The following is a 461,373-nucleotide window of genomic DNA, read 5'->3' on the forward strand; positions in this document are numbered from 1 at the left end:
CGCCCCGGAACAGGGTTTTATCCTGCCCGGCATGGTGATTGCCGCCGGAGACAGCCACACCACCACCTACGGCGCCCTCGGGGCCTTTGGTTTTGGCATCGGCACCTCGGAAATCGAACACCTGCTGGCTTCCCAGACCCTGGTCTACAAACGTCTGAAAACTATGCGCGTGACCGTAGACGGTGACCTGGCGCCGGGTTTGACCTCAAAAGATGTGATCATGGCGCTGATCGGCAAGATCGGCGCGTCCGGCGCAACGGGCTACGCCATTGAATTTCGCGGCTCCACCATCGACGCGCTGAGCGTCGAGGCGCGCATGACCATCTGTAACATGGCGGTGGAAGCGGGCGCTCGTGGCGCCTTCATGGCGCCGGATGAGAAAGTCTTCGCCTACCTCAAGGGCAAACCTCGCGCACCTCAAGGCGAGCTGTGGGAAAAAGCACTGTTGGAGTGGCGAAAACTCCACACCGATGACGACGCGGTGTTCGACCGGGAGGTGCGACTCGACGCCACCACCCTGGAACCCATGGTCACTTGGGGCACCAGCCCCGACCAGGCCGCGCCCATCGGCGCCCGCGTGCCCGACCCGCAGGACGTCAGCGACCTGATCCTGCGCCAAGACATGCGCCGTGCCCTCAACTATATGGGCCTGGAAGCCGGCATGCCGCTGAGCGAGATTGTCATCAGCCACGCCTTCATCGGCTCTTGCACCAACGCCCGTATCGAAGACCTGCGCGACGCCGCCAGCGTGGTGCGTGGCAAACACGTGGCCGGCCACGTCCGCGCGATGATCGTGCCCGGCTCCACCGAAGTCCGTGACCAGGCCGAGGCCGAAGGGCTGGCGGCGATTTTCATCGACGCTGGCTTTGAATGGCGCCAGTCGGGCTGCTCGATGTGCCTGGCCATGAACGACGACGTGCTGGCCCCCGGCGACCGCTGCGCCTCCAGCACCAACCGCAACTTCGAAGGTCGCCAGGGCGCGGGCGCACGCACGCACCTGATGAGCCCGGCGATGGTCGCCGCCGCTGCCATTAGCGGCCACCTGACTGATATCCGCCACTTTGGAGCGCGCCCATGAGCCTGCAACCCTTCACCCTGGTCACCGGCAGGGCCGCGCCGATGCTGGCGGCCAACATCGACACCGACGTGATCATGCCCAAGCAATTCCTCAAGGGCATCGACCGTAGCGGCCTGGACCGCGGGCTGTTCTTCGACTTGCGCTTCTTGCCGTCCGGCGAGCCCAACCCCGACTTCGTGCTGAACCAACCGGCCTGGCAGGGCGCGAGTTTCATGGTGGTGGGGCCGAATTTCGGCTGCGGTTCCAGCCGTGAACATGCGGTATGGGGCTTGAAGCAAATGGGCATCCGCGCGTTGATCGGTAGCAGCTTTGCCGGGATTTTCTATGACAACTGCCAGCGCAACGGGGTGTTGTTGATCACTTTGGACGAGTCGGTGTTGCAGAGACTGGGCAAGGCTGTGAGCCAGGCAGATCAGGCGCAGATCAGCGTGGACCTTGAAGCCCAGGAAATTCGCTTGGCGGATGGCCAGGTGATCCCTTTCCAGATCGATAACCTGCGCAAAACCGCGCTGTTGCTGGGCCTGGATGCCATCGGCAGTACCTTGCAACGCAGTGAACAGATCAAGGCTTTCGAGCACCGGCACCTGGCAGCCAATCCCTGGCTGAGCTAAATCGACAACCCTTTGAAATGCTCCTGCAAAAACTCCACGCAGGCGCGCAGCTTCCCGGAATACGCCAACCGTGTCGGGTACACCGCCCACACGTTGGCGCTCTGGGTATAACCGTGCAGCACCTGCACCAGCTTGCCTTGTTCCAATAACGGCTTCACATCCCACATCGAGCGCAGCAACACCCCGCGCCCATCCAACGCCCATTGCAACACAATCTCGCCATTGTTCGACGACAACGGCCCGCGCACGCGCACGCTTTCCTGGGCGCCGTTGTGTTCCAGGTTCCAGATGCCAAACGCGTTATCGCGCTCCTTGAGCACCAGGCAGTCGTGCTGCTCCAGGTCACTCAACTGTTGCGGTGTTCCGCGCCGCTGCAGATAAGCCGGCGCTGCGCACAGTACGCGGCGGTTGCTCACCAGTCGGCGCCCGATGTGCTGGCCAGGAATGTCGTCGCCCACGCGGATCTCCAAATCGAAGCCCTCGCTGACGATGTCTACCACGCGGTCGAACAGGTCCAGGCGGATTTCCAGGTCCGGATACTGTTCCGCCAGCAGCGACAGGGCCGGCGCCACATGGTTGCGGCCGAAACCAAAGCTGCTGCACAGGTGCAGACGGCCACGGGGGCTGTCGTGCGCGTCGGAGAGTTCATCGGAAAGTTGCTGGAAGTCTTCCAGGATACGCACAGCCCAGCGCTGCACCCGCTCGCCGTCTTCAGTCAGGGCAATGCGCCGGCTGGTGCGGTGCAACAGGCGGGTGGCCAGGGTGGTTTCGAGGATCTGGATGCGCTTACTGACATAGGCCGGCGACAAGCCCAGTTCATCGGCGGCCGCTGCGAAGCCGGCCTTGCGGATAACGGTCAGGAACACCCGCAGGTCTTCGGGTAGGGGCACGGTATCTTTCTTATTTGTCATCAGAAACAGGGCTGGCGGCATGAGCCGCCAGAATAGCACCGGATCGGTATGCCTTCCGGCACACCCGGCCCTCTTGGGTTACTCGGCAGCGATCTTCGTTTGGGTGGCCGCGCGGGCATGTCGGCCGTGCTTGAGCGCGATAGGCGCCATTTTTTCGCGGTCCAGTTCACCTTCCCAGGCTGCCACCACCAGCGCGGCCACGGCATTGCCGATGATATTGGTCAGCGAGCGGCATTCAGCCATGAAGCGATCAACGCCGAGAATCAACACCATCGCTGCCACCGGCACGGTCGGCACCACCGCCAAACTTGCCGCCAATGCGACAAACCCCGCGCCGACCACCGCCCCGGCGCCCTTGGACGTCAGCATGGCCACCGCCAGCAGCGTCAACTGCTGTTCCAGCGGCAAGTGGATGTTGGTGGCCTGGGCTAGGAACAACACCGCCAGGGTCATATAGATGTTGGTGCCGTCCAGATTGAAGGTGTAGCCGGTCGGCACCACGATGCCCACTACGCCCTTGGAGGCGCCCAGGCTTTCGAGTTTCTGGATCAGCTGCGGCAATGCCGACTCCGACGAGCTGGTACCGAGCACGATCAACAGCTCCGACTTGATGTAGCCCATCAACTTGAAAATGCTGAACCCGGCATAGCGGGCGATGCTGCCCAGCACCAAGGCAATAAAGAAAAACGCCGTGACATAGAAGGTGCCCACCAGTTTCAACAGCGGCAGCAACGAACCGACGCCGTATTTGCCGATGGTGAACGCAATCGCGCCAAAGGCCCCGATCGGCGCGACCCTGCTGATGATGCCGACGATGCGGAAAAACACTTCGCTGGCCTGGTTGATTACACCCACCAGCGGCCGGCCCTTTTCTCCGACCATCACCAGGCCGACGCCAAACAGCACGGAAACGAACAGCACCGGCAGGATTTCACCCTTGGAGAACGCATCGAAAAACGTTGTGGGGATCACATGCAACAGGAACCCGACGATGCCTTCTCCATGTTCGGCCTGGCCGACAAAACCGGCGATGGCCGAGCTGTCGAGGGTCTTCACGTCAATATTGAAGCCGACGCCCGGATGCAGCAGGTGCGCGGCGAGAATGCCGATCAACAGGGCAATGGTCGAGACGACTTCGAAGTACAGCAGCGCCTTGCCGCCGACGCGGCCGACCTGTTTTACGTCGTGCATGCTGGTGATGCCGGACACCACCGTGCAGAAGATGATCGGGCCGATGATCATCTTGATCAGCTTGATGAAACCGTCGCCCAAGGGCTTGAGGTCGATGCCGATCTGCGGCCATTGATGGCCGATCAACACGCCTAGCGCGATCGCGATGAGCACCTGGATATACAGGGTTCCCAGCAGTTTTCTGATTGTCATTGTTATTATCTCGCAGTCTTTTTTGGGCAAGCAGACCCCGTCGCAGGCGTTGGCGCGCCTGCGTGGGGGAGTGAATCAGGGGGTCAGCGAAGGAAGGTCAGGACTTCGCCCAGCAACAATTCGGGAGCCTCTTCGGCAATGTAATGGCCGGCCGGCAGGGCCTTGCCGCGCACGTCGGTGGCGACTTTCTGCCATTCCTTGAGCGGCTCGAAACAGCGGCCGACGGTGCCTTCGGCGCCCCACATCACCAGCAACGGCAAGTTCAGGTGTTTGCCGGCGTCGATATCCGCCTGGTCATGCTCAAGGTCGATGCCGGCGGCAGCCCGGTAGTCTTCGCAGATGCCGGTGGCGGCGCCCGGCAGTTTCAGGCAGCGCAGGTATTCAGCAAAGGCCTCGTCGGTGAATGGCTTGAGCCCGGCACTGCGACTGCCCATCACGCTGCGCAGGTACAGCTGCGGGTTGCCCTCGATCAAGGCTTCCGGCAACGGTGCCGGGCGGATCAGGAAGAACCAGTGCCAGTAGGCACGGGCGAAGGCTTCGTCGGTTTGCGCATACATTGCCAGGGTAGGGGCGATGTCCAGCAGCACCATGCGTTGCACGGCGGTCGGGTGGTCCAGGGCCAGGCGATGGGCCACGCGGGCACCACGGTCATGGGCCAGCACCGAGAACTGCTCAAAGCCCAGGGCTTTCATGAGTTCAACGCCGTCCCGGGCCATTTCGCGTTTTGAGTAGTTGGTGTGGTGGTCATTGGCCGGCGGCTTGCTGCTGTCGCCATAACCGCGCAGGTCGGCCGCGACCACGGTGAAGTGCTCGGCCAGTTGCTCGGCGATTTTGTGCCAGATGACGTGGGTTTGCGGGTGCCCGTGCAGCAGGAGCAGACCGGGACCTGTACCGCCTTTGCGGTAGCTGATGCTGACGCCGTTGACGTGGCAGCTGTCTTTTTGGAATCCGGCGAACATGGAATGACTCCTTGTGATGAGTGCTTGCATCCTGGAATCACGCGGCGTTCGGGGCAAGGGCGAAAACGTGGAGGGGTTGTTCATGAAGTGTGATGTAGGAGCGAGCTTGCTCGCGAAGAAGGTCAACGATAACGCCGGCCTCCTGAACGTAGGCATTGTCATGGCGTTTTTCGCGAGCAAGCTCGCTCCTACAAAGGCTCAGGCTTGCTTGAACATCTCCATTGCGCGCTGGCGAATCTGCGCTTCAGTCAGGTCTTCCTTGTGGGTGGCCAGGAACCACACATGGCCGAATGGATCCTTCAGCGTGCCGGAGCGATCGCCGTAGAACTGGTCCTTGGGTTCGGAGATCGGTGTGCCACCGGCTGCGATGGCTTGTTTGTATTGCGCGTCGACGTCGTTGACATACACATGCAAACCGACGCTGGTGTGGCCATCACGCGGGCTGCCAAACGCACTTTCATCGCAGGGTGAACCCAGCATGATCGGCGAGTCACCGATGCGCAGCTCGGCGTGGCCGACTCTACCGTCGGGCATGTCCAGGCGCATGGCTTCGATGGCGCCAAAGGCTTTCTTGTAGAACTCGATGGCTTCGGCAGCTTTTTCGACGCCCAGGTAGGGCGTGACGCTGTGGAAACCCTCGGGAATGGGTTTAACGCTCATTTCGTTCTCCTTGGGTTGTTATGGTTGTGGAGGCACGGTCTTTTCACTATAGGCCACGTATGGCGGGGCCTGCAGGCAACCGACGAGGTGTCTGCCAGGCAACAGCGAGCAGGCAGTTTGCTGCGCCATAAGCGGACCCGGGCGGGTTTTTAAGGCCAAACCAGCGGTTTTGGACCCGGCACAGAAGCTGCAATACCTCTGGCAAACCATTCGCCCGAGAGCGTTGTATGTCTGTACTGCCTGTGTCTGCCGATTACCCGATCCACACGCCCCATGCCGCATTGATCCGCGATGCAGCCGAGGCGATTGCCGTCGCCCACCGCGTCGCCGCCGTCCTCCTGGAACAGGACGCCGAGCGCGACCGCGCTCGCCAGGTGCCCGCCGAGGTGGTGGACCTGTATTCCAACAGCGGCCTGTGGGGCATCAGTGTGCCGCGCGCGTTCGGCGGGGCGCAGGTGTCTTACGCGGTGCTGGCCCAGGTGATCGCGATTATTTCGGCGGCCGACCCGTCATTGGGGCAGATCCCGCAGAACCACTACTGCCTGCTGGAAGATATCCGCCTGCAAGGTACGCCCGAGCAACAGGCACACTTCTTTGGCCTAGCGTTGCAAGGTCACCGGTTTGCCAATGCGCTGTCGGAAACCGGCGGCAAGCACGTGCAGGACATCCAGGCCACTATTCGCCGCGAAGGCGACGGCTATGTGATCAACGGGCGCAAGGGCTATTGCACCGGTTCGCTGTACGCCCATTGGCTGGCGGTGCTGGCGCTGGATGAACAGCAAAATGCCCAGTTGGCCTTTGTGCCGCGTGGCACCGAAGGGCTGGTGGTGGTTGACGATTGGGACAGCATGGGCCAACGCACCACTTCCAGCGGGACGGTGCTGGCACAGGATCTGCGGGTGCCGGCGTTCAATCTGTTTCCTACGCACAAATCCTACGATTCCCCAACGTTGGCCGGGCCTTTCGCACAATTGACCACTGCCGCCATCGACGCTGGCATTGCCCGCGCCGCGCTGCGTGACACGGTGCAGTTCGTGCAGCAATTCGCCCGGCCATGGATCGACGCCGCGGTGGAAAAAGCCAGTGAGGATCCACTCACCATCATTCAGGTCGGTGCCCTGGATATTCGCCTGGAAGCCGCCGAAGCCTTGCTCGACCGCGCCGGCTTTGCCCTGGACGCCGCGCGCCCGGCCCCAGATGAAGACAACGTCGCCCACGCGTCTCTGGCCGTCGCCCGCGCCAAAGTGCTGACCACTGAAATCGCGATTGAAGCCAGCAACAAACTGTTCGAACTGGGTGGCACTCGTTCCACCTTGAAGAAGCACAACTTCGACCGCCACTGGCGCAACGCGCGGGTCCACACCTTGCACGACCCGGTGCGCTGGAAGTACCACGTGGTGGGCAATTGGTTGCTCAACGGTGCCAAGCCGCCGCGCCATGACTGGTCGTGATCCATGGCCGAACTGTTCAAGAACATCTACTGGGCCGACATCGGCCAGGCCTGCCTGGAAACCCTGAGCATGCTTGCCGCTGCGCTGGGTTTTACCGTGCTGCTGGGGCTGCCTCTGGGCGTGCTGCTGTTTCTCACCGGCAAGCGCCAGTTGCACGAGGCGCTGGTGGTGTATCGGTTGTTGTCGGTGGTGGTCAATGTGCTGCGTTCGCTGCCGTTCATCATCCTGCTGATCGTGTTGATCCCGCTGACTACCTTGCTGGTGGGCACCTCCCTCGGCGTGCCGGGCACCATCCCGCCGCTGGTGGTGGGCTGTACGCCGTTCTTTGCGCGGCTGGTGGAAACCGCGCTGCGCGAGGTGGATCGCGGCGTGGTCGAGGCCACCCAGTCCATGGGCGCCAGCACCTGGCAGGTAATCCGCCACACCCTGCTGCCGGAGGCCCGAGGCGGGCTGCTGGCGGCAGTGACCGTGACCGCGATTGTGCTGGTGGACTACACCGCCATGGCCGGCGTGATCGGTGGCGGTGGTTTGGGTGATTTGGCGATTCGCTATGGCTACCAGCGTTTTCAGACCGACGTAATGGTGGTCACCGTGGTGCTGCTGTTGGTGCTGGTGCAGGCGCTGCAGATGACCGGTGACCGTTTGGTGGCGCGTTACAGCCGCCGTTGATTCCTATAACAACTGCCTTCGGAGCATGTATGAAAAAGTCCCTGGCCATTTTGGCCGCTGTCCTGTCGTTGAATGCCGTTGCCAATGAAAAGCTGGTGGTCGGTGCGACCCCAGTGCCCCATGCGGAAATCCTCGAGTTCGTCAAACCGGTGCTGGCCAAGGAGGGCGTGGACTTACAGATCAAAGTCTTCACCGACTTCATCCAGCCCAATCAACAACTGTCGTTGAAGAACATCGACGCCAACTATTACCAATACCGCCCGTTCCTCGATGATTACAACAAAACCCGTCACACCGACCTGGTGCCGGTGGTGGGTGTGCATATCGAACCCTTTGGCGCGTATTCGACCAAGATCAAAAACATCGCGGAGCTGAAGGACGGTGCCACGGTGTCGATCCCCAACGACCCGGTCAACACTGGCCGCGCCCTGGTGCTGCTGGATGAGGCGGGCCTGATCAAGCTCAAAGACCCGAGCAACACCCTGAGCACGCCGCGCGATATTGCGGATAACCCCAAGCACTTGAAGATTCGCGAACTGGAAGGCGCCTTGCTGGCCCGTTCGGTGAGCCAGGTGGATTTGGCGTTTGTGTTTGCCAACTACGCCCTGGAAGCGGGGATCGATACCAACAGCGCGTTGATCGTGGAGAAGGGCAAGTCGCTGTACGTCGAGTACCTGGTGGCGCGGCCGGATAACATCAACGACCCGCGCATCCAGAAACTGGCCAAGGTGTTGAATTCCGATGAGGTGCGCCAGTTCATCCTGACCCGTTACAAAGGCCAGATTGCCCCCGGTTTCTAAGAATTAAACACACATTCCTGCAGGAGCCCGGCTTGCCGGCGATAGCGTCCTCATGACCGCCATCGCCGGCAAGCCGGGCGCCTACAATGATTGGGTTTGCAGGTCATGCGGTTGGGGTGGGTTCCAGCAATTGAGCCCCCGGCCCACGCTCACCCAACTGATCATCCTGATTACGCAACGGACACGCCTCCATCGACAGGCACCCGCACCCAATACAGCCATTGAGCTTGTCCCGCAGCAGCATCAGTTTATTGATGCGCTCATCCAGGTCTTCCCGCCACAGTGCGGACAAACGATCCCAATCCTGCGCCGTGGGCGTACGCCCATCCGGCAAGGCCTGCAACGCCTCGCCGATCGTTGCCAGTGGTATGCCCAAACGCTGGGCGATCTTGATCACCACCACGCGCCGCAGCACATCCCGCGGATAGCGCCGCTGGTTGCCGGCATTGCGATTGCTCGTGATCAGCCCCTTGGTTTCATAGAAATGCAGGGCTGTGACCGCCACGCCGCTGCGGGCGGCCAGTTGGCCGACGGTAAGTTCTTTGTTGAGCATGAAAAAACTCCCAGACAACGCTTGACCTTGACTTAACTAGAGGTTTTACCCTGCGTGGCATCGAATCGCAAGATTCTGCCTACAGAGGAAGGGGAGTGTTCATGCAGGTATCAGAGAAAAATCGCAGCTTCACTCAATTGATTGAATTTCAGATCGAGCCCCAGCAGCAAGTCGCCCTGGTGGCGGCCTTGACCACCCAAAGCGAACGCCTGGCCCAGGGCCACGGCGGCTTTATCAATGCAAGTGTGCAGGTCAGTGATGACGGACGGCGGGTGCTCAACTACCTGCAATGGCGCTCGCGTGAAGACGGCGAGGCGGCTTTCCAGTGCTTTGAGCATGGCGAGGAAGATTTCTGGACGCTGATCCGCGCCCATCAGGCCACGGCGGTGACCTTCGGTTCGTTCCAGGTGCTGCGCAGTTTCGAGCGCAGCCATGACAACGCGCTGCACTGCCGCCTAAATGGATAAATGCAGCATGCGCTCGCCTTGCACGTTTTCACCGGGTCGGCGCTTGTTCACCGCCAGCTCGCCGATCTTGATCAGGCGCGTGCGTGTGACGTTGCGGCTCAAGCCCAACAGGTTGGCGGTGTGTACCTGGTTGTAATGGCTGAAGCGATAGGCGGCACGTAGCAGGGCGTCCTCGACCTTTTCGTGCAGGGCGCCGGCCTGTTCTTCGAACAGCTTCTGGAAGGCGCGCGCGAGCAAGGCTTCGGCGCTGTTGTCGGTGCTGTGCTGGCTGTCGTCCTGGCGTTCGATGCGCATGTTCGATAGGCGCAGGTCGTCCCGTTCGATCACGCCGTTACGGCAGATCAACAAGGTATGGTGAATCACGTTCTCCAGCTCGCGGATGTTGCCGGGCCAGCTGTAGCTCTTGAGTTTGTGCTCGGCCTCACGACTGATCGTGATCGGGCCGTAGCCCAGGCGCTGGCTGTAGGCTTCGATGAAGTGCCGGGTCAGCGGCAGGATATCGCCGGGGCGCTCGCGCAACGGGCTGAGTTCCAGGCTGACCACGTCGAGGCGATAATAGAGGTCTTCACGGAAATGCCCGGCGTTGATGGCCTTTTCCAGTTGCACGTTGGTCGCGGCCAATACGCGCACATCAATCGGAATGCTCTTACGCGAACCCAGGCGTACGACTTCACGCTCTTGTAGCACGCGCAGCAGCTTCACTTGGATTGCCATCGGCAAATCGCCGATCTCATCCAGGAACAGGGTGCCGCCGTCTGCCTCTTCAAACCAACCGGCCTTGGCACTGAGGGCGCCGGTGAAGGCGCCTTTTTCATGGCCGAACAGCTCGGCTTCCACCAGGGATTCGGAGAATGCCCCGCAGTTCACCGCCACAAACGGTCGGTTGCGCCGCGCGCTGAGGTTATGGATGTGGCGCGCCACCAGCTCTTTACCGGTGCCGGTCTCGCCGATGATCAGCACGCTGGCTTCGCTCGGCGCCACTTGCTGGATATGGTCGAGCAATGCCTGGGATTTCGGGTCTTCGAAGACCTGGGCCGTGGCGCGGATCGACGTCGCGAGTGCGGGCGAGGGCGGTAGGGTCAACAGCTGCATGGGCACCTCTCTTAGGAATAGAACGTAGGAATTGGCAGGGATTGGTTCAACGCCCAATCCCCCAGTTCGTGAAGTTTGTAGTCCACCGGATCGTGCAGGGTCTGCGTACGCAGGTTGCGCCAGTGGCGGTCCAGCCGTAGCGAGGCGTGGGTGGAGCGCGCGCCAGTGACTTCGAACAACCGACTGCACAAGTCCAGACCCTGACGGGTGGCGGCGACTTTGGCGGTGGCGATGGCAATGGCTAGCTGGCCGCGCTCGGTTTCGCTGAGGTTCGGGCCCTTGGCCCAGGCTTGGTCGAGCAACTCTGCGGCGTGCTCCACCAGCAGGCGGATACCTTCCAGGGCGACCCAGAACTCACCGTAGTGATGCAGCACGTAAGGGTCTTGGCGCACGTCTTCAGCCGAAGACTTATGCCAGGCGCGGGTTTCGGTCAGGGTGTAGTTGCGCGCTTCTTCGAAGGCACCTTCGGCAATGCCGAGAAACATATGCGTGAAGGTCAACTGGGCGATCAGCGGGCGCAGGCAGGCAAAGGGCGTACTCAGTGGGCCGGGATCGAGCAGCAATTCGGATTCTTCAACACGCACCCGTTCGAAGCTGGCGCTGCCGCTGTCGGTCTGGCGCTGGCCGATATTGTTCCAGTCGTTGTGCAAGGTGATGCCGCTGCGCCCGCTCGGGATTGCGGCGATCAGCAGCTTGCCGCCGGCGGTTTCGTCCACTGCCGAGGCGATCAGCATTTCCGAGTCGCTGGCGCCGGAGCAGAAGCTCTTTTTGCCGGAGAACTCGCGCCAGCCGCCGAAATCCTTGACCACCGTGCGGGTGTCCAGCGGGTTGAGGGCGTTGCCCCAGAACCAGTTTTTGCGCGCGGTCTGTTCGAACCAGGGTTGCCACTGGTCCGGGCGCGCAAACAGGCGCACGGTGGCAAGCATCAGGTGGTGGAAGCCGAAGACATGGGCGATGGAGCTATCGACCTTGGCGAATTCGCGCACGATGCCCAGGGTTTCGCTCCAGCGTGCGCCGAGGCCGCCGTATTGGATGGGGATGCTCAGGGCCAGCAGGCCGCTGTGGCGCAGGGCGTCACGTTGGGCTTTGGGCGTGCCGCCGCGCTCGTCGCGCTCGACGGCGGTGAGGGCGAATTCGGCGGCCAGCAGTTTGGCGGTCTGCAAGGGGGAGGGCAGGACGCTGTGGGGTTTGGCTGTCACGGGGTTTCCTCTATTTTCCTTGTAGGAGCTGGCTTGCTGTGGTGAGCAGGCTTGCCCTGCGCTGGGCTGCGAAGCAGCCCCCTTGCATCGGCGGCGAACCCGTCGGGGGACAAGCCCTACTCACCACAACAAGCCGGCTCCTACAGAAGAGCAGCGGTTCAGGCCTTTGTCGTTGGCAGTACATCGTTGGCAATCATTTCGCCAAACGGGCCAGTGAGGTTGGTGACGCCACGTCCGGCCAGGCTGGCGTAGGGTTCCGGCAGCAGCGGGAACACCAGTTCGGCGAAGCGATACGCCTCTTCCAGGTGCGGATAGCCGGAGAAGATGAAACTCTCGATCCCCAAGTCCGCGTATTCCTTGATGCGCTCGGCGACTTGGTGCGGATTGCCCACCAACGCCGTGCCGGCACCGCCGCGCACCAGGCCGACGCCGGCCCACAGGTTGGGGGCGATTTCCAGGTTGTCGCGGCGCCCGTCGTGCAGGGCGGCCATGCGCCGCTGACCTTCGGAGTCAAAACGCGAGAAGGATTTTTGCGCGGCGGCAATGGTTTCGTCGCTGATGTGCTCGATGAGTTTGTCGGCGGCTTTCCAGGCGTCTTCTTCGGTTTCGCGCACGATCACATGCAGGCGAATGCCGAATTTCACCGTGCGCCCGTGGCGTGCGGCGCGTTCACGCACGTCCGCGAGTTTTTCTGCGACGGCGGCAGGCGGTTCGCCCCAGGTCAGGTAGACGTCGACCTGCTCGGCGGCAAGGTCGTGGGCGGCGTCGGAGGATCCGCCAAAATACAGCGGTGGATAAGGCTTCTGCACCGGTGGGTAAAGCGCCTTGGCGTTCTGCACGCGCAGGTGTTTGCCTTCGAAATCTACCGATTCGCCTTGCAACACACGACGCCAGATCTGTAGGAATTCATCGGAGACTTCGTAACGTTCACTGTGGTCGAGGAAACTGCCGTCGCCACGGTTTTCATCCGGGTCGCCGCCGGTCACCACGTTGATCAGCAAGCGACCGTTGGACAGGCGATCCAAGGTTGCCGCCATGCGGGCAGAAACAGTCGGCGAGATGATGCCCGGACGAATCGCTACCAGGTAACGCAGGCGTTCGGTCAGCGGCACCAGCGCCGAGGCGATGACCCAGGAGTCTTCGCACGAACGCCCGGTGGGAATCAGCACGCCGTGGTAGCCGAGATTGTCAGCGGCCTGAGCTACTTGTTTCAGGTAATTAAGGGTGACCGGCCGCGCACCTTGGGTGGTGCCCAGGTAATGCCCGTCGCCATGTGTGGGTAGAAACCAGAAAACATCCATGACCAATCCTTAAGCGATTTTCAACAGAGAGAGGGAGTGCGCTGCAAACAAAGGCGCTGCACGTTCTGCCGCCAGTTGAATACGGGCTTTTAAGAGTTCACTGGTTATTTGGTAGTCGGTGAAGTCGGCTTCGGTGGCATACACACCGATCGGCAAGGTCAATGCCTGGAAAAAGCTGAACAGCGGGCGCAGTTGATGATCGAGCACCAGCGCGTGGCGTTCGCTGCCGCCGGTGGCGGCAAGCAGTACCGGCGTGTTGATCAGGGCATTGAGGCCGATCAAGTCGAACAGATGCTTGAGCAGGCCGGGGTAGGAGCCGCGATACACCGGCGCAGCGACGATCAGCAGGTCGGCCTGTTCGATGGCCAACAGTTGGGATTCGACGTCTGCCGGCAGTTCGTCGCGGGACAGCGCACCTCCCAGAGGTCGGGCAATGTCGCCCAGTTCGATCAGGGTGGTCTGGATCGGCAGCAACGTGGCCAGTTCGGCGAGCACCGCTTGGGTCAGCACCAGGGTGCGTGACGGGCGCCAGGTTCCACCGGAGAGGGCAACGACATTCAGGGGACGGGTCATGAACAGTTCCTTTTTCAACAGAGGTGCAGAACGGTAGGTGCAACCTGTTGAGCAAGAGCTATACCAACGGGCGCGAGCCTTGATTGGCGTGGGTTGCAGGCTTGCTGCCGAAAAGTGTCGCTGTTGTCTGGCTGGTGATTTGTTGATTGGCTGTTGCGCTGGCAACAGTTGCGTGGGCAACAGTTCCGATGCGGCGTAGCACCCGTTATAGAGGGTTGGATTTATTCCGTAAATGAACGTATTTCCATATTTATAGATCATAAAGAAATATGGAGGTCTTGCTATTGGAGGTGTCTTGGCGGTTGATAGCGACTATCAAGGCAGGTGATTTTTCACCGTGCGGGGCCGGGAGTAGCCTGTGTTCATTGACTCGAAACCTCCTTTGCAGGGCCGCCGCCATGAACCGATTCCTCGCTGTTTCCTTATTGATTGTCAGCTCAGTCCTCGCCGGATGTGCGACCCATCCTTCGCCAGAATTGCGCCCCTACACGGCGGAAGAAACCAAGCAGTTGGCCCTGGAAGCATTGAGTCGTCGTGGTTTGTCGTTTGATGAATACCAACAACAGCGCGCCGCGCTGACCGGACAGCCACAGAAGCCTTTCGGCTTTGATCGCCAGGGCGAAATGAATGCCGAACGGAGCGTGACCCTGCATGGTCGTCCCAGTTGATCCCGCGCCTGACGGCACAAAGCCCGAGGATTCCCCTAAGGAACCTCGGGCTTTTTGTTTGCCATGGTGCGACTTCAGCCTGTTAAGCTGAATTTCAGGAGCGTTCCTACGCACATTTACATAAAGTGGTCCTTCTTTAATGGCATTCGATCGGTTAAATCTGACGACCTCTGTTCCGGTCCGTGCCCCTGAGACGCTGCTCTCGGGAACCTGCTCTGCGAGTTTTTAACGTCATGAATAAACGTCCGCTGTATTTCGACTACGCCGCCACCACCCCGGTGGATGAGCGGGTCATCCAGGTAATGGTCGAGTGTCTGGGCTTCAATGCCAATTTCGGTAACCCCGCGTCCAGTTCCCATGCGTTCGGCCAGGCGGCCCGGCATACGGTCGAGCAGGCGCGTCGCCAGGTGGCCGAATTGGTCGGTGCCAACCCCGAGCAAATCGTCTGGACCTCCGGCGCCACCGAATCCAACAACCTTGCAATCAAGGGCGTGGCCCAGGCACGGGGCGTGGCGGGTGGGCATATCATCACCAGCCAGATCGAACACAAGGCCACGTTGGATACCGCCCGGCAACTGCAGGAAGCCGGCGTGGCCGTCACGTACCTGGTGCCGGATGCCGATGGGCTGATCAGTGCCGATGCCGTCAGCGAAGCCTTGCGTGAAGACACGTTCCTGGTTTCGCTGATGCTGGTGAACAACGAACTGGGCACCCTCAACGACATCCCCGCCATCGGCGCGCGAGTGCGTGAACACGGCGCGTTGTTGCATGTGGATGCGGCGCAGGGCGCGGGCAAGGTGGCAATCGATCTGGCGCAATGGCCAGTGGACCTTATGTCGTTTTCGGCCCACAAGTTGTATGGCCCCAAAGGGATCGGCGCGTTGTACGTCGGCCCACGGGCGCAGCAGAAGGTGTTGGCGCAGATTCACGGCGGCGGTCACGAAGGCGGTTTGCGCTCCGGCACTCTGGCGACCCATCAGATTGCCGGCATGGGCACCGCGTTTGCCCTGGCGGCGGCGTCTTTTACTGAAGAAAAGGCGGTAATCGTCGCCTTGCGTCAGCGCTTGCTGGATCAGTTGGAAGCGGTGGCCGGCGTGCGCCTCAATGGCAGCGCGACGCAGCGTATTCCACATACCCTGAGCCTCACGTTTGGCGAAGGTGAATTCAATGCCGCTGCGTTGAGTGCGGGGATCGCGTTTTCCGCGACCTCGGCCTGTAATTCGGCGAGCAATGCGCCGTCCCACGTGCTCCTGGCGTTGGGCCATGATGCACGCAGCGCCGGCCGCACCATTCGCTTGAGCCTCGGCCGGTTTACCACCGAGCAGGATATCGACCAGGCGGTGCAATTGATCAAGGCATCCCTGGCCAGCGCACCGGCGTTCTGGGCGGTCTGATTCATTTATCGCAACACATAATAATTATTCGTGGTTAGCAGGAGACACAATGAGTACGCAGCCTTTGACCCATGGAACGGTTCCCCAGCGCTTGGCGCACACCCGTGAACTGATGAGCCGCGAGGGCATTCACGCCCTGCTGGTGCCGTCGGCCGACCCGCACTTGTCCGAGTACCTGCCGGGTTATTGGCAGGGGCGGCAATGGTTGTCGGGGTTTCATGGTTCGGTCGGGACGCTGATTGTCACTGCGGATTTCGCCGGCGTGTGGGCCGATAGCCGTTACTGGGAACAAGCGACCAAGGAACTCAAGGGCAGCGGCATCGAATTGGTGAAACTGCAGCCGGGCCAACCAGGACCGCTGGAGTGGCTGGCCGAGCAGACGCCGGAAGGTGGCGTAGTCGCGGTGGACGGTGCGGTGATGGCCGTGGCCTCGGCGCGTACCTTGGGCGGCAAGTTGGCAGAGCGCGGTGCACAACTGCGTACTGATATCGACCTTTTGGATGAAGTCTGGAAAGACCGTCCGACACTGCCGAACCAGCCGATCTATCAACACCTGCCGCCTCAGGCCACCGTCAGCCGTGGTGAGAAACTCGCCTCGCTGCGTGCGGCCTTGAAAGAGAAGGGCGCCGACTGGCACTTCATCGCGACCCTGGACGACATCGCCTGGCTGTTCAATCTGCGTGGAGGGGATGTTTCGTTCAACCCAGTGTTTGTGTCCTTTGCGTTGATCAATCAACAGCAGGCCACGTTGTTCGTGGCGCTGAGCAAAGTCGATGCCGAGCTGCGGGCGGTGCTGGAACAGGATGGCGTGACGCTGCGCGACTACAGCGAAGTGGCGGATGCCTTGCGTACGGTGCCGGCGGGCGCCAGTTTGCAGGTCGATCCGGCTCGCGTTACCGCTGGCTTGCTGGAAAATCTCGATGCCGGCGTCAAGCTGATCGAAGGCCTCAACCCGACGACACTTGCCAAGTCGCGCAAGAGCCTGGCCGACGCGGAGCACATCCGCCAAGCCATGGAGCAGGATGGCGCGGCGCTGTGCGAATTCTTCGCCTGGCTGGACAGTGCGCTGGGTCGCGAACGTATCACCGAACTGACCATCGACGAACACCTGACCGCTGCGCGCACCCGTCGCCCCGGTTATGTGTCGCTGAGTTTCAACACCATCGCCGCCTATAACGCCAACGGTGCGATGCCGCATTACCACGCCACTGAAGAAGAACACGCAGTGATCGAAGGCGATGGCCTGCTGCTGATCGATTCGGGCGGCCAGTACCTCGGCGGCACCACGGATATCACGCGGATGGTGCCAATCGGTACGCCGAGTGAGGAACAGAAGCGCGACTGCACTCGTGTACTCAAGGGCGTGATTGCTTTGTCCCGTGCGCATTTCCCGAAAGGCATCCTGTCACCGCTGCTGGACGCGATTGCTCGCGCGCCGATCTGGGCGGAAGGCGTGGACTACGGCCACGGTACCGGGCACGGCGTAGGCTATTTCCTCAATGTGCATGAAGGTCCGCAAGTGATTGCCTATCAGGCGGCCACTGCGCCGCAAACGGCGATGCAGCCGGGGATGATCACCTCCATCGAACCGGGCACTTACCGTCCGGGACGCTGGGGCGTGCGTATCGAGAACCTGGTGCTGAACCGCGAAGCCGGCAAGACCGAGTTCGGCGAGTTCCTCAAGTTCGAAACCCTGACCCTGTGTCCGATCGACACGCGCTGTCTGGAACCGTCGCTGCTGACGGCAGACGAGCGTGAGTGGTTCAACGCTTACCATGCCGAGGTACGTGAGCGTTTGAGTCCATTGCTTGATGGTGCCGCGCTTGAATGGTTGCAGGTGCGCACTGCGGCTATTTGACCGCCTGCAGTTCGGGGGCCTGGGCCAAAGCGTCGGCCATATAGTCGACGAATGCCTTGACCCGGGCCGACTGGCGGCGATTGGGTGCTGACACCGCATGGATCGGCAGTGGTTGCGGGGTGTAGTCCTGCAATAACGCAATCACGCGGCCGGCTTTCAAATCGTCATGGAACAACCACAGGGGCGACAGCGCAATGCCAAGCCCCGTCAACACCATCTCCCGCACCGCTTCGGAGTTGTTGCTCTGGGCGTTGCCGGTGATGCGCACGCTGTGTCGCGCGCCATTCTTTTCATAAACCCACTGGTTCTGGCTGCTGAGCAGGTTGAACAGCAGGCAGTTGTGCTGGCTGAGATCCTGCGGGGTTTTCGGCGTGGGATGTTTGGCCAGGTAGGCCGGGCTGGCCAGGGTGACGCGGTGGGTGGTGCCGATTTGCCTGGCGATCAAGCCGCTGTCGCGCAGTTCACCGATTCGCAGGGTTACGTCCAAGCCTTCGCTGACCATGTCTTGCAGGTGATCGTTGAGTTGCAGGTCTACTTGTACGTCAGGGTATTTCTGCAGGAAATCGCTCAAGCGTGCAGCAATCTGCAGGCGGCCGAAACTTACCGACGAACCCACGCGTAATGGGCCGGCGATCGCCTCTTTGCCGGTCTGGAAACTGTGTTCGGCGGCGTCCACGGCGGCGAGGATTTCACGACAATGGCTGTAGTACCGCTGACCTTCGTCGGTCAGGGACAGTTGACGTGTACTGCGGGCAATCAGCTTGCCACCCAGTTCGGTTTCCAAGGCGCGCAGGACTTTGCTGATGGTGGGTTGGGTAGTTTGCATTTCCCGGGCGACGGCGGAAAAGCTGCCGCGTTCGATCACTCGAACGAAAATCGCCATTGCGTTGAGTTTATCCATTGGGGGTTCCAACTCATGCCTATTAAGCATAGGAACTATAGTCTTTTGGTGTCTTATCAGCATGAATTGGCTGGCGGATCATTGATTTCATTCTTCGATGACGCGAGATCGCCAACATGACTGATATGCACGCTTTGATTGTGGATGCCGTGGACGCGCCATTCCGGCTGACGACAATTCCCAAACCGGTAGCAGGCGTTGGCCAAGTCCTGGTCCGAATCAGCGCCAGTGGCCTTAACCCTTTGGACGGGAAAATCCGCGCAGGCCAGGCTGCCCACGCCCGGCAGCCATTACCGGCAGTGCTCGGTATGGATGTGGCAGGTACCGTGGAAGCGGTAGGTCCTGACGTCGGTGATTGGCATGTGGGCGATGATGTCTATGGGTTGGCGACCGGCATTGGTGGCGCACAGGGCTCATTGGCCGAGTACGCGGCCGTCGATGTCCGCTTGCTGGCGAAGAAACCTGAGGTGTTGAGCATGCGTGAAGCGGCGGTATTGCCGCTGGTGCTGATCACTGCGTGGGAGGGCTTGGTGGACCGGGCGCATGTAGGCTCCGGGCACAAAGTACTGATCCAAGGCGGCGCGGGCGGTGTAGGGCATGTTGCAGTGCAGTTGGCGATTGCTCGCGGAGCGCAGGTGTATGCCACGGGATCCGCCAAGCATCGCTCAGTAATCGAGGGGCTGGGTGCGACGTTTATCGACTATCAGCAGCAGACGGTCGAAGAGTACGTCGCGCAGCACACCGCGGGCGAAGGCTTCGACATTGTGTATGACACTGTCGGCGGCGAAACGCTGGATGCATCCTTTCGAGCCGCCAAGACCTATCACGGTCATGTCGTGAGTTGCCTGGGATGGGGGCAACACAGCCTGGCCCCATTGTCGTTTCGTGGGGCGACCTACTCGGGTGTGTTCACCTTGCTGCCGTTGCTGACCGGTAAGGGGCGTGAGCATCACGGGCAGATTCTTGCCGAGGCCGCGCGCTTGATCGATGCCGGTAAGCTCAAGCCGATCCTGGATGGGCGTGCATTCAATTTGCACAGTGCGAACGCCGCCTACGATGTGCTCGCAAGCGGCGCGCAAGGGCGCTTGGCGATTGAGATTTAAGTCAGTGCTTCACGCACAAAATCCAGACGGTCCTGACCGAAGAACAGCTGGTTGCCTACAAATAGGCTGGGCGCACCGAACACACCGCGTTTCACGGCGTGTTCGGTGTTGTCCTTGAGGGCGGCCTTTACCGCTTCGTCATTGGCCAAGGCCAGGACCTCCTCCGGATCGAAACCATGCTCGGTTAGCACGGCAGCCACAACGACGGGATCTCCCAAGTGGCGACCGTCTTCCCAGAGCGCGCGGAACAGGCAATCCACAAAGGCGTCAAAGTGCTCGGGTTGACGCAGCTGGATGCCGGTCACTGCACGCATCAACACCAGGGTGTTGATGGGAAAGTGCGGATTGAACTTGAGCGGTACGTTGTAGCGGCGGGCATAGCGCGCCAGGTCATCAAACATGTAGCGACCTTTGGCGGGAACGGTGATGGGAGAGGCGTTGCCCGTGGCCTTGAACACGCCGCCCAATAACATGGGCTTATAAATCAGCTGCGTACCGGTTGAAGCGCACAGTGCGGGTAACTGGGTGTAAGCCAGGTAGGTGGCGGGGCTGCCGAGGTCAAAGAAGAATTCCAGGGTTTTACGCATGGTCGATGCTCGCTGCTTATTATTGTGGGGTCGTGCTTACCAGGGTTCATTCCAGGGACGCAGGTCCAGTTCAAATGTCCAGGCGTCGCGTGGCTGGCTGTGCAGGTACCAATAGTTCTCGGCGATGTGCTCGGGGTTGAGGATACCGTCCTGGTCCTTGAGCGCGTATTTCTGCGGGAAATTGTCACGTATGAAGTCGGTGTCGATGGCGCCATCGACCACCACATGGGCGACGTGGATGTTCCTGGGCCCCAGTTCCCGCGCCATGCTTTGCGCGAGTGCCCGGATACCGTGCTTGGCGCCAGCGAAGGCGGCAAACCCTGCCGCGCCGCGCAATCCTGCGGTGGCACCTGTGAACAGAATGGTGCCTCGATTACGCGTGACCATACGCTTGGCCACCTCGCGTGCATTCAGGAACCCGGAGAAGCAAGCCATCTCCCATATCTTGAAATACTTGCGTGCGGTTTCTTCCAAGATGCTGCACGGCACGTTGGCGCCGATGTTGAACACGAAGGCTTCAATCGGACCCAGGTCGGTTTCGATCTGGTCGATCAGCGCAATGACGTCTTCTTCTTTACGGGCATCGCAGGCAAAGCCATGGGCTTCACCGCCTGTCGCGTGGATGCTGTCTACCAGCGGCTGCAATTTATCGGCGCTGCGGCGAGTGACACACGCCACGTAGCCTTCGCGGGCAAAACGTTTGGCAATAGCGCCACCCGTTGCGTCTCCGGCGCCCACAACCAATACGATTTTCTTGTTGTGCGTCATGGGAACTCTCTTGGCTCGATAGTCGAGCAGGAGTTTAGACGCAACGGCGAGAAGGGCTGGGTTTGTAGTTGGAATTTAATGAGAGCAGTCAGGGGGTGACTGCTCAAGCGACTACTTGCAGATGACGATCATGCTGCGGCTGGTGTAGCCAGCAGGGTTGAGGCCGAAGGGGTAGTCCCCTGGTTCCTCGGAATTGTCGCCGGACTTTGCGATAACCCGGTAGCCCTTGGCGCCGCAAGAGTTGGTTGCACTGGTGTAGCACTGGTCCCAGGAAGAAGACAGGCCGGAACAGTTGATATGCAGCCCTTTTTTGCCACGTTTCACTTCTGTCTTGGTGGTCGCGGCACAACCGGTAATCGCCATGACCATTAACAGTATCAAAATTCGCTTCATTCCTATCCTTAATAGCCGGCCCGCAATACTACAGGCTGGCTTTACTCGCTCTCGGGTGTAGCGTTCGCGCTGTCCTTGTCGAAATTCCTTGTCGAAATTCTCCATGAATGACATTCGTTTACGGCTTAAACATGGCCTAAATGAATGGTAAATACCAGAGCTAGATTCAAACAGGCTTCAATCCGCTGGTACCAGTGGCTTTGACTCGCTGCGCATCGTCACAGTAGCGCCTACGGAGGCCAGGATGATGCACGTGATCGCCAGCCACTGTGCGAGTGACAGGTGTTCGTGCAGGAACAACAGGCCGGAGAGGGCGCCAAACGCCGGTTCGATGCTCATGAGTGTGCCGAAAGTTCGGGCGGGGAGGCGCGTCAGTGCAACCATCTCTAGTGTGTAGGGGAGGGCGGTGGACAGAATGGCGACACCGATGGCGACCGGGATCAGGGCAGGCGTCAGCAATGCGCTGCCCGCATGGACGATACCGATAGGCGCAACAAACAAGGCCGCGATCATTACGCCAAGGGCGGCGGTCTGTACGCCGTTGTCATTACCGGCTTTCTGACCATACAGAATGTAGAGCGCCCAGCAGACCCCTGCACCCAGGGCGTAACCCGCACCCAGTAAATCGATACCGCTGCTCGCTTCGCCCATCGGGATAAGTAAGAGCAAGCCGACGATCGCCAGGGCAATCCAGAGGAAGTCGACGGCGCGCCGAGAGGCATAGATCGCGACGGCAAGCGGCCCGGTGAATTCCAGGGCGACCGCAATCCCAAGAGGTACGCTGCGCAAGGACATATAGAAGAGGAAGTTCATGCCGCCCAATGCCATTCCGTAGACGATCACCGTCCGCAGGGACTTTGCCGTCAACTTGGCGCGCCATGGGCGTAATAGAAGCAGCATGATTACGCTGGCGAAAATCAGGCGCAGCGCCGTGGTGCCTTGTGCGCCGACGATAGGGAACATGCTCTTGGCCAGCGAGGCGCCGGACTGGATGGAGGCCATGGCGATCAGCAGCAGGCCGACGGGGAACAATGTCGAGGCCAGGCTGCGGGGGGAGGTGGTCATTTGGGAGTGTTCGTCCGAAGTCATATTAAGAGAAACGTCGGCACTATGATGCTTAACTGTTTGAGGTTGGGCAATATATTGCTCAATTATCCTTATCGAGAGGCTAAAAAAGGCGGATTTAGCGGTTTTCAGCCCTTCTGATAGAAAAAACAAATTAAGAGTTGACGGCAGATTTCAGACGTCTATAATTCGCCCCACTTCCGGCGCAGTCGAAACGGAAAACTCCTTGGTAAACAATGAGTTATGTGGTTTTCGGCAGCAGGTTGCTTCAGTTCATCGAAGCCAAAAGGAAGTTGAAAAAGAGGTGTTGACAGCAGCGTGTAACGCTGTAGAATTCGCCTCCCGCTGACGAGAGATCGGAAGCGCAAGTGGTTGAAGTTGTTGAAGAAATCTTCGAAAGCTTCTGAAAATAATCACTTGACAGCAAATGAGGCTGCTGTAGAATGCGCGCCTCGGTTGAGACGAAAGATCTTAACCAACCGCTCTTTAACAACTGAATCAAGCAATTCGTGTGGGTGCTTGTGGGGTCAGACTGATAGTCAGCCAGATTATCAGCATCACAAGTTACTCCGCGAGAAATCAAAGATGTAACCAACGATTGCTGAGCCAAGTTTAGGGTTTCTTAAAAACCCAAAGATGTTTGAACTGAAGAGTTTGATCATGGCTCAGATTGAACGCTGGCGGCAGGCCTAACACATGCAAGTCGAGCGGTAGAGAGAAGCTTGCTTCTCTTGAGAGCGGCGGACGGGTGAGTAATGCCTAGGAATCTGCCTGGTAGTGGGGGATAACGTTCGGAAACGAACGCTAATACCGCATACGTCCTACGGGAGAAAGCAGGGGACCCTCGGGCCTTGCGCTATCAGATGAGCCTAGGTCGGATTAGCTAGTTGGTGAGGTAATGGCTCACCAAGGCGACGATCCGTAACTGGTCTGAGAGGATGATCAGTCACACTGGAACTGAGACACGGTCCAGACTCCTACGGGAGGCAGCAGTGGGGAATATTGGACAATGGGCGAAAGCCTGATCCAGCCATGCCGCGTGTGTGAAGAAGGTCTTCGGATTGTAAAGCACTTTAAGTTGGGAGGAAGGGCATTAACCTAATACGTTAGTGTTTTGACGTTACCGACAGAATAAGCACCGGCTAACTCTGTGCCAGCAGCCGCGGTAATACAGAGGGTGCAAGCGTTAATCGGAATTACTGGGCGTAAAGCGCGCGTAGGTGGTTTGTTAAGTTGGATGTGAAATCCCCGGGCTCAACCTGGGAACTGCATTCAAAACTGACTGACTAGAGTATGGTAGAGGGTGGTGGAATTTCCTGTGTAGCGGTGAAATGCGTAGATATAGGAAGGAACACCAGTGGCGAAGGCGACCACCTGGACTAATACTGACACTGAGGTGCGAAAGCGTGGGGAGCAAACAGGATTAGATACCCTGGTAGTCCACGCCGTAAACGATGTCAACTAGCCGTTGGAAGCCTTGAGCTTTTAGTGGCGCAGCTAACGCATTAAGTTGACCGCCTGGGGAGTACGGCCGCAAGGTTAAAACTCAAATGAATTGACGGGGGCCCGCACAAGCGGTGGAGCATGTGGTTTAATTCGAAGCAACGCGAAGAACCTTACCAGGCCTTGACATCCAATGAACTTTCTAGAGATAGATTGGTGCCTTCGGGAACATTGAGACAGGTGCTGCATGGCTGTCGTCAGCTCGTGTCGTGAGATGTTGGGTTAAGTCCCGTAACGAGCGCAACCCTTGTCCTTAGTTACCAGCACGTAATGGTGGGCACTCTAAGGAGACTGCCGGTGACAAACCGGAGGAAGGTGGGGATGACGTCAAGTCATCATGGCCCTTACGGCCTGGGCTACACACGTGCTACAATGGTCGGTACAGAGGGTTGCCAAACCGCGAGGTGGAGCTAATCCCATAAAACCGATCGTAGTCCGGATCGCAGTCTGCAACTCGACTGCGTGAAGTCGGAATCGCTAGTAATCGCGAATCAGAATGTCGCGGTGAATACGTTCCCGGGCCTTGTACACACCGCCCGTCACACCATGGGAGTGGGTTGCACCAGAAGTAGCTAGTCTAACCTTCGGGAGGACGGTTACCACGGTGTGATTCATGACTGGGGTGAAGTCGTAACAAGGTAGCCGTAGGGGAACCTGCGGCTGGATCACCTCCTTAATCGACGACATCAGCTGCTCCATAAGTTCCCACACGAATTGCTTGATTCATTGAAGAAGACGATAGAAGCAGCTTTAAGCTCCAAGCTGATAGCTCTTAGCTAATCAGTTACGCGCTCGAAATTGGGTCTGTAGCTCAGTTGGTTAGAGCGCACCCCTGATAAGGGTGAGGTCGGCAGTTCGAATCTGCCCAGACCCACCAATTTTGTATGGGGCCATAGCTCAGCTGGGAGAGCGCCTGCCTTGCACGCAGGAGGTCAACGGTTCGATCCCGTTTGGCTCCACCATTAACTGCTTCTACCTGTTAGAGTTTAGAAATGAATATTCGAGTATGAATATTGATTTCTAGTCTTTGATTAGATCGTTCTTTAAAAATTTGGGTATGTGATAGAAAGATAGACTGAACGTTACTTTCACTGGTGACGGATCAGGCTAAGGTAAAATTTGTGAGTTCTCTTAATTGAGAAATTCGAATTTTCGGCGAATGTCGTCTTCACAGTATAACCAGATTGCTTGGGGTTATATGGTCAAGTGAAGAAGCGCATACGGTGGATGCCTTGGCAGTCAGAGGCGATGAAAGACGTGGTAGCCTGCGAAAAGCTTCGGGGAGTCGGCAAACAGACTTTGATCCGGAGATGTCTGAATGGGGGAACCCAGCCATCATAAGATGGTTATCTTGTACTGAATACATAGGTGCAAGAGGCGAACCAGGGGAACTGAAACATCTAAGTACCCTGAGGAAAAGAAATCAACCGAGATTCCCTTAGTAGTGGCGAGCGAACGGGGACTAGCCCTTAAGTGGCTTTGAGATTAGCGGAACGCTCTGGAAAGTGCGGCCATAGTGGGTGATAGCCCTGTACGCGAAAATCTCTTAATCATGAAATCGAGTAGGACGGAGCACGAGAAACTTTGTCTGAATATGGGGGGACCATCCTCCAAGGCTAAATACTACTGACTGACCGATAGTGAACTAGTACCGTGAGGGAAAGGCGAAAAGAACCCCGGAGAGGGGAGTGAAATAGATCCTGAAACCGTATGCGTACAAGCAGTGGGAGCCTACTTTGTTAGGTGACTGCGTACCTTTTGTATAATGGGTCAGCGACTTATTTTCAGTGGCGAGCTTAACCGAATAGGGGAGGCGTAGCGAAAGCGAGTCTTAATAGGGCGTCTAGTCGCTGGGAATAGACCCGAAACCGGGCGATCTATCCATGGGCAGGTTGAAGGTTGGGTAACACTAACTGGAGGACCGAACCGACTACCGTTGAAAAGTTAGCGGATGACCTGTGGATCGGAGTGAAAGGCTAATCAAGCTCGGAGATAGCTGGTTCTCCTCGAAAGCTATTTAGGTAGCGCCTCATGTATCACTGTAGGGGGTAGAGCACTGTTTCGGCTAGGGGGTCATCCCGACTTACCAAACCGATGCAAACTCCGAATACCTACAAGTGCCGAGCATGGGAGACACACGGCGGGTGCTAACGTCCGTCGTGAAAAGGGAAACAACCCAGACCGTCAGCTAAGGTCCCAAAGTTATGGTTAAGTGGGAAACGATGTGGGAAGGCTTAGACAGCTAGGAGGTTGGCTTAGAAGCAGCCACCCTTTAAAGAAAGCGTAATAGCTCACTAGTCGAGTCGGCCTGCGCGGAAGATGTAACGGGGCTCAAACCATACACCGAAGCTACGGGTATCACGTAAGTGATGCGGTAGAGGAGCGTTCTGTAAGCCTGTGAAGGTGAGTTGAGAAGCTTGCTGGAGGTATCAGAAGTGCGAATGCTGACATGAGTAACGACAATGGGTGTGAAAAACACCCACGCCGAAAGACCAAGGTTTCCTGCGCAACGTTAATCGACGCAGGGTTAGTCGGTCCCTAAGGCGAGGCTGAAAAGCGTAGTCGATGGAAAACAGGTTAATATTCCTGTACTTCTGGTTATTGCGATGGAGGGACGGAGAAGGCTAGGCCAGCTTGGCGTTGGTTGTCCAAGTTTAAGGTGGTAGGCTGAGATCTTAGGTAAATCCGGGATCTTAAGGCCGAGAGCTGATGACGAGTTAACTTTTAGTTAACGAAGTGGTTGATGCCATGCTTCCAAGAAAAGCTTCTAAGCTTCAGGTAACCAGGAACCGTACCCCAAACCGACACAGGTGGTTGGGTAGAGAATACCAAGGCGCTTGAGAGAACTCGGGTGAAGGAACTAGGCAAAATGGCACCGTAACTTCGGGAGAAGGTGCGCCGGTGAGGGTGAAGGACTTGCTCCGTAAGCTCATGCCGGTCGAAGATACCAGGCCGCTGCGACTGTTTATTAAAAACACAGCACTCTGCAAACACGAAAGTGGACGTATAGGGTGTGACGCCTGCCCGGTGCCGGAAGGTTAATTGATGGGGTTAGCTAACGCGAAGCTCTTGATCGAAGCCCCGGTAAACGGCGGCCGTAACTATAACGGTCCTAAGGTAGCGAAATTCCTTGTCGGGTAAGTTCCGACCTGCACGAATGGCGTAACGATGGCGGCGCTGTCTCCACCCCGAGACTCAGTGAAATTGAAATCGCTGTGAAGATGCAGTGTATCCGCGGCTAGACGGAAAGACCCCGTGAACCTTTACTATAGCTTTGCACTGGACTTTGAATTTGCTTGTGTAGGATAGGTGGGAGGCTTTGAAGCGTGGACGCCAGTCTGCGTGGAGCCAACCTTGAAATACCACCCTGGCAACTTTGAGGTTCTAACTCAGGTCCGTTATCCGGATCGAGGACAGTGTATGGTGGGTAGTTTGACTGGGGCGGTCTCCTCCTAAAGAGTAACGGAGGAGTACGAAGGTGCGCTCAGACCGGTCGGAAATCGGTCGTAGAGTATAAAGGCAAAAGCGCGCTTGACTGCGAGACAGACACGTCGAGCAGGTACGAAAGTAGGTCTTAGTGATCCGGTGGTTCTGTATGGAAGGGCCATCGCTCAACGGATAAAAGGTACTCCGGGGATAACAGGCTGATACCGCCCAAGAGTTCATATCGACGGCGGTGTTTGGCACCTCGATGTCGGCTCATCACATCCTGGGGCTGAAGCCGGTCCCAAGGGTATGGCTGTTCGCCATTTAAAGTGGTACGCGAGCTGGGTTTAGAACGTCGTGAGACAGTTCGGTCCCTATCTGCCGTGGACGTTTGAGATTTGAGAGGGGCTGCTCCTAGTACGAGAGGACCGGAGTGGACGAACCTCTGGTGTTCCGGTTGTCACGCCAGTGGCATTGCCGGGTAGCTATGTTCGGAATAGATAACCGCTGAAAGCATCTAAGCGGGAAACTAGCCTCAAGATGAGATCTCACTGGAACCTTGAGTTCCCTGAAGGGCCGTCGAAGACTACGACGTTGATAGGTTGGGTGTGTAAGCGCTGTGAGGCGTTGAGCTAACCAATACTAATTGCCCGTGAGGCTTGACCATATAACACCCAAGCAATTTGACTACTCTAACGAGCATCAGATTGCGGTGTGTGAAGACGAAAATGAACCGAAAGTTCGACGCTCACAAGCACCGAAAGCTGTCACATACCCAATTTGCTGAAGCGAGGCATAAGCCACGATTCAGTACCCGAATTTCTTGACGACCATAGAGCATTGGAACCACCTGATCCCATCCCGAACTCAGTAGTGAAACGATGCATCGCCGATGGTAGTGTGGGGTTTCCCCATGTGAGAGTAGGTCATCGTCAAGATTAAATTCCGAAACCCCATTTGCGAAAGCAGATGGGGTTTTGTTTTGGGCGGTCGAAAAGTCAGTCATCGCAAATCAATTCGACAACCCTTTGACTCCTCTGCGCAATTCCTCTCATAAAAACGGCTCATCAGCATGCCGTTCGGGAATTCGATACAAAGTGTTTCCGCATTTTTGGTATGGTGCAGCACATTTTCACAGGGATTGATGTTTCATCCGCAGGACGCGGCGTCGACCTTATTCAACGAGATGCTGTAGAAATGCCTGAACCCATACCGATCAAAGATCACGAAAAAGAGAACCGCCTAGTCAACAAGCGCCTGCTCGCCTGCGCGCTGTTGGTGATCGGCATCACCTGCGCGCTAGTGGGGCGCATGTACTTCCTGCAGGTCGTACAGTTCGACTATCACTCCACGATTTCCGAGAACAACCGTGTCCACGTATTGCCGATCACCCCGACGCGTGGGTTGATCTATGACCGTAACGGCGTGGTACTGGCCGACAACCGCCCCAGCTACAACCTGACCATCACCCGCGAACGCACTACCGACCTCAAGGGGGAGTTGGACGCTATCGTCAGCTTGCTGCACCTGCCTACCGAAGACCGCGCTGTCTTCGACAAGGCGCTGAAACAGGCGCGCCATCCTTTCGTCCCTGTGACCTTGTTTTACGAACTGACCGAAGAGCAGATCGCGCTGCTGGCCGTGAACGAGTTCCGCCTCCCAGGCGTAGACGTAGAACCGCAGTTCGTCCGCCATTACCCGTTGGGCGCTCACTTTGCGCACTCCATCGGTTACGTAGGCCGGATCAACGAGAAGGAATCCAAAGCCCTCGACTCCGTGGAGTACCGCGGTACGCAGTCCATCGGCAAGACCGGTATCGAGCGCTTCTACGAATCCGAGTTGCATGGCCACGTCGGCTATGAAGAGGTCGAGACCAATGCTCAGGGCCGCGTACTGCGCGTACTCAAGCACACCGACCCGATCCCCGGCAAAAACATCGTGCTGAGCCTCGACGTGCACCTTCAGGAAGCGGCAGAAGAAGCCTTGGGTGATCGCCGTGGTTCGGTGGTTGCACTGGACCCGCAAACCGGTGAAGTACTGGCCATGGTCAGCAAGCCAAGTTTCGATCCGAACTTGTTTGTTACCGGTATCAGCTTCAAGGAATACGCCGCGCTGCACGACTCCATCGACCGTCCGCTGTTCAACCGTGTATTACGCGGGCTCTACGCGCCAGGTTCGACCATCAAGCCGGAAGTCGCCATCGCCGGCCTGGACAGTGGTGTTGTCACTGCTCAAACCCGAGTATTCGATCCTGGCTACTACCAGTTGCCGGACTTTGACCACAAATACCGCAACTGGAACCACAGCGGCGACGGTTGGGTGGACATGGACGCGGCCATCATGCGTTCCAACGACACCTACTTTTACGACTTGGCCCACAAGCTGGGCATCGATCGCCTGCACGACTACCTGGCTGAGTTCGGCCTGGGCCAGAAAGTCTCATTGGACATGTTCGAAGAGTCCGCCGGCCTGATGCCTTCCCAGGCCTGGAAGCGCGCCACGCGCCGGCAACCCTGGTTCCCGGGCGAAACCGTGATCCTCGGCATTGGTCAGGGCTACATGCAGGTCACGCCACTGCAACTGGCCCAGGCTACCGCACTGATCGCCAATAAAGGCGTGTGGAACCGACCGCACCTGGCCAAGACCATTAATGGTGTGCCACCCGTGGATGAAAACCCCATGCCCAACGTGGTCCTCAAGGACCCGCGTGACTGGGAACAGGTCAATCACGGCATGCAACTGGTGATGCACGATCCGCGTGGCATCGCCCGCGCTGCCGCACAAGGCGCGCAATACCGCATTGCCGGCAAGAGTGGTACGGCGCAAGTGGTGGCGATCAAGCAAGGTGAGCGCTACAACCGGGAGAAGACCCTGGAACGCCATCGCGACAACGCCCTGTTCGTTGGCTTCGCGCCGGCCGAACACCCGAAGATCGTGATTTCGGTGATGATCGAAAACGGCGAGGCCGGTGGCCGCGTGGCAGGCCCGGTGGTGCGCCAGATCATGGACGCCTGGCTGCTCGACCAGGAAGGCCATCTGAAACCGCAATATGCGACGCCGGCAAAAGCGCCCGGCGACCCCAAGGTGTGATTCAGGCTTTCCACTCGTCCCATTGGTCTACGTCTTCGTAGACCAGCCAAGGCACATCATGGGCGGTCCAGATGTGCGCGGTGGGCCTGACGCCTGGATCGTCATCCAGCGTCGCCACCCGCACAATGACGTGGGGTTGATGCCCTCGCTCCGCCATCAGGTGTGAACCACAGCGCGAGCAGAAATGCCGCAGTTTACCCGGCGACGATTCGAAGGACGCCAGCAACTCCTGGCCCTGTGTCCAGCGAAAGTGTTCACGCATCACGCCTGCCGTCGCCACAAATGCCGCCGCATGCACCTTGCGGCAGCTGTCGCAATGGCAGTGGCTGATGGGCATATCCAGGCTGTCGAGTTGATAGTGCACGGCCTTGCAGAAGCAACTTCCATGGAGCTGTTGAGTCATCGTGATCACCTCAAGGGGAGGGGGACAATTTACCTTTCGCCGACACGCTGCGCATCCGAGATTTCCGGTGAAGTGGCTGCCGGTTGGAACGTATTCGGCGGCTACACCTACCGCGAGTCGTATGCCACCACGCAGATCAACTACACCGGGCCGTGCTACAAGGCGGTCCAGGATTCCTTCGCTGTGGCGGGCCTGTTGGCGAACTACCAGGTGGATGAGCACTTGTCCGTAGGACTGAACGTCAACAATCTGTTCGACAAGAAGTATTACGACGGCATGGGCACGTTCAACTCAGGTTCCTACGGCGAGCTGCGTAACGCGATGGTCAACGCCAAGTGGAAGTTCTGAAGTAAGTCGCAACACCAATGCGTGGCCGAAAGGTTGCGCATTGTTCGATGTCGCCTACTGTCAATGGAGGAGGTGACTTATGCACGTATTGGATCGAATCGAACGAAAAGCCCTGCTCAACGCGTCACGTAGGCAGGTCTGGGAGGCCATCACCGATGCCGAGCAATTCGGCCAATGGTTTGGTATCGCCCTTACAGGCAAAACCTTCGTTGCCGGGCAAAGAATCGAGGCGCCGATCACTTATCCGGGCTACGAACATGTGATCTGGAAGGCCAGGATCGAACGCATCCTGCCGCAAACACTGTTTTCTTTCTGGTGGCATCCCTATGCGGTAGATGAGGATGTCGACTACTACCAGGAAACCCCAACGTTGGTGGAATTCACGATTGAGGATCGGGCGCCGGGTATTCTGCTGCGGGTGGTCGAATCCGGGTTTGATGCCGTGCCTGAGGCACGACGGCAGAAGGCCTTCAAAATGAATTCCCGTGGCTGGGACGAACAGATGGGCAATATCGAAAACTACCTGAGCTAGGCCCGCCAGGCTTGAGGGTAACGGGCATCCTCAATGATGCCCGTCTTTGATTAGTCTCAGCCTTCGTGAGCGGTGGTGATCTCCAGGGTGTCGGTGTAAGTCACCACCACACTCTGCCCGACCTTGAGGTCTTTGAGGCCGGCACGGATTTCCGGTGTCTCAACGTTCAACACCTTCGTCGCACCGGCTGGATTCTGCAGGGTGGCCAGGGCGATTGCCTGGCGCAGGGAACGAGATAACTTCATTCTCAGGACTTCCGTGTGAGAGAAGCCCTGAGTCTAGTGGTGAGCCGGCGATGCGCAAATCTGCCGGCTCACGTTGTTGCCGCCCTGTTAGAAGTCCACGCTGGCCGACAGCTTGGCAACACGTGGATCGCCTTGGCTCAGGAAACCGCCCTGCGCCGATTCCCAGTACTTTTCGTTGGCGACGTTTTCCACGGTGGCGCCGAGGGTGACGTCACGCTGGGCCACCTTGAAGTTGTAGCGCGCGCCTACGTCGAAGCGGTTCCATGCCGGCAGACTCAGGTTGTTGGCGGCGTCGGCGTACTGCCCACCGGTGCGCAACATGCGGCCGTTGAGGGTCACGCCTTGCAGGCCAGGCACATCCCAATCCACGCCGGCATTGAGCTGGAACGAAGGCACGCCGATTGCGCGGTTACCGTCGTTGGCGCCGTTTTGCGTGTCCTTGAGTTCGGTCTTCATGACGGTCACGCCGCCCAGCAAGCGCAGGCCGCTGATCGGTTCGCCGAAGACGTTCAGTTCCACGCCTTTGTTGATTTGCAGGCCTTCGCGGACATAACGCGCTGTCGTTGCATCGATGACTTGAACGTAACCGGCCCCAGGTTGTTCGATACGGTAAACGCCCAGTGTTGCCCCATAGGTGCCCATATCAACCTTGACGCCTGCTTCGATTTGCTTGGAGCGGGCCGGTGCAAAGGGTTGGCCGCCGCCAATCACCGTCCTGCCCCCGGAGTTGACAGGCGACGTCGGGCCTTGGGCCAAACCTTCGATGCGGTTGGCATAGAAGGACACATGCTCCCAAGGCTTGAAGACCAGGCCGTAGACCGGCGTGGTGATCGATTCGTCATAGTTGGCGGTACGCGTGCCGCTCATGTAGTTGTAACCCTGCACCACGATTTGCTGGCGGCGTGCACCGACCGTCACCAACAGGCGGTCATCGAAGAACCCCAGCGTGTCGGACACCGCCGTACTGCGCACAAAGGTCTTGGCGGTGATGGTCGGGTCGCTGAAGTCGGTGCCCGGTGTATTGCGTGGGTTGTTCAGGGCCGGTGGGGCACCGGTCACCGGGTTGTAGATATTGGTTGGGGTGCGTGGGCTGGCGAACACATAAGCGTTGCGCGCCTGGGTCCAGATGCCGGCCAAGCCGAAGTTGAGTCGATGGCTTACAGGGCCGGTCTGGAACTTGCCGTTCAGGCCGCCCATGACGCTGCTGTTGTCTTCTTCATGGGCGATGGTCGAACCGCTGGCGGTGGCATTGCCCAGGTTATCGGTCAGGGTCACCGACGAGTAGCGCCCCATTTCGCGGGTGTGCTTGGCGCCTGCCGCCGCATAGGCCGTCCAGAGTTGGTGTCGGCCGACGGTGCATCCGGGACATGGGTGGCGGTGCCCAGGAAGACCGAATTGCGCCCGCCGTTGATACGCTGCTTCTGGTACACAAAGTCACTCGACAAGCGCAACGCATCGCCACGGTAGTCCAGGCCGACGGCAAACAGCTTCGAGCGCTGGCTTTCATCATCGATACCGGTGTCGCCTTCGCGCTGGGACAGGTTCACCCGTGCGCCAAAACGGTTGTCTTCACCGAAGCGCTCGCCAATATCCAAGTGTTCGCCCACCCGCCCATCACTGCTGATATCAGTGCTGAATCGACGCAACGGCACATCATCGGCGCGCTTGGGTTGCAGGTTCACACCGCCGCCGATCCCCGAACCGCCGGGCGTCACGCCGTTGATGAAGGCATTGGGGCCCTTGAACACTTCCACGCGCTCCAAGGCGTCAGTGGAGATGATCTGTCGCGGCAGGATGCCGTACAAGCCGTTGAAGGAAATGTCGTCGCCATTCAGTGGCAGGCCACGGATCATGAAGGTCTGCGCCTGGTTGGCAAACCCCGACGCCTGGCGCACGGACGAGTCGTTGAGTAGCACATCACCGACGGTCTCGGCCTGCTGGTCGCGAATCAGTTTCTCGGTGTAGGAGGCCATGCTGAATGGCACGTCCATGATGTCCTGGTTGCCCAACACACCCAATTGACCTCCGCGTGCCACTTGGCCGCCGGCGTACACCGGGGGTAGGGCGCTTGGTGCGGGGGCGTCGGCATTGATGTTGGTAGCGCCCAGTTCCAGCGTGTTGCCCTCCTGACCGGTGTTCGCATCCTGCGGGGTGGCTGGGGTGGCAGCATGAGCGCTGAGGCTCAGGGAGCAGCACAGGGCGAGCAGGGTCGGGCGAAACGGCACGGCGAATGGGGCGGGCATGGGCGATCCTGACGGCTAACCGTCATGTGTGAGGAAAAGGGCAACGGCGTTGCGCGTCCTCACTGCGCGGATACGACTCCGGTGCAAATGATAGTAATTATTATTAGCGCGATGCAACAAATTTTTACCAACACGGTCTGCGCGCGCGGATGCCGAGTAGAATCACGCCCTGAAAGCGATTCCTGAGGTGCGGTACGGTGGATTTACAGCAGGGTTTTGTCCTGACCCGGCATTGGCGCGATACCCCGGCGGGCACGGAGGTCAGCTTCTGGCTGGCCACCGACCAGGGCCCGAGGTTTATCCGCCTACCCGTGCAGACCTCGGTGATGTTCATCCCCGAGGCCCATCGCAAGCCGCTGGATTGGCTGCTCAAGGGCGAGCGCGATATCGAGTTGCGCCCGTTGCAGCTGTGCGATTTCCATCACCGCCCCGTCCTTGGCCTGTACACCCGCCAGCACCGCCAGGCAATGGATGTGGAAAAACGCCTGCGCGCGGCGGGCGTCGACGTCTACGAAGGCGACGTGCGCCCGCCCGAGCGCTACATGATGGAGCGTTTCATCACCGCGCCGGTGTGGTTTGGCGGCACACCCGACGCCAGCGGTGTGCTCTGCGACGCGCAGATGAAACCCGCGCCCGACTACCGTCCGCCGCTGAAACTGGTGTCCCTCGACATCGAAACCACTGCCCAGGGCGATCTCTACTCTATCGCCCTCGAAGGCTGCGGCGAGCGCCAGGTGTACATGCTTGGCCCGCCGAACAACACCGACGCGGTGGACTTCAAGCTCGACTACTGCGATACCCGTGCCCAACTGCTCGAACGCCTCAACCAATGGCTGGCGCTGCACGACCCCGATGCGATCATCGGCTGGAACGTGGTGCAGTTCGACCTGCGCGTGCTCCACGAACATGCCCAGCGCCTCAACGTGCCGCTCATGCTTGGCCGTGGTGAAGAACCGATGGCCTGGCGCGAACACGGCAGCCGCAACCATTACTTCGCGGCGGCGGCGGGGCGCTTGATCATCGATGGCATCGAAGCCCTGCGTTCGGCCACCTGGAATTTCGAATCCTTCAGCCTGGAAAATGTCGCGCAAACCTTGCTGGGTGAAGGTAAGGACATCTCCACGCCGTACCAGCGCATGGACGAGATCAACCGTATGTTCGCCGAGGACAAGCCCGCCCTGGCGCGCTACAACCTCAAGGACTGCGAGTTGGTCACGCGGATTTTCGAGAAGACCGAACTGCTCAAGTTCCTGCTGGAGCGCGCCAGCGTCACTGGGCTGCCGGCTGACCGCAACGGTGGCTCCGTCGCCGCGTTCACCCATTTGTACATGCCGCTGATGCACCGCCAGGGCTTCGTCGCGCCGAACCTGGGCGACAAGCCGCCCCAGGCCAGCCCCGGCGGATTTGTCATGGACTCGCGCCCTGGCCTTTACGAATCGGTGTTGGTGCTCGACTACAAAAGCCTCTACCCGTCGATCATCCGCAGTTTCCTGATCGACCCGGTTGGCTTGATCGAAGGCCTCAAACATCCTAACGACAGTGATTCGGTGGAAGGCTTTCGTGGCGCACGGTTTTCCCGCACCCGGCATTGTCTGCCATCCATCGTCGCACGGGTTTCCGAAGGCCGCGAAGTGGCCAAGCGCGAACATAACGCGCCGCTGTCCCAGGCGCTGAAAATCATCATGAACGCCTTCTACGGCGTACTCGGCTCCAGCGGCTGCCGCTTCTTCGATACACGCCTGGCCTCGTCGATCACGATGCGTGGCCACCAGATCATGCGCCAGACCCGCGAACTGGTCGAAGCCCAAGGCTATGAGGTGATCTACGGCGACACCGACTCGACCTTCGTGTGGCTCGGCAGTGCGCATTCCCAAGAGGACGCCAGTCGTATCGGCCAAGCCTTGGTGCAGCACGTCAACGATTGGTGGCGCGAGCACCTGCTCACCGCGCTCGGCCTGCAAAGCGCCCTGGAATTGCAGTACGAAACCCACTTCACCCGCTTCCTCATGCCGACCATCCGTGGTGCGGAAGAGGGCAGCAAGAAGCGCTACGCCGGCCTGGTGGTACGCAGCGATGGCAGCGAGGAAATGGTCTACAAAGGCCTGGAAACCGTGCGCAGCGACTGGTCGCCCCTGGCTCGCAGGTTCCAGCAGGAACTCTACCAGCGCATCTTCCATCGCCAGCCCCACCAGGACTACATCCGCGACTACGTGCGCCGTACCCTCAGCGGCGAGTTCGATGAGTTGCTGATCTACCGCAAACGCCTGCGCCGCCGACTGGACGATTACGAACGCAACGTGCCGCCCCATGTGCGCGCCGCGCGCCTGGCCGATGAGTACAACGATCGCCTGAACCGCCCGCGCCAATACCAGCGCGGCGGCTGGATCAGCTACGTGATCAGCGTCAACGGCCCGGAACCCTTGGAAGTGCGGCAGGCGCCCATCGACTACGACCACTACGTCACCCGGCAATTGCAGCCGGTCGCCGATGCGATCCTGCCGTTCGTGAATGACGATTTCAGCACCCTGGTCGGTGGGCAAATGGGCCTGTTTTAAAACGCTTGATTCGTCAGGGCGCGAGCCTGCACTCTCTGTCTCTGATGACCACCCAGACGGCGCAGCCCCTCATGACCCAACTTACCCTGACCGGCACGACGGTCGAACTCCTGCCCCTGCAAAGGGAACACAAGGCCGCCTTGCTCGAGGCCGCGGCCGATGGCGAACTGTGGAACCTCAAGGTCACCAACGTACCGGGCCCGGACACTGTTGATAAATACATCGACACCGCCCTGGCGGGGCGCGACGCCGGCAGCGTGATCCCCTTCACCCTGGTGCGCCGCGATACCGGCCAAGTGGTCGGCAGCACGCGGTTCTGGAAGGTCGACCGGGTCAATCGCAAGCTGGAGATCGGCCATACCTGGCTGGCGCTGTCCACGCAGAAAAGCGGCATCAATACCGAAGCCAAGCTGCTGTTGCTGACCTACGCTTTCGAAGTGCTCGACTGCGTGCGCGTGCAATTCACCACCGACGAACTCAACGAAAAATCCCGCGCGGCGATCCTGCGGCTCGGCGCCGTGCAGGAAGGCATCGTGCGCCACGAACGCATCATGCCCGATGGCCGCAAGCGCAACTCGGTGCGCTTCAGCATCATCGATTCGGAATGGCCGCAAGTGAAGGCCACCTTGCAGGCCAAACTGCAACGCTAGGAGGAAAAGCCCATGTACACGCTCTATGGCATCGACGAATCCGGCTCCTGCATGATCGAAATTGCCCTGCAGCGCTGTGGGGTGCCGTGGCGACGGGTAGACGCAGCCTCCTGGGCGGAGGGCGAGGGCAGTGACGAATTGGCCCGCATCAACCCGCTCAAACAGGTGCCCACCCTGGTGACCCCGGACGGCCAGGTGCTGACGGAAAGCGCTGCGATCCTGATCCACCTGGGCCTGGAATTTCCCGCCTCCCAGCTCTTGGGCGGCAACCGCGCGCAGATCATTCGCGGGCTGGTGTACATCGCCGCCAATTGCTACTCGGCCATCGGCATCATCGACTACCCGCAACGCTGGCTCGGTAACGTCAACGAAACCGTGCAGGCGCAGCTTGTCACTGGCACCCGCCGCTACCTGCACCAGGCCTGGGTGGTGTTTGCCGATCAGTTTGCCGACCAGTTGTTTGCCGCCAACAATACGCCTAACGCGCTGGGCTTGATGGCGGCTGCAGTGTCGCGCTGGGACGAGGCACGGGAGGCGTTGAACGGCCTGGCGCCGGGCTTTTCCCAGTCACTGGCGCACGTGGATGCCGACCCCCTTGTGGCACCCGTATTTGCTCGGCATTGGCCGCAGTGGAAGGTCTCATGATGTTTCCGCAATCAGTGGAAACAATGACAGTCGCGGCCACCAAACCCTTGCGTAGCGGGCGTCCTGACCTACGCTTTCTTAAAGTGGTGTAGGAATCATCCTTGAATTTGACTGTCGCAGACATGAAACTCAAGAACCCTGCATGGAATTCAAAGGAGGTGCGCATGCTCATCCGGTCGCTGACCCTGGCTACCTTGATGGCTTTTACGGGGCCGCTGTTGGCTGCTGATGATATCAACCCGCTCAAGCAGGACTTGGGCAAGGCCCGGCCGCTGGTGGTGGTGGAGCTTGATGCCGGCAACGACACCTTGGCCAAGGTCAAAAATCAGCTGGACGAGCCTGCGACCAAGCAGTCCTTTGAAGAACGCAGCATGGTGTTCTACACCGTGAAGTTCGGCAGCATCGGTGCTGAAGGCGAGAAATTCGCCAAGGACCCCAAGGACAGCAGGAAACTCACCCCGCCGGAAACCAACGCGCTGATCCGTGCCCTCAAGCTGGGCGCCGGCAGCGGCACCAAAGTGATCCTGGTGGGCAAGGACGGCGAGAAAAAACTCGAGAAGACCGTACCGCCGGATACCCTCGACCTGAAGGCATTCTTCAGCGCCATCGACCAGATGCCGATGGCCGAGAAAGAAGCCGCTGCACCGGCCGAGCCTGAACCCGCTGCCGCACCAGCGGAGAAGCAGGGTGCCAAGGCTGGCGCCAAACCTGGCAAGCCCGCCAAGCATGCAGCGCAGCCATTGGATGACTGACCCTGTACGGGAGCCGGGCAGCCGGCTCCCGTAGCAGAAACTTGCAGTAACAGCTCTGCGAAGAATATGATAACCGTTATCATTTACGCCTTATTCTTCGCGCGCGGCCTCCATGTCTTCGACTCCTGCGGTAAGCCCCACTGAACTGGCCACCTTGTACCGCCAGCAACACCGTTGGTTGCAGCAATGGCTGTGGCGTCGCTTGAACTGCCCGCAGAGCGCCGCCGACCTGGCCCAGGACACATTCCTGCGGCTGCTGGCGAAGAACCAGCCCCTTGAAATCCACGCGCCGCGCAGCTTCCTGGCGAAAGTGGCGCAAAGCGTGCTGTCCAACCACTTCCGTCGGCAGAAACTCGAAAAAGCCTACTTGCAGGCCTTGGCCCTGTTGCCGGAAGACGCCGCGCCCAACGCCGAAACCCAGTGGATCCTCCTCGAAACCCTGATGGCCCTCGATGAAGTGCTCAGCCGCCTGGCCTTGCCCGTGCGCCAGGCGTTCCTGTGGTCGCAGCTCGATGGCCTGAGCCACGGCGAGATCGCCGAGCGCCTCGGTACCAGCATCACCACGGTCAAACGCTACATCGTCAAGGCGGGTGCACAATGCATCTTGCTGGACAGCCAGCGGTCATGAATCCGGTGCCGTTATCGATCGAGGTCGCCGAGCAAGCGATGCACTGGCAACTGGAGCTGCAGGTGCCGAACGTCAGCGAGCAGACCCGCGCCGAATGGCAGCGCTGGCGTGAGCAGGACCCGGCCCATGAACAGGCCTGGCAACATTCCCAGCGATTTTTCCAGCGTTTGCAGGATGTGCGCACACCGACCCATCAAGCCTTGGCCCGCGCGACGCTGTTGCCGGCGTTGTCACGTCGCCAGGTCGTCAAGCACCTCGCCGTGTTGCTGGCGTCAGGCACCGCCGCTTGGAGCATCAAAGACGCGGCGCTGCTGCAACACTGGACCAGCGACTTCAGCACCACCGTCGGCGAGCAGTGGCGCATCGGTTTGGCGGACAACACCCAAGTGCAGCTCAATACCGACACCGCCATCGACGTCAAATACACCGCGGATGTACGCCAGATCCATGTGCTGCGTGGTGAAATCCTGGTGGACCCCAACCCCACGGATATCCGCCCGCTGTGGGTGAAAACCGCCGAAGGCCTGACCCGTGCGGTCAGTGGTCGCTTCAGTGTGCGCCAGCGCGATGGCTTTACCCAATTGGGCGCAGACCAGGGCGCGCTGTCGGCACAGATCCCGTCGCGCAGCCTGCTGCTGCAGGCGGGCGAACTCATCAGTTTTGATGCCCACACCTTGCTCGCCCGGCGCCCGCAACGGGACGGTGAACTGGCGTGGAGTCGTGGAATGATCGTCGCTCAGGGCATGCGCCTGGAGGACTTCCTCGAAGAGCTGAGCCGCTACCGTCGCGGGCGCCTGGCGTGTGATCCCGCGGTGCGCGGCTTGCGCGTATCCGGCACCTATCCGCTGTCCGACACCGACCGGATTATCGCGGCGCTGGCGCAAACCCTGAAGCTGGACGTGCAGCATTTCACCCGTTTCTGGGTCGCCCTCAAGCCGCGCCAGAAGCTTGTGTGAATTTATTTCGCGCTTGGGTGGTCCGTTTGCGAATCTCACGAGACTTGTATCCCCAGACACTACCTTCACTGGGGAATAGGGCATGCAGCCGCACACACCGAAGAAAAACATACGCTTGAAGACATCATTGGCCCTTGCCGTCATGCAGGGCATTGCCAGCGTCACTGTGGTCACGCCGCTGTTGCTGGCGTCGGCCTGGGTGCACGCAGCACCGCAAGTGGAATTCGACATCCCGCCAGGTTCGCTGGCGGAGGCGCTCAACCAGTTCGGCCAGGCCAGCCAGATCCTGCTGTCCTATCCGGCCGCGCTCACCGACGGCCAGACCAGCCCAGGCCTGCGCGGGCGGCATGACCTGGATACCGGCCTGGCGATCCTGCTCAGTACCAGCAACTTGCAAGCCGTGCATGGCAGCGGCAACACTTACTCACTGGCGCGGCGCCCGAGCGATGGCGCATTGCAGCTGGGCACCGTGTCCATTTCGGGCAAGGCACCCGGCTCGACCACCGAGGGCACTGGCTCTTACACCACGCAGTCCTCCAGCAGTTCGACGCGCCTGAACCTGACGCCTCGGGAAACCCCGCAGTCGCTCACCGTAATGACCCGCCAGCGCCTGGATGACCAACGTCTCACCAATCTCAGTGACACCCTCGATGCCACTCCCGGCATCATCGTGTTGCGCGATGGCCTTGGGGCGGAGAGTGACGGTTATTTCTCGCGCGGCTTCCAGATCCAGAACTTCGAAATCGACGGCGTGCCCACCGCCACACGCATGGACAACTACACCCAGAGCATGGCCATGTATGACCGCGTTGAAATCGTACGCGGCGCCACCGGCCTTATCAGCGGCATGGGCAACCCGGCGGCGACCATCAACTTGATTCGCAAGCGCCCGACGACCGAGACGCGCGCCAGTGTCACGGCGGAAGGCGGCACCTGGGACCGCTATGGCACCGGCCTGGACGTCTCCGGCCCGCTGACCGAAACCGGCAATGTGCGCGGGCGCCTGGTCGCGGACTACAAGACCGAACACGCCTGGATCGATCGCTACAAGCAGGAAACGCAGCTGCTTTATGGCATCACCGAGTTCGACCTCAGCGAAGACACGCTGCTGACACTGGGCTTCAGCTACCTGCGCACCGACGTCGATTCGCCGGCGCGTTCCGGTTTGCCCACACGCTTTACCGACGATTCGCGCAGTAACCTTAGCCGCTCGCTAAACACCGCGCCGGCGTGGTCCTACAACGATCATGAGCAGACGAGCTTTTTCACCGCCATTGAGCAGACGTTCGACAGCGGCTGGAGCGCCAAGGCCGAATTCACCCACACTGAAAACCAGTTCGATGAAGTCTTCAACTACGTCAACGGTTCGCTCAACGCGAACGGCAGTGGTACCACTCAATTGCCGGTGCGTTTCTCCGGTACGCCGCGCCAGGACAACATCGACCTCTACGCCACCGGCCCCTTTGACCTGCTCGGGCGTGAGCACGAGCTGATCGCGGGCGTCACCTTGTCCAAATACAATGAAAGCGTGCCGAGTTACGGCGGCTGGCATTACGACTATTCCGGCTCGCCGGCCGGTGCCATCGACAACCTGTTCAATTGGGGTGGCCAGTCGGTCAAGCCCGCGTTCAATGTCACCGGTAAATCCTCGGTGGATGAGAGCCAATATGCTGCTTACTTGAGCACGCGACTGCGAGTGACCGATGACTTGAGCGTGATCCTCGGCAGCCGGGTGATCGACTGGAAGCGCGAGACCGAAGATCGACCCTACGGCGGCACGGCGACCCGCACTGACGAATCGGAAACTGGCGTCTACATCCCTTACGCCGGCGTGGTATATGACCTCACCGACAACTGGTCGGCCTACGCCAGCTACACCAAGATCTTCAATCCCCAGGCCAGTTGGGTGCGCGACATCAATAACAAGGCGCTGCCGCCGATGGAGGGCAAAGGGTATGAGGTCGGCCTCAAAGGCAGCTTCTTCGACGAGCGGCTGAACACCAGCTTGGCGCTGTTCAAGCTGGAGCAGGACAACCTGGCCATCTGGATCGACACCCCGGGCGGCAACACCTATCGCAACGAGCAAGGCACCACCACCGAAGGCGTGGAGCTGGAGCTCAACGGCGAACTGGCTGACGGCTGGCAAGCCTCCGCTGGCTATGCCTATGCGGTGAGCACCGATGCCGACGACAAACGCATCGTCACGACGTTGCCGCGCCAGAGCCTGAAGACCTTCACTTCCTACCGTTTGCCCGGCGCGTTCAACAAGCTTACCGTGGGCGGCGGAGTGAACTGGCAGAGCAAGGTCGGCGAAGACCTGCACACCTTCAGCCAGGGCAGCTACGCCATCACCAACTTGCTGGTGCGCTATGACCTGACGTCCAAGCTGAGCGCCTCGGTCAACGTCAATAACCTGTTCGATCGCGAGTACTTCAGCTACGCCGGCAACCACGGCATGTACGGAGCGCCGCGCAACCTGATGACCAGTGTCAAATACGCTTTCTGACGCAATGATTGAACGGCGCCCTCAAGGCGCCGTTTTTGCGACAGGCGCCTTGCGCACCGGAAACGGAAAGTAGAAAAACCGCAGGAACGCCACCCGCTTGATCACTTCCCCGATCAACAACGGCACCACCACCGCCACCACAAACCCCACGCAGGCCGCGACAAACGCGGGCAGCCCCAGGCGCTCCAGCAGGTCGACCGTCTTGTGCTGGATCTCGCCGTGGAAGATCAGCAGGATCAAGGTGTTCTGACCGATATAGGTCATGGCCCGCGTGACCCAGGTCGACACCATCAATACGCGCGCCAGCGCCCAGCAGGCGTACACGCCGATCACGGCCGGCAGGGTGGTCCAGAACCAGTGGTCGTAGCGTCGCTGCGCCAGGTCCATGGTGTCCCAGGTGAAGGTGAATACCACAACGAACAATGCAATCGAAATCAACAGGGTCAGCCAGGAGCCCGCGTGGGTGCGCAGCCAATCACGCAGCAGGTAGCCGACAATGAAATAAGTGCTGCTGATCAAGGTGATATCCAGGCTGAACGGCAGGCCCGGCAGCACCCAGGTATGCCCGCCGAACGCGACTGGCAACTGCCAGAACCACGGCAGCATCCAGACGCCCACAATCAACTGCAGCGTTACCAGCGCGCAACTGAGCAACAGTGACAGCTTCAGGCGCTGGATCAGGCGCAGCATCACCCAACTGAACAGGATCGCCACCCAGAAATGCGGCAGGAACCACAGCGCCTGCCACGGAATGGTATCCACCGAGGCGTACAGCACACCGCCGATATCCGGCAAAAGCGGCTGGCCACGCAGAATGCTGCGCACGATCACATAGGTGAGCATGGTGAAGAAAAACGGTTTGAGCAGGCCATCGGCCTTGCGTATCGCCATCTCCACGAACGGCTGCTCGGGCTTGAAGAACACGCCCGACAGAAAAAAGAACAGCGGCAAGATGAACGACGCCAGCACCGGGTACAGCAAGTCCGGCGAAGTGGCGACGAACCAACTGTGGGCAAACACGATCACCAGGATGCCGATGCCTTTGGCGATATCCATTTGAATCCAGCGATGTTTCATATGAGTTGTCCTGATCGATCATTCATGCCTTGCGCCACGGTCTCAGCCAGAGTGCCATGCCCAGCAATACCACCGCGCCAGCCAGGGTGCTTAGCCCCAGTTGCAGCCACATGCCTTCAATCCGAAACAGCGCCAACGCCGCCACGCCCATCAGCACCGCGCTGAGCAGCCAGCTCCGAGCCCAGGGCAGGGCGCCGAGCAAGGCCTGGCGTTGCATCAACAACAACGCGGTGCAGAGCACGCCGGCCAGCGCAGCCAGCGGAATCCCGGCCAGGCCGAACACAAACGGCAGCACGCCCAGCAACAGCACATTGGCCAGGCTACCGAGCAGTTCACAACGCAATGGCTGGCGCGTATCGCCTGCAGCGTAGGCGTAGCGCGCGAGCAGGGCGTTCCAGGCGCCGAACACCAGTGGTACGGCAAACCAGGCGAGCAGCAGCGGCAACGGCGAGTCCAGCGATTGCTTGGGCAGCAGCAACGCCACCAGGCTCGGCGCCGCCGCCACCAGGCCGACTCCGGCGGGCAGGGTCAGCACGCTGGCGGTTTCCAGGCCACGCTTGAGCAGGGCCAGGCGCGCGTCGCCCTGGCGCCGACTCATCATGCCCAGCAACACCTGGTTGAGGCTCATCAGCGCAATCAGCGGCAGGTTCATCAGCTTGCGTGCCAGGTTGACCCAGGTCACCGCGCCTTCACCCAGCAGCGATGCCACCAGCCGTTCAATCAGCGCCAGACCCTGGCTGGCGCCGTTGCTCAGTAACAATGGACCGATGCGCTGGCCCAATTCCCGCAGGGGCGCGAGCGACAATTGCCAGCGCCACGGCCGCCAGCCCTGGCGCCACATCGATGGCAGCAACGCCAACGGCATCAACAGGCTGCCGGCCAGGCATGCCAGGGCCAGCGAGTGCGGTTGGGTGGCGGTGCCAGCGAGGGCGAGGTAGGTCACCGGTGGCAGGTTGAACAACAACGAACCCAGGCCGGCCAGCACAAACCGTTCGCTGGCCTGCAACGGGATGCTGAACAGCGCGTGCAGCATCAATCCCGGCACGCACCAGGCGACGATCTGCAAGTTGCTGCTGGCGAGCACCGTGGCGCTCGCCGCCAAGCCCGGTCCGAGCAGTTGCACCAGCCACGGCGCCAACAGCGTCAGCAGCAGGCTGGTAACCAGCGCGATCAGCAACAGTGCCGGGAACAATACCGCCAGCCAGCCCAGGCGTTCGTCGTCCTTGCGCGCCAGGTACAGCGGCAGCGCCGCGGCACTCAGCACGCCGCCGGCCAGTGACATGCGCAGCGCTTCCGGCAAAAACAGCGCGATCAGGAATGCGTCACTGCGCTCGCCTGCGCCCCAGGCCGCCACCAGCAGCCATTCGCGGGCAAAACCCAGGCACAGGCCCAGCAGTGTCGCCAGCGTCAGCCAGACGGCGGAGCCCAGCATCAGGGCTTGGCGCCATCAAGCACGGGTTTGCGAAAGACCACCGGTTTCACCTGCGGCAGGCGTGCCGGAAATAGCCGGCGTGCCTCCAACACGTTGATGCCGACCATCAGCCAGAACAGCGCGACCATCACCACCGCAAAGCTGAAGTAGTGGTCGAACAGGCCACTGACCAGTGCCGAGAGAATCCCCGCCGTGGTACCCAACCAAATGGCGTTGTCCTTGGTCAGGCGGATCGGACCGTTTTCCGGCCGCGCTTCACGCCACCAGCGTACGGTCACCGCGATAAAGAACAGCATGCCGACGATGCCGGTTTTGTAGATGTAGTTCAGCCACAGGTTGGAGATGCCCAGCAAGTGAGTGTCCGGCACCGGTGGATCGACCTTGAAGCCGATGCCGAACGGGTACGACGCTACCGCCTGCGGGAACATGCGGTATTCGTCGAAACGTACTTCGGTACTGGCGTTGCTCGAAGAAAAAATCGTCGCCAGGCGTTCCTGCAACGGTGGATAGGCCATCACCAACACGACGGTCAGCGCCGCGCCGATCATCAGCAGGCGGCCGGTATACGGCACCCGGCGCGTGGCCATCCACAGCAGCACCAACGCGAGGCTGACCATCGCGCCACGGCTACTCGCCAACAGCAAGGCCGCCGCGCCCAGGCATGCCACGCCCAGGCCCAGCGCGCGTTTCCAGCCTTGCTCGGTCATGCCGAAACAGAAGGCCAGGGGCAGCAACAGCGCCATGATCCCGCCGATGGCATTCGGGTGCATCCACGGCGAGCCCATGCGTGAAGACATGGCTTCCAGGCCGAATTTGAGCATGTCGAAGTTGCCGTAGTTGAACAGTGCCAGCACCGGCGCAATGCCGGCCCCGGAGCGCGTGCGCACGAACACCGCAATCGACAGCACCAGCATGGCCAGGCTGCCCAGCAGCAGGGCGATCACCAGGGATTCGCGGTGCTTGTGGTCCACCAGCAACTTGGCGCAGAGGAACACCCCCGACAAGTTCAGCAACCAACGCAGCCAGTTGGCCACGCCGCTGCTGTCGGCGTGGATGGTGACTTGGCCGACAATGAAGGGAAACACGCTGAACACCATCAGCCACAACAGCATTTGGTCGGTCGGGCGTCGAGTGAGGCTCGGTGTATCCGGCCAGCGTGCCAGGAAGCTGTTCCACAGCACCGCGCCCCAGGTCAGCGCCAAGATGGCTTCGCTGACGGTACTGCGAATGCCCAGGTTGATCGTGGAATACGGCATGAACGTAGCCACCAGGGCGAACAGCAACAGGCCCCAGAATGGAAAGCGCAGGATGGTCACCGCACCGGCCACGCCGACCACGGCGAGGAACGCCTTGGCCGGCGACAGCAGCAGGGCGACGGCGCCAAACAACAGGCCTAGGAGGATGGCGACGAGGCTGGGCAGGTTCACTCTCACTTCAATTCCTCGATCAATTCGGCCAGGCGTCGGCGGTAGGCGTGATGGTTGAAGCGTTGTGCCCATTGCCGGTTTTGCTCGGGTGATTCGTCTTCAGTGCGCTCGCCGAGGCTGAGCATCAACTGCGTCAATGCCGGGCCGTCGGTGGGCGAAAAACGCGGCGCCGATGGCGGGGTGATTTCATCCAGCGAGGTGCCGCTGGCTACCGCCACGGGGGTGCCGACGCTCAAGGCTTCGATCACCGGCAGGCCGAAACCTTCGGCATAGGACGGCTGCCACAGGCGCGAGGCCTGGCGGTACAGCGCGTGCAATTCGGCGTCCGACACGCCACTGAGCGCACGAATCCCTGGCAGGGTACGCTGAACCTCGGGTAAATGCTCAAGGCTGCCCACCAGCACCAACTCCGGCACGGCGGGGGATTGCTGTCGCGCCTGCCGCCAGGCGTCGACCAGGAACGGCACGTTCTTGCGCAGCTCACGCGTGCCCACCAGCAGCCAATAGCGCTTTGGCAATTGGCGCGCACTGAGGTCCGCCGCCAGTTCGCAAAAGCCATCGACCTGATTGGGCAGTACGCGAATCTTGCCGGCAGCCTTGGGAAACAACCGCGCGGTTTCATCGGCGCTGTAGTGCGACGGCGTCCACACCCGGTCAGCGCTGTGCACCGCGTAGGCAATCGACAGGCGATCGCTGGTCTTGTAGATCAGCGCCTTCAGACGGTTGGCGTGGTAGTTGTTCAGCGTGATTTGAAACAGATCATGCAACAGCACGACGGTGCGCAGTCCCTTCGGCTTGGGCGGCAATGGCAGGCCCATATTGAAGGTGCTGATGTACAGGTCGATCTGCTGTTCACGCAATGCGCGCGGCAGAAAACCGGCCTCGAACCGCAGGCGATTCTGCGGCTGGTGCATCGCGGTCTTGGCGCAGCCCCAGGCCGGGCAATGGGCCTGCAAACGGGTTTCATCGCCCAGGGGCGCCACGGTAAATCGCTCAAGCTCGATGCCCGGCAGACCGTGCAGGGCGCTTTCCAGCGCATACACCTGACGGCTGATGCCCGATTGCGGCGAGGTGCCGACGGTGCGGTAATCCAGGCCTACACGCATGCGGGCTCCTTTTGATTCACGGGCGAAAGGTTGGCGTACACCTTTTCCAACTGGCTGGCGGCGACGCTCCAGTCATGGGCGCGCCGCACATAGGCCCGGCCGGCTTCGCCCATGGGCGCGGCGGCGTCGGGAAATTGCAGCAGGCGCACCACGGCGTCGGCCAGGCTCGCGGCGGTCTGCCCGCCGAGGTAGTCCAGGCCTTCCACCAGGTCCAACCCCGACACGCCTTGCTCGGTACTTGCCAACGGCAGGCCGGCAGCCAGTGCTTCCAGCACCTTGAGCTTGGAACCGCCGCCGTGACGCAATGGCGCCAGAAACACCGAACAGCTCGACTGCAGTTTCAGCAGGTTGGGTACGAACCCTTGCCACTCGATGCGCGGGTCCGGCCAGCGTTCACGCCAACTGTCCGGCATGCCGAAGCCGCACACACTCATGCGCGCATCCGGGCAACGCTCCCAGACCTTGGGCAGGATTTCATCCAGGGCCCACTCGATGGCGTCGACGTTGGGCGCGTATTCATAGTTGCCCAGGAACAGCACGCGGCGGGTCGACGGGTCGGGTCGGGCGGCGGCGAAGTGATCGCAATCCACGCCATTGACCACCACCGACACGGGTTTGCCGGCGATTTTTTCCAGGGTCTTGGCATCGCTGTCGGTGACCGCCACCACGTGCGTGGCCTGGCGCATCACCCGGCGTTCCCAGCGGGTATAGCGCCATTGGTCATAGCGAATGAAGGGCAGCGACCAACCTGGCAAGCGGTCATAAGTGGCCGCACCAAGGGCTGATTCGACATTGTGTTCGGTCAGCACGAACGGCTGGGATTTACGCGCCAGTGCCTCTTCATAGGGTTGAAAACTGTAGCTGTGTTCGATCTGCACCACATCCCAATGTTCACCCAGTAACCAGTTGAAGGTGTCCTGCAATCCACCCGACAGGCCATTCACACTGGCGAGCAACGGGTAAGGCGCGAACAGCCCGGCGAGCAGCGTCGTGACGCTGCGCAACGGGCGACGCGGCAGGATGATCAACTGTTCGAGAAAGGCCTCCAGCACCTGGCGGTCGGTAAGCGATACCGGGTGTTTGTCATGCAGCAGCAAGGTGATCCGGTGCCCACGCGCGGCCAGGCTGCGCAGCAGGTGGAACTGGCGCGTCTTGCCACCGCTGGTGGCGGGCCAGGGTGAGTAGGGCAGGATCCATAAAATGCGCATGGCAGGCCTCACTCCCATAACAGAATTTGCAGGTTCGACTTGACCGGAACGGTCAGGCCATCGGTGCCGCTCACCGGGGTTTGTGTGCCGCGCAGCGGGTCGTACAGAGTGGCGCTGGCCAAGCCCGGCAAGTGCGCGTTGCCGCCTAGGGCCGACCAGAAAAACCACAGCTTGCGCCCGTCGGTGCGGGTCCAGCCAATGCTGAACAAGCCGTCGGGCAGCGCGTCGGCGGCTGGCGGGTCGCCCGGTGTGAGCTTCGGTCCGCTGATATCGAGGAAGTTCTTCAGCGCGCTGTAGACCGGCTTGGGATTGGTGTCGATGTCCAGCAAGCCATAGGAGCGATCACGCACGCTGGCGCGCTGGTCGAGGTCGCTCAGGGTGAACAGGAAAATCTTGTCGTAATCCATCGCGCTCATCAGCGCCAGGCGGCGCACCACGTAGTCGGCCTGCGCCTGTGGCGTGATGATGTCCTGGGCGTCTTTGGGCCCCTTGTAGGTCGACCAGCCCCACTCGGTACTCCACAAGGTTTGCACGCCGCCGTTGCGCAGGGCCTGGTTGAGCTGGGTGGTCTTGGCGATGAAATCCAGGTTGGCCGGGTCGTTGCCTTCGGGCAGTTGGGTGTAGGGGTGGTAGGAGATGATCGTGTTCAGGCTGGCCAAACCCAGTGCGCCCAAGGCGTCAAACATGGTCTGGCCGTTGGGCATTTCACTGAAGAACGCCATGCCGGCGGCGACCACTGGTTTGTTCGGGTTCACGGCACGCAAGGCGTTGGTGGTGACGGTCAACAGATTCGCGTAGCCGGCCGGGTCCGCCACCGGACGCCAGAAGCCGATCAGATTCGGTTCGTTCCAGACTTGCCAGGCATCGACGCTGGGGTAGCGCTGGGAGAGCAGCGCCATGCGGTTGGCGAACACGTTGGGGTCTTTTGGTGGGTACTGGTCCGGGTACAGCGACAGCGGTGGCGCGCTGGTGATAAAGCGTGCCGAACCCACCAGGTAAAACACTGACTTGATCTGGTTCTGTTGCAGCTTGCCCACCAGTTCATCGAGGGTGGCGAGCTTGTATTGGTTTTGCGCGGTTTCCAACTGGTCCCAGTGCAAATCCAGGCGCACCCACTCCAGTCCCAGTGCCTTGAGGCGGTCGATCTGCTTTTGATAACGCTCGGGGCTGAACCACAGGAACTGCGCATTCACCCCCAGAAAATCCTTCCACACCACTTCTTTGGAGCCCTTGAGCACATGGCTTTCGGCATCCGCCTGGCGCCCCCATAAGAATGCGGTCAGGCCCAGGGCGGCAACCAGCGCAAAGGTGGCGAGATAGGTGCGTTTACGCGCCATAAGGGGCTCCGCTGATGGCTTGCTCGAAGAGCTGTTTGAATTTTTGCGCGGTCAACGGCCACAGGCGCTCGCGGCCGATTTCCCCGGCGCGTTCGGCCCAATCCCGCGCCAGCGATGGCGTGCGGGCCAGGCGCAGCAGTTGTTCGCCCAGCGCGGCGACATCCCCTTCGGGATAGATCGCGCCGTTGCCGCTGGCGACTTCCTCGGCGAATGCGCGCGCGTCGGAAGTGATCGCGCCGCGCCCGCAGGCGGCGGCCCAGGATAACGCGCCACTGGTGCCGCGCTGGCGCCCGAGCAGGCCGAGTTTTTTCGATTCACGGTAGGGCAGCACCATTACATGGTGGGCCTGGATGGTCTGGGCGATCTGATCGGCCGGCAGGTTCAGTTGCCAGTCGATGGCGTCGGTCAGGCCCAATGCCGCGATCTGCGCGTTCAGCTGTTCCAGGTAGTTGCCGCCCGCGCCAAACGCCATTTCGGCGGCGGTGCCGCCGGCCAGGGTCAAGCGCACGCGGTCGCGCAATTCGGGGGCTTGCTTGAAGACATCCGCCAAGGCTTGCACCAGGTCTTCGATGCCTTTGCCCCGGTAGATAAAGCCGAAATACAGCAGCCGCAGGGTATCCAGCGACGGCAATGCAGCCGGTGCAATCGCCAGGTTGGCGTGGTTGATCACTGCGACTTTGCCGGCCGGCAGTTGCATGCGCTGGGTCAAGCAGTCGGCACCCAGGCGGGTGAGGGTCACCAGCCGGGTCAGCCCCTTGGCGACCTGGCGTTCTTCGCGCAGGGTCAGCGGGTCGGCCAGCACCACCGCCGCCTGGGGCAATGGGCTGGGTAGGCGTTGCAACAGATTCAAGGGGAAGGGCAGGTGCTCACGCCGCCACACGATGCGCTCCGGGTCATGCACGGTGGCAGTCAACGGCAACTGCGGATAAGCCTTGCGCAGTTCACGCAAGGCCAGGAATTCCCCGAGCCGCCCGCCGCCCAGTTCGGCGTGCACCAGATCGACGCTTTGCCAGTCGAAACCGCCGATGGCGTGCTTGATCGCCTCGCAATTGCCCGCCACGCCGGCCAACGGTGTCAGCACCGTCACACCGAGTTGTTCCAGTGCCGTACGGAAATGGTTCGCGTAGTCGGCGATCCCGTTCTTTTCCGGCGGCAAGGGCGCGAGCAAAGCAATGCGCATCAGAACGCTCCCCGGTATTTGCCGATGGTGTGCAGCACTTTGCTTGGCACTTCGAACTTGCGACGGTTGATGATGATGCCGTCCACCTTGCCAAACGCGGTGTTGAGGATCGACAGCGCGTGCTCCACCACCGGCACGGTACTTTTGCGCGCTTCCACCACCAGGCCGATCAGGTCGGCGCGGCGCAGGTTGACGAACGCTTCGCGGTTGTCCAGCAGGGCCGAGGCGTCGAGCAGCACCACTTCGCCCGGCGCGGCGGTTTCCAGCCCACCGACCCGCACGTTGATGCCGTTCTCATGCAGCAATTGGCGCAGTTGCTCCACCACGAAGGTCACCCCTTCGCCATGGCGCGCCGAGGTCAGGCCCAGGGTCAGGCCTTGCTCGGCAATGCGGTCGGGCTGCAGCAGGCTGTACAAACGGTAGATGCTCGCATTGAACGCGTTGGTACTTTGCGCGGTGGAGGTGTCCAGCTCCGGCAGGGTGGTCCACAGGGGCAGGCCGAACTTGCGCTCCACCAGGCCGCCGTCGTGAATGCGCTGGTCGAGCAGGTAGCACAGGTAGATCACCAGCAGGCCGACCACGATGGCAAACGGGATCGCCAACACCAGCATCACCAGGGTTTTCGGGAAAATGCGGCCCGGGTTCAGGGTGGCTTCTTCGATCACGGCGATGTTGCTTATTTGGCTGTTGTCCAGCTCACGGTCGATGCGCGATTTTTCCAGGTTATCCACGTACAGCGCGTAGTTGCGCTCGGTGGTGTTCAGCTCCCGGGAGAGGCGGGCCAGCTCCGGTTCAATCTCCAGGGCCTCCTTGCGCTGCGCTTCCAGGTTCACCAGTTGTTTCTGCTGTTGAACCAGTTGGGTGCGCAGCGCCAGGTTGTTGCTGGTTTCATCCAGCAACACGCGCTGCAAGTGGATTTCCAAGGTGTTTGGCGCACGGTTTTCCGAGGCTTGCACCGTGTTGCTCTCGTTGTTGACCTGCACCTGCATGGCCCGAATTGACGCGTCCAGGGCTTTGACCGGCGGCGCGTTGTCGGTGTAGGTGCGCATCATGTCGGCCTTTTCCAGCAACTTCTGGTTGAGCAGGCGACGCAAATCCTGCTGCTGCGGGTTCAGTGCGATCTGGCGCACCGTGGTGACTTCCTTGGGCTGGCCCTTGAGCTGGGTGCGCGTGCTCGCAATGGCACTATCGGAGGACGCGATCAGCCGCGTGGTATTGAAGGTCTCGCCGCGCAGTACGTTGATGCGCTCGGACAGATCCTCCAGGCGATCGGTGATGCTCGCCGCGCCGATCTGGTTCAGGTGCGTGAGGATCTGCTCCTTATAGCTCTTGATCTCGGTCGCGCTGTTGGCCACCTGGCCTTCATAGAAGGCATACAGGCTCTTGCGGCCCAAGGCCTCGGTGCGCTCGTTGATGTAGGTCTCGACCCAATCCTTGACCACCGCCTGGGCGATTTCCGGGTCGCTCCACTTGAACGTGATGTCCATCACCGTGGAGCCGGCGGCGTGGCTCACCTCGAAGTTCTTCTCCAGGCTGGCGGCCAGGCGTTCGACTGCCGTGGTTTTTTCGACGATGCCCACGGTTTCCATGACCACGCGCACGCCGTCGAACACCGCCCCCACGCCGCTCTTGACGTAGTACTTGGTGCGTTTCCAGAAACCTTCCGGAGGTGGTGCGTTTTCGATCACTTCCAGGTAATGCTCGGCCACCGCACGCACGATGGGCCGGCCGGTGAGCAGGCGCTCCTCGTCGACAATCGGGTCACGCTGGGTGCTGGGCATCACCAGCGCCTGGCGGTTGCTGATCTCGATGGGCAAGGTCGAATCACGCCCCGGCTTCACCAACAGCCGCGCGGTGGATTCGTACTTGGCCGGCAGCAGGAACGCCCCCAGCAGGATGATCACCAGCGCGGCAATCGCCGCCAGTTTGAACTCGTGCCGGAAGATGAAGAACAAGCGCAGAAGATCACGAAAAGAACGGATCTCGATCATGGGATGTCGCTCCTTTAGTTATTGCCGCCGCTGGTTCGGGTGTAGTTGTAGCCCACCCCAATGGACTTGGTGAATGGGATCAGTTGGTTCATGTAGGTATCCACCCCTTGGATGCGTTCGCCCACGTTGGATTTGGGCACGAACACCACATCGCCGCGTTGCAGATGCACGGGTTTGCGGCCGTTGGGGCCGGTCTTGAGTAACTGGCTGAAGTCCAGGAAGTACGCGCGATACGCGCCCTGGGCGTCTTCGCGCAGCAGGGCGACCATGCTCGCATTACCCGCCGGGCTGACGCCGCCGGCACCGATAATGGCTTGTTCCAGGGTGTTGGCCGTGCCGAGCTGCACCGCCGTCGGGTTGTTCACCGCGCCGCCGACGATGATCGAGCTGCCCGGCGCCTGGTTGATGTTTACCGTTACGCGCGGTTCGCGGTAAATGGGCGCCAGTTTGGTAGTCAACTCCGTGGCCAGCTCCGAAGGCGGGCGACCGGCGACCTGCACCGGCCCCAGGAACGGATAGTTGATCTTGCCGTCGGTCTGCACCGTGTACAGCGTCAGCTCATAAATGGTGCTGACGTTGAACGCCGACAGTGTCGGCATTTCGCCGGCATCGCGCACGATGCGCAACTGGTCTCCGATGCGGATGCGTTCCACCGCCGGCGGCAGTTGGGCAAGCTGGTCGAGGGCGCGTTTGCCTTCCTCGACCGTATCGCTGTCGGGCGGGACGATGCGTGCCGGCGTATTGCAGGCGGCCAGGGCCAACATGGCCACGACGAGCAGGGTTCGTTTCATCAAGGGGGACTTCCTGTGGGTCATGATGCTCACCTCCAATAACCGGGAAACATGCTGATGCGCCGCTTGAGGGCGAGGGGGAGGCGACGCTCCAGATGGCCCAGCCGGTAGCCGAGCAGTTTGAACGCACTGCGCACCAGCACTTCGGGGGCGCGGTGCAAGGCTCCGGCTTTGCGCAAGGCCGCGAGTTCGGCCAGCACATAGCGCTTGCCTTCGCCACCCGCGTCGCCAAAGGCCTGTTTGATCCACGGTTCGCGACCGTAGAACACGCCGATATCGAAGTAGCGGTGAAATTCATCCAAGAGTTTGTAATCGTGGGAATGATGCACCAGCGCCGTGGCGGCGTAGCGCACTTTGTAGCCTTCGAGCAGCATGCGCGCCGCGACATAGGCGTCTTCGCTGCCGATCACATCCGCCGGAAAACCGCCCACCGCTTCCAGCACACTGCGCCGGTACACGGAAAACGAGTCGGAACTGAAGCAGGTCTTGATGCCCAGCTCCGGCGCATCGGCCAGGCTCTTGCTGCGGCTCTGCTCGGGGTAATTGAAGTGCCGCGATTGCGCACCCAGCACACCCGCATCCGGATGCGGCAGCTGGCGGCCGTAGGCCACGCCGTAGAGCGGGTCCTGCTGCAATTCGGCGAGCAGGTTGGCGAAGGTCTCCGGGGTGGCGGGGATCGCGTCCTGGGTCATCACGATCAGCGCGTCGCCGGCCACTTGTTCGCTGGCCCAGCGCCGCGTGCCGCCGTGGTTGAAGTCGCGTGCGTCGATCACTTCGACCCGTGCGCCGAATGCGCGAAAGCGCGCCACGGTGTCATCACTGGAGGCGCTGTCCACCACCAGCATCTCGTCAGGTTGCAGGGTCTGCATCTTCAGTGCCGGCAACAGGCGCGGCAGGTGGCTGGAAGCGTTACGGGTCGGGATGATCAGTGACGTACGCATATCATTTTTTCACTTCAGCCGGGGCGCGCCCGTAGATGTCGTCGAAGCGCACGATGTCGTCCTCGCCCAGGTACTCGCCGCTCTGCACCTCGATCATCACCAGGTCGATGATGCCGGGGTTGGTCAGGCGGTGTTTGTGCCCGGCGGGGATGTAGGTGGACTCGTTGGCGTTGATCAGGAACTCGCGCTCGCCGTTGGTGATCTGCGCCGCGCCGCTAACCACTACCCAGTGCTCGCTGCGGTGGTGGTGCATCTGCAACGACAGCGACGCTTGCGGCTTGACCACGATGCGCTTGATCTTGAAGCGGCTGCTTTCTTCCAGCACGGTGTAGGTACCCCACGGCCGGGTGACCGTGCGGTGCAGGCTGTACGCCGGATGGTTCTGGCGCTTGAGCTCGGCGACGATGTAGCGCACATCCTGGCTGCGGTGGGCGTCGGCGATCAGCAGGGCATCCGGGGTGTCGACGATGATCAGGTCACGCACACCCACGGCGCCAAGGATGCGCTTGGGCGAGTCGATGTAGCAGTTGTGCACGTCATGCAGAATCGCCTCGCCATTGACCTGGTTGCCATGAGCGTCGCTGGGGGTGAGTTGGCGCAGGGCTTCCCAGGAACCGATATCGCTCCAGCCGATGTCGCAGGGCACCACGGCGACTTGCTTGGACTTCTCCAGCAGCGCCACGTCGATGGAAATATCCGGCGCACGGCCGAAGGCGTCCGAGTCCAGTTCGCGCTGGTGCGAGGTCTTGTTTTGCAGGCTCATGCTGTGCTCGAGCGCGGCGCGCGCCGCTTCCAGCACGTCAGGGGCATGGGTGGCGAGCTCGTCCACCAAGGTGCTGGCCTTGAAGCAGAACATGCCGCCGTTCCACAGGTGCTTGCCGCCGTCGAGGTAGGCTTGGGCGGTGGCCTGGTCGGGCTTTTCGACAAAGCGTTTGACCCGATGGCCTGTGCTTAACGGCTCGCCTTGTTCGATGTAGCCAAAGCCGGTTTCCGGGTGGTCTGGCTGGATGCCGAAGGTCACCAGGTAGCCGGCTTCGGCCAGCTCGCGGGCCCGGGTCACGGCTTCGGCGAACGCCACTTCATCGAGGATCAAATGGTCGGCGGGCATCACCAGCAACTGCGCGTCGCCGCCGTAGTGTTCCTGCACATGCAGCGCCGCCACGGCGATCGCGGCCGCCGTGTTGCGGCCAAACGGCTCCAACAACAGGTCGAGGGGCAGGTGGGCTTTGTTGACCGGGCGATAATCATCCAGGGTGCGGAACAGCAGGTCGCGGTTGGTCACCGTCAATACGCTTTCTACGCCGGGCAATTTGGCGGCGCGCTGGAAGGTTTTTTGCAGCAGGCTCTGGCCGTCGCGCATGCGCATGAACGGCTTGGGCATGTTCTGCCGAGACACCGGCCACAGCCGCGTGCCCGAACCACCGGAAATGATGCAGGGAATTAATCCGTTGAGTGTGTTCATCAATAGACTTCCTTGGTGGAAAGGACGGCCGGGACCGTCATGAAGACGATGTACAAGTCAAACCACACCGACCACTTGGAGATGTACTCCAGGTCGTACTCGACCCGTTTCTGGATCTTGAACAGGGTGTCGGTCTCCCCCCGGTAACCGTTGATCTGCGCCCAGCCGGTGATGCCCGGCTTCACCCGATGCCGCGAGCTGTATTCGCTCACCGCCACTTCGAAGGGAACGCCCGCCGCTTTGGTTGCCGTGGCATGCGGGCGCGGGCCGACCATGGACATGTTGCCCAGCAGCACGTTGAACAGTTGCGGCAGCTCGTCGATGCTGGTCTTGCGGATGATGCGGCCCACACGGGTGATGCGCGGGTCTTCGCGGGTGGTCTGGCGTTCGGCAGTGAAGTCGCTCTGATCGGTGAACATCGAGCGGAACTTGAACACGCGGATTTCATTGTCGTTGTAGCCGTAGCGGTTCTGGCGAAACAGCACCGGGCCTTTGGAGTCGAGCTTGATCGCAATCGCCGTTGCCAGCATCACCGGCGACAGGCACACCAGCGCGAGGCTGGCCAGCAGGAAGTCCTCACAGCGCTTGATCACCGGCGACCAGCCGCGCAATGGCAATTGCGAGGTGTTGAACATCAGGATGCCGCCCACATCGGTGATCTTGCTGTGGCCGTAGCGCAGGGCGGCCATGTCCGGCACCAGCATCACGTTCACCGATAACTGCCGCAGGCGGTTGACCAAGCCGTGGATGCGCTGCTCGGCGGCCCAGGGCAGGCAGATCATCACTTGGTTGACCTGCTCGGCGCGGATCAGTTTTTCCAGGTCGCGGGTGTTGCCCAGCAGGGGCAGGTTGCTTAGCTCCTTGGGAATGCGCTCGGTGCGGTCGTCGATGAAACCGATCAGGCCGGAACGGATATCTCCGTTGCGCTGCAGGTGATCGGCGACGTGCACGGCTGTGTCGGTAAAACCCAGGATCACCGTGCGTTGCAGGTATTTTCCGGCACGCATCAGCCGACGGTACAGCCGCAGCATCACCAAGCGCTCTAAGCAGAACAACGCCAGGCTGGCCACGTACCATGTCACCAGATTGCGTGGGGTCAATTGCGGGAACATCTGCAGGATCTGGTACATGAACAACAGGAAACAGAAGGCCGCCGACCAGGCCTTGATCTTGGTTTTCAGGCGCAGCCGGTTGCTGAACAACTCTTCGGAATAGATGCCCAGAGCCTGGAACAGAATGATGGTCAGTACCGCGAAAAACACCAGCAGGCCCAGGAAGTGGGCACGCATCTCTGGGTCCATCGGGTCCAGGAACAGCACCAGGACCAGTGGGGGCAAAATGGCCGTCAGGCCATGAATCAATTTGACGAAAACAACAAAAAACTCAACAAACCCGGCGCGCGTTAAAAACAAACTGTCGACGGACGACTTCTCTCGCATAAAAACATCCCTCATTGCACTCCAGGCTTCGCTGTTTGATTGTTTGTTCAATAAAGCAGCAGGCTGCTTTAGAGCGCTGGTCAAACTGGCTACTCTGGGTAATACGCAACTTTCCATCCAAAATGTAGCTATCCATTTGAAGGGGGTTTGCGGGGGTAGTGACTAAAGGAGTGTTCCCTTACTGTGCTCAGTCAATTAATTGACTATGGTGCGGAGGTGGCATGCTAGACAGGTTAATGAGTCTTTTGTTCGGCATTTTATTGACGTTCCTTGTCTGGACACTCGGTCATCAGGGCTGATTTTGAGTGTAGGAACAAATGTGAGATTTTTCCTGCTTAATGGAAAAACCTTTTTCGAAGCGACGTAGGAAAGGGGGACAAAGAGGGAGTTGCAGGGCGCACTAAGCGCCCTGCTTGCGGGGCTTTCGCCGGATCAGAAGTCGCCTTTCAAACTCACGGTGAAATTACGCGGTTCACCGTAGAAGTTGCCCCAGGAGGCTGTGCCGACGGTGTTGAAGTAGCTTTTATCAAACAAGTTATTTCCGTTGAGTGCGACGGTCCAAGTGTCGTCGATACGGTACGCCACGCGGGCGTTCCAGGTCGCATAACCGGCCTGTTCGAGCTTGATGCCCTGCACGCGGTAGTTGCTGCTTTGCGCATTGACTCCGGTGCCTACGCTCCATTTCGACAACGCACCGTCGAGCTGATAGTCACCCCACAGCCGTAGCATGTGCCGAGGCACGTAGGTGTTGGATACGCCACCTTCTTTACGGGTGTCGATGTTGTTCAGGGACTTGGTCTGGGTGTAGGTGTAGCCGCCGAATACCTGCAGGCGCTCGAGCACTTCACCGCTGATTTCGGCCTCTACGCCCTGGGCGCGCACCTTGCCTTTGTCGGTGTAGCAATAGCCATCGGCGGAGGTCGGGCAGAAACTGGCGTAGTCGGTTTCGGCACCATTTTTCTCGATGGAGCGGAACAGGGCCAGGGAGCTGTTGAGGCGACCGTCGAACCATTCGCCTTTGATGCCCAGCTCATAGTTGTCACCGATCTTGGGCTTGAGCGCTGCGCCGTCGGCGGTGGCGTAGGAACTTTGCGGCTGGAAGATATCCGCGTAGCTGGCGTACACCGACAGGTGCTCGTCAAGGTCGTAGATCAGTGCGGCAAATGGCGTGACTTCGCCGGTTTCCTTGGTTCGTGCGTCCTGCACAGCCCATTCGCCCCAGGCCAGGTTGTTGGACTGGCGACGGTTTTCGTACCAGCTCACACGGCTGCCGACGATAAACATCAAGGGCTCGGCCAGGCGCAGGCGCAAGGTGGCGTAGGTGCCGTATTGCGTGGCGGTTTCCTTGACCGTGCCGCCACGGTACATGTTCGGCCAGAAGGTGTTGTCGGCCGGTTCCGGGAAGTGGTGGTCGGGCTGGTAGATGCTCTGGCGCTTGGGCAGGTTCTGAATCGCGTATACGTCGTCCTGGGTGCCACGGCTGCCGTTGGCGCCGAGGATCAGTTCGTGTTGCAGGCCGAAGGCTTCGAACTTGCCGTCTATATAGGCGTCGAGGCCGTAGTCCTTGTGGTCGTAGTCCATCAACGCCGCATAGGAGTTGGCCGTGGGCGCCGGGTCACCGTAGTTGATGGTGCCTTCGCTGGCGGCATATTTTGTGTCTTGCAGGTTGCGGCTGTGTACCGCCGCGACCTTGAGTTTCCAATCATCGTTGAAGTGGTGGGTCACGTCAGCGAAGAACGTGGTGCGCCGGCTTTGCCAGTCGTTCCAGGATTGGCCGAGGCAGGTCGAGCGGCTCAGGTTGGCGCTTTTGCCGTCGGCGTAGCGCGGCAGCCCGCCCCAGCACGGGGTGGCGTCGACATCTTCGTAGCTCGCGCCGACACCCAGGGTGGTGTCTGGCGTGAGGTCGAAATCCAGCGCACCGTAGAACGCCTGGTCCTGGCGCTTGGCGATGTCCATGTAGGAGCCGCGAGTCTGTTGGCTCACCGCCGCACGACCACGCAGGGTGCCGCTGTCATTCAGCGGGCCGCCGGTGTCGACATCGGCGCGGTAGTTGTCCCAGGTGCCGGCGGACAACGACAGGCTGGTGGTGGGCTTGGCCTGGGGCCGCTTGCGCACGAAGTTCACCGCACCGCTGGCGGTGCCGGCCCCCTTGAGCATGCCGGCGGCGCCCTTGAGCACTTCCACACGGTCGTAGATCGCCATGTTCGCACTGAAACTGTCGGCCTGGACGTAGTCCTTGCCCATGTCCAGGGGCACGCCGTCGTATTGGTATTGGCCGAGCATTTTGAAGCCTCGGGAGTAGAAATACTTGCCGCCCATGGGTGATTCGTAGGAGGTGATGCCGGGCGTGCGTTCCATCACGTCATCGATGGTAGTGACGTTCTGGTCGTCCATGAATTGGCGGGTCATCACACTCACCGATTGCGGGGTTTCCCGCAGGCTGTGTTCGCCCTTGCCGATGGTGACCGCGCCGGTAGTGTAGGAACCGGTGCCGTCGGTGGTGGCGCCCAAACGTTCGCCGTTGATCAATGTGGCGCCCAGGTTCAGTGTGCTGGCGTCGCCTGCTTGCGGCAGCAGCATCCAGGTGCTGTTGCCTTGGCGTTGGGCTTGCAGGCCCTGGCCGCGCAGCAGTTGTTCGAGCGCTTGCTGAGGATCAAAGCGTCCATTGAGGCCCGAGCTGGTTTTGCCGGCGACGCTGGTGGCGTCGTACGACAGGCTGATGCCGGCCTGACGGGCGAACTGGTCCAGCGCACTGGCCAGGGCGCCGGAGGCGATATTCCAGTCGCGGGCCTGGGTGTCGTTGGCCGGTGTTTCGGCCATCACGGCCAGTGGCAGGGCGCCGCTCAGGCAGACGCCAAGCAAGGCGGCCTGGACCGCGCGCTTGAGGGGGGAACGTGGGGAGGGGAACGCTTGCATGACCGCGGGATGCTCCTGAAGGAAGTGGACAGAACCGGCCTGTTGATCGGCCTTTCCTTACAGGTCGAGCGGCAATGAGAATTCACCTCATTTATTTTTTGAAAAATTACACGCGCGGTGAAACGGTCACCCAATAGCGGCTGCGGTAAGTGACATCGAGCTTGAGCGATTGCGCCACCAGGCCCAGCACCTGGTCGGTGTCGTCCAACTGATAAGTCCCCGACACCCGCAGCCCGGCCACTGCCTCACTGCAGCGCAACACGCCGTTGCGATAGCGGCCCAGCTCGGTGAGAAAGTCGTCCAGGCGCATATTGTGGGCGCTGATTACCCCGTCGCTCCAGGCCCAGGGATCAAGTCCGTTGGCGACCGCCGGGCGAATGCCGCTGCGGTTGAACACCATGGGGTCGCCGGGCGTGAGGACCTGGCGCGCGCTGGCCGCCTGGCTGTCGGCAAACACCGCCAGCGTGCCTTGCTGCACGGCAAGCAGGGTGCCTTGGGCTTCTTCGCGCACCAGGAATCGCGTGCCGAGGGCGCGCAGGTAACCGTCGCGGGTCTGGACCCAGAACGGGCGGTTGTCGGTCCCGGTATTCACCACGATTTCCCCTTGGCGCAACTGCACCAGGCGCCGCTCTGCGTTGAACGACGCATCGATCGCGCTGGCGCTGTTGAGTTGGATCCGGCTGCCGTCGTTCAATGCTACCCAGCGCCGTTCGCCGGTGGCGGTACGGTAGTCCGCCATCAAGGCGGGCAGGGGCGTGTAGTCGCGACCGAGCCAGGTCAAACCGGCGGCGCCGGCCACCAGGCCCAGCAGTTTCAAGCCTTCACGGCGGCTGATGCGTTGGCGCGCCCCACGCAGGGCATGCCGACCGACTTGGGCCGGCAGTTGGGTGAAATCGTCATTCATCGTCACCACCCGCTGCCACACCCGCTGGTGTTCGGCGCTGGTGTGCAGCCAGCGTTCGAACGCGGCCGTGGCGGCGTCGTCGGCGACATTGAAGCGCAGGGTGATCATCCACTGGATGGCCTGGTCGACCAGTTGCGCGTCAGCCTTCGACATAACGCAACCGGTAACACGCGTGCAGGGCCTTGGACAGGTCACGCTCCACCGTGGCCTTCGACACACCCAGGCGCAGGGCGATCTGCGCACAGGTCAGGCCGTCCAGTTGCGCCAGCAAAAAGGCCTCGCGCACGCGCGGCTTGAGCTGGTCGAGCAGGCGGTCGATGCGCTCCAGGCTATCGAGGATCAACAGGCGGGTTTCTTCCGATGGCACCTCGACTTGCGGGAAATGCGCGAGGCTTTCGAGGTAGGCGCGTTCCAGTTCACGGCGCCGGTATTGGTCGATCATCAGGCTGCGGGCGATGCTGCTCAAGTACGCGCGCGGTTGTTGCAAGGTTTGCTGGCGGCGCGCATTGAGCAGGCGCACGAAGGTTTCCTGGGCCAGGTCGGCGGCGTGTTCACGGCAGCCGGTGCGGCGGCTCAACCAGCCGCGCAGCCAGGCATGATGGGCATGGTAAAGCTGGCCGATGGCGGCATGGTCCAGTGGGTGATCGCTCGACATGGGCATCCTGGCGCAGCTGTCTTAATTGATAATGTTTCGCATTCTAGACGTTGGTCGTAGCGATTCGCAATTACTGGAGAAGAATGTATCCAGCACAATTTTTTGTTCGCTTAACGTGCACGGACTAATCTGCGGGCTTTCCCGGTGGAGGGCTTGAGCATGATCGACCTTGCGACCCTGGCGGTATTTTCCGGTGCTGTGCTGTTGTTGCTGTTGTCGCCGGGGCCGAACATGGCCTTTGTGATCAGCCATGGCGTGACCCATGGTTGGCGCGGCGGGATGGCGTCGGCCCTCGGCATCGGCGTGGCGGACCTGCTGCTGACCGCCTTGACCGCCACTGGGGTGACGGCGCTGGTTGCCAGTTGGCCGCCGTCCTTTGACCTGATTCGGTATGCCGGGGTGGTTTACCTGTTGTGGTTGGTGTTCAAGACGTTGCAGAAAAATGCTGGAGGCGACGCCGTGCATGTCAGTCGCGTGCCCTTGGGGCGGGTGTTCCTGCAAGCCATGCTCAACAGTTTGCTCAATCCCAAGGCTTTGCTGTTTTTTCTGGTGTTCTTGCCGCAGTTTGTAAGGCCGGAGGCGGGGTCTATTGCGGTGCAGTTGATGGTGCTGGGGGGCGTGCTGACTTTGATTGCAGCGGTGTTTCATGTGCTGCTGGGGGTGTTTGGTGGAGTGCTCAGTCGGTTTTTTGCCAGGCGCTCGAAGGGTGCCTGGCTGCAGAAGTGGGGGTTGGCGACGGTGCTGACGGTGCTGGCCGTGCGTTTGGCGGTGATGTCTCGGCCAGGCTGAGTACATATCCGTTGTTTGGGTAACGGCTGATATGGGTTCCGCCCTTACGGCGGGTCACTTTTGAAAAGAGCCGGCATTCCGGCCTTTCCAAAAGTGAGCCGCTGTAAGAGCGGAACCATAAGCCGCCGTTACCCAAATAACGGATATGTCCCCCGCCCGACCCAAACATCGCTTTTGCAGTATCCCCAGGAGCTATGCAGAATCACCCCAACCGAGCCGCCGCCCGCGCAACGATCTCCCCACGCACCCTGCGCGATTCAGCCGTGCGTTTGTTGGCTTCCTCCAACACATGCTTGGGCGCCGTGTCCGGACGCCCGGAATCAAACGGCGGTGCCGGCGCATATTCAATCTGCAATTGCACCAGTTGCGCCGCCGCTTCGCTGTACAACTCGGCAGCCAACGTCAGCGCGAAGTCAATGCCGGCAGTGATGCCGCCACCGGTCAGCAGGTTGCCGTCACGCACCACGCGTTCTTGCACTGCAATTGCACCGAGCGGGGCGAGCAGGTCGTGGTAGGCCCAGTGTGTGGTCGCCTTGCGCCCGCGCAACAAACCGGCGGCACCGAGCACTAGCGAGCCGGTGCACACCGACGTCACATAGCGGGCGGTCTGAGCTTGGACCTTGAGGAAGTCCAGGGTCTGCAGGTCTTCCATCAACGCGCCAACACCGGAGCCGCCAGGCACGCAAATCACATCCAGGCGCGGGCAGTCGGTATAGGTCATGGTCGGTGTGAACACCAGGCCAGTGCTGGAAGTGATCGGTTCCAGGTCTTTCCACACCAAGTGCAACTGCACATCCGGCAGCGAACCCAGTACGTCATAAGGACCGGTGAGGTCCAGTTGCTGGATACCGGGGAACAATACAAAGCCAATCTGCAGGGTCATTAATAGCGCTCCGTCAAAGGGGTGGACGGCTTCACTCTAGAGGCCTAGGCTTTGGCGAATACGCCATTGATCCCACGAATCACGCCAATCATGTCCAGAATCGTCCACGTCCTCGCTTTCGATAACGCCCAGGTGCTTGATGTCACCGGACCGTTGCAGGTGTTCGCCTCCACAAATGACCTGGCGCGTCAGCGCGGCCTGCCGTTGCCTTACGCCGTGTCGGTGATTGCTGCCCAAGCGGAGCCGGTGATGACGTCGGCTGGCTTGGCACTGCTGGCCGAGCCGCTGCCCGCCGTCGATGCGCCGTGCGATACGTTGGTGATTGCCGGCGGCTGGGGCGTATACGGCGCCGCCGAAGACCCGGCGCTGGTGGAGTGGGTGCGCGAGAAAGCCCGTCACACCCGGCGCGTGACGTCAGTGTGTACCGGCGCGTTCCTGCTCGCCGCCAGTGGCATGCTCGATGGCTGTCGCGTGGCCACCCATTGGACACGTTGCGAAGAATTGGCGCGCAAATTCCCGGCGTTGACGGTGGAGTCCAACCCGATCTTCATCCAGCAAGGCGCCGTATGGACGTCCGCCGGCGTCACTGCTGGCATCGACTTGTGTCTGGCGCTGGTGGAAGAAGACCTGGGCCGCGCTGTGGCCCTGGAGGTGGCGCGGCACCTGGTGGTGTTCCTCAAGCGCCCCGGCGGCCAGTCCCAATTCAGCGTGACCCTGTCCCTGCAAAAAGACGACAGCCGCTTCGCCGAACTTCACGCCTGGATCGCCGAAAACCTCACCTTGGACCTGAGCATCGCCACCCTGGCCGCCCAAGCCGGCATGAGCGAACGCAGCTTTGTACGCCACTACCGCGCCGAAACCGGTCAGACCCCGGCACGTGCCGTCGAATTGATCCGCGTCGAAACCGCACGTCGGCAATTGGCTGACAGCGCGGCGTCGATCAAACGCATCGCCGTGCAGTGTGGTTTTGGCTGTGAAGAAACCCTGCGCCGCAGCTTCCTTCGCGCCTTGTCGGTGACGCCCCAGGCTTACCGCGAACGCTTTTCGCCCAGCAACTCCAGCAGCGCATCCAGCGTGGCTTGCGGTGCTTCCTGAGGGATGTTGTGACCCACGCCGGGCAGCACCTGACGTCGGTAAAACCCGCTGAAATGCTCGACATCATCATCTACTTCAGGCGGTGGCCCCACCCCATCATCGGCGCCGCACAGCGAAACGCTCGGCACCGAGATCGGCGGCTGCAAAGTCAGCGCCTGCTCGATGGTTTCCAACGTCGGGTCGCCGGGCGCATACATGAAGCGGTGGCGATAGGAGTGAATCACCACCTCGACAAAATCCGGGTTATCGAACGACGGCGCGGTCTGCTCATACAGCCCCGGCCCCTCGGCCCAGGACGGCGACCATAACGACCACAGCAACTTGCACAGTTCGCCACGGTTGGCGGTCAAGCCGTCCACACCGCGCTGGGTGTGAAAGTAGAACTGATACCACAAGCGATGCTCCGTCACCGGCGCCCTGGGCTTCAGTGACTTGGCGATGTCCTGGATGTTGTAGCCATCGCCGGTCACCAACCCGCGCACGCGCTGTGGCCACAACGCCGCGACGATACACGCGGCTCGCCCACCCCAGTCGTACCCGGCGAGGGTGGCTTGCGGGATCGCCAGCGCATCCATGAAGTCCAGTAGGTCCTTGGCCAATGCGGCCTGCTGCCCGGAACGCATCACCTGCTCGTTGATAAACCGCGTCGGGCCGTAACCGCGCAGGTACGGCACCAGTACCCGGTAGCCACGCTCGGCCAGTACCGGCGCAATCGCGTCATAGCCGCGCGGGTCATAGGGAAAACCGTGTAGCAGGATCACCGGCTCACCGTCGAGGGGACCGTGGGCTTCGTAGGCGATATCGAGCATGGGCGTGCGAGCGTACAGCAGCGAGGTGGCGATCGTCATCGGAGGCTCCTGTTAGATGCTGGAACTCTAGTCCAAAGGTATGACGCAATGGCGTGCAGATAAACGTAGTGGTGTTACTTGTCTAGACTCAGCTCGGTGCTGTTCAGCACATGCTTGAAATGATGCCGCCACAGATCCACCCCCAACTGCCCCGACCGATCCAGCGACGAACCCACCGTCAGGTCGCTGATCAAGGTCGGCTGCAATCCCGCGTCGAACAGCGCGAACCCCGCCGCCAGCACGCAGGTGTCGGTCTGGATACCACACACCAGTACACGTTGCGGCGCGAGGCTTTTCAGATAGGAAACGGTCTCGGGGGTTGGCGCATAGCCGTGTTTGATAAAGATGCGATCAGCGGCCACCAGGCTTTGGTCGTTCGGCGCCGGTTGCCAGCCGAGTTGCCGGGCGAAGGGCGTGACGCTCTCGTCGTGGCGCTCCACGGTGGCGACTGACGGCATGCGCCCCAGCAGGGTGTTGATGCCGTCCACTAGCCACGTGGGCGGGTTGAAGGAAGGTTGCACGTCGATGATCAGCAGTACCTGGCGCATGGCGTTCCTGTCCGTGGTCGAGTGGCCGCCCATTGTGCACAGGCCACTTCAGGGTTGCCAGGTGGTTTTCTCCCCGCTGAGCTTGCGATCCAGGAACGTCGCCGCGCTGATCAACGCCAGGTGGCTCAAGGCCTGGGGTGTATTGCCCAGGTGGCGGGCCTGGGTGTCGAACTCTTCGGCGTACAGGCCCAGCGGGTTGGCGTAGCGCAGCAATTGCTCGAATTCCAGGTGGGCCTTTTCAACTTGCCCGGCGCGGGCCAGGCATTCGACGTACCAGAACGAGCAGGCCGCAAACGCGCCTTCGGTGCCTTGCAGGCCGTCGATCTGGCTGTCGTCGTTACGATAGCGGTAGACCATGCCGTCGCGCACCAGGCTTTTCTGGATAGCTTCCAGGGTCGAGAGCCAGCGTGGATCGGTGGCCGCGACAAACCTCACCAACGGCATCAATAACATCGAACCGTCGAGCGCGGTGGTGTCGGTATGCTGCACGAAATGCCCGCGCTCTTCGTTCCAGAAATTGCTCCAGATGTCGGCGTAGATCGCCTGGCGGGTCTGGTCCCAGCGTGCAAACGGCGCCGGCAACGAACGCTTGGAGGCCAGACGGATGGCGCGGTCCAGCGCTACCCAGCACATGAGTCGTGAGTGCAGGAAGTGATGCTGCTCGCCGCGCATTTCCCAGATGCCCACGTCTTTGGTGTTCCAGATTTCACAGACCTGGTCGGCAACTTCTACTGTATGTTTCCAGCCCTCACGGGAGATGGCTTCGCCGTACTTGTTGACCAGATACACCGCGTCCATCAGCTCGCCATAAATGTCCAGCTGGATCTGGTCAAACGCCTCGTTGCCGATACGCACCGGTTTGGCGCCGCCGTGGCCTTGGAAGTGCTCAAGCTCGGCCTCGGGTAATTCCTGGCGACCGTCGATGCCATACAAAATGTTGATCTTGGTCGGCTGGTCGCAGCAGTCGCTCACGCGGCCTTTGAGCCAGCGCATATAAGCGTTGGCTTCCTCGACAAACCCCAGGCGCATGAAAGCATACACGGTGAACGATGCGTCGCGGATCCAGGTGTAGCGATAGTCCCAGTTGCGTTCGCCGCCGGGGGTTTCCGGCAGGCCGAAGGTGGCGGCGGCGATGATCGCGCCGTGTTTACGCGAGGTCAGCAGTTTGAGCGCCAGGGCCGAACGGTTGACCATTTCGCGCCAGCGCCCACGGTAGTTCGATTGCGCGATCCAGCCGCGCCAGAACTTCAAGGTATGGGCCAATGCCAGGTCCGTGCAGCTGCTGCCCACCCGTTCATCCTCCTGGCCGCCAAGGACGAATTCGGCACCTTCTTCCTGGCCCAGGGTAAAGCTGGCCACGGCGGCGCCGTCTTTGATCTGCAGCGGGTGGCTGCCGGACAAACGCAGGCCGGGTTGGCCTTCGGCGCTGAAGCACACCGTGCCGTTGTCAAGGGTGGCTTGGGTGAGCGTGCGCGCGTAGTCATGGCGCACCGCACAGCGCAGATGAATGTCGGCCTTGCCGCTGACCACACGTACGCGGCGGATCAGCAGCGGCAGGTCATCGATTTCTTCGCTGATGGCCAGCAGGTCGGTGATCTCTACTACGGCCTCATCGCTGAGCCAGCGGGTTTGTAGCACGTTGGTGTCGGGCAGGTAGATCTGTTCGCGGCGCGCGTTGGGCAGGTCCGGGGTGAGCTGGAAAATGCCGGCATCGGGGCTGTCCAGCAGCGAGCAGAAGATCGACGGGCTGTCGAACTCCGGCCAGCAGAAGAAGTCGATGCTGCCTTTATCATTCACCAATGCGGCACTGCGCATATCGCCGATGATGCCGTGGGCATCGATGGCGCTCTGTTGTTCGTTCTTCAAATCAACCATTGCCACGAAACTCCGGATATAGGCTCATGCCGCCGTCAATAAAAAGCGTGCTACCAACGATATAGTCGGACGCATCACTGGCCAGCCACACAACGGCGTTGGCCACATCTTCCACATCGCCGATCCGCCCATAGGGAATCAACTTGAGCAATTCTTGTGCTGCCGCGCCTTCGGTGGCGGCTCGATTGATCGCGGTACGGATCGCCCCCGGCGCAATCCCGTTGATGCGGATGCGCTGTTCACTGACTTCCTGGGCGAGGGTGCGCATCAACATCTCCACGCCACCCTTGGACGCTGCGTAGTTCACATGCCCGGCCCACGGGATCAGTTGGTGCACCGAACTCATGTGGATGATTTTGCCCGCCGCCCGCGACACGCCTTCGCGTACGCCCTGGCGGTTGAAGATGCGCACCGCTGCGCGGGCACACAGGAACTGGCCGGTAAGGTTGACGCCGATCACCGCATTCCAGTCATCCAGGCTCATGTCCACCAGGTTGGCGTCCTTCTGCATCCCGGAGTTGGCCACCAGGATGTCCAGGTGGCCGAAGGCATCGAGGGTCTGGGCAAAAAGCCTTTCCACCTCTTCTTCTATAGAAACGTTGGCGCCGATGGCAATCGCCCGGCCGCCCTCGGCATTGATCTGCTCTGCCAGTGCCTTGGCCGGTGCGGCCTGGCTGTTGTAGTTCAGCACCACGGCTGCTCCGGCTTGCGCCAGAGCCTTGGCCGCGCCGGCGCCGATTCCGGAACTGGCACCGGTCACCAGCGCCACTTGTTGCTCCAACGAGATATGCATTGCTCACCGACCTTAAATTCGTGAGTTCAAGTAGCTGACTGATCGCGCGCAAGGGAAGTTCACCCGTGTGAAATTAGCGACTACAACCATGGTGAAAAATGGAATAACAGAACTATAAAAAATAACCATAAGATACTAAAAAACCGCTCAAAAGCGTTTGACAGGCTTTTTCGCCCCGTGTCTTATAGGCACACATCAACCCGCTCCGTTGGTAGTTCGGAAGTCATCGCGGGGCCACCTATAAGAGATTTCTATGTGCCTTTCGGCCGATATAGGGGAACTACCAGTTCAGGTAAAAGCAGCGGCCTTAGTTGGCGTGCCTAAGTTAGTTATCTTCGATTGCGACGGTGTTCTCGTCCAAAGTGAAGAAATAACCCTGTCTGTATTGATCTCCATGCTTAATGCCCTTGTTCAGGGCGACCCGCTGCTTGATGTCACCTGTTTTATCGAGCGCTTCCGTGGGCGGAAGATTGCCGAGTGTTTGCGCGAAGCTGAGCAGATATTAAATGTCAGTTTGGATGCGGAGTTTGAACAGCACTTTCGCGAGCGAGCGCTGCAAGCACTGACCCTCAGTTTGAAAGCCTCGGATGGGGTGCTGGAAGTATTACAAAAGTTGGAAGTTCCTTATTGCGTAGCCTCAAGTGCACCCCGCAGCAAGATAGAGCATTGCTTACGCCTGGCAGGGCTGTTTTCTTATTTTGAAGGGCGAATATTCAGTTGTTACGAGTTGGGTAGTTGGAAGCCTGATCCCCTGGTATTTCTGACGGCCTGCCGAACTTACCGCATCGACGTGAGTGATGCGCTGGTGGTGGAAGACAGTGTGACGGGTATCCAGGCGGCTGTAGCGGCCAATATAAAAGTGTTGGGCTTTGGTCCCGCGCATCGGCATGCGCAATTGGCCGCGGCCGGAGCATTGCCGATTGCTGACATGCGTGAAGTATTGACCATTTTTAATTGACTCAGGGAGGAGGCGTCGTGAACACACTTGGTTACCTGGAACGGCTCAAACGCAACGATCAATCTTCAGAAGTGTGGTGGGACTCATCGCCTGCCGTATACCTACCGTATAAAAAACACCTGCTGGAAAAATACCCAGCCGCTGTGACTTATATAGAAGCGTTGATGCCGGATGAATTCTCCCAGCCCTGGGGCTTGTGCAGTGCGACCACCAACCCTCGGTTAGTGACGGCCGTCATCCTCGAAAAGCGCGAGTATTGGTCCTCACGTTTCAACTTGGGCAAGCTGTCTCCCAGCGAGTTGCGCAAGCAGCTGTACAACGAAGTCATCGTCGAAGGGGCCGCCACGCTCAAGCCGCGTTGGATTCAGTCGGCGCAGGCCGAAGGGTGGATTTCCGCCCAGGTCGACCCGGTTGACGTGCGCTGCACTGAACGCATGAGCGCCCGGGGATTGGAACTGCAGCGCCTGGCGCCGAACGTGATGGTCAAGGTGCCGGGTAGCCTGGAAGGGCTGGTAACGGTTGAACACCTGGTGGCCCAGGGCGGCTCGGTGAATATCACGTTCTGCTTCACGGTTGCGCAATTCCAGGCCGGTATCCAGGCCATCGAGCGCGGTAGGGCGACTGCCCGCAGCAAGGGTATCGACACTGCCCGCTGCAAGTACGTCATTACGTTCATGATCGGGCGTTTCGCCTGCCAGCCCGAGTTTACGCTGCAGGCCGCCGAGCGTGGTCTGGCGTTGAGTGCCGAGGAGCTGCGCTGGGCTGAGTTGATGATCTACGAGCAGATCCAGGCGCTGGTGGCGTCCTCGAAGACGCCGGTCAAGACCCTGCTGTCCAGCATAAAGGTCGATGTGGACGAGCGTGGCAACAAACATTGCTGGCACCTGGAGAAGACCGGGCATACGGCGACCTGCTACACGCTGACACCGGAGGTGGTGGAGTTCCTGATCGAGCGCGAAAGCCATGGCAAACCCGTCGTGCCTGCGCTGGAACCTCAGAAACCGCCGGCGTCGACCTTCGCAAAGCTGATCCGCATTCCGTATTTCTACGAAGCCTACTTTGTCGACAGCATCGAACCCTACGACTTCGGTAACCATGAAGCCTTCATCAACGCCTGCAATGAAGCCAACAGCGCGCATCGGCGCCTGGCGGATTACTGCGTTCGGCTCTGCCCAGTGACGACGCCGTTCAAGCGCGCGCTCAACGCGTTGCTCGCCGCTGAATTTGGGGTGATCGCATGAACAGGATGATCGGGTTGTGGGCACACCCACGTTCGCGCTCCACGGTGCTCGAACGTGTGTTTATCGAGCGGGGCGATTTCGAGGTTTTCCATGAGCCGTTTGCGCATATGGCGTTTTCCGAGGACTCGGCGATTCCCTCGGATGAGTGGGATCACAGTTTGCCCACCACTTACCCAGGCATAAAAGAGCATCTGCTTAATGCCCGTGAGCGCGCGAACGTTTTTCATAAAGACATGTGTTATCACTGTTTGGATGACTTGAAAGTGGATGTTGGCTTTCTCGCGCAACAGGACAATATCTTTCTTATTCGTGAACCCGCCAGCAGCATTATTTCCCATCATCGGGTGCATCCCGATATGCCATTACAGGCTATTGGGCATAAAGCGCTATACGACATATTTTGCGTGGTCACCAAGCTGACCGGCAAAGTGCCTTATGTGATCAATGCGGATGACCTGGCCGCAGAGCCGGAACGGGTGATCCGTAAACTCTGTGATCATTTGAATATAGAGTTTATGCCACACGCGATGACGTGGAAGCGTGAGTGCCCACAACAATGGAAAACGTGGCGACGTTGGCATGTCGACGCGGAAAACAGTGAGCGGATTGTTTCTCCAGATACTCCGCACGTTGATATCAACGCATTTGATCAATATCCGAATTTAAAAGCGATGTACGAATATCACCGTACGTTTTACGCGCGCATGAATGAATTTTGCCAATAGGGATTGTTGCATGAAGAAGTTGATTATTACCGGAGCGGCCAACGGGATTGGCCGGGCCACTGTGGAACTGGCGATTCTACAGGGTTATTTTGTTATCGGCGCGGATAAGGATGCCGAGGGCTTGAAAGTACTGCAAGGTCTCTATGGCGCTGATGTGTTCGAGGCGCACATTGCCGACTTTTCGGATATGACCGTTATCAAGGGGTTCATTCCACGACTCTATGAGCGCCATGCAAGTATTTATGGTTTGGTGAATAACGCCGGTATTTATCACGGTAAAAGTGTCTATGCCTACTCCGATGAGCAGATAGACGAGATCCTCACCGTCAACCTCAAGGCGCTGGTCTATCTCTCCAAAGACTTCGCCGAACGGGAAATGCCGCACGAAGCCCAGCGCAGCATCGTCAACATCGCTTCGGTGGCCGGTGAAGTGGGCAGTTGCGACGCGCTCTACGGCGCCACGAAGGCGGCAGTGATCGGCCTGAGCAAGGCCAACGCCTGGAACTTCGCGCCGTTCGTGCGGGTAAATGTGGTGTCCCCGGCGCTGATCCATGAAACCGCCATCTACGGCACCATCCCCGAATACCGACGTGCCGAGTACGCCCGCCAGGAAGTCCTCAAGGACCCCATCCTGCCTGGTGGCGTGGCTGAGGTTATCTTGCTGTTGTTGGGCGATGTGATGCGTCACATCACCGGAAGGGTCATCCCGGTGGACAACGGAGCCTACCCGCGATGAGTCTTCCGGTGCGCAAGAAAAAGCTGTTGCTGGTGGGCGCCGGCAACCTGTGCCTGCAGATACTCAAGATTCTGGGACCGAAAAACGCGTTCGACTTTGTGGTGCTGGGGCGCAATGAAGAAGCCACGATCCGCTTGTGCAATCTGGTGGCGTTGTCGTGTGCGCAGTTGGGCCAGTTTATCGACATCAAGCCCGTCGTTGCCGACCTGACGGATGTCGGCAAGGTCACGCAGCTACTGCGTGAAGAAGCCCCGGATATGCTGGTGAACTGTGCGTCGCTGCAGTCATGGCGGGTGATCACCGGGCTGCCCAAGCTGTCGTTCGAAAAGCTCGACCAGGCCCAGTTCGGCCCCTGGCTGCCCATGCACCTGACGTTGATGCATTGCCTGATGCAGGCGGTAAAAGCCTCCGGCATCAGCACCAAAACCGTGAATGCGGCGTTCCCCGATGCGGTCAACCCGATCCTGGCGCGCATCGGCCTGGCGCCGGACATTGGCGTCGGTAATGTGGCCAACCTGATTCCGGCTGTACGTTTTTCCATTGCACGGTTGCTCGAATGTGCACCCGCTGATGTGCACGTGCAGCTGTATGCCCAGCATTACTTCAGCCACTACGTGCCGCGCGGTGGTTTGCCGCCGCGTGCCAATTACCGCTTGTTGTATGAAGTGCGCGATCGACCGGAAGTGGGGCGCCTGCCGGCCGAGGCGATTTTCTCGACGGTGAAATCCGAGTTCCGTCGCCTGGGCGGGGTGGATGGGCAGTTCCTCACCGCGTGCTCTGCGGTCACGGTCATCGAAGGGCTGTTTTCGCCCGTGCCGGTCCTGGTGCATGCGCCGGGGCCTCTTGGGCTTCCGGGCGGGTATCCGGTGTGGCTGCACGATGGGCGGATCCAGGTGCAGTTCTCCAACGCGTGCCCACAGGACGAGGCGGTGCGCATCAATAGCATCTGCCAAAGCCAGGATGGCATTGATGAAATCCATTGCGATGGTTCGGTCACTTACAACCCGCAGTGCATGGCCGTCATGCAATCGATGCTGGGGTATTCCAAGAACACCATGGCCATCGAGCAGTCCGCCGAATTTGCCCGCGAGCTGGCGAGCAAATACCTGTCCTTCAAGAATTCAACCTGGTAGGTGTGTGATGAATCAAGTTTTCAGAAACAAGCACAGCGAAGTTGCCAGTTATGCCACGCAGTACTCTCCGGATTTCGTCGAGCGTTGGGATGAGTTGATCGATTGGAATAAACGCAAGGCCGGGGAGGACGGGTTCTTCGAAAACCTGCTGCGTAGCCACGGTGTGCACTCGGTGATCGACGTGTCGACGGGCAGCGGTTTCCATGCCGTCCAGCTTAAGCAGGCGGGCTTCGAAGTGGTGGCCACGGACGGCAGTAGCACCATGTTGACCAAGGCGCGGGCGAACTTTCGCAAGCATGGCCTGGACATTCAGTCTCATTACCGAGACTGGCATTCACTGGACTCCCAGGAGCTTGGCCAGTTCGATGCTGTGGTGTGCCTGGGCAGCTCGTTGTGTCATGTCTTTGCCGCCCACGATCGGTTGCGGGTGCTGGCGAAATTCCGCTCCTTGCTCAAGCCGGGTGGCTTGCTGATTGTGGATCAGCGTAATTTTTTCGCCATTCGTGCCGGCAAGTACAAGGCCAGCGGAAATTACTATTACTGCGGTACGAATGCGTCGGTCAGTCTGGGGGAGGTCAATGAGCGTCTGTGTGAGTTCATCTATTCCTTTGATAACGCAGAACAGTACCGGTTGCAGGTCTATCCCCTGTTGCCGGGTGAATTGAAGGGGGAAGTGCTCAAGTCCGGGTTCACTCACCATGAGAGTTACGGCGACTTCGAGCGTGACTACGACATGATGAATTGTGATTTCGTCATCCACACGGCGCGCGCCGAATAAGGAGGGCTTGATGAGCACACTCGTACAGAGCAATGCCCGGCCCTTGGACAGCGTCGTATTGGCGGTGGTCCTTACCGGGTTCGTGGCCAGCACTTATGGCTTTGGCGTCTACCTGTTCGCCAACCTGGTGGTGGACATGCGCCGCGACATCGGTTTCGACTACACCACGGTGGGCCTGATCACCGGCGGCGCGCAGATTGGCTTCCTGCTGTTTTCATCGGTTACAAGCTATATCAGCCGGTTTTTCGAGGGCTGGAAGATCAGCCTGGTATCGACGGTGATGACGTCCCTGGCACTGCTGGGGTTGAGCGTCAGTCACAGCGTCTGGTTGTCGGGGGCGTTGTTGATCCTGCTCGGTGGCTGTTCCGCCTCGGTGTACATCCCGTTGGCGGAGATCGTCACCAAAGGCTTCAGCCCGGGAAATCGCTCCCGCGTCATGGGGCTGATTTCCAGCGGCACCAGCTACGGCGTATTCATCAACGGTTTGCTGGTGTCGTTCCTGACATTGAATGGTGGCTGGCGCTCGATCTGGCTCACCGCGGGCCTGATCTCGGTGGTCCTGTGCGTGGTGGCCTGGTTTCTGTTACGCAACCTCGCAGCGAGCCAGGACACCGGGTTTTCCGGGGAGCGCGCCACCGCCTTCGACAGTCGGCAGCCCTGGCTCAGTCGTTCGTTGTACCTGACCTGGGCCATCGCCTTTCTCAATGGCATGGCGTTGTTGCCGTTCCAGACTTACCTGGCGCCGTTCCTGCGTGATGAGTTGGGTGTGTCGGTACAGGACACCGGGTTTATCTGGACCACCATCGGTGCGGTGGGCATGGCGTCGGGCTTCCTAGTGGGGTGGATTGCCGACAAGGTGGGCGTACGTGCGTCGTTGGCGATGTGTTTCCTGAGCGCGGGGCTGGCTGCCACCTTGGTGTTCAGTTTCAACAGCCTGCCGTTGTTCTACCTGGCGGCGTTTCTGTTTGCGCTGGCGTTTTATCCTATCTTCGGGCTCGTCCCCAGTTACATCGGGCAAATCGTGCCGGTCAGCCGCCTGACCCAGGCCTTCGGTATTGCCAACGTGCTGATCGGCTTGGGCGGCGTGTGCGGTAATTTCCTGGGCGGGTTCTCCAAGGATTTGACCGGGTCCTTCTCGACGGTCTACTGGGTGGTGGCACTGTTGCTGTTCGTGCAATGCGTGATGGTGTTCCTGTTGGGTAAACAGCCTGTTTCGGTGAAGGAGAGCGAGCAGCCATGAGTTATTTTCCAGACACGCCGCATCGGAACCTGCACGCGTTTGCGTTCAGTCACCGCTCTGGCATGAAACACAACCCCGTGGTCATCTGGATGACCGGGCTCTCCGCGTCCGGCAAGTCGACCATTGCCGATGCGTTGGACCATGCCCTGCAGGAACAGGGCCGGATCACTGCGATCATCGACGGCGACTCGGTACGTGGCGGGCTGTGCCGAGACCTGGGTTTTACCGACAGCGACCGCGACGAGAATATCCGGCGTGTCGCCGAGGTGGCGCGGCTGATGCTGGAGGCGGGGCTGATCGTGATCGTGGCGCTGATTTCACCCTCGTCGGCGAGCCGGCACTACGCGCGCTCGATCATCGGCAATGAGTGCTTTGTTGAAGTGCATGTGGACGCGCCGTTGGAAACCGCCGAGCAACGTGATCCAAAGGGCCTTTATAAAAAAGCCCGAGCGGGCTTGATCAAGAACTTTACCGGTATCGACTCCAATTACGATGTACCGGTATTTCCGGAAGTGCACTTGGACACCCAGGCGCTTTCAGTGGAACAGTCGGTTGCGACGATTCTTGATTGGCTTGCGCATAACGACATTCGCACTTAGCCGTCTGTCTTTGCGCGGGGATGACACGCTTTGCACGCTGAAAAAACAAGGTAATCTGCGCCATCGCAGGGAGAACGCGTTTTTTCAGGAGTAGGCATGACACATTTCACGGGCACTGCAAAATCGATCCGTCTGATTGGTGGAGCCTGTGTGTTGGACTTTATCAATACCACCAATGGGCGTCGCCCTGGCACTTCGCTCAAGGTCATAGAGGAGCGACTCACCAGCTTTCAGTTCTTCTTCGAGTGGGCATTGCATGCGTCGTTGATCTCGGCCCGAGAGTTTGAAGACTATAAGCCGATGGTGTTTGCGTCATCCATGGCCTACCAGCCGGACCTGGACGCGATCATTGCATTCAGGGAGTGCCTGTACGCGGTGTTTTATCCCTTGTCGTTACAGGAGCCCGCGCCCGATGACGCTTTGCAGCATGTAAACCAGATGTTCCAGCAGGGCGTTGCCTGGCGGGTGCTCCGTTCCGTGGAGGGCAAACCTGCCTGGGCGTGGAAACCCTGCACCACGGCGCAGGAGCTGACGGCCATGGTGCTCGGGCGCTTGGCCATCGAGGCCACGCAGTTACTGGTCTCTGGTGATCTGCACGCATTGCGCATTTGCGGCGCAGCTGACTGCGATTGGGTGTTCTTCGATATCTCCAAGAACAAGCAGCGCAAATGGTGCCAGATGAGCGTGTGCGGCAGTCGAGAAAAGCTCAGCCGACTCAAGCAGGTGACCAGCACCCATTAGTTCGAGGTCATCCGGCGGGTAGCAATTGCCCCACTTAATAGGAAGCATTACTATTCACGCCCCGCCTCTCCAGTGCACCCGCGATGATCCCTCAGCCGCCCCGCAGAACAGGCTTTTTCGAACATTACGAAGAGTTGATCGGAACCTGGACGCGCCGCCTGAGAAACCGTCAGCAGGCCGAAGACCTGGCCCATGACACCTTTTTGCGGGTGCTGGAGTCAACCTCCTCCGAGGTTGAGCAACCGCGCGCCTATCTGCATCAGACTGCGCGCAATATCGCAGTGGATGCCTATCGACGCGAAGACCGTCGCGAGGCCATCACGCTGGAAGCCTTTGATCAGCGCTCGCCCCACAGCGGCGACCCGGAGCATTTCATGCACGCGATCCAGTTGGCGGACTCAATCGAGCGGGCCTTGTCTGAGCTGCCGCTCAACTGCCGCAAGATTTTCATCTGGCAAAAGATCGAAGGCCTGACGCAGCAGGAAATCGCCGAACGCCTGGGGCTGTCTAAAAACATGGTGGAAAAGTATATGATCCGCACCCTGCGGCATCTGCGCGACCGCCTGGACGTGATGGCGCCATGACTGCCCGCTTTGAAACAGGATCTTCCATGATGGATAACCGTGCCCGAGACGAAGCCGCGCAATGGTTTGTGCGCCTGCAAGACGCCCAATTGAGCGCTGCCGATCGCCAACGCTTTGATGCATGGTGCAACGAGCATCCCGATCACCGTTATGAATTCGATGTGTTGCAAGGCCTGTGGAGCGCCACCGACTTGCTACCCAAGGCGCGTTTGCAGGCGTTGTGTGAGACCCCGGTGGAGCGGCCCAAGCGCCGCGTCGTGTTGCGTTATGCGGTCGCCGCCAGTGTGGTCGCCGTCGCTGTGGGTTTGGGCCTGTTCAGCGGGCTCGATCATCCCAACCCCTACAGTGCCGAGTTCAGCACGCGCCTGGGTGAACATCGCCAGGTGGCCTTGCCCGACGGTTCGGTGATGGACCTCAACAGCCGCAGCGTGGTCGCGGTGCATTTTGAAAAAGGCCGGCGTGGCGTGGAACTCAAGCAGGGCGAGGCGATGTTCAGCGTCGAGCATGACACCAGTCGACCCTTTGTGGTGGCCGCCGGGGCAGGGCAGGTGACGGTGACCGGCACGCGCTTTGATGTGCGTCGTGATGAAGACCAGACTCGCGTGATGGTCGAGGCCGGGACCGTGAAGGTGCAAGGGCATTCAGCGGACACGGTGGTGACGCTGACGGCAGGACTGGGTACCCACGTCGACAACAAAGGGTCGGTGGCAGCGGCCTACGCCGTGAACACCGAGGAATTGACCGCCTGGCGCACGGGCAAGCTGGTCTTCAACAACGCTTCGCTTGGCGAAGTGGCGCGCGAGGTTTCGCGTTATCGCGAGCAACCGCTGCGGGTCAGTACGCCTGCGGTGGGTAGCCTGCGCCTGACCAGCGTGTTCAAGGCCAACGACACCGACGCCTTGCTCAAGGCCTTGCCGCATATACTGCCGGTGGCCTTGCGTACCTTGCCGGACGGCAGCCAGGAAATTATTTCACGCTGACATTCAGGTTTTTTTCGAGTTCTTCGTCTTCTCCTGCATCTGCAACTGGTTTGCATTAACAGCCGCATACTCTTGCGATCACAGGACTAGGTTCGACGTGAAAAAACTCGCCGTTAACAACAATAAAATCTCCCGCTGGGCGCCGCTGGCCCTGGCGCTCGCGGTCAGTGCCGCGCTCCCTACGGCCTATGCGGCCGACGCCATTCATATCCAGGCCCAGCCCCTCGGCGCGGCGCTGAGCCAGTTGGGCCAGCAGACTTCCTTGCAAGTGTTCTTCAGCCCCGAGCTGGTCGCGGGCAAGCAGGCGCCGGCAGTAGACGGCAACCTTTCCCCTGAACAAGCCCTGCGCCAGTTGCTGCAAGGCAGCGGCCTGGACTACCAGATCGACGCCGGTTCCGTCACCTTGCGCCCGCTGAACAGCGGCACCGGTGAAGCCGGCTCGCCCCTCGAGCTGGGCGCAACCGACATCAAGGTGGTCGGCGACTGGCTCGGCGATGCCAACGCTGAAGTCGTACAGAACCATCCCGGCGCCCGCACGGTGATTCGCCGCGAAGCCATGGCAGAGCAGGGCGCAATGAACGTCGGCGACGTGTTGCGTCGTGTGCCAGGCGTGCAGGTGCAGGAATCCAACGGCACCGGCGGCAGTGATATTTCCCTCAACGTCGGCGTACGTGGTCTGACGTCGCGCCTGTCGCCACGTTCTACCGTTCTGATCGACGGCGTGCCAGCCGCATTTGCACCTTATGGCCAGCCGCAATTGTCGATGGCGCCGATTTCAGCGGGTAACCTGGACAGCATCGACGTGGTGCGCGGTGCCGGTTCCGTGCGTTATGGGCCACAAAACGTCGGCGGCGTGATCAACTTCGTGACCCGTGCCATTCCCGAGAAATTCTCCGGCGAAGTCGGCACCACCCTGCAAACCTCCGCCCACGGCGGCTGGAAGCACGTGGACAACGCTTTTATCGGCGGCACCGCCGACAACGGTATCGGCGCCGCTTTGCTGTACTCAGGGGTCAATGGCAACGGTTACCGCAATAGCAACAATTCCAACGACATCGACGACGTGATCTTCAAGACCCATTGGGCGCCGACCGATCAAGACGACTTCTCGCTGAACTTCCACTACTACGACGCCAGCGCCGACATGCCCGGCGGCCTGACCCAGAAGCAGTTCGATGCCAACCCGTACCAATCGGTGCGTGACTGGGACAACTTCAGCGGTCGCCGCAAGGACGTGTCCTTCAAGTACATCCGCCAGATCGACGACCGCACTCAGGCCGAAGTGCTGACTTACTATTCCGACAGTTTCCGCGGCAGCAACATCGCCAACCGCGACCTCAAGACGATCGGCTCCTACCCGCGCACCTACTACACCTTTGGCATCGAGCCGCGGGTGTCCCATGTGTTCGACGTGGGCCCGAGTACCCAGGAAGTCAGCCTGGGCTATCGCTACCTCAAGGAAGGTATGCATGAGCAGGCCACCAGCCTGAACCTGGTCAACAATGTGCCGACGCCGGGTGGGCAGAGCGATGGTCACGTCTACCAGGACCGCACCGGGGGGACCGAGGCCAACGCGTTCTATATCGATAACAAAGTCGATATCGGCAAGTGGACCATTACGCCCGGTATCCGCTTCGAGGACATCCGTACCGAATGGCACGACCGCCCGGTGGTTGCCTTGAACGGCACGCGTACCCAGGAAAAACGCCGTGAAGTCCACAACAACGAACCGCTGCCGGCCTTGAGCGTGATGTACCACGTCTCCGACGCCTGGAAACTGTTCGCCAACTACGAGACTTCGTTTGGCAGCCTGCAATACTTCCAACTGGGCCAGGGCGGCACAGGCGATCAGACTGCCAATGGCCTGAATCCGGAAAAGGCCAAGACCTACGAAGTGGGTACGCGTTACAACGACAATGTGTGGGGCGGCGAACTGACGTTCTTCTACATCGACTTCTCAGATGAGCTGCAATACGTCAGTAACGACGTGGGCTGGACCAACCTCGGTGCGACCAAGCACACCGGCATCGAAGCCTCGGCCCATTACGACTTGTCGAACCTGGACCCACGCCTGGATGGCCTGACTGCGAATGCCGGCTTCACCTACACCAAGGCCACCTCGGAGGGCGACGTACCGTTCAAGGGCCGTGACCTGCCGTTGTATTCACGTGAAGTGGCCACCTTGGGCCTGCGCTACGACGTCAACCGCTGGACCCATAACCTGGATGTGTACGCCCAGTCCGGCCAGCGCGCACCAGGCACGACAAGCACCTACGTCACTCAGGGCACAGCTGACGGTCAGTACGGTGATATCCCCGGTTACGTCTCAGTCAACGTACGCAGCGGTTATGACTTTGGCGAGCAGTTGTCCAACCTGAAGCTGGGTGTGGGCGTAAAAAATGTCTTCGATCAACAGCACTACACCCGTTCCAGCGACAACAATGCCGGGTTGTACCTGGGCGAGCCGCGTACGTTCTTCGTACAGGCCAGCGTCGGGTTCTGATTGAAAAAGTGCCGCTCTTCCTGATCCAGGAGAGCGGCAAGTCCTGCCGATAGAGTGGGTTGTCTCTCACTCGTCCAGATGCTCTTCCTACTTCAATTCTGGAAAATTTCAGCGCTCTCAGGAACCGGCTCCTACCGTTCTGCCACTCAGCAAATGCCTGCCTTCGCTGGCTTCCTTGGCGATTCAAGGTCAGGCACTTGAATACACCGAACTGGAGAACTGGAATGTCGGTATCAGCATACAATCAGAGCGTCGCTCCTAATTTTGATAAAACATCCCCCGGAGCGGAAAAACCCAGTAACGAACGGTCTGCCACCGCAACACGTGCTCAGGTCTCGGCAGGCATCCATTTCACCTCGCATTCCAGTCATTGCGGCCCGATATTCGGCGGCCCACCGCTGCGCCCACTCCCAGAAAATGTGCGCCCGAACCCCGACCCACCGCCGCGCCCACTCCCAGAAAATGTGCGCCCGAACCCCGGCCCACCGCCGCGCCCACTCCCAGAAAATGTACGCCCGAACCCCGGCCCACCTCCGCGTCCGACCCCGGTGTTGCCGGACCCTCATTATTCAAAGCAGAGCAACGAGCAATTGGCCCAGGCGCTTTTGAACAATTATGACGCGTTCAGGGGGCGCTGGCCTTCGCGCTCCGTCACGCAACAGAGTTTGGAAAAAATGGCCAATCGACCGTTGACCGGTGACCCTTCAACGGACGCGAATATTCGGCTGGCGAACGAACTGCTGCGTCGTCCTGGGCTGCTGCAATCGCTCGATCGAAATGGCAGCACCGGTGGACTGGACGGGCGTTTGTCCAAGGGCGATATCAGGAGCTTTATTCAGTCAGATAACCCATTGAAATCGAAAGACGACAAGCAACTCGTTCAGGAAATGCTGAATCATTTCAATGAATTGAAAGGTGGATTCTGCAGCGGCACGATCAAGCTTCGTGACCTCCATGCGCTTGCGATGCGACCGTTGACCGGCAATCCACGCAGCGATCATCTCATCCAGTTGGCGCAGGAGGTCATGGCGCGTTCGAACCTGATGTCGGCTATGGACAACGTTCACAGTTGGCAGCGCGATGGAAAGATCTCTCGACAGGAATTGGACGCACTGCTTCGTTAGACCTGGGGCCCCCTGCTGTGCACTACGCGGCAGGGGGGCGGCAAGCGCTTGGCGCAGCCATACCCTCCAATCAGGTGGAGCTGGTTGCAAAGAGCTACCACCAAGAAAATATCCACCGGTTATTGAATGCCGATGGGGGCCTTCATCTACCGGATTAGGTCTGGACCATGAACTCGACAACATTTGAATCCCGATACTCTCAGTACAACGCCCCGAACTTGGCTGCACTTGCACAAGAGGTAAAAAATCCAAGAGAGCCAAAGGGGCTCAATCTCACATCCTCGCCGAAGTTCAGCTTCAAGGCGCCCACCGCCGAAGATTTTGACAAAGGTTCTCGGGTGTTGACGGAGGAGTCGGCGCCCAGTTCTGTAATTTCCATGTTAGCCAGTTTTTGGAGCAAGTTGTCCCGGCGCTAGATGTCGTTGTTTTTGAGCAGTGGGATTTCCAGGGTGGGGAGGCGCGGCAGGGGATCTGGTTACAAGCGCTTAACATTCCCTGGGGCATATCCAGTGTTTTGGATGACTGTCTTCGGAACCGTTGTTTTCTGGGGACCACTCAATCGCTGCTTGTGCCATCTTGATTTCGATGCCTGTTCGAAGATCAGGCAATCAAGGCCCAGGCTACGAAATCTAGATAGGGTGGAGGTGAATCATGATTGGTCGTGTCAATAATCTGAGCTATACGCAAACGGCTGGGTCCAACACACCTGGGCCAACGGGGAGCGGTCAGTCTCGCTTTGAGGTCGATGCGCGTGCGCTGGGTAAGCCGCTGCCGGCGGCGCAGCCATTCAACACCCGTTTCGCGAACGGCGCCGACCGGCACTTCGACGGCCAGAATATGTATGGAGGCATGACAAAAGTTGGCAACCCCTTCATCAGCTCGGATGACCATCTGCTGGCGACTGATTTGAAGAACAACCTGCCATTGCTGGACGCCTTCAAGAAAGATGGCCGGCTGACCCAGAACTCCTTACAAGAGATAGCCAAAGAGGAGCCCAGCAGCAGCAAGGTCTCAGAGCGCACCATTATGTTGGCGCGAGAGATACTTAACCGGCCCCGGTTGAACGATGCGATTGCTGCCAAGGGTGGCGAAATCACTCATGACAGCCTGACCAAGGCTGGCGACTCACAGATCGGCAATACCAACCCCAATACACAAAGCGCGGACCCGTTCCATGCGAAAACCGACGCTCAGGTCGTCCAGGCATTCAGAGGTATGTTTGATGATTTCAGGGATAAGTCCGAAGACCGCACATTCTTTTTCGAAAAACACCGGTACGTCAAAAAAGACACACTCATCGAGATCAGCAAGGATCCGAACCAGACTGATAAGAACGGCGAGCCTTTACGCGATGTGCGCACCGGGTTTCCCTTGAAAATGTACAGCGAACAACAGGTCTACCTGGCCAAAAATTTGATGGAACGACCAGGATTGATAGCCTCTCTGGACAGTCATAAAGCCAACGGCTACAACATCTTCGGCAGTCATAACGACGATGGTTGGTTGAAGAACTACAGCATTGACCGCTGGCTGGAGAACGACAAGGCAGAGAAGGGGAAGTAAGGTATGCAGGCGCGCATCAGCGGCTTGAAAGCCTCAAGCCGACGATGCCGCCCTACGTTCAGACCCGCAAGACTTTTCCACTGACAGCCACCGCCACAAGTAACCCTCCAATTAACAGGAAGGCGGTGGCCAGGCTGCTGCCATGGGCGATGAATCCGATTACCGCCGGCCCAGCCAATATCCCTGCATAGCCCAGGGTGGTGATGGCCGGCACGGCGATATGTTCTGGCATGACGGTCTGCTTGCCAACAGCGGTATAGAGCACCGGCACGATATTGGAGCAACCGGCACCTATCAGTGCATAACCCAGCAAGGCCATTTCCCAGGCCGGAGACAATGTGGCAAGGAATGTACCTGCCGCCGCCAGTGCGCCACCGGCTACGATCACCCGCGTAGCGCCCAGTCGGCGCACGATGGCATCGCCGGTCAATCGCCCGGCCGTCATGGTCAAGGCAAAGGCCGCGTAACCCAAACCCGCATAGGCTTCGTCAACGCCGCGTTCGGCACTGAGGAACACTGCGCTCCAGTCGAGTACCGCACCCTCGGCCAGGAACACGATAAAACACAGGCAACCGATGAACAGCACCACGCCGTGGGGCACGGCAAACGCCGGGCCCGAACTCTCGCTGCCGTAGGGCAGCAAGTGCGGCGCGGCCTTGAGCAGTGCCGCCAGCGTGATGACGATCACTACCAGGGTCGCCTGCAGTGGCGACAGTCCTAGCCCCAGTAACGCCGAAACGCCCGCCGCACCGACAATCCCACCCAGGCTGAACAGCCCGTGAAAGCCCGACATCATGGTCTTGCCGCTGGCTCTCTCGACGATCACCGCCTGCAGGTTGACCGTGGAGTCCACGGTGCCGAGGCCGGCACCGAACAGGAACAGCCCCGCCATCAATAACGGAATTGAGCTGACCGTCGCCAGCATCGGCAATGCCAGGCAGATCATGATCGTCCCGGCGCTGAGCACGCGACGGCAGCCAAAACGCGATGCCAACGCACCGGCGGCCGGCATGGCAATGATCGAGCCGACACCCAGGCACAGCAACAACAGGCCCAGTGTGCCTTCGCTCAAATCCGCACGGGCCTTGGCATAGGGCACCAGCGGCGCCCAGGCTGCGATGCCGAATCCGGCAATGAAGAAAGCGATACGGGTCGACATTTGCTCCAGCCGTCCGGGAACCACGGGCGCTGAGGTGGGGATGGCAGTCATGAAAAATCCTTGGTTTTGCGTTCTACGAACGATGTCCGGCGTGACATCCTTGCACATCAGGCCGTGGCACGCGAGCCGGGTTCCCTTGGGATTGCGGCGGTCGGGAATTTTATTTTTACACATCTGGAACGTCAGTACGGCTCGCCGCCACACAAGCAGCATTGAGTGTGTAGGAGGCGGTCTGGAAGGTGCGTAATCCCTGCGGGGGCTTTTGAACCCCAGGGTTCTCTCGGTGGATTACCACCTTCCAGGCCGCCTTCGGCACCTGGTCAGGCAGACGTTGGCCCATAGACGTTGACCTCAACCACCTCGGCGCTACCCTTGTAACTCTCGATCACTACCCTATCCGCCGCTGTGGCGTGCAGTGACAGGCGGCTAGGATGGCGCAGGAGTTTGCGGGCATCGGCCTGATGAAAACGTCCATCCAGGGAAACTGAGAGTGTAGTGCTTGCAGGATGGTGTATAGCGTCGAGATCCCACACAATCTGCTCCTCCTTCAGCACATGCCCAGGTGGACGACCTCATGGCACTGTTCTACGACGCCCGCGGCAATATCTACGGCGTGGTCAGCCCGGCCTCATTGAGAGACGCGGGCATTGCTGTACCCGAGAGCGCTGCGCGGGCTGCGCGTACCCGCAGCAACTGGACATCGTCGGCTATCGCCGCCGAATGCAGTTGGGGCTCGCTACCACGTCCGGCCGGTGCCAAGGCTCATCGCTGTGATGGCTTGCTGGTCGGGCCGTTCCAGGCCGAGCCGCCGTTTGACCTGCTGATCGTCAACACCGACGGCTCCCTGGCCGAACGCAGTGGCAACGGCTTGACGATTTTCGCCCAGGCACTCACCGACCAGGCCCTGATGAGTGAGGCCTGTGAGTTGCGGGTGCACCACGACAAATCGGACGCGGCATCACCCGTGTCGACACGGGTTGAACCGGCAATCCTTGAACAGGTCCCGGGGTTCTGGCTTGAGTTGGGGAGGCCGGGTTTCGGGCCCGAGGCGGTGGGCGCGCAGAGGGATGTGGATGAAACTGGACTGAGTCATGTGAGCGAGTTGGCGGCGATCGACCCACAGTGGGCAACCAGCCAATTTGTGCGGGTGGGTAACCCCCATTGCGTGACGCTGGTCGAGCAGGTGTCGGCGTTGCCGGACAACACACAGATGCAGCAACCCGCCCTGTTCGAACCCTTGAAGGCCATTGCGTTTGCGCCGCCTGCGGGTAGTGGCCGGCCCTGTGCGGCAGGGGTGAACCTGCAATGGGCGGCGCGCCAGCCCGGCAATCGGGTCATCGCACGGGTATTCGAGCGGGGAGAGGGGCCCACCGCGTCTTCCGGAACCAGCGCCAGTGCGGTGGCGTGTGCCGCCTGGCGGGCGGGCTGGGTCGAGAGGGGCGCGGTGTCGGTGGTGATGCCAGGTGGCATTGCGCCGGTTCGCTTGCTCACTCAGGGCGAGACGTTGTTGAGCGTCAGTCTGTTCGGCACTGCGCAGCTGCAGGCATGAAGTTCTTTAACGGCTGACGCTGTAAATCAGTGTCGGCCGTTTCTATGTTAGTTAGTTATGCTGATGTAAGTTGGTGTAGGACATTTCTTGTTATTAAGGGATGGCACACTGGCTCGTTTTATTATTTTGTAAAAGATACTTCCAACTTCGCCGTACGAAACTTCTTTTTTATTTTTAAGCGGCCGATTCCTGTCTGAAATGACTAAGCTTTGGGGCGTTCCAGCACTTTTTCTCGGCCACTGAATTCACATTTGGCGCGAGGGAATATCTCAGGGTTTTCATTCATTAACGACGGGTAACAACGGATGGTTAACGCGTTTTTTTCTTCACGTTTCAATCTGGTTCTTCCACCCATCAACATCGATTCGCAAGTCCTGGCATTTAAAGGCAGTGAAACCCTCGATCAACCGTATTTCATCCACATACAGGTGGTCAGCGAAAACCCTTGTCCTGATCTGGAGGCGCTGCTCCACCAACCCGCCTACCTGGATTTCGGCGAAACGAACGTGGGCCTGCACGGGTTGATCTACGCCATTGGCCGTGATGACCCCGGTCGGCGCACCACGCGCTACCGCCTGACCCTGGCACCCCGGCTGGCTTACCTTGCACACCGACGTGACCAGAGGATTTTCCAGCAGCGCAGCGTGCCACAGATCATCGCAGAGGTCCTTGAGCAACATGGCATCCTGGCGGACGCATACGTTTTCGAGCTTGGCCCCGTGGTTTATCCGCCGCGCGAGTTCTGTGTGCAGTACGCAGAGAGTGATCTTCACTTCATCCAGCGGTTGTGTGAAGAGGAGGGAATTCACTACCATTTTCGTCACAGCGTGGACACTCATCTGCTGGTGTTTGGCGATGACCAGACCGTGTTTCGGCGTTTACCCGTGCAACGCTATAGCGCTCCTGGCGGGCCACAAGCAGATGCGCCGGTTATCCAGCGTTTCGACGTACGCCTGGGCATTCGCAGCCAAAAAACGGTGCGTCGTGATTACGACTTCGAACATCCCTCCTTGCATCTGCACGACAGCGCGGGTGTCGCGTCGACACTCCCCCTTGAGGACTATCAGTATCCCGCGGGATTCACCGGTCATACCCGTGGCAAGCAATTGGCATGTCGGAGCCTGGAGCGTCACCAGCGCGACCGGCATCGGGCATTGGGCAAGAGTGATCAGCCAATTCTGCGCAGCGGGCACTTCCTTGAGATACGAGACCACCCCGACCCATCCTGCAACGACCTGTGGTTGATTACGTCAGTGCGTCATGAGGGTTATCAACCCCAGGTGCTGGAGGAAGCAACGCCCACAACCGACCTGTTCCAGGGCTATCGCAATCGTTTTACCGCAACGCCTTGGCAGGCTGTGCATCGACCGCCCCTCAGGCATCCCAAGTCGACCATCAATGGCAGCCAGACCGCAACCGTGACCGGGCCTGCCGGTGAGGACGTGCATTGCGATGCCCATGGTCGGGTGAAGGTGCGCTTTCACTGGGACCGACTGGACAACACGGATGATAAAAGCAGTTGTTGGGTGCGCGTGGCGTCCGGGTGGGCCGGTGACGGGTTTGGTGCAACGATGATCCCGCGGGTCGGTATGGAAGTGCTGGTGACCTTCCTGGACGGGGATCCCGACCGCCCTTTGATCAACGGCTGCCTGCCGAATGCGTTGCACCGGCCGGCCTATTCCTTGCCGCAGCACAAGACCCGCAGCGTTTTGCGTAGCCGCAGTTCCCGTGGTGGTGAAGGCGCCAACGAGGTGTACCTGGAAGACCGTCGTGGCGAGGAGCTTGTCTACCTGCGTGCGCAGCGGGACCTGGAGCAACGGGTCGGTCATGACAGCCGGTTGGAGGTCGTGGGGGAGCGGCGAGAAGTCATCCATGGGCTAAGCACGGTTTACTTGGAAAGCGAAGAGCATCGTCAGGTCACCGGCGATCGCAAAGTGCTGCTCAAGGCGAGCGACTACCTAGATGTGCAGGGCGATAGCCGGACCCATGTGGCGCAGACCTTGGTCATTGAGGCTGGGCAGCAACTCCACCTTAAATCCGGTGCCAGCCTGGTAATCGATGCCGGGGCGCAACTGAGCCTCAAGGCAGGTGGAGAGCATCTGGTCATCCAGGCGGGAGGCATCTTCAGCAGTCGTCCCATCGCCCTTGGCGGTTTACCGTCTGCGACCCAATTGGCGAGCGCCTTGAGTGTGGCCGGTGCGCCAGAGGTCTCCAAGGTACAAGGCGCGATCATGACCCTGGCCAGGCAATTGGGGGCGGACTACTGCCCGGTGTGCGAGCGCTGCCGTGAAGGCCTGTGTGATTTGCCGGGGAGGGCTGCCTGATGCAGGACATGCCAGGCCACTGGATGGCCCAACAACAGCAGGTCGGGCGGCACCTGTGTTTGATTCTCGACGGGCAGAGCGCCGCGCGCGCGCCGCTGCTGGCGGTGCGCAGCTTGTCGGACTATTGCAGCGTCTATGGTGAGACGGTACTGGCGGAACTCGCGATGGAAGGCCCTGTGATCCTGCGGCTGAAGCAGATGAACGAGCCTGCATTAGGAGACCTCCTGCAACAGCCCGAGAGTAACTGGGGTTGGCTGGGCAGCTTGCCGAGCGATGACCTGACGGCCGTGACTCGACATTGGCGCGATCGTTTGCTGACGGGACCGGAAGAAGCGCAATCGCTGTACCGCTTTCACGACAACCGCACCCTGGCGCGTGCGCTGGCCTATATGTCCGCAGAGCACTGGCCGGCATTCCTCGGCCCGTTGATCAGCGTCTGTTATTGGCACCAAGACCGCTGGCGCATCGCTGACAACCCGGCCCCTGGCGAGAACTCGCTGCCCGACCCGGTCCCTTGGCTGAACACACCCAACCCAAACGCCGAAGCCATCCTGCACGCCAATATCCTGCGTTACCTGTTGGCCGAACACAGCGAAGACCTGGTTGCATTGGTGGAATTCCAGGACCCGAGAATCTGGCTGAGCCAGGTGTTGGAGCAGGCCCGTGTCTGGCAATGGCGGGGGCCCGAGCGATTGGAGTTTCTGGTGGTGCGACGGTTGGAGGAGGCCATACGGGAGAGTGTTATTCGGTGGCAACCGCTGGCTGGGGAGGCACCGGCGGATCACTTTGAGCGGGTCGTGGAGCAGTGGAGACTGATGGGGAAAAAAGATGAGTAGGCGAAGGCTAGGTGTGTGGGGTGTGGTGGGGATGCTGGGGCTGACAGGGTGTGCGGGCAAATCGGTTGATAGCTTTACGCTGGAGGTGGATCTGCCGCCGGAGTTTGAGCTTAAAACGGCCGCAAATTATTTGCCCGCTACGGGTGAATTCTGCACTTTGCCGCGACGTCGAGGAAAGAGGCCTGAGCGGAAAGTCTTTTTTACGGACTACAAACCTCTGGCAAGTCGGGTGAGTTATGAGTTGCCGCTGAACGAAAAAATCGAGGGCTGCCCTTCGGTACTGCGAAGTCTGGAGTTTGAGTTTTATGCGAAGTGGGGAAAGCGTGATACGGACGTAGGTGGAGATCGTGCAGGCATCGCCATACGAGATAGCGGGGATGATCAATCTGGAATGCCTGAGTCGGGTGTCCAGGAAATGGTTGGGCAATGTCATTGGCGGTTCAGGACGGTGGGGCCGTTTCATGCGATCAGGAAGCTTCTGCAATGTCGCTCGATAAATGAACAGGGACAGTTGCAGAAGTCTGTGGCGGGTGGTGTTGCTCACCGTGATCAATTAGCGGGAAAAACGCTCAGGTTGACGTTGACCGTCACTGATAAGGAAGAACCGGCTGTTGGTGATAACTAGGTAGTCGTTCCGGGCGGCTGGAAGCGTTGTAGAGGTAAAAGCTTTGAAGACCTTTATGCGTTTTGTAACGGCAACACCTCCGACTTTAAACCTATAAAAATGCCGGATGGTCGCGTCTGTGATGTCTATCCGTCGTGTAAATGACAAGGAGCAAGGCCATGAAGCTGGATGCAAGGAAGCAGTCTTTTTTCAGTGATAGCAAGCCGGCCTGTTCATTGCGCGGGCATTGGGTGAGCTTTTGCCTGGTCGATGAACTGGGCGTGGGAACGGCATACGGTGGCCTGCCTTATACTGTCTACGATAGTGCAGGGCAGCAATACAAAGGCAGGCTCAATGGAGAAGGGTTTGCCAAGCTGCAAGATATATATTGTGGGCCCGTGGTACTTGTTTTTGATGATCTGTATTCCGGCGCAGAGCAGACATACCAATGGCTGATGGTGCGCTCCACCTACAAGCTCCCTATCACCGAGCTTCAGGCTCGGGCTGAACAGACGCGGTTTGCCGCCTCTGATGGGCGGCGCCTCGAAAGTAATCCTGCTCAGCAAAAGGCCAACCGGTTCTATCAGGTCGAAGTGCGCGATTTGGTCCGTCATGTCGCCCACTTGCCACCGATTGCGCAGCGGAGTCATCAACCCCAGCGGCACGCATTAAAAATGATGGGCGACTTGGGGTTTGGACCGCCCCAATCAAACTTGGCAGGAATCGTGTTGTTTCCCAACAACCACACTGCTTTGGAGGTCCGGCCACTGCGAGCCTTCCGTCCGATGCTTTCAATCGAAGACGGTTTCTGCGCCTTGAACCTTTATCAGTTGGCATTGATGGCCACCTTGAGTTATTGCAACTTCGGCCAAGAGCCACCTAAAAAACCCCAGGACCAAGTGCGGTTCCCCCTTGATCCCAGCGTCGGACATCTGTTCGCCGAACAGCTCTCGGGTTACCACGAGGGTTGGCGATTTGATGCAGAGCAAGTGCAGCGTTTCTACCCCATTTACGAAGAGGTCCCTTACTCCCAGCGCTTTGAGATCCTTCCCTTCGATCCTGAACTGTATCCACAAAACCAACCCGAGCTGGGGGATAAACAGGAACATCCGGCGAATCTGCATTTCTTCGATGATGAAAAGCTTGGTACGGATACCCAGGCGTTTATCACCCATCACGATGAGGTAATCCTGATCGCGGTGCGTGGAACCGCCAGCGCCGCAGATGGGATGCGTGATGCAAACGCCCATCAGGTAGCTTTTGTGGAAGGTGTCGGCAAGGCACATGAAGGTTTCTACCAAGCGTACTGCGCAATGCGCAATTTCGTGCTGCGCTACCTCGACCAATTCTACACAGGCCAACGAATTATCATCTGCGGCCACAGCCTGGGCGGCGCAATCGCGTTGCTCCTGGCGGAAGGCTTACGCCGAGCGCCCGAGGGCAACTACAACATCCTCCTCTACACCTACGGCGCCCCCCGCGCCGCCGACGCCGAGTTCACTGAGGGCGCTTCAACCCTGGTCCACCACCGCATCGTCAATCACAACGACCCGGTCCCCAGCGTGCCGGCACCGTGGATGAACACCACCGCCAAACTCTGGATCCCTGGCGCCATCACACTGTTCAGCGCCCCTGCGCCGGGCGGCCTGTTGTTCGCCGCCGGTTTGGTGCGTTTGGGTGGAAACCCTTACCAACACCACGGCGAACAACACCATTTCATGCCGATCATGTTGCCGGACGGCACACAGTCTTCGGTGTTGTGGAAGCCCGGTTGTGAGTCCATCCAGGAGGCCGGTTGCAACCGAGCCTTGCAACTACATGGCGACATGCCCGAGCGGGATAACTTGCTGAAACAGCTGTTCCAGGCCAACCAGCACTTCATGACCGCCAGCTACATTCCGGCGGCCTGGGCGACGCTGCGTCGCTGGCAACAAACCCAGGAAAACAACGGCCCGCTGATCACACCAAGAGAGTTCGAGTTACTCGACCTGGCGCTTGAGACCATGCGCCAGCAACTGCGCAACAAGCGCCGGGAACTGGCGCGTCTAAGGCCTGCCAACGACCGAAGTTATGAACACAGCGAAGCTCTGAATACCGAAATAGACCGCTTGCACATTAGTCGAGAGCGCCTTGCGACCCTGCGCTGGCGACGCCTGGAGGCCCGTGATGTCTACGGCAGTCAAGCCCATAGCGCCCACTTGCAACCCAGCCTCAAGCGCTGGTTCAGCCACCGTGAAAACCATGAGCTGTCGCAGGTCGCCCGCATTCCTCCTGTGCTTCATCACGAATGGGGGAGGGCGCAAACACTGGATATCGATTCGATCGTCTGAGCCAGGCGTTCACGCAAACTCAACCTGCGCCGGCTGGCGCTTCATCAACACCTTGCCGTTGCGAATCGAGTAAAGCGGCAAGCCTTGGCTGCGGATGACCTCGTAGTCGCTGTCCGCCGAAAGGATCAACACGTTGGCTGGCCGTCCGGGCTCCAGGCCGTAGCGGTCACCGAGGGCCATCGCCTTGGCGCTGTTGTCAGTGACCAGGTCCAGGGCGGTTTGCAGGTTGCGGTAGCCGAGCATGTGGCAAATGTGCAAACCCGCTTCCAGTACCCGCAGGATGTTGCCGTTGCCCAGGGGATACCAGGGATCGACGATGGAGTCTTGGCCGAAACACACGTTCATGCCGGCCTCCAGCAGCTCATTGACCCGGGTGACGCCGCGACGTTTCGGGAAGCTGTCGAAGCGGCCTTGCAGGTGGATACTCTCGGTTGGGCAAGAGACGAAGCTGATTCCCGAGTGCCCCAGCAGGCGGAAGAGCTTGGCGCAGTAAGCGTTGTCGTAGGAGCCCATGGCGGTGGTGTGGCTGGCGGTAACGCGGGTGCCCATGTCACGGCTGCGGGCTTCTTCGGCGAGTACTTCGAGAAAACGTGAGTGTGGGTCGTCGGTTTCGTCGCAGTGTACGTCCACCAGGCAGCCGGTACGTTCGGCCAGGTCCATCAGGAACTTCACCGAACTCACGCCCTGGTCGCGGGTGTATTCAAAGTGCGGGATGCCGCCGATCACGTCGGCGCCCAGGCGGATGGCTTCTTCCATCAACTCGCGGCCATTGCGATAGGACTCGATGCCTTCCTGGGGGAATGCGACGATCTGCAGGTCGATCAGGTGCGCGCTTTCCTGGCGCACTTCCAACATGGCCTTTAGCGCCGTGAGGTCCGGGTCGGTGACGTCGACGTGGGTACGCACATGTTGGATGCCGTGGGCAGCGAGGGTCTGGATTGTCTTTTTGGCGCGGGTCTTGGTGTCTTCCTGGGTGATGGTAGCTTTGCGCTCACCCCAGCACTCGATGCCTTCGAACAGGGTGCCGCTCATGTTCCAGCGCGGTTCGCCGGCCGTCAGGGTGGCGTCGAGGTGGATATGCGGCTCGACGAAGGGGGGAATCACCAGGTTGCCGGCGGCGTCCAGGTCGTCGGCCGCCGCAGTCGGTGTCCCCGATTGCCGCGTGATACTGGCGATCCGGCCATGTTCCAGGTGCAGATCATGCAGGCCTTCACGGTTTCGCAGGCGGGCGTTGATGATGTGCATGGGCAAGTTCCTCTTGGCTAAAAACAATCAGGCAGACAGCCGCCAGATCATCAGCGCAATGCCGATGTCCAGGCGATCATAAGCATTATCCAGCGTCAGGCCGCACAGGGCTTCGATGCGCTGGACGCGGTGCGTCAGGGTGTTGCGATGCACGGCCAGCCGCTGAGCGGCGGCTACAAGGTTACCATTCTCGTGGAACCAGGCTTCCAGGGTGGGCATCAGGCTGGGGCCATGGTGCAGGTCATGGCGCAGTAGCGGGCCCAGGCGCTCATTGAGGAACTGGTCGAGCAGGGCGCGATCACGTACGCCGCTGAGCAACTTGAGTACGCCCAGTTCGTCGTACACGCACAACCCGGCGCGCTCGCTGAAGCGTCGCGCAGCGGCCAGCGCCTGGCGGGCTTCATCCTGCGCCTGGGCCAGGTGTGCCGGTGGGTGAGCGGCGGCGCTCAGGCCGATAAACAGTTTGAGTGGTGCCAGGCGCAGGTTCAGCGGCTTGAGCCAGTTGGCCAATTGCTGGCGGTTAGCCAATGCTGCGACAGCATCCGGAGCAGGGAGCAGCATCGTCCATTGCCCGGCACGGCCCAATACCGGCAAGCCGGCCGAGAGTTGACGCAATCGACGGCTGATTCTGTCATGTTGGCGAGCCAGCTGCGCCTCCACAGAAGCCGCATCACCTTGGGCAAAGAGCAACTCACTGCCTTCCAGTTGCAATTGAACCACCTGCCAATGCCCGGCCACTGCCATGCCCAGTTGCGAGGCCCGGTGCAACAAAAGATCCAGGGATTGGTAATCGCCTGTCAGCAATCGCTCCATTACATCATGCCGCGAGCGCCCCAACTGCTCGGACTGGATCAGTGCTGAACCAATGGCCTGGGTCACCAACACCATTTTCAGTGAGTAAGGCTGTTCGATCAGCGGCATGCCCGCGGCTTCGGCGGCGTCGAGCAAACGCGGGGGAATCGCCTGGATATATGCAGGCCCCGTCAGGACCACCAGTCCGGCCACCTGACGTTCGCAGGCTTCCTCTAGTAGTTGCAGCAGGTTGGCCTCGTCGCGTGGGTGATTGATCCCGGTCACGAACACCAGTTCGCCGCCCAATACCCATTCGGCGATCCCGCTGTTTTCCGCCACATACGGCCAACGCACGGCATTATCCAGGCCGGCCGCGCCGGCGCGCAGGCGCATGGGTTCGAGGCCCGGCAACGCCAGCACGTCGGCAATAGTCAGGCTCATGCCTGGACGTCAACCAAAGGCGCACGCACGCGTAGTACGGCGGTAAGCACGATGTAGGTCAACGACGCGGCGACGATACCCACCAACGGTGCGACCCAAGGCGAGTTGAACGCCAGCACGGTACCCATCCCATAGGCCACCAGCCCCGGCCAGTTGAATGCCGGCAGACGCGCATCTGCCAAGCGCGGGTACTGGCCGCGATAGCGATAGAAGAAGTCCGCCATGATCACCCCGCCAATCGGCGGGATCACCGTGCCCAGCAGAATCAAGTACGGCACCAGCATGTCGTACATGCCGAGCAACGCCAGCAGCGTGCCGATCACCGCGCCAGCCAGTGTCACGGACTTGCGACGCTGGGTGCGCAGCAGATTGCAGCCGGCCACCGCGAAGTTGTAGATGGTGTTGTCCTGGGTGCTCCAGATGTTGAGCAGCAACATGGCCATTGCTGCCATGGCAAAACCTTGCAGCAGCAACACTTCGACCACATCCGGTTGTTGATAGACGATGGCACCGTAGGCGCCGATCAGCACCATCAAGCCGTTACCGATAAAGAAACCGATCAGGCTGGCCAGCACCGCCACCCTGGCCGAGCGCGAAAAACGTGTCCAGTTGGTGGCCTGGGTCGCACCGCTGACAAAGGTGCCGAACACCAGGGTGATCGCCGTGGACAAGTCCAGTTCACCGGTCGGCACCACCGCCAATAGCCCATCCAGCCCGCCGACTTTGGCCGTGGCCACCCACATCGACAGAAACAACAGGATGCCCATCGCCGGTACTGCGATGTAGGACAGAATCTCCAGCCCGCGATAACCAACGTACGCCGTGGCGCAGAACACCAGGCCGAACAGCACCATCAACGCCAGCACGCTGCCCTGGTTCAGTTCGAAATACTTGCCCAGCACCACGGCGGCCGTGGCGGTGCCCCAGGCATACCAGCCGATCTGGGTGAAGCCGAGGATCAAGTCACTGAGCTTGCTGCCCACTTCGCCAAAGCAGAAGCGCCCCATCAACACCGAATTCAGCCCGCTCTTGAAGGCGATGTAACCCAGGCCTGCGGCGTAGATACCCAGCAGCAGGTTACCCAGGGCCACGACGCCGAGCATCTCGGTAAAGCTGAACGCCACCCCCAGCTTGCCGCCAGCAAACATGGTCGCGGTAAAAAAGGTAAAGCCCAGCAGCACCATGGCGGTAGACGCCAGGCCTTTGCGCGCATGCATCGGGACTTCGCTGAGGGGGTAATCGTTGCCCGGTTCTTGCTGCGTCATGTGCTTTGCTCCCTGAATGAGTGACGCAGGCCTATTGCACCGCGCGTGCCAAACCGGCAGCAGTGACGAGCGCACGACGGGTGCTGTGCACCGTGCACAGTATTTATAGCTAAACAGGGGGACAACGCAGGCAGGAATGTTCGCCGTGCCCAATTGGGCACGAAAGCGGTGCAGCAGTGATACAAATTGGATCAGTCGAACAGCGTCTGGGTGGTCTCGCCACGGTGGAAGGCGAATGCGGCCTCCAGATCACTTTCAATAGTGCGCCCCCGTGACAGCGGTGGCAGCTCGTCCAGACGGAAAAAGCCCACTTCGGTGGTCTCGAACCCCGCCATCGGTGCCGACTGATCCACCGGTTCACACAGGAAGTACAGTTTGTAGAAGTCGCGCACATCCGGTCGATACAGACCCTTGGCCTTGTGCGTCACGCTGTACAGGGCCCGCGCCGTTACCGTCAGCCCGGCTTCCTCGCGAATCTCCTTGACGATGTTTTCCGCCGCCGACAAACCGATATCCGCATAACCGCCCGGTAACGCCCAGCAGCCATCGGTCAATTCGCGAACCAGCAGAATCCGCTCGCCTTGGATGACCGCCCCGCGCACGTCGATCATCGGCGTCGAGTAGCGTTTGGCAAAATCCGTGACCAACCCGGTGATGCGCTCCAAGGGCACATTGCCCAATTGCGCGAGCATGTTGTGGGCAATCTCTGCGATTTCTTCCAGGCGCTCGCGCTCGAAATCATCGGTGCAAAAGTGCAGCCCGGTGGACGCCAACGCCTGCAAGCGTTTGGCCTGGGCCAGCCAAGTGTTTTCCATGGGTTACTCCCGGAGTTGCTTGGTCATGTACACACGCCGCAGGCCATGTTCTTCGGCCCGGTGGGTCTCGACATAGCCCCGACGGGTGTACAGCGTGATGTTCTCGTTCATGGCTTCGTTGGTGTACAGGCGGATGGCGGCGAAGTTAGCGCCGAGCGCCTGTTGTTCGGCGAAATCCATCAGCAACCGCCCGAAGCCCAGGCCCTGGGCGTCCGGGGAGACGGCGAGGTTATCCAGCAACAGCGCGCCGTCTGTGTCCCGCAGGACAATAAACCCCCGGACCCGCCCGGCATGATCCAGCACATGCACCCCACCGGCTTCCACTTGCTGGTGATAGTCCTCCAGCATCGGCCCGGGCTTGCGGCCGATCCGTTCGATGTATGGCGCGTAGGCTGCCTGGACGATAGCCTCGATAGCAGCAACATCATGACTCGTTGCGGGGCGCATCATTGCAGCGGGCTCCTTGTGGGTAGGGAGCCATGACTGTAAGGGAGCCAGGCACAAAAAAACCACCGCAAGGGTGGTTTTTTCATCGCGCCGGCTTATTCGCCGCGATAGATGCAACCGCTGGTGCAGGTCTCGTGGATACGAATCGCACTGAGCTCAGGCAGCAGGGGTTTCAATTCATTCCAGATCCACTTGGCCAGCACTTCGCTGGTGGGGTTTTCCAGGCCTGGGATGTCATTGAGGTAGTTGTGGTCGAGACGTTCATAGAGCGGCTTGAAAATCGCCTTGATCTCCGAGAAGTCGCGAATCCAGCCGGTATGGGGGTCCAGGTCGCCGCTCAGGTGGATCGCCACCTTGAACGAATGCCCATGCAGGCGCCCGCATTTGTGGCCTTCCGGTACGTGGGGCAGGCGGTGGGCGGATTCGAAGGTAAATTCTTTGAAGATTTCCACAGTGTTTTCAGCTCGGTCGATGTCTGGCAGGCGGCGAGTTTAACAGCTTGATTCGTTGCTGCGCATACCGTCCCTCTGTAGGGGGCGGCTTGCGGGTGAAATGTTGATGGCAGGTGGCGAGGGGGCTTGCTGCCGCTGGCGGTTTGACAGCCGACCACACTCTAACTGTCACTCCGCGATCCAAAAATGTGGGAGCTGGCTTGCCTGCGAAAGCGGCCTGACAGCCGACCTGGATGTTGGATCTGATCGGGTACATATCCGTTATTCAGGTAACGGCTGCTATGGGTTCCGCCCTTACGGCGGCTCACTTTTGAAAAGCCCAAAAGTAAGCAAAAGGCTCTTGCCCCAACACTCGGCACCTCGCTTAGGCTCGGTGTGCCCGTAATCCGACAGGTATTTGGGGGCCGCCGCCACGCGCCATCCATGGCGCGGGGCGGCTAAACCGGCATCCCTGCCGGTTTACCCCCCAAATCCCTGTCGAATTCCGGCCAGCGTGTTTGACGGGGCGCCTGAGATCAAAAGCGAGATCAAGATCAAAAGCTAGATCACGAGCGGCTCGCTTCGCATCGTGGTTAGTGGGGAGGTGGCGGCTACAGGTGCTGTAGGCGCTCGCCCAATTGGCCGTTATCGGCCAATGCCAGGAACTCGTCTCCCAGCCGCTGACTCTCGCTCATCGCGGTCTGCCAATATTTATTGCGGCTTGGGTCATCGCCCATGAAACGCTTGAAGTCGCTGCGATCCGGCAGTTTGCCGTGGGGCAGGCGGGCGAGGTAATCCTTGGACGGCGCCAGCAGCAACACATCCTGCAAACCCTGCGGGTTGCTGCGTCGCCACGGCAGGCCCTTGTCGAACCAGCCGGGGATGACCCGATCGGTGAAGTGCGGGTACAGCACGATATCGTCGCCGTGGTAGGGCAGATCAAGGTGATAGTCCAGCAGGCCGCCGTCGCGGTAGGTGCCGGCGCCTGCACCCGGCAGGTCGCGCACGCCTTGCATCACCATGGGGATCGAGCCCGAGGCCAGCAGGGCCTGGCGCAGGTTGCCCAATTCCAGGGCCAGGAAGCGCGACGGGAAGTCCTTCAGTGGATGTACCGGTGGCGCCTGGCGGGGGTCGTGGATGATCAGGCGTTCGAAATGCCGCGACAGCCGCGCGCGGCCTCGCAGGTTGTCGGCGATCACCGACGACAGGCCCAGCCCGAGGCGTCCACGGTGGTCATCGGCAAGCAGGCCATGACTCTTGACCACCATGATATTGAGGCGGTAGTCCGGGTTGTCCAGCACCCGTGCATCGCGGCCGGCCAGCAGGTCGTCGAGCATGCGCTGGCAGCTCTGGCTGACCTCGGCCATGGTCACGCCTTTGGCAAAGCGTTGTTCGTTGTACAGGCGACCGAGGTCCAGCAGGCCTTGCACCGGGTCGGGCAGGCACGCGCTGGCAAACCGCCAGGAGCCGATGGACGCACCGACCAATGCCCGTTCCCGTGGCGCGCGGGGCAGCCAGTCGCCGAACAGTGCCAGGTCCAGGCCCTGGATGCCCAGCGCCTTGGGGCCACCGGCTGCGCCGGGCAGGATGCCGACGTCGGCCGGCGTGAGGCCTTGCTCGCGAATGCGGGCAAAGGCGCGTTTGCCGGCCTTGAGCGTCAGCGCGGGAAACTTGATGTGGATGGCTGTCATACCGGTCTCTGTTCGAGCGAGCGGGGCATTATAGAAAATCTCGCGGAATGTGTGAAAAGGCCTTGCAGGGAATTGCCATGGTGGCAATTCAGTTTCAGTTAAGTTGCAGCGCGTACGGTGACCGGCGTAGGAAAACATCCTGTAACGGAGACTTATCATGAAGCGCCTCACCGCGCTGTTTGCTGCCGGTATCATCGCCCTCACGGCGACCCAGGCCCAAGCCGTGGACCCCGACAAGCCACTGAAAGTGCCGGCCACTGTTACTATCGTCGCCTTCGATCAACTGGAAGCCACGGCCCTGGCCCTGCACCCCGGTTCGACACTGCTGGACACCGACCTGGACGAGGCCTACGGCAAGTACGTCTACGAGGTCGAATTGGAAGATGCCCATGGCATCGAATGGGACGTTGAATTGGACGCGCTCACCGGGCGGGTTCTCAAGAATCATCAGGATACGTAATGAAGGTAAATCTATGCGCCAGCAGTCGTGTCGCGCTGGTGCTCATGGCATTCTGCTCCAGCCTGGCGGCCCGCGACCTCAATCAGGATGAGGCCTTGGCGCTGCGTCAGCAGGGGGTGATCCTGCCGCTGGAGCAACTGTTGCAGCAGGCCATGGCGCGCTACCCCGGCTCACGCCTGCTGGAGGCTGAGCTGGAAAAGAAACACGGCCAATATGCCTATGAAGTGGAGCTGGTGACCACCGAAGGCGTGGTGCGCGAGATCAAGCTGGACGCCAGCACCGGTGTGCTGATCAAAGACGAGGAAGACTGATGCGCCTGCTGTTGGTAGAAGACAACGTGCCTCTGGTCGATGAACTGCTGGCCGGCCTGCAACGCCAGGGTTATGCCGTCGACTGGCTGGCGGACGGGCGTGATGCGGTGTACCAGGGCCGAAGCGAGCCCTACGACCTGATCATTCTTGACCTCGGCCTGCCGGGCCTGCCAGGCCTTGAGGTGCTGGCGCAATGGCGCGCTGCTGCGCTGACCACGCCGGTCCTGGTGCTTACCGCCCGCGACTCCTGGGCTGAGCGCATCGAAGGACTCAAGGCGGGCGCCGATGATTACCTGAGCAAACCCTTTCACCCCGAGGAACTGCACCTGCGCATTCAGGCGCTGTTGCGTCGCTCCCATGGCCAGGCCAACCAACCCACCTTGCAAGCGGCTGGCCTGCACCTGGACGAAGGCCGTCAGTGCGTGCTGCGCGATGGCGCGGAGATCCAACTGACCGCCGCCGAGTTTCGCCTGTTGCGCTACTTCATGCTGCACCCCGAACAGATCCTGTCCAAAAGCCACTTGGCCGAACATTTGTACGACGGTGAGACCGAGCGCGACTCCAATGTGCTGGAAGTTCACGTCAACCACCTGCGCCGCAAATTGGGCCGCAGCGTGATCGAAACCCGGCGCGGCCAGGGTTACCGGTTTGGCGCCAGCCCTGCATGAAGTCCATCCAACGACGCCTGAGCCTGGGGCTGATCAGTGTGATGGTGATCGTCGGCGTGGTGCTGGCACAAACCAGCTTGTGGTTGTTTGAAGCCGGTTTGCAGCGTTACCTGGAGGCCGGCTTGCGCAACGACGCCGAAAACCTGTTGGTGGCGCTGGTGCGTGGACCGAACGGCGTTCAGCTGGATGAACAACGCCTGTCGCCAGCCTACCAGCGTCCGTTTTCCGGGCATTACTTCCGCATCGACTTTGCCGATACCCACTGGCGCTCGCGCTCGCTGTGGGATCAGGAACTGCCGCGCCTGCCCGAAGCCGGGATCAAGGGCAATCTGCAACTAGGGCCGGAAGGCCAGCAACTGCTGGTGCTGCGTTCGGACTACAAACGCTTCGGCCAGTCGATTTCCATCAGCGTGGCCCAGGACTACACCCCGGTGCGGGAAAGCTTCCGTCTCATGCGTCAGATCGGTCTGGTGCTCGGGCTGGCGGCGCTGCTACTGGTGCTGATCCTGCAACGGGTCACCGTGCGCCGGGCCTTGCGTCCGCTGGAAACCGCACGCAACCAGATCGCCCAACTGCAACAGGGCCAGCGTTCACAGCTCGACACCCAGGTGCCGCTGGAACTGGAGCCGTTGGTGGCGCAGATCAACCACCTGCTGGCTCACACCGAAGACAGCCTCAAGCGTTCACGCAATGCCTTGGGCAACCTCGGCCATGCCCTCAAGACTCCGCTGGCGGTACTGTTGAGCGCCGCATCGAGCGAGGAGCTGAAGGATCGTCCCGAACTGAGCAAGCTGTTGCGCGATCAGTTGGAGCAGGTGCAACAACGCCTCAACCGTGAGCTCAACCGTGCGCGCCTGGCTGGGGAAACCCTGCCGGGCGCGCTGTTTGATTGCGAAAAAGAACTGCCCGGCCTGCTCGCCACCCTCAACATGATCCACGGCGAACACCTGGACCTGAGCTACCACGCTGCGTCAGGCCTGCAACTGCCTTGGGACCGTGAAGACCTGTTGGAGCTGCTCGGCAATCTCTTGGATAACGCCTGCAAATGGGCGGATGCGGAGGTGCGCTTGACCGTCACCGAGGCTGAGCACAGCTACCGGTTGGCGGTGGAAGATGATGGTCCCGGTATTCCTGAAACCCAACGCGACCAGGTGTTCAGTCGAGGCACGCGCCTGGATGAACAGATCGATGGCCATGGCCTGGGGTTGGGGATCGTGCGGGACATCGTTGAGGTGTGGGGTGGGGTGCTGCAGTTGCAGGAAAGCGAGTTGGGCGGGCTGAAAGTGCTGATCGAATTGCCGAAGCGTCAGGGATAAGCCTGTCGCTTCGACAAGGGTCTGATCAGACCCTGAACTGATCCATCAACCCCTGCTGCTGATTCGCCAGGCTGTTCAGCGCCTGGCTCACCCTTGCCGATTCATTCGCCTGTTCCGACAGCGACTCAGTCACATCGCGAATCGTCGCCACATTGCTGTTGATCTCCTCGGCCACGGCGCTTTGTTCTTCGGCGGCGCTGGCGATTTGCAGGTTCATGTCGCTGATCACCGTCACGGCGTCGCCAATCTGGCGCAAGGCCGTCACGGCTTGCCCAACCTGCTCGACACTGCCCTGGGCCTGGCGATAGCTGTTGCCCATGGCGCCGACCACCTCTTCGGTGCCGCTTTGCAGGTGCTCGATGACCACGCGGGTTTCTTCAACCGATTCCTGAGTGCGCTGCGCCAGGTTGCGCACTTCGTCCGCCACCACCGCAAAGCCACGGCCGGCCTCACCGGCGCGGGCGGCTTCGATGGCGGCGTTAAGGGCTAGCAAGTTGGTCTGCTCGGCAATGCCGCGAATCACTTCGAGCACCGAACCGATTTTTTCGCTATTGGCGGCCAGGCCTTCGACCTGGGTCATGGCCGTACTCATGTCCGCCGCCAACTCCCCGATATTACGCGTGGTGTGGTCGATCACCTTCAAGCCATCACGGGTGGCCTGGTCGGCGTCGCGGGCGGCTTGTGCCGCCTGGGCAGCGCTGCGCGCCACGTCTTGGGCCGTGGCACTCATCTCATGGGACGCGGTGGCCACCTGGTCGACCTGGCGGTATTGCTGTTCCATGCCGGCGCTGGTTTCAGTGGCAATCGCAGCGGATTGATCCGCAGTGCCACGGGCGTCCTGCACCGAGCGTTTTACCTCGGCAATGATCGGTTGCAGCTTGTCGAGGAAGCGATTGAACCAGCCGGCCAACTGGCCCAGCTCGTCCTGTTTGTCGTAGGCCAGGCGGCGGGTGAGGTCGCCTTCACCGCTGGCGATGTCTTCCAGCATGCGAGCCACGCCGAGGATCGGGCGGGTCACGCTGCGTGCCATCAACCACACCAGGATCAAACCGACCACCGCAGCCAGCAGGCCCAGGCCCAGTTCCAGCAAGGTGCCACGGGTGTTATCGGCGTCCATCTGTGCTTTCAGCGCTTCAGCAGGGCCGACCAGGACTTTCTCCGGCACATCGAGCAACACGCCCCAGGACTTGCCGTCCGGGATTGGCGCGAACGGTGCCAGTACCTTCAGTTGGTGGTCAGTCCGCAGGCTACGGATTTGCGTGCTGCTGGCCAGGGCGCCGATCAGTTGCGCACCGTTGGCGGTATCGACCTGGTCCAAGCGTTGGCTGAGTTTACTCGCGTCCGGGCTGTAGCCGGCGAGCAACCCGGTGGGGCTGAGGATGCTCACCTGGGTCTGGCCGTCGTACAGCTTGTGGCTGGCCTGTTGGCTCACGGCCTGCAGGCTGTTGAGATTGATGTCCACCGACAGCGAGGCGATGACTTTGCCGTTGACCATCAACGGGAAGACGATGCTGGTCATCAGCACGTTTTGCCCGTTGATTCTGTAGAAATACGGTTCGATCACGCACGGCTTGAGTGTGGTGCGTGGGCAGGTGAACCAGGCGTTGGCCTTTTCACCGCTGGGACCGACGCTGGTGTCGGACATGTCGCTTTCCGGCAGCGCCATCGACTCTAGCTTGCCGGGTGTCGGCTGCGACCAATAAAGGGCGAAGCGGCCTTTGTCGTTACTGCCCAACTCGGCCTGGCCGGCGAACAGCTCATCCTTGCCGTCCAGGGCGTTGGCTTCGAACACCAGGGACAGACCGAGCAAATCCGGGTTGGCCTGCAACGCAGCCTTGACCTGGCGGGTCAGGTCTTCACGGGTGTCGAAAGCGTCGAGAAAGCGCTTTTCGGCCTGCTCACGCAAGAACAGTACCTGGCGGGAAAAACCATGGCCGTATTGATAGGCGTCCATGAATTGGCGACGAATGCCCAATGCCTGCACTTCGCCTTGGGCCTCGATGCGCGCCTGGGCGGCCTCATCCAGCATCTGCATGCTGGATGCCTTGACCTGCTGCGAACTCTGCTCCATGCGATACAACGACAGACCCACCAGCAGGGTCACGATTCCCAGCAGGCAGAGGCCGGCGAGCAGGGTGATTTTCCATTGAATGGAGAGCTGTCTAAGCGACATCGGTACATCCTTACCTGAAAACACATAGAGGCTCTATATCGGCGGTTTTGGAGTTTTCTTTATTCAAACAGTCAATTTAAACCTGCTTTTGTGGAGAGGGCGTTTCTGTGGTGAGCGAGCTTCTGTGGTGAGCGAGCTTGCTCGCGCTGGAGTGCGTAGCGCTCCCGCCCTTTTTGGGGCCGCTGCGCAGCCCAGCGCGAGCAAGCTCGCTCACCACAGGTTTTTGACATGAGCGTCCGCCTGCTGCAAAGTGCGCGCCCTCTAATAAGACCTCCTTCAAGCCTGCACGCTGGCTGCCACCCTATGGCCGCCTGGGCGCGGGCATGCCTGTTTTTTAAGTTTTTCTGCTTGAGGTAACCATGATTAACGCAGTCATTGCCGCGGTCGGCACCATGCTGGTGCTCAGTTTGTCCCGCGTGCATGTGGTCATCGCCATCATCGTCGGCGCCCTGGTGGGTGGCTTGACCGGTGGCCTGGGCATCGACGCCACGCTCAAGGCCTTCAACGGCGGCTTGGGCGGTGGTGCAACCGTGGCATTGTCCTACGCCTTGCTCGGCGCTTTCGCCGTGGCGATTGCCAAATCCGGCCTGGCCCACGCCTTGGCTGACAAGGCGCTGCTGCTGGTGGACCGCCAGGAAGCCAACGGCGGTAGCCATGTCAAATGGCTGCTGATCGGTCTGTTGTGGGTGGTGGCGATTGCGTCGCAGAACATCCTGCCGATTCATATCGCGTTTATTCCGCTGCTGGTGCCGCCCTTGTTGTACGTGCTGACCAAGCTGCAACTGGACCGCCGCCTGATCGCCTGCGTGATGACCTTCGGCCTGATCACGCCCTACATGTTCTTGCCGGTGGGCTTTGGCAATATCTTCCTCAACCAGATCCTGCTGGCCAACGTGGCCAAGAGCGGTGTGGACATCAGCCAGGTCAACGTCACCCACGCCATGAGCTTGCCGGCGCTGGGCATGGTGGTGGGCCTGCTGGTGGCGGTGTTTATCAGTTACCGCAAGAAGCGCGTGTACGACCTGGAAAAAATCGAGCGGGTCGAGCAGGTGGCGGTGCAATACAACCCGCTGACCCTGCTGGTGGCCGGCCTGGCGATTGCCTCGGCGTTCATTATCCAACTGTGGCTGGACTCGATGATCATCGGCGCCCTGGCCGGCTTCCTGATCTTCTCGGTGTCGGGCATCGTGCGCTGGCGCGATACCGACGACCTGTTCACCGAAGGCATGAAGATGATGGCGATGATCGGCTTCATCATGATCGCCTCGTCAGGCTTTGCCGAAGTACTCAAGGCCACCGGCGACGTGCGCTCGTTGGTGGAAACTTCGGCGGCATTCATCGGCCACAACCGTGGTGTCGGCGCGTTGTTGATGTTGCTGGTGGGCCTGCTGGTGACCATGGGCATCGGTTCGTCGTTTTCCACGGTGCCGATCCTGGCCGCGATCTTTGTGCCGCTGTGCGTGCAACTGGGCTTCAGCCCGGTGGCCATCGTGTGCATCGTCGGCACGGCCGGTGCACTGGGTGATGCCGGTTCGCCCGCTTCGGATTCCACCCTCGGTCCGACCTCCGGCCTGAATGTCGACGGTCAGCACCACCATATCTGGGACACGGTGGTGCCGACGTTTCTGCACTACAACATTCCGTTGCTGGCGTTCGGCTGGCTGGCCGCCATGACCCTCTGACACCATTCCCTGTAGGAGCGAGCTTGCTCGCGAAGAACTGGAGAACGCCGCTGAGTGTCAGGTTCCCCGCGTCATCGCTGACGTTCTTCGCGAGCAAGCTCGCTCCTACAGAGAATTTGTGTATGGCCGATAACCTCTCAAGTCGCCACGAATAAGAGAGAGAAAAGCCATGCGTCTGAGCCTCAAGGCCAAAGTCCTGTCCCTCGCCATAGTGCCGGTGTTGCTGTTTGCCGTGGTCATCAGCCTGACCACCGTGTGGATCCTGCAGGGGCAGGCGCGCAACGAGGTGGATGAAACCCGCCAGCGCCTGCTCAACGACGCCAAGGCCACGCTGCAAAGTTATGTCGAAGTGGCCATGACCACCATCAAACCGCTCTACGACGCGGCGGCCCCCGGCGATACCGCCGCCCGTGCCCAAGTGGTCAAGCTCCTGTCGAACACCCGCTACGGCAAGGACGGTTACTTCTTCGGCTACGACTCCGAGACCATCCGCCTGTTCAAGGGCAACAGCCCCGACGGCGTGGGCAAGAGCTTCAAGGACAACCGCGACCCCAATGGCGTGTACGTCAACCGTGACCTGGTCAAGGTCGGCAAGGACGGCACCCACTACCTGCAATACAGCTCGACCCAGCCGGGCCAGACCGAACTGGTGCCTAAGCTCGGCTACACCGAATACCTGCCGAAATGGGACATGGTCATCGGTACGTCGGTGAACCTGGACGGCATTGAGGCCCAGGTCGCGGTGGTCGAAGCCAAGGTGCACAAGCGCATGGAGGGCGTGCTGCTGAGCATTCTCGGCGTGGCTGTGGTGGTGTTGTTGGTGATCGCTGCCGTGGGCATGCTGCTGGCCAACACCATCCTGCGCCCGCTGAGCCTGATGAAAGCCAACCTCGACGACATCGCGGCCGGCGAAGGCGACTTGACCCGCCGCCTGGCCATCACCAGCCAGGACGAACTGGGCGACCTGGCGGGCGCGTTCAACCGGTTTGTCGACAAGATCCACGGCCTGGTTCGCCAGATCACTGAGATGACCAGCCAACTCACTGGCCTGGTCAGCCAAGTCTCTGATCAGGCCCAGCGCTCCGAACAGGCCATGGAACGCCAGCGCCACGAGACCGATCAGGTCGCCACTGCGATCAACCAGATGTCTTCGGCTGCGCAAGAAGTGGCGCGCAGTGCCCAGGGCGCCTCGGTCGCGGCCCAGCAGACCGATGCCGAAGGCCAGGCCGCCAAGCGTGTGGTGGACGGCAGCATTGCGCAGATCCACGCGCTGGTGAGCGATATCCGCACCAGCGGCGTGTCCCTCGACAGCCTGCAGCAGGACGTGTCCTCCATCGTCAGCGTGCTCAGCGTGATCCGCTCCATCGCCGAACAAACCAACCTGCTGGCGCTCAACGCCGCCATCGAAGCGGCGCGGGCAGGGGAGGCCGGACGTGGTTTTGCGGTAGTCGCCGACGAAGTACGCGCCCTGGCCAGCCGCACCCAGACCAGCACCCAGGAAATCCAGGGCATGATCGACCGCCTGCAAAAAGGCACCGAGGCCGCGGTGGAGGCCATGCGCCGCTCCAGCGATGCCGGCGACGGCACCTCGGCACAGGCTAACGAGGCCGGGGCGTCTTTGGACACCATGGCCCAGTTGATCGGCACCATCAATTCGATGAACGCCCAGATTGCCAGCGCCGCCGAAGAGCAGACCGCCGTGGCCGAAGAGATCAACCGCAGCGTGCATCAGATTGCCGTGGCGGTGGACAGCGTCGCCGATGAGACCCAACTGGGCGCCCAGACGTCCCGCAGCCTGGCGGAGCTGGGTCAGCGGTTGGGGCAGTTGGTCGGTCAGTTCAGGATCTGAGGCCTGTGGCGAGGGCGCTTGTCGAACCGTCCCGTTCGACAGCGCAGATGGCGCCGGCTTTTAGGGCCGCTTCGCGCCCCAGCGGGAGCGAGCGCCCTCGCCACAAAGGTTGGGCAACATTTAAACATCACGCATCAGCAAGCCGAATCGCACATCCATCTCCGCCGGGACCGGCACATACACCGTGTGCCCATCCCCCGGCGCGACCTCGACAGCCTCGCCCTGGCTGTTGTGCATCCTCTCCAGGTCAAAGTGGAAGTTGCCGGCGGGGGTCATCAATTCCAGGTGATTGCCCACAGCGAAGCGGTTCTTCACCTTGACCTCGGCCAGCTCGCCCCGGCGTTCGCCGGTCAGCTCGCCGACGAACTGCTGGCGTTCCGACACGGAGCTACCGTTCTGGTAATTCTGGTATTCATCGTGCACATGGCGACGCAGGAAACCTTCGGTGTAGCCGCGCTGTGCCAGGGATTCGAGGTCGGTCATCAGGGTGCGGTCGAAGGCGCGACCGGCCACCGCATCATCGATGGCCTGGCGATACACCTGAGTGGTGCGCGCGCAGTAGAAGTGCGACTTGGTGCGGCCTTCGATCTTCAGTGAGTGCACGCCCATCCGGGTCAGGCGCTCCACGTGCTGCACGGCGCGCAGGTCCTTGGCGTTCATGATGTAGGTGCCGTGCTCGTCTTCGAAGGCGGGCATCTGTTCATCGGGGCGATTGGCTTCCTGGAGCAGGAACATCTGGTCGGTGGGCGCGCCAATGCCCAGGGTGGGCTGATATTGCTGGACGATATCCCCCGTGGCGTTTTCCACCGCGGGGGTGGCCTGGTATTTCCAGCGACAAGCATTGGTGCAGGTGCCCTGGTTGGCGTCGCGCTTGTTCATGTAACCCGAGAGCAGGCAGCGCCCGGAATAGGCCATGCACAAGGCACCGTGCACAAACACTTCCAGCTCCATGGCCGGTACCTGCTGGCGGATCTCATCGATCTCTTCCAGCGACAATTCCCGCGACAGGATGACCCGGCCGATTCCTTGCTGCTGCCAGAACTCCACGCTGGCCCAGTTCACCGTGTTGGCTTGCACCGACAAGTGGATCGGCATCTGTGGAAAGTGCCGGCGCACCAGCATGATCAGCCCAGGGTCGGACATGATCAGCGCGTCCGGGCCCATGGCGATCACCGGGGCCAGGTCCTTGAGGAAGGTCTTCAACTTGGCGTTGTGCGGCGCGATGTTCACCACCACGTAGAAACGCTTGCCCAGGGCGTGCGCTTCCTGGATGCCGAGGGCCAGGTTGGCGTGGTCGAACTCGTTGTTGCGCACCCGCAGGCTGTAGCGCGGCTGGCCGGCGTAGACCGCATCGGCGCCGTAGGCAAAGGCGTAGCGCATGTTTTTCAGGGTGCCGGCGGGGGCGAGCAGTTCGGGAGCGAGGATGGGAGGCATGGGCACGGGTCGCAAAAGGTCGCGAAGGTAGCCGAGCGGCGAGGGCGGTTTATTGATCCAGGTCGTCCTTTGGGCTTTTTGTATCGCTGTGTATCGGCAGGGGCTGTGGATACGTATCGATTTATCCGCGCGGTTTTCCGACACAGGCGCGATACCTCAGGGGCTTTTAATTGATTCCAACGAGGCACACCGCCTCCAACCCTGAGAACCTGGAGTCAACCACCATGAACACCAAAGCCATCTACGCCGCCTGCCTGTTTGCCGCCCTGAACATCTGCACCTTGTCGGCCCGCGCCGAAGCCGCCCTTACCGCTCAGACCTACAACTACGGCACGCACCTGGACATCAAGCAAGTGGTATCGATGAGCCAGGACTCCAAGCCCACCTGCGGCGTGGTGAATGCGCGCATGACCTACCTGGACTCCCACGACAAGACCCAGGTGCTGGATTACCTCAAGTTCGGCGACGGTTGCGTCGGCGATAACTGAGTCCCGCTGTCCCCTCCCATTGTTTGCCACAGGAAGTCCGCCATGAACCCGCTGACCCGCTTTTTGACCGCCACCGCCTTTGCCCTTGCCGGCACTGCCGTGCACGCCAACGCCGCCGTGGAGAAAAGCAGCTGCGCCGCCAGCACCTGCTTCCAACTGACGCCGGTGCAACACGCCGCCCGCCATGACCTGCTGGTAGAGGACGGCAGCCGCCGCACACCGCTCGGCCAGGCGCTGGACCACCAGACAGCGTGACGCCGTCTCCCCACTCGATAAGGTGAACACCATGCTACTCATCGCATTCCTGGGCGGCATCCTGACCGTCCTCAGCCCCTGTATCCTGCCGGTGGTGCCGTTTCTGTTCGCCGGCGTCGACCGCACCCGCCGTTCGATCCTGTTGACCCTCGGCGGCATGGTCCTGACCTTCGCGCTGGTGTCCAGCCTGGCGGTGGTCAGCACGGAGTGGGTGATACAGGCCAATAACACCGGCCGTTACGTGGCGCTGATCGTGATGGGGCTGTTTGCGCTGTCGCTGATCTCGGCGCGGGTCGGTGGCTGGCTGGCGCGCCCCTTCGTGTTGTTGGGCAACCGTATCGATCCTGACAGCCGCACGCTGTCCGGTCCGCTGAAGTCGGTGATGATCGGCGTCGCCACAGGCCTGCTGTGGGCGCCCTGCGCTGGGCCGATCCTGGGTGTGATCCTGACCAGCGCAATGCTGCAAGGCGCCAATGCGCAGACCAGCCTGTTGCTGGTGGCCTACGGCCTGGGCAGCGCCTTGTCCCTGGGTGCGCTGATTTTTGCCGGGCGTGGCCTGGTCAATCGACTCAAGGCCTCTATTCCAGTGACCGGTTGGCTGCGCCGTGGTGCCGGCGTGGCGGTACTGGCGGCGGCGGTGGTGATTTCCACCGGAGCGGACAAGACCCTGCTCGCCGGCACATCGTCCGAAGGGGTCAGCAGCCTGGAAAAAGGCGTGCTGGAAAACGTGCCCAAAGTGGTGGATTACGTGGTGAGCAAGGTCAAGGCCGACCCGGCGCGGGACAATACCAAGGGCGCCATGCCATCGCTGGCCGGTGCGGTCGAGTGGCTCAACTCACCCGAACTCACCCGCGAATCCTTGAAAGGTAAAGTGGTGCTGGTGGATTTTTGGACCTACGACTGCATCAACTGTCAGCACACCCTGCCGTATGTGAAGCAATGGGTGAAGAAATACGAGAAGGACGGTTTGGTGGTGATCGGCGTCCACACCCCGGAATACGGTTATGAGCGCATCATCGGCAACGTCAAGGACCAGGTGCGCAAGCTGGGTATCACCTACCCGGTGGCCATCGACAACAACTATGCGATCTGGCGCAATTTCGACAACCAGTACTGGCCCGCCCATTACCTGATCGACGCCAAGGGGCAGGTGCGTTACACCCATTTTGGCGAAGGTCGTTATGACGCGCAGGAGCAGATGATCCAGACGCTGTTGAACGAGGCGAAGGGGATTCAGTGAGGCGGTCTATGCTTGTTCAATAACCGAGGGCACTCCCAGGTTTCGCTGCGGACTAAGCAACAGGGCCTACATGGGCCCTCTGCTTTTCTGACATGGACCGGACATGAATCAAACCAACCTGCAATTCAAAACCCTGCTGTTGCTGCTGGGCCTGGTGACCGTCGCCTTTATCTGGATACTGCTGCCGTTCTATGGCGCGGTGTTCTGGGCGGTGATCCTCGGCATCATCTTTGCCCCGATGCAGCGTCGCCTGCAGCTGCGCTTTGGCTGGAACCGCAACTTCACCTCCCTGGCCACCTTGAGCGCCTGCCTGGTCATTGCGATCCTGCCGGTGATCATCACCAGCGCCTTGCTGGTGCAAGAGGGCGCGACGCTTTATAAGAACGTGGAAAGCGGCAAGCTGGACGTGGCGGGGTATATCGAGCAGTTCAAGAATGTGTTGCCGCCGTACTTCCAGCACCTGCTGGACCGCTTTGGCATGGGCAACCTGGAAGGTTTGCGCGAGAAAATCGTCAAGAGCGCGATGCAGGGCAGCCAGTTCTTTGCAACCCAGGCGTTCAGCTTCGGGCAGGGCACGTTTGATTTCCTGGTGAGCTTTTTCATCATGCTGTATTTGCTGTTCTTCTTGCTGCGCGATGGCCCGGAACTGGTGCGCAAGGTGCGCACGGCGGTGCCGTTGGCCGAGCCGCAGAAGCGCCGGTTGCAGCTCAAGTTCAACCGGGTGGTGCGTGCCACGGTCAAGGGCAATGTGCTGGTGGCCGTGACCCAGGGTGCGCTCGGCGGGCTTATCTTCTGGTTCCTGGATATTCCCAGTGCATTGCTCTGGGCGGTACTGATGGCGTTTCTGTCGCTGTTGCCGGCGGTGGGCGCGGGGATTGTGTGGGGGCCGGTGGCTGCCTACTTCCTGTTGAGCGGCGCCATCTGGCAAGGCGTGGTGCTGGCGCTGTTTGGCGTATTCGTGATCGGCCTGGTAGACAACGTGCTGCGTCCGATCCTGGTGGGCAAGGACACCAAGATGCCCGACTACCTGATCCTGATCTCGACTCTGGGCGGTCTGTCGGTATTTGGCTTGAACGGTTTCGTGATCGGGCCACTGGTGGCGGCGTTGTTCATGTCCAGCTGGGCGCTGTTCGTGGAGAGCAAGCCGCGAGTCAAGTTGCCATTACCCTGAACCTCAGGCATGCAGCCTGAAGTTCGAGGCCTGTTGCAGTTGTTTTTCAGCGGCCGACAAGGACGTGAGCGGGCCGCTGATGGGTTCGCCATCGCGCACCAGGTACCAGCAGGCGAGTAAACCCGACTCCCGAAGGCGGGCGGGGACGGCGCTGCCGATGACGGACATGATCTGAACAGTGGGCATAAGGACCTCCAATTGCTATGGGGGTCACCTTACGGGTTGGGCCTGCGTAGGAAAAATCAACCGTCTCGATAGTCGACATCGACGCGAGGCGTCAGTCCACCACCTGATCGAGCATGTTCACCACTTCCTGCTCGCTGACCAAACCCTTGCGCACCAGGTTTTCTGCCAGCAGCGCGAGGAACTTGGCGCTGCGGTGGCCTTCCAGGTGCTTGAGCTCGGTGAGGGCGTTGTAGACCTTGCTGGACGTACAAAGGCCGGCGGTGCGGTGCGGGTTTTGCGTGGGCATGGTCAGTCGTCCTTGTTGTTATTGGGTGGACAGAATCGATAGTGGAAGTATGTCGTGACACAAACATGACAGCGCGAGGCCTGTTCGGGCAAGTAGACATTGGTGTTGATGATGTGCGATTTCAGCCCGATCAGTGTCCTCAAAGCGACCTTGGCGCTGTAAATCCGGACTTTTCAGGCAAAAAAAGGCCCCGCAACCTGCGGGGCCTGTTTCCAGATGAGTCCTTACCAGCCGCGACGGTAGTAGCCGTGGGGAGGGCCGTAGTAGCCACGGGGTGGGCCGTAATAGACCGGCGCCGGGCGATAATAAACCTGCTGTTGCACATACACCGGTGGCGGCGGTGCGTAGTAGACCGGCGGCGGCGCGGCATACACCGGCTGCGGTTGCACATACACCGGCTGCTGCACATAGACCTCACGCGGCTGGCTGGCAACCACGGAGCCCACGACTGCGGCGCCGACTAAAGCACCCAATACGGCCGGGCCACCCCAACCACCACCGTGGGCTGAGGCTTGGCCTGCCATAGCGAGTGCGCCAACAAGCAAGGCGATCTTGGGGATTGTACGAATCATGGTCATTCCTCGGTTAGCCCCAGCGCTTGTGGTCTGTCATCAATAGACTCAAGTAATGTCGCGGGGATACTTTTAAGACAACGTATTTCTGAAAAACAGCACAGCCGCTAGGTAAAGGTTGTGTAAGGTCTGTACCCATTTGCTTACTCAAAGGAGTTACCCATGCAGATGCACCCCAACAAGGACACCCAACTGTGCATGTCTCTGTCGGCGCGCCCCGGGAATTTCGGCCTGCGGTTTCATAACCACCTGTACGAACAGCTGGGTCTGAATTTCTACTATAAAGCCTTCAGCAGCCAGGACTTGCCCGGCGCGATCGGTGGTATCCGCGCGCTGGGCGTCCGTGGTTGCGGGGTTTCCATGCCGTTCAAGGAAGCTGCCATTGCCTTAGTGGACGAACTCGACGATTCGGTTCAAGCCATCGACTCCCTCAACACCATCGTCAACACCGACGGGCACCTCAAGGCCTATAACACCGACTACATCGCCATCGAACAGTTGCTGAAAAAGCACGCGGTGCCCAAGGAATCGACCTTCGCCCTGCGTGGCAGCGGCGGCATGGCCAAGGCGGTGGCCAGTGCCTTGCGTGACGGTGGTTACGCCAATGGCGTGATCGTCGCCCGCAATGAAGTAGCAGGCCGGGCGCTGGCGCAGAACCTGGGGTATGACTGGCTGGCCGAGTTGGGTGACCTGCGCCCGCAGATGCTGATCAACGTGACACCCATCGGCATGACCGGCGGCGCTGAGGCAGACGCGTTGGCGTTTGACGTCGAGGCGGTGGACGTTGCAGAAACTGTGTTCGATGTGGTGGCGATCCCCGCCGAAACGCCGTTGATTGTGCGTGGAAGGGCTCAAGGCAAGCGAGTGATTACCGGACTGGAAGTGATCGCGATCCAGGCGTTGGAGCAGTTTGTGCTTTATACCGGGGTGCGACCGACGCACGAACAGTTTGAAAAAGCCGTGGCATTCGCCCGAACCTGACTCAAAAACGCCGCTCCTCCTGTAGGAGCTGCTTGCCAGCGAAAAACGCCCAGACGCTGCATGCATCCACAATGCCCGCGTCACCGTTAACGACCATCGCCGGCAAGCCGGGCTCCTACAGGTTAGCCAGCCGTTCTTCCAGCGCCGCAATCCGCGCTTCCAGCTCCTCGATGCGCTCGACCGATACGCCGCTGACAGCCCCGCGTTCTACCGGGCTTCCCCGCGCGGCCATAATCACTTCGATATCCGCCGGATCACCCAGTGCATGGGTATACCGGTCTTCGCGCTGCCCCGCCTGGCGCGGCACGAGCAACGCCAGACCTCGGGCAATCAGGCGTTCCAGCTGATGGACCACCTGCTCGGCATCTTCGAAATCATGCATACGCCCGCTGCGGGTCAGCAGCTCATTGACGGTCTGCGGCCCGCGCAAAAACAGCAGCCCGATCAGGATCACCTGGGCCGGCACCAACTCCAGCGCCTTGTCCACGCGGTGTTCCCAACGGTCGGCACGGCTGCCCATCACCAGGCGGGTGAAGCCTTGGCCTTCCAGCGTGCGCAGGCTCTGGCCGACCTGGCCCTGGCTGAGGTTCATGACCGGTTCACGGCTGGTCTTCTGGTTACAGGCGAGTACCAGGGCATTGAGGGTCAGGGGATAGGTTTCCGGGTTGGTCGCCTGTTTTTCGATCAGGCAGCCCAGGAGCCGGATTTCCGTGCTGTTCAGGCGCGGCTCAGGGGTCTCGGTGTCGTGCTCGGCGGTCATCGCGCTTTCCCTATGCAGTGAAGGCCCTTAGCCTAATCCTGAAAAAATAAAAGACAAGCGATAGGCATGGCTATAATCGCCGCTGGTTCAAACCGTGACATTACCCAGAGACTGCCATGACTATTTCCCTGTACGCCGCTTCCATTCCTGTCTTCAAGCAAATGCTCACCGCCCTGAGCGGCGTGTTGACCAAGGCCGAAGCCCACGCCACCGCCAAGAACATCGAGCCGAACGCTTTGCTGCAAGCGCGTCTGTTCCCGGACATGTTCCAACTGGTGCGCCAGGTGCAGATCGCCGTCGACTTCGCCAAGGGTGTTTCCGCACGCCTGGCTGAGATCGAAGTGCCGAAATACGAAGATACCGAAGTCACCTTCGCCGACCTGCAAGCGCTGATCGCCAAGGTGTTGGCCTTTGTCGACACCATCAAGCCCGAGCAGATCGACGGCAAGGAAGGCATCGAGATCGTCACTCGCCCAGGCACGCCGAAAGAGAAGCGCTTCAGCGGCCAATCCTACCTGCTGACCTACGGCCTGCCGCAGTTCTTCTTCCACGTCACCACCGCTTACGCTTTGCTGCGCCACAACGGCGTAGAAGTGGGCAAGCGTGATTACATGGGCGCGTTCTAAGCATCCAGCCACAAAAAAGCCCGGGGTCGTTCACTGAAGAACGACCCCGGGCTTTTTTGTGGCCGGCGGTCAAGCCGGCTGTTCTTCCTTGCCCAGGCAGGCGGCGGCGGTGAACAGTACGTCGGTGGACGAATTCAGCGCGGTTTCCGCCGAATCCTGCAGCACACCGATGATGAACCCCACAGCAACGACTTGCATGGCAATCTCGCTGGGAATGCCAAACAGGCTACACGCCAGCGGGATCAGCAGCAGCGAACCGCCCGCCACGCCGGAAGCTCCGCAGGCGCAGACGGCCGCGACCACACTGAGCAGCACGGCGGTGGGCAGGTCGACGGCGATGCCCAGGGTGTGCACGGCGGCCAGGGTCAGCACGGTGATGGTGATCGCGGCGCCGGCCATGTTGATGGTGGCACCGAGCGGGATCGACACCGAGTACGTGTCTTCATGCAGGCCCAGGCGTTTGCTCAACGCCAGGTTGACCGGGATGTTCGCCGCCGAACTGCGGGTGAAGAACGCGGTGATCCCGCTTTCCCGCAGGCACATCAGCACCAACGGGTAAGGATTGCGACGCAGTTTCCAGAAGACGATGGCCGGGTTGACCACCAGCGCCACGAACAGCATGCAGCCGATCAGCACCACCAGCAGGTGGGCGTAGCCGAGCAGGGCGCCGAAGCCGGAAGTGGCCAGGGTCGAGGCCACCAGGCCGAAAATACCCAGCGGCGCAAAGCGGATCACCACCCGCACGATCAGTGTGACGCCATTGGACAGGTCGTCGAGCACGGTGCGGGTGGTCTCGCCGGCATGGCGAATGGCTACGCCCATGCCGATAGCCCAGGCCAGGATGCCGATGAAGTTGGCATTCATCAGTGCGCTGACCGGGTTGTCCACCACGCTCAACAACAGGCTTTGCAGCACTTCACCGATGCCGCCGGGCGCGGTCACGGTTGCGTCGTGGGTTGCCAGCACTAGCGAGGAGGGGAACCACATGCTCGCAATCACCGCGACCACGGCGGCGGCAAAGGTGCCCAGCAGGTAGAGGAACAGGATCGGTTTTATATGGGTTTCCTGGCCGTGCTTATGGTTGGCGATCGACGCCATCACCAGCACAAACACCAGGATCGGTGCCACGGCCTTGAGCGCCGCGACGAATACTTTGCCGATGAATCCGGTGGCCTTGGCTGCCTCGGGCAACAGTAAGGCCAGCAGGATGCCGGCGATCAGGCCGATGACGATTTGCGTGACCAGGCTGACGCGCGCCAGTCGTTGCAGGAGGGAAGGGGCAGCAGTCATAAACACTTGTCTCTAGTTTTTGGAGGCACGGCGGCACAGGCAGAAAAGGCTGTAGGACGCGGATCGCGAAGTCTAGCATGCTGTAGGAAATGTCCCCGTCGGTGCGGCATTGCGTCACCCGCCCGCCCCAGCCTTTGCAAAACCCTGTTAAGATTCCGTCCTCTCATCTTTCCTATCCTTCAGCGCGCCCTTCGGGCTGTCGTTGATGTCGTCGTTTCTGGAGTTTTCATGTTGTTTCCCATCCTGCTGCTGTCGGCCGCCGGCTTTACCGTGCTGACCACGGAATTCGTCATCGTCGGCCTGCTGCCCTCCATCGCCCGGGACCTGAATGTGAGTGTGTCCCAAGCCGGGCTGCTGGTGACCTTGTTTGCGTTTACCGTGGCGGCCTTTGGGCCGTTTCTGACGGCCTACTGCGCGCGTTTCCCACGCAAGCGGCTGTTTATCAGCATTCTGATCCTGTTCGGCGTGGCCAATACCGTGGCGGCGCTGGCACCGAATATCTGGGTGATGGCAGTGGCGCGGCTGATCCCGGCACTGGGTTTGCCGGTGTTCTGGGCGTTGGCCAGCGAAACGGCGGTGGACATCGTCGGCCCCGAATTCGCCGGGCGCGCTATTGAGAAGATCGGCTTCGGCATCGTCTGCGCCACGGTGTTCGGCATTCCGGTGGGCACGCTGATTTCCGATATGTTCGGCTGGCGCAGCGCGTTTGCCATCCTTGCGGTGGTGGCATTGGCCAAGGCCTTGTTGCTGTTTATCTACCTGCCGGTGACCCAGCCGAAGAACGATCAAGTGACGCTGCGCTCGCAGTTCAAGATCCTGCGTAACCCGCTGATGCAGGGCCATATCCTGCTGTCGATCCTGGTGTTCAGCGGCATGTTCACGGCGTACACCTATTTGGCGGATATTCTCGAGCGACTGGCCGGTTTCGACGGTACGTTGGTGGGCTGGTGCCTGATGGGCTTCGGTGCGGTCGGGCTGATTGGCAATTCGTTGGGCGGGCGTGCGGTGGATCGCCACCCGTTGATCGCGTCGATGGTGTTCTGCGGCTTCATGATTGCGGGCATGGTGGCGTTGGTACCGGCGATCCATTCCACCATTGGTCTGGCGGCGGCGATGGCCGTGTGGGGCGTGACCCAGGCGGCGATGTTTCTGGTCAGCCATGTGCGCTTGATGAAAGCCGCGCCCCATGCGCCGGCATTTGCCGCGTCGCTGAACATCGCCGGGGCCAACCTGGGCATCGGCCTGGGCGCCCTGGTGGGTGGCCATGTGATCGACACCCTCGGGCTGGGCAGCCTGGGCTTTGCTGCGTCCGGGTTTATCCTGGTGTCGATCCTGCTGGCGTTGTGGTTGATGACTGCCAAGCACCCGGTCGCCTCCCAGGCTTGAACCGTCAGGGCAGGGTGGTAAACAACTCCCGTCGAGCGCCTTCGGTAATCGCCACGATGCCGGGGTGCTTGACCTTGCGTTCCACCGAGATCGCGTAGAACGACTCGGTCACCGCCACAGTCTGGCCAATCAGCGCCACGCCGTACTGGCGCACCACCTCATCGGCAATCACGCTGGGGGCGATAAAAATCCCGCTGCCGGATTGGCCGAAGGCCTGCATCAAGGCGCTGTCATCGAACTCACCGATGATCTTCGGCTGGATCTGCTGTTCGGCGAACCAGCGCTGCAAACGGCTGCGGACCACGGTTTCCGCCCCTGGGATCAATAGCGGCGCGCCGTGCAGGCACTGCGGGAAATCCCCGCCATATGCGTCGGCCAGCGCTTGGGTGGCGAAAAAGCTGATACCGCATTCTCCCAACTTCTGGCTGTAGCCCCTGATGTCCAGGTGCGTTGGCATGGGGCTGTCAGAAATCACCAGGTCCAGGCGCTGGATGGCCAGGTCTGCCAGCAGGCGTTCGAGCTTGTCTTCGCGGCAGGTGATGCGGATCGGTTCGCTCAACTCCATGGTCGGTGCGATCAGTCGGTAAACGATGGATTTGGGCACCACATCCGCCACGCCGACACGGAACAGAATCTGCTGTTCATCGGGCTGCGCGCGCAGCATGGCCTCCAATTCATTGCCGGTCTGGAACATCTGCTCGGCGTAGGGCAGGGCCTGGCGCCCGGCTTCAGTCAACTCCAACTGACGGCCGACACGCTGAAACAGCGCGATACCAAAGGTTTGCTCCAACAGGCTGATCTGCCCGCTGATGGTCTGGGGCGTGAGGTTAAGCTGCTCACACGCACGCACGATGCTGCCAGTCTTGGCCACCACCCAGAAGTAGTGCAGTTGTCGGTAATTGAGCATGACGACCATCACTTCGTAAAAGCCGAAGTATACTCGAGAAAAATACGAATTTTCCTGAACTGTTCACCTGCATAGAATGCCTCGCTATCGCGGGGCCACTATTTGGACCCAATGGTTCTAACGAGGAAGACATCATGAAACTCAATTCCCTGGGCAAGGCATCGTTGCTTGCCCTTACATTGGTAGTGATCAGCGGCTGCGATCAGGTCGAGAAAAGCGCGCAGCAGGTGCTGGGCAAGGCCACCGAATCGGCCAAGCAAGCCATCGATGACACCCACAAGGCGGCCGAGCAGGCATTGAGTGAAGCGACAAACGGCCTGATCAACCCGCAGAACAAGGATGATCAGGAAGACAAAGAAAGCGAATCGAACAGCAAAGAAGCCTAATTTCCCGCACTTTATATTTACGAAGAACGTCAGGACTGACCTATGGATTACCTTTTACAACTGGCCGCCAGCCCCACCGCCTGGGTTGCCCTGGCGACCTTGATCGTCATGGAGATCGTGCTGGGCATCGATAACCTGATCTTCATTTCGATCCTCACCAACAAGCTGCCGGAGCAGCATCGGGCCAAGGCACGACGCATCGGTATCAGCATGGCGTTGGTGTTGCGTCTGGGCCTGCTGAGCACCATCGCGTTCATCGTGCAGTTGACCGCACCGGTATTCGAAGTGTTTGGCCAGGCGTTTTCGTGGAAGGACATGATCCTGATCGCCGGTGGTCTGTTCCTGGTGTGGAAGGCAACCACCGAGATCCATCACAGCATGGACCCGGAGCCGGAAGAGAAGGAAACCAGCGCCGGCAACGTCGTGGCCATCGGTTTTGCCGCGGCCATCGGCCAGATCCTGTTGCTTGACCTGGTGTTCTCCATCGACAGCATCATCACCGCTGTGGGCATGACTGAGCACTTGCCGATCATGATCATTGCCGTAGTGACTTCGGTGATCGTGATGCTGGTGGCGGCCGAACCGCTGGCCAAGTTCATCAACGACAACCCGACCGTGGTGATGTTGGCCTTGGGCTTCCTGATCATGATCGGCATGACGTTGATCGCCGAAGGCTTCGGCGCCCATGTGCCTAAAGGCTACGTGTATGCGGCCATGGCGTTCTCGGCGGCGATCGAATGTTTGAACATTGCCCGTCGTAACCGTCACAAGCGTTTGCTTGCTGCCCGGCAATAACGGCTGAAACCAAAAGGCCGGCTGTGCTCACAAGAGTCCAGCCGGCCATTTGCTGTCTGTTAGAATTCGCGCACTTGATAGCGTGAGGTCCTACATGAACGAGCCGATTCGTCTTACCCAGTACAGTCACGGCGCGGGGTGTGGCTGCAAGATATCGCCCCAGGTATTGGAGGTGATCCTTGCCGGTAGCGGCGCACAGCACCTCGACCCCAAGCTGTGGGTGGGCAATGCTTCACGCGACGATGCGGCGGTGTACGCCATTGACGATGAGCGCGGCGTGGTCTCCACCACCGACTTTTTCATGCCGATTGTCGATGACCCCTTCGATTTCGGCCGGATTGCCGCCACCAACGCCATCAGTGACATCTACGCCATGGGCGGCGATCCGTTGATGGCCATCGCCATTCTGGGTTGGCCGGTGAATGTGCTGGCGCCGGAGATTGCCCGCGAGGTGATCCGTGGCGGCCGTTCCGTGTGCGACGAAGCCGGTATTCCCCTGGCGGGTGGCCACTCGATCGATGCGCCGGAGCCCATCTTCGGGCTGGCAGTGACCGGCCTCGTGCAAAAGCGCCATATGAAGCGCAACGACACGGCCAGCGCCGGTTGCCGGCTGTACCTGACCAAGCCTCTGGGCATCGGCATCCTCACCACCGCCGAGAAGAAGGGCAAATTGCGCGAAGCAGATATCGGCCTGGCCCGGGACTGGATGTGCACCCTGAACAAGCCCGGCAGTCGTTTCGGCAAGTTGGCGGGGGTGACGGCGATGACCGATGTCACCGGTTTCGGGCTGTTGGGCCACTTGGTGGAAATGGCCGATGGCAGCGGCCTGACGGCGCGCATCGAGTACAACAATGTCCCTCGCTTAGCCGGGATCGAAGATTATCTGGATCAGGGCTGCATGCCCGGCGGTACGTTGCGCAACTTCGACAGCTATTCAAGCAAACTCGGACGTCTTCAGGAACTGCATAAGCGTGTGCTGTGCGACCCGCAGACCAGCGGCGGCCTGTTGATCGCCGTCACGCCCGAGGGCGATGCCGAATTCCACACTGTGGCGGCTGAACTGGGCCTGGTCCTGAAGCCTATCGGCGAACTGGTCGAGCGACAGACCCACGCGGTTGAGGTGATTTGATGGCGACTGATATCACCGACTACCGCGACATCTTTCTCAACGACCGGCCGATGATGGATACCCGTGCGCCGGTCGAGTTCGTCAAAGGCGCCTTTCCAGGTGTAGTCAATCTGCCGCTGATGACCGATGACGAGCGCCAGCGGGTCGGCACCTGCTACAAACAGCAAGGCCAGCAGGCGGCCATCGTGCTCGGACATGAACTGGTGTCCGGCGCAATCAAGGCCGAGCGCATCGAACACTGGGCGCGTTTCGCCCAGGCCAACCCCGATGGCTACCTCTACTGTTTCCGTGGAGGGCTGCGTTCGCAGATCGTGCAGCAGTGGCTGAAGACCGAGGTGGGTATCGAGTACCCGCGTGTGGGCGGTGGCTATAAGGCCATGCGCAGCTTTTTGCTGGAGACCGTTGAGCAGGCTGCGGCCCAGTGTGATTTTGTGTTGCTGGGCGGCATGACCGGCACCGGCAAGACCGAGGTGCTCGGTCAATTGCGCAATGCCCTGGACCTGGAAGGCCACGCCAACCATCGTGGTTCCAGCTTCGGCAAGCGCGCCACGGCGCAGCCGTCCAACATCGACTTCGAAAACCGCCTGGCGGTGGACCTGCTGAAGAAACGCGCCGCCGGTATCGAGCAGTTTGTAGTCGAGGACGAAAGCCGCATGATCGGCAGTTGCGCGTTGCCACTGCCGTTGCACAAGGGTATGCAGTCGTTCCCGATGGTGTGGTTGGAAGACAGCGTGGCAGGCCGGGTCGAACGGATCCTGCAAGCTTACGTCGTGGACTTGTGTGCGGAATTCGTCGAGGTGTTTGGCGAGCGCGGCCAGGCGTTGTTCGCCGAGCGCCTGACCCAGAGCCTGGCCAATATCCACAAGCGCCTGGGCGGTGAACGTTACCAGCGGTTGCAGGCGATCCTGCAGGACGCCTTGGTAGAACAGGCCCGCAGCGGCGCCGTAGACCTGCACCGGGCCTGGATCGAAGGGCTTTTGCGGGAATATTACGACCCGATGTACGCCTTCCAACGTGAAAGCAAAGGCGCACGTATCGAGTTTGCCGGCGAGCAGGGCGCCGTGGTGGCGTATCTGCGCGAGCGCGCCCAGGCTAAAGGATAGCGGCGCCGATCAAGCCGCAGGCCACCCCCACCAGGATTGTCAGCCCGGCCACCGTCACCAGCACCCGCGTATCGAAATCCTTGCGCAGCATCAGCAGTGACGGCAGGCTCACGCTGGGTAAGGTCATCAGCAGCGCCACCGCTGGGCCAGTGCCCATGCCCAGGGCCATCATGGTTTGTACGATAGGGATCTCTGCGGCGGTGGGAATCACGAACAACGTGCCGACAATCGCCAGCGGCACCAGCCACACCAGGCTGTTGGTCATGGCGCCGTCCACATGGGGAAACAGCCAGACCCGCGCCGCGCCCAGTATCAATACCGCCAGGATGTAGATCGGAATCGTGCTCCAGAACAGCTGCCACAAAGTGCGCAGCCAACGACTCAAGAACGGCTGCGACTCGCCAATGCTGGCTTCGGCCACCGCATCCAGCGTCGCTTCCGGTACCTGCTCCGGACCGGCAATACGCTGTGCCACCAGCGACACTCCGACGACAAGCACAATGCCCGCCACCAGCCTGAGTGCGGTGAAGCCCCAGCCCAGCACAAAGCCCATGAACACCAGGGTCGCCGGATTCAGTACCGGGTTGGCGATCCAGAACGCCAACGCCGCGCCCACCGATACCCGCTGGCGGCGCATGCCCGCCGCGACCGGTGCCGCGCAGCAGCTGCACATCATGCCCGGCAACGCGAACAGCCCGCCGCGCAACGTCGAGGCAAGCCCGGCACGTCCAAACAGACGCAGCAGCCAATCCCGTGGAATCAGCACTTGCAGGAGCGAGCCGAGGATCACCGCCAGCACGGCGGCTTTCCAGATCGCCAGGAAATACACCTGGGCGTAGGCGAGTGCCGCTGCCAAAGGCGCGCTTTGTTGATCGTTGAGGATCGAGGTGCCGATGCTGTGGTTGTCGGCGGCAACGAAAGCCTTGAGGTAGTAGGGCGACCACTTCACATAGTAAAGGCCGACGCAGGCAACCAGCAGGAACAGCGCAGGTTTCCACCAGAAGGACCAGCCCCGAGTGGGTTGGGAGGACGTGAGGTCAGGCATGGTGATGATCCGCAGGTGAGTCGATAGCGGCGCATCATACGCTGTCAGCTATCGGCACTCACCTGCGTCGGTTCGGGGCAGCTTTTGTCGCCGTCGTTCAAGCCTTGCTTGTAGTTGCGGCTCAGCAGCGAGGCCTTGCCGTTATGCCAGGTCAGGGTCAGCACGTAGAGCGTGTCGTAGTCGCTGCCGGACCAGTCATCGGTGATGGTGTGCTTTTCGCCCGACGCTTCGCTCGCCACCCTGTTGATCAGCTCCGGCAGATAGCCGTGGGACCAGGCGGTGTAGATGATGGAGTTGTGGTACTTGTCCTCCACCAACTCGTCAGCGAGGTCGTGGGTATCGTTCGCCGAAAACTTGATGTTCACCGGCAGGCCCAATTTGATGGCGCTGGGGGTGATGGTCATCAACGGGCGAATGTAGCTGTAGGAATTGTCCAGTTCGCCTTCTTCCACATTCCGTGTCGGGTTGGCGGCGAACACGAAGTTGGCCTTGCCGAATTTTTCCGGGAGCAGGGTGGCCAGGTTCATCGCTCGGTTGAGGCCCTGGCAGTTGAGCTGGCCCAAGCCGCCGGCGGGTTTTTCGCCATGGCGCAGGAACACCAGGGTTTGTACGCCGTCCACCGGCTCGGCGCTGCTGACGCGCGACTCCAGGGTCAGGCCGATAGCACCGCCTACGAGCAGCAGCGGCAACATGATGTATGAATATCGTTTCAGGCGTAGCGCAAGGCACAGAGGCTTGATAATCATTAGTGTCGAGTCTTCAGTGCATCGGATTAAGGCGGACAAGCCCGGCCCAGTGACGCATCCAGCGTCCTGCGGTGTTCCCTGTCAATAAAACGTGTTGCCTCCATTCACCGTTTGAGTGCACTTAAGAGTGCCCTCGGGCCTATTGGTTCGCCCATGCGGGATAATAGCCAGCGGTTGTTGCGTATTGATGACCCATGCAGGGCACCGTAGTGATAGCTATGATGGGGACTTTCTGAACAGGGACTTACGATGAACCCACTCGCCGCTTTCCCGATCAACAGCAAATGGCCCGCGCAGCACCCCGAACGCTTGCAGCTTTACTCGCTGCCGACGCCCAATGGGGTAAAAGTCTCGATCATGCTCGAAGAGCTGGGGCTGCCCTATGAAGCCCACAAAGTCAGCTTCGAGACCCAGGACCAGTTGTCGCCCGAGTTCCTGTCCCTGAATCCCAACAACAAGATCCCCGCGATCATCGACCCCAATGGCCCTGGCGGTTCGCCACTGGCGCTGTTCGAGTCCGGCGCGATCCTGATCTATCTGGCGGAGAAAACCAGCCAGTTGCTCTCCGAAGATCCGGCCACCCGCTATGAAACGATCCAGTGGCTGATGTTCCAGATGGGCGGCATCGGGCCGATGTTTGGCCAGTTGGGGTTCTTCAATAAATTCGCCGGCAAGGCCTACGAAGACAAGCGTCCCCGTGACCGCTACGCCGCCGAATCCCGGCGCTTGCTCGACGTGCTGGAGAAACGCCTGCTGGGCCGCACATGGATCATGGGCGACGAGTACAGCATCGCCGACATCGCGACCTTCCCGTGGATCCGCAACCTGATCGGCTTCTACGAGTCCGGTGACCTGGTGGGCATCGCCGACTTCCCTAATGTGCTGCGCGCGCTGGACGGTTTCGTCGCCCGGCCGGCAGTGATCCGTGGCCTTAATATTCCGAGTTGAAGCATGCCGACTTTTGATTTCAAGCAACTGGACGTCTTCAGCAGCGTGCCGCTTAAAGGCAACCCGCTGGCGGTGGTGTTCGGTGCTGACAGCCTGACGGATCAGCAGATGGCGGACTTCGCCAACTGGACCAACCTCAGCGAAACCACGTTTTTGCTGACGCCGCGTGATCCCAGGGCCGACTACCGGGTGCGAATCTTTACCACCTTGACGGAGCTGCCGTTCGCCGGGCACCCGACGCTGGGCAGTTGCCACGCGTGGCTGAAGGCCGGCGGGATTGCGCAAGGCGAGGAGATCATCCAGGAGTGCGAAATCGGCCTGGTGCGTATCCGTCGCCAGGGCGATGAGCTGGCATTTATCGCGCCGCCGTTATTGCGCTCCGGGCCGGTGGAGGCCTTGTTGATCGAGCGCGTGCGTCTGGCGCTGGGTTTGGCGCCTGAAGCCATTGTGCGCAGCCAATGGGTCGACAACGGCGCGGGCTGGCTGGCAGTGATGCTGTCGGATCGCAATCAAGTGCTGGCTCTACAACCGGACTATTCGCAACTGCTGGGTTTGGCGGTGGGCGTGATCGCCCCCTGCGATCCCACGCAGGATGATGTGGACGCACAGTTTGAAGTCCGCGCCTTCATCGCGGGCGATGGCGCCCAAGAAGACCCGGCCACCGGCAGCCTGAACGCTGGCGTTGCCCAATGGCTGCTGGCCGAAGGCCTGGCGCCTGAGTGCTATGTGGTTAGCCAGGGCACGGCCATCGGACGGGCAGGGCGGATTCGTGTTGAGCGTGAGGGCGATGAAATCTGGGTCGGTGGCGCTGTTGCGGTGTGTATCGAAGGGCGATTGCAGCTCTAGATCAATGCATTGTTACGGGCGGCGCAATACACTATTGGCCCCTTGGCGTTTGTGCTGCCGGGGCCAAGGGGCATAAGCTTTCGCCCCAAAGATTTCTGCCTTCTGCCCCAAAGATTTCTGCCTTCTGATAGGAAAGCCATGACCAGCCAGTTCCCCCAAACCCGCCCACGCCGCCTGCGCCGCTCCCCGGAGCTGCGTGGTTTGTTCCAGGAAAGCGAATTCACCCTCAACGATCTGGTACTGCCGATCTTCGTCGAAGAAGAAATCGACGATTTCGTGCCCATCACCAGCATGCCCGGTGTGTTGCGTATCCCTGAGAAGAAACTGGCCGGCGAGATCGAGCGCTATGCCCGCGCCGGCATCAAGTCGGTGATGACTTTTGGCGTGTCCCACCACTTGGACGCCAGCGGTAGCGACACTTGGAAGGAACGTGGCCTGGTCTCGCGCATGTCCTCGATCATCAAGGACACCGTGCCGGAAATGATCGTGATGTCCGACACCTGCTTCTGCGAATACACCGATCATGGCCACTGTGGCGTGATGCACGGTGCCCATGTCGACAACGACGCGACCCTGGTCAACCTCGGCAAGCAAGCCGTGGCCGCTGCCCGAGCGGGTGCCGATGTGATCGCACCCTCGGCGGCGATGGACGGCCAGGTTCAGGCAATTCGCCGCGCCCTGGATGATGCCGGTTTCACCCATATCCCGATCATGGCGTACTCGACCAAATTCGCCTCGGCCCTCTACGGCCCGTTCCGCGAAGCCGGCGGCAGCGCGCTCAAGGGCGACCGTAAAAGCTACCAGATGAACCCGATGAACCGCCGCGAAGCGGTGCGCGAATCGTTGCTGGACGAACAGGAAGGCGCGGATGCGCTGATGGTCAAGCCTGCCGGTGCCTACCTCGACATCATCCGCGACATCCGCGAAGCCTCGCGCCTGCCGGTGGCGGCGTACCAGGTCAGCGGCGAATACGCGATGATCAAATTCGGTGCCCAGGCGGGTGCGATTGATGAGGACCGTGTGGTGCGCGAGACATTGGGCTCGATCAAGCGCGCGGGGGCGGACTTGATCTTCACCTACTTTGCGATGGATTTGGCGTTGGCTGGGATCTAAACCTGCCTCCACTGCAGGAGCTGGCTTGCCGGCGATACAGGCACCTCGGTCTTTCAGTAAAACCGAGGTGATGCTATCGCTGGCAAGCCAGCTCCTACAGTTTTGTGTGGTATCAGCGTTGCGCAAACGCCAGGTTCAACCCCAGCCCCGCAAAGGCTGCCGCAAAGCTGCGGCGCAGCCAGTTCTGTACCCGTGGTGATTCGATCACCGCGCGGCGAAATACGTTGGCCAGCAGGCCATACACCACGAACACCGCAAATGTCATTGCCATGAATACAGCGCTCAGCACCAGCATTTGCAGGGCTGGCGCCGTGCTACCAGGCGTGACGAACTGGGGAAAGAAGGCCAGGAAGAAAATGGTCAGCTTCGGGTTGAGAATGTTCATCAACAAGCCGCGCGACATCAGGGTCCATGCGCTGGAGAGCGTCGGTGTTTCGCTGACCGCAAAGGCCGAACGATCGCGCCAGGTGGCATACGCTACGTACAGCAGGTAGGCGACGCCTGCGTACTTGAGCATGTCGAATGCCAATGCGCTGGTGTGAAGCAGGGCGGACAGGCCGAGAACAGACGCCAGCAAATGCGGGATGATCCCGGCGGTACAGCCCAACGCTGCGAATACACTGGCGCGCTTGCCGGCGGTGAGGCCGGTGGACACAGTGAATATCACGCCGGTGCCGGGAATCAATACGACAATCAGGCAGGTAATCAGGAAGTTCAGGCTGAGCATGGCATTCAAACTCCGTGTACGAATGGTCGATGACCGATCCTGTCACATTTTTCGGGTCACTGGCGAGCGCGCAAGGTGGGCGAACCCTGGTTAGACTTACCGGTCGATATCTGCAATGTCCCGGCCCGCCGCCACCCAAGGAAGCTCCATGTACCCAAGCCGCCTGATCCTGTGCTTTACCACTTTACTGGTACTGGCCGGTTGCTCCACCACACGCAACCCGCAACAGCCGGAGCGCAGCGAAGCCGAGGTGAAGGCGCAGATCGTGCGGTTGCTACCGGCCCAGGTGTCTGATCGCAAGGGGTGGGCCCAGGACATCTACACCGCCTTCGATACCCAGAAAATCTACCCCAGCACGGAAAACATCTGCGCGGTGCTGGCGGTGACCGAGCAGGAGTCCACTTACCAAGTGGACCCACCCGTGCCGAACATGGGCAAGATCGCCCAGGATGAAATCCTGCGGCGCGCCGGAAAAGTCCATGTGCCGGCGTTTGTGGTCCGCAGCGCACTGCAACTGCGTTCGCCCACCGGCAAGACTTACGCCGATCGCCTGGGCGCTGCACGTACGGAGAAAGACCTGAGTGGCATCTTCGATGACTTCATCAGCATGGTGCCCCTGGGCAAGACCCTGTTTGGTGGCTTCAACCCGGTGCATACCGCAGGGCCGATGCAGGTGAGTATCGACTTTGCGCAGAAACAAGCGCGAGGTTATCCCTACACGGTGGACGGCAGCATTCGCCGCGAAGTGTTCACCCGCCGGGGCGGCATGTACTTCGGCATCGCGCATTTGCTCGGTTATCCGGTTAACTATGACCAGCCGTTGTACCGGTTTGCCGACTTCAATGCCGGCTGGTACGCCAGCCGCAATGCCGCGTTCCAGGCTGCCGTCAGCCGTGCCTCGGGCACCGACCTGGCCTTGGATGGAGATCTGATTCGCTACGGTTCACTGCTGCCGGGCACTACCGAGCTGGCGGTGCGGTCATTGGGTGCGAAGCTGGACATGCGCAACCCCAGCATCCGCAGCCAGTTGGAGCAAGGCGAGCAACTGGACTTTGAAGACACCACGCTCTACAAGCGCGTGTTTGCCCTGGCCGACAAGGCGGCGGGCAAGCCGATGCCGCGTGCGATCCTGCCGGGCATTGTGCTCAAGAGCCCCAAAATCACCCGCAATCTCACTACCGCCTGGTTCGCCAAGCGGGTGAATGAACGTTATCAGCGGTGCATGAAGCGCTGATCAGCTTTGTGGTGAGCGGGCTTGTCCCGCGCTGGGGTGCGTAGCAGCCCCAATCAAAGACACTGAGGACTTTCAGGTGTCACTCTGCGGCTCATTCTGGGGGTGCTTCGCACCTAAGCGCGGGACAAGCCCGCTCACCACAGGGCGGCTCTTCACAACAAAGCGGCGCCACAGCCACACCCACAACCACACCACCGGAAACGCCAGGATCACGAACGGCAGTACATAGGCCGACCGCTCCAGGGCGTCGGCAGTGCCGTCCACCAGGTTGTCGCCCAAGCTGCTGAGCTTGCGGCTGAACCTCGACTGCTGGTTTGCACCGTCGGAGGAGCGGAAGTTCAGGGTCACACGGTTGGTATCGACGCGGCGTTGCTGGCCGGCGGCAACCTGTGCCAGTTCCTGCAGCTCGTTTTCAATGCCCGCCTGTTCCTTGCTTAAGGCAATCAGGTCACTGACGGTGATGTCCTTGCGTTTGGCCAGTTCGTCGAGGCGTAGCTGCTGGGCTTGCAGACGGTCCTGGCGACGGCGCACATCGGCAACGGCATCGGCCAGGTCTTCAGCGGTGGTGATGCGCTGGCCGAGTTTGCCACCTTCAGCAGCCATCGTGACCATCGGTTCCACACCGGTCGGCGCGATGCGCAGGATGATCTGGCCGCCGCTGTCGTTTTCGGTGATGCCGAGGATATTGCAGGCGCCAAAACGCGCGGTTTCGCAGGCTTCGCGAGTGGCCTGCATGCGCGGTGAAAGCAAAGCGCCGGGAAGGGCCAGACTCAGTTCGTGTTCGTAGGCCAATTGCGCGCCGGCACGGCTTTGTTCGCCGTTGATCACCCGTGCGCGCGAGTGGTCACTGGGCGAGCAGCCAACCAGGGCCAAGCCGGCGAGCAGTGTCAAAAGAGGGGCACGAAGTGCGAGGGATTTGCCGTCCGGGTGGCGCATTGCAGTTCCTTGAGCGAGTGGATGCGGCGATTAAAGCGGGTCTGGTGGATTAACGCAAAGCATCGCGGGGGATTTGCGCGGTAGATGGTAATGGCCGCTGCTTGCGGCCAGGCGTACATCTCAACCTTCACTCCAGGGAAGAATCCGCCATGATCACTCACGCCGTACCTGAAGGTTTTGTGTCATTGCCCCGCAGCAGTCCATTGCTGGATCTGCTCGGCCCGGCCTATTGCCGAGGGGAGGGCCTGCAACTGGAGATCGGCCTGCGTGCCGACAATCGCCACGCCAATGGACGCGGCACCGTGCATGGGGGCGTGCTGGCGACCCTGGCGGACATCGGCATGGGGTATGCCATGGCCTTTTCCAGCGAGCCGCCACTGCCGTTGATTACTGCGAGCATGACCTTGGATTACCTGGGGGCGGTGCAGGTCGGGGAGTGGATTGTGGTGCGGTTGGAGCATCACAAGCGGGGGCGGCAGATGGCGTTTGCCACGGTGAGCTTGCAGGTGGGGGAGAAGGTGGTGGCGCGGGCGAATGCGGTGTTTGCGGTGCCCCAATCCGACAGGCAATAAAGATCAAATGTGGGAGCGGGCTTGCTCGCGAACGCAGTGTGTCAGTCACCAGATTCATGGTTGACTCACCGCTTTCGCGAGCAAGCCCGCTCCCACATTTGAACTGCGTTTTGCAGATAGAACGCATTAAGAAAAGGCCTGGTTTTCGTGGAACCAGGCCTTTTCCGTGTTGCTCTTTGAATCAGTTGCGTTCGAGCGCCAGCGCGACACCCTGGCCGCCACCGATGCACAGCGTTGCCAAACCTTTCTTGGCATCGCGTTTGATCATTTCATGCAGCAGCGTCACCAGCACGCGGCAGCCTGACGCGCCGATTGGGTGGCCGATGGCGATGGCGCCGCCGTTGACGTTGACCTTCTCTGCATCCCATTCCAGCTCTTTGCCCACCGCCAGGGATTGTGCGGCGAAGGCTTCGTTGGCTTCGATCAGGTCCAGGTCGCCCAGGCTCCAGCCGGCTTTGTCCAGGCAGCGGCGAGTGGCCGAGACCGGGCCGATGCCCATGATGGCTGGGTCGACGCCCGCGTTGGCGTAGCTGGCAATACGCGCCAGTACCGGCAGCCCAAGGGCCTTGGCCTTGTCGGCGCTCATCAGCAGCACGGCGGCGGCACCGTCGTTGAGGCTGGAGGCGTTGCCGGCGGTGACGCTGCCGTCTTTCTTGAACGCCGGTTTCAGTTTGGCCAGGGACTCGGCAGTGGTGCCGGCGCGAGGCTGTTCATCCACGGCGAAGGCCACAGGATCGCCTTTACGCTGGGGAATCAGGATCGGGGTGATCTCATCGACAAAGCGGCCTGCTTCAATAGCAGCAGCGGCTTTTTGCTGAGACGCCGCAGCGAACGCGTCCTGGGCTTCACGGCTGATGCCGTACTTGTCCACCAGGTTCTCGGCGGTGATGCCCATGTGGTAGTCGTTGAACGCATCCCACAAACCGTCGGTGATCATGCTGTCGATCATCTTCGCGTGGCCCATGCGCAAACCGGTGCGTGCGGCGGGCAGTACATACGGGGCCAGGCTCATGTTTTCCATGCCGCCGGCGATGATCACTTCGGCGTCGCCGCAACGGATGGCCTGGGCGCCCAAGTGCAGGGCCTTGAGGCCGGAGCCGCAGACCTTGTTCAACGTCAGGCTGGGCACCGCGTGGGGCAGGCCGGCGAGGATCGAGGCCTGGCGCGCCGGGTTCTGGCCGCTGCCTGCGGTGAGTACCTGGCCGAGGATCACTTCATCCACTTGGGCCGGGTCGAGGCCAGTCTGTTCCAACAGGCGACGGATCACGGCAGCGCCCAGTTCCGGTGCCGGAATGTTCGCCAGCGAACCCTGGAAGCTGCCCACGGCGGTGCGGGTGGCAGCAACAATCACGACGTCTTGCATGGAATCTGTCCTCACTGGAAGTGCATTTCTGGAACGTGGTCCGGGACGATCAGTTTACCGGCGGTCTTGCTCACAATCTCCTCAACGCTGACGCCAGGTGCGCGTTCCTTGAGGACAAAAGCGCCATTTTCGATTTCCAGGTAGGCCAGGTCGGTCAATACACGCTTGATGCAGTTGGCGCCGGTCAGCGGCAGGCTGCACTGGCTGAGCAACTTGGACTCACCGTCCTTGGACGCGTGGGTCATGATCACGATGATGTTTTCCGCACCGGCCACCAGGTCCATGGCGCCGCCCATGCCTTTGACCAGCTTGCCGGGGATCATCCATGAGGCGATATTGCCTTGTACGTCCACCTCAAACGCGCCAAGCACGGTGAGGTCGACGTGGCCGCCACGGATCATCGCGAAGGACTCGGCGGAGGAGAAGATCGACGCGCCGATGCGCGCGGTGACTGTTTGTTTGCCGGCGTTGATCATGTCGGCATCAATGGTTTCTTCGGTAGGAAAAGGGCCCATGCCCAGCAGGCCGTTTTCCGATTGCAGCATCACTTCCATGCCTTCGGGGATGTAGTTGGCCACCAGGGTCGGAATGCCGATGCCGAGGTTGACGTAGAAGCCGTCCTGCATTTCGCGGGCGACGCGTTGAGCCATTTGTTCGCGGGTAAGAGCCATTTTTATGTGTCCTTATTGTTCGGGCTGGGGGCGGATTATTTGCGCACGGTGCGCTGTTCGATGCGCTTCTCGAACGTGCCGCAGATGATCCGGTCGACGTAGATGCCAGGGGTGTGGATCTGCGCCGGGTCCAGCTCGCCCGGTTCGACGATTTCCTCCACTTCGACCACGGTAATCTTGCCGGCGGTGGCGGCCAACGGGTTGAAGTTCTGGGCGGTGTGGCGATAGATGACGTTGCCGAAGTGGTCGGCTTTCCAGCCTTTGACGATGGCGAAGTCGCCGGTGATGGATTCTTCCATCAGGTACGGACGACCGTTGAATTCGCGGGTTTCCTTGCCTTCGGCCACCGGGGTGCCGACGCCGGTCGCGGTGAAGAACGCAGGGATGCCGGCGCCGCCAGCGCGCATTTTTTCGGCCAGGGTGCCTTGAGGGGTCAGCACCACTTCGATTTCGCCGCTGAGCAATTGCTTCTCGAACAGGGCGTTTTCACCGACGTAGGAAGCGATTACCTTGCTGATCTGTTTTTCTTCCAGCAACACGCCCAGGCCGAAACCGTCGACGCCACAGTTGTTGGAAACCACGGTCAGGTCGCGGGTGCCTTTGCGCTTGATCTCGGCGATGAGGTTTTCCGGAATGCCGCACAGGCCAAAACCGCCGGAGAGTACGGTCATGCCGTCTTCCAGGCCTGCCAGTGCTTCCTCGTAGGACGCCACGCGTTTATCGAAACCTGCCATATGCACCTCTTTTATTGTTTGTGGGCCAGCCAATGAGTCGAGTGTTGCTCCGGCTGATTGATTTGTTAAGTTGTTTTTTAAGGTTGATTGATTTAAAAAACAGCATAGTCGCCCGGCCATTTGGAGTAGCGTCATGACAGTTAAACAGATGCGCGCGTTTCTCGCCGTGGCCCAGAGCCTGAGTTTTGCCGCCGCCTGCGAGCGCCTGCACCTTTCCCAATCGGCGCTGAGCCTGACCATAAAGGGGCTGGAAGAAGGCCTGGGTGGGCGCCTGTTCAGCCGCAATACACGCAACGTTGCCCTGACGCCTGAGGGCGAGTCCCTGCTGCCCCTGGCGCGCCGGCTGATTGCCGACTGGGACAACGCCGAAGACGAACTGCGCCAGCGTTTCACCCTGCAACGCGGGCGAGTCACGGTCGCGGCGATGCCATCGTTTGCGGGCAATTTGCTGCCACCGATCCTGAAGATATTCCGCGCGCGTTACCCGCAGGTGAATGTGACCGTGCATGACTTGATCAATGAGCAAGTGCTGGAGATGGTGCGCGACCGGCAGGTGGAGCTGGGCGTGGCGTTTGAGCCTGCTGAAGGCTCATCACTGGCGTTTACGCCGTTGTACCTCGATCGCTTCATCGCCGTGGTGCCGGGTGATTCGCCCTTGGCTGCCTGCGCCGAAATCGATTGGATAACCTTGCTGGAGCAGCCGTTTATCACGTTGCAACGGCCGTCGACGGTACGGGTGATGCTGGAAGAACACTTGGGCGCTTTACAGATGAAGTTGCCGGTCGCCCTTGAAAGTCATCAACTGGCGACAGTGGGCAAGATGGTCGCGAGTGGTTTGGGTGTCAGCGCGGTGCCAGCGTTGTGCGCACGGCAAATGGAGGAGGCGGGCGCCCATTGCATTACCTTGAGCGATCCGGTGATCGAACGGCCGATTGGTGTGCTGACTAAGCCAGGACATGAACTCTCGGCAGCGGCGCAAGTATTGTTTGATATTTTCCGGGATGAAGCCGCAAAAGGCCGCTTCCCACGTTGACCCTGTAGGAGCCGGCTTGCCGACGATAGCGGTCTTGGGCACGGCGGTGTCCTCAAGAATGCGTCGCCGGCAAATTTGCGTTGATAAAAAAGAATAATGGCAATAAAAAAGCCCGCTCGGCTAACCGAGCGGACTTAATAAGCTAATTAGTATTTATCAGCAGTATCTATCAATCACTTTAACGTGCGATTGGCCTTTGAGGTTCTGCCATTCGGTATTAAGTGTGTGGAAGACCTGCTCGATAAAGTTGCGATCGGCCGCCGCTTTCTTGCCGACATAACCCTGGCCGCGACGGTACATCTTCAGGCGCGCCGCCAATTCACGGTTATTGCGGTCGAACTCGGCTTCTTCGGTGTGGGGCGCCAGGCAGTCGATTTGGACTTCGCCCGATTTGCCAATCCACAGGATATGGTCGTCGAGTGTGTCTTTCTGCGCTGCGAACATCTCAGCCAATTCATCGATAGTTGGTTGGTTGTTCAGATTCATGTGTAAGCCCCTTGACCAGTTGGCGATCTATCAGTTGGTTCGTTAAAACATCTTTAGTTGTCTCCGGTTGCGAAAACCGGGCGTCGGCGACTGTCTGCCGAATAAGGGCAGGGTCTTGAACCTGATGCATGTAGTCTTGCTGATGAACTGCTACGCAATGCTTTCATAACGAAGACAAGCCGCATTTGAGCGCCTTGTACCGAGCCCTGCGGGCCGGTCAGCTTCATCAATCCGCCTTGTGGGCAGTGCACATCCGGAAAAAACAGCTCGGCGGTCAGACGAGCTTGTTCAAAACGCTTGTTGCCAACGCTCCCGATCCGGGAGACGTCTCGATAATGCAAGGACAAAAAGGTTACGTCAACGGTTATGTAGTGATTATTTTTGATCACTACATAAATCGCCGTGGTGAAGGGAGAATGCGGGAAAACGTGACTTGGGCGTCATTTTCTGGAGGTGCAAGTCAGGCGGATATCAGGCTAATCGCTCAGCCAGCAAGGGCAACAAGCGCTCGCATTCAGCTTCGATCTTCACCTGTAGCAGCTCATCCCCCCGGGTCTTGCCCAAGTTGATGGCAATGACGGGTTTGCCCTGTTCGACCACGGCCTTGCACAGGCGGAACGCCGAATAAGCCATCAGCGACGAGCCCACCACCAGCAAACCCTCGGCATGCTCTACCGCAGCCATCGCCCTGGCTGCTGTTGCTGGCGCTACGTTCTCGCCAAAAAACACGACATCCGGCTTCAAGCGTTCGCCATCGCAATGGGGGCAGCGGGGGACCTGGAAGTGTTCTTCCAAAGCAGGGTCGAGCAACGTGTCGCCATCCGGCGCCTGCACCGCGTGGACCTGCGCCAAATAGGGGTTGTCGATTTCCATCTGTCGCTGGATTGCGTCACGCTGGCTGCGCAATTGGCAATCCAGGCACAGCACCCGGTGCAGGCTGCCGTGCAGTTCGATCACGTCATGGCTGCCGGCCTGATCATGCAGGGTGTCGACGTTCTGGGTGATCAACCCACTGATGCGCTCGCGCTGTTGTAGCGTCGCCAGGGCCAGGTGCGCCTTGTTCGGTTGTGCAATGCGGACCCTTGGCCACCCCAGCATCGCCCGCGCCCAATAACGGCGCCGCGCTTGCGGGGTGGCGAGGAATTCCTGGTACATCATTGGCGCCTTGCCCCGACGCACGCCTTCGCTGTCGCGATAATCGGGAATGCCCGACGACGTGCTGATCCCGGCACCGGTCAACACCAGAAAACGCCGGTCTGCCATGGCCCGGTACAGGGTGTCGAGGTGGTCCTCTTGATGTTCCAGCATGTCGAGCATGGGTTCCCCTATTCGCCGCGGATGTACTGCTCCAGCTGTTTGATCAGGTCAGCCTGGTCGGCAATGGCTTCTTTTACCAAGTCACCGATGGAGAGCAGGCCCAACAGTTTGCCGTCTTCGACCACCGGCAGGTGGCGCAGGTGACTGTCGGTCATGATGTTCATGCACTCATCCACCTTTTTATGGGTGTCGACGGTGATCACCGGAGAGCTCATCACCTCATGCACCTTTGTGGTGACCGACGATAGCCCCTTGAGCATGATTTTGCGGGCGTAATCACGCTCGCTGATGATGCCTACCACCACGTCATCCTGGACGACCGGCAAGGCCCCGACGTTTTTCTCCGACATCCTGACCAGTGCTTCAAACACGGTGTGGTCGTGTTTGATGACATGGACTTCCTGGTTTTTCTTGTCCTTGGCTTTGAGCACTTCTGCAACGGTTTTCATGGCGGCCACTCCGGTTTTTGTTGGTTAGTCAGGCTCCCCTTACAGAATCCTAGACGGCCCGCGCGGCGGCAAGGTCCAAAGCGGCGTTAAACCCGTCGAAAAACGTCATTCGCCGGTTTTTTTCGCGATTTACCCCGCAGTTGTCGGCTTTTTCGTCCGTTTAGGGCTGGCTGCAGTCTTGCGTGGCGCGCTCTTGCGTTTCTTTTTCCACGGCGCGGCGCCTCGGCCTGCCGGGCTGGCCGGGCCGGTGATGGTCATGCGCATGCCATTGCAACGTGCCACTTGCTTGCTCATCCAGGCCGCCTGTTTGGCCACGAATTCCTCCAGGCTCATTTCACCGCTTTGCACCATATCCAGCGCCTGCTCCCAGATCGCCGTGGTGCCGGGGTCTGCGATAGCGCGAGGCACGGCGTCGATCAGGCTGAACGCTGCCGGGGTGGCCGACAGCGCCTTACCGTTCTTCACCAGGTAGCCACGGTCCAACAGGCCCTGGATGATGCCGGCGCGGGTGGCTTCGGTGCCGATGCCGGTGGTGTCCTTGAGCTTTTGCTTGAGCAGCGGGTCTTCCACCAGCTTGGCGACGTTTTTCATCGCCTTGATCAGGTCGCCTTCGGTAAAGGGCTTGGGCGGTTGGGTCCACAGGTCCTTGAGGTTGACCTTGGCCACGGCATAGTCCTGGCCCTGTACCAATGCCGGCAACGCTTGTGGGGCTGGCGCTTCACGCCCTTTGGCTGGCGCCAAGGCTTCGGGCAAGGCGCGTTTCCAGCCCGGGTCGATCACCACTTTGCCCACCGCGCGCAACGCTTGCCCCGCGCAGTCGAAATCCGCCTGGGTGCGGTCGTATTCATGGTTGGGCAGGAACTGCGCCAGGTAGCGTGCACGAATCAAGGTGTAGACCGCACGGTGCTTGCCGGTGAGTTGCCCGACATCCTTGCCGGCGCCGGTCGGGATGATGCCGTGGTGGGCGCTGACCTTGGCATCGTTCCACGCCCGTGAGCGGCGTTGCGGGTCGATATGTGGCATCAGCTCGTTTACGGCTGCATCAGCGCGCCCCAGCGCAGCAAGAATCTTCGGCGCGTCACTGTGCTGGCTCGGTGGCAGGTAGCCGCAATCGCTGCGCGGGTAGGTGATGGCTTTGTGGGTTTCATAAAGCGATTGGGCGATATCCAGGGTTTCCTGCGCGCCGAGCCCCAGTTTCTTCGAGCAGATTTCCTGCAGGGTGCCCAGGTCAAAGGGCAGGGGAGCGACTTCGCGCATGCGTTCGGTACGCAGTTTCACCAGCCGTGCGGTGGCGGCATTGGCCATGGCATCGGCTGCGTCTCGTGCCAGTTGCGGGTTGAGGCACCGGCCCTGGTCATCACAGGCATCCTCGGCCGCACGCCACTGGGCGGTGAACGTCATGCGTTCGTGGCGCAGATCGACATCGATCGCCCAGTATGCCACCGGCACAAAATCGGCAATGCTGCGGTCGCGGTCCACCACCAGGCGCAAGGTCGGCGTTTGCACCCGTCCCACGGGCAAGACGCCTTGGTAACCGGATTGGCGCCCCAACAAGGTAAACAAACGACTCATGTTCATGCCGATAAGCCAGTCGGCGCGGGAACGGCCCAGGGCCGAGTGGTACAGGCTGAAGGTCTCGGCGCCGGGCTTGAGGGCCGCCAGGGCCTTGCGAATGGAGGCATCGTCGAGGGCCGACAGCCACAGACGCTGGATCGGCCCGCGATAGCGGCAATGTTCCACCAGCTCGCGGGCGATCATCTCGCCTTCGCGATCGGCGTCGGTGGCGATCACCAATTCTTGGGCTTCTCCCAGCAAACGCTTGACCGCCTTGAACTGGCTGGCGGTCTTGGGCTTGACGCGCATCTTCCATTTTTCCGGGACGATGGGCAGGTCGGCCAGCACCCAGCGTTTGTACTTTTCGTCGTAAGCGTCGGGCGGCGCGGTTTCCAGCAGGTGGCCGATGCACCAGGTAACCGTGACGCCATTGCCCAGCCAGCAGCCATCGCCCCGGCGACTGGCGCCGAGTACGGCCGCGATATCCTTGGCCTGGGAAGGTTTTTCACAGAGGTACAGCCGCATGCTCAGCCCGTTCGTTACGCTATTGAATGAAGAGCAGAATGGGCAAAAGAAGGGATTTGATCAACTATTATGTGTATGGATATACAGCAATTTGTGTGCGCCCCCGCCCGGCAAGGGAAAGGGGCGCCTTCAGTCAGTTGTTATCAATATCCACATGCCGCGTTTCTTTGAGGCAGAACAGCCCCACGATCAGGCTCACCCCGGTCACCACCACCGGATACCACAGGCCGTAGAAGATATCGCCGGTGTACACCACCAGCGCGAACGACACGGTCGGCAAGAACCCGCCAAACCAGCCGTTACCGATGTGGTAGGGCAGGGACATCGAGGTGTAGCGGATGCGGGTCGGGAACAACTCCACCATCAACGCAGCCAGGGGGCCATAGCACATGGCGGCAATCAGGATCAGCGCCACGATCAGCACCACCACCATGGTCTTGTTGACCTGCGCCACATCCGCCGAAGACGGGTAACCGGCCAGGGTCACGGCGCCACGCAGGGCTTTTTCGTCAAACCCGTCGATGCGTACGTCACCTACGCTCACCTGCACCGGGCTGCCGGCCGGTGCGGCGGCGCTGCTGTAGGGCAGGCCCTGCTTGACCAGGAAGGTCTTGACCTTGTCGCACGGGCTGTCGAATTTGGCCTTGCCCACCGGATCGAACTGGAAGGTGCAAGTGGCCGGGTCGGCCAGCACGGTGATCGGGGCCTGGTGACTGGCCTGGTCCATCGCCGGGTTGGTGTAGTGCGCCAGGCTCTTGAAGATCGGGAAGTACAGCGCGGTCGCCAGCAGCAGGCCGAGCATCAGCACCGGCTTGCGGCCCACCTTGTCCGACAGCCAGCCAAAGAAGATAAAGAACGGCGCGCCGATCACCACGCTGATGATCAGCAGCATGTTGGCCAGGGCCGGGTCCATTTTCAGGAACTGGGTGAGGAAGAACAGCACATAGAACTGCGCCGCGTAGAAGGTCACCGCCTGGCCGCCGTTGATGCTGAACAGGGCGATAAGCACGATCTTGAGGTTTTCCCATTTACCAAACGAGTCGCGGATCGGCGACTTGCTGGACTTGCCTTCCTCTTTCATTTTCAGGAACGCCGGCGACTCATGCAGGCTCATGCGAATCCAGGTGGAAATACCCAGCAGCACGATGGAGAACAGGAACGGAATGCGCCAGCCCCACACTTCGAACTGGTCACCGGTGAAGTAACGGCAGGCCAGCACCACCAGCAGTGACAGCAGCAGGCCGAGGGTCGCGGTGGATTGAATCCAGCTGGTGTGGAAGCCGCGTTTGCCGGCTGGCGCATGTTCCGCCACGTAGGTCGCTGCGCCGCCGTATTCACCGCCCAGCGCCAGGCCTTGCAGCATGCGCAGCACGATCAGGATGATCGGTGCCGCAATGCCGATGCTGGCGTAGGTCGGCAACAGCCCGACACAGAAAGTCGCCACGCCCATCAAGATGATAGTGACGAGGAAGGTGTATTTGCGCCCGATCATGTCGCCCAAGCGGCCAAACACCAGCGCGCCGAACGGTCGCACCACAAAGCCGGCGGCAAAGGCCATCAAGGCAAAGATGAACGCCGTGGTGTCGTTGACCCCAGCAAAGAACTGCTTGCTGATCACCGCCGCGAGGGCGCCGTAGAGGAAGAAGTCATACCATTCGAACACCGTCCCCAGGGACGAGGCGAAGATGACCTTCTTTGAGTCGTTGCGGGTGATGACGGTGTTGACCGCCGAACCCAGGGGTTGAGCATGTTCTGACATCGGGTAGCCCTCACAGTGATTATTTATTGTTGTTCCACTGTCGGCGCCAGGTCTGGCGCCGCTATTCAGATTGCATGAACCAGTTCTTTCTCCGGGGCGAGACTCCTTGTATTCGGCGAAAGGATCAGCTGCGCGGCCTTCTCCGCGATCATCAGCGTAGGTGAACAGGTGTTGCCGGACGTGATGCGCGGCATGACAGAGGCATCGGCAATGCGCAAGCCAGGCACGCCATGCACCCGCAGTTGCGCATCCACCACCGCGTCTTTATCGCTGCCCATGCGGCATGTGCCAACCGGATGAAAGATAGTAGTACCGATACGCGCGGCGGCTTCATGCAATTCGTCTTCGGTTTGCAGCGAATCGCCTGGCAGGTATTCCACCGGCTTGAACTGGCTCAGCGCCGGGGCGGCGACGATACGGCGTGTCAGGCGGATCGCATCAGCGGCCACCCGCAAATCTTCCGGATGGCTGAGGTAATTGGGGCGGATCAGCGGTGCATCCGCCGGGTTGGCCGAGCGAATGTCGATGCGTCCGCGACTTTGCGGGCGCAAGTCGCAGACCGATGCGGTAAACGCCGGGAATGCGTGCAGCGGTTCGCCGAAACGCTCAAGTGACAGCGGCTGCACGTGGTATTCGAGGTTGGCCGAGGTCTGTTCCGGACCCGAGCGGGCAAATGCGCCGAGCTGGCTGGGCGCCATCGACAATGGGCCGCTGCGGTCATACAGGTAGCGCAGGCCCATGCCCATCTTGCCCCATAGCGTGCCGGCGATCTGGTTGAGGGTGCGGGCGTTTTCCAGTTTGTAGATCAGCCGCAGTTGCAGGTGGTCCTGCAAGTTGCCACCAACGCCCGGCAGTTCGTGCAGTACGTCGATGCCCAAGGGGTTGAGCACACTGGATGGACCGATTCCCGAACGCTGCAAGATGCCTGGCGACCCCACGGAGCCGGCGCACAGGACGATCTCCTTGCGTGCCTTCCAACTCAGTTGCTGGCCCTGCTGGCGTCCGATTACCTGGGAGGCGCGGCCGTTTTCCAGCAGTACGCGGTCGACCTCCACTTCGGTCAATACTGTCAGGTTGGGTCGTTGACGGACCGGCTTGAGGAACGCCTTGGCCGCATTCCAGCGCACGCCGGCCTTCTGGTTGACCTGGAAGTAGCCGCAGCCTTCATTGTCGCCCTGGTTGAAGTCATTGATGTTGGCAATACCACTTTGCGCGGCCGCATCACGGAAGGCATCGAGGATCGGCCAGTGCAGGCGTTGCTGTTCGACGCGCCATTCACCGCCATCGCTATGGAACTCCGAGCCACCGGCAAAGTGGTTTTCACTCTGCTTGAACAGCGGCAGCACGTCTTTCCATGCCCAGCCCGAGTTGCCTTCTGCGGCCCAGCCGTCGTAATCCTGAGCCTGGCCGCGCATGTAGATCATGCCGTTGATGGAGGAGCAACCGCCCAGCACCTTGCCCCGTGGGTAACTCAGCGCACGGCCTTGCAGGCCTTCCTGGGCTTCGGTCTTGAAACACCAGTCGGTGCGTGGGTTGCCGATGCAGAACAGGTAGCCGACGGGAATGTGGATCCAGGGGTAGTTGTCACGGCCGCCGGCTTCAAGCAGCAGCACGCGGTGGGCAGGGTTGGCGGACAGTCGATTGGCCAGCAGGCAGCCCGCGGGGCCGGCGCCTACGACGATGTAATCGTATTCAGCAGTTGCAATGGGCATCTGAGGCCTCGCTTGTTTTTCTTATTGGCTCCATCCTAGTTGTTAGTTTTCGTCTTAAAAATGTTAGTTTTTACCCAGCTGCTGTGCGTTTTTAAACAGCATGACCCTTGGGGCTTTGCTCAATGTAGTGAGCGAGCTTGCTCGCGCTGGGGCGCGAAGCGGCCCCTCCTGCATGCAAACGCGGTTTTTCAGATGCAACGAGGCTTCCGGTTTTGGGGCTGCTGCGCAGCCCAGCGCGAGCAAGCTCGCTCACCACAGGTACCGGGTACAGCTTTAGACAGTATTTATGTCCAAGTGAGGGAGGCGTCATGTTCGACTGGAACGACCTGCGGTATTTTCTGGAGCTGCAGCGCAGCGGCCGCTTGCTCACCGCCGCGCAACGTCTGAAAACCACGCATGCCACCGTGGCCCGGCATATTGAGGCGATCGAGAAAAGCCTTGGCACCGCTCTGTTCGTGCAGCATGCCCAGGGCTACGAACTGACGCCGGCCGGCGAAGCGCTGCTCAAGCACGCCGAAGCCATGGAAAACGTCGCGCTGTTGGCCGAAGACGAACTGACCCACTCCGCCGCGCCCTTGGGCAAGATCCGCCTCGGCGTGGCCGAAGGCTTGGGCGTGATGTTCCTGGCCAGTCGCATGAGTGGGCTATTTGATCGCTACCCCGGGTTGGAAGTGGAATTGGTGGCGGTGCCACGCTTTGTCAGCATTCTCAACCGCGAAGCGGAGATCAGCATCCACCTCGAACGCCCCAGCGTCGATCAACTGGTCACCCGCAAACTCACCGACTACCGCCTGGCCCTCTACGCCAGCCGTGCCTATCTGGACCGCAACCCACCGATCGAAAAGCGCGAAGACCTCGCCGCGCACGCGTGGATCGATTACGTGGACGACTTGCTGTTCAGCCAGGAACTCAAATTCCTCAGCAGCTTCTGCCGCAACCCCAAGGTGGTGTTCCACAGCACTAGCGTGATTGCCCAGCACCAAGCCGCGCGCTCCGGGTTGGGGATTGCGGTGTTGCCGTGCTTCATGGCGGCCGGCGACCCGGAACTGGTGCCGTTGCTGCCGGGGGAGGGGATCCAGCGCAGCTACTGGATCAGCTCGCGCCGGGAGTTGCACAAATCGGTGCGGCTGCGGGTGTTGTGGGATTATGTGGTGGAGTTGTGTGCGCGGGAGCAGGGGTTGTTGTTGGGCGAGGCCTGATGCCAGGCCTGCCCAACAGAGGGGTTAGAGTTTCACCACCTGATGCACCTGCTCCGCGCAAGCCCGTGCATCCTCGATCATTTTCCCGAACGCTTTGCTGACAATCTCATCACGGCTCAACCAACGCACCTTCTGGCTCAGGCGATAGTGATAACGCAGCCCGCCATTCTCCTGCGAACCCTGCAGGTCCAAGTCATACCACGGCGAACGCACCTGGCAACCCGGGATGGTTTTTTCCATCCGCCCGCCGCTCAGGGTGATGCTGTAGTCATGGGTTTGCGGGTTGCCCAGATCAAGCTCGGCCTGCTGCCCTTGGCGGCGGTAGTTGATAAAACCATCCCAACGACCCTTGAGCGATTCATCGCTATATACGTAGTCATTCGCCAGCTTTTCCAGCGCACGCTGATCAGTCATTTTGGCCGTGACGGTATAGCCGTCATGCACCACAAAGCCGGTGGCCGGGCGAGTGATCTGGCAGTCGCTGATCTCGTTGCCGAAGTTGGCGCAGATGTCCTGGTCGGTGGCGGTGCTGCCTTGCTGGCGGTCGGCGACGCTCAGTTGCATCAGCGGCAGGCGACTGAAGGTGATCGTGGCCTGGGTCGCGCCGTCGCCTTGTTTGTCGTAGTGCACCTGTTTGTCCAGGCGCAGGGTGGTTTCGGGGCGTTCCAGCGGGATATGTTCCTCGCGCACCTGACCCTGGGCGTCGTTGACCAGCACCCAGCGGTCCTGGATATCGGGCATGACCTGGCCGGGGGCGAACACCGGGTTGGTCGGGTCGAGCCACCACACCTGGCCGTCCACTTCGGCGCGCACGATGGCGTGGTTCGGCGCCTGGGTGCCGGGGATCAGTAGCGACTCGACCACATCGCCCCGGCTGACCCAGGCGGTCTCGGCCTTGATGCCACTGGCCTTGAGCAAGGCGGTCAGCAGGATTGCCAGGTCCTTGCAGTCGCCATAACCGTGTTGTTCGATTTCAGCGAGGTTGAAGGGCACGTAGCCGCGCTCTGTCGCCCGCCAATCACCCAGGTAGCGATAGTGATCGTTGATGTGCTGCATCAATGCCGCGACCTGTTCGGCCGGCGCCAAACCGCGCACGGCAACCACGGCAGCAGCACCTTGTGGCGGCAGGTTGGCACCGAGGATCTGGTTGTAGCGCTGCGCGAACGCACCGAAGTACGCTTGGCGCTCCAGGGCGCTGCCTATCTCGATACGCGGGATGCGCAGCAACGCGGCGTTGGAGGCTTCGTTGATGTAGTTGAGGTAGGTCGGGGCCTTTTGCACCACGTCCAGGGTCTTGCCATTCTGCGACGGCGTTACGCTGAAACCCTCGAACAGTTCGCTGCGCCACTGGATGGGGCGCTCGGCAGTAAAACGCGCCTTGAACCGGTCGCGCCGCGCCGGGCTGGCGCCGAATTTGAGCACGTAGTGAAACTGGGTCATCAAGGGTTTGGCGGCGTGGTGCTCGCGCACGGTGTAGCGAATCTGCGTGCCGACGCGCAGGTTGGGGAAGGCCAGCGAGGTCTGTTTGTCGCGGCTGAAGCCCTGGTCCGGATTGGGCGCGGTGCGGGTGTCGATCTGCGTCGCATCCAGCGCCACTGGCTTGGCGCCGGGCTGGGTGGACTGCGCGCTGATCACTTCAAAGGTGTCGCCTTCGGAATAATCGAAGTCGATGCGCGAGAGCATTTCGCGGCCGCTCGGTTTGAGGATCGTATAGCGGTAGGTGGTGGTGCAGTCGGTACTGGCGTCGCGGTTGAAGTGGCAGTGCAGCTCGGTGTCGCTGGCCAGTGGTGCTTCGGCCAGGGGTTGCAGCGCGGCAAACACGCCAGGAGCAACAAGCCCCAGGCTGATGGCAATCAGGGGGCGGTGAAACGAAAAACGGTACATGGGCGCCTCGGGTGACACATTGAAACAGCTACCCGATGGGTAGCGAGAAGGCGCTGGATGATAATGGATCGCAACTGAGAAAGCCAGGATTGTTCGACAATTTATGTGGCTGAAAGGCCCGTTCTAGAGCCTTTTCTTTGATTTGTGTCAGTCGTTTCGCAGTTCGAAGTCGGCGCTGGCAAGCCTCTCGCCGTTGATCAACACATGGACGACATGCTTGCCGGGGTAATGCTTACGCGTGGTCAACTCGCGGATATGTTGCTCACGTCGGATGCTGTGAAGTTCGCCAGCGCCGAGGGTAAACGCCTTGAGTTTGAACACCTTTGCGGCACTGTGGCCGGCGCTTTTCACGTAGTCGATGGCGTAGTCCACCACCAGTTTCTGTGGGGTAGTGGCGGTGGACTCCAGGCTGAACGACAGGTTGATGCGGTCGCCCAGGTTGATCACCGCCGGCGTGACCTGTAGGTGGTGGATCTTCACCTCGGCCTTGGCGCCCGCACCCATGATCGTCAGTGCGCGGGTGTTGCCTTGCTTGATCAGGCTGCGCAGGGCGTGGCGGGCGATCCACGCGGTGTGCGGGTTCTCCAGGTTCCAACCTTCGATCAGACTGAGCACCCATTCCGGGTGGTCCTTGGTGATGTCATTGAGGTGGTTGGCCACGGACTTGCGTACGTAGAGGCTGTTATCGGCCTTGAGGTTGTCGAGGATCGACGCGCACAGCTCGGGGTTGGCCTGCACTTCGGCCAAACGGAATGACCAAGGCAGGCGCGGACGTGAACCTTCGCTGGCCAGGCGGCGCACGTGTTCGTTGTCATCCAGCGACCAGGTTTGCATCACCGCCAGCGTGCGCGGGAAGTCGTGCAGCAAAAAGTGGCGGATGGCGAATTCGGCGGAACCAAAGGTGGTGAAATATTTAAGAGCTGCCATGGAGCGCTTGAAGTCGTGCAACCCGTAACTTGCCACGAAATGCGGCAGGAACAGGCTGACAAACGCGCTGTTCAGGCGCGGCGCCAGTGCATGCAGCAGCTTGAGGGTCTGCGGATAATCCAGCGGGATCACCGCGTGCAGGCTTTCGCTGACCCGCGCCATGCGCTGCATCACCGACAACTCGGCCAACCCGGCCTTGGCGTGCTTGAGGAAGCCCTTGGCGTCGAACGCCGGGTACACCGCTGTCATTTCATCGGCGATGTGTTGCAGGCGTTCGACGTTAAAGATTTCCTTGAGGGCCGGGGCGCTTTGGTCGGTCATCGGTGATTCCGGTGGCGGTTAGAGAAAGTGGCGGTTAGAGAAACCAGCGGTATTCCCGCGCGTTGATCTCTTGTTGGAAGGCCAGGTGGTCCTGGCGTTTGTTTTCGCAGTACACGTCGACAAATTCGGCCCCCAGCTTATCGCGCAATACCGGTTGGTGCTGCATGGCACGTACCGCGCCGAGCATTTCCAGTGGGAAGTCGGTACCACTGCTGCGATCTTCGTTCAGCGGGGCGATGGGTTCGCGCTTGGCTTCCAGGCCGTGTTCCAGGCCGACGAGGATCGCCGCCAGCACCAGGTACGGGTTGGCATCGGCACTGGCCAGCCGATGCTCGATGCGCAGGTTGCGTGGGTCGGACTCGGGAATGCGCACGCACGCGTCACGGTCTTCAAAGCCCCAACTGGCACGTGTAGCGGCGTTGACCGTACCGCCCAGGCGGCGGAAGGCGTTGTGGTTGGGCGAGAAGATCGGCATGCAATGGGGCAACAATTCCAGGCAGCCGGCCACAGCGTGCCGCAGCGGTTGCTGCTGGTGCGCCGCCAGCAGGTTATTGCCAGCGCCGTCATACAGGCTGACATGCACATGCATGCCGCTGCCGGGGTATTGCAGGTACGGCTTGGCCATGAAGCTGGCGCGGTAACCGTGCTTGAGCGCCACGCCACGGGTGCTGCGGCAGAACAGGGCGGCCCAGTCGGCGGCGCGCATGCCATCGTCGAGGTGGCCGAAGTTGATCTCGAACTGGCCGGGGCCGATCTCGGCAGTGATCACCGTGATGTCGATGCCCTGGTCCTTGGCGGTTTGCGCCATATCGTCGAGCACTTCGCCGAAGCGCGAAAGCCGTTCGATATGCAAGTTGGGCTGGTCGTCGGGGTCATCGCTCAGTGGGTCACGGGCGAATTGTGGCAGGCCGTTGTCGAGCTTTTTGTCGAACAGGTAGAACTCTAGTTCAAACGCCACCACCGGGTGGATGCCCTTGTGCTGGAGGCGCTCGAGCACCTTGGCCAGCACTTCGCGGGGTTCGAATTCGATGGGCGCTTCGGTGCCGTCCGAGGTGATCAGCATCTGGCCCAGGGGCTGCGACTCCCAGCTCACCGGCTTGAGCGTGCCTGGCACCAGACGACGGTTGGCATCCGGGTCGCCGTCGTTGAAGCAGTAATCACCAATCTTGAACAACCCGCCCTGAACCCCCAGCAGCACGGCGTTCTGCGGTAGCTTCAGCGGGCTGCCGGCGGCGACTTTTTCCAGCATCTCGATGGGGTAGCGCTTGCCGTAGAAGTGCCCGGGAATGTCCAGGGCGATCAGGTCGACGTAGCGCACATCGGGATGGTTCTGGCGAAAGGTCCGTACTTCGGCCAGTAACGTGGAGGCATGGCTTTTCACGGGTGCAACTCCTAGTTGTAAACCCACAACACGCGGGCGGGCAGGTCGGTCAGGTTGGCGTAGCGGCAATGGGCGAAGCTGGCCAGGTGGAAACTGTCGCCTGGGCCGAGGGTGACCGAGTCGGCCTCACCCTCGACCCACAGGGTCAACTCGCCTTCCAGCACAAAACCGGCTTGTTCGGCGCGATCACTCATGGTTTGTTCACCGCTGTTGGCACCGGGGGCCAACAGGCTGTCGAGCATCGAAAAGGCGCCATTCATGCTTGGTGAGACGAGGATGTCGGTGATGCCATTGGCGTAATACACCGTGCGCCGCTCGTTGGGGCGGGTGATCCAGTCCACGGCCTTGGGTTTGGGCTGGCTGTAGAAATAGGTGGTGGGTACGTCGAGGGCGTGGCTGATGGCGGTCAAATCCGCCACGGTCGGGCGGGACAAACCGCGCTCGACCTGGGACAGGAAACCCACCGAACGCTCGATTTTTTGCGCCAACTGCGCGAGGGTGAGCTTCTTGTGCTTGCGCAGGTCGTGGATGAGTGCGGCGAGGGTGGCGAGTTCTTCTTGTGGGGTCATGAAATTTATTTCGATAAATTTCATGAAAAATTACAGGATTTATTTCATGGAGGCAATGAGCATGGATTTACACGCGCACTTGTTCGGGCTGGAACAGGCACTACAGCAAAGCGCGACCCGTTCGGATACAAGGCAGTTGGCACGATTGCTGGCCGATGATTTTGTTGAGTTCGGCGCCAGCGGCCATGTGTGGGGCAGCAAGGCCGAGGTGATCGACGGGCTGCAGGATGAGGTGTTTTCTGCGCGGAGCATGACCGAGTTCGTGGTGAAAATGCTGAGCGAGCGTGTAGCGTTGGTCACCTATCGCTGTCACCGGAACGGAGTCGGGACCTCGTTGCGCAGCTCGGTATGGCGGGCAGAAGAAGGGCAGTGGCAGATGGTGTTCCATCAAGGCACACCCTTGGCAGTTGATTAGCCATTGCGGTGGCGAGGGGGCTTGTTCCCGCTGGGCCGCGAAGCGGCCCCAACCCATTGGGGCAGTGAGAGGCCCGATGGAATGATCACGCATTGCAGCGGTCCGAACCTGGGTACGCATCATTCATTGAAGGAGCCCCCATGAAAGCCAAATCCCTGATTGCCAGCCTGCTGGTCGCCACAAGCTTGTCCACCGCCAGCTTTATCGTGCAGGCCGGTGACACCCCCCAGGAAACCGTGCAACCTTCGAACATCAACACCCGTGACCTGAAAGAGGGTGACCGTGCGCCGGACATGCTGATGCGCAAGGAATCGGCGGTCAGCGACTGGAAAAAGCGCGGCCTCAAGCAGCCTGAGGAAGACAGCCAATGGACGCGGGTAGGCGATAAATTCGTGCTGCTCAAGACCACCAACGGCACCATTCTCGAGATCACCCCCGTCAAGAAATGACCGTGTCGGTAGTGCCTGCCCTGGGTTAAGGTAACCGGCCATAGACGCCGCGTTACCTTCAACGATCGAGAGCAGGATGCTTGCCACAATAAGAAACTACCCCCGCACCGTAAACCTGCTGCTTTCGGCCACGCTCATGCTGACGCTGGCCAAGGCCATCACCTTTCCCTACCTGGTGATTTACCTTACCCACCGCTTTGCCCTCGACATCACCCAGGTTGGCCTGGTCATCGGCAGCTCGCTGATCGTCGGCTCGTTGCTCAGCGTGTATGGCGGTTTCCTTGTCGACCGCATCAACAGCTACCGGTTGTTGCTGGGGCTGAGTGCGCTGTTTGTACTGGGCTTTATCGGCACGGTGCTGGTGCAGCATTTCTGGGTGTTCTATGCCTGCCTGATCCTGATCAACCTCGCGTACGCGGTGATCGATATCGCCGTCAAAGCCGGCTTTGCCAGCCTGTTGCCCGAAGAGGCGCGCAGCGAAGTGTTTTCCATCAAGTACACCCTGACCAATGTCGGTTATGCCGTGGGGCCTTTTTTCGGGGCGATGATTGCCAAGTTGGATATCAGCTTGCCGTTCATCCTCTCGGCGCTGTTGGGGGTGGGCTTTTTCCTGCTGTATTGGCGCTGGGGCGACCGCACCCTGACCACCGTGGATGCCACGCAAAAGCCGGTGCCATTCCTCGCCGTCGGGCGGGTGCTCTTAAGGGATCACCGCCTGGTCTGCTTCACCCTCGGCGGCGTGCTCAGTGCGGTGGTCTTCGGCCAGTTCACCGCGTGGCTGTCGCAATACCTGGTGACCACCACCACAGCCGAATACACCTACACCGTGGTCAGCGCCGTGCTGACCACCAACGCGGTGCTGGTGATTGCCTTGCAGTACGTGATCGGGCGGCGTATTTCGCATCGCTACCTGGGCCAATGGCTGATCGCGGGGCTGGGCATGTTCATGCTGGGAATCGTCGGGTTCGCGCTGTCCACCAGCGTGTTGTGGTGGGTGCTGGCGATGGTGGTGTTCACGGTGGGGGAGATCATCGTGTTTCCGGCCGAGTACATGTTTATCGACCGCATCGCCCCGGACCACCTGCGCGGCATGTACTACGGGGCGCAGAACCTGTCCAACCTGGGTGCCGCGTTGGGGCCGGTGTTGTGTGGGCTGGTACTGGCCAGCCTGCCGGCCTACTACATGTTCTACATGCTGGGGGCGTTCATCGTCGCAGGCGGGATATTCTATTTCATTGGTGCGTCGTTGAAGGCAAGTCATCCAGCGTGAGCTTGCCCATGGTGTTGCTCTGCAGTTCGTAGCGCAATTCTTCCACCATCTTTTCGACTTCTTGCGGGGTCTGCAGTCGGTTGGTGCTGATCCCGGTCACCACCAGATCCACACGGCCGGTCTCGGCGTCGTAGACCTTGAGGGTCAGGGACGCGTCCCGGCACAGGGTGAATTCACACGTCAGCGGCGACAGGCCTTCTTCGATGCAATTTCGCAGTTGAGAGAGGGTAAACATGCGGGTTCCTTCAGGCCTAAGTTCGATGCTTGAAGGTTATGGCGTGCTGCCCGCTGCAATAAGGCGAATTCGCACTAAGTGCACTAGTGCATTTGTACTTCCACGGTCTATTTCTTGAGGCGCAATTCCCCGGCAAACAGCCCGCGTTCACGGGCCCAGACGATGGCCGCACTGCGGCTGTGCACTCCCAGTTTCGAGTACACCGTGGCCACATGGTTACGCACCGTGTTGGGCGCCAGTTTCAAGCGCGAAGCGATCTCCTTGTCAGCCAAGCCTTCGCAGATCAGCCCCAGCACATCGCGCTCCCGGGCGGTGAGGTCGGTGAAGGCGACATTGGGTTGGCTGGGGCTGTTGACGCTCTTGGCGTTGGCCAGTTTTTCGATAAGGGTCTGGCTGAACCAGGAGGCGTCCTGCATCACTTCTTCGATGGCCGCCACCAGTTCCAGCTCCGAGCGTTTGCGTTCGGTGATGTTCATCATCACCAGCAGATAGCAGGGCACATCCTGGATGATCACCGTGTCGGCGGAGACCACGCAGTCGATCACCTCGTTGCCTTTCTTGCGCACTTTGAGGTCCTGGCCGTCGAGGTTGCCGGCTTTTTCCAGGTTGGCGAACAATTGCGCGGCCGCCTGCGGGCTGTCGATAAAGTCGATGTCTTCGATGGACTTGCCGATCAGCTCCTCGCTGGTATAGCCGGTGATGCTCATGAAGGCTTCGTTGATGTCCACCACCTGGCGGTTGGCGGCGCTACACACCAGGGTTGGCACGGGCGTCAGGCGGAACGATTTGGCGAAGCGCTCCTCACTCTGGCGCAGGGCGATTTCCGCCTTTCGGCGCGGCTCCAGGTCCATGAAGGAGAACAGCATGCAGTCCTCTTCGTTCATGTCCAGCGGTTGCCCCGCGACGATCACCAGTTTGCTGCCGCCCTCAGGCAGGCGCAGCTCGGCCTGCATCTGCGGGATGGTCGCACCTTCGCCCAGGCGCTGGATGGCCAGGTCCTTGCGCTCGGCCTGTTCCAGCACGTCCAGCTCATAGACGGATTTACCGATGACCTGGTCGCGGTTGTAGCCGGTCATCTCCAGAAAGCCCTGGTTCACCTTGATGTAACGCAAGTCACTCAGGCGACAGATCACCGCCGGCGCCGGGTTGGCGTTGAAGGTTTTTTCGAAGCGCTGTTCGGCGCTGGCCCATTCGGTGGCGTCGCTGAGGATCAGCACCAGCAATTCCGGCTCACCGTGGGAGTCACTGATCACCAGGCTGCGCAGGCGATGGACCCAGGTTCTGTCGGCGTCCTCGGTGGGGGAAACTTCCACCACCACGTCACTGAACTCTTCGCCAGCGGCGACGCGGGCGAGGGGGTAGTTCTCCAACAGCACCGGGTGGTTGTTGCGATAGCGCAGGGCAAATCGTTCGGCGTAGGCCTGGGTATTGGCACCCAGTGCAGCGACGTCATCAATGCCGTGCATGTTCAGCGCAGCTTCGTTGGCCCAGAGGATGGTTTGGTCGACTTCCGCGAGGATGATGCCGTCGGATACCCCGGAGACAATCTGCTGCAGTTGGCGGCGGTTGGTTTCTTTGGCGAGGACATCCTGGGTCATGGTTTCTCCGGGTTTTAGACGCGTGGAATTACGACACCGGGGCTTCAGGATAGTGCAGACCAATTGCCTGGGGTGGGGTGCAAATGCACTATGCATCCCGGTGCATTTGCGCGGGGACGAGCGGTACTTGGCTCGCCAGACTGAGGCGGTCAATAACGCAAAAAGGATCAATCATGACCCCTGTCTATGAAACCAACCGTTCGCCGTTTCGCGTGTCCTGGAGTGCGGTACTGGCCGGGAGTGCAATTGCTCTGGTGAGTTACCTGGTGCTGAGTGTGTTGGGCACCGCCATCGGCGCCAGCGCCGTCGACCCCATGCAAGCCGGCAACCCTTTGAGTGGGTTCGGCACGGGCGCCGGGATCTGGCTGTTTGTCTCGACCCTGGTCGCTGTTGGCCTCGGCGCCTTTGTGGCGGGCCGCACGGCCCCTGATCGCGGCGGCCTGCACGGCGTACTGACCTGGACCCTCACCACGCTGCTCACCACCTGGCTGCTGGCGGGCTTGGCCGCCAGTGTCGTCGGCACCGCCGGCAATGTGGTAGGTAAAGGCCTGTCGGCTGCCGGCAGCGGCATTGCCGCGGTAGCACCGGGCATTGGCGACAGCGTCAAGCAGCAGTTGAACGAGCAGGGCATCCAACTGGACTGGAACAGCCTGCAAGGCGAGCTGGACACCTTGCTCAAGCAAAGTGGCAAGCCTGAACTGGACCCGGCCAACGTCGAACAGAAAACCGACCAGGCCGCTGCCGATGGCAAGCAGTCGGCGACCGCCGCAGCCAGCAACCCTGCCCAGGCTGGCGATGCGTTGAAGCAATGGTTCGAACGCGTCAAGGCTTCCGGTGAGCCCGCGCTGAATGCAGCGGACAAAGACGCGTTGGTCAATATCGTTGCGGCCCGCACCGGCAAGAGCAAGGAAGAAGCTACCCAGATCGTCGACAACTACGCCCAGGCCTATCAGCAGGCCATGCAGAAGGTTGATGAACTGAAGCAACAGGCCGAGCAGAAAGCCCGTGAAGCCGGCGAAGTCGCGGCCAAACAGCTCTCCCGTGCGGCCTGGAGCACCTTGGCCATGCTGTTGTTGGGCGCGGCCTTGAGCTTCCTGGTAGGGCGGATGGCCCTGACCACGCGCCGAGTGCCGTTGGCTTAACAATGCTTGCAGCAGGGACGCTGCTTTTCACTGGCATCAAACATGCTAGTGTCAGCATTTCAATACCCACCGGCAGTGCCTGGCGATGCGTGATATCTACAGCGTCTTCAATTCCAATGGCGCCTATGAAACCGGTGCCCATGCCCATGACGAGTTCATGCTCATGGTGCCCGAGCATGGCTTGCTGCGCTTCAAGGACGAAGACAGCGGGCGCAGCACCTCGGTGATCGACCGCCAGTTCGTGCTGGTGCCGCCGCAATGCAGCCATTCTTCCTCATCACTCACGGCCAGCCAGGGCCACCTGGCGTTCTACGTCGACCCTGACTACATGCGCTACGCCCTGCGTGACCTGTCCGGTGACGCCAACCGCCTGCTGCGCGTGCCCACCCTGGGCATCTGGCAAACCTCCGCGCCGCTGCACCATTTATTGCTGGCGAAAAAAGCCTTCAGCCAACCCGACCCCTACGTAGATCGCCGCCGCCAACTGGCCCAGGCCGATCACCTGTTGTTGCTCGAATGCCTGGCGATCTCCCTCAGTCAGCCGAGCCTGCAACGCTCTTCCACCGAGCGCCATGGCGCCATGTTGGTGCGCGATGTGAAAGCCTACGTGGAAGGCAATCTCGAGCATGCGCCAGGGCTGGATGACATTGCGGCAGTGTTCCATCTGTCCCGCCGACACCTGACCCGGCTGTTTGCGCAGCACACCGGTGAGACGGTGTTGGCCTATGTGCAACGGCTGCGCCTGGAACGGGCGCAGACCCTGCTTCGGCATACACGCCTGTCAGTGCTGGAGATCGCCAACAACGTCGGCTACGAATCGCCATCGCACCTGGCCCATGTGTTCCGCCGGGTGTTGGGCATCTCCCCGGATGAATGGCGCCGTAGCTGACACCAGCACAAACCACAATGCGAAGCGAGCCGTTCTTGATCGTGATCGTGATTTTGATCTGGCTTTTGATCTCAGGCGGCCCCCCAAATCCCTGTCGGATTACGGGCATACCGAGCCTAGGCGAGGTACCGAGTGTTGGGGCAAGAGCCCTTTTGGTTACTTTTGGCTGGGCCGGCATTCCGGGCTCGTTTCCAAAAGTGACCCGCCGTAAGGGCGGAACCATAAGTGGCCGTTACCTAAATAACGGATATGTGCCCGATCAGATCCAACATCCAGGTCGGCTGTCAGGCCGCCTTCGCAGGCAAGCCAGCTCCCACATTCGAGTCGGTTCCTCCTGGCGCAACCCCAATCACCGATGTCCCGATCCCGCGCATGATCCGGCCCGATCCCGTGCGCCACAAATCTGTCATCCCTTCATCCTCTGCTCACCAACAACAGACAAGTCCGGCGTACCGGACGAGGAGGGGCGGTGAGCGCAAAACCCTTTATCCGATTTTCAGGCGTGCAAAAAAGCTTCAACGTCGAGGGCCGCCAATTTGTGGCCGTGCGCAATGTGTCGCTGGAGGTCCAGCGCGGCGAAATCATCACCCTAGTCGGCCCGTCGGGCTGCGGCAAGTCCACCTTGCTCAACATGACCGCCGGGCTGTTCGGCCCCACGGTCGGCGAAGTGCACTACGACGGCGTTGAAGTCAAAGGCGTGAACACCCGGGTCGGCTACATGACCCAGGCCGATCACTTGCTGCCTTGGCGCACGGTGGCGGGCAACATCGCGGTGCCGCTGCAGATTCGCCGCGTGCCCAAGGCCGAGACCGAAGCACGGGTCGAAGAGCTGATGGCGCTGGTAGGCCTCACCGGTTTCGGCGAAAGCTACCCCAACCAGCTTTCCGGCGGCATGCGCAAACGCGCGGCCATGGCGCGCTTGATGGCCAGCGACCCGGAAACCCTGCTGATGGACGAGCCCTTCGGCGCCCTCGATGCGCAAATGCGTCTGACGCTGCAGACCGAACTGCTGCGCCTGTGCCGCAAGCTCAACAAGACCGTGCTGTTCGTCACCCATGACGTCGACGAAGCCATTGCGCTCGCCGACCGCTGCGTGGTGTTCGCCGGTCGCCCCGGCACCATCGACCATGTGCTCGATATCCCGCTGAGCGGTGAACGCAACCTGGTGCAACTGCGCTCCGACGCACGCTACGTGGGACTCTGCGCCGAACTCTGGAAACGCCTGGCGCCCGACGTTGCCGACGCCGCTCACCCTTCTTCATTGGCTCACTCGCTGGAGGTCGTATGATTCAGGTTTATCGCTTGCTGTTCCTGGTGTTCCTCATGCTGTTGTGGGAAGGCGTGTCGCGCTGGTTTGGCGCGGAATTCTTCATCAGCCGCCCTTCGGCCGTGGCCCAGAGCCTGTGGAAAATCCTGCTCAATGGCGTATTTTTCTACCATGCCGGCATCACCACCCTGGAGGCGGTGCTGGGCTTTTTCATCGGCTCTCTCGCAGGTTTGATCGCAGGCCTTGTACTGGGTCGCGCCAAGTTGCTGGCTGACATCCTCGATCCGTTTTTGACGGCCTTCTACAGCCTGCCGAAAGTGGCGCTGGCGCCGCTGTTCATCCTCTGGTTCGGTATCGGCTTGCCGATGAAAGTCATCCTCACCGCCGCGGTGGTGTTCTTCCTGGTGTTCCTCAACACCTACAGCGGCGTGCGCAACGTGTCCCGCGAGCAACTGACCATCCTGCGCTTGATGGGCGCCAAGGAACGTGACCTGCTGACCATGGTGGTGATCCCCTCGGCCTTCACCTGGGTGTTCACCGGCCTGCGGTTGTCGGTGCCTTATGCGCTGATCGGCGCGCTGGTGGGCGAGATCATCGCGGCCAACCGTGGGCTGGGTTATCTGCTATCGGATGCGGCCTCGCAGTTCGACACCGCCGGCGTGTTTGCCGCTTTGGTTGGGATCGTTGCTTTGGCGCTGATCCTGAACACGGCGGTGAAGGTGGCCGAAAGCAAGCTGATGCCGTGGAAAGCCAATGAAGCGGAACGTGAAGTCGCGGTTTAACCCCCTCTGGTTTGGAGCTTGATCATGCATAAGCGTCTTGTGATTGTCGGTCTGTTGTGCGCTGCCTTCCTGCCCGCCGCCCAGGCCCAGGACCTCACCAAGGTCACCCTGGCGTTCCCCAGCGAAGGCTTTCTGTATGTGCCGATCTACGTCGCGCAGAAACAGGGCTACTTCGCCGAAGAAGGCCTGAATGTTGAAGTGATCGTGTTTCAAAAAGGTGGCTCGGCGGCGTTGACGGCCGTGCTCGGTCGCGATGCCGATGCCTATGTTGGTTTGCCTGCGGTCGCAGTGCGCGCGCGGTCCAAAGGCCAGAACGTGCAGGCGTTTGCCGCCGTGCAGACCCAGTTCGGCAGCACCGTGGTGATCGACGGCGAGTCGGCGCGCAAAGCCGGTGTGTCGGCCGCGTCGCCCATCTCGGCGCGTGCCGAGGCCCTTAAGGGCTTGAAGATCGGCGTTACTGGCCCCGGCAGCACCACCGACATGTTGGTGCGCTACCTGGCCAAGGACGCCGGCCTGAACCCGGATAAGGACTTCACCATCATGCCCATCGGCGGTGCGCCGAACATGCTGGCGGCGTTTTCCCAGGGCAGCATCAACGGTTTCTCGCTGTCGCCGCCCACCGTCACCACGGCGGCGCAGCAGGGCGGGTTTGTGCTGATGGACCTGGCCAAGGGCGAATACAAACCCTTGGACGGCTTCCTGTTCACCGCGATGATCGCCCGCGAGGAATGGTTGAGCAGCAACAAGGCCACCGCCGAGAAACTGGTGCGCGCTATCTGGAAAGCCGAACACCTGATCGCCAGCGAACCGGACAAGGCCCGCGAGTCGGTGCGTCCGTACTTTGCTCACACCGATGCGGCCATATTCGATGCCGCTTGGACCGCTTCATTGCCGTCCTACCCAGCCACGCCGCGTATCGAAAAAGACGGCGTCGAGAAGAACATCAGTTTCATGAACGCCGTCGAGAATGACCCGGTGACACTCGACCCGCAGCAGGTCTACACCAACACCATCGTCGACGCCGTGGCGCCGACTGTTTCCACCCTCAAGGGAGAGGCGAAATGACGCCCGAGGTTCATCTGGTCAATGTCTTTCCCGCCACCGCGCGTGGCGGCAACCCGGCGCCCACCGTGGCGCTGGCCGACGGCATGAGTGATGCCGATATGCAGCAAGTCGCCCGCGATTACGGTCATGAATGCGGCTTTGTGTTTGCCGCACCGGCCGGCAGCGATTTCGATTTTGCCCTGCGTTTCTGGGTGCCCAACCATGAGATGGAAATGTGCGGCCATGCCACCGTCGGCGCCATTTGGCTGCTGGATCAATTGGGCATGCTGCACAAGGAGCGCCTGGCGCTGTGGACGTTGAGCGGGCGGGTTGATGCACGGATTACCAATGCCGGCACGCCGCAGGTTCAAGTCGAAATCAGCCAACCCAAAGGGCAGGTTGAAACCTTGAGCGACCCGCAGGTGGAGGCCGAAATTCTGTCGGTGTTGGGCATCACGTCCAATGAACTGGCGCCGTTGCCGATCCAGAACGCCCGCACCAGCCGGGTCAAGACCCTGATCGCGCTGAAGAGCGTGGCCGTGCTGGACAGCCTCAAGCCGGACTTCCGCCGCATGGAGCAACTGTGCGAGCACATTGGTTCCACGGGGTTGTATCCCTACGCGCCGTCGGACCTTGAAGGTCGCCAGTTTGATGCGCGACAGTTCCCCAAGTCTTCGGGTTACCCGGAAGACGCCGCCACCGGCATCGCCGCCGCGGCCTTGTCTTTTGGCCTGCTGGAAACTGGCTTGGTGGCCGCTGACGATCGTCCGGTGTACATCCGCCAGGGCCGCGCAATGGGCCGGCCTTCGCAGATTTCCCTGCGCTTTCGTCACGATGCGGCAGGGCAGGTGCAGGGGTGCTGGTTGGGCGGGCATGTGGCGTTTGTCGAGGAGCCCGCATGAGTATTCGCGAGCGTATCGCCGCCTTGGGCTTGCAACTGCCCGAGGCGCCAGGCCCCAAGGGTGACTATGTGCCGGTGACGATTCATGCGGGTGTGGCCTATGTGAGTGGACAAGTGTGCCGGCTGGGCGATGGCGTGATCAGCGGACCGGTGACGGACCAGACCTCGCCAGCGCGGGTGGCACAGGCCGGTCAAACCTGCGCGTTGCGCACCTTGAGCGTGCTGGATCAGGTGGTAGGGTTGGAGAACGTCGAGCGCATTCTGTTTGTACGAGGGTTTGTGTTTGGCGGCGAGGGTTTCCAGCGCTTTTCCAACGTGGTCGACGGCGCTTCCCAGGTGTTGATTGATGTGTTTGGCGAGCAGGGCCGGCATGCACGTTCGGCGGTCGGCGTGGCGGGGTTGCCCAGCGGCGGAATGCTGGAATTGGAGGTCACCGCCGTTATCAAAACAACTGGATGACACATCGGCACTCACCTCAATGAACGCGTAAAATGCCGGTCTTTTTACGCGTATCTCGCAAAGGTGCCCCTTGAGCGCAGCCAAAGCCGTCGGACTTTTACTACTCACCTCCCTGTTGGCGGCGTGCGGCACCTCGCCGCCACGCACGCCCAATGACCTCTGCGGTATCTTCCGCGAAAAGGACGACTGGTACGACGCCGCCAAAGTCACGCAAAAACGCTGGGGCGTGCCGATTCAGGTGCCGTTCGCCATCATGTACCAGGAGTCCGGCTTCCGCCAGGACGCCCTGGCCCCCCGCAAATACCTGCTGTGGATCATCCCCTGGGGCCGCGTTTCCACCGCCGCCGGCTACGCCCAGGCCAAGGACGAAGTGTGGAACGACTACCGCAAGAGCACCGGCCGCAGCGGCGCCAGTCGCCAGGACTTCGACGACGCCATCGACTTTGTCGGTTGGTACATGGACAAGACCTACACCGTCAACGGCGTCTACAAATACGACGCCTACGGCCAGTACCTGAACTACCACGAAGGCTGGGGTGGCTACCGCCAACGCACCTACGCCGCCAAGGCCTGGCTGCCGCCGGTGGCGAGCAAGGTGCAGGCGCGTTCACAGCTGTATGCGGCGCAGTATGCGCGGTGCAAGGATGATTTGGGGCGGGGGTTTTGGAGTCGGTTCTGGCGGTGGCTATAAAGACCACAGTGGTAGTGTTGGATGTGTCTCCTTCTCTCAGCGTGGGAGTGCCGGGTGCTGGGTGTAGCCAAGCATCGGATCATAGATATCAGCGCGCCGATCCCTTTGCAGGTCATTGAGATTGTTCCAGATCGGTGCGCTGCGCGCGCTGCTGAGGTCGATATCGGCAAACAGAATCTCCTGGCAGTCCGCCGACGCCACCTTGCCGATGGGCCAACCATTGGTCCCGGCAATCAACGAGCACCCGAGATAACAGGCATCACGCTCTTCACCAATTCGACTGGCTGCTGCGATAAACACGTTATTGACGTGCGCTGCGGTCATCGTCAGATAAGACGCCATGCACTTGCCGGCCTCATCAAATAACGGGGGAGGGGTCCATACCCAGTTGTTCAGGCTACAAATGATATCGGCGCCTTGCTGGCTGAGAATGCGCGGTACCTCGGGAAACCAGATGTCCCAGCAGATCAGCATGCCGATACGTCCAATGGGAGTATCAAAGACAGGGAAACCTGTGTTCCCAGGGGTGAACCATAGCTTTTCCAGGTTCCAGAGGTGTGCTTTGCGGTACTTGCCGATAAAGCCGTCCGGGCCTATCAGGACGCTGGTGTTGAACAATTGCATGCCGTCTAGTTCGCTAACGCCCGCAGCCAGATACACACGATGCCGGGAAGCAAATTCGATCCAAACCTGCACGCTTCTTCCGTTCGGAACAATTTCGGCATGGTCAAAGGCATCTTGGCGATTGGCGAAGAAGTAACCGCAATTTGAAAGTTCTGGAAGCACGATCAGTTTGGCGCCACCGTTGGCCGCTTCAGTTGCGAGCGCAAGGCTGTGCTGCAGGTTAGTGGTGCGGTGCTGCGTTCCTACCTGGGGATCAAACTGCACGACAGAAACGCGGACAGGGCTGATAGCTGGGTTCATTGCAGAGGACTCTTATGGGGACTGCTCTACATAAGAGGTGATAGGGCGGCAATGCGTAAATCAGGTGCTTCCGTTTAGGTTGTCAGTTGGCGCCTGCCAATCGGAAGCGCTTAGTCGCGGCAAGAAGCAAGGCTTCTTGCCGCGACTCATTCAAATCGGCTGCATACACTCCAGCGACCGATCCACCATCACACTGGCCATGTCCACCAGGTGCATGACCGACAGCACCAACGTGCGTGAAGTCCCTTCCAGTTGATCCCCGGCCGTTTGCGCCGCAACGGCGGCACAACGCAACACGCTGCTGGCATGGGCCAGGGCGTCTTCGAAGTTGAGGTCTGGGGTGGTGGTGAAGAATTGCAGTTCTGAAGCGGGTGGCGCGGGGACAGGTTTGTCCATGGGTTCAACTCCTAATCAACGTTAGAGAGCCGATACCTGCGCTACTAAACGGGGTGGCGGTCGTACGCAGGTTAGTAGACCGGTGATTAGGACCCGGCGCACCCGAAGGTGCCCTGCGCACGGCCACCATAACGCAGGGCCGAAAAATGGCGCCTTGCATAAGGGGGCGCTTGGCGCCTAATCACATCGTGGGCTACTAAACCCGGTCACTGAATGGGCAGTGACCGACGACGACTAGCCACGTGATTTGAGCGGCGCAAGCGGTTGGGATTCTCTCGGAAACGTCCTGCGAGATAAAGGGAAATGTCACTGCTTTTTTCTTGCTTGCGCACCCACATTCTGTGCGGAGGTGATTAGCACGCTGGTAAAAAAACAGTAAGGCTCAAATAATGATTCGGCTGAATGACCCTCAAGGGCTTATCCAGAGGAGGAAAAATGAAGTTTCCTGTGGTAGTACACAAGGACGCGGACTCGGACTACGGCGTGACCATTCCTGACGTGCCGGGGTGTTTCTCTGCGGGAAGGTCTTTTTCCGAAGCGCTGCATAATGTCCGCGAGGCCTTGGCGTTGCACCTTGAAGGGGTGATTGCCGATCAAGAACAGCTTCCGCAAGTTTTAGCGATTGATGTCCACCTGAATAATCCTGATTTTTCCGGTGGATTCTGGGCGATTGTCGACTTGGATTTAATGCCCTATCTGCGAAACACAACTCAAGCAAACACTATCTATCCAACGGATTCCCCATGAGCCCCGAAGAACTCCAAATCACCGACATCCGCCCCGGCACCGGCAAAGCCGTGGTTAAAGGCGCGCTGATCACCACCCAATACACCGGCACACTGGAAGACGGCACGGTGTTCGATTCCTCTTGGGAGCGCGGCAAGCCGTTCCAGTGTGTGATTGGCACCGGGCGTGTGATCAAGGGCTGGGACCAGGGGTTGATGGGCATGCAGGTGGGCGGTGTGCGCACGCTGTTCGTGCCGGCGCATCTGGCCTATGGCGAGCGGTCGATGGGCGCGCATATCAAGCCCAACAGCAACCTGCGTTTTGAGATTGAGTTGCTGGAAGTGCTGACGCGGGACGATTGAGAACGATGGACATGGAAGTTGATTCACACGGGTTGCCGGCGTGTTCCGTCGTGGGCATTCAGGTCGTTGAGCTGGGTGATCGCGATGAGGTCGAGTTGCAGCGGTTTTTTGAGCGGGCGCCGGATTACTTCATCGCGGTCAACGGCGAACCGGCCAATGCGACCGAAGCGCATGAGGAATTGCAGGGACAGTTGCCCGCAGGGTGGGCGTGCAGTCGGATGTATTGGCTGGGTTACCGCGATCTGGAACACCAGCTGGTGGCGGTGGTGAACATTGCGGCGGACTTGCTGGCTGTTGGTGTTTGGCACATCGGGCTGTTGCTGGTGGATGCACGCTTGCATGGCACTGGGTTGGCGCAGCGGCTGCACGCGGATCTTGAGGCTTGGGCTGCGGGCAACGGCGCTCAATGGCTGCGTTTGACGGTAGTCATCGGCAATGCCAAGGCCGAACGTTTCTGGCCTAAGCTTGGCTATGTGCAGGTACGCACCCGCGAAGGGATCACGATGGGGCGTCAGGTGAACAGCGTATCGATTCAGGTCAAGGCCCTGGCAGGTGGGCAGGTGGGTGATTACCTGACGTTGGTGCCGCGAGATCAAGTGGATGCACCTTCCTGAACCCATCCTGAAGAATCTTCTTATTCCCCATACGGAAACTTTCCTACGGTTTACTCTCTCATCATCGGGGCGTAAGCTTCGCGCGTTTTCATCAATAGCGGAGACCCTCAGTGGGTACTTGTTCGAGTGACAGTAGTCGGCCGGTTTCGGTAACCGGCACAGGCTTGGCAAGGTAACGCGCATTTTTCCGATGCCGTTGTCTCGCCACTAAAAGCGAGAAGCGGCATCCCGGCAGCGCCAGTCCTGGCACCTGCCCGAATCCCTCTCATCGACGCTGACCAGCACCCGCCTCACCTCGGGATGCTACGGACGCGCCTGTCTTTTACGACAGGCGGGCCAAGCTGGCTGTGCCTATAAAACGGGCGCGGTGCAGACGGCGGTACCTGCACGACGGTTTTTTCCTCGCGCAGGAGTAACACCATGAACCTGACTCTGTTGAAAGAGTTCTTTGCCGGCTTCCTGCGGACCCGGCACATCGCCCGGCATTTCCGCCGCCTGGCGATGCTCGACACCGTGACCGACGCCAGCGTCAGCCGCGAAGTGCCGCCGACCCTGGCGCAAACCCTGGTGGTCTCGGCCAACAGCAGTGCGGTGCAATTGCTCGGCACCCTGGGCAGCCATTCCGAGGGTTTGACGACTCAGGAAGCCGATGCCCTGCGCGTGCAATATGGCCTCAACGAAGTCGAGCATGAGCAACCGCTGCCATGGTGGGTGCACCTGTGGCACTGTTACAAAAACCCGTTCAACCTGCTGCTGACCTTGCTGGCGGTGATCTCCTGGCTGACCGAAGACATGAAGGCCGCCACGGTGATTTTCTCCATGGTGGTGCTGTCGACGCTGCTGCGTTTCTGGCAGGAGGCCAAGTCCAACAAGGCGGCCGATGCGCTGAAAGCCATGGTGAGCAACACCGCTACGGTGCTGCGCCGCGATGAAGCCAAGCGCATCGAACTGCCAATCAAACAACTGGTGCCGGGCGACCTGATCGTACTGTCCGCTGGGGACATGATCCCCGCCGATTGCCGCGTACTCAGCGCCAAGGACCTGTTTGTCAGCCAGGCGGCAATGACCGGTGAATCGATGCCGGTGGAGAAGTTCGCCCAGCAGCAGGACGCCAAGACCCGCAACCCGCTGGACCTGGAGAACATCCTGTTCATGGGCACCAACGTGGTGTCCGGCGCGGCGACGGCGGTGATCCTGACCACCGGCAACAGCACCTATTTCGGCGCCTTGGCCCAGCGCGTGACCGCGACTGATCGCGCCACCACCTCTTTCCAGCATGGCGTCAACAAGGTCAGCTGGTTGCTGATCCGCTTCATGTTCGTGATGGCGCCGCTGGTGCTGTTCATCAACGGTTTCACCAAGGGCGACTGGACCGAGGCACTGCTGTTCGCGCTGTCGATTGCCGTGGGCCTGACCCCGGAAATGTTGCCGATGATTGTCACGTCCACCCTGGCCAAGGGCGCGGTGTTTCTGTCGCGTAAAAAAGTCATCGTCAAGCGCCTGGACGCGATCCAGAACTTCGGCGCCATGGACGTGCTGTGCACCGACAAGACCGGCACCCTGACGCAGGACAAGATTTTCCTGGCGCGTCATGTGGACGTATGGGGTGAAGAGTCCGATGACGTGCTGGAAATGGCCTACCTCAACAGCTACTACCAGACCGGCCTGAAAAACCTGCTGGACGTGGCGGTACTGGAGCATGTGGAGGTACATCGCGAGCTGAAAGTCGGCACGGCGTTCCAGAAGGTCGATGAGATCCCGTTCGACTTCAACCGCCGCCGCATGTCCGTGGTGGTCGCCGAGCAGGGCCAGCCGCACCTGTTGATCTGCAAGGGTGCCGTGGAGGAGATTCTGTCGGTGTGCAACAACGTGCGCCATGGCGACGTCAATGAAGCACTGACCGATGACCTGTTGGCACGTATCCGTCAGGTCACCGCCGCGTTCAATGAAGAAGGCCTGCGCGTGGTCGCCGTGGCCGCGCAACCGATGGCGCCGGGGCGTGACACCTACAGCCTGGCGGATGAGAATAACCTCACGCTGATCGGTTACGTCGCGTTCCTCGACCCACCCAAGGAAAGCACCGCGCCTGCGCTCAAAGCCCTCAAGGCCCATGGCGTGGCAGTGAAAGTGCTGACCGGCGACAACGAACTGGTCACCGCCAAGATCTGCCGCGAAGTGGGCCTGGAGCAACAGGGTCTGCTGATGGGCAACGACATTGAGGACATGACCGACGCCGAACTGGCCAAGGCCGTGGAAACTACCAATGTGTTCGCCAAGCTGACGCCAAGCCACAAGGAACGCATCGTGCGCTTGCTCAAGGCCAATGGGCATGTGGTCGGCTTCATGGGCGATGGTATCAACGATGCGCCGGCGCTACGGACCGCCGATATCGGTATTTCGGTAGACAGCGCGGTGGATATCGCCAAGGAAGCTGCCGACATCATCCTGCTGGAAAAGAGCCTGATGATTCTGGAGGAGGGTGTGCTGGAAGGCCGTCGCACCTTCGCCAACATGCTCAAGTACATCAAAATGACTGCCAGCTCCAACTTCGGCAACGTGTTCTCGGTGCTGGTGGCCAGCGCGTTCATTCCGTTCCTGCCGATGCTGCCAATGCATCTGCTGGTGCAAAACCTGCTGTATGACATTTCGCAGATTGCGATCCCGTTCGATAACGTCGACGACGAGATGCTGAGTAAACCCCAGCGCTGGCAGCCAGGAGATGTCGGTCGTTTCATGCTGTTTTTCGGGCCGATCAGTTCGATCTTTGACATCACCACGTTCGCACTCATGTGGTACGTCTTTGACGCCAATACTCCCGACCACCAGACCCTGTTCCAGTCTGGCTGGTTCGTGGTGGGGTTGCTGACCCAGACGCTGATCGTGCACATGATCCGCACCCCGAAAATCCCGTTCCTGCAAAGCCGTGCGGCGATGCCGTTGATGGTGATGACCGGCGTGATCATGGCCGTGGGGATTTTCCTGCCGATGGGGCCGCTGGCGCATTACTTCAAGTTGCAGGCGCTGCCGTCGCTGTACTTCGTGTTCCTGCCGGTGATTCTGCTGGCGTATATGGCGCTGACCCAGGCGGTGAAGGGCTACTACATCCGTAAGTTTGGCTGGCAATGAACAGGGAAGATTTCCTATGCAAGCAATCAACAACATCAACCTTGAATCTCTGGTCGACACTCTGGTCAGCCTCACTGCGGCCTTTGTCCTCGGCGGCTTGATCGGTTTCGAACGTCAATACCGCCAGCGTACGGCGGGCCTGCGCACCAACGTGCTGGTGGCAGTGGGCGCGGCGATTTTCGTCGACATGGCTAGCCGACTCGGCGGCGCGGAAGGCGCGGTGCGGGTGGTGGCCTATGTGGTCTCGGGCATCGGCTTTCTCGGTGCCGGTGTGATCATGCGTGAAGAGGGCAACGTGCGTGGGCTCAATACGGCGGCCACCCTCTGGGCATCGGCGGCGGTGGGCGCCTGCGCGGGGGCCGACCTAGTGCTCGAAGCGCTGCTTGGCACGCTGTTTGTGCTTGCGGCAAACACCTTGCTGCGACCGATTGTCAACAACATCAACCGTCAGCCGTTGGACGTGGTGTCGGCAGAGGTCACCAACATCTTGTATGTGATCGCCCGGCGTACCCAGCAGAAAGCCGTACTGGCTTTGCTGGAAGCGGAGCTGGCACGTTGCAACTACCCGGCCAGCGATGTGGACGTGCGTCCCTTTGGCACGGAAGAAGTGGAGATCGAAGCCACCTTGGCCGTGACGTCGGTGGACGGTGACGAACTGGACGCGCTGGTGGCGCGAATTTCGATGTCGACCCTGGTGGTGCAAGCGTTCTGGAGCCCAAGTACTACCGAGTAATCCCCGGCTGTCTGGGATTGTCCCGCGCAAAGCTGACTATGCTGTTACGAGGAAAAGTCCTACAAGCAATCGAGACTATCCCTTCATTTGATAAGCCACACCGTTGTTAAGGTTGCGCCCTTGCGCCTTAGAAACCAAGGCGCAGCTCAACGTATTGACAGTGTTCTATCAAAAGGAGGGGTCTGTCCTACCTGAAGTGTCATGCAGAGTAATCAGTACCGTTTGTCGGAACTGTTACTTTTCACAGGTAGATGGGTCCCGTGTGATATGTAAGCGTACTGATCCCTCGGGGGAGTCTTATGAGCAAAGCTTTAATTGTGGATGATCACCCTTTTATCCGTGCCACCGTGAAGTACCTGTTGAAGCAAGAAGGCTTTGGTGAAATCTATGAAGCGGGCAACGGCGCCGACGCCATGCAGTGCGCGCGTGAGCAGCGCCCGGACCTGATCATCCTCGACCTGGCCATGCCCAAGCTTGGCGGGCTGGAGGTGATCAGCCGGATCAAGGCGTTGGAGCTGCCATGCAAGATCCTTGTGCTGACCTCCTACCTGGCGGTGTTCTTCTCCACCCGCTGCATGCGCGCCGGGGCCATGGGCTTCGTGGCCAAGACGGGTGAACTGGACGAGTTGCAAAAGGCGATCAGGGCGATCCGCTCCGGCTACAGCTGCTTCCCCAGCGTGGCCAACAGTTCAGTGCGCCGTGACGATTTGCAGACCACCGAGCAAGAACTGGTCGAAGCGCTGTCGGACCGCGAATTGACGGTGCTGCAAAAGCTGGCTCTGGGCCTGAGCAATAAGGAAATCGCCGAGGATATGCTGCTGAGCCACAAAACCATCAGCACCTACAAGACGCGACTCAAGGAGAAGCTGCGTATGTCTTCGGTAGTGCACCTGTCCAAGTTCGCCCAGCGCAATCATCTGATCTGAAATGACCACCTCCCGGCTGTTGAGATTCACGGCTGTCCTGCTGATCGGGTTGTTTTCCCATGCAGCGATGGCCCTGGATGAGCCGCACTCCCTACGACTCCTCGGTCACGCCACTCTTGAGAACCCAGGCGTGGCGCTTGATGAAAGCGACTGGCGCTGGTTACGCCAGCGGCGCACGTTGGTGATGGGGGTGTCGGCGCCGGACTACGCGCCTTTCGACCTTAGCAACAACAATGATTTTGAAGGTATCACCGCTGACTACGCGTGGTTGATCAGCCTTATCTTAAGCGTGCCCATTGAAGTTCGACGCTATGACACCCGCGATGAGGTGATCGAGGCACTCAAGCTGGGAGAAGTGGATTTAGTCGGGTCGGCCAATGGCTACGAAGCCGCCGACAAGGGCCTGATACTGTCTCGTTCCTACGCCAATGATCAACCTGTGCTGGTAACCCGCGCGGGTGACAGTCATTTACTGAGCCCCGACCTGGCCGGCAAACGCGTGGCGATGCTCTACCACTACATGCAGCCTGATGCGGTGCAAGCCTATTACCCAGCGGCGCAACTGATGTTGTACGGTTCGACCCACCAAGCCATCGGCGCCGTCGCGTTTGGCCAGGCGGATGTGTACCTGGGCGACGTCATCAGTACCCGTTATCTGATCCAAAAGAATCACCTCAATAATGTGCGCGTGGCCGATTTTTCCGGGCTGGAGGTCAACCCGTTCGGGTTCGCTTTCTCCGGAGATAACATCCGCCTGCTGAATATCATCAACGCAGCGCTGGCCGTGATCCCGGCCAACCAGCAAATGAGCATCCTGCGCCGCTGGAGTGCCGGAGACAGTGGCTTCCTGGAGGCCGACCGGTTGCGCCTGAGCGACGGTGAGCAGCGTTGGCTGGAGAAGCATCCTCGGGTAAAGGTCGCGGTGCTCGACAAGTTCATGCCGCTGTCATTCCTGAATGAGCAGGGGCAATTCGCGGGGCTGAGCGATGAGGTGTTGTCGCGGATCAGCTTGCGCACGGGTTTGAAGTTCGAGATGGTCCACAGCAATTCTTTACCTCGGCAAATTGATGAGGTCAGCAGCGGGCAAGTGGACATGCTTGCGGTCATTACGCCTAGCGTCGAGCGTGCCGAAAAAGTCCGTTTCACCCGACCTTACCTGTCCAACCCCAACGTGCTGGTGGCGCGTGCCAGTGATGAACGGCTGCTCACCCTGGAAGACATGCCCGGAAAACGGCTGGCGTTCATTGGCGGCAACAGCCTCGGTGCACAGATAGCCCGGGATTATCCAGGTATCAAGTTTGTCGACGTCGAGAACCCTGAGGCCGCCATGGACCTGGTCGCCAAGGGGAGTGTCGATGCGACTATTGTTTCGTTGATCAGCGCACGCTACATGATTGCGCGCAATTATCGAGACCGTCTGCGTATCACCACCACGATCGGCACGGAACCGGCGCGCATTGCCTTCGGTGTCAACCGCAGCCAACTGGAGCTGTATTCAATTATCGAGAAGGCGTTGTTGAGTATCACGCCTGAAGAAATGGACGAACTGACCAACCGTTGGCGCAGCGAGATCATCATCGAAGACAGCTATTGGAGCAGCCACCGCAATGTGATCATCCAAGGGTTTGGTCTGGCCGCGTTACTGCTGCTGGTGACGCTGGGTTGGGGGCTCTACCTGCGCAACCTGATACGCAAGCGCGCCCAGGCAGAGCGGGCCTTGAGCGACCAGATGCGATTCATGAGCGTGCTGATCGACGGCACACCCCATCCGATTTACGTGCGCGATCGCCAGGGCCGGTTAATGGCCTGTAACAACGCTTACCTTGATGTGTTTGGCTTCAGGTTGGAGGACGTGATCGGCAAGACTGTGGTGCAAACCGACACGGGCAACCCGCCGCAGGCCCAGTCGTTCCATGCCGATTACCTGGACCTGATGGAGCGGGGCGAGCCGCAGATCCAGGATCGCGTACTCAAGGTGCCAGGTGGTGTGTTGACCATTTACCAGTGGATGCTGCCGTACCGTGACAGTAATGGCAGCGTCGTGGGCATGATCGCCGGCTGGGTGGATGTCAGCGAGCGCCAGCGCCTGCTTGGCCAGTTGCAGGAAGCCAAGGAGGAAGCCGACGCCGCCAACCGTGCCAAGACCACCTTCCTGGCGACCATGAGCCATGAGATTCGCACACCGATGAATGCGGTGATCGGTATGCTTGAGTTGGCCTTGAAAAACGCCGAGCAGGGCCGTGTCGATCAGGACGCGCTAGAGGTGGCGTCGATGGCGTCCCGGAGCATGCTGGAGTTGATCGGCGATATCCTGGACATTGCACGGATTGAAACCGGCCACCTGTCCTTGAGCCTGGAGCAGGCCAATCTCCATGAGTTGTTGGCCTCCGTGGCGCGCGTTTTCGAGGGGTTGGCTCGGGATAAGGGGCTGCAGCTGCAAGTCGAGCTTGATCCGCTGATCGATCGAACGGTGCTGATCGACCCTTTGCGTTTCAAGCAAGTGGTGTCCAACCTGCTGGGCAATGCCATCAAGTTCACCGCCACCGGGCAGGTGCGTCTGGGCGCTCAGAGCACACCGGCATTGGTCGGTGACCACTTGAACCTCCGGTTGTTTGTGGAAGATACGGGGATTGGCATCAGTGCCGAAGATCAGCAGCGCTTGTTCAATCCGTTTTTCCAAGGCAGCAACAACGACCAATCGGCGCGCAGTGGCTCCGGCCTTGGGTTGGTGATCAGCCGCAACCTGTGCGAGATGATGGGCGGCCAATTGCATTTGAGCAGTGTGCAGGGCAAGGGGACGCGAGTGGACGTGACGTTGGCGCTGGCGTTGACCACCGAAACGGCGCTTTCTTTACCTGTTAAACCTGCGCCTGCGACACCTGCATTGAACCTCCTTGTGGTCGATGATTACCCGGCCAATCGCTTACTGTTGACTCGACAACTGAGCTTCCTGGGACATCACATCGTCACAGCCGAGGACGGCGCTGAGGGCTTTGCCCTGTGGCAGGCCGGGCAGTTTGATGGCGTCATCACCGACTGCAATATGCCACTCAAGGATGGCTACACATTGGCACGTGATATCCGTGCCCAGGAGCGTCAGCGTGGCCTGATGCCGTGTCTGCTACTGGGGTTTACCGCCAACGCGCAACCGGAGGAGACCGAGCGCTGCCGGCAGGCGGGCATGGACGGTTGTCTCTTCAAACCGACCGGCCTGGATGATCTGCGCACGGCGTTGGCGTCGCGCACCGCGGCAGCGGTGGTGAAAGAGGGCGTGCCGGTATGTGACTTGAGTACGCTAGTCGCTCTGACAGGTGATGATACTGCCGGGCTCAATGAGTTGCTGACACCATTGCTCGGTAGCCTCGCGGTGGACCGCTTGCTGCTATCGGCGCTGCAAGAACACGCGGACTTTGGCAAGTTGCATGACCTGGCCCATCGGGTCAAAGGTGGCGCTCGCATGGTCAAGGCGGCGGCGCTGGTCGCTTGTTGTGAGGCGCTGGAGGGCGTGTGTGAAAGGGGGGACCGTGATGCATTGGCGGCTTCGGTTGAAGCCATTGGCCACGCCATTGATAGCTTGCATCATAACTTGAGCGAACGCATCAAGCAGACTTGACTGAAGTGGATGTCTATTCGGTGGGTTTGGGAGAATTCCTACATGGAGTAGGAATAAACCTGATTTTGTCTTCGGGGTATGTCTGGAAAATGGGGCTCGCTCACTGACGAGCGCTGCCTGCCCAGGGATTCGCCATGCCAAACAAAGCACTGACCATCCTGATTGCCGATGAACAACACCTGCAACGGTTGTATATCGAGAAAATGCTCAATCGGTTGGGGTACTTCCGGATCGTACCGGTGGAAACCGTTGAAGAGGCCCAGTTGCTCACCGCTATCCCGGCTCTGCCCTTTGATGTGCTGATCATCAATGCGGGGCTGACGGCTCATGCTTGCGGGTCTCAACCCCAGGCGCACCACGTGCTGGTCTACGATCATTTGGACCTGAGTACCCGCGCTGACGTAACGCCGGCGGTGCTGGTGCGGCTGCCCGGCGTGCCTGACAACGTCAACCTTGAACACTTCATGGACATCATTGACCCACCCGCAGCCACTGCCGGCCTGCGGGTGTTGCCGTGGTTGCGCGAGTTATCCCAGCCAGCAGCCGGGGGTTAATCCCATTTCGGTGCGATACCCTTGGGGCTGGTCAGGCGATGGCCGCGTTCCAGCTCGGCAATCTGTGCCATGTCGGCATTACTCAAGGTCAGTTGCAGGGCCTTGAGGTTACTTTCCAGGTTGGTGCGCTTGGTTGACGACGGGATGACTGCGTAGCCCAATTGCATGGCCCAAGCCAGGGTCACTTGCGCTGGGGTCGCCTGATGGCGTTCGGCGATTTGCTGGATCACCGGGTCCTTGAGCACTTCGCCGTAGGCCAGGGTCATGTACGACGTGATCTGAATGCCGTTGGCGGTGGCGAAGTCCACGACCTTGCGGTTTTGCAGGTAGGGGTGCAGTTCGACCTGGTTGGTGGCGATGTTTTCGGCGCCAACGGCTGCAATCGCTTGTTTCATCAAGTCGACGGTGAAGTTGGAAATGCCGATCTGGCGGGTCAGTCCCAGGCGCTTGGCTTCCAGCAACTGGCCCATGAATTCGGCAACAGGCACCTGGTCGTCCGGCGAGGGCCAGTGGATCAGGGTCAAGTTCAGGTAGTCGGTCCTCAGTTTGCCCAGACTTTCGCGCAGGCTTGGAATCAGCTGGCCTTCGGCGAAGTTGGCGATCCAGATCTTGCTGGTGATGAACAACTGGTCACGCGGCACGCCGCTGTCGGCAATTGCCTGGCCGACGTCGGCTTCGTTCTCGTAGATCTGCGCGGTGTCGATCACACGGTAGCCCAGTTCCAGGCCGGTGCTGACGGAATCGATCACCACCTGGCCTTGCAGGCGGAAAGTGCCGAGGCCGAAGGCCGGGATATTGTGCGTTGGGATAGACATCAGTAACTCCTGAAGGGGTGTGAACAATGGAGTCGAGTATCCGCCCGTCGTTCCTTCGGAAAAACCGCCGAATCCGAAAAGGACTCTTTACCGCTGGTCACGAATTGCCAGCGCCTTGAACCGCTGTGTCAATGACAGAACCACCTGACCGCTCCCCATGTTGGGCACCACGTGGGTGAAGGGAATGTCGATCAGGCGGTTCTCGCGCACGGCGCGCAGCTTCGAAAGCACCGGGTCGGTGGTCAGCAACTGCCGCTTGCGGCTGGCCGGTGACCACAGCGCGTCGGCCAGCAGGATCACGTCCGGGTCCTTGGCCAACAGAGTTTCATTGCTGACGGTCACCCGTGACAACGGGATATCGGCCAGTACATTGTGTGCACCGGAAGCTGCCAGCAAGGTGGTGACAAAACCCCGTTGACCTTCGCTATCGAGTCCCCCCACTTCATTGTCCAGGTAAAACACCGACAGCGGACGGGCATCCCCGATCAGCGCGTGGGCGTGTGCCAGGTCAGCATCCAACGCATCGCTCAGCATTTGAGCGCGCTGGTTTTTGTGCAGGAGGGCGCCGAGGGTAAACAGGTCCTGGCGGATATGTCCAAAATAATCCAGGGAGTGACCCGCGCAGGCGGACTCCAGCAGGTACGACGCCACTCTGTTGTTTGCCATCCCGGTGCGGGAGGTGACCCCATCACCGAACGCACTGGCAAAGCCGCCCACCACCATGTCCGGACGTTGCGCATACAGCACTTCGCTGGACGGGTATTTCGTCGCGATGACCGGCACGTCAAAGTACTCGCCATGCCGGTGTGCAATGCCGTTGTCGTCCAGATACGCGACACCCACCAGCGAAGGCCCGGCATCCAGCGCCAGCAGCAGATCGGCGGCGTGCTGGTTGAGTGCCACGATGCGCGAAGGCGGTGACGGGGGCACGCTCCAATCCTGGGCACAGTTGCGATAACTGTCTGCCAGCGCCGGTGTGCAGCAGAACAGCGCGACTGGCAATAACCAGGGTTTTCTCATGGTAGGTCCTTGATCAGCAGGTCTTGCACCACATCGCCACCCACCAGGTGCACATCCACCAGGCGCAGCACATCGGCCTTGTTGCGCACGCCATACCAGCAGCGCTCGGGATATACCGTGAGTACCGGCCCGAGGTTGCACGGGAACTGGCAATGGGTGCGCGTCAGCAGCACGCCACCGGGCACTTCGATGTGTTCATGTTCCAGCAACCGGCGGCGCAGGGTTTTCCACAGTTGCAAGGCGCCGCGCTGCGTACAGCGCGGGCCGGTGCACAGGAATACATGGCGGGCGTGGTCCGGCATGCGGGACCAGTCGGGATGGAAGTCCACCCCGTCGATTTTGGTGATCTCAGTCATCAGAAACGATACGTGTAACGCACCTGCGATGTGAACGGGCGGCCGAGGTTATCGACGTTGCTGGCGCGGCTGGTGACGTAGTCGCGGTCGAACAGGTTTTCCACCAACAGGCTCAGGCGGTGTTGGTGGGCGTTGTCGAGGTAGCGATAGGCATCGGCGTCCACCACGGAGTAGTGGCCGTATTCGACTTTTTTCGAGCTGGTGATGTCGCGGATATAGCGGATCGCAGTACCTGCGCCCCATAAGCGGTTTTCCGATTCGAAACCGATCCGTGAACGGGCGAAAAAGCTCGGAATGTCGTTGATAGTGACCCCGGTGCGGGACTCGGTGAGGTTGCGCGTCATGTCGGCTTGCAGGCTCCACTGGTCGTCGAGTGCAAGCTTGGCGTCGGCCTCGAAGCCGCGCATCTGGATCTGGCCCTGGCCGTTGACCCACTGCACATCGTCAAGCGTGATCAGGTCGGTGATCTTGCGTTTGAACAGCGTGACGCTGGCGCTGAAATCACGCTCGGCCAGCAACCCTTTGTAATCGATACCCAGCTCGGCGTTGCGGCTTTTCTCCGGCTTGAGGTTGCGGTTGCCGATTTCGTCGCCAGGCTCGTTGACGAACAACTGCTCGGCGTTGGGCAGTTTGTAGGCCGTACCGTATTGGCCGCGCAGGGCCCAGTGGTCGTTGAGGTCGTAGAGGGAGGTGAGCATGCCGACGGTTGCGCTGTCGCCGCCGCTCATGGCTTCATGGCGCACGCCGATGCTGGGGTGCCAGTTGGGCAATGCGTCGATCTGTGGCCGCAACTGCGTATACAGCGCATGGGCCTGGGCCTTGTTGTCGTCGATCACCAGTACATCGTCCTGACCCTTGAACCACTGGTTGTCGCTGCCCACCACCAGCACATGGCCGCCTGGCAATTCAGCCTTGCCTTCGGCTTGCACGCCCCAATCGGTAAAGCCCCAGTAGTCATTGTGATTGCGCACATTGCGGCCGCCATTCGCGGTGTTGTCGATCCGTGTATAACGCGTGTCCCAATCGTTGATATGGCCCTTGACGAAGTAGCTCAAGCGCTCGTTGATCGCCTGTTCGAAAGTGGCCGTGGCGATCTGTTGCACGCGGTCGTTGGTGGTCTTGTAGTTGTTTACCGGCCGCGCGAAATCAAGGTTGGCATCGGCATATTGGTAGAACAGCTCCAGGCGCGAGTCATCGCCAAACGACTGGATGGCCTTGGTGCCTAAGGTGGTCACTTCGTACGAGCGTTTTTTGTCGCTGACGCGGCCGCTGTAGTCGCTGTTGCGAAACGGCTGGTAGCCTTCGGAGGCGTTGCGGCTGACATACGCCAGCAGGCCGAGGTCTCCCCAACCGTTGGTGAAGATCTTCTCGACCCGCGCATCGCCGGTGGTGCCGCCGAAGGTATCGACTCCCAGGTTCACTTCACCGGACGTCTCGCGGGTCTGCGGGCTGCGCGTGACGATGTTGATTACCCCCGATACCGCCTGGGTGCCGAACAGCAGGCTCTGGCCGCCCTTGAGCACTTCGATGCGCTCGATGGCGTTGGCCGGCAGCGTGTCGAGGTACAGGCCGCCATACAGGCGGTTGTTCAGGCGTACGCCGTCGAGCAGGATCAGCGTGTCATCGTTGCGCCCGCCCAGCAGGGAATAGGTGCCGTAGTCGAATGGGCCGTTTTTCGGCGCCACGTAGAGGCCGGGGATGAACATCTGCATCACCCGCGTCACGTCGGCGGCGGGGCCGGCGCGTTCGATCTGTTCGCGGGTGACGATCTCCACTTTGCTGCCGTACTGGGCCATGGCGGCGACGGTGGTGGATTCCACGGAGGGGGCGGAGACGATCTGCTGGTTGAGTACCAGGGTGTTGTCGTCGGCCAGCAACAGGGGGCTGAACAGCGAGCCGAACAAAGGGATCAGGGAACGTCGAATCATAGTCTTCTCGAAAGTATCTTCGCAGAAGCACGCAGGAGAAGGCATCGCGCACACGCCGACACCGGCCCATGCCCGCCCACCGCAGGAGTTTGCCTAACAGAAATTCCAGGCCGGTCTCCGGGCTCTCGCGTATGGATCCCTTCACCTTCCCATGGCGCGCAGGCCACAGTGGTGTGTCGAAGGGGTCACGCGAATACCGTTGCGGGGGCAGCACCGGACTGGCTCAAAGAGCGTACCGGTTTCCCGTTTCACCCCAAGCACGGCGGCAGGGGGCACCTGAAACAGGGCGGCATCTGAACATTCGCATGACCGTTCGTCAACTCCGTCATCCAGGATTCTCAGGCTTTACTTGCCAGCAAGGGGGCGGCGCGGCATCGGCACCGCCCAACTCAATACCCACCTAGCGCTGAACAACAAATTCGAATCTAAGATCAAGTACCTTGGGACCCTGCGCGGTTGCTTCGGTTATGCGTTCGACCACACCCTGGTCTACGGCACGGCTGGTCTGGCCTATGGCGAAACCAGCCAGAACGTCGACATGTTCGGCCCCACAGGCAATACCCAGTTCAGCGACGACCAGAGCCATTTCAAGATGGGTTATACGGTGGGAGCTGGTATCGAACAGGCCATCCCCAAGAACCTGTCGTTCAAGACCGAATACCTGTACTACGACCTGGGTGAAGACAAGCTGAACGTCGCGGTGATTCCGGGCATCGGTGGAGCAGGGACTGGCTATGATTCCAAGTTCAATAACCATGGGCAGATGTTACGCGTCAGGTTGAACTGGAAGTTTGACTGACGTTGGAGCCTCAGGCGCAGAGGCTTTCAGCGTGCATCGGACGCGCGGGGCGGTGTTGATGGAACTCGCCCTGTCGCGGCTTGCGGTTTTTGCGGGTGTGGACCGCGTTCCAGATCGTGAAGTCGAACTGTGTGGCGGAAACGACATTTTCCTGGATCAGTGTGATGGGCGGCGGGGTGGCTGCATTTGAGTAGTGAGTATTCAGCGTGACCTCTAGTGTGTCCTTGTCTCGGTAACCGCTGAGTAGGGGGATTAGCGTGAAGGCATGATCGACACCTTCGGACTCGGTCGGTGTGCCGGCGAACAGTACGATTCCGACATAGACCTTGCGATCGTTCAAGCTGAACATGCACGGCCGGCACTGCGCGATGGACTCTCTCAGCAAAACTCTGAAAGGTGTACCCTCAAGGACACCCAGCGCCAGCAGCGAGTGGAGCTGGACGTCTGTTTCCAGCTGCAATATTTTCTTCTTCGCGCCCACATAGAACGCTGACCAGAAGAAAGGAATAACCAGGGCCGTCAGCCCGACCTGTATCAGGAAAACCCATAGAGTGCCGTTTTTTCCGTTGGCAATATCAAGTTGCACCAATAGCGTGCCCAAGTAGCTGCTGTAGTCTGTTGCAATGACATGACCCATGATCGGGACCGCCTGCTTTGACACTGCCAGGACGGCTGCGGTCAGGAGGGTCGAGACAATCAGGCAAGCCATCCCCATTCTGGCCACCTGCAAATAGAGCAGTTGCCCTTGGAAACGGTGCAGGCGCACATAGAAGAAGGGGTGCCTGATGCAGACCATGTATCCGCTGACCAGTAATGGGACGATGATCAGCAAGCCCATGAATGATCAGCCTCCATTTTGCGTACTTGGTGCAGGGCGTCCTTGTAACCCTGTGACTCCAAGACTTCGGCGGCATCCAAGCCGATGCCTCCGTATACGACTTTCCAGGTTTTACGGGACTTGACCTCTTTCGCACGCTCCCACTCATCCTGGGTCGGCTTCCCAAACAGCAAATGCAATAACGACATGGCGACACCCTCGAAGAGAAGTAGCCATTTTTATAGCAAGGGAGAGGGACCCTAACCATTGATGGCCGCCTTGCCACTGTCGCCAGTTCCCGTAGGAAACGTCTCCATTTGTATGAGCTGCCTAAAATGTCGGCGGTGTAATTACCCAGATCACCACGGTTTCTACCTTGCCAGGATTGCCGTATCGATGGGGCTCACGGCTGGCGAAGCTGAAACTGTCACCGGCCTGCAGCAGGAAGTGTCGCTCACTTACCCACAACTCGAACTGGCCGCTCAGTACGTATCCCGCTTCTTCGCCTTCATGGCTGTAGTTCTGCTGGCTATACGTACCCGGCGGGAAGCTTGATTGGAGCATTTCCAGTTGGTGGTTGGGCAACGGCGTCAGCAATTGGTCGACGATGCCGTCCTCGTAATGAATGCTCTGGCGGTTGCCTTTGCGCACGACATAGCCTTCGTCCTCGACAGCGGCTACGGTTTCGCTGGCGAAGAACCACTGGATGGTCACGCCCAGGCTGCGGGCAATATTGAACAATGCGGGAATCGATGGATACGCCAGGTTACGCTCCAACTGGCTGAGGTAGCCGGCCGTCAATTCGCTGGCCTGCGCCAGGGCCGTGAGGGTCAGGCCACGCGCCTTGCGCAGCCCACGAATGCGCGTGCCGAGAAACAGTTGCTGGGGATTGTCTGTCACAGGTTCCACGCCACTTTGAGTCCTTCGTAGATCGCTTCTTCGGCGGTGCGCGGGGCCAGGCAGTCGCCGATACGATCAAAGGGCACCAAACCTTGCAGCTCCGCGCCCAGAGTGTCTACCGGCTGGTGGCCTTGGCACAACACCAGCGTGTCGATATGTTCCAGCAGCATCGGCTCGCCGCTGGCGGTGTGTTGCAAGTAGACCGTGGTGTCATCGCAGCCATAGAGGCGGGCGTAAGGGATGATCGGGATGCCCAGCCGATGCAGTTCGCCCGCCAGTTGATCGCGTACATACAGCGGCAGGTTTTCCCCACAGTGGGTGCCATTGACCGCCAGTTGCACCTGATGGCCGGCGCGCATAAGGCGCTCAGCAATACCGGGGCCGATCCAGTCGCAACGCCAATCGACCACCACCACCGAGCGGCCCAACGTGACCTGCTCGCGCAGCACCTGCCACGCGTCCACCACCTGAAGCTCGCCACCCTGTTCGAAGGCTGGCCAATAAGGCTCGGCGCCGGTGGCAATGATGACGTGATCGGGCTGTTCCTGTTCCACCCATTTACGATCAACCCGGGTATGGCGCACCACCCGTACCCCCGCCAGTTCCATTTCACGTTGCAGGTTGGTACTGGCCCCGCCGAATTCGCTGCGCCGTGGTAGCAGTTGGGCCAGCAACACTTGCCCGCCGAGTTGACCGCTGGCTTCGTACAGCGTTACCGCATGCCCGCGTTTCGCGGCGACTGCCGCTGCTTTCATGCCCGCCGGGCCACCGCCCACCACCATGATGCGTTTGGGCTTCACTGCCTGTTGCAACTCACCAAACACCAACTCGCGGCCAGTCTCGGGATGCTGGATACAGGAGATCGGCAGCCCCTTGTGAAAATGACCGATGCAGGCTTGATTGCAGGCGATGCAAGCCCGCACGTCTTCGGCACGGCCCTCAAGGGTCTTGGCCGGCATCAGCGGGTCGCAGATCAACGCACGCGTCATGCCGCAGACATCGGCCTGGCCCCGCGCCAATATCAGTTCGGCTTCCTGGGGTTGATTGATTCGCCCAGTGACGAATAGCGGAATCGACAGGCTGGCCTTGAACGTCGCCGCCTCGTTGGCGAGGTACGCGGCGGCAATCGCCATGGGCGGCACGATGTGGACTGCGCCGCCCAGGGACGCTGATGTGCCCGCGACGATATGCACGTAATCCAGCTGGGTTTGCAGGTGTTGAACGGCTTCAAGCGACTCGTTTTCAGTGAGGCCTTCGGCGTCGCGTTCATCGGCAGAAATGCGCAGCCCGATAATGAACTGTTCGTCGGTGGCGGCCCTTACGGCTTCGATGATTTCCCTCAAGAACTTCAACCGATGTTCCAGAGAACCGTTGTAATCATCGGTACGCCGGTTTACCCGAGGATTGAGAAACTGCGCCGGCAGATACCCATGGCTGGCAACCACTTCCACCCCATCGATCCCGGCCTCATGCAAGCGTCTGGCAGCCGAGGCATAACCCGCGACGATCTCGTTGATCATCGCCTGGTCCAGCGCTCGTGGCATCACGCGAAAGCGTTCATTCGGCACCCCTGACGCCGAGTACGCCACGGCCAGCAGGCCATCGGCCGACTCCATGATTTCCCGGCCCGGATGGAAGATCTGCGACAGCACCACGGTACCGTGGGCATGGCAGGTCTCGGCCAATTCGCGGTAGCTGTCAATGCAGCCGTCTTCGGTCGCCATCAGCACATGGGAGGTATAGCGCGCACTGTCATGCACCCCGGCTACCTGTAACACGATCAGCCCCACACCGCCCTCGGCGCGAGCACGGTGATAGGCGATCAACTGCGCATTGACCCGATTATCGGTAGGCATCGACGTATCGTGCCCGCTGGACATGATGCGGTTTTTCAGACGTTTGCCACGCAGCTCCAGCGGTTCAAACAGGTGGGGGAAAGTCGGGTGCGACATGGTGCGGATACTCCAGGCGCTGTTATTGTTATTTTTCTATAGGAGGTGAGCGTCAGTAAAAAATCAACTTGTTTTTTTACTATTGACTGGATTAGCGTCGCCCTCACCACCCCCCCCTGCCTGGAGAATAAAAATGACTCACTCCATCGAACAGCAGCTGCGTGAACAGCTCGCCGCGTGCTATCGATTGATCGCGCACTACCGCATGAGTGATCTGATTTTCACGCATATCTCGGTGCGCATCCCTGGGCCCGAGCATCACTTCCTGATCAATCCCTACGGGCTGATGTTCGACGAAATCACCGCCTCGAGCCTGGTGAAGATCGGCCTGGACGGTCACGCCGTGGAGCCCTCGGCGTATGCGGTCAACCCGGCGGGCTTCGTGATTCACAGTGCGATTCATGGCGCCCGCGAAGACGCTCAGTGCGTGCTGCACACCCACACCCGCGCAGGCTGTGCAGTGGCGGCCTTGGAGTGCGGGTTGTTACCGGTGAACCAGATCTCCATGGAGTTCTACGGCAAGGTGGCCTACCACGATTACGAAGGTGTGGCCCTGGACATGGATGAGCAGCAGCGGCTGGTGCGGGACCTGGGCGACAAGCCGGTGCTGATGCTGCGCAACCATGGTTTGCTGACGGTGGGTGAGACGGTCAGCCAGGCGTTCCTGCGCATGTATTACCTGGAGAAGGCCTGCGATATCCAGATTGCCGCCCAGGCGTGCGGCAAGCTGGTGCTGCCGTCTGACGAGGTCTGCGCCTACACCGAACAGCAATTCAACAACCCTGGCCGTCCGCTGGAAGAGGGTGAGTTGGTCGACCTGGACGCCATGCAACTGGCCTGGGCGGCGTTGCTGCGGATGCTGGATCGGGTGTCGCCGGGCTATCGCGACTGAGGTAGAGTCGTGATGCCGACTCAATCGTAGGAATTTGCCGCATGACCCAGGAATCCCGTTTTTCCCGGATGGACCCGGAAGTGCGCAAGGCCAATCTGGTCCAGGCCACGCTCACGTGTCTCAAGCGTGATGGTTTCCAGGGGGCGTCGATCCGCAAGATCAGCGCCGAGGCCGGGGTGTCAGTGGGGCTGATCAGCCATCACTATTCGGGCAAGGATGAGCTGGTGGCGGAGGCCTACCGCACCATCACCGACCAGGTCATGAGCCTGCTGCGCGAAACCATGGCGAAGGCGCCGCCGAACCCTCGGGAGCGCCTGTCGGCGTTGTTCCGTGGCTCATTTTCCGCCGAATTGCTCGACCCGCACCTGCTGGACGCCTGGTTGGTGTTCTGGGGCGCGGTCAAGACCGCGCCGGCGATCAACCGGGCTCACGAACACTCCTATGGCGAATACCGCACCATCATGCGTTCGGCGCTGACCGACATGGCCAAGGAGGAGGGCTGGAAGCACTTCGACGCCGATCTGGCCGCCATCGGCCTGAGCGCACTGCTCGACGGGTTGTGGCTGGAGTCGGGGCTCAACCCCGGCACGTTCACGCCGCAGCAGGGTATCCAGATCTGCGAAGCCTGGGTCGATGGCCTGCAGGCCGGTGGCCGCCAGCGTTATCAGCTCAAACCCTGAGTCTTCTGCAGCCGCCTGAACGCAAGGTTCAGGTCGGCCATTTCCCCTTCTGAAAATATTTGCGGTTTGCCGATTGCCTTCTTACTGAACACTTGTTTAGTATCGCCTCATGTCGCACCCCTCAAGCCAACTAAAATAATTCGAGGAAGCCATGACTACCGATTCGCCCGTGCTTACTCATGTGCAAGCTGGCGTTGCCTGGATCACCCTCAACCGTGGCCCGCAGCGCAACGCCTTGGACATTCCCACCCTCAAGCACCTGCACGCCTTGCTCGACGCCTTCAACACTGACCCCGCTGTACGCGTGGTGGTATTGACCGGCAACGGACGCAGCTTTTGCGCCGGGGCCGACCTGGCCGAGTGGGCTGATGCCGAAGCCCGTGGCGCCCTCGAAACCTATGGCTGGACCGAAACCGCCCACGCCTTGATGACTCGCCTGCACACCCTCGACAAACCCACGATTGCCGCCATCAACGGCACCGCCGTCGGGGCGGGCATGGACCTGACCCTGTGTTGCGACTTGCGCGTCGCCGCCCAATCGGCGCGCTTCAAAGCCGGCTACACAGGCATGGCCTACTCGCCCGACGCCGGTGCCAGTTGGCACTTGCCGCGCCTGATCGGCAGCGAACAAGCCAAGCGCCTGCTGTTCCTTGACGAACTGTGGAGCGCCGACCGCGCCCTGGCCGCCGGCCTTGTCGCAGAGGTGGTTGCGGATGATCAACTGCACGCCCACACCACCGAACTCGCCACGCGCCTGGCCAACGGTCCGACCTTCGCGTTCGCCCAGACCAAGACCCTGATCCGTGAAGGCGCCGACCGCAGCCTGCCCGAGCAACTGCAGGCCGAACTGGCCGCTGGCTTGTTGTGCGGACGCAGTGCCGATGGCGCCGAAGCCTTGCGCGCCTCCCTGGAAAAACGCCTCCCGAATTTCTCCGGCAAATAACAACAACACCCCGAACAGGTAGCGCCATGAATTTCCAACTCAGCCAAGAACAAGACATGTTGGTGGACGCTGTACGCAGTTTTGTTGCCAAGGAATTGTTGCCCCATGAAGAGGCGGTGGACCGTGCCGATGAGGTCTCGTCCGAGTTGGCTGCGCAGATTCGCGATAAGGCGATTGCCGCTGGGTTCTATGCCTTCAACATGCCGGAAGAAGTGGGCGGCGGTGGCCTGGACTACCTGTCCCAGGCGCTGATCGAGCGGGAGTTGTCCAAAGTCTCGTGGGCGCTGCATGTGTTTGTCGCGCGGCCGTCCAAGATCCTGATGGCGTGCACCGGCTCGCAGATTGGCGACTACCTGTTGCCCTGCGTGCAAGGCAAGAAAATCGACTGTTTTGCCTTGACCGAACCCGGCGCCGGTTCCGACGCCAATGCCATCAAGACCCGCGCCGTGCGCAGTGGCGATGACTTCGTGATCAACGGCAGCAAACACTTCATCAGCCACGCCGGGCACGCCGATTTCGCCATCGTGTTTGCGGTCACTGATACCTACGAACACAACGGTCGACAGCGCAACGCGGTGACTTCGTTCCTGGTGGATCGGGGGACGCCTGGCATGACCATCCGCCGTGGCCCCAAGTGCGTGAGCAACCGGGGTTATCACACCTACGAAATGTTCTTTGACGACTGCCGCGTACCGGCGTCCAAGGTACTGGGCGAAGTGGGCAAAGGCTGGGAAGTGGCCAACGCCTGGCTCACCGCTGGCCGTGTGATGGTGGCCGCCAACTGCGTCGGCCAGGCGCAGCGCGCGCTGGATGTGTCGTTGCGATGGGCGGCGGACCGCAAACAGTTCGGCCAGCCGATCGGCAGCTACCAAGGCGTGAGTTTCAAGTTGGCCGACATGGCCACGCAGATTCGCGCGGCTGAACTGCTGACCCTGCACACCGCCTGGAAAATGGACCAAGGCAACATGACCGATGGCGAGGCTGGCATGGCCAAGCTGTTTGCCAGTGAAACCCTGGGCAAGGTCGCTGACGAAGCCGTGCAGATTTTCGGCGGCATGGGCTTGATGGATGAAGGGCCGGTCGAGCGCATCTGGCGCAACGCACGGATCGAGCGGATCTGGGAAGGCACATCGGAAATCCAGCGCCATATCATCGCCCGTGAACTGTTGCGGCCACTGTTGCGTTAAGCGGCGAGGAGAGCGTATGTCCCAGGCTATTCGCGACAACCTCAAGCGTCTGCTGGCGCCCCGGCACCTGGCATTCGTTGGCGGACGCAGCATGGCGCGCGCGCTCAAGCGCTGTGCCGACGGTGGTTTTACCGGTCCGATGTGGCTGGTCAACCCGCAATATGACAGCCTCGATGGCATCCCCTGTGTGCGTCGCGTGGCCGATTTACCGTGTGGGCCGGATGCGGTGTTTATCGCCACCAACCGTGAATTGACGCTGACCTGCGTCGCTGAACTGGCCGCTATGGGCACCGGTGGCGCGATTTGCTACGCCTCCGGTTTTGCCGAAACCGGTGCCAGCGGCGCCGCCATGCAGCAGCAGCTCTTAAAGGCGGCGGGCGACATGGCCTTGCTTGGCCCCAACTGCTACGGCTTGCTGGATTACCTGCACAGCTCGGCGCTGTGGCCGGTGGCCCACGGCGGCAAGTCGGTGGAGAAGGGCGTGGCGGTGCTCACCCAGAGTGGCAACTTCGCCTACAACCTGTCGATGAGCGACCGTTCGCTGCCGGTGGCCTACATGGCCTCGGTCGGTAACCAGGCGCAACTGGGCGTTGCCGAACTGATGGATGTGTTGCTTGATGAACCACGCGTCACCGCCATCGGCCTGCACCTGGAAGGCTTGAAGAATGTGCCGGGGTTTGCCCGAGCAGCGCATAAGGCCCTGGAGAAAGGCATTCCGATCATCGCGCTGAAAACCGGCGTGTCGCAGATCGGTGCCGAGCTGGCCTTGAGTCACACCAGTTCGTTGTCCGGCTCCGACGCGCTGTACGACAGCCTGTTTGCGCGACTGGGCGTGATTCGCGTCAGCGGGCCAGTGAGTTTTGTCGAAACCCTCAAAGCTGCGGCGTGCGGCAATCTGCCGGCGGGCAATCGCTTGATTGCATTGGCCTGTTCGGGTGGCGATGCGGGCTTGATTGCCGATTATGCCGAACGCAATCATCTGGCCTTGCCGAAACTGGACGAAGAGCAACGCGTTGAACTGGCCCAGGTGCTGCCCAGCTACGCGAACCTGGTCAACCCGCTGGATTTCACCACCGCCATCTGGGGCGACCGTGAAGCCCTCAACGCCATGCTCGAAACCGCCCTGCGAACCGATGCCGATGCGGCCATGCTGGTGCTGGATTACCCGGCTGAATTCACCGGCGAGCGCAAGGAGTGCGACCTGCTGCTAACGCTGTTCTGCGCCGCGCTCGGCCGGCATGGCAAGACCGGATTTGTCACCTCGGCGTTTCCCGAACTCTTGCCGGCCCATGCCCGCGAGCGCCTGCATGCTCAGGGAATCGCTGCGCTGCAAGGCGTAGAGGATGCATTGGCGGCTTGGGGGCGGATTGCCGATTACCAGAACAACCGTCGCGTGTTGCTGGAGCGAGGCGAGTCGATCCTCGAGCCCTTGTGCCCAAAAGCCCTGGACGACAGCGGCGGGGCCCTGGACGAGTGGGCCTCCAAGCAAGCCCTGCGTGCATTCGGCCTGACCACACCGGCCGGCGTGCTGAGTACGCCGGGAAGGGCGCTCAACGATGCAGAGTTGCTGGGCTATCCCTTGGTGCTCAAGGCGGTCAGCGCACAGTTGCCGCATAAGACCGAGGCCGGTGCCGTGGTGTTGAACCTGCAAAACGGCATGGCCCTGACCAGCGCACTTGAGCAGATGCGCGAGCATATTTGGACTTATGCGCCGCATGTCGTCTTCGATCAATTGCTGCTGGAGTCCATGGCTACACCGCCATTGGCCGAGTTGATCGTGGGCATCAAGCGCGAAAACGACTTCGGCCTGGCCCTGGTCATCGGCGCCGGCGGGATCCTGGTGGAACTGCTCAAGGACAGCCGCAGCCTGTTGTTGCCGACCACCGACAGCGCGATCCGCAACGCCTTGCTCAGCCTGCGCAGCGCAGCATTGCTGCAAGGTTTTCGCGGGCGGGAAGTGGCGAATATGGATGCACTGGTCGCCGCGATCCGTGCCGTGGCGGACTACGCCTGCGCCAACGCCGGGCAGTTGCTGGAGCTGGATGTGAACCCATTATTGGTCAATGCCCAGGGCGCCACGGCGGTCGATGCAATGATCCGTCTAGGAGATGAACATGCACGATAAAACCCTGACCGGCGGGCAGGCCCTGGTGCGGTTGCTGGCCAATTATGGCGTCGACACGGTGTTCGGTATCCCCGGTGTGCACACCCTGGAGCTGTATCGCGGCCTGCCCGGCAGCGGTATTCGCCATGTGCTCACACGGCATGAGCAAGGTGCCGGCTTTATGGCTGACGGCTACGCGCGAGTCAGCGGCAAGCCGGGGGTGTGTTTTGTGATCACCGGTCCCGGCGTGACCAATGCCGCCACCGCTATTGGCCAGGCGTACGCTGATTCGATTCCGATGCTGGTGATTTCGAGCGTCAACAGTACCGCCAGCCTCGGCAAAGGTTGGGGCATCCTGCATGAGACCCAGGACCAGCGCGCCATCACGGCGCCGATCACCGCGTTTTCGGCGGTGGCACTGAGCACCGAGGATTTGCCTGAATTGGTCGCCCGCGCCTACGCGGTGTTCGACAGCGAGCGACCCCGTCCGGTGCATATCTCGGTGCCGCTGGACGTGTTGGCCGCGCCGATCCAGCGGGACTGGAGCAGCGAGGTAGTGCGCCGCCCTGGTCGCGGCTTGCCGTCGGCTGAAGCCTTGGAGCAGGCCGTGGCCAAACTCGCGTCAGCCAAGCGGCCCATGATCATTGCCGGTGGCGGTGCATTGGCGGCGGGCGAGGCTTTGCAACGGTTGAGCGCCCAGTTGGCGGCGCCGTGCTTCACCAGCGTGGCCGGCAAGGGTTTGTTGCCCATCAACGACCCGCTGAATGCCGGTTCCACCCTCTGCGTCGAACCTGGCTGGCAACTGATCAGCGAAGCGGATGTGGTGCTGGCGGTGGGCACGGAAATGGCCGACACCGACTATTGGCGTGAGCGTTTGCCCCTCAACGGCGAGCTGTTGCGGGTGGATATCGACGTGCGCAAGTTCAATGACTTCTATCCCTGTGCCGTGGCACTTAAAGGCGATGCACAGCAGACCGTGCTGGCCTTGCTGGAGCGCCTCCCGGCCACATCCCGCAACGCTGACGCCGCCATCGCGTCAGTGGCGGCATTGCTGCAGGCGGTCGAGTTGGGACACGGGCCGTTGCAGTCCATCCACCAAGCCATTCTCGACCGTATCGAAGCCGAACTTCCGGCTAATGCGTTCATCAGCAGCGACATGACCCAACTGGCCTACACCGGTAATTACGTCTACCGCAGCCGTGCGCCGCGCAGCTGGTTGCATCCCACCGGCTACGGCACCTTGGGTTACGGCTTGCCCGCAGGCATCGGCGCCAAGTTCGGCGCGCCACAACGGCCGGGTTTGGTGCTGGTGGGCGACGGTGGTTTCCTCTACACCGCCCAGGAACTGGCCACTGCCGTCGAAGAGCTGGACAGCCCGTTGGTGGTGCTGTTGTGGAACAACGACGCCCTCGGCCAAATCCGCGATGACATGCTCAACCTTGACATTGAACCCATCGGCGTGTTGCCGCGCAACCCGGATTTCGCGCTGTTCGCCCAGGCGTTCGGTTGCGCCGTGAACCAGCCCCGCAACCTGGATGAATTGCAGACGGACCTGCGCAACGCTTTCAAACGCAATGGCGTGACCTTGATCGAGTTGAAACATGCCTGTGCCTGTTGACCTTTAGAGAGACAAGACCATGAGCGAAAACAACAACAAAATGACTCAAGCGATGCACCGCCGCGACTTCCTCAAACACAGCGCCGTGGCTGGCGCGGTGGCCGCGGCGTTTTCCATGGGCTTGCCGTTGCAGGCGTTTGCCGCAGACGCCACGCCCAGACCGGGCGGCGTGCTGCGCCTGGGCCTGGCCGGTGGCAGCACCACCGATTCCCGCGATCCGGGGTCCTGGGTCGATACCTTCACCTTTGTCGGTTTCTCGGCGGTGTACAACACCCTTACGGAAATCGCGGTGGACGGCAGCGCGATTCCCGAACTGGCCGAGCGCTTTGAGTCCACGCCGGATGCTCGGGTGTGGACCTTCCACCTGCGCCCTGGCGTAACCTTTCATAACGGTAAAAGTCTGACCGCCGAAGACGTGGTGGCCTCGATCAACCATCACCTGGACGCCAAGTCCACCTCGGCCGCCAAGACCGTGCTGGGTGATGTCGCCAGTGTGAGCGCCAAGGGCAGCGATGCGGTGGTGTTCGAACTGCATTCAGGCAATGCCGACTTCGCCTACGTTGTCGCCGATTACCACCTGGTGATCATGCCCGCCAAGGACGGCGTGGCTGACTGGCAAGCCGGCGTGGGCACCAGTGGCTATCGCCTGAAAAGCTTCGAACCCGGCGTGCGGATGGACCTTGAACGCAACCCCGACTACTGGAAACCCGACCGCGCGCACTTCGCCAGTGCCGAATTGCTTGCCATCGCCGACGGCGCCGCGCGGGTCAATGCGCTGGTCACCGGCCAGGTGGATGTGATCAACAAGGTCGACCTGAAGACCGTGGCCTTGCTCAAGCGCAATCCAGCGCTGGTGATCGAGGAAACCAAAGGCGCCCAGCACTACACCTTCCCGATGCTGTGCGACAGCAACGAGTTCAAGAACAACGACATCCGCATGGCCATGAAGCACGCGATCAACCGTGAGACGCTGTTGGCTTCGGTACTGCACGGCTACGGCCTGGTGGGCAACGACCACCCGATCCAGCCCGGCAGTCGTTTTATCAACGCGGCACTGGAGCAGCGCGCCTACGACCCGGACAAGTCGCGCTTCTACCTGCGCAAGGCCGGTGTGGAGTCGCTCAAGGTGCGCCTGCAAGCTTCTGACGCGGCCTACACCGGTGCGGTGGACGCCTCGGTATTGTTCAAGGAGCAGGCACGCCAAGCGGGTATCGACATCGATGTGGTGCGTGAACCGGCCGATGGGTTCTTCTCCAACGTCTGGATGAAGCAGCCGTTCACCACTTCGTTCTGGTACAGCAGCCTGACCGCCGACCGCATGTTCAGCATCGGCTACGCCAAAGGCGCGGCGTGGAATGAAACCCACTGGGACAACCCGCGCTTCAACCAACTGCTCAACGCCGCCCGTGGCGAGATGAACGCGCCGTTGCGCCAGGAGATGTACAACGAAATGCAGGCTCTGTGCCGGGATGACGGCGGCGCGATTGTGCCGCTGTTTGCCAGCTCCGTGGCGGCGCGTTCGAACAAGGTCAACCACGGGCCGCTGACCGCGCCCTATGGTGAGTTGGATGGGCTGCGGTTGATCGAGCGGTGGTGGCAGGCCTGACCCTTGTAGGAGCCGGCTTCGGAGGCTGGCGGTGATGCCGCTGGCCGCATCGCTGGCAAGCCAGCTCCTACATTAGGGCGGTGATGTCTTTGAACGCGTGCCCAGTCAAGGAATCGCACGATGAATAGCTTGTTGAAGTTGGTCCTGCAACGCCTGGCCCTGGGTGTGCTGTCGTTGTTCGCCGTGTCGGTGATCATCTTTCTCGCCGTGGGCATGCTGCCGGGGGATATTGCCCAGGCCATGCTCGGTCAGTCCGCCACGCCGGAAACCGTGGCGGCGTTTCGCGCGCAGCTGGGCCTGGATCTGCCGCCGTTCACGCGCTTTGCGCACTGGTTGCTGCGCCTGCTGCACGGCGACCTGGGGGCGTCGCTGGCCAATCAACGGCCCATCGCCGAGCTGATCGGCGCGCGATTGGGCAACACCCTGAGCCTGGCTGCATTGGCGGCGTTGGTCTCGGTGCCCACGGCGCTGGTGCTGGGCATGCTGGCGGCGCTGTACCGCAACAGCTGGTTCGATCGGCTGCTCAATACGTCGGCGTTGAGCGCCGTGTCGTTTCCGGAGTTCTTCGTCGCCTACCTGCTGATCCTGGTGTTCTCGGTGAAACTCGGCTGGTTCCCCAGCCTGTCCAACCTGGCGCCGGATGCCACCTTTGGCACGCTCCTGGAACGCTCGGTACTGCCGGTGGCGACCCTGAGCCTGGTGGTGATCGCGCAGATGATGCGCATGACCCGCGCGTCCCTGATCAACCTGCTTGCCAGCCCCTATATCGAAATGGCTCGCCTGAAGGGCATCCGTCAGTCGCGGATTATCTGGCGGCATGCACTGCCCAACGCGCTGGCGCCGATCGTCAACGTGGTCGCGCTGAACCTGGCGTATCTGGTGGTGGGGGTGGTGGTGGTCGAAGTGGTGTTCGTCTATCCGGGCCTGGGCCAGTTGCTGGTGGACTCGGTATCCAAGCGCGACATCCCAGTGGTGCAGGCGTGCAGCCTGATCTTTGCCGCCACTTACATCCTGCTCAATACCGGGGCGGACGTGTTGTCCATCGCCAGCAACCCACGCCTGATGCATCCCAAGGGGTAGCCCATGAACCTGCTGAGCCAAGTGGCCCGTGCGCCGTTGAGCGCCAAGTTCGGCTTGCTGATTATTCTGTTGTACATCGCGGTGGCTGTGTTTGCGCCGTTGCTGGCGCCCTATGGCGAAACCCAGGTGGTGGGCGAGGGCTTTGCGCCCTGGAGCGGCCAGTTCCTGCTGGGCACCGATAACCTGGGACGCGACATGTTCAGCCGTTTGGTGTACGGCGCGCGCAACACGCTGGGCATTGCTTTCCTGACGACTACGCTAGCGTTTTTGCTGGGTGGCTTGAGCGGCTTGGTGGCGGCCATCAAGGGTGGCTGGATCGACCAGGGTTTGTCGCGGGTGGTGGATGTGCTGATGGCGATCCCGCAACTGATCTTCGCCTTGCTGATCCTCAGCGTGGTGGGCACCAACGCCACGTCACTGGTGTTGGTGATTGCATTGCTGGATTCGACACGGGTGTTTCGCCTGTCCCGTGCGGTGGCAATGACCGTGGTGGTGCAGGACTTTGTCGAAGCCGCCCGCCTGCGCGGCGAAGGTCTGTGGTGGTTGGTCACCCGTGAAGTGTTGCCCAACGCTGCCGCGCCGCTGATTGCCGAATTCGGCCTGCGCTTCTGTTTTGTGTTCTTGTTTATCAGCGCGTTGTCGTTTCTTGGCCTGGGCATTCAACCGCCCACTGCCGACTGGGGCAGCATGGTGCGTGACAATGCGGTGTTGATCACCTTCGGCGACATCAGCCCGTTGCTGCCGGCCCTGGCAGTGGCGTTGATCACCGTCAGCGTGAATTTTGTCGTCGACTGGATGCTGCACAAATCCAGCGGCCTGAAGGAGTGTTGAAGGATGGACAAGCCATTGCTGGAAATCCGCAACCTGCAGATCGAAGGGCATTACGAAGACGCCTGGCACCCGCTGATCAAGGGCATCGACCTGACCTTGCAACGCGGTGAAGTGCTGGGTTTGATCGGCGAGTCGGGGGCGGGCAAATCCACCCTGGGGCTGGCGGCGATGGGGTATGCGCGGGACGGTTGCCGCATCATTGGCGGCTCGGTGTGTTTTGATGGCATCCAATTGCTGCAGGCCAAGCCCGAGGCGCTGCGCAAGCTGCGTGGCCTGCGCATTGCCTATGTAGCGCAGAGCGCGGCGGCGTCGTTCAACCCGGCGCATCGCCTGATCGATCAGCATGTGGAAACGGCGGTGATCAACGGCGGTATCGATCGCGCCCAGGCCGAGCGTGAGGCGGTGGAGTTGTATCGCGTGCTGCGCCTGCCCAACCCGGAAACCATTGGCCAGCGTTATCCTCATCAAGTCTCCGGCGGGCAGTTGCAGCGTGTCATGACCGCGATGGCCATGGCTTGCCACCCGGACCTGATCATCTTTGACGAGCCCACCACGGCCCTCGACGTGACCACCCAGATAGAAGTGCTGGCGGCGATCCGCGATGCGGTGAAAACCTACGGCAGTGCCGCGCTGTACATCAGCCACGACCTGGCGGTGGTGGCGCAGATGGCCGACCGTATCATGGTGCTGCGCCACGGTAAGTTGGTAGAAGAGGCCGACACCCGCAGCATGCTCAGCCAGCCGCAGCAGGACTACACCAAATCCCTGTGGGCGGTGCGCAGTTTTCGCACCGAGCCCAAGGCCTGTTCGACGCAGGAACGACCACTGCTGGAGGTGTGCCAAGTGAGCGCCAGTTATGGGCATCAGCCGGTGCTGCATGACGTGTCGATGAAGCTCTATCGCGGCCAGACCCTGGCGGTGATCGGCGAGTCGGGCAGCGGCAAGAGCTCCACGGCGCGGTTGATTACCGGACTGTTGCCGGCCACGGCGGGGCAAGTGCTGTACGACGGCGAGGCGTTGCCGGTCGACTTTCGTCAGCGCAGCAAGGAGCAATTGCGGCGGATCCAGATGATCTACCAGATCCCCGACACCGCGCTGAACCCGCGCCAGCGCATCGTCGACATCATTGGCCGGCCGCTGACGTTTTACCTGGGGCTCAAGGGCAAGGCGATGCGCGCTCGTGTCGCCGAGTTGCTGGAGATGATCGAGTTGGATCCGGCGGTGTTCATGGAGCGCCAACCGAGGGAACTGTCCGGTGGCCAGAAACAGCGTATCTGCATTGCCCGCGCCTTGGCAGCTGACCCGCAACTGATCATCTGTGATGAAGTCACATCGGCCCTCGATCAACTGGTGGCGGAGGGCGTGCTGAAGTTGCTCAACCGCCTCCAGCAGCAACTGGGCGTGGGCTACTTGTTTATCACCCATGACGTCGCCACCGTGCGCGCCATCGCCGACGAAGTGGTGGTGATGCAGCGGGGCAGGGTGGTGGACCAGGGCACTCGCAGCGCGATTTTTACCCCGCCGTACCAGGACTACACCGGCCTGCTGTTTTCATCGGAGCCCGAGATGGACCCCGACTGGCTCGATCATTTGCTGGCCCAACGGGCGGCGCACACCGTTTGAGGAGTTTGTATGAAGGTTTTGATTGTTCACGCGCACCCCGAGCCGCAGTCATTCACCGCTGCCTTGCGCGATCAGGCGGTGGCCACGCTGGAAGGCCAGGGGCATGAGGTAAAGGTCAGCGATTTGTACGCCATGCAGTGGAACCCGGTGGCGTCGGCGGCGGACTTTTCATCGCGGGAAAATCCCGAGTACCTGGTGTATGCCCTGGAGCAGCGGCTGGGGGTGAAGAAGCAGTCGATCGCCGCGGATATCCAGGGCGAGTTGGACAAGCTGTTGTGGGCAGATCTGCTGATCCTCAACTTTCCGATCTTCTGGTTCTCCGCACCGGCCATGCTCAAGGGCTGGATTGACCGGGTGCTGGTGTCGGGCGTGTGTTACGGCGGCAAGCGCTTTTACGATCAAGGCGGCCTGGCGGGCAAGCGGGCGATGGTCACGGTGACCCTGGGCGGGCGCGAGCATATGTTTGGCGAGGGCGCGATTCATGGACCGCTGGAGGACATGTTGCGGCCAATTCTGCGCGGCACGCTGGCGTATGTGGGGTATGACGTGCTGGCGCCGTTTGTGGCATGGCATGTGCCGTACATCAGCGCCGAGGCACGGCAAGATTTCCTGGTGGAGTATGCGCAACGGCTGCAAGGGCTGGCGGATGAGCAGCCCTTGGTGTTTCCGAAGCTTGAGCAGTTTGATGAGGCGCTGTACCCAATTCCCTGAGCTGAATACAGTTCAAATGTGGAGCGGGCTTGCTCGCGAAAGCGGTGGATCAGCCAGTACATTTGGCACTGATAGACCCCATTCGCGAGCAAGCCCGCTCCCACATTTTGATCTTCACATGCCTGATGATTTAGCGTTGTTTCCGCAATCTTTCGGCGGCACTGCGCAGCATTTGCTCGGTGCCATTCCAGCCCAGGCAACCATCGGTCACTGACACGCCGTACTTCATCGACGCACTCAACGGCTGGCAGCCTTCGAACAGGTGGCTTTCGAGCATCATGCCGATCAGCGAGGTGTCGCCCTGCAACCGCTGTTCCAGCACCTCGTTGAACACCGCCGGTTGGCGCAATGGGTCTTTGCCGCTGTTGGCGTGGCTGCAATCGACCATGATCCGCGCCGCTACCTTGGACTTGGCCAGGTCGTGCTTCACCTGCGCCACGCTTTGCGCATCGTAGTTCGGCCCACGGTGCCCGCCGCGCAGCACCAAGTGCGTGTCGGGGTTGCCTGGGGTCTGGATGATCGCCGGGTGGCCCTGGCTGTCGACGCCGAAGTGACGGTGCGGGTAGGATGCCGAGCGCATCGCGTCACAGGCAATCGCGACGCCGCCGTCGGTGCCGTTCTTGAAGCCCACGGGCATGCCCAGGCCGCTGGCCATTTCGCGGTGGATCTGCGATTCGGTGGTGCGCGCGCCAATCGCGACCCAACTGAGCAGGTCATCGAAGTAGCCGGCTGCCATAGGTTGCAGCAGCTCAGTGGCGACCGGCAGGCCGAGGCGCAGCATTTCGCGCATCAGTTCGCGGGACAGGGTGAGGCCGGCGGCCATGTCATCGCTGCCGTCCAAATGAGGATCGTAGGCCAGGCCTTTCCAGCCGATGGTGGTGCGCGGTTTTTCGACGTAGGCGCGGATCACCAGCAGCATCTGGTCGCTGACTTCCAACGCGAGTTTCTTCAGGTTGCGTGCGTATTCCATGGCCGACTCAGGGTCGTGAATCGAGCACGGGCCGACAATCACCAGCAAGCGGGAATCTTCGCCATTGAGGATGGCGCGCACGGCTTGGCGATGGGCGTGGACTTGTTCGTTGAGGAACGGGCTGAGAGGCAGTTGGTGCTTGAGCTCAAGGGAGCTGGGCAGGCGCTGGGTCAGGGCTTCATTGGCGCTGGTCAGTGCAGAAATCGGCAGAGCGGCGGTGGCAGAATTCATGTTCAAGGCTTCCTGGGCAAGCGGCGGGCTGTTCCCGCGCGCTCTGCCCTACTGGGGTGTTCGACAATTGGCCGTATTGGCTACGTGTGTTGGCTTGCCACCAAGAGGTGACCGATCGGAGGCGGCAGGCTGTCCCGAGCGGAGCTGGCTAAATCGCCATGCAGTGGAAGTGTCGTAGCGGTAATAGGTGGCGTAGTTCATGTCGTGTGTCCTTTAAGTGTTCTTCAAAAAGTTTTAGAGGCTGAAAAAACAAAACCCCCGGTCGGGGAGCCGACCGGGGGTTAGATTTCTCTGGTAGGCGACCCCTTGAGTAGTGGGCGCCGATTTCAGGTATCAGGCGCGCCAGTGGCTAAACCAATACCCAAAATAAAAGCTGACCAGTGCGCTCGAACCGTTCACACGGGTAGCCGACACCGAGCGCGGGGCGCTGGCAGCAGAGCAAACCTGAGTGTGGGTGAGTTGCAACATGGTGTGTCTCCAAATGATGGGCAGAGCTTACTCGACGCGCACGGGTGGTTTCAATCAGAAATTTCTATCGTCGTGGGGGACTTACGGCTATGGGAGAGTGCCGATATGCTGGTCACACTCTGACAATGATTGCTGGAACGCGACCATGACCGCCTTGACCATTGCTGCTGCACAATCCGTTTCTATCGCGGGCAATCTGCCGGCCAATATTGAGCGGCACCTGGTGTTCATGCGTGCGGCGGCCAAGCAGGGTGTGCAGTTGCTGGTGTTTCCAGAGCTTTCGTTGACAGGTTATGAACCGTCCCTGGCGGCCGGGTTAGCGATTGAGCCAGGCGACAGGGTCTTGAAGCCGCTGCGCGAAAAGGCGCAGGAGCTGCGGTTGACGGCGGTGGTGGGCATGCCTATCCGCCTGGCGCCTGGCTTGGGCGTGTTGATCGGCGCACTGGTGCTGGGGGGGGATGGCTCGCTGGCGATCTACACCAAACAGCACCTGCACCCTGGCGAAGAGGTTGCGTTTGTCCCAGGGCAGGGCGGTTCGGCCTTGGAGTGGGGGGATGATCGGATAGCTTTGGCGGTATGCGCGGACTTCTCCCATGCCAGCCATCCACGTCGGGCGGCTGAGGCGGGTGCTACGATTTATGCCGCGGGTGTGCTGATCAGCGAGGGCGGCTACGCGACCGATAGCACATTGCTCCAAGGCTATGCGGCCGAACATGGGCTGCTGGTGTTGATGGCCAACCATGGTGGTCCATCCGGTGGCTATGTCTGCGCTGGTCGCAGCGCTATCTGGGCGGCTGATGGCGGTTTAGTCGCCGCCGCCTCCGGTGTCGGCGACTCGCTGGTGATTGCCCGTCGTGAGGGTGGGCAGTGGGCTGGGCAAGTGGTGGCTGTCTAACATGGCGTTCCAACTGCGCGCGGCAACTGATCGGGACCTGCCATTCGCCAGAAGCCTGACCTTCGAGGCCATGAGCCGCTACTACCAGCAATACGACCTGATGTGGTCCAACGATGGCTTCGACGTCGCTTGGGGCGGCCGTGAAAACTGGCTGATCTGCAATGACGATGCAGTGATGGGCTTTGTCAGCCTGAGCCGCGATAGCCGCGCGCTCTATATTCGCGAGCTGCACATGCTCCAGGCCTGCCGCGGACTTGGCGCAGGCAGTTGGGTGTTGGAGCAGATGGCGTCCAAGGCGCAGGCGTTGGGTCTGTTGCGTTTGACCGTATTCAAGACCAATCCGGCCAGGAGGCTTTATCAGCGCAGGGGCTTGAGCATTGTCGGTGAGGAGGATTGCTTCTGGCGCATGGAACGTGCCTGCCCATCCAGCTAATTTCTGTGGCCCATTCCAATCAGCGCATATTGGTCAAGGAGGCGACCTTCCTACGTCGTTTCAACGTCATGTTCATGGGCGTACGCTGGAACTAACTACCTTTATGAGTGTGAAAAATTTGGAAAGGCATTCAAATGAGTGGAATAGGCTCGCGCTTGAGGCAAGAAAGAGAACGGCTTGGCCTGTCGCAAAGGGTTTTTGGTGAAATAGGTGGTGTTGAAGCCAATGCACAAGTGAAATACGAACGTGGGGGACGGGCACCTAGGGCGGACTACTTGTCTCTTGTGGCGCAAACTAGGTGTGGATGTGTTGTACGTGTTGACGGGTACGGCAACCCCGATTCAATTGGAAAGTCTGAGCCAGATTGAAGAGAAAGTCCTGGCGGACTGCTGCGCCATGTTCAAGGAGGACCAAGACGCTATCCGCCGTTTGACCTCGACCCTGGCCGAGCATTCTTTCTTTTGCGCATAATGGAAAAACCAAGCCGCAGCCCCAGGATTCCTGACCCGCTGCCCAGTAAATAGAGCCGTCCACTTCTCGGTGGGCGGCTACTGTGTGTTCAAACACTATATATATGACGCTTGCAGCTAGGTCTGCGCCTTGGTTTTTTGCTAAGGTGTTCAGCAACCTATAAGACCATATCGCGAGGTGTCTGCTTGATTAGGGTGCTAGTAGTCGATGACCATGATCTCGTTCGTACAGGCATTACACGAATGCTGGCTGACATCGATGGCCTGCAAGTAGTCGGCCAGGCCGAGTCCGGGGAAGAGTCCCTGATCAAGGCTCGGGAGTTGAAACCCGATGTGGTGCTGATGGACGTCAAGATGCCCGGTATAGGCGGTCTTGGTGCCACGACCAAATTGTTGCGCAGCCATCCGGACATCAAAGTCGTGGTGGTCACTGTGTGTGAAGAAGACCCGTTCCCTACGCGCTTGTTGCAGGCAGGGGCGGCGGGTTACCTGACCAAGGGCGCAGGCCTGGCGGAGATGGTGCAAGCCATTCGCCTGGTGTTTGCCGGCCAGCGTTACATCAGCCCGCAGATTGCCCAGCAATTGGCCATCAAATCCTTCCAGCCCGTCAGCGACTCACCGTTCGATGCGCTGTCGGAGCGGGAAATCCAGATTGCCTTGATGATCGTCGGCTGCCAGAAGGTGCAGAGCATCTCTGACAAACTGTGCCTGTCGCCCAAGACCGTCAACACCTACCGTTATCGCATTTTCGAGAAGCTCGCCATCAGCAGTGATGTTGAATTGACCCTGCTCGCGGTGCGCCACGGCATGGTGGACGCCAGCGCCTGACATGACCACGCCGTTTGATCCCAGTGCCTTTCTCTCGACCTGCAGCGGCCGCCCCGGCGTGTACCGCATGTTCGACAGCGAGGCGCGCCTGCTGTATGTCGGCAAAGCCAAGAACCTGAAGAACCGTCTGGCGAGCTACTTTCGCAAGACCGGTCTCGCGCCGAAAACCGCTGCGCTGGTGGCGCGTATCGCTCAGGTCGAAACCACCATCACCGCCAATGAGACCGAAGCGCTGCTGCTTGAGCAGACGCTGATCAAGGAGTGGCGGCCGCCCTACAACATCCTGCTGCGAGACGATAAATCCTACCCCTATGTGTTTTTATCCGACGGCAACTTCCCGCGGCTGAGCATTCACCGTGGCGCGAAGAAGCAGAAGGGCAAGTATTTCGGACCCTATCCCAGTGCGGGCGCGATCCGCGAGAGCCTGAGCCTGCTGCAAAAGACATTTTTTGTGCGCCAGTGCGAAGACAGTTTCTACAAGAACCGCACACGGCCTTGCCTGCAATACCAGATCAAGCGTTGCAAGGCGCCTTGTGTGGGCCTGGTCGAACCGGCGGAGTACGCCGAGGATGTACGCCATTCGGTGATGTTCCTTGAAGGCCGCAGCAATGCCTTGACCGATGAGCTCTCCGGCGCCATGGAGCAGGCCGCCAGCACCCTGGACTTCGAGCGCGCCGCCGAGCTGCGTGACCAGATTTCGCTGCTGCGCCGCGTGCAGGACCAGCAGAGCATGGAAGGCGGCACCGGCGACGTCGACGTGATTGCTGCCTTCGTCAACCCGGGCGGCGCCTGTGTGCACCTGATCAGCGTGCGTGGCGGGCGGGTGTTGGGCAGCAAGAACTTCTTCCCGCAGACAGGTATAGATGAGGAAGTGGCCGAAGTCATGGCAGCTTTCCTTGGCCAGTACTACGTCAGCAGTCCCGAACGCGATTTGCCGTCGGAGCTGATCGTCAACGTGGTGCATGAAGATTTCCCCACGCTGATCGAGGCGATCCACGAACTGCGCGGCCGCGAGTTGGATATCAGCCACCGTGTACGCGGCACCCGCGCGCGCTGGCAACAATTGGCCGTGACCAATGCCGAACAGGCTCTGGGTGCGCGCCTGGCCAATCGACAGCACGTCGCCGCGCGCTTCGATGCCCTGGCCGAAGTCCTCAACCTGGACGAGCCGCCGCAGCGCCTGGAGTGCTATGACATCAGCCACTCCAGCGGCGAAGCCACCGTGGCGTCCTGTGTGGTGTTCGGGCCGGAAGGGCCGATCAAATCCGATTATCGGCGCTATAACATCGAAGGCGTCACCGCCGGCGATGACTATGCCGCCATGCACCAGGCCCTGACACGGCGCTTCAGCAAACTGAAGGACGGCGAGGGCAAACTGCCGGATATCCTGTTGGTGGACGGCGGCAAGGGGCAGTTGTCCATGGCCCGCGACGTGCTCAACGAGCTGGCGGTGCCGGATCTGATCCTGCTCGGCGTGGCCAAGGGCGCCACGCGCAAGGCCGGTTTCGAGACGTTGTACTTGAATGATGCCGCCCATGAGTTCACCTTGAAGGGCGACTCACCTGCGCTGCACCTGATCCAACAGATCCGTGACGAAGCCCACCGTTTCGCCATTACCGGCCACCGTGCCCGGCGTGGCAAAACCCGACGAACCTCAACCCTGGAAGGGGTGGCGGGGGTCGGGCCGACACGACGACGCGACTTGCTTAAACATTTTGGTGGCTTGCAAGAGCTATCCCGTGCCAGCATTGACGAAATAGCCAAAGCACCCGGTATCAGTAAAAAGCTCGCTGAGTTGATTTATGCGAATCTGCACAGCGAATAGAATGCCTTTCCACCTCGTAGCCAGTTGTGCCGATGAATATCCCTAATCTGATCACCGTTCTACGCGTCCTGCTTATCCCGATTTTCATTCTGTTGTTCTATTTGCCGTACGAATGGAGCTATGCGGCCTCCAGCTCCGTGTTCGCCTTCGCGGCCGCCACCGACTGGCTCGACGGCTATCTGGCCCGTCGCCTGGAGCAGAGCACGCCGTTCGGCGCGTTCCTGGACCCGGTGGCCGACAAGCTCATGGTGGCCGTCGCGTTGGTTCTACTGGTGCAAGAACACGGCAACCTGTGGCTGACCTTGCCAGCCGCCGTGATCATCGGTCGCGAGATTGTCGTCTCGGCCCTGCGTGAATGGATGGCCGAAATCGGCGCCCGCGCTCACGTAGCCGTGTCCAACATGGGCAAGTGGAAAACCGCCGCGCAAATGCTTGCGCTGGTTATCCTGCTGGCCAACCCGTCGGACTTCTCCTTCTGGGTCCTGACTGGCTACGCCTTGCTGCTGATCGCCGCTGGCCTGACCTTGTGGTCCATGCTCCAGTATTTACGCGCTGCCTGGCCGCATCTGCGCACTACCGTTGAAAAGAAATAAAACTTTTTTGAATCAAAGGGTTGACGGGTTCCGATAATTCTATAGAATGCGCATCACCAAGACGCGGGAATAGCTCAGTTGGTAGAGCACGACCTTGCCAAGGTCGGGGTCGCGAGTTCGAGTCTCGTTTCCCGCTCCAAACACAAAGAAAAAGCCACTCTAACGAGTGGCTTTTTTTTGCCTGCGATTCAGCAAATGAGGCCTTGAAGTGCCTTCGTCTACACAATTGGCAACCTATCCTCACCGCTATTGACCTGCCGTCACCGCCAATCAAGGCTTCTACGCGAGTGCAACCTCCAGATTGCTCAAATAGCGATACAGGTTCGCCGCCTCTGGCGACAGGCGCGTCGCGTCCGCCACGCCGACATACAAGGTCCGCGACGCCCACTCTCCTTCAAGCGGTATCGCCCGCAGCTTGGACGCCAGCAACTCGGAATGCACCGACCCCAGCGGCAGTATGCCGATCCCCAGCCCCGCTTCAATCATCCGGCAAATCCCATCAAAGCTGCTGACCTGGATACGCACCTTGAGGCGCTTGCCAGTGCTGGCGGCGGCATCGTTGATACGCCTCAGCAGCGAGCTGCCTTGGTTCAAGGCGACATAGTCAAAGTCCAGGGTGTCGGCCAGCGTTACGCTTGAACGCTGTGCCAACAGATGGGTTTGCGGCACCAGCACCACCAGCCGGTCACGTCGATAGGGCTGCGTGTGCAAGCCGGGAGCGGGCACGTTGTCGGCAAAGATGCCGATCTCGGCCTCGCCGTTTTCTACGGCGTGAATGGTGCGATCGCTGAGTGCTTCTTCCAATTCGATACGCACGTGCGGGTTGGCGGCCAGGAAACTCGCCAGGTCCGCCGGCAGGAACTGGATCACCGCCGATGTATTGGCAAACAACCGCACGTGGCCGCGCATACCCTTGGCGTAGTCGTTGGCGTCATGGGCCATTTGCTGGGCCACGTCCAGCAGGGTGCGCGCATGTTCGGCCAGGCCACGTCCTGCCGGGGTCAATTGCAGGCCACGGGGGACGCGGGTGAACAGGGTGCAGTGGGTGACGCGTTCGAGTTCGGCCAACCGTTTGCTCGCGGCGGAAACGGTCATGTGTGCGCTGTTGGCGGCCTGGGTGAGATTTTCTGTTTTGGCGGCCAGCACCAGCAGGCGCAGGGAGGCCAGATCCAATTGCAGTAGATTGATCACTTCCATCTCCGTGTTTCCCATCAGGAAAGAGTAGTGGAAATCTTTGACATTCTCACGGCCTGTTTTTGGAGGGATTATCCGGCCATCACCTCCAACAAGAACGGACAACGTCATGAGCCTACCCCTGGAAGGCATCAAGGTGGTCGAAATGGGCCAACTGATTGCCGGACCTTTCGCCGCCAAGATCCTCGCCGAGTTCGGCGCCGAAGTGATCAAGATCGAACCCCCCATCACCGGCGATCCCCTGCGTAAATGGCGTTTGCTGCACGACGGTACGTCGGTGTGGTGGGCCGCACAGTCGCGCAACAAGCAGTCTGTCACCCTTGACCTGCGCCAGGTCGAAGCCCGCGAGGTGGTCAAGCGACTGGTCAAGGACGCCGATATCCTGATCGAAAACTTCCGCCCTGGAACCCTTGAGAAATGGGGCCTTGGCTGGGATGAGCTGTCATCAATCAACCCTGGTCTGGTGATGCTGCGGGTCTCCGGCTACGGCCAGACCGGGCCTTATCGCGACTTGCCAGGCTTTGGTGTAATCGGTGAAGCCATGGGCGGCCTGCGCCATCTCTCCGGTGAACCGGGGCGCACGCCAGTGCGGGTGGGAGTGTCGATAGGCGACTCGCTTTCCGCACTGCACGGCGTGATCGGTGTGCTGCTTGCCTTGCGTCATCGCGAGCAGAATCGCGGTGCTGGCCAGCAGGTGGATGTGGCCTTGTATGAGTCGGTTTTCAACATGATGGAAAGCCTGATTCCCGAGTACTCGGTGTTCGGCAGCGTGCGCGAACCGGCCGGCAGCAGCCTGCCAGGCATCGCGCCGACCAATGCCTATCGTTGCAAGGATGGAAAGTACGCCTTGATTGCAGGCAACGGTGACAGCATCTTCCGGCGCCTGATGGAAAAGATCGAGCGTCTGGACCTGGCCGACGACCCGGAACTGACGCAGAACGATGGTCGTGTGCGCCATGTGGCGCGCATCGATGAAGCGATTTCCACCTGGACCGCCGAAAGAAACCTCGATGCGGTGCTGGCCGCGCTGCAGGACGCGAACATCCCCTCCGGCAAGATCTACGACGCCGCGGACATTGCCGCCGACCCCCATTACCAGGCCCGCGACATGCTGCTCGCCAGCCAGTTGGACGACGGCACCGCCGTCATCTTACCCGGCATCGTGCCCAAGTTGACGGTGACACCCGGTCGCGTGCACTCGCGTGCGCCCACCCTTGGGCAGCACACCGATGCGGTGCTCGACGGCATCGGTATCGACGCGGCGACCCGTGAAGCCTGGCGCACTCGCGGCCTGATCTGAATCAAGGAGTAACGCTATGAAACGCCTGTACCTGCAGGAGGTCGCGACCCGTGACGGCTTCCAGAACGAAAAGACTTTTATCGACACCGAACAGAAAATCGCGTTGATCGACGAACTGAGCCAGTGCGGCTACGCCAAGATCGAAGTGACTTCGTTTACCTCACCCAAGGCCATCCCTGCGTTGCGCGATGCCGAGGCCGTGATGGCCGGGATCCATCGTCAAAAGGGCGTGGAGTACACGGTGCTGGTGCCCAACGTGCGCGGTGCCGAACGGGCGCTGGGTTGTGGCATCGATGAGGCCAACCTGGTGATGTCGGTGAGCGAGCCGCATAACCGCTCCAACCTGCGCATGACCCGCGAGCAGTCGTTCGCTCAGCTTCGGGACGTGGTGGGAGTGATTGGGCGCGGGCCGGTGGCGGTCAATGTGTCGTTGTCCACGGTGTTTGGCTGCCCGATGCAGGGTGATGTGCCGGCAGACGATGTGCTGGGATGGGTCGAACGTTTTGCCAGGCTGGGCGTGCGCGGCATCACGCTGTGCGACACCACCGGCATGGCCTATCCCACACAGGTGGAAGCGCTGTCGCGGCAGGTGCGCGAGCGCTTTCCCGAGCTGCAACTGACCTTGCATTTCCACAACACCCGAGGCATGGCCCTGGCCAATACGCTGGCGGCGTTGCAGGCCGGAATCGACCGTTTCGACGCTTCGCTTGGCGGCCTCGGTGGTTGCCCCTATGCACCCGGCGCCAGCGGCAACGTGTGCATGGAAGACCTGGTGCACATGCTCGACTTGATGGGTTATGACACCGGCCTGCAGCTGGACCGCGTACTGGCCGCCTCTGCCCGGTTACCCGGTCTGATCGGCCATGCCACCCCCAGCCAGATCCTCAAGGCCGGCAAACGCCTGGACCTGCACCCCATTCCCGAACACGTACACACCCTGACCCAACCGGTAGCCCATCATGATTGATCATCTCGACCACCTGGTCCTTACCACTATCGACCTGACCGCCTGCAAAGACTTCTACACCCGCGTCATGGGCATGCGCCTGGAGACCTTTGGCAATGGCCGCGTCGCCTTGCGTTTTGGCAGTCAGAAAATCAACGTGCATGAGCGTGGGCATGAGTTCGAGCCCAAGGCCCACCTGCCAGTGCCTGGGGCGCTGGACCTGTGCTTTATCGCTAGCATTCCCCTGGAAGCAGTGATCGCCCATTTGAAGGCTGAAACCTGGCCGATCATCGAAGGCCCGGTGCTGCGTACCGGTGCAACCGGTCCGATTCGCTCGGTGTATGTGCGTGACCCCGATCTGAACCTCATCGAAATTTCCCAGCAGGTAGCTGCATGAATATCGTGTTTCTCGACGGCGCGAGCCTGCCGTCCCCGTTGGCGCGTCCCGTCCAAGCCAGCCACTGGACCGAGCGTGAACACACCAGCCCCGATCACGTACTCGAAGCCCTGGCAGACGCCGACGTTGCGATCACCAACAAGGTACGCCTGGACCGCGTCACCCTGGAGCAATTGCCCCGCCTGAAGCTGATCTGCGTGGCGGCGACCGGCTACGATTGCGTGGACCTCGTCGCCTGCCGTGATCAGGGCGTGACGGTGTGCAACGTGCCGGCCTACAGCGCGGTCAGCGTGGCGGAGTCGGTGATCGGTTCGCTGTTTGCGCTGCGTCGTCACTTGATGGCGTACCGCGCTGCCTCGGCGCTTCTGTGGCCGCAGTCTTCGCACTTCTGCGTACACGGCGCACCGATCCAGGACCTGCAAGGCTCGACCCTGGGCATCGTCGGTCGCGGCGATATCGGCAGTCGCGTCGCGCGCCTGGCCAAGGCCTTGGACATCAGTGTGATGTTTGCCGAACACCGTGGCGCGCAGCAGGTGAGGGCGGGTTACGTGGCGTTCGAGGAGGTGCTGGCCAAGGCCGATGCACTGACCCTGCATTGCCCGCTGACACCCCAGACCCGTTATCTGATCGGCACCGTCGAAATCGCGCGGATGAAACCCGGCGCCTTGTTGATCAATACCGCACGCGGTGCATTGGTGGACGAAAACGCCGTCCTCGCCGGTCTCGCCAGCGGCCAATTGGGCGGCGCTGCACTGGATGTGCTGCACGTGGAACCGCCGCAACCCGACCACCCGTTGCTGCACTGTGATCACCCCAATTTGCTGATCACCCCCCACGTCGCCTGGGCCAGTCAAAGCAGCGTCGCGCGCCTCAAGGCGGTGCTGCTGGCCAACATCGAGGCATTCGCCGCCAACAAACCGATCAACGTGGTGACCTGAAACGCCAGCGACGCCCCTCACATAATCCATAGGCAGAGCCATGACAAAAACAATCAGCTCGTCGATCCAAGCGCTGCCACAGCGCACACCGTTCTACCGGCACCTGTATGTGCAAGTCCTCGCGGCCATTGTGCTGGGGGTGATCCTCGGCCATTTCAGCCCAAACCTGGGCGAACAGATGAAGCCTTTGGGCGACACCTTCATCAAGCTGATCAAGATGCTGATCGCGCCGATCATCTTCTGCACGGTGGTCAGCGGCATCGCCGGCATGCAGGACCTCAAGCGCATCGGCCGCATCGGCTTCAAATCCCTGGTCTACTTTGAAGTGCTGACGACCATTGCGCTGGTGATCGGCCTGATGGGTGTCAACCTGCTCAAGCCGGGCGCGGGCATGCATATCGATCCGGCAAGCCTAGATGCATCGGCTATTGCCGGTTACACCAAGGCGGCCCACGATCAGAGCGTGGTCGGGTTCCTCACGCATATCGTGCCCAGTACGGTGTTCGGCGCGTTTACCGACGGCGACATCCTCCAGGTGCTGTTCATCTCGGTGTTGTTTGCGTTCGGTCTGCAGCTACTAGGCGATACCGGTAAACCCTTGCTGAACACCATCGATCTGGTGGCCAAGGCGTTCTTCCGCATGCTCAAGATCGTTATGTACCTGGCGCCGCTGGGAGCGTTTGGTGGCATGGCATTCACCGTCGGCAAATACGGCGTGCAGTCGCTGGGGGCGTACGTCAACCTGCTGGTGTGCTACTACCTCACTGGGTTGGTGTTTGTGTTCGTGGTGTTGAACGTGGTCGCGCGATTGGCCGGTTTCAGCCTGTGGAAGTTCCTCAAGTACATCCGTGAAGAACTGGTGTTGGTGCTGGGCACCTCATCCTCGGAATCCGCCTTGCCGCGCCTGATGGGCAAGCTGGAAAAACTCGGTTGTGAGAAGTCCACTGTCGGCCTGGTCGTGCCGTCCGGTTATTGCTTCAACCTGGACGGCAGCTGCATCAACATGACGGTGCTGGCGATCTTCATTGCCCAGGCTCTGGACATCGATGTGTCGCTGTATCACCAAGTGACCTTGCTGTTGATCCTGCTGCTGACCTCCAAAGGCGCGGCGAGTGTGACCGGCGGCGCGTTCATCACCCTGGCCGCCACCCTCGGTTCGATCGATGTAATTCCTGCGGCGGGGTTGGTGCTGGTGTTGGGCGTTTACCGATTTATCTCGGAAGGCGGCGCGCTGATCAACGTGATCGGCAACGGCGTTGCCACGCTGTTTATTGCACGCTGGGATGGGGCGTTGGATCGAGAGCAGCTCAGGCGTGAGTTGGGGTAGGGCGTGCAGCGACGCTAAAGGACAATTGAAGGTCAGTAGCATGATTCGGCAGTGAGCCTGCTTGCTCCCGATACGCGTGCGGCTCCACGCGGGATGTGAAACCGAGGGGAACTCTTTCACAACTCTTTACCTTTAGCGTGTGGATTATCCAAAAAACAAAGTGCTAATTTGCGTTTTCTTTTGAACAGCAAACCGGGTGCTGCCGTCTGCCTCATACCGGGTACGCTTTTCTTCAACCCCATCACTTACCACCTGGAGTCGGCCCATGAGCCGATACCTGAATTCCTGTCTTATCGATGCTGGTGAAGAATGTTGTCTCGCAAGGAAGGGGGGCTGGTAATGACGATGGCTGCTTTTGTTGATAAGAGAGTAAAGCGCTGATGAACTTTCCTTCCCAGTGGTCCCGGCAGTTCGATGGGGCGACGATCGAGCGTCAAACGGTTGGCGAATCCGGGGCCGAGGTTTTTCGCGTTCGCGGTGCCGGTGCGCAGGACCTGTTCGTTAAGTCCGAGCCTATTGGCGTACACAGCGAGCTGCCGCAAGAGATTGAGCGACTGGGTTGGATGAACGGGCTGAACTTGCCTGGGCCGACAGTGCTTGATGCCACGACGGAACGTGATCGGCATTGGTTGCTGATGACGGCTGTTCCCGGAAAGGATCTGTCCGATTGCGCCAGCGTGTCTCCATCCGAGCTCATCAGCATCCTCGCAACAGCCTTGCGCGCGCTGCATCAGGTGCCTGTTGAGCTATGTCCCTTTGATCACTCGTTGGAGCAGCGCATAGCCATCGCCAGGAGCCGAATGCTTGCTGGCCTCGTTGACGAGGACGATTTTGACGATGATCGAACAGGCCGGACTGCTGCCGAAGCCTTCGCAGAATTGTTGGCGTCACGTCCCAAGGTCCAAGATCTTGCGGTCACCCACGGCGATGCCTGCCTGCCCAACTTCATGATGGAAGGCAGCCGTTTTACCGGCTACATCGACTGCGGTCGGCTCGGTATCAGTGACATCTATCAGGATCTTGCGCTGGCCGCCCGAAGTATTGAGCGTAACTGTGGGGCCGCCTGGGTCGCTCCGTTTTTCAGGGCCTATGGCGTGGAGCCGGATCATCGACGCATAGCGTTCTACTGTCTGCTGGATGAGTTTTATTGACCGCATGACGAGCAGGGGCGCATGCCCCTGAGGCTCGGCCGATAGACAGGGTGGCGATCAGGATGCATAAGAAGTTTGTGATGTTTGGCGTCGCGGGTATCTGCGCAGTGCTGCTGGGCTTGACTGTTTTCGTTCTGCAGAGTCTGTCCGATATGGCGTTCAGCAATGCCCGGGTTTCGACGCTGACGTTTCGCTCAGGAGGGGCGCAGTTGGTTGGGACGCTGGCATTGCCTCCCGATGTGCAAGCGGGGCCCATCGTCCTGATCATTCATGGGGATGGGCCCATGGACCGTTTTGCGTCCGACGGCTATTTCCCGCTCATCAACAGTTTGCTCGACGCCGGAATAGGCGTTTTCACGTGGGACAAACAGGGGGTCGGGCAGAGCACGGGGAATTGGCTCAACCAGTCGATGTCGGACCGCGCCACGGAAGCCCTGGCTGCACTTGCCCTGGTGCGTGAGCAAAAGGGCGTTGTAGCCGATAAGGTCGGGTTTCTGGGTTTTTCCCAAGGCGGCTGGGTGATTCCACGCGCCGCCAGTGAAGGAGACCCCGGTTTTTCGGTGATTGTCGGCGCAGCCGTGAACTGGCGCCGACAAGGCATGTACTACACGCGGGTACGAATGGCAGATGAAGGGCGGACCCAGGATGAAATCGACGCAGCCGTGAAGGTCGAATATGCGAAGAACGACCGGGTTTTCGGCGCGTCGGATCAAACCTACAACCCTGACCTTTTTCCCCACATGGAAGCGGCCCATTTCAACTTCGTCCAGAAAAACTACAACGAAGATGTGACGGCGGCATTGAAGACCATGAAGGGGCCGGTCTTGGCGATCTGGGGGGCGCTGGACTTGAACGTCGATACTTCCGAGGACTCGCGTCTCTACCGGGATCTATTTGCAGGCGTCAGGCAAAGACAAACGGTAGTGATCCCCAACGCCACTCACAGCTTGTTAAGGGCTAGCCTGTTCAATTATCAATTGGTAACGCAGTGGCCCGTATGGAAAGAGTATCTGTTCGCAGGGCTGGGGCGTCATGCTTATGCGCCCGGCTCCCTGGCATTGATCACCCGCTGGATCAAGTCTTCATCCGCAGCCGAGTTGAGTGGCATTGAGCGCGGTGGCCAAGGGTAAAATGTACGTCGCTGTACACTCTCTGTGCGCTGTCCTGCTTGGGCGTGTAGAGTGACCGGCAATTCCCAGGTAAAGGTGACCCAAGGATGTCGCAACCCGCAAAACCGCGAGGCAAGAACCAGGACACAGGCTGGCGCGGCTCGGTCGATGTGTGGCTGGACGCCGCCTACGCGGCGCTGAAAGAGTCCGGTATCGACGCCGTGCGCGTGATGCCCCTGGCCAAGCAGCTTGGCTTGTCACGCACCAGTTTCTATTGGTTTTTCGAAGATCGGGAGCAACTGCTTGCTGCGTTGTTGACCCGATGGCGCGACAAGAACACCGGCAACCTGGTGCACCAGTGCGACCGCTATGCCGAGAGTATTTCCGAGGCTATTCTCAACGTCTTCGAATGCTGGCTGAACCCGGAGCTGTTCGACTCACAATTCGAATTTGCCGTACGCAGTTGGGCGATGCAATCGGCGGAAGTCGCGGCAGAAATCGCGCAGGCTGACGACACCCGCATCAATGCCCTGACCGGGATGTTCCGACGTTTTGGCTACGATGAAGAGGCGGCTGATGTGCGTGCCCGGACCATCTACCTGACGCAGATCGGCTATATCTCGATGAACACCACCGAGGAGGTGGTGGTGCGGTTCCGGCGTATTCCCCAGTATGTCAGCGTGTTCACCGGCAAGGCCTTGAAGCGGCGTGAACTGGACCGCTTCTATGGGGCGTTTGGCTATGCCGAAACCACACCGGGGGTGTTTGAGCGTTTTTAGAGGTCCTTGACCAACCGCAACGCATCGTAGATCGCCGCATGGGTATTGCGTGCGGCCACTGCATCGCCGATCCGGAACAATTGGAAGCAACCTTCAGGGTTGGTCACGATGTTCTGCGCGTTCCCTGCAATCAAATCCTGCTGCTCAACCGCGCCGCCATTACTGGAATGCTTGCGCAAGTCGAAGTACAGGTCATCCAGGGGAATCGTGCCATGGTTGACCACCACCTGGTCGACTACCCGTTGCTTGTGCACCGCGCCGTAGTCACTGCCAAAGCGGGCGAGCAAGCGACCGTCGCGTTTCTCCACCGACTCGACCCGATAGGTCACGGTAAAGGTCACATCCAGGTCCTGCAGGCTGCGCATGTAGGGCACCAGGTTCATGGCCATGACTTCCGGGGCGAACGCACGGTCCGGGGTGACGATTTCGACGCTGGCGCCACTTTGCGCAATCACCTCGGCGGCTTGCAGCGCGGCATGGTCGCCGGCATCGTCGAAGATCAACACATGGCGCCCCGGTTTGACGTCGCCGGAAATAATGTCCCAGGTCGACACCACCCATTCATTGCCCTGAGCCAGCACCTCTGTGTGCGGTATGCCGCCGGTAGCGACGATCACCACGTCCGGCTCATGGGCCAGCACCGTCTCGGCCTCGGCCCAGGTGTTGAAGTGGAATTTCACGCCAAGGCGTTCGCACTGGGCCATGCGCCAGTCGATGATGCCGATCATCTCGCGACGCCGCTCACTTAGGGCGGTCAGGCGGATTTGCCCGCCGGGCCGGTCCGCCGCTTCCAGTACTGTCACATCATGCCCGCGCTCGCCGGCAACCCTGGCCGCTTCCAGCCCGGCAGGGCCCGTGCCGATGATCAGCACTTTGCGCTTCACCGCTGCCTTGGGAATGTCATGGGGCATGCTGGTTTCACGGCCGGTGGCCGCGTTGTGGATACAGTAGGCGGCGCCGCCCTGGTAGATGCGGTCCAGGCAGTAGTTGGCGCCGACGCAGGGGCGAATGTCTTCTTCACGGCGCTCGATGATCTTGCGCACGATATGCGGGTCGGTCATATGAGCGCGGGTCATGCCGACCATGTCCACCTTGCCCGACGCAATGGCGTAGCGTGCGGTGGCGACGTCCGGGATTTTCGCCGCATGGAAGGTGGGGAAGCCGGTGGACGCACGGATTTCGCCGGCGAAATCCAGGTGCGGCGAGTTGCGCATGCCCTGGATCGGAATCACGTCGGTCAGCCCTGCATCGGTATCGATATGCCCACGTACCACGTTGAGAAAGTCCACCAGCCCACTGTCCTTGAGCATGTGCGAAACCTGCAGGCCTTCGCTGGCGGTGAATCCACCCGGCACGGTTTCGTCGCCGGTGTAGCGCACGCCTAGCAGGAATTCTTCACCGACGCGCTGGCGAATGCCGCGCAGGACGTCGAAGGTAAAGCGCATGCGGTTTTCCAACGAACCACCGTAAGGGCCGTCCAGCTCGTTGGTCAGCGGTGACCAGAACTGATCCATCAAATGGCCGTAGGCTTGCAGTTCCAGGCCATCCAACCCGGCGGCTTTCATGCGCTCGGCGGCGTCGACGTAGTCCTTGATGATCCGCTCGATGTCCCAGTCTTCCATCTTCTTCGGGAAGGAGCGGTGTGACGCTTCACGACGGTGTGACGGCGAGACCACCGGCAGCCAGTCGGCCTTGTCCCAGCGTGTGCGCCGGCCCAGGTGCGTCAGCTGGATCATCACCGCCGCGCCGTGTTCGTGGCACTCATCGGTCAGGTCCTTCAACCAGCCGACCACTTCATCTTTGTACGCCAGCACATTATTGAACACCGGCGGGCTGTCCCGCGATACGGCGGCGGAGCCTGCAGTCATGGTCAAGGCCACGCCGGCCTTGGCGCGTTCGACGTGGTAGGCGCGGTACAACGCCTGCGGCATGCCGTCCACCGGATAGGCCGGTTCGTGGGCCGTGGTCATGATGCGATTGCGCAGGGTCAGGTGCTTGATTTTGTAGGGCTGCAGCAGGGGATCGCTGGACATTATTCGGTGCTCCGTAGTGGGCATCATCAGGCTCGGCGATCTGAAACTAGGATAAATGTACATGGGTGTCAATAATGCTCTACATGCATGTACATTTTTATTGCGATCCGCTGCAGTCGTCGCTAAGATCGGCCTAATCCCTTAGGAGAACGTCTGATGAATGCTCGTGTGCACTATCGGAAAAAAGCCTGTGCCTACCTGCTAGGCCTTGCGCTGGGCGCCAGTGCGGCGGTGACCCATGCAGAGGAGAAACCACCGGTCCGCATCGGTTGGGTGAACTGGTCCGACACGGAAATCACCGTCAAGCTCGCCAGTACGGCCTTGCAGGAACATCTCAAGCAACCGGTCAAGCTGGTGATGGCCGACATCGGCATCCAGTTCCAGGCGCTGGCCAACGACAATATCGACCTGATCCCGATGGTCTGGCTGCCCAGCACTCACAAGGCGTTCTACGACAAGTACAAGGACCGGCTTGAAGACCTTGGCGTGCTGTATGAAGGGCGAATCGGCATGGCTGTACCCACTTCGGTGCCGGTGGCGGAAGTCTCCAGCGTGGAAGACCTGAACAAACCCGGGATCCGCGAGAAGTTCGACGGCAAGATCTTTACCTCCGAAGTCGGCAACGGCCAGTACAAGCTCACCGTCAAGGCGATTGAGGATTACAAGCTGAGGGGCTACAAACTGGTGGGGTCTTCGGAAAGCGGCATGCTCAACGAGCTGGACCGCAACCTCAAGCGCGACAAGTGGTCATTGGTCAACGCCTGGAGCCCGCATTGGATGTTCTCAAAATGGTCGCTGCGCTATCTGGATGATCCCAAGCAGGTTTTCGGCGGCGCGGAGCAGATCCACGCCATGGCCCGTAAAGGCTTCAGCCAGCAACACCCCGAGGTGGCGTACTTCTTTGCGCATTTCTCCGTCCCTCAGGCCGACCTCGAAGCGCTGATGATGCAGGCGCGGGAGAGTACGGCAGACAAGGCGGTGGCGGCGTATTACGCGGCGAACAAGGTGCGTTTTGAGGGGATGTTCAATCCGGGATTGGTTTCCCGGTAGGCATAGCCTTCTGCTCAAGGTTTCCGAGCGATTGTGGTGAGCGGGCTTGTTGTGGTGAGCGGGGCAAGCCCGTTCACCACGATATCAGGCATATGAATAGCCGCCACGCGCTGCGCGCAGCGAATCGCGAACGGCATCGGTGCGCAACTGAAGTGTCATCTGCGCCTCGTCGATCACGATTTCTGCGACGATCAACACGCAGATCAGCGGCGCGGTCACGAACCAATGGCACCAGCATTGCGTCGCCAGTGACACGAAAACGCCGATGATCCACAGCGCCAGCACCCACTTTGGCGCGCGCTGTTGCAGCGGCACCCAGAACCTTTGCAGCCGTTTCAGGCGGGCCGTGTGCAGTCGCAGCGACTCTTCGAGGAGTGATAGGGAAGGGCTCATGTTCACACTCGTTAAGATATCCGGGCACGGCTGGGGACGGGATGCCCCAGCCACGACAGGTTGATACGTTCAACTTCTATCCAATGCCCGTTTCGAGGCGTTGCAACGCAGCTTTTGAACGCAATGCAAACATGCTCGGCGTTCAATAAGACAAAGCATCGATAGCGTTGGTTTTTTTTGAACATCATGGACAAGATGCACATGGCGGGGCCTGGTTTACTCAAAGGTTCCAGCTGAGTTCAAACAGCGTTCCGCCGTTTTCCATTTTTCGACACGTCACCGCGCCGCCGTGGGCAATGGCAATCGCACGCACCACCGCCAGGCCCAAGCCACTGCCACCCTGGGCGCGTGAGCGAGAGTTTTCGCCGCGTTGAAAGGCTTCGAAAAGGTGCGTTGCAAAGTCCTCATCAATGCCTGGGCCGTCGTCGCGTACCCTCAGGTAATGAACGCCATCACGCGTGCTCAGGTGCACGTTGACGTTGCCCGGTGTCGCGTGCCGACGCACGTTGTCCAGCAGGGCCAGCAAGGCCTGGCGGATACGCGCGGGATCGCAGCGCAGAATGCGGCGTTGCAGGTCCAGTTGCAGGGTAAAACCTGCAGCGGCCAGGCTCGGTTCGAACAGCCGCACATCGTCCTCAACCCCTGCGGCGAGGTCGGCCTCTTGCACGTTGATTTCGAGGTAGCCGCTGTCACCCAGACCCACCACGCGCAGGTCCTCGATCATCCGCGCCAGCCCTTCGACCTGCCCGAGCAGGCTGTAGAACTGCGCTGTGTCCGGCTCGAATACGCCCTCGGCCAATCCTTGCAGGCGCCCCCGCAAGATGGTCAGCGGCGTGCGCAGTTCGTGTGCAATCGCCGCGTTCCAGAACGCCTGCTCCTGCGCCATGCGTTTCAAACGTTGGGCCATGCTGTTGAAGTCATTCACCAAAATAGCTGCCTCACCGATGGACTCGTCGCCGGCCACGGCTTGCACATCGAGGTCGCCGTCCGCCAGTTTGCGCAGGTTTTCGGCCACCGAGTTCAAGGGCATCAGGATGCGACGGGATAACTTGGTAGCCACGAGTGCGCCCACCGCCAGGCTGACGCAGGTGGTCAAGCCCATCCACGCCCATTCGGCATTGGCCGGCATCCATTCATCGACCTGCTCGTCCGTAAGTGGCCAGTAGGTCCAGAGCAGGGCGTAGAACACATAGGAGCCGATCACCGCCAAGGCGATCACGCACAGCACCACGACCGACATGGACAAGATGATCTGGCGGCTCAAGCCATTGAATAGTTTCACGCGCCACTCCCGAACCGATAACCCACCCCGCGAATGCTCGCCGGCACGCCTTGCAGCCCGAGGTCTTCGATCTTGCGGCGCAACTTACTGATATGGCTGTCGACCGTGCGTTCCAGGCTGTCGCTCTCCGGCGAGCACAGTGACAACAATTCTGCGCGGCTGAACACGCGTTTCGGCGCTCGGGCCAACTGCGCCAGCAATCTGAACTCGGTGACGGTCAGCAGCAGCGGCAACGTGTTGCCTTCGATGTTCACCGTGACCTGATGGCTTTCGATATCGATTTCAAACCCATCCACTCGCAACACGCTTGCGCCGACACCGGATTTGTAGTCGACGGAGCGCCGCAGAACCGCCTGGGTACGTGCCACCACCTCGGCCGGGTTGAATGGCTTGACGATGTAGTCATCGGCACCGATACGCAAACCCATCAACTTGTCCATGTCCTGGTCCTGCGCGGTCAGCATGATCACTGGAGTGTTGCCGCGATGGCGCACTTCGGCCAGGACTTGCCAGCCATCGACATGGGGCATCAGCACATCCAGCAGCATCAGGTCTGGCTTGAGGCTCAGGTGCAGTTCCAGCGCGTGCCGGCCATCAAGGGCGTGGGCGGTGCGAAAGCCGCTGCGCTTGAGATAGGCGATCAGGATATCCGCAATCTCGGGCTCGTCTTCCGCGATCAGCACCAAGGCCTGGTTCTCTCGGATGCTGTTGGGCCGGGGTGTTGATGCAACGGGGTAATCGTTCATAGTCTGCTCGGTGAATAGGCCTTGTCGTGATTGCCGCTCCATGGCCCACGCTGTCATGTGTTGATCATAGCTTCTGGGTGAGTGCGCCCAACATCTGGTTGGCGGTGGAAATCACTTTGGAATTCATCTCATAGGCCCGTTGCGTGGTGATCATGTTGACCATCTCTTCAACGGTACTCACGTTCGAAGTCTCCAGGGAGCGTTGCAACGTGGTGCCAAAGCCGTTGAGCCCCGGCGTGCCGACTTGGGGCGCTCCACTGGACGCGGTTTCCAGGAACAGGTTGTTGCCGATTGCCTGCAAACCCGCCGGGTTGATGAAGTCGGCGGTCTGCAGGTTGCCGATGACTTGCGTCGCGGGGTTGCCGGCCACAGTGATGGACACCGTGCCGTCCTGGCCGACGGTGAAGGTCTTGGCGTTGTCCGGCACCACAACGGCCGGCTCCAGGGCGAACCCGCTGGCGGTGACCACCTGGCCATTGGCGTTCAGATGAAAGGTGCCGTCACGGGTATAGCCGAGGGTGCCGTCCGGTTGCAGCACCTGGAAAAACCCCCGGCCATTCACGGCCAGGTCCAGCGGTTGCCCGGTGGTCTGCAGGCTGCCGGCGCTGAAGTTCTTCTGGGTGCCGACGATCTGCACGCCGGTGCCGAGTTGCAGGCCCGACGGCAACGCACTGTCTTGCGTCGATTGCGCGCCCGGCTGGCGCTTGATTTGATAGAGCAAATCCTGGAACTCGGCACGATCGCGTTTGAAACCGGTGGTCGAGACGTTCGCCAAGTTATTGGAAATGGTCGTCAGCTGGGTGTCCTGGGCCGACAAGCCGGTTTTTGCGACGTACAGGGCTGGAATCATTGGGCTCTCCGCGTGACCCGTTCGATGGGGCACTGTGATGAACCTGATTGTGCACAGCCAACGTGCGCATTCATGGGAGGTTTTGTGGAGGAATGATGGAGAGGGACGTTTTTTTCCGGCCATGCTCATTTAGGCCAGGCTCGATCAAACCCGCCACGTCACGCCCGATGACTTCCGGGTAGCTGTGCTCGGCATCCAGGTTGGTCAGTACCACCACCGTCAGCCTGTCGTCGAGGTAGCGCGAGATAGACGAGGTAAAGCCTTGCCAGGAGCCGCCGTGCTCGACCACGGGGTGCCCGTTGATCGTGCGAATTTCCCAACCGAAACCATAGCCTTGCGCACGCTGTTTGCCGGCGTAGGGGTAGGGCGTCCACATTTTTCTCAATGAGGCTTTTTTCAGCAGAGTTTCATCGTAAAGGGCACGGTCCCAGCGCTCCAGGTCGCGCACGCTGAAGTAGAGCGTGCCGTCTGCGGTGGCGTTGAACGTCGGCGAGACCCATTCCTGGTTCCTCAACACACCGTCCACCTTTTCGTAACCCGAGACACGGTTGGGCACAAGGTCGAGGTCTGAGATGACGCGCGACGAGGTCATGCCCAACGGTGTGAAAATACGTTGCTGGAGAAACTCGCCATAGGGCTGCCCGCTGACGCGATGGATCAGGATGCCGAGCAATACGAAGTTGGTGTTTTCGTACGCCCAGCCTTCGCCCGCCTTGAAGTTGATCGGCAGTTTGGCAATGGCCGCCGTCAGTTGGGCGTCGGTAAAGTCCTGGCGGATATCCAGCGGTGCGCCGGGTTTTTGCAGCGCAGGCGTGTCATAGGCCGACAGCCCGGACGTGTGGGACAGCAGGTTGGCTACTGTAATTGGCGCCCAACTGGCCGGCGCTTCGGGAAAATACTGCCGGATGCTGTCATCCAGGCCAACCCTGCCTTGTTCCACCAGCATCATGACGGCCGTTGCGGTAAAGGACTTGCCCACCGAGCCGGATTGCAAAACGCTGTCCGCGCTCATGGGCACGTTGAGTTCCACATTCGCCAGTCCATAGCCTTTGGCGAATACGGTGTGGCCGTTTCGATACACACCGAGGGCAAGCCCCGGCAACTGCTGTCGGGCCATTTGCGAGGTTACATAACGGTCGATGGCCGAAAGCTGTTCGGCCGTGAGCGGCGTTGCAATCGCCGTGGGCGCCGACATCAGCAGGAGGCTAGTCGCAAGAATTCGGAGCATGGAGACCTCTAAAACGTTGTCGCTGTTTTGGGAGGCGCCAGTATGCACAAGGGGGGTGGAGTTTTACGGGAGGTTCGATGGAGAGGGCGTGGAGCCGATGGGGAACGCAATCACAGGGGGTGGATGAATTTCACATACACCTGCTCAGCGTCGTGGTCGTCCAGGTTGTCGATCTGCCCGCTCGGCACGAATCCAGCCTTTGCAAACAGCGCCTGGGCTGCGGTGTTTGACGCATTGGTCGAAGCAAACAGCTTGGGCGTCTTGCATGCCGCCTGCGCCGCCGCCAGCAACCGCAGCGCCACACCTTGACGCTGATGCGCCGGCGACACGACGACCAGCGCCACAAAGCCATGATCGAAAAAGTCATGGGTCAGCACCAGGTAACCGGCGCATCGGCCAGCGGTGTCGACGGCAACCAGGCATTGTTGGCGAACCACGGCATCATGGATGAACACGCGGCGATGGGTGTGGGCGGTTGCGTAGGTGTCCAGTTGGATCAGGGCACGCACGTCGTCGGGTGTGGCTTGGCGAATGGGATCTTTCGCGTAGTTGCTGTCGTTAGGCATTGCAAGCGTCCTGCCAATGTTGGAGTACTGCTTTGACAGAGCCTACTCCATGGGTTGCTGACCTGGAAACACCATTCCTTTCCAACGTTGCCTTCTGGTTTTTGCCCAGCCTAATGTCGATATCAGACCAACTCCCGCCGCTCCCAGGCTATTTTTGATGAACTCAGGCCGCGTAAGGTGACCCATCATTAAGAAATGATGATCGCCTGACTCTTCAGTCAGTACACCTTGACGTCGATCACCGAGAACAACAAAAACAATGAATAGCCTGAATTCCAACGATTCCAACGGCCAGTTGGCGCAAGGCTTCAAGCCGCGTCATGTGACCATGCTTTCCATTGCAGGCATTATCGGCGCGGGGTTGTTTGTCGGTTCCGGGCATGCGATTGCGGCGGCGGGGCCGGCGGTGCTGCTGGCTTATCTGTTCTCTGGCACGCTGGTGGTGCTGGTCATGCGCATGCTCGGGGAGATGGCGGTGGCCAACCCCGATACCGGATCTTTCTCGACCTATGCCGACCAGGCCATCGGGCGCTGGGCCGGCTTCACCATCGGTTGGTTGTACTGGTGGTTCTGGGTGCTGGTGATCCCTATCGAGGCCCTGGCCGCCGGGCATATTCTCAACCAGTGGTTCCCGCAGATCGACGCTTGGCTGTTTGCCTTGTTGTCGATCTTTTTGTTGGTGGTCACCAATCTGTTCAGCGTGTCCAAGTACGGCGAGTTCGAGTTCTGGTTCGCCATGGCCAAGGTGATCGCGATCATCGGCTTCATCGGCTTGGGCTTTGCGGTGCTGATGGGTTGGATTCCCGAGCGCGAGGTCAGTGGGTTGAGCCGGTTGATGGAGGAACACGGCGGTTTCGCGCCCAACGGACTGTCGGCGGTGGTTGGGGCCTTTATCACCATCATGTTCAGTTTTATCGGCACCGAGGCGGTCACCATCGCGGCGGCTGAGTCCAGTAACCCGGCGCAGAACATCGCCCGGGCCACGCGCTCGGTGATGTGGCGCATTGGTGTGTTCTACCTGTTGTCGATCTTCGTGGTGATTTCCGTAGTGCCGTGGAATGACCCGTTACTCGCCTCGGTAGGCTCCTATCAGCGCGCCCTGGAGCTGATGAACATTCCCCACGCCAAGCTGCTGGTTGATGGGGTGGTGTTGATCGCTGTGGCCAGTTGCATGAACTCCTCCATCTACATTGCCTCGCGCATGCTGTTTTCCCTGGGCAAGCGCGGGGATGCCCCCACGTTGATGAAGAAGACCTCGGCGGCCAGCGTGCCGAGGGCCGCGGTGATTGCCAGCACCATCCTGGGCGCAGGCGTGACCCTGTTCAGTTACTTCGCGCCGGCCGGGTTGTTCCAGTTTCTGCTGGCCAGTTCGGGCGCCATTGCCTTGCTGGTGTACCTGGTGATCGCCGTGTCGCAGTTGCGCATGCGCAAGATCTTGCGACAGCGCAACGTCACGCTGACTTTCCAGATGTGGCTGTTTCCCTGGCTGACCTGGCTGGTCATTGCGTTCATCTGTGCCGCATTGACGGTGATGCTGGTCACGCCTGAACACCGTTTTGAAGTGTCATCGACCATCGGCCTGGCCCTGATGATTTCCCTGGTCGGCTTGCTCACCGCGCGGCAGCCCGAACGCACGCAAAAACCAGTGGCCGCAGCCTCACCGCCATGAGTGGCCGCCCCGTAAGCAGCATCGTGTTCTTGCTGCTGGACCAGTTCACCCTGATGTCACTGGCCTCGGCGGTCGAGCCCTTGCGCATGGCCAACCAGCTCTCGGGCCAGGAACTCTACAAATGGCACACCGCGAGCCCGGACGGCAATCCCGTGTGGGCCAGTGACGGCGTGCCCATCACGCCGGACGGTTCGATTCTCAGCGTGCCGTCCGCCGACATTGTGATTGTCTGCGGTGGCATCGGCATCCAGGGCACTGTGACGGGTGAGCTGGTCAAGTGGTTGCGCAGCCAGGCGCGTTACGCCAAGCGACTGGGCGGTATCTGTACCGGTAGCTTTGTGTTGGCGCGCGCCGGTTTGCTGGATGGCTATGAATGCAGCGTGCACTGGGAATGGTTGGCGGCCATGCAGGAGGCGTTTCCACGGGTGACGGTCAATTCCAGCCTGTTCAGCCTCGACCGCGACCGTCTCACCAGCTCGGGCGGCACGGCGCCTCTGGACATGATGTTGCACCTGATCGGCCGTGATCACGGGCATGAGCTGTCGGCGGCCATCTCCGACATGTTTGTGTACGAGCGCATCCGCAACGAGCAGGACCATCAGCGCGTGCCACTCAAGCACATGCTCGGCACCCAGCAGCCCAAGCTGCAGGAAATCGTCGCGTTGATGGAGGCCAACCTGGAGGAACCGATCAACCTGGATGAGCTGGCTGCGTATGTCGCGTTGTCGCGTCGCCAGCTTGAGCGCATGTTCCAGAAATACCTGCACTGTTCGCCATCGCGCTACTACCTCAGGCTGCGGCTGATCCGGGCGCGGCAGTTGCTCAAGCAGACGCCCATTTCCATCGTGGAACTGGCCGTGCTCTGCGGCTTTGTGTCCACGCCGCACTTCTCCAAGTGCTACCGCGAATACTTCGGTGTGCCGCCCAGCGACGAGCGCTCCGTCACCGACAGCGAGCGATCCATCGTGCTCAAGCCGGTGATGCATGCGTTGCCTACGCCCGCGCCCATGAACGTATTGGAGCAGGCGCGGGGAGAGGCAACGTTTGCCAGCGTGAAAAACCTGAAGCCCTGAACTCAGCGCATGTGCAGGATGATCGGGCTGCTGCTCGCCGGATCAGTGTGCCCGCGCAACTTGCCCACCGCGTTGGCATCCACCGTGCCACCGTTATTGCCCCAGGTGCTGCGCACGTAAGTCAGTACATCGGCGATTTCCGCGTCGGACAATTGCTCACGGAAGGCCGGCATACGGTAGGCATCCGGCACGCCGGCCGCTACCACGCGTTGCGAGCCGTTGAGGGTGATGTTGATCGCCGAGGCGCTTTCTTTCGCCAGTGCTGACGTGGCGCCGGCCAGGGGCGGCATCCACTCGGGCTGGCCCTTGCCGTCGAGACCATGGCAAGAGGCGCAACGGGTGGCGTAAGTGTGGGCGCCGGGGGCGTCTTGAACCGCCGCCACCGCCTGATACTGCCAGGGTGCGCCGTCGCGCTGCGGGTCGCCGGGCAATGACTTGAGATAGCGGGCGATGGCCGCCAGGTCCTCGTCCTGCATGAACTGCGTGGAGTTGTTGAAAGCCTCGGTCATCGAACCGTAGACCACCGCATGGGCGTTGCGTCCGGTCTTGAGGAACTGCACGATCTGCGGCTCAGTCCAGCGGCCCAATCCGGTGTTGGGGTCCTGGCGCAGACTCGGCGCATACCAGCCGTCGAGCAGCGCGCCGGCAAGGAACGGCGCGCCGGATTCATCCAGGGCTTTTTCATTGAAGGCCAGGCCGCGGGGCGTGTGGCAACTGCCGCAGTGGCCGGGGCCTTGGACGATGTAGGCACCACGGTTCCACAGGGCGTCCTGATTGGGCTTGGCCGCGTAAGTCGCGGTGGGCGCGAACACGCCGTTCCACAGGGCGATGGGCCAGCGCATGTTCAGCGGCCAGGGAATATCACTGGGAATATTCGGTTGGTTGGCCGGTTTTATGCCCTGCATGAAAAACGCGTACAGCGCTTTGATGTCGTCATCGCTGAGTTTCACGTAGGACGGGTAGGGCATGGCCGGGTACAACCGGCGGCCACCCGGTGCCACACCATGGCGCACCGCACGGTCGAAATCGGCCAGGCTGTAAGTGCCGATGCCTGTCTGTTTGTCCGGTGTGATGTTGGTGGCGTGGATCGCTCCCAGCGGTGTAGCCATTTCCAGGCCCCCGGCGAACGGCGCCTTGCCCGCCAGACTGTGGCAGGCCACGCAATCGCTGAGGCGGGCGACATACTCGCCACGGCTGACCAAGGCGGGCTCGAAGCGGGCTCCGGCCTGTTCCTGTTCGAACGGCGTAGCCGGTTCACGGGTGACGTACCAGGCCAGCAGGCCTGCGGCGACCAGGCAGGGCAGCGCCAGCCAGCCTGCGGTTCTTGCGAATCGACGGTTGTTCATGGGCGTTTCCTGAAGGTCAGCTAAAAGTGTGTCGGCTCAAGGGCAGGCTGCGCACGCGCTGGCCTGTCAATTGCGCCACCGCGTTGGCCACGGCCGGAGCCACGGCGGGCAACGGCGGCTCGCCGATACCGCCCATCTTTTCGCCACTCTCGACTATCCGTACATGCACCCGTGCCATCTGCGCGGGCCCCAGGATCGGATACAAGTCGTAGTTGCGCGCCCGTGGCTTGCCGTCCACGTACACCGCTTCCTCCAGCAAGGTCTGGGACAAGCCCAACGCCACGGCGCCATTGACCTGGGCCTCGACAATCGCCGGGTTGACGATGCTGCCGGGGTCGATGGCTTGCCAGATATCGTGCACCTTGACCTTGCCGTTCTCGATGGACACCTCAGCGATCGCCGCCGTGTGGGAACCGAATGGCGAGGCCATGGCCACGCCACGTGCGCGTCGAGTGCCATCCTCGGCAGTGAAGGGGCCGCGCTTCCAGCCACCGGACAGTTCACCCGCCGCTTGCAGCAAGGTGGTCAGCCGTGGGTTGTCGCGCAGCAGGTGCAGGCGCAGCTCATAGGGATCATGCCCGCCCTTGTCCGCCAGCTCATCCAGGAACGACTCGTAGAAAAAGTCGTTGAGCGAATTGCCCACCGAGCGCCAGTAACCGAGCATGGGCGCGCCTTTGACATAGATCTGCGCGATGCGTTTGTTGGGGATGGCGTAGGACTTGCCCGATAACCCTTCAACCGCCGTGGGGTCGATTTTATCGCCCTGTTTGCCAGCGAGGGCTTCGGTCGGGCCTTCGGTCGCACTGACGGCTTCAATGGCGACCGGCAAGCCTTTGTCATCCAGCGCGGCGCGGAACTTGACCACTGCCACTGGGCGCAGCACATCGCGCAAGAATTCTTCTTCGCGACTCCAGATCAGCTTGACCGGACGGCCCACCGCCTTGGCCAATGCAATGGCCTGCGGGTAGGGGTTGGCCGAGTCATACAGGAAGTGCCGGCCGAAAAAGCCACCGAGCAGCGGCGAGTGCAGGTTGATTTGCGCAGGGTCGAGGCCGGTGCGCTTGGCGATGTCGGCGCGGAACATGTCCGGCGCCTGGTTGGGCAGCCAGATGTCCAGGCTGCCATCCGGGTTGAAGCGCGCCAGGGCTGACGGCGGCTCCAGTTGGCCGTGGTTGAGGTATTGGTTGTGATACGTCGCCTCGAGCTGGGTCTTGCCACCTTTCAGCGCGGCGGCGACGTCTCCTTCGTTCTCGTCGTCGCGGACCGGGCCTTGCTGGGCAGCGAGAAAGTCGAAGTGCTTGTCGCTGGAAAAGTCCGCTGGCATGACGCGCAATGTCGAGTCGGCGGCCGCTTCCTGCCAGTCGACCTGGATCGCTTCAACCGCACGCTTGGCGTGCCACCAACGTTCAGCCACCACCGCCACCGCGCCAGGCAACACGTGCACCGAATGTACGCCTTTCATGCCTTCGACCTGAGGCTGGTTGCGCAGGCTGCCGACGGTCATGCCCAGGCGTGGCGCATGTTGTACCGCCGCGTGGAGCATGTCATCGACTTTCAGGTCGATGCTGTAGAGCGCCTTGCCGGTGGATTTGTCGTAAGCATCCAGGCGCTTGACCGGCTTGCCGATCCAGCGGAACTGGCTCGGGTCGCGCAGGGTGATGCTGGCGGGATCTGGTACGGGCATGTCGAGCGCGCTGCTGGCCAGTTCGCCATAACCCAGCGAACGTCCGGACGCCGCATGCACCACGCGGCCGGGCTGGGTGGTCAGTTCGCCAACCGGCACGCCCAATTGTTTAGCGCCAGCCTGCAGCAGCATCGCCCGGGCCAGGGCACCAAGGCGACGCATGGTCGGGTAGCTCATGCGCACCGACATGCTGCCGCCGGTGATGCGCATACCGTTCTCCATCACCACATAGGCCTCGCCGGGCGGGGCGGCTTCGACGATGAAAGTGGCGGGGTCGGCATCCAGTTCTTCGCCGACGATCTGCGCCATGGCGGTGTGGGTGCCTTGTCCGCCTTCCATGAACGGGCTGAGCAGGCGCACTGTGCCGTCGGGGCGAATCTCCAGGAACGCCGGCACCTGGGTGCCGCGTTCAGCGGCGGTGGCGGCTTGCACCCGGCCCGAGCCCAGTGGCAGGCCAAAACCAATGACCAGTGCACCCACGGCCGTGCTCGCCAGAAAACGGCGGCGCGACAGGTTGACCGGTGCATCCAGCAGTCCGTTGAGGATGCTCATCAAGCGCCCTCCTGTTTGGCCAGGGCGTCGACGGCCGCGTGTATGGCGTTATAGGTGCCGCAGCGGCACAGGTTGATCATCGCCGCCTCGATCTGCGCCTTGCTGGGCGCGGGGGTGTGCTTGAGCAGCGCAGTGGCCGCCATCACCTGCCCGGACTGGCAATAGCCGCATTGCGCGACCTGATGCTCGACCCAGGTCGCGACCACACGCTTGCCCACTTCATCGCTTTCAATTGCCTCGATGGTGGTGATCTCACGCCCGACCAAGGCGGCCACTGGCGTGACACAGGAGCGCACCACATTGCCATCCACCAGCACCGAACAGGCGCCGCACTGGGCCAGGCCGCAGCCGTACTTGGTGCCGGTCAGGCCCAGGTCATCGCGGATCACCCACAGCAATGGCGTGTCCGCGTCGGCATCGACCTGATAGGCCTTTTGGTTGATTCGTAATTCCATGGCTCACCTGCTGATCAACGGTAGGTGCGGCCTTTTTGATAGTCAATGCACTGGCCGCTTATCGACGAACTCTAGACCAGTGCACAAGGGCTATCTATCCGTTAGTCGATAAGTCGGAGGATCAGGCAAGTATTCAAGAGAAATGGGCCAGTCAGACGATGTCGTCGATCAAAATGTGAGGCTGGCCCCGACTGCATCGCTCGATGCGCGCCTCGACCTTGTACACCTCGCGCAGCATCCGCGCATTGATCACCTGATGGCACGGCCCGCTTCCCTGGGCGGTGCCGTCGGCGATCACCAGCACCTGGTCGGCAAAACGCAGCGCCTGGTTGAGGTCATGCAGGGCGATAAACACGATCACCTGGCGCTTGCGTGCCAGGGCCTGCATGAAGTTCAGCACCTGCACCTGCCGATGCATGTCGAGGGCACTGGTGGGCTCGTCCATCAGCAGCACGTCGGGTTCGCGTACCAGCGTCTGGGCGATGGACACCAACTGTTGCTGGCCGCCACTGAGTTCGCCGAGGTTGCGCATGGACAATCCGGTGATGCCCAGGGCTGCCAGCATTTCCTCGACCAGTGCCAGTTCGTCATCCTGCACAGCCCAGGCGGGGGACAGTTGCTTGCGTGCCAGCAACACCGATTCGTACACGGTCAACCGCGCACTGGCATTCAGGCCCTGGGGCATGTAGCTGATGGCTTGGGAGCCCTTTGTCGAACCTTGGAGGATCACCTGGCCCGGCCCGTCGATCAACCCGGCGATGCGCTTGAACAAGGTGGACTTGCCCGCCGCGTTGGGCCCGACCACCGCCACCACCTGGCCGCCGACAAAGCGGGCCGTGGACACGCCGCTGATGATGCTGCGTTGGCCGTAGCTGGCGCCGAGATCCTGCAACTGAATGCTTACCATGAGTTTTTCTTCCCGCTCAGGATCAGGGAGATAAAGAACGGCACGCCGATCAGTGAGGTGACCACACCAATCGGGAAAATCGCACCGGGGATCAGGGTTTTGCTGACCACCGAACTGGCCGACAGAATCAACGCACCGGTGAGCAGCGAGGCGGGCAGGAAGAAGCGTTGGTCTTCGCCAATCAGCATGCGGGCGATGTGCGGGCCGACCAAGCCGATAAAGCCGATGGTGCCGACAAAGGCCACCGGGAACGAGGCGAGCAGGCTGACCATGATCAGCGTCTGGAAACGCAGGCTGCGCACGTTGATACCGAAACTGGCGGCCTTGTCGTCGCCCAGGCGCAGGGCGGTCAGGGCCCAGGCACGTTTGGCGAAGATCGGCAGGGTGATCAGGATCACCAGGCAGATCACGCCCAACTTAGGCCAGGTGGCCTTGGTCAGGCTGCCCATGGTCCAGAACACCACGGCCGCCACGGCTTGCTCGGTGGCGAAAAACTGCACCAGCGCCAACAGCGCGTTGAAGGTAAAGACCAGGGCAATGCCGAGCAGCACGATGGTTTCGGCGGTGACGCCACGGCGCAGGCTCAGGAAGTGGATCAGCAGTGCGCACAGCATCGCCATGATGAACGCGTTGACCGGCACCATGTACTGCGCCGCCAGCGGAAACAGTGCCACGCCAAAGGCCAATCCCATGGCCGCGCCAAAGCTGGCGGCGGCGGAAAGCCCCAGGGTGAACGGGCTGGCCAACGGGTTGTTGAGGATCGTCTGCATCTGCGCCCCGGCCAGGGATAACGCCGCGCCGACCGCCACAGCCATCAGCGCGACCGGCAGGCGGATATCCCACATCACCACGCGCACCTGGGGCGCCGCGCTGTCCGGCGACAGCAGGGCGCCGAGCACTTCACTGAGGCTGTAGCGCGCCGGGCCGAGGGCCAAATCCAGCAACACACTGCACAGCAACAGCAGGGTCAGGATGGCCAGGATCAGGCGTTTGCGCAGCACCAGTTGACGGTAGGCGGTCATGGCTTGAGGCTCACGAAGTAACCAGGCGCGTAGGGCACCGGCAGGAATCGTTCATGCAACTCGCGAAACGCGGCTTCCGGGTCGAGGTCGGCAAACAGCGTCGGGTGAAACCATTTGGCCAATTGCTGGATCGCCACGAACTGATACGGGCTGTTGTAGAACTGATGCCAGATCGCGTGGAAGGCCTGGGTCTGCTGGGCCTTGATCCCGGCGTAGGCCGGGCGTTGGGTGTACCACGCCAGCTTATGCCGGGCTTGGTCCATGTCTGCGCCAGGGCCGACGCCGACCCAATGGCCGCCCGGCGCGAAAGCCTCCCAGTTGGCGCTGGTGACGACCACCTGGTCCGGATTGGCCACGATCACCTGCTCAGGATTCAGTTGCCCGAAAGTGCTGGGGATGATGGTTTTGGCGATGTTGTTACCGCCGGCCATCTCGACAAAAAGCCCGAAGTTCTCATCGCCGAAACTCAGGCAACAATCGTCGGTGTAGCCGCCGATGCGCTCGATGAACACGTCGGGGCGCTTGGGCTGCTGCGCGGCAATCACCTCGGTCACACGGCGGATCTGCTGGTTGCGGAACGTGATAAACGCCTCGGCCCGGTCTTCTTTGCCGAACAACTGGCCGAACAGGCGCATGGTCGGTTCGGTATTAGTCATGGGCTGGTTGCGAAAGTCCACGTACACCACCGGAATGCTCAGGGCGTCGAGCTTCTCGATGTAGCGCGCGTCATCGGTGGCGTGTTGCGCCTCGATATTGAGGATGATCACGTCGGGCCGCAGGGAAATCGCTTGTTCGATGTCGAAGGTGCCGTCTTCAAAACCGCCGAAGGTGGGGATGTTGGCGATCTCGGGGAATTTGCGCAGGTAGGCGTTGTAGGTGTCCGGGTCGGACTGGATCAGGTCCTTGCGCCAGCCGACGATGCGCTCGATGGGGTTTTGCGTATCCAGCGCCGCCACCAGGTACAACTGGCGGCCTTCGCCCAGAATCACCCGCTGCACCGGCAGATTGACCTTGACCTGGCGCCCGAGCAAATCGGTGACGGTGGTGGGCGCCGCCAGCGCAGGCGTGCCCAGCAACCCGGTGAACAACAGCGCCGCCAAAACGTGGCCGCATCGAACAATCGAACGCATCATGTGAGCCCTTGCAGGTATCAGAAGTCGACCGTGGCCGACAGGAGGAGGGTGCGTGGCGAACCCTGGGAAAACGCGCCGTAGGAGGCCACACCGGACCAGTATTCGCGGTCGAACAGGTTCTGCACCGTGGCGCGGAAGGTGGTCGGACGCTCGGCGATGCGCGTGCTGTAGCGCGCGCCGACATCGAAGCGGGTCCAGGCATCCAGCTGTTGGGTGTTGGCCTGGTTGACGTACTGGCTGGCGGTATAGATCGCGCCGCTGGTCAACGTCAGCCCTTCGACCCACGGGGTGTCCCATTCGGCCCAGAGGTTGGCTTGCACTTCGGGCACGCCCACCGGGGTGTTGCCCTGGTTGGCGGCGATGCTGGTTTTGGTGAGCTGTGCATCCAGCAGGGTCACGCCACCGAGCAGGCGCGTGCCTGGGGCGACTTCGCCAAACAGGCTCAGTTCCAGGCCGCGATTGCGTTGTTCGCCTTGCACCGAGAAGCGTCCCAGGGCCAGTTCACCCGTGGGTTTCTGGATCTGGAACAGCGCCAGCGTCGACATGAAGGTGCCGTAATCGAGCTTCACCCCGACTTCATGCTGCCTGGAAACGTAAGGCGCGAAGATCTCCCCAGCGTTGGCCGCATTGGACGGTGCCACATCGCCCTTGCTCAGGCCCTCGAGGTAGTTGTAGTAGAACGCCACATGCTCCCAGGGCTTGACCACCGCGCCGAACAGCGGCGTGGTCTTGCTCGCGTCGTAGGCCGTGGTCACGGCACCGGCGGCGTTGTAGTTATGGGACTGGATGTTCTGTTTGCGCAAGCCCACGGTGACCTGCACGCGTTGGTCGAGTATCGACAGGGTGTCAGCAATGGCCGCGCCGGATAACTCGGTGGCGGAGACTTTCGGCGCGTCCGGCTTGGCGATGGAGGGTTTGGGGCGCTCGACCGGGTGGTAGATATTCGACAGCACCGGCGCGCCGGAGATTATCCCGCGTGACAGCTCATCGCGATAGCGGGTGACTTGCAGGGTACCGCTGTGGCTGATCGGCCCCGTGTCGAAGCGCAGGCGCGCACCGGCATCCACCGTGTAGCGCTGCACTTCGAAGCGGTAATAACCGGGGATCGATGAGGTGTCGCCGGCCGTGTTGACAATGCTTGGCGTCTGGTCGGACAGGCGCGCCACCGCCGATTTGCCGCCACCGGCATGGGCAAACACCGTCAAGTTGTCGGTGAGGTCGTACTCGCCACTGAGCAGGGCGGATTTGTCCCGGGTGCGCGACCAGCCCCAGTCCTGGCTGACGTTGGTACGGCCATTGGCGGCGTCGGGAATCTTTACGCCGGAGGCGATCAGGAACGGTCGGGACGCGGCGTCGAAGGTTTCTTCCTGGGAAATCAGGTCCAGGCTGGTCCGCAGGCTGTCGCCCTGGTAATCCAGGGACAGCGCACCGATGCCGACTTCACGGGATTGCTTGTCGATCACCGTGTCGCCTTGTTGCACGCCGCCGTTGAGACGCATACCAAAGCGGCGTTCCCCGCCAAAACGGCGGCTGATGTCGATCCGGTTACCGACGTGCGCATCCTGGGCATAGCTGGCGGTGTAGCGGGTCAGGTCTTCCTCGAGCGAGCGCTTGGGCACCACGTTGATCACTCCGCCCACCGCGCTGTTGGGTGACATGCCGTAGAGCAGCGCGCCGGGGCCTTTCACCACTTCGATACGTTCGGCGTATTCGGTGAACACCCGGTAGTTGGAGGCCACGCCGTACACGCCGTCGAACGCCAATTCGCCGAGGTTGCCTTCGCCCACCGGAAACCCACGGATGAAAAACGAGTCGACAATGCCGCCGGTCTGCCCGGTGGAACGCACCGAGGAGTCGCGTTCCAGCAGATCGCCCACGGTGGTGGCTTGCTGGTCCTTGATCAACGAGGCGGTGTAGGTGCTGACGCTGAACGGTGCGTCAATCACATCCGCATTACCGAGCATGCCCAGTCGCCCGCCGACGGCCACTTGGCCGCCTGAATACAACGGTGGCAGGCTATTGGCGCGTAGCTCGACGCCACTGACCGTGGTGTCCGAGAGGGTGACTTGGCGCTGCACCAGCGTGTAGGTGCCGTCGCTGCGCAACACCATGTCCAGGCCGCTGCCGGCCAACAGGCGGGTGACGGCTTCCTGGGTTGAGTAAGTACCGGACAGCCCAGGGCTGGTCAGGCCTTCGGTGAGGGCCGGGACAAACGACAGGGCGATGCCCGCGTCCACGGCAAAGCTCGACAGCGTGGCGCCGAGCGGGCCTGGCGCGATCTGGTAGGCACGGACCGCGACCGCATCCAACTGCGCGGCCATGGCGGCGCTGGCCAGGGCCAGGCTGAGCAGCGCGCTGCGAATCACAAGCATCAAAGGGAGCCCTGTGGACGAGAGGAAAAGGGGGGTTCCTGTGTGTGCCAGTCGAGATCGGAAAAAGTATCACCCGAGCGGTGTTTTATTTTTCGCGCCCGCTCAGGCGGGCGACAGGGTGACCCAATAGCCGTTCAAGTGGCCGCTGACGAGCACTGGGTAGGTCTGCACCAGCATGTTCAAGGTGCGTTGGGTATCGCTGATGGGGAAGGCGCCGGAAATGCGCAGCTCGGCAATCGTCGGGTCATAGCGCACGAAGCCTCGGCGATAGCGGGTCAGCTCGGCGACGAAATCCGCCAGGCGCATCTTGTCGGCCATCAGCATGCCTTGGGTCCAGGCCCCGACATTGCGGTCGGTGGGGGTGAGCGAGCCAAAGGTCTGCGCGGAAAAATCCATGCGTTGCCCGGCGTTGACCACCAACGGCGCCACCTGGCGGTTGTCGGCCAGCATTACTTTGACGGCGCCTTCGAGCACGGCCAGGTGGGTACGTGCGTTCAATTCGCGCACGGTAAAACGCGTGCCCAGGGCTTGCATGCGGCCCTGGCCGGTGCTGACAAGGAACGGGCGGGATGCATCCTGGGCGGTCTGCACCAGGATTTCACCTTCGCGCAAGTGCACTAGGCGTTGCTGGCTGTCGAACAGCACGTCGATGGCGGAGTCGGTATTGAGGGTGATGCGCGAGCCGTCGGCCAGGACCCATTCGCGACGCTCGCCCACGCGGGTGCGGTAGTCGGCGGTCCACTGCTGGGTGTGCGCCAGTTTCCAACTGCCCCAGCCGACCGGCATCACCGCCAGCAGCAGGGCCAGCTTGCCCAGGGCTGCACGGCGTTCCGGGTGGCTCGGCCGATCCAGTGCCGACATGGCCAGGGCCGGCGGCAGGCCGTCCAACTTGCTTTGCAGCAACTGCGCACGGGCCCAGGCGCGATCACGCTCGGGGCTGCTGGCTTTCCAGCGCTCCCATTCGGCGCGTTCGTGGTCGCTGAGGCCGCCTTCGCTCAAGCGCATCAGCCACTCGGCGGCTTCTTCGAGGACTTCGGGGGCTAACGGGGGTTGCTTGCGCAGGCTGAGCACTTATTCCACCAGCATCAGGCACTGCACAAAAGCCTGTTTCATGTAGCGTTTGACGGTGATCAGCGATACGCCCAGTTGCTCGGCGATGTCCTGGTATTTGAGGCCGTTGAGTTGCGACAGCAGGAACGCCCGCTTGGCCAGTGACGGCAGGGCGTCGAGCATCGCGTCGATCTCGTGCAGGGTCTCCAGCACCACAAAATGCGCTTCCGGCGAAGGCACTTCATGGGGCGGCACGCTGGCGAGCGCCTCCAGGTAAGCGCGTTCCAACGCCTTGCGCTGATACCAGTTGATCAGGATGCCCTTGGCCACACAGCTCAGGTACGCCCGTGGCTGGTCGATCACCGTGACCTGGGAGGCGAGGATGCGCGTGAAGGTGTCCTGGGCCAGGTCGGCCGCGTCCATGGCGTTGCCGAGTTTGCGCTTGAGCGTGGCGTACAGCCAACCGTGATGGCCGCTGTATAGGGCCTCGATCGCGCGCAGGTGCTGCTGGTTATCGGCGGTAAGGATTTCGCTCATGGCGCGGATCCGTGCAATTGAGAAGTATTCCCAATGCTAAGGGACAACCCTGTGGGAACGCAACGCGAGAATCGCAACCCAGGCCACCGCGTACGCCAGGCACACGAACAGGTAGGTGTACGCCAGGCCATACACCTGGCTGAGCAACCCGCCGAGGCAGATGCCGGCAATCGAGGCGAACTGCGCGGTGCCTTGGGCGAGGCCCAGCACATGGCCCTGACGGGAGCTATCGACGGTCTTGGAGATCAGCGCCGTCAGCACCGGGGTGGTCGCGCCCAACAGCACGCCCCAGATGAAGTAGGTGCACACAAACACCACAGGTTCGCGGGTGACCCCGGCCAGGCCGGTGAGGGCAATGCAACCGAGCACCACGTAAGCGATGCGCCGTAGCGTGTCGGCTTGCGTACGGCCCTCGAAATGCCGCGACCAAGCCGTGGCCGACAGGATAAACCCCAGCGCCAGCAAGCCGTAGCACAGGCCCACCACCGCGTTGCTCACGGCGAAGGTGCTGCTCACATAAAGCGAGAACGAAGTCTGCGGCAGCATTCGCGCGAGCAGCAGAATGCCCATCACGCTCAGCAGCGGCAGTAACGCAGACCCTTGCCACACACCACCCTTGTCAGCGGACGCGGTTTTCTTGACCGGCGCAACATCCGGCAAAGTCACCGCCGCCACCAGCGTGCACACCGCGCAGAGTGCGGCGGCGCTGAGGTTGATCCAGAAGAACGTCGCATGGTCGAGGATCAAGCCGCCCACCACCGCGCCCAGCAATGAGCCGACATTGGTGGAAATCTGCAAAAGCGCAAACAGCCGCGCCCGCCGCGAATGCGCCTCTATGCTCATCCCATACGCCTGCGCCGGGGCGATGTACCCGGCGCATGCACCCTGCAGGAAGCGCAGGATCAGGATGGTCCAAAGTTCGCTGAACAGCGCGAGTCCCAGTTGGGTCAAGGTGAGCCCGACCAGTGCGCGGATCATCATCAGCTTGTGGCCGTAGCGATCACCGATACGGCCCCAGAACGCACTGGTCAGCAGGATGCCAAGCATCGGCCCCACGTACACCGCGATGCTGGCGAAGCTGAACAGGGTGTCGGAATCGGTCAGCCCGCGCAGGTGCAAGGGCCAGAATGGGCCGCTCATTTCCATGGCGCCCATCGACACAAGTTGGATCGTGAACAGCAGGTAAATCAGGACACGGGTGGTTGGCATGAGTCGGTCTCGGTAAAAAAACGTGCGGGACGCTGATACTTTTTCCCGCGTCGGCTGGCATCAGGGGTAATGCTCATTTCTCACGATGAAAGGACCCTGATGCCATGCCCGTTGCCAGCCGGTTAACCCTCGCTGTCCGTACTGCCCTGATGCTCGCCGCCGCTAGCACCAACGCCTGGGCTGCCACCCAGGCGTCGACCGACGACAGCGCGCAAAGCCTGACCCTTGACGCGACGAACGTCAACGCCGTTTACCACGGCCCCACCGACTTGCCGGAGGTACTCGCCGGTGGCCAGGTCGCCCGTGGCGCGCGTTTGGGCATGCTGGGCAACAAGGACGTGATGGACACGCCGTTCAGCGTCACCAGCTACACCGCCAAGACCCTGGCCGACCTGCAAACGGTGACCGTGGCCGATGCGTTGGAGCGGGATCCTTCGGTGCGCTCAACCGGCCAGACTGGCGGTATTGTCGATTCGTTTTTCATCCGGGGCTTTGCCATCGGCGAGGGCAACCTGGGCGAGTTGGCCTACGACGGTGTGTACGGCGTGGCGCCCAACTACCGGGCGTTTACCGAGTACGCTGAGCGCGTCGAAGTGCTCAAGGGACCGGGCGCGTTGATGTACGGGATTTCACCGAACAGCGGCGTGGGCGGGGTGATCAACATCGTGCCCAAGCGCCCGCTGGACCAGGATTTGACGCGCTTCACCGGCAGCTACGCTTCGGACTCCCAAGTGGGCGGTCACCTGGATATCAGCCGACGCTTCGGTGACGAAAACCAGTTTGGCGTGCGCTTCAACGGCAGCCTGCAGGGCGGCGATACCGCCGTGGACAACCAGAACCGCGACGTCGGTATCGGCGCCATTGCCCTGGATTATCGCGGTGAGCGCCTGCGCCTGAACCTCGACTACATCAGCCAGAAGGAAAGCTGGGAGGGCGCCTCGCGGCCCTTCACCATTGCGCCAGGAGTAGAAGTTCCGTCCGCGCCGAATGGCCGCACCAGCCTGCCGCAGAAATGGGGTTGGTCCGATACCAAGGAGCAATCGGCCTTGCTCGGCGGCGAATACGACCTCAACGACAACCTGACCGTGTTCGTCCATGCCGGTGGCGGCAAGTCGGATGTGAAGCGCATGTCCGACCAGGTGCCGCGCATCCTCAATGACGCCGGCGACACCAGCAATATCCCGGGCTACTATAAATTCAACGTCGACCGCTCGACCGCTGACGTGGGCCTGCGCGGGCTGTTCGCCACGGGGCCGGTCACCCACACCACCACATTGATGGCGACCCGTTACCAAGATGAACTGTCGCGGGGCATCACCAACGGCACGGAGATCCGCTCCAACATCTACCATCCGGTCGACACGCCCAAGCAATCGATCAACACGCCGAAGGTGCTGCGCATTTCCGAATCGGAACTGTCCGGCGTGGCGCTGACCGACACCTTGGGGATTCTGGATGACCGCATTCAGCTGACGTTGGGCGTGCGCCGCCAGGACATCGAGTCGCGCAACTACAGCGCCACCGGTGTGGTCAGCTCGCGCTACAAAGACAACGCCACCACGCCGTTGGTGGGGGTGGTGCTCAAGCCTTGGGAGGATGTGTCGCTCTACTACAACTATGTTGAAGGCCTAAGTAAAGGTGATATCGCCCCCGGTACCGCTGCCAATGCCGGCGAGACGTTTGCACCTTACGAGTCCAAGCAGCACGAACTTGGCGTGAAGTATGAGCACGGCACCTTCGTGACCACCGTGGCGCTGTTCCAGATTGAAAAGCCCAGCGGCGAATTGGGCGCCAACGGTGTGTATTCAGTACAGGCCGAACAGCGTAACCGAGGCCTCGAACTGAGCATGTTCGGCGAAGTGGCGCCCGGCACTCGCTTGATGGGCGGCGTGACCTTCCTCGATGGCGAGCTGACCCGGTCCGCGACTGCCGCCAACCGTGGCAATAAACCGGTAGGCGTGCCGGATATCCAGGCCAACCTCTGGGCCGAGTGGGACACGCCGTGGCTGGAAGGCTTCACCCTCACCGGCGGTGCGATCTACACCGATAGCCAGTACGTCAGCCAGGCCAACACCCAGGAACTGGATTCATGGACGCGCATCGATGCCGGCGCGCGTTATGCGACCAAGATCGAAGGCCGGCCAACGACCTTCCGCGCGACCGTACAGAACGTGTTTGACCGTGAGTACTGGTCGGGCGTGGCCTCGTACGGCGCCTTCTCGCCGGGTTACCCGCGCACCTTGCAGCTGTCGGCCACGGTGGACTTCTGACCGGTCAGGCAAAGTCCTCTTCGAAATACTCCTGTTCACCGCGTGTGTCGCTTTGGCGCCGCACCACCTCCATCTGCCGCAGCTCCACGCGGCGGATTTTTCCGGAGATGGTCTTGGGCAGCTCGCTGACAAACTCGATGCGTCGCACCCGCTTGTAAGGGGCGAGATTTTCGCGGGCGAAGGCGAAGATGTGCCGGGCCAGTTCCTGGCTGCCCGCTGCGTCGTGGGCCAGGATCAGGAACGCCTTCGGCACCGCCAGGCGCAACGGGTCGGGGCTCGGCACCACAGCCACTTCCATGACCGCCGGGTGTTCAATCAAGGCGCTTTCCAGTTCGAATGGGCTGATGCGGTAGTCGGAGGCCTTGAACACATCGTCGGCGCGACCGACGAAGGTGATGTAGCCGTCGGCGTCGATCTGCGCGGTGTCGCCGGTGCGGTAGTAGCCGTCACGCATGACCTCGGCGGTTTTCTCCGGGCTGTCTTCATAGCAGAGCATCAGGCCGAGCGGACGCACGTCGAGGGGCAGGGCGACTTCGCCTTCGTTGCCGGGAATGCCGTCCGGGTCAAGCAGCGCAACCTGATAACCCGGCAACGGGCGGCCCATGGAACCGGGCTTGAGCACCTGGCCGGGCGTGTTGCCCACCAGGGCAGTGGTTTCCGATTGGCCGAAACCATCACGCAGCGGCAAGCCCCAGGCGTGCTGGATCTGTTCGATGATTTCCGGGTTCAGCGGCTCACCGGCGCCTACCAGTTCGCGCAGGCTCAAGCGTGATTTGTAGCTGGCGAGATCCTCTTGGATCAGCATGCGCCATACCGTGGGCGGCGCACACAGGCTGGTCACGCCGTAGCGTTCCAACGCACTGAGCAAGGCCGGCGCGCTGAACCGCGCGACGTTATGGATAAAGATGCACGCGCCGGCATTCCACGGGGCGAACAGGCAACTCCATGCGTGCTTGGCCCAACCCGGTGATGAGATATTCAGGTGCAGGTCGCCCGGTTGCAGGCCGATCCAGTACATGGTCGACAGGTGGCCGACGGGGTAGCTCTGGTGGCTGTGCAGCACCATCTTCGGCTTGGACGTGGTGCCGGACGTGAAATACAGCAGCATCGGATCGGTGGCCAGGGTGCGGCCTTCGGCCTCGAACTGCTCGGGGTATTCAAAGGCCGCGTTGTGCGCGACCCAACCGGCAGGGGCAGACCCCACACAGACGCGGCTGCAACCGTCCGCCAGCCCGGCGAACTTGTGCACATGTGCTTCACCCACCACCAGGTGACGAACCTGCCCGCGCTCAATGCGGTCGCGCAGGTCATCGGGGTTCAACAACGCTGTGGCCGGGATGACCACCGCGCCGAGCTTGAATGCGGCAAGCATGGTGTCCCACAACGCCACATCATTGCCGAGCATCAACAACACACGATCACCCCGGCGCACGCCGAGGGCGCGCAGGTGGTTGGCCACCTGGTTGGAGCGCGTAGCCAGTTGCTGGAAGCTGTAGCGCTGCCCGCTGTTGTCTTCCTCTACGATCCACAGCGCATCCGCCGCATTACCCTCAGCCATGGCGTCGAAATAGTCCAGGGCCCAGTTGAATTCGCCCAGTTGCGGCCAACGGAAATCCCGTACGGCGGTGGCGTAGTCGGTGCGGTGAGCGAGCAGAAAATCCCGAGCGGCCAGGAAGGGCTGGGTCATGGTGGCTGTCCTTAATTATTGTTGTGGGACTTTGCCTCGGCTGAACCGAGAAGCTGGACCGAGTATAGGCACGCAGAAATCAGAGCAGAACGCTCAAAAACACCGTTGCGTTGTGCAAAAAAGTCATGGGTGTTGAACCGCCAAGCAGGGTGATTGACGATAAAGACGTAAAAGTCCAATATGGAATTATAAGTACAAAAAACTGGCTTCATCTCTTTCTTCAGGCTTGCCAAACCAACAACAACTTGCGAGAACACTCCATGAAGAAGCGCCCCTTTATCACCGCATTGGCCCTAGGCTTACTTGCCTCCAGCCATTTGATGGCCGCCGAGAAAACCCTGCGCATCGGCATTGAGGCGGCTTACCCGCCGTTCGCGTCCAAGACGGAAGAAGGCAAGATCGTCGGCTTCGACTACGACATCGGTAATGCGCTGTGCGCGCAGATGAAGGTCAAGTGTGTATGGGTTGAAGGCGAGTTCGACGGCCTGATTCCTTCGCTCAAGGTGAAGAAAATCGACATGGCGTTGTCGTCCATGACCATCAACGAAGACCGTAAGAAGTCGGTGGATTTCACCCACAAGTATTACTTCACCTCATCGCGGCTGGTGATGAAGGAAGGCGCCGTGGTAGATGACCAATATGCCAGCCTCAAGGGCAAGACCATCGGCGTACAGCGCGCCACCACCACCGACCGGTATGCCACCGAGGTGTTCGAGCCCAAGGGCATCAACGTCAAGCGCTACAGCAATAACGAAGAGATCTACATGGACCTGGCGGCCGGGCGGCTGGATGCGATCTTTGCCGACACCATTCCCCTGAATGACTTTTTGCAAATGCCACGGGGCAAGGGCTACGCGTTTGTCGGTCCGGAACTCAAGGACCCGAAATACGTGGGCGAGGGTGCAGGGATTGCGGTGCGCAAGGGTAATACCGAGTTGGTCAGCGAGTTGAACGCGGCCATCGATGGCATTCGTGCCAGTGGTGAGTACCAGGAGATTTCGCAGCAGTACTTCAAGTCCGACATCTACGGCGATTGATTGCCCCCTGTAGGAGCGAGCTTGCTCGCGAAAAACGCTAACGATAATGCGTTCATTATGGCTTAACGCGTCGTCAGTGACTTTTTCGCGAGCAAGCTCGCTCCTACAAGGGGTAAGTCGATCAGCCCTTCAACTCTTTCAGGTGTTTGTAGACCGTCGCCCGCCCCATGCCCAGCACATTGGCCACATAGTTCGAGGCGCTCTTGCCCTTGAACGCCCCTTCGGCGTGCAGCGCCAGCACCAGCTCACGCTTGTGGTCACGGGTCAGCAGGTTCAGGCTCAACTGACGCTCGCGCATCCACGCATGCAGAAATGTGTTGATGCGCTCCTGCCAGTCATCGCGAAACAGCGAGTCCGGTTGCGGGATCAGTTTGCTCGGCGACAGGAACAGGTCCAGCGCCGCCTTGGCATTTTCAAACAGTGAGATATTCAGGTTGATGCACAGCACCGCCAGCCGACGACCTTTGTGGTCATGCAGCACGGTACTCAGGCTGCGGATTTTCTGACCGTCCCAGTTGAGCTTTTCGTACGGGCCTATGTTCACATCGCTGACGTCATCACTGAGCATGTCCTCCAGCGCCGAGTCATCACCGATGCTGCGCTTGGACAGATTGTTGGCGATGTAATCGACTTTTTGCGAGCGCAGGTCATGCAACACCGCTTCGGCGTGGGGGAAGAACAGGGTGGCGATGGCGTCAGCCATCGCACGGAAGTTCTGCATGACCTTGTCTTGTTCAGCGGTGTTCATCAATGGGGCTCCAGGCGGGCAGGGGAGAGCATACCAGCGTCGAGGCCGAACTGCGTCAGAGCCTCCGGCAGCGGCGCGCCACGCACCAATGCAGCACTGGCCTGGCCCATGGCTGGCGAGGTCTGGATGCCATAGCCGCCTTGTGCCGCTACCCAAAACAGGCCCGGTATCATCGGGTCGAAACCCGAGAGCAGATCACCGTCGTGCACAAAGCTGCGCAGGCCGGCCCAGGTACGGGTCGGGCGGCGGATGGTCAGGGTGGTGGCTTCTTCGATCTGGTAGATGCCCAGGGCGATGTCCAGTTCTTCGGGCTGGATATCCTGGGGTTCCACGGGATCGGCATTGGCCGGTGAGCCGAGGAACATGCCAGCGTCGGGTTTCATGTAGAAGGATTCGTCCAGTGCCACCAGCATTGGCCAATGGTGGCTGTCGATGCCTTCGGGACCGGCGAAGATGAACGCGGAGCGCCGCTTGGGCTGCAAGCCGATAGATGCGGCGCCGGCGAGCCCGCCGATATGGTCGGCCCAGGCCCCGGCAGCGTTGATGATGACGTGCGCGGTATGGGTTGTGTCTTGGGTTTGCACGTGCCAGATGCCGTCAGCGTCGCGGCTCAAACCGAGCACATGACTGTCGGTGCGCACTTCGCCGCCGTTGCGGCGGATGCCACGCAGATAGCCCTGGTGCAGGGCGTCGGTATCGATGTCGCTGGCGGTGGGGTCATACAGCGCCCCGTGGACTTTTTCGCGGCGCAGGATCGGCAATTTTCCACAGGCTTCGTCGGCGCTGAGCAATTGCACCTGCGACACGGTGGCCTTGGCGCTCAAGTACTGGGCGTTCAACTCGGCCGCATCGCCAATGAAATCCACGGTCATTTCGCCCCGTGGCGTCAGCAGCGGGTGTTCACAGAAACCGGCGGGTGGGTTGTCGAAAAAATCTCGGCTGGCCAGGGTCAACGCGCGCACCTGCGGGGTGCCATAGGCGGCGGTGTACAGCGCGGCTGAGCGCCCGGTGGAGTGATAGGCCGGGTGGTTTTCGCGCTCCAGCACCAACACCTTGCCGTGCTGCGACAACCAGAACCCCGTGGACGCGCCGGCAATGCCGCCGCCGATGATGATGAAGTCTGCGTGGCTCATAACTGTCTCCAGAGTGCATTGGCCAGGGCGATGTCTTCCAGGCCCAGGCCTATGGAACGGAAGAATACGTGGCGGTCGTAGGACGGACACTGCACTTGTTCGCTGAGTAATTCGGGTAGGTCACCAGCCACGGTGCGCGGGTCCCAGCCGTGTTGTTCAGCGGCGATCAGCATTTCACCCGCCGCGCCTGGGGTAGTACGGCGATAGTCGCAGAATACCTGCATCGCGCCGAGACTTTGCGGCGAGACCTCATGGGCACGCGGAGCGTTGGTGCTGATCGACGTGATCAGCGCCGGTTTGCTCAGGCACGCCGGATCGAGCACCGGCGTGGCCGACGACGTGCACAGCAGGATCACGTCTGCATCGGCCACCGCCGCCTCGCAGCTGTGAGTGATGTTTACCCGTGGGTCCAGATGCTTGATGTGTGCGATAGCATCGGCGGATGCATTGACCAGGCTTGGCGAAAACACACTGATACTCTGCCAATCCCTGAAGCCTTTCACATAGTGCAGGTGCGCCTGGGCCACCTTGCCACTGCCGATGATCGCCAATCGTCGCGCTGCCAAAGGCGCCAATGCATCCACCGCCAGTGCAGTCGTTGCCGCAGTACGTGCCGTAGTCAGTTCGCCCGCATCGCACAACAGCAATGGTTGGCCGGTCTGCATCGACATCAGCAAGGTCCAGGCCGTCACCAGCGGGCCTTGTTCACGCACGATGTAGGGCGAAGTCTTGACCCCGTACACCCCATCCTCGGCCAGTACGCCCAGGTAGTTGATGAAGTCGCCCGCCGCTTGCGGGAACTCCACGAGTTGTTGCGCCGGCTGCACCGCTTGCCCGGTTGCCAGGTCACGGAACAGTTTGCGCAGGATCTGCGGTACATCGATTTGACCGAGCAACTCGCGGGCTTGGGCCTGATGGATCACATGGGGTGTGCTGGACATCGGTGTCTCCACGGATAAACTAATTTGTCCATTATGGACTTTTAGTTCTGCCGAGCAATATCCTGCGAGAAAAAAGCTGACGCCTTACTTACCCAGGTTCTGATTCATCAGATTGCCCAGCACCGGTCCGCGGCTGGCTGCTTGCCACTCATGGAAATTCTTGCAGCCCTGCACATTTGCCTCGGCGAGGTTGCTGCGCGGGTCGCAGATCATCGACCAGCGTTGCTGCAACGACGGGTACTTGATGAAGTCAGCCCGCGTGGGTGGCTGGCAGCCGAGCAGGGCAATGGCGGACATCACCGCAGCGGTGGTTTGAAAGGCGGTGGAGGGGACGATGTTCCAGTTCATGATGATCAATACTCCCCGCACGGGAGCCCTTGAGATGGAGCTGCAACGGCCTGGAGTGTTGTGGCCGCAAGAGAATCCTACGGGCCAATTGGTTCCTTAAAAAGATCCACTTAAAGTTGATTTGACCAGGCCATTAGTGGGTTTTGTATTGAAACCCGCCGGACAATTTCCCCTTCAAGTAACTGACCAGCTCACTCACCGCCTTCGGCACATGCGGCGAGTACGGTCGGATCAAATAGATCTCATCGGCAAACGCCCCCTTGAGCGTCCAGCCCTTGAGCACCTGCACCAACTTGCCGCTGGATAGGGCGGCATGGGCGCTGAAGTCCGGCAGCAGGGCGATGCCCAGGTGGTTGAGCGCCGAATCGCGCAGGGCTTCACTGTTATTGGTGGCGAAGCTGCCGGCGATGGGCACGGTGAGGCGTTCGACGTGTTTAGTGCCGCGTTCGAAGGTCCAGGCAGGCTGATCGGTGCCTCGTGGGTAGAACAGACAGTTGTGGGTGGACAGCTCACCGGGTTCGCGCGGTTCGCCGTGGCGCTGCAGGTAATCCTGGGTGGCGACCAGCACCGAGCCGGTGTCGCACAGCTTCCAGGCCACATGGGTTTCCGGCACCTGGAAACCGTGGCGCACGGCCAGGTCGTACCCTTCGGCGGCCAGAGAACTCAGGGCGTCCGACACATCCAGTTGGATGCGCACCTGCGGGTACTGTTGCAAAAACTCCGACAGATGCGGCACCAATTGCTGACGGGCAAACGCCACGGGCGCCGTCAGCCGCACCAGCCCGCGAATCTCTCCGACCGAGTCGCGCACAGACGAGAAGCTGCGGGCGATTTGCTCGTAGGCGCTGCGCACTTCACGGGTCAGCGACAACCCCGCATCGGTCAGCCTGACGCTGCGTGTGGTCCGCGTTACCAACCGCGTCCCGGTGGCTTTTTCCAGGTCAGAAATGCGCTGGCTCACGGCGGACTTACTGACGCCCAGACGCGCGGCAGCGGCGGTGTAGGTGCCTTGTTCTTCCAGCACCGACAGCCAGTGAATATGGGTCCACAGCCCTTCGATCTCAGTTTTTTCCATAATTGTATTGTTCGCATTAATGGACAATAAGTTCTGGATTCTGCTCTGGTTTGGAACAAATCGGAAGCCTATGGTGTGTCCCAACGCTACCCACCTGGGATTTACTGCCATGACAACCACAATCGAGCACTACATCAACGACCAGCGCGTGAGCCGCGATGATCGCTATCAGGACGTCTACAACCCGGCCACCGGCGAAAAGACTGGCCGCGTCGCCCTGGCCAGCCGCCAAACTGTCTCCGAAGCCGTGGCCGCTGCCCAGGCTGCCTTCGCCGACTGGGCCGACACTCCACCCATCCGCCGCGCCCGCGTGTTGTTCGAATACCTGCACCTGCTGCGTGCACGCAAGGATGACCTGGCGCGCATCATCGTCGCCGAGCACGGCAAGGTCTTTACCGACGCCCAGGGTGAAGTCGACCGTGGCATCGACATTCTCGAATTTGCCTGCGGCATTCCCAACCTGCTCAAGGGCGAACACTCCGACCAGGTTTCCCGTGGCATGGACAACTGGACGATGCGCCAACCGCTCGGCGTTGTGGCCGGTGTTACACCGTTCAACTTCCCGGTGATGGTGCCAATGTGGATGTACCCGATCGCCATCGCGGCGGGCAATACCTTCATCCTCAAGCCAAGCCCGACCGACCCAAGCGCGTCGCTTTTCATGGCCGAACTGCTGCGCGAAGCCGGCTTGCCCAAAGGCGTGTTCAACGTGGTGCAGGGCGACAAGGAATCGGTTGATGCGCTGATCGAACACCCGGACGTCAAGGCCGTGAGCTTCGTTGGCTCTACCCCGATTGCCCAATACATCTACGAGACCGGCGCGCGCAATGGCAAGCGCGTGCAAGGCCTGGGCGGCGCCAAAAACCACATGGTGGTGATGCCCGACGCGGATATCGAAAAAACCGTCGACGCCCTGATGGGCGCCGCCTACGGCAGTGCCGGCGAACGCTGCATGGCCATCTCCGTCGCCGTGCTGGTGGGCGATGTAGGTGACAGAGTCATCGCCGCCTTGACCGAGCGTGCCAAGCAACTGCGCATCACCGACGGCCGCGACCTTAAGGCCGAAATGGGCCCGATCGTATCCCGCGCGGCGCTGGAGCGTATCAGCGGCTACATCGAACAAGGCGTACAGGCCGGCGCGCAACTGCTGCTCGACGGGCGCGACTACGTGCCCACCGAAGCGGGCCTGGAAAACGGCTTCTGGCTTGGCGCGACTTTGTTTGATCACGTGACCAAAGAGATGAGCATCTACCGCGAAGAAATCTTCGGCCCGGTGCTGGCCTGCGTGCGCGTGAATGACTTCGGCGAAGCGATCAAGCTGGTCAACGACCACGAATTCGGCAATGGCGTGAGCTGCTTCACCCGCGACGGCAATATCGCCCGCGAGTTTGCACGACGGATTGAAGTGGGCATGGTCGGCATCAACGTACCGATCCCGGTGCCGATGGCATGGCACGGGTTCGGCGGCTGGAAGAAGAGTCTGTTCGGCGACATGCATGCCTACGGCACTGAGGGCGTGCGCTTCTACACCAAGCAGAAGTCGATCATGCAGCGCTGGTCGGAGAGCATCGAGCAGGGCGCGGAGTTTGCGATGCCTGTGTCCAAGTAACGGCCAAAAGAACACAGCAGGGTAAATGTGGGAGGGGGCTTGCCCCCTCCCACATTTTTTGGCTGCGTAAGGGTTGACGATCCGGTGAATCGAGAATACTGTACATAAACACAGTGTTTAAGCGCTGATCGACCAACATCCGGCAACCTCAGTCCTGCCAAACACTGTGTGCAAGTTAACGGATTAACTTGATGCACAGGCTCGTCTTACCGAGCCATTTTATTGATAGAGAGGGAACTCATGTCCTATCCAGAAAGCAAACTCACCGGTTTGACCGGTTTCGCCCAAGCGGCAAAAGTGACAGGTGGCTGGTCCGGCCCTGTGGTCAGTATCACCACACTCGATCAACTCAAGGCTAATATCGGCGATACCACCCCACGGGTACTGGTGATCAACAGTAATATCTCGGCGTCGAGCCTGACTAAAGTCAACATGGGCGCCAACAAGACCCTGATTGGCTCGTTCCAGAACCGCACCCTGGAGAATATTCACCTGCGTGCAACGGCGCAGTCGCAGAACATTATTCTGCAGAATCTTATCTTCAAGCATTCGGCAAATATCAAGGCCAATGATGATATTCAGGTCTACTTGAACTACGGCAGCAAGTATTGGATTGACCATTGCTCTTTCGTCGGGCACAGCTGGTCCACCACTGACGGCAGTGAAGATAAACTGCTGTATATCGGTGAAAAGGCCGATTATGCCACCATCAGCAACTGCTTCTTTGGCAGCCACAAGTATGGCCTGATCTTCGGCCACCCGGCGGATGATAATAAAGCAGAGTTCAATGGTTATCCGCGCCTGACGCTGTGCCATAACCGCTTCGACAACATGGAAGTGCGTGCGCCTGGCTTGATGCGTTACGGTTATTTTCATGTGTACAACAACTACATCAATAACTTCCACCTCGGTTTTACCCTGGCACAAAACGCCAATATCCTTTCTGAAAGTAACTACTTTGGCGAAGGTAGCCAAAATAAAGGCATGTTGGACGACAAAGGCACTGGCACGTTCACCGATACCAACAGTGTCCCGCCGATCACCAATCAGAAGTCGCCTAAAGCGCAATGGACGGCCCTTTCCAACTATGGCTATACCTTGAAGACCGCCGCACAAGCCAAGGACTTTACCCAGAAGAATGCCGGCGCCCAGTCGGTAGTCCTGATCTTTGGTAGTTGATTAGCTAGCTTTCTACTTAACGATCATTTAATACGGGTGCCACTGTATTTATATCAAGGATATAAATACAGTGATGGCCTTTGTAATCTAAATAATTCTTCATGTTGCGACAGGTAGGTTTCCATGTTAAACCTTATTTCGCACTTGCGGAGCCAACTATCTCTTGCTCTTTCGGCCACTATTAAGTTGTTGGCTGTCATGTGCTATTTAATCTTCGCTTGTCACTTAAGCGTCAGCAAAAGGACATCATCATGAAACACGCGAATCACACACCCACTCGCTGGACACGGGCCGATGCGCTGAAAGTTAATGAGAATGACCCGACGACGACACAGCCGTTAGTGAGTCCTGACTTTCCTGTCATGAGTGACACGGTCTTTATCTGGGACACCATGCCCTTGCGTGAACTGGATGGCACGGTGGTATCGGTCAATGGCTGGTCGGTGATCTTCACCCTGACCGCCGACCGTCGTCCCCATGACCCACAATTCATCAACGCCGATGGCCGCTACGACATCAAGCGCGATTGGGAAGACCGCCATGGCCATGCGCGTATCTGCTATTGGTACTCGCGCACCGGCAAGGACTGGATCTTCGGCGGCCGGGTCATGGCCGAAGGGGTTTCGCCGACCACGCGTGAATGGGCAGGCACACCGATCCTGCTGAATAACAACGGTGATATCGACCTGTACTACACCTGCGTCACACCGGGCGCCACCATTGCCAAAGTCAGGGGCCAAGTGGTTACGTCGGATACCGGCGTTACCCTGCAGGGCTTTGATCAGGTCAAATCACTGTTTGATGCCGACGGCATCTATTACCAAACCGAAGCGCAAAATTCGACCTGGAACTTTCGCGATCCCAGCCCCTTTATCGATCCCAAAGATGGCAAGTTGTACATGGTGTTTGAAGGCAACGTTGCCGGCGAGCGCGGGACTCACGAAGTGGGCCCGAATGAAATAGGCCTGGTGCCGCCAGGGCATGAAGATGTCGGCGGGGCACGTTATCAGGTTGGCTGCATCGGCATCGCCGTGGCCAAAGACCTTAACGGTGACGAGTGGGAAATTCTGCCGCCCCTGGTCACTGCGGTGGGGGTCAACGACCAGACCGAGCGTCCGCACTATGTGTTCCAGGACGACAAGTATTACCTGTTCACCATCAGCCACAAATTCACTTACGCGGACGGCGTGACCGGCCCGGATGGCGTTTATGGGTTTGTCAGTGATCACCTGTTTGGTCCCTATACGCTGATGAACGCTTCCGGTCTGGTGCTTGGCAATCCGCCTTCGCAGCCATTCCAGACGTATTCCCATTGCGTGATGCCTAATGGCCTGGTGACCTCGTTTATCGACAGCGTGCCCACCAGCGGCGATGACTACCGCATCGGCGGCACCGAAGCACCCACCGTGAGGATTGTATTGAAAGGCGATCGCTCGTTTGTGCAGGAGGCTTACGACTACGGTTACATCCCGGCGATGCGCGATGTTGTGTTGAGCCAGTAACTCACTAAAAAGCCACTCTTCGGAGTGGCTTTTTTACGCCTGTTTTTTATGCCTGCGCTGTTGATGGCTTCAGGCGCGCGAGGGTGGATCGCAGGCTCGCCATTGATTCCTGCAGGCACAAGGCGACAAAGATTGTCTAGGAAACGTCCTGCAATTAAACGCGACACGCCTTGCTGGCGCTTCTGAAACCATGACCAAATGCCGCTAACGCGACCTCTCAATGTGGGAGCTTCGGTGTTTTTCCGGACCGTTACCGACGACCTGTCCGCGTACTCACATCCACCCACACCGCCAACACCAGAATGCTGCCCTTCACAATCATCTGCCAGTAACTGTCCACATCCAGCATCGACATGCCATTGTCCAGGCTGGTAATCACCAGCGCGCCCAACAACGCGCCGTACACCGTGCCCGAGCCGCCACGCATGGACGTGCCGCCGATAAAACACGCAGCGATGGCATCCAGCTCGCCCATATTCCCCGCCGACGGCGAACCGGCAGCGAGGCGGGCGGTGTTGACCAGGCCGGCGAGGGCGCACATCACGCCCATGATGCCGAAGATCCACAGCTTCACCGCCTGCACGTTGATGCCCGACAGGCGCGTGGCTTCCATGTTGCTGCCCACCGCGTAGACGCGGCGGCCGAACACGGTCTGGCTGGTGACGTAGCTGAATACGCCCAGAAGCACGAGTAGAAGCAAGACGGGGACGGGAATGCCGTCGTAACTGTTGAGCGTGGTGACGAACCCGGCCAGCACGGCGCCGATAAGTACCACGCGCACCAGATCACGCACGAGGGAATGTGCCGCAAGACCATGCAGCGCGCGATTGCGTCGTTGTTTCCACGTGAGGAACAGCGTCAGTGCAAACAACAAGACGCCGAGCCCAATACCCACCGAATGCGGCAGATACCCCTGGCCCACATACACCAGCGACGGCGAAACCGGCGCGATGGTGGTACCGCCCGTGATCCCCAGCAGAATCCCGCGAAATGCCAGCATCCCACCCAAGCCAACGATAAACGAAGGAATCCGCAGGTACGCGGTCATGTAGCCGTTAGCCACGCCGATCATCAGCCCACACAACGCCACCAGGCTCAGGTTGGCCAGCAGCGGCACGTGATAAACCACATCAAGGATCGCCGCCAACCCGCCCAGCAACCCGAGCAATGACCCCACTGACAAATCAATCTCGCCGCTGATGATCACCAGCACCATGCCGCACGCCAATATCCCGGTGATCGACATCTGCCGCAGCAGGTTGGACAGGTTACGTGGTGTGAGAAACCCGCCCTCGGTCTGCCAGCTGAAAAACAGCCAGATCACCGCTACGGCGATCACCAGGGCGAGCATTTTGTAGCGGGTAAACAGCTGTTTTAGCTGATTCATCTACGCGGTCTTCCGATCATTATTGTTATGGCTGAGCGCAGCCGCGAGCACCTGTTCCTGGGTGAGGCCGTTGTTGACGAAATCACCGCGCAGCTGGCCTTCGCCGATCACCAGCACGCGGTCGGAGACCCCGAGTACTTCGGCCAGCTCCGAGGACACCATGATGATTGACACCCCTTCGGCCGCCAGGGCGTTCATCAACTTGTAGATCTCATATTTGGCTCCCACGTCCACGCCCCGCGTGGGTTCGTCGAGGATCAACACCTTGGGCTTGGCCATCAGCATTTTCGCCAGCACGGCCTTTTGCTGATTACCCCCGGACAGGCTGGTGATCGGCAAAAACGGGCTGGAGGTCTTCAGGTGCATGCGTGCGATCTGCTGGTCGATGCTGCCCAGTTCGGCTTCGGCATCGATACGCGTCATGTGCGCATAGGTATCGAGCACCGCCAGGGTGATGTTCTGGCCCACGCCCAGGTCGGGAATGATGCCCTGGCGCTTGCGGTCCTCGGGCACCATGCACAGCCCGGCGCGGATGGATTTGAGCGGCGTGCGTGTGTCGATCACCTGGCCGTCCAACCTCACCTCGGCGCTGTAGCGCCCTGGGTAGGCGCCGAACAGTGCCGACACCAGTTCCGTACGCCCGGCGCCCACCAACCCGGCAATGCCGAGGATTTCCCCGCGTTTGAGCACGAAGGAAATGTCGTCCACACGCTTGCGCTTGGGGTTGTCGACGTCATAGCAGGTGACGTTGCGCGCCTCGAAAATCACCTCGCCTACGTCATGCGGCTCGGTGGGGTAGAGGTTGCTCATCTCGCGGCCGACCATCTGGGTGATGATCTGCGCGATGTCCATGTCGGCCATGGCCGTGGTCGCGATGTGCTTGCCATCGCGGATCACCGCAATGGTGTCGCACACCGCCGCCACTTCATCGAGCTTGTGGGAGATGTACACGCAGGCCACGCCCTTGGCCTTGAGGCCGCGGATGATGTCCAGCAGTACTTCGATTTCAGAGCGCGTCAGGGCCGAGGAGGGCTCATCGAGAATCAACAGGCGCGCCTGTTTATTCAGGGCCTTGGCGATTTCCACCAATTGCTGGTAGCCGCCGCCGTACTGCGACACCGGCAGCGCGACGTTCATGTCCGGTACCTTGAGCTCGCGCATCAAGGCTTCGGCGCGGTGGATCATCGCCGGGTAGTTCATGCGCCCACCCGGCAAGGTCAGTTCGTGGCCCATGAAGATGTTTTCGGCCACCGACAAGTCAGGCACCAGGGTCAGTTCCTGGTGAATGATCACGATCCCCGCCGCCTCGGTCTCGCTGATCGACTGAGCCTCGAGCGGCTGCCCGTCCCAGAGGATTTCACCGTCCCAGGTGCCGTACGGATAAACCGCCGACAGCACCTTCATCAGGGTTGATTTACCGGCGCCGTTCTCGCCGCACAGGCCGACGCATTCCCCCGGCCGTACCTTGATGTCGATGCCGTTGAGGGCGTTGACACCGCCAAAGGTTTTGACGATGCCGTTCATTTGCAGCAGGTAGTCGGACATGGCGGTCACTGCCCGGCAATCTGCTCTTTGGTATAGAACCCGTCTTTCTCCAACAGATCGATATTGGCTTTGGTCAGCGGGGTAGGCGTGAGCAGGATGGTGTCGACCTTCTTGCTGCCGTTGTCGTACTGCGAGCTGTAGGTCGGCTTCTCGTTACGCGCCAGTTGCACCGAGAGCTTGGCGGCTTCGGTGGCGATCAGCTTGAGCGGCTTGTACACCGTCATGGTTTGGGTGCCGTCGATCACGCGCTTGATCGCGGCCAGGTCGGCGTCCTGCCCGGAGATCGGCACCTTGCCCGCCAGTTTCTGCGCGGCCAGGGCCTGGATCGCACCGCCAGCGGTGGCGTCGTTGGAGGCGACGATGGCGTCGATTTTGTTGTTGTTCCGGGTCAGGGCGTTTTCGACGATGCTCAGGGCTTCGGTGGGGTTCCACTCCTTGACCCACTGCTGGCCGACCACCTTGATATCGCCCTTGTCGATGGCCGGTTGCAGCACCTTCATCTGGCCTTCGCGGAGCACCTTGGCGTTGTTATCGGTGGGCGCGCCGCCGAGCAGGAAGTAGTTGCCCTTGGGCGCCGCTTGCAACACGCCGCTGGCCTGCATTTCGCCGACTTTTTCGTTATCGAAGGAGATGTAGGCGTCGATGTCCGCGTTTAGAATCAGGCGGTCGTAGGACACCACCTTGATCCCGGCTTTCTTGGCTTCTGCGACGGCGTTGGTGAGCACGGTGGCGTTGAACGGCACGATGACGATCACGTCGACGCCACGGGAAATCAGGTTTTCAATCTGCGAGATCTGCTTCTGCTCGTTGGCATCGGCCGATTGCACGAAGACCTTGGCGTCGAGTTTTTCTGCAGCTGCGACGAAGTAGTCGCGGTCGCGGGACCAGCGTTCCAGGCGCAGGTCGTCGATGGAAAAGCCGATTTTCGGGTGGGCTGAGTCGGCCATGACTGGCAGGGCGAGCAGGGCCAGGGCAGTGGCGATGAGTGTACGTTTCATGATTGTGCGTCCTTTTATTGTTGTTGGAAGACTCTAGACAAACACTGTATCCGTGGTGAGCGGGCTTGCTGTGGTGAGCGGGCTTGCCCCGCGCTGGGCTGCGAAGCAGCCCCAAAACCAGGCACCTCAGAGTGTCAGGTAAAAACACATCGCCTGCAGTGGGGCCGCTACGCGCCCCAGCGCGGGGCAAGCCCGCTCACCACAAACAAGCCAACACCCCACATACAAGCCAACCCCACAAGCAAGCCCGCTCGCCACAGTGCTAGCGGTAGATAAACCGATTCACAACACCTTCAAGCATTTCCTGCCGACCACTCACCGCCTGCGGGTTCAGCTCCTGGGCAAACGCATGCTCAGCCAGTGATTCCAGGCTGAACTCACCCGCCAGCACGGCCTGGCCCAACGGTTGCTGCCAGCCGGCATAACGTTGGTCCTTGAACTGCTGCAACCGGTCGTTCTCGACCATCGCCGCCGCGCGTTCCAGTGCCAGGGCCAGCACATCCATGGCCGCCACATGCCCGTGGAACAAGTCCACATCGTCCAGGCTCTGGCGACGCACCTTGGAGTCGAAGTTATAGCCGCCGTTCTTAAAACCGCCAGCCCTGAGGATTTCATAGGTGGCCAGGGTCATCTCTTCGACGCTGTTGGGGAACTGGTCGGTATCCCAGCCGTTCTGCGGGTCGCCTCGGTTGGCGTCGATACTGCCGAAGATCCCCAGGGACACGGCGGTGGCAATCTCATGATGAAAGCTGTGCCCGGCCAGGGTCGCGTGGTTGGCCTCGATGTTTACCTTGATCTCCTGTTCCAGGCCGTATTCATGCAGGAAGCCAAACACCGTGGCGCTGTCGTAATCGTATTGGTGCTTGGTCGGTTCCTGGGGCTTGGGTTCGATCAGCAGGTCGCCCTTGAAGCCGATCTTATACTTGTGTTCCACCACCATGCGCATGAAGCGCCCGAGCTGTTCGCGCTCGCGCTTGAGGTCGGTGTTGAGCAGGGTTTCATAACCTTCGCGGCCACCCCACAGCACATAGTTGGCGCCCTTGAGCCGCAGGGTCGCATTCATCGCGCTGAAAACTTGGGCAGCGGCGTAGGCAAACACCTCCGGGTCCGGGTTACTGGCGGCGCCGGCGGCAAAGCGCGGGTTGCTGAAGCAGTTGGCAGTGCCCCAAAGAAGCTTGATCCCGGTCTGTTCCTGATGGCGCTCCAGGTGATCGACCATCTGCGCAAAGTGGTGGCGGTATTCCTTGAGCGAGCTGCCTTCGGGGGCGACGTCCGTGTCGTGAAAGCTGTAGTAGTCGATGCCCAGCTTGGAGAAAAATTCGAAGGCGGCGTCTGCCTTGCCGATGGCCAATTCCATCGGGTCGCCGCTGCGCTGCCACGGCCGCTTGAAGGTGCCCACCCCAAACATATCAGCCCCCGGCCAGACGAAGGTGTGCCAATAACAGGCCGCCATGCGCAAGTGTTCGCGCATGGGTTTGCCGAGGATGAGCTTGTTGGCGTCGTAATGGCGAAAGGCGAGGGGGGCATCGCTATTGGGGCCTTCGAAGCGAACCTTCTCGACACCGGGGAAGTACGGCATGGCGTTTTCCTTATTGTTCTAGGCGGTGGCTCGATACTAGCAACGGCGTGCGGCCTGCCGATTACGAAAATCACCAAGAGACGGTGCGATTTTGCGTGGCAGGGACTAGTCTGTTTTGATCGGCCCAGGACAACAACAATGAAAACCCTACCGCCCGTGCACCGCATTGCCTTGCTGTTCAACGGCAGCAAAATCTACGACCGTGGCATCATCGCCGGCATCGGCAATTACCTGAGCAGCACTCGCGCCTCCTGGGACTTGTTCCTGGAAGAAGACTTTCTGTGTCGCCTCAAAGGCATCGAGCGCTGGCAGGGCGATGGCATCATTGCCGACTTCGACGACCCGCTGATTGGCGAGGCGCTGGCCGGGAGCAAGGTGCCGGTGGTGGCGGTTGGGGGTTCTTACGAGGATGTGCGCGCCTATCCCAAGGGCATTCCCTACGTGGCCACGGACAACTATGCGTTGATCAAGTTGGCCTACGAACATTTGATCGAGGCCGGCCTGACCCGGTTTGCCTGTTTCAGCCTGCCTGAAGCCCAGGCCAATCGCTGGGCCCAGGAGCGTGAAAAAGCCTTTCGCCGCCTGCTGCAACGGGACGGTTTGCAGGTCGAGGTCTATCGTGGGCTGGGCACCAGTGCGCCGCTGTGGGACAGCGCTGTCGAACAGCAAATCGCCTGGCTGCACAGCCTGCCAAAACCCATCGGCATCATCGCCGTCACCGACGCCCGCGCGCGGCAGTTGCTGCAAGCGTGTCTCACTGCAGGGATTGCCGTGCCGGAAGAGGTGGCGCTGATCGGCATCGACAATGATCCGCTGACCCGAACCCTCACACGGGTGCCGTTGAGTTCGGTGATCCAGGGTACGGAAACCATGGGCCGTACCGCCGCCGCGTTGCTGCATCAGATGTTGCACGGCAAGCCTTGTAAGGCGGAGCAGATCCTGGTGCCGCCGGAGGCAATCAATGTGCAAGCGTCCAGCCTGCATCAGCCCTTGGGCAATCCGTATGTGATGCAGGCGTTGTTGTTTATCCGTCAGTACGCGTGCCAAGGGATCAAGACAGCCCAAGTGGCGGGGTACGTGGGGATATCGCGTTCATCCCTGGAGTCGCATTTTCGCAAGGAACGCGGGTGCAGCGTGCATGACGAGATCCTGCGCTTCAAACTCGCCGCGGCCGCCAAGGGCCTGCAGAATCAGGCCCTGGCGATTGCCGATATTGCGCAAAGCTGCGGCTTCAAATCCGCGCAGTACCTGCACACGGTGTTCCGCCGCGAGTTTGGATGTACGCCACGCGAGTATCAGCAGGGTTAGGCCTAGAACACGGCCTTGACTTGCAAGCCCAGCACCAGCGCGTTGTCGATGTTCTCGCCTGAGAACGCCCCCGGTTCGAGGATGTATTGCACATCCGGGCGCAGGGTCAGCCAGGGCGTGGCCTGGTAGCCGTAGCTGAGTTCGATCAGCTGTTCTGCATTGTTCAGGCTGGGGTAGTCGTTACCGGCGTTGAACGCGGCCAATTCCTGCACCTCGCGGCTGCGGGGGTTGGGCACGGCGCGACCATAACCCAGGGCCAGGGTGTCACGCGGCCGGCCTTCGAACGGTTTGTACAGCACCACGCCCGCGCCATACCATTTGCTGAACGGCGAGGCCGCTTCACTGGCGGCGGAGTATTGGCCGAAGGCGTGCAGCACGCGGCCAGCGGAGGAGTCGGAAGCCCAAACGGCCTGGTCGATCAGCAGGTAGTGGCCGCCGCGACCGCTGACCTCCTTGCTGCTGCCGATGCGTTTCACGTCGGAGCTGTCGTAGTAATAGCCCAGCTTGTATTCACCCGGCAGGTTGCCCGCGTGTTTGTACACCAGCTCGATCGGCACCACGGTGCCGGTAGTGTGTTTGGGGCTCAGCTTCCAGGCGCGGCTGGAATTGCCGTTGCTTTCCGGGTCCACGTTGAACGCGGCGACGCGCAGTTGCCAGTTGGGAGCGAAGTCGTATTTCACCCGCGCACCCAGGCGCGCATTCGGGTAGTTGGTCCAGCCACTGCCGCCGGACATATTCAGCGGGTGCCCGCAGAAACCGGCGTTCATGAAGTTGCACAGGATCCCGCTGTCCAGGCCGCCGAGGTCGTTGCCCATGGCCATGTAGCCGAGCTTGACGTTGAGTGCCGGGGTAAACAGGGTGCGCTCGTAGCTCAGCTCGGTCAGGCGCGTGTAGAGGCCGCCGTAGTTTTCCTGGATTGGCAGGCGGTTGCCCACCAAATCCTCGGAAGCGCTGTTGCCACGACGATCGTTGATAGTGACCTGAATGCGATCGCCATTATTGAAGCCATACAGCTTGCCCAGGTCGAACTGCACGCCCAGCTTGAGGTTCTGCGAGTAACGCGCCGAACGGTGCTGGCCGCCGTGAGCGTTGTAGGCGGTTTCGCCGCTGTAGTCGCCGGTAAAACGGATGCCTTGTGCGTCGAGTTCACGGCGCAGGCCGCCCCAGTCGCCGGTCAGGGTGGTGTCATCGGCTTGCACGGGCAGTGCGGCGCCCAGGGCCAGGCCCAGCAACAGGCGACCAAGGGGAATAGGAGAAGTGGGGGTCATGCGGGTTCTTCCAGACAGAAGGCGCGGCGCCGGAGGGAGGCGCCGCGCGAACAGGGGGTTATGGCAGGGCGTAGGCGATCACGTAGTCGCCACGGTCGGTGGACTGGCGTGCGCCGCCGGCGGTGATGACGATGTATTGCTTGCCGGTTTTCGGCGACACGTAAGTCATCGGGCCACCTTGGCTGCCCACGGGCAGGCGGGCTTTCCAGACTTCATCACCGTTGCCGCTGTTAAAGGCGCGCAGGTAGAAATCCTGGGTGCCGGCGATGAAGATCAGGCCGCCCTGGGTCGACAAGGTGCCGCCGAGGGTCGGCAGACCGATCTTGATCGGCAGGTGCATGCGGATCCCCAGCGGACCGGTGTCCTCAACAGTGCCTACCGGCACTTGCCAGGCGACCTTTTGCGTCTTCATGTCGATCGCGGTCAGGGTGCCGAACGGCGGCGCCTGGCACGGAATGCCGGCCACCGACAGGAAGCGGTTCTTGTTCACGGCATACGGCGTGCCCTTGAGCGGCACGGCGCCCATGCCGGTGTTCAGCGCTTCGCCACCGGACGCGGCCTGGGCCTTGTTCTGCGACGGCACCATCTGGATCCACAGGCCCAGGCGCATGTCATTGACGAAGATAAAACCGTGTACTGGGTCGGTGGAAATGCTGCCCCAGTTCATGCCGCCCAGGGAGCCTGGGAAACTCAGGGATTTATCGGTTCCCGGCGCGGTGTACAGGCCGTCGTAGCGCATGCCCTTGAAGTCGATGCGGCACAGCAATTGGTCAAACGGCGTGGCGCCCCACATGTCCGATTCAGTCAGGGTTTGCGCGCCGATCTGCGGCATGCCGACTGATTTTGGCTGGGTCGGGGAGTAGGGTTCGTTAGGGATGTTGGCGGCCTTGACTGGGACTTCCTGCACGTCAGTCAGCGGTTTGCCGGTGGCGCGGTCGAGCACGTAGATCTGCCCGGCCTTGGTGCCGATCACTACCGCAGGCACGGCTTTATCGCTGCCCGGTGGCGTGAAGTCGATCAGGCTTGGCTGCATCGGCAGGTCGAAGTCCCACAGGTCATTGTGGACGGTCTGGTACACCCACTTTTCGGTACCGGTGGAGGCGTCCAGCGCCAATACCGACGCGCCGTATTTGTGGTTGAGCTGGGTGCGTTCCACGCCGTAGATGTCGGTGGACGAGCTGCCCATCGGCAAGAACACGGTGTTCATCAGCGGGTCATAGGACATCGGCGCCCAGCTGTTCGGGGTGCTGCGCACATAGGTGCTGCCGTCGGCCGGGGCTTTTTTGTCTTCCGGGTTGCCCGGGTCGAAAGCCCAGCGCATCTGGCCGGTGATCACGTCGAAGCCACGGATCACACCGCCCGGCATGTCGGTTTGCACGTTGTCGGCCACGCGGCCGCCTACCACTACGGTGGTGCCGGCCATCAGCGGTGCCGAGGACAGTTGGTAGTAGCTGTCCGGCACGTTACCCAGGCCGGCTTTCAAATCCACTTGGCCGTGGGTGCCGAAGTCTTCGCAGAACTTGCCGGTGTCGGCGTCCACGGCGATCAGGCGCGCATCGATGGTGTTGGTCAGCAGACGGCGCTGGCATTGCGCACCGGCCGGAACGCTGGCGGCCGTGATCGGCGAGCTGTTGGGCTGGGTCGGCTGGGCAATCGGCGCGGTGGCGTCGAAATACGCCATGCCACGGCAACGCTGCCAGACCGCCGATTTGGCGTTGACCTCGTTCTTCCACAGCTCTTTGCCGGTGTCGGCGTCCAGGGCGATCAGGTTGTTGTGCGGCGTGCAGATGAACACCTTGTTACCGATCTGCAGGGGCGTCAGTTGGTCTTCGGCACCGTTGCCGTCGCTGATGGCTACATCACCGGTGTGATAGGTCCAGGCCACTTTGAGCTTGTTGACCGTGTCACGGTTGATCTGGTCCAGCGCGGCAAAGCGGCTGCCACCTTCGGTGTTGCCGTAGTGCGCCCAGTCTTTCTGCGCATCCGCTGCAGCCCCCGGGGTGATGCCAGGGCCGGCGCCGGTCGGTGCCACGCTTGGGTGGGCGACGAACATATTGCCTGCCGCGACTGCTACGCCCACCGCCAGTACGGCAGCCACCGCATAGGCGCCCCGTGCAGGCCGGTTGACGAGCAACGGGTACACCAGCGCCACCACCATGCCAATGGCCGCAAACATGAATACGCGGGAGAACAATGGCCAGAATACCAGGCCCACATCCGCCACGGCCCAAATGGCCGTGCCGATCAGGAAGGCTGCGAACAACCACGCACCGGCCGGCTTGCGGCCGGCGATCAACAGCCCGGCGATCGCCATGATTGCGCCGCCGATCAGGAAGTACCAGGAACCTCCCAGACTGACCAGTTTGACGCCGCCAATGGCGAGCGCGAGGCCGAGCAGGGCGATGATCACGCCCAGGCCCAGCAGTAAGAATCTAGAGGCGCCAGCGGCGCGCGATGCTCGTTTCATGTCGAAAGGACTCGAATGTGAGAGGGCAAAGACGCGATTTTAGCAAGATAAGTAACTGGTTAGTACATTAGAGTCCTGCAATAGACTATTACAGGTGCTGCGATGATGGCGTGTGGCTAAATGTCGCCTAGGGTCTGATGTGATACTTAAAGGCGCACGCAACTTGTGGTGAGCGGGCTTGCCCCGCGCTGGGCTGCGAAGCAGCCCCCAATCCGGACACCGAGATCTACCTGGATTAACTCGGTGGCCTTATAGGGGGCTGCTTCGCAGCCCAGCGCGGGGCAAGCCCGCTCACTACAGCAAGTCCGCTCGCGATAAATTGTGGCTCTGCGCACTCGCTGGCCTGTTAAAACTTGAACCGCCCCACCAACCCCTTGAGCTGAGCCGAAATATCCGTCAAACGACCTGACCCGGTCTGCGCCGAGTGGGCAAAGCCTTCGACCAGTTGCGCGTCGGCATGGATTTGCGCGATGTGGCGGTTGATCTCCTCGGCCACTTGGTGCTGTTCCTCGGCGGCGGTGGCGATCTGGGTATTCTGGTCGCGGATCGAGTCCACCGAGCCGCGGATCTTGTCGAAGCTGTCGCGGGCCTGCTGGATACGTTCCACGCTGGTGTGGGACACCAGGAGACTGCCTTGCATCTGCTGCGTCACTTCCTGGGTGCGACGAGCGAGGTTGCCGAGCAGGCTGTCGATCTCGCCGGTGGAGTCTGCGGTACGGCGGGCGAGGGCGCGGACTTCGTCGGCGACCACGGCGAAACCTCGGCCTTGGTCCCCAGCGCGCGCCGCCTCGATCGCCGCGTTCAGCGCCAGCAGGTTGGTCTGTTCGGCAATCGAACGGATGGTGTCGAGGATGGTGTTGATGTTTTTGCTGTCCTGCTCCAGCAACTGCATGGTCTGGGTCGACTTCTGCAGGTCTTCGCTGAGCTTGAGCACGCTGCCGGTGGCTTCACCGATGTGGTGCTGGCCGTCGTGCACGTCGCGGTAGCCTTCGTCGGCACTGGTGGCGGCGGCGCTGCAAGAACGGGCGACTTCGTTGGCGGTGGCCACCATTTCGTTGAACGCGGTGCTTACCAGCTCCACGGCTTCGCGTTGTCGGCCGGCGGCCTGGTTCATGTTGTTGGCGACTTGGCTGGTGTCGGCGGCGGCGGTCTGCAGGTCCGACGAGGCGTTGCCGATACGCTGCACCAACTGGGCGATCATGCTCAGGAACTGGTTGAACCAGCCGGCCAGGCTGGCGGTTTCGTCCTTGCCTTGTACCTTGAGCTGACGGGTCAGGTCGCCTTCACCTTCGGCGATCTCTTGCAGGCCGTCGGCCACGCCGCGAATCGGCCGTACGATGACGCTGGCAAAGCTGGCGCCGACCACCGCGAACACCAACGCCAATACGGCGGCAATGGCCGCGATCAACCAGGTCAGACGGGTGGCGCCGGCCATGACTTCGTCACGCTTGATCAGGCCGATAAAACGCCAGCCCAGGTCTTTGGAGCTGACCATATTGGCCATGTAGGCCACGCCATCGATCTCGATCCGGGTCACGCCGTCGCCGCGCTTGGCCAGTTCGGCGTAGTTCGGGCCCAGGTCGGCCAGGGGTTTGAAGTTGTGCTTGGCATCGCTGGGGTCAACCAGCACGTTGCCGTTGGCTTCCACTAGCATCAGGTAGCCGCTGTCACCGAGCTTGATGTTGCGCACCAGTTCGGTGAGCTGCTTGAGCGACACGTCCAGGCCGACCACGCCGAGGATATTCCCGGTGGCGTCGGCGACGGTGTGTACGGTGCCGATCAGCGTCACATCGTCCGGCGCCCAATAGTAGGCGCCGGTGCGCACGGTCTTGCCCGGCGCGGCGATGGCTGCTTGGTACCAGGGGCGTACGCGTGGGTCGTAATTGTTGAGTTTGGTGTCGTCGGGCCAACTGGCGTAGCCGCCGTCTTTCAAGCCCAGGGACAGGTAGGCGGTGCTCGGATGGCTCTTGGCGAACTGGTCGAAAATTTCCAGCAGTTCTTTATTGGTGGGGGTGAGGGGGATTTGGGCTGCGTCGGCCCCGGCGTAGCTCTTGAGGTCTTTGGCCGCGACAACGCGCGGGTCCTTGGCCACATAGTCGACGTTTTGGCTGATGCCGTCGAAGAACTGCTTCATGCCATTGTCGATCTGGCGGATCTCACGGCCGCTGCTGTCGAGGAAATTGGCCTGGGCCCCCTCGCGCAGATTCAGCACAACCAGTACCGCGACCAAAATAACCGGGACGCACGCGATGGCGGCAAACGCCCAGGTCAGCTTTTGCTTGATATTCATGACTTCACCCGCGGGTATTTATAATTTTTGGCAAGGGGAAAACAGTGGCGTCGAGCGTCGCATGTGTTGTTTTGAGGTGGGTGTGGCCCATGCGTACTCCCTGTGTATCGACTGCGGGAGCACGCACTTGAGGGCCAAAGGAGGGTTTAACCGATACGCTCGCCACCCAGCGCATCACGCTGCATCGACTGCAGGTTTTTCTCGATGGTTTCGCAGATGGTTTCCATCTGGATCTGGTGTTCGCTGGAGTTGAACGGGCTTTGCAAATCGGTGCCAATGCGCTCGATGGCCAGCAGCATGAAACCCACCACCGTCGAGGCCAGCGGGGTGAACCAGCCCAAGGACTCCACCAGGCCCACCGGCACGATCAGGCAAAACAGCGAGATAAACAGGCGCGGGAAATACACGTAGGGGTAGGGCAGTGGGGTGTTGGCGATCCTCTCCATGCCGCCCTGGGCGTTGGACAAGTCAACCAGGGTCGACTCCAGCCGCGCCAGGCGGATGCTGTCGAGGTGGCCGGCCTTGTATTCCTTGGCCAACAGCGCGGCAGAGCCGGTGAGGATGTCGTTGGCGAAGTTGTTGGTCGCGCCATTGCGCGCGAACTCTTCGCTGGGAATGAAGGCGCGGACTTCTTCAGGGCATGGCTGGCCCTTGAGGTGGGCGGCCAGGCAGTTCACGTATGCCACATGGCGGCGCAACAGGGTGGCCTTGACCGGGTTGACTTCGCCATCAGGGTCGTCCAGCAGCGTCAATACCTGACGGGCAAAACTGCGCGAGTTATTAACCATCGCGCCCCACAGCGTGCGTGCTTCCCACCACCGATTGTAGGCGCTGCTGTTACGGAAACTGATCAGCACCACCAGCGCCGAACCCAGCAGGGTCAGGGGCATCAGCGGTAAATTGATCTTGGCGGTGAGAAACAGCATGAAGTCCACGGTGACGGCGACGTCCCACAGCAACAGCCAGAACAGCGCCCAGCCCACGTAGCCCATGGTCTTGATGATCAGGCGGTACTTTTTGAGGATGGCAGCTTTCAAACGAAGACCTCGCGGCGAGCGGTAAGCAACAGTGCCTTAGCTCGGACGCCGTCTGGTGGGTAAGGTTCGCCCCGCAGACTGAAACGTTTAAGTCAACTTGGCTGGATTTGGCTTAAACCGCCTGGCTTTCGAGTGCGCTGGCGATATGTAAGTAAATGTCACAAGAGTTTTGCTGGTCGCCCAGTTGCTACGGGCCATTGGAACAATTTTGGTAGCGATGGGGTCCCTTACTCTAATCACGATAGATTGCGCTTCGAGGCAAAACGCCATTAGTGGCTTTTATTCTGACGTGAGTTGTTGTGAGACCTGGTTGCATAAAGAGTGCAATTGATATCAATGAATTCAGGTTGTTTGATCAGGGCTCTTTCTCATGTGTGGTCGTTCGTTGAAGTTGGCGCTGGAGCATTCGGCACGCGTAGCCGAATGCCATGTGGAATTTGAGGCGTGCATTCGCACGCATTACACACTGCTGCTGAAGCCCTATTCGAAAAGACCGTTTTTCTACAATACGGCGTTGAAGTTCAATCGTTTGATGGTGTCTTTTGCACTATTAAGTGCCTATTTTTCCAGGCCGGAGCCGTTACTTTCCGAAGTAAAAGCATTGTGTGTGGCGCGCGGGTTTTGCTCGAGGAACGGCCTGGAGTCGATTTTCCTGCTGTTCAGGGCCTTGGGGTTCATGAAAGTGGCGGGACACCCGGAGGATAGCCGTTTCCGCGTTTTCAGCCCGTCGTCCCAGGCGTGCCAGGAAGTGCGGGCGATGCTCACTTCCGTCGTTCAGCCGCTGGGCACGCTCTATCCGGAAAATACGATGATTCGGCATTTGGATGGGGTGGATGACCGTGATTTTCTGACCGTTTATTTCAAAGGTTTTACGAAGATCCTTGAGGGTAACTCGACCCTGGATCAGTTGTTGCCGGATTGTTATTGGTTGGTCAATCGAGATGCCGGTCACTTGTTGATGTTGGCTATCTATAACGACGCGTGTGCGTTGGATAACACCGGCGCGAGTTTCCGGTCTTCTTCCTATCTTTCACTTGCCGAAAAATTATCGGTCTCCAAGACGCATGTAATTCGCCTGGTTCGGGAGGGGGTCGACAGGGGATATTTCAAAATTCATTCCAAGACACAACTGGAAGTGCTGCCGCCGTTTGTCGTGTTGGTTAGACGCTTCATGGCCTATTCATTTGCGATCAGCCTGCACAGTCTCCAATCGGGTCATACCGACAGTCATTAGGCAACTCATGTACAGGGAATGAACGAATGCCGGCTAATTTGAAGCTTAGGCCACGGATGCAAAGGCTATTGTCACCGGCGATCTTGCAGGCTGAAATCATCGGGATTATCGCTTGGTTGGGCGTGTTGCTGATTGATCCGTTGATGAAGTTTGGGCTGGACAAGCTGATGGTCACGCTGGGCCTGCTGGTGGTCTGCCAGCTTCACCGCACGGTGACCCACTTCTACCTGTGGCGACTGCTTGGCGTGGCCTACATGATGTTGCTGGCTGTTGGATTCGCCTATGTGTTGCACACCAACTTCGAACTGCAGGTATTTGCCTTGCCGCTGGCGTTGACGCTGGTGCTCAGCAGCGCAGTACTCTTTATCACGCCTCAGGATTTCCTGATATGTGCAGCGTTGGTCTGGTGGGTGATGTGGCCAAATATCCAGATAGGTATTTACGCTGACGTCGAGGTTTACCTGTTCATATTTTGCCTGTCATCAGTGTCTATTGGCTTCATCCTGAATTTCTCTTACTTGAAGAACTTGCGCTCCGTGCTGCTGGTTGAAAGTGAGTTCCGCGAACTGGCACACACTGACCACCTGACGTCCCTATTGAACCGGCGCGCCTTTATGGAAAGTTTCGCCAAGCTGATTGCAGCCGGTCATACCGGCTATTTCATGATGTTGGATATCGACAGTTTCAAGTTGAAGAATGACCAGTTCGGGCATGACGTTGGCGACAGGATTCTCTGTGCGATGGCCGCGTGCCTTAAATCCACCCGAGGCAGCCACAGTTTCGGCAGGATCGGCGGCGAGGAGTTCGGCGTATTACTGGCCTGTGATGACCCCCACACGGCGACCGATTATGCGCTACGCCTGCTGCATGCCATTCGCTGCAGTGTCGCGCCGCCCCATGACTACACCTGCAGTGCGGGCATGACGCGCTTTACGGCGGGTGCCGAGCTGTCTGCGGTACTCAAATGCGCCGATCGCAATCTCTATGAATCCAAGCGCAACGGCAAGGATTGCGTGCATCTGGATGGCAAACCTGTGCGGCCGCGCTTGCCTGCGGCGGTTGAATAAGCGAGGACGTATGAAGATCGAATTGGAAGACGTGGACTCACCCGAAGGTTGTCTGCTACGGCTGGGTGACTTGAGCATGATGTTCAACACGCGTCTGGAGGCGCAGCGATTTGTCGACCAACTGCAAGGGCGTATTGGTGCAATCAAATTGGGTGGTATGCCGAGCCGGCACGTCGAGCAAGGCGAAGGCGATCCGCTAGCCTGATTTTGGTTCAGTGCTGGGCGAGGATGCACCCGAGTAAACCGGGAAAGCGTTCCTCAAGCAATTCGCCGCGCAATGAATTCATATGCGTGGTGCCCACACTGCGGGTCTGCACCAACCCGGCATCGCGCAACACGCGAAAATGATGGGACATGCTCGACTTCGGCCGGCCGCCGTCCAACTCACCGCAGGTGGCTTCGGGCACGCCTGCCAGGCAACGCACGATTTCCAGGCGCACCGGATCACTCAGGGCGTACAGCAGGCGCTCGAGAGTCAGGTCTTGAAGAGGGGGGTGTTTGAAGGCTCGCATGAAACGAATCATAACAGGGGGCTATCGTTGAATACCATAGTTCGATTACCATCGAACTATCGAATCAACCACCCACTGGCTGGAGTCAACATGTCCGCATTGTTCGAACCGTTCACACTCAAAGACGTCACCCTGCGCAATCGCATCGCTATTCCGCCGATGTGTCAGTACATGGCCGATGACGGCATCGTCAACGATTGGCACCTGGTGCACTTGGCCAGCATGGCCCGTGGCGGGGCTGGCCTGGTAGTGGTCGAAGCCACCGCCGTGGCGCCGGAAGGGCGTATCACTCCAGGCTGCGCCGGGCTCTGGAGCGATGCCCACGCCGAGGCGTTTGTGCCGATGGTCCAGGCCATCAAGGCTGCCGGTTCGGTGCCGGGCATCCAGATCGGCCACGCCGGCCGCAAGGCCAGCGCCAACCGCCCGTGGGAAGGTGACGACCATATGGCCGCGTCCGATGCACGCCGTTGGGAAACCATCGCACCGTCGGCAATCGCCTTCGGTGCCAACCTGCCGCAAGTACCGCGCGCCATGACCCTGGACGACATCGCACGCGTGCGCCAGGACTTCGTCGACGCTGCGCGCCGCGCGCGTGATGCCGGTTTCGAGTGGATCGAACTGCACTTCGCCCACGGCTACCTGGGCCAGAGCTTCTTTTCGGAGCACTCCAACCAGCGCACCGACGCCTACGGCGGAAGCTTTGACAACCGCAGCCGATTCCTCCTGGAAACCCTGGCCGCCGTGCGTGAAGTCTGGCCGGAAAACCTGCCGCTCACCGCGCGTTTCGGCGTGATCGAGTATGACGGCCGCGACGAGCAGACCCTCACCGAATCCATCGAACTGGCCCGTCGTTTCAAGGCCGGAGGCCTGGACCTGCTAAGTGTCAGCGTCGGCTTCACCATCCCAGAGACCAATATCCCATGGGGCCCGGCATTCATGGGCCCGATCGCTGAGCGCGTGCGTCGTGAAGCCGGCATTCCGGTGACATCGGCATGGGGTTTTGGCACGCCGCAACTGGCGGAAGGCGCCTTGCAAGCCGGGCATCTGGACCTGGTTTCGGTGGGGCGTGCGCACTTGGCTGACCCGCACTGGGCGTACTTCGCGGCCAAGGAGTTGGGCGTCGAGAAGTCGTCGTGGACCTTGCCTGCACCTTATGCGCATTGGTTGGAACGTTATCGCTAAGGCGGTCATGGCGTGACAAAAGCCACTCGTGAGAGTGGCTTTTTTTTGCGCTGTTTTTGCCGTGCGTTGATACAACGCGGTCACTCGATAAGTGGTTAATGAGAATAGATGCCAAACGGTAATGATTTAACCTATCATGCGCGCCACAATAATTGGCAGTTATGCCGTCCTGTCTGGCTCTTTCACTAGGTTTATCCTTCATGCGTCGTACCCTGCTTTCCGTGTGTGTGCTTCAGGCGTTTTCCCCATTGAGCTGGGCGGAGGTCGAACCGGTTGAAAAAGCCGCGATCGAGCTGCAAACCACCAGCATCACTGGCGCAGCCGACTACGAAACCGCTCAGGGCCCGGTGCAGGGCTACCACGCCACCCGCTCGGCGAGTGCGACGCGTACCGATACCTCGATCCATGAAACTCCGCAGTCCATCAGCGTGGTGTCCAAGGCGGTGGTCGAGGATATCGGCGCCACCCGCTTGCAGGACGCGCTGGACTACGCCGGCGGCGTCGGCCGTGCCAACAACTTCGGCGGGCAGGGGCTCACCACCTTCACCGTGCGCGGCTTTACTACCGGCGAGTTCTACCGTAATGGTTTCCCGATCAACCGCGGCTACCCGAACATGCCCGACGCCAACACCATTGAGCGCCTGGAAGTGCTGCGCGGCCCGGCAACCATGCTCTACGGGCGTGGCGATCCCGGCGGCACCTTCAACGTGGTCTCCAAGCAACCGCTGGCCGAGCCGACGGTGACCCTCGGCAGCCAACTGGATGACCAGGGCATGCAGCGCGCCACCCTCGACGCGTCCGGCCCGCTGGATGAAGACGGTCGCCTGGCCTATCGCTTGAACGTGGTGGGCGAGGGCGGCGATACCTTTCGTGATCACGTAGAAACCGAGCGCTACGGCGTGACCCCGGTGATCACCTGGCAGGCCACCGATGACACCAAGGTGATCTTCGAAGGTGACTTCATGCGCAACAATCACCCGTTGGACCGTGGCTTGACGCGTTACCCCAATCAAAAAGGCACGCCTTCGCGCGACACCTTCTGGGGTGAAAAAGACGCCGGCAAACTGCACAACGACAACAGCATGGCCCAGTTGCGTTTCGAGCACCTGCTCAATGAAAACTGGACCCTGGGCGGCGGTTTCCAATGGCTCGACGGCACCCTGCAAGGCAATGCCATCGAAGCCAACGGCCTGGCCGCTGACGGTCGCACCCTGGGTCGCAACTTCAACTACCGCAAGCTGGAGTGGACCGACAAGGACACTCAGCTAAACCTCACCGGGCATTTTTCCACCGGCGTTTTCGACCACACGCTGCTCACCGGCGTCGAGTTCGAAGACTACGACTACAAGTCGATCATCCAGCGTTCCAGTGGCGCGGTGGGTGCCTACCCCATCGATATTTTCAACCCGGTCTACGGCCAGCCACGCCCGGCGCTCACACGCACGCCGACCCACGACAAAGAAAACCTCAAGACCTACGCCGCCTTCGTCCAGGACCAGGTCGCCCTGACCGAGCGCCTCAAAGTGCTGGCTGGTGCACGCTTCGAGCGTTTCGAACACGATTACCACACCTACGTGCCAGGCGGTAAAAGCTGGGAAGCCAGCGATAACGGAGTCACCCCGCGCATGGGTGTGATCTACGACCTCACCGACACCATCGCGGTGTACGCGGACGCGGCCCGTTCGTTCAAGCCCAATACCGGTGCCAGCCGTCAAGGCGGTGGTTTTGAACCGGAGAAGGGCAAGTCCTACGAGATGGGCATCAAGTGGGAAGCGCTGGATCGCCAACTCAGTGTCGACGCGGCGATCTACCAGATCGAGAAGAAAAACGTGCTCACTACCGACCCAGTTGACTCAACCTTCAGTGTCGCTGCCGGTCAGGTGCGCAGTCGAGGTTTCGACCTCAACGTCGCCGGCAACATCACCCCCGAGTGGCGCGTGATCGGCGGCTATGCCTATGTGGATGCTGAAGTCACAAAGGACAACACCATCCGCACTGGCTCACGTTTGGCCAACATCCCGCGCAACAGCTTCAGCCTACTCAACGTCTATGAGTTCCAAGACGGCGCTCTCAAGGGCCTGGGGCTTGGCGCTGGTGGCAAGTACGTCGCCGAGCGCGTTGGCCAGACCTCCAATACGCCGTTCTCGATGGCCACCTACACCGTGGTCGACCTGCTCAGCTACTACAAGGTCAACGACAAGGTACGGCTGAACCTGGACGTGAAAAACCTGTTCAATCGCGAGTATGAAGAGGGAGCGTTCGGCAATGTATATGCCTACCCAGGCGAACCCCGCACCGTTCAGGTCGGGATCGCCTACACACTATAAGGCTCCCACAGGTAAACCTGTGGGAGCGGTGTTCACCTGATAGCGCGTGGTTTTGGCCTGGGGGTCAGAGCGGCGTGAGCACATTCATCACCGTATCCAGCGCCACCCGCGTGTCATCCAGTTGCACCAGCGACGCATGCCGCGCGCCCAGGGCATCACGGTTCTGGATCGCGGTAAGGATCGCTTTGTGCCGGGGCAGGCTCAGGCCCTGGATGTCCGGGCGGCGGTTGGTGATGTTGATCGACTCGCGCAACGGCAGCGACAGCATGTTGCACATGTAGGCCAGCAGGTCGTTGCGGGTGGCGTCGGCAATCGCGCGGTGGAAGTCCAGGTCGGCCTGCAGCAGCTGTTCGTGGGTCTGCGCGGTTTCCATGCCCAGGTAGGCTTGCTCGATGGTGGCGATGTCTTCGTCGGTGGCAGTGGTCGCAGCCATGGCGGCGATTTCCGGTTCGAGGATGCGCCGCACCCCGGCCAGGGTGTTGAAGAACTCGCTGTGCGGCGTGGATTGCATCAACCAAGACAGCACGTCCGGGTCGAGCAGGTGCCATTTCAAGCGCGGCCGTACCACCGCGCCCACCCGGGGCTTGGAATACACCAGGCCCTTGGCGCTGAGCACGCGGGTAGCCTCACGCAACACCGAGCGGCTGACCTTGTACTCTTCGCAGAGCGTGGCCTCCATGGGCAACCGTTCTTCAGGCTTGAAGCGACCGGAAACGATGTGCATGCCCAAATCCTGAACGATCTGGGCATGCTGGCTCTTGCGCGGCTTGGGCGGCTGGTGATCCATGACGACAGGGAGGCTCTGGCTTAAAGACGCGGCATCATAGCATCCCAATTAGTGGGAATGCCTTGGGACTTCCGCCCCACGGCAACCCACCAGGAAGTCAAAGTCACAGCCTTGGTCGGCCTGCAGCACATGGTCGATGTACAGCTGGCGATAGCCGCCGACAATCAGCTTCTCGGGTGGCGCCAGGTCGGCCATGCGTGCCGCCAGTTCTGCGTCGGGGATGTCCAGGTGCAGGCGGCCGTTGGCGCAGTCCAGTTCGATCCAGTCACCTTCCTTGACCGTGGCCAGCGGCCCACCGGCCGCCGCCTCCGGCGCCACGTGCAACACCACCGTGCCGTAGGCCGTGCCGCTCATGCGCGCGTCGGAGATCCGCACCATATCCGTTACGCCTTGGGCCAGCAGCTTGGCGGGCAAGCCCATGTTGCCGACTTCGGCCATGCCTGGGTAACCCTTGGGGCCGCAGTTTTTCATGACCAGGATCGAGTTGGCGTCGACGTCCAGTTTCGGGTCGTTGATGCGTGCCTTGTACATGTCGAAGTTCTCGAACACCACGGCGCGGCCTCGGTGCTGCATCAGTTCAGGGCTGGCGGCGGACGGCTTGAGGACTGCACCGAGCGGCGCCAGGTTGCCGCGCAGCACGCAGATGCCGCCGTCGGCGCGGATCGGGTTGTCGAGGGTGCGGATCACCTCGTCCTGGCCGTAGATCGGTGAGTCCTGGGTGTTTTCACCCAGGGATTTACCGTTGACGGTCAGTGCGTTCGGATGGGGGATCAGGTTGGCTTCACCGAGGCGGCGGAGTACGGCAGGCAGGCCGCCGGCATAGTAGAACTCTTCCATCAGGAAGCGCCCCGACGGCTGCAAATCGACGATGGTTGGCATGCCACGGCCGATGCGGGTCCAGTCATCCAGGTCGAGTTCGACGCCTATGCGTCCGGCGATGGCCTTCAAATGGATCACAGCGTTGGTCGAACCGCCAATGGCGGCATTCACGCGGATCGCGTTTTCGAACGCTTCTTTAGTGAGGATCTTCGACAGCTTCAAGTCTTCGCGCACCATCTCCACCGCGCGCATGCCGGACATATGCGCCAGCACATAACGTCGTGCATCCACCGCCGGAATCGCCGCGTTGTGGGGCAGGGAAGTGCCCAGTGCCTCGGCCATGCAGGCCATGGTCGACGCAGTGCCCATGGTGTTGCAGGTGCCGGCCGAGCGCGACATGCCGCCCTCGGCCGCGAGGAAATCGTCCAGGGTAATGGTGCCGGCCTTGACCTGTTCGCTGAGCTGCCACACCACGGTGCCCGAGCCGATGTCCTGGCCTTTGTGCTTGCCGTTGAGCATCGGCCCGCCGGTCACGACGATGGCCGGCACGTCGCAGCTGGCCGCACCCATCAGCAGCGCAGGGGTGGTTTTGTCGCAGCCGGTCAGCAGCACCACGCCGTCAATCGGGTTGCCACGAATCGCTTCCTCCACGTCCATGCTCGCCAGGTTGCGCGTGAGCATGGCGGTGGGGCGTAGGTTCGATTCGCCATTGGAGAACACCGGAAATTCCACCGGGAAACCACCGGCCTCGATCACGCCGCGTTTGACGTGCTCGGCAATCTGGCGGAAATGCGCGTTGCACGGCGTCAGCTCCGACCAGGTGTTGCAGATGCCGATGATCGGTTTGCCATGGAACTGATGGTCGGCAATGCCCTGGTTCTTCATCCAGCTGCGGTACATAAAGCCGTTCTTGTCGGCAGTACCAAACCACTGGGCGGAGCGTAGGCCGGGCTTTTTATCAGACATGATCGATTCTCTTATTGTATGACTATATGTTCTATGCGTGCTTAAACATAAGCGCAAAAACGCTGCTTTGGAAGAGTTGTTTTGCAAATAGTCATACTATATAGTCCGTCTTAACTGAGGTATGACCCTGGCGGATTTTCGCGAGAGGCGTCCCCCGAGCTTCTATAAAAACAACAATCGGAGATCGACCCCATGAGCCAGGAACTGCGGCTTATTCGGCGCATCACGCTGAAACTGATTCCCTTCCTGATCCTGCTGTACCTGATCGCCTACGTGGACCGCTCCGCCGTGGGTTTCGCCAAGTTGCACATGGGCGCCGACGTCGGCATTGGCGACGCCGCCTATGGCCTGGGTGCGGGGTTGTTCTTCATTGGCTACTTTCTCTTCGAGATCCCCAGCAACCTGATGCTTGATCGCTTTGGCGCGCGGCGCTGGTTTGCGCGGATCATGATCACCTGGGGCACCATCACCATCGGCATGGCCTTCGTGCAGGGGCCGCACAGCTTCTACGTGATGCGCTTTTTGCTCGGCGCGGCGGAGGCGGGGTTCTTTCCGGGCGTTCTCTACTACATCACCCAGTGGTTCCCGGTGCGCCATCGCGGCAAGATCCTCGGGCTGTTCATCCTGTCCCAACCTATCGCGATGATGATCACTGGCCCGGTGTCCGGCGGTTTGCTGGGCATGGACGGCATTCTTGGTCTGCATGGCTGGCAGTGGCTGTTTATCGTGATCGGCACCCCGGCGATCCTGCTCACCTGGCCGGTGCTGCGCTACCTGCCGGACGGCCCCAAGCAGGTCAACTGGATGAGCGAGGACGAGAAAACCTGGCTGACCGGTGAGCTTGCCAAAGACCTGCAAGCCTACGGCCAGACCCGCCACGGCAACCCGCTGCATGCCTTGAAAGACAAGCGCGTGCTGCTGCTGGCGCTGTTCTACCTGCCGGTGACCTTGAGCATTTATGGCCTGGGCCTGTGGCTGCCGACCCTGATCAAACAGTTCGGCGGCAGCGACCTTACCACTGGTTTCATCTCTGCCGTGCCGTACATCTTCGGCATCATCGGCCTGCTGATCATCCCGCGCAGTTCCGACCGTTTGAATGACCGCTACGGCCATCTCGCCGTGCTCTACGTGCTGGGCGCCATCGGCCTGTTCTGCAGCGCCTGGCTCAGCGTGCCGGTGCTGCAAATGGCCGCGCTGTGCCTGGCGGCGTTCGCGCTGTTTTCCTGCACGGCGGTGTTCTGGACTTTACCGGGACGGTTCTTTGCCGGTGCCAGTGCGGCGGCAGGTATCGCGTTGATCAACTCGGTGGGCAACCTCGGCGGCTATATCGGCCCGTTCGTGATCGGCGCGCTCAAGGAATACACCGGCAACCTGGCGTCGGGCTTGTACTTTTTGTCCGCAGTGATGGTGTTTGGCTTGCTGCTGACGGGTGTGGTCTACCGCCAGCTGGAGCGCAAGCACGTGCTGCCTGCCGACCAATTTGCCGCCAGTGCCCGTGGCGCTACACGTACTTGATTCAGGAGAAATGGCATGCGTTTAGTTCAGTTCGAATTGCGTAACGGTGAGCGCCGCGTCGGCGTGGTAGAAGGCAGCAAAGTGCGTGAGGTCAACAGCGCCCGCACTGTGCGCGAACTGGCCCTGGCTGCGATCGAAGCCGGTGTCGGCCTGGCGCAACAGGTGGACAGCCTGGGCCTGGGCGACAGCTATGACTACGCCACCTTGCTGGCCGACCTGAAAATCCTGCCGCCACTGGACCACCCGGACCCGGCTCACATGCTGATCAGCGGCACTGGACTGACCCACCTGGGCAGCGCCTCGGCGCGGGACAAGATGCACCAGGCCGGGGATGACACTGCGTTGACCGACACCATGCGCATCTTCAAATGGGGCGTGGAGGGCGGCAAGCCAGAGTCCGGCCAGGCGGGCGTACAACCGGAGTGGTTCTACAAGGGCGACGGCAGCATTGTGGTGCGCCCCGGCGCGGCCTTCCCGTCGCCTCCCTTCGCGGAAGATGCCGGCGAAGAACCGGAAATCGGCGGCCTCTACGTCATCGGCCCGGACAGCAAGCCCTATCGCGTTGGTTTCGCGGTGGGCAACGAGTTCTCTGATCACGTCATGGAACGCAAGAACTACCTGTACCTGGCCCATTCCAAGTTGCGCAGTTGCAGCTATGGCCCTGAGTTGCGCGTGGGCGAGTTGCCCCAACACCTGGCGGGCACCAGCCGCATTCTGCGCGAGGGCGAAGTGATCTGGCAGAACGAATTCCTCAGCGGCGAAGCCAACATGTGCCACAGCCTGGAAAACCTCGAATACCACCACTTCAAGTACCGCCAGTTCCTCAAGCCGGGCGATGTGCACGTCCACTTCTTCGGCACCGCGACCCTGTCATTCGCTGACGGTATCCGCACCCAGCCGGGCGATGTGTTCGAGATCAGCCAGGCCGAGTTCGGCGCGCCGCTGGTCAACCGTGTCGGCAGCAGCGATGCGGCCTTCGAACCCGGCAACGTCATCACCCTTTAAAGGAGAACCCTATGACCTCGTTCCTCGGCCACAACTACATCGGCGGCCAACGCAGCGCCAACGGCAGCATCACCTTGCAAAGCGTCGACGCCACCACTGGCGAAGCCTTGCCCCAGGTGTTCTACCAGGCCACGCCACAGGAAGTCGATGCCGCCGCCAAGGCTGCCGCGCAGGCTTATCCAGAGTACCGTGCGTTGAGTGCGGCACGTCGTGCGCAGTTCCTGGATGCGATAGCCGATGAACTGGATGCGTTGGGCGATGAGTTTGTCGAGCTGGTCTGCCGCGAAACCGCCTTGCCCGCCGCGCGTATCAAGGGTGAGCGCGGGCGTACCAGTGGCCAGATGCGCCTGTTCGCCAACGTGTTGCGTCGCGGTGATTTCTACGGCGCGCGCATCGACAAAGCGCTGCCTGATCGCCAGCCCCTGCCGCGCCCGGATTTGCGTCAATACCGCATCGGCTTGGGGCCGGTGGCCGTGTTTGGTGCGAGCAACTTTCCCTTGGCGTTCTCCACGGCGGGCGGCGACACCGCCGCCGCGCTGGCGGCAGGCTGCCCGGTGGTGTTCAAAGCCCACAGCGGGCACATGGCGACGGCCGAGTGTGTTGCCGATGCAATCATCCGTGCGGCCGAAACTACCGAGATGCCCGCCGGTGTGTTCAATATGATCTTCGGTGGCGGCGTCGGCGAAGCGCTGGTCAAGCACCCGGCGATCCAGGCGGTGGGCTTTACCGGTTCGCTCAAAGGCGGCCGTGCGTTGTGCGACATGGCGGCAGCGCGCCCGCAGCCGATCCCGGTGTTTGCCGAGATGTCGAGCATCAACCCGGTGATCGTGCTGCCTCAGGCATTAACTGCACGGGCCGAAAGCGTGGCACGCGACCTGACTGCCTCGGTAGTCCAAGGCTGCGGCCAGTTCTGCACCAACCCCGGGCTGGTGATTGGCATCGCCTCGCCTGAATTCACCGCGTTCACCCAGCAAGTCGCGCAACTGATCGGCGACCAACCGGCACAGACCATGCTCAACGCCGGCACCCTGGGCAGCTATGGCAAGGGCCTGGAAAAACTTCTGGCACATCCGGGCATCCAGCACCTGGCGGGCCGCCAACAGGCCGGCAACCAAGCGCAACCGCAGTTGTTCACGGCCGACGCAAGCCTGTTGATCGACGGCGATGAAGTGCTGCAGGAAGAAGTCTTCGGTCCTACCACCGTGTTTGTCGAAGTCGCCGACCAGGCCCAGCTCAGCGCGGCTTTGCAGGGGCTGCACGGTCAACTCACCGCCACGATCATTGGCGAGCCGGCTGACCTGCAACAGTTCACCGAACTCACGCCGCTGCTGGAACAGAAGGTCGGCCGCATCCTGCTCAACGGTTACCCGACCGGCGTGGAGGTCTGCGATTCGATGGTGCACGGCGGGCCGTACCCCGCGACGTCGGACGCCCGCGGCACCTCGGTCGGCACCTTGGCCATCGACCGTTTCCTGCGCCCCGTGTGCTTCCAGAATTACCCTGATAGCCTGCTGCCCGAAGCGTTGAAAAACGCCAACCCGTTGCGTATCCAGCGGCTGGTGGATGGCACGCCATCTCGCGACCCGCTGTAACGCGCACCTGAGAACAACAACAATCCAGGAGGCATCATGTCGTGTATTGCCGTTACCCCGCACCGTGCGCAGCTGGGCGAAGGTCCGTTCTGGGACGCGCCCACTCAGGCGCTGTACTGGGTCAATATCGCCGGTAAACAGGCGCTGCGCCTGATGGACGGGCAATTGCAGGTGTGGCAGTTGCCCGAGCATGTCTCGGCGTTCATCCCGTGTGAAAGCGGCGATGCGTTGGTGACCTTGAGCAGCGGCGTGTATCGCCTTGACCTGGCCACCGAAGCCCTGACCCTGCTGTGCGTCGCGGACCCGCAACCGGGCAACCGTGGCAATGAAGCGCGCTGCGATGCCCAGGGCCGCCTGTGGCTGGGGACCATGCAGAACAACATCGGCGAGCGGGGCGAAGACCTGCCCGTCATCCGGCGTTCCGGCGGCCTGTTCCGTATCGATGCCGATGCGCAGGTGACGCCGTTGCTCAGTGGTCTGGGCATTCCCAATACCTTGCTGTGGAGCGACGACGGCCGCCACGTGCACTTTGGCGACAGCCTGGATGGCACGCTGTACCGGTATGGAATTCAAGCGGACGGCCAGCTCGATCCCGCGCAACGCTGGTTCGGCCCCCACGAACGCGGCGGGCCGGATGGCTCGGCCATGGACGTTGACGGCTATCTCTGGAACGCCCGCTGGGACGGCAGTTGCCTGTTGCGTCTCACGCCCGACGGCGAAGTGGACCGCATCATCGAGCTGCCCGTCAGCCGCCCCACCAGTTGCGTGTTTGGTGGGCCGAACCTCACCACCCTCTATATCACCAGTGCCGCCAGCCCTTTGGATCACCCCCTGGATGGTGCGGTATTGGCCATCGAGGTCGACGTGCCAGGCAAACCCTGTCACCGCTTTGCCGGATAAGTCCCCCTTTAAAAACAACAACAAGGAGTCACCCGTATGAATCGTCGTCGTGGTTTGCGTTCCCTGTGCTGCGCCGCTGTGGCGGTCTCGGCCATGAGCTTGAGCGGGCTGTTGCTGGCCGCTGAAGAAGTGAAGATCGGTTTCCTGGTCAAGCAGGCCGAGGAGCCGTGGTTCCAGACCGAGTGGGCCTTTGCCGAGAAAGCCGGCAAGGAACATGGCTTCACCGTGATCAAGATCGCCGTGCCCGACGGTGAGAAAACCCTCTCGGCCATCGACAGCCTGGCCGCCAACGGCGCCAAGGGCTTTGTGATCTGCCCGCCGGACGTGTCCCTCGGCCCGGCCATCGTCGCCAAAGCCAAGGCCAATGGTTTGAAAGTCATCGCGGTGGATGACCGTTTCGTCGATGCCAAAGGCAACTTCATGGAAGACGTGCCGTACCTGGGCATGGCCGCCTTTGAAGTGGGCCAGAAGCAGGGCGCCGCCATGGCCGCCGAAGCGAAAAAACGCGGCTGGGAATGGAAGGACACCTATGCGGTGATCAATACCTTCAACGAGCTCGACACCGGTAAGAAGCGCACCGATGGCTCGGTCAAATCCCTGGAAGAAGCCGGCATTCCCAAGGATCACATCTTGTTTACGGCGGCCAAGACCCTGGATGTCCCAGGCTCCATGGACGCGACGAACTCGGCCCTGGTGAAACTGCCCAGCGGTGCGAAAAACCTGATCATCGGCGGCATGAACGACAACACCGTGCTCGGCGGCGTGCGCGCGACTGAAAGCGCCGGCTTCAAGGCGGCCAACGTGATTGGCATCGGCATCAATGGCACCGACGCCATCGGCGAACTGAAAAAACCGAGCAGCGGCTTCTTCGGCTCGATGCTGCCGAGCCCGCACATTGAGGGCTACAACACCGCGCTGATGATGTACGAGTGGGTCACTAAAGGCACTGAACCGGCGAAGTACACGGCCATGGACGAGGTCACCCTGATCACCCGTGAAAACTTCCAGGCTGAACTGACCAAGATCGGGCTGTGGCAATGACCGCTGCCGCCTTGCGATTTGACGGCATCGGCAAAACCTTTCCGGGGGTCAAGGCGCTGGATGGCATCAGCTTCAGCGCCCACCCAGGACAGGTGCACGCGTTGATGGGCGAGAACGGTGCGGGCAAGTCTACGCTGCTGAAGATCCTCGGCGGCGCCTACATCCCCAACAGCGGCACGCTGCAGATCGGCGAGCAGGTCATGGCCTTCAAGAATGCCGCCGACAGCATCGCCAGCGGCGTGGCAGTGATCCATCAGGAATTGCACCTGGTGCCGGAAATGAGCGTGGCCGAAAACCTGTTCCTCGGGCACTTGCCGGCGCGTTTTGGCGTGGTCAACCGAGGGCTCCTGCGCAAGCAGGCCCTCGCTTGCCTCAAGGGGTTGGCGGATGAAATCGATCCGGCCGAAAAGCTCGGGCGCCTGTCCCTGGGCCAGCGCCAACTGGTGGAAATCGCCAAGGCGCTGTCCCGTGGCGCCCATGTAATTGCGTTTGATGAGCCCACCAGCAGCTTGTCGGCGCGGGAAATCGACCGCTTGATGGCGATCATCGCGCGTCTGCGGGATGAGGGCAAAGTGGTGCTCTACGTGTCGCATCGCATGGAGGAAGTGTTCCGTATCTGCAACGCGGTGACGGTGTTCAAGGACGGCCGTTATGTGCGCACCTTCGACGACATGAGTGCGCTGACCCATGATCAATTGGTGACCTGCATGGTCGGTCGCGATATCCAGGACATCTACGACTACCGCCCGCGTGAGCACGGCGAGGTAGCGCTCAAGGTCGACAGCCTGCTGGGGCCCGGCCTGCGCGAGCCGATCAGCTTCAACGTGCGCAAGGGCGAGATTCTCGGCCTGTTCGGACTGGTGGGGGCTGGGCGCACGGAGCTGTTCCGTCTGCTTAGCGGCCTGGAGCGTGTCAGCGCCGGGCAACTGCAACTCTGCGGCGAGCCGCTGCATCTGCAGTCACCACGGGATGCTATCGCCGCCGGCGTGCTGTTGTGCCCGGAAGACCGCAAGAAGGAGGGCATCATTCCGCTGTCCAGCGTCGCCGAGAACATCAATATCAGCGCGCGGGGCGCCCATTCCACGTTTGGCTGGCTGCTGCGCGACGGCTGGGAGCAGGGCAACGCCGACCAGCAGATCAAGGCCATGAAGGTCAAGACGCCCACCGCTGCGCAAAAAATCATGTACCTCTCCGGCGGCAACCAGCAAAAAGCCATTCTTGGCCGCTGGCTGTCGATGCCGATGAAAGTGTTGCTGTTGGACGAGCCCACCCGTGGCATCGATATCGGCGCCAAGGCCGAGATCTACCAGATCATCCATAACCTCGCTGCTCAAGGCATTGCGGTGATCGTGGTGTCCAGCGACCTCATGGAAGTGATGGGCATCGCCGACCGCATCCTGGTGCTTTGCGAAGGCGCGCTGCGCGGCGAACAAACCCGCGAACACGCGACTGAATCCAACCTGCTGCAATTGGCCTTGCCGCGCAGCCTGGCGAACTGAGAGACGATTATGACCACTCAACACAACGTGCTGCCCACCGCGCGCAAGCCTCTGGACCTGCGCGCATTGCTGGACAACTGGGCGATGCTGCTGGCCGCCGTGAGTATCTTTTTGCTGTGCGCCTTGCTGATCGACAACTTCCTTTCACCGTTGAACATGCGCGGGCTTGGCCTGGCGATTTCCACCGTGGGCATTGCTGCGTGCACCATGCTGTTCTGCCTGGCGTCGGGGCACTTCGACCTGTCGGTGGGCTCGGTCATCGCCTGCGCCGGGGTGGTGGCGGCGATTGTGATGCGCGACACCGACAGCGTCATGCTCGGCATTGGCGCCGCGTTGCTGATGGGCCTGATGGTGGGGCTGATCAACGGCATCGTGATCGCCAAGCTGCGGGTCAATGCGCTGATTACCACGCTGGCGACCATGCAGATCGTGCGTGGCCTGGCGTACATCTTTGCCAACGGCAAGGCGGTGGGCGTGTCCCAGGATCAGTTCTTTGTCTTCGGTAACGGCCAGTTGTTTGGCGTGCCGGTGCCGATCCTGATCACCATTTTGTGCTTCCTGTTCTTCGGCTGGCTGCTCAACTACACCACCTACGGGCGCAACACCATGGCCATCGGCGGCAACCCGGAAGCGGCGTTGCTGGCAGGCGTGAATGTGGACCGCACCAAGATCCTGATCTTTGCCGTGCACGGGGTGATCGGGGCGTTGGCCGGGGTGATCTTGGCGTCGCGCATGACCTCCGGCCAGCCGATGATTGGCCAGGGCTTTGAGCTGACGGTGATTTCGGCGTGCGTGCTGGGCGGGGTTTCGTTGAGTGGCGGGGTAGGGATGATCCGCCATGTGATCGCCGGAGTGCTGATTTTGGCGATCATCGAGAATGCGATGAACCTGAAGAACATCGACACGTTCTATCAATATGTTATTCGCGGCTCAATCCTGCTGCTGGCCGTGGTCATCGACCGCATGAAACAACGCTGAGTCATGCCCTGTGAAGACTGAATGTGGGAGCGGGCTTGCTCGCGAATACGGAGTGTCAGACCCGAATGAGTTGACTGACACGGCGCATTCGCGAGCAAGCCCGCTCCCACAGGTTTAATCGGTGGAGAATTTGAAGACGGTGTTCTGGGTGTAGGTCTGCCCTGGATTCAGGCGGGTAGACGCGAACTTCGGCTGATTAGGCGCGTCCGGAAAATGCTGGGTCTCCAGCGTAAAACCGCTCCAGTGCAGATAGGTCTTCCCAGCCTTGCCTTTCACCGACCCATCCAGGAAGTTGCTGGTATAAAACTGCACCCCAGGTTCCGTGGTAAACAGCTGCAAGCGCCGCCCCGACTCAGGATCATGCACCTCGGCCGCAAGCTGCTTCACATCACCTTTGTTATCCAGCGCCCAGTTGAAATCAAATCCACCCTGCTTCGGCTCGGCAAACTTGAGCTGCGGGTGATCGTCCTTGATGTGCTGGCCGATGGGCGTCGGTTTCAGGAAGTCCATCGGCGTGCCCTTGACGGGCGCCAGTTCGCCGGTAGGGATCAAGGTGGCATTCACCGGTGTGTAATGGCTGGCGTGCAACGTGGCAACCTGCTTGAGGATGTCGCCATTGCCCGCGCCGGCCAGGTTGAAGTAGCTGTGGTTGGTGAGGTTGAGCACCGTGGGTTTGTCGGTGGTGGCCTTGTAGTCGATGTGCAGTTCATTGTTGTCGTTGAGGCGGTAGGTGACCTCGGTCTTCAGGTTGCCGGGGAAGCCCATTTCACCGTCCTTGGACAAGTAGGTGAGGGTCACGCCCACCGAGTCCTTGGCCTTGACGGACGTGGCTTTCCACACGTGTTTGTCGAAGCCCTGGGCGCCGCCGTGCAGCGAATTGGGGCCGTCGTTGAGCGGCACCTGGTAGCGTTTGCCGTCGAGCTCAAAGGCGCCGCCGGCCAGGCGATTGCCGAAGCGCCCGATGGTCGCGCCGAAGAATGCAGTGCCGCTTTGATAGCCCTGCACGTCGTCGAAGCCCAGCACCACGTCTTCGACCTTGCCGTGTTTGTCCGGCACCTTGAGCGACTGCAGCACGCCGCCATAGGTGATCACCGTGGCTTGCATGCCGTGGCTGTTGCGCAGGATGTACTGTTCGACGGCAGTGCCGTCATTGGTTTTACCGAAGGGCTTGTGCTCACTGGTGAGGCCTGCGGCCTGGGTGCCGCCGCTGGCGATCAGCATGGACATCGCCAGGCCCGACAGCAGGTATCGAGGGTGCTTCATGATCGAACTTCCTTTTGTTGTTTTGAGTGGAATAGTTCTACTAATGTGCGATATTTTGTCGATAGAGCAGCGAATTTATAGCCTTTAACGCCATTTTTGCAAAATAAAATAAGACTAATTAAATGAGGCAAGCTTTTATGACCCGCCAGCACGCTGTTTACCCCGACCTCGAAGGCAAGACGGTCCTGATCTCTGGAGGCGCCTCAGGCATTGGCGAATTCATGGTGCGCGCCTTCGCTGCGCAAGGTGCCAAGGTCGGCTTTGTCGACCGCGCGCAAAGCCAGGGCGAACGCCTGGCGGCTTTGCTGAGTTCGCGAGGGCACACGGTGGAATTCGTGAACTGCGACATCACCGACGAGATCGCCTACAAGGCCGCCATCACACGCTTCGAACACTCCCTGGGACCGATCACGGTGCTGGTGAACAATGCCGCTAATGACGTACGCCACAGCTTGGAAGAAGTCGACTCGGAAATGTTCGACCGGCTCATCTCCGTCAACCTCAAGCACGCCTTCTTCGCCGCCAAGGCCGTGGTGCCGATGATGAAAAACGCGGGCGGCGGGGCGATCATCAACCTCGGCTCCGTCGGCTGGATGATGGCTTCCGCCGGCTACCCGGTGTACGCCGCCAGCAAGGCCGCCGCCCACGGCATGACCCGCGCCCTGGCCCGGGAGCTGGGGCCGAGCCGGATCCGCGTGAATACGCTGGTGCCGGGTTGGGTGATGACGGAAAAACAACTGGCGATGTGGGTCGACGATGCGGCCAAGGAACTGATCAGTCGCAGCCAGTGTTTGCCGGGCAGCGTGCTGCCGGAGCACATCGCCAATATGGCGTTGTTTCTCGCCTCCGATGCCTCGGCGATGTGTTCGGCGCAGAACTTTATTGTGGATGGCGGTTGGGTTTAACCGCGTCGCACCCTCCATCCGAATGTCGACTTCAATGGACTGCTCTTGCGCAGGAGCAGTCTGTCAACTCGCTTGTGCATAAACTCCTCCCCCTCCCGCCAATATGCGTTAGCCGACGAATGGTCAGGCGCGCCAGTGAGCATTCGGGTGCCCTTCGGACCGATCAGTCGAGCTGTCGGCCAACAGCTTGAAATCAAGACAATTTTGCCGATGAAGGCGCTTCGATCTGGTAGTGGATGTTAACTGACAGTGTAGTTTTACTTAAATTTAATCGTATTTTAAACGGTCTATATCGTTTGTATTGGTAGTTTAGGTTAACTATATGCGTTCTTGAACCTAGACATCGCCAAGGCGTCGGGCGTATGGTTTTGATCATTGGATCCGAAAGATCACTGCTCCATACCTAAGCCGCATCAGGCCCCGTTTCATAAGGAGATGAACTATGCGCGAAAGGTATTCATCGGGCTCCAGCTGGGAGGAAGTGTTCGGGTTTTCCCGGGCGGTTCAAGTGGATGACACCCTATACATATCCAAGACGGGCGCACTCGGGCCCGACGGAATCATCGTCGCGTCCAATGTCGCCGAGCAGACTCGCGTCATCCTGGAAAAGATCAGCCGCATCCTGCAGGACGCCGGTTTCGCCCTCACAGACGTGGTGCAAAGCCGCATGTACCTGACGCAATTGACGGAGTGGCGGCAGGCGGCCGAGGTCCATGGCGCCTTCTTTCGTGATATCCGGCCGGCGTTCACGCTGTTGCATGTGCTGCCTTTCGCCGAGCCGCAAATGCTGGTGGGCATTGAAGTGGTTGCCCAACGGAATCGTTGACGGAGAGCGTTGATATGAGCCTATCCGACACGCGATTCGTCACGGGGTTTGTGGCTGTCGCCGCAGGGCTGTCCATCGCCAACAATTACGTGTTGCAGCCTGTGCTGCCGGCCATCGCGGTCTCGTTGAACATCCCCGTGTCGGCCACCGGCTTGATCGCCGGCAGTACCCAGGTTGGATACATGCTGGGGATCATGCTGCTGGTGCCCCTTGGCGATTCGCGGAACAAGCGCAGCGTGGTCAGTCTTCAATTTCTGGTGTTGGGCTTGGCATTATTGCTGGCGGCATGCGGCACGCACCTGTTGTACATGATCGGCCTCGGTGCCGTGATTGGCGCCATGGCCACCAATGCGGTGCAGCTCAACGCCCTAGGCTTTCAGATTGACCCGAAGGGCAGCACGGTCGGGCTGGTGGGTGCCGGTATCGCCGCCGGTATTCTGTTGGCGCGGTTCATGGGCGGTGTTCTGGCTGATCAATTTGGCTGGCGTGGGATGCTCGTGGTGGTGGGGCTGCTGATGCTGCTGCTGGCCTTGGCCAGTCGAGCGGTGTTGCCCTATATCGAAACCCGGCGCAGTGCCAGTTATCGGCAATTGCTCCTCGGCCTTGCGCCTCTGTTCATGCGCCACGAGGCATTACGCCGGGCTACGTTATTGGGAGGCTGTTGGTTTTTGATTTTCAGCTTGTTGTGGGTTGCATTGATGCTCCACGTCAGCAGCGCACCCATGTCGTTGAGCCCTTCCCAGGCAGGCATGCTCGGCCTGGCCGGGCTGGCAGGATTGTTGATGGCTCGGCCGGCCGGAAAATGGGCAGACAAGTGGGGAAGCCGACAGGTGATTGGCGCCGGCTTCGGCATGACCGGACTGGGCGTGCTTGTGTTGCTGGTATTTCCCTATTCTCTGCTCGCGATTGTCGCGGGAGTGGTGCTGTTTGACTTGGGTTGCTTCAGCGCCCAAGTCGCCAATCAAACGACCGTGCTGAAAATAGATCCGCTCCAGCGCAATAGCCTGTTTGCACTTTATATGTTTTTTTATTATGGCTGCGGCGCCATAGGGTCGATAGCTGCGCCGGTCATTCATGCTTATTTCGGCTGGACCGGTATTTGTTGGACGAGTCTTTTACTTGCGTTGACGGGCGGCGCTGCCAACTACTTGATGCGTTCGCCTGGCGCGCGCGCAGTTGTCGAACTTTCGATTGCCGATAGTGTTGATAAGTAAACTGCGCACGCATCGCTAAGTTTTATAGATGGATGGACTGCTGTACTGCCAATGACTGTGTAGCGGGTGGGTTTAAACCGTGCCTGGATGCCGAAGGCATGCCTGAAGTTCGGCGTCTTGTGTGGCTCTTTCAATCGTTGTACTGCATGGGTACTTCACTATGTTTTTCATACAACTGGCCGTTATATTACTTGCTTGTCACCTATTTGGTTGGCTGGCTGAGCGCCTTGGACAATGTCGCGTGGTGGGCGAGATAACCGCGGGTATCGTGCTCGGGCCAACGGTGTTCGGGCGCCTGGAATCATCCCTTGGTCAGTCCGTGGGCCTGTTTGAAACCCAGCACATCGGATGGTTGGCGCATGTTGCCGACCTGGGGCTGATCTTCCTGATGTTCCAAGTCGGTGTGCACATCAATCAACGGCACCCCGAAGCATCGGCACAGGGGCGTTTCGCCGCCTTGGCGATTGCCCTGCTCGGGCTGGTTTTGCCCTTTGCCTTGGGCGTAGGCGTGGCGCTGGTTGCCCATGAACACTTGGCGCCGACCTATTCGAAATGGGGGTTCGCCTGGTTCTGCGGTGTTGCGTTGGCAGTGTCTGCGGTGCCGGTCATGACGCGGATCGTCCAGAGCCTCGCCTTGCAGGAAACGCTGGTGGCCCATGTCACATTGCGTGCGGCTGTGATCACCGACGTAGTGGGCTGGGTGATATTGGGCGCGATAGTGTTTTGCTCCCGAGTGGATGGCAATCCCCTCGATGCTCGCTATTTCGCTGCGCAACTGTTGGTGGCATTCGTCGGTTTCTATGGCGTGACACGCTACCTGGTCATCCCCTTTATCCGCCGCGCCCAGGCGCGGGACGAGCACGCGGCGATCATGCCCATGGTGATCAGCTACGTATTGCTGTGTGCCTGGGTCACTGACTGGTTGGGCCTGCACTGTGCAATCGGAGCGCTGCTCGCCGGCTTGATGATGAAGCAGGTGCCTGAATTCACTCACTATTGGCGCAACCAGGTGGAAGGGTTTCTGAACTTTGTTTTGTTGCCGGTATTTTTCGCCTACGCCGGGATCAAAACCTCGTTCGCCAGCCTTGGCAGTCAGGAAAACCTGATCTGGCTCGGCGTATTCCTGGTGTGTGCGTTTGTTGGCAAGTTCGGTGGCGCCTATCTGGGGGCGCGTGTCAGCGGTCTGCAACGGACCGATTCGGCCATTGTCGGCGCCCTGATGAATACCCGTGGGTTGATGGAGCTGATCATCCTGGCGATTGGCCTGGAACTCAAACTGATCTCGATCGATGCCTACACCATCCTGGTGTTCATGGCGCTGATTATTACTGCAACGACGACACCCTTGGTCCGGCGTCTGTTACGCCCGGATCCCCATGTATTTCTTTCGAAAGAAATGCTGCAAACGCGAAGTTCTCACTGACCTGTAATACCCGTTGTTTCCTTTGATAAAAGCGAGGTTTCCATGAGCGTACATACCCGGCAAGAAGTTATCGCGATTCTGAAGAAAATTGTTTCCGAAAAGTTGGACCTGGATATTCCGGAGTCGCACATAAAAGAGGAGGCGGGGTTCTCCTCGGAAGTGGGCGTGGACTCGATTGGTTTTATCGAACTGCGTTTTCAATGCGAAGAAGAATTCAAGATTAAGATCAGTGAAGAAGAGTTCGGGCCCGACAACTTCTTTAATTGCAAGACCCTGTCTGACTTTATTGTCAACAAGCTTGAGGCTCATTGAAATGAATAGCCTTGTGTCAATCGAACGAAGCAGGGAGTTCTTTCCTGCCGATAAACTGTTGAATATTTCGGCCACCTCATCCGTAGGCGATCATTGCACAGCGACTGACACTTACACGGACTACCTGAGGTTCTGGCAAACCAGTCCGCTGCAGCCCGGACACGTCGTGGTCATCGCCTTGCCGAACACGATCGATGTACTGCACATGTTTTTCGCTGTGCTCAACAGCGGCCTGGTACCGGCGTTGATTGCGCCGACCACCCCGGCTGAGCGGTTTGGGCAGATCATCGAGGATTTCCAGGCCGCGGCGTTGGTGAAGTCGAGTCTGCGCATTGATGGTATTCCCCATGGGCCAGGCGCACGGGCTGAACTCATCGGTCGCTGGAGTGTGCTGATTTTCGATGCGCCGCGTATGCCGTCGACGCGACCTGGTGAGGTCATCATCACCACATCAGGCACTTCAGCGTCGTTCAGCAGCGGTTGCGTGCACCGGTTCGAATCGTTGCAAGCCAATGGCCTGCGACATGCCCACAGCATCGGGCTGCGTAAAGAGGATCGGGTGCTGGTCAATCTGCCGTTGTATTACTCGACGGCACTGGTGGCCCAAGCCATTGCGACCCTGACGCTGGATGCCCAGTTGGTCATCAGCGGTCCGCCCTTTTTACTGCCGCAATACACCCGCGATATCGCCGCGCATCGCATCACGGTCAGTTCGCTGACACCGGTGCTGTTGCGTCAGATCAATGCCTGCGAACCGTCCGGCTTACCGCCTGGGTTGCGCGTATTGAGCGTGGGGGGCGACCACGTACCGGCGGAGCAGGTGCAGCGTTGCCTGCAAGCAAACCCGCAATTGGAGCTGTATCTGACGTACGGCATCACCGAAGCCGGGCCCCGCGTGTCGACGTTGGCCGCCCACCGCGTCGACCCTGCCCGGTATGCCTCGGTGGGGCTACCGTTGGCGGGCACCCAAGTGAGGCTCGACTGGCTGTCCGAGAGCCCTTGGCAAGGGGAGTTGCTGGTTTCATCCAATACGTTGCTGCTCAGCAAAATCGGGCGCAGCGCGAAATCGCCTCTGGTCGATATCGACGGGACGACATGGTTGCGCACCGGCGATATTTTTACCCAGGACGCGCAGGGATATCTGTTTTTCAAAGGGCGTAAATCGGACTTCCTGGTGATCAACGATGAGAAGGTCAACCTTGGGGCGATCAAGCACATCTGCCGCACGCTGCCAGGGGTCATCAGTTGCCGAACGCTGGTCAAGCCGACACATCAGGCGCTGGCGGGATTCGAGCTGGAAGTGACGCTCGATCAGTCCATCGTGCCGTCCTGCGACGGCCCTTCGTTCAAGCAACACATATTGAAACTGCTCAAGCGCTACGAGCGTCCCGGCCGCATTGACCTGGTCTTTCAGGACGCCGGCTCCATCGTCAATTACAAGTAGGTGACTGCTATGAATGAACAGCTTACGGCTGCGGCCCGCGAAGTGATCAATCGCTACGCGTTGTCCTCACTGGAGGATGTCATGGCGTTGATTCCCCGGTACATGTGTCATGTGCTGCAGGAGTCCGACCAGTTCGAGACCTACCCGCCCAATGTGGTCAAGTTGAAGTTCGACCCGAGCCAATGGGAAGCCTGCATCCAGCGCTATGAGCACTATCGGGACGTGGTGATTCCCGCGATCAGCCCCCTGGACTACCTCAACGCCATGCTCGACGAGGGGCCGCGGTTGCCGTGTTTCTGCTCGGAAATGGCCAACGTGGCGGGCGTGCTCGTCAGCCAGTTGCTCGGCCAGAAGGTCTACGCGGTGAGGAACATCTTCGTCAACTATCTGTACCTGCCACAGCGCTGGCACTGCATCAACGCGCTGATACAGGACAACCGCATCCGCTACTTCGATGCCTCGGCCTATGCCCAGGTACTGGACAAGAAGCGCCGCAAGATCGTCGAACCATCGCAGTTGCCGGGCTTCAATGCCGCCGATATCGACGAAACCTTCATCCACAGCGACCGCTGGCTGCAAAGCGAGCCGTTTGCCCGGCGCATCGAGCTGGTCTCGGGCGAGTTGCTTGATAACTACTATCCCTCGCCAGTGCACGACAAGCCGGTTGACGAATTTCAACGGGTCTACGGCTGAGGCGACTCCCGATTTTTTTGCTGGAGGCACTATGAACAAGGTTGTAGTGACAGGTCTCGGATGGACCACCGCGTTAGGGTCTCAATTGCAGACCGTATGGGAGCGGCTGGTAGAAGGTCAGACAGGCATACGTGATCTGCCCGTCGAATATCCGCTCAAGAACACGCTGGCAGGCTTCCTGCCGGACAGCGACATCGCCGAGCCGAAGGCACGGCTGCTGGATCTGACGCAACGCACGGCCAAGGCGGCATTGGACGATGCCCGAGTGGCCGTCAGCGGGCAAAACCCCCGGCAGTTTCTGATTGCCGGCACCAGCCTTGGGTATCGCCTGGACAGCCTGGCGTTTCACCAAGATCCGCTGCATGAATGGGTAGTGACCACCGCGCAGCAACTCGGTTTGCAGCCGTTGGCGCTGTCCACCGCGTGCTCGTCGGGCTCGGATGCGCTGATGCTGGGGGCTTACCTGATCCGAGCCGGGTTGGCCGACACCTGTGTCTGTGGCGGTGCGGATATCCTCGGCCGCTCCAAACGCCTGGCCCATACCGCGTTGGGCACCATGTCGGCGACTCGACTGCGGGCGTTCGACCAGCATCACGACGGCACGCTGCTGGGGGAGGGCGCGGGGTTCCTGGTGCTGGAGCGTCAAGGGCAAGAGGCGCGCAAGCCCTATGCCTATCTGCTGGGCTGTGGCTCGGCCAACGATGCCGCCGGGCTGACTGCGCCGGACGAGCAAGGCACGGGTATTCGCCTGGCCTTGGACCGGTCTCTGGAGGAGGCGGGGATTCACCGTAACCAGATCGGCCTGGTCAATGCCCATGGCTCGGGAACCCTGACCAATGACCGGGTGGAAAGCGCAGCCTATGCCGATTACTTCAGCGGCTACCAGCCCATCGTCTTTGCCACGAAAGGCGCCTTTGGCCACACATTGGGCGCAACGGGGGCGTTGGAGGCGATTGCCTTGGTCAAGAGCCTGCAGACCGGAGTCGTGCCGCCCATCCACGGGCTTGAGACGCCAATCGCGAACCTGGATTTCCGCTTGCCCGTCGGCACGGCATTGCAGGCACAGGCGCAGATCGGCCTGAGCCTCACCATCGGCTTTGGCGGGTTCAATACCAGCCTTGTGTTCCAACGCTACAGCTAAGTCACTTCAAGGAGGGTCTCATGAAAATCCTGGATCGTGCTCATGCCAGCAACTTCACTTACAACGACCTAGATGAAGGCTTGCGCAAAGGCCTCAAAAGCGCTGACCCGTCGGTCTACAGCGTGCTGTCCAGCGTCAGCGAGCTGTACCTCAAATACCGCGAACGCCTCGACCCGGTGCGTGCTCAGGTGGGGTTCATTTATTACGGCAACGCTTATCCCAAGACCACCACCGACAAGATCGTCGAAGGCCTGGCCAGCAAGGACCGTGTTTCGCCCTCGGACTTTATCAACGCCAATGCCGGAGCGGCGACCTCCATCTGTTGCACACGCTATGGCTTCCAGGGACCGACGCTGGTCCTGACCATGCCTGGACGTGACGTTCAAGCCATTGCCCGAGGCTTGGCCGACTATTGGCTAGCCACGGGCCAGGCCGACTATCTGTTTCTGGTCGAGGCCCAGACGGACAGCGTCGAGGTACTTCAGGTCAGCACCGAACTCCTACAGCGCGCAAGTGCGCACTTTCACTGAATCAATAACCACCGATCGAGGTTGTCATGGAAAACACTTACGACGTAGCCATCATTGGCAGTGGCATTGCCGGAACCATGTTGGGCGCTATCCTGGCCAAGGAAGGTGTGAGCGTGGTCATCATCGACGCCGGCACCCATCCGCGTTTTGCAGTGGGCGAATCGATGGTGCCCGAGAGCGCTGTGCTGTTGAAAATCCTGGCCAACCGTTACGCCATACCGGAGTTGGCCTACCCCGGCGAACTCAATTCGCTGATCAAGCATGTGGGTTCCTCATCGGCCGGGATCAAGTTGGCGTTCAGTTTTGCCTGGAACGGCAAACACCAGGAACATAACCCGCTGGATGTGGTGTCCACTCCGGTTATCGCCCCCGAGGCCCATCTGTTCCGGCAGGATGTGGACGCCTATTACCTGGCCCTGGCCGCCAGGCTCGGCGCGACCATCAAGCAACAAGCGCGGATTCAGGATATTGAAGAAACCGCCGACGGCATGATCCTGAACCTGGGCCGCGAACAGCTCAGCGCACGCTACGTGGTGGACGCGGCGGGTTACCGTTCGCCCATCGCCGACAAGTACCAGCTACGCCAGGGCGCCCGGGAAATGCAGGCGCGTACCCGGTCGATCTTCACGCATATGACCGGGGTAAAGCTCTACGAAGAGGTCATCGCGTCGACCCAGGCTTCCGGTTCGCCTACACCCCTGGCGCAAAGCACGTTGCACCATATGTTCAAGGGCGGATGGCTGTGGATCATCCCGTTCAACAATCATCCTCACTCTACCAACCCGCTATGCAGCATCGGGCTGCAGTTGGATATCGACGAGCATGGTCCTGCTGGTGATCCAGAGGTGGAGTTCAAGCAGTTTCTTGACGATCACCCCTCCGTTGCCCGGCATTTCGAGGGCGCGGCCAGGGTGCGCGAATGGACCGTAGCCCCCCGACTCAACTACACCAGCCGCGAAAGCGTGGGGGACCGTTACTGCTTGCTCGGGCATGCAGTGGGTTTTGTCGACCCCTTGTTTTCTCGTGGCCTGGTCAATACCTTCGAGTCGATTGCGCGGGTGGCACCGAAGATCCTCAAGGCGGTCCAGACTGACGTCTGGCGCAAGGAGGACTTTCTCTCATATCAGGATTACAGCCTGGAAGTGGTGAAAGTGAACGACCGCCTGGTGGCCAACTCCTTTACCGCGTTCGACAGCTTCCCACTCTGGAATGCGTGGTTCAGGGTGTGGATCAGTGGCAGTTACATTGGCGTGCTGCGGTTTCGCAAGATTCTCTCCGACTACCTCAAGACCGGCGATAACGAGGCGTTGGAACAGGCGTTCGAGACGGCAACCTATGCTGGGCACCTGTCGATCGAGAGCCCGTATTACGAAGCGCTGTTTGAGGCCGCCTGCACCGCCATGGAAGCCTACCGTGCCGGCCAGCAGAGCGAGGCGCAGACCATCGAGGTATTGCAGCGCTTGTTCGAAGAGCAGCGCGAGCATTTGCCGATCGATTTCGCCGACTTCTCCAACCGCTTCATCTCCCGCGCGAGCCAGGAGTTTGCCGATTCGTTGCTCAAGTGGGCCAATGATGCACCGGGCGGGCTCAAGGCACGATTTGATCGCGGCAATGCACCGGTCAAGTTCGACTTCCTCGACAGCTACCGTTACGGCGACCGCCTGCAGCTGGCTGCCGAGGCAGATGCAGCGCTGCAAGCCTATCGGGCCCGCTGAGTTCCCCCACTGCATGCGGCTCCGGTGAAGGCTGGAGCCGCTTTGACTGTCGTCTACGAGAGGGCAAGGGTATGCAAGATACAACCCAGGCATTGGCGCAGCGACGCACCCAGGCAGTCGCCCGGGGCGTCAACCAGGCCCATGCCGTGTACGTGGAGCGTGCCGACAATGCGCTGCTATGGGATGTCGAAGGGCGGCGCTACGTGGATTTCTGCGGCGGGATTGCAGCGCTCAACACCGGTCACCTGCACCCGCAGGTGGTTGACGCGGTGCAGGCGCAATTGCAGCAGTTTTCCCATACGTGTTTTGCGGCGGTGCCCTATGAGAGCTATATCGCGGTGTGTGAAGCGATCAACGCGAGGGTGCCGGGCGATTTTGCCAAGAAGACGCTGCTGCTGACCACAGGTTCTGAGGCGGTAGAAAGCGCATTGAAAATCGCCCGCGTACACACACGCCGTACGGGTGTGATTGTGTTCACCGGCGCCTATCACGGCCGAACGCTGATGACCCTGGCGATGACCGCCAAGGTCAACCCCTATGCCCAGGGCATGGGACTGATGCCCGGTGGTGTCTATCGGGCGATGTTCCCGGATGCGGACGCCGGCGTTTCGGTAGTCGAGGCGATGAACAGCATTTACCGGATCTTCAGCAGCGACGCCGCACCGGAAGATATCGCTGCCATCGTTATTGAGCCGGTCCAGGGTGAAGGGGGATTTGTCGCAGCCCCTGTGGCGTTCATGGTGGCGCTACGCGCCTTGTGCGACCAGCATGGCATTGTGCTGGTCGCGGATGAAATACAGTGTGGCGCGGGGCGTACCGGCAGTTTTTTCGCGATGGAGCAAATGGGCGTCCATGCCGACTTGATTGTGTTCGGCAAGTCGATTGCCGGCGGGCTGCCGTTATCGGGCGTGACCGGCAAGGCTGAAATCATGGATGCGCCCCTGCCCGGCGGCCTCGGTGGCACCTACGCCGGGAACCCGCTGGCCTGCTCGGCTGCATTGGCCGTCCTGCGGGTATTCGATGAGCAAGGGTTGCTCAACGTCGCCCGCGAACTGGGCGAGGATCTGCGCGACAACCTCAAGGAAATCACCGGCGCCCTTGGTATCCATTGCCGTATCCGCGGCCTGGGGGCGATGGTTGCCCTGGAGCTGTTTGACGATGCGGCGCACCGTGTACCTTCTGCGCGCCTGGCCCGGCAACTGATCCAATGCGCGCGCGAGCGCGGCTTGCTCCTGCTGGCGTGCGGGCAATACGGCAATGTCATCCGTTTTCTCATGCCACTGACCATTCCCCGGGCCGTGTTGCTCGAAGGTCTGGAGATACTGGCGGCATGCTTGACGACAATCGACAACCACACCGTGGTTGGCCAACTCTGAAAAGGTGGACAGGGAAATGCAGACGCTTGAAAAACAGATGGACACGCGCGCGTTGCGTAACGCCTACGGCAAGTACGCCACGGGGGTCACCGTTGTCACAACCCTGGATGATCGAGGCGCGCCTGCCGGGCTGACGGTCAGCAGCTTCAATTCGGTGTCATTGGAGCCGGCCCTGGTCTTGTGGAGCCTGCGCAAGGAATCTTACACCGCTCGTGCATTCCAGGCGGCGGATGGCTTCGCGATCAATGTACTGGCCCATGAGCAACAACTGCTGAGCGACCGTTTTGCCACGCCGACCGCTGACAAGTTCAGCCAGGTGCCCTACGCAATCAGCGAAAACCAGCTGCCGTTGATCGATGGCGCGATTGCTCAGTTCGAATGCATCAAGCGCAATGAGTTCGACGGTGGCGATCATTGGATTTTCATCGGCGAAGTCATCAGCTTCACACTCAATGAAGGCAACCCGCTGATCTTTCATGCAGGCAAGTACGCCACGGCGGTCTAGCCCGTCGCGCGGCGATCGGCAATGGCCGTAAGCTTGTCGACGTCGCCGTGCGTGCGCTCATGATACGGCGCGCCTGCATCATAGGCGCGTCGAACATCGTCCCGTTGGGCCATGTGCTGCAGGTACTGCACGGTGTGAGGTAGCGCCTCCAGGCTGATGTGCAGCACCTTGTGCAGCCGCAGCCAGGGATAAATCGCCATGTCGGCGATGGAAAATTCGCCGCAGATAAACGCGCGCCCGGCGATGGCTTGCTCGAATACCTGGAACAGCGTGCGGGTCTGGTTCAGATAACGGTTGGCCGAGTATGCCTCGGGTTGGGAAGCCTGATGGTGGAAGTGATAATTCTGGCCGGCCATCGGTCCCAGGCTGCTGACTTGCCAGATCAGCCATTGCACCACCTGCCAGCGCTGCTCGGGCGACGTCCCGCGAAAACGGGCGTGCTTGTCCGCCAGGTAGAGCAGCACCGCCGCCGACTCCACCACCACTTGCTGGGTATCGTGGTCGAGCAGCACCGGAATCTTCGCGTGCGGGTTCAGCTGCAGATACGCGGGAAGGTGCTGCTCATCGCGGGCGAGGTTGATGTGGCAGATGTCGTAATTGACCGCCAGGGCCTCAAGCATCAGCAGGATTTTATAACCGTTGGCGGTAGGTGAAAAAAATACGGTGTACATAGGGGGCGTTCATGTGGGCGCAGGACGAGGAGCCGGTGGGGACCGGCTCGCGTGGCGTTTGAGCCAGTTTATTGGATGGGGTATTGCGTGAAGGCCGGGAGTTCCTCCAAGCGCTTGGCGTGACGCTGCAGGTACGGGAAGGACTCGGCTTTGACCACTGAGGCGACCGTGAACTGGCTGAACGACCACGCCACTGCAGCGGTAATGGCGCCTTGAGTCAGCTTTTCGTCGGACGCGTGGGCCAGGCGTTTTTCCAGGGTCGAGTAGGCTGCCAGTAATTGGCCGGTTACCCGGTCGAGCCACGGCTCGTGGAGCTTTTCGGCGGGGCGCAGATTATGCTCGTACACAATCTGCACGGTTTTTTCACAGGCGGCCAGTGCGAGCCCGATCAATTGCAGGTCCTGGGCGCGCTCGCTGGCGCGATCGGGCAAAAGCTTCCTGTTGGCCGGCGCCAGCGCTTCGAAGTATTCGAGGATCAGGCTTGAGTCCATCAACACGGTTGAATCGTCCAGCACCAGGGAGGGCGCCTTGACGACCGGATTGATTTGGGCAAATTGCTCGTAGGTGCTGAATACCGAGAGCGGCTGATGCTCAAAGTCGACGCCATACAGGTCCAGGGAGATTGCGACGCGGCGCACGTAGGGCGAGTCCAGCATGCCAACCAGTTTCATGAAGCCTCCATTTACGTCAGGGTAATTTTCAAAGTGCAGTGGGGATGCTTGAGGTATTTGTAGAGATCCAGGAGCAACCCGCGCACGCGAGGACTGGCCTCGTCGGCGGCCAGGAACAGCGCGATTTCCCCGTCGCCCTCCAGCAGAATCAGGCCCGGCGCAAGACAGGTGAAATCCCCGGGTTCCAGGCAGACATCGGTACCTTGGGACGTCATCCAATGACGCCCTTTCAGCGCGACGACATAGGCTTGCTGTTCCAACCAGAAAGAGAGTAGTTGATCCTTGGTCACCAGCCATTTCAGGGAATGTCGGCCCAACGCCATTTTCGCCAGCAATACCTGCGGAGCCTGAGTGATACGGGCGGTCGAGACGCTCTGTTCCATGATCGTGGTTTTCATCGAAGACGCTCCGCGGTTCGCGAGGTGACGGTGGAACGAAAAGACGCCTGCAGCTGGCAGGATTGTTAATTTGAGGTTACTTTATCCTGAGTGTAGCCCTCAAAGTATCGATAATTTTTACCACAATAGGTTAGTTTAGCTTACATGAGTGCATTCCCCCCGTTGACTTGCCTGCGCAGTTTTGAAGCCACTTCCAGGTTGGGGAGCGTCACCCTGGCAGCCAAGGAATTGCACGTTACCCATTCAGCCATCAGCCAGCAGATCAAGGTGCTGGAAGAGATTGTCGGCTTGACCCTGTTCGTGCGTGAAGGGCGGGGCTTGCGTGTCAGCGAGGATGGGCGGCTGTACGCGTTGCAGATCCGAAAAGCCTTGGGCGATATCGCCGAAGCCACGCGATTGATCCAGGCACAGCCCAAGATGGGGGAGTTGGTGGTGGCGGTATTGCCGTCGTTTGGCCGGTCCTGGCTGTTACCGCGCCTACCACGTTTTCAGCAGCTTTACCCTCATATCAGCATTCGTCTGCAAGCCAGCTTGACCATCTCCAACTTGCATCAGGAATCGGTGGATATCGGTATCCGTATGGGCAAGGGGGATTGGGAAGGGGTCGAGCAGAAGCTGTTGTTCCACGATGAAGTCGTCGTCGTCGCCGCCCCCCACTTCAATAGCGGGCGCCTGCCGCTAACACCGCAAGAGGTCATCGACAGCGAGATCATCTACAACACTGAATCATGGTTGCCCTGGTGCGAGGCCGCGGGCGTTGAAATGGGCAACGAACGCAAGGGGTTGTGCAGCAACGACTCCAATCTGGTCTTGGAGGCGGTTCGCCTGGGGCAGGGCATCACGCTGGAGCGGCGCAGTCTGGTGCATGACGCTATCGAGCGCGGAGAGCTGGTCCAGTTGTGCGATGTGAGTGCGCCCTATGCCTATCCGTATTGGCTGGTGTGGCCACCCAGGGAAAGTTCGGAAGACAAGCAGCGCGAATTCTCCCATTGGCTGTCCGGGGAAGTGGAGCGTTATCTTGACCAACTGAGAAAAAACGCCTGAAGGAGGCCCCGCCCGAATGGATCTGTTTTTGCAACAACGCCTGGTAGTGGTCGCGGGCGGTAGCTCAGGCATTGGCCTGGCCTGCGCCCAGGCTTTCGCCGCCGAAGGCGCGCGGGTGGCAATTGTTTCGAGGTCACATCAGCGGCTTGAGCAGGCGCAACGCGTGTGCGAGGAAGCGGGCCTGCACGTGCATCCTTTTGCCGGCGACCTGTCAGACGCCGATCAGGCTCAAGCGGTCATTGACGCAATCAGCGCGCGCCATGGCGCCATCAACGTGCTGGTCAACAGTGCCGGTGCCGCTGCGAGACACCCGGTGAGTCAACTTACTCCGGCCCATTACCTGGAGGCGTTCAGCGCCAAGTTCTGCCCTTACATCAACACCCAGCATGCGGTGCTTGCCCATTTTCTTGGCCAGGCGCAGCCGTCGCTGCGGGCGGTGGTCAATATCGTCGGCATCGGTGGCCGGGTGGCAATGCCCGAGCATGTCGCCGGCGGTGCAGCCAATGCAGCGTTGATCCTCACGTCACAGGGGTTGGCGCAAGCTTATGGCTGCCAAGGCATCCGTATCAACGTGATCAACCCTGGGTTTACCCTGACGCCCCGTACCCAGGCGACCCTGGAACGCATGGCTCAACGCAGCGGCGAAAGCCTTGAGCAGACCCTGGCGCGACAGCAGGCATCGATCCCGATGGGCAGGTTTGCCCGCGCGGGGGAAGTGGCCGATCTGGCGTTGTTCCTGGCCAGTCCAAGAGCGTCCTATTTGTCGGGGGCGGTCATCAATATGGACGGTGGGGCCTATCCCGGGGCGTAGACCCTACCCGGCGCAAAGGCCGAAGGTTGTCCGGCGGCGCGCAGCAGGCCATTGATCAGGTACTGCTGATCATGCGACTGGTGTGCCGATTGCGTCCAGACCAGCCTGTATTCGTAGGGGGAGGTGAGTTGATGGCGGTCGCCGAACACGGCTACCAGGCGCCCGTCGGCCAATTCGTCTTGCAGCAGCGCAGAACTGCCGATCATTACCCCGCCGTTCTGCGCCACTTCATGCATGGCATAGCCCACACCGCTGAAGGAAAGCGCTGCCGTCGTCTGCGTATCGCACTTGGCAATCGCCGTGAACCAGTCGTCCCAAGTGGCATTGCCCAAGCGATCGTCGTGGTACCAGGGTGACTGGACCAGCCGCGCACCCACCAGGTCCAGCGGTTCGTCGACAGGCCCAAGGCTGTTCAGGTAGGCAGGGCTGCAAACGGGGAAGTAGCGGTCCTGCAGCAGCAACGCCGAATGGCTCAACACAAGTTCGCGCGGGCAGTAGCGAATCGCCAGATCGGCATCGCCATGGTCGAGGTTGCGCACTTCGGAACTCGGGTCGATCGTCAATGCAAGGTTACCGCCAGCATACGCGGTGATGGCCGGCAACCGCTTGCTCAACCAGTGACTGGTGATGGATACCGTGCAAGTCAACACGATGCTGGCACCGGTCTGCGGGCGCATGTCCTGAGTGGCCTTGAGCAGCAGCGAGAAGGCCTTGGACACGTCACGGGCCAGGCGCTGCCCCGACTCATTGAGGGTTACGCCGTTAGCGGTGCGATGAAAGAGGCTCAGCCCCAGGTCATCCTCCAATTGGCGGATCTGCCGGCTCACTGCGCCCACGGTCACGCACAACTCCTGGGCGGCTTCGGTGAGCGTGCGGCAGCGTGAGGCGGCTTCGAACGCACGCAAGGCGCTGAGGGAAGGGAGGCGGTGAGGTTTTTCCAGGTTGAGTTTCATGCAAGCACCTTAGCAAAAAATCGATTACTTGCCAGAGGTGATGCGCATAGCCTTGAACCTATGTTTTTCAATGCCGTGGCTCAAGGTCTATGACGATGCTCGACACACGCAAATCCCTCGATGTCTTTTCCGTGTCCACGATGATGGTCCTGTGCCTGTTATGGGGAGGGCAGCAGGTATTGATCAAACTGGCCGCGCCGCAGCTCGATCCGCTGATGCAATTGACAATTCGATATGCCATTTCCGCGCTGATCCTGGGGGGTTACCTGTGGTATCGCCAGGGTGCCGGGCTGTTCAGCGATAACACCGTCGGCGCGGGTATCGTGGTCGGAATCCTGGTAGCCCTGGAATCGATCTTCATCGCTGAAGGCTTGCGCTACAGCAGTGCCAGCCATATCACCGTGTTTCTGTACACCGGCCCCTTGTTTGCGAGTTTCGGCTTGCATTTCCTGCGCGAGGAGGAACGTCTCAGTGGCAGCCAATGGTGTTTTGTGGTGCTGGCGTTCCTTGGCATCGTCATTACCTTCATGGGGCGGGGCGACGGTGCCCAAGGCAACACGCTGCTGGGGGATGGGCTCGGGCTGCTGTCCGGAGCCGCCTGGGGGGCCACCACCATTGCAGTGCGTACGTCGACGCTCGCCAGTGCGCGACCGGAGAAAACCCTGTTTTACCAGGTGAGTATCGCGACGCTGTTGATCTTTCCGCTGACCTTTTTCATGGGCCACTCCACCTTTGAAATCGACGGTGCGGTGGTCGCGAACCTGACCTTCCAGACCCTGGTTCTGGTCCTGGGGACCTTCCTGGGCTGGTATTGGCTGCTGACCAAATACCTTGCGTCCCGCCTGTCCGTGCTGCAGCTGTTGACGCCGGTGGCAGGCGTGGCACTGGGGGTGGTGGTCCTCAACGATGCGTTGGACCTGTGGTTCGTGTGCGGAGCCCTGCTGGTCCTGATTGGCATCCTGGGTGTGAGCGTGCTGGAGGTCCTGAGCGTGCGCCGCGCAGGAGCGACTTCGCGCCTGGCATCCGAGGCGTGATGCCGCTGTTTCCAACGGTCAAGGGTCAAGCCGCTATGGATATGAATGACTGCAAGACAGTGTTGTCCACCCGCATCGGCATCGTCGGCTCGGGCCACTTGGGGGTCGCCCTGGCCCAAGGGCTGATTGCCGCCGGCTTACCCAGGGCCAACCTGTTGCTCAGCAATCGGCATTCCAGCGCTGCGCGGGGCAGGCTCAAGAAGGCCGGGCTGGAAGACCGATATGCCGACAACCGGCGAGTCGTCGATGAGTCGCAGTTGATCCTGCTGACCGTAAGGCCTCAGGACTACCGGGCGTTGAGCGGGCTGCAGCTCAAGAGCGGCACTGTGCTGGTCTCGTTTATCGCTGGTTTGCCGGTTGAGCGCATCAAGTCCCTGTTCCAGCCGCCTCCCCAGATCGTCCGTGTCATGGTCAGCGCACCGGATACGATTGCCGGCGCCTGTGCCATCGGCGCGCGTTATGGCGCCGATTCGGCCCTGGTTGATGGGTTGCTGCGCCGGCTGGGAATCGAACTGATCAACCTGCCATCGGAAGCTGAATTCGACGCCTTTACCGTCTATGGCCCCTGCCTGCCGATTGTTTTGACCTACTGCGAGAGCCTGGCCGTCAACGTGTCCCAGGAAGCCATTGCCAGGGGCGCCACAGCGTGCAACCTGCCGCCCTGGGGCAAGGTGATTGCGTGGGCCAACGCCGTAAGGCCCCGGGGGCTGGATGACCGTGCCCGGCGCGACTACCTGCACAGCGCTACCACGCCAGGTGGCGTGACGGAAGCATTGCTGGACGCCGTAGGCGAAGGCTTGACGTTGTCCGACTGTTTCCGCGCCGGTATTGCGCGCAGCCAACGGCTGGCGGGCTGAGGCTTATTTCCCCACGTGACATCAATCGAGGATCGACAATGAAACACACGGCAGAGGAAAGTGCATTGGTGACCGCATCCCACCGGCTCAATGGTGAAAAGGAGGTGCTGCGGGCCTTCTACGATGAGTGGGCGGAAGGCTACGTAGACACCGCTTTTGGTGAAAAATATGTCGGTCACTGGGTTTGTGCAAAATTGCTGGATGTGGTGGCCCACGCGTTGGTCAAATCGGGCCGGCCACACAGTGCGCGGATTCTCGATGCCGGGTGTGGTACCGGGTTGGTGGGAGAGCAACTGGCCGGGATCGGCTACGGCGAGATCGATGGCGTCGACCTGTCCGCCGGCATGGTCGAGCAGGCACGCAAGACCAACGCATACAGTCAGCTTACGGCTGATGTCGACTTGAACGTGCGCAACCCTGCCATCGCGGATGATCGCTATGACCTGGTGGTCTGTTGCGGCGTGTTCATCGACGGACATGTGGCCGTCACCGCACTGGACGAACTGCTGCGTGTCGCGCGCAGTTCTGGCTACCTGGTTGTCAGTACGCGCCAGAGTTACCTGGACCATGAACCTTTTGTCGAGTACGTCGAGCGTTTGGCCGAGGACGGCAAGGTGCGTGTGGTCATGCGTATCGAGCGCGGTAACTATATCAACGTCGACACCGCCGATTATTGGGTCCTCGAAAAAACCACCTGAACGCCGGCGTCGGCCAGGATATCTTCGAGGCGCTCGTTCATGCCGGGCTCCGGCTGCGCTGGCGGCTGGCCCCCGGCGGATGGCCGGTAATACGCTTGAACGCACGGCTGAACGCTGCCTGGGAGGTATAGCCCAGGCGCAGCGCCACTTCTTCGATAGGCAATCGCTCCAGGGTCAGCCACTGGCTGGCCAGGCGCATGCGCAACTCCGTCACGTAGCGCAGGGGCGGGATGCCCAGGGTGGCCTGGAAGCGCTCGGCGAACACCGAACGGGAAGCATGACAATGCGCCGCCAATTCGGCCACGCTCCAATCGCGACCCGGGTCCTGATGCAGGACGAGCAGGGCACCGGCCAGTCGCGTGTCGCGCAGCGCCGCCACCAATCCTGATGCATTACCGCAGGCACATTCCACCCAGCCCCGCACGATCATGGCGGCGACCACATCGGCCAGGCGCGCGAGGATGCCGGAGTAGCCGATGCGGGCAGCAGACACTTCACGCTCCATCACCGCCAGGATCGGCATCAGGCCGGGGTACCGCTGGCCCTGGGCATCGATCAGCATCAAGGCCGGCATCAGGCTGCCGAGCCCCTGGAGACTGCCGAGTTCGAACGCCATGCAGGCGCTGAACAGCAAGGTGCAGGGGGGCGTATCGGGGGACGCATCCACGGCGCAGACGGTATCGCCCAACGCGGTCGCGCCAAAGCCATCGATGTCCTGCACAGGCCTGTCCGCATCGGAGGACAGCGCATGGGCGCCGCCGTGGGAGATGAACACCGCATTGCCCGCCGACAACTCAAACAGGCCGCCGTCGTCGGTTCGCAGGGTGGCCGTCCCTGCGGCCAGGAAGTGGAAGTAGGCGTGTCCGGGTTTGGCCTCAAAGCCCATGCCGAAGCTCGGTCCGGCCTGGATGCGTCGGTACTGCACCCCGCTCAGGCGCATGCCGCGCAGCAGCTCGTCGATAAGGCCGGAGGACTGATTGAAAGGGGCGACTGTTGTCATGTTCGGGGTTTTGGTCAAAAACTCAAGGGTCTGCATCATAGATCATCCGGATTGGCGAACCTAGACTGGCCGTCGCGCTAATTTCCCGAGGATGTCGTGTGATGAATGATTGTGTAGCCCAAGCCGCTCACTCTGCCCAAGTTGAGCCCGATGCGCCCGCCTGGATGGCGGTGTTTTCCCTGGCCATGGGGGTATTCGGCTTGTTGACGGCGGAATACCTGCCGGCAAGCTTGTTGACGCCAATGGCGATGGACCTGGGAGTGTCCGAGGCGCTGGCCGGCCAAGCCGTGACGGTGACGGCAGTGGTGGCGTTGTTTGCCGGGCTGCTGGTGCCCGGCCTCACGCGTGGGATCGACCGACGCGTGGTGCTACTGGGTTTCTCCCTGCTGATGATTGCGTCAAACCTGTTGGTGGCGTTCTCTTCAAGCCTGGCGGTATTACTGCTGATGCGTATCCTCCTGGGCATTGCCCTGGGCGGTTTCTGGAGCATGGCCGCCGCCGTGGCGATGCGCCTGGTGCCAGCGGCGCTGCTGCCCCGCGCGCTGTCGATCATCTTCAGTGGTATTGCGGTGGGCACGGTGGTTGCTGTGCCGCTGGGCAGCTACCTCGGTGGTCTGTATGGCTGGCGCAGTGCGTTCGTTGCCGCCGCCGCCGTCGGTGCAGTGACGCTGGCGTTCCAACTGTTCACGCTGCCCCGCCTGGCGCCCTCGGGGACTGCACGCTTGCGCACGGTACTGGATGTGCTGCTGCGTCCAGGCATCGCCATCGGCATGTTTGGCTGCGTGCTGGTTCACACCGGGCACTTTGCGCTGTTCACCTACATCCGACCCTTCCTGGAAAGCACCACGGGGGTGGGGACAGAAGGGTTGGCGTTGATGCTGCTGGGGTTCGGCGCAGCCAACTTCGTCGGCACGCTGCTGGCCGGTTGGATGCTGGTGCGTTATCCACGTGGCACCTTGGTACTGATGCCGGTATTAGTGGGCGTCGCGGCGCTGGCCCTGGTGTTGCTGCCAGTCTCTCTCCCAGGCCAGGCGTTGCTGCTGGCGCTGTGGGGCATGGCCTTTGGCGGGGCGCCCGTGGCGTGGTCGAACTGGGTGGCCCGCGCCGTGCCGGACCAGGCTGAGAGTGCCGGTGGCATGGTCGTGGCTTCGGTGCAGTCCGCCATTGCAGCGGGCGCGGCCGGAGGAGGCGCGATGTTCAGTCTCAGTGGCATCAGCGGGGTGTTTCTGGGCGCGGGTGTACTGATGCTGTTGGCTGCCTTGTTGATTGCGCTGCGGGTACAGGTGCCACGCACCGAGGCAGGCATGGGCGTGGCGCTGCACCTGTGAGCTAGGTGTCCAGGTGGGGCAGCAACTGGCTGACCAAACCAATCCCCAACAAGCAGCACGACGAGGATGCGCTGCTGGCGGCCCAGATCGCCGAGGAAACCGGCGCCCGGCCTATTCGCAGTGAACGGGTGGGCGAGGGCGGCGGGATTGAGGTTGACGGCCTGGGCACCGGTATCATGACCGAAAGCAGCTAGATCAATCGCAACCGTCACCCGGACTGGAGCAAGGCCGAGGTCGAGGCCGAACTCAGCAAGGGCAATCCGGATTTTGCGGCGGGCTACATCAATTACTTCGTGATAAACGGTGCGGTGATCGCCCCGGAGTTTGGCGACCCGGTAGCGGACTGCAAGGCACTGGACCTGCTGGCCCGGCTCTACCCGGACCGCAAGGTGGTGGCATTCACTGTGTGACGAGTCATCAACCTTTGGTTTAGTCTGGAGCGCTTCGCCGATCGCAAACGCCTCTGGAGCCGTCAGCATGACCGATTACGTACCCCCGAAAGTGTGGACCTGGGACGCCGAAAATGGCGGCACCTTCGCCAGCATCAACCGCCCGATTGCCGGTGCGACCCATGACAAGGAACTGCCGGTAGGCAAGCACCCGCTGCAGCTGTATTCCCTGGCCACGCCTAATGGCCAGAAAGTCACGATCCTGCTGGAGGAGTTGCTGGCGCTGGGTCACAGCGGTGCGGAATATGACGCCTGGCTGATCAAGATCGGCGACGGCGACCAGTTCGGCAGCGGCTTTGTGGGGGTGAATCCGAACTCCAAGATTCCGGCGCTGTTGGATCGCAGCGGCGCCATACCGATTCGCGTATTCGAGTCGGGGGCGATCCTGCAGTACCTGGCCGAGAAGTTCGGTGCGTTCTTCCCCACCGAGCCTGCGGCCCGTGCCGAATGCCTGTCGTGGCTGTTCTGGCAGATGGGCAGCGCGCCGTATCTGGGCGGTGGGTTCGGGCATTTTTATGCCTATGCGCCGAGCAAGATGGAGTACGCGATCAACCGCTTCGCCATGGAAACCAAGCGTCAGCTGGACGTACTAGACCAGCGCCTGGCAGTGAGCGAATACATCGCGGGAGATGAATACACCATCGCCGATATCGCCATCTGGCCGTGGTATGGCGGGCTGGTCAAAGGTCGCTTGTATGGCGCGGCGGAGTTCCTGTCGGTGCATGAGTACAAGCACGTATTGCGCTGGGCAGACGCGATCGAAGCGCGGCCGGCGGTGCAGCGCGGCCGGCGGGTGAATCGGGTGTCCGGTGAGCCCCATGAGCAATTGGCCGAGCGGCATGACGCCAGCGACCTGGACTAAAGGCCTGACGCGGTAAGAAAGGTGGGAGCGGGCTTGCTCGCGAATGCGGAGTGTCAGTCAACAGATTCATTGGCTGATCCACCGCAATCGCGAGCAAGCCCGCTCCCACATTTGGATTTGTGTATTTCACTCTACTTGTAGCGCTGCTCAAACACTGCCACCTGCTCCGGCTTGATCAGTTCAAACGGCACCCACACTTCCGACTCAATCGCCTCGCCCTTGATCATTCGCACCGCCGCCTGCACGGCCTGGGTAGCCTGGGCCTTCGGGTCCTGGAACACGGACGCCGTCAGCAACCCCCGCTTGATCGCTGCCAGCCCATCGGGCAAGCCATCGATACCCACAATCGCCACTTCACCCTTGGTTTTTCCCGCCTGCTGCAAAGCCATGGCCGCGCCAATCGCCATTTCATCGTTGTTGGCCACGATGGCATCGAACTGCGTGCCTGCCAGCAGCCAGTTGCTGGTCAGGTCCATGCCCTTGCTGCGTTGCCATTCGGCGCTTTGCTGCTCGACCACCTTGATACCGGGAAACTCCTTGAGCACCTGTTTGGCGCCCTCGGTGCGGTCATGGGTGGCGTTCTGCGCAAGGTCGCCCATGATGATCGCCACACTGCCCTTGCCGCCGAGTTTTTCCGCCAGGTAGCGCATCTGCAACTGCCCGGCCTCGATGTCGTTGGAGGCCACGGTGACCACGCCCTTGGGCAGAGTGCGTTCGTCCGGGTGACGGTTGACGTACACCAGCGGCGTCTTGGCCGCCACGGCAGCACGGGTCATGTTGGCGGTGGCGGCGGTGTCCACCGGCAGTACGATCACCGCGTCGACCTTCTGGTTGAGGAAGCCTTCGACCTGATTAAGCTGGCGCACCACGTCGCCCTGGGCGTCTTCGAACTGGATCTGCACATCCTGCTGCTTGGCGGCCGCTTCCAGGCCGGTGCGCACGTAGGTCATGAAGTTGTCGTCGACCCGGGCAATGCTCACGCCGATGCGATAAGCCGCGAAGGTCCATTGGCTGAACAGCAGCAACAAGGTGGCAGCAAACAACGAATAGCGATTCATAAGGGTGATCCTTTTATTGTTATAGGGTGAACGCCTGGCGGAAACGCGCCAGGGCCAGCTCGCTGTCGCCGCTGGCCCAGCCTTCCAGGCCGACCACGCCGCTGTAGCCTATGGCGTGCAAGGCTTTGGCAATGGCCGGGTAGTGGATTTCACCGGTGCCAGGCTCCTTGCGACCTGGTACATCGGCCACTTGGATTTCACCGATGGCGCTGCCGGCGCGCTGGATCAGTTCGATCAAATTTCCTTCGCCGATTTGCGCGTGGTACAGGTCCAAATTCATCTTCAGGTACGGGCTGCCCACGGCCTCGATCAGCGCCAGGGTATCGTCGGCGCGGGCGAAGGGGGTGCCAGGGTGGTCAACTGCCGTGTTGAGGTTTTCCAGCAGGAACACACGACCGGCGTCTTCCCCCAAGCGGGCGATTTTTTCCAGGGTCTTGCATGCGCTCAGCCACATGCCTCCGGTGGTCTGGCTCACCGGTTGTACGGGCAGGCCGCCGTCACCCAGGCCGGTGCCGTGCAGGTTGAGGCTGGGGCAATTCAGTCGTTCGGCGACCCCTAAGGATTCGCGGGCGCTGTCGAGCAGTTGGCGGATACCGCCGGGGTCGGTGAGGGTACCGCTGATGTAGCCGGTCATGGAGGTGAAGTCGGCGCCGGTAGCGACCAGGGCGGCGATGTCCTTGTCTGTCCAGTTCCAGATTTCGGCACTGAAGCCCAGCGCATGAATGCGCTGTACGCGCTCGACAAAGGGCAGGTCGAGAAACACCATCTCCGCGCTGACAGCCAGCTTGAAGGGGCTCATACGGCCACCGCCTTGCCGGTTTCGAATGACTCGATGCAGGCGCGGGCAATCGCCAATGCCGCACGCGCGTCTTCGCCGCTGGCCAGGGGCTTGGCGCCGCTGCGCAGGCAGTCGACGAAGTGGTTGAGCTCGGCGATATAGGCGTCGCGCAACAGGTCGGTGTCCAGGCGCTGGGTGTCGGCCTGGATGCCCTGGGCCAGGTAGCGCACCAGGTCGGAATCGTTGAGGCTGCCCATGCTGAGCATGCCGGCGCTGCCGAACACTTCGCCGCGCACGTCGTAGCCATACACAGCCTGGAAGTTGGCCTCGGCGGTGGCGATGGCGCCGTTGTCGAAGCGGATCGCGACCACGGCGGTGTCGAGGAAGCCTTTGCTTTTGTATTCGGGCGCGATCAATGCGTCGGCCATCACGTAGACCTGCACCGCCTCCGCGCCAGGGTTGAGGTAGCGCAGGGTGTCGAAGTCGTGGATCAGGGTTTCCAGGAAGATCACCCATTGCGGCGACTTGGCCGGGTTGTTCAGTGCCGGGTCGCGGGTCAGCGAGCGCAGCAACTGCGGGGTGCCGATGCGGCCGGCGGCGACATCGAGGTGCGCGGTGCGAAAGCTCTTGGCGAAGCGCCGGTTGAACCCGACTTGCAGCGGCACTCGCGCATCGGCCGCAGCAGCGATAGCGCGGTCGGCTTCCTCGAGGGTGATGGCCATGGGTTTTTCGCAGAAGATGCCCTTGCCGGCGCGGGCGGCGCTGATCACCAGCTCTGCGTGGCTGCGGGCGGGGGCGGCGATCAGCACGCCGTCGATGTCCGGGTCGTCGAGCAACTGCTGCGGGTCGGTGTAGACCTTGCTCACGCCCAGTTCAGCGGCGAGGCGGGCGGCCTGGCCTGGCGTCGGGTCGGCAATCGCTGCCAGGCTGGCACCGGGGATATGCCGCGCGGCGGTCAGGCCGTGGAAGCTGCCCATGCGGCCGGCACCGATCAAGCCCAGGCGGATGTTCTGTGTACTCATGAAATAACCCCTTGTTGTTATTGGCCGCAGGACGCTCCTGATGGCAAAGGGGTGAGAGCAAGGCTTGTGCCATTTTTTAACGTGTTGATAAATAACGATTAATAATTATCTATAAACAAAAAGTGTTCATTTTGATGACATGCCTATACTGACATGTCAAAAACATGAACATGGATACCGCCCAATGAGCATGGCGTTCAGCGTGCAAGACCTCGACTACCTCACGGCCCTGGGGCCTGCCGCGCTGAATGATGGCCCGGTTGCCGCACTGGAACAGGCCTGGCGCGACTGCCTGGCTGGCCAGGTCGACCGCCCGACGCACGTGCGCCAAGTGATCTGGGATTCTTGGCGGCGCAGCGTCCAGGCCGGTATCGACCCGGCCGACAATACGTACCGCTTCGTTGGCGCCGACACGCTGGCCGCCACCCAGGCCACCCACCGCGTGCTGATCGAGGCGGCTGCGCAGGTCATGCATGGCTTGCTGGCCTACAACCCGCGCGGCCATATCAACCTCACCGATGCCGACGGTACCACCCTGTATTTCTGTGGGCTGGACATCACTCCGGTGGGCAGTCGCCTGCTGGAATCGGTGCAAGGCACCAACTGCACCGGCCTGGCGCTGGCCGAGGATCACCTGGTGTACGTGCTGGCTGAGGAGAACTTCGGCATCGGCCTGCGTCAGCGCCGTATGCATTGCGCCGCCGCGCCGATCAAGAATACCCAGGGCCAGACCGTGGCCATGCTGACGCTGACCGCCGAGCCCGGCTGGTTTCACTTCCATACCCTCGGCACGGTGCAGGCCGCAGCCGACGCGGTATCGCGGCAGATGGCCCTGCAAGGGCTGTTGGAAGAACAGCAGACTGTCCTCGAAGTGCTCAACGAAGGCCTGGTGGTGCTGGACGAACGCGGCTGCATCAAGGCGCTCAACCGCTATGCCCGGCAGCTGTTTGGCGTCGGGCTGGAGCTGATCGGGCAGCCGTTCCAGCAACTGGGCCGTAGCGAACTGAGTGACGCCCTTGGCGCACCCGTACGCGACCTCGACTGCACCTTCCTCCTGCACAACCGCAGCCAACTCGCCTGCCTGGTCTCGGTGTGCCCGCTGGAGCAGGGCGGTGTGATCGTGTCACTGCGCGAAAACCGCCGCATTCGCGAAATCACCCGACGCATCATCGGCACCCAGGCCAGCTACACCTTCGACACCATCCAGGGCAGCTCGCGAGCGATCCAGGACGCGCTGCACCTTGGACGCATCGCCAGCCGCAGCGATTCCACCACCCTGATCCTTGGCGAAAGCGGCACCGGCAAGGAGCTGTTCGCCCAAGCCATCCACAATGGCAGCGAGCGCTGCAACGGCCCGTTTGTGGCGGTCAACTGCGGCGCGATTCCACGAGACCTGGTGCAAAGCGAGCTGTTCGGCCACGTCGAAGGCGCGTTCACCGGCGCCAGCCGTGGCGGCTCGGCGGGCAAGTTCGAACTGGCGGATGGCGGTACCATCTTTCTCGATGAGATTGGTGACATGTCCTTCGATGCCCAGGTCAGCCTGCTGCGGGTGTTGCAGGAGGGTGAAATCACCCGCGTGGGCGCGAAAAACTCGCGGCAAGTGAACGTGCGCATCATCGCCGCCACCCACCGCAACCTCAGCCAGGCGGTCGCGGAAGGCGCGTTTCGTGAAGACCTCTACTACCGCCTCAACGTGCTGAACCTGACCGTGCCACCGCTGCGCATGCGCCGTGAAGACATTGCGCTGCTGGCGCAGCATTTTCTCGCCCGCTGCGCGCGCTCGTTGCGTAAATCGGTGCAGGGCTTTTCGCCGGAGGCGATGGCGCTGCTGTCGGCCTACGGCTGGCCGGGCAACGTGCGCGAGCTGGAAAACAGCATCGAACGGGCGACCAACCTGGCGATGGGAGAACTGATCGAACCGGTGGATCTGCCGCTGGAAAGCCGCCAACGCACCCCGCTGCGCGCCCACGAAGCGCCGCCCGCCCAGGACCTGAGCAGCCACGAAATGCACGCCATCGTCGCCGCGCTCAACAGCACCGGCGGTAACATTCGTCTGGCTGCGCGGCAGCTCAACGTGTCGCGGGGTGGGCTGTACAACAAGATGAGTCGGTTCGGCTTGAGTGCTGCAGATTTTCGCAAATCGCTGTAGGCGCCGGCAAGCCGGCTCCTACAGGTTGATTTGTGCGTCAGCTGCCCCTATTTTCCGACGTCACAATCTGCGGTGGCACATACACCCGCTGCCGCACCGGATCGAACCCCTCTGCACTCTGCAACTCCACCATCAACCGCACCAACGCCGTCGCCGTCTGCCCCGGTTGCGAATCCATCACCACATCGATCAACCCCTGGCCCAGTGCCTGACGTGACAGCGCGGTCGACTCCTGCAGGATGCAACACAACGCCGGCCGCTTGGGCAGCTGCGCCAAGGCGCTGATGATGCCGTCGCCGCCGCCGCCCACCACGCATAATCCGCGCAGGTCGCTGTGGCGGCTGATCAGGTCGAGGGTGGCTTCTTCGGTGATGTCGCAGTTGTCCAGGTTGATCAGCGGTTCCAACGGTTTGAGCCCCGGCGCGTGCTCGGCCAGGTAGCTGTGCAGGCCTTCGACCCGCGCCTGGTGGCCGAGGAAACGGTGGCCGCCGAGCAGGATGCCCACGCTGCCTTTGCGAGCGCCGCAGGTGCGGGCGAGCAGCCAGCCCATGGTGCGGCCGACCACATGGTTGTCCTGGCCGACGTAGGGTTCTTCGGCCTGTTCGTGGATATCCGAGAGCAGGGCAATCACGGGGACACCGGCTTCGCGGATCTGCTTGAGGCAGGCGTTGATCAGCGGATGGGCAAAGCTGACCACCGCGAGGCCGTCGCATTGCACGGCCAGTTGTTCGATCTGCGCGACAATGGCGCTGGGCGTGCGATCGACGATGTACTCGAACTGGCACGTCAGGTTGGCACCGGCATGCTGTTCGGCGGCGGCGTTGATGGCTTGCGCCAGGCTGGCATAGAACGCCTGGGCGGTGGCCAGCAACAGGATGCCGAAACGATAGGTCGGCCGGCGTTCGCGAATGCGCTGGCCGATCAACCGCGCCGCGAAATACCCCACGGCTTCGGCCGCCTGGAACACCTGCTCGGCGGTCTCGGGATTGACCGGCGCACGTGCGTTCAACACGCGGTCGACGGTGGCCACGCTGAGCCCCGCCTGGGCGGCGACGGTGGCGATGGTTGGGCGTTTATTGTTGTTCATGACAGGCCCCTTTGAGCGTCTTGATAGAAAACTATCAAGCCCCGCTGGGCCTGGATGATAGCTTGATAGGGAATGGATTCAAGGCATTGAGGGTGAAAGATTGGTTCTCTAAGGTGGGTTTCACACAGCACCTGAAACCACCCGCTTGCGGAGAACAATAACAATGCCTGAACACACCGCTCACACCGCCCGGCGCGATTACAGCCTCACCGGCCCCGAAGCCGCCCGCGCGGCTGAAAAGGGCCTGGTCTCGGCCAGTTGGTACCAGTCGCCCATCTCGCGCAAACGCATGAAAGAACTGATGCAGCGCCGCGACGGCCCGGCCTTGCTCGACACGGCCATCTGGGTGCTCGCACTGTTGGTCACCGGTTTTGGTGGCTACTGGTTCTGGGGCACCTGGGCCTGTGTGCCGTTTTTCCTCGCCTATGGCGTGCTCTACGGCACTGCATCCAATCCGCGTTGGCACGAAACCGGCCACGGCACCGCGTTCAAGACCCGCTGGATGAACGACGGGCTGTATCAGGTCGCCAGCTTCATGTGCATCTTCGAACCCCACGTGTGGCGCTGGAGCCATGCCCGTCACCACACCGACACCATCGTGGTCGGCCGCGACCCGGAGATCGTCGAGCCGCGTCCGCCAAGCTTTTTGATGATGTTCTTGAGCCTGTTCAACCTGCCCCTGGCCTGGAAAACCTTCAGCGGTGTGGCGCGGCATGTCATTGGCAAGATGAGCGCCCAAGAAGCCGACTTCATCCCCGAATCCGAATGGCCCAAGGTGTTTCGCGCGGCACGGATCTGGGTCGGTATTTATGCGGTGGTGATTGGCACCGCGTTGTACCTGCACAGCTGGCTACCGCTGATGCTGATTGGTCTGCCGAGCCTCTACGGTGCCTGGCTCGGCTATATCTTCGGCCTTACCCAGCACGTCGGCCTGGCGGAAGACGTGCTGGACCACCGCAGCAACTGCCGCACCATCTACATGAACCGCGTGCTGCGCTTTATCTACATGGACATGAACTACCACCTCGAACACCACATGTACCCGATGGTGCCGTACCACGCCCTGGCGCAACTGCACGAAGAGATCCGCAGCGACTGCCCGCCGCCGTACGCCAACCTGTTCGAGGCGTACAAGGAAATCCTGCCGACGATCTGGAAGCAGCGCCGCGATCCGACCTACTTCATCCAGCGCCCGATCCACACTAAAGCCGAACCGGCCGCCCATGCCCCGGTGCATGCAGAAACGGCTGCTGGCTGAACTCCCCCCTAGAACAAGAGAAAACACCATGAACGATCAATGGATCGACGTCTGCGCCGTGGGCGAAATAGACGAAGAAGACGTGCTGCGCTTCGACCACGGCCCGCACACCTACGCGCTGTACCGCTCGGCCGAGAATGAATTCTTCGCCACCGCCGGCCTGTGCACCCACGAGAAAATCCACTTGGCCGACGGCCTGGTGATGGACCACGTGATCGAGTGCCCCAAGCACAACGGGCGTTTTGATTATCGTACGGGCAAGGCCCTCGGCGCGCCGGTGTGCGTCAACCTCAAGACCTACCCGGTGCGGGTCGAAGCGGGGCGGGTGTTGCTCGCTGTCACGGCCTGATGATGAACGCTCCGTTGATTATCGTCGGGGCCGGTCATGCCGGTGGCCGGGCGGCGCTGACCCTGCGCGAAGAAGGTTATACCGGCCGCCTGATCCTGATTGGTGATGAAGTGCACTTGCCCTATGAGCGCCCGCCGTTGTCCAAAGGCCTGTTGCAAGGCACGGCGGATCTGGCCGGATACAGCTTGTGCGACAGCGCGCGACTGGCCGAGCTGGGCATCGAGCACATCGCGGGTAACCCGGTGACTCGACTGGAGCGGCAGCCAGATCGGCTGCAACTCGCCGACGGCCAGTGGCTGCCTTACGCTGGTCTGCTATTGGCCACCGGCGGCCGGGCGCGGCGATTGCCCCAGGAACAGGCCAATGTGCTTTACCTACGAACCCATGATGAAGCGCTGGCCTTGCGCAGTGCTTTACGCCCCGGCACGCGATTGGTGGTGGTGGGTGGTGGTTTTATCGGCCTGGAAGTGGCGGCGACGGCCCGTGGCCTGGGCTGTGAAGTGACGGTGTTGGAAGCCGGGCCGCGCCTGGCGGGGCGTGTGCTGCCGCCGGTAATCTCCCAGGCGCTGCTGGATCTGCACCGCGAGCACGGTGTGGAGGTGCGTTTGAATGTGGCGCTGGAGTCAATCCAGGCCGATGCCGTGCTGTTGGTAGACGGGCAACGCTTGCCCTGCGACCTCGTCGTGGTCGGCATCGGCATGCAACCCAACATCGAACTGGCGGCGGCAGCAGGGCTGGAGGTGGGCCAGGGCATTCATGTTGATGCGTGCCTGCGTACCAGCGCGCCGAACATCTATGCCGCTGGTGATGTGTGTGAGTTTCGCCTCGACGGTCTCTATCAGCGCCAGGAAACCTGGCGCAATGCCGAAGCCCAGGGCCGGCATGCGGCGCTGAATCTGCTGGGGCGCGAAGTGCCGTTCGAGGCGCTGCCCGGTTTCTGGTCCGATCAGTTCGACTGGGGTTTGCAGACCGTGGGCGTAATCACACCGACAGTGGTCAACCGCCCATTACCGAGCGGCGGCCTGCTGCTGTTTTACCTCGATGCCGATCATCGTTTACAAGGCGCCTGTGGTTGGGCGCCGGGCAACAGCGTGGCCAAGGACATCAAGCTTTGCGAGCGCCTGATCAGCGCCCGGATCCCTCTTGATCCCGCCAGCCTGGCCAACCCCGAGCTGTCCCTCAAACCCCTGCTGCGAGGCTGATATGCGCCAATTCCTGGTGTTCCAATCCCTGTGGGCGATGCAAACCGAACCTGGCGCTCTTGACGCCCAACTCGACCGTATCCAGGCCGCCGGTTTTGACGGCATTACCGATCATTACTGGCAGCCTGCTGACGTCGCGCGTTTGCACGCGGCGGCTAGCTCAAGAGGCTTGCAGATCGAGGGCCAATTGTTCCCGCAATCGGTGGATGACCTGGCCGCGGCGCTGGATGTGATCAGCCGCTATGGCTGCCACCACCTCACCCTGCAAGCCGACGTACGCCCGCGCACTCAATCCGAGGCCGCCCGGTTGATCGAAGGCTGGCAACGCCTGGCCGAGCAGGTGGACTTTCCGGTGTTGCTGGAAACCCACCGTTATCGCCTCACCAACGACCTGTTGTTCACCCTCGACCTGCTGGCGCAAATGCCGGATTTGAAGCTGCTGGCCGATCTGTCCCACTACGTGGTCGGGCGTGAACTGCCCGAGCCCGGCGCGCCTGAAGACGACGACCATATCCGCACGATTTTGCGCCACAGCTGGGGGTTCCACGGCCGTGTCGCCAGCAGCGAACAGGTACAGGTCTCCCTGGACTTCCCCCAACACCAAGCCTGGGTACAGCGTTTTACCCAGTGGTGGCGCTACGGGATCGAAGACTGGCTGGCCCGGCCCGACATGTCACAGAGCCTGTCCTTTACCTGCGAACTGGGTCCGCCGCCCTATGCGATTACCGGTGCGGACGGCCGCGAAATCAGCGATCGCTGGGCCGAAGCGCTGAAGATGCAGGCGCTGATTCGCGACGTGTGGGAGAGCTGCCAGGCATGATCTGCTAATCTGCGCGGGTTGAATTTCGCCCCTTAGCCTGGACTATCACCATGACACCATCCTCCGTTCAGCCGCCCCTTGAGCCGCAGTCCGTCTGCCATCCCATCACCAGCAGCGCGATTTTCATGGTTGCCACCGTTGCCCCCGGCAGTGAAGACACGGTGCGTGGCTGGTGCGCGGACATCGCCGGCTTGGTGCGTTCGGTGGGCAAGCGCGTGCCGGCGGGCAATCTGACCTGCGTCTGCGGGTTTGGCTCGGACGCGTGGGACCGGCTGTTCGGCGCACCGCGCCCGGCAGCGCTGCATCCGTTCCGTGAATTCGGCGTGGAAGGGCGCAAAGCCGTGTCGACACCGGGGGATATCCTGCTGCATATCCGCGCCGAACAGATGGACTTGTGCTTTGAACTGGCCACCCACGTGATGGCGGCCCTGGGCGACAGCGTCAAGGTGGTGGATGAGGTCCAGGGTTTCCGCTATTTCGACATGCGCAGCATCATCGGCTTTGTCGACGGCACCGAGAACCCGGTGGGGCGCAAGGCCGAAGGGTTCACCATTGTCGGTGATGAGGACAGCGAATTTCGCGGCGGCAGCTACGTGCTGGTGCAGAAGTACCTGCACAACATGACAGCCTGGAACAGCCTGACGGTGGAGGCCCAGGAGAAGGTGATCGGGCGGACCAAGCTGTCGGATATTGAATTGGACGAAGAGACCAAACCAAGCAATTCCCACAGTGCGCTGACAGTCATCACCGACAAGAACGGCGATGAAGTAAAGATCCTGCGCGACAACATGCCTTTCGGCCGCCCTGGCGCCGGTGAGTTCGGCACCTATTTTATCGGCTATGCACGTTCGCCGGAGCCTCTGGAGTTGATGCTGGAAAACATGTTCGTCGGCCGTCCGGTCGGCAACTATGACCGCCTGCTGGATTTCAGCACGGCGGTCACCGGCGGCCTGTTTTTCGTGCCTTCGGCCGATCTGTTGGAAGAACTGGCCGAGCGCAAACTGTAGGAGCGAGCTTGCTCGCGAAGGTCGTCAATGATAACGCGGGCTTGCGGGTTTGCTACGGCGCCTTTGCATTCTTCGCGAGCAAGCTCGCTCCTACAGTAAGCCGGTGCTGACGGCTACGATCAGGAAGATCCCCAGCAACGCGCGATAGATCACGAACGGCCAGGTGGAGAACCGCTCCAGGAACTTCATCAGGCCCCAGATCGCAAAAAACGCCGAGATGCTCGCGACCACCAGGCCGAACAGCAAATGCGGCCAGGCATGGGCGGGCATGTCGGCGTGCAGCAGCACCCACAGTTCCTTCAAGCCGGCGAGGGCGATGGCGGGCAAGCCGAGCAGGAAGGAGAATCGTGCGGCTTCCTCACGCTTGAAGTTGAGGAACAGTGCGGCGGTCAACGTAGAACCGGAACGCGAAACCCCTGGAATCAGCGCACCAATCTGCGCAACGCCCACGATCAACGCATCCCGCAGGCGCATTTCGCTCACCTCGCGGGTGTGGCGTGCGCGCACTTCGGCCACCGCCAGCAGCACGGCCATGACCACGCAGGAAATACCGATCACCATCAACCCGCGCAACGGCGAGTTGCACGCGTTCAGGGTCGAAGACAGCGCCAGGCCGGCGATGCCGATGGGGATGGTCGCCAGCACAATCGCCACCGCCAGCTTGAACCAGCGATCGTTGTAGTCACCCCTGCGCACGGCGTCGATGCTGCCGGTGGTCACCTGGCGCACATCTCGCCAGAAGTAACTGACCACTGCCGCCAGCGCCGCCAACTGCATCGCCGCGGAGAATGCTGAACCGGGGTCCTGCCAGCCGAGCAGGGCGGGTACTACGCGCATATGGGCGGTGGACGACACCGGCAGCAGCTCGGTAATGCCCTGGATCACGCCCAGGATGAAGATTTGCAGGTAGTCCAGGGAGGCAAAACCCACGTCCAGGCCGGCGGTACAGGCGTTTGTCAAAATACGTGTCCTCGAAAGAGAGCGGCAATTTCGCGGAGTTTATTCGAAATGTTTCAAGGTTTTGGTAGAGGCAACACCTATTTGCAATCGGTTCAGCAAGTAGAAAGGTTGGCCGCTCTCTTGGCCTGCCCACCGGTTTTGTGAACAATGGCGCCCTGTGTTTTTTCACCGAGAGTCTCATGCCCGAAGTCACCGTCGAATTGATCCAGACCGGCCCGGAGCACGCCGAGCTGATCCGCAATCTTTACCAGTACTACGCCTATGAATCCTCTGACTGGGAACAGGAAGATGTCGAGGCCGATGGGCGTTTCTACATCCATGACGAACACCTGGTCCGCTACTGGCAGGACCCGCAATGGAGCGCCAACCTGCTGTTGGTGGACGGCTATATCGCTGGCTTCCTGTTGATCGAAGGCAGCGAGCTGCCGGGCATTGACGCCCTGGAGTTGGCCGACTTGTTCGTCCTCAAGCGTTACCGCCGCAAAGGCATTGGCCGCGCCATCGCCAGCCAGGTGCTGTGCAGCGGCGAGGCCGATTGGCTGGTGCGCTTCTATGATCAGGACGAAGTGTCCCAAGCGTTCTGGCGCACGGTGCTGGATAACCTGCCGCGTCCGGTGCAAACGATTGAGCTGGAGGATGAGCCGCAGTTGGTGAGTTACCTGATTACGCGGGCGGCACTGCATTAAACGCCTGCTGCATCACCTGCGGCGGCTGCCCGAACGCCCTTAAAAATGCCTGGCGCATACGTTCGCGATCACCAAACCCGGTTTCGCGGGCGACCACCTCGACCGGGTGGCGACTGGTTTCCATCATCGCCCGTGCCGCTTCTACCCGCAGCGACTCGATGGCCTTGGCCGGTGTTTGTCCGGTCTCTTCCCGGAACACCCGACTGAACTGGCGCGGGCTGAGGCGGGCGACATCGGCCAGGGCGTCTACCGACAAGTCGTGGGTCAGGTTCTCACGGGCATAGGCCAGGGCCAGTTGCACGCGGTCCGACTTGGGGTCCAGCTCCAGCAGCGCCGACAACTGCGACTGTTCACTGCCCCGGCGTTGGGCGATCACCAGTTTGCGCGCAATGCGCCGGGCCAGATCACTGCCCAGGTCGTTTTCCACCATCGCCAAAGCCAGGTCCACCCCGGCACTCATGCCGGCACCGGTCCACACCTGGCCGTCCACCACGAACAGCTTGTCTTCTTCCAAATGAATGTCCGGATAGCGCTTGCGAAAGGCTGGCGCGTGAATCCAGTGGGTGGTGGTGCGCTTACCTGCCAGCAAGCCCGCTTCGGCCAGCACGAAGATGCCCATGCACAACGAGGCGACGCGTCGCGACTGGGCGGAGGCGGCCTTGACCAGTTCCAGCAGGTTGGCCTCCGGCAGGCGGAACTCTAGGTAGCCGCTGACGATCAGCGTGTCGTAGCCCTCCGGCCGGATCGGCATGGTGTTCACCGAAAAGCCCTGGGACGTCATCACCGCGCCGCCGCTCTCAGACACTAGGTGAAACTCATAGGCCGGTTCGCCGCGCAGCAGGTTCGCGCACTCGAACACCGAGCCCAGGCTGAGGCTCAGGGACTGGAAGTTCGGGTAAACCATCAGCGCAACGCTGTGCATCGCATGTCTCCGGGTGGGGGGAGCAGGGATTGTCGGCGGCTGCCGGGAAAACGGCAACCGACTTTGGCGGATGTCCGAAATCCTTGCGGATCTGACATTGTGCGAGCCTGACCAGGCTCCTAACATTCCCTCAACGAACTAGACGACTGGTCTAATCCGATGAGCAACGAAACTAAAACTGTGCGCCAGAGCATTCTTGATACGGCGCAATTGATTGTTGGCCGCAAAGGATTTTCTGCGGTGGGCCTGAACGAAATACTGCAAGCCGCCGACGTACCCAAAGGTTCGTTTTATCACTACTTCACCTCCAAAGATGCGTTCGGCGTTGTATTGCTCGACCACTACTTCGACAACTATGTGCACGGCATGCAGCAACTGTTCGACCTGCCGGGTTTAACCCAGCACGCCAAGTTGATGGCTTATTGGCAATGCTGGATCGACAACCAGACCGGCTGCACCGACGCGGGCAAATGCCTTGCCGTCAAACTCGGTGCGGAGGTGTCAGACCTTTCAGAGCCGATGCGCCTGGCCCTGCAACGTGGCACTGCACGCACCATCGGGTTGCTGGCCGAGGCCTTGCAGCAGGGCGTCGAAGACGGCTCGGTAGCGATTACGCAACACCCGGACAGCCTGGCGCGGCGCCTGTATGCGTTGTGGTTGGGGACCAGCGTCATGAGCAAGATCACCCGTACTACGGCGCCTTTTGATGAGGCGTTGGGGTTGACCCGACAGTTGTTGGGTCAGCCGGAAGAAACTGACATTCACACCTATCGAGGCACTGGAAAATGAAAGTATTAATGGTACTGACCTCTCACGACCAGCTTGGCGATACCGGCCGCAAGACCGGCTTCTGGCTCGAAGAGTTTGCCGCACCCTATTACGCGTTCAAGGACGCCGGCGCCGAGATCGTACTGGCTTCACCGGCCGGCGGCCAGCCGCCGCTGGACCCGGTGAGTGACCAGCCGGACTTCCAGACCGAACAGACTCAGCGCTTTGCCGCCGATTCTGCCGCCCAGCAAGCCCTGGCGACCACGGTGAAACTGGGCTCGGTCAACGCCGACGATTTCGACACTGTGTTCTACCCAGGCGGCCACGGCCCGCTGTGGGACCTGGCCGAATCGCCGGTGTCGATCGCGCTGATCGAGTCCTTCGAGCGTGCTGATAAGCCCATCGGCTTTGTCTGCCACGCACCGGGCGCGCTGCGTCACGTCAAGGCGGTGAATGGTGAACCGTTGGTCAAGGGGCGTCGCGTCACCGGGTTCTCCAACTCGGAAGAGGCGGCGGTGGAACTGACCGATGTGGTGCCGTTTCTGGTGGAAGATGAATTCAAGAAGCTGGGCGGCCTGTATGAGAAAGGCGCTGACTGGCAGTCCTTTGTCATTACCGATGGCTTGTTGGTGACTGGGCAAAATCCTGGCAGTTCCAGTGATGTCGCTAAAGCCCTGCTGAAACTGACCGCTTAATTAAATAAACCGCTGAGTTCATTGGCGACTTTTATAAGTCGCCAATGCTTTAGCACGTCCAGAATTTGGAAATGATTAGATGACTGACAATGTTTTAAGTACCCCAATAAAGCTGGGGCACCATACGCTGAACAACCGTATCGTCTTGCCGCCATTGACGCGCCAGCGCAGCGCCCAACCGGGTGATATCGCGACCGATTTGATGGCCGAGTATTACCGCCAGCGGGCCAGTGCCGGTTTCATGGTCAGCGAAGGCACGCAGATAGAGCCACGGGGCCAGGGCTACGCCTGGACACCGGGCATCTACACCCCGGCGCAGATCGACGGTTGGCGCAAGGTCACCGACGCGGTGCATGCCGAGGGCGGGGTGATCTTTGCCCAGTTGTGGCATGTCGGTCGGGTGTCGCATAACGCCTTGCAGCCAGAAGGGGCGGCGCCAATCGCACCGTCTGCCCTCCAGGCCCTGCAAGCCAAAGCCTTTATCGAAACGGCGCCGGGCGAGGGTGAGTTGAAACAGCCGCCCGTGCCACGTGCATTGACCACGCAGGAGGTCAAGGAGCTGGTCGGGCACTACGCCCAGGCTGCACGCAATGCGCTGGATGCCGGGTTTGACGGGGTGGAGATCCATTCGGCCAATGGCTACCTGGTGAACCAGTTCATCTCGGCCCATGCCAATCAACGTGACGATGAGTACGGTGGTTCGTTGGAAAATCGCCTGCGCTTTCTGCGTGAGATTGTTGAGGCGGTGAGCGCCGTGGTCGGGCCGGAACGCCTGGGCGTACGCTTCTCGCCGTTGTTCAGTGGCACCGATCAGGACCGCGTGTACATCGGCCTGGTGGAAGACGACCCGCACCACACCTACATCGAAGCCATCAAGGTGCTGGAAGCGTCGGGCATCGCCTACGTCTCCATTGCCGAAGCCGACTGGGACAACGCCCCCGACCTGCCTGAAACCTTCCGCCGTGCAGTGCGCGAGACGTTCAGCGGACGGATCATCTACGCCGGCCGCTACACCGCTGAACGCGGTGCGCGATGGGTAGAGGCGGGGCTGGCGGATTTGATCGCGTTCGGGCGGCCGTTCATTGCCAATCCGGATCTACCGCAGCGGCTGTTCAATGGGTGGCCGTTGAATCCGCTGCGGGTAGAGGGCATGTACGGCGGTGGTGCAGAGGGCTACATCGATTACCCGGTTTACGCCGGATAATCAGGCAACCCGCAACACTATCTTGCCAATATGATCCCCACCTTCCATCCGCGCATGCGCCTGATCGGCCTGGGTGTAATCGAACACCTGGTCGATCATCGGCAGGCAGCGCCCGGCTGACAGCACTGGCCATACATACTCGCGCAGTTGGTCGGCGATTGCGGCTTTTTCGTCCTTGGTCCGTGCGCGCAGCAGCGAACCGGTGACGATTGCGCGTTTGCCTAGGATGGTCAGCAAGTCCACCTCATTGGCCTTGGCACCGCCGAGGAACCCCAGCATTACCAGACGGCCGTCCATCGCCAGCGCATTGAGGTTGTTGTTGAGGTAGGAGGCTCCCATGATGTCGAGGATCACATTCACCCCTTGATCACCGATCACCTGGGCGAAATCCTGTTCGCGATAGTTGATTGCTTCTGCGCCCAGGGCACGAATGGCCGCACATTTTTCTTCGCTGCCGGCAGTGGCAAACGCCTGGATGCCGAACTCGCGGCATAGCATCAGCGCGGTGGTGCCGATTCCACTGGTGCCGCCGTGGATCAGCACCCGCTGGCCCTTGTGGGCGCCGCCGATGCCGAACAGGTTGGCCCACACGGTAAAGAAGGTTTCCGGGATGGCCGCCGCTTGAATCCAGTCCATGCCTTCGGGAACCGGCAACGCCTGGCTGGCGGGCACTGCGCAGTATTGGGCGTAACCACCGCCATTGGTGAGGGCGCAAACCTTGTCACCGACGGCGTACTCGGTCACGCCATCGCCCAGCGCTACCACTTCACCTGCCACTTCCAGGCCGGGGATTGGGCTCATGCCGGGTTTCATCGGGTACTTGCCGGCGCGTTGCAAAGCGTCCGGGCGGTTGACGCCGGCGGCGTGCACGCGGATCAGGATTTCACCGGCTACCGGGGAGGGCAATGGCACCTGGCGCGGCTTGAGCACCTCGGGGCCGCCAGGGGTGGTGATTTCAATCAGGGTCATGTCGGTAGGCAGGGGCATTTTGCGGGTCCTGTTGCGGTGAGCGTATGAAGTGGGACCACGCTGCGCGACGGTTGATTCAAATGAAACCGTGCAGCAGGGTCATCTTGGATATTTCCATGGTCGACAGGATAGCAACGTCGCATGATGCAATAATGCTGCGATTCAGCAGCACATAAATGCATATATGCAGCAGTGGAGGACGCAATGAACTGGGACGATGCACGGGTGTTCCTGGCGGTGTGCCGGGAGTCCACATTGCGCGGCGCCGCACGGGTATTGGGCGTGGATCAGGCCACCGTCGGCCGGCGGGTCAACGCCCTGGAAAAGTCCCTGGGCGCCACCTTGTTCCTGCGCACGTCCGAGGGCTACGCGCTGACGGCCGTGGGCGAGGCTGCATTGCTGTCGGTGGAGAAAATGGAGCGTTCAGCCCTCGACCTTGAGCGCCAGGTTCAAGGCCTGGATGATCGTTTAACGGGCACCGTGCGCGTCAGCACCACCGATTCCCTGGCCATCGACTTCCTGATTCCGTCCATCGCTCGCCTGCACGACAAACACCCCGACGTGCGCGTGCAACTGGACGCTTCCACCCAAATGCTCAGCCTGGCCAAGCGTGAGGCCGACATCGCTGTGCGCAACCAGCGTCCGGATAACCCCGACCTGATCGCCCGTCGCATCGCCCGTTGGCCGTTGGGCCTGTTTGCCTCCCAGGACTACATTGACCGCCACGGCGTGCCTGAACCGGGCAGCCTGTTCGAGGGGCATGACCTGGTGGTCTACCAGCCGCACCTACAAAGCAAGAAAGAGCTGACCCTGGTTTCCGAGCCTCTGGGCCGAGGGCGCATTGTTGCTGCCTTGAGTTCCAGTTTGCTGGTGCGCCGCTCGATCGCTGCCGGCATCGGCATAGGCGAAATCCCGGTGTGCACGGGTGAGCGTGACGGGCTGGTGCGCCTGTGGCCCGAGCGCTCCCGGCCACTGCCGTACGACGTGTGGCTGGTGACCCACGCCGACCTGCGCCACACCGCACGGGTGCGGGTGGTGATCGATGAAATCGTCGCGGCGTTTGCCGGCGTCGGGGAGTGAGGTCAGCACAGACTTGCAAGCGTGAGGGCGCCTCGGCCGACACAATCGATGTTTATGTCGACCTACCGAGCGTACGCATGAACGAATCAAAATGTCAGGACTTGGGGCTGCTGTTTCTGCGGGTCAGCGGAGCGTTGTTCCTGTTGTGGGTACATGGTTTGCCCAAGCTGCTGAGTTACAACGAGCAATTGAAGCTGATCGAAGATCCGTTTCATCTGGGCGCTTCGGCCACGCTAATGTTGGCGATATTTGCTGAAGTGCTGTGCCCGCTGCTGATCATTGCCGGCGTGCTGGTGCGTCTGGCGTGCCTGCCGATCCTGTGTGTGCTGCTGATTGCCTTGCTGGTGGTGCACCCGGAGTGGACGCTGTTCGAGGCGCAGTTCGGTTGGCTGCTGTTGATCATTTTCACCACGGTGCTGATCAGCGGGCCAGGGCGTCTGGTACTGCCTCAGCGTTTCTCTTGAGCAAAAAAAGGCCGGGCAAGCCCGGCCAAATAAGGAGAGGAGGGTTTAGGTGTTTCAGCGGTTCAGGAACGCCAGCAGGTCTTCATTCAACTGCTGCGCATGGGTCACGGCAAACCCGTGGGGGGCATCCTTGTAGACTTTCAACTCGGCACCCTTGATCGAGGCAGCGGCCACTTTGCCGGTTGTCTCGAACGGTACTATCTGATCGCCATCGCCGTGGATCACCAGGGTCGGCACGTCGATCTTGGTCATGTCCGGGCGGAAGTCGGTTTCGGAGAATACGGTGACGCAGTCGACGGTCGATTTGAGGGACGCCAGCAACGCTACCTGCAAGGTTTGGGTCAGCACACCCTCTGAGACAACCTGGCCTTTGTTGGTGCCATAGAACGGTGCGTTGAAATCACTGATGAATTGCGCACGGTCCTTCAGCAGCCCGGCCTTGATGCCGGCGAACACTTCAGCCGGGACGCCTTGCGGGTAGTCCGGTTTCTGACCAAACAGCGGCGTCACCGCGCCCAGCAACACCAGGCCGGCCACGCGCGCGCTGCCATGGCGTGCGATGTAGCGCGCCACGTCGCCGCCACCCATGGAGAAGCCCACCAGGGTCACGTCCTTGAGGTCCAGGTGCTCGATCAACTGGGCGATATCGTCGGCGAAGGTGTCGTAGTCGTTGCCGGTCCACGGCTGGTCTGACCGGCCAAAACCACGGCGGTCGAATGCGATGGTGCGAAAGCCGCGGCTGCTCAGGTATTCCATCTGGTATTCCCACATGTCGGCATCCAGCGGCCAGCCATGGCTGAACAACACGGGCTTACCGCTGCCCCAGTCCTTGAAGTAGATCTGGGTACCGTCTTTGGCAACGAATGTGCTCATGGAAAACTCCTTGGGTCAGGTGAAAAAAGCGTAGCTTCACTATTTGGGCTAAGGCGTATACAGGGCTTGTACGGGTGTGCTGGGTTGGCTCTACCAGCTGAATTTAAGCTCGACGCCCAGGTAGTTGCTGTCATCGCCGCCAGCACCGCGCAGGGTCTGACCTACATCGTAATGGACGGCTTCGACGGCGCCAGTGAGGTTGGGGCTGAACACATAATCGGTGCGCAGTTGCGCATAGGCGCCGGTCCAGCGATCACCTCTGCCAGCGGTGCCGGCGACCGGCAGATTGGGCTGGGTGTACACTGCGTCGCTGATGGTTTGACGCCAGAGCAGGCCGATCGCGGTTTGCACGCTGAGCTTGTCGATCGGTTTGACTGTGATTGACGGTTTGACGTGAATCAGGTTGCTGTAGCCGGTGTAGCCCGCCAGAGAAAAGTAGTAACCGTTGGGGAACAGCGGATTGAACGTACCGACGGTGCCATCCCCGGTTTTACGATCGCCGGAGGCGATGTCCAGTTGCAGGCCCACGCGCGGTTTCCAGGCCAGGCTGTCGAAGGTGTAGCCGGTGCGGCTTCCCCCAGCCCAGGCGCGGATGTCCTTGTTGCCCACCGAGCCGCTTTGCAGCATCGCTTCGATGTCCCAGTCAAAACCCATGGCCGCGCCGCCCAGGCGTGCGTCGATCAAGTGTCGGGTTTCGTCACCGTCCGCGTCCAGGTAGTGCGCCGCGCTGCGTTCATACACGCCGTAGTAGGCCGACAGCTCGTTCTTGCCGCCCACCAGCCGTTCCACGCGGACCATATGGAAACGCGCGTCGCTGTTGGATTTGTCGTCGAAGTGCCGACCGTCCTGATACTGCACCGGCTGGCTGGCAATCCCGATGAAGCGCCAATTGGATGTTTCCCAGTCGGCCCACAGCGCATCGAAGGATTGCCGCACATTCGGCCCGTCCCGTGATGAGATGAAACGCTGCAGGTCGAAGGCGAAATCCTGGCGCCCGACACGGGCCTTGAGTGTACCGCTGCTGAAGGTATTCACGTATTCGGCAAAGGCCAGTCGCAGGTCAACCCGGTTCTGGTCGGCGCCGCCAATCGTGGTTTTATCGTAGGCACGCACATCTTCGAGTTGGGTGAATACCCGCCAGTTTTCGTTCAGGTGCAGGTCGGCATGCACCTGAAAACGCTGGATCAGGTAGCGGTCACGTTTCACGTTGCGTACGCCGAAGCCGCTGGCGTCGTTCATTTCGAAACGCTCGCGCAAGGTTGCGCCCAGGGACAGATAGGTCAACGGGTCGGCGCTCGACAACGGGATGTACTTCAAGCTGTCCAGCGGCTGCGTGCGCAGCGCCGGGTCCTGCAGTACCGACCAATCCTCCTGCCAGCGGTTGGCCTTGATGGCCGGACGCGTCGCTTGCTCGTCGGCGTGGACGCTGCCGGCGAGCAGCGGCCACAGCACGGCCAGGCCCCAGCCTGTGCGACGGGTCATTTTACTGCGATGAGTTGATGGATCTCTGCGACGTAGCCGCCTGGGAATTCGACCAACGCACTGCGACGGCCTTTGCTGTCGAACGCGGGCACCAGCACTTTGGCGCCAGAGCCGGTGGCCTTGCCCAGGGTAGCCTTCAGGTCAGCCACTTGATAGCCGGTGGTCTCGTGGCCGAACGGGTAGGGCAGTTGGCCGTTGGTGACCAACACTGCCATGCGCCCGAATGGCGACTCGATGTCGACACGACGATAACTGCCTTTGGCTTGACCGATATCGACGCCAGGCGCGTGTTTGTCATCGACCAGGACTTTACCGTGGGAGAAACCGAGGAACGATTTGATGAACGTATCGGCACGCTCTGCGCTGAGGTACACACGGTTTTCCGGTACGGTCTGGAACGCTGCGTATTCAGGGGTCTTAGTGTGCCAGTAAAGCTGCATGTTGACGCCGCCTGGCCATTGCACCACCGCGTCACGCCCGATCGGGTCGGGGAAGTCGTTGACGATCACCGCCGCGCCGTTTTCCCGGGCGGCCTTGAGGGCGGCGTCCATGTCCTTGACCAGGTAACCGTTGCGCTCTTGGCCAAATGGATGCGGGATCGGCGTGGTGAAACCAAACAACGACACCGTGCCCGCTGGAGTCTGCAGCAATTGCGAGGTGGTGCTGCTTGGCACCGGCAGTACATTCACCACCACTTGGTCTGTGCTTTTGCCGCCGAAGGTGGCCAGGAAACTCTGGGCAAATCGGTCGACCTCCGCCGGTGCCACATAGACGTGGCTGGTGTCGTACTGGGGCGCCACGGCCACCGCGGGTGTTGCCGCAAAGGCACTGCCCATTATCTGCGCGGCCAGCAATGTCAGTGCCAGGGAAACCTTCACTCGTTTACACATGCCCACTCTCCAGCACTTTTAAGCGTGATCGAAAGTCACGATCTTAGGGGCGGGGCTGTGGGGCCGATTGTATGCACGTGCTTGGTTGAGCGTTTCAAGGTCGCTGCGGTTTTACCGAGGTACCGAAGGTATTGCCCATGCGCACACCGGTCGCCGCGGGCGTCGACAGCCCGAGGGTGTTTGGCAGCCTTTTCTCGATGGAAATGTCCTGCGCCTCACGGTTCTTCTTCGCTGCCTTGGCCGCGTTCGTGGCATTGCCCATCTGTTGGCTCAGGCAGCCATAGTCGGGGGCCTTGTAGCCATCCACCGTGACTTCTGGGCAGCCGTCGGCGTGAGCCAGCCAAGGCAAGGCGGCACTCAGCAACAACGCGGAAAGGGTCGGTAAAGATTTCATCAGTGGCCTCCTGGCGAGGCCCAGGAGTGGCCCGTCATGACGTGCAAGTCTAGTGCAGCGGGCTTCTCATCACCGTGATGTTTTTTTTGCTATCACCGTAACATCAGGTTCATAAACTGGCCTCAGGATGACGGTTTTCTAGGGCGCGTCGGCCGTGCAGCGATGCAGAGCAGGGGGTGAACAGGGAGTCTGGAGGCGCGTCATGTGCGCCCTGGTCTTGCTGTTGCTGTTGGCCGGCGGTCGTACGGCGCAGGCAGAGTCACAGCTGCTGTCGCTGAACCTGCCGGCGCAAGACCTGGAACATGCACTGCAAGCCTATAGCCGCGCCACCGGGATGGCGGTGCTGGTGGACCGTGAGTTGACGCGGGGCCGGCGCTCCATCGGGGTACGCGGACGCTTTACGGCGCAAGAAGCACTGGCGATGTTGCTGACAGGGAGTGGCCTGATGGCACGTTATGCACGCAGCGATGCGTTTACCTTGCAGACCCCGCAGGTCAGCCAGCCACCGCCCACAAAGGGGGCGGCGACACGCAGCGCCGCGCGGATCAACAACAGCTACGCGACGGCATTGCAGCAAGCCATCGAGACCAGCCTGTGCCGCTCGCCGCTGACCCGGCCCGGCAGTTTTCGGGCATTGGTGCAGGTGTGGGTCAACCCGGACGGGGTGATTGAACACAGCCGGTTGGTCAGTTCTACCGGCGATGAACAACGCGATGAAGCACTGGTGCGCAGCCTGAGCGCAGCCCGGGTCCAACGCCCGGCGCCGAGTTCACTGCGCCAACCGGTGACTTTACTTCTGATGCCTGACACAACAGGAACACGCATGGAATGCACAGCAGCGAAAGGAACCTGGGGCGGATGAAAAATACCGGGCACAGTACGATGGTCAGCTTGTTCCTGGCCTCCTACGAAGACTTCAAGGTGCGTTTGCGCAAGCGCCTGGGCTCGGAAGACCTGGCCAACGACGTGCTGCACGAAACCTACCTGCGGGTCGACCGCATGGACGTGCCGCCCAACCTGCAACAGCCCAACGCCTACCTGTACCGCATGGCCCTGAACATCGCCGCTGACCGCCGCCAGGCCGATGCGCGCCTGCTCACCGGCAGCGAAGTGGAAGAACTGCTGCAAAGCGCCGACGAAGCCCAGGACCCGTCGCGGGTGGTGGGCGGCCAGAAAGAGATCCAATCCTTGGTCAAGGCGCTTTACGAACTGCCGGCACGCCGCCGCAAAATCCTCATCGCCGCGCGCCTGGAAGAGGCGCCGCACCTTGAGATTTCCCAGCGTTTCGGCATCTCCACGCGCATGGTCGAGAAGGAAATCAAGGCCGCCCTGGGCCACTGTGCCAAGCGCCTCGAAAGAAAAGTGATTCAGCGGTTCGGTCCCGGGGCCGGAAAACCGTCTTAGTGTCGAGTCCCTGATAAATCCGTGAGTACGTGCGCGCTTGAATATTTTCAGCTTCCCCAACGCCCGGCCATCCGCCGCCAGCCCCCTGCACGATGAAGCCCGCGATTGGCTGCTCCTGCTGACCTCGGGCCGCGCCACCGTGACCGATGCCAAGGCGCTCAAGGCCTGGTGCGCGCAGAGCCCGGAGCATGCCCAGGCATTCGAGCAGGCCAAGGTGCTGTGGCAAAACCTCACACCGGCCCTCGACCAGGTGGCGCAACCGCGCAGCTTTGGTCGACGGGCGTTCCTGGGCGGCGCGATTGCCGCTTCGGCCGCGGTGGTGATGGTGCGCGTCGGCGTGCCGGGTGGCTTTGCCGGGCTTACCGCGGACTATCACACTGAAGTCGGTGAGCAGCGCCAGGTGCTGTTAAGCGAGGGGATCAGCTTGGAGCTCAACACCCAGACCCGCATCAGCCGGGTGGGGCAGGGCATTGAACTGCTTGAAGGCGAAGTCGAAGTGCTCGCCCACGTTGCCCAACCGCTCAAGGTCCAGGCCGGCGAGGGTTGGGTGAGCGCGGCGCAGGCGCGGTTCAACGTGCGGCATACCGATCACACCGTGTGTGTCACCTGTATCGAAGGGTCGCTGTCGGTGGACGCTGCCGGCAACAGCATGAGCCTGGGCAGTGGCCGGCAATTGACCTACAGCACTGCCGGTTTCAGTGAGGTGACGACAGTCGACACCCAGGCAGTCGTGGCCTGGCGTGAACAGGTGCTGGTGTTCAACAACGCCACGTTGGCGACGGTGGTGGATGAGATCAACCGGTACCGACCTGGGATGCTTGTATTGCTTAACAAGCAACTGGGACAGCGCCGGGTGCAGGCACGGTTCAGTCTGCAGCAACTGGCGGGCGTGGCGTTGTTGATTCGCGATGCATACGGGGCGAAGTGCACGGAGTTGCCGGGTGGGGTGGTGTTGTTGAGTTAATTCATCGACCCCAACGGCCCCACCACCTGCCGATATTTTTCCACGCCCTGAGGCGTCTGCCGCACCAGACTGATTTCCAGTCCCAGCGGATCCTCCCGACGATTTCCGCTCAATTGTCGCCATCCCTTGTCTGCGTCCCACACTCGCACCTGCAGGTCACTCACACCGGTCAACACCACCACCCCATCCTTGGCCGCCGGCAGCGGGTATCGGTCCCGCGTCGGGGCGGCGGCGCGGTACAACGAGTCGCCCTTGAGCCACCAGCGCACGCGTTGCAGCCCATCCCCGGCCGTCGGAGCGCTGCGGATCACGTCCAGCCTGAAGCCCTTGCTGTCGGAGCTGCGCACGGTCACGGCGGCCAGCCCTTCGGTTTTGGGTGCCTCGTCTTGCGACACATCGGTGGCAACCAGCTCAACACTGGCGCGCAAGCTGATGTCGCGCTGCATCTGGTTCAGTGCCCGCAGCAGCACCTCCGTCTGCTCACTGCTCGCCTGCAAATGCTGATCAGCGCGCGTCACGCTGTCCAGCCCGCGCCAGGCGATCAGACTGACCACCGCCATGAGCATGATCGCCACCATCACTTCGATCAGGGTGAAGCCTTGCTGGGACGTGTTCATGGTTGACTCACTACGCGCATCAAGCCGGCAGCGTCGCGTTGCAGGCTGAGGCTGTGTTGCCCGTCGGACAGCACCACCCGCAGCGGTGGGTTGATCCATTCGGCATTGAGCACCAGGGTTTGCCGGGGTTCGATGTTGATCTGCATGGGCGTGCTTTCCCAGAGGCGCGGCCGCAGTTGGGTGTCGCCCTGGAAAGACTCCACGCTCCTCCCATCATCGCTGCGGCGGTTGAAGCCAAAGCCCTTGGCATCCGCACGCCAGGTGATGGAACGGCCGTCGGCGTGGGCTTCGGCCTGGGCGACTTGCAGCAACTGGCTCAGGCGCTCGGCGTCTTTGCGCAGCAGGTGCAGTGGGTCGGGTTTGATCGTGAGACTGATGGCGGCGCTGGCGATGCCGATGATCACCAGCACCACCATTAGCTCGATCAGGGTGAAACCTTGCTGTTTCATCGCGGGCTTCCTGGAGAACTGGGGAGTCTGTGAAATAAAAGCGTGCGAATTGATCTGTAGGCTGGTGCGACGGACAAACAGGAGGTCCTCCCCATGGCATTTGCCCATCGTTTCACCCTGGCCCACGGCGTGCAGGCGCTGGGTGTGCTGGCCGCCCTGGCGGGCGTGGCGGTATGGACGCCGCTGCTGCTTACCACGGCAGAATCCCACACGCCCCAAGCCACGCCCCAGGCACTCGCGGCGCGCAGCGATAACCCGGCGCTGCAATGGTTTTCCAATGCGCCGACGGCGCTGCAGGTGAAGGTCACGGGTGTGCTGGCGGGCGCCCGTGGTGCGGTGGCGATCCTCAGTCTCAACGACGGACCGCCGCGCAGCTTTCTGTTGGGCGAGCGGCTCAGCCCCGGCGTGCGGTTGACGGCCATCGAAGGCGATGGAGTCGAGATCGAGCGCGGTGGCGAGAAGCTGCGCGTCAACCTCGACAAGTTGCCGGACGGCCCTGCGCTGCCGCTGCTCACTCGGCCATGACCTGGGTGTCCAGCCGCGCCAGGGGTGGCGCTTCGCGGCTGGCGTCGAGCACCTGCAGGTTGACCTGAAACAGGCGGCCATCGGCGTTGATGGTCTGCTCGCAACGCAGTTTCAGGCGGCCCTGATCGCACTCGAAGGTCTTCTTGCCGCTGCGCAAGTGGCCTTCCAGGCGCAGTTCCGCCAGGCGACTCTGCGCCGCCAGCAACGCGATCGATTTATCCCGCAGCAAGCCGTTGCTCTGGGTCATCAGCCCGGCCACGCGCACGGCGGCGGCCATGGCCACGGCGATGATCGCCAGCGCCACCAGCACCTCGATCAGGGTAAAACCTTGCTCCTTGCGACGGCCGTACATGGTGCTCTCAAAGCCGGGAAACAGGCCCGCAGACTAGCGCCGGCAGTTGACCGATTGGCGACCGAAACTCCCGAGGATTTTCAATACGACTGACATGTGTTCTTGCAACACTGCGCCACGAATTGCACTCAAGCCAAGGAATGTCGAGATGGATATCGCGCGCCTAACGTCCCCATTGCCAGGCCCTCGCGGGCAGCGTGGCTTCACCTTGATCGAGATCATGGTGGTGGTGGTCATCCTCGGGATCCTGGCCGCCATGGTGGTGCCCAAGGTGCTGGATCGGCCGGACCAGGCAAGGGCCACGGCGGCCAAGCAGGACATCGGTGGGTTGATGCAGGCGCTGAAACTCTATCGGCTCGACCACGGTACCTACCCGAACATGAACCAAGGTCTGAAAGTGCTGGTGGAGCGCCCGGCGGACGCGAAGAACAGCAACTGGCGCGCCTACCTGGAGCGGTTGCCCAACGACCCGTGGGGCAACCCTTATCACTACCTTAACCCAGGCGCCAACGGTGAGGTCGATGTGTTCTCCCTCGGTGCCGATGGCCAGCCGGATGGCGAGGGTGTGAATGCCGATATCGGCTCCTGGCAGCTGTAAGGCCCCTTATGAAACGGTATTCGCCCCCAGCGGCGAAGCAGCGCGGCATGGCGATTATCAGCGCCTTGCTGATCGCTGCGGTGGTCGCGGTGTTGGCCGGCGCCATGCTCACGCGCCAGACCGTGTTTACCCGCGGCCTGGAAGCCGAGCAGCTGCGCATCCAGGGCCAGTGGCTGTTGCAGGGTGGCCTTGAGCGCAGCCGACAGATGCTCTGGGACGCACGCCAGAAGGACGTGCTGACCCGCCTGGACCAGCCTTGGGCCCGCCCTCAAAGGGGCGACTTTGAGGGCCGGATCGAGGACGAGCAGGGCAAGTTCAACCTGCGCAACCTGGTCAATCGCCAGCAGGTGGATGCCGAGCAGTTACAGAGTTTCGAGCGGCTGTGCCGGCTGATCGGCGTCGATCCGGCCGTGAGTCGGCGCATAAGCCAGCGGGTGATTGCCTCTTATGAACCGCCCGCCAAATACCCGATGCTACGCAGCCTGGATGACCTGAGTGGAATTGAAGGCCTCAACCCCGTCATGTTGCAGCGCATGCAGGCCTACATCAGCGTGTTGCCCGGCCAGACCTGGATCAACGGCAACACCGCCAGCGCCGAAGTGCTCAGCGCGGTGGTGCCGCAGCTCAGCCTGTCCCAGGCCCACGGGCTGGTGGCCGAGCGCGACAGTGGGCAGTGGTTCATCAACCGTGGGGATTTTGTCAATCGCCTGCGGCTGCCCCAAGTGGCGGTGGACACAGTCCAGGTGGGCATCACCAGTGAATGGTTTCGCGTGCAGGGCCAGGCCCGGCGCGAGCAGCGGCGGGTGACGATCGACGCGTTGTTGCATCGCCCGGAAGACCGTCAGCCGCGCGTCATCTGGTCGCGGGTGGGCGTATGAAACGCCTGCGCATCGGCTTGCCGCCCCTGGATCAATTGACCGCTGACAGCAGGGTCAGATTTGCCTGGTTGGAGCGTGGCGCAGTGATTGAAGAGGGGTATGAAAGCCTGACGCAATTGGCTACATCCCGCCAGGCAATCGACTGTTTCCTGCACCCGCGCGACAGCCTGCTCACCAGCCTGGAGCTGCCACCGCTACCCGCCGCGAAAACGGCGGCGGCGGTGGCCTGCGCGGCGCAGGCGCTGATCCTCGGCCCGGTCGAACAGATGCAGGTGGCCCACGGCCCGCGCGAAAACGACGGGCGCGTGCACGTCGCGTGGGTGCCCAAGGCTGGGTTGGCGCGGCTCGCGCAATTGCCAATCAAACTACGCGGTCTGTACCCGGCGCCTTATGCCTTGCCGGTGGGTGCTACTGCGTTGGATGACGGCTATCTGTTGACACGTGACAGCCTGCAACAAGGCGCGGTGCACCCACTCGGCTTGCAGGCGCTGGATGTGCAACTGGTAGGCGCGGCGCAGCGTTGGAGTGGGCCTGTACCCACTTGGGGCTTGCACGGCGGTCTCATCCAGCCTTCGACTGTTGGATGGGGCCGGGCGCTGGCTTGTGTCGCGCTCGCCACCGCCATTTGGACCCTCGGCCTCAACCTGTACGCCGCACGTCAGGTAGAGGACGGCCAACGCCTTAAAGCCTTGATGAGCCAACAGGTGCGTCAAGCGTTTCCTGAGTTGCCAGTGGTGCTCAACCCCCTGCAGCAAGCCCGACAGCAATTGGCCGCCCGCCAGACCGGTGCGGCCGCCGACCCCGGCCAACGCTTTACCAGCCTGCTGCAACTGGCCGGCAGCAACCTGCCATTCATGGTCGGCAGCGTCGACAACCTGAGCTTTGAGCAGGGGCGTCTGCATGTGGCATTGCTCGCCGACAGTCGTAACCCGGCAGCCGAGGGTGAATGGCAGGCGGCGCTGGCCCAGGCCGGGTTTACCGCCAGCCGCGATGAGCATGCCTGGACGATTGCCCCGGCCCAGGCCGCAGAGAAGCCAGGAGCCGGCGATGAATAAAGTACAGCGAGTGCGCAGCCAGGCCCAGGTGTTCTGGAACGGCCTGGCCCTGCGCGAAAAACGCTTGCTCGGTGGTGCCGGGCTGGTGCTGGCGAGCTTGCTGACCTGGCTGGTGCTGGTGCAGCCCGCGCTGAAGAAGATCGATTACTGGCAGGCCGAAACCCCCAAGCTGCGCGCCCAGGCCGCAGCCTTGCAGGTGCTGTTGCAGGATGTCGCCGCGCCCCGTCAGGGTGACGAAGCCACCCTGCGCCAGACCTTGGATGGCGCGGGTCTGCAAGGCCATTACCAGTTGCAGGCGCTGGAACCCACGGGGTGGCGGCTGACCTTCGACAACGCGCCGGCCGATGCCGTGGTGGGTTGGTTGCTGGGCAATACCCGTTCGTTTTCCCTGGAGGTGTCCGAGGCGCGATTGCAGCGCACCCTCGACACCGTCGACAACTCGGCCGGCACTGTGTCCGGGACCGTTCGCATGGATCAGGCGCTTGGCGCTAAGGAAGCTTCATGAAGTGGTCAGTTCCCCCGTTTCGTCTGGTCGCGCCGCTGCTGGTGCTGGCCCTGAGTGCGTGCAGCAGCCAGCAGGCGCCCAAGCCGTTGCTGGTGGACAGCGAGCTCGGCCAACCACTTGCCGAGACGCGTAGCAACGGCGAGACCCTGCAAGATCGTCTGCGCGAACCCGTCCCCAAAGCTCCCGTACAACACCGGGTCACCAACAGCGCACGCGGCCATGCCCCGGCGGTGGTCAAGGCACGCAACCCGTTGGGTGACCAGCCCGTCCAGCTCAACTTCGTCGACGCCGATATCCAGGCGGTGGTACGCGCACTGTCCCGCGCCACCGGCCAGCAATTCCTGGTGGACCCGCGTGTGAAGGGCAACCTCACCCTGGTCAGCGAAGGCCAGGTGCCGGCGCATCAGGCCTACGACATGCTGCTGGCGGCGCTGCGCATGCAGGGCTTCAGCGTGGTTGACGTCGGCGGCGTGGCCCAGGTGGTGCCCGAAGCCGATGCCAAATTGCTCGGTGGGCCGATCTACAGCGCCGGCAGCAGCGGCATGCAGACCCGCACCTTCCGTCTGCAATATGAGAACGCGGTGAACCTGATCCCGGTGCTGCGGCCCATCGTGTCGCCGAACAACCCGATCAACGCCTACCCCGGCAACAACAGCATCGTCATCACCGACTACGCGGAAAACCTGGCGCGGGTGGCGCAGATCATCAACGGCATCGACACGCCCAGCGCTATCGACACCGACGTGGTGATGGTGCAGAACGGCATCGCCGTGGACATCGCCGCCATGGTCTCCGAACTGCTGGAAACCCAGGGCGCCGACCAGACCCAGAGGATCAACGTGATCGGCGACCCGCGCTCCAACTCGATCATCATCCGCTCCGGCAGCCCGGAGCGCACCGAGCTGGCGCGCAACCTGATCTACAAACTCGACAACGCCCAGAGCAACCCCAGCAACATGCACGTGGTGTACCTGCGCAACGCCCAGGCGGGCAAATTGGCGCAATCGCTGCGCGGGTTATTGACCGGCGAAAGCGATTCCGGCGTCAGCGACGACGCGCGTGGCAAGCTCAGCGCCATGGGCGGCAATGGCAAGAACAGCCAAGGCGCGGGCAACGCGCAAAACAGCAGCGGCACACCCACCGGCAGTGGTGTGCAATCCGGTTACGGTCAATCCACGGGTTCAACCGACACTGCCAGTGGTACCTCCAAAGACCAGGACACCGCGTTCAGCGCCGGGGGTGTGACCATCCAGGCCGACGCCACTACCAACACCTTGCTGATCTCTGCACCGGACCCGCTGTACCGCAACCTGCGTGAAGTCATCGACATGCTCGACCAGCGCCGCGCCCAGGTGGTGATCGAAAGCTTGATCGTGGAAGTTGGCGAAGACGATGCCACTGAGTTTGGCGTGCAGTGGCAGGCCGGCAATCTCGGTGGCAAGGGCGGGTTTGGTGGCGTGAATCTCGGCGGCAGCGGCGTAAATGGCAAGCCGGGCAGCCCCACCAGTATCGACGTGTTGCCCAAGGGGCTGAACGTGGGCTTGGTCAACGGTACGGTGGATATTCCCGGTATCGGCAAGGTGCTCGACCTCAAGGTGTTGGCGCGTGCGTTGAAGAGCAAGGGTGGCACCAACGTGTTGTCGACGCCGAACCTGCTGACGCTGGACAACGAAGCGGCGAGCATTTTTGTGGGGCAGACGATTCCGTTTGTCACCGGCAGTTATGTGACTGGCGGCGGGGGCACCAGCAACAACCCGTTCCAGACGGTGCAGCGTGAGGAGGTGGGGTTGAAGCTGAATGTGCGGCCACAGATTTCCGAGGGCGGTACGGTGAAGCTGGATATCTACCAGGAGGTCAGTACGGTGGATACGCGGGCGTCGGTGGAGGCAGGGACGGTGACCAACAAGCGGGCGATCGATACCAGTATTTTGCTGGATGACGGGCAGATCATGGTGCTCGGCGGGTTGCTGCAGGATGGGTATAGCCAGAGTAATGATGCGGTGCCTTGGTTGTCGGATATTCCAGGGTTGGGGGCGTTGTTCAGGAATGAAAAGCGCAGTGTGAACAAGACCAATCTGATGGTGTTTTTGCGGCCTTACATTATTCGGGACAGTGGGGCGGGGCGCAGTATTACGTTGAATCGGTATGAGTTTATGCGGCGGGCGCAAGGGGGGTTGCAGCCGGAGCATAGTTGGGCGATGCCGGATGTGCAGGCGCCGCAGTTGCCTTCGGTGGAGAAGGCGATTCCTGGGGGGCAGCAGCAGGGGCCTCGGGCGGTGATCAGGGCGGTGCCGCAGTGAGCGCCGGGTACATATCCGTTGCTGCGGTAACGGCTACTTATGGTTCCGCTCTTACAGCGGGTCACTTTTGGAAAGGCCCAAAAGTAACCAAAAGGCCTTCGCCCCACCACTCGGCACCTCGCCTTGGCTCGGTGTGCCGTAACGAAGGCTTGAATCCGTGGGCCGCCGCAATGGGCCATCCATGGCCCAGTGCGGCTAACCCGGCGTCCTGCCGGGTTACCCACGGATTCAAGCCTGCGTTCGGCCAGCGTGGTTTTACGGGGCGCCTAAGGTCAAAATCAAAAGCAAGAGCAAAAGCGGCTCGCTTCGCATCGTGGATACGCGGTCTTGTAGGAGCCGGCTTGCCGGCGAAAAACGCGAGAACGCCGCGATCATCCAGATGTTCCCGCGTCACCGTTAAGGACCATCGCCGGCAAGCCGGCTCCTACACGACCGCGTTTGCCCTTGCCTTTGCTCCACACCACTCAAGCCGGCTGTCAGGCCGCTGTGCTCTTGCTTTTGATTTTGACCTTAGGCGCCCCGTCAAACACGCTGGCCGGAATTCGGCAGGGATTTGGGGGGTAAACCGGCAGGGATGCCGGTTTAGCCGCCCCGCGCCATGGATGGCGCGTGGCGGCGGCCCCCCAAATCACTGTCGGATTACGGGCACACCGAGCCTAGGCGAGGTGCCGAGTGTTGGGGCAAGAGCGTTTTGCTTACTTTTGCGCTTTTCAAAAGTGAGCCGCCGTAAGGGCGGAACCAATAGTCGCCGTTACCCAAAAAACGGATATGTACACCTAAAAACAGGTCCAACCCAATGAGCCTACTCCCGTACGCCTGGGCCAAATCCCAACGCCTCCTCCTGCGCCCCAGCGCCGAGGGCATGCTACTAACCGTGTGCCCCTCAACCCCCGGCTGGTCCATCAGCGAAGTCCACCGCCAATTCGGCCAAACCCACCTCGAACAGGTCCGCGACGACGAACTCGACGGCCTGCTCACCAGCGCCTACGCCGACACCGGCAGCGCCGCCGCTGTAGTGGGCGCCGCCGAAAACGAAGTCGACCTCGACCGCCTCATGCAAGACATGCCCGAAGTCACCGACCTGCTCGACACCCAGGACGGCGCCCCGGTAATCCGCATGATCAACGCCTTGCTGACCCAAGCCGCCCGAGACGAAGCCAGCGACATCCACATCGAACCCTACGAAACCCACTCCGTCGTGCGCTACCGCGTCGACGGCACCCTGCGTGACGTGGTTTCACCCCGCAAAGCGTTGCACGGCGCGCTGGTCTCGCGGATCAAAATCATGGCCCAACTCGATATCGCCGAAAAACGCCTGCCCCAGGATGGCCGTATCGCCCTGCGCGTAGCCGGGCGGCCCATCGACATTCGCGTGTCCACGGTACCCACCGGCCATGGCGAAAGAGTCGTCATGCGCCTGCTGGACAAACAAGCCGGGCGCTTGCAGTTGGAGACCCTGGGCATGGAGCCGCAATTGCTGGCACGCCTGGATACGCTGATCCGCCAACCCCACGGCATCGTGCTGGTCACCGGCCCCACCGGCAGCGGCAAGACCACCAGCCTGTATGCGGCCTTGGCGCGGCTGGACGCGAGTACCAGCAATATCCTCACCGTAGAAGACCCGGTGGAATACGACCTGCCGGGCATCAGCCAGATCCAGGTCAACGCCAAGATCGACATGACCTTCGGCCTGGCGCTGCGGGCGATCCTGCGCCAGGACCCGGACATCATCATGATCGGTGAAATCCGTGACCTGGAGACCGCACAAATCGCCGTACAGGCCTCGCTCACCGGTCACCTGGTGCTGGCAACCTTGCACACCAACGATGCAGTGTCGGCGGTCAACCGCCTGATCGATATGGGCGTCGAACCGTTCCTGCTGGCCTCGTCGTTACTCGGCGTGTTGGCCCAGCGTCTGGTGCGCCGCCTGTGCCCGCACTGCAAGCAGGAGGACCCGGCTGCGCCTGGCACGTGGCGCCCGGTCGGGTGTGCGCAGTGTAATCAGATCGGCTACAGCGGTCGTACGGGTATCCATGAGTTGTTTTGCGTCGATGACGATGTACGCAGTTTGATCCATCAGGGCGCCAACGAGCAGGACCTGCGCCTGGCCGCGCGCCGTGCCGGGATGTTCAGCATGCGTGAAGACGGCGAGCGCTGGGTGCGCAGCGGCGCCACTGCACCTGAAGAAATCCTGCGTGTGACACGGGACGCCTGATGAATCGCTATCGCTATGAAGCCGCCGATGCCAGCGGCAAAGTCGAGGCCGGGCATGTGGAGGCCGATAGCCAGAGCGCGGCATTTGCCAGCCTGCGCAGCCGGGGCTTGACCGCACTGCTGGTGCAGATCGAAGGCAATCAGCAAACAGCGGCGGGCAGCAGCCTGTTCACCGCCAAACTGTCGGACAACGACCTGGCCTGGGCCACGCGGCAACTGGCGAGCCTGTTGGGCGCCAGCCTGCCGTTGGAAGCCGCCTTGAGTGCCACGGTGGAGCAGGCCGAAAAAAAACACATTGCCCAGACCCTGGCCGCTGTGCGCGCCGACGTACGCGGCGGCATGCGCCTGGCGGACGCGTTGGCGGCGCGGCCACGGGATTTTCCGTCGATTTATCGCGCGTTGATCGCGGCGGGGGAGGAGTCCGGCGACCTGGCCCAAGTGATGGAGCGCCTGGCTGACTACATCGAGGAGCGCAACAACCTGCGTGGCAAGATCCTTACTGCGTTTATCTATCCTGGCGTGGTGGGGCTGGTGTCCATTGGTATTGTGATTTTCCTGCTGAGCTACGTGGTGCCGCAGGTGGTCAGTGCGTTTTCCCAGGCGCGCCAGGATCTGCCGGGGCTGACGTTGGCGATGCTCAACGCCAGTGACTTTATCCGCGCCTGGGGCTGGCTGTGTTTTGCCGGGATCGTCGGCGGTTTCTGGAGCTGGCGCCTGTATTTGCGTAACCCGGTGGCGCGTTTGAGTTGGCATAGCCGGGTGTTGCGCCTGCCGCTGATCGGGCGTTTTGTGCTGGGCCTGAACACCGCGCGGTTTGCCTCGACCCTGGCGATTCTCGGCGGTGCCGGGGTGCCGCTGTTGCGCGCCCTGGAAGCGGCGCGGCAGACCCTGTCCAATGATCGCCTGAGCCAGTGCGTCAATGACGCCACCGCCAAGGTGCGCGAGGGCGTCAACCTGGCCCCAGCGTTGGCGGTGGAGAAGGTGTTCCCGCCGGTGTTGATCCACCTGATCGCCAGTGGCGAAAAAACCGGCTCGCTGCCACCGATGCTAGAGCGTGCGGCGCAGACTTTATCGCGGGATATCGAACGCCGCGCCATGGGCATGACCGCGTTGCTGGAGCCGCTGATGATCGTGGTGATGGGCGCGGTGGTGCTGGTGATTGTCATGGCGGTGCTGTTGCCGATCATTGAAATAAATCAACTGGTCACCTAGCTCACCCGACCGACCTCGGGTTCCTTATTGCGTCATATTTTCACACCCTGTGCGGCCTCCAGCCATGGCTGCTGAAACCTCGCTGTCACCTGCGCCGAAACCGCTCAAAACCGTGACCAAAACACCCGAGAATCTTTTTAGAAATCAAGGTGTTCCTCCCGAGGTTTTTTCCCATAACCGTCATCGGAAACTGCGACTTTCTCTCCCATGGTTTTAACCCCTGGCCACCCCCGCAAAAGGGCTTGGGGCAGAAGCCATGGCGTCATGCAAGAGCCCTCTACCCCAAACGTACAAACACGACGAAAGGAGATTCTTCATGTTTAAGCGCAACGTTCTCGCGGTATCCGTGACCCTCGCCGCACTGTGCTCGGCCCAGGCTGCAATGGCTGACATCAACGGCGGCGGCGCAACCCTGCCACAGCCGCTGTATCAAACCGCTGGTGTACTCACCACTGGCTTCGCTCCGTACATCGGCGTGGGCAGCGGCAACGGCAAGGCTGCATTCCTGACCAACGATTACACCAAGTTCGTGGCTGGCGTGACTAACAAGAACGTGCACTGGGCTGGCAGCGACTCGAAGCTGACCGCTACTGAGCTGTCGACCTATGCTTCTGCCAAGCAACCGGCCTGGGGCAAACTGATCCAAGTGCCTTCGGTAGCCACTTCGGTTGCCATTCCGTTCAACAAGGCCGGCACCAACGCGGTTGACCTGAGCGTTGACCAACTGTGCGGCGTGTTCTCCGGTCGTTTGACCAACTGGAACCAGATCACCAACTCCGGCCGCACTGGCACGATCGCCCTGGTGTACCGCAGCGAGTCCAGCGGCACCACTGAGCTGTTCACGCGCTTCCTGAATGCCAAATGCACCGAAGCCAAGCCTTTCGCAGTAACTACCACCTTCTCCTCGAGCTACGGCGGTGGTCTGCCATCGACGGCTGTAGCCGCCACTGGCAGCCAGGGCGTGATGGATGCACTGAACGCCGTTGAAGGCCGTATCACCTACATGAGCCCGGATTACGCTGCGCCCACCCTGGCCGGTCTGGATGACGCCACCAAAGTGGCCAAGGTTGGCGGTGTTTCCCCAGCACCTGCCAACGTATCGGCTGCGATCGGCCTGGTTCCAGCGCCAACCGAAGCCCGTGCGGACGGCTCGTTCATCGACGCGACCAACCCGGACAACTGGGTGCCGGTATTTGCCGCCACTGCAAGCGGTCCAGCCACCTTCGCTTACCCATCCAGCGGCTACCCGATCCTGGGCTTCACTAACCTGATCTTCAGCCAGTGCTACGCCGACGCTACCCAGACCACCCAAGTGCGCGGCTTCTTCGCCCGTCACTACGGTGCTTTCGGTAACAACGACACCGCCATCAGCAACAACCGCTTCGTACCGCTGCCAGCCAACTGGAAAAAAGCCGTGCGTGACACCTTCGCCACCGCTTCCAACGCTCAAGGCATCGGCAACACCAGCGTCTGCAACGCCATTGGTCGTCCGCTGTAACCCTCGCTTCAACGACCTGCAACACCGATCAGCAACGGCCTGTGCCGTTGCTGATTTTTTTGCGTTAACAGCCCTGCATGAACTTTGCGTGACAGAAGTTCAGTCCCGCGCCTCGCCAACCGCCTAACCCTCATACGTGAGCCTGTCTTGGCCCCAGCGCGATAACAAAGAAGGAAGATTCCAGATGGTTCGCTGCAAATCACCGGTTAACCTCAAAGCCCCAGTGACAGTCCTGCGCCTCAAGCCTTTGGCCCAGGCCATTGCCTTGTTGATGGTGGCCGGTAATGCCCAAGCGGCCACGGCGTTCAGTTCCGGCTGGTTTGCCGACAAGGGCGCGTCCCAGGCGAGCACGGCAGCGCGCACCGGTGCCGGCCAGGTCCCGGGGATTCCTTCGCTGAACCAGCAGGCACAGGTCAAGCAGCAGTTGGCGCGTTCCATCAGCACGTTGAACACCAGTGTCGCGGCGATTGCGGCCCAGCAGGCGGCGCAAGCGGCGGGGCGTCAGGCGGCGTTCGGCCAGGTCTCGAACATCCCCGATGGCTTGGGCAAGGGCGGCCTGCAGGTCGATAACAGCCTGAGCCAGGGCTGGACCAACGCCAAGGGGCCCACCCAGAGCCAATCTGGCGGCAAGACCACGGTGACCATCGAGCAGACCGCCGACAAGGCGATCCTCAACTGGGAAACCTTCAACGTCGGGCGCAATACCACTGTCGACTTCCAGCAGCAGTCCAGCTGGGCCGTGCTCAATCGCGTCAATGACCCCAATGCGCGCCCCAGCGAAATTCAGGGCCAGATCAACGGCGCCGGCACGGTGATGATCATGAACCGTAACGGTGTGGTCTTCAGCGGCACCAGCCAGGTCAACGTGCGTAACCTGGTGGCGGCGGCCGCGACTATCACGGATGACCAGTTCACCCAGCGCGGCTTGTATGTCGACACCAATGGCACCCAACCCACGTTCACCGACGCGGCGGGCAAGGTGGAAGTACAGCGCGGCGCGCTGATCCAGACACGCACTGCCGCCACTTCCACGGACTCAGGCGGCTATGCCTTGCTGCTGGGCAGCGAGGTGGAAAACGCCGGGACCATCATCACTGCCAAGGGCCAGACCACCCTGGCGGCCGGCGACAGCTTTTACATTCGCAAAGGGGCCGGCACAGCGGGCAACGACCGTTCCACTACTCGTGGCAATGAGGTGGCGACCAGCCTCAAGGCTGGCAGCACCGCCGGTAAAGTCACCAACAGCGGCCTGATCATGGCCTCCACTGGCGACATCACCCTGACCGGTCACCAGGTGCAGCAAAATGGCGTGGCCCTGGCCAGCACCTCGGTGGATACACGCGGCACGATTCACTTGCTCAACGCCGCCAGCGACACCAGCGGCAGCGTGACCCTGGGCGAGGGCAGCACCACCGCGATCCTGCTCGACGCCAGCGGCAGCACGGCGCTTAACAGCCAGAAAGACAACGGCCTGATCAAGCTCGACGGCACGCCTGCCAACCTGATCACCGGGCAGTTCAACAACCTGAGCGCCGTGGTTGACCGCACCGATCAGTCGCGCATCGAGATTGTCAGCGGCGGCACCGTGGACTTCCAAAAAGGTTCGATCACGTTGGCTACCGGCGGCCAGGTAGCGGTCAGCGCCGGCCAGCGCAGCCTGGTGCGTGATGGTGCAATGATCGACGTGTCGGGTGCCATCGGCGTCAAGGTGGCGATGGAAGCCAACAACATCAAGATCAACGTGCAGGGCAACGAGCAGCGCGATGCGCCGGTCAACCGCGACGGCGGGCAACTGATCAACAATGACGTGTGGGTCGACCTGCGCGAGCTGGTGTTTGTACCGGCCGGCACCAACGGCTACGCCACCGATCGCTGGTACACCGCCGGGGGCTTGCTGGAAGTGGGCGGTTACCTCGGCACCCAGGGCCACTCGGTGGGCGAGTGGATGGCCCAGGGCGGCACCGTGACCTTTACCGGCAAGGAGGTGGTGACCCAACAGGGCGCGCAGATCAACCTGTCGGGCGGCACCGTGGATGTGCAGGCCGGTTACATCCAGCAGACCTGGCTCAAAGGCCCGAATGGCCGTTTGTATGAGCTGTCGAAAGCGCCGGGGGACATTCTCTACTCCGGTTTCTACAAGGGCTATGAAGACAACAGCGCGCGCTGGGGCCAGACCGAGTATTACTACAACCCGCTGATCGCTCCCCAGCGTCGTTACGAAGCCGGTTACACCGTGGGCCGCGATGCCGGCAAGCTGGTCGTCGGCACCGCCAGCGCAGTGTTGGAAGGCCAGTTGATCAGTGATGTGTTCCAGGGTGACCGCCAGACCCAGGCACCCAACATCAATCTCGACGGCTACCAGCAATCCCAGAAAGCCAGGGCCCAGCGTGCGCAACTGATCATTGGCCAATACATTCCGATCTACAACAAAACCACCGGCACGCTGCGCTATGCCCTCAGTGGTACCTCCGACCAGGTACTGATCGACAGCAACACCCAGAAAATCGCCGAAGGCCTGGACCTAGGCACCGTGCTGCCGCTCGATCGCCAGGGCAAGATCCTGCTCGACAGCGATCAGCTCAATGGCTATCAGCTGGGCGCGGTCAAGGTCGCTGCCAAGCAGCAGGTGACCGTCAATGGCGCGCTCAGTGTGGCGGACGGTGGCGACATCACCTTGTTCGGGCCGGGTGTGCAGATCAATGCCAACCTCACGGCCCACGGCGGCAGTATCAACGCCGGCAACATTCTCAGCCAGGTCGATCCGCTCAAGGCCGGTGCGGTGGCGGATACGATCCTGGCCGGTGGTTCGAGTGTGAACGTCGCTGCTGGCGTCAAGCTGGACACCAGTGGCCGCTGGAACAACCTGGCGCTGGATCCGGCTGCCAACGCGGGTGTGGCGTACGTGAATGGTGGCAAGGTGTCGTTGCGCAGTTCCAGCAACGTGAACCTGGCCGCCGGCAGTGTGGTGGATGCGTCTTCCGGTGCCACCCTCGGCGTGGATGGCAAACTCACTGGCGGCAAGGGCGGCAATGTGACCCTGGGCGCCCTCGGTGAGCTGGCCCTGGAGGGTGATATTCGCGGCTACGGCGTCAACGGCGGCGGCACCCTGGCGTTGCAGGCGCATAAGGTACAGATCGGCGAAAGCGCCAACGCGCTGGGCAGCGACACCCTGAAACTGGCCGGTGATTTCTTCAATAAGGGCTTCTCGGCCTACGACATCACCGGTAATGAAGGGCTGATCGTCACGGACGGTACTCAGGTCGATGTCAGCCTGCCGGTCTACCGATTAGGTGCCCAAGCCTCGGGTATGCCAACAGGTAGCGATCCAGCCACCGCGCTGGAACGCTGGACGCCGCCGCTGTATCAGGAAGACGCCACCAAAGGTGTGCTGACCCAACGCCGTGGCGCCGGCTTGAGCCTTACCGCCGGCCATGTCAATTCCACCGCCGCGCAACTGGCGACCACGGCGCTCACTGTGGGCCAAGGCGCGGTCATCAATGTGGACCCCGGCCAGGCGATCAACTTGCGCAGCGTCGGCCAATTGACGCTGGACGGCACGCTCAACGCCTGGGGCGGCAGTGTCAGCCTGGGCGGCTTGACGACGGGTGCTTCTGAAGCCGTGAATGCCATCGGCCATGGCCGCTCGATCTGGGTCGGCGAGCAGGCGGTGATCGACGTCGCGGCTCGGGCGGCGACGGCGGTGGACAACCGTGGGCGCACCTATGGCCTGGTGCGTGACGGCGGCAGCATCAACATTGGCGGCACGTTCGACCTCAACACCGGCCTGGCCAAGGCCAGTGACTTGTTCGTGGTGGTGCGTAACGGCGCACGCCTGGAGGCGTCCGGCACCCAAGCCCTGATAAACGTGGCGGGGCAGGGCGCCGTGCAAGCGGCCAGCAATGGCGGCAGTATTACGCTGGCGTCGAATAATGGCCTGTACCTGGATGGCAGTTTTGTCGCCAGGGCCGGTGGCGCCGGGGCGGCGGGCGGCAGTCTCAATGTGGCGTTGGACACCCCGTATTACCAGAAGGCGTCCGTCACTGACCGCGTCCTCAAGGTGCGTGAGCTGGTGTTGGGTCAGGTGTATCAGCCGACGGCGCTGGCCGGCACCGCGGAAGATGCGGCCGCCAGTCTGGAGTACGGGCATGGTCGGTTGGGTGTGGATCAAGTCAGCGCGGGCGGTTTCGATAACCTGGCGCTGATGAGCAACGGCCTGTTGAGCGTTGATGGCGACGTGACCTTGAACATGGGCCAGAGCCTGCGCCTGTACAGCCGTGGTTATGGCCTCAGCGAAACCGCAGCGGGCAACTCGCATATCAATCTGTCGGCACCGTATTTGCTGCTGGCGGGGTTCCTCGCGCCTGAAGAGACGGGCAAGGACCTCTATGTGCGACCGATACCGGTGCTGCCGGCCCCGTCCCAGCGGGCAACCGAGGCGCAATTCAATGCCTCCGGCAGCCTGATCGACGTGCGTGGCAATGTCATCTTCGGTAACCGTAGCAGCCTGTTCCGGGCAGATAACAGCCAGGCCAGCCTTGAGCGTCGCGGGTTCGATCAGGTCAACCTGACCAGCCAGGGCGACCTGCGTTTTCTCGCCGGTGCAGCCGAGAACGACATCATTACCGGTGTCAGCACGCAGTTGCTGACCCAGGGCGATATGACCTTGCGCGCCGCGCAGCTGTACCCGGCCAGTGAAGTCAGTGCCCGCGTCATCGCCGGCTACCTTGGGCAGTCGACCACCACCTCCCTTGACCTGGATTTCGATCCCTTGCGTACGCTGACCATTGGCCGCGTGGGCAGTGCCGATGCGCCTATCCCGTATTCGGCGTTCGGCCGCCTGCAACTGGGCGCGGCCACCGTGCGCCAAGGGGGCGTGGTACGCGCGCCCTTGGGGTTGATCGACATCGGCAGCATGGGCAGCAGCGTGGTGCAACTGCTGCCCGGCAGCCTGACCTCGGTGAGTGGCAAGGGCCTGGTGCTGCCCTACGGCGGAACGCTGGACGGCCAGGTCTACAAGTACAACGGCAAGACTGTAAAATTTATCGGTCAGGGAGGGCTGCCCTCCCGTGAAGTTGACCTGAATGTCGGTGTCGTGCTGGGTGGCAAGTCGATCAGCGTGTTGCCGGACGCCACCCTGGACTTGTCCGGCGGAGGCGATCTGTTGGGCGCCGGCTTTGTTTCCGGGCGCGGTGGTTCTACGGATGCGCGCTACAGCCCGTTGGTGCAATTTGGCGCCAATGGCGGGTTCGTGCTGCCGGGACTGTCCACCAACCCGATCTATGCCATTGTGCCGGGGATACAGCCGGACGCCGCGCCGGTCGCAGGAGAGGGCGGGGCCGTGACGCCATTGGTTGGTCAGCAGATCACCATCGGCGCCGGTGTGCCGGGGTTGCCGGCGGGCACGTACACGCTGATGCCGTCGACCTACGCGTTGATGCCAGGCGCCTTCCGCGTCGAAATCAACGGTCTGGCCGGGCTGGGCAGCGGCACCGCGACCACCTTGATGCGCAACGGTTCGTGGGCGACTGCCGGGCACCTGTCGATTGCCCATACCGGGATCAGCAACAGCGTGGCCAGCCAATTGATCCTGACCTCTGCCGATACCCTGCGGCGCTATTCCCAATACAACGAAACCAGTTACGCCCAATTCGCCAGGGCCGATGCGGCCAGGTTGGGCGTGCCACGGCCGATGCTGGAGGCCGACGCGAAAACCTTGAAACTGGCCCTGCGTCCGGGAGACGGCGCCGAGGCCTTCTCGTTCCAGGGTATCGGGCGCTTTGGCGCGGCATCGGGTGGGTATGGCGGCACGGTGGCAGTCATCGACCGCAGTCAGCAAGGGATCGAAGTGGTTGGCGCAGGACAGGCGGCGACAGCCGGGTTCGCCGGCATCACCTTCAACGCCGATAGCCTGAATGCATTGGGTGCTTCGCGGCTGATGGTGGGTGGGATGACGGCTGTGGAGTACGGCCAGTCCGGGAACTTCATTTACCTGGCGGGCGGGGTCAACCGCGCCCAAAGCAACGTGATCTTGCGTAATGGCGCAACCCTTGCCGCGCCGGAAGTGTTCCTGGTGAGTGATACCGGCTCCATCGTCGTGGAGCAGGGTGCTTCGATCAATACCCTGGGGCGCGGTAATGCCAGCTACGATGCCCGCGACGGCTATATCTACCAGGTGGCCAACATGCTGGCGGTGTCCAATGGCCTGCTCAACGTGATCAGTGCGCCCAAGGTGGGCAGTGTGATCAGCCAGGGGATCAACATCGGTGCCTGCAGCAGCGGTGCGTGCAGTGGCCAGACCGGGCTGTACTCCAACGGCAGCATCGTGGCCCTGACCGACAGCACCTTTCAACTCGGCGACCAGGTGCGTTACGGCACCCGTCACCTGAACCTGGGCGTGAGCACCATCAACCTGGGCAGCGCCGACGCCCTGGCCGCAGCGGCGGCGACGAATCGCTTGCCGGCCGGGCTGACGCTCAGCCAGGCGCTGCTTGATCGATTGCTGCGTGGCGATACGCAGTTCGGCGCACCTGCCTTGGAAACCCTGCAGCTCTCGGCCCGCGACGGGTTCAACTTCTACGGCAATGCGGTACTCGACACTTATGACCCGCTCACCGGCAAATCGCTGCTGAGCAACCTGATGCTGTCCACCCCGGCCCTGTACGGTGCCGGTGGTGCCAACGACGTGGCGACGATCCACACCGCCAACCTGATCTGGCTGGGCGCGATCACGCCTCCGGGCGCGGTGGTAGCGGGTGGCGCGGGCACCGGCAGCGGGCGCCTGGATGTCAACGCCGAGCGGATCGAGTTCGGTTATGGCGCCTTTGGCCAGCCGAGCAACGTGAAAAGCTTCGACCGCCTGGCCCTGGGCTTTGCCAACGTCAATCTGAACGCCAGCGAGCGCATCACGGCCAACCATAAGGGCAGCCTGTCGGTGTACCAGAGCCAGGGCGCCTATGACCCGGTCAGCGGCTTTCAGTACAGCGGCGGCAACCTGACTATCCGCACGCCGTTGATGACCGGTGAAGCCGGCTCGGTGAACGTGATCAAGGCGGGCGGTGCGATCGACATCGGCGCGTCCGCCGGCCCGCGTGGTGCGGCCAGTGGCCAGGGGGCCGAACTTTCGCTGCAAGGCGACAGCATTCGGCTGGCCAGCGCGGTGGTGTTGCCTAGCGGCAAAGTCAGCCTCAGCGCGCGTGGCGATGTGGTGTTGACCGATGACGCGTTGATCGACGTGGCCGGTCGCGCCATTCCCTTCAACGACGTGACCCAATACGGTTGGGGCGGCGATGTGCTGTTGGACAGCCGCAGCGGTAATATCCTGCAGGCGGCGGGGTCGACCATTGACCTGTCCGCGAAGAACAACCAGGCCGGCAAACTGCGCGCCGTGGCAACGGACGCGGCCGGGGGCATCGTCGACCTGCAAGGCAAAATCCTCGGCAGCAGCAGCGGCCACTACCTGGCCGGCGGCACTTCAATGCCATACCAGGCCGGCACCGTGGAAATCCAGGCGCAACGCCTGGGCAGCAGCGGCGCCCTCGACCAACAGTTCGCCGAGCTCAACCAGCGCCTCAACCAGGGCCAAGTGTTCGGCGCGCGCAGCTTCCAGCTCAAGCAGGGTGACCTGACCATCGGCAACGGGCTCAAGGCCGGCACCATCAGCGTGTCGCTGGACAACGGCAGCCTGCGCGTCAATGGCCTGGTGGACGCCAGCGGCGAGCGGGTCGGCAGCATCAACCTGGCCGGCAAAAATGGCCTGACCCTGGACAGCACGGCGGTACTCGACGCCCATGGCAGCAAGCTGCGCGTGGACAGCTACGGCAAGATCATCGACGCGCCGAACCGCGCCATGGTGGTATTGGGCTCCGGCACCGGCCAACTGACCCTGGCCGATGGCGTGCGCATCGACCTGCGCCACGGCACCGACGGCGCGACCGGCAACGATGGGCGCAATCGCGGCACCCTGGAGCTGAACGCGCCACGGTTGTTCAACCCGGACGGCAGCAGCAATGACATCAATATCGACGCCAGCGGGCGCCTGACTATTCAGGGCGCGCGCTCGATTACCCTCAACGGCATGGCCACCTACGACGATGCCCCGGAGAAAACCGACCCGACCGCCAGCGGCAGGCCGTATCAGGAGATCACCCAGAGTTACTTGGATGGCAAGCACGCCTTGAGCGAGGCTTTTATCAATGCCGCGCTGCTCAATAACGATCTGTTGCAAAACAAACTCGCCGGGTTGAACAACGCCACGTATGCCGATGCCTTCCACCTGCGCCCAGGCGTGGAAATCGTCAGCAAGACCCCGGACGGCGACCTGGTGGTGCAAGGCGATCTGGACCTGTCCGGCTATCGCTACGCCAGCCTCAACCCCACCAGCCAGAAGAACAACGCGGTGTATGGCAGCGGCGAGTCCGGCAGCCTGACCCTGCGTGCCGGCGGCGACCTGAATATCTACGGCAGCATCAACGACGGTTTCGCCAAGCCGCCGGTGTCCGAGGATGACAAAGGCTGGGTGCTGTTGCCGGGTGTCGATTTCAGTGGCGGAAATATCGTGGTGCCGGGCAATGGCGTGACCCTCGCCGATGGCACCGCCTTCCCAGCCGGCGCCACGCTTAACTACGACCTGCCGATCAAAGGGTTGACCGTGGCGGCCGGCACGCGCTTGCCGGTGGCCGCGACATTGGCTCAGGACCTGGTGGTGCCCGCCGGTAGCGTGTTGTCGGCGGATGTGCGCGATGCTGGCGGCAACCTGCTGTTCGCCGCTGGCACCTTGCTCAGCCAGGCGCAAACCCTGGTGGCGGGCACGCAACTGGGCGCCGGCACGCTGTTGACCGAGGGCACCCGCCTGCAAGCCATGATCTGGCCCAAAGGCGTGCCGCTGCCCACGGTGCACGGCGCAACGCTGAGCAATAACATCGTACTGCTCAGCGGCAGCAAGGCCTTGCCAAAAGGCGGGCTCATCCCCGCCGGCACCGATGTGAAGCTGCCCAACGGGGCGACGTCGGTGCAACTGCGCGTCGGGGTTTCCGGCGGCGCCGGCCAGGTGTGGGCGATCTCGCCGATGCTGGCCGAAGGCACTCAATCGTGGTCGTTGCGCCTGGTAGCGGGCGCCGATACCGAGGCGGCTGACAGCCGTATCCTGCAAGCCCACCCGCGCAGTGGTGACATTCACTTGGCGGATAACCACTACGGCATGTTTGCCAAGGAAATACCTGCCAAAGGCGTACAAACCTGGACCGCCCAGGCAGTCATTGATATGGGCTTTGCCGGTGTGGTCGTCAAGGAAGGCGACCCGATTGATCAGGCGGTACTCGATGGCTTCGGGCTGGGTTCAATCGAGGACTTCTGTGCCGCAACGCCGGAGTACTGCAAGCCCAAGGTCACCTATGTATTCACCCAATACGCTGTTGATCAGTTGGCAAGTCAAGGCGTCACTGTGGTCGTCAATACCGAGATGACCGATGCGTTTTTCCAGAGCATTGATTACCCGACTGTGGCTGAGGTGTGTGGCAGTGCGCCTGAGTTCTGCCTGCTGAAGGCGGACAAGGAATACGCCGCCACACCTTCCAGCACGCGATTCAGCGTCATCCGCACCGGCACCGGCGACCTGGAATTGTTGAGTGCGGGCAACCTGAGCATGGATTCGTTGTACGGCGTCTACACGGCCGGCACCTCGTCGACCGGTACCTTTGCCGGCGACCCTTACAACCTGCCCAAGGCGACGCCGACAGGCACTGACCCGTCCAGTAAAACGGTGCTGAGCGACCCCGGCAGCTTCTTTGAAAAGTTTGTCAATGGCTCGCTTACCAGCCTGTATCGGGCCTGGTACCCGGAGGCAGGGGGCAACCTGACGCTGAATGTCGGAGGGGACCTGGCCGGTCATATCACCAGCCTCACCGCGTTGAGCCCCGCGCGACCCAACCCCAAGGATGCAGGGGTGGACTCCGCTGCCGTCGGCAATTGGCTGTGGCGCCAGGGCAGCAGCGACGTGGGGACGGGCGGGCAAGCCCAGCCGACGGCCTGGTGGATCAATTTCGGCAGCTACACCGCAACGACGGCAGCGGACAAGATGCTCGGTTTCACCGGTTTCGGTGCCCTTGGCGGCGGCAACGTGGATGTCAACGTCGGCGGCGATGCCGGCGTGTTGAACACGCTGGGCTACAGCGCCAGCCATGTCGAGGCGAACCCGCATAGCCAGGGCCTGGTGTTGGCTGTGGGCAGTACGGGCCGGGTCGCCAGCGATGGCAGTTTGCAGTTGACCGGTGGCGGTGACCTGCGCGTGCGCATCGGAGGGGCACTGAACCCGGCCAGCGTTGCCGGCACCGCTGACCATCGTGATGGTGTACTGGTCAACTTGCGAGGTGACGTGCAATTTCGCAGCGCCACCGTGGGCAGTGTCGACATGATGTATGGCAGTATCGCCAGGTTCCAGAGCCCCGGCGAAACCCGTGCCTATGATCCACTGGTCGCGACCCGCGGCGCTGCTCGCGGTGGAATGACCCTGGTGCCGGGTGATGCGACGTTCAATCTGCAGACCCTGGGTGACCTGGTGGTGCAGAACGTCGAAGACCCGGGGCGGGTCGTACTCTCCCACCTGTCCCCCTTCGCTCAAGGGGCTGAACAGGGCACTGGTACCAGTTGGTTCACACTGTGGACCAAGGGCACGTCGATCGACCTGTTTTCCTTGGGCGGCAACCTCACGCCCTTCAGTCGATCCGACGCGACGGCCGACCTGGCGGTGGTCTATCCATCGATCGTCAGGGCCACGGCAGCCGGCGGTAGTCTGTATTACGGTAAGGCGGCAGAGACGCAGGCCAATGGCGACGACAACTACACTTACCCACTGCTGTTGGCGCCCGGCGAGAACGGCCAATTGCAGTTCCTGGCCCAGGATTCGATCTACGCCGGTGGCATGACCGTCAGCCAATCCGGGACAGCCCAGAGCACCATGGCGACCCCTTGGCATCCGGCGTACCAGGGCCGCATCGGCAACACGGTGAAGGCGAGCAACCTGTCGGTCAACGGCAACTCGGGCAGCCAGCCGTTGTTTGTATTCGGGCCGGGTACGGCTGGGCTGTCACCCGATGGCAATGCTGAGCCTGCGCGTTTTTACGCAATAGACGGCGATCTGGTCGGTGTCAGCAGTGGCCGCGTGATCACCTTCGGTACAACGGCGGGCAGCTTGCATGAAGGCCAGACCTGGTATGAGGGCAATGGGCCGGTATGGATGATGGCGGGACGGGATATCGTCAGCAGCGGTCGGCGCTTCGGTCAGAGCTCGCCTGCTGGCTTAACCATGTTCCCCCAGGACAACCTGATCATTCACAACACCCCCAACGACATCTCCGTGGTGTCCGCCGGCCGCGACATTCTGTACAGCAACTTCCAGGTCGCCGGCCCCGGCCTGCTGGAACTGTCGGCGGGGCGCAATATCCTCCTGACCGGTTCCGGGGCGTTGGGCGAGTCCAGCGTGACCAGCTTCGGGCCCCTGTTGGCCGGGGACAACCGTCCTGGGGCGAGTATCGTCATGCAGGCGGGCGTCGGCCCCCATGGGCCGGATTACCTGCGCTTCGTCGAGGCGTACCTGAACCCCGCCAACCTGGCGCAGCCTGGCGAGTCGATTCAGGGCAATAAGGTCGCCAAGACGTACGAAAACGAGTTGGTCACCTGGCTCGCCGAGCGCTTCGGTTTTGTTGGCGATACCGAGCAGGCACGCGCCTACTACGCGGCGCTGCCCGCCGAGCAGCAACGAGTGTTTGCCCGCAACCTGTACTTTGCCGAACTCAAGGCCGCAGGGCGCGAGTACAACACCGACGGCAGCGTGCGCCAGGGCAGCTACCTGCGTGGCCGCGCCGCCATTGCAGCGCTGTTCCCCGACAAGGACGTGGCCGGCAATCCGATTACCTACAAAGGCGACATCACACTGTTCGGCGGCTCGGGCGTGCACACCAATTTCGGTGGCTCGATCCAGATGCTCACCCCAGGCGGCAGCCAGACCTTCGGCATCGAAGGCGAGGCGCCACCGTCGACGGCGGGTGTGATCACTCAAGGTGCGGGGGATATCCAGCTGTATTCCATGGGCAGCATTCTGCTCGGCCAGAGCCGCATCATGACCACCTTCGGTGGTTCGATCATGGGCTGGACCAGCGAGGGTGACATCAACGCCGGTCGCGGCTCCAAGACCACTGTGGTGTACACGCCGCCCAAGCGTGTCTATGACAACTGGGGCAATGTGGGCCTGTCGCCGTCGGTGCCGAGTACCGGTGCGGGGATCGCCACGCTCAACCCGATTCCGGAAGTGCCGGCAGGAGACATCGACCTGATCGCGCCATTGGGCACCATCGATGCGGGCGAGGCGGGCATTCGTGTGTCGGGCAACGTCAACATCGCCGCCTTGCGCGTGGTGAACGCAGCGAACATCCAGAGCCAGGGCAAGTCGTCCGGGGTGCCGGTGTCTGCCGCGGTCAACACCAACGCCATGACATCGGCCAGCGCGGCCGGGGCGGCGGCGTCCCAGGCCGCGGAAGACGCGGCGCGCAGCCAGCAGGCGGCGTCCAAGCAGGGCCGGCCGTCGATCATGACGGTTGAGGTGTTGAGCCTCGGCAGCGAGCCGTTGCCACAGGAACCTGCGCCAGCGCAGAAAACCTCCGGCTACAACCCCGACAGCCCGGTGCAGGTACTGGGCGCGGGGCCGCTGAGTGAACAGGCGCGGGCGCGGCTAACAGATGAGGAGCGCAAGCAGATCAGCCTGTAGATTTACAGAAGGACCTGTGGTGAGCGGGCTTGCCCCGCGCTGGGCTGCGAAGCAGCCCCTCACCTCTACAAGCCCCCACAATTGCGCCCCGTGTTTGGCTTGCGGCTACGGCTCATCCTTGAGGGTCTTGAACGCCTCGATGCGTTTGATCAGGCGCGTGTTCTTCGCCGAGTCGGCATTGCCAAACAGAAAGGAGAAATCCGACGCCAGTTTGGACCCGCCGGCAATCGCCGCGTACTGATGGCAGTCGTTGCAGTTGTCTGTCTGCACGTAGGTTTCCATCGTAGTGTTGGCGACAACGACACTCTGGTCGCTGACAAACGGCCCATAGGACAGCGGCACCTGCACGTTGGGTCCAGGGCCGGGATCGTTGGGCGCGTTGGGCGTCTTGGACCACAGCACATTCACTAGTTTGTAGTACTGGAACACTGATTGGCCCTGGGTTTTCTGGGCGAAAATCTGTTGCACCGCGGTGTTCAGCACCTGCAGGTCCTGGGGCGTGGCATTGAGTCGCGTGGCCTGCACTGGCTGATCAAGGGGCGTGCAGTTGGGCGGCGTGTGGGTGGCATCGCACTGCACCCGTGCAACGTTGGGCGTGCAGGCATCACCCGTGCAGGCCGGATTGTTGAAACTGTAGCCCTGGGGCCCTGCTGTGCCGTTGTCCGGCACGTTGTCGACCTGCTCGAAGGTGGTCCAGATGAAGTTCGGCTGGGTCTGTGTCTTGTTGATGATATGCAGGCCCACCAGACCCACCACTTCCTGGGTGCATTGCAGCGTGTCGGGGCGCTGCAGCCAGGCGACGGTGGTCAGGTAACGCCCGTACAGCTCGGGTTTGTTGGTGAGCACGCGCCAGGCTGCCTTGAGTTCCAGGGCGCCGAGTTCTTCTTGGGGCAGCGCCTGGGCCGGCAGCTCGCGCACCAGTTTGCCTGCGGGCAGTGACAGGCCTGCGGGGTGCCGGTTGTCGCTGTTCTGCGCCACGATCAGTTGGTTGGCGGCGTCGTACAGCCCGTTTTCGACGATGTAATCAAACTCGGCCTTGCCGACCTTGCGCTCGAAAAACACCAGGTTGCCCGACTGGTCCGTGAGCCAGCCGCCGGAAGCTTCCATGATCGAATCGGGCAGCGTCACCTGGGTACCGCTGGATAAGTGGAAGCGGTGCTTGCGGTTGATCGCGCTTTCCGACGTGGCTGTAATGAATTTACGTGCGCCCGTGGAAAACGCCTTGAGGTTGCCGGTGGCGGTGCAATTGGACGGCACCAGGGTTTCCACGCCCCAACCGGAGGGCTTGGGCGCGCCGGGCAGGAAGATATCGCTGGCGTCCTTGTAGCTGGCCCACACCGGGGCATTGCTCATGGGCTGGCCGGGCGTTGGCGGCACGCCGAACTGGGCCACGGTGCTTTGCGTGTCCGGCTCTCCGGCCAGGCTCGAGTTGGCTGGCCAGCCGGGGTTGACCGGCCAGTTCATGGCGATGAACAACTGCCAGCCGAAACAGTTGAGAAAGTCCTGCTCGGTGCCGAAGTTGTTTACCGGCAGGAAGCCGCCGCTGGTGGGATCGAACACCAGTTGGCTGACGCAGCTCTGGGCGTCCGAGGCCGCATTGGCCGGCGTGGTGCCCAGCAGGGGAAGAAGGGCGCAGGTGATCCAGCACAACACACTCAAGCGTGCCCGGCGCAGCGGGCGAAGCCATCCGTTCATGGTCGCATTCCTTGCTCAAGACTCAAGAGGCGACCGCCCACGCCAGGCATGGGCGGCCAAGCGGTACTCAGGCGACAGGCACCAGCGCCAGGCCGCTTTCCCACGGATGCTGCGTGGCGCTGGGGTTGGCGGCTTCGCTGGGGTTCAGCGCACGCACGCTGACCAGCCCCGGCGCTGCGTTGCTGCTGACGGTGACGGTCATGATGTAGCCCTGGGTGCCGCCGCTGTCGGTCTGCCCTGGAATCGCCGAGGCATCCGGCAGGAATTTCGTGACCTGAGCCGTGATCCCAGGGTTGGAAAACTGCACCCGCGCATCTGCCGCCGTGGTGCTTGGGTCAGCGCCTTGCACCACCAGCACGAACTGGCCCGAGCTGCCGGGCGCAAAACTGGCCGGCAAGTCGCTGGGGGACTGACCGTAGAACAGGTCAATCGGCAGCAATTGCACAGGCCAGGGTTGCGCATCGGTGTTGTTGGCTGCCACGCAATCGCACTCTTGGGGCGTGGCGGTGAGTGGCGCCGGGGTTACGCTCAGGGCCACATTCAGCTCGTTGGCGATCACCCATACGTAGTCGATCGGCGTGCCGTTGATGGTGATGTCGTTGATCGAGAACCCCGCGCTTTGCGGCACTTCGAAGACGGCCTGCAGGATCTGGTCGGAGTTGTTCGGCCCGGTGCCGGCAGTGCCACGGGTGATGCGCCAGTAGCTGCTCACATCCTGGCCTTGCGGGCCTTTCCAGGTGCTGAAGGACTTCGGTTGTTGCAGGTACAGACCGATGGGGTTGGTCAAGGAAATCAGGGCTTTGACGGCTTCCTGGTTGGCGGAGAAACCGATATGCGGATCGGAGTTGCGGTAGTTCTGCCCGTATTGGGCGCAGCAGATCAGGTTCTGTTGGTTGCCGCTGCTTTTGATCGGCCGCAGGATGGTGGCCGCTGCCGCCAGGTAGATCTCGGCACTCAAGGTATTGGGGCCTGAGGTCAGGTGCATCGCGCCGCCTGACACACCCGGAATGCGCACGGTACCGCTGTTCCATTTGTTCACGGTGTCGTAGGCGGGCTGGCCGGTGGTGGGGTCAAGCACCGGATCACCGGCCTTGCCGGTCGGGCCGTTGGCGGTGTAGCGCAGGTACAGGTCTTCGATCTTCACCTGTGGGTCGACATAGGCTTTGTACAGCCCCAGCACGGCCTGCGGGTCGATGTTCCACATGGTCAGGAAGTACGCCGGGTTCTCGCTGGTGAACATGATGCTGCGCATGTTGCCGTCGGGATCGCGGGTGATCGACCACTCGCAGTATTCATCCAGCCAGCCCCGTGGGCCCGAGGGTGAAAAGTCGGCGTAGGGGCCGTTCCAGTTGATGGACTTGCACAGCACGCTGGGGATCTGCAGTTGGGTCGCCTTGGGGTCCGGGTACAGCGAATAGAGGGTGTTGTTGAGGGTGATCTGGCCGTGGTCGGTCAACTGCATCACCTGGTCCAGGGTCATGGCCTTGCCGCCCAGTTGCGGGACCACGGCGGCGCCGTTGTTGTAGAAGAACGTCCACAGACGATTGGGGAAGGGCTGCCAGGTGATGGTCACTGGCGTCTGCGTGCCGTAGCCGCTTTCGATCGGGTTGTAGTAGCCCGAGCGCGGTGCGTCGTTGAGGTTGGACCAGGGGTTGCCGATCACCGACATCTGGGTCCAGCCGGTGACGTTGTTGTTCCAGTTGGTTTCGAAGGTGGGCAGTTGATTCTCCAGGCCCAGCTTGTTGTAGTCCTTGGGGGCTTGTTCGGCGGGGGAGGTGAATTGGGTGAAGGGCGTGCTCATGTTGGTTCTCCAGCATTGGTGTTGGTGGAGCAGCAACCGGCGTCCGGAGCGGGGCCGGCAGAGGTTTGGCGTGGGTCGTCCCACACCAGTTGGGCGATAAAGCCAGGCAGGGGCGCGTACGCATCGGGCGTCAACACCTGGCCAGTATCGGGATGGGTCACGATCAGCGATAACTGCGCTTTATCGGTCGGTTTGAGGTTCAGCGCCTTGACGTTGCGCGCGGCGTTCAGGGCGCGGGAGACGCCTTGGGTGATGCAGCGTCCCTTGTCATCCACCAGGCCCATGCCGATGCGGCTGAAGCGCCCGACGTAATGCGGGTTGTCGGCATTCGCCTGTTGCGCCGTGGCGTCGGGTTGATTGAGGAAGACGTCGATCAGGTAGGTGTCGTGGGTGCAGCGCACATGGTCGAACACCACCCAGGGGCCGGTGATGGCAGCCGGTTTTTGATGGCAGCACGCAGCTTTCGCCGCGCCAAACTGCGGGGCCACCGGGGTGCCGTAGTCGTAGCCGATGTGCCGGCTGTCCTGGGCCATATCGCCGAGGGTGGTGTAGCGCCAAGCGTCGGCGCTGGTGAAGCTCACCTCGTCGGCCTGATGGCCAGCGAACGGCTGCAACAGGCACTGGGTGGTGTACTGCGCCGCCGGGTTGGCGCGGATCCAGACCTCCAGCATGCGGTCGATATTGGCGTGATAGGCGCAGAACACCGGGTCGAACGCGGTGTAGGCGTTGTCGGCCATGTCACCGCCGATCCAGCCGTGATAGTTGTCGTGGGGCTGCTCGTAAAGCCCGTCGAAATTCAGCGCGCGGTTGGGGTACAGGTCATTCGGTTGCGGCGGGTCGAAGCTGGTGATGTTGGCCCAGGGGTAGCCCGGCACGCCTTGCGGCTGGCTGAACGTGGTGAAAGCCAGCGCATCGACCACCTGCTGCTGAAAGATCCGGCTCATGCCATACAGTTGGGTGCGCTCGAAACGAAAGGCCTCGCCCTGGGTATAGAACAGCGGGTTGCGCTGCACATACAGGCAATCCACGTCGCCGACCGGAGCGGTGGCGCAAACCTTGGAACAGCCATCTTTGGCCGCCGCATACCGCAATGGGTTACGCCGCACTTCACCGGTGTGCGGGTGCACATAGGTTTCATCGAGGAACGCTTGGGGCAGGCCGGCCTGGGGGCTGCCGTCGATACTGGCGTCCACGGCCATCCAGTCCCAGTAAGGAATCGCGCAGTCGATCAACGCTTCCAGATATAGCAGGTAGGCGCGATGCCACAGGGCGAAGGCTTCCTGGTAATGCAGGCACCAGTTGGTATGGATGTAGGCGTAACGCTGCCAGGGCGAACCGCTGTCGGGGTCGCCGATATGCATCACGTCATCCAGCTTGGCGCGGTACAGGTTCAGTTCGTCGACGCTCAGCGAGCGGATGTCCTGGCGTACGCGCTTGACCGGGTGCGGCAACGCCGGTGGTGGGATGCGTTCGGCCGGGTCGAAGGGCGAGATGCTGTCCAGCCGCCAACCCTGGTTGACCCACAGGCGGAAGGTTTCCAAGGCATCGATCGGCCAGAATTGCTGCTGGTCGGTGGTCAGCGGCATGTTGCGCGACGCGAGGTGCTGGTAGATGGTCTGCGACCAGGTCTTGACCGACGCCGGGTCTTCCAGGAACACGTCGTAGGCATTCATGCAGCCGATCCAGGTGGCCGCAACGGCGGCGCGCTGGCTGACGGGTATCCAGTACGGAGCGCTGAAAAGTCCTTGGATATCAGCGGTCCATGTCGGTTTCGCGACTATCATAAGATCCCTCTCATGCCGCCGTAAGGCCAGGTGTTGGCCGGGCTGCTAAGCTGAATCGATGTTAACTAGCCACTGCGCAGGATTTGTGCAAATTGGCCCGTCATTGCGACGGATTCATTGCAATTTTCAAGGACGATTTGGAACCGATGACAGACGCCATGGATTTGAAAATCCTGGGCAAGTTGCAAAAGGATTGCGACCAGAGCCTGGAGTTGTTGAGTGACAGTGTGGGGCTATCGTCCACCAGTTGTTACCGGCGGATTCGCCGCATGGAGAGCGCGGGGATTATCAAGGCGAAAGTGGCGGTCTTGGATGAGCGAAAGTTGGGGATCCAGGTGACGGCGTTTTTTCTGATCAAGTTGGATAGGGATAGCAATGATATTGATCGCAGGATGCAGCACATACTTTCTGGTCATCCGGAGATTCAGGACTGCTACTTGATGACGGGGGAGTTTGATTTTGTGATGGTGGCGAAGTTTCGGGATGCTGCGGAATATACCGAGTATATCTATCGGTTTTTGGAGATTTATCGGGATATTCCGATTCGGACTTATTCTTCTACGTTGGTGGTTCGGACGGTTAAGAAGTCTTATGAGTTGCCGTTGCAGGGGGTGGGGTTTTGTTCTGGTGGCTGAGGGCATATCCGTTGTTTAGGTAACGGCTACTTAGGGTTCCGCTCTTACAGCGGGTCACTTTTGGAAGGACCCAAAAGTAACCAAAAGGTCCTCGCCCCAACACTCGGCACCTCGCTTAGGCTCGGTGTGCCCTCACTCCGGCTTGAATCCGTGGGCCGCCGCGATGGGCCATCCTTGGCCCAGCGCGGCTAACCCGGCGTCCTGCCGGGTTACCCACGGATTCAAGCCTGCGTTCGGCCAGCGTGTTTAACGGGGCGCCTAAGATCAAAATCAAGATCAAGAGCGACTCGCTTCGCATCGTAGATACGCGGTGTTGTAGGAGCCGGCTTGCCGGCGAAAAACGTGAGACCGCCGCGTTTATCCAGATGTACTTCCGTCATCGTTGAAGACCATCGCCGGCAAGCCGGCTCCTACAGGACCGCGTTTGCTTTTGCCTTTGCTTCACACCACTCAAGCCGGCTGTCAGGCCGCTGTGCTTTTGCTTTTGATTTTGATCTTAGGCGCCCCGTTAAACACGCTGGCCGGAATTCGACAGGGATTTGGGGGGTAAACCGGCAGGGATGCCGGTTTAGCCGCCCCGCGCCATGGATGGCGCGTGGCGGCGGCCCCCCAAATCACTGTCGGATTACGGGCACACCGAGCCTAGGCGAGGTGCCGAGTGTTGGGGCGAAGGCCTTTTGCTTACTTTTGGGCCTTTCCAAAAGTGAGCCGCTGTAAGAGCGGAACCCTAAGTAGCCGTTACCTAAATAACGGATATGTACACCATAAAAAATGCCCCCCACCCAATCCAAAATGAAGCTTTCATGACAAAAGTTCGGTAGTCCCCGGCCACTCCCGTCTCCTCTGTGTAACGCGCTTGAGCCCACCAGAACGTTGGGCTTTTCAGCCGCAAGCAGGATGCCAGGAGTGGGGCGATGGGAACTATGGAACGTTACTCGAAAGTGGGCATGCAGGAGCTCGACCAGCGCCTGTCAAAGATCGTCGAAGCGGCGCGCAAGAAGCCGGTGTCGGTCTATCGCTACGGCGCACCCTGGGTCTGGATCGTCTCCCAGGAAGACTGGCAAGGCGCTCGCAAGGAAGTGTCCAGCTACATCCCGGCAGGCCACTCCCTGGTGCTGCTGCGCCCACAGATCGACGAAGTGCTCGACCAGCATCGCGACTGGCTCACCGCCGAACCCGCAATGTCGATCGCCCCGCACACCGTGCTGCAGATCCTCCTGCTGCAACTGCTGTACTCGGTGCCCAGCGAACAACAGCTGCACGAACAGCTGAACTACAACCTGTTGTTCCGCTGGTTCGTCGGCCTGGACCTCAACCAAAAGGTCTGGAGCATTCACGTACTGACCCGCGACATCGCCACGCTGCTCAACAACCCGCGTGCGGTGCAACTCATCCAGAAAATCATCGGTGACGTGTTTTGTGGCGCCTTGCTGCACATGCCGGAGTTCTCGTTGAACTTCGCCCTGTTGCACACCTGGCTGGCACGCCACGGCAGCACCTCGATCACCAGCAATTGAGCCAGCCGCACGCCGGGCGTCCGGCGATGGCGCACAAAATCAGACAGTCAGGGGGCGGTGTGGAGCATCTGTTCAAATTAACGTTGGCGCTGTGTTGCGTGACGCTGGGGAGCCTGGCGCAACCGGTGTTGGCCGAGGAAGAAGAGGGCGCGCGCAAGGTCGACGTCAACGAGTACTTCGTGCGCGGCAATACGGTGCTGGATGCGGCGACGATCGAGGAGGCGGTGTATCCGTTCCTGGGGCCGCAGAAGACCTTGGGCGATATCGAAGGCGCGCGCGATGCGTTACAGAAGATCTACCAGTCGCGTGGCTACCAGTCGGTGTTTGTCGAGTTGCCGGAGCAGAAGGTCGATGACGGTATCGTCTATCTGCAGGTCAGCGAGACCAAGGTCGGCCGGGTGCGTGTGGTCGGTGCCAAGCACTATTCGCCAGTGGAAATCCGCGAGCAGGTGCCGGCCCTGGAGGAGGGCGCGGTGCCGGACTTCGCCACGGTGCAAACCCAGTTGGCGGGCCTCAATCGCGGCGCTGGGCGCCAGGTCACGCCGTTGGTACGCGAGGGTCAACGCCCCGGCACCATGGATGTGGATTTGCAGGTGGAGGACCAGAACCCCTGGCACGCCAGTATCGGCCTGAACAACGACTACAGTGCCGACACCGAGAAACTGCGCTCGGTGGCGACCCTGGGGTACGACAACCTTTGGCAACTGGGCCACAGCATTTCCCTGACCTACTTCACCGCGCCCCAGGACACCGAGAATGCCAAGGTCTGGTCGGGCTCCTACAGCGCCCCGCTCAACGAGCGTTGGACCGTGCAGTTCTCGGGCTACCAGTCCGACAGCAACATCGCCACCATCGGCGGCAGCAACGTGCTGGGCAAAGGGCATTCCTACGGCGTGTCGGCCATCTACAACCTGCCGGCGGCGGGCAACTGGGCCAACTCGTTCTCGTTTGGCGTGGACTTCAAGGACTTCGACGAACAGATGAAGTTCGGTTCCAGCAGCGACCAGGTGCCCCTCAAATATGCGCCGTTCACCTTGGGCTACAACGGCTTTCGCTATACCGAACAATCGCAATTGGGCCTGGGCTTGAACCTGGTAGTGGGCACGCGCGCCTTCTTCGGCTACGGCAGCGATGCCGAAGAGTTCGAATACAAACGCTACAAGGCCAGCGCCAGTTTTGCCGTGCTCAAGGGCGACCTGAATTACACCTACACCTTCGCCAACGATTGGCAGTCGGCGACCAAGGGCGGCTTCCAGTTGGCGTCGGGGCCGCTGGTGTCCAACGAGCAGTATTCCGCCGGCGGTGCTACGTCGGTGCGCGGCTACCTGGCGGCGGAGCGTACCGGGGATGAGGGGTACTTGCTCTCCCAGGAACTGCGCACGCCGTCCCTGGCCAAGTTCCTCGGCAGTTATGTGCAGGAGTGGCGCTTCTACGCGTTCGCCGAAGGTGCGCGCATGCGCCTGCACGATCCGCTGCCCGAGCAAGAAGATGAATACAGCCTGGCCAGTGTCGGCCTGGGCACCCGCGCCAGTTTGAGCAAATGGTTGTCCGGCAGCCTGGATTGGGGCTACCCGCTGCTTGATGGACCGAACACCCAGAAACAGGACTCGCGACTGCACTTCAGTGTGCAGGCGACTTTCTGACTTTTTCTTCCGGAGACTTCACCCATGCAACGCCTATTCCTGAGCCTGTTGATCTGCCTGGGCTTCACGCTCCCGGCCACCGCCCATGCCTGGTGGCAGGACGACTGGCACTACCGCAAACAGATTTCGGTGGACACCACCGCCCAAGGCGCCGCGATCAACCAGGCCCTGGGCCGTACCGCGCTGCTGGTGCGCTTGCACACCGGCAACTTCACCTTTGACGGGGTCAAGGATGACGGCGCCGACCTGCGTTTTGTGAGCGCCGATGACAAAACCGTGTTCAACCACCAGATCGAGAGCTTCGACCCATTGATGGGCATGGCGCTGATCTGGGTCGATGTGCCCAAGGTCGAAGGCGGTCAGCGTCAGGACCTGTGGATGTACTACGGCAACCAGAAGGCCCCGGCCACCGCCAACGGCCAGTTGACGTTCGACCCGAACTACACCGCGCTCTACCATTTTGACGGGGCCAACGGCACACCGGCCCGCGACACCACGGCCTACGCCAACACCGCGTTGAACGCCACCGGTGCGAGCATCGACGGTGTGATCGGCCGTGCCTTGCAGTTCAGCGGTCAACCGCTGATGTTGCCGGCCAGCCCTTCGCTGCAACACGCTGCGGGTGGCGCGTTCACCTTCAGCGCCTGGCTGCGCCTGGACCAAGCCAGCGGCGAGCAAGTCGTGCTGGCCCGACGTGATGGTGCCCATAGCCTGTTGCTGGGTCTGAACCAGGGCATGCCTTTCGTGGACATCGACGGCCAGCGCGCCGTGTCGACTCAACCTTTGAACCCCGGCCAATGGCAGCACCTGGCGTTCACCTCTGAGGGTGACAAGGTCACGCTGTATGTGAATGGCCGCGAGACTGCCACCCTGGCCGTTGCCTTGCCCGCGTTCAACACCCAACTGGCCATTGGTGCCGATCTGCCGGAAGCGGGCACCACGCACCTGCCATTCGCCGGGGCCATCGATGAGCTGCGCCTGTCCAAGGTGGCGCGTCCGGCGGCACTGTTGCTGGCCGATGCCAGCGCCCAGGGCGCCGAGTCGAAACTGGTGGCCTATGGCGTGGATGAAGAACAGTCCGGCTTTGGTTTCGGCAGCCTGGGCTTCTTGCTCAACGCGGTGCCGGTGGATGCCTGGGTAATCATCCTGGTGCTGGTGGCGATGATGTTCCAGTCGTGGGTCATCATGCTGCGTAAGAACCGTCAGGTCAGCCGCCTCAGCAGCGCCAACGAGGTGTTCCGCGAGCACTTCTCACAAATCGGCACCCGCCTGGAGATGTACGCCGACGACGCCCAACTGGGTGAGCGCCTGGCCCATTCTTCGCTGTGGCGCCTGTACCTGGTAGCGGTCAAGGAGATCCGCACCCGGCGTGCCCAGGGCGCTGACACCTCGTCGGTCTCGGCCGCCACCATCGAAGCCATCCGTTGCTCGATGGACGGCGTGCGCACCCGCGAAAACCAGGCGCTCAGCTCCAAGCTCTCGACCCTGTCCAACGCCATCGCCGGCGGCCCTTATATCGGCCTGCTCGGCACAGTGCTGGGGATCATGGTGGTGTTCCTCGGTACGGCCATGGCCGGTGATGTGAACATCAATGCGATTGCTCCCGGTATGGCGGCGGCGTTGCTGGCCACGGCCATGGGCCTGTTTGTCGCGATCCCGGCGCTGTTTGGCTACAACCGCCTGATCACGCGCAACAAGGAAGTCAGCGCGGACATGCGTGTGTTTGTCGACGAGTTCATCACCCGCCTGGCGGAGATGCACGGCGAGAGCCAGCACAGTGAAGCCGCGCACCGTCGTGACCATCACGCCGCTGTTCCGGCCTGAGGAGATCTGCCATGGCTTCCGTAAATACCTCCCACGACGATGACGATGATGCCGCCGTCGACAGTATCAACATCACGCCCCTGGTGGACGTGCTGATGGTGGTGCTGGTGATGTTTATCCTCACCGCCACCGCTCAGGTCTCGGGCATCCAGATTCACTTGCCCAAGGCCAGCGCTTCGGTGTCGTTGTCGGAGGCCAAGACCAAGGCCATCTCCGTGAACGACGGTGGCCAGGTGTTTCTCGACGCCTACCCGGTGACCCTCGGCGAGCTGGAAGAACGCCTGCGCATCGAGAAAGCGCTGAACCCGGATTTCCCGGTGATCGTGCGTGGCGATGCGATGGTGCAGTACCAGAAGGTGATCGAAGTGCTCGACCTGCTGCGTCGGCTGGAACTGTCCCAGGTCGGGTTGGTTACCGGCAAACCGAGTCAGGGCTGAGACATGACCGCACAGATCCCGATCGCGCCCTTGCCCATTAAGAAGAAGCCGCCGTTGCGCCCGTTGAAGTGGGGCGTGGGCCTGTTGCTGGGTGCCGTGGCGGCCTGGTTCTTGTGGCAATGGGCCAATGACATGAGTGGCGTGCGCCGCGAAGCACCGAAGGTGCCGACGATTATCCCGTTGCCGCCGCCACCGCCACCACCGCCGGAAAAGCCCAAGGAGCCTGAGCCCCAGGTCGAAGAAAAAATCCCGGAACCGGTGCCAAGCCCCGAACCCGAAGAGGTCAAGCCAGCCGAGGAAGCGCCGCCTTCGCCTAACGAAGACCTGGCCAACCCGATGCAGATCGACGGCGACGCCCAGTCCGGCAACGACGGTTTCAACATCGGCGCCGGCAAGGGCGGCGGCATGGCCGGCAGTGGTGGCGGTGGGTTGGGAACGGGCACTTACAAGCAGTACCTGGCCGGCACTTATCAGCGACTGATGCGCGAAGACCCTGAACTGCGCAAGAAGGCGTTCTCGATACAGATAGACCTGTGGTTGGGCGCCGATGGCCAGGTCACCAAAGCCTTGGTGACCAAGTCCAGCGGGGATGCCGAGACCGACGCGCAGATGCTCGCCTTGATCCAGGCACCGCGTGCCACACAGAAGCCGCCGGCGTCGCTGACGCTGCCCATGCGCCTGTCACTCAAGGGCCGGCGTCCGGATTGAACAAACCCTTTTTTACGGTTTTTTACAGGAGTTGCGTACACATGATTTCCCCCGTGAATCGACTGACCCTGGCGGTCGGCATGGTCATCGCGACCCTGGTCGGCCAGGCGGCTGCAGCCCCGGTCGCACCCTCGGAAAACGTCACCATCAACCTGATCCGCCTATTGGTGCAGCAAGGCGTGCTGACCCAAGACACCGCCAACGGCTTGATCGCCCAGGCCGAAAAAGAGGCCCAGCAGGCCCGCCAGGCCAATGCCGCGCCGGTGGTGGCCGCAGGCCCCGCCGCTGCGCCGGGTGACGTGCGTGTGCAGTACGTGCCGCAGGCGGTGAAGGATCAGATCCGTGATCAGGTCAAGGCCGAGGTCATGGCCACCGCCAAGCAGGAAAACTGGGCCCAGCCCAATACCTTCCCGGATTGGGTCTCGCGTATCAGCTTTGATGGCGATATCCGCCTGCGAGACGAGTCGCGCTATTTTTCGGGCAATAACAGCAACGAGATCGTCGACTACGCCAAGCTCAATGAAAGCGGCCCGTACGACACCAACAAAGACACCAACACCAAGCTGCCGCCGCTGCTCAACACCACCAAGGACCGCGAAAACCTGTTCCGCCTGCGCGCGCGCCTGGGCATGAAAGCCGTGCTGTCACCGGACTGGACGGCCGGCATCCGGGTGGGCACCGGCTCTGACAACAACCCGGTGTCCACCACCCAGACCCTGGGCGGCGGCTTTGGCAAGAAAGACATCTGGCTCGATCAGGGCTACCTGAGTTGGAAGGCCACGCCGGACGTGACCCTCACCGCCGGGCGATTCGCCAACCCGTTCTATTCCACTGACATGATGTATTCGGGCGACCTGAACTTCGACGGTATCGCCGCCAATTTCAACCATACGCTCAATAGCCAGTGGGGCCTGTTCGGCACCTTGGGCGCGTTCCCGGTGGAGTACACCTCCGACTCGGCCAGCAGCAACGGTTTCGACAAGGAAGACAGCGACACCAAGTGGCTGTTTGGTGGGCAGATCGGCGCCAACTGGAAGATCAACCGCGAAAACAGCCTGAAGGGCGCGCTGGCCTACTACCACTTTGACGATATCGAAGGTAAACGCTCCGGCGCTTGCCAGCCGTGGTCCGGCCAGCCGGCGTGTGACAGTGACGGCTCGCGCCTGGCCTTCATGCAAAAGGGCAACAGCGTGTTCCTGCTACGCGACATTACGCCGAATCCAGCCACCCCAGGCCTGACCCCGCAACCGCAGTTCGTCGGCCTGGCATCCAAGTTCGATGTGCTCGACCTGAACCTGGCCTGGGATGCCGAGCTGCCCAGCGATTTCAAGCTGCGCACCCAAGGCAACTTCATCCACAACCTGGCCTACGACAAGGGCGAGATGCTCAAGCGCAGCGAAGGCCAGATCGTCAACAACATCAACAGCAAGGGCCAGTTTGAAAGTGGCGGCAATGCGCTGATGGTGTCGTTCACCCTCGGCAGCGCGCTGGAAATGCGCAAACGCGGCGATTGGAACGTGTTGGCCGGCTACAAATACATCCAGCCTGACGCACTGCCTGACGGCTTCAACGATTCGTCGTTCCACCTGGGCGGCACCAACGCCAAGGGGTATTTCATTGGCGCCAACTACGGCATCGAAAAGAACATCTACGCCAGTGCGCGTTGGTTAAGCGCGTCTGAAGTGTATGGCGCGCCGTTCGAAGTCGATGTGATGCAACTGGAACTCAACACGCGCTTTTGATGCGCACGGAGATGCCACATGAACACGCGAATCTGCGGGCTGTTGCTGCTGCTGGTCACCACCGGCGCGTCGGCTGAAGGCATGGAGGAACGCCTGCGTACGCAACTGCGCAGCACTACCCAGCAATTGCAGGCCCTGCAAAGCGAACAGGCCCAGGCCAGCGCCGCGCGGATTGCGGCCGAAAACCAGGCCAAGCAGGCCCAGGCGCAAATCAAGCAGCTGACGACCGAACTCGCCCAGGTGCGTGGCGTGGCCGAGCAAATGGCCGGCCAGCAACAGAGCCTGCACAGTCAAGCTCAGGCCCAGGTGGCGGCCAGCAACGAGCAGATCGGCAAGTTCAAGAAGGCCTATGACGAACTGCTGGTGCTGGCCAAGGGCAAAGAGGCCGAGCGTGCGCGCTTGCAGGCGCAACTGAGCGAACGTGACACACAAGTGCAGCAATGTTCAGTCAAGAATCAACAGATGTACGGCGTGGCCCAGCAGTTGCTCGCGGCCTACGAAAAAATCGACGTGGCCGAGGTGATGAGTATTCGCCAGCCCTTCGCCAGCAGCGCTCGGGTCAAGTTCGAGGAACTCGCCCAGGGCTTTGGCGACGATTTGTACAAAAGCCGTTTCGATGCGCCCCAGGCAACCGCCAATCATTGATCGACAGGGAAGAAATCACCATGAACGAATTGATCTCCAGCGTCACCACCCAGAGCCTCACCGAACTGCTGCAGGAAGCCGGTTACCGCGTCAACCACACCGAACAGAATGGCGTCGTGCAATTGCTCAGCGCCAGTCAGGGCATCGGTTTTGCCGTGCGTTTCGGCAACCCGGCGGTGGAGCAGGGCAGCTATGTGGATTTCACCTACAGCTGTGCGCTGCGCATCCAGGGCGAATTGCCTGAAGGTCTGGCGCAGGTGTGGAACGCGTCGCGACGCTTTGTGCGGTTGTCGGTGCAGGGCGAGTTTTTGTTGATGGAAATGGACGTGGTGGTGGCGGGCGTCGGCGCCACGCACCTGCGCAGTCAGCTGGAGTTGTGGGATCGCCTGTTACAGGAATTTATCGTTTACCTGCGTGAATACAGCCAACAGGCCGCGCAGTTGCAGGCTGAAGCCGAGGCGCCGGTATTGTGAAGAAACCTACCTTGATGGTCGGCGCGGGTGCGTTGGTCTTGCTGGTGGTGGCGGTGGGCTTGAGCCTGCGACCGGGCAGCGACCCGGTGGCGGCGCAGCAACCGGCACCGGTGATCAATCCTGTATCGGCCGGGCCGGCGGTGGCCCGCCTGGGCAATCAGCAGATCGACCTGATGGAACTGAAAACCGTGCTGGCCAGCCTGCCTGCCGAGTCCCGTGAGCAGTTGCGCGGTAACCGTGGTGCGTTGGAAACCTGGATTCGTTCACGGTTGGCGCAAAAGGCGGTGCTCGAACAGGCCGACGCCCAGGGCTGGCGCCAGCGCCCGGACGTGGAACAGCAGACCCGCGCCGCCGCCGAGCAGATCGTGTTTCGCGACTACATGCTCTCGGTCAGCCAGGTGCCGGCCGATTACCCCAGCGCGGCGGAGTTGCAGCAGGCCTACGACAGTGGCAAGTCGCAATGGGGGACGCCGCCATTGTACCGGGTGAGCCAGATTTTCCTGGCGACCAATGACCCGCAAACCGTCGACAACGTGCGCCGCCAGGCCCAGGAACTGAGCCGTCGTGCCCAGGCCGCGCCAGGTGATTTCGCCGCCCTGGCCACGCAGTTTTCCCAGGACACCGACTCCGCCGCGCGCGGCGGTGACTCAGGCATGCAACCCTTGCAACAGCTGGTGCCGGAAGTGCGCAATGCCGTGTCGCGCCTCAAGGTCGGCGCCGTGTCGGACGTGGTGCAGAGCGCGGCGGGGTTTCATGTGCTCAAACTCACCGGCCAGCAACCAGCGCGTACTGCGACCCTCGACGAACTGCGCGAGCGCCTGACCCAGGCCCTGCGTGTCCAACGTCAGGAGCAGATCGCCAAGGCGTACCTCGAAGGCATGCTCAACACCGCAACCCTGAGTATCGACGGCGCCGAGCTGAACAAGGTGCTGGAGTAACCCGCGTCAACCCGCATTGGATGCACAGACCGACAAGACAGGGAGTCTCCCATGGCATTTCTAGAACCGTCCGCCCCCCAGGGGCCGTCCTCTTATCGCGCCCCCACCGAGGGACGCAGTAGCTGGCTGGCCCTGGCCCATGAGATCGAGCCGGAGGTGGCGCGCTACTTTCTGGTGAGCGCGCGCTGCGGCTGCTTCATGCAGGCGGCGCGCAGCTTGAATATCAAGGCGACGCTGTTGCGCAAGCGCCTGGCGCAGTTGGAAGAACATTTACGGCATTCGCTGTTCACCTACCAGGGCAATGGTCTGGTGCTCAGTCGCGATGGCCAGCAGTTGCAGGCCCAATTGATTGCCCTGGCCCATGAACGGCGCTTGCCGGTCACGGAGCAGCCGTTGATTCGGCTGGCAGTGGCCGAACCGATCCTGCACGACATCCTTGGTCGCGACCTGATCGCTTTGTTGCGCCGCAATGCCAGCGTGCGCCTGGAGATCATCTCCATCGACAGCCAGTTGTCGCTGCAAGCGGTGGATGTGGATGTGGTGCTATGGCTGTCGGACACCGATGGCCCCGTGCCTGGACCGAGCTTTGCCACCGAGCCGCCACAGGCCCTGGCGCGCCTACATTACTTGCCCCATATCGCCAAGCGTTATTCGCGGTTGACCACACGCCCGGACAGTGTCGAAGACCTCGACGACTACATGCTGGTGCAATGGCAGCCTGATGCGCAGGTGGGCGCGTTGCAGGCGTGGAACCGGGTGGTGCAGCAGCGCTTGGCGGCGGTGGTGCAGGTGCATGCGTATTCGCTGATGTTGGAGATGATTCGTTGCGGTGCGTGCATTGGGTTGCTGCCACATTACATGAGCAGTTTTGACCGGGGCCTGGTGGCGTTGCCGGGGTTGTTGGCCGAGAGCATGCAGCGCCAGGTGTGGCTGGCGGTGAATGCGCAGGTGGCGGATGTGGAGGCGGTGCGGATGATTGTGGAGTTGATCATCGGCACCTTTGAAGGCCGACGCGAATGGTTTGATTAGCGTTGCAGCACGCCGCGAAAGGTCGCGCTCAAGGCACGCAGTGTTTCCCGTGAGCGCACATCGGTGATGCGGCTGTGAAGTACCACCTCACTCACGGGCAAGGCGGGCAACCCGTATTGCTCACTCACTTCCACCGCACCTGCCGGCGCAACGCGATGGGCGAGGGCGGCGACGCCCAATCCGGCGCTGACGGCGGCACCCACGGCCATGACACCGCCGCCAACGAACACTTCGGTCCAGTCGATGCGTGCCTCATCCAGTGCGCGTGTGGCCAAGTGGCGAACGCCGCAGGGCGCGGCCATTGTGGCCATGCGCAGGGGCGTGCCGGGGCTGTGTTGCCAGGTGGGGGCGGCGAACCAGCCGAAGCGTTCCACCGCCAGCACGTCGCCATCCTGGCGGTCGCCCTCGTTGCGCACAATCACGGCGTCAAGTTCGCTGCGGTCGAAGGCGGCGACCAGGTCGCGGGAGGAGGCGATGCGCACTTCAAGGATCACCAACGGATCGTAAGCGGCCAGGCGATTGAGCCAGGTCGGCAAGTCGGGGCCGGCCACGTGATCACTGATGCCGATCACCAGGCGTCGCGGCGCGTGGCTGTTCATATCGCCCAAGGCGCGTTCATGGGCATTGAGCAGGGCGCGGGCCGCGACGATGAATTGTTCGCCTTGGGGCGACAACCGCACATGGCGTGGCGTGCGCTCTAGCAGGCGATAGCCGAGGCGTTCTTCCAGGCGTTTGAGTTTGAGGCTGATCGCTGCCTGGGAGGTGTCGAGGGCTTCGGCGGCGCGAGTGAAGCTGGCGAAATCGGCCACCAGCACGAAGGCTTGGACAGTGTCGATATCCAGTGGTTTGGGTGCGTCAGTCATATTGGATCCTTATCGCACTTATATCGGTTGATATCTTGTTGAAATCATCGTCGCTGCGCAAGCTAAACACTCAACTTGCCCAGGAGTTTGTCCATGTTTGCCAAACAGTATTCACATCGCTTGCCTGCCGACTACGACATGGGCGTGATCCGCCGACGCGCCGCGCAATTGGGGCCGTTGTGGGATAACGCCGAGGGGTTGCTGTTCAAGGCGTTTATCGCCCAGGAGCGCGGGGGTAATGTGTATTCGTCGGTTTACCTCTGGGCCGACCCGCTGCAGGCGGCTGACTTCCTGCTGGGTGAGCGCTTTCAGAAGGTGCTCGACAGCTTTGGCCGCCCACATATCGAGAGCTGGTTGCCGTTGGACCTGCAACGTGGCCCGGCACAGGGCGCGTTGAGTTTGTATCGCGAGGAGTGGGCATTGGCGCCAGGGGCGAACCGCGCCGCGATCTTGGCCGAGGAGAAACAGCGTAATCAGCAGGTGGCTGAGCACAGTGACACGTTCGCAGTGTTCCTCGCGTTGGATGTGCAAGCGTGGCGGTTGGTGCGGTTTACGCTGTCCGCCAAGGCGCTGGACGCCGAATATCCTGGCGCGGGTTACCAGGTGCTTTATCTGGCACAAGGCGTTGCGCCCTAGCGAGAACTGCGCCAGTCTTGGTGGCCTCATCCTTGTCGTTGAAGCACTCTGTGATGCCGGCCACTCGTTTGACACTTATCTGCCATGCCGTGACTCTCCAGCAAAAAAAGGGGCGTTTTCCCGATGACGAGTCCGTTGCGATGGATTGGCGAAATGCGGGTTTGTCCCTTGCCGGCCGCTACAAGAAAAACTTGCGCTTATTGTGCGGTCCCGAGGCGCGTACCCGACAGACAGCAGGTTTGTTCGGCAGGCATCCCCAAGTCGAAAAAGCCTTGTGCGATGCTGACTTTGGTCGGTGGAAGGGCAAGGACATCGACGCGATAGATCGCAACGAGTTGATGGATTGGCTTGGCAACAGCGCCAGTGCCTCGCATGGCGGCGAATCCGTGGACCAAGTCTGCGCACGAGTAGGCCGTTGGATGAAATCCCTCGAAACCCAACCCGGCCACGTCGTGGCCATCACCCATCCCTTCGTGATCCGTGCGGCAATGCTGTACGTCATGGAATTTCCGATCTCGATGTTCTACCTGATCGACGTCGAACCGTTGTCCGCCACTGAGCTGCGCTTCAACGACGTCTGGCGACTGCGCCTGGAAACTCACGCCTAGCTGCCCGAACATGGCAAAATCCACGCCCCGCAATGAGAGCAACCCATGAAACGCATCCTGATCATCGGCATTGGCGCCGGCAACCCTGACTACATCACGATGCAGGCCGTGAAGGCGCTCAACCGCACCGACGTGTTTTTCCTGATGGACAAGGGCCAGAGCAAAGACAAGTTGATCGACCTGCGTCGCGAGATCTGCGAGACCTACATCACCGAGCCTGGCTACCGTTTCGTCGAGGCCAGCTGCCCCGAGCGGGTGCGCGGCGAGATCGACTACACCACCGCCGTGCAGGACCTCAACCGCGACAAGCAGCAGACCTTCGAACGCATGATCAACGAAGAAATGGCTGACGGTGAAGTGGGCGCTTTCCTCGCCTGGGGCGACCCTGCGCTGTACGACAGCACCATCCGCATCTTGCAGGCGATTCTTGCCAGTGGCCGCAGTGAGTTCGAGTTCGAAGTGATCCCGGGCATCACCAGTGTGCAAGCCTTGGCCGCCCAGCACAAAGTACCGCTGAACCGTATTGGCAAGTCCGTTGAGATCACTACCGGGCGCCGTTTGGCGGCGGGGCAGGCGAGTGATGCCGACACGTTGGTTGTAATGCTCGACGCCGAAGACTCCTACCGCAGCGTGGCGGACCAGGACTTGGAGATCTATTGGGGCGCCTACCTGGGCACGCCGGATGAGATACTGATCAGCGGCAAAGTCAGCGAAGTCGCAGAAGAAATCGAACGGGTGCGCAAGGCGGCGCGCTTGGACAATGGCTGGATCATGGACACTTATCTGTTACGTAAACCCTGAGGTGATGCCCCATGCTCAAACTGGTTGCCCTGGCGCTGACGCTGGTCGTCGGTACCGCCCATGCCGACGAGAGGTTGCATACGGACTTGCCGCTGTCTTACCTGGAACAAACCCAGGGTGATGCACGCAACCAGCCGCTGGTGATTTTCCTGCACGGGTTTGGCAGCAACGAGGAAGATCTGTTCGGCATCAAGGACGCGCTGCCCTCCACGTGGACTTACTTGTCGGCCCGTGCGCCGATGCCAGTGGATTCCCACGGTTATCGCTGGTTTACCAAGATACCCGGCAACGGCGATTACGATGGCGAGACGGCGGACCTGCAACGCAGCGCCCAGTTGATCGAAGACTTTGTCGGCAAAGCCACCGCCAAATATCACACCCAACCGGATCGGGTGTTCCTGGTGGGTTTCAGCCAGGGGGCGATCATGTCCTATGAGGTGGGCCTGCGCCGGCCGGAACTGCTGCGCGGCATTGCGGCGTTGAGCGGCAGCGTGCTCCCGGTGCTTAAGGCTGAACTGAAGCCGGATGCGTCATTGGGCAAATTGGCGATTTTTATCGGCCATGGCACCTTGGACCAGGCGCTGCCCTATGTGTCGGGGACGCGGGCGAATGAGGTGTTGACGGGGTTGGGGTTGAAGCCGGAGTTTCATGGGTATCCCGGCATGCCGCATACCATCAGCGAGGCGGAAGTGCAGGACCTGAAAGCCTGGCTGGAAAAAAGCCTGAAATAAACACCGTTAAGAAATATGGGAGCGGGCTTGCTCGCGAATGCGGTAGGTCAGTCGAAACATCGGTGACTGACACACTGCATTCGCGAGCAAGCCCGCTCCCACTTTGGTTATGTGTTGCTTGGTAGATCGGGTTATTTGCCGCCGGTAATCTGCTTCACCAGCGCCGCATGCCCCTTGGCATCATCCGCCCGCGAAATCGCCTGGATCACCAGCAGGTGATTACCCGAACCACCGAGGAACGTGGAGTTCAGCGTTTTGCCGCCGCCTTGGGTGGCGGTGCTGTCCACCTGGCGCAGGCCGAGGCCTTTGAACGTCAGTTTTTTCTCGCTCTGTTTCTTGAAGTCAGGCAGTGCTGCGCTCTGGTCCTTGACGAACCCGGCCACGGCGCCGTCCAGGAATTGCGCGTCGTTGTCGCCGATGGTTACTCCATCGTTACGCACGGTTTCGGCGACGATCACCACACTTTTAGTGGTCTGGTTGGCATACATCGTACCCTGGGTGTCAGCGGTGCCATCCTCGGCCTTGCCAGCCGGCAGGGTGTCGGCGGCGTAGGCTTTGGGCAGGTTGAAGGTGAACTTGCCACCCAAGGTGGAGATGGTTTGCGTGGTCGGCTTGGACGCGGCAAATGCACTGCCAGCGGCCAACGCGAGGGCCAGCAGGACGGCGGTCTTGGTGAAAGTGGCCATGAAGCGCTCCAGGGGTGAACGAAATTGCGCCGTATTCTGTCAGAAAATTCGCAAAATCGTTCACCCGTAGCCTCACACCTTGTCGGACTCTTCCTCAAGTCGGTCCATCTCAAACAGCCGCGCCAGTTCTGCCCGGGCTTCCTGGGCGGTTTGCATCACTTTGGCGGCGTCGTCGTACACCGCGTGTTGTGCGGCCAGCACTTGCAGGTCGTGGTTCTTGAAGCGGGTGATGCGCGCGTCGGCCTGGGCCTGACTCAAACCGAGGCCTACCAACGTGCGGCGGCTCATTTCCAGGCTGGAGTAGAAGGTCTCGCGAATCGGTGACGCGTCGAGGTCCACCAGGCGATGCACGTGTTGGCGGTTACGTGCGCGGGCGATGATCTTCATGTGCGGGTAGAGGTTGCGCACCAGTTCGGCGGTCTTGATGTTGATCTCCGGGTCGTCCATGGCGATCACGAAGAACTCCGCCTGGTCGACTTTGGCCGCGTGCAGGATCTCGGGGCGTTGCGGGTCGCCGTAGAACACCGGCATGCCGCCGAAGCTGCGGGTCAGTTCGATGGTTTCCACCGACGTGTCCAGGGCGATAAACGAGATGTTCTGCGCACGCAGGATCCGCGCCACGATCTGGCCCATACGGCCCATGCCGGCGATGACCACGCGCGGGGCGTCGCTTTCAATGGTGCGGTATTCCTCCGGCACTTCCACCGACTTGACCTTGGGCTTGAACAGCTTCGGGCACACCAGCAGCAATAACGGTGTCACCGCCATGGACAGGGTGATGGTCAGCACCAGGATGTCGTAGAGGTGTGGTTCGAACAGGCCCTGGTCGCGGCCGATCTTGAACACCACGAAGGCGAACTCACCGCCCGCCGCCAGCACCACGCCTAGGCGCAGGGCGCTTTCGCGATTGAGATCACCGACCATGCGGCCCACGGCATACAGCAGCGGCAGTTTCAGGCCAATCAGCAGCAGCGTCAGGCCGATCACCACCAGCGGCGAGCTGAGCAACAGGCTGAGGTTGGCACCCATGCCCACGCTGATAAAGAACAGGCCCAGCAGCAGGCCCTTGAACGGTTCGATCTGGGATTCCAATTCGTGGCGATATTCCGAGTCCGCCAGCAGCAGGCCGGCGAGGAAGGCGCCGAGGGCCATGGACACGCCCACCAGCTCCATCAACCAGGCCGTGCCAATCACCACCAGCAGTGCGGTGGCGGTGGACACTTCGCGCAGCCCGGTCTTGGCGACGATGCGGAACACCGGCCGCAACAGGTAGCGTCCGCCGATGATCACCACCGCGATGCTGCCGAGAATTTGCAAAACATGCTGCAGGCCCTGGGCTTCGGTGGTCGGGTGATCGCTGCCGGCCAGCAGCGGCACCATGGCGATCAGCGGGATCGCGGCGATGTCCTGAAACAGCAGAATCGCAAAGGCCAGGCGGCCGTGGGGCTGGTTCAGCTCCTTGCGCTCGGCCAGGCTCTGCAGGCCAAACGCGGTGGACGACAGCGCCAGGCCCAGACCGAGCACGATCGCACTGTTCCACGACTGGCCAAACAGCCACAAAGCCACCACGCCCATCACCAGGCCCGTCAGCAGCACTTGCGCCAGACCGACGCCGAACACCGCCTTGCGCATCACCCACAACCGCTTGGGCGACAGTTCGAGACCGATGATGAACAACAGCAACACCACGCCCAGCTCGGAAAATTGCGCGACGCTTTGCGGATTGCCCACCAAACCCAGCACCGACGGGCCGATAATCACACCCGCGAACAGATAGCCCAGCACTGCGCCCAGTTGCAGGCGTTTGGCCAGGGGCACGGTCAGCACGGCGGCGAGCAGGAACACCACAGCTGCTTGTAACAGGTTGCCTTCATGGGGCATTGCGAACTCCAGGATCTCTAAAACTAATCAACAAGGGTGTATTAGAGCGCTTTTTACATTTCGAAAATTGTGTTTTTGAGCGGGGTGGGTAGAGACTCAGGTAAAACGCTGTTCGACAGGTTGAATTTATTATTCCTTTGGTGGAATATTTTGTGAGGTCGAATTCTGGTTGGAAGGGTCGTCACCATGCCTAAGAAATTCGCTGAACTGCAAGCGCGCATGACGCCGCAATCCCGTGCCGAAGCCAAGCTGTTGTTCCAGCAGCACCTGCAGGAAATGCCACTGCATGAGCTGCGCAAAGCCCAGCAGTTAAGCCAGGCGAGCCTGGCTAAAGCACTGAACATCAACCAGGCGGCCGTCTCCAAGATGGAGCGGCGCACCGACATGTATATCAGCACGTTGCGCGACTATATCCGCGCGATGGGCGGCGAGTTGGAGATTATTGCCACGTTTCCCGATGGTCAGGTCAAGATCGACAATTTCGCCTGCTGAAAGCGGTTGCAGCTATCCAGAAGGTCATCCTTGTGAACCAACTTCTCGCCATGCGTGCCTTTGTTCGCGTCGTCGAAACCAGCTCATTCAGTCGTGCATCCGACCAGTTGGCGCTGCCGCGCTCCACCGTGAGCAAGCTGATCACCGACCTTGAGAAGCACCTCGGCATCAAGCTGATGCACCGCACCACACGGGCTCTGGCGCCAACGTCCGAGGGGTTGGAGTATTACCAACATGCCCGGCGACTGGTCGCAGAATTGGACGAAGTGGATAGCGCCATCCGTGGGCAAGTCCTCAAGCCCGGCGGGCATCTGCGGGTGGATGCGCCTGCGTCGTTTGCCAATTGCCTGCTGATTCCGGCGCTGGTGGATTTTCATCGCGAGTATCCCGATATCACCATTGCCTTGGGTATCAGTGATCGTTCGGTGAACATTGTGGGGGAAGGGGTGGACTGCGTGATCCGCGCCGGCAAGCTGGATGATATGGCGATGATCGGGCGTAAGGTGACCGACCTGGAGTATTTGACCTGTGCGGCCCCTGATTACCTGGAGCGCCGAGGTGTGCCGCTTTCCCCGGAGGATCTGGCGCTCAACCATCTCAAGGCCGGCTATTTTTTTGCCGGATCCGGTAAGGCGGAGCCACTGATTTTCGAGCAGGGTGACAGGCGCATCGAAGTGGGCGATTGCGCCTATTCCACCAATGAAGGCAACGGCCTCAAGGAAATGCTGCTCGCCGGCCTGGGCGTCGGGCAGCATTTCAAGGCCATCGTTCAATACTACGTGGACAACGGCCAATTGGTCAGTGTGCTGCCGCAGTGGTCGCGTCCAGCCACGCCGCTGCACATCCTCTATCCACCCAATCGTCACCAGAGCGCGCGGCTCAAGGTGTTTGTCGAATGGGTGATCCGCAGGTTCGGGGTCAGGGAATAATCGCGGTCACGCGGATTTCCACGCGCATGGTCGGCAGGCCCAGGGCCTCGACGCCGACTTGCGTCCAGATCGGTGCATGGTGGGGCATGTACTGGCGGTAGTGTTTGACCATCGCTTCGTTGACTTCGGGCGGGAAACCACCGACGTGGTAGGAGTTGACGTGAATCACGTGCTCCCAACTGGCGCCGGCAGTAGCAAGGGTGCGTTCCAGGTTGTGGAACGCCTGGGCGATCTCGTCGGCCAGGGCGGCGGGGATCTTGAACTCATCGTCCCAGCCCCCTTGGCCTGAGGTTTCCACGCGATTGCCGATTTTTACCGCCTGCGAGTAATGCAGGTGCTCGCGCATGTAATCGCCGTAGCCGGAAGTGACAAAAAATTCAGGCGTGCTCATGGTATTTCCTTCGGTTCAGTACAGGACTGGACCCAAGCTAAAGCACTCAATATACAAACAAAATACCGAATTTATGCCATGACTATCTATCCATGTGGACAATCGGCTGCGGTTCCACGGGCGCGAGGTTGGCTGGCCTGCGATACAGGCCTACAGCCAGCCCGACGATGATGATCCCTATCGAGATCAGGTTCGGCGTGGAAATGCGCTCATCCAGAATCAGCATCGAGCTGGTGATACCGAACACCGGAATCAGCAACGACAGCGGCGCCACGGTGGATACCGGGTACAGCTTGAGCAACGAGTTCCAGCCCCAGTAGGCAAAGTGCGTGGCCAGGTACACCTGGAACAGGATCGACAAAACCGCCGTGAGGTCGAGGCTGGCCTGCAAACCTTCGAACGCGGCGCTACCGTGCATCAACCAGGCCGTGAGGAACAGTGGGATCGGCGGGATCAGGCTGGCCCACACCATGAACGAGAAGATCTCCTTCACCCCGGATTTCTTGATGATCACGTTGCCCACGCTCCAGGCCACCGCGCTGAGCACGATCAGCATGACGCCCAGCACCGCGTGGTTACCTTCCTGGGTGGAGATGATTCCCGCCAGGCCGATCAAGGCCAGCACGGCGCCGAGCATCTGCGCGCCACGGATCTTTTCCTTGAACAGCAAAAAGCCCCAGCCCATGGTGAAGAACACGCTGAGTTGAATGATCAATGAGGCAATACCGGGGCTCACGCCCACCTGGATGCCATAGTTGATCACGCCCCACATGCCCAGCCCGAAGATGAAGCCATAGGCGGCCACGTAGCTGAATTTGACGGCGGGACGCTTGATAAAGAACACCAGCGGCAGGGCGGCAAGGGCGAAGCGGATACCCGTGAGTACAAACGGGTCGATGGCGCGCAGGCCGAGTTTGGTGATGGGGAAGTTGACGCCCCATACCAGGGTGACGAGCACGGCAAGAGACAGATGTTTTTTCAGCATGGACCCTCCTTGGGTCAGGCGGCACACCGCGATCGCGAGGTGCCGCCGGGAAGTCAGTTCAAGGCGAAGCGTTTTTGCATCAGGCACAGCCCGGCGATTTCCATCAGCAGGTTGTCTGCCGAAGCGCGTTGGGCGGTGGACAAGCTTGGCAGGGTTGCCAGCAAGGCGCGTACTTTACGCGGGTCGAAGAACGGTACGTTATTCAATGCCGGGCCGCTCAACACGTCGTTGATCATTTCATACAGCTTCGATTGCGGGCTTTCGGATGCCGGCGGGGCGCGGAAGTACTGCTTCTTGCGATCCAGCACAGCCTGGGGCACATAAGGGCGCATGGCTTCGCGCAGCGCGTATTTCTCGGTGGCGCCGCGCACTTTCATGTTCACTGGCAGGCGGCACGCGGCCTCAATCACTTGGTGATCGAGCAGCGGTGGTCGACCTTCCAGACTGCCGGCCATTTCCATGCGGTCTCCCAGGGAGGTGAGCACCACGTTGGGCAGGCTGGACTTGGCCACCATATACAGCGAACGGTTCACCGGCTCCCAGCCGTTGAGCGCCCGTGGGCTCAGGCGATCGTAGAACTCGCGATAGGCATCGGTATTGCTGAAACGCTCACGGAAGTCATCGCTGTACAACTGCGCCAGGGGGCCGAACAGCGCCGACTGGGTTTGCAGCCAGGACACGCCATGGCCGAGTTCGTCCTGCACCCATTTCACATCATTTTTGCCGCCGGGCAGGTAGCGATCTTCGCTGGCATGCAGGCGTCGGCTGAGTTCGGCGATCGCGGTCGGGTCCTGGTTTTCGTGGTTGTACAACACCATGTCGCGACGATAGTGCGGGTAGCCGCCGAAGACTTCGTCGGCACCTTCACCAGTGAGTACGGCGCGCATGCCCTGATTCTGCACATATTTGCACAGCAGGTACTTGGCCACGCTGTGAGCGTTGGCGAAGGGCATTTCGGCGTGCCACAGGGCATTTTCGAAGTTATCCGCCATGTCGGAGGAGTTCACCGACAGCACATTGAGGTGGGCACGGTTATGCCGTGCGGCCACTTCGGCGTACTGGCGTTCGTCGTAGGCCTGCTCACCTTCGAACGACAAGTGGAACGCCTGCAATGGCTGGCCGGTCAGCTCGGTGGCGATGCCGAGCATGGCCGACGAGTCGAGACCGCCACTCAGGCACACTCCGACCGGTACATCGGCATGCAGGCGCAGGCGTACGGACTCTTCGATGGTGTTGCGCAGGGACTCGATCATCTCGGCTTCACTGCGCTGCTCGGTGGCTTGGGCATCCGGGAAGTCCCAGTCCCAGTACTGTTCGGTTTGCAGGCCGCTTTCATCGGCGATGATCCAGCAACCTGGTTTCACGCTGCGAATATTGTTGAACACAGTCCGGTCGCGCAGGATGAAACCGCGATTGGCGTAGGCTTCGTGGTCCCACTGCGCGGGTACACCGGCTGCTAGCAAGGCTTTGATTTCGGAGGCGAAGTACCAGGCACCTTCATGCTCGGTGTAGTACAGCGGCTTGACGCCCACCCGGTCACGCACGGCAAACAGCTTTTTGCGCAGGCGATCGAAGATCAGGATGGTGAATTCGCCGCGCAGTTGCTTGAGGCCGCGTACGCCATGGCGGCGGTACAGGTGCATGGCGATTTCGCTGTCGGACGAGGTCTTGAAGCGGCAACCATCGCTCTCCAGTTCGGCGCGGATGCGTTGATAGTCATAGAACTCGCCGTTGACCATCATCACCAAGTCGCCTTCGTCGGCCACGATAGGCTGGGTGCCGTTACCCAGGCCGACCAGTCCCAGGCGCACATAGCCAAAGGCGGCCTGGCCTTGGGGGTCGAACCATTGGCTGGAGCTGTCCGGGCCGCGATGATGGATTGCACGCAGGGCGGCATCGAACATGTTCGGGTTGAACGCACGAGGTTGTTTGGCAAAGACGCCAATGTATCCACACATGACAATTACTCTATTGAATTTGTATTGATCAGCAGCACGCTGGTTTCAAACGGTGGTGACCGGTTCGCTCATCACTGGCAGCTCAGGCAGCACCGCGTCGGGGTGTATGCCAATGGAGCTGAGAATCTCGGGCATGGCCGAGTAGTCCGCTTCGCCGGTCTCGGTAAATTGAGTCGGTAGTAGCAGCGATTGGTCGCCGAACACTTCGAGCAGTTGCGGCAGGATGATTCGCCACGCCGAAATCTCGCGCATCGGGAAGATCCGGATGGAGTTGGCGATGCCGCGGGTGAACAAGGCGGTTTGCTGCGCGGTGAAGTCTCCGACCACCTGCTGCACGAACAGCGGGAAGATGTGCTTGTGCACCAGCTCGTCTTTTTTGTGCAGGGCCACCACATGGCGAAACACCGGTTGGATCTCCGGCGCGTCGCTGAGGTCGGCCAGGTAGTCGCTGATAAATGTCTCCGAGACCAGCGAGAAGGCCAGGCGGTAGATCTTGAAATCCGCTTCGGACAGGGTGGCCTGGGCCTGGTTCAGGTGGCGGGTCAGTTCCAGCTCCGGCCATTTGATGCGCATGCCACGCTGGGTAATTGCCAGCTCACACATGTTGATCGAAAACAGCGTGTGATAAGCCTCATCCGCCAGGGTTTCGGAAATCGTCGCGGCGCTGGCGGAGCTCAGGCGCGGGCCCAACTGCAGCAGGTCGATGCAGGACGGGCAAATGATTTCGGTTTCGATGGCGATGGTTTTCTGGTTATAGATCACCCAGCCGGCCGACAGGATCAGCAGTTTCAGGGCGTGGGGGTAGTGCTGGTAATGCGGATCATGGGCGAAAGGTAACAGGGCCTCGAGAAAGTCCGGCGCCTGCAGGTCAAGCTGGATATCCGGCCGTTGGGAATCGAGCTTGATCTGTGCGCGTTTGTGCCAGCTGCGTTCGATTTTGATCAATCGTTCATCGGTCGCGTCATTGCTGCGATAAAGATCGTCTTGAGTGCTGTGCTGAAACATGGTTTCACCAGGTTGATAGTGATTGTGAAGGCCATCCATGGTTTGCCGAGGTGCGCTCGGCAACGTTCACGACCGGGAGTTACACCGCTGGCGCGGTCTGGATCTTGTCCTTCTTGCGATCCAGGAAGTCCGCCAGGCGATCCTGTGTGCGGATATCCGAAGACACCACGGCAGCAATCAAGGCTTCCGTCATCAGGCCGTCCTGCTGGCTTTGATCGACAATGCGCGGCAGCACGTGGGTTACCGCGTAGTTGGTCATGGGCAGGTTGCCGGCGATCTTGTGCGCCAACTCGGTGGCCTTGAGTACCGCCTGGCCGACCGGCACCAGGTACTGGGCTACGCCGCGCTCATAGCTTTCCTTGGCGTAGAGCGTGCGGCCGGTGAGCATCATGTCGGTCATCAGGGCGATGCCGGCGATGCGCGGGAAGCGCACCGAGGCGCCGACGCCGACGTACAGGCCACGCATCGCCTCGGGCAGCGAGAAGAAGGCGCTGTCATCCACCACGCGCAGGCTACAGGCCGTGGCGATTTCCAGGCCACCACCGATGGCGGCACCGGTAATGGCGGCGACGACGGGCACCTTGCCGAACTGGATCAGTTCAAAGGTTTTGTGCCATTCGCGGAAGGCCTGGACGTTGTCGATGACCGATTGGTCGCGGATCTCCGACAAGTCCAGCCCCGTGCAGAAATGCTGGCTGGTGCTGTAGAGCACGGCGGCACCAATGCCTTCAGGCATATTGGTGAAGGTATCGCGCAGTTCGTGCATGACTTCCAGAGACATGGCGTTTCGCTTCTGCGGGCGGTTGAGACCCACCATCAGAACGGCGCCGTCTACTCGTACGTCCAAGTAGTTTTTGACACTCATTTTCCGAATATCCCTTCGAGATGAACCCAACTTGGGGAGCGACGATTCTAGGTGGCAGAGTAGTGGCCCGCTTGCTATGTCAGGTCATACTTTGACAAAATCGGGCCATGCCGCCGACCTTCACTTATTCCCCGTACGAACCCGACAGCCCCGAAGCGGTGGTGACGCTGCGCGAGTACCCGTCCGGCACGGTGTTTCCACGGCATACCCATCGCCGTGGGCAGTTCGCTTATGCGTCCACCGGTGCGCTGAAAATGTTCACTGACCTCGGTAACTGGGTCGTACCGCCGCAGCGCGCGATCTGGGTGCCAGGCGGCGTCTCCCATGAGATGCACATGCGCGGTGATGTGGTGATGCTCAATACTTACCTGGACGACGACGCGGCCCGGCGCGCAGGGTTGCAGGACTATTGCCAGGTATTTGGCGTCTCGCCGCTGTTGCGCCATCTCCTGGAGGCGGCGCTGGCGATTGGGCCATCGGCCTCGCCCAGTGTTCGCGATCGCTGCGTGCTGACCCTGTTGATCGATGAAATCGGCGCTATGCCCGAGTTGCCCCTCAGTGCGCCGTTGCCCTCCGAAGCACGTCTGGCTCGTTCTTGTCAGCGCTTCCTCGAAGCCCCGACGCAGAAGATCTCCATCTGCGAGATGGCCGACTGGTCGAGCATGAGCCGACGCACCTTCACCCGTAACTTCCGTGAATGCACGGGCATGACCTTTGTGTCCTGGCGCCAGCAGGTGTGCCTGTTGGAGGCGACGGCGCGGCTCAGTCATGGCTCGTCCATCACCGATGTGGCGTTCGAGTTGGGGTTCAGCAGTTCCAGCGCGTTCACTTCGGTATTTCGCCGCAATCTGGGCGATTCACCGGCGCGTTACCTGGCCAAGTCCAAGGCCGCCTCCCTGTTCTGAAAGGACGAAGAGGCCAATGCAGTACCTTTGCCCCCAGCGGTACGACGTTGAACCCCGCCCTTTGTTACTATCGCCGTCCCTTGTCACCAGGAGTCATTGCCCCATGCAGCACCAGTGGGATGAAATGCACCGCACCCGCAAGCCCACGTTCTTGATGTGTGGTGAGCCCCAGGGCGATGTGCTTAATCTCTATGTCCACGGTTATTCGGCGTTCTTCAACCGACAACAGCTGGGCAGCTTCAAGGCGCAGTTGGCGGGCATCGAAGGCTCCACCAACCTGATGCTGTTCTGGCCGGCGGGGCATTTCCTGGAAAACCTGTTTGCACCGTTCAAGGATGTGATCGGCGCAATGCTGGGCGGCGGCAGCCTGGGCGCGGCGACTGTCGGGGTGGGCAAGGCAATTGCGTATTTCCTCGATCACTACAAAAGCGTCGAGGCACGGGTGGACGAGGTCGCCAGGAGCTTGCTGCCCGAATTGGCCAATTACCTGCACGGCGAGTCCCTGGCAGTCCGGCGTATCAACCTGATTGGCCATTCCCTTGGCGCACGCATTCTGGTCAAGAGCCTGCTCGCCAATCCCGAGACCGCCCGTGAACTGCCATTGGACAATCTGCTGTTGATGGGCGGGGCGATCTGCACGTCGAGCCCGTGGGATGATGTATCGGCGCCGCTCAACGGGCGCGTGATCAATTGCCACTCCAGCAAAGACTGGGCGCTGGCCCTGAAACCGGATACCGAGCGTTGCATCGGCCGCTATGCGATCCCGGTGACGCCGGCGCTCAAGGCCAAGGTCACCAACGTGCACTTGGCGACCTTCGATCATGCCGCCTACTGGCCGCAGTTGCAGACGGTGGTGCAGTACACAGACCTGTTGCACGAGCGGCGCGGCATGATCCGCTCCGACCAGCGCAGCCCGCAGGTGCGTTTTGCCGAAGAGGACGCGGAGCTGTTTCCGGCGCTGGTGCAGGCGCGGCCTGAGGAGTTGAAGTTTCTCGCTGAACTGATGGCGCAAAAGCGCAGTGCGACTATCGACGCCACAGTGCGCGAGCCGCTCAAGCTGGCCATCGAGTTGCAGCGCATGGGCGGCGATACCTTTATGAACCTGGCCCGTGGCCACGGCGTGAGTTACCGCCAGATCGCCGAAGATGTGGTGCAGCGGCTGGGTATCAAGTTCGATGAGCCGCTCAATACCGTCGAATTGGCCGACCTTGAAGCCCAGGTCGCCGAAAAGCTCATCGAGCAGTACAAGGACAAACTCAGCAACGCCGACCGCCAGGTGTTCGACGCCGAACTCAAGGCCGCCGCGCAAAAGGAGCAGGGCTTGTTCAACCGTTTCGATGTCGGCCGATCGGCGACCACCGCGTTGAGCGGCACGGCGCTCGCCGGGTTGACCGGGTTTATCCTGCGTCGTGGCGCGGCCACGGCCATCCCGGTGGTGGGCCAGGCACTGGCCGCAGCGATGCTGCTGGTGAGCGGGGTACGCGCGTTTTCCGGCCCGGCGTATTCAATTACCACTCTGGCGGTGCTGGTGATAGGTGTGATTCGCCAGCGCATGGAGCGTGAAGCGCTGAACCAGGAGATGGACCTTGTGGTGCAAGTGGTCGAAGCGTTCGACTTGCCGCGGGAGACGGTGATGCGCACGGTCGCATCCGACTGATAAGCTGCGTCTCTATCGAGTGTGTTTGCCTGGGATACCGCGTGAAATTCAGCCTGCCAAAAATCGCTACCGCCCCCTTTTGCCCGCCGGAAGTCGCCGGTTCCGTCGCCGTTGACCCCAAGGCTTCGTTCTTCAAGCGCGCGCTAATGTTCGCCGGACCAGGCTTGCTGATCTCCATTGGCTACATGGACCCAGGCAACTGGGCCACGGCCATCGAGGCCGGCTCACGCTATGGTTACAACCTGCTGTTCGTGGTGTTGCTGGCCAGCCTGGCGGGAATGGCGGTGCAGTGCCTGTGCTCGCGGTTGGGCATTGCCACCGGAAAAGACCTGGCGCAACTGTGCCGCGAGCGCTACAGCAAGCGATCCGCACGCACCCAGTGGGTGCTTGCGGAAATCTCCATCATTGCCACTGACCTCGCCGAAGTACTCGGCTGTGCCCTGGCCTTTCACCTGCTGCTGGGGGTGTCACTGACCACCGGCATTGTCATCACTGCCTTCGATACCTTGTTGATCCTGGCCTTGCAGAACCGCGGTTTCCGCCGCCTTGAAGCGATTATGCTCGCGCTGGTAGCAACTATCGGCGTGTGTTTCTTCATCGAACTGGTCCTGATCAAACCTTTCTGGCCGGACGTGTTCAGTGGTTTCACCCCGTCATTGTCGGCCATCAGCGATGCTGCACCACTGTATTTGGCCATCGGCATCCTCGGGGCCACGGTGATGCCTCATAACCTCTACCTGCACAGCTCCATCGTGCAAACCCGGCTGATCGGCAAGGATCTGGCCAGCAAACAGGACGCGGTCAAGTTGGCGCGTATCGACACCATTGGCTCGCTAGCGCTCGCGCTGTTGGTCAACGCCGCGATCCTGGTGCTCGCTGCCGCAGCCTTCCACAAGACCGGCCACACTGACGTGGTCGAGATACAGGATGCCTACCACCTGCTTGATCCGCTGGTTGGTGGTGCCTTCGCCAGTATTCTGTTTGGCGTTGCCTTGCTGGCCTCCGGGCAAAGCTCCACCTTTACCGGCACCATCGCCGGGCAGGTGATCATGGAGGGCTACCTCAACCTGCGTATTCCCTGCTGGCAGCGGCGTTTGATCACACGTGGCCTGGCGCTGATCCCTGCGTTCCTGGGGGTATGGCTGATGGGCGACGATGCCATCGGCAAATTGCTGATCCTCAGCCAAGTGGTGCTCAGCCTGCAGTTGCCGTTCGCGCTGTATCCGCTGATCCGCATGACCGGTGACAAGCAACTGATGGGGCCGTTCGTGAATCGCCTACCCACACGCTTGCTGGCGTGGTTTCTGTTCGCGGTGATCAGTGGGGCGAATGCCTGGTTGATTGGGCAGTGGGTCTTTGGGTAGACACAACGAAGCAATCGGGACGATTCACACCAGGATTGCCAGGGACGTGTATTGGGCGACCTGCGGATCGGCGGTCAATAGCTTCATGGGCTCGCTGATGGCGGTCGCAACGATGAGCCGATCAAACGGATCCTTGTGACGGTGCTCAAGGTCCTTCACCGCGATCGCATGTTCTGAGGTGATGGGCAGTTCGACGAATCCGCTTTCCAGGCAGTACTCACGGATTTCATCCAGATCGACGGTGAGTTTCCCCAGGCCGACCTTAATTGACAGTTCCCAGAATGTTGCAGCGCTGATGTAAATCTCTGCTGCGTTCTCAATCAGCTTCCTGGCTTTGCTGGATAGCTTAGGATCTTCACTCAGCGTCCAAAGCAGAATATGGGTATCCAGCAACATTCTCATAAGCGGTTGCCTTCGAAGGCATCCAGTAGGCCGTCAGGCAAAGGTGCATCGAAGTCTTCAGGAATGACGAGCTTGCCCTTCATTGCACCGATTCTCCGACCCTTGGATTTGCCGACGGGCACCAGCTGAGCCATCGCACGCCCATGTTTGGCAATGGTAATGATCTTGCCGGCGGCAGCTTCATCAACCAGCTTCGACAGATTATTTTTCGCTTCGCCCAGAGGTACGGTTGTCATGTGGTTATCTCCGCATTTTGGCCAAATATAGCCAAAACTACGTGCACTATCAAAGACGGCCAGACCGCTGACTGAAGCGGCTCGCGCAGCGCGCGATTTTTTGGGGTAAGTGAATTCCATTGCAGCTCTCTCAAAAAAATATCGTCAGAGTCTGCCTCAGCATGCAGAGGCCAGAAATACTGGCCCGGAAAATCAGAACGGACCTACCTATTTCTGTAAGGAAATTTCCTTCATAGCGACATTCTTCTCGACTTGGAAAAGTCACCGATCCCAATACGGCACCCCTCCAAAACATTCCACAAAATAATCAATCACCGTCCGCACCTTCAGCGACAAGCGCCGGCTCCCCGGCCACAGTGCCGCAATCTGCTGCGGCTCCAATGTTGTCGCCACGTCGTACTCCGTCAGCACTGCCCGCAAAGCGCCCGCACGCAAACTGTCGCCGATCAACCACGACGGAAACACCACCAGCCCCAGCCCCTGCTCGGCGGCGTAGGTGAGCGTGTCGGCATGGTTGCCGGTGATCGGGCCCTTGACGCTATAAGGTGTCCAGTCGCCCTGGCCCTTGCGGAAAAACCAGCGTTGCTGGCCGGTAATGCCTTTGTAGGCCAGGCACTGGTGGTTGATCAGTTCGTCAGGATGTTGCGGTGCGCCGTGTCGGGCCAGGTAGGCCGGGCTGGCGGCGATGCGGAAGCGTTGAGGGGCGAAGATGCGCGCCTGCATGCTGGAGTCGTTGAGCACGCCGATGCGGAACAGCAGGTCGGTGCCGTCTTGCAGCGGGTCGACATAGGTGTCGGTTTGCTGGATATCCAGTTGCAGCTTCGGGTAACGCCGGCACAACTCGCCCAGCCAAGGAGAGAGATGGCGCTGGCCGAACACCATCGGCGCATTGATGCGCACCAGGCCGCTGGGTTCGCTTTCCTGTTCCTGCAGCGCCTGGCCGGCGGCTTCCAGTTGTTCCAGCATCAACCGCGCATGTCGTCCGAGCAAGCGCCCGGCTTCGGTAGGGCTGACGGCGCGGGTGTGCCGGTAGAGCAGTTGCTGGCCGAGGGCCTGTTCCATCAGTTGGATCTGCCGGGAGATGGAAGAGGGCGCCAGGCCCTCTCGGCGCGCCACTTCGGAAAAGCTGCCCAAGTCCAGTACGGCGACGAATAGGCGCAGCGCCTTGAAGCTCAGTTCATTCAAGCCTTGCATCGTGCCTCCAGGCTGTGCGTTTTGCGCAAAGGTGTTGTTGGTATGCTCCCATTTATCGCACAGGACGGCCACCGGATAATGCTCGCCATCCAATCCTTTGTAGATGTGCAGGTGGTGTATGCAAGCAAGTTCCATCGAGGGCGTGGCGTTAGCCAAGCCGAAAAAAAACGTCCTGCGGCTACTGCTTTTGCCGCTGGTGATCGTGGCTGGCATGGGTTTGTCGGTTGAAGCGGGCCTGCTCGGGCCATTGGGTGTGCAGGTGGGGCATTTGTGGGCGACGCTGAGCATCTTTGGTGTGGGCTCGGCCATCCTGTTTCTACTGCTGCTGTTCAGTGGCCCGCAAAAGGGCCCGGCGTTGTCCGAGTTGCCGCGCTGGCAGTTGATCGGCGGTTTGCTGGGGCCGATCTACGTGGTGGTGCTGACCCTGGCCACGCCGCATATCGGCATCGCGATGACCATGATCGCGATTCTTTCGGGGCAAGTCGGCAAGAGCGTGCTGATCGATCATTTCGGCTGGTTCGGGGCGGCGCGCAAGCGGGTCAATGGCGAGCGCTGGATTGCCCTGGCGCTGATTGTGGTGGCACTTGTTTTGATTGCGCGAGGTTAAGGCGATGAACCTGATTCTGTTACTGGTAGTAGTAGTCGCCGCAGGTGCGGTGTTGAGTGTGCAGGCCGCCATCAATGGTCGCCTGGGCCAGGCGGTGGGTGTATTGCGCGGCAGCCTGGTGACTTTTGGAGTGGGCGCGATTGTCACTGCGTTGTTGATCCTGTTCTTTGAACCCGCCCAGGCAGTGAGCTTGCTGGATGTGCCGAAATGGCAACTCACGGGGGCCTTGTTCGGAGTGGTGTACATGATGGTGATGGTCGGCGCGGTGCCTGTCGTCGGCACGGCGGTAGCGACGGTGGCTGTGATCGTCGGGCAATTGGGCATGGGCATGCTGATCGACAACTTCGGTTGGCTGGGCAATCCGGCGATTGAATTGTCGGGTGCGCGGATTGTGGCGATGGTCTGCCTGGCCCTTGCGCTGGTGTTCATGTACCGCAGCAATACCCGCGCCGACTGACGGTTTGAACCATCGCCGACGGGCCGCAGTCACTCATTAAGGTGCCGGCGCCCGCCGCACCGGGACGACCAAGAAAAAGGAGTCTGACCATGCCAGATAAGACCTGTGCCTGCCCACACTGCAAGTGTGTGCTGGGAGCTGACGCGGTAATGAAGGACGGCAAGGGCTATTGCTGTCAGGGCTGTGCGGAGCACCATGCGCATGGTGAGCCGTGTGCGGCGGCAACCGGGTGCGAGTGCGCCAAATCCGCCAAAGGTTGATGTGTTTGCGGGAGCCGGCCAGCCGGCTCCTATTGGCGTTCGAGTTCGAGCCGCAGGCTATGGTCGGCCAGGTGTCGACGATGCTTCACCACGCCACGGGTACGTCGTCCCTCCAGCGCAAACACCACCGTCTGCGCCTCACGTAGATCGTCCGGCAACGGTTGAAACACTTTCAGTACCGTCCCACCCGCTTGGTGTTGCAAGCTCACTTGGCATTCGACATGCCGGGTAATCGGCCCGAACAGGGTGTCCTGGGTGTAGTCGATCCGTGCCATGCCGTTGACCGGCAGTATTGCATCCATGGTCTCTCTCCTTGATCAAGCCTGTAGCGCACGCTTCCGAGCTGTGTCGGTATAAGCCAATGATCCGCGTGACCCGTAAAAATTCACTCGGATTGTCGAACGGTGGTCATTACCATGGCGGCTCACCCTTGATTGATGTGTACATCATGGCCCTGGCTGCGCCTCCCGACCTCAGTGATCACGCCGTCCCCGTGCAGCCCTTGGCGCGTACCTATCCGCGTGGACTGTACGTTGAGCCCCACAGCCATGACTGGGGCCAATTGCTCTACGCCATGAGCGGCGTGATGTGGGTCGAGACGCCGCGCGAAGCCCTGGTGGTGCCGCCGCAGCGTGCCGTCTGGCTGCCGCCCGGGGTGGAACACGGAATTCGCGTGGTGTCGGATTTGCAGATGCGCAATATCTACTTGCGTCCGGCACTGGCGGCCACATTGGACAGCCAGGTGCAGGTGATCGAGGTCGGTGGGTTGCTGCGTGAACTGATCGTCACGCTGGTGGACCAGGGCGATAACGGCGATGCGGCGTATTACGACGCCGTGGTCAGCCTGGCCTTGCTGGAATTGCAGCGGGCGCGCCGCTCGCAGATCCGCATCGCGATGCCGGTGGATGCCGACCGTCGACTGATCAGTGCGTGCCAGGCGGTCATGGCTGCGCCATCGCTGGAGATTGCTTTCGAACAGCATGCCGAAGCCGCCGGAGCCAGTGTGCGTACCTTGTCGCGGCTGTTTCAGAATAACCTGGGCATGGGCTTTGCCGAATGGCGCCGCCAGGTGCAATTGGCCACGGCGGTGGCGGAGTTGATCCAGGGCCAGCCAGTCAGTGCGATCGCACGCTCCCTCGGCTATTCCCCCAGCAGTTTCAGCGACATGTTCCGCCGCGAACTCGGTATAGCGCCTTCGCAGTACATCGGCTGAGGAGTTGGCCGAAATTCTGAAGCACTTGGCCGATGCTTCAGGAAGGTGCCCTCTACACTGAGCGCATCCACCCACAAGGCGCTACCCCCATGAACTACTTGATTTCCCTCGCCATCGGCCTGTTTGTCGGCGTGATCTATGGCGCCTTGGATTTCCGTTCGCCCGCACCGCCGGCCATCGCCCTGGTGGGCCTGATGGGCATGTTGCTGGGTGAAAAGCTCTGGCCCATGGGGCGACAGCTGGTGAGCACTTGGTTCTCCTGATCTCTTTTTTCACTTCGATGGATATTGGCCATGAAAGCACTGCAATTTTCCGCCACCGGCGACCTCGCCGCCCTGCGCTTCGTTGATGTCGCCACCCCGGTGCCGGCCGCCGGTGAAGTACTGGTGCAGGTCAAGGCCGCCGGCCTTAACCCCAGTGACGTCAAAAACGTGCTTGGTCGCTTTCCCTACACCACTTTGCCGCGCATTCCCGGTCGTGATTTTGCCGGTGTGGTGGTGGAGGGACCGCAGGAACTGCTGGGCCAAGAGGTTTGGGGCACTGGCCGTGACCTGGGTTTTTTTGCCGACGGTTCCCACGCCCAGTACCTCACTGTGCCGGCCAAGGGCGTGGCGCATAAGCCCAGCCATTTGAGTTTTGCCCAGGCCGCCAGCCTCGGTGTGCCCTATACCACCGCCTGGGACGCCCTCGAGCGCAGTGGTGTGACCCAAGGCACGCGCCTGTTGGTGATCGGTGCCAATGGCGCGGTCGGCAGCGCCACCCTGGCCCTGGCAAAAATCCGTGGCGCCCAGGTGCTGGCCGCTGTACGTCGGCCAGAGCAGGCCGAGGTATTGCAGGCGCAAGGTTGTGAAGCGGTTACCTTAGGCAAACCGGAAGAGCTCGGTGCGCAGGTCAATGCGGTATTCAAGGGCGGCGCTGATGTGATCTTCGACACCACCGGTTTCTGGCTGCCGGCGGCCGTTGCAGGTTTGGCGCCGTTCGGTCGCATCGCGATCATCGCCGCGCCGGTGGACGGTCATGTACAACTGCCGGCGCTGGCGCTGTACCGCAAAGGCGGCTCGGTGGTGGGGATCAACTCGTTGCTCTACAACTGCGAGCAATGCGCGGTAATGCTGGAGCAGTTCGGGCGTTTCTTTGATGAGGGCTTGTTGCCGTTGCCCACCGGCCTGCATGAAGTGGCGCTGGCCGATGGGGTGCAGTGCTATGAGGCCGTGAATCAAGGCAGCGCAGACAAAATCATCTTCCTGCCTTGATCCTGGTGGTCAGGCCTCGGGAACACCGTTCTTCCACGCCGACCAATTCTTGAGGATCGCCTGTACCAACGGGTTGCCCGTGCGGTACAGGTTTTCCAGCGCCGGCACAAAACCGCCCTGATCCGCGTACTTCAGCAGGTTGTCCACTTCGCTGTAGCCAGGGTACGGACGGTCGAAGTCCGAGCCTGCACGCACCACCGCCAGGCGCTGGATATCCACCAGACCTTCGCGACTGGCGCGCAGCAGGGCTTCGTAGGTGGAGTTGTCTTCCTGTTGGGTGGTGCAGTATTCACCTTTGTTGTCGGTCAGCAACTTGGTCCAGACTTCGGCGCGTTCGCTCAGGCGTGTACCGGAAAACCAGGTGTTGCCCGCCAGGGTGTCGCAGCGGGTGACTTGCGGCGGTTGATTGGCCGGGGCGGCGGGGTAGTGTTTACGCCAGGCGGCGGACTCCTTGCTTTCGGTCAGCTCCACTTTTTGTGACAAGGCAAACGCCTTGGCCTGCAACTTGGGGTTCAGCTCAAACACTTCGGTCTTGTAGTCCAACGGTGGTTTTTCGTTGGGACCTTTGGTGTTGATGCCGATATAGCCCGTCGGCCAATCCTTGGGCGCATCCCGTGAGTCCAGCTCCCACTGGGTGCCGAATTCCACCAGGTAATGGGCCCAGGCTGCGGTGCCGATGGTGCCGTGCTTGGGGCTGATGCCGGCGATCCCGGCGATCAGGAAATAACTCTGGCGCAGGTCGAATTTGGGCGACAAGGCCAAAGCCAGCGTGGACGCGGCGGCGTTGGTCTGGCCCATGCCAGTGACCAGCAGGCACACGTCCTGGGTGTTGCAACGGATCACCGGGTATTCGGCGGACAGCCCTGGCACGCGGACTTCCTGCTTGAGCTCCAGGCGATCAATCCAGGTTTGCGCCTCAGGGGCGAACATGGTGATCAGCATCACCTTGGGTTTGATCGGTGCGGTATCGGCCAGCACCACGTGGGGCAGCAGCGCCAGGCCGACCGCCATGGAGAAACGTGTAAACGCGTTCATCTAAAGCTCCTCTATCAGAATTGGTAGCCCACGCCGGCGTAGTAACCCCAGCCGTCGGAACGGGCGCGGAAGTTGCCTTCGCCGAAATTCAACTCACTGCCGTCTTCCCAGTTGCCGCCGTTATGGAAGTAACGGCCGACCAGGGTGAAACGCAGGTGGGTGAACGAGTACAGCAACACATTGGTCGCGACCAGCGAGTTGGCGGTGCGCGCCGGGTTGTCCTTGTGCAGGTCGGAGCCGAAATCGTAGTTGGTGAAGCCGATGTAGGTCAGCGAGGCGCCGTTATCGAATTTGCCGATGGGCACGATGTACTTCATCTGCGCACGGTAGCCATCCCATGAATATTCATTGCTGGCGCCGTAGTTTTCCCACTGGTAGCGCCCGTAGAAGTTGGCCGACAGGTTCACCCGCGAATGGGTGTCGATGTCGGTGCCGAGGCCGCTGTATAAGGTGTTGGCGCGGTTTTCCTTGCGGCTGCCATGGTCGTAGATCCAGTCGAACGCTACATACCATTCCTTGAACGGGCCGAAGGCCAGGCTACGGCCCGCCAGGTAGTCGATGGAGATACGCGGTTCGTGCTCCATGAACACTGGCGAGCCATGGTCCCACACGCCTTTGTCATTACTGTTACCGATGGTGAGAATCTTCGGCACGTCGACATAGCCGTACAACTCGAACGGCCCTTTGCGGCCGAAGTACTCGTATTCCAGGTAGACATCATCCTGTGGCTTGGGGCCGAAGCTGATGTCTTTGCTGCCAATCAATGTCAGGTCCTGGTTGAACCATTCCGACAGGTACGCGCCTTTTTTCGCCGGGCTGGCTTGCGGGCTGAGGGTTTCGCCCTGTGCTGAGTCATCCACGGGTTTTTCCTGCGCCAAAATGGGGGCGCTGAGTACTCCCGTAACGGCGGCCAGTAGCAAGGAAACACCAAAGGAGGCAGGACGCCTTGAGGTGGAGTGCATTGAAAATCCCTATTCGTACGCGGTTTGAACCCGATTCTCCGGGTAAGGGTGAACTTGGCAGGCAAGTTCGTACCGCAAACGTTTGCACAGGCTGTACCAAGTTTGCTCAATGGGTTGATCAAATTGAAAAAAACGGGATTTAGTCGACCTTTTGGTCAGAATTGATTGGGTGTCATTTTTTCAATGCGTTGGAACAGGTGCATCGCTGTTTCCCGTCGATAGTCACTCGGCGTCTGGTGCATTTCGATACGGAAGTGCCGGTTGAAATTCGACAGGTTGGCGTAGCCCACTTCAAAGCAGATATCCGCCACCGACATGTCGCTTTGCAACAGCAATCGGCAGGCGCGCTGCACCCGGAACTTGCGCATCAGGTCGATGAAGCCGTGGCCGGTGTTGCGCTTGAAGAAGCGTGAGAAGCCCGGCTCGCTCATCTCCAACTGTTGCGCGATCACCGACAGGCGAACATCGCCGGTCAGCTCGCGCATCAGATAGTCAAACGCCTTGTTGATACGTTCGGCGCTGCGTGCATCCAACGTCGGTGCATAGCATGGGCTGGCCAGGGCCTTGGCCTGTTGTGTCGGGGCGTTCTTCAGGGTGTCGAGCAGTTGCAGGAACAGGATCAAGCGTTGCAGGCCGTGGGCGGCGCCGATGGCTTCCATCAAGTGCGCAGCCTGCAACGCGGTGTCGCCGGTGAATTCCAGCCCGCGCCGGGCACGCTCGAACAGCGGTTGCAGGTCACCGAGTTCCGGCAGGGTCTTGCGCAGGGCGAGGAGGGCGGCACCGTCGAATTGCAACACCACGTCGCGCCCGCTCAGGTATTCGCCGGGGGCGAGCTCACCGATCCAGTCATGGGGCAGGTCGGGGCCAATCAGCGCCACATGCCCGGCACTGAACGCACCAATGTAGTCGCCCGCGACCAGTTTGCCGCTGCCTTGGCGGATCAGATGGATTTCAAATTCGGGATGGTGGTTCCAGCGCGCCAGGTCGTAGGGGTAGTCATGTTCGAACCAGCGGAAGCAGTGGTCCGGCTCGGGCAGGATCACTTCGAGTTCGGCGGGGCGGTGCTCGAACAGCTTGGCGCGGCTGATGGGCATGGCGGGATTCTTATGATTCTTGGAATCGCTCCAAAATACGCGCCTCAGTCATGGGCGCGCTACCCCTGGTTTTGCCTGGCACTGATACTTTTTTAACGTTCATATCCAGGTTAAAAAAGTATCAGTCGCCCATCCTCCAGGCGTTTGTGGGGGCTTGGCCAAGCTGCTGTAATCGGCCCTCAACAACAAAAACAACAGGTAGAAACCGCTATGTCCAAGCTCCCGGAAGCGTTGTTCCTGCTTTCCAGCCTGACGCTGGCCATGCCCAGCCACGCCGCCGACACCGTGACCATCGCCACGGTCAACAACAGCGACATGATCCGCATGCAGCGCCTGTCCAAGGTGTTCGAAGCACAGCACCCGGACATCAAGCTCAACTGGGTGGTGCTGGAAGAAAACGTGCTGCGCCAGCGCCTCACCACCGATATCGCCACCCAAGGCGGGCAGTTCGACGTGCTGACCATCGGCACCTACGAAACCCCACTCTGGGGCGCCAAGCACTGGCTGGAACCCCTGACCCAACTTCCGGCCGATTATGACGCCGACGATATCTTCCCCTCGGTACGCCAGGGCCTGTCGGTCAACAACACCCTGTACGCCTTGCCGTTCTACGGCGAAAGCACCGTCACCTACTACCGCACCGACCTGTTCAAGCAGGCCGGGTTGAGCATGCCCGCGCATCCTACCTGGACGCAGCTCGGCGAGTTCGCCGCCAAGCTCACCGTCAAGGACAAGGGCCAATACGGCATGTGCCTGCGCGGCAAGGCCGGCTGGGGCGAGAACATCGCCTTGCTGAGCACCATGGCCAATGCCTTTGGTGCACGCTGGTTCGACGAGCAGTGGAAGCCCGAGCTGACCAGCCCCGAGTGGACGGCGGCCGCCAACTTCTATGTCAACACCCTCAAGCAATACGGCCCGCCGGGTGTGTCCAGCAATGGTTTCAACGAAACCCTGGCGCTGTTCAACAGCGGCAAATGCGCGATCTGGGTCGATGCCAGCGTCGCCGGTTCCTTCACCACCGACAAGAGCCAGAGCAAGGTCGCCGACAGCGTCGGTTTCGCTGCCGCGCCTACCGAAGTCACCGATAAAGGTTCTTCGTGGCTGTATGCCTGGTCCCTGGCAATTCCGGCCACGTCCAAGCACAAGGACGCTGCCAAGGCCTTCATTAGTTGGGCGACGTCCAAGGAGTACATCCAGCTGGTCGCTGATAAAGAAGGCATCACCAACGTACCGCCGGGCACCCGACAATCTACCTACAGCGAGGCGTACTTGAAGGCTGCCCCATTCGCCCAGGTGACCCTGGAAATGATGAAGCACGCCGATCCCGCGCACCCTTCGGCCAAGCCGGTGCCGTACGTGGGCATCCAGTACGTGACCATTCCCGAGTTCCAGGCCATTGGCACTTCGGTCGGAAAGCTGTTCTCTGCGGCGCTGACCGGTGGCATGTCGGTTGACCAAGCCCTGCTGGAAGCCCAGTCCACCACCGAGCGCGAAATGAAACGCGCCGGCTACCCGAAATAACTTCAACAGGACTTTTTCATGAAACGACTTGAAGGCAAGAGCGCGCTGATCACCGGATCGGCGCGTGGCATCGGCCGCGCCTTTGCCCAGGCCTACATCGCCGAAGGCGCCACCGTGGCCATCGCCGACATCAACCTGCAACGGGCCCAGGCCACGGCGGCTGAGCTGGGCCCACAGGCGTATGCCGTCGCCATGGATGTCACCGACCAGGCGTCCATCGACGGTGCGATTGCCGCAGTGGTCGCCCAGGTTGGCAAGCTGGATATCCTCGTCAACAACGCCGCGCTGTTCGACCTGGCGCCCATTGTCGATATCACCCGCGACAGCTACGAACGGCTGTTCTCGATCAATGTCGCCGGCACGCTCTTCACCTTGCAGGCCGCCGCACGGCAGATGATCAGCCAGGGCCATGGCGGCAAGATCATCAACATGGCCAGCCAGGCCGGACGCCGCGGCGAGCCGTTGGTGGCAATCTACTGCGCGACCAAGGCGGCGGTGATCAGTTTGACGCAATCGGCGGGGTTGAATTTGATCAAGCAGGGGATCAACGTCAACGCCATCGCACCGGGTGTGGTGGATGGCGAGCATTGGGATGGGGTGGATGCATTGTTTGCCAAGCATGAAGGGTTGGCGCCTGGCGAGAAGAAAAAGCGGGTAGGGGGCGAAGTACCATTTGGGCGGATGGGCACGGCGGAGGATCTGACCGGGATGGCGGTGTTCCTGGCCTCGAAAGAGTCCGACTACGTGGTGGCCCAGACTTACAACGTCGATGGCGGCAACTGGATGAGCTGACCCAAAAAACCTTGTAGGAGCCGGCTTGCCGGCGATGACGCCCTTGAAAACTGCGCAATGCCCAAGGCCGCCATCGCCGGCAAGCCGGCTCCTACAGGGGGTGGTTCACTCGGCAAAACTGCGATCAAAGAAATAAATGTCCCCAGGCTTCAGTTTCTCCACCGTCGCCTGGGGCCTGCCGCCTTCACCATTCTTCTTGCGCCCCGTCTCGCGCAGGTACCCCGCTTCAGTCAGCTTCAGCAAGCGCTGGCGAATACTGGTCTTCAATACCGGCCGCGCCAGCACCAGGGAAAAGATCGTGGTCGCTTCCGGCGCGCTGAATTCATCGCCCAGGAACATCAGCGGCAAGCTGCTGTACAGCGATTTGGAAAACAAGCGTTCCTGCACGGCGGCCACGATGCTGTTGTGATCGAACGGCAGCTTGATGCTGCCATCCGCCACCCCCGCCAGTGAAAACCAGGCCTGATGCTCACCCAGCTCTACCTCATCCGCCACGATCGCCAGGTAGTAAGTGGACGATGACCAGCAGCGCGGATCACGAAACGCATCCCCCACCGTGCCCACTTGCTCGCTCCAGGCCAGATCAAGTCCGACCTTGTCACTCGCGCGCAAGCGCTCCACCGCGTCCTTGAGGCTCAGATCTTGCACGCCGCCATTCACCACCACGCCCGGCAGCGCCCAGTGCCCGGCGAAGGGCTCGGCGTCGCGTTTGTTCAGCAGCAATTTCAGTTCCCCGCAGGCGCGGCAATAAAACAATACGCACAGGTCGACGGTGTGGAGGTAGGGGCTCAGGGGCATGTTGACGTCCTTCTAGACAGCGATGACACACAGTCTAACGAATCGAGCAGATATGTCATGGACTTGCTCCAGGATAGATAACCAGATGTTTCTTGCAATGAAAGTACATGACGTGTACTTTTGTTTCCAGGCCACAGGAGAACCACCATGACCCTCTCGATATCCGCCATCGCTTCATTCGACGTAGACGCCCAGAAAAGCTTCACGCCGCTGTGCCCCAACGAATTGCCTGTGGCCGGCGGCGACCAGATTGGTGCCGAGCTCAACTACATGGCGAGTCTGGCGGGCCATCGCGTCGGCAGCAAAGACGCTCACACCCCGCATGCGCCCTGGGTGGTGTCGCAGCACAGCGAGATGCTGCAAGCCACCGGCCTGACCCACGCCGATGTGACCTGGGTCAGCCATTGCGTACCCGGCACCGAGGGTTTCACTTTGCTCGACGAATTACCTACGCCTTATGACTACGACTACTTCATCTGGAAAGGCGTCGAACCCGACCTGCACCCCTACGGCGCCTGCTACCACGACCTGCACGACAAACTCTCTACCGGCGTGATCGAGTACCTGAAAGCCCAGGGCGTGACCCGCGTGATCGTCGGCGGCCTGGCTTTGGACTACTGCGTCAAGACCACCGCATTGCAACTGCTCAAGGCAGGCCTGGAAGTGGTTCTGCACTTGCCGGCGTGCAGAGGCATTACGCAGGAGGGCGGTGTACAGGCGGTCAACGAGTTACTCAAGGCCGGTGCCGTCATCAGCAGCACCCGCGAAGAACTGGCCGCGATGGCCGCGCGTTAAGGAGACATACCATGGAAAGTGCCTACGACTACGAAACGCCCGTTATCCAGGGGTTGCTCGACACCGACTACTACACCTTCACCATGATGCAGGCCGTGTTGCACCAGTACCCCAATGTCGATGTGGAGTACAACTTCATCGTGCGGTCCAAGGAAAAGCTCGGCCACCTGATTCCCGAAATTCGTGCCGAGTTGGAGCGACTCGCCAGCCTGCGTATGCGCGAAGGTGAGCTGCGCTTTCTGTTCAATCCACGCTTTCGCGAATACCTCACCCCGGACTACGAGCGATTCCTCGGTCTATTCCGCTTCAACCTGCGCTACATCCACGTCAGCGAAATCGACGGCCAACTCAACATCCGCGTGGTCGGCCCGATGCTGCACTGCATCATGTTCGAACAGCCGGTCCTGGCCCTGGTCAGTGAGCTGCGCAACCGCAGCAAATACCCCGACGTGACCCTGGAAGATGTCACCCGCAAGCTCTACCAGAAATTCGACTGGCTGCAGAAAAACCTCAGCCGCGAAGAACTCGCCGACCTGCGTGTGTCTGACTTTTCCACCCGGCGCCGCCTGTCGTTCAAGGCCCAGCGTGAAGTGGTCGACATCATGCGCCGCGACTTTCCCGGCCAGTTCGTCGGCACCAGCAATGCGCACCTGGCCTACGAATTCGACCTGCCGCTGATCGGCACCATGGCGCACCAATGGCTGATGGTGCACCAGCAACTGGGCCGCCTGCGCGAAAGCCAGAACGCCGCGCTGGAAAACTGGGTGCGCGAATACCGTGGCCGTCTCGGCATTGCCTTGACTGACTGCATCAGCACCGACTTTTTCCTCAAGGACTTCGACCTTTACTTCGCCAAACTGTATGACGGCCTGCGCCAGGACTCCGGTGACCCCATCGTCTGGGCTGACAAGGTGCTGGCGCGCTACAAGCAGCTGGGCATCGATCCGATGACCAAGGACTTGATGTTCTCCGACGGCTTGAACTTCGAAAAATGCCTGCCGATCCTGCGTCACGTGCGTGGCAAGGCCAAATTCGGCTTTGGCATGGGTACCAGCCTGGCCTGCGATGTGGAGGGCGTCGAACCGCTGAGCATCGTGATGAAACTGGTGCGGGTGCACGGCGAACCGGTGGTGAAATTCTCGGATGACCCGATCAAGAACGTTTGCGAAGACGCCTCGTTTTTGCAGTATGCAGCACAAGTGTTCAATGTCGGCAGCGTGGAGGTGTGACATGCAAGAACGTATCGCACAGGAACTGAACATCAATCGGCAACTGGTCAAAGGCGGTGAGTCGAAGGAAATCCAACGGCGCATAGATTTCATCAAGACCACCTTGCTCGGCTCCGGCAGCAAGGCGTTGGTACTGGGCATCAGCGGTGGCGTTGACTCCCTCACGGCTGGCCGTTTGTGCCAGTTGGCCGTAGAGCAACTGCGCGACGAAGACTACGCCGCGCGCTTCATCGCCATGCGCCTGCCCTACAAAACCCAAGCCGACGAAAGCGATGCCCAGGCCTCCCTGGACTTCATCACCCCGGACCAGATCGACACCCTCAACATCGCCGCCAGCGTCGACGGACTCATGGCCAGCCTGACCGCTACCGAGGCCAGTGTCACCCATGTCGATTTCATCAAGGGCAACGTCAAGGCACGCGCACGGATGATCGCCCAGTACGCCGTGGCCAACCTGCACAACGGCCTGGTGGTCGGCACTGACCACGGCGCCGAGGCGTTGATGGGGTTTTTCACCAAGTTCGGTGACGGCGCCTGCGACCTGGCGCCACTGTCGGGCCTGACCAAAACCCAGGTGCGCCTGCTCGCCACGGCCCTCGGCGCCCCCGACAAGTTGGTGCACAAACACCCGACTGCCGACCTGGAAGAGCTTGTGCCGGGCAAGCTGGATGAACACGCTTACGGCTGCACTTACGCAGAAATCGACGCCTACCTGATGGGCGAACCGGTGAGCGAGCGGGTGAGAACCTTAGTCGAGGGCGCGTACAGCAAGACAGCGCACAAACGCGCGCTGCCGATTATTCCCCTTGATTAACGTTCGATAGACCGACTCCACCGTGCATTCCACTCCGGCCGCGCCTGGTTGACCTGGTCCCAATCAATCGAAATAGCGGTCTGCAAATAACCTTGCATCGCTTCTACCCGGGCGCGGGTCTTGTCGGTGGTCGGCGTGGTCGGGTTAGACGGGATCTGATCGCCTTCTTCCAGCGCCGGGGCCTGGGCTTCGGCGGTCAGCAAAAACGCGGCGAGCTTCTGCGCCAGTTCCGGCTGGTCGTTGCGGGCAATCACGCACTCAGCCACGTTCAGCACCACCGCACCCTCCTTGGGTTGCGCATATTCCATGGGCACACCGAGCAGTTTCTGGGTGGCGACTTGGGTCGGGGTGAGCGGGAAAATCGCGGCTTCGTCGGTCTGCACCATTTCGGAGATCTTTGCGGAGCTGGCGATGTATTCCAGCACGTTGGGGCCAACGGTTTTTGGCCAGGCCTTGAAGCCCGGGTCGACGTTGGTTTCGTCACCGCCCTGGATGCGGTTGAACATCAGGAAGCCATGCAGGCCGAAGGTGGAGGAGGCCAGGGACTGGAACACCACTTTGTCCTTGAAGCGCGGGTCGGCCAGGTCCATCCAGGAGGTGGGCGCGGCCCAGCCTTTTTCCTTGAACATCTTGGCGTTGTAGCCCAGGCCGGTGACGCCGAGGGTCACGGCCACGGCTTGTTCCTTGATCTTCGCCTTGGTAGGGATCTGCTCCAGGGTCGGGCTTGGCGCCAGCTTGTCGCACAACCCCATGGAAATTGCGCGGTACATGATGCCGTCGTCAAGGAACATCACGTGCATCTGCGGGTTGTCTTTGTTGGCCTGGACCTTGGCAAGGATGTCCGACGAGGTGCCGGGCACGATCACCACCTTGACGTTATTGGCCTTTTCGAACGCGGGCAGCACCTTGTCGGCGTAGACCCGTTCCATGGTGCCGCCGTTCATGCCCAGGTACAGCGTGGGCGCGGCGTGCGCCGTTGAGGCGAGCAGGGCGAGGGACAAGCAGGACAGCGCAATACGTGGGTTCATGGATGTTTTTCCTCTCAGGCTTGGAAACGACGGATGGAAAACACTTCGATAGGTTGGCGGCTGGCACCGGTGCAGACGATCTCTGCCAGGGCTTCACCGACGGCGGGACCAAGCTGGAACCCGGCGCCGGCAAAGCCGAAACCGTGGAGCAAGCCGGGTTGGGTGCTGCTGGGGCCGATCACCGGTTCATGATCGGGGAGGTAACCTTCGGTGCCGCTCCAGGTGCGGATGGCCTGGGCACCCTTGAGAAACGGGTAAAGCTCGCCGGCATTGCGCAGAATCTCCAGCACCGCAGCTTGCCCTGGTCGCGCTTGCTGCGGGCCGAGGGCAAAGCCGCGACCGCCGCCGAGGATGCAATTGCCCCGGGCAACCTGTCGCGCATAGATCCCGCCACCTTCGACGCCCGTGCTCACGTCCATCACCACCGGCAAGGGCTCAGTGACCAGCATCGCCGGGTGTGCCGAGGTCATAGGCACCGCTTCGCCAAACTGTTCGGCCACCGCACCTGCCCACGCCCCGGCGCAATTGAGCAGCCACGGTGCTTGTAGATGCAGACCGTTGGCGCAGTGCACCTGGAAGTCCTGGCCGTCATGCTCGATACGCGTGACCAGCGACTGTTCATACAGGTGAGCGCCGCGTTGTTTCGCCGCGCGGGCAAAGGCGGGCGACACTAGGCGGGGGTTGGCGTGGCCGTCTTCCGGGCACAGCGAGGCACCGACGGCGATGTCACCGACCCAGGGGAATCGCGCGCGCAGCTCGACGTAATCCAGCAACTGCAAGCCCAAGTCAAATCCTTGTGTCTGCTCGGCATACGCTTGTAAGGCGCCGAAATCTGCGTGACTGCGCGCCAGTTTCAAATGCCCGGAACGTACGTATTCGCCATCGATACCGATTAATCCCGGCAAGTCTGCCCACAGTTGGTGGGCACGCTGCGACAGTGGCAACTGATGCAAGGGCCGACCCTGGCGCCGCACGCCGCCGTAGTTGACGCCGCTGGAGTGTGAGCCGCAGAAATCTCGCTCCACCAGCGCCACGCGCTGGCCTTTCTGCGCCAGCATCAGCGCGGCCGACGCGCCGACAATCCCGCCTCCCAATACGATGACATCAATCACGGCTGCACCTCCACGCCAAACGGCAGCGGCTTGATTGGTGCCTGGCCCCGCAAGCGGCCGACGTTTTTGATGGCCCGGCCACTGCGCTCTGCGACAATTTCCGCCGCCGCCAACCCGCACATCCGGCCTTGGCAGCGGCCCATGCCGACCCGACAGTGGGCCTTGACGCGGTTGATCTCCCAGTGGCCCTCATCCACCACCGCGCGCACGTCGCCGACGCGGACTTCTTCGCAGCGACAGAGGATCAATTCATCGGGGGCTTCGACTGCCCAGTTCTCTGGAAAAGGGAACGCGGTTTCCAAACCATGACGAAAGCGTTGGATGGCCGCCAATTGTTGCTCCAGCACAGCAGGGCGGCGCTGATCGATGGCAACACCCGAGTCCTCCAGCACCGCCAGTGCTGCACGTTCACCGGCCATTTGCGCGGCGTCCGCGCCCATGATCCCGGCCCCATCGCCCGCCAGGTACACGCCGTTGACGCTGCTGCGTCCGGCGCTGTCCCGTTGTGGCAGCCACGCGCGGTTAAGGGCATTCCAGGTGAACTCACAGCCAAGCAAGTCCGCCAGTTGCGTCTCGCTGCGCAGGGCATGGGCGAAAGCCACGGCGTCGCACGGCAGAGTCTGATCACCCCATTGAATGCCGCTGACCCGTTGCGTTCCGTCGATCTGTTTAAGCGTGACGCCCTGATGCACGGGAATCCCATGGGCCGTCAGCCAGGCGCGGTAATACAAGCCTTTGGCCAAGGTCGTCGGTTGTCCGAGCAACGCGGGCAAGGCACGGTATTGGGCACTGAACGGCGCGCTGTCGAGCACCGCCACCACCTTGGCCCCAGCCTTGGCGTATTGATAGGCGACCAGATAGAGCAACGGCCCGCTGCCACAAAACGCCACGCGCTCACCGATGGCGCAGCCCTGGTACTTCAAAGCGATTTGCGCCGCGCCAAGGCTGTACACGCCCGGCAGGGTCCAGCCCGGTACGGGCAGGATGCGGTCAGTGGCGCCTGTGGCGACGATGAGTTGCGCGTACTCGATGCTTTCTGCGCGGCCGTTGTTGAGCATATCCAGGCGCCCGTCCTCGGCATTCCACACCAGGGTTTCCGGGCGGTAGTCGATCAGCGGTGCCAGCTCATCCATTGTGCGGTGCACGGCCTCGGCCTTGCGTGCTTCAAATCCGTAAAGCTGCTTGGCGGTGCGTTGAAATCCCTGTGGCTGACGCCGATAAATCTGCCCGCCACCGCGCAGGCTTTCATCCACCAGGCAAGGTCTGATGCCATGGTCGAGCAACGTGCGCGCCGCGCTGATCCCGGCCGGGCCTGCGCCCACAATCACCACAGGCTTCATGACTGGCGCCCCGGATCGCGGCGGATGGCCTGGCCTTCTTCCAATAGCGTCGAACAGGCGCGTACGCGACGCCCGTCTTCAAGTCGCACCCAACAATCCTGGCACGCGCCCATCAGGCAGAAACCGGCCCGTCGTTCGGCGCTGAAATCACTGCCGCGCAGGTGTTCGGCGCAGGTCAGCACGGCGGTCAACAAGGTGTCACCGAGCAAACCGCTGGCGGGTTGCCCATCCAGGGTGAAGGCCAGGGCAGGGCGTTGGGTTTCGGCCAGGCGTTTGAACAGGGCCATCAATGTTTCCCCACCAGCACGCGGTCCAGGCCGTAGACCCGGTCCAACAGGATCATGGTGGCCGCCGTGAGTGCAATCACCAGCGCCGACACCGCCGCCATCATCGGGTCGATGGATTCGGTGGCATACACATACATGCGCACCGGCAGGGTCTGGGTCGCCGGCGAGCTGACGAAGATCGACAACGTCACCTCATCGAAACTGTTGATGAACGCCAGCAACCAACCGCCCGCCACCCCCGGCAGGATCATCGGCAGGGTGATCTGGCGAAACAACGTAAAGCGACTGGCGCCCAGGGACTCGGCGGCCTGCTCGGCGCTGCGATCAATCCCGATCGCCGCGGCCAACACCAGGCGCAGCACATACGGGGTGATGATCACCACATGCGCCAGCATCAGCCAGGTGAAGCTGCCGTTCACGCCCATCAGTGCGAACAGGCGCAACATCGCCACGCCGAGCACCAGGTGCGGAATGATGATGGGTGACAGGAACAACGCACTGAAAAAATTGCGCCCCGGAAACTGATAGCGACTGATCGCCAAGGCGGCCGGCACTGCAATCAAGGTGGCCAGACTCGCGGCGGTAAACGCCAGAATCAGGCTGTTGTAGAACGCCTGGATAAAGTCAGCGCGCTCGAACACCGCACGGAACCAGCGCAGGGAGAAGCCCGACGTGGGCAGGCTCAAGGTGTTTTCCGGGGTGAAGGCCACCAGGCATACCACCACCAGCGGCGCCATCATGAACAGCACCACCAGGGTATGGAAACCCAGGGCCAAAGGACCGTTTCTGGACATGTGCTTAAACCCCCAGGGACTTTTTGTAGCGGCCTTCGACCATGCGGTTCCAGCTCAGCATGATCAGCAGATTGACCAACAGCAGCACCACCGCGATGGTCGCGCCCATGGGCCAGTTGAGTTCCGAGAGATACTGGTCGTACACCACGGTCGCGACCATTTTCAGGCGGCGTCCGCCGAGCAGGCCGGGGATCGCAAAGGAACTGGCGGCCAGGCCGAACACGATCAGCGTGCCGGACAGCACGCCGGGCATCACCTGCGGTAATATAATCCTGCGCATTACCGTGGTTTGGCTGGCGCCGAGGGACAACGCCGCCTGTTCCGCCGACGGGTCGAGTTTCTGTAGGGAAGTCCACACGGGGATGATCATGAACGGCAGCATCACGTGCACGAGGGCGATGATCACCGCGAACGGCGTATACAACAGCTTCACCGGGCGCCCGCCAAGGAATTGGATGACTTGGTTCACCAGCCCGTCCGCGCCGAGCAGCAGGCTCCAGCCAAAAGCGCGCACCACCACCGAAATCAGCAGCGGCGTGAGGATCAGGATCAGGAAAATCGAGCGCCATGGTGTACCCATGCGGCTGAGGATGTACGCCTCGGGCACGCCGATCACCACGCAGAGCAAGGTGACCAAGGCACTGATCCAGAAGGTGCGCCAGAAGATTTCGTAGAAGTACGCATCGCTGAACAACGACAGGTAATGCGCGAAGGTCCATTCATCCGCCTTCACACCCACCTGGTAATCGAACACGTTGAACGACAACACCAGCGTCAGGCCCAGCGGCAGAATCAGCAACCCGACAAACAGCACCAGGGCGGGTAACGACAACAGGTAGCCCCGGCTCATGCGCGCACCTCATCCGCTGCCAACACGCGCAGCAGGCTGGCTTGCCAGTCCAGGCCCACCGCCGCCCCGCAACCGAGCGGCGCGCTGCCGTCATTGCTGCGCACCACGGTGATTTCGCCAAGGCTAGTGTGGATGCGATACAGCCATTGGCTACCAAAAAAGTAACTGTCGAGCACCTTGCCCTGCAGTCGGCCGGTGCCGGCGTCCACCAGTTGGATCTTTTCCGGACGCAGGCTCAGGGTCAGCTCGCCGTCACCGCTTTCGTGACGCACTTGCGGAGTGCCCAGCTGGTCATAGTCGCCCGGCAACAGGTTGGCCTTGCCGACGAAGTCCGAGATGAAGCGTGTGCGCGGATGTTCGTAGAGTTTGTACGGCGCGTCGATCTGGGTCACACGTCCGGCCTGCATCACCACCACGCGGTCGCTGATGGACAGCGCCTCCGCCTGGTCGTGGGTGACCATCAAGGTGGTGATGCCCACGGCGCACTGGATGCGGCGGATTTCGAACTGCATCTCTTCACGCAGGTTGGCGTCGAGGTTGGACAGCGGCTCATCCAGCAGCAACACCGGTGGCTCGATCACCAGGGCGCGGGCCAGGGCCACACGTTGGCGCTGGCCGCCGGACAGCTCACGTGGGTATCGGTCGGCGTGCGGCGCCAGGCGTACCAGTTCCAATACCGTCTTAACCTTGCTGGCGATCTCGGCGGTCGGCACTTTGCGCATCTTCAGGCCGAAGGCAACGTTGTCGCGCACGCTCATGTGCGGGAACAGCGCGTAGCTCTGGAACACCACGCCCAGGCCACGGCTGGCGGGCTTGGCATGGGTGATATCGCGACCGTCGAGCAGGATCTGCCCGCCGCTGACGTCAACGAAGCCGGCGATCATTTGCAGGGTGGTGGTCTTGCCGCAGCCCGAGGGGCCGAGCAGGGAAACGAACTCGCCTTTTTCCACTGCAAGGTCGGTGGCGACCACCGCATCGACGGCGCCGTAGCGTTTGCTCAAGGCGTGGAGTTGGAGAAATGCCATGTCTGCGTTCCACCTTTTTTTGAGTCGCGTCGAAACGCGCTTTTTTGTTTTGGGCAGAAGCGAATGAAGTGTTGCCGGTGCGTTGGCGCTCGATCTTGAGTCGGCTGCCGTTAGTTGTTCATGTCGCCCCTGTGGACGCAGATTAGGACGAAGACTAGGATGGGCGGAAGATGGTATTTCACTGAATGAACTATTATTTTCATATTTATTCACTCACCGGAATTTACTTAGAGATTGGTTGTTATGGATTCCACTGAGCGAAATGATAGCGCCAAAGAAGTCGGCCCCGGTGGGGTGTCTCGACTGTTCGCGCTGCTGCGCACCCTGGGTGACGTGCCGGAGGGCGGCGAACGCGTGACCCAGCTCGCGCAACAGGTCGGCTTGTCCCAACCGACCACCCACCGCCTGCTGCGCAGCCTGATGGACGAAGGCATGGTCGAGCAGGACGCGCGCAGCAAGCGCTATCGCCTGAGCCTGGAGTTCTTCGCGCTCGCGGCGAATGCAGGCAAGACCGGTAACCTGCGTGATCTGGTGCGGCCGAGCATGTTGCGCCTGAGTGCGTCATTAGGGGATTCGCTGTTCTTGCTCGCGCGCTCAGGCTTCGACGCGATCTGCCTGGACCGCAGCGAAGGCCCGTACCCGATCCGTACCTTCACCGGGGACATCGGCGGGCGTGTGGCATTGGGCGTGGGGCAGGGCAGCCTGGCGATCCTCGCATTCTTGCCGGAGGAAGAGCGCGAGACGGTGATCCGCTTCAACCTGCCACGGCTCAAGGACTTCCACTTGTATGACGAAGTGCTGTTGCGCTCGGAAGTTGAGAATGTGCGCAATCTTGGGTATGCGGCACGCAATACCGGGGTGCTGGAAGGCATGGCGGGGTTGGCGGTGCCGATCCTCAATCGCGACGGGCATGCAGTGGCGGCGCTGAGTGTGGCAACCATCAGTGATCGGCTGGGGCCGAGCCGCTTGCCGATGGTGGTGGAGTTGCTCAAGCGTGAAGCGGCTGCGATCGGGCCGCGGATCAATCCGTTTGATCCGACATTGCGCAGGCCTTCGCAGACCTTTGGTGGGTAGTTCCGATGGCGGTCCACGTTACCGACCTGGCCGCCGTACTGCACATACACAGGTTCCATTCAATGCTCTGTCATCCCTCATCGCCGGCACCATCGGCTGGCGTGTGGAATGGGTAACGATCAGGCGCTTACTTAGGCAGTACTAGGCTTTCTGGGTACGTGTTAGTTATTCAGAAAATCAATTTTTTTGTTCGTGTTTAACGGAACTGTCCTTTTACAAATTGCCACAGATGGCTGTTGATTCAACGCTGACTTGGGCGTTGGTCAGCTTAATTGCATCAACTATCTGAGGTGTTTTAATGATAAATACTCCTTTCGGTCAGCCCACACAAACTTACTACCCGCAATCTTGCCCGTCGGAAGGTCGCGCCAGGTTTGGTTATCAGCCCGCAATGAGTAACTCAATGGAGGCCGCTCGGCCAGTCCCCAATTCGTTAGTGGCGCGAGACTTTGTCAACGCCTTCCCTTATTTCCAGGGAGAATCCGGTTTCGTCACGAAGGAAACGCTTCAACATGCTGCCAATCGTCCGCTGATCGGTGATCCGTTTCACGATCAAATGACAATGCTGGCAAGGGAGATTCTTAGCCGTCCAGGAATGAGTAACTTACTCGATGGTATCAACCATGGCGGCCATGAAGATGGTCTGATCAGCCAGGGTGATGCGCATGAGGCGGTCTATGCGTACGAGGCCCAGGAGGCAGCGTACATGCAGGGTGGACCAGCAGGGTATAACGGTGGCATGCAGGGTGGACCGGCAAGGTTTAACGGTGGCATGCAACGCAGTCGTGTTGAAAATGGATATGGCGACTATGGTGCACGCAGTTATCAACCGGCAGCGAACGGCATGAGCCTGCAGAATGCTGAGGTCGCGAATAATTTCAAACAGGCCAAAGACTCAGATTTGACGACAGAGTTGGGTAATAATTTTGACTACTTCAATCCCAACGAGCATGGCAAGATAACCCAGCAATCGCTTCGTGAAATCGCAGGTCGGCCATTGACTGGCAACCCCGTAGACGATCGGATGACCCTGTTGGCCAAGGAGATCCTCAGTCGGCCGCAGATTAATCGCCACCTGGATTCCGACCACGATGCTGATAAAGCTGACGGGTTGATTGGGCGCGATACTATTGAGCGGGTGTCCCACCAACCTGCTGCACTGAATTATGAAAATATGAGTGACGTGGACTTGCTTGGGGCCCTTAAAGATAAATTCAAACAGTATTGGGGCAAAGATGACTACATCAGCTTCGATAGTCTTAAAGAAGCGGCTGCGGCGTCTCCTCCCACTGATAAATCTCGACTTGCGGCTGAACTTCTCCGTCGCCCGGGCCTGATGAAAGAAGTGGATATAGGTACCAATAATAAGGGCGGTAGGGGCTACGAGGACGAAAGGTTTGATATGGATAATGTCAATTACGTGATTAAAGAGAAACAGTCAAAATAGTGACCTGATTGTGCATGCAAGTGAAAATGCAGCCCGTGCCGTGGGCTGCGTCTTCAACCTTGCATCGCCAGTTGCGACCCTTTCTCCCACTTGGCTCAGCTGGGGCTGATCCTCCTTTCCGGTCGCCTCACGGCTTCGGTGACGATCAGGCCCTGGGTTATGTCGAAGTTCTTGCGCATGCGCTCGGGGCGCACCTGCAGGCCGGCGAGCATGAAGGTCGCCTGGCCGAGGGAGGCTAGAGGGCCGGCGGCCCCTAGGCCACGTTGAAAAACGCCACCTTGGTACTCAAGCGATCCGCCAGCTCCGCCAGTTCCTGATTGGAATGCTCCACTTGCTCGGAGCCCGCCGCCGATTGCACGGTGGAGCTATGGATGCGTGTGACGTTCTGCGCGACTTCTTCCGCCGCCGCGCTTTGTTGTACCGAAGCACTGGCGATCTGCGCGTTCATCGCATTGATCGCACCCACTTCCTGGCTGATCTTGCCCAATGACAACTGGGAGTCGCGGGTCTGCGCCACGGTGACCTGGGCCAGGCTGCGGCTGCGTTGCATGATGTCGGCGGCTTCCTGGGTGCCGCTTTGCAGCTTGCCGATCATGTCGCGGATCTCCTGGGTGGACTCCTGGGTGCGCGTCGCCAGCGACCGTACTTCATCGGCCACCACCGCAAAGCCACGGCCATGTTCACCCGCCCGGGCGGCTTCGATGGCCGCGTTGAGTGCCAGCAGGTTGGTTTGGGCGGCGATGGCGTTAATCACTTCGATCACGGTTTCGATGTTTTCACTGTCGCTGGACACTTGGTTGACCCGGCTGGTGGCCTGGTCGAGGATGGTTGCCAGCTCCTCGATGGCCACGGTCACTTCGCCCACCAAGCGGTGGCCGCTCTCGACTTCTGCGTCTGCCAGAATGGTCGCCTTGGACGCGGCAGAGGCGTAGCCTGAAACCTCGCTGACCGAGGCTGCCATTTGCGTAATCGCGGCGGCCACATGCTGGGCCTCGCTGGTCTGCAAGGTGATCTGCTGACGGTTGTCGCTGGCCACTGACAACAGGGTGACCGAGGAGTGACGCAGGGCCTGGGCTGCCGAGCGCACTTCGGTGATGGTGTCGCCCAGGCGCGCCAGGGCGTTTTTCAAAATACCCATCACGCTGTCGGGGTAGCGGGTTTCGATGGGCTGGTTCAAGTCGCCATTGGCCAGGCGGCGGATCGCCTCGGCGACGTCCTCCGGCTCGGCGCCGAGGGTGGCCTTGACCTTGCGGATGATCAACAAGGACACCAGCACACTCAAGATGATTGCCACGGCGCTGGCCAGCAGCATCAGCACGGCAAAGTTACCGGCGGCGACTTGCACAGTGTCCAGGCGTTGCTTGATCTGGGCTTCTTCGAAGTCGATCAGGGCATTCACGCGCTTGAGCCATTCGGTGTAATGGGCCGACGACTGGGCCAGCAGCAAGTCCTGGGCGCCGGCGATGTCATTGCTGCGACGCAGGCTGATCACCCGCTCGGTGGAGGCCAGGGCCTGGGTCTCGATGGCTTTGATATCCGCCAAAAGACGGGATTCTTCGGCGCTGGCAGCGCTTGCGACGGTGTTGGCGAACAGGCGATCCATCATCACTGCGGAGTCCTGGTAATCGCGCTTGAGCTGGTCGATCTCGGCCAGGTGACGGCTGAGCGACGATTCATCCTTGACCAGTACCGCATCGCGAATGGCGATGGCGCGGTTGTGCACGCTGCCACGGAAGTTGATCGCGTAGCGCTGCACCACGGCGGCTTTTTCGGCCACGTCCTTGAGTGTGCTGTCGATGAAACCCACGCGTTGAATACCGACGGCAGTGACCAACACCAGCAACGACAGAATGGACGCAAAGCCCAGTCCGATACGCATCGCCAACGAGACAGGTTTTTTCATGGAAAGCTCGATATTCAGGGGAGTTAAAGGTGATGGCTAAAAGCTATCTTCGCTGGGGAATCTATCGATAGGCCCGTCACGCGTCCAATCAGAAATTACTGACTCTGCCATCGAGCGAATTGATGGAATAAAACCTGGATTCCTACGTTATCCGATTTAGTTCGCCGCTCAGGGGTGAGCCGTTAGGAGTTTCACCACAAGAGTCCTTGCATCTCCTAAAACTTTGGCTAATATAATCCGGGTAAAACAATTAATATCCGGGTAATAGCTATGCCTACGCAAAACCTTTCTACGTGCACTGCCTTCGTTGGCCACCAGCGTGTAGCGGCGGGTCCCTACGCCGACGTTGCCGATATACTCGCCAGTCTTGATCATGCTGCGGGCAGCTTTCTGGTATTCGATGACGCCACCGGCCTCCAAGTCGATTTCCCCTGGCCGGCAGGCTATGCGCCCGCACAACCGCTCCAGGCCGAAGTACCCGATGAGCCTCCTGCTGCACCCTCGGTCGGGCGCCCTAAACTGGGCGTGGTCGCACGCGAAGTCACGTTATTGCCGCGTCATTGGGAATGGCTGGGCCAGCAGCGCGGCGGTGCATCGGCTGCGTTGCGCCGGCTGGTGGATGAAGCTCGCACTGCCCATGCTTCCCGTGATCAGATACGCCAGGCCAAGGAGGCCGGGTATCGTTTCATGAGCGCCATCGGCGGCGACCTGCCCGGTTTCGAAGAGGCTTCGCGCGCGCTGTTTGCGTTTGACGCAACGGACTTTTCCGGCAAGATCGCGCACTGGCCGGTGGACGTGCAAACCTACCTGGCTTGGCTGACGCGCAACGCGTTCCCAGTCTGATCACCATTCCTGGATCCCTACCCTCATGGAAGTCACTCAACAACGGCCGTTGTGGCAGATCTACCTGATCTTTCTGGCACCCATGGTGCTGTCCAACTTCCTGCAAAGTTTTTCCGGCACGCTCAACGGTATCTATGTCGGGCAGATGCTCGGCACCCAGGCGCTGGCGGCGGTGTCGGGCATGTTTCCCATCGTGTTTTTCTTCATTGCCCTGGTGATCGGCCTGGGGGCGGGCGCCTCGGTGCTGATCGGCCAGGCCTGGGGGGCGCAGGAAACGGCGATGGTCAAGGTGATCACTGGCGCAACCCTGACGTTGGGGGCGCTGGTGGGGGTGACCGCGGCGGTGCTGGGCAGTCTGTTTGCGCGTCCCGCATTGCAGGCGTTGGGCACGCCGGTTGATGTGCTGGACGATGCGGTTGGCTATGCCCAGAAGATGATGCTGATCATGCCGTTGTTGCTGGTGTTCATCCTCTACACCCAGTTGCTGCGCGGCGTCAGCGACACGATCTCGCCGTTGCTGGCGCTGATGGTGTCGACCCTGGTCGGCCTGCTGCTCACGCCGGCACTGATTGGGGGCTGGATCGGCCTGCCGCCCATGGGCATCCAGAGCGCGGTGTATGCCGGGCTGGTGGGCAACGCGTTGGCCATGCTGTTTTTGATCTTGCGCCTTCGGCATAAAAACCATGTGATGGCGCCGGACCGCGAACTGCTCGCGGCCTTGCGCCTGGACCCTGTGATTCTCGGCAAAGTCCTGCGCATCGGCTTGCCTACCGGCCTGCAGATGGTGGTGCTGTCACTGTCGGAATTGGTCATCCTCGCCCTGGTCAACGGCCACGGCTCCCAGGCCACGGCGGCGTATGGCGCGGTGACGCAGATCGTCAACTACGTGCAGTTCCCGGCGTTGTCGATCGCCATCACTGCCTCGATCCTCGGTGCGCAGGCGATTGGTGCTGGGCGGTTAGAGCGTATCGGGCCGATTCTGCGCACCGGTTTGTTGATCAACCTGTGCCTTACCGGAGGCCTGATTGTGTTGGGCTATGTGTTGTCCCACTGGTTGCTCGGGCTGTTCATTACCGACGATGCGGCACGGGTCAAGGCTGAACACCTGCTGCACATCATGCTGTGGAGCATCTTGGTTTTTGGCTTCCAGGCGGTGGTTGGCGGGATCATGCGTGCCAGCGGCGTGGTGCTGATGCCGGTGGTGATCTCGATTTTCTGCGTGCTCTGCGTCGAACTGCCGATGGCGTACTTGTTCAACGCGCATTTTGGCCTGGAAGGCGTGTGGATGGCGTTCCCCGTGACCTACTTGGCAATGCTGGCCTTGCAGACTGCGTATTACCGGTTGGTGTGGCGGCACAAGCAGATCAAGCGGTTGGTGTGAGGCTCAGGCCGCGTAGCAGCAGTTCAAGACCTTGCAGGCCTTGTTCGAGCCGCTCGTCCGGGTGTTCATCCCGGGCGATCCACAGGGCGGTACTGACCAGGCTGCCGTTGATCAATTGCGCCAGTGCAAGGCTCGGGACGCAGGGGATCGCCTCGGCCTGCATCAGCGCCTCCAGCAACTGGCGCAATGACTCCACGCAATGTTGCTGGGCGCCGGTGTCGCCCAGGACGGCCGGCGCATCCTGCAACACAATTCGCTGGATTTCGTCGTCCTGTGCCATACGCAAGTAGGCACGACAACGTTCGCAAAAGCCGCTCCAGGGGTCTTCAGCTTCATCTGAAATGCGCTGCAAACGCGCATCCATCTCGCTGTCGAGTTGGCCAACCACGGCGGCCAGCAAACCTTTCTTATCTCCAAAGTGATGGTACAGCGCCCCTCGGGTCAGACCGGCACGGGCGGTGAAGTCGTCCATCGATGTATTCGCGTAACCTTGTGTAGCAAAAGCCTGACGCGCGCTGGCGATCAGCCGGGCGCGGGTGTCTTCGATCATTACGGCACGGGCACGGCTCATGGTTGGGCTCACAATCGGCAAGGGAAAGATTGACATACGCTGCGTATGTTAAGCATGATTTGTCACATACGCACCGTATGTATTTTGCCTCGATTCTTGTGAATAGCAAGTTCCAGGGCATTCATGAAGAGGTCGAGCAAGATGGCAAACCCTTACGCCGAGTTGTTCCAAGTCCCTGGCGCCCGGGCTTTTGTGCTGGCGGGCATGCTTGCGCGCATGCCGGTATCAATGACGGGGATCGGCTTGATCACCATGCTCTCGCAGGTACATGGCGGCTATGGCCTGGCGGGCTCGGTCGCGGCGGTGTTCGCCTTGGCGACGGCGTTTTGTGCGCCGCAGGTGTCGCGGCTGGTGGACCAGTACAGTCAAGGCCGAGTGCTGCCGATTGCCGCATTGATTGGCGGCGGGGCGCTGTTGATGTTGCTGCTGTGTACTCGGCTGCAAGCACCGAACTGGCTGCTGTTCCTGTTCGCCGCGTTGGCCGGATGCATGCCCAATATGTCGGCCATGGTGCGGGCGCGCTGGACCGAGTTGTACCGGGGCCAGCCCAAGCTGCAAACCGCGTTTGCCCTGGAGTCGGTGCTGGACGAGGTGTGCTTCATTATCGGCCCGCCGATTTCGGTCGGGTTGAGCGTGGTGTTGTTTCCGGAGGCGGGGCCTCTGGTCGCTGCGTTGTTGCTGGCGGTGGGTGTCACCACCTTTGTATTGCAGCGTGAGACCGAACCGCCTGTGCATGCTCATCAGAGCCACCACGGTCGCTGGCTGATTGCGTCACCCTCGGTGCTGATCCTGATGATCCTGCTGCTGGCCATGGGTGTGATTGTTGGCGTGGTGGACGTGGTCAGCGTCGCGTTTGCCCAGCATCAGGGCCAACCAGCGGCAGCGAGTATCGTGCTGTCGGTGTACGCCATTGGCTCGTGCCTGGCAGGGCTGGCGTTCGGTACCCTGAAACTCAAGGTGTCGTTGCCTCGGCAGTTCCTGTTCTGTGGCGTGGCTACGGCTGTGACCACCTTGCCGTTGCTTCTGGTAACCAACATTCCCGGGCTCGCCGTGGCGATCTTTATCTCTGGGTTGTTCTTCGCCCCAACCCTTATCGTGTCCATGGCCCTGGTGGAGCGGATCGTACCCGCCAGCCGCCTGACCGAAGGCATGACCTGGCTGATCACCGGCCTCAGCATCGGCGTGGCCATTGGCGCTGCCAGTTCCGGCTGGATGATCGACCACTTCGGCGCCACCAGCGGGTTCTACGTGGCGTTGGCGGCGGGGGCGGTGGTGCTGGGGGCGGCAGTGTTGGGTTATCGGCGCTTGGGGTAATCAGCTAACCGCAGGGCATGAGTCATTGCCATGATGTTGTAAAAACTCATTCAAGGCCTGGCGTGTCAGGTCATTGAGGGTCACTTTTTTGCGGGTCGCCGCCAGGGCAGCCGCCAAGTGCAAGTCATGGCCGACCCGGACATTGAAGGAGCCCTTGCAGGGCTTCTCCGGTGGCTGCCCGAGGGCCTGGCAAGTGGTGAGGTAGTCATCCACCGCCTCACGGAATGCAGCGTCCAGCTCTGCGACGGTTTTACCTTCGTAGCTCACCAGTGCCTTGATGAACAGGATCTTGCCGAATAGGCAGTTGTCTTCGACGCTGGCTTCGATAGAGCCGATGTAGCCTTTGTGTTTCAGTTGGTTGTTCACTGAATCAGTTCTCCTGACCTCAATTGCTCAATGATCTGGCGCCGAATGTAGTGTTTCAGTTCGTTGCCAGGGTGAGGCTTGTGCAAGGTGATCATTGCACTGAGGTCGCCGATGTCGAGCTTGACCCGGCTTCCAGCCCCTTCAATCTGTGTGTAGCCCGGCCGTAGCAGCAGCGTTACGAGCTCAGGCCAGGTAAATGCCATGTGCTCATTGAGCAGTTTGGCGAGCAGCTTTTCATTTTTGGACACGGCGTTCCCTGCGTGTAACTAAATGTAGTTGCAAAAAGTGGTGTTCGTCAATGCTAGCTCGGGTTCGGGTGTCTCTGCCGAGATTGATGTAACCCTTGATGACACCCCGCTCCACGCCTTCCACTCCCCGCTAATTTTTCCCTGTCCGGTTCGTTTTATAGGGACGACGTGCCTTTGTGCTTCCCGCCTATTGCTCCGGACTCCAAGAAATGAATGCTGAAGACTCCTTGAAACTTGCTCGCCGGTTTATCGGGTTGCCCCTGGAAAAACGCCAATTGTTCCTGCAGGCCTTGCAGAAAGAAGGTGTGGATTTTTCCCGGTTTCCGATTCCGGCAGGGGTGGAAGCGGAGGATCGCCAGGCGCTGTCCTATGCACAGCAGCGCATGTGGTTTCTCTGGCAGTTGGACCCGGCCAGTGGCGCCTACAACTTGCCCGGTGCTGTACGCCTCAAAGGCACGTTGAGCCTGGAAGCGATGGAGCAAGCGTTTGCGAGCCTGGTCGCGCGGCATGAAACCCTGCGCACGGTGTTCCAGCGCCAGGCCGACGAGCGCCTGTTGCAAGTGCCGACGACGACGTCATTGGCCGTCGAGCAAGTCGATTTCAGCCACCTCGCTACCGCCGAACGCGAACAGGCCGTCAACGACGCCGCGATCCGTCAATCGCTGCTGCCGTTCGACCTGGAAAACGGCCCGTTGCTGCGCGTGCAATTGCTCAAGCTCGACACGCGGGAGCATGTGTTGCTGCTGACCCTGCACCACATCGTCTCCGATGGTTGGTCGATGAACGTGCTGATCGAGGAGTTCATTCGCTGCTACGACGCTCATGAGCGCAATGAAATACCGCAACTGCCGGCCTTGCCGATCCAGTACAGCGACTATGCCCTGTGGCAACGTCGCTGGTTGGAAGCGGGTGAGCAGGCTCGACAATTGGAGTATTGGCAGGCGCGCCTGGGCGATGAGCACCCGGTACTGGAGCTGCCCACGGATCGCCCACGCCCGGCCATGCCGAGCTACCAGGGCACGCGCCATAACTTCGCGATCGAACCCGCGCTGGCTGCACAACTGCGCAGCGTTGCGCAAAAACACAACGTTACCCTGTTCATGCTGTTGCTCGGTGCGTTCAACGTGCTGCTGCATCGCTATACCGGGCAAGGCGACATCCGCGTCGGCGTGCCAATCGCCAACCGTAACCGTACTGAAGTCGAAGGGCTGATCGGCTTTTTCGTCAATACCCAAGTGCTGCGCACCGAGCTGAGCGGGCAAACCCTTGTCACTGAGCTGCTGCAAAGCATCAAGGAGCATGCACTGGGCGCCCAGGCCCATCAGGAATTGCCGTTCGAGCGCCTGGTGGAGGCCCTCAAGGTCGAACGCAGCCTCAGCCATACGCCGTTGTTCCAGGTCATGTACAACCATCAGCCGGTGGTGGCCGACATTGCGAGCGTCAGCACGGCCTCCGGCCTGGAGCTGGCGCTGGTGGAGTGGCAAGGCCGCACCACTCAGTTTGACCTGACCCTCGATACCTATGAAAAATCCGGCACCCTCTACGCCGCGCTGACCTACGCAAATGACCTGTTCGACGCGGCGTCCATCGAGCGCATGGCCGGGCATTGGGTGCGTCTGTTGCAGGCCATGGGGGCCGACGGTACGCAGCGCATCGGTGAACTACCGATGCTGGATGCGTATGAGCAGCAAGTGCTGGTCCACACCTGGAACCAGACCGCCGAGGTTTACCCGACCGAGCGCGGCATCCATCACCTGATCGAAGACCAGGTGCGGGCCACGCCCGACGCGCCCGCGCTGTTGTTCGGCGCCACAGCGCTGACCTATGCCCAGCTCAATGCCCGCGCCAACCAGCTGGCCCATGCCTTGCGCGAGAAGGGTGTAGGTCCGGACGTGCTGGTCGGGATCTGCATCGAGCGCTCCATCGAAATGGTGGTCGGTCTGCTGGCCATTCTCAAGGCGGGTGGCGCCTACGTTCCGTTGGATCCTGAGTATCCCCAGGAACGCCTGGCCTACATGATCGAGGACAGCGGCATTCAGTTGTTGCTCAGCCAGCACAGCCTGTTGCCAGTGCTGCCTGCCGAGGGCATTCAAGTGATTGTCCTGGACCAGCCTGCCGACTGGCTCGATGGCTACAGCCGCGAATCGGTAAACGTTACGCTTCACGCGCTGAACCTGGCCTACGTGATCTACACCTCGGGCTCCACCGGCAAGCCCAAGGGCGCCGGCAACAGCCATCGCGCGCTGGTCAACCGCCTGTGCTGGATGCAGCAGGCCTATGGCCTGGACGCCAGCGATGCGGTCCTGCAGAAAACCCCGTTCAGCTTCGACGTTTCGGTGTGGGAGTTCTTCTGGCCGCTGATGACCGGCGCACGCCTGGTGGTCGCAGCGCCCGGCGAGCATCGCGAACCGGCGCGCCTGATCGAGACGATTGGGCAGCACGGCATCACCACCTTGCACTTCGTGCCCTCGATGCTCCAGGCGTTTATCCATGAGCCGGGAGTGCAAGCGTGCACCCGCCTCAAGCGCATCGTGTGCAGTGGCGAAGCCTTGCCGCTGGATGCGCAATTGCAGGTATTTGCCAAGTTGCCTCAGGCGGGCTTGTTCAATTTGTACGGGCCGACCGAAGCAGCCATCGACGTGACCCACTGGACCTGTGTCGACGAAGGCGCCGACAGCGTGCCCATTGGCCGGCCTATCGCCAACCTCGGCACCTACGTGCTCGATGCCCAGCTCAATCCGGTTCCCGCTGGCGTCAGCGGCGAGCTGTACCTGGGCGGCACTGGTCTGGCCCGTAGTTACCATCGACGTCCGGCACTTACTGCCGAACGTTTTGTGCCCAGTCCTTTCGGTGACGGCACGCGTCTGTACCGCACGGGCGACCGCGTGCGTCAGCGCGCCAATGGCGTCATCGAATACCTCGGCCGCCTCGACCATCAAGTCAAGCTGCGTGGCCTGCGTATCGAGTTGGGTGAAATCGAGACGCGCCTGATGCAACACCCCTCGGTGCGCGAAGCCGTGGTGTTGGTGCAAGGCGGCAAGCAATTGGTGGCCTACCTGGTGCTGGAAGACCAGGCGCCGGTCGATCTCAAGGCTTGGCTGCTTAGCAGCCTGCCGGAATACATGGTGCCGACCCATCTGGTGTACCTGGCCAAGCTGCCGGTAACCGCCAACGGCAAACTCGACCGCAAGGCCTTGCCAGTGCCGGACGCCGCGCCACAGCAGGCCTATGTCGCACCGGAAAACGACCTGCAGAAAGCCTTGGCAGCGATCTGGAGCGATGTACTGGGTGTGGCGCAGATCGGCCTGGAAGACAACTTTTTCGAGCTGGGCGGTGATTCGATCATCTCCATCCAGGTAGTCAGCCGTGCGCGCCAGGCGGGTATTCGCCTCAGTCCACGGGACCTGTTCCAGTACCAGAGCGTGCGCAGCCTGGCGCTGGTGGCAAGCTTCGAGCAGGCGATGGTCATCGACCAGGGGGCGGTCACCGGCGAGGTGATCCTCACGCCCGTGCAACGCAGCTTTTTCGAGCAGGCGATTCCGGTGCGCCAGCATTGGAACCAGTCGTTGCTGCTGACGCCACGGGAAACCCTGGAGCCTGCGCGCGTTGAAGCCGCTTTGACCCAACTGATCAACCACCACGACGCCCTGCGCCTGCGGTTTGTGCAACAAGCTGGCGGTTGGCAGCAAGCCCATGCCGAGTCGGTGACTACGCCCGGGTTGTGGCAAACCCAGGTCGCAGACGACGCTGAGTTGGCCGCACTCTGCGACGAGGCCCAGCGCAGTCTCGATCTTGGACAGGGCCCTTTGTTGCGTGCGGCCTTAGTCACGATGGCCGATGGCGCTCAACGTTTGTTGCTGGTGGTGCATCACCTGGCGGTGGACGGCGTGTCCTGGCGCATCCTGCTCGAAGACCTGCAACAGGCTTACCGCAACGTCGCATTGCCGGCCAAGACCAGCGCCTACCAGCGGTGGGCGCAGCAATTGCAGGCCCACGCGCAGACGCTGGATGACCAACTGCCGTACTGGCAGGCCCAGACTGCGAGTGCCGATTTGCCGTGCGATAACCCCCAGGGCGGTCTGCAAAACCGCCTGGGCAGCAAAGTCGAAATCCGCTTGAGTGCCGAACAGACCCGTCAACTGCTGCAAGACGCCCCAGCGGCCTACCGCACCCAGGTCAACGACTTGCTGCTGACCGCACTGGCGCGCGTCATCAGCCGTTGGAGCGAACAGCCCGCGGCGCTGATCCAGCTGGAAGGCCATGGCCGCGAAGACCTGTTCGATACCGTCGACCTGAGCCGCACCGTCGGCTGGTTCACCAGCCTGTTCCCGGTACGCCTGCAAGCCGATGGCGAGCTGTCGGCTGCAATCAAGTCGGTGAAGGAACAACTGCGCGCCGTGCCGCACAAGGGCATCGGCTACGGCCTGCTGCGCTACCTCGGTACGCCTGAGGCCCGCGAAGCCCTATCGAGCCTGGCCGCGCCGCGCATCACCTTCAACTACCTGGGCCAGTTCGACCGCCAATTCAACGAGTCGGCGCTGTTCGTTCCGTCGACCCAGGGCAGCGGTCAGGCTCAGGACCCGGAGGCGCCGCTGGCCAATTGGCTGACGGTGGAAGGGCAGGTGTATGGCGGCGAATTGGCCCTGCAATGGGGGTTCAGTCGCGAGATGTTCGACAGAGCAACCATCCAGCAGCTGGCGGACGATTACCAGCAGGAACTGCTGGCGTTGATCGCGCATTGCCTCAACCCGCAGCACGGCGGCCTGACACCGGCCGATGTAAGCCTGGCGCACCTGACCCAAGCCCAGCTGGACGACCTGGCACTGCCTGCACGGAGCGTGCAAGACCTGTATCCACTGTCGCCCATGCAGCAGGGCATGTTGTTCCACAGCCTCTACCAGCAAGGTGAGGATGACGTCTATGTCAGCCAATTGCGCGCCGACGTGCAGGGGATGGACTTTGCAGTATTTCAAGGCGCCTGGGAGCAAGTGCTGGCACGGCATGACATGTTGCGCACCGGCTTTGTCTGGCAAGACGACCAGGGCCAGGCCCTGCAAGTGGTGCATCGCCAAGTCAGTTTGCCCTTCATCGAATACGACTGGCGCGACCGTCCGAATCTGCCGGCGGCCCTCGACAGCCTGGCCGCCGAGCACCATCGCCAGGGCTTCGAGCTGGCGAGCCCGCCGTTGCTGCGGGTGGCGCTGGTCCGCACGAGCGAAGACCACTGGCACTTGATCTACACCAGCCACCACATCCTGATGGATGGCTGGAGTAATGCCCTGGTCCTCAATGAAGTGCTGCAAGCCTGCAAGGGCCAGGCGCTGCCGCCGGTAGCCGTGGCGTTTTCCCAGCACATTGCTTGGCTGCAACAGCAGGACCCTGCGGTGGGCGAAGCGTTCTGGCGCCAGCGCCTGGTGCAGTTGGAAGAACCGACGCACCTGGCACGTGCTGTGGCCAAAAGCGCCGCGCACACGGGTGACGAATACGGCGAACTCCTGTGTGAGTTGGATGCCATTCAGACTCAGCGCCTGACCGCTTTCGCCCGTGCCCATCAAGTGACCCTCAACACCCTGGTGCAATCGGCGTGGTTGTTGCTGTTGCAGCGCTACACGGGTCAGTCCAGCGTCGTCTGTGGGGTCACGGTATCTGGGCGCCCGGCGCAGCTGGCGAATGTCGAGCAGCAGGTCGGCCTGTTCATCAACACCTTGCCGCTGATTGCTGCCGCCAGCCCGGCGCAAAGCGTCAGCGATTGGGTGCGTAGCGTTCAGGCATTGAACCTGGAAATGCGTGACCACGAACACACGCCGCTGTTCGACATCCAGCGTTGGGCCGGCTCGGCCGGTGAGGCGCTGTTCGACACGCTCGTCGTGTTCGAAAACTTCCCGGTGGCCAAGAGCCTGGAGCAGTCGGGGGAGAGCGGCTTGCGTTTCAGTGCTGTGAGCCATCAGGAGCGCACCAATTACCCATTGACCCTCACTGTGCAGGGCGGCGAGCACCTGAGCCTGCACCTGGAATACTTGCGAGCCGAGTTTGCTGCCGACGCGGTGCAGCACATCGGCGCCTACCTGCAGGGCTTGCTACAGCAATTCGCCAGTGCGCCGGAACAGGCCTTGGGCGCCGTGCCGTTGCTGCTGGAACACGAATACACCCGCGTGCTGCAAGACTGGAACCCGCGGGGTGTTGCTCAGTCCGCCAAGGCCAGCGTATTGCAACGCTTCGAACAACAAGCGGCATTGCACCCGGAAAACACCGCGCTGATCCTGGATCAGCAGCACATGACTTATACCGACCTCAACGTGCGCGCCAATCGACTGGCCCATCGCCTGATCGAGTTGGGCGTCAGCGCCGACACCCTAGTGGGTGTTGCGGTGGACCGCTCTCTGGAGATGATCGTTGGCTTGCTGGGGGTGCTCAAGGCCGGCGGCGCTTATGTGCCGCTGGACCCGAAATACCCAGCCGAGCGCCTTCAGTGCATGATCGAGGACAGCGGTCTGCAACTGCTGCTGACCCAGCAGCCGTTGGTGGAGCAGTTGCCGCTCAGCAAGGATCTGACCCTCGTTTGCCTGGAAACCGGAGTCGACTGGCTCGTCGATTACAGCAGCGAAAATCCGTCTTCCAGCACGCAGCCGGCCAACCTGGCCTACGTGATGTTCACCTCCGGTTCTACCGGCCGGCCAAAAGGCGTGGGCATCGATCTGGGCGCCCTGGCTCGGCATGTGGAAGTCTTCACCGAGTTGTTTGCGTTGCAAGCCCATGACCGCGTGCTGCAGTTCGGCACCTTTAATTTCGATGGTTTCGTCGAGCAACTCTACCCGGCGCTGTGCTGCGGCGCTGCGGTGGTGGTACGCGGCGGCGACCTGTGGGACAGCGACACCTTCTATCAACAGCTGATCGAACACGACATCTCCGTGGTCGACCTGACCACGGCCTACTGGCTGCTGCTGGTGCGCGACTTTGCCGACCGGGGCCCGCGTGACTACGGACGCCTGCGCCAACTGCACATCGGCGGCGAAGCCATGCCGCCGGAAGGCTTGAATGCCTGGCGGGCAGCCGGCCTGGAGCATGTGCGCCTGCTCAACACCTATGGCCCCACCGAAGCCACGGTAACCGCCACCGCCTTGGACTGCGCTGCCTATGTGGATGGCCGTGAAGCCCTGCCGTCGATGATGCCGATCGGCCGCGTGCTGGATGGCCGTGCCATCTACCTGCTGGACGCCAACCTCAACCCGGTGCCGGTAGGTGTGGCGGGCGAGTTGGTGATCGGCGGCCCGTTGCTGGCGCGGGGTTACTTCAACCGCCCGGACCTGACGGCCCACCGTTTCATTCCTGATCCGTTTTGCACCGACGGCACTGGTCGCCTGTACCGCACCGGTGACCTGGCCCGTTACCGTGCCGATGGCATGATCGAGTACGTGGGGCGTATCGATCATCAGGTCAAGGTCCGTGGTTTTCGCATCGAACTGAGCGAAATCGAAGCGCGCCTGCTGGCCCAGGCCAGTGTGCGCGAGGCGTTGGTCATCGCCGCGGACAACCAGTTGGTGGGTTACGTCGTGGCCACTCAAGCGCTCGACGAATCCCGGCAAGCCGAACTGCGCACCCAACTCAAGGCCGTGCTGCGCGAGGAGCTGCCGGACTACATGGTGCCGGCGCATCTGCTGGTGCTGGAACGCCTGCCTTTGAGCCCCAACGGCAAGGTAGATCGTGCCGCGCTGCCCAAGCCGGATGCCAGCCATTCGCTGGCCGAATGGGTCGCGCCCGTGACTGAGAAGGAGCAACGCATCGCTGCCATCTGGGCCCAGGTGCTGGGCGCCGAGCGGGTAGGGCTCAACGATCACTTCTTCGAAATGGGTGGTCATTCGCTGCTCGCCACGCAGGTGGTGTCTCGGGTGCGTCACGGCCTGGGCATCGAAGTCGCGCTCAAGACGTTGTTTGAACAGCCTGTGCTTGGCGACTTTGTCAGCTGCCTGGGCGACGTCCAGGGTTCGGCACCGGCGCTGGTAGCGGTAGACCGCACTCAACCCTTGCTGCTGTCCTACGCCCAGGAGCGTCAGTGGTTTCTCTGGCAGCTGGACCCGCACAGTTCGGCCTATCACGTGCCCAGTGCGCTGCGCTTGAAAGGTCCGCTGGACCAGGTGGCCCTGCAACGTGCCTTCGATACCCTGGTAGCGCGCCATGACAGCCTGCGCACGCACTTGCAGCAAGAGGCCGACCGCACGGTACAAGTGGTCAGCCCGCAGGCACGGATCGAGCTGGTGTCGGAACCCACCGATGACGCCCAGCTCAAGACCAGGGTTGAAGCGCTGGTAGCCCGACCTTTCGACCTGCGCCAGGGGCCGCTGATGCGTGTGAATCTTCTGCGCCTGGCAGCAGAGGAGCACGTGCTGGTCCTGGTGCAGCACCACATCATCTCCGACGGTTGGTCCATGCAAGTGATGGTCGACGAGCTGGTGCAGCTCTACGCTGCCTACAGCCAAGGCCAGGCGCTGCAATTGCCGGCGATGCCGATCCAATATGCCGACTACGCAAAATGGCAGCGTGACTGGATGGAGGCCGGGGAAAAAGCGCGCCAGCTCGATTACTGGCGTGACCTGCTGGGCGGTGAGCAGCCGGTGCTGGAGTTGCCTTTCGATCACCAGCGTCCGGCGGTGCCGACCCATCGGGGTGCACGCCTGAATATTGCGCTGCCGACTACGCTGGTCGACAGCCTCAAGACCCTGGCCCAGCGCGAAGGTGTGACACTGTTCATGGTGCTGCTGGCTTCGTACCAGGCGTTGTTGCATCGCTACAGCGGCCAGCAGGACATTCGTGTCGGTATGCCGATTGCCAACCGTAACCGGGTCGAAACCGAGCGGTTGATCGGCTTCTTCGTCAATACCCAGGTGCTCAAGGCCGATGTCGACGGGCAGACCACTGTCCGGCAGCTATTGACCCAGGTCAAACAGCGCGCACTGGAAGCCCAGGCGCATCAGGATTTGCCATTCGAGCAACTGGTCGAGGCCCTGCAACCCGAGCGTAGCCTGAGCTTGAGCCCCTTGTTCCAGGTCGCGTTCAACCACCACATCAGCCTGGCCGGCGAGCATTTGCAGCGCCTGGCGCAGCTGGACATGAGCCCGGTGACCTGGGATGAAACCGCCGCGCATTTCGACCTGATCCTGGACATCGAGGAGTCCGGGAACCAGCTCGGCGCATCGCTGAGTTATGCCACCGATTTGTTTGCACCTGCGACCATCGCGCGCATGGGCAGCCATTGGCAGAACCTGTTGCAGGCAATGGTTGCCGATCAACAACAGCCCATCAGCCAATTGAACCTGCTGGGCGAGGATGAACGGCAGCACATCCTGCGATTGTGGAACCAGACTGACGCTGGCTTCTCGGCCGAGCGTCTTGTGCATGAATTGGTAGCCGATCGCGCCAGGGAAAACCCCCAGGCGATCGCCGTCAAATTCGACGCGCAAACCCTGAGCTATGGCGAGCTGGACAGCCAGGCCAATCGCCTGGCCCACGCCTTGATCGCCCGTGGCGTCGGCCCGGAAGTGCGCGTGGCGATTGCCATGCCACGCAGCGCCGAAAGCCTGGTGGCGTTCCTTGCGGTGATGAAAGCCGGTGGCGTGTATGTGCCGTTGGACATCGAATACCCGCGTGATCGCCTGCTGTACATGATGCAAGACAGCCGTGCGCAATTGTTGCTGACCCATCGCCGCGCGTTGCAGCAACTGCCGATTCCCGAGGGCTTGGACACCCTGGCGATTGATCGCACCGAAGACTGGGCCGATTACCGCGACACTGCGCCGGACGTGAAGCTGGACGGCGATAACCTGGCCTACGTGATCTACACCTCCGGCTCCACCGGCATGCCCAAGGGCGTGGCGGTGTCCCACGGTCCTTTGGTGGCGCACATCATCGCCACCGGCGAGCGCTATGAAACATCGCCGGCTGACTGCGAACTGCACTTCATGTCGTTCGCCTTCGACGGCTCCCACGAAGGCTGGATGCACCCGCTGATCAACGGCGCCAGCGTGCTGGTCCGTGATGACAGCCTGTGGCTGCCCGAATACACCTACGCACAAATGCACCGCCACAACGTGACCATGGCGGTGTTCCCGCCGGTGTACCTGCAACAGTTGGCCGAGCATGCCGAGCGTGACGGCAACCCACCCAAAGTGCGTGTGTACTGCTTTGGCGGTGATGCGGTAGCCCAGGCCAGCTACGACCTGGCCTGGCGCGCACTCAAGCCGACTTACCTGTTCAACGGCTACGGCCCGACTGAAACCGTGGTCACGCCGTTGCTATGGAAAGCCCGCCGTGGCGATCCATGCGGCGCGGTTTATGCCCCAATCGGCACCTTGCTGGGCAACCGCAGCGGCTACGTGCTGGACTCGCAACTCAACCTGCAACCCATCGGCGTAGCCGGTGAGTTGTACCTGGGCGGCGAGGGCGTGGCACGGGGTTATCTGGAACGGCCGGCACTGACTGCCGAGCGTTTTGTGCCGGACCCATTCGGCAAACCTGGCAGCCGCGTGTATCGCAGCGGCGACCTGACCCGCGGCCGTCCGGATGGCGTGGTGGATTACCTCGGGCGTGTCGACCATCAGGTGAAGATCCGTGGTTTCCGCATCGAACTGGGCGAGATCGAAGCGCGCCTGCGTGAGCAGGACAACGTTGGCGAAACCGTGGTGGTCGCCCAGGACGGTCCGACCGGCAAACAACTGGTGGCGTATGTCGTGCCGGCCGAGGGCCCGCTCGCCAATGAAACCCAATTGCGCGAAACCTTGCGCCGTGCGCTGAAAACCCATCTGCCGGACTACATGGTGCCCGCGCACTTCATGTTCCTGGCGCAGATGCCGCTGACCCCCAACGGCAAGCTTGACCGCAAGGGCCTGCCCGAACCGGATACGAGCCTGCTGCAACAGGCCTACGTGGCCCCCGAAACCGACCTGGAACAGCAGATCGCGGCGATTTGGGCCGACATATTGCGCCTGCCGCAGGTCGGCCTGAACGACAACTTCTTTGAAGTGGGCGGCCATTCCCTGCTAGCGATCCAGATCACTTCGCGGGTCCAGGCCGATCTGGGCCTGGAAGTGCCGTTGGTGGAAGTGTTCCAGACCGAAACGCTGCGCGCCTATGTGCAGGCCGCCGCCACCTTCCGCGCCGGCAGCGCGGAAGATTTTGATGATCTTCGTGACTTTTTGAGCGAACTAGAGGCGATTTGACCCATGCTTTCCAACCCAAACATCGATCTGGTTTCGCGCTTTCTTCGCCTGCCTCTGGAACAGCGCCAGCAGTTTTACCAGCGCCTGCAAAGCCGGGGCATGAGCTTCGCTCAACTGCCGATCGCCTCGGTCCGCGAGGACGGCCAGCACCTGCCGCTGTCCTACGCCCAGGAACGCCAATGGTTTCTCTGGCAGTTGGACCCGGACAGTGCCGCCTATCACGTCCCTGGTGCCCTGCGCCTGAGCGGGCGCCTGGACAAGGCGGCCCTGCAACGCAGCTTCGACACCCTGGTGGCACGTCATGAAAGCCTGCGCACCCGTCTGCATCTGGACGGTGAGCAGCGCGCCCAGGCAGTACTCCCACAGGCTGTCATCGAGATCGCTGAAAGCGCGGTTGACGAGGCAAACCTCAAGGCATCGGTAGAAGCTGAAATAGCCCGTCCCTTCGATTTGCAGCAGGGGCCTTTGCTGCGTGTCAGCTTGCTTGCACTGAGTGACCAGGAGCACGTGCTGGTATTGGTGCAACACCATATCGTCTCCGACGGTTGGTCGATGGGCGTGATGGTGCAGGAACTGATGCAGCTCTACGCCGCCTACAGCCAGGGGCAGGACTGTGCCTTGGCGCCGCTGCCGATCCAGTACGCCGACTACGCGCTATGGCAACGCAGTTGGATGGAAGCGGGGGAGAAGGCCCGTCAGTTGACCTATTGGCGTGAACTGCTCAGCGGCACGCAGCCGGTACTGGAACTGCCGTTCGACCAGCCACGCCCGGCGCAACAGAGCTTTCGTGGCGCGCGTCAGGATATTGCGCTGGAACCGGCATTGGTCGAGGGGTTGAAGGCCCTGGCCCAGCGCGAAGGCGTGACGATGTTCATGCTGTTGCTGGCGTCCTTCCAAGCGTTTCTGTACCGCTACAGCGGCCAGCCGGATATTCGCGTCGGCGTGCCGATTGCCAACCGCAACCGCGTCGAGACCGAGTCGCTGATTGGCTTCTTCGTCAATACGCAAGTACTCAAGGCCGACCTCGATGGCCAGATGAGCTTTGCCCAGTTGCTGCAGCACACCAAGCGCCGTGCGTTGGAGGCCCAGGCCCACCAGGACCTGCCCTTCGAACAATTGGTGGAAGCGCTGCAACCCGAGCGCAGCCTGAGCCACAACCCGCTGTTCCAGGTGATGTTCAACCATCAGGCCCGTTCGCATTCCGCAGGACAGCAACTGCCTGGCCTGAGCGTGGCCAACCTGGAGTTGGACAGCCACAGCGCCCAGTTCGACCTGAGCCTGGATACCCAGGAAAGCGGCGAGGGCATCTGGGCCTCGTTGACCTATGCCACCGACCTGTTCAGCGCCGCGACTGTCGCGCGGATGGGTGAGCATTGGCTGGGCCTGCTGCGTGACGCGGTGGCGAACAGCGCATTGCCTTTGCAGGACCTGGCGACGCTCGACGCCCATGAGCGCGAGCACATCCTGTATCAATGGAACGCCACCGAGCGCGGCTATCCGCAAGGGCAGTGGGTGCACCAGTTGATCGAAGCCCAAGCGCTGGCACGGCCAGATGCGCCGGCGTTGTGCTTCAACGACCTGTCCCTGAGCTACGCCCAACTGAATAGCCGCGCCAACCGCTTGGCCCATCGCCTGATTGAAACCGGCGTAGGGCCGGACGTGCTGGTAGGGTTGGCCGTGGAGCGCTCGATCGACATGGTGGTCGGCTTGCTGGCCGTACTCAAGGCCGGGGGCGCCTATGTGCCGCTGGACCCCGAATACCCGCGTGATCGCTTGGCGTACATGCTGGAAGACAGTGGCGTGAAACTGCTGCTGACCCAGGCGCATCTGCGTGATCAGTTGCCGATTCCCCAAGGCCTGGAAACCCTGGTGTTGGGTGAATCGGATTGCTCAGGCTACAGCGACGCCAACCCCAGCATTGCCCTGGATGGCGAAAACCTGGCCTATGTCATCTACACCTCAGGTTCCACCGGTCAGCCAAAAGGCGCGGGCAACCGTCATTCGGCGTTGCTCAACCGCCTGCAATGGATGCAGGAAGCCTATGGGCTGGACGCCGGCGATACCGTGCTGCAAAAGACCCCGTTCAGCTTCGATGTGTCGGTGTGGGAGTTTTTCTGGCCGCTGATGACTGGCGCGCGCCTGGTGGTCGCCGCGCCGGGTGATCACCGTGATCCGGCCAAGCTGATCAACCTGATCAATCACCAACAGGTCACCACGCTGCACTTTGTGCCGTCGATGTTGCAGGCCTTCCTGCAGGATCCGGCGGTGTCGACCTGCCAGAGCCTGCAACGCATTGTGTGCAGTGGCGAGGCCTTGCCGGTGGATGCCCAGCAACAGGTCTTCGCCAAGCTGCCGCACGCCGGACTCTTCAACCTGTACGGCCCGACTGAAGCGGCCATCGACGTGACCCACTGGACTTGCGCGGACGAAGGCCGCGATGCGGTGCCGATCGGCCGTCCGATTGCCAACCTCGGTTGCTACATCCTCGACAGCAACTTCGAACCGGTGCCGGTGGGCGTGCTGGGCGAGTTGTACCTGGGCGGTATCGGCCTGGCGCGGGGTTACCACCGTCGACCGGCGCTCACCGCTGAACGTTTTGTCGCTCACCCGTTCGTCAAGGGCGAACGCCTGTACCGCACCGGCGACCTGGCGCGCTACCGCGACAACGGCGTGATTGAGTACGCCGGGCGTATCGACCATCAGGTCAAGCTGCGTGGCCTGCGCATCGAATTGGGCGAAATCGAAGCGCGCCTGCTGGAGCACGACTGGGTGCGTGAGGCCGCCGTGCTGGCGGTTGACGGTAAATACCTGGTCGGCTACCTGGTGCTGCAAAATGCCAGCGATGACTGGCGTGACGTGCTGGGCGTCCATCTTGGCCAGCACTTGCCGGACTACATGGTGCCCGCGCAATGGGTGCTGCTGGAGCAGATGCCCCTGAGCCCCAACGGCAAGCTGGACCGCAAGGCGCTGCCCAAACCCGAAACCACTCACCACTACGAAGCGCCGCACAGTGCGCTGGAGCAACAGATCGCCGCGATTTGGGCTGACGTGCTGGGCGTTGAGCAGGTGGGTTTGAACGACAATTTCTTCGAGCGTGGGGGTGATTCGATCATCTCCATCCAGGTGGTCAGCCGCGCTCGGGCGGCCGGTATCCATTTCACCGCCAAGGCGCTGTTCCAGCACCAGACGGTGCGCAGCCTGGCCCGCGTGGCGCAGTTGCAGACGGCACAGGTGATCGACCAGGGCCCGGTGCAGGGCGCGACGCCGTTGCTGCCGTTCCAGCAACTGTTCTTCGACATGCACCTGCCGGACCGGCATCACTGGAACCAGTCCTTGCTGCTGACGCCACGCCAGCCTCTGCTGGCCGAGCCATTGGAAGCTGCGCTGCAAGTGCTCACCCTGCACCACGACGTGCTGCGCCTGAGTTTCAGCCAGCAAGCCGAAGGCTGGACTGCGCGGCATGATGCGCAACCTGCAACACTGCTATGGCAGGCCAGCGTGCAGGACGCCGCCGAACTGCAAGCCCTGTGCGAGCGCGCCCAGCGCAGCCTCGACCTGCAACAAGGCCCATTATTGCGTGCGGTACTCGCAGAAATGGCTGACGGCTCCCAGCGTCTGCTGTTGATCATGCACCACCTGGTAGTGGACGGTGTCTCCTGGCGGGTGTTCCTCGAGGACCTGCAAAGCCTGTATCGCCAGCAGAAATTGCCGGCCAAAACGTCTTCGTTCAAGACCTGGGCCGAGCGTTTGCAGGCGCATGCCCGCAGCGAATCGATCGAGCCGGAAAAAGCCTTCTGGCTGCAACAGCTGCAAGGCGTGCCTGCCGATTTGCCCTGCCGTGATCCGCAAGGCGCACGTCCCGGCCGTCTGGCCCAGACGGTGGTCAGCCAACTGGATGCCGAGCGCACCCGGCAATTGCTGCAACAGGCGCCCACGGCGTATCGCACTCAGATCAACGATCTGCTGCTGACCGCCTTGGCACGCGTCATCTGTCAATGGACCGGGCAAGCCTCCAGCCTGATCCAGCTGGAAGGCCATGGCCGTGAAGACCTGTTCGACGACATCGACCTGACCCGCACCCTGGGCTGGTTCACCAGCCTGTTCCCGGTGCGCCTGACCCCGGCCGAATCCCTGGCCACCTCGATCAAACAGGTCAAGGAGCAACTGCGTGCCGTGCCGGACAAAGGCCTGGGTTTCGGCGCGCTGCGTTACCTGGGTGACGACGCCACGCGCCGGGCGTTCAGCGCGCTGCCGGTGCCGCGCATAACCTTCAACTACCTGGGCCAGTTCGACGGCAGCTTTGACCAGCCCGACGGCCTGTTCACACCAGCTTCCGAACACGCTGGCGCCGAACAGAGCCCAGATGCGCCACTGGGCAACTGGTTGACCCTCAACGGCCAGGTGTACGGCGGCGAACTGCAAATGGGTTGGACCTTCAGCCCGCTGATGTTCGACGCGCCGCAGATCGAAGCCTTGAGCCAGGCCTTCACCCGCGAACTGACCGCATTGGTTGAACACTGCTGCACGCCTGGCAACAACGGCGTGACGGCGTCCGACTTCCCGTTGTCGCGCCTGAACCAGCAGCAGTTGGAATCCCTGCCGTTGGTCGCCGATGCCGTTGAAGACATCTACACCCTGTCGCCGATGCAGCAGGGCATGTTATTCCACACCCTGTATGAACAGACTGCCGGCGACTACATCAACCAGATCCGCGTGACGGCCGATGGCCTGGACGTGGCGCGGTTCCAGCAAGCTTGGGATGCCACGGTGCAAGCCCACGATGTACTGCGCAGCGGGTTCTTTTGGGAGGGCCAGCTCGAATGGCCGTGCCAAGTGGTCTATCGCGAGGCTCGGTTGCCGATCGAACACCTCGATTGGCGCGCGATGCCGGAGCGCGAACTGGAATTGCAGAACCTTCAGGAGGCCCAGCGCCGCCAGGGCTTCGATCTGGCCAAGGCGCCCCTGGTGCGCCTGGTGCTGGTGCGCACCGATGAGCAACGCCATGAACTGATCTACACCAGCCATCACATCTTGATGGATGGGTGGAGCAATTCGCGGCTGTTCGGCGAAGTGCTGCAACGTTATGCCGGTGTCGCAGTGCCTGAAGCGGCCGGGCGTTATCGCGACTACATCGGCTGGCTGCAGCAGCGTGATGCCGCAGCGACTGAAACTTTCTGGCGCGAACAACTGAGCGTTCTGCAAGCACCCACGCGCCTGGGCAGCAGCCAGCCGACGGCGGCGGACGGGCATGGCGAGCATCAGCTCAGCCTGGATCGCGCACTGACTGAACGGCTTGAAGCCTTCGCGCGCAATCACAAGGTCACGCTCAACACCCTGATCCAGGCGGCGTGGCTGGTCCTGTTGCAGCGCCATAGCGGGCAGCCGGTGGTGTCCTTCGGTGCCACCGTGGCCGGGCGCCCGGCAGAGTTGGCGGGGGTGGAGCAGCAGATCGGGCTGTTCATCAACACCCTGCCGGTGATCTGCGCGGTGGACGCCCAGCAGACCGTGGCCGACTGGCTGCAAGCGGTGCAGGCGCAGAACCTGGCGTTGCGTGAGCATGAACACACCGGGCTGTACGATATCCAGCGCTGGGCCGGGCAGGGCGGTGAAGCCTTGTTCGACAACATCCTGGTGTTTGAAAACTATCCGGTGTCCAAGGCCCTGGAGCAGGGCGGTGGCAGTGGCATCCGTTTCGGCCTGCCGGATTCTCGCGAACAAACCAACTTTCCGCTGACGGTGCTGGTGGATGTCGGTGACACGCTGTCTGTGCAATTCAGCTTTGCGCGTGCGCATTTCAACGCAGTCACAGTGCAAACCTATGGCCGCCACCTGGTCAACCTGCTGCAAGCCATGCTCGACGGCGACCAACAACGCCTGGGCGACCTGGCAATGTTGGAGCTGGCTGAACGTCAACAAGTGGTCGTTGACTGGAACGCCACGGCGCAGGACTACCCGTTACAGCACTGTGTGCATCAACTGATTGAACAACAGGTGGCGCGCACGCCGGACGCTGCTGCGCTGGTGTTTGCCGAGCAGCGCTTGAGCTATGACGAGCTGAACCGGCGTGCCAATCGCCTGGCTCATCGATTGATCGAGGCCGGTGTGGGCCCGGACGTGCTGGTGGGCCTGGCGGTAGAGCGTTCGATTGAAATGGTGGTAGGCCTGCTTGCGGTGCTTAAGGCCGGTGGCGCCTATGTGCCGCTGGACCCGGAATACCCGCGTGATCGTTTGGCGTACATGCTCGACGACAGCGGCGTGAAACTGCTGCTGACCCAGGCGCATCTGCTTGAGCAACTGCCGATTCCGCAAGGCTTGAATAGCCTGGTGCTGGGTGAAGCCGCGTTCGAAGGCTACAGCGACGCCAATCCTGAAATTGTGGTGAACGGCGAAAATCTCGCCTATGTGATCTACACCTCAGGCTCCACCGGCCAACCCAAAGGCGCCGGCAACCGTCATTCGGCCCTGGCCAACCGTCTGCAGTGGATGCAGGAGGCTTACGGCCTGGATGTGAGCGATACCGTGTTGCAAAAGACCCCGTTCAGCTTCGACGTTTCGGTGTGGGAGTTCTTCTGGCCGCTGATGACTGGCTCACGCCTGGTGGTTGCGGCGCCGGGCGCTCACCGGGATCCGGCCAAGTTGATCAAGCTGATCAATACAGAACAGGTCACCACGCTGCACTTTGTGCCGTCGATGTTGCAGGCCTTCCTGCAAGACCCGACGGTTGCGACCTGTCACACCCTGCACCGCATCGTGTGCAGCGGCGAGGCCTTGCCGGTGGACGCCCAGCAGCAGGTCTTCGCCAAGCTGCCCCAGGCCGGGCTCTACAACCTGTATGGTCCGACCGAAGCCGCCATCGACGTGACCCACTGGACCTGTGTCGATGAAGGCCGCGATGCAGTGCCGATTGGTCGCCCGATTGCCAATCTCGGGTGCTACATCCTCGACAGCAACTTCGAGCCGGTGCCGGTCGGCGTGCTGGGCGAGTTGTACCTGGGCGGCATCGGCCTGGCGCGGGGTTACCATCGTCGTCCAGCACTGACTGCCGAGCGTTTTGTTGCCCACCCGTTCGTCAAGGGCGAGCGCCTGTACCGAACGGGCGACTTGGCGCGTTACCGCGAAGACGGTGTGATCGAGTACGCCGGGCGTATCGACCATCAGGTCAAGCTGCGTGGCCTGCGCATCGAGTTGGGCGAAATCGAAGCGCGCCTGCTGGAACACGACTGGGTGCGTGAGGCCGCCGTACTGGCGGTGGATGGCAAGTTCCTGGTGGGCTACCTGGTGCTGCAAAACGCCGATGACGACTGGCGCGATGTGCTAAGCGCCCATCTGGCGCAACAGCTGCCGGACTACATGGTCCCGGCCCAGTGGATGGTGTTGGAGCAGATGCCCCTGAGCCCCAACGGCAAGCTGGACCGCAAAGCCCTGCCGAAAGCCGACGCCAGCCTGCAAGCCCGGGAGTACGTCGCGCCGAACAGCGAACTGGAGCAACAGATTGCCGCGATCTGGGCCGAAGTGCTGGATGTGGAGCGGGTGGGCCTGCACGACAACTTCTTCGAGCTGGGCGGGCATTCCCTGCTGGCAACCCAGGTGGTGGTGCGCCTGCGCGAGCAGTTGCACGCCGAATTCGACGTCAAATCGATTTTCACCACGCCGACCCTGGCCGAGTTCAGTGCCCATGTCGCCGCCCAGCAAACAAATAATTCGCCGGTGCAGGACGCATTGGCTAAATCCTTGGAGGCCCTCAAACGTCTATCAGCAGAAGATTTGGATAAATTGATTTCCTGAGGGGCGTGGCGTGCAAGCATTAATCGAGTCGGTAGGGTCACTTTCGGCGCAACAAAAGAAAGCGTTGGCGGTAATGCTCAAGCAGCAAGGCATCAACCTGTTTGAGATTGCCCCGGTTTTCAAGCGTCAGGAAGGTGAACCCCTTCGACTCTCTTATGCCCAGGAGCGCCAGTGGTTTTTGTGGCAGTTGGAGCCGCAAAGCCCCGCCTACCACCTGCCGCGCGCCCTGCGGTTGAAAGGCCGCCTTGACCGGGCGGCCTTGCAACGCAGCTTCGACAGCCTGATCGCCCGCCACGAAAGCCTGCGCACCTACTTGCATGAGGATCTTGACCAGGTGCTGCAAGTGGTCAGGCCTGAATTGCAGCTGGATATCCCCCTCGAAACGGGTGACGCCGCGCAGCTTGAAGCGCAGGTGCAAGCGGAGGTCGCCAAGCCCTTTGATCTGCAACAAGGCCCGCTGCTGCGGGTCAAGTTGCTGCAGGTGGCGCCCGATGATCACGTGTTGGTGCTGGTGTTGCACCACATCGTCTCCGATGGTTGGTCGATGCAGGTGATGGTCGACGAACTGGTGCAGTTGTACGTCGCCTACAGCCAGGGCCAAGACCTGCGCCTGCCGGACTTGCCGATTCAATACCCGGACTACGCCTTGTGGCAGCGCAGTTGGATGGAAGCCGGCGAAAAGGAGCGTCAGCTCGGTTATTGGTGCGAGCGGTTAGGCGGCGAGCAGCCTGTGTTGGAGTTGCCGCTTGATCACCCGCGTCCGGCCGTGCAGAGCTATCGCGGTGCGCGCCTGGACATTGGCCTGGACGCAGCACTGGTCACGGGCCTCAAGGCGTTGGCCCAGCGCGAAGGCGTGACGCTGTTCATGTTGTTGCTAGCGTCGTTCCAGACCCTGTTGTATCGCTACAGCGGGCAGTCGGACATCCGCATTGGCGTGCCGATTGCCAACCGCAATCGGTCGGAAACCGAGCGGTTGATCGGCTTTTTCGTCAATACCCAGGTACTCAAGGCCGACATCGACGGGCAAATGACCTTCCGTCAGTTGCTAGCCCAGGTCAAGCAACGTGCGCTGGAGGCCCAGAGTCATCAGGACCTGCCGTTCGAACAGTTGGTGGAGGCCTTGCAGCCCGAGCGCAGCCTGAGCCACAACCCACTGTTCCAAGTGATGTTCAACCATCAGACCGAAGGCCGTCGGGTACGTGGTGAGCAGCAGTTGCCGGGGCTGGCGGTGGAAACCCTGGAGTGGGACAGCCTGAGTGCGCAGTTCGACCTGAGCCTGGATACCCAGGAATCGCCCGAAGGCATTTGGGCGTCGCTGACCTATGCCACTGACCTGTTCGACGTGGCGACCGTGCAGCGCATGGCTGAGCATTGGCAAACGTTGTTGCGTTCAGTGGTCGGGCGCGCCGGCAATCGCATTGCGCAACTCGCGATGCTGGTCGACGACGAGCAACGCCGGTTGTTGCAAGACTGGAACCACAGCGCGGCGGCGTTTGAGGACCTTGTGGGTGTACAGGGATTGTTTGAAGCCCAGGTTCAGCAGCATCCCGACGCGGTTGCCTTGTGCCTGGACGATAAGTCCATCAGTTACGCTGAGCTGAACCGTCAGGCAAACCGTCTGGCCCATCACTTGATCAGTCTGGGCATTGGCCCGGAAGTGTTGGTGGGCGTAGCGGTCGAGCGCTCGTTCGATATGGTGGTGAGCCTGCTGGCGGTGCTCAAGGCTGGCGGCGCCTACGTGCCGCTGGACCCGCAATACCCGCGTGAACGCCTGCTGCATATGCTCGAAGACAGCGGCGTGCGCCTGGTGCTGACCCAGGCCCATGTGCCGATGCCATTGCCCGAAGGCATGGCGACGCTGGACTTGGCGGATGCGCGCCTGGCGCTGTGCCCTGAGCGCGACCCGCAGGTAGCGGTCTCGCCGCAAAACCTGGCCTACGTAATCTATACCTCGGGCTCCACCGGCAAGCCCAAGGGCGTGGCGATCAACCATGCGGCACTCACCGAGTTTTCCAGCATTGCCGCGGGTTATTCACGGTTGACCCGTGAGGATCGCGTGCTTCAATTCGCGACCCTCAACTTCGACGGTTTCGTCGAGCAGCTGTACCCGGCATTGACCCACGGCGCCACCGTGGTGCTGCGCGGTCCGGAGTTGTGGGACAGCGCGCGGTTGTACGATGAAATCATCGCCCAGGGCATTACCCTGGCCGACTTGCCGACCGCCTATTGGAACCTGTTTCTGCTCGACTGCCTGGCCGCCGGCCCGCGCTCCTACGGCGCGCTTCGCCAGATCCACATCGGCGGCGAAGCCATGCCGCTGGACGGTCCGGCACAGTGGTTGAACGCCGGGCTCGGCCATGTGCGTTTGCTCAACACCTATGGGCCGACCGAAGCCACCGTGGTATCGAGCGTGCTGGACTGCACGGCGGGCACCGAACTGATCGGCGCCACCGCCAGCCCGATTGGCCGCTCGCTGCCAGGTCGCGCGTTGTATGTACTGGATCGCGATCTGAACCTGGCACCGTTGGGCGCCGTGGGCGAGTTGTATATCGGCAGCCGCTGTGGCCTGGCGCGTGCCTATCTGAACCGTGCGTTGCTGACGGCTGAGCGTTTTGTGCCGGACCCTTTCGGTGAGGCCGGCGAGCGTCTGTACCGTACCGGCGACCTGGCACGCTACCGCGCTGACGGAGTAATCGAGTACGTCGGCCGGGTCGACCATCAAGTGAAAATCCGTGGTTTCCGCATCGAGCTGGGTGAAATCGAAGCGCTGTTGCTGGCCCAGGCGGGCGTGCGTGAGACGCTGGTGTTGGCGGCCGACAACCAGCTCGTTGCTTATTTGGTTGCCGAGCAAAACGACGCCGAAGCGCTCAAGTCGATCCTGCGTGAACAATTACCGGATTACATGGTGCCTGCGCACCTGATCTTCCTTGAACGCATGCCGCTGAACCCGAATGGCAAGCTGGACCGCCAGGCACTGCCCAAGCCGGATGCCAGCCAATCGCAGCAGGTGTGGGTCGCGCCGGTCACCGAACTGGAGCAGCAAGTCGCCGCAGTGTGGGCCGATATTCTCGGCGCCGAGCGGGTAGGGCTGACTGACCACTTCTTTGAGATGGGCGGGCATTCGTTGTTGGCGATGCAGGTGGTGTCGCGCCTGCGTCATGCACTGGGGCGTGAAGTCCCGCTGAAACTGATGTTCGAGCAACCGCGCCTTGAAGGTTTTGCCGCCACACTGCACGCACTGGAGGCGCCGGAAGGTGAGCAGGCGCCGCCGCTGCTGGCGGTCGGCCGCGAACACCCACTGCCGCTGTCTTACGCCCAGGAGCGCCAGTGGTTTCTCTGGCAGTTGGACCCGGACAGCGCTGCGTACCATATCCCCAGCGCCTTGCGCCTCAAGGGGGCTTTGGATGTCTCGGCGCTGCAGCGCAGTTTCGAGGCCCTGGTGGCGCGCCATGAAAGCCTGCGCACCCATGTGCAAGTGCAGCCGGAGGGCGCGCGGCAAGTGATTCGAACTGACGCCGCCTTGCCGATCAGGTTGGGCGAGGTCAACGAGGCCGATCTCCAGGCCCAGGTCGAGGCCGAGATCGCCCGGCCATTCGATTTGCAAGAGGGGCCGTTGTTGCGCGTGACCCTCCTGCGCCTGGCCGAAGACGACCATGTGTTGGTGCTGGTGCAGCATCACATAGTGTCCGATGGTTGGTCGATGCAAGTGATGGTCGATGAGTGGGTGCAGTTGTATGCCGCATTCAGCCAGGGCCGGGCGCCAGACCTGCCGGGTATGCCGATCCAGTACGCCGACTATGCCGTGTGGCAACGCACCTGGATGGAGGCTGGGGAAAAAGCCCGCCAGCTCGATTACTGGCGTGACCTGCTCGGCGGTGAACAACCCGTGCTGGAATTGCCGTTCGACCATCAGCGTCCGGCACAACAGAGCCATCGCGGCGCGCGCCTGGACGTAGCGCTGCCGACCACCCTGGCCGCCGAGCTCAAGGCCTTGGCCCAGGCGCAGGGCGTGACCCTGTTCATGTTGCTGCTGGCCTCGTTCCAGACCTTGTTGCACCGCTACAGCGGCCAGCAGGACATTCGGGTCGGTGTGCCGATCGCCAACCGCAACCGGGTCGAGACCGAGCGGCTGATCGGCTTTTTCGTCAATACCCAGGTGCTCAAGGCCGATATCGATGGGCAAACCACCGTTGCCCAGTTACTGGCCCAGGTCAAGCAGCGCGCGCTGGAAGCCCAGGCGCACCAGGACCTGCCGTTCGAGCAACTGGTCGAAGCCTTGCAGCCCGAGCGTAGCCTGAGTCTCAACCCGCTGTTCCAGGTGATGTTCAACTACCAGGCCGAAGGTCGCACCGGTGATGAACCCCAGGCGCTGGCGCAGTTGCGCATCGAAGGCTTGGCGTGGGACCGGCGTACCGCCCATTTCGACCTTGACCTGGATGTCCAGCAAAGTCCGGACGGACTCTGGGCGTCGCTGGGGTATGCAACCGATCTGTTCGAAGCGTCGACTATCGAACGCATGGCGCGGCATTGGCAGAACCTGTTGCAGGCAATGGTTGCCGATCAACAACAGCCCATCAGCCAATTGAACCTGCTTGACTTTGATGAGCAGCAACACATTCTTCAACTGTGGAACCAGGCAGATGCAGGCTTCTCGGCCGAGCGTCTTGTGCATGAATTGGTAGCCGATCGCGCCAGGGAAAACCCCCAGGCGATCGCCGTCAAATTCGACGCGCAAACCCTGAGCTATGGCGAGCTGGACAGCCAGGCCAACCGCCTGGCCCATGCCTTGATCGCCCGTGGCGTCGGCCCGGAAGTGCGCGTGGCGATTGCCATGCCACGCAGCGCCGAAAGCCTGGTGGCGTTCCTTGCGGTGATGAAAGCCGGTGGCGTGTATGTGCCGCTGGACATCGAATACCCGCGTGACCGCCTGCTGTACATGATGCAAGACAGCCGTGCGCAATTGTTGCTGACCCATAGCCGCGCGTTGCAGCAACTGCCGATTCCCGAGGGCTTGGACACCCTGGCGATTGATCGCACCGAAGACTGGGCCGATTACCGCGACACTGCGCCGGACGTGAAGCTGGACGGCGATAACCTGGCCTACGTGATCTACACCTCCGGCTCCACCGGCATGCCCAAGGGCGTGGCGGTGTCCCACGGTCCTTTGGTGGCGCACATCATCGCCACCGGCGAGCGCTATGAAACATCGCCGGCTGACTGCGAACTGCACTTCATGTCGTTCGCCTTCGACGGCTCCCACGAAGGCTGGATGCACCCGCTGATCAATGGCGCCAGCGTGCTGGTCCGTGACGACAGCCTGTGGCTGCCCGAATACACCTACGCACAAATGCATCGTCACAACGTGACCATGGCGGTGTTCCCGCCGGTGTACCTGCAACAGTTGGCCGAGCATGCCGAGCGTGACGGCAACCCACCCAAGGTGCGTGTGTACTGCTTTGGCGGTGATGCGGTAGCCCAGGCCAGCTACGACCTGGCCTGGCGCGCACTCAAGCCGACTTACCTGTTCAACGGTTACGGCCCGACTGAAACCGTGGTCACACCGTTGCTATGGAAAGCCCGCCGTGGCGATCCCTGCGGTGCCGTCTACGCGCCTATCGGCACGCTGTTGGGCAACCGCAGCGGCTACGTGCTGGACTCGCAACTCAACCTGCAACCCATTGGCGTAGCTGGCGAGTTGTACCTGGGCGGCGAAGGCGTGGCACGGGGTTATCTGGAACGGCCGGCACTGACTGCCGAGCGTTTTGTGCCGGACCCATTCGGCAAACCTGGCAGCCGCGTGTATCGCAGCGGCGACCTGACCCGTGGCCGTCCGGATGGCGTGGTGGATTACCTCGGGCGTGTCGATCATCAGGTGAAGATCCGTGGTTTCCGCATCGAACTGGGCGAGATCGAAGCGCGCCTGCGTGAGCAGGACAACGTTGGCGAAACCGTGGTGGTCGCCCAGGACGGTCCGACCGGCAAACAACTGGTGGCGTATGTCGTGCCGGCCGAGGGCCCACTCGCCAATGAAACCCAATTGCGCGAAACCTTGCGCCGTGCGCTGAAAACCCATCTGCCGGATTACATGGTGCCCACGCACTTCATGTTCCTCGCACAAATGCCATTGACCCCCAACGGCAAGCTCGACCGCAAGGGCCTGCCGCAGCCGGACACCGCGCAGTCGCAAGGCGTCTGGGTTGAGCCGGTAACGCCGTTGCAGCAGCAGGTCGCGGCGATCTGGGCGCAGGTGTTGGGGGCCGAGCGCATCGGCCTGAACGATCACTTCTTCGAGCTTGGCGGGCATTCGTTGCTGGCCATGCAGGTGATCTCGCGTGTGCGTCAACTGCTTGGACGAGAGGTCGCCTTGCGCACCTTGTTCGAGGCGCCGCAGTTGGAAGGCTTTGTGTTGGCCTTGCAGGCTGCGGACCAGACGCTGGCGCCGCCGATGCTGGCGGTCGGGCGTGACCAGCCGTTGGCGCTGTCGTTTGCTCAGGAACGCCAGTGGTTCCTTTGGCAACTGGACCCGCACAGCGCGGCTTACCATATTCCCAGCGTGTTACGCCTGAACGGGCACTTGGACCAACAGGCCTTGCAGCGCAGCTTCGACGCACTGGTGCTGCGTCATGAGAGCCTGCGTACCCAGGTCTACCAGGATGGCGAGCGTGCGGTTCAAGTGATTCGCCCAGCCACTGCGCTGGTGATTGCACGGGCAGATGCCGACGCCGCCCATCTTCAACAGCAGGTCGAAGCCGAGATTGCCCGGCCCTTCGACTTGCAGAGTGGCCCCCTGCTGCGCGTCACCTTGCTGCGCCTGACTGACGATGAACATGTACTGGTGCTGGTGCAGCATCACATCGTGACAGACGGCTGGTCGATGCAAGTGATGGTCGATGAGTTGGTACAGCTATACGCCGCCTACAGCCAGGGCCAGACGCCGCAGTTGCCGGAACTGGCGCTGCAATACGCCGATTACGCGCACTGGCAGCGCCAGTGGATGGCGGCGGGCGAGCGCGAACGTCAATTGGCGTATTGGCAGCAACTGTTAGGCGGCGAACAGCCGGTACTTGAACTGCCCACTGCGAATGCGCGGCCGGCGCTGCAAAGCTACCGTGGCGCCAGCCTGCAACTTGATTTGCCGCCCGCGCTGGCCGCCGGGCTCAATGCTCTGGCGCAGCGTGAAGGCGTCACGTTGTTCATGGTGTTGCTGGCGTCTTTCCAGAGTCTGCTGTACCGCTACAGTGGCCAGCAGGACATCCGCGTCGGTGTGCCAATCGCCAACCGCAGCCGGGTTGAGGTGGAACGCCTTGTCGGGTTCTTCGTTAACACTCAGGTATTCAAGGCGGATATCGATGGGCAGCTCTCTGTCGGCCAATTGTTGCAGCAGGTCAAGCGCCGCAGCCTGGACGCCCAGAGCCATCAGGACCTGCCGTTCGAGCAGTTGGTGGAGGCCCTGCAACCAGAGCGCAGCCTCAGCCATAACCCGCTGTTCCAGGTGATGTTCAACCACCAGAGTGAGGCGGGGTTGATGACGTCGGGGCAGTCACTGCCGGACTTGCGCGTAGAAGGGCTGGATTGGGGCAGCCAGACCGCGCAGTTCGACCTGAGCCTGGACACCCAGGCTTCGGCGGAGGGTATCCACGCCACCCTGACGTACGCGACCGACCTGTTTGCGCCCGCCGTTCTCGAGCGCATGCTGGCCCATTGGCAGAACCTGTTGTGGGGCATGCTGGATGATCCGCAACAGCGGGTCAGCCAGTTGCCGCTGCTGGAGCCTGTCGAACAGCAGACCCTCGTAAGGCAATGGAATGCCACGGCGCGCGACTATCCACAACAGCCGGTGCATCAATTGATCGAAGCGCAGGTTGCGCAGACGCCGGATGCCCCCGCACTGGTCTTCGCCGCGCAGCGCCTGAGCTATGCCGACTTGAACCGGCGCGCCAACCGTCTTGCCCATCGCTTGATCCAGGCTGGCGTCGGGCCGGACGTGTTGGTCGGATTGGTCGTGGAGCGTTCCATCGAGATGGTGGTCGGCCTGCTCGCCGTGCTCAAGGCCGGCGGTGCCTATGTGCCGCTGGACCCGGATTACCCGCCTGAGCGCCTGGCGTACATGCTTGAAGACAGCGGCGTGAAGCTGCTGTTGACCCAGTCCCACCTGCTGGAACAACTACCGCGTGCCGAAGGCATCGAATGCCTGTTGCTGGGCGGCTCTGGGTTCGAAGACTTCCCTGACACCAATCCCGGCCTTGCGCTGGACGGCGAGAACCTCGCGTATGTGATCTACACCTCCGGCTCCACCGGCCAGCCCAAGGGCGCGGGCAACCGCCATTCGGCATTGACCAACCGCTTGTGCTGGATGCAAGAGGCCTACGACTTGACCCCTCGCGATACGGTGTTGCAGAAGACACCGTTCAGCTTCGACGTGTCGGTTTGGGAGTTCTTCTGGCCGTTGATGACCGGTGCGCGCCTGGTGGTCGCGGCGCCGGGGGATCACCGTGATCCGGCGAGGATGGTGGCGCTGATCAACGCCGAACAGGTGACGACGCTGCACTTTGTGCCATCGATGCTGCAGGCGTTCATGCAGGATGCGGCGGTCTCCAGTTGCCAGAGCTTGCGCCGCATTGTATGCAGCGGTGAAGCGTTGCCGGTGGACGCGCAGCAACAGGTCTTTGCCAAATTGCCTGCGGCCAGCCTGTACAACCTGTACGGGCCGACGGAAGCGGCCATCGACGTGACCCACTGGACCTGCATCGATGAACAACGCGACACGGTACCCATCGGCCAGCCGATCGCCAATCTGCAGACCTACGTGTTGGATGCCCAGTTGCAAGCGGTCCCCGTCGGCGTGGCGGGCGAGTTGTACTTGGGCGGCCTGGGCCTGGCGCGCGGCTACCACCGCCGTCCCGCGCTGACTGCTGAACGTTTCATTGCCTCGCCGTTCGAGTCGGGGGCGCGCTTGTACCGCACGGGTGACCGTGTGCGCCAGCGCGCCGACGGTGTGATCGAATACCTCGGGCGCCTGGATCATCAGGTCAAGTTGCGTGGCTTGCGTATTGAATTGGGTGAAATCGAAGCACGCATCCTCGAAACCGCTGAAGTCCAAGAGGCGTCGGTGCAGGTGGTCGATGGCAAGCATCTGGTCGGCTACCTGGTGCTGCAAACGCCCGGTGAGCACTGGCGCGAACCGCTCAGTGCGCACCTTGCGGCGCATTTACCCGACTACATGATTCCGGCGCAGTGGGTGTTGCTGGAACAGATGCCCCTGAGCCCGAACGGCAAACTGGACCGCAAGGCCTTGCCCAAGCCCGACGCGTCTCAGCACCAGCAGGTGTTCCGCGCGCCACACACCGAGCAGGAACAGCGCCTTGCAACGATCTGGGGCGAGGTGCTGGATGTCGAGCGCGTTGGCCTGGATGACAACTTCTTTGAACTGGGCGGTCACTCGCTGCTGGTATTGATGCTCAAGGAACGCATCCGCAAGGCCACCGGCAAGACGCTGTCGGTCAGCCAATTGATGCTTAACCCCACGGTCGCAGGGCAGGTGAATTGCCTGGGCAACGGCGCGGGGCAGTCGCTGATCGTCAAGCTCAACAGCCAGACCGAAGGCACGCCGCTGTTCCTGTTCCACCCTAGCTACGGCTCGGTGCATTGCTACAAGGCCATCGGACTGGCACTGCGCGAGCGGCGGCCGGTGATGGGCGTGATCTGCCGCGCGTTGGCCGAGGAGGGCAGCGCCGTACCGAGCTGGCAAGCGATGGTCGAGGACTACACCGGGCAATTGCTCGATGCGTTGCCTGAGGGGCGCTATCGTCTCGCGGGCTGGTCCATGGGCGGTAACCTGGCCATGGAAGTCGCCTATGCCTTGGAGCAAGCCGGGCGTGAGGTGGAAGTGGTCGGCTGGATCGATGCCTCGCCACCTTACTGGCTCAAGGCTTACTGGGACGCAGCGGTGATTGCGGATGACGATGATCTGTCGGTCAACCAGCGCCGCGTTGAACTGTTGCAGGTGATGTTCCCGGCGTCGAGCCAGCAGATCCGCACCGCCTGGTTGGACAGCCAGGCATTCTTCAGTGATGAAGCGCAGCAATGGCAGGCACTGGGCGCTTGGGCTGAAGAGGCGTTGGGCGAGACGTTCCGGGAAATCAAGGCAAGCTTGCTTGAAGGGGATGAAGCGCAGATCTCCTGGGAGCTAGACCGCACCCTGGGCCAGCGGCTCAAGGACGCCGACTTCAAACCGCTCAAGGCGCCGCTCCGCTGCTGGTGGGCCGCCGGCAGCCGTGCAGGCCAGCATCGCCAATTGATTGAAGCGACCATGGAGCAGGTGGTAGGCCAGGGGTGTGTCCAACAGTCGGTGCTGATCGACTCCACCCACGATCGCATCATCGATAACGCTGCGTTTGTGCAGAGCTTCGCCGATGCGATGAAGTAACGGTCGGCAGCAACCCAAGCCCCTGGCCTCTACGGCCAGGGGCTTTTTTTGTGCCGGGTGTACGGGCAGGCGCGCACTAAAAAGCCCCTGGTCATTGCGCATGGCCAGGGGCTTGGTTGGAACGACTAGCGTCTATGCATCAGAAGTTCCAGCGGGTGCTGAGCATGATGTTACGCGGGTCACCGTAGTAGACCGAATTGTAGAAGCCGATGTTGGTGTAGTACTTCTTGTCGAAGATGTTGTTGACATTGAGGCTGGCCGATACGTTCTCGGTGACCTGGTAACGGGCCATCAGGTCCACCAGCCAGAGCGGATCCTGGGAGAGTTTATCCTGGCTGCCGGTGGCGTAGTTGTTGGTCAGCACCTTCCAGCCCGTACCCTGCCAGCGCACGCCGCTGCCCAGGGTCAGCTTGTCGAGGGCGCCGGTCAGCTTGTAGCTGGTGTAGAGGTTGATTTGGTCTTCCGGCTCCCAGGTCGAGAGTTTTTCACCGTCTTTGTCGCGCATGATCTTGTGCGTGTAGCCCGCCTGCAACTGCCAGCCGGGGGCCAGCTCGCCGGAGACTTCCGCTTCATAGCCCTTGGTCTTGGCCTCGGTGCCCTTGGACGCGTAGTCAAGACCAGGGTAGCTGTCGGGTATGTAGTCATTGTCGTCGATGGCACGGTTTTTCTCGTGTACTTCGAAGTAGGCGAGGCTGGCGTTGAGGCGGCCATCGAAGAACTCGCCCTTGAAGCCGACCTCATAGTTCTTGCCTTCATCCGGTTCGATCGGCTTGTTATTGCGGTCGCGGTAGTCGTCCTGAGGCAGGTAGATCTCGGTGAAGCTGGCATAGGCCGAGAGGTTCTCGGTGAAGTCGTAGGTTAGGCCGGCGTAAGGCACGACCTTGCCGGTGTCCTTGACCTGGCTGGTGCCGCTGACCTCGTAGTTGTTGACTCGGGTACCCAGGATCAGGTGCCAGTCATCGGCCAGGCTGAAGCGGCCGGTGATGTACTGGGCGCTCTGGCGGGTCAGCTCGTCGTTGCGCTTGGTCTGCGGGCCACGGTCAGGCTTGGGTGCGTCGCCGTCCCAATCGAAGTAATCGTGGCTGTTGTTGTAGTTGGTGGCGTTGGTGTAGTCGCGGCCCAGCCAGCGGGAGCGCGAGACCGAGGCGCCGACCACCAGTTCATGCTCGCGGCCGAACAGGCTGAAAGGCCCGGTGGCGTACAGGTCGCCGGTGTCGCTGGTGGTCTCGCCATTGTAGGTACGCGTAAGCAGCGAAGCCTTGCCGGTGGCTGCGTTCGGTGCTAGCAGGGCGGACAACGGTGCCTTGTAGCCGTTGATCTGGTGGTTGTACTGCGCCTTGCCAACCCAGCCGTTATCGAACGTATGTTCCAGGGTCGCGAAACCGGTGCGGGTGTACTGGGCCCACTTGCTGTACTTGGCGCCGTTGTTGAACGAACGCGAGGTGCTGATGCGGTTGCCCTCGGAGTCATACAGCGACGCCGCCCCTGACCAACTGGAGCCTTGTGGGTCGCTGTCCTGGTAGTCACCGCCGACGGTCAGCAGAGTGTCCGGCGCCAGATCGAATTCCAGGATGCCGTAGTACACGTTGGTCTTGCGCTGGTAGTGATCGAGGAACGTGTGTTTGTCCTGGTAGGCGGCCACCGCACGGCCACGCACGTTGCCGGATTCGGTGAGCGGACCGCTCACATCCACTTCCGAGCGGTAGTTGTCCCAGGAGCCGGCGCCCAGGTCGATGTAGCCCTTGAATTCCGAGGTCGGCTTCTTGCGGACCATGTTGATGGTGCCGCCAGGGCCACCGGCGCCGGTCAGCAGGCCGGTCGCGCCCTTGAGGATTTCGACGCGGTCGTAGATCACTGTGTCGGTCAGGGTGTGGCCGGACGAATACTGGGCGTCTTGCAGGATGGGAATGCCGTCGTACTGGAAGTTCTGGATGGCAAAGCCACGGGAGAAGTAGCTGGTGCGTTCGCTGTCATACGCGGCAACAGTAATGCCGGGGGTATGGCGCATCACGTCGTCGATCGATTTGAGGTTGAAGTCATCCATGGCCTGGCGGGTCACCACCGAGATCGATTGCGGCGTCTCCCGTGGCGTCAGCACCATGCGGGTCGCGGTCGCGATGGTCCCGGGCGTATAGGAACCCGAACCTTCGGTAATGGTGCCGAGCTGGTTGGCGGTCACCTGGGTGGCGCCCAGCTCCAGGGCGGCCGAGCGGCCGGCAGTCAGTGTCATTGTGTTGCCTTGCAGGTCGAAGTCCACGCCGGTGCCGGTCAGCAGCGTGGTCATGGCCTGGCCAGGCTGCAACTTGCCCTTGACCTTGTGGCTGCGCTTACCTTCGACGTCGGTCGGGCTGTACAGCACTTGCAGGTTGGCCTGCTTACCAAACTCTTGAAGAGCACTACCCAGCGACTGTGCAGGGACATTCAGCTCGATCTCCTGCGCCTGAACATAACCGGCGACTGGCAGCGTCAGCGCAACGGCAATCGCGCCAGGTCGCACGTGGGTGTTCAAGAGGCGGCGCATGGAGAGTGCCTTGCTCAAGGGACTCAGACCAAATGTTGCTGGCATGGGTGAATTCTCTTCTAGGTATTTAGTGGGCAGATTTTAAATATTTGTTGGGGTTGGTTCTCATTACCACTAGTGAGACGTTCCTACCTGCAGAAACCGGAAAAGAAATTCACGCCGGTTCCATTTCGTGCACCACTTGGCCGGCGCGCAGGCGCACCAACTGGTCGGCGATGTCGAAATAGCGGTCGTCGTGGCTGATCACGATGATGGTCTTGCCCAGGCGCTTGAGGTCCGGCAGCAACTCGGTATAGAAAACGCGGCGGAAGGCCGGGTCCTGGTCGGCGGCCCATTCGTCGAACACCAGCACTGGCCGTTCTTCCAGCCAGGCATTGACCAGGGCCAGGCGCTTGCGCTGGCCGGTGGACAGGTCGGTGGTGCTGAACACGCCGTCCTTGACGCTGACCTTGTGCGCGATTTCCAGGCGCTCCAGGTACTTGGTCGCGCTGTCCAGTGACTGGGTGGCGCTGCCTTGGACCAGGTCATCGAACAGGTAATAGTCAGCAAACACCGTGGTGAACAACTGGCGGTAGTCGTCGCGCGCCGGATCGGTCACGGTTTCGCCATTGAGGCGAATTTCCCCGGCCTGGGGTTGGTACAGGCCCAGCAACAGCTTGATCAGGGTGGTCTTGCCGCAGCCGTTCTCGCCCACGATAAACACGATGTCGCCCTGTTTGATGCTCAGGTTGATCGGCCCAAGGTGGAACGGTTGGCTGCCTTCCACCGGCGGCGGGCTGTAGCTGACGCCGCGCAGTTCCAGGCTGTTGACCACCGGCGTGGGGGCTTCGCTGCCATCCATCAACAGGTGGGGTTCGGGCGACGAGAAACGGTCGGACAATTCGGTGATGCGCGCAAAGGCAATCCGCGCCTTGCCGATGATTGGCAAGTAACCCACCACGTGCTCCAACGGGCCTTTCATGTACAACAGCACCAGTACGAAGCCGGTGATCACCGCCGGGTCCGGGTTGGGGCTGTAGGCCTGCATCGCCAGGGCCAGGCCGATGACCACGAAAAACAGCATCGAGCCGAAGGTTTTGGCGACGATATAAATGTTCACCGAGCGCACCTGGATATCGCTGATACGGTCGGCGGTTTCCTGGATGCGGTGGGTGTTCATGCGGTAGCGGCGGGGCCGGTGGATGCGTAATTCCTTGGCGCCCGAGGCGATTGCGGAATAGTAGCGTTGCAGCTCGTCTTCCTGGTCGCGGGCCTCATCGAAACCGCGAATGCCCTTGGCACCGGCGATGAATTGCACGCTGCTGCCAATGATGATGGCGACCACCATCATCAGGAACATCGGCACCGACAGGTAGGCCAGGTAGCCCAGGCAGCCCAGGGTCACCGTCGTTGCGATGGCCAGCGGAGTGAAGGCGAAGGAAAAGTCACTGATGGTGTCGACATCATGGGTCAGCACCGGAATCAGGCGGTGGGAGCGGTACTGTTCGATCTGTTCGATGGGCGCCGACAGCACTTTTTCACCCAGGTCCTTGCGCAGGGCCGCGATAATTCGCTGGCCGACGTAGTTGGTGCCGATATCCGAGACGATCGAGCTGGTCAGGGCCAACAGGCACAACGCCGCAAACGTCAGGATCACCCCCTGCGTCATCCCGGTCGTAGAGTGCAGGGCGTTGTTGATCGTCGCCAGCAGCAACGTGATGGCCAGGCCGCCGGCCATGCCCAGGGCGACGGAGACCGTCACGATGGTGCGAAAGGGCCTGAGCAATGCGAGCAGACCGTTGAAGGCGCCGCGCTTGGGGTCGGTCATAAATACTTCCCGGAAAGTGAAAAAAGAGGGGGCTGGGCACACAGACCCTTACCCATGACAAACGAAGGATTGGCGCGACTATTTAGCTCGGTGTGCCGGGCGGTGAAGGGGGTGGATAAATTGCAAGGGGGCTGGTTCGTTCTTGTGGTGTAGGCGCACGCGTATTGGCGTGCCTGATCTATCCAGCGAGAGCGAAACAATGACGAAAAAGAATCTGGTGTACGTGTGGTCCCTGCGCAATGCCGCGGCCGACAAGGCCGGGCAGCCGGTGGCCTACAAGGACCATGAGCGCTACATGATGTCGGTGCTGGAATCCCTGGTGGGGGCGCTGAACGACACGCCGCTGGGCGAGGCCTACAACCTGGTGGGCGTGGTGTATGACGATGACGAGCAGAACCCGCGGGATCAGCAATTGGTGGCCGACTACGGTTTTGCCTACCAGCCGGGTCGCCAGTGGCTGTATCCGGCCGACCTGCGCGTGCAGGGGCGCCTGGTCAATGACTTGCTGCTGAGCGTGCCGTCGACCTATCGACGCCTGCCTCGGGGCAGTGCGGAACATATCGCCGGCAAGCAGGATTTCGAACGCCGCCTGCATGACACGCTGGTGGAGTTGAAGGCCGATATCGTGGTACTGGACGGCCTGCTGGTGATCCTGGATGAGCTGGTGCGCCCTGGTGCGCCGTTTGCCCGGCGCATCATGAACATCCATCCGGGCATTACCCGTATTGAATCGCCGTACGAGCGCCGTGGTGCCTACGCCACCTGGAACGCCTTGTATGGCGCACGTGGTCTGACGGTTACGGATTGGGCGACCAAGGCCACCACGCCTTCGGAACCGCTGTACCTCACCGGCGCCTCGTTCCACTACGTCGACAACGGCATTGATTCGGGCGAGGTGTTCCACGACGTGCTCAAGACCGAGATCACGCCGGAAGACACCATCCTCGAATTGCGCTGGAACAACTTCAACAACAGCCTGTTCCCGGCGTTGCATGAAGGCTTGGCGTTGCTGGCGCAGAAGGGAATCTAAGCGGGCACGGTTAAGAATGTGGGAGCGGGTTTGCTCCCACATTAAATCTCCTGGGTGTTACAGGTCGCGCACTACGCGGAACCCAATCCAATCCCCCCGCGTCTGCGGATAGATGGTGTTGCGATTCCCCGAGCGCGAAAACACCGGCGCTTCACCCCAGTCATTGCCCCGGATCATGTAGCCCTCGCAGTTAGGCTCCATCCACGCGCTGCCATCGGTAGGCGCGCCGATGTAGTTGGGATGTTCGCAGTCGGCCACTCGCTCGTAGACGTTGCCATGCATGTCGTACATGCCAAACGCATTCGGCGGGTAACTGCCGACCGGCGACGAGTAGCTGTAGCCATCTGTGGGGCCATAGGTATTGGCGTGCTTGGCGATGCTGTAGTCCTTGCCTTCATCGAACGGGAAGGGGAACGGCCCGGTAGAGCCGGCGCGTGCGGCGTATTCGCGCTGGGACTCGCTGACCATGTGGTACTGCTGGCCGGTCTTTTTCGATAGCCAAGCTACATAGTTCTTGATGTCATCCATGTCCATGCACACCGCCGGCTGGCGCGGGCCTTGGGGATAGCGTGGCTTGCTGGCGATGCACTCGCGGCCTGGGCGGGTGTCGCCATCGGCGATCTTCACGCCGGTCTGGCGCACGTAGCTGTCCCATTCGCCAGCGGTGATGTGGAAGCGGCTCATGGCGAATGGCTTGGCGAAGGTCACCTCATGCATCGGGCCTTCATCCGGCTCGCGGCCGACTTCATCCTCGGGCGTGCCCATGGTGAAGGTGCCGGCGGGCAGCACCACCATTTCCGGGCAGTCCTTGCAATCCTTGAACACCTTGCCGGGTTGCGGCGCGGCGGCCTGGGCCAGGTTGGGCAGCAAGGCGCCGCACAGGGCGGTGAGCGCCAGGGCCGTGAGGGGTTTGTTCATGTGGGCCTCTCATTCAAAGGGGAAAAGGTGTGCGTCACGCCCGCTGGCTCAGCAAGGCCATGAAGCGCTGGATCTCGGCGGAGGAATTGAGCAGGCCGGGGGCGGTGCGGATCACCGGGCCGACATCGCGGTCCACCGCGTCGATCACCACGCGGTTTTTCATCATGTAGGCCGCCACGGCATCACTGTCCTGGCCTTTGACGCGGAAGAAAGTGAAACCAGCGGACAGTTCAGGGCTGTGCGGGGTGACCAGTTCGATCTTCGGGTGGGCCAGCAATTGCTCTTTCAGTTCGGTATTGAGTGCGTGAATCCGCGCCTGCACCTGCGCCTTGCCCAGTTGCAGGTGCAGTTTGAAGGCCTCGTCCGCCGCCCAGCGATGCTCGAAGGCGTGGTAGCCGCCCGGGGTCATGATGGTGGCGAAGTCCTTGTCTTCGGAAAAGGTCGGTACCATCGGTGTCACATACTTGTTTTGCGAGTCGCGGGCGCAGACCAGGCCGGTGCCGCGTGGGCCGAACATCCATTTGTGGGTGCCGGCGATGAAAAAGTCGCAGTGCATGTCCGGGAAGTCGAGGTTTTCCACGCCGAAACCGTGCACGCCGTCCACTACATAGAGGATGCGGTCCTTGTCGTCACGGTTGCGGTTGTGTTCTTCCACCAGCTTGCCGATCTCGCCGATGGGCAGCTTCACGCCGCTGCCGGACTGCACCCAGGTCATGCCGAGTACGCGGGTGTTGGCGCGGATATTGCGCTGGATGTTGCCCAGCACCTCGTCGGCCGATACGCGGTTGGCGTTGTCGAACAGGCGAATCTTGCGGACCTGGGTCTGCTCCTTGCGCACCCGGAAATCCAGGCTGAACTCGGTGGCGTAGTGTTCGTGGACGGTGGTGAGGATCTCCTGGTCAGGCCGTACCTTGATCCCGCCATAAATCATCGCCAAGCCTTCGGACGTACTTCCGGTCAGGGCGATTTGCGGTGGGGTGGCCTTCAGGTAACGGCCGGCCCATTCGCGCACCTGGCCTTCGCGCTTCCAGGTTTCCTGCAGGTCCCAGTCCATGGCCAGCCCTGGGTTGCGGTCGATCTGCGCGCGGTAGCGCTCGATGGCCTCGCGCACCGGCTTGGGGTGAGTTGCCACCAGAAAGTTGGAAAAATGCAGGTAGTCCGGGTCCTGGTTGAACAGTTGCTTGAGTCCCGTCCATGGGTCATCGGTTGCTGCGTTGGCGGCGATGGCCTGCGGAAGCAGGGCGGCGCCTAGTGGCAGGCTGGCGGCAAGTACCCCAGCCTGCTTGAGAAAGGTACGGCGGTCGGTCATGGACGGGCTTCTAGATGATTAACGGTTGGCCAAGGGCTTGGCGGCTTTTTGGACCTGGTCCCACACCCGCAGGAAGTTGCCTCCCCACAGCTTGGCAATATCGGCTTCGGAGTAGCCGCGTTGGATCAGTTCGGCGGTGACGTTGCGTATTTCGCCGACGTTGTTCCAACCCTGGACGCCGCCGCCATCGTTGAAGTCCGACGACAGGCCGACATGGTCGATGCCGATCTTGCGCACGGTGTAGTCGATGGCATCGCCCAGGTCCTTGAGGGTGGCCTTCGGTTCTTCATCGAGGATGCCGTACAGCGCGCTGGCGTACTCGCCGAACTTGTGTTCCGGCCAGGCGGCGATGATCGCGTCGCCCGGCATAAGGGCCACGGCCAGGTTAGGCAGGGGCGGCAGGTCGAAGCGTGCGCGCAGAGCGTTGAGTTTGTCCTGGGTCGGCTGGCTCAGCGGGCGCAGGTAGGCGGAGAAGCCTACGATCTGCACCACGCCGCCACTGTTCTTGATCAGTTGCAGCTCTTTGTCGCTCAGGTTGCGCGGGATATCCACGGAGGCGCGCGGCGCCGAATGGGACGCCACCATCGGCGTGCGGCTCAATTGCGCCACTTGCTCCAGCGCCTTGGTCGACATTTGCGATACATCGATGATCACCCCCAGGTCATTGAGGCGGTGCACCGCTTGTTTGCCGATGTCCGACAGGCCATCAAGGGCGTCGGTGGAATCATTGAAAAACGGCAGTGGTCGCGATGAGTCCGACCAGGCGTTATTGCCCACATAGCTGAAGCCGAACATGCGCATGCCGCGCGCCGCCCACAGGTCCAACTGGTTCAAGTCGTTGCCCAGTGGGTAGGCGTTGAGCATGCTGATAAAGATCGCAAACTTGCCTTCGCCATGCAGGCGCCGGAAGTCATCCGGGGTGTAGGCGATGGCGACCTGATTGGGGAAGTCGCGCACCATGCCGCTGATGATCTTGTAGCGCACTTCCTGCTCGTTGCGCGCGGCCTCGACAAAACCGTCGGTGGGTTTGTGCGGGGCGTTGGGGCCGTTCCAGATTTCCGGCCAGCCGAAGATGGTCAACGCTGCGCCGGACAAACGCCCGCGTGCCGCCTTGACCAGGTCGAACTGACCTTCGCCGTCCTTGTCCGCCTCGTTGCCGGCGGTGCCGAAATCCACGGGCACGGTGATATGGCTGTCGAACGACAGCAGTCGGTCCTGCATTTCGTTGGCCTGCTTGATCACCGCCAGCGGGTAGCCGGCATTGCCCTTGAACCAGTGATCCCAGACCAGGAAACCGGCTCCGGCACCGATGGCCAGTGCCAGCGGCAGGCCGATGTACAGCGCCTTTTTCGAACGTGGTTTTGTCATTGCCATCTCAGTCAGTTGAGGCCTTCGCTATCAGGGAAGAACGAGTGATCGGCGGCAAAATTTAGGCGGCGAGGGCGCCTCGGTAAATTTCCCCGGCGGGCAAACGTTCTAGCTCTGATAAAGCCGTTTCCTAAGGTAGACAATGACCATCTCTCGACGTGGGTTCATCGCAGGCCTGGCGCTGACAGGCGCTGCCGTGCCTGCCGCTTTCTATGCCCATCGCGAGTTGACGCGCGAAGAAGAATTCCCCATCACCCCCGGCGAAGCCACGGTGGACCTGGCCGACACTGCCGGTCAGCACCTGGCAAACACCCTGCGTGGGGTGTGGGACCTGCGCCTGGAAGGTCGCGACGCCGGCCTCAAAGGGCTGCCACTGCAAGATTTGCAACTGCTGCTCGACATCGCGCCCCGTGGGCGCGGTTTGCGCGGTTACCTGGACACCGCCGCCCACCTGCGCGCCGAAGGCGAGCCGCGTTACCGTGTGCTGGGTGACCTGCTGACGGGGGAGAGCGCTGTGCTCTACTGGCGCCTGATCGACCGTGATTCGGTCGACGGTACACCCGCCTATGAATTCAAGATGACCCTTGATGAGGTCTGGGCGGCCTTTGCCAACGCTGGCAGCAGCACCCTCAGTGGGCAGATCCTCGACCTGGATCGGCCACTTGCATGGGTTGAGCGCGATAATCGCTTCATCGCCCACAAGCAGTGGTTCCCCGAAGCCCGCCAGCGCATCGGCCTCAACCCGACCTTGCTGGCTTGGCTGATTGCGCCCGAACACCGCCTGTTCCATCAACTGTGGCACGCCACCCGTGACCAGTGGCACAAACTCTCCGAGGAAAAACGCGACGCCCTGCGTGGTATTGGCTGGCAACCCGGCCCACGCGGCCAGGAACGCGATGCCCGGGGTAAACGCAAGGACCGTAACGGCTCGGGTATCGACTTCTTCTTCATGCACCGCCACATGCTCGGCACCGCGCGCTCCATGCAGGATCTGCCTTCATGGCCGCAATTTCCCGAACCGCAACCGGCCCTGGAGCGTGATCGCCTGGGCTTTCTGCGTTACTTCGACAACCACGACGGCTTCGCGCTGCCGCCCACCTGGTCGGCGCCGGACGACACCGAATACACCCAGTGGGTCAGCGACATCAAGGCCGCCGAGACCTATCACAGCAACTTCCAGGTGTGGGAGTCCCAATACCGCGACCCGCGCTACCTGGCCAAATTCACCCTGGGCCAGTTGGGCTCCGAAATGGAGCTGGGCCTGCACGACTGGCTGCACATGCGTTGGGCCTCCGTGCCGCGCGACCCCTCCAACGGCGCCCCCGTGCCCATGGCCCGTGACCCCGCTGACTTCGCAGCGCGCTGGTATGCAGCGGAAAACGACTTCCTCGGCGACCCGTTCTCATCCCATGTCAATCCGGTGTTCTGGCATTTCCATGGCTGGATCGACGATCGCATCGAAGACTGGTTTCGCGCCCATGAGCGCTTCAATCCGGGCGAAGTCCAGCGCCTGCAAGTCAACGGCGTGGCCTGGTTCGCACCGGGCCGTTGGGTGGAAGTCGGCGATCCCTGGCTAGGCCCGGATACCCATGGCTGCAGCACCACGCCGGGGTTGCAGGTGGGCAAGTCGATGGAGATGGACCCGGAGGTCATGAAGCTGGCCCTGCGTATTACCTTTGGCGAAGACGAGGGTATGTTGCAGGGCCTGTTCAAACGGGTGCCGAAGCGGCCGTGGTATGCGCGTCACCTGAAGCTGAAAACCCCCTGATTTTGGAACCGGGCGCGTTTTATGGCGAGTGGGACTTGCTGTGGTGAGCGGGCTTGCCCCGCGCTGTGGCGCGCAGCGGCCCTAATCCGGCCGCCTCGTTTTACCTGAAAGAACGCGGTGGCTGTGTTGGGGCCGCTGCGCGCCCCAGCGCGGGGCAAACCCGCTCACCACAACAACAAGGTTGCTCACCACAACAAGCCCGCTCACCCCAGGAACACGGCGTTCCCCAATTGCGATTGAACCAACCCGGTTCCTCCTTGTCCCCGCTTCCCATGTCACCCCCCGCCTGCCAAATCCCTTAATTTTCCAAGCCTGCCGGAAGCCTCTCCAGGCCCACGGCTGCGCCCGCTTTTTTTTGATGCGGGGCGCACAGCACCCGATTCAAGCGGCAGCTGAAAACGGACTTTCTTCTCCACCGTGACTTATCAGGCAGGTTACCCCATGCAGTTCAGCGAATTATTGGCAGCGATTTCCACCCATGCGATCCGTCTGCAACTGGAAGAAGGCGACCTGATCATCCTGGGCGATGACGAAGCGCTGGACGATGCGCTGTGGGATCAATTGATCGCCCACAAGCCCCGGTTGCTCGAACTGGTGGCCGAACATGGCGGCGACTGGCTGAGCCCGGCCTACCGCATCACCCCGGACATGCTGCCGCTGGTCAGCCTCGACCAGGCAGCCATCGACCGGATTGTCGCCGCCATCCCCGGCGGCGCGGCTAACGTGCAGGATATCTACCCACTGGCGCCGCTCCAGGAGGGCATGCTTTACCACCATCTGTCGGCGGAGCAGGGCGATCCGTACGTGTTGCACGCGCAGTTCGAGTTCGACAGCCGTGGGCGTCTGGAGGCCTTTGCCGAGGCGCTGCAATGGGTGATCGATCGCCACGACATCCTGCGTACATCCATGGTCTGGGAACGTCTCGATGAGCCGTTGCAGGTGGTGTGGCGCAAGGCGGTCCTGTCATGCGAGGCGGTTGATTTCGATCCGCGTAGTTATCGTATGGACCTGGGCCAGGCGCCGTTGCTGCGCCTGGTGTTTGCCGAGGATTCGCTCACTGGGCGGGTGGCCGCGACCCTGCTGTTCCACCACACCATTCTCGACCACACCGCCCTGGACGTGGTGCGCCATGAAATCCAGCTGTACCTGGCCGGCGAGCACGCCCAGGCCGGGGAGCCGGTGCCGTTTCGCAGCTATATCGCCCAGGTACGTCATGGCGTCAGCGAGCAGGCCCACGAGACGTTCTTCCGCGAGATGCTGGCGGACATCGACGAGCCGACGCTGCCTTTCGGTTTGCAGGACGTGCAGGGTGACGGCCTGGGCATTGACGAGGCACGCATCTCCGTCGACAGCCTACTGAGCCGCCGCCTGCGTACCCTGGCACGGCCCCTTGGCGTCAGCGTGGCCAGTATGATGCACCTGGCGCTGGCCCGCGTTTTGGGCGTGGTCTCCGGGCGTGACGCAGTGGTGTTCGGCACCGTGATGCTCGGCCGCATGGGCGCTGGCGAGGGTGGTGAACGGGCCCTGGGCATGTTCATCAACACCTTGCCCCTGCGTGTGGATGTGGGCGAACAGGGCGTGCGTGCCGGGGTCAAGGCCACCCATGAACGCCTCACCACCTTGCTCAACCACGAACATGCATCCCTGGCGCTGGCTCAGCGTTGCAGTGGCGTGGCGGCACCGACGCCGTTGTTCAGCGCCATGCTCAACTACCGCCACAGCGCCGCCACGGACATGGCCGAGGTGATCGAAGTCGCTGAGGGCATCCGTGTACTGGGCGCCGAGGAACGCACCAACTACCCGCTGACGGTCAACGTCGATGACCTGGGTGAAGACTTTGCGCTGACCGTGATGGTCGACGCGTCCATCGGTGCCGAACGGGTTGCCACTTACCTGCACACCGCCCTGGCAAGCCTGGCCGACGCGCTGGAGCAACGACCGGACATGCCGCTCAGCGGCCTGAACATCCTGCCCGACGCCGAACGCCACACTTTGCTGCACAGCCTCAATCAAAGCCCCGCGCACTACGCCGACACCGCCCTGATCCATCAGCAAGTCGAAACCCACGCCGCCGCCCAGCCCGAAGCCATCGCCTTGCGCTTCGACAACCAGCGCCTCACCTACCGCCAACTCAACGAGCGCGCCAACCAGGTTGCCCATCGCCTGTTGGCCCAAGGCATCTGCCCGGACGACCGCGTGGCGATTTGCGTGGAACGCGGCCCGGAGATGATCATCGGCTTGCTGGGCATTCTCAAGGCTGGCGCGGGCTATGTGCCGATCGACCCGGCTTACCCGCTGGAGCGCATCGCCTATACCTTGGCGGATAGCGCGCCTGTGGCCGTGCTGGTGCAAGCCAACACCCGTCATCTGGTCGGCGACCTGCCGCAAGCCAACACCCGTCATCTGGTCGGCGACCTGCCGCAGATCGACCTCAATGGCTTGCGCGGTGAGTCCCTCGTCAACCCACGGGTCACTGTCAGCCCGGCTCACCTGGCCTACGTGATCTACACCTCCGGCTCTACCGGCCAGCCCAAGGGCGTGATGATTGAACACCGCCAGGTCGCACGACTGTTCACGGCCACCGAGCACTGGTTCGGTTTCAACGCCAACGATGTGTGGGCGTTGTTCCATTCGTTCGCCTTCGATTTCTCGGTGTGGGAAATCTGGGGCGCGCTGATGCACGGCGGCCAGTTGCTGATCGTGCCGCAACTGGTCAGCCGTTCGCCGGATGAATGCTATTCGCTGCTGTGCGAGGCGGGCGTGAGCATCCTCAACCAGACGCCGAGCGCCTTCCGCCAATTGATTGCAGCACAGAGCCAGCACCCGCAATCCCATTCCCTGCGCCAGGTGATCTTCGGCGGCGAGGCGTTGGAGCCGGGCATGCTCAAGCCGTGGTACGCCCGGACGATCAACGCCGGCACGCAATTGGTGAATATGTATGGCATCACCGAAACCACCGTGCACGTGACCTATCGCGCCCTGGAGGCGGCGGATGCGCAATTGGTCGGCGTCAGCCCGATTGGTGTGCGCATTCCCGATTTGCAGTTGTACGTGCTGGATGCGCGTCGCGAGCCGCTGCCGTTGGGGGTGGTCGGTGAGTTGTACGTCGGCGGCGCCGGGGTGGCGCGCGGTTACCTCAACCGTGAGGCGCTGACCGCCGAGCGTTTCCTGGCCGACCCGGTCACCGGCCAGCGCCTGTACAAGACCGGCGACCTCGGCCGCCTGCTGGCCGACGGCAGTGTCGAATACCTGGGCCGTAACGATGACCAAGTGAAGATCCGCGGTTTCCGCATCGAACTGGGCGAGATCGAGGCCCGCCTGGCAACTGCCCCTGGCGTGCGTGACGCGGTGGTCATCGCCCGTGAAGACGAGCCGGGCGACAAGCGCCTGGTCGCCTACGTGATCGCCGAAGGCGAATGGCAGGCCGCCGACCTGCGTGACCACCTGCTGCTGAGCCTGGCCGAGTACATGGTGCCCAGCGCCTTTGTGCAGATGGACAAATTCCCGCTGACCACCAACGGCAAGCTCGACCGCAAGGCACTCCCCGCGCCGGATGCCGACGCTCTGGCCCGTCGCGGCTACGCAGCGCCACAAGGTGCGGTGGAAACCGCCATCGCCGCGATCTGGCAAGACCTGCTCAAGCTCGATCAGGTGGGCCGTGACGACAACTTCTTCGAACTGGGCGGCCATTCGCTGTTGGCGGTCAAGCTGATCGAACGCATGCGCCAGGTCGACCTCAGCGCCGACGTGCGCGTGCTGTTCGGCCAACCGACCCTGGCGGCACTCGCCGCCGCTGTGGGTGGGCAACAGGAGGTGCAGGTCCCGGCCAACCTGATTACCCAGGCCAGCCAGCACATCACCCCGGACATGGTGCCCTTGGTGGAACTGGACCAGGCGGCGCTTGACCACATCATCGAGAACGTACCCGGCGGCATCAGCAACGTGCAGGATATCTACGGCCTGGCGCCGTTGCAGGCCGGCATTCTCTACCACCACCTGGCGACCACCGAGGGTGATCCCTACGTATTGCAGGTGCAGTTCAGTTTCAATGATCAGGCGGCGGTGGACGCGTTCATCCAGGCATTGCACAGCGTGATCGAGCGCAACGATATCCTGCGCACCGCGATTCTCTGGGAAGGCCTCAACGAGCCGGTGCAGGTGGTCTTGCGCCAGGCAACACTGGCCGTTGAGCGTAGCGACGAGTCTCTTGCCCAACTGCAACAACGCTTCGACCCGCGTCACTTCCGCCTCGATTTGAGCCGCGCTTCACTGATGCGCTTCGCCTACTCGCAAGAACAGGGCCGTTTGGTCGGCATCCTGCTGTTGCACCACATCCTGCTGGACCACACCGCGTTGCAGGTGCTGGTGGACGAAATGAGCGCCAGCCTGTCCGGCCACAGTGCGCAATTGCCCGACGCCGTGCAGTACCGCAACTATGTAGCCCAGGCGCGACTCGGGGTCAGCCAGGCGCAGCATGAAGCTTTCTTCAGCGAAATGCTCGGCGATATCGATGAGCCGACCCTGGCCTTCGGCCTGCAGGACGTGAATGGCGACGGCAGTGGCATCCTTGACGCCCACCTGCCGCTGGAGCCGGCGCTCAGCCTGGGTTTGCGCGAACAGGCACGGCAACTGGGGGTGAGCACCGCCAGCCTGGTGCATTTGGCCTGGGCCCAGGTGCTGGGGCAGGTGTCCGGCCAGCAGGACGTGGTGTTCGGCACCGTGTTGCTCGGCCGCATGCAGGGCGGCGAGGGCGCCGACCGTGCGCTGGGCATGTTCATCAACACCTTGCCGCTGCGGGTCAGCCTCGGCACTGTCGGTGTGCAAGCCGGCGTGCGTGCCACCCATGCACGCCTGGCGCAATTGCTCGGGCATGAGCACGCCTCATTGTCCCTGGCCCAGCGTTGCAGCGGCGTGCCGGGTTCGCTGCCGCTGTTCAGCACCTTGCTCAACTATCGCCACAGTGCACCGGGGGAGGCGCCGGGGGACAGCCCATTCGCCGCCTCCGGC

General features: G+C 61.2%; 384 protein-coding genes, 3 tRNA genes, 3 rRNA genes, 10 pseudogenes and 1 riboswitch (2 of these 401 running past the window's edge). Of the genes and pseudogenes, 224 read left to right on the forward strand and 176 right to left on the reverse strand.

Annotation, left to right across the window (positions count from 1 at the left end; all coding sequences use genetic code 11):
• Together leuC and leuD are read left to right on the forward strand one after the other, a co-directional pair.
• Positions 1 to 1,078, forward strand: the 3' portion of a protein-coding gene (leuC, locus tag RB216_RS09580; protein WP_308908608.1) for a 3-isopropylmalate dehydratase large subunit. 341 nt of this gene lie to the left of the window's left edge; the window shows 1,078 of its 1,419 coding nt (coding positions 342–1,419); its start codon lies off the left edge, out of view; the stop codon is at positions 1,076 to 1,078.
• Positions 1,075 to 1,689: a 3-isopropylmalate dehydratase small subunit gene (gene leuD, locus RB216_RS09585; protein WP_308908609.1), complete on the forward strand. Its 615-nt coding sequence runs from the start codon at positions 1,075 to 1,077 to the stop codon at positions 1,687 to 1,689. The genes leuC and leuD overlap by 4 nt, the downstream gene beginning before the upstream one ends.
• On the opposite strand, the gene RB216_RS09590 is transcribed toward leuD, so the two are convergent.
• The 4 genes from RB216_RS09590 to RB216_RS09605 all read right to left on the reverse strand — a co-directional run bounded on the left by RB216_RS09590 (position 1,686) and on the right by RB216_RS09605 (position 5,602).
• Positions 1,686 to 2,600: a LysR substrate-binding domain-containing protein gene (locus RB216_RS09590; protein ID WP_204937098.1), complete on the reverse strand. Its 915-nt coding sequence runs from the start codon at positions 2,598 to 2,600 to the stop codon at positions 1,686 to 1,688. The genes leuD and RB216_RS09590 overlap by 4 nt on opposite strands.
• A gap of 78 nt (positions 2,601 to 2,678) precedes the next feature.
• Positions 2,679 to 3,983 carry a dicarboxylate/amino acid:cation symporter gene (locus RB216_RS09595; protein WP_308908610.1) on the reverse strand — a complete coding sequence of 435 codons (1,305 nt, stop codon included), beginning with the start codon at positions 3,981 to 3,983 and terminating at the stop codon, positions 2,679 to 2,681.
• An 83-nt stretch (positions 3,984 to 4,066) separates the two neighbouring features.
• Complete coding sequence (locus RB216_RS09600; RefSeq protein WP_028615803.1) at positions 4,067 to 4,942, reverse strand: alpha/beta fold hydrolase; 876 nt, start codon at positions 4,940 to 4,942, stop codon at positions 4,067 to 4,069.
• Positions 4,943 to 5,140: 198 nt separating this feature from the next.
• The gene (locus tag RB216_RS09605) at positions 5,141 to 5,602 is read right to left on the reverse strand and encodes a VOC family protein (RefSeq protein WP_016980233.1); all 462 of its coding nucleotides are present in this window, start codon (positions 5,600 to 5,602) and stop codon (positions 5,141 to 5,143) included.
• Between the two features lie 227 nt (positions 5,603 to 5,829).
• On the opposite strand from RB216_RS09605, the gene RB216_RS09610 reads away from it, so the two are divergent.
• Genes RB216_RS09610 through RB216_RS09620 form a run of 3 tightly spaced genes read left to right on the forward strand, consistent with a single transcriptional unit; the run spans position 5,830 to position 8,522 of the window.
• Complete coding sequence (locus RB216_RS09610; protein WP_308908611.1) at positions 5,830 to 7,053, forward strand: SfnB family sulfur acquisition oxidoreductase; 1,224 nt, start codon at positions 5,830 to 5,832, stop codon at positions 7,051 to 7,053.
• Between the two features lie 3 nt (positions 7,054 to 7,056).
• Positions 7,057 to 7,722, forward strand: a complete 666-nt coding sequence (locus RB216_RS09615) for a methionine ABC transporter permease (RefSeq protein WP_016980232.1) — start codon at positions 7,057 to 7,059, stop codon at positions 7,720 to 7,722.
• A 29-nt stretch (positions 7,723 to 7,751) separates the two neighbouring features.
• On the forward strand, positions 7,752 to 8,522 hold the full coding sequence (locus RB216_RS09620) for a MetQ/NlpA family ABC transporter substrate-binding protein (protein ID WP_028615805.1): 771 nt from the start codon (positions 7,752 to 7,754) through the stop codon (positions 8,520 to 8,522).
• Positions 8,523 to 8,625: 103 nt separating this feature from the next.
• Here the strand turns inward: RB216_RS09620 and soxR are convergent, their stop codons facing one another.
• A complete protein-coding gene (soxR, locus tag RB216_RS09625; RefSeq protein WP_308908612.1) occupies positions 8,626 to 9,075 on the reverse strand; it encodes a redox-sensitive transcriptional activator SoxR in 450 nt (149 codons plus the stop codon).
• Positions 9,076 to 9,176: 101 nt separating this feature from the next.
• Between soxR and RB216_RS09630 the strand changes: the two genes are divergently transcribed.
• Positions 9,177 to 9,542, forward strand: a complete 366-nt coding sequence (locus RB216_RS09630; RefSeq protein ID WP_026000062.1) for an antibiotic biosynthesis monooxygenase — start codon at positions 9,177 to 9,179, stop codon at positions 9,540 to 9,542.
• Here the strand turns inward: RB216_RS09630 and RB216_RS09635 are convergent.
• The 4 genes from RB216_RS09635 to msuE all read right to left on the reverse strand — a co-directional run bounded on the left by RB216_RS09635 (position 9,531) and on the right by msuE (position 13,707).
• Positions 9,531 to 10,634, reverse strand: coding sequence for a sigma-54 interaction domain-containing protein (locus RB216_RS09635; RefSeq protein ID WP_028615807.1), 1,104 nt, complete (start codon positions 10,632 to 10,634; stop codon positions 9,531 to 9,533). The genes RB216_RS09630 and RB216_RS09635 overlap by 12 nt on opposite strands.
• A gap of 11 nt (positions 10,635 to 10,645) precedes the next feature.
• Complete coding sequence (locus RB216_RS09640) at positions 10,646 to 11,833, reverse strand: acyl-CoA dehydrogenase family protein (protein WP_308908613.1); 1,188 nt, start codon at positions 11,831 to 11,833, stop codon at positions 10,646 to 10,648.
• 158 nt (positions 11,834 to 11,991) lie between these two features.
• Positions 11,992 to 13,134: an FMNH2-dependent alkanesulfonate monooxygenase gene (gene ssuD, locus RB216_RS09645; protein ID WP_028615809.1), complete on the reverse strand. Its 1,143-nt coding sequence runs from the start codon at positions 13,132 to 13,134 to the stop codon at positions 11,992 to 11,994.
• 9 nt (positions 13,135 to 13,143) lie between these two features.
• Positions 13,144 to 13,707 carry an FMN reductase gene (gene msuE, locus RB216_RS09650; protein ID WP_028615810.1) on the reverse strand — a complete coding sequence of 188 codons (564 nt, stop codon included), beginning with the start codon at positions 13,705 to 13,707 and terminating at the stop codon, positions 13,144 to 13,146.
• Positions 13,708 to 14,105: 398 nt separating this feature from the next.
• Here msuE and RB216_RS09655 point away from each other — a divergent pair, with 398 nt between their 5' ends.
• The 3 genes from RB216_RS09655 (at position 14,106) to RB216_RS09665 (ending at position 17,627) form a co-directional block, all read left to right on the forward strand.
• Entirely contained in the window at positions 14,106 to 14,375 is a 270-nt protein-coding gene (locus RB216_RS09655; RefSeq protein WP_028615811.1) for a hypothetical protein, read from the forward strand.
• A gap of 233 nt (positions 14,376 to 14,608) precedes the next feature.
• On the forward strand, positions 14,609 to 15,769 hold the full coding sequence (locus RB216_RS09660) for a cysteine desulfurase family protein (protein WP_308908614.1): 1,161 nt from the start codon (positions 14,609 to 14,611) through the stop codon (positions 15,767 to 15,769).
• Between the two features lie 49 nt (positions 15,770 to 15,818).
• A complete protein-coding gene (locus RB216_RS09665) occupies positions 15,819 to 17,627 on the forward strand; it encodes an aminopeptidase P family protein (RefSeq protein WP_308908615.1) in 1,809 nt (602 codons plus the stop codon).
• Here the strand turns inward: RB216_RS09665 and RB216_RS09670 are convergent.
• The gene (locus RB216_RS09670; protein ID WP_068932458.1) at positions 17,620 to 18,528 is read right to left on the reverse strand and encodes a LysR family transcriptional regulator; all 909 of its coding nucleotides are present in this window, start codon (positions 18,526 to 18,528) and stop codon (positions 17,620 to 17,622) included. The genes RB216_RS09665 and RB216_RS09670 overlap by 8 nt on opposite strands.
• Before the next feature lie 116 nt (positions 18,529 to 18,644).
• Here RB216_RS09670 and RB216_RS09675 point away from each other — a divergent pair, with 116 nt between their 5' ends.
• On the forward strand, positions 18,645 to 19,631 hold the full coding sequence (locus RB216_RS09675) for a zinc-dependent alcohol dehydrogenase family protein (protein ID WP_122684576.1): 987 nt from the start codon (positions 18,645 to 18,647) through the stop codon (positions 19,629 to 19,631).
• Here the strand turns inward: RB216_RS09675 and RB216_RS09680 are convergent.
• From RB216_RS09680 to rhtA, 4 genes are all read right to left on the reverse strand, one after another.
• Positions 19,628 to 20,218, reverse strand: a complete 591-nt coding sequence (locus tag RB216_RS09680) for a 2-hydroxychromene-2-carboxylate isomerase (protein WP_028615816.1) — start codon at positions 20,216 to 20,218, stop codon at positions 19,628 to 19,630. The genes RB216_RS09675 and RB216_RS09680 overlap by 4 nt on opposite strands.
• Positions 20,219 to 20,254: 36 nt before the next feature.
• A complete protein-coding gene (locus tag RB216_RS09685; RefSeq protein WP_028615817.1) occupies positions 20,255 to 20,986 on the reverse strand; it encodes an SDR family oxidoreductase in 732 nt (243 codons plus the stop codon).
• A 111-nt stretch (positions 20,987 to 21,097) separates the two neighbouring features.
• Positions 21,098 to 21,379 (reverse strand): hypothetical protein, encoded by a 282-nt coding sequence (locus RB216_RS09690; protein ID WP_028615818.1) that lies wholly within the window; start codon positions 21,377 to 21,379, stop codon positions 21,098 to 21,100.
• 177 nt (positions 21,380 to 21,556) lie between these two features.
• On the reverse strand, positions 21,557 to 22,444 hold the full coding sequence (rhtA, locus tag RB216_RS09695; RefSeq protein ID WP_068932449.1) for a threonine/homoserine exporter RhtA: 888 nt from the start codon (positions 22,442 to 22,444) through the stop codon (positions 21,557 to 21,559).
• Positions 22,445 to 23,086: 642 nt separating this feature from the next.
• Between rhtA and RB216_RS09700 the strand changes: the two genes are divergently transcribed.
• The 6 genes from RB216_RS09700 to mrdA all read left to right on the forward strand — a co-directional run bounded on the left by RB216_RS09700 (position 23,087) and on the right by mrdA (position 30,463).
• A 16S ribosomal RNA gene (locus tag RB216_RS09700) occupies positions 23,087 to 24,623 on the forward strand.
• A gap of 124 nt (positions 24,624 to 24,747) precedes the next feature.
• Positions 24,748 to 24,824 (forward strand) — tRNA-Ile (locus RB216_RS09705).
• Positions 24,825 to 24,833: 9 nt separating this feature from the next.
• A tRNA-Ala gene (locus RB216_RS09710) sits at positions 24,834 to 24,909 on the forward strand.
• A 238-nt stretch (positions 24,910 to 25,147) separates the two neighbouring features.
• Positions 25,148 to 28,040, forward strand: a 23S ribosomal RNA gene (locus tag RB216_RS09715).
• Positions 28,041 to 28,195: 155 nt separating this feature from the next.
• Positions 28,196 to 28,311 (forward strand): 5S ribosomal RNA (gene rrf, locus RB216_RS09720).
• The 16S, 23S and 5S rRNA genes sit together here with 2 tRNA genes alongside, the layout of an rRNA operon.
• Positions 28,312 to 28,570: 259 nt before the next feature.
• Positions 28,571 to 30,463, forward strand: a complete 1,893-nt coding sequence (gene mrdA / locus RB216_RS09725) for a penicillin-binding protein 2 (protein WP_068931704.1) — start codon at positions 28,571 to 28,573, stop codon at positions 30,461 to 30,463.
• Position 30,464: 1 nt separating this feature from the next.
• Here mrdA and RB216_RS09730 read toward each other — a convergent pair whose 3' ends face one another.
• Positions 30,465 to 30,866: a GFA family protein gene (locus RB216_RS09730; RefSeq protein WP_028619508.1), complete on the reverse strand. Its 402-nt coding sequence runs from the start codon at positions 30,864 to 30,866 to the stop codon at positions 30,465 to 30,467.
• Here RB216_RS09730 and RB216_RS09735 point away from each other — a divergent pair.
• Together RB216_RS09735 and RB216_RS09740 are read left to right on the forward strand one after the other, a co-directional pair.
• A complete protein-coding gene (locus RB216_RS09735) occupies positions 30,849 to 31,214 on the forward strand; it encodes a TonB-dependent receptor (RefSeq protein WP_240040316.1) in 366 nt (121 codons plus the stop codon). The genes RB216_RS09730 and RB216_RS09735 overlap by 18 nt on opposite strands.
• A 79-nt stretch (positions 31,215 to 31,293) precedes the next feature.
• Positions 31,294 to 31,746 (forward strand): SRPBCC family protein, encoded by a 453-nt coding sequence (locus RB216_RS09740; protein WP_028619510.1) that lies wholly within the window; start codon positions 31,294 to 31,296, stop codon positions 31,744 to 31,746.
• Between the two features lie 56 nt (positions 31,747 to 31,802).
• On the opposite strand, the gene RB216_RS09745 is transcribed toward RB216_RS09740, so the two are convergent.
• On the reverse strand, positions 31,803 to 31,991 hold the full coding sequence (locus RB216_RS09745) for a hypothetical protein (protein WP_028619511.1): 189 nt from the start codon (positions 31,989 to 31,991) through the stop codon (positions 31,803 to 31,805).
• A gap of 87 nt (positions 31,992 to 32,078) precedes the next feature.
• Positions 32,079 to 34,234, reverse strand: a pseudogene (locus tag RB216_RS09750) (TonB-dependent receptor).
• 197 nt (positions 34,235 to 34,431) lie between these two features.
• Between RB216_RS09750 and RB216_RS09755 the strand changes: the two are divergent.
• From RB216_RS09755 to RB216_RS09785, 7 genes are all read left to right on the forward strand, one after another.
• On the forward strand, positions 34,432 to 36,789 hold the full coding sequence (locus RB216_RS09755; RefSeq protein WP_308908616.1) for a DNA polymerase II: 2,358 nt from the start codon (positions 34,432 to 34,434) through the stop codon (positions 36,787 to 36,789).
• A 71-nt stretch (positions 36,790 to 36,860) separates the two neighbouring features.
• Positions 36,861 to 37,439, forward strand: coding sequence for a GNAT family N-acetyltransferase (locus RB216_RS09760; protein WP_028619514.1), 579 nt, complete (start codon positions 36,861 to 36,863; stop codon positions 37,437 to 37,439).
• Between the two features lie 12 nt (positions 37,440 to 37,451).
• Complete coding sequence (locus RB216_RS09765) at positions 37,452 to 38,084, forward strand: glutathione S-transferase N-terminal domain-containing protein (RefSeq protein ID WP_028619515.1); 633 nt, start codon at positions 37,452 to 37,454, stop codon at positions 38,082 to 38,084.
• Between the two features lie 164 nt (positions 38,085 to 38,248).
• The gene (locus RB216_RS09770) at positions 38,249 to 38,836 is read left to right on the forward strand and encodes a DUF4174 domain-containing protein (protein ID WP_028619516.1); all 588 of its coding nucleotides are present in this window, start codon (positions 38,249 to 38,251) and stop codon (positions 38,834 to 38,836) included.
• Positions 38,837 to 38,948: 112 nt separating this feature from the next.
• Complete coding sequence (locus RB216_RS09775; protein ID WP_028619517.1) at positions 38,949 to 39,464, forward strand: sigma-70 family RNA polymerase sigma factor; 516 nt, start codon at positions 38,949 to 38,951, stop codon at positions 39,462 to 39,464.
• Entirely contained in the window at positions 39,461 to 40,420 is a 960-nt protein-coding gene (locus tag RB216_RS09780) for a FecR domain-containing protein (RefSeq protein WP_028619518.1), read from the forward strand. Before RB216_RS09775 ends, RB216_RS09780 begins: the two co-directional genes overlap by 4 nt.
• Positions 40,421 to 40,562: 142 nt before the next feature.
• Entirely contained in the window at positions 40,563 to 42,926 is a 2,364-nt protein-coding gene (locus RB216_RS09785; RefSeq protein ID WP_032864589.1) for a TonB-dependent siderophore receptor, read from the forward strand.
• A 21-nt stretch (positions 42,927 to 42,947) separates the two neighbouring features.
• Here RB216_RS09785 and RB216_RS09790 read toward each other — a convergent pair whose 3' ends face one another.
• The 15 genes from RB216_RS09790 to RB216_RS09860 form a co-directional block, all read right to left on the reverse strand.
• Positions 42,948 to 44,003, reverse strand: coding sequence for an acyltransferase family protein (locus RB216_RS09790; RefSeq protein WP_028619520.1), 1,056 nt, complete (start codon positions 44,001 to 44,003; stop codon positions 42,948 to 42,950).
• A 22-nt stretch (positions 44,004 to 44,025) separates the two neighbouring features.
• On the reverse strand, positions 44,026 to 45,435 hold the full coding sequence (gene murJ, locus RB216_RS09795; RefSeq protein WP_308908617.1) for a murein biosynthesis integral membrane protein MurJ: 1,410 nt from the start codon (positions 45,433 to 45,435) through the stop codon (positions 44,026 to 44,028).
• A complete protein-coding gene (locus RB216_RS09800; RefSeq protein WP_068931716.1) occupies positions 45,435 to 46,862 on the reverse strand; it encodes an O-antigen ligase family protein in 1,428 nt (475 codons plus the stop codon). The genes murJ and RB216_RS09800 overlap by 1 nt, the downstream gene beginning before the upstream one ends.
• Before the next feature lie 2 nt (positions 46,863 to 46,864).
• A complete protein-coding gene (locus RB216_RS09805; protein ID WP_068931717.1) occupies positions 46,865 to 47,968 on the reverse strand; it encodes a glycosyltransferase family 4 protein in 1,104 nt (367 codons plus the stop codon).
• A complete protein-coding gene (locus tag RB216_RS09810; protein ID WP_028619524.1) occupies positions 47,959 to 49,176 on the reverse strand; it encodes a glycosyltransferase family 4 protein in 1,218 nt (405 codons plus the stop codon). Before RB216_RS09810 ends, RB216_RS09805 begins: the two co-directional genes overlap by 10 nt.
• An 8-nt stretch (positions 49,177 to 49,184) precedes the next feature.
• Complete coding sequence (locus RB216_RS09815) at positions 49,185 to 50,513, reverse strand: GH39 family glycosyl hydrolase (RefSeq protein WP_308908618.1); 1,329 nt, start codon at positions 50,511 to 50,513, stop codon at positions 49,185 to 49,187.
• Positions 50,503 to 51,693, reverse strand: coding sequence for a glycosyltransferase (locus RB216_RS09820; RefSeq protein WP_308908619.1), 1,191 nt, complete (start codon positions 51,691 to 51,693; stop codon positions 50,503 to 50,505). The genes RB216_RS09815 and RB216_RS09820 overlap by 11 nt, the downstream gene beginning before the upstream one ends.
• Positions 51,693 to 53,684 carry a GumC family protein gene (locus RB216_RS09825; RefSeq protein ID WP_028619527.1) on the reverse strand — a complete coding sequence of 664 codons (1,992 nt, stop codon included), beginning with the start codon at positions 53,682 to 53,684 and terminating at the stop codon, positions 51,693 to 51,695. Before RB216_RS09825 ends, RB216_RS09820 begins: the two co-directional genes overlap by 1 nt.
• A 14-nt stretch (positions 53,685 to 53,698) precedes the next feature.
• Positions 53,699 to 54,475, reverse strand: coding sequence for a polysaccharide biosynthesis/export family protein (locus tag RB216_RS09830; RefSeq protein ID WP_068931721.1), 777 nt, complete (start codon positions 54,473 to 54,475; stop codon positions 53,699 to 53,701).
• Between the two features lie 29 nt (positions 54,476 to 54,504).
• A complete protein-coding gene (locus tag RB216_RS09835; RefSeq protein ID WP_068931722.1) occupies positions 54,505 to 55,416 on the reverse strand; it encodes a glycosyltransferase family 2 protein in 912 nt (303 codons plus the stop codon).
• 1 nt (position 55,417) lies between these two features.
• Positions 55,418 to 56,878, reverse strand: a complete 1,461-nt coding sequence (locus RB216_RS09840) for a mannose-1-phosphate guanylyltransferase/mannose-6-phosphate isomerase (RefSeq protein ID WP_028619530.1) — start codon at positions 56,876 to 56,878, stop codon at positions 55,418 to 55,420.
• Positions 56,878 to 58,317 carry an undecaprenyl-phosphate glucose phosphotransferase gene (locus RB216_RS09845; RefSeq protein WP_028619531.1) on the reverse strand — a complete coding sequence of 480 codons (1,440 nt, stop codon included), beginning with the start codon at positions 58,315 to 58,317 and terminating at the stop codon, positions 56,878 to 56,880. Before RB216_RS09845 ends, RB216_RS09840 begins: the two co-directional genes overlap by 1 nt.
• A gap of 432 nt (positions 58,318 to 58,749) precedes the next feature.
• On the reverse strand, positions 58,750 to 61,233 hold the full coding sequence (locus RB216_RS09850) for a TonB-dependent siderophore receptor (RefSeq protein WP_068931723.1): 2,484 nt from the start codon (positions 61,231 to 61,233) through the stop codon (positions 58,750 to 58,752).
• Between the two features lie 106 nt (positions 61,234 to 61,339).
• On the reverse strand, positions 61,340 to 62,290 hold the full coding sequence (locus tag RB216_RS09855; protein WP_308908620.1) for a FecR domain-containing protein: 951 nt from the start codon (positions 62,288 to 62,290) through the stop codon (positions 61,340 to 61,342).
• Positions 62,277 to 62,792, reverse strand: a complete 516-nt coding sequence (locus tag RB216_RS09860; RefSeq protein ID WP_028619534.1) for a sigma-70 family RNA polymerase sigma factor — start codon at positions 62,790 to 62,792, stop codon at positions 62,277 to 62,279. Before RB216_RS09860 ends, RB216_RS09855 begins: the two co-directional genes overlap by 14 nt.
• Before the next feature lie 159 nt (positions 62,793 to 62,951).
• Between RB216_RS09860 and RB216_RS09865 the strand changes: the two genes are divergently transcribed.
• A complete protein-coding gene (locus RB216_RS09865) occupies positions 62,952 to 63,581 on the forward strand; it encodes a LysE family translocator (protein WP_122684169.1) in 630 nt (209 codons plus the stop codon).
• 202 nt (positions 63,582 to 63,783) lie between these two features.
• On the opposite strand, the gene inhA is transcribed toward RB216_RS09865, so the two are convergent.
• A complete protein-coding gene (gene inhA / locus RB216_RS09870) occupies positions 63,784 to 64,464 on the reverse strand; it encodes an isonitrile hydratase (protein ID WP_068931727.1) in 681 nt (226 codons plus the stop codon).
• Positions 64,465 to 64,554: 90 nt separating this feature from the next.
• Here inhA and RB216_RS09875 point away from each other — a divergent pair, with 90 nt between their 5' ends.
• Positions 64,555 to 65,559, forward strand: coding sequence for a GlxA family transcriptional regulator (locus RB216_RS09875; RefSeq protein WP_308908621.1), 1,005 nt, complete (start codon positions 64,555 to 64,557; stop codon positions 65,557 to 65,559).
• Here the strand turns inward: RB216_RS09875 and RB216_RS09880 are convergent.
• The 4 genes from RB216_RS09880 to RB216_RS09895 form a co-directional block, all read right to left on the reverse strand.
• Positions 65,493 to 66,407, reverse strand: a complete 915-nt coding sequence (locus tag RB216_RS09880) for an alpha/beta fold hydrolase (protein WP_308908622.1) — start codon at positions 66,405 to 66,407, stop codon at positions 65,493 to 65,495. The genes RB216_RS09875 and RB216_RS09880 overlap by 67 nt on opposite strands.
• A gap of 74 nt (positions 66,408 to 66,481) precedes the next feature.
• The gene (locus RB216_RS09885; RefSeq protein ID WP_028619539.1) at positions 66,482 to 66,955 is read right to left on the reverse strand and encodes an isochorismatase family protein; all 474 of its coding nucleotides are present in this window, start codon (positions 66,953 to 66,955) and stop codon (positions 66,482 to 66,484) included.
• Positions 66,956 to 67,003: 48 nt separating this feature from the next.
• Positions 67,004 to 68,830: a glycoside hydrolase family 15 protein gene (locus tag RB216_RS09890; RefSeq protein WP_308908623.1), complete on the reverse strand. Its 1,827-nt coding sequence runs from the start codon at positions 68,828 to 68,830 to the stop codon at positions 67,004 to 67,006.
• Positions 68,823 to 69,623, reverse strand: a complete 801-nt coding sequence (locus RB216_RS09895) for a glucose 1-dehydrogenase (protein ID WP_068931734.1) — start codon at positions 69,621 to 69,623, stop codon at positions 68,823 to 68,825. The genes RB216_RS09890 and RB216_RS09895 overlap by 8 nt, the downstream gene beginning before the upstream one ends.
• A 253-nt stretch (positions 69,624 to 69,876) precedes the next feature.
• Between RB216_RS09895 and RB216_RS09900 the strand changes: the two genes are divergently transcribed.
• From RB216_RS09900 to RB216_RS09965, 14 genes are all read left to right on the forward strand, one after another.
• The gene (locus tag RB216_RS09900; RefSeq protein ID WP_028619542.1) at positions 69,877 to 70,581 is read left to right on the forward strand and encodes an HAD family hydrolase; all 705 of its coding nucleotides are present in this window, start codon (positions 69,877 to 69,879) and stop codon (positions 70,579 to 70,581) included.
• A 17-nt stretch (positions 70,582 to 70,598) separates the two neighbouring features.
• A complete protein-coding gene (locus RB216_RS09905) occupies positions 70,599 to 71,822 on the forward strand; it encodes a transaldolase family protein (protein WP_028619543.1) in 1,224 nt (407 codons plus the stop codon).
• Positions 71,819 to 72,547: a sulfotransferase-like domain-containing protein gene (locus RB216_RS09910; protein ID WP_028619544.1), complete on the forward strand. Its 729-nt coding sequence runs from the start codon at positions 71,819 to 71,821 to the stop codon at positions 72,545 to 72,547. The genes RB216_RS09905 and RB216_RS09910 overlap by 4 nt, the downstream gene beginning before the upstream one ends.
• A 10-nt stretch (positions 72,548 to 72,557) precedes the next feature.
• On the forward strand, positions 72,558 to 73,283 hold the full coding sequence (locus tag RB216_RS09915) for an SDR family oxidoreductase (protein WP_305384520.1): 726 nt from the start codon (positions 72,558 to 72,560) through the stop codon (positions 73,281 to 73,283).
• A complete protein-coding gene (locus RB216_RS09920) occupies positions 73,280 to 74,416 on the forward strand; it encodes a Rossmann-fold NAD(P)-binding domain-containing protein (protein ID WP_028619546.1) in 1,137 nt (378 codons plus the stop codon). Before RB216_RS09915 ends, RB216_RS09920 begins: the two co-directional genes overlap by 4 nt.
• A gap of 7 nt (positions 74,417 to 74,423) precedes the next feature.
• A complete protein-coding gene (locus tag RB216_RS09925) occupies positions 74,424 to 75,194 on the forward strand; it encodes a class I SAM-dependent methyltransferase (RefSeq protein ID WP_122684182.1) in 771 nt (256 codons plus the stop codon).
• Between the two features lie 10 nt (positions 75,195 to 75,204).
• Positions 75,205 to 76,434, forward strand: a complete 1,230-nt coding sequence (locus RB216_RS09930; protein ID WP_032864593.1) for an MFS transporter — start codon at positions 75,205 to 75,207, stop codon at positions 76,432 to 76,434.
• Positions 76,431 to 77,033, forward strand: a complete 603-nt coding sequence (cysC, locus tag RB216_RS09935) for an adenylyl-sulfate kinase (protein WP_236318488.1) — start codon at positions 76,431 to 76,433, stop codon at positions 77,031 to 77,033. Before RB216_RS09930 ends, cysC begins: the two co-directional genes overlap by 4 nt.
• A 96-nt stretch (positions 77,034 to 77,129) precedes the next feature.
• Positions 77,130 to 77,774 carry a CGNR zinc finger domain-containing protein gene (locus RB216_RS09940; RefSeq protein WP_068931739.1) on the forward strand — a complete coding sequence of 215 codons (645 nt, stop codon included), beginning with the start codon at positions 77,130 to 77,132 and terminating at the stop codon, positions 77,772 to 77,774.
• 83 nt (positions 77,775 to 77,857) lie between these two features.
• Positions 77,858 to 78,358 (forward strand): sigma-70 family RNA polymerase sigma factor, encoded by a 501-nt coding sequence (locus tag RB216_RS09945; RefSeq protein WP_308908624.1) that lies wholly within the window; start codon positions 77,858 to 77,860, stop codon positions 78,356 to 78,358.
• A gap of 26 nt (positions 78,359 to 78,384) precedes the next feature.
• Complete coding sequence (locus RB216_RS09950; RefSeq protein ID WP_308908625.1) at positions 78,385 to 79,338, forward strand: FecR family protein; 954 nt, start codon at positions 78,385 to 78,387, stop codon at positions 79,336 to 79,338.
• A gap of 97 nt (positions 79,339 to 79,435) precedes the next feature.
• Positions 79,436 to 81,841, forward strand: coding sequence for a TonB-dependent siderophore receptor (locus tag RB216_RS09955; RefSeq protein ID WP_028619553.1), 2,406 nt, complete (start codon positions 79,436 to 79,438; stop codon positions 81,839 to 81,841).
• 224 nt (positions 81,842 to 82,065) lie between these two features.
• Positions 82,066 to 82,965, forward strand: coding sequence for a hypothetical protein (locus tag RB216_RS09960; protein ID WP_308908626.1), 900 nt, complete (start codon positions 82,066 to 82,068; stop codon positions 82,963 to 82,965).
• A gap of 651 nt (positions 82,966 to 83,616) precedes the next feature.
• Positions 83,617 to 84,528, forward strand: a complete 912-nt coding sequence (locus RB216_RS09965; protein WP_308908627.1) for a hypothetical protein — start codon at positions 83,617 to 83,619, stop codon at positions 84,526 to 84,528.
• A gap of 58 nt (positions 84,529 to 84,586) precedes the next feature.
• Here RB216_RS09965 and RB216_RS09970 read toward each other — a convergent pair whose 3' ends face one another.
• Positions 84,587 to 85,738 (reverse strand): MFS transporter, encoded by a 1,152-nt coding sequence (locus RB216_RS09970; RefSeq protein ID WP_028619555.1) that lies wholly within the window; start codon positions 85,736 to 85,738, stop codon positions 84,587 to 84,589.
• A 523-nt stretch (positions 85,739 to 86,261) separates the two neighbouring features.
• Between RB216_RS09970 and RB216_RS09975 the strand changes: the two genes are divergently transcribed.
• The 5 genes and pseudogenes from RB216_RS09975 (at position 86,262) to RB216_RS09995 (ending at position 93,330) form a co-directional block, all read left to right on the forward strand.
• Positions 86,262 to 87,236, forward strand: coding sequence for a diaminopimelate epimerase (locus RB216_RS09975; protein ID WP_308908628.1), 975 nt, complete (start codon positions 86,262 to 86,264; stop codon positions 87,234 to 87,236).
• 305 nt (positions 87,237 to 87,541) lie between these two features.
• Complete coding sequence (tssI, locus tag RB216_RS09980; protein WP_308908629.1) at positions 87,542 to 89,560, forward strand: type VI secretion system tip protein TssI/VgrG; 2,019 nt, start codon at positions 87,542 to 87,544, stop codon at positions 89,558 to 89,560.
• Positions 89,560 to 90,396 (forward strand): DUF4123 domain-containing protein, encoded by an 837-nt coding sequence (locus RB216_RS09985; protein WP_068931746.1) that lies wholly within the window; start codon positions 89,560 to 89,562, stop codon positions 90,394 to 90,396. Before tssI ends, RB216_RS09985 begins: the two co-directional genes overlap by 1 nt.
• A pseudogene (locus RB216_RS09990) lies at positions 90,389 to 91,165 on the forward strand (hypothetical protein). Before RB216_RS09985 ends, RB216_RS09990 begins: the two are co-directional and overlap by 8 nt.
• A gap of 14 nt (positions 91,166 to 91,179) precedes the next feature.
• A complete protein-coding gene (locus RB216_RS09995; protein WP_308908630.1) occupies positions 91,180 to 93,330 on the forward strand; it encodes a lipase family protein in 2,151 nt (716 codons plus the stop codon).
• A gap of 9 nt (positions 93,331 to 93,339) precedes the next feature.
• Here RB216_RS09995 and codA read toward each other — a convergent pair whose 3' ends face one another.
• The 7 genes from codA to RB216_RS10030 form a co-directional block, all read right to left on the reverse strand.
• Positions 93,340 to 94,575 (reverse strand): cytosine deaminase, encoded by a 1,236-nt coding sequence (codA, locus tag RB216_RS10000; RefSeq protein WP_308908631.1) that lies wholly within the window; start codon positions 94,573 to 94,575, stop codon positions 93,340 to 93,342.
• A 27-nt stretch (positions 94,576 to 94,602) separates the two neighbouring features.
• Positions 94,603 to 95,808 (reverse strand): PucR family transcriptional regulator, encoded by a 1,206-nt coding sequence (locus tag RB216_RS10005; protein ID WP_028619562.1) that lies wholly within the window; start codon positions 95,806 to 95,808, stop codon positions 94,603 to 94,605.
• A complete protein-coding gene (gene codB / locus RB216_RS10010; protein WP_236318859.1) occupies positions 95,805 to 97,073 on the reverse strand; it encodes a cytosine permease in 1,269 nt (422 codons plus the stop codon). Before codB ends, RB216_RS10005 begins: the two co-directional genes overlap by 4 nt.
• Before the next feature lie 191 nt (positions 97,074 to 97,264).
• Entirely contained in the window at positions 97,265 to 97,888 is a 624-nt protein-coding gene (locus tag RB216_RS10015; protein ID WP_028619564.1) for an NUDIX hydrolase, read from the reverse strand.
• A 3-nt stretch (positions 97,889 to 97,891) separates the two neighbouring features.
• A complete protein-coding gene (locus tag RB216_RS10020) occupies positions 97,892 to 98,338 on the reverse strand; it encodes a GNAT family N-acetyltransferase (protein ID WP_308908632.1) in 447 nt (148 codons plus the stop codon).
• 92 nt (positions 98,339 to 98,430) lie between these two features.
• Complete coding sequence (gene queD, locus RB216_RS10025; RefSeq protein WP_003190259.1) at positions 98,431 to 98,787, reverse strand: 6-carboxytetrahydropterin synthase QueD; 357 nt, start codon at positions 98,785 to 98,787, stop codon at positions 98,431 to 98,433.
• Between the two features lie 590 nt (positions 98,788 to 99,377).
• A complete protein-coding gene (locus RB216_RS10030; protein WP_308908633.1) occupies positions 99,378 to 100,457 on the reverse strand; it encodes a patatin-like phospholipase domain-containing protein in 1,080 nt (359 codons plus the stop codon).
• 157 nt (positions 100,458 to 100,614) lie between these two features.
• Between RB216_RS10030 and RB216_RS10035 the strand changes: the two genes are divergently transcribed.
• Genes RB216_RS10035 through RB216_RS10050 form a run of 4 tightly spaced genes read left to right on the forward strand, consistent with a single transcriptional unit; the run spans position 100,615 to position 103,212 of the window.
• Positions 100,615 to 100,917: a PepSY domain-containing protein gene (locus RB216_RS10035; RefSeq protein ID WP_028619568.1), complete on the forward strand. Its 303-nt coding sequence runs from the start codon at positions 100,615 to 100,617 to the stop codon at positions 100,915 to 100,917.
• Positions 100,917 to 101,228, forward strand: coding sequence for a PepSY domain-containing protein (locus RB216_RS10040; RefSeq protein WP_028619569.1), 312 nt, complete (start codon positions 100,917 to 100,919; stop codon positions 101,226 to 101,228). The genes RB216_RS10035 and RB216_RS10040 overlap by 1 nt, the downstream gene beginning before the upstream one ends.
• Positions 101,228 to 101,896 carry a response regulator transcription factor gene (locus RB216_RS10045; RefSeq protein ID WP_028619570.1) on the forward strand — a complete coding sequence of 223 codons (669 nt, stop codon included), beginning with the start codon at positions 101,228 to 101,230 and terminating at the stop codon, positions 101,894 to 101,896. Before RB216_RS10040 ends, RB216_RS10045 begins: the two co-directional genes overlap by 1 nt.
• Positions 101,893 to 103,212: a sensor histidine kinase gene (locus RB216_RS10050; RefSeq protein ID WP_308908634.1), complete on the forward strand. Its 1,320-nt coding sequence runs from the start codon at positions 101,893 to 101,895 to the stop codon at positions 103,210 to 103,212. The genes RB216_RS10045 and RB216_RS10050 overlap by 4 nt, the downstream gene beginning before the upstream one ends.
• A gap of 25 nt (positions 103,213 to 103,237) precedes the next feature.
• On the opposite strand, the gene RB216_RS29815 is transcribed toward RB216_RS10050, so the two are convergent.
• Entirely contained in the window at positions 103,238 to 103,993 is a 756-nt protein-coding gene (locus tag RB216_RS29815) for a methyl-accepting chemotaxis protein (RefSeq protein ID WP_372514803.1), read from the reverse strand.
• A 102-nt stretch (positions 103,994 to 104,095) separates the two neighbouring features.
• A pseudogene (locus tag RB216_RS29820) lies at positions 104,096 to 105,385 on the reverse strand (methyl-accepting chemotaxis protein); the annotation flags it as partial.
• A gap of 362 nt (positions 105,386 to 105,747) precedes the next feature.
• Between RB216_RS29820 and RB216_RS10060 the strand changes: the two are divergent.
• Together RB216_RS10060 and ctpM are read left to right on the forward strand one after the other, a co-directional pair.
• Positions 105,748 to 107,067 (forward strand): Na+/H+ antiporter family protein, encoded by a 1,320-nt coding sequence (locus tag RB216_RS10060; RefSeq protein WP_163002114.1) that lies wholly within the window; start codon positions 105,748 to 105,750, stop codon positions 107,065 to 107,067.
• A gap of 169 nt (positions 107,068 to 107,236) precedes the next feature.
• Entirely contained in the window at positions 107,237 to 108,916 is a 1,680-nt protein-coding gene (ctpM, locus tag RB216_RS30005) for a methyl-accepting chemotaxis protein CtpM (RefSeq protein WP_068931756.1), read from the forward strand.
• Between the two features lie 120 nt (positions 108,917 to 109,036).
• On the opposite strand, the gene trhP is transcribed toward ctpM, so the two are convergent.
• Positions 109,037 to 110,350: a prephenate-dependent tRNA uridine(34) hydroxylase TrhP gene (gene trhP / locus RB216_RS10070; protein WP_308908635.1), complete on the reverse strand. Its 1,314-nt coding sequence runs from the start codon at positions 110,348 to 110,350 to the stop codon at positions 109,037 to 109,039.
• A gap of 224 nt (positions 110,351 to 110,574) precedes the next feature.
• Here trhP and RB216_RS10075 point away from each other — a divergent pair, with 224 nt between their 5' ends.
• The 4 genes from RB216_RS10075 to RB216_RS10090 all read left to right on the forward strand — a co-directional run bounded on the left by RB216_RS10075 (position 110,575) and on the right by RB216_RS10090 (position 113,504).
• Positions 110,575 to 110,838, forward strand: coding sequence for a DUF2790 domain-containing protein (locus tag RB216_RS10075; RefSeq protein WP_068931758.1), 264 nt, complete (start codon positions 110,575 to 110,577; stop codon positions 110,836 to 110,838).
• A 42-nt stretch (positions 110,839 to 110,880) separates the two neighbouring features.
• A complete protein-coding gene (locus RB216_RS10080; RefSeq protein WP_068931759.1) occupies positions 110,881 to 111,093 on the forward strand; it encodes a hypothetical protein in 213 nt (70 codons plus the stop codon).
• Positions 111,094 to 111,124: 31 nt separating this feature from the next.
• On the forward strand, positions 111,125 to 112,333 hold the full coding sequence (locus RB216_RS10085) for a cytochrome c biogenesis protein DipZ (RefSeq protein WP_068931760.1): 1,209 nt from the start codon (positions 111,125 to 111,127) through the stop codon (positions 112,331 to 112,333).
• 103 nt (positions 112,334 to 112,436) lie between these two features.
• Positions 112,437 to 113,504: an AI-2E family transporter gene (locus RB216_RS10090; protein ID WP_028619578.1), complete on the forward strand. Its 1,068-nt coding sequence runs from the start codon at positions 112,437 to 112,439 to the stop codon at positions 113,502 to 113,504.
• A 3-nt stretch (positions 113,505 to 113,507) separates the two neighbouring features.
• Here the strand turns inward: RB216_RS10090 and RB216_RS10095 are convergent, their stop codons facing one another.
• From RB216_RS10095 to RB216_RS10105, 3 genes are all read right to left on the reverse strand, one after another.
• Positions 113,508 to 113,690 (reverse strand): hypothetical protein, encoded by a 183-nt coding sequence (locus tag RB216_RS10095; RefSeq protein ID WP_068931761.1) that lies wholly within the window; start codon positions 113,688 to 113,690, stop codon positions 113,508 to 113,510.
• Positions 113,691 to 113,781: 91 nt separating this feature from the next.
• The gene (locus RB216_RS10100) at positions 113,782 to 113,976 is read right to left on the reverse strand and encodes a hypothetical protein (protein ID WP_068931762.1); all 195 of its coding nucleotides are present in this window, start codon (positions 113,974 to 113,976) and stop codon (positions 113,782 to 113,784) included.
• Positions 113,977 to 114,200: 224 nt separating this feature from the next.
• Positions 114,201 to 114,554 carry a hypothetical protein gene (locus RB216_RS10105; RefSeq protein WP_068931763.1) on the reverse strand — a complete coding sequence of 118 codons (354 nt, stop codon included), beginning with the start codon at positions 114,552 to 114,554 and terminating at the stop codon, positions 114,201 to 114,203.
• 156 nt (positions 114,555 to 114,710) lie between these two features.
• On the opposite strand from RB216_RS10105, the gene RB216_RS10110 reads away from it, so the two are divergent.
• A complete protein-coding gene (locus tag RB216_RS10110) occupies positions 114,711 to 115,529 on the forward strand; it encodes a shikimate 5-dehydrogenase (protein WP_028619581.1) in 819 nt (272 codons plus the stop codon).
• A 115-nt stretch (positions 115,530 to 115,644) separates the two neighbouring features.
• Here RB216_RS10110 and RB216_RS10115 read toward each other — a convergent pair whose 3' ends face one another.
• Complete coding sequence (locus RB216_RS10115; RefSeq protein ID WP_028619582.1) at positions 115,645 to 116,289, reverse strand: YceH family protein; 645 nt, start codon at positions 116,287 to 116,289, stop codon at positions 115,645 to 115,647.
• A 116-nt stretch (positions 116,290 to 116,405) separates the two neighbouring features.
• Between RB216_RS10115 and RB216_RS10120 the strand changes: the two genes are divergently transcribed.
• Positions 116,406 to 116,915 (forward strand): DUF1993 domain-containing protein, encoded by a 510-nt coding sequence (locus RB216_RS10120; protein ID WP_028619583.1) that lies wholly within the window; start codon positions 116,406 to 116,408, stop codon positions 116,913 to 116,915.
• A 69-nt stretch (positions 116,916 to 116,984) separates the two neighbouring features.
• On the opposite strand, the gene sstT is transcribed toward RB216_RS10120, so the two are convergent.
• Complete coding sequence (gene sstT / locus RB216_RS10125) at positions 116,985 to 118,205, reverse strand: serine/threonine transporter SstT (protein ID WP_033902034.1); 1,221 nt, start codon at positions 118,203 to 118,205, stop codon at positions 116,985 to 116,987.
• A 228-nt stretch (positions 118,206 to 118,433) separates the two neighbouring features.
• Here sstT and RB216_RS10130 point away from each other — a divergent pair, with 228 nt between their 5' ends.
• Positions 118,434 to 119,591, forward strand: a complete 1,158-nt coding sequence (locus RB216_RS10130; RefSeq protein ID WP_068931765.1) for an MFS transporter — start codon at positions 118,434 to 118,436, stop codon at positions 119,589 to 119,591.
• A 4-nt stretch (positions 119,592 to 119,595) separates the two neighbouring features.
• Here RB216_RS10130 and nhaR read toward each other — a convergent pair whose 3' ends face one another.
• Entirely contained in the window at positions 119,596 to 120,498 is a 903-nt protein-coding gene (gene nhaR, locus RB216_RS10135; protein WP_028619586.1) for a transcriptional activator NhaR, read from the reverse strand.
• 134 nt (positions 120,499 to 120,632) lie between these two features.
• On the opposite strand from nhaR, the gene RB216_RS10140 reads away from it, so the two are divergent.
• From RB216_RS10140 to mnmH, 4 genes are all read left to right on the forward strand, one after another.
• Positions 120,633 to 120,884: a hypothetical protein gene (locus RB216_RS10140; RefSeq protein ID WP_028619587.1), complete on the forward strand. Its 252-nt coding sequence runs from the start codon at positions 120,633 to 120,635 to the stop codon at positions 120,882 to 120,884.
• A 42-nt stretch (positions 120,885 to 120,926) separates the two neighbouring features.
• A complete protein-coding gene (locus RB216_RS10145) occupies positions 120,927 to 121,679 on the forward strand; it encodes a TerC family protein (RefSeq protein ID WP_010211333.1) in 753 nt (250 codons plus the stop codon).
• A 94-nt stretch (positions 121,680 to 121,773) separates the two neighbouring features.
• On the forward strand, positions 121,774 to 122,808 hold the full coding sequence (gene selD, locus RB216_RS10150; RefSeq protein WP_028619588.1) for a selenide, water dikinase SelD: 1,035 nt from the start codon (positions 121,774 to 121,776) through the stop codon (positions 122,806 to 122,808).
• A complete protein-coding gene (mnmH, locus tag RB216_RS10155) occupies positions 122,808 to 123,911 on the forward strand; it encodes a tRNA 2-selenouridine(34) synthase MnmH (RefSeq protein WP_305384568.1) in 1,104 nt (367 codons plus the stop codon). Before selD ends, mnmH begins: the two co-directional genes overlap by 1 nt.
• Here the strand turns inward: mnmH and RB216_RS10160 are convergent.
• Both RB216_RS10160 and RB216_RS10165 read right to left on the reverse strand, forming a co-directional pair.
• Positions 123,901 to 124,956 (reverse strand): permease, encoded by a 1,056-nt coding sequence (locus tag RB216_RS10160; protein WP_308908636.1) that lies wholly within the window; start codon positions 124,954 to 124,956, stop codon positions 123,901 to 123,903. The two genes, mnmH and RB216_RS10160, sit on opposite strands and share 11 nt — an antisense overlap.
• 44 nt (positions 124,957 to 125,000) lie before the next feature.
• On the reverse strand, positions 125,001 to 125,702 hold the full coding sequence (locus RB216_RS10165) for a hypothetical protein (protein ID WP_028619591.1): 702 nt from the start codon (positions 125,700 to 125,702) through the stop codon (positions 125,001 to 125,003).
• A gap of 249 nt (positions 125,703 to 125,951) precedes the next feature.
• Between RB216_RS10165 and RB216_RS10170 the strand changes: the two genes are divergently transcribed.
• The 3 genes from RB216_RS10170 to hemB all read left to right on the forward strand — a co-directional run bounded on the left by RB216_RS10170 (position 125,952) and on the right by hemB (position 128,609).
• Positions 125,952 to 126,650, forward strand: a complete 699-nt coding sequence (locus RB216_RS10170) for a glutathione S-transferase N-terminal domain-containing protein (protein WP_028619592.1) — start codon at positions 125,952 to 125,954, stop codon at positions 126,648 to 126,650.
• 3 nt (positions 126,651 to 126,653) lie between these two features.
• Positions 126,654 to 127,496 carry a PhzF family phenazine biosynthesis protein gene (locus RB216_RS10175; protein WP_028619593.1) on the forward strand — a complete coding sequence of 281 codons (843 nt, stop codon included), beginning with the start codon at positions 126,654 to 126,656 and terminating at the stop codon, positions 127,494 to 127,496.
• Between the two features lie 138 nt (positions 127,497 to 127,634).
• A complete protein-coding gene (gene hemB, locus RB216_RS10180; RefSeq protein WP_308908637.1) occupies positions 127,635 to 128,609 on the forward strand; it encodes a porphobilinogen synthase in 975 nt (324 codons plus the stop codon).
• Positions 128,610 to 128,721: 112 nt separating this feature from the next.
• Here the strand turns inward: hemB and RB216_RS10185 are convergent, their stop codons facing one another.
• The gene (locus RB216_RS10185) at positions 128,722 to 129,336 is read right to left on the reverse strand and encodes a LysE family translocator (protein WP_308908638.1); all 615 of its coding nucleotides are present in this window, start codon (positions 129,334 to 129,336) and stop codon (positions 128,722 to 128,724) included.
• A 148-nt stretch (positions 129,337 to 129,484) separates the two neighbouring features.
• Here RB216_RS10185 and RB216_RS10190 point away from each other — a divergent pair, with 148 nt between their 5' ends.
• Complete coding sequence (locus RB216_RS10190) at positions 129,485 to 130,570, forward strand: DUF1615 domain-containing protein (RefSeq protein ID WP_308908639.1); 1,086 nt, start codon at positions 129,485 to 129,487, stop codon at positions 130,568 to 130,570.
• A gap of 72 nt (positions 130,571 to 130,642) precedes the next feature.
• On the opposite strand, the gene RB216_RS10195 is transcribed toward RB216_RS10190, so the two are convergent.
• Entirely contained in the window at positions 130,643 to 131,506 is an 864-nt protein-coding gene (locus RB216_RS10195; RefSeq protein ID WP_308908640.1) for a DUF4349 domain-containing protein, read from the reverse strand.
• A 149-nt stretch (positions 131,507 to 131,655) separates the two neighbouring features.
• Between RB216_RS10195 and RB216_RS10200 the strand changes: the two genes are divergently transcribed.
• Positions 131,656 to 132,078 carry a PaaI family thioesterase gene (locus tag RB216_RS10200; RefSeq protein ID WP_028619598.1) on the forward strand — a complete coding sequence of 141 codons (423 nt, stop codon included), beginning with the start codon at positions 131,656 to 131,658 and terminating at the stop codon, positions 132,076 to 132,078.
• 181 nt (positions 132,079 to 132,259) lie between these two features.
• Here the strand turns inward: RB216_RS10200 and RB216_RS10205 are convergent, their stop codons facing one another.
• From RB216_RS10205 to RB216_RS10215, 3 genes are read right to left on the reverse strand one after another with little or no spacing between them, the layout of a single operon-like run.
• Entirely contained in the window at positions 132,260 to 133,441 is a 1,182-nt protein-coding gene (locus tag RB216_RS10205) for an acetyl-CoA C-acetyltransferase (RefSeq protein WP_068931771.1), read from the reverse strand.
• Positions 133,442 to 133,452: 11 nt separating this feature from the next.
• Positions 133,453 to 134,112, reverse strand: coding sequence for a CoA transferase subunit B (locus RB216_RS10210; protein WP_003211625.1), 660 nt, complete (start codon positions 134,110 to 134,112; stop codon positions 133,453 to 133,455).
• A 35-nt stretch (positions 134,113 to 134,147) separates the two neighbouring features.
• A complete protein-coding gene (locus RB216_RS10215; protein WP_010211319.1) occupies positions 134,148 to 134,846 on the reverse strand; it encodes a CoA transferase subunit A in 699 nt (232 codons plus the stop codon).
• Positions 134,847 to 134,979: 133 nt separating this feature from the next.
• Between RB216_RS10215 and RB216_RS10220 the strand changes: the two genes are divergently transcribed.
• Positions 134,980 to 135,879, forward strand: coding sequence for a LysR family transcriptional regulator (locus RB216_RS10220; protein WP_028619600.1), 900 nt, complete (start codon positions 134,980 to 134,982; stop codon positions 135,877 to 135,879).
• 156 nt (positions 135,880 to 136,035) lie between these two features.
• Here RB216_RS10220 and RB216_RS10225 read toward each other — a convergent pair whose 3' ends face one another.
• The 6 genes from RB216_RS10225 to RB216_RS10250 form a co-directional block, all read right to left on the reverse strand.
• A complete protein-coding gene (locus RB216_RS10225) occupies positions 136,036 to 136,365 on the reverse strand; it encodes a hypothetical protein (RefSeq protein WP_016977362.1) in 330 nt (109 codons plus the stop codon).
• A gap of 471 nt (positions 136,366 to 136,836) precedes the next feature.
• Positions 136,837 to 137,682 (reverse strand): NAD-dependent protein deacetylase, encoded by an 846-nt coding sequence (locus RB216_RS10230; RefSeq protein WP_122684223.1) that lies wholly within the window; start codon positions 137,680 to 137,682, stop codon positions 136,837 to 136,839.
• Positions 137,683 to 137,690: 8 nt separating this feature from the next.
• Entirely contained in the window at positions 137,691 to 138,131 is a 441-nt protein-coding gene (locus RB216_RS10235; protein WP_028619602.1) for a CBS domain-containing protein, read from the reverse strand.
• Between the two features lie 129 nt (positions 138,132 to 138,260).
• On the reverse strand, positions 138,261 to 140,210 hold the full coding sequence (locus tag RB216_RS10240; protein ID WP_308908641.1) for a DNA topoisomerase III: 1,950 nt from the start codon (positions 140,208 to 140,210) through the stop codon (positions 138,261 to 138,263).
• Positions 140,211 to 140,343: 133 nt separating this feature from the next.
• Positions 140,344 to 141,969, reverse strand: coding sequence for an MFS transporter (locus tag RB216_RS10245; protein ID WP_028619603.1), 1,626 nt, complete (start codon positions 141,967 to 141,969; stop codon positions 140,344 to 140,346).
• 65 nt (positions 141,970 to 142,034) lie between these two features.
• Positions 142,035 to 143,681: a GMC family oxidoreductase gene (locus RB216_RS10250; protein ID WP_308908642.1), complete on the reverse strand. Its 1,647-nt coding sequence runs from the start codon at positions 143,679 to 143,681 to the stop codon at positions 142,035 to 142,037.
• 308 nt (positions 143,682 to 143,989) lie between these two features.
• Here RB216_RS10250 and RB216_RS10255 point away from each other — a divergent pair, with 308 nt between their 5' ends.
• Entirely contained in the window at positions 143,990 to 144,880 is an 891-nt protein-coding gene (locus RB216_RS10255; protein WP_236318848.1) for a LysR family transcriptional regulator, read from the forward strand.
• Between the two features lie 24 nt (positions 144,881 to 144,904).
• Here RB216_RS10255 and RB216_RS10260 read toward each other — a convergent pair whose 3' ends face one another.
• From RB216_RS10260 to RB216_RS10275, 4 genes are all read right to left on the reverse strand, one after another.
• Complete coding sequence (locus RB216_RS10260; RefSeq protein WP_308908643.1) at positions 144,905 to 146,764, reverse strand: DUF3857 domain-containing transglutaminase family protein; 1,860 nt, start codon at positions 146,762 to 146,764, stop codon at positions 144,905 to 144,907.
• A 147-nt stretch (positions 146,765 to 146,911) separates the two neighbouring features.
• Complete coding sequence (locus RB216_RS10265; RefSeq protein WP_308908644.1) at positions 146,912 to 148,012, reverse strand: DNA alkylation repair protein; 1,101 nt, start codon at positions 148,010 to 148,012, stop codon at positions 146,912 to 146,914.
• Between the two features lie 34 nt (positions 148,013 to 148,046).
• Positions 148,047 to 149,393 carry a glutamine synthetase family protein gene (locus tag RB216_RS10270; RefSeq protein ID WP_308908645.1) on the reverse strand — a complete coding sequence of 449 codons (1,347 nt, stop codon included), beginning with the start codon at positions 149,391 to 149,393 and terminating at the stop codon, positions 148,047 to 148,049.
• 11 nt (positions 149,394 to 149,404) lie between these two features.
• The gene (locus tag RB216_RS10275; RefSeq protein ID WP_010211306.1) at positions 149,405 to 149,962 is read right to left on the reverse strand and encodes a helix-turn-helix domain-containing protein; all 558 of its coding nucleotides are present in this window, start codon (positions 149,960 to 149,962) and stop codon (positions 149,405 to 149,407) included.
• Here RB216_RS10275 and RB216_RS10280 point away from each other — a divergent pair.
• The 3 genes from RB216_RS10280 to RB216_RS10290 all read left to right on the forward strand — a co-directional run bounded on the left by RB216_RS10280 (position 149,961) and on the right by RB216_RS10290 (position 152,096).
• Complete coding sequence (locus tag RB216_RS10280) at positions 149,961 to 150,377, forward strand: nuclear transport factor 2 family protein (protein WP_308908646.1); 417 nt, start codon at positions 149,961 to 149,963, stop codon at positions 150,375 to 150,377. The two genes, RB216_RS10275 and RB216_RS10280, sit on opposite strands and share 2 nt — an antisense overlap.
• A 140-nt stretch (positions 150,378 to 150,517) precedes the next feature.
• Positions 150,518 to 150,826, forward strand: coding sequence for an RcnB family protein (locus RB216_RS10285; RefSeq protein ID WP_028619610.1), 309 nt, complete (start codon positions 150,518 to 150,520; stop codon positions 150,824 to 150,826).
• A 76-nt stretch (positions 150,827 to 150,902) separates the two neighbouring features.
• The gene (locus RB216_RS10290; protein ID WP_028619611.1) at positions 150,903 to 152,096 is read left to right on the forward strand and encodes an MFS transporter; all 1,194 of its coding nucleotides are present in this window, start codon (positions 150,903 to 150,905) and stop codon (positions 152,094 to 152,096) included.
• Here RB216_RS10290 and RB216_RS10295 read toward each other — a convergent pair.
• Positions 152,059 to 152,331 carry a DUF1652 domain-containing protein gene (locus RB216_RS10295; RefSeq protein ID WP_028619612.1) on the reverse strand — a complete coding sequence of 91 codons (273 nt, stop codon included), beginning with the start codon at positions 152,329 to 152,331 and terminating at the stop codon, positions 152,059 to 152,061. The genes RB216_RS10290 and RB216_RS10295 overlap by 38 nt on opposite strands.
• Positions 152,332 to 152,438: 107 nt before the next feature.
• Entirely contained in the window at positions 152,439 to 153,929 is a 1,491-nt protein-coding gene (locus RB216_RS10300; RefSeq protein WP_068931779.1) for a PAS domain S-box protein, read from the reverse strand.
• Positions 153,930 to 154,102: 173 nt separating this feature from the next.
• Between RB216_RS10300 and RB216_RS10305 the strand changes: the two genes are divergently transcribed.
• The 8 genes from RB216_RS10305 to RB216_RS10340 all read left to right on the forward strand — a co-directional run bounded on the left by RB216_RS10305 (position 154,103) and on the right by RB216_RS10340 (position 161,104).
• Positions 154,103 to 155,071 carry a hypothetical protein gene (locus tag RB216_RS10305; RefSeq protein ID WP_068931780.1) on the forward strand — a complete coding sequence of 323 codons (969 nt, stop codon included), beginning with the start codon at positions 154,103 to 154,105 and terminating at the stop codon, positions 155,069 to 155,071.
• A gap of 85 nt (positions 155,072 to 155,156) precedes the next feature.
• Complete coding sequence (locus RB216_RS10310; protein ID WP_028619615.1) at positions 155,157 to 155,960, forward strand: AraC family transcriptional regulator; 804 nt, start codon at positions 155,157 to 155,159, stop codon at positions 155,958 to 155,960.
• 469 nt (positions 155,961 to 156,429) lie between these two features.
• Positions 156,430 to 157,248: an ABC transporter ATP-binding protein gene (locus RB216_RS10315; protein WP_122684236.1), complete on the forward strand. Its 819-nt coding sequence runs from the start codon at positions 156,430 to 156,432 to the stop codon at positions 157,246 to 157,248.
• Positions 157,245 to 158,009: an ABC transporter permease gene (locus tag RB216_RS10320; RefSeq protein WP_308908647.1), complete on the forward strand. Its 765-nt coding sequence runs from the start codon at positions 157,245 to 157,247 to the stop codon at positions 158,007 to 158,009. Before RB216_RS10315 ends, RB216_RS10320 begins: the two co-directional genes overlap by 4 nt.
• 24 nt (positions 158,010 to 158,033) lie before the next feature.
• Positions 158,034 to 159,074: an ABC transporter substrate-binding protein gene (locus RB216_RS10325; RefSeq protein ID WP_308908648.1), complete on the forward strand. Its 1,041-nt coding sequence runs from the start codon at positions 158,034 to 158,036 to the stop codon at positions 159,072 to 159,074.
• Entirely contained in the window at positions 159,071 to 159,955 is an 885-nt protein-coding gene (locus RB216_RS10330; RefSeq protein ID WP_308908649.1) for a PhzF family phenazine biosynthesis protein, read from the forward strand. Before RB216_RS10325 ends, RB216_RS10330 begins: the two co-directional genes overlap by 4 nt.
• Positions 159,952 to 160,413, forward strand: coding sequence for a RidA family protein (locus tag RB216_RS10335; RefSeq protein WP_308908650.1), 462 nt, complete (start codon positions 159,952 to 159,954; stop codon positions 160,411 to 160,413). The genes RB216_RS10330 and RB216_RS10335 overlap by 4 nt, the downstream gene beginning before the upstream one ends.
• Before the next feature lie 70 nt (positions 160,414 to 160,483).
• On the forward strand, positions 160,484 to 161,104 hold the full coding sequence (locus RB216_RS10340; RefSeq protein WP_122684245.1) for a transglycosylase SLT domain-containing protein: 621 nt from the start codon (positions 160,484 to 160,486) through the stop codon (positions 161,102 to 161,104).
• 36 nt (positions 161,105 to 161,140) lie between these two features.
• On the opposite strand, the gene RB216_RS10345 is transcribed toward RB216_RS10340, so the two are convergent.
• The gene (locus RB216_RS10345) at positions 161,141 to 162,028 is read right to left on the reverse strand and encodes a nitrilase family protein (protein WP_033902082.1); all 888 of its coding nucleotides are present in this window, start codon (positions 162,026 to 162,028) and stop codon (positions 161,141 to 161,143) included.
• A gap of 150 nt (positions 162,029 to 162,178) precedes the next feature.
• Positions 162,179 to 162,424: a DUF6124 family protein gene (locus tag RB216_RS10350; protein WP_308908651.1), complete on the reverse strand. Its 246-nt coding sequence runs from the start codon at positions 162,422 to 162,424 to the stop codon at positions 162,179 to 162,181.
• A gap of 435 nt (positions 162,425 to 162,859) precedes the next feature.
• Here RB216_RS10350 and RB216_RS10355 point away from each other — a divergent pair.
• The 8 genes and pseudogenes from RB216_RS10355 to RB216_RS10390 form a co-directional block, all read left to right on the forward strand.
• A pseudogene (locus RB216_RS10355) lies at positions 162,860 to 163,156 on the forward strand (type II toxin-antitoxin system HicB family antitoxin); the annotation flags it as partial.
• An 11-nt stretch (positions 163,157 to 163,167) separates the two neighbouring features.
• Complete coding sequence (locus RB216_RS10360) at positions 163,168 to 163,512, forward strand: FKBP-type peptidyl-prolyl cis-trans isomerase (RefSeq protein WP_092249737.1); 345 nt, start codon at positions 163,168 to 163,170, stop codon at positions 163,510 to 163,512.
• Positions 163,513 to 163,523: 11 nt separating this feature from the next.
• Positions 163,524 to 164,126 (forward strand): GNAT family N-acetyltransferase, encoded by a 603-nt coding sequence (locus tag RB216_RS10365; protein ID WP_122684495.1) that lies wholly within the window; start codon positions 163,524 to 163,526, stop codon positions 164,124 to 164,126.
• 420 nt (positions 164,127 to 164,546) lie between these two features.
• Positions 164,547 to 167,252, forward strand: coding sequence for a magnesium-translocating P-type ATPase (gene mgtA, locus RB216_RS10370; protein WP_028619627.1), 2,706 nt, complete (start codon positions 164,547 to 164,549; stop codon positions 167,250 to 167,252).
• Between the two features lie 16 nt (positions 167,253 to 167,268).
• Positions 167,269 to 167,985, forward strand: coding sequence for an MgtC/SapB family protein (locus tag RB216_RS10375; RefSeq protein ID WP_010211291.1), 717 nt, complete (start codon positions 167,269 to 167,271; stop codon positions 167,983 to 167,985).
• Positions 167,986 to 168,284: 299 nt separating this feature from the next.
• Positions 168,285 to 168,911, forward strand: a complete 627-nt coding sequence (locus tag RB216_RS10380) for a response regulator transcription factor (RefSeq protein WP_028619628.1) — start codon at positions 168,285 to 168,287, stop codon at positions 168,909 to 168,911.
• Between the two features lies 1 nt (position 168,912).
• Positions 168,913 to 172,524, forward strand: coding sequence for a transporter substrate-binding domain-containing protein (locus RB216_RS10385; protein WP_308908652.1), 3,612 nt, complete (start codon positions 168,913 to 168,915; stop codon positions 172,522 to 172,524).
• A 134-nt stretch (positions 172,525 to 172,658) separates the two neighbouring features.
• Positions 172,659 to 173,078 carry an ANTAR domain-containing protein gene (locus tag RB216_RS10390; protein WP_028619630.1) on the forward strand — a complete coding sequence of 140 codons (420 nt, stop codon included), beginning with the start codon at positions 172,659 to 172,661 and terminating at the stop codon, positions 173,076 to 173,078.
• Here RB216_RS10390 and dkgB read toward each other — a convergent pair.
• From dkgB to RB216_RS10410, 4 genes are all read right to left on the reverse strand, one after another.
• On the reverse strand, positions 173,075 to 173,893 hold the full coding sequence (gene dkgB / locus RB216_RS10395) for a 2,5-didehydrogluconate reductase DkgB (protein ID WP_308908653.1): 819 nt from the start codon (positions 173,891 to 173,893) through the stop codon (positions 173,075 to 173,077). The two genes, RB216_RS10390 and dkgB, sit on opposite strands and share 4 nt — an antisense overlap.
• An 87-nt stretch (positions 173,894 to 173,980) precedes the next feature.
• Complete coding sequence (locus tag RB216_RS10400) at positions 173,981 to 174,913, reverse strand: ABC transporter substrate-binding protein (protein WP_308908654.1); 933 nt, start codon at positions 174,911 to 174,913, stop codon at positions 173,981 to 173,983.
• Positions 174,910 to 175,269 (reverse strand): (2Fe-2S) ferredoxin domain-containing protein, encoded by a 360-nt coding sequence (locus RB216_RS10405; RefSeq protein ID WP_122684258.1) that lies wholly within the window; start codon positions 175,267 to 175,269, stop codon positions 174,910 to 174,912. The genes RB216_RS10400 and RB216_RS10405 overlap by 4 nt, the downstream gene beginning before the upstream one ends.
• A complete protein-coding gene (locus RB216_RS10410) occupies positions 175,269 to 177,197 on the reverse strand; it encodes a TonB-dependent receptor plug domain-containing protein (protein WP_308908655.1) in 1,929 nt (642 codons plus the stop codon). The genes RB216_RS10405 and RB216_RS10410 overlap by 1 nt, the downstream gene beginning before the upstream one ends.
• A gap of 91 nt (positions 177,198 to 177,288) precedes the next feature.
• A riboswitch (cobalamin riboswitch) is annotated at positions 177,289 to 177,492 on the reverse strand.
• Positions 177,493 to 177,546: 54 nt separating this feature from the next.
• Here RB216_RS10410 and RB216_RS10415 point away from each other — a divergent pair.
• The gene (locus tag RB216_RS10415) at positions 177,547 to 177,996 is read left to right on the forward strand and encodes an outer membrane protein (RefSeq protein ID WP_308908656.1); all 450 of its coding nucleotides are present in this window, start codon (positions 177,547 to 177,549) and stop codon (positions 177,994 to 177,996) included.
• A gap of 10 nt (positions 177,997 to 178,006) precedes the next feature.
• On the opposite strand, the gene RB216_RS10420 is transcribed toward RB216_RS10415, so the two are convergent.
• The 4 genes from RB216_RS10420 to RB216_RS10435 form a co-directional block, all read right to left on the reverse strand.
• On the reverse strand, positions 178,007 to 178,834 hold the full coding sequence (locus RB216_RS10420; RefSeq protein WP_308908657.1) for a hypothetical protein: 828 nt from the start codon (positions 178,832 to 178,834) through the stop codon (positions 178,007 to 178,009).
• Entirely contained in the window at positions 178,822 to 179,022 is a 201-nt protein-coding gene (locus tag RB216_RS10425) for a hypothetical protein (protein WP_028619636.1), read from the reverse strand. The genes RB216_RS10420 and RB216_RS10425 overlap by 13 nt, the downstream gene beginning before the upstream one ends.
• 121 nt (positions 179,023 to 179,143) lie before the next feature.
• Positions 179,144 to 179,722, reverse strand: coding sequence for a helix-turn-helix domain-containing protein (locus RB216_RS10430; RefSeq protein ID WP_016977386.1), 579 nt, complete (start codon positions 179,720 to 179,722; stop codon positions 179,144 to 179,146).
• On the reverse strand, positions 179,710 to 181,665 hold the full coding sequence (locus RB216_RS10435; protein ID WP_308908658.1) for an oxidoreductase: 1,956 nt from the start codon (positions 181,663 to 181,665) through the stop codon (positions 179,710 to 179,712). Before RB216_RS10435 ends, RB216_RS10430 begins: the two co-directional genes overlap by 13 nt.
• A gap of 133 nt (positions 181,666 to 181,798) precedes the next feature.
• Between RB216_RS10435 and RB216_RS10440 the strand changes: the two genes are divergently transcribed.
• The 11 genes from RB216_RS10440 (at position 181,799) to RB216_RS10490 (ending at position 194,940) form a co-directional block, all read left to right on the forward strand.
• Positions 181,799 to 182,557, forward strand: coding sequence for a class II aldolase/adducin family protein (locus RB216_RS10440; RefSeq protein WP_028619638.1), 759 nt, complete (start codon positions 181,799 to 181,801; stop codon positions 182,555 to 182,557).
• Between the two features lie 41 nt (positions 182,558 to 182,598).
• A complete protein-coding gene (gene betI / locus RB216_RS10445) occupies positions 182,599 to 183,237 on the forward strand; it encodes a transcriptional regulator BetI (protein WP_028619639.1) in 639 nt (212 codons plus the stop codon).
• Positions 183,238 to 183,388: 151 nt separating this feature from the next.
• Complete coding sequence (locus tag RB216_RS10450) at positions 183,389 to 184,180, forward strand: enoyl-CoA hydratase/isomerase family protein (protein ID WP_028619640.1); 792 nt, start codon at positions 183,389 to 183,391, stop codon at positions 184,178 to 184,180.
• A 26-nt stretch (positions 184,181 to 184,206) separates the two neighbouring features.
• Positions 184,207 to 185,367, forward strand: coding sequence for an acyl-CoA dehydrogenase family protein (locus RB216_RS10455; protein WP_028619641.1), 1,161 nt, complete (start codon positions 184,207 to 184,209; stop codon positions 185,365 to 185,367).
• A gap of 16 nt (positions 185,368 to 185,383) precedes the next feature.
• Positions 185,384 to 187,492 carry an acetate--CoA ligase family protein gene (locus tag RB216_RS10460; protein ID WP_308908659.1) on the forward strand — a complete coding sequence of 703 codons (2,109 nt, stop codon included), beginning with the start codon at positions 185,384 to 185,386 and terminating at the stop codon, positions 187,490 to 187,492.
• Positions 187,482 to 189,089, forward strand: a complete 1,608-nt coding sequence (locus RB216_RS10465; RefSeq protein WP_028619643.1) for a 5-guanidino-2-oxopentanoate decarboxylase — start codon at positions 187,482 to 187,484, stop codon at positions 189,087 to 189,089. The genes RB216_RS10460 and RB216_RS10465 overlap by 11 nt, the downstream gene beginning before the upstream one ends.
• Before the next feature lie 19 nt (positions 189,090 to 189,108).
• Positions 189,109 to 190,695, forward strand: a complete 1,587-nt coding sequence (locus tag RB216_RS10470; RefSeq protein ID WP_028619644.1) for an ABC transporter substrate-binding protein — start codon at positions 189,109 to 189,111, stop codon at positions 190,693 to 190,695.
• Positions 190,696 to 190,815: 120 nt separating this feature from the next.
• On the forward strand, positions 190,816 to 191,775 hold the full coding sequence (locus tag RB216_RS10475; RefSeq protein WP_305384636.1) for an ABC transporter permease: 960 nt from the start codon (positions 190,816 to 190,818) through the stop codon (positions 191,773 to 191,775).
• 3 nt (positions 191,776 to 191,778) lie between these two features.
• The gene (locus RB216_RS10480) at positions 191,779 to 192,606 is read left to right on the forward strand and encodes an ABC transporter permease (RefSeq protein ID WP_028619646.1); all 828 of its coding nucleotides are present in this window, start codon (positions 191,779 to 191,781) and stop codon (positions 192,604 to 192,606) included.
• Between the two features lie 3 nt (positions 192,607 to 192,609).
• Positions 192,610 to 194,229, forward strand: coding sequence for an ABC transporter ATP-binding protein (locus tag RB216_RS10485; RefSeq protein WP_028619647.1), 1,620 nt, complete (start codon positions 192,610 to 192,612; stop codon positions 194,227 to 194,229).
• A gap of 9 nt (positions 194,230 to 194,238) precedes the next feature.
• Entirely contained in the window at positions 194,239 to 194,940 is a 702-nt protein-coding gene (locus tag RB216_RS10490; protein ID WP_308908660.1) for an NAD(P)H-dependent oxidoreductase, read from the forward strand.
• 130 nt (positions 194,941 to 195,070) lie between these two features.
• Here RB216_RS10490 and RB216_RS10495 read toward each other — a convergent pair whose 3' ends face one another.
• Complete coding sequence (locus RB216_RS10495; protein WP_308908661.1) at positions 195,071 to 196,141, reverse strand: 3-deoxy-7-phosphoheptulonate synthase; 1,071 nt, start codon at positions 196,139 to 196,141, stop codon at positions 195,071 to 195,073.
• Between the two features lie 613 nt (positions 196,142 to 196,754).
• On the opposite strand from RB216_RS10495, the gene RB216_RS10500 reads away from it, so the two are divergent.
• The 7 genes and pseudogenes from RB216_RS10500 to RB216_RS10530 all read left to right on the forward strand — a co-directional run bounded on the left by RB216_RS10500 (position 196,755) and on the right by RB216_RS10530 (position 201,792).
• A complete protein-coding gene (locus RB216_RS10500; protein ID WP_305384645.1) occupies positions 196,755 to 197,504 on the forward strand; it encodes a carbon-nitrogen hydrolase family protein in 750 nt (249 codons plus the stop codon).
• Between the two features lies 1 nt (position 197,505).
• Complete coding sequence (locus RB216_RS10505) at positions 197,506 to 197,937, forward strand: GNAT family N-acetyltransferase (RefSeq protein WP_308908662.1); 432 nt, start codon at positions 197,506 to 197,508, stop codon at positions 197,935 to 197,937.
• Between the two features lie 134 nt (positions 197,938 to 198,071).
• Positions 198,072 to 198,442: pseudogene (locus RB216_RS10510) on the forward strand (helix-turn-helix domain-containing protein).
• 151 nt (positions 198,443 to 198,593) lie between these two features.
• Positions 198,594 to 199,235: a response regulator transcription factor GacA gene (gacA, locus tag RB216_RS10515; RefSeq protein WP_016977368.1), complete on the forward strand. Its 642-nt coding sequence runs from the start codon at positions 198,594 to 198,596 to the stop codon at positions 199,233 to 199,235.
• Position 199,236: 1 nt separating this feature from the next.
• A complete protein-coding gene (uvrC, locus tag RB216_RS10520; protein ID WP_028619653.1) occupies positions 199,237 to 201,060 on the forward strand; it encodes an excinuclease ABC subunit UvrC in 1,824 nt (607 codons plus the stop codon).
• Positions 201,061 to 201,092: 32 nt separating this feature from the next.
• A complete protein-coding gene (gene pgsA / locus RB216_RS10525) occupies positions 201,093 to 201,653 on the forward strand; it encodes a CDP-diacylglycerol--glycerol-3-phosphate 3-phosphatidyltransferase (RefSeq protein ID WP_003232771.1) in 561 nt (186 codons plus the stop codon).
• Between the two features lie 63 nt (positions 201,654 to 201,716).
• Positions 201,717 to 201,792, forward strand: a tRNA-Gly gene (locus RB216_RS10530).
• A gap of 140 nt (positions 201,793 to 201,932) precedes the next feature.
• On the opposite strand, the gene RB216_RS10535 is transcribed toward RB216_RS10530, so the two are convergent.
• Positions 201,933 to 202,844 (reverse strand): LysR family transcriptional regulator, encoded by a 912-nt coding sequence (locus RB216_RS10535; protein WP_308908663.1) that lies wholly within the window; start codon positions 202,842 to 202,844, stop codon positions 201,933 to 201,935.
• 112 nt (positions 202,845 to 202,956) lie between these two features.
• Between RB216_RS10535 and RB216_RS10540 the strand changes: the two genes are divergently transcribed.
• From RB216_RS10540 to RB216_RS10575, 8 genes are all read left to right on the forward strand, one after another.
• Entirely contained in the window at positions 202,957 to 204,147 is a 1,191-nt protein-coding gene (locus tag RB216_RS10540) for a CaiB/BaiF CoA transferase family protein (protein WP_308908664.1), read from the forward strand.
• Positions 204,148 to 204,163: 16 nt separating this feature from the next.
• Positions 204,164 to 205,114: a hydroxymethylglutaryl-CoA lyase gene (locus RB216_RS10545; protein WP_028619656.1), complete on the forward strand. Its 951-nt coding sequence runs from the start codon at positions 204,164 to 204,166 to the stop codon at positions 205,112 to 205,114.
• Entirely contained in the window at positions 205,107 to 205,490 is a 384-nt protein-coding gene (locus RB216_RS10550) for a VOC family protein (RefSeq protein WP_028619657.1), read from the forward strand. Before RB216_RS10545 ends, RB216_RS10550 begins: the two co-directional genes overlap by 8 nt.
• Positions 205,487 to 206,428, forward strand: coding sequence for a D-2-hydroxyacid dehydrogenase (locus RB216_RS10555; protein ID WP_028619658.1), 942 nt, complete (start codon positions 205,487 to 205,489; stop codon positions 206,426 to 206,428). The genes RB216_RS10550 and RB216_RS10555 overlap by 4 nt, the downstream gene beginning before the upstream one ends.
• A gap of 40 nt (positions 206,429 to 206,468) precedes the next feature.
• Entirely contained in the window at positions 206,469 to 207,755 is a 1,287-nt protein-coding gene (dctA, locus tag RB216_RS10560) for a C4-dicarboxylate transporter DctA (RefSeq protein ID WP_308908665.1), read from the forward strand.
• A gap of 380 nt (positions 207,756 to 208,135) precedes the next feature.
• Positions 208,136 to 208,906: an APH(3') family aminoglycoside O-phosphotransferase gene (locus RB216_RS10565; protein WP_068933999.1), complete on the forward strand. Its 771-nt coding sequence runs from the start codon at positions 208,136 to 208,138 to the stop codon at positions 208,904 to 208,906.
• Positions 208,907 to 208,968: 62 nt separating this feature from the next.
• Complete coding sequence (locus tag RB216_RS10570; protein WP_308908666.1) at positions 208,969 to 210,036, forward strand: alpha/beta hydrolase family protein; 1,068 nt, start codon at positions 208,969 to 208,971, stop codon at positions 210,034 to 210,036.
• Between the two features lie 86 nt (positions 210,037 to 210,122).
• Positions 210,123 to 210,794 (forward strand): TetR/AcrR family transcriptional regulator, encoded by a 672-nt coding sequence (locus RB216_RS10575; RefSeq protein ID WP_068933995.1) that lies wholly within the window; start codon positions 210,123 to 210,125, stop codon positions 210,792 to 210,794.
• Here RB216_RS10575 and RB216_RS10580 read toward each other — a convergent pair.
• Positions 210,791 to 212,827: an NADH:flavin oxidoreductase gene (locus RB216_RS10580; RefSeq protein WP_068933993.1), complete on the reverse strand. Its 2,037-nt coding sequence runs from the start codon at positions 212,825 to 212,827 to the stop codon at positions 210,791 to 210,793. The two genes, RB216_RS10575 and RB216_RS10580, sit on opposite strands and share 4 nt — an antisense overlap.
• A gap of 156 nt (positions 212,828 to 212,983) precedes the next feature.
• Here RB216_RS10580 and RB216_RS10585 point away from each other — a divergent pair, with 156 nt between their 5' ends.
• Complete coding sequence (locus RB216_RS10585; RefSeq protein ID WP_305384659.1) at positions 212,984 to 213,877, forward strand: glycine betaine ABC transporter substrate-binding protein; 894 nt, start codon at positions 212,984 to 212,986, stop codon at positions 213,875 to 213,877.
• A gap of 84 nt (positions 213,878 to 213,961) precedes the next feature.
• On the opposite strand, the gene RB216_RS10590 is transcribed toward RB216_RS10585, so the two are convergent.
• The 6 genes from RB216_RS10590 to RB216_RS10615 form a co-directional block, all read right to left on the reverse strand.
• Positions 213,962 to 214,270 (reverse strand): hypothetical protein, encoded by a 309-nt coding sequence (locus RB216_RS10590; RefSeq protein ID WP_028619665.1) that lies wholly within the window; start codon positions 214,268 to 214,270, stop codon positions 213,962 to 213,964.
• Between the two features lie 220 nt (positions 214,271 to 214,490).
• Positions 214,491 to 215,552: an ATP-binding protein gene (locus RB216_RS10595; RefSeq protein WP_068933988.1), complete on the reverse strand. Its 1,062-nt coding sequence runs from the start codon at positions 215,550 to 215,552 to the stop codon at positions 214,491 to 214,493.
• Positions 215,549 to 216,298: a response regulator gene (locus RB216_RS10600; protein ID WP_122684292.1), complete on the reverse strand. Its 750-nt coding sequence runs from the start codon at positions 216,296 to 216,298 to the stop codon at positions 215,549 to 215,551. The genes RB216_RS10595 and RB216_RS10600 overlap by 4 nt, the downstream gene beginning before the upstream one ends.
• Before the next feature lie 64 nt (positions 216,299 to 216,362).
• The gene (gene flgG / locus RB216_RS10605; protein WP_122684294.1) at positions 216,363 to 217,148 is read right to left on the reverse strand and encodes a flagellar basal-body rod protein FlgG; all 786 of its coding nucleotides are present in this window, start codon (positions 217,146 to 217,148) and stop codon (positions 216,363 to 216,365) included.
• Between the two features lie 70 nt (positions 217,149 to 217,218).
• Positions 217,219 to 218,376 (reverse strand): serine hydrolase domain-containing protein, encoded by a 1,158-nt coding sequence (locus tag RB216_RS10610; RefSeq protein ID WP_122684296.1) that lies wholly within the window; start codon positions 218,374 to 218,376, stop codon positions 217,219 to 217,221.
• Positions 218,377 to 218,486: 110 nt separating this feature from the next.
• Complete coding sequence (locus RB216_RS10615; protein ID WP_068933981.1) at positions 218,487 to 218,942, reverse strand: GNAT family N-acetyltransferase; 456 nt, start codon at positions 218,940 to 218,942, stop codon at positions 218,487 to 218,489.
• A 259-nt stretch (positions 218,943 to 219,201) separates the two neighbouring features.
• Here RB216_RS10615 and gabP point away from each other — a divergent pair, with 259 nt between their 5' ends.
• Complete coding sequence (gene gabP / locus RB216_RS10620) at positions 219,202 to 220,611, forward strand: GABA permease (RefSeq protein ID WP_028619671.1); 1,410 nt, start codon at positions 219,202 to 219,204, stop codon at positions 220,609 to 220,611.
• Positions 220,608 to 221,684 carry a choline metabolism transcriptional regulator GbdR gene (gene gbdR / locus RB216_RS10625; RefSeq protein WP_068933977.1) on the forward strand — a complete coding sequence of 359 codons (1,077 nt, stop codon included), beginning with the start codon at positions 220,608 to 220,610 and terminating at the stop codon, positions 221,682 to 221,684. The genes gabP and gbdR overlap by 4 nt, the downstream gene beginning before the upstream one ends.
• A 2-nt stretch (positions 221,685 to 221,686) precedes the next feature.
• Here the strand turns inward: gbdR and RB216_RS10630 are convergent, their stop codons facing one another.
• The 10 genes from RB216_RS10630 to RB216_RS10675 form a co-directional block, all read right to left on the reverse strand.
• Positions 221,687 to 223,030 (reverse strand): c-type cytochrome, encoded by a 1,344-nt coding sequence (locus RB216_RS10630; RefSeq protein ID WP_028619672.1) that lies wholly within the window; start codon positions 223,028 to 223,030, stop codon positions 221,687 to 221,689.
• 16 nt (positions 223,031 to 223,046) lie between these two features.
• Positions 223,047 to 225,266 (reverse strand): xanthine dehydrogenase family protein molybdopterin-binding subunit, encoded by a 2,220-nt coding sequence (locus RB216_RS10635; RefSeq protein WP_308908667.1) that lies wholly within the window; start codon positions 225,264 to 225,266, stop codon positions 223,047 to 223,049.
• The gene (locus RB216_RS10640) at positions 225,266 to 225,721 is read right to left on the reverse strand and encodes a (2Fe-2S)-binding protein (RefSeq protein ID WP_028619674.1); all 456 of its coding nucleotides are present in this window, start codon (positions 225,719 to 225,721) and stop codon (positions 225,266 to 225,268) included. The genes RB216_RS10635 and RB216_RS10640 overlap by 1 nt, the downstream gene beginning before the upstream one ends.
• 151 nt (positions 225,722 to 225,872) lie before the next feature.
• Positions 225,873 to 226,628 (reverse strand): ABC transporter ATP-binding protein, encoded by a 756-nt coding sequence (locus tag RB216_RS10645; RefSeq protein WP_028619675.1) that lies wholly within the window; start codon positions 226,626 to 226,628, stop codon positions 225,873 to 225,875.
• On the reverse strand, positions 226,622 to 227,650 hold the full coding sequence (locus RB216_RS10650) for a FecCD family ABC transporter permease (protein WP_028619676.1): 1,029 nt from the start codon (positions 227,648 to 227,650) through the stop codon (positions 226,622 to 226,624). The genes RB216_RS10645 and RB216_RS10650 overlap by 7 nt, the downstream gene beginning before the upstream one ends.
• A complete protein-coding gene (locus RB216_RS10655; RefSeq protein ID WP_028619677.1) occupies positions 227,647 to 228,780 on the reverse strand; it encodes an ABC transporter substrate-binding protein in 1,134 nt (377 codons plus the stop codon). Before RB216_RS10655 ends, RB216_RS10650 begins: the two co-directional genes overlap by 4 nt.
• Before the next feature lie 20 nt (positions 228,781 to 228,800).
• On the reverse strand, positions 228,801 to 231,155 hold the full coding sequence (locus RB216_RS10660) for a TonB-dependent siderophore receptor (RefSeq protein ID WP_308908668.1): 2,355 nt from the start codon (positions 231,153 to 231,155) through the stop codon (positions 228,801 to 228,803).
• A 102-nt stretch (positions 231,156 to 231,257) separates the two neighbouring features.
• Entirely contained in the window at positions 231,258 to 232,226 is a 969-nt protein-coding gene (locus RB216_RS10665; RefSeq protein WP_068933971.1) for a FecR domain-containing protein, read from the reverse strand.
• Entirely contained in the window at positions 232,227 to 232,742 is a 516-nt protein-coding gene (locus RB216_RS10670; RefSeq protein ID WP_308908669.1) for a sigma-70 family RNA polymerase sigma factor, read from the reverse strand.
• A 36-nt stretch (positions 232,743 to 232,778) separates the two neighbouring features.
• Positions 232,779 to 233,951 (reverse strand): MFS transporter, encoded by a 1,173-nt coding sequence (locus RB216_RS10675; protein ID WP_068933970.1) that lies wholly within the window; start codon positions 233,949 to 233,951, stop codon positions 232,779 to 232,781.
• A 104-nt stretch (positions 233,952 to 234,055) separates the two neighbouring features.
• Between RB216_RS10675 and RB216_RS10680 the strand changes: the two genes are divergently transcribed.
• Positions 234,056 to 236,221 carry a TonB-dependent receptor gene (locus tag RB216_RS10680; RefSeq protein WP_028619682.1) on the forward strand — a complete coding sequence of 722 codons (2,166 nt, stop codon included), beginning with the start codon at positions 234,056 to 234,058 and terminating at the stop codon, positions 236,219 to 236,221.
• Positions 236,222 to 236,225: 4 nt separating this feature from the next.
• Here RB216_RS10680 and RB216_RS10685 read toward each other — a convergent pair whose 3' ends face one another.
• Positions 236,226 to 237,908 (reverse strand): AMP-binding protein, encoded by a 1,683-nt coding sequence (locus RB216_RS10685; RefSeq protein ID WP_236318764.1) that lies wholly within the window; start codon positions 237,906 to 237,908, stop codon positions 236,226 to 236,228.
• Positions 237,909 to 238,168: 260 nt separating this feature from the next.
• Here RB216_RS10685 and aotJ point away from each other — a divergent pair, with 260 nt between their 5' ends.
• Positions 238,169 to 238,945, forward strand: a complete 777-nt coding sequence (aotJ, locus tag RB216_RS10690; protein WP_308908670.1) for an L-arginine-binding protein AotJ — start codon at positions 238,169 to 238,171, stop codon at positions 238,943 to 238,945.
• A 121-nt stretch (positions 238,946 to 239,066) separates the two neighbouring features.
• Here the strand turns inward: aotJ and RB216_RS10695 are convergent, their stop codons facing one another.
• From RB216_RS10695 to RB216_RS10715, 5 genes are all read right to left on the reverse strand, one after another.
• Entirely contained in the window at positions 239,067 to 239,693 is a 627-nt protein-coding gene (locus RB216_RS10695) for a helix-turn-helix transcriptional regulator (protein ID WP_010211240.1), read from the reverse strand.
• Entirely contained in the window at positions 239,693 to 240,826 is a 1,134-nt protein-coding gene (locus tag RB216_RS10700; RefSeq protein ID WP_068933964.1) for an NAD(P)/FAD-dependent oxidoreductase, read from the reverse strand. Before RB216_RS10700 ends, RB216_RS10695 begins: the two co-directional genes overlap by 1 nt.
• Positions 240,823 to 241,767, reverse strand: a complete 945-nt coding sequence (locus RB216_RS10705; RefSeq protein ID WP_308908671.1) for an ornithine cyclodeaminase family protein — start codon at positions 241,765 to 241,767, stop codon at positions 240,823 to 240,825. The genes RB216_RS10700 and RB216_RS10705 overlap by 4 nt, the downstream gene beginning before the upstream one ends.
• Positions 241,768 to 241,851: 84 nt before the next feature.
• The gene (locus RB216_RS10710) at positions 241,852 to 242,115 is read right to left on the reverse strand and encodes a hypothetical protein (RefSeq protein WP_308908672.1); all 264 of its coding nucleotides are present in this window, start codon (positions 242,113 to 242,115) and stop codon (positions 241,852 to 241,854) included.
• 133 nt (positions 242,116 to 242,248) lie between these two features.
• Positions 242,249 to 243,190 carry a LysR family transcriptional regulator gene (locus tag RB216_RS10715; RefSeq protein ID WP_068933959.1) on the reverse strand — a complete coding sequence of 314 codons (942 nt, stop codon included), beginning with the start codon at positions 243,188 to 243,190 and terminating at the stop codon, positions 242,249 to 242,251.
• 109 nt (positions 243,191 to 243,299) lie between these two features.
• Between RB216_RS10715 and RB216_RS10720 the strand changes: the two genes are divergently transcribed.
• The 3 genes from RB216_RS10720 (at position 243,300) to RB216_RS10730 (ending at position 247,480) form a co-directional block, all read left to right on the forward strand.
• On the forward strand, positions 243,300 to 244,799 hold the full coding sequence (locus tag RB216_RS10720; RefSeq protein WP_028619689.1) for a CoA-acylating methylmalonate-semialdehyde dehydrogenase: 1,500 nt from the start codon (positions 243,300 to 243,302) through the stop codon (positions 244,797 to 244,799).
• 240 nt (positions 244,800 to 245,039) lie between these two features.
• Entirely contained in the window at positions 245,040 to 245,978 is a 939-nt protein-coding gene (locus RB216_RS10725) for a pectate lyase family protein (RefSeq protein ID WP_308908673.1), read from the forward strand.
• Positions 245,979 to 246,229: 251 nt separating this feature from the next.
• A complete protein-coding gene (locus RB216_RS10730; protein WP_028619691.1) occupies positions 246,230 to 247,480 on the forward strand; it encodes a glycoside hydrolase family 68 protein in 1,251 nt (416 codons plus the stop codon).
• Positions 247,481 to 247,730: 250 nt separating this feature from the next.
• Here RB216_RS10730 and RB216_RS10735 read toward each other — a convergent pair whose 3' ends face one another.
• The 4 genes from RB216_RS10735 to xylA form a co-directional block, all read right to left on the reverse strand.
• On the reverse strand, positions 247,731 to 248,867 hold the full coding sequence (locus RB216_RS10735) for a sugar ABC transporter permease (protein ID WP_028619692.1): 1,137 nt from the start codon (positions 248,865 to 248,867) through the stop codon (positions 247,731 to 247,733).
• Positions 248,868 to 250,412, reverse strand: coding sequence for a D-xylose ABC transporter ATP-binding protein (xylG, locus tag RB216_RS10740; protein ID WP_308908674.1), 1,545 nt, complete (start codon positions 250,410 to 250,412; stop codon positions 248,868 to 248,870).
• Between the two features lie 5 nt (positions 250,413 to 250,417).
• Positions 250,418 to 251,410 (reverse strand): D-xylose ABC transporter substrate-binding protein, encoded by a 993-nt coding sequence (xylF, locus tag RB216_RS10745; protein WP_028619694.1) that lies wholly within the window; start codon positions 251,408 to 251,410, stop codon positions 250,418 to 250,420.
• A 262-nt stretch (positions 251,411 to 251,672) separates the two neighbouring features.
• Positions 251,673 to 252,989 carry a xylose isomerase gene (gene xylA, locus RB216_RS10750; RefSeq protein WP_028619695.1) on the reverse strand — a complete coding sequence of 439 codons (1,317 nt, stop codon included), beginning with the start codon at positions 252,987 to 252,989 and terminating at the stop codon, positions 251,673 to 251,675.
• 138 nt (positions 252,990 to 253,127) lie between these two features.
• Between xylA and RB216_RS10755 the strand changes: the two genes are divergently transcribed.
• Positions 253,128 to 254,297 (forward strand): XylR family transcriptional regulator, encoded by a 1,170-nt coding sequence (locus RB216_RS10755; protein ID WP_308908675.1) that lies wholly within the window; start codon positions 253,128 to 253,130, stop codon positions 254,295 to 254,297.
• Between the two features lie 2 nt (positions 254,298 to 254,299).
• Here RB216_RS10755 and RB216_RS10760 read toward each other — a convergent pair whose 3' ends face one another.
• The 5 genes and pseudogenes from RB216_RS10760 to RB216_RS10775 form a co-directional block, all read right to left on the reverse strand.
• Complete coding sequence (locus RB216_RS10760; protein ID WP_308908676.1) at positions 254,300 to 255,565, reverse strand: carbohydrate porin; 1,266 nt, start codon at positions 255,563 to 255,565, stop codon at positions 254,300 to 254,302.
• 58 nt (positions 255,566 to 255,623) lie between these two features.
• Positions 255,624 to 258,032, reverse strand: coding sequence for a glucose/quinate/shikimate family membrane-bound PQQ-dependent dehydrogenase (locus tag RB216_RS10765; RefSeq protein ID WP_308908677.1), 2,409 nt, complete (start codon positions 258,030 to 258,032; stop codon positions 255,624 to 255,626).
• A 346-nt stretch (positions 258,033 to 258,378) separates the two neighbouring features.
• Positions 258,379 to 259,233 carry a methyl-accepting chemotaxis protein gene (locus RB216_RS29835; RefSeq protein WP_371923953.1) on the reverse strand — a complete coding sequence of 285 codons (855 nt, stop codon included), beginning with the start codon at positions 259,231 to 259,233 and terminating at the stop codon, positions 258,379 to 258,381.
• A gap of 9 nt (positions 259,234 to 259,242) precedes the next feature.
• Positions 259,243 to 260,322: pseudogene (locus RB216_RS29840) on the reverse strand (cache domain-containing protein); the annotation flags it as partial.
• Between the two features lie 146 nt (positions 260,323 to 260,468).
• A complete protein-coding gene (locus RB216_RS10775) occupies positions 260,469 to 261,359 on the reverse strand; it encodes a bestrophin family protein (protein ID WP_016978827.1) in 891 nt (296 codons plus the stop codon).
• Positions 261,360 to 261,729: 370 nt separating this feature from the next.
• On the opposite strand from RB216_RS10775, the gene RB216_RS10780 reads away from it, so the two are divergent.
• From RB216_RS10780 to RB216_RS10790, 3 genes are read left to right on the forward strand one after another with little or no spacing between them, the layout of a single operon-like run.
• Positions 261,730 to 262,593: a hypothetical protein gene (locus RB216_RS10780; RefSeq protein WP_308908678.1), complete on the forward strand. Its 864-nt coding sequence runs from the start codon at positions 261,730 to 261,732 to the stop codon at positions 262,591 to 262,593.
• Positions 262,594 to 262,619: 26 nt separating this feature from the next.
• Positions 262,620 to 263,660, forward strand: a complete 1,041-nt coding sequence (locus tag RB216_RS10785) for a GGDEF domain-containing protein (protein ID WP_308908679.1) — start codon at positions 262,620 to 262,622, stop codon at positions 263,658 to 263,660.
• A gap of 10 nt (positions 263,661 to 263,670) precedes the next feature.
• The gene (locus RB216_RS10790; RefSeq protein WP_028619702.1) at positions 263,671 to 263,865 is read left to right on the forward strand and encodes a hypothetical protein; all 195 of its coding nucleotides are present in this window, start codon (positions 263,671 to 263,673) and stop codon (positions 263,863 to 263,865) included.
• Between the two features lie 7 nt (positions 263,866 to 263,872).
• Here RB216_RS10790 and RB216_RS10795 read toward each other — a convergent pair whose 3' ends face one another.
• Positions 263,873 to 264,184: an ArsR/SmtB family transcription factor gene (locus RB216_RS10795; RefSeq protein WP_122724449.1), complete on the reverse strand. Its 312-nt coding sequence runs from the start codon at positions 264,182 to 264,184 to the stop codon at positions 263,873 to 263,875.
• 78 nt (positions 264,185 to 264,262) lie between these two features.
• On the opposite strand from RB216_RS10795, the gene RB216_RS10800 reads away from it, so the two are divergent.
• Together RB216_RS10800 and RB216_RS10805 are read left to right on the forward strand one after the other, a co-directional pair.
• Complete coding sequence (locus RB216_RS10800) at positions 264,263 to 265,354, forward strand: NADH:flavin oxidoreductase/NADH oxidase (RefSeq protein WP_068933938.1); 1,092 nt, start codon at positions 264,263 to 264,265, stop codon at positions 265,352 to 265,354.
• Between the two features lie 200 nt (positions 265,355 to 265,554).
• A complete protein-coding gene (locus RB216_RS10805) occupies positions 265,555 to 267,681 on the forward strand; it encodes a TonB-dependent siderophore receptor (RefSeq protein WP_308908680.1) in 2,127 nt (708 codons plus the stop codon).
• Between the two features lie 64 nt (positions 267,682 to 267,745).
• On the opposite strand, the gene RB216_RS10810 is transcribed toward RB216_RS10805, so the two are convergent.
• Positions 267,746 to 268,468, reverse strand: coding sequence for a FadR/GntR family transcriptional regulator (locus RB216_RS10810; protein ID WP_016978830.1), 723 nt, complete (start codon positions 268,466 to 268,468; stop codon positions 267,746 to 267,748).
• A gap of 48 nt (positions 268,469 to 268,516) precedes the next feature.
• Positions 268,517 to 270,253 carry an IlvD/Edd family dehydratase gene (locus tag RB216_RS10815; RefSeq protein ID WP_308908681.1) on the reverse strand — a complete coding sequence of 579 codons (1,737 nt, stop codon included), beginning with the start codon at positions 270,251 to 270,253 and terminating at the stop codon, positions 268,517 to 268,519.
• A gap of 192 nt (positions 270,254 to 270,445) precedes the next feature.
• Here RB216_RS10815 and RB216_RS10820 point away from each other — a divergent pair, with 192 nt between their 5' ends.
• The 7 genes from RB216_RS10820 to araH are packed head-to-tail and all read left to right on the forward strand — an operon-like array spanning position 270,446 to position 278,783.
• The gene (locus tag RB216_RS10820) at positions 270,446 to 271,768 is read left to right on the forward strand and encodes an MFS transporter (protein ID WP_028619707.1); all 1,323 of its coding nucleotides are present in this window, start codon (positions 270,446 to 270,448) and stop codon (positions 271,766 to 271,768) included.
• A gap of 15 nt (positions 271,769 to 271,783) precedes the next feature.
• On the forward strand, positions 271,784 to 272,773 hold the full coding sequence (araD1, locus tag RB216_RS10825) for an AraD1 family protein (RefSeq protein ID WP_028619708.1): 990 nt from the start codon (positions 271,784 to 271,786) through the stop codon (positions 272,771 to 272,773).
• An 11-nt stretch (positions 272,774 to 272,784) separates the two neighbouring features.
• Positions 272,785 to 274,365 carry an aldehyde dehydrogenase (NADP(+)) gene (locus RB216_RS10830; RefSeq protein WP_028619709.1) on the forward strand — a complete coding sequence of 527 codons (1,581 nt, stop codon included), beginning with the start codon at positions 272,785 to 272,787 and terminating at the stop codon, positions 274,363 to 274,365.
• A gap of 36 nt (positions 274,366 to 274,401) precedes the next feature.
• Positions 274,402 to 275,265, forward strand: coding sequence for an SMP-30/gluconolactonase/LRE family protein (locus tag RB216_RS10835; RefSeq protein WP_028619710.1), 864 nt, complete (start codon positions 274,402 to 274,404; stop codon positions 275,263 to 275,265).
• 36 nt (positions 275,266 to 275,301) lie between these two features.
• A complete protein-coding gene (locus RB216_RS10840) occupies positions 275,302 to 276,306 on the forward strand; it encodes a substrate-binding domain-containing protein (protein WP_308908682.1) in 1,005 nt (334 codons plus the stop codon).
• The gene (gene araG, locus RB216_RS10845; RefSeq protein ID WP_028619711.1) at positions 276,303 to 277,805 is read left to right on the forward strand and encodes an L-arabinose ABC transporter ATP-binding protein AraG; all 1,503 of its coding nucleotides are present in this window, start codon (positions 276,303 to 276,305) and stop codon (positions 277,803 to 277,805) included. The genes RB216_RS10840 and araG overlap by 4 nt, the downstream gene beginning before the upstream one ends.
• A 9-nt stretch (positions 277,806 to 277,814) precedes the next feature.
• A complete protein-coding gene (araH, locus tag RB216_RS10850) occupies positions 277,815 to 278,783 on the forward strand; it encodes an L-arabinose ABC transporter permease AraH (protein WP_068933932.1) in 969 nt (322 codons plus the stop codon).
• Between the two features lie 114 nt (positions 278,784 to 278,897).
• On the opposite strand, the gene RB216_RS10855 is transcribed toward araH, so the two are convergent.
• Positions 278,898 to 280,046 (reverse strand): aldose epimerase family protein, encoded by a 1,149-nt coding sequence (locus RB216_RS10855; protein ID WP_068933930.1) that lies wholly within the window; start codon positions 280,044 to 280,046, stop codon positions 278,898 to 278,900.
• 137 nt (positions 280,047 to 280,183) lie between these two features.
• Here RB216_RS10855 and RB216_RS10860 point away from each other — a divergent pair, with 137 nt between their 5' ends.
• The 12 genes from RB216_RS10860 (at position 280,184) to RB216_RS10915 (ending at position 292,130) form a co-directional block, all read left to right on the forward strand.
• Positions 280,184 to 280,951: an SDR family NAD(P)-dependent oxidoreductase gene (locus RB216_RS10860; protein WP_236319045.1), complete on the forward strand. Its 768-nt coding sequence runs from the start codon at positions 280,184 to 280,186 to the stop codon at positions 280,949 to 280,951.
• Between the two features lie 442 nt (positions 280,952 to 281,393).
• Complete coding sequence (locus RB216_RS10865) at positions 281,394 to 281,777, forward strand: RidA family protein (RefSeq protein WP_028619715.1); 384 nt, start codon at positions 281,394 to 281,396, stop codon at positions 281,775 to 281,777.
• A 14-nt stretch (positions 281,778 to 281,791) separates the two neighbouring features.
• Complete coding sequence (locus RB216_RS10870; protein ID WP_308908683.1) at positions 281,792 to 282,991, forward strand: MFS transporter; 1,200 nt, start codon at positions 281,792 to 281,794, stop codon at positions 282,989 to 282,991.
• A gap of 160 nt (positions 282,992 to 283,151) precedes the next feature.
• Positions 283,152 to 284,414, forward strand: a complete 1,263-nt coding sequence (locus RB216_RS10875; protein ID WP_308908684.1) for a cation:proton antiporter — start codon at positions 283,152 to 283,154, stop codon at positions 284,412 to 284,414.
• A 42-nt stretch (positions 284,415 to 284,456) separates the two neighbouring features.
• Positions 284,457 to 284,726, forward strand: a complete 270-nt coding sequence (locus tag RB216_RS10880) for an acyl carrier protein (RefSeq protein WP_032864610.1) — start codon at positions 284,457 to 284,459, stop codon at positions 284,724 to 284,726.
• A 1-nt stretch (position 284,727) separates the two neighbouring features.
• A complete protein-coding gene (gene amcH / locus RB216_RS10885) occupies positions 284,728 to 286,170 on the forward strand; it encodes an adenylate-forming 2-oxoglutaryl-ACP ligase AmcH (protein WP_050587943.1) in 1,443 nt (480 codons plus the stop codon).
• Between the two features lie 9 nt (positions 286,171 to 286,179).
• On the forward strand, positions 286,180 to 286,863 hold the full coding sequence (locus RB216_RS10890; protein ID WP_028619718.1) for a hypothetical protein: 684 nt from the start codon (positions 286,180 to 286,182) through the stop codon (positions 286,861 to 286,863).
• Between the two features lie 31 nt (positions 286,864 to 286,894).
• Positions 286,895 to 288,004: a cispentacin biosynthesis acyltransferase subunit AmcF gene (gene amcF / locus RB216_RS10895; RefSeq protein ID WP_028619719.1), complete on the forward strand. Its 1,110-nt coding sequence runs from the start codon at positions 286,895 to 286,897 to the stop codon at positions 288,002 to 288,004.
• 20 nt (positions 288,005 to 288,024) lie between these two features.
• On the forward strand, positions 288,025 to 288,534 hold the full coding sequence (amcG, locus tag RB216_RS10900) for a cispentacin moiety biosynthesis protein AmcG (protein WP_050587944.1): 510 nt from the start codon (positions 288,025 to 288,027) through the stop codon (positions 288,532 to 288,534).
• A 26-nt stretch (positions 288,535 to 288,560) separates the two neighbouring features.
• Positions 288,561 to 290,249 carry an NAD(P)/FAD-dependent oxidoreductase gene (locus RB216_RS10905; RefSeq protein WP_028619720.1) on the forward strand — a complete coding sequence of 563 codons (1,689 nt, stop codon included), beginning with the start codon at positions 288,561 to 288,563 and terminating at the stop codon, positions 290,247 to 290,249.
• 71 nt (positions 290,250 to 290,320) lie between these two features.
• Positions 290,321 to 291,625: a 4-aminobutyrate--2-oxoglutarate transaminase gene (gabT, locus tag RB216_RS10910; protein WP_308908685.1), complete on the forward strand. Its 1,305-nt coding sequence runs from the start codon at positions 290,321 to 290,323 to the stop codon at positions 291,623 to 291,625.
• Positions 291,626 to 291,641: 16 nt separating this feature from the next.
• Complete coding sequence (locus RB216_RS10915; protein ID WP_028619721.1) at positions 291,642 to 292,130, forward strand: flavin reductase family protein; 489 nt, start codon at positions 291,642 to 291,644, stop codon at positions 292,128 to 292,130.
• Here the strand turns inward: RB216_RS10915 and RB216_RS10920 are convergent.
• The 3 genes from RB216_RS10920 to RB216_RS10930 form a co-directional block, all read right to left on the reverse strand.
• Positions 292,127 to 292,801, reverse strand: coding sequence for a glutathione S-transferase family protein (locus RB216_RS10920; protein WP_028619722.1), 675 nt, complete (start codon positions 292,799 to 292,801; stop codon positions 292,127 to 292,129). The genes RB216_RS10915 and RB216_RS10920 overlap by 4 nt on opposite strands.
• Before the next feature lie 68 nt (positions 292,802 to 292,869).
• Positions 292,870 to 293,472 carry a glutathione S-transferase gene (locus RB216_RS10925; protein WP_308908686.1) on the reverse strand — a complete coding sequence of 201 codons (603 nt, stop codon included), beginning with the start codon at positions 293,470 to 293,472 and terminating at the stop codon, positions 292,870 to 292,872.
• Positions 293,473 to 293,483: 11 nt separating this feature from the next.
• Positions 293,484 to 293,870 carry a hypothetical protein gene (locus tag RB216_RS10930; RefSeq protein WP_028619724.1) on the reverse strand — a complete coding sequence of 129 codons (387 nt, stop codon included), beginning with the start codon at positions 293,868 to 293,870 and terminating at the stop codon, positions 293,484 to 293,486.
• A gap of 144 nt (positions 293,871 to 294,014) precedes the next feature.
• Between RB216_RS10930 and RB216_RS10935 the strand changes: the two genes are divergently transcribed.
• On the forward strand, positions 294,015 to 294,914 hold the full coding sequence (locus RB216_RS10935) for a LysR substrate-binding domain-containing protein (RefSeq protein ID WP_308908687.1): 900 nt from the start codon (positions 294,015 to 294,017) through the stop codon (positions 294,912 to 294,914).
• Positions 294,915 to 294,930: 16 nt separating this feature from the next.
• Complete coding sequence (locus tag RB216_RS10940) at positions 294,931 to 295,725, forward strand: SDR family oxidoreductase (RefSeq protein ID WP_071489123.1); 795 nt, start codon at positions 294,931 to 294,933, stop codon at positions 295,723 to 295,725.
• Here the strand turns inward: RB216_RS10940 and RB216_RS10945 are convergent.
• The gene (locus tag RB216_RS10945; RefSeq protein ID WP_028619727.1) at positions 295,710 to 296,678 is read right to left on the reverse strand and encodes a LysR family transcriptional regulator; all 969 of its coding nucleotides are present in this window, start codon (positions 296,676 to 296,678) and stop codon (positions 295,710 to 295,712) included. The two genes, RB216_RS10940 and RB216_RS10945, sit on opposite strands and share 16 nt — an antisense overlap.
• A gap of 95 nt (positions 296,679 to 296,773) precedes the next feature.
• On the opposite strand from RB216_RS10945, the gene RB216_RS10950 reads away from it, so the two are divergent.
• The 3 genes from RB216_RS10950 to RB216_RS10960 all read left to right on the forward strand — a co-directional run bounded on the left by RB216_RS10950 (position 296,774) and on the right by RB216_RS10960 (position 299,267).
• Positions 296,774 to 297,712 carry a DMT family transporter gene (locus RB216_RS10950; RefSeq protein ID WP_122724504.1) on the forward strand — a complete coding sequence of 313 codons (939 nt, stop codon included), beginning with the start codon at positions 296,774 to 296,776 and terminating at the stop codon, positions 297,710 to 297,712.
• Between the two features lie 35 nt (positions 297,713 to 297,747).
• Entirely contained in the window at positions 297,748 to 298,569 is an 822-nt protein-coding gene (locus RB216_RS10955; RefSeq protein WP_158628959.1) for a pyrroline-5-carboxylate reductase family protein, read from the forward strand.
• Between the two features lie 68 nt (positions 298,570 to 298,637).
• Positions 298,638 to 299,267, forward strand: a complete 630-nt coding sequence (locus RB216_RS10960; protein ID WP_308908688.1) for a class I SAM-dependent DNA methyltransferase — start codon at positions 298,638 to 298,640, stop codon at positions 299,265 to 299,267.
• Positions 299,268 to 299,304: 37 nt separating this feature from the next.
• Here the strand turns inward: RB216_RS10960 and RB216_RS10965 are convergent, their stop codons facing one another.
• On the reverse strand, positions 299,305 to 300,303 hold the full coding sequence (locus RB216_RS10965) for an AraC family transcriptional regulator (protein ID WP_236318357.1): 999 nt from the start codon (positions 300,301 to 300,303) through the stop codon (positions 299,305 to 299,307).
• 65 nt (positions 300,304 to 300,368) lie between these two features.
• On the opposite strand from RB216_RS10965, the gene RB216_RS10970 reads away from it, so the two are divergent.
• From RB216_RS10970 to yghU, 3 genes and pseudogenes are all read left to right on the forward strand, one after another.
• Complete coding sequence (locus RB216_RS10970; RefSeq protein WP_308908689.1) at positions 300,369 to 301,595, forward strand: MFS transporter; 1,227 nt, start codon at positions 300,369 to 300,371, stop codon at positions 301,593 to 301,595.
• Between the two features lie 50 nt (positions 301,596 to 301,645).
• Positions 301,646 to 302,028: pseudogene (locus RB216_RS10975) on the forward strand (agmatine deiminase family protein); the annotation flags it as partial.
• 44 nt (positions 302,029 to 302,072) lie between these two features.
• A complete protein-coding gene (gene yghU / locus RB216_RS10980) occupies positions 302,073 to 302,906 on the forward strand; it encodes a glutathione-dependent disulfide-bond oxidoreductase (protein ID WP_236318329.1) in 834 nt (277 codons plus the stop codon).
• Between the two features lie 131 nt (positions 302,907 to 303,037).
• Here the strand turns inward: yghU and RB216_RS10985 are convergent, their stop codons facing one another.
• From RB216_RS10985 to RB216_RS10995, 3 genes are read right to left on the reverse strand one after another with little or no spacing between them, the layout of a single operon-like run.
• A complete protein-coding gene (locus RB216_RS10985; RefSeq protein WP_236318331.1) occupies positions 303,038 to 303,964 on the reverse strand; it encodes a sugar ABC transporter substrate-binding protein in 927 nt (308 codons plus the stop codon).
• Between the two features lie 19 nt (positions 303,965 to 303,983).
• Positions 303,984 to 304,763: a TIM barrel protein gene (locus RB216_RS10990; RefSeq protein WP_068933906.1), complete on the reverse strand. Its 780-nt coding sequence runs from the start codon at positions 304,761 to 304,763 to the stop codon at positions 303,984 to 303,986.
• The gene (locus RB216_RS10995; protein ID WP_068933904.1) at positions 304,760 to 305,764 is read right to left on the reverse strand and encodes a Gfo/Idh/MocA family oxidoreductase; all 1,005 of its coding nucleotides are present in this window, start codon (positions 305,762 to 305,764) and stop codon (positions 304,760 to 304,762) included. Before RB216_RS10995 ends, RB216_RS10990 begins: the two co-directional genes overlap by 4 nt.
• A gap of 184 nt (positions 305,765 to 305,948) precedes the next feature.
• On the opposite strand from RB216_RS10995, the gene RB216_RS11000 reads away from it, so the two are divergent.
• Positions 305,949 to 307,913, forward strand: coding sequence for a sigma-54 interaction domain-containing protein (locus RB216_RS11000; RefSeq protein WP_308908690.1), 1,965 nt, complete (start codon positions 305,949 to 305,951; stop codon positions 307,911 to 307,913).
• A 37-nt stretch (positions 307,914 to 307,950) separates the two neighbouring features.
• On the opposite strand, the gene RB216_RS11005 is transcribed toward RB216_RS11000, so the two are convergent.
• Positions 307,951 to 309,000, reverse strand: a complete 1,050-nt coding sequence (locus RB216_RS11005; RefSeq protein ID WP_308908691.1) for a LacI family DNA-binding transcriptional regulator — start codon at positions 308,998 to 309,000, stop codon at positions 307,951 to 307,953.
• A 163-nt stretch (positions 309,001 to 309,163) separates the two neighbouring features.
• Between RB216_RS11005 and RB216_RS11010 the strand changes: the two genes are divergently transcribed.
• From RB216_RS11010 to RB216_RS11035, 6 genes and pseudogenes are all read left to right on the forward strand, one after another.
• The gene (locus RB216_RS11010; protein WP_308908692.1) at positions 309,164 to 310,258 is read left to right on the forward strand and encodes a fatty acid desaturase family protein; all 1,095 of its coding nucleotides are present in this window, start codon (positions 309,164 to 309,166) and stop codon (positions 310,256 to 310,258) included.
• A gap of 28 nt (positions 310,259 to 310,286) precedes the next feature.
• Entirely contained in the window at positions 310,287 to 310,607 is a 321-nt protein-coding gene (locus tag RB216_RS11015; protein WP_028619741.1) for a MocE family 2Fe-2S type ferredoxin, read from the forward strand.
• A 2-nt stretch (positions 310,608 to 310,609) separates the two neighbouring features.
• Positions 310,610 to 311,809, forward strand: coding sequence for an NAD(P)/FAD-dependent oxidoreductase (locus RB216_RS11020; protein WP_308908693.1), 1,200 nt, complete (start codon positions 310,610 to 310,612; stop codon positions 311,807 to 311,809).
• A gap of 1 nt (position 311,810) precedes the next feature.
• Entirely contained in the window at positions 311,811 to 312,629 is an 819-nt protein-coding gene (locus RB216_RS11025) for a sugar phosphate isomerase/epimerase family protein (protein ID WP_028619743.1), read from the forward strand.
• 50 nt (positions 312,630 to 312,679) lie between these two features.
• A complete protein-coding gene (locus RB216_RS11030; RefSeq protein ID WP_028619744.1) occupies positions 312,680 to 313,636 on the forward strand; it encodes a Dyp-type peroxidase in 957 nt (318 codons plus the stop codon).
• Positions 313,637 to 313,644: 8 nt separating this feature from the next.
• A pseudogene (locus RB216_RS11035) lies at positions 313,645 to 313,734 on the forward strand (outer membrane lipoprotein carrier protein LolA); the annotation flags it as partial.
• Here the strand turns inward: RB216_RS11035 and RB216_RS11040 are convergent.
• Positions 313,727 to 314,596: an undecaprenyl-diphosphate phosphatase gene (locus RB216_RS11040; RefSeq protein ID WP_028619745.1), complete on the reverse strand. Its 870-nt coding sequence runs from the start codon at positions 314,594 to 314,596 to the stop codon at positions 313,727 to 313,729. The pseudogene RB216_RS11035 and the gene RB216_RS11040 overlap by 8 nt on opposite strands.
• A 179-nt stretch (positions 314,597 to 314,775) precedes the next feature.
• Here RB216_RS11040 and RB216_RS11045 point away from each other — a divergent pair, with 179 nt between their 5' ends.
• The gene (locus tag RB216_RS11045; protein ID WP_028619746.1) at positions 314,776 to 315,282 is read left to right on the forward strand and encodes a GNAT family N-acetyltransferase; all 507 of its coding nucleotides are present in this window, start codon (positions 314,776 to 314,778) and stop codon (positions 315,280 to 315,282) included.
• Here RB216_RS11045 and RB216_RS11050 read toward each other — a convergent pair.
• A complete protein-coding gene (locus RB216_RS11050) occupies positions 315,260 to 316,204 on the reverse strand; it encodes a GlxA family transcriptional regulator (RefSeq protein WP_028619747.1) in 945 nt (314 codons plus the stop codon). The genes RB216_RS11045 and RB216_RS11050 overlap by 23 nt on opposite strands.
• A 159-nt stretch (positions 316,205 to 316,363) precedes the next feature.
• On the opposite strand from RB216_RS11050, the gene RB216_RS11055 reads away from it, so the two are divergent.
• From RB216_RS11055 to RB216_RS11065, 3 genes are all read left to right on the forward strand, one after another.
• Complete coding sequence (locus RB216_RS11055; protein WP_028619748.1) at positions 316,364 to 316,993, forward strand: TetR/AcrR family transcriptional regulator; 630 nt, start codon at positions 316,364 to 316,366, stop codon at positions 316,991 to 316,993.
• Positions 316,990 to 317,667 (forward strand): type 1 glutamine amidotransferase domain-containing protein, encoded by a 678-nt coding sequence (locus RB216_RS11060; RefSeq protein WP_308908694.1) that lies wholly within the window; start codon positions 316,990 to 316,992, stop codon positions 317,665 to 317,667. Before RB216_RS11055 ends, RB216_RS11060 begins: the two co-directional genes overlap by 4 nt.
• 79 nt (positions 317,668 to 317,746) lie before the next feature.
• Entirely contained in the window at positions 317,747 to 318,871 is a 1,125-nt protein-coding gene (locus tag RB216_RS11065) for an alkene reductase (protein WP_068933892.1), read from the forward strand.
• Here RB216_RS11065 and RB216_RS11070 read toward each other — a convergent pair whose 3' ends face one another.
• The gene (locus RB216_RS11070; protein ID WP_308908695.1) at positions 318,872 to 319,858 is read right to left on the reverse strand and encodes an NAD(P)H-quinone oxidoreductase; all 987 of its coding nucleotides are present in this window, start codon (positions 319,856 to 319,858) and stop codon (positions 318,872 to 318,874) included. It lies immediately after the preceding gene.
• 186 nt (positions 319,859 to 320,044) lie between these two features.
• Here RB216_RS11070 and RB216_RS11075 point away from each other — a divergent pair, with 186 nt between their 5' ends.
• The gene (locus RB216_RS11075) at positions 320,045 to 320,920 is read left to right on the forward strand and encodes a LysR family transcriptional regulator (protein ID WP_028619752.1); all 876 of its coding nucleotides are present in this window, start codon (positions 320,045 to 320,047) and stop codon (positions 320,918 to 320,920) included.
• A 77-nt stretch (positions 320,921 to 320,997) separates the two neighbouring features.
• Positions 320,998 to 321,384 (forward strand): DoxX family protein, encoded by a 387-nt coding sequence (locus RB216_RS11080; protein WP_028619753.1) that lies wholly within the window; start codon positions 320,998 to 321,000, stop codon positions 321,382 to 321,384.
• Between the two features lie 54 nt (positions 321,385 to 321,438).
• Here RB216_RS11080 and RB216_RS11085 read toward each other — a convergent pair whose 3' ends face one another.
• The 4 genes from RB216_RS11085 to RB216_RS11100 all read right to left on the reverse strand — a co-directional run bounded on the left by RB216_RS11085 (position 321,439) and on the right by RB216_RS11100 (position 325,023).
• On the reverse strand, positions 321,439 to 322,257 hold the full coding sequence (locus RB216_RS11085) for an alpha/beta fold hydrolase (protein ID WP_028619754.1): 819 nt from the start codon (positions 322,255 to 322,257) through the stop codon (positions 321,439 to 321,441).
• 90 nt (positions 322,258 to 322,347) lie between these two features.
• Positions 322,348 to 323,739, reverse strand: coding sequence for an alginate export family protein (locus tag RB216_RS11090; RefSeq protein ID WP_028619755.1), 1,392 nt, complete (start codon positions 323,737 to 323,739; stop codon positions 322,348 to 322,350).
• Positions 323,736 to 324,629 (reverse strand): VOC family protein, encoded by an 894-nt coding sequence (locus RB216_RS11095; protein ID WP_028619756.1) that lies wholly within the window; start codon positions 324,627 to 324,629, stop codon positions 323,736 to 323,738. Before RB216_RS11095 ends, RB216_RS11090 begins: the two co-directional genes overlap by 4 nt.
• A 94-nt stretch (positions 324,630 to 324,723) precedes the next feature.
• A complete protein-coding gene (locus tag RB216_RS11100; RefSeq protein WP_122724538.1) occupies positions 324,724 to 325,023 on the reverse strand; it encodes a hypothetical protein in 300 nt (99 codons plus the stop codon).
• 202 nt (positions 325,024 to 325,225) lie between these two features.
• Between RB216_RS11100 and RB216_RS11105 the strand changes: the two genes are divergently transcribed.
• Genes RB216_RS11105 through RB216_RS11115 form a run of 3 tightly spaced genes read left to right on the forward strand, consistent with a single transcriptional unit; the run spans position 325,226 to position 327,391 of the window.
• Entirely contained in the window at positions 325,226 to 325,885 is a 660-nt protein-coding gene (locus RB216_RS11105) for a TonB family protein (protein WP_050587947.1), read from the forward strand.
• A complete protein-coding gene (locus RB216_RS11110) occupies positions 325,882 to 326,427 on the forward strand; it encodes an RNA polymerase sigma factor (RefSeq protein WP_016980117.1) in 546 nt (181 codons plus the stop codon). Before RB216_RS11105 ends, RB216_RS11110 begins: the two co-directional genes overlap by 4 nt.
• 37 nt (positions 326,428 to 326,464) lie before the next feature.
• Positions 326,465 to 327,391, forward strand: coding sequence for a FecR family protein (locus tag RB216_RS11115; protein WP_122724540.1), 927 nt, complete (start codon positions 326,465 to 326,467; stop codon positions 327,389 to 327,391).
• On the opposite strand, the gene RB216_RS11120 is transcribed toward RB216_RS11115, so the two are convergent.
• Together RB216_RS11120 and gspH are read right to left on the reverse strand one after the other, a co-directional pair.
• Positions 327,388 to 328,008: a type II secretion system protein GspJ gene (locus RB216_RS11120; protein WP_028619760.1), complete on the reverse strand. Its 621-nt coding sequence runs from the start codon at positions 328,006 to 328,008 to the stop codon at positions 327,388 to 327,390. The genes RB216_RS11115 and RB216_RS11120 overlap by 4 nt on opposite strands.
• Entirely contained in the window at positions 328,005 to 328,457 is a 453-nt protein-coding gene (gene gspH / locus RB216_RS11125; protein WP_236318349.1) for a type II secretion system minor pseudopilin GspH, read from the reverse strand. The genes RB216_RS11120 and gspH overlap by 4 nt, the downstream gene beginning before the upstream one ends.
• 93 nt (positions 328,458 to 328,550) lie before the next feature.
• Between gspH and RB216_RS11130 the strand changes: the two genes are divergently transcribed.
• Positions 328,551 to 328,982, forward strand: a complete 432-nt coding sequence (locus RB216_RS11130; protein ID WP_028619762.1) for a type II secretion system protein N — start codon at positions 328,551 to 328,553, stop codon at positions 328,980 to 328,982.
• Here RB216_RS11130 and gspI read toward each other — a convergent pair.
• Positions 328,969 to 329,334 carry a type II secretion system minor pseudopilin GspI gene (gene gspI / locus RB216_RS11135; RefSeq protein ID WP_068933882.1) on the reverse strand — a complete coding sequence of 122 codons (366 nt, stop codon included), beginning with the start codon at positions 329,332 to 329,334 and terminating at the stop codon, positions 328,969 to 328,971. The genes RB216_RS11130 and gspI overlap by 14 nt on opposite strands.
• 148 nt (positions 329,335 to 329,482) lie before the next feature.
• On the opposite strand from gspI, the gene gspG reads away from it, so the two are divergent.
• From gspG to RB216_RS11180, 9 genes are all read left to right on the forward strand, one after another.
• A complete protein-coding gene (gene gspG, locus RB216_RS11140; protein ID WP_028619764.1) occupies positions 329,483 to 329,932 on the forward strand; it encodes a type II secretion system major pseudopilin GspG in 450 nt (149 codons plus the stop codon).
• A gap of 8 nt (positions 329,933 to 329,940) precedes the next feature.
• Positions 329,941 to 330,810, forward strand: coding sequence for a type II secretion system minor pseudopilin GspK (gspK, locus tag RB216_RS11145; protein WP_308908696.1), 870 nt, complete (start codon positions 329,941 to 329,943; stop codon positions 330,808 to 330,810).
• Positions 330,807 to 331,865, forward strand: a complete 1,059-nt coding sequence (gene gspL / locus RB216_RS11150) for a type II secretion system protein GspL (RefSeq protein ID WP_308908697.1) — start codon at positions 330,807 to 330,809, stop codon at positions 331,863 to 331,865. Before gspK ends, gspL begins: the two co-directional genes overlap by 4 nt.
• Entirely contained in the window at positions 331,858 to 332,370 is a 513-nt protein-coding gene (locus tag RB216_RS11155; RefSeq protein WP_028619767.1) for a type II secretion system protein M, read from the forward strand. Before gspL ends, RB216_RS11155 begins: the two co-directional genes overlap by 8 nt.
• Positions 332,367 to 334,670 carry a type II secretion system secretin GspD gene (gene gspD / locus RB216_RS11160; RefSeq protein ID WP_028619768.1) on the forward strand — a complete coding sequence of 768 codons (2,304 nt, stop codon included), beginning with the start codon at positions 332,367 to 332,369 and terminating at the stop codon, positions 334,668 to 334,670. The genes RB216_RS11155 and gspD overlap by 4 nt, the downstream gene beginning before the upstream one ends.
• Before the next feature lie 796 nt (positions 334,671 to 335,466).
• Entirely contained in the window at positions 335,467 to 336,885 is a 1,419-nt protein-coding gene (gspE, locus tag RB216_RS11165; RefSeq protein ID WP_068936209.1) for a type II secretion system ATPase GspE, read from the forward strand.
• On the forward strand, positions 336,885 to 338,096 hold the full coding sequence (gene gspF / locus RB216_RS11170) for a type II secretion system inner membrane protein GspF (protein WP_028619770.1): 1,212 nt from the start codon (positions 336,885 to 336,887) through the stop codon (positions 338,094 to 338,096). The genes gspE and gspF overlap by 1 nt, the downstream gene beginning before the upstream one ends.
• Positions 338,097 to 338,412: 316 nt before the next feature.
• The gene (locus tag RB216_RS11175; RefSeq protein WP_028619771.1) at positions 338,413 to 339,594 is read left to right on the forward strand and encodes a substrate-binding domain-containing protein; all 1,182 of its coding nucleotides are present in this window, start codon (positions 338,413 to 338,415) and stop codon (positions 339,592 to 339,594) included.
• 184 nt (positions 339,595 to 339,778) lie between these two features.
• Positions 339,779 to 352,351, forward strand: a complete 12,573-nt coding sequence (locus RB216_RS11180) for a filamentous hemagglutinin family protein (RefSeq protein WP_308908698.1) — start codon at positions 339,779 to 339,781, stop codon at positions 352,349 to 352,351.
• A gap of 105 nt (positions 352,352 to 352,456) precedes the next feature.
• Here RB216_RS11180 and RB216_RS11185 read toward each other — a convergent pair whose 3' ends face one another.
• The 3 genes from RB216_RS11185 to RB216_RS11195 all read right to left on the reverse strand — a co-directional run bounded on the left by RB216_RS11185 (position 352,457) and on the right by RB216_RS11195 (position 357,631).
• Positions 352,457 to 354,046 (reverse strand): hypothetical protein, encoded by a 1,590-nt coding sequence (locus RB216_RS11185; protein ID WP_308908699.1) that lies wholly within the window; start codon positions 354,044 to 354,046, stop codon positions 352,457 to 352,459.
• A 67-nt stretch (positions 354,047 to 354,113) separates the two neighbouring features.
• Complete coding sequence (locus RB216_RS11190) at positions 354,114 to 355,847, reverse strand: DUF8225 domain-containing protein (protein WP_028619774.1); 1,734 nt, start codon at positions 355,845 to 355,847, stop codon at positions 354,114 to 354,116.
• Positions 355,844 to 357,631 carry a tyrosinase family protein gene (locus RB216_RS11195; RefSeq protein WP_308908700.1) on the reverse strand — a complete coding sequence of 596 codons (1,788 nt, stop codon included), beginning with the start codon at positions 357,629 to 357,631 and terminating at the stop codon, positions 355,844 to 355,846. The genes RB216_RS11190 and RB216_RS11195 overlap by 4 nt, the downstream gene beginning before the upstream one ends.
• 158 nt (positions 357,632 to 357,789) lie before the next feature.
• On the opposite strand from RB216_RS11195, the gene RB216_RS11200 reads away from it, so the two are divergent.
• The 11 genes from RB216_RS11200 to RB216_RS11250 all read left to right on the forward strand — a co-directional run bounded on the left by RB216_RS11200 (position 357,790) and on the right by RB216_RS11250 (position 369,222).
• On the forward strand, positions 357,790 to 358,266 hold the full coding sequence (locus RB216_RS11200; RefSeq protein ID WP_068936218.1) for an Lrp/AsnC family transcriptional regulator: 477 nt from the start codon (positions 357,790 to 357,792) through the stop codon (positions 358,264 to 358,266).
• A 923-nt stretch (positions 358,267 to 359,189) separates the two neighbouring features.
• Positions 359,190 to 359,783, forward strand: coding sequence for a transposase (locus RB216_RS11205; RefSeq protein ID WP_028619777.1), 594 nt, complete (start codon positions 359,190 to 359,192; stop codon positions 359,781 to 359,783).
• Positions 359,784 to 359,842: 59 nt separating this feature from the next.
• Positions 359,843 to 361,426 (forward strand): ShlB/FhaC/HecB family hemolysin secretion/activation protein, encoded by a 1,584-nt coding sequence (locus RB216_RS11210; protein WP_028619778.1) that lies wholly within the window; start codon positions 359,843 to 359,845, stop codon positions 361,424 to 361,426.
• 24 nt (positions 361,427 to 361,450) lie between these two features.
• Positions 361,451 to 363,250, forward strand: coding sequence for a DUF2341 domain-containing protein (locus tag RB216_RS11215; RefSeq protein ID WP_068936201.1), 1,800 nt, complete (start codon positions 361,451 to 361,453; stop codon positions 363,248 to 363,250).
• A gap of 11 nt (positions 363,251 to 363,261) precedes the next feature.
• The gene (locus RB216_RS11220; protein ID WP_016980095.1) at positions 363,262 to 363,687 is read left to right on the forward strand and encodes an ExbD/TolR family protein; all 426 of its coding nucleotides are present in this window, start codon (positions 363,262 to 363,264) and stop codon (positions 363,685 to 363,687) included.
• 3 nt (positions 363,688 to 363,690) lie between these two features.
• Positions 363,691 to 364,395 (forward strand): energy transducer TonB family protein, encoded by a 705-nt coding sequence (locus RB216_RS11225; protein WP_068936199.1) that lies wholly within the window; start codon positions 363,691 to 363,693, stop codon positions 364,393 to 364,395.
• A gap of 41 nt (positions 364,396 to 364,436) precedes the next feature.
• Positions 364,437 to 366,137: a putative porin gene (locus RB216_RS11230; protein WP_016980093.1), complete on the forward strand. Its 1,701-nt coding sequence runs from the start codon at positions 364,437 to 364,439 to the stop codon at positions 366,135 to 366,137.
• A gap of 18 nt (positions 366,138 to 366,155) precedes the next feature.
• Positions 366,156 to 366,782, forward strand: coding sequence for a hypothetical protein (locus RB216_RS11235; protein WP_028619781.1), 627 nt, complete (start codon positions 366,156 to 366,158; stop codon positions 366,780 to 366,782).
• A 20-nt stretch (positions 366,783 to 366,802) separates the two neighbouring features.
• Positions 366,803 to 367,255, forward strand: coding sequence for a YbjN domain-containing protein (locus RB216_RS11240; RefSeq protein ID WP_308908701.1), 453 nt, complete (start codon positions 366,803 to 366,805; stop codon positions 367,253 to 367,255).
• Positions 367,252 to 368,193, forward strand: a complete 942-nt coding sequence (locus tag RB216_RS11245) for a peptidylprolyl isomerase (protein ID WP_308908702.1) — start codon at positions 367,252 to 367,254, stop codon at positions 368,191 to 368,193. Before RB216_RS11240 ends, RB216_RS11245 begins: the two co-directional genes overlap by 4 nt.
• Positions 368,194 to 368,244: 51 nt before the next feature.
• Positions 368,245 to 369,222 (forward strand): LysR family transcriptional regulator, encoded by a 978-nt coding sequence (locus tag RB216_RS11250; protein WP_028619784.1) that lies wholly within the window; start codon positions 368,245 to 368,247, stop codon positions 369,220 to 369,222.
• On the opposite strand, the gene RB216_RS11255 is transcribed toward RB216_RS11250, so the two are convergent.
• Positions 369,219 to 370,085: a LysR family transcriptional regulator gene (locus RB216_RS11255; protein WP_028619785.1), complete on the reverse strand. Its 867-nt coding sequence runs from the start codon at positions 370,083 to 370,085 to the stop codon at positions 369,219 to 369,221. The genes RB216_RS11250 and RB216_RS11255 overlap by 4 nt on opposite strands.
• A gap of 93 nt (positions 370,086 to 370,178) precedes the next feature.
• Here RB216_RS11255 and RB216_RS11260 point away from each other — a divergent pair, with 93 nt between their 5' ends.
• From RB216_RS11260 to RB216_RS11275, 4 genes are read left to right on the forward strand one after another with little or no spacing between them, the layout of a single operon-like run.
• Positions 370,179 to 370,721 carry a DUF4865 family protein gene (locus tag RB216_RS11260; RefSeq protein ID WP_028619786.1) on the forward strand — a complete coding sequence of 181 codons (543 nt, stop codon included), beginning with the start codon at positions 370,179 to 370,181 and terminating at the stop codon, positions 370,719 to 370,721.
• A gap of 53 nt (positions 370,722 to 370,774) precedes the next feature.
• Entirely contained in the window at positions 370,775 to 371,329 is a 555-nt protein-coding gene (locus RB216_RS11265; RefSeq protein WP_068936191.1) for a histidine phosphatase family protein, read from the forward strand.
• 45 nt (positions 371,330 to 371,374) lie between these two features.
• Positions 371,375 to 372,130: a precorrin-6A synthase (deacetylating) gene (gene cobF, locus RB216_RS11270; protein ID WP_028619788.1), complete on the forward strand. Its 756-nt coding sequence runs from the start codon at positions 371,375 to 371,377 to the stop codon at positions 372,128 to 372,130.
• A gap of 11 nt (positions 372,131 to 372,141) precedes the next feature.
• Positions 372,142 to 372,861 (forward strand): alpha/beta hydrolase, encoded by a 720-nt coding sequence (locus tag RB216_RS11275; protein ID WP_028619789.1) that lies wholly within the window; start codon positions 372,142 to 372,144, stop codon positions 372,859 to 372,861.
• A gap of 131 nt (positions 372,862 to 372,992) precedes the next feature.
• Here the strand turns inward: RB216_RS11275 and RB216_RS11280 are convergent, their stop codons facing one another.
• Both RB216_RS11280 and RB216_RS11285 read right to left on the reverse strand, forming a co-directional pair.
• A complete protein-coding gene (locus tag RB216_RS11280; protein ID WP_028619790.1) occupies positions 372,993 to 373,547 on the reverse strand; it encodes a DcrB/PsbP domain-containing protein in 555 nt (184 codons plus the stop codon).
• A gap of 72 nt (positions 373,548 to 373,619) precedes the next feature.
• Positions 373,620 to 375,428: a monovalent cation:proton antiporter-2 (CPA2) family protein gene (locus RB216_RS11285; RefSeq protein ID WP_028619791.1), complete on the reverse strand. Its 1,809-nt coding sequence runs from the start codon at positions 375,426 to 375,428 to the stop codon at positions 373,620 to 373,622.
• Between the two features lie 186 nt (positions 375,429 to 375,614).
• Here RB216_RS11285 and RB216_RS11290 point away from each other — a divergent pair, with 186 nt between their 5' ends.
• Positions 375,615 to 375,920 carry an XRE family transcriptional regulator gene (locus RB216_RS11290; protein ID WP_028619792.1) on the forward strand — a complete coding sequence of 102 codons (306 nt, stop codon included), beginning with the start codon at positions 375,615 to 375,617 and terminating at the stop codon, positions 375,918 to 375,920.
• 32 nt (positions 375,921 to 375,952) lie between these two features.
• Positions 375,953 to 376,849, forward strand: coding sequence for a LysR family transcriptional regulator (locus tag RB216_RS11295; RefSeq protein ID WP_240037330.1), 897 nt, complete (start codon positions 375,953 to 375,955; stop codon positions 376,847 to 376,849).
• Here RB216_RS11295 and RB216_RS11300 read toward each other — a convergent pair.
• The 5 genes from RB216_RS11300 to RB216_RS11320 all read right to left on the reverse strand — a co-directional run bounded on the left by RB216_RS11300 (position 376,839) and on the right by RB216_RS11320 (position 382,053).
• Positions 376,839 to 377,240, reverse strand: coding sequence for a RidA family protein (locus tag RB216_RS11300; protein WP_028619794.1), 402 nt, complete (start codon positions 377,238 to 377,240; stop codon positions 376,839 to 376,841). The genes RB216_RS11295 and RB216_RS11300 overlap by 11 nt on opposite strands.
• Before the next feature lie 82 nt (positions 377,241 to 377,322).
• Positions 377,323 to 378,225 (reverse strand): EamA family transporter, encoded by a 903-nt coding sequence (locus RB216_RS11305; protein WP_028619795.1) that lies wholly within the window; start codon positions 378,223 to 378,225, stop codon positions 377,323 to 377,325.
• A 53-nt stretch (positions 378,226 to 378,278) separates the two neighbouring features.
• Positions 378,279 to 380,183: an asparagine synthase (glutamine-hydrolyzing) gene (gene asnB, locus RB216_RS11310; RefSeq protein ID WP_028619796.1), complete on the reverse strand. Its 1,905-nt coding sequence runs from the start codon at positions 380,181 to 380,183 to the stop codon at positions 378,279 to 378,281.
• Positions 380,184 to 380,228: 45 nt separating this feature from the next.
• A complete protein-coding gene (locus RB216_RS11315; RefSeq protein WP_028619797.1) occupies positions 380,229 to 381,188 on the reverse strand; it encodes a diiron oxygenase in 960 nt (319 codons plus the stop codon).
• Positions 381,189 to 381,267: 79 nt separating this feature from the next.
• A complete protein-coding gene (locus RB216_RS11320) occupies positions 381,268 to 382,053 on the reverse strand; it encodes a crotonase/enoyl-CoA hydratase family protein (RefSeq protein ID WP_016977256.1) in 786 nt (261 codons plus the stop codon).
• Between the two features lie 107 nt (positions 382,054 to 382,160).
• Between RB216_RS11320 and RB216_RS11325 the strand changes: the two genes are divergently transcribed.
• The 3 genes from RB216_RS11325 (at position 382,161) to RB216_RS11335 (ending at position 385,979) form a co-directional block, all read left to right on the forward strand.
• Positions 382,161 to 382,958: an AraC family transcriptional regulator gene (locus RB216_RS11325; protein WP_028619798.1), complete on the forward strand. Its 798-nt coding sequence runs from the start codon at positions 382,161 to 382,163 to the stop codon at positions 382,956 to 382,958.
• Between the two features lie 103 nt (positions 382,959 to 383,061).
• The gene (locus tag RB216_RS11330) at positions 383,062 to 384,615 is read left to right on the forward strand and encodes a DUF726 domain-containing protein (RefSeq protein ID WP_122726297.1); all 1,554 of its coding nucleotides are present in this window, start codon (positions 383,062 to 383,064) and stop codon (positions 384,613 to 384,615) included.
• A 41-nt stretch (positions 384,616 to 384,656) separates the two neighbouring features.
• On the forward strand, positions 384,657 to 385,979 hold the full coding sequence (locus RB216_RS11335) for an Nramp family divalent metal transporter (protein ID WP_308908703.1): 1,323 nt from the start codon (positions 384,657 to 384,659) through the stop codon (positions 385,977 to 385,979).
• A 24-nt stretch (positions 385,980 to 386,003) separates the two neighbouring features.
• Here the strand turns inward: RB216_RS11335 and RB216_RS11340 are convergent, their stop codons facing one another.
• The 3 genes from RB216_RS11340 to RB216_RS11350 all read right to left on the reverse strand — a co-directional run bounded on the left by RB216_RS11340 (position 386,004) and on the right by RB216_RS11350 (position 387,811).
• The gene (locus tag RB216_RS11340) at positions 386,004 to 386,381 is read right to left on the reverse strand and encodes a type II toxin-antitoxin system VapC family toxin (protein ID WP_028619801.1); all 378 of its coding nucleotides are present in this window, start codon (positions 386,379 to 386,381) and stop codon (positions 386,004 to 386,006) included.
• Positions 386,378 to 386,737 (reverse strand): type II toxin-antitoxin system Phd/YefM family antitoxin, encoded by a 360-nt coding sequence (locus tag RB216_RS11345; RefSeq protein WP_236639999.1) that lies wholly within the window; start codon positions 386,735 to 386,737, stop codon positions 386,378 to 386,380. The genes RB216_RS11340 and RB216_RS11345 overlap by 4 nt, the downstream gene beginning before the upstream one ends.
• Before the next feature lie 141 nt (positions 386,738 to 386,878).
• Entirely contained in the window at positions 386,879 to 387,811 is a 933-nt protein-coding gene (locus RB216_RS11350; RefSeq protein WP_028619803.1) for a LysR family transcriptional regulator, read from the reverse strand.
• 118 nt (positions 387,812 to 387,929) lie between these two features.
• On the opposite strand from RB216_RS11350, the gene RB216_RS11355 reads away from it, so the two are divergent.
• The 3 genes from RB216_RS11355 (at position 387,930) to RB216_RS11365 (ending at position 389,135) form a co-directional block, all read left to right on the forward strand.
• Positions 387,930 to 388,418 carry a DMT family transporter gene (locus RB216_RS11355; RefSeq protein ID WP_028619804.1) on the forward strand — a complete coding sequence of 163 codons (489 nt, stop codon included), beginning with the start codon at positions 387,930 to 387,932 and terminating at the stop codon, positions 388,416 to 388,418.
• A gap of 4 nt (positions 388,419 to 388,422) precedes the next feature.
• The gene (locus tag RB216_RS11360; protein ID WP_068936175.1) at positions 388,423 to 388,875 is read left to right on the forward strand and encodes a DMT family transporter; all 453 of its coding nucleotides are present in this window, start codon (positions 388,423 to 388,425) and stop codon (positions 388,873 to 388,875) included.
• Between the two features lie 89 nt (positions 388,876 to 388,964).
• The gene (locus RB216_RS11365; protein WP_016977247.1) at positions 388,965 to 389,135 is read left to right on the forward strand and encodes a metallothionein; all 171 of its coding nucleotides are present in this window, start codon (positions 388,965 to 388,967) and stop codon (positions 389,133 to 389,135) included.
• 29 nt (positions 389,136 to 389,164) lie between these two features.
• Here RB216_RS11365 and RB216_RS11370 read toward each other — a convergent pair whose 3' ends face one another.
• On the reverse strand, positions 389,165 to 389,437 hold the full coding sequence (locus tag RB216_RS11370) for a hypothetical protein (RefSeq protein ID WP_068936173.1): 273 nt from the start codon (positions 389,435 to 389,437) through the stop codon (positions 389,165 to 389,167).
• 146 nt (positions 389,438 to 389,583) lie between these two features.
• Here RB216_RS11370 and RB216_RS11375 point away from each other — a divergent pair, with 146 nt between their 5' ends.
• From RB216_RS11375 to RB216_RS11385, 3 genes are all read left to right on the forward strand, one after another.
• Complete coding sequence (locus RB216_RS11375) at positions 389,584 to 390,348, forward strand: AraC family transcriptional regulator (protein ID WP_028619807.1); 765 nt, start codon at positions 389,584 to 389,586, stop codon at positions 390,346 to 390,348.
• Positions 390,349 to 390,437: 89 nt separating this feature from the next.
• A complete protein-coding gene (locus tag RB216_RS11380; RefSeq protein ID WP_122684409.1) occupies positions 390,438 to 390,611 on the forward strand; it encodes a DUF1427 family protein in 174 nt (57 codons plus the stop codon).
• 30 nt (positions 390,612 to 390,641) lie between these two features.
• Positions 390,642 to 391,601 (forward strand): quinone oxidoreductase family protein, encoded by a 960-nt coding sequence (locus tag RB216_RS11385; protein WP_028619808.1) that lies wholly within the window; start codon positions 390,642 to 390,644, stop codon positions 391,599 to 391,601.
• A gap of 9 nt (positions 391,602 to 391,610) precedes the next feature.
• Here the strand turns inward: RB216_RS11385 and RB216_RS11390 are convergent, their stop codons facing one another.
• From RB216_RS11390 to RB216_RS11400, 3 genes are all read right to left on the reverse strand, one after another.
• Entirely contained in the window at positions 391,611 to 392,636 is a 1,026-nt protein-coding gene (locus RB216_RS11390; RefSeq protein WP_122555194.1) for a purine-nucleoside phosphorylase, read from the reverse strand.
• Between the two features lie 14 nt (positions 392,637 to 392,650).
• Entirely contained in the window at positions 392,651 to 393,598 is a 948-nt protein-coding gene (locus RB216_RS11395; protein ID WP_028619810.1) for a nucleoside-specific channel-forming protein Tsx, read from the reverse strand.
• Positions 393,599 to 393,753: 155 nt separating this feature from the next.
• On the reverse strand, positions 393,754 to 394,692 hold the full coding sequence (locus tag RB216_RS11400; protein ID WP_123476620.1) for an AraC family transcriptional regulator: 939 nt from the start codon (positions 394,690 to 394,692) through the stop codon (positions 393,754 to 393,756).
• Positions 394,693 to 394,953: 261 nt separating this feature from the next.
• Here RB216_RS11400 and RB216_RS11405 point away from each other — a divergent pair, with 261 nt between their 5' ends.
• Positions 394,954 to 396,213, forward strand: coding sequence for an ABC transporter substrate-binding protein (locus RB216_RS11405; protein WP_236318746.1), 1,260 nt, complete (start codon positions 394,954 to 394,956; stop codon positions 396,211 to 396,213).
• An 18-nt stretch (positions 396,214 to 396,231) separates the two neighbouring features.
• On the forward strand, positions 396,232 to 397,005 hold the full coding sequence (locus RB216_RS11410; RefSeq protein ID WP_028619813.1) for an L-iditol 2-dehydrogenase: 774 nt from the start codon (positions 396,232 to 396,234) through the stop codon (positions 397,003 to 397,005).
• Positions 397,006 to 397,110: 105 nt separating this feature from the next.
• Here RB216_RS11410 and RB216_RS11415 read toward each other — a convergent pair whose 3' ends face one another.
• A complete protein-coding gene (locus RB216_RS11415; RefSeq protein WP_122684417.1) occupies positions 397,111 to 397,803 on the reverse strand; it encodes an NUDIX hydrolase in 693 nt (230 codons plus the stop codon).
• Positions 397,804 to 397,950: 147 nt separating this feature from the next.
• Here RB216_RS11415 and RB216_RS11420 point away from each other — a divergent pair, with 147 nt between their 5' ends.
• Genes RB216_RS11420 through nadE form a run of 3 tightly spaced genes read left to right on the forward strand, consistent with a single transcriptional unit; the run spans position 397,951 to position 400,641 of the window.
• The gene (locus RB216_RS11420; protein WP_028619815.1) at positions 397,951 to 398,598 is read left to right on the forward strand and encodes a nicotinamidase; all 648 of its coding nucleotides are present in this window, start codon (positions 397,951 to 397,953) and stop codon (positions 398,596 to 398,598) included.
• Positions 398,599 to 398,609: 11 nt separating this feature from the next.
• Positions 398,610 to 399,827 carry a nicotinate phosphoribosyltransferase gene (gene pncB / locus RB216_RS11425; RefSeq protein WP_308908704.1) on the forward strand — a complete coding sequence of 406 codons (1,218 nt, stop codon included), beginning with the start codon at positions 398,610 to 398,612 and terminating at the stop codon, positions 399,825 to 399,827.
• A gap of 1 nt (position 399,828) precedes the next feature.
• Positions 399,829 to 400,641 carry an NAD(+) synthase gene (nadE, locus tag RB216_RS11430; protein WP_308908705.1) on the forward strand — a complete coding sequence of 271 codons (813 nt, stop codon included), beginning with the start codon at positions 399,829 to 399,831 and terminating at the stop codon, positions 400,639 to 400,641.
• Here the strand turns inward: nadE and RB216_RS11435 are convergent.
• Genes RB216_RS11435 through RB216_RS11465 form a run of 7 tightly spaced genes read right to left on the reverse strand, consistent with a single transcriptional unit; the run spans position 400,638 to position 407,077 of the window.
• Positions 400,638 to 401,669 (reverse strand): ABC transporter substrate-binding protein, encoded by a 1,032-nt coding sequence (locus tag RB216_RS11435; protein ID WP_122684421.1) that lies wholly within the window; start codon positions 401,667 to 401,669, stop codon positions 400,638 to 400,640. The two genes, nadE and RB216_RS11435, sit on opposite strands and share 4 nt — an antisense overlap.
• 14 nt (positions 401,670 to 401,683) lie before the next feature.
• Entirely contained in the window at positions 401,684 to 402,781 is a 1,098-nt protein-coding gene (locus RB216_RS11440; RefSeq protein ID WP_308908706.1) for an NAD(P)/FAD-dependent oxidoreductase, read from the reverse strand.
• Positions 402,778 to 404,121, reverse strand: coding sequence for an FAD/NAD(P)-dependent oxidoreductase (locus RB216_RS11445; protein ID WP_308908707.1), 1,344 nt, complete (start codon positions 404,119 to 404,121; stop codon positions 402,778 to 402,780). Before RB216_RS11445 ends, RB216_RS11440 begins: the two co-directional genes overlap by 4 nt.
• Positions 404,118 to 404,408 carry a (2Fe-2S)-binding protein gene (locus tag RB216_RS11450; RefSeq protein ID WP_028619821.1) on the reverse strand — a complete coding sequence of 97 codons (291 nt, stop codon included), beginning with the start codon at positions 404,406 to 404,408 and terminating at the stop codon, positions 404,118 to 404,120. The genes RB216_RS11445 and RB216_RS11450 overlap by 4 nt, the downstream gene beginning before the upstream one ends.
• Positions 404,408 to 405,202: an ABC transporter permease gene (locus RB216_RS11455; RefSeq protein WP_028619822.1), complete on the reverse strand. Its 795-nt coding sequence runs from the start codon at positions 405,200 to 405,202 to the stop codon at positions 404,408 to 404,410. The genes RB216_RS11450 and RB216_RS11455 overlap by 1 nt, the downstream gene beginning before the upstream one ends.
• Positions 405,203 to 405,206: 4 nt before the next feature.
• Positions 405,207 to 406,052: an ABC transporter permease gene (locus tag RB216_RS11460; protein ID WP_308908708.1), complete on the reverse strand. Its 846-nt coding sequence runs from the start codon at positions 406,050 to 406,052 to the stop codon at positions 405,207 to 405,209.
• Entirely contained in the window at positions 406,049 to 407,077 is a 1,029-nt protein-coding gene (locus RB216_RS11465; RefSeq protein ID WP_028619824.1) for an ABC transporter ATP-binding protein, read from the reverse strand. Before RB216_RS11465 ends, RB216_RS11460 begins: the two co-directional genes overlap by 4 nt.
• A 243-nt stretch (positions 407,078 to 407,320) precedes the next feature.
• On the opposite strand from RB216_RS11465, the gene RB216_RS11470 reads away from it, so the two are divergent.
• Together RB216_RS11470 and RB216_RS11475 are read left to right on the forward strand one after the other, a co-directional pair.
• Positions 407,321 to 408,151, forward strand: a complete 831-nt coding sequence (locus RB216_RS11470) for an IclR family transcriptional regulator (protein ID WP_028619825.1) — start codon at positions 407,321 to 407,323, stop codon at positions 408,149 to 408,151.
• Between the two features lie 298 nt (positions 408,152 to 408,449).
• Positions 408,450 to 409,598, forward strand: a complete 1,149-nt coding sequence (locus tag RB216_RS11475) for a hypothetical protein (RefSeq protein ID WP_308908709.1) — start codon at positions 408,450 to 408,452, stop codon at positions 409,596 to 409,598.
• A gap of 253 nt (positions 409,599 to 409,851) precedes the next feature.
• On the opposite strand, the gene RB216_RS29845 is transcribed toward RB216_RS11475, so the two are convergent.
• Entirely contained in the window at positions 409,852 to 410,910 is a 1,059-nt protein-coding gene (locus RB216_RS29845) for a methyl-accepting chemotaxis protein (RefSeq protein ID WP_372514804.1), read from the reverse strand.
• 66 nt (positions 410,911 to 410,976) lie between these two features.
• Positions 410,977 to 411,501, reverse strand: a pseudogene (locus tag RB216_RS29850) (MCP four helix bundle domain-containing protein); the annotation flags it as partial.
• Between the two features lie 270 nt (positions 411,502 to 411,771).
• On the opposite strand from RB216_RS29850, the gene RB216_RS11485 reads away from it, so the two are divergent.
• Together RB216_RS11485 and RB216_RS11490 are read left to right on the forward strand one after the other, a co-directional pair.
• Complete coding sequence (locus tag RB216_RS11485) at positions 411,772 to 412,344, forward strand: DUF2239 family protein (RefSeq protein WP_122684437.1); 573 nt, start codon at positions 411,772 to 411,774, stop codon at positions 412,342 to 412,344.
• Positions 412,345 to 412,369: 25 nt separating this feature from the next.
• Positions 412,370 to 413,725, forward strand: a complete 1,356-nt coding sequence (locus RB216_RS11490) for an MATE family efflux transporter (protein ID WP_236318744.1) — start codon at positions 412,370 to 412,372, stop codon at positions 413,723 to 413,725.
• On the opposite strand, the gene RB216_RS11495 is transcribed toward RB216_RS11490, so the two are convergent.
• The gene (locus tag RB216_RS11495) at positions 413,709 to 414,296 is read right to left on the reverse strand and encodes a TetR/AcrR family transcriptional regulator (protein ID WP_308908710.1); all 588 of its coding nucleotides are present in this window, start codon (positions 414,294 to 414,296) and stop codon (positions 413,709 to 413,711) included. The genes RB216_RS11490 and RB216_RS11495 overlap by 17 nt on opposite strands.
• 141 nt (positions 414,297 to 414,437) lie before the next feature.
• Here RB216_RS11495 and RB216_RS11500 point away from each other — a divergent pair, with 141 nt between their 5' ends.
• Positions 414,438 to 415,610 (forward strand): MFS transporter, encoded by a 1,173-nt coding sequence (locus RB216_RS11500; protein ID WP_308908711.1) that lies wholly within the window; start codon positions 414,438 to 414,440, stop codon positions 415,608 to 415,610.
• On the opposite strand, the gene RB216_RS11505 is transcribed toward RB216_RS11500, so the two are convergent.
• Both RB216_RS11505 and RB216_RS11510 read right to left on the reverse strand, forming a co-directional pair.
• The gene (locus tag RB216_RS11505) at positions 415,611 to 415,976 is read right to left on the reverse strand and encodes a type II toxin-antitoxin system HicB family antitoxin (RefSeq protein WP_028619830.1); all 366 of its coding nucleotides are present in this window, start codon (positions 415,974 to 415,976) and stop codon (positions 415,611 to 415,613) included. It abuts the gene before it with no gap.
• Positions 415,973 to 416,224: a type II toxin-antitoxin system HicA family toxin gene (locus tag RB216_RS11510; protein WP_305384825.1), complete on the reverse strand. Its 252-nt coding sequence runs from the start codon at positions 416,222 to 416,224 to the stop codon at positions 415,973 to 415,975. The genes RB216_RS11505 and RB216_RS11510 overlap by 4 nt, the downstream gene beginning before the upstream one ends.
• Positions 416,225 to 416,433: 209 nt before the next feature.
• On the opposite strand from RB216_RS11510, the gene RB216_RS11515 reads away from it, so the two are divergent.
• Complete coding sequence (locus RB216_RS11515; protein WP_308908712.1) at positions 416,434 to 427,434, forward strand: non-ribosomal peptide synthetase; 11,001 nt, start codon at positions 416,434 to 416,436, stop codon at positions 427,432 to 427,434.
• A gap of 3 nt (positions 427,435 to 427,437) precedes the next feature.
• Positions 427,438 to 445,645, forward strand: a pseudogene (locus RB216_RS29960) (non-ribosomal peptide synthase/polyketide synthase).
• Between the two features lie 139 nt (positions 445,646 to 445,784).
• On the opposite strand, the gene RB216_RS11530 reads toward RB216_RS29960, so the two are convergent.
• Both RB216_RS11530 and RB216_RS11535 read right to left on the reverse strand, forming a co-directional pair.
• A complete protein-coding gene (locus RB216_RS11530) occupies positions 445,785 to 448,166 on the reverse strand; it encodes a TonB-dependent siderophore receptor (protein WP_308908714.1) in 2,382 nt (793 codons plus the stop codon).
• A gap of 154 nt (positions 448,167 to 448,320) precedes the next feature.
• Positions 448,321 to 449,973, reverse strand: coding sequence for a cyclic peptide export ABC transporter (locus RB216_RS11535; protein ID WP_016977212.1), 1,653 nt, complete (start codon positions 449,971 to 449,973; stop codon positions 448,321 to 448,323).
• 199 nt (positions 449,974 to 450,172) lie between these two features.
• Here RB216_RS11535 and RB216_RS11540 point away from each other — a divergent pair, with 199 nt between their 5' ends.
• The gene (locus RB216_RS11540) at positions 450,173 to 451,003 is read left to right on the forward strand and encodes a formyl transferase (protein ID WP_068934232.1); all 831 of its coding nucleotides are present in this window, start codon (positions 450,173 to 450,175) and stop codon (positions 451,001 to 451,003) included.
• A gap of 57 nt (positions 451,004 to 451,060) precedes the next feature.
• Here RB216_RS11540 and pvdO read toward each other — a convergent pair whose 3' ends face one another.
• Genes pvdO through pvdM form a run of 3 tightly spaced genes read right to left on the reverse strand, consistent with a single transcriptional unit; the run spans position 451,061 to position 454,598 of the window.
• The gene (pvdO, locus tag RB216_RS11545; RefSeq protein ID WP_028615826.1) at positions 451,061 to 451,921 is read right to left on the reverse strand and encodes a dihydropyoverdine dehydrogenase; all 861 of its coding nucleotides are present in this window, start codon (positions 451,919 to 451,921) and stop codon (positions 451,061 to 451,063) included.
• 34 nt (positions 451,922 to 451,955) lie between these two features.
• Positions 451,956 to 453,230, reverse strand: a complete 1,275-nt coding sequence (pvdN, locus tag RB216_RS11550) for a pyoverdine-tailoring periplasmic protein PvdN (protein WP_305384832.1) — start codon at positions 453,228 to 453,230, stop codon at positions 451,956 to 451,958.
• A gap of 18 nt (positions 453,231 to 453,248) precedes the next feature.
• Positions 453,249 to 454,598 (reverse strand): pyoverdine-tailoring dipeptidase-like protein PvdM, encoded by a 1,350-nt coding sequence (gene pvdM / locus RB216_RS11555; RefSeq protein ID WP_068934225.1) that lies wholly within the window; start codon positions 454,596 to 454,598, stop codon positions 453,249 to 453,251.
• A 142-nt stretch (positions 454,599 to 454,740) separates the two neighbouring features.
• On the opposite strand from pvdM, the gene pvdP reads away from it, so the two are divergent.
• Both pvdP and RB216_RS11565 read left to right on the forward strand, forming a co-directional pair.
• Positions 454,741 to 456,366 carry a pyoverdine maturation tyrosinase PvdP gene (pvdP, locus tag RB216_RS11560; protein ID WP_305384836.1) on the forward strand — a complete coding sequence of 542 codons (1,626 nt, stop codon included), beginning with the start codon at positions 454,741 to 454,743 and terminating at the stop codon, positions 456,364 to 456,366.
• A 441-nt stretch (positions 456,367 to 456,807) separates the two neighbouring features.
• Positions 456,808 to 461,373, forward strand: the beginning of a protein-coding gene (locus tag RB216_RS11565) for a non-ribosomal peptide synthetase (protein WP_308908715.1). The gene runs 8,298 nt beyond the window's last position; the window shows 4,566 of its 12,864 coding nt (coding positions 1–4,566); it begins with the start codon at positions 456,808 to 456,810; its stop codon lies off the right edge, out of view.

Origin of the sequence: Pseudomonas canadensis (assembly GCF_030980095.1) — a bacterium.
In the GTDB taxonomy this organism is placed as follows: domain Bacteria; phylum Pseudomonadota; class Gammaproteobacteria; order Pseudomonadales; family Pseudomonadaceae; genus Aquipseudomonas; species Aquipseudomonas canadensis.

What these genes read in the sequence shown, in the direction of transcription:
- leuD (WP_308908609.1), top strand. Translation starts at nt 1,075, where the DNA reads ATGAGCCTGCAACCCTTCACCCTGGTCACCGGCAGGGCCGCGCCGATG.
- RB216_RS09590 (WP_204937098.1), bottom strand. Translation starts at nt 2,600, where the DNA reads ATGACAAATAAGAAAGATACCGTGCCCCTACCCGAAGACCTGCGGGTG.
- RB216_RS09595 (WP_308908610.1), bottom strand. Translation starts at nt 3,983, where the DNA reads ATGACAATCAGAAAACTGCTGGGAACCCTGTATATCCAGGTGCTCATC.
- RB216_RS09600 (WP_028615803.1), bottom strand. Translation starts at nt 4,942, where the DNA reads ATGTTCGCCGGATTCCAAAAAGACAGCTGCCACGTCAACGGCGTCAGC.
- RB216_RS09605 (WP_016980233.1), bottom strand. Translation starts at nt 5,602, where the DNA reads ATGAGCGTTAAACCCATTCCCGAGGGTTTCCACAGCGTCACGCCCTAC.
- RB216_RS09610 (WP_308908611.1), top strand. Translation starts at nt 5,830, where the DNA reads ATGTCTGTACTGCCTGTGTCTGCCGATTACCCGATCCACACGCCCCAT.
- RB216_RS09615 (WP_016980232.1), top strand. Translation starts at nt 7,057, where the DNA reads ATGGCCGAACTGTTCAAGAACATCTACTGGGCCGACATCGGCCAGGCC.
- RB216_RS09620 (WP_028615805.1), top strand. Translation starts at nt 7,752, where the DNA reads ATGAAAAAGTCCCTGGCCATTTTGGCCGCTGTCCTGTCGTTGAATGCC.
- soxR (WP_308908612.1), bottom strand. Translation starts at nt 9,075, where the DNA reads ATGCTCAACAAAGAACTTACCGTCGGCCAACTGGCCGCCCGCAGCGGC.
- RB216_RS09630 (WP_026000062.1), top strand. Translation starts at nt 9,177, where the DNA reads ATGCAGGTATCAGAGAAAAATCGCAGCTTCACTCAATTGATTGAATTT.
- RB216_RS09635 (WP_028615807.1), bottom strand. Translation starts at nt 10,634, where the DNA reads ATGCAGCTGTTGACCCTACCGCCCTCGCCCGCACTCGCGACGTCGATC.
- ssuD (WP_028615809.1), bottom strand. Translation starts at nt 13,134, where the DNA reads ATGGATGTTTTCTGGTTTCTACCCACACATGGCGACGGGCATTACCTG.
- msuE (WP_028615810.1), bottom strand. Translation starts at nt 13,707, where the DNA reads ATGACCCGTCCCCTGAATGTCGTTGCCCTCTCCGGTGGAACCTGGCGC.
- RB216_RS09655 (WP_028615811.1), top strand. Translation starts at nt 14,106, where the DNA reads ATGAACCGATTCCTCGCTGTTTCCTTATTGATTGTCAGCTCAGTCCTC.
- RB216_RS09660 (WP_308908614.1), top strand. Translation starts at nt 14,609, where the DNA reads ATGAATAAACGTCCGCTGTATTTCGACTACGCCGCCACCACCCCGGTG.
- RB216_RS09665 (WP_308908615.1), top strand. Translation starts at nt 15,819, where the DNA reads ATGAGTACGCAGCCTTTGACCCATGGAACGGTTCCCCAGCGCTTGGCG.
- RB216_RS09670 (WP_068932458.1), bottom strand. Translation starts at nt 18,528, where the DNA reads ATGGATAAACTCAACGCAATGGCGATTTTCGTTCGAGTGATCGAACGC.
- RB216_RS09675 (WP_122684576.1), top strand. Translation starts at nt 18,645, where the DNA reads ATGACTGATATGCACGCTTTGATTGTGGATGCCGTGGACGCGCCATTC.
- RB216_RS09680 (WP_028615816.1), bottom strand. Translation starts at nt 20,218, where the DNA reads ATGCGTAAAACCCTGGAATTCTTCTTTGACCTCGGCAGCCCCGCCACC.
- RB216_RS09685 (WP_028615817.1), bottom strand. Translation starts at nt 20,986, where the DNA reads ATGACGCACAACAAGAAAATCGTATTGGTTGTGGGCGCCGGAGACGCA.
- RB216_RS09690 (WP_028615818.1), bottom strand. Translation starts at nt 21,379, where the DNA reads ATGAAGCGAATTTTGATACTGTTAATGGTCATGGCGATTACCGGTTGT.
- rhtA (WP_068932449.1), bottom strand. Translation starts at nt 22,444, where the DNA reads ATGACCACCTCCCCCCGCAGCCTGGCCTCGACATTGTTCCCCGTCGGC.
- mrdA (WP_068931704.1), top strand. Translation starts at nt 28,571, where the DNA reads ATGCCTGAACCCATACCGATCAAAGATCACGAAAAAGAGAACCGCCTA.
- RB216_RS09735 (WP_240040316.1), top strand. Translation starts at nt 30,849, where the DNA reads ATGGAGCTGTTGAGTCATCGTGATCACCTCAAGGGGAGGGGGACAATT.
- RB216_RS09730 (WP_028619508.1), bottom strand. Translation starts at nt 30,866, where the DNA reads ATGACTCAACAGCTCCATGGAAGTTGCTTCTGCAAGGCCGTGCACTAT.
- RB216_RS09740 (WP_028619510.1), top strand. Translation starts at nt 31,294, where the DNA reads ATGCACGTATTGGATCGAATCGAACGAAAAGCCCTGCTCAACGCGTCA.
- RB216_RS09745 (WP_028619511.1), bottom strand. Translation starts at nt 31,991, where the DNA reads ATGAAGTTATCTCGTTCCCTGCGCCAGGCAATCGCCCTGGCCACCCTG.
- RB216_RS09760 (WP_028619514.1), top strand. Translation starts at nt 36,861, where the DNA reads ATGACCCAACTTACCCTGACCGGCACGACGGTCGAACTCCTGCCCCTG.
- RB216_RS09765 (WP_028619515.1), top strand. Translation starts at nt 37,452, where the DNA reads ATGTACACGCTCTATGGCATCGACGAATCCGGCTCCTGCATGATCGAA.
- RB216_RS09770 (WP_028619516.1), top strand. Translation starts at nt 38,249, where the DNA reads ATGCTCATCCGGTCGCTGACCCTGGCTACCTTGATGGCTTTTACGGGG.
- RB216_RS09775 (WP_028619517.1), top strand. Translation starts at nt 38,949, where the DNA reads ATGTCTTCGACTCCTGCGGTAAGCCCCACTGAACTGGCCACCTTGTAC.
- RB216_RS09780 (WP_028619518.1), top strand. Translation starts at nt 39,461, where the DNA reads ATGAATCCGGTGCCGTTATCGATCGAGGTCGCCGAGCAAGCGATGCAC.
- RB216_RS09785 (WP_032864589.1), top strand. Translation starts at nt 40,563, where the DNA reads ATGCAGGGCATTGCCAGCGTCACTGTGGTCACGCCGCTGTTGCTGGCG.
- RB216_RS09790 (WP_028619520.1), bottom strand. Translation starts at nt 44,003, where the DNA reads ATGAAACATCGCTGGATTCAAATGGATATCGCCAAAGGCATCGGCATC.
- murJ (WP_308908617.1), bottom strand. Translation starts at nt 45,435, where the DNA reads ATGCTGGGCTCCGCCGTCTGGCTGACGCTGGCGACACTGCTGGGCCTG.
- RB216_RS09805 (WP_068931717.1), bottom strand. Translation starts at nt 47,968, where the DNA reads ATGCGTGTAGGCCTGGATTACCGCACCGTCGGCACCTCGCCGCAATCG.
- RB216_RS09810 (WP_028619524.1), bottom strand. Translation starts at nt 49,176, where the DNA reads ATGCGCATTTTATGGATCCTGCCCTACTCACCCTGGCCCGCCACCAGC.
- RB216_RS09815 (WP_308908618.1), bottom strand. Translation starts at nt 50,513, where the DNA reads ATGGCGCGTAAACGCACCTATCTCGCCACCTTTGCGCTGGTTGCCGCC.
- RB216_RS09820 (WP_308908619.1), bottom strand. Translation starts at nt 51,693, where the DNA reads ATGCGCATTGCTTTGCTCGCGCCCTTGCCGCCGGAAAAGAACGGGATC.
- RB216_RS09825 (WP_028619527.1), bottom strand. Translation starts at nt 53,684, where the DNA reads ATGATCGAGATCCGTTCTTTTCGTGATCTTCTGCGCTTGTTCTTCATC.
- RB216_RS09830 (WP_068931721.1), bottom strand. Translation starts at nt 54,475, where the DNA reads ATGAAACGAACCCTGCTCGTCGTGGCCATGTTGGCCCTGGCCGCCTGC.
- RB216_RS09835 (WP_068931722.1), bottom strand. Translation starts at nt 55,416, where the DNA reads ATGCGTACGTCACTGATCATCCCGACCCGTAACGCTTCCAGCCACCTG.
- RB216_RS09840 (WP_028619530.1), bottom strand. Translation starts at nt 56,878, where the DNA reads ATGAACACACTCAACGGATTAATTCCCTGCATCATTTCCGGTGGTTCG.
- RB216_RS09845 (WP_028619531.1), bottom strand. Translation starts at nt 58,317, where the DNA reads ATGCGAGAGAAGTCGTCCGTCGACAGTTTGTTTTTAACGCGCGCCGGG.
- RB216_RS09850 (WP_068931723.1), bottom strand. Translation starts at nt 61,233, where the DNA reads ATGCAAGCGTTCCCCTCCCCACGTTCCCCCCTCAAGCGCGCGGTCCAG.
- RB216_RS09855 (WP_308908620.1), bottom strand. Translation starts at nt 62,290, where the DNA reads ATGTCGAAGGCTGACGCGCAACTGGTCGACCAGGCCATCCAGTGGATG.
- RB216_RS09860 (WP_028619534.1), bottom strand. Translation starts at nt 62,792, where the DNA reads ATGTCGAGCGATCACCCACTGGACCATGCCGCCATCGGCCAGCTTTAC.
- RB216_RS09865 (WP_122684169.1), top strand. Translation starts at nt 62,952, where the DNA reads ATGATCGACCTTGCGACCCTGGCGGTATTTTCCGGTGCTGTGCTGTTG.
- inhA (WP_068931727.1), bottom strand. Translation starts at nt 64,464, where the DNA reads ATGACCCTGCAGATTGGCTTTGTATTGTTCCCCGGTATCCAGCAACTG.
- RB216_RS09875 (WP_308908621.1), top strand. Translation starts at nt 64,555, where the DNA reads ATGTCCAGAATCGTCCACGTCCTCGCTTTCGATAACGCCCAGGTGCTT.
- RB216_RS09880 (WP_308908622.1), bottom strand. Translation starts at nt 66,407, where the DNA reads ATGACGATCGCCACCTCGCTGCTGTACGCTCGCACGCCCATGCTCGAT.
- RB216_RS09885 (WP_028619539.1), bottom strand. Translation starts at nt 66,955, where the DNA reads ATGCGCCAGGTACTGCTGATCATCGACGTGCAACCTTCCTTCAACCCG.
- RB216_RS09890 (WP_308908623.1), bottom strand. Translation starts at nt 68,830, where the DNA reads ATGGTTGATTTGAAGAACGAACAACAGAGCGCCATCGATGCCCACGGC.
- RB216_RS09895 (WP_068931734.1), bottom strand. Translation starts at nt 69,623, where the DNA reads ATGCATATCTCGTTGGAGCAACAAGTGGCGCTGGTGACCGGTGCCAGT.
- RB216_RS09900 (WP_028619542.1), top strand. Translation starts at nt 69,877, where the DNA reads ATGTGCCTTTCGGCCGATATAGGGGAACTACCAGTTCAGGTAAAAGCA.
- RB216_RS09910 (WP_028619544.1), top strand. Translation starts at nt 71,819, where the DNA reads ATGAACAGGATGATCGGGTTGTGGGCACACCCACGTTCGCGCTCCACG.
- RB216_RS09915 (WP_305384520.1), top strand. Translation starts at nt 72,558, where the DNA reads ATGAAGAAGTTGATTATTACCGGAGCGGCCAACGGGATTGGCCGGGCC.
- RB216_RS09920 (WP_028619546.1), top strand. Translation starts at nt 73,280, where the DNA reads ATGAGTCTTCCGGTGCGCAAGAAAAAGCTGTTGCTGGTGGGCGCCGGC.
- RB216_RS09925 (WP_122684182.1), top strand. Translation starts at nt 74,424, where the DNA reads ATGAATCAAGTTTTCAGAAACAAGCACAGCGAAGTTGCCAGTTATGCC.
- RB216_RS09930 (WP_032864593.1), top strand. Translation starts at nt 75,205, where the DNA reads ATGAGCACACTCGTACAGAGCAATGCCCGGCCCTTGGACAGCGTCGTA.
- cysC (WP_236318488.1), top strand. Translation starts at nt 76,431, where the DNA reads ATGAGTTATTTTCCAGACACGCCGCATCGGAACCTGCACGCGTTTGCG.
- RB216_RS09940 (WP_068931739.1), top strand. Translation starts at nt 77,130, where the DNA reads ATGACACATTTCACGGGCACTGCAAAATCGATCCGTCTGATTGGTGGA.
- RB216_RS09945 (WP_308908624.1), top strand. Translation starts at nt 77,858, where the DNA reads ATGATCCCTCAGCCGCCCCGCAGAACAGGCTTTTTCGAACATTACGAA.
- RB216_RS09950 (WP_308908625.1), top strand. Translation starts at nt 78,385, where the DNA reads ATGATGGATAACCGTGCCCGAGACGAAGCCGCGCAATGGTTTGTGCGC.
- RB216_RS09960 (WP_308908626.1), top strand. Translation starts at nt 82,066, where the DNA reads ATGTCGGTATCAGCATACAATCAGAGCGTCGCTCCTAATTTTGATAAA.
- RB216_RS09965 (WP_308908627.1), top strand. Translation starts at nt 83,617, where the DNA reads ATGATTGGTCGTGTCAATAATCTGAGCTATACGCAAACGGCTGGGTCC.
- RB216_RS09970 (WP_028619555.1), bottom strand. Translation starts at nt 85,738, where the DNA reads ATGACTGCCATCCCCACCTCAGCGCCCGTGGTTCCCGGACGGCTGGAG.
- RB216_RS09975 (WP_308908628.1), top strand. Translation starts at nt 86,262, where the DNA reads ATGGCACTGTTCTACGACGCCCGCGGCAATATCTACGGCGTGGTCAGC.
- tssI (WP_308908629.1), top strand. Translation starts at nt 87,542, where the DNA reads ATGGTTAACGCGTTTTTTTCTTCACGTTTCAATCTGGTTCTTCCACCC.
- RB216_RS09985 (WP_068931746.1), top strand. Translation starts at nt 89,560, where the DNA reads ATGCAGGACATGCCAGGCCACTGGATGGCCCAACAACAGCAGGTCGGG.
- RB216_RS09995 (WP_308908630.1), top strand. Translation starts at nt 91,180, where the DNA reads ATGAAGCTGGATGCAAGGAAGCAGTCTTTTTTCAGTGATAGCAAGCCG.
- codA (WP_308908631.1), bottom strand. Translation starts at nt 94,575, where the DNA reads ATGCACATCATCAACGCCCGCCTGCGAAACCGTGAAGGCCTGCATGAT.
- RB216_RS10005 (WP_028619562.1), bottom strand. Translation starts at nt 95,808, where the DNA reads ATGAGCCTGACTATTGCCGACGTGCTGGCGTTGCCGGGCCTCGAACCC.
- codB (WP_236318859.1), bottom strand. Translation starts at nt 97,073, where the DNA reads ATGACGCAGCAAGAACCGGGCAACGATTACCCCCTCAGCGAAGTCCCG.
- RB216_RS10015 (WP_028619564.1), bottom strand. Translation starts at nt 97,888, where the DNA reads ATGGAAAACACTTGGCTGGCCCAGGCCAAACGCTTGCAGGCGTTGGCG.
- RB216_RS10020 (WP_308908632.1), bottom strand. Translation starts at nt 98,338, where the DNA reads ATGATGCGCCCCGCAACGAGTCATGATGTTGCTGCTATCGAGGCTATC.
- RB216_RS10030 (WP_308908633.1), bottom strand. Translation starts at nt 100,457, where the DNA reads ATGACAGCCATCCACATCAAGTTTCCCGCGCTGACGCTCAAGGCCGGC.
- RB216_RS10035 (WP_028619568.1), top strand. Translation starts at nt 100,615, where the DNA reads ATGAAGCGCCTCACCGCGCTGTTTGCTGCCGGTATCATCGCCCTCACG.
- RB216_RS10040 (WP_028619569.1), top strand. Translation starts at nt 100,917, where the DNA reads ATGAAGGTAAATCTATGCGCCAGCAGTCGTGTCGCGCTGGTGCTCATG.
- RB216_RS10045 (WP_028619570.1), top strand. Translation starts at nt 101,228, where the DNA reads ATGCGCCTGCTGTTGGTAGAAGACAACGTGCCTCTGGTCGATGAACTG.
- RB216_RS10050 (WP_308908634.1), top strand. Translation starts at nt 101,893, where the DNA reads ATGAAGTCCATCCAACGACGCCTGAGCCTGGGGCTGATCAGTGTGATG.
- RB216_RS29815 (WP_372514803.1), bottom strand. Translation starts at nt 103,993, where the DNA reads ATGGAACAGCAATACCGCCAGGTCGACCAGGTGGCCACCGCGTCCCAT.
- ctpM (WP_068931756.1), top strand. Translation starts at nt 107,237, where the DNA reads ATGCGTCTGAGCCTCAAGGCCAAAGTCCTGTCCCTCGCCATAGTGCCG.
- trhP (WP_308908635.1), bottom strand. Translation starts at nt 110,350, where the DNA reads ATGCCTCCCATCCTCGCTCCCGAACTGCTCGCCCCCGCCGGCACCCTG.
- RB216_RS10075 (WP_068931758.1), top strand. Translation starts at nt 110,575, where the DNA reads ATGAACACCAAAGCCATCTACGCCGCCTGCCTGTTTGCCGCCCTGAAC.
- RB216_RS10080 (WP_068931759.1), top strand. Translation starts at nt 110,881, where the DNA reads ATGAACCCGCTGACCCGCTTTTTGACCGCCACCGCCTTTGCCCTTGCC.
- RB216_RS10085 (WP_068931760.1), top strand. Translation starts at nt 111,125, where the DNA reads ATGCTACTCATCGCATTCCTGGGCGGCATCCTGACCGTCCTCAGCCCC.
- RB216_RS10090 (WP_028619578.1), top strand. Translation starts at nt 112,437, where the DNA reads ATGAATCAAACCAACCTGCAATTCAAAACCCTGCTGTTGCTGCTGGGC.
- RB216_RS10095 (WP_068931761.1), bottom strand. Translation starts at nt 113,690, where the DNA reads ATGCCCACTGTTCAGATCATGTCCGTCATCGGCAGCGCCGTCCCCGCC.
- RB216_RS10100 (WP_068931762.1), bottom strand. Translation starts at nt 113,976, where the DNA reads ATGCCCACGCAAAACCCGCACCGCACCGCCGGCCTTTGTACGTCCAGC.
- RB216_RS10105 (WP_068931763.1), bottom strand. Translation starts at nt 114,554, where the DNA reads ATGACCATGATTCGTACAATCCCCAAGATCGCCTTGCTTGTTGGCGCA.
- RB216_RS10110 (WP_028619581.1), top strand. Translation starts at nt 114,711, where the DNA reads ATGCAGATGCACCCCAACAAGGACACCCAACTGTGCATGTCTCTGTCG.
- RB216_RS10115 (WP_028619582.1), bottom strand. Translation starts at nt 116,289, where the DNA reads ATGACCGCCGAGCACGACACCGAGACCCCTGAGCCGCGCCTGAACAGC.
- RB216_RS10120 (WP_028619583.1), top strand. Translation starts at nt 116,406, where the DNA reads ATGACTATTTCCCTGTACGCCGCTTCCATTCCTGTCTTCAAGCAAATG.
- sstT (WP_033902034.1), bottom strand. Translation starts at nt 118,205, where the DNA reads ATGACTGCTGCCCCTTCCCTCCTGCAACGACTGGCGCGCGTCAGCCTG.
- RB216_RS10130 (WP_068931765.1), top strand. Translation starts at nt 118,434, where the DNA reads ATGTTGTTTCCCATCCTGCTGCTGTCGGCCGCCGGCTTTACCGTGCTG.
- nhaR (WP_028619586.1), bottom strand. Translation starts at nt 120,498, where the DNA reads ATGCTCAATTACCGACAACTGCACTACTTCTGGGTGGTGGCCAAGACT.
- RB216_RS10140 (WP_028619587.1), top strand. Translation starts at nt 120,633, where the DNA reads ATGAAACTCAATTCCCTGGGCAAGGCATCGTTGCTTGCCCTTACATTG.
- RB216_RS10145 (WP_010211333.1), top strand. Translation starts at nt 120,927, where the DNA reads ATGGATTACCTTTTACAACTGGCCGCCAGCCCCACCGCCTGGGTTGCC.
- selD (WP_028619588.1), top strand. Translation starts at nt 121,774, where the DNA reads ATGAACGAGCCGATTCGTCTTACCCAGTACAGTCACGGCGCGGGGTGT.
- mnmH (WP_305384568.1), top strand. Translation starts at nt 122,808, where the DNA reads ATGGCGACTGATATCACCGACTACCGCGACATCTTTCTCAACGACCGG.
- RB216_RS10160 (WP_308908636.1), bottom strand. Translation starts at nt 124,956, where the DNA reads ATGCCTGACCTCACGTCCTCCCAACCCACTCGGGGCTGGTCCTTCTGG.
- RB216_RS10165 (WP_028619591.1), bottom strand. Translation starts at nt 125,702, where the DNA reads ATGATTATCAAGCCTCTGTGCCTTGCGCTACGCCTGAAACGATATTCA.
- RB216_RS10170 (WP_028619592.1), top strand. Translation starts at nt 125,952, where the DNA reads ATGAACCCACTCGCCGCTTTCCCGATCAACAGCAAATGGCCCGCGCAG.
- RB216_RS10175 (WP_028619593.1), top strand. Translation starts at nt 126,654, where the DNA reads ATGCCGACTTTTGATTTCAAGCAACTGGACGTCTTCAGCAGCGTGCCG.
- hemB (WP_308908637.1), top strand. Translation starts at nt 127,635, where the DNA reads ATGACCAGCCAGTTCCCCCAAACCCGCCCACGCCGCCTGCGCCGCTCC.
- RB216_RS10185 (WP_308908638.1), bottom strand. Translation starts at nt 129,336, where the DNA reads ATGCTCAGCCTGAACTTCCTGATTACCTGCCTGATTGTCGTATTGATT.
- RB216_RS10190 (WP_308908639.1), top strand. Translation starts at nt 129,485, where the DNA reads ATGTACCCAAGCCGCCTGATCCTGTGCTTTACCACTTTACTGGTACTG.
- RB216_RS10195 (WP_308908640.1), bottom strand. Translation starts at nt 131,506, where the DNA reads ATGCGCCACCCGGACGGCAAATCCCTCGCACTTCGTGCCCCTCTTTTG.
- RB216_RS10200 (WP_028619598.1), top strand. Translation starts at nt 131,656, where the DNA reads ATGATCACTCACGCCGTACCTGAAGGTTTTGTGTCATTGCCCCGCAGC.
- RB216_RS10205 (WP_068931771.1), bottom strand. Translation starts at nt 133,441, where the DNA reads ATGCAAGACGTCGTGATTGTTGCTGCCACCCGCACCGCCGTGGGCAGC.
- RB216_RS10210 (WP_003211625.1), bottom strand. Translation starts at nt 134,112, where the DNA reads ATGGCTCTTACCCGCGAACAAATGGCTCAACGCGTCGCCCGCGAAATG.
- RB216_RS10215 (WP_010211319.1), bottom strand. Translation starts at nt 134,846, where the DNA reads ATGGCAGGTTTCGATAAACGCGTGGCGTCCTACGAGGAAGCACTGGCA.
- RB216_RS10220 (WP_028619600.1), top strand. Translation starts at nt 134,980, where the DNA reads ATGACAGTTAAACAGATGCGCGCGTTTCTCGCCGTGGCCCAGAGCCTG.
- RB216_RS10225 (WP_016977362.1), bottom strand. Translation starts at nt 136,365, where the DNA reads ATGAATCTGAACAACCAACCAACTATCGATGAATTGGCTGAGATGTTC.
- RB216_RS10230 (WP_122684223.1), bottom strand. Translation starts at nt 137,682, where the DNA reads ATGCTCGACATGCTGGAACATCAAGAGGACCACCTCGACACCCTGTAC.
- RB216_RS10235 (WP_028619602.1), bottom strand. Translation starts at nt 138,131, where the DNA reads ATGAAAACCGTTGCAGAAGTGCTCAAAGCCAAGGACAAGAAAAACCAG.
- RB216_RS10240 (WP_308908641.1), bottom strand. Translation starts at nt 140,210, where the DNA reads ATGCGGCTGTACCTCTGTGAAAAACCTTCCCAGGCCAAGGATATCGCG.
- RB216_RS10245 (WP_028619603.1), bottom strand. Translation starts at nt 141,969, where the DNA reads ATGTCAGAACATGCTCAACCCCTGGGTTCGGCGGTCAACACCGTCATC.
- RB216_RS10250 (WP_308908642.1), bottom strand. Translation starts at nt 143,681, where the DNA reads ATGCCCATTGCAACTGCTGAATACGATTACATCGTCGTAGGCGCCGGC.
- RB216_RS10255 (WP_236318848.1), top strand. Translation starts at nt 143,990, where the DNA reads ATGTTCGACTGGAACGACCTGCGGTATTTTCTGGAGCTGCAGCGCAGC.
- RB216_RS10260 (WP_308908643.1), bottom strand. Translation starts at nt 146,764, where the DNA reads ATGTACCGTTTTTCGTTTCACCGCCCCCTGATTGCCATCAGCCTGGGG.
- RB216_RS10265 (WP_308908644.1), bottom strand. Translation starts at nt 148,012, where the DNA reads ATGACCGACCAAAGCGCCCCGGCCCTCAAGGAAATCTTTAACGTCGAA.
- RB216_RS10280 (WP_308908646.1), top strand. Translation starts at nt 149,961, where the DNA reads ATGAAATTTATTTCGATAAATTTCATGAAAAATTACAGGATTTATTTC.
- RB216_RS10275 (WP_010211306.1), bottom strand. Translation starts at nt 149,962, where the DNA reads ATGACCCCACAAGAAGAACTCGCCACCCTCGCCGCACTCATCCACGAC.
- RB216_RS10285 (WP_028619610.1), top strand. Translation starts at nt 150,518, where the DNA reads ATGAAAGCCAAATCCCTGATTGCCAGCCTGCTGGTCGCCACAAGCTTG.
- RB216_RS10290 (WP_028619611.1), top strand. Translation starts at nt 150,903, where the DNA reads ATGCTTGCCACAATAAGAAACTACCCCCGCACCGTAAACCTGCTGCTT.
- RB216_RS10295 (WP_028619612.1), bottom strand. Translation starts at nt 152,331, where the DNA reads ATGTTTACCCTCTCTCAACTGCGAAATTGCATCGAAGAAGGCCTGTCG.
- RB216_RS10300 (WP_068931779.1), bottom strand. Translation starts at nt 153,929, where the DNA reads ATGACCCAGGATGTCCTCGCCAAAGAAACCAACCGCCGCCAACTGCAG.
- RB216_RS10305 (WP_068931780.1), top strand. Translation starts at nt 154,103, where the DNA reads ATGACCCCTGTCTATGAAACCAACCGTTCGCCGTTTCGCGTGTCCTGG.
- RB216_RS10310 (WP_028619615.1), top strand. Translation starts at nt 155,157, where the DNA reads ATGCGTGATATCTACAGCGTCTTCAATTCCAATGGCGCCTATGAAACC.
- RB216_RS10320 (WP_308908647.1), top strand. Translation starts at nt 157,245, where the DNA reads ATGATTCAGGTTTATCGCTTGCTGTTCCTGGTGTTCCTCATGCTGTTG.
- RB216_RS10325 (WP_308908648.1), top strand. Translation starts at nt 158,034, where the DNA reads ATGCATAAGCGTCTTGTGATTGTCGGTCTGTTGTGCGCTGCCTTCCTG.
- RB216_RS10330 (WP_308908649.1), top strand. Translation starts at nt 159,071, where the DNA reads ATGACGCCCGAGGTTCATCTGGTCAATGTCTTTCCCGCCACCGCGCGT.
- RB216_RS10335 (WP_308908650.1), top strand. Translation starts at nt 159,952, where the DNA reads ATGAGTATTCGCGAGCGTATCGCCGCCTTGGGCTTGCAACTGCCCGAG.
- RB216_RS10345 (WP_033902082.1), bottom strand. Translation starts at nt 162,028, where the DNA reads ATGAACCCAGCTATCAGCCCTGTCCGCGTTTCTGTCGTGCAGTTTGAT.
- RB216_RS10350 (WP_308908651.1), bottom strand. Translation starts at nt 162,424, where the DNA reads ATGGACAAACCTGTCCCCGCGCCACCCGCTTCAGAACTGCAATTCTTC.
- RB216_RS10360 (WP_092249737.1), top strand. Translation starts at nt 163,168, where the DNA reads ATGAGCCCCGAAGAACTCCAAATCACCGACATCCGCCCCGGCACCGGC.
- RB216_RS10365 (WP_122684495.1), top strand. Translation starts at nt 163,524, where the DNA reads ATGGAAGTTGATTCACACGGGTTGCCGGCGTGTTCCGTCGTGGGCATT.
- mgtA (WP_028619627.1), top strand. Translation starts at nt 164,547, where the DNA reads ATGAACCTGACTCTGTTGAAAGAGTTCTTTGCCGGCTTCCTGCGGACC.
- RB216_RS10375 (WP_010211291.1), top strand. Translation starts at nt 167,269, where the DNA reads ATGCAAGCAATCAACAACATCAACCTTGAATCTCTGGTCGACACTCTG.
- RB216_RS10380 (WP_028619628.1), top strand. Translation starts at nt 168,285, where the DNA reads ATGAGCAAAGCTTTAATTGTGGATGATCACCCTTTTATCCGTGCCACC.
- RB216_RS10385 (WP_308908652.1), top strand. Translation starts at nt 168,913, where the DNA reads ATGACCACCTCCCGGCTGTTGAGATTCACGGCTGTCCTGCTGATCGGG.
- RB216_RS10390 (WP_028619630.1), top strand. Translation starts at nt 172,659, where the DNA reads ATGCCAAACAAAGCACTGACCATCCTGATTGCCGATGAACAACACCTG.
- dkgB (WP_308908653.1), bottom strand. Translation starts at nt 173,893, where the DNA reads ATGTCTATCCCAACGCACAATATCCCGGCCTTCGGCCTCGGCACTTTC.
- RB216_RS10400 (WP_308908654.1), bottom strand. Translation starts at nt 174,913, where the DNA reads ATGAGAAAACCCTGGTTATTGCCAGTCGCGCTGTTCTGCTGCACACCG.
- RB216_RS10405 (WP_122684258.1), bottom strand. Translation starts at nt 175,269, where the DNA reads ATGACTGAGATCACCAAAATCGACGGGGTGGACTTCCATCCCGACTGG.
- RB216_RS10410 (WP_308908655.1), bottom strand. Translation starts at nt 177,197, where the DNA reads ATGATTCGACGTTCCCTGATCCCTTTGTTCGGCTCGCTGTTCAGCCCC.
- RB216_RS10420 (WP_308908657.1), bottom strand. Translation starts at nt 178,834, where the DNA reads ATGGGCTTGCTGATCATCGTCCCATTACTGGTCAGCGGATACATGGTC.
- RB216_RS10425 (WP_028619636.1), bottom strand. Translation starts at nt 179,022, where the DNA reads ATGTCGTTATTGCATTTGCTGTTTGGGAAGCCGACCCAGGATGAGTGG.
- RB216_RS10435 (WP_308908658.1), bottom strand. Translation starts at nt 181,665, where the DNA reads ATGTCGCACCCGACTTTCCCCCACCTGTTTGAACCGCTGGAGCTGCGT.
- RB216_RS10440 (WP_028619638.1), top strand. Translation starts at nt 181,799, where the DNA reads ATGACTCACTCCATCGAACAGCAGCTGCGTGAACAGCTCGCCGCGTGC.
- betI (WP_028619639.1), top strand. Translation starts at nt 182,599, where the DNA reads ATGACCCAGGAATCCCGTTTTTCCCGGATGGACCCGGAAGTGCGCAAG.
- RB216_RS10450 (WP_028619640.1), top strand. Translation starts at nt 183,389, where the DNA reads ATGACTACCGATTCGCCCGTGCTTACTCATGTGCAAGCTGGCGTTGCC.
- RB216_RS10455 (WP_028619641.1), top strand. Translation starts at nt 184,207, where the DNA reads ATGAATTTCCAACTCAGCCAAGAACAAGACATGTTGGTGGACGCTGTA.
- RB216_RS10460 (WP_308908659.1), top strand. Translation starts at nt 185,384, where the DNA reads ATGTCCCAGGCTATTCGCGACAACCTCAAGCGTCTGCTGGCGCCCCGG.
- RB216_RS10465 (WP_028619643.1), top strand. Translation starts at nt 187,482, where the DNA reads ATGCACGATAAAACCCTGACCGGCGGGCAGGCCCTGGTGCGGTTGCTG.
- RB216_RS10470 (WP_028619644.1), top strand. Translation starts at nt 189,109, where the DNA reads ATGAGCGAAAACAACAACAAAATGACTCAAGCGATGCACCGCCGCGAC.
- RB216_RS10475 (WP_305384636.1), top strand. Translation starts at nt 190,816, where the DNA reads ATGAATAGCTTGTTGAAGTTGGTCCTGCAACGCCTGGCCCTGGGTGTG.
- RB216_RS10480 (WP_028619646.1), top strand. Translation starts at nt 191,779, where the DNA reads ATGAACCTGCTGAGCCAAGTGGCCCGTGCGCCGTTGAGCGCCAAGTTC.
- RB216_RS10485 (WP_028619647.1), top strand. Translation starts at nt 192,610, where the DNA reads ATGGACAAGCCATTGCTGGAAATCCGCAACCTGCAGATCGAAGGGCAT.
- RB216_RS10490 (WP_308908660.1), top strand. Translation starts at nt 194,239, where the DNA reads ATGAAGGTTTTGATTGTTCACGCGCACCCCGAGCCGCAGTCATTCACC.
- RB216_RS10495 (WP_308908661.1), bottom strand. Translation starts at nt 196,141, where the DNA reads ATGAATTCTGCCACCGCCGCTCTGCCGATTTCTGCACTGACCAGCGCC.
- RB216_RS10500 (WP_305384645.1), top strand. Translation starts at nt 196,755, where the DNA reads ATGACCGCCTTGACCATTGCTGCTGCACAATCCGTTTCTATCGCGGGC.
- RB216_RS10505 (WP_308908662.1), top strand. Translation starts at nt 197,506, where the DNA reads ATGGCGTTCCAACTGCGCGCGGCAACTGATCGGGACCTGCCATTCGCC.
- uvrC (WP_028619653.1), top strand. Translation starts at nt 199,237, where the DNA reads ATGACCACGCCGTTTGATCCCAGTGCCTTTCTCTCGACCTGCAGCGGC.
- pgsA (WP_003232771.1), top strand. Translation starts at nt 201,093, where the DNA reads ATGAATATCCCTAATCTGATCACCGTTCTACGCGTCCTGCTTATCCCG.
- RB216_RS10540 (WP_308908664.1), top strand. Translation starts at nt 202,957, where the DNA reads ATGAGCCTACCCCTGGAAGGCATCAAGGTGGTCGAAATGGGCCAACTG.
- RB216_RS10545 (WP_028619656.1), top strand. Translation starts at nt 204,164, where the DNA reads ATGAAACGCCTGTACCTGCAGGAGGTCGCGACCCGTGACGGCTTCCAG.
- RB216_RS10550 (WP_028619657.1), top strand. Translation starts at nt 205,107, where the DNA reads ATGATTGATCATCTCGACCACCTGGTCCTTACCACTATCGACCTGACC.
- RB216_RS10555 (WP_028619658.1), top strand. Translation starts at nt 205,487, where the DNA reads ATGAATATCGTGTTTCTCGACGGCGCGAGCCTGCCGTCCCCGTTGGCG.
- dctA (WP_308908665.1), top strand. Translation starts at nt 206,469, where the DNA reads ATGACAAAAACAATCAGCTCGTCGATCCAAGCGCTGCCACAGCGCACA.
- RB216_RS10565 (WP_068933999.1), top strand. Translation starts at nt 208,136, where the DNA reads ATGAACTTTCCTTCCCAGTGGTCCCGGCAGTTCGATGGGGCGACGATC.
- RB216_RS10570 (WP_308908666.1), top strand. Translation starts at nt 208,969, where the DNA reads ATGCATAAGAAGTTTGTGATGTTTGGCGTCGCGGGTATCTGCGCAGTG.
- RB216_RS10575 (WP_068933995.1), top strand. Translation starts at nt 210,123, where the DNA reads ATGTCGCAACCCGCAAAACCGCGAGGCAAGAACCAGGACACAGGCTGG.
- RB216_RS10580 (WP_068933993.1), bottom strand. Translation starts at nt 212,827, where the DNA reads ATGTCCAGCGATCCCCTGCTGCAGCCCTACAAAATCAAGCACCTGACC.
- RB216_RS10585 (WP_305384659.1), top strand. Translation starts at nt 212,984, where the DNA reads ATGAATGCTCGTGTGCACTATCGGAAAAAAGCCTGTGCCTACCTGCTA.
- RB216_RS10590 (WP_028619665.1), bottom strand. Translation starts at nt 214,270, where the DNA reads ATGAGCCCTTCCCTATCACTCCTCGAAGAGTCGCTGCGACTGCACACG.
- RB216_RS10600 (WP_122684292.1), bottom strand. Translation starts at nt 216,298, where the DNA reads ATGAACGATTACCCCGTTGCATCAACACCCCGGCCCAACAGCATCCGA.
- flgG (WP_122684294.1), bottom strand. Translation starts at nt 217,148, where the DNA reads ATGATTCCAGCCCTGTACGTCGCAAAAACCGGCTTGTCGGCCCAGGAC.
- RB216_RS10610 (WP_122684296.1), bottom strand. Translation starts at nt 218,376, where the DNA reads ATGCTCCGAATTCTTGCGACTAGCCTCCTGCTGATGTCGGCGCCCACG.
- RB216_RS10615 (WP_068933981.1), bottom strand. Translation starts at nt 218,942, where the DNA reads ATGCCTAACGACAGCAACTACGCGAAAGATCCCATTCGCCAAGCCACA.
- gabP (WP_028619671.1), top strand. Translation starts at nt 219,202, where the DNA reads ATGAATAGCCTGAATTCCAACGATTCCAACGGCCAGTTGGCGCAAGGC.
- gbdR (WP_068933977.1), top strand. Translation starts at nt 220,608, where the DNA reads ATGAGTGGCCGCCCCGTAAGCAGCATCGTGTTCTTGCTGCTGGACCAG.
- RB216_RS10630 (WP_028619672.1), bottom strand. Translation starts at nt 223,030, where the DNA reads ATGAACAACCGTCGATTCGCAAGAACCGCAGGCTGGCTGGCGCTGCCC.
- RB216_RS10635 (WP_308908667.1), bottom strand. Translation starts at nt 225,266, where the DNA reads ATGAGCATCCTCAACGGACTGCTGGATGCACCGGTCAACCTGTCGCGC.
- RB216_RS10640 (WP_028619674.1), bottom strand. Translation starts at nt 225,721, where the DNA reads ATGGAATTACGAATCAACCAAAAGGCCTATCAGGTCGATGCCGACGCG.
- RB216_RS10645 (WP_028619675.1), bottom strand. Translation starts at nt 226,628, where the DNA reads ATGGTAAGCATTCAGTTGCAGGATCTCGGCGCCAGCTACGGCCAACGC.
- RB216_RS10650 (WP_028619676.1), bottom strand. Translation starts at nt 227,650, where the DNA reads ATGACCGCCTACCGTCAACTGGTGCTGCGCAAACGCCTGATCCTGGCC.
- RB216_RS10655 (WP_028619677.1), bottom strand. Translation starts at nt 228,780, where the DNA reads ATGCGTTCGATTGTTCGATGCGGCCACGTTTTGGCGGCGCTGTTGTTC.
- RB216_RS10660 (WP_308908668.1), bottom strand. Translation starts at nt 231,155, where the DNA reads ATGCTTGTGATTCGCAGCGCGCTGCTCAGCCTGGCCCTGGCCAGCGCC.
- RB216_RS10670 (WP_308908669.1), bottom strand. Translation starts at nt 232,742, where the DNA reads ATGAGCGAAATCCTTACCGCCGATAACCAGCAGCACCTGCGCGCGATC.
- RB216_RS10675 (WP_068933970.1), bottom strand. Translation starts at nt 233,951, where the DNA reads ATGCCAACCACCCGTGTCCTGATTTACCTGCTGTTCACGATCCAACTT.
- RB216_RS10680 (WP_028619682.1), top strand. Translation starts at nt 234,056, where the DNA reads ATGCCCGTTGCCAGCCGGTTAACCCTCGCTGTCCGTACTGCCCTGATG.
- RB216_RS10685 (WP_236318764.1), bottom strand. Translation starts at nt 237,908, where the DNA reads ATGACCCAGCCCTTCCTGGCCGCTCGGGATTTTCTGCTCGCTCACCGC.
- aotJ (WP_308908670.1), top strand. Translation starts at nt 238,169, where the DNA reads ATGAAGAAGCGCCCCTTTATCACCGCATTGGCCCTAGGCTTACTTGCC.
- RB216_RS10695 (WP_010211240.1), bottom strand. Translation starts at nt 239,693, where the DNA reads ATGAACACCGCTGAACAAGACAAGGTCATGCAGAACTTCCGTGCGATG.
- RB216_RS10700 (WP_068933964.1), bottom strand. Translation starts at nt 240,826, where the DNA reads ATGAGCCACGCAGACTTCATCATCATCGGCGGCGGCATTGCCGGCGCG.
- RB216_RS10705 (WP_308908671.1), bottom strand. Translation starts at nt 241,767, where the DNA reads ATGTCCAGCACACCCCATGTGATCCATCAGGCCCAAGCCCGCGAGTTG.
- RB216_RS10710 (WP_308908672.1), bottom strand. Translation starts at nt 242,115, where the DNA reads ATGAACTGGAACATCGTCCCCTCCACCGCCTTTCAAACCACCGCTGCG.
- RB216_RS10715 (WP_068933959.1), bottom strand. Translation starts at nt 243,190, where the DNA reads ATGGAAAAAACTGAGATCGAAGGGCTGTGGACCCATATTCACTGGCTG.
- RB216_RS10720 (WP_028619689.1), top strand. Translation starts at nt 243,300, where the DNA reads ATGACAACCACAATCGAGCACTACATCAACGACCAGCGCGTGAGCCGC.
- RB216_RS10725 (WP_308908673.1), top strand. Translation starts at nt 245,040, where the DNA reads ATGTCCTATCCAGAAAGCAAACTCACCGGTTTGACCGGTTTCGCCCAA.
- RB216_RS10730 (WP_028619691.1), top strand. Translation starts at nt 246,230, where the DNA reads ATGAAACACGCGAATCACACACCCACTCGCTGGACACGGGCCGATGCG.
- RB216_RS10735 (WP_028619692.1), bottom strand. Translation starts at nt 248,867, where the DNA reads ATGAATCAGCTAAAACAGCTGTTTACCCGCTACAAAATGCTCGCCCTG.
- xylG (WP_308908674.1), bottom strand. Translation starts at nt 250,412, where the DNA reads ATGTCCGACTACCTGCTGCAAATGAACGGCATCGTCAAAACCTTTGGC.
- xylF (WP_028619694.1), bottom strand. Translation starts at nt 251,410, where the DNA reads ATGAAACGTACACTCATCGCCACTGCCCTGGCCCTGCTCGCCCTGCCA.
- xylA (WP_028619695.1), bottom strand. Translation starts at nt 252,989, where the DNA reads ATGCCGTACTTCCCCGGTGTCGAGAAGGTTCGCTTCGAAGGCCCCAAT.
- RB216_RS10755 (WP_308908675.1), top strand. Translation starts at nt 253,128, where the DNA reads ATGAAAACCCTACCGCCCGTGCACCGCATTGCCTTGCTGTTCAACGGC.
- RB216_RS10760 (WP_308908676.1), bottom strand. Translation starts at nt 255,565, where the DNA reads ATGACCCCCACTTCTCCTATTCCCCTTGGTCGCCTGTTGCTGGGCCTG.
- RB216_RS10765 (WP_308908677.1), bottom strand. Translation starts at nt 258,032, where the DNA reads ATGAAACGAGCATCGCGCGCCGCTGGCGCCTCTAGATTCTTACTGCTG.
- RB216_RS29835 (WP_371923953.1), bottom strand. Translation starts at nt 259,233, where the DNA reads ATGATCGCCCAGTTGGTGCAGCGTATCGGCAACGCCTCGTCGGACCTG.
- RB216_RS10780 (WP_308908678.1), top strand. Translation starts at nt 261,730, where the DNA reads ATGTGTGGTCGTTCGTTGAAGTTGGCGCTGGAGCATTCGGCACGCGTA.
- RB216_RS10785 (WP_308908679.1), top strand. Translation starts at nt 262,620, where the DNA reads ATGCCGGCTAATTTGAAGCTTAGGCCACGGATGCAAAGGCTATTGTCA.
- RB216_RS10790 (WP_028619702.1), top strand. Translation starts at nt 263,671, where the DNA reads ATGAAGATCGAATTGGAAGACGTGGACTCACCCGAAGGTTGTCTGCTA.
- RB216_RS10795 (WP_122724449.1), bottom strand. Translation starts at nt 264,184, where the DNA reads ATGATTCGTTTCATGCGAGCCTTCAAACACCCCCCTCTTCAAGACCTG.
- RB216_RS10800 (WP_068933938.1), top strand. Translation starts at nt 264,263, where the DNA reads ATGTCCGCATTGTTCGAACCGTTCACACTCAAAGACGTCACCCTGCGC.
- RB216_RS10805 (WP_308908680.1), top strand. Translation starts at nt 265,555, where the DNA reads ATGCGTCGTACCCTGCTTTCCGTGTGTGTGCTTCAGGCGTTTTCCCCA.
- RB216_RS10810 (WP_016978830.1), bottom strand. Translation starts at nt 268,468, where the DNA reads ATGGATCACCAGCCGCCCAAGCCGCGCAAGAGCCAGCATGCCCAGATC.
- RB216_RS10815 (WP_308908681.1), bottom strand. Translation starts at nt 270,253, where the DNA reads ATGTCTGATAAAAAGCCCGGCCTACGCTCCGCCCAGTGGTTTGGTACT.
- RB216_RS10820 (WP_028619707.1), top strand. Translation starts at nt 270,446, where the DNA reads ATGAGCCAGGAACTGCGGCTTATTCGGCGCATCACGCTGAAACTGATT.
- araD1 (WP_028619708.1), top strand. Translation starts at nt 271,784, where the DNA reads ATGCGTTTAGTTCAGTTCGAATTGCGTAACGGTGAGCGCCGCGTCGGC.
- RB216_RS10830 (WP_028619709.1), top strand. Translation starts at nt 272,785, where the DNA reads ATGACCTCGTTCCTCGGCCACAACTACATCGGCGGCCAACGCAGCGCC.
- RB216_RS10835 (WP_028619710.1), top strand. Translation starts at nt 274,402, where the DNA reads ATGTCGTGTATTGCCGTTACCCCGCACCGTGCGCAGCTGGGCGAAGGT.
- RB216_RS10840 (WP_308908682.1), top strand. Translation starts at nt 275,302, where the DNA reads ATGAATCGTCGTCGTGGTTTGCGTTCCCTGTGCTGCGCCGCTGTGGCG.
- araG (WP_028619711.1), top strand. Translation starts at nt 276,303, where the DNA reads ATGACCGCTGCCGCCTTGCGATTTGACGGCATCGGCAAAACCTTTCCG.
- araH (WP_068933932.1), top strand. Translation starts at nt 277,815, where the DNA reads ATGACCACTCAACACAACGTGCTGCCCACCGCGCGCAAGCCTCTGGAC.
- RB216_RS10855 (WP_068933930.1), bottom strand. Translation starts at nt 280,046, where the DNA reads ATGAAGCACCCTCGATACCTGCTGTCGGGCCTGGCGATGTCCATGCTG.
- RB216_RS10860 (WP_236319045.1), top strand. Translation starts at nt 280,184, where the DNA reads ATGACCCGCCAGCACGCTGTTTACCCCGACCTCGAAGGCAAGACGGTC.
- RB216_RS10865 (WP_028619715.1), top strand. Translation starts at nt 281,394, where the DNA reads ATGCGCGAAAGGTATTCATCGGGCTCCAGCTGGGAGGAAGTGTTCGGG.
- RB216_RS10870 (WP_308908683.1), top strand. Translation starts at nt 281,792, where the DNA reads ATGAGCCTATCCGACACGCGATTCGTCACGGGGTTTGTGGCTGTCGCC.
- RB216_RS10875 (WP_308908684.1), top strand. Translation starts at nt 283,152, where the DNA reads ATGTTTTTCATACAACTGGCCGTTATATTACTTGCTTGTCACCTATTT.
- RB216_RS10880 (WP_032864610.1), top strand. Translation starts at nt 284,457, where the DNA reads ATGAGCGTACATACCCGGCAAGAAGTTATCGCGATTCTGAAGAAAATT.
- amcH (WP_050587943.1), top strand. Translation starts at nt 284,728, where the DNA reads ATGAATAGCCTTGTGTCAATCGAACGAAGCAGGGAGTTCTTTCCTGCC.
- RB216_RS10890 (WP_028619718.1), top strand. Translation starts at nt 286,180, where the DNA reads ATGAATGAACAGCTTACGGCTGCGGCCCGCGAAGTGATCAATCGCTAC.
- amcF (WP_028619719.1), top strand. Translation starts at nt 286,895, where the DNA reads ATGAACAAGGTTGTAGTGACAGGTCTCGGATGGACCACCGCGTTAGGG.
- amcG (WP_050587944.1), top strand. Translation starts at nt 288,025, where the DNA reads ATGAAAATCCTGGATCGTGCTCATGCCAGCAACTTCACTTACAACGAC.
- RB216_RS10905 (WP_028619720.1), top strand. Translation starts at nt 288,561, where the DNA reads ATGGAAAACACTTACGACGTAGCCATCATTGGCAGTGGCATTGCCGGA.
- gabT (WP_308908685.1), top strand. Translation starts at nt 290,321, where the DNA reads ATGCAAGATACAACCCAGGCATTGGCGCAGCGACGCACCCAGGCAGTC.
- RB216_RS10915 (WP_028619721.1), top strand. Translation starts at nt 291,642, where the DNA reads ATGCAGACGCTTGAAAAACAGATGGACACGCGCGCGTTGCGTAACGCC.
- RB216_RS10920 (WP_028619722.1), bottom strand. Translation starts at nt 292,801, where the DNA reads ATGTACACCGTATTTTTTTCACCTACCGCCAACGGTTATAAAATCCTG.
- RB216_RS10925 (WP_308908686.1), bottom strand. Translation starts at nt 293,472, where the DNA reads ATGAAACTGGTTGGCATGCTGGACTCGCCCTACGTGCGCCGCGTCGCA.
- RB216_RS10930 (WP_028619724.1), bottom strand. Translation starts at nt 293,870, where the DNA reads ATGAAAACCACGATCATGGAACAGAGCGTCTCGACCGCCCGTATCACT.
- RB216_RS10935 (WP_308908687.1), top strand. Translation starts at nt 294,015, where the DNA reads ATGAGTGCATTCCCCCCGTTGACTTGCCTGCGCAGTTTTGAAGCCACT.
- RB216_RS10940 (WP_071489123.1), top strand. Translation starts at nt 294,931, where the DNA reads ATGGATCTGTTTTTGCAACAACGCCTGGTAGTGGTCGCGGGCGGTAGC.
- RB216_RS10945 (WP_028619727.1), bottom strand. Translation starts at nt 296,678, where the DNA reads ATGAAACTCAACCTGGAAAAACCTCACCGCCTCCCTTCCCTCAGCGCC.
- RB216_RS10950 (WP_122724504.1), top strand. Translation starts at nt 296,774, where the DNA reads ATGCTCGACACACGCAAATCCCTCGATGTCTTTTCCGTGTCCACGATG.
- RB216_RS10955 (WP_158628959.1), top strand. Translation starts at nt 297,748, where the DNA reads ATGGATATGAATGACTGCAAGACAGTGTTGTCCACCCGCATCGGCATC.
- RB216_RS10965 (WP_236318357.1), bottom strand. Translation starts at nt 300,303, where the DNA reads ATGCAGACCCTTGAGTTTTTGACCAAAACCCCGAACATGACAACAGTC.
- RB216_RS10970 (WP_308908689.1), top strand. Translation starts at nt 300,369, where the DNA reads ATGAATGATTGTGTAGCCCAAGCCGCTCACTCTGCCCAAGTTGAGCCC.
- yghU (WP_236318329.1), top strand. Translation starts at nt 302,073, where the DNA reads ATGACCGATTACGTACCCCCGAAAGTGTGGACCTGGGACGCCGAAAAT.
- RB216_RS10985 (WP_236318331.1), bottom strand. Translation starts at nt 303,964, where the DNA reads ATGAATCGCTATTCGTTGTTTGCTGCCACCTTGTTGCTGCTGTTCAGC.
- RB216_RS10990 (WP_068933906.1), bottom strand. Translation starts at nt 304,763, where the DNA reads ATGAGCCCCTTCAAGCTGGCTGTCAGCGCGGAGATGGTGTTTCTCGAC.
- RB216_RS10995 (WP_068933904.1), bottom strand. Translation starts at nt 305,764, where the DNA reads ATGAGTACACAGAACATCCGCCTGGGCTTGATCGGTGCCGGCCGCATG.
- RB216_RS11000 (WP_308908690.1), top strand. Translation starts at nt 305,949, where the DNA reads ATGAGCATGGCGTTCAGCGTGCAAGACCTCGACTACCTCACGGCCCTG.
- RB216_RS11005 (WP_308908691.1), bottom strand. Translation starts at nt 309,000, where the DNA reads ATGAACAACAATAAACGCCCAACCATCGCCACCGTCGCCGCCCAGGCG.
- RB216_RS11010 (WP_308908692.1), top strand. Translation starts at nt 309,164, where the DNA reads ATGCCTGAACACACCGCTCACACCGCCCGGCGCGATTACAGCCTCACC.
- RB216_RS11015 (WP_028619741.1), top strand. Translation starts at nt 310,287, where the DNA reads ATGAACGATCAATGGATCGACGTCTGCGCCGTGGGCGAAATAGACGAA.
- RB216_RS11020 (WP_308908693.1), top strand. Translation starts at nt 310,610, where the DNA reads ATGAACGCTCCGTTGATTATCGTCGGGGCCGGTCATGCCGGTGGCCGG.
- RB216_RS11025 (WP_028619743.1), top strand. Translation starts at nt 311,811, where the DNA reads ATGCGCCAATTCCTGGTGTTCCAATCCCTGTGGGCGATGCAAACCGAA.
- RB216_RS11030 (WP_028619744.1), top strand. Translation starts at nt 312,680, where the DNA reads ATGACACCATCCTCCGTTCAGCCGCCCCTTGAGCCGCAGTCCGTCTGC.
- RB216_RS11045 (WP_028619746.1), top strand. Translation starts at nt 314,776, where the DNA reads ATGCCCGAAGTCACCGTCGAATTGATCCAGACCGGCCCGGAGCACGCC.
- RB216_RS11050 (WP_028619747.1), bottom strand. Translation starts at nt 316,204, where the DNA reads ATGCACAGCGTTGCGCTGATGGTTTACCCGAACTTCCAGTCCCTGAGC.
- RB216_RS11055 (WP_028619748.1), top strand. Translation starts at nt 316,364, where the DNA reads ATGAGCAACGAAACTAAAACTGTGCGCCAGAGCATTCTTGATACGGCG.
- RB216_RS11060 (WP_308908694.1), top strand. Translation starts at nt 316,990, where the DNA reads ATGAAAGTATTAATGGTACTGACCTCTCACGACCAGCTTGGCGATACC.
- RB216_RS11065 (WP_068933892.1), top strand. Translation starts at nt 317,747, where the DNA reads ATGACTGACAATGTTTTAAGTACCCCAATAAAGCTGGGGCACCATACG.
- RB216_RS11070 (WP_308908695.1), bottom strand. Translation starts at nt 319,858, where the DNA reads ATGCCCCTGCCTACCGACATGACCCTGATTGAAATCACCACCCCTGGC.
- RB216_RS11075 (WP_028619752.1), top strand. Translation starts at nt 320,045, where the DNA reads ATGAACTGGGACGATGCACGGGTGTTCCTGGCGGTGTGCCGGGAGTCC.
- RB216_RS11080 (WP_028619753.1), top strand. Translation starts at nt 320,998, where the DNA reads ATGAACGAATCAAAATGTCAGGACTTGGGGCTGCTGTTTCTGCGGGTC.
- RB216_RS11085 (WP_028619754.1), bottom strand. Translation starts at nt 322,257, where the DNA reads ATGAGCACATTCGTTGCCAAAGACGGTACCCAGATCTACTTCAAGGAC.
- RB216_RS11090 (WP_028619755.1), bottom strand. Translation starts at nt 323,739, where the DNA reads ATGACCCGTCGCACAGGCTGGGGCCTGGCCGTGCTGTGGCCGCTGCTC.
- RB216_RS11095 (WP_028619756.1), bottom strand. Translation starts at nt 324,629, where the DNA reads ATGTGTAAACGAGTGAAGGTTTCCCTGGCACTGACATTGCTGGCCGCG.
- RB216_RS11100 (WP_122724538.1), bottom strand. Translation starts at nt 325,023, where the DNA reads ATGAAATCTTTACCGACCCTTTCCGCGTTGTTGCTGAGTGCCGCCTTG.
- RB216_RS11105 (WP_050587947.1), top strand. Translation starts at nt 325,226, where the DNA reads ATGTGCGCCCTGGTCTTGCTGTTGCTGTTGGCCGGCGGTCGTACGGCG.
- RB216_RS11110 (WP_016980117.1), top strand. Translation starts at nt 325,882, where the DNA reads ATGAAAAATACCGGGCACAGTACGATGGTCAGCTTGTTCCTGGCCTCC.
- RB216_RS11120 (WP_028619760.1), bottom strand. Translation starts at nt 328,008, where the DNA reads ATGAACACGTCCCAGCAAGGCTTCACCCTGATCGAAGTGATGGTGGCG.
- gspH (WP_236318349.1), bottom strand. Translation starts at nt 328,457, where the DNA reads ATGAAACAGCAAGGTTTCACCCTGATCGAGCTAATGGTGGTGCTGGTG.
- RB216_RS11130 (WP_028619762.1), top strand. Translation starts at nt 328,551, where the DNA reads ATGGCATTTGCCCATCGTTTCACCCTGGCCCACGGCGTGCAGGCGCTG.
- gspI (WP_068933882.1), bottom strand. Translation starts at nt 329,334, where the DNA reads ATGTACGGCCGTCGCAAGGAGCAAGGTTTTACCCTGATCGAGGTGCTG.
- gspG (WP_028619764.1), top strand. Translation starts at nt 329,483, where the DNA reads ATGGATATCGCGCGCCTAACGTCCCCATTGCCAGGCCCTCGCGGGCAG.
- gspK (WP_308908696.1), top strand. Translation starts at nt 329,941, where the DNA reads ATGAAACGGTATTCGCCCCCAGCGGCGAAGCAGCGCGGCATGGCGATT.
- gspL (WP_308908697.1), top strand. Translation starts at nt 330,807, where the DNA reads ATGAAACGCCTGCGCATCGGCTTGCCGCCCCTGGATCAATTGACCGCT.
- RB216_RS11155 (WP_028619767.1), top strand. Translation starts at nt 331,858, where the DNA reads ATGAATAAAGTACAGCGAGTGCGCAGCCAGGCCCAGGTGTTCTGGAAC.
- gspD (WP_028619768.1), top strand. Translation starts at nt 332,367, where the DNA reads ATGAAGTGGTCAGTTCCCCCGTTTCGTCTGGTCGCGCCGCTGCTGGTG.
- gspE (WP_068936209.1), top strand. Translation starts at nt 335,467, where the DNA reads ATGAGCCTACTCCCGTACGCCTGGGCCAAATCCCAACGCCTCCTCCTG.
- gspF (WP_028619770.1), top strand. Translation starts at nt 336,885, where the DNA reads ATGAATCGCTATCGCTATGAAGCCGCCGATGCCAGCGGCAAAGTCGAG.
- RB216_RS11175 (WP_028619771.1), top strand. Translation starts at nt 338,413, where the DNA reads ATGTTTAAGCGCAACGTTCTCGCGGTATCCGTGACCCTCGCCGCACTG.
- RB216_RS11180 (WP_308908698.1), top strand. Translation starts at nt 339,779, where the DNA reads ATGGTTCGCTGCAAATCACCGGTTAACCTCAAAGCCCCAGTGACAGTC.
- RB216_RS11185 (WP_308908699.1), bottom strand. Translation starts at nt 354,046, where the DNA reads ATGAACGGATGGCTTCGCCCGCTGCGCCGGGCACGCTTGAGTGTGTTG.
- RB216_RS11190 (WP_028619774.1), bottom strand. Translation starts at nt 355,847, where the DNA reads ATGAGCACGCCCTTCACCCAATTCACCTCCCCCGCCGAACAAGCCCCC.
- RB216_RS11195 (WP_308908700.1), bottom strand. Translation starts at nt 357,631, where the DNA reads ATGATAGTCGCGAAACCGACATGGACCGCTGATATCCAAGGACTTTTC.
- RB216_RS11200 (WP_068936218.1), top strand. Translation starts at nt 357,790, where the DNA reads ATGGATTTGAAAATCCTGGGCAAGTTGCAAAAGGATTGCGACCAGAGC.
- RB216_RS11205 (WP_028619777.1), top strand. Translation starts at nt 359,190, where the DNA reads ATGGAACGTTACTCGAAAGTGGGCATGCAGGAGCTCGACCAGCGCCTG.
- RB216_RS11215 (WP_068936201.1), top strand. Translation starts at nt 361,451, where the DNA reads ATGCAACGCCTATTCCTGAGCCTGTTGATCTGCCTGGGCTTCACGCTC.
- RB216_RS11220 (WP_016980095.1), top strand. Translation starts at nt 363,262, where the DNA reads ATGGCTTCCGTAAATACCTCCCACGACGATGACGATGATGCCGCCGTC.
- RB216_RS11225 (WP_068936199.1), top strand. Translation starts at nt 363,691, where the DNA reads ATGACCGCACAGATCCCGATCGCGCCCTTGCCCATTAAGAAGAAGCCG.
- RB216_RS11230 (WP_016980093.1), top strand. Translation starts at nt 364,437, where the DNA reads ATGATTTCCCCCGTGAATCGACTGACCCTGGCGGTCGGCATGGTCATC.
- RB216_RS11235 (WP_028619781.1), top strand. Translation starts at nt 366,156, where the DNA reads ATGAACACGCGAATCTGCGGGCTGTTGCTGCTGCTGGTCACCACCGGC.
- RB216_RS11240 (WP_308908701.1), top strand. Translation starts at nt 366,803, where the DNA reads ATGAACGAATTGATCTCCAGCGTCACCACCCAGAGCCTCACCGAACTG.
- RB216_RS11250 (WP_028619784.1), top strand. Translation starts at nt 368,245, where the DNA reads ATGGCATTTCTAGAACCGTCCGCCCCCCAGGGGCCGTCCTCTTATCGC.
- RB216_RS11255 (WP_028619785.1), bottom strand. Translation starts at nt 370,085, where the DNA reads ATGACTGACGCACCCAAACCACTGGATATCGACACTGTCCAAGCCTTC.
- RB216_RS11260 (WP_028619786.1), top strand. Translation starts at nt 370,179, where the DNA reads ATGTTTGCCAAACAGTATTCACATCGCTTGCCTGCCGACTACGACATG.
- RB216_RS11265 (WP_068936191.1), top strand. Translation starts at nt 370,775, where the DNA reads ATGCCGGCCACTCGTTTGACACTTATCTGCCATGCCGTGACTCTCCAG.
- cobF (WP_028619788.1), top strand. Translation starts at nt 371,375, where the DNA reads ATGAAACGCATCCTGATCATCGGCATTGGCGCCGGCAACCCTGACTAC.
- RB216_RS11275 (WP_028619789.1), top strand. Translation starts at nt 372,142, where the DNA reads ATGCTCAAACTGGTTGCCCTGGCGCTGACGCTGGTCGTCGGTACCGCC.
- RB216_RS11280 (WP_028619790.1), bottom strand. Translation starts at nt 373,547, where the DNA reads ATGGCCACTTTCACCAAGACCGCCGTCCTGCTGGCCCTCGCGTTGGCC.
- RB216_RS11285 (WP_028619791.1), bottom strand. Translation starts at nt 375,428, where the DNA reads ATGCCCCATGAAGGCAACCTGTTACAAGCAGCTGTGGTGTTCCTGCTC.
- RB216_RS11290 (WP_028619792.1), top strand. Translation starts at nt 375,615, where the DNA reads ATGCCTAAGAAATTCGCTGAACTGCAAGCGCGCATGACGCCGCAATCC.
- RB216_RS11300 (WP_028619794.1), bottom strand. Translation starts at nt 377,240, where the DNA reads ATGAGCACGCCTGAATTTTTTGTCACTTCCGGCTACGGCGATTACATG.
- RB216_RS11305 (WP_028619795.1), bottom strand. Translation starts at nt 378,225, where the DNA reads ATGCTGAAAAAACATCTGTCTCTTGCCGTGCTCGTCACCCTGGTATGG.
- asnB (WP_028619796.1), bottom strand. Translation starts at nt 380,183, where the DNA reads ATGTGTGGATACATTGGCGTCTTTGCCAAACAACCTCGTGCGTTCAAC.
- RB216_RS11315 (WP_028619797.1), bottom strand. Translation starts at nt 381,188, where the DNA reads ATGTTTCAGCACAGCACTCAAGACGATCTTTATCGCAGCAATGACGCG.
- RB216_RS11320 (WP_016977256.1), bottom strand. Translation starts at nt 382,053, where the DNA reads ATGAGTGTCAAAAACTACTTGGACGTACGAGTAGACGGCGCCGTTCTG.
- RB216_RS11325 (WP_028619798.1), top strand. Translation starts at nt 382,161, where the DNA reads ATGCCGCCGACCTTCACTTATTCCCCGTACGAACCCGACAGCCCCGAA.
- RB216_RS11330 (WP_122726297.1), top strand. Translation starts at nt 383,062, where the DNA reads ATGCAGCACCAGTGGGATGAAATGCACCGCACCCGCAAGCCCACGTTC.
- RB216_RS11340 (WP_028619801.1), bottom strand. Translation starts at nt 386,381, where the DNA reads ATGAGAATGTTGCTGGATACCCATATTCTGCTTTGGACGCTGAGTGAA.
- RB216_RS11345 (WP_236639999.1), bottom strand. Translation starts at nt 386,737, where the DNA reads ATGGAATTCACTTACCCCAAAAAATCGCGCGCTGCGCGAGCCGCTTCA.
- RB216_RS11350 (WP_028619803.1), bottom strand. Translation starts at nt 387,811, where the DNA reads ATGCAAGGCTTGAATGAACTGAGCTTCAAGGCGCTGCGCCTATTCGTC.
- RB216_RS11355 (WP_028619804.1), top strand. Translation starts at nt 387,930, where the DNA reads ATGCAAGCAAGTTCCATCGAGGGCGTGGCGTTAGCCAAGCCGAAAAAA.
- RB216_RS11360 (WP_068936175.1), top strand. Translation starts at nt 388,423, where the DNA reads ATGAACCTGATTCTGTTACTGGTAGTAGTAGTCGCCGCAGGTGCGGTG.
- RB216_RS11365 (WP_016977247.1), top strand. Translation starts at nt 388,965, where the DNA reads ATGCCAGATAAGACCTGTGCCTGCCCACACTGCAAGTGTGTGCTGGGA.
- RB216_RS11370 (WP_068936173.1), bottom strand. Translation starts at nt 389,437, where the DNA reads ATGGATGCAATACTGCCGGTCAACGGCATGGCACGGATCGACTACACC.
- RB216_RS11375 (WP_028619807.1), top strand. Translation starts at nt 389,584, where the DNA reads ATGGCCCTGGCTGCGCCTCCCGACCTCAGTGATCACGCCGTCCCCGTG.
- RB216_RS11380 (WP_122684409.1), top strand. Translation starts at nt 390,438, where the DNA reads ATGAACTACTTGATTTCCCTCGCCATCGGCCTGTTTGTCGGCGTGATC.
- RB216_RS11385 (WP_028619808.1), top strand. Translation starts at nt 390,642, where the DNA reads ATGAAAGCACTGCAATTTTCCGCCACCGGCGACCTCGCCGCCCTGCGC.
- RB216_RS11390 (WP_122555194.1), bottom strand. Translation starts at nt 392,636, where the DNA reads ATGAACGCGTTTACACGTTTCTCCATGGCGGTCGGCCTGGCGCTGCTG.
- RB216_RS11395 (WP_028619810.1), bottom strand. Translation starts at nt 393,598, where the DNA reads ATGCACTCCACCTCAAGGCGTCCTGCCTCCTTTGGTGTTTCCTTGCTA.
- RB216_RS11400 (WP_123476620.1), bottom strand. Translation starts at nt 394,692, where the DNA reads ATGCCCATCAGCCGCGCCAAGCTGTTCGAGCACCGCCCCGCCGAACTC.
- RB216_RS11405 (WP_236318746.1), top strand. Translation starts at nt 394,954, where the DNA reads ATGCCCAGCCACGCCGCCGACACCGTGACCATCGCCACGGTCAACAAC.
- RB216_RS11410 (WP_028619813.1), top strand. Translation starts at nt 396,232, where the DNA reads ATGAAACGACTTGAAGGCAAGAGCGCGCTGATCACCGGATCGGCGCGT.
- RB216_RS11415 (WP_122684417.1), bottom strand. Translation starts at nt 397,803, where the DNA reads ATGCCCCTGAGCCCCTACCTCCACACCGTCGACCTGTGCGTATTGTTT.
- RB216_RS11420 (WP_028619815.1), top strand. Translation starts at nt 397,951, where the DNA reads ATGACCCTCTCGATATCCGCCATCGCTTCATTCGACGTAGACGCCCAG.
- pncB (WP_308908704.1), top strand. Translation starts at nt 398,610, where the DNA reads ATGGAAAGTGCCTACGACTACGAAACGCCCGTTATCCAGGGGTTGCTC.
- nadE (WP_308908705.1), top strand. Translation starts at nt 399,829, where the DNA reads ATGCAAGAACGTATCGCACAGGAACTGAACATCAATCGGCAACTGGTC.
- RB216_RS11435 (WP_122684421.1), bottom strand. Translation starts at nt 401,669, where the DNA reads ATGAACCCACGTATTGCGCTGTCCTGCTTGTCCCTCGCCCTGCTCGCC.
- RB216_RS11445 (WP_308908707.1), bottom strand. Translation starts at nt 404,121, where the DNA reads ATGAAGCCTGTGGTGATTGTGGGCGCAGGCCCGGCCGGGATCAGCGCG.
- RB216_RS11450 (WP_028619821.1), bottom strand. Translation starts at nt 404,408, where the DNA reads ATGGCCCTGTTCAAACGCCTGGCCGAAACCCAACGCCCTGCCCTGGCC.
- RB216_RS11455 (WP_028619822.1), bottom strand. Translation starts at nt 405,202, where the DNA reads ATGTCCAGAAACGGTCCTTTGGCCCTGGGTTTCCATACCCTGGTGGTG.
- RB216_RS11460 (WP_308908708.1), bottom strand. Translation starts at nt 406,052, where the DNA reads ATGAGCCGGGGCTACCTGTTGTCGTTACCCGCCCTGGTGCTGTTTGTC.
- RB216_RS11465 (WP_028619824.1), bottom strand. Translation starts at nt 407,077, where the DNA reads ATGGCATTTCTCCAACTCCACGCCTTGAGCAAACGCTACGGCGCCGTC.
- RB216_RS11470 (WP_028619825.1), top strand. Translation starts at nt 407,321, where the DNA reads ATGGATTCCACTGAGCGAAATGATAGCGCCAAAGAAGTCGGCCCCGGT.
- RB216_RS11475 (WP_308908709.1), top strand. Translation starts at nt 408,450, where the DNA reads ATGATAAATACTCCTTTCGGTCAGCCCACACAAACTTACTACCCGCAA.
- RB216_RS29845 (WP_372514804.1), bottom strand. Translation starts at nt 410,910, where the DNA reads ATGCTGCTGGCCAGCGCCGTGGCAATCATCTTGAGTGTGCTGGTGTCC.
- RB216_RS11485 (WP_122684437.1), top strand. Translation starts at nt 411,772, where the DNA reads ATGCCTACGCAAAACCTTTCTACGTGCACTGCCTTCGTTGGCCACCAG.
- RB216_RS11490 (WP_236318744.1), top strand. Translation starts at nt 412,370, where the DNA reads ATGGAAGTCACTCAACAACGGCCGTTGTGGCAGATCTACCTGATCTTT.
- RB216_RS11495 (WP_308908710.1), bottom strand. Translation starts at nt 414,296, where the DNA reads ATGAGCCGTGCCCGTGCCGTAATGATCGAAGACACCCGCGCCCGGCTG.
- RB216_RS11500 (WP_308908711.1), top strand. Translation starts at nt 414,438, where the DNA reads ATGGCAAACCCTTACGCCGAGTTGTTCCAAGTCCCTGGCGCCCGGGCT.
- RB216_RS11515 (WP_308908712.1), top strand. Translation starts at nt 416,434, where the DNA reads ATGAATGCTGAAGACTCCTTGAAACTTGCTCGCCGGTTTATCGGGTTG.
- RB216_RS11530 (WP_308908714.1), bottom strand. Translation starts at nt 448,166, where the DNA reads ATGCGCCGCCTCTTGAACACCCACGTGCGACCTGGCGCGATTGCCGTT.
- RB216_RS11535 (WP_016977212.1), bottom strand. Translation starts at nt 449,973, where the DNA reads ATGACCGACCCCAAGCGCGGCGCCTTCAACGGTCTGCTCGCATTGCTC.
- RB216_RS11540 (WP_068934232.1), top strand. Translation starts at nt 450,173, where the DNA reads ATGACGAAAAAGAATCTGGTGTACGTGTGGTCCCTGCGCAATGCCGCG.
- pvdO (WP_028615826.1), bottom strand. Translation starts at nt 451,921, where the DNA reads ATGAACAAACCCCTCACGGCCCTGGCGCTCACCGCCCTGTGCGGCGCC.
- pvdN (WP_305384832.1), bottom strand. Translation starts at nt 453,230, where the DNA reads ATGACCGACCGCCGTACCTTTCTCAAGCAGGCTGGGGTACTTGCCGCC.
- pvdM (WP_068934225.1), bottom strand. Translation starts at nt 454,598, where the DNA reads ATGACAAAACCACGTTCGAAAAAGGCGCTGTACATCGGCCTGCCGCTG.
- pvdP (WP_305384836.1), top strand. Translation starts at nt 454,741, where the DNA reads ATGACCATCTCTCGACGTGGGTTCATCGCAGGCCTGGCGCTGACAGGC.